We start from the raw sequence: 461373 nt of genomic DNA on the forward strand, positions 1-461373 counted from the left end.
GGAAAGGGCGCATGGCCAGCGACCGATGCGGCGGCGGGGGGCGATCGAGCGGGACTGGGCTGGAGGGGGTTACTCCAGCGTGTCCGGGGCCTTCCATCGTTGGGAAGCCCGCCCGCCGTCGGCGTCGCACGGGGATAGAGCGCGAGTATGCCCATAGGCCCGCGCCCCCGGCGTCCGGTTTCTCCCGAAAGGGATCGAAACCGGGTCCGGCTAAGCCTCAACAGGGCTGCCCACCGGACGCTGGCGGAAAACGCGTCGCGCGGAGCGATCGGCTTCGTCGAAACGGTATTTGTTCAAACACTCCGGACGATGTCCGGCGCTCCGCGTCCCTTTCCATACCTTCAGCGGCCAGCCGCGTGAGGCGGCCAAGCCGCGCCAGTCAGATCCTCCCCCTGTGGGGGAGGTGTCGCCCAAAGGGCGACGGAGGGGGGAGTGATCAGCCGATGACCGCACCCTGGATCGCCAACCCCAAAACTCCCCCCACCGATCGCTGCGCGATCGCCTCCCCCACAGGGGGAGGACCGCACGGTTCGACACAAAACGCCTCCCCCGACCGCTCGGCCTTGGCTAGTCTGCCGCCTGTCCTCAAGCCTCCGGATTCGCCCGTGTCCCAGATCGCCGTCGCCGACCTCACCAAGGACCAAGCCGACGCCGAGCTGGCCTGGCTGGCCGACGAACTGGCGGCGCACGATCTGCGCTATCACCAGCAGGACGCCCCGACGATCAGCGACGCCGAGTACGACGCCCTCAAGCGCCGCAATCTCGACATCGAGGCCCGCTTTCCCGAGCTGATCCGCGAGAACTCGCCGTCGATGCGGGTGGGCGCGGCGCGGGCCGAGCAGTTCTCGGCGGTCGAGCACGGCGTGCCGATGCTGAGCCTGGACAACGCCTTCTCCAACGACGAGGCGACCGAGTTCGACGCCCGCATCCGCCGCTTCCTGCGTCTGGCCGGCGAGCCGGTGTTCTACACCGCCGAGCCGAAGATCGACGGCCTGTCGGCCTCGCTGCGCTACGAGAAGGGCGTGCTGGTCCAGGGCGCGACCCGGGGCGACGGCAGGGTGGGCGAGGACGTCACCGCCAACCTGCGCACCCTGGCCGACATCCCCCACCGCCTGAAGGGGTCCGGCTGGCCCGAGGTGATCGAGATCCGCGGCGAGGTCTATGTCGAGCTGGAGGCCTTCGCCGCCTTCAACGCCGCCGCCCTGGAAGCCGGCCAGCGCACCTACGCCAATCCCCGCAACTTCGCCGCCGGCTCGCTGCGCCAGATCGACCCGAAGATCAGCGCCCAGCGGCCGCTGCGGTTCTTCGCCTATGCCTGGGGCCTGGTCAGCGGCCCGTTCGCGGCCGGCCAGTGGGAGGCGCTGGAAAAGCTCCACGACTGGGGCTTCGTCACCACCGCCCCGCCGGCCCGGCGCGTCCAGGACGCCCAGGGGCTGCTGGACGCCTATGCCGAGTTCGAGGTGCTGCGGCCCAAGCTGCCGTTCGACATCGACGGCGTGGTCTACAAGGTCGACGATCTGGAGCAGCAGCGCCGGTTGGGCTTCGTGTCGCGCTCGCCGCGCTGGGCCATCGCCCGCAAGTTCCCGGCCCAACAGGCCCGCACGATCCTGGAGGCCATCGACCTGCAGGTGGGCCGGACCGGCGCGATCACTCCAGTGGCGCGGCTGAAGCCCGTGACGGTCGGCGGGGTCTCGGTGACCAACGCCACCCTGCACAACGCCGACGAGATCGCCCGCCTGGATGTCCGCGTCGGCGACACGGTCGTGATCCAGCGGGCCGGCGACGTGATCCCGCAAATCGTCGAGGTGGCGCTCGACGAGCGGCCCGATCCCGCGCCCGAGCCCTACGAATTCCCCCACGAATGCCCGTGCCCGTTGAAGACGCCGCTGGCCCGCGAGGTCAACGCCTCGGGGACCGAGTCGGTGGTCCGCCGCTGCACCGGCGAGTTCGCCTGTCCGTTCCAGCGCATCGAGCACCTTCGCCACTTCGTCTCCCGCCGCGCCTTCGACATCGAGGGCCTGGGCGAAAAGCAGCTGGCGGCGTTCTTCGAGGCCGGCTGGATCAAGGAGCCGGCCGACATCTTCAAGCTGGCCCGCGACGAGGACAAGCTGGCGCAGCTGCGGGAACGCGACGGCTATGGCGAGACTTCCGTCGCCAACCTGGTCAAGGGCATCGAGGCGCGGCGGACCATCAGCCTGGACCGGGTGATCTACGGCCTGGGCATGCGCGACATCGGCGAGACCACCTCGACCGTGTTGGCCCGCAATTTCGACCGCTTCGAGGATCTGCAGGTCGCGGCCGAGCGGGCGGCGGGACAGCTGCCGGGCGCGGTCTATCTGGAGCTGTCGGGCGCGGCCGGGGTCGGTCCCAAGGCGCGCGACGAATTGGTCGAGGCCGGCAAGGGCGGGCTGAAGGCCGATCCGTGGCCGGAGGCCGACAGCCTGGAGGTCAAGATCGGCCACGCCGTGCCCAAGCTGAACAAGCCGGCCCGGGCGGCCCTGGCCGAGCGCTACGGCGACTGGGACGGCTTCGCCCAGGCCCTGGCGCAGGCGGGGCAGGGCGCGCCGGGCGAGGACTATCTGCAGCTGGCGGCCATCGACGGGATCGGCCCCGTGGCGGCCCAGTCGATCGCCCGCTTCTTCGCCGAGGAACACAATCGCGAGAAGGTGGCCAACCTGATCGCCGAGCTGGACATCCAGCCGGTGGCCAAGCCCAAGACCGACACCGCCGTGGCCGGCAAGACCATCGTCTTCACCGGTTCGCTGGAGAAGATGACCCGCGACGAGGCCAAGGCCCAGGCCGAGGCCCTGGGCGCCAAGGTCGCCTCGTCGGTGTCCAGGAAGACCGACCTGGTGGTGGCCGGCCCCGGCGCGGGGTCGAAGCTGAAGACCGCGACCGAACTGGGCGTCGAGGTGATGACCGAGGACGAGTGGCTGGCCATGGTGGGAGGCTAGGAATGAGCGCTCCAGGTGAAACCCACCTCACGGTTGTCATCCCGGAAAGCGCGCAGCGCTTGTCCGGGATCCAGGTGAGCCGCACCGCATCAGCCCAGTCCCCTGGGTCCCGGACAGCCTCTGCGAGGCTTCCGGGATGACAATCTATTTTCAGACTGTTCGGCCGCCAGGTCGTCCGACTTCCAGGGCGAGAACCTGATGCCCGTCGTCGCCATCGACTTCGAGACGGCCAACGAGCAGCGCTCCAGCCCCTGCGCCATCGGCCTGGCCTGGATCGAGGACGGGCGGATCACCGAGGTCGAGCACCACTACATCCGTCCGGCCGAGATGCGGTTCTCGGGCTGGAACATCGCCGTCCACGGCATCCGGCCGGCCGACGTGGAGGACGCCGACGAATTTCCCGACGTCCTGGCGCGCCTCCAGGACATGATCGAACGGGCGACGGTGATCGCCCACAACGCCGCGTTCGACATCAGCGTGATGCGCCGCACCTGCGAGCTCTACGGCCTGGCCTTCCCGTGCTTCGACTACATCTGCACGGTGCAGGTGGCCAAGAACACCTGGCCGCGGCTGCCGTCGGCCAAGCTGAACGCGGTCTGCGACTTCCTGGGCGTCGATTTCAAGCACCATGACGCGGCCCAGGACGCCTATGCCTGCGGCAGCGTCGCCCTGGCGGCCGTCGAGGCGGTCGGCGCATCGCATGTCCGCGAGCTGCCGGGCAAGCTGGGCATGGTCGCCGGCCGGCTGACCACGACCGGCTACACCACCTGCTCCAGCCCGGGCCTGAAACGGCGTGCGGTCTAGTTCGGCCAGTCTTGTTCGAACCTGGCCAGCAATTCATGGCCGGTTCAGCCGAACGCGCGTTAGAAAGGGGCGACAACTCCGGGAGAAAACGCCAATGAAACTGCCCATCCTCGCCGCCGCCCTGACCCTCGTCGCTGCTCCGGCCTTCGCCCAGGACGTCACGGGCCTGTGGCAGACCCAGACCAACGGCGGCCAGGTCGAGATCAGCCGCTGCGGCAACAGCCTGTGCGGCAAGCTGGTCAGCTCGGACCACATCAGGAGCGACCCGTCGGCCAAGGACGAGAAGAACAAGGACGCGTCCTTGCGCGACCGGCCGCTGAAGAACATGCAGATGCTGTACGACTTCACCGGCGGGCCGACCAAATGGACCGGCGGCAAGGTCTACAACGCCGCCGACGGCGGCACCTATTCGGGGACGATCACCCTGCTCTCGGCCAACGATCTGAAGCTGAAGGGCTGCATCGTGGCCCCGCTGTGCAAGACCGAGAAGTGGACGCGGATCAAGTAGTTATCCGAACGGGGACAGGCCCATGGGCCTGTCCCCAACCTCGTCCTAGCCCGTCACCGTGTAGATCATGATCCCCGTCGCCACCGACAGGTTCAGGCTGTCGGCCCGGCCGCGCATCGGGATCTTGACGTTGACGTCGCAGGCGGCGGCCAGTTCGGGCGGCAGGCCCTGCTGTTCGTTGCCCATCAGGATCAGCGAGGGCTTCACGTAATCGGCGCTTTTGTGATCGACCGTGGCGGTCAGCAGGGTGCCGACCACCGAGCCCGGCCAGGACTCGCGCCAGGCCAGGAACTCGGCCACCGAGGCCTTGGCGATCTTGACCGCGAAGATCGAGCCCATGGTCGCCCGAACCCCCTCGACCGAATAGGGGTCCACGCAGTCGCCGACCAGGATCACCCCGCCGCAGCCGGCCGCGTCGGCCGTGCGGATCACCGTGCCCAGGTTGCCGGGATCGCGCACGGCCTGCATGGCCACCCAACACGGGGCGCTCTCCGCCACGATGGCCGACAAGGGCGTGTAGACCTGCTTGAAGACACCGACTACGGCCTGAGGATTGTCGCGCCGCGAGACCTTTTCGAGGATCTCGCGATTGACCTCGATCACCTCGCCGCCCGCCTTCAGACAGGCCTGCGAAGCCTTCTGCAGCATCGGATGGTCGGCGGCGTCGCGGCCGTACATCAGGATCTTGGGCGCGTGGCCGCAGTCGATCGCCTCGATGACGATCTTCAAGCCCTCGGCCAGGAACAGGCCGCTGTCCTCGCGCTCCTTGCGCATGTGCAGGGCGCGGACGGCCTTGACGGTGGCGTTCGACAGCGAGGTGACGGTCTTCGGTGCGTGGGGGGCGTTCATCGCGATCACCCTTCCGAAGCCCAGCGGGCGAAGAACGACAGGCCGATCTGGCGATCGCCCTTCTCCTCGACCAGCGACAGCTCGCCCCAATCGATGACCCCGCCGCGTCCCTTCAGCTCCTGGGCCAGCAGGCCCGACATCGCCGCGCCCGAAACCCGGGCGGCATAGGCGTTCATCAGCAGGAACGAAGCGTCAGGCGCCAGGATCTGGGCGCAGTTGGCGGTCAGCTCGGCCAGGTCCTCGAACAGGCGCCAGACCTCGCCGTCGGCCCCGCGGCCGAACTTCGGCGGGTCCAGGATGATGCCGTCATATTGCGAGCCGCGGCGCACTTCGCGGGCTACGAAGCGGCGCGCGTCCTCGACGATCCAGCGGATCGGCTTGTCGGACAGGCCGGCGAAGGCGGCGTTCTCGCGGGCGAAGCCGACCGACTTCTTGCTGGCGTCCACATGGGTGACCGCAGCGCCGGCGGCGGCGCAGACCAGGCTGGCGACGCCGGTATAGCCGAACAGGTTCAGCACCTTGGGCTGGCGGCCCTTGAAGGCGCGGACCCGGGCGTCCTGCCACGCCCAGTTGGCGGCCTGTTCGGGGAAGAAGGCCAGGTGGCGGAACGGGGTGAACTGGCCATGGAACCTGGTCTCGCCCCAGGCCAGGTCGAACTTCTCGAGCGGCTTGCCCTTGAAGCGCCAGCGGCCGGCCTCGTCCTCGTCCGACGGATCGAACACGGCGTCGGCGTTGTCCCAGACCTTCTGGTCCAGGCGCGGGGCCCAGAAGCACTGCGGCTCGGGCCGCACCACGGTGTAGCGGCCGTAGCGCTCCAGCTTCCTGCCATGGCCGCTATCGAGCAGGGCGTAGTCGGCCCAGCCGGTGGTGCGCATGACGAGCGGAGCGGCGGCGATGGTCGGAGTCATGTCCCCGCCAATACGCGCTCAGGGCAAGGTCCGTCCAGTCCGCGCCAGCAGGCGAGGCAGCAAGGGGTTCGCGGCGCGGGGCGTGTGCGGGGTCTTGTCCCAATGGAATGGCGCGACGATGAACTGACGAAGCGCCTTGGCCGCCGCGACGCTCTGGAGCGGCCAATAGAAGATCGCGCCCAGCAGGGGGAGGGGGCGTTGCCGATGCCCGGCCCGTCGTTGGGCTTGAGCTCCGGCGAGCGCGATACAGGTCCAGCCGAAGAACACCAGCATCCAGTCCATGGCCGGCACGGCGGGCAACAGGTCGACCGTCGACCCAGCCCACTGCAGCAGGAGCCAGGCGAACAGAGGGCCGTGCAGATGGGACGAGGCCAGGGGCAAGGCCAGGGTCAGGACGAACGCGACGGCCCCTCGCGGGGTTCGCACGACGGGCCCTCGAGCGTGAACGGCCAAGGTCTGGAGGTGCCCCTTGATCCAGCGCGCCCGTTGCGGCGTCCAGACCTTCAAGGTGGCGGGCGAGGTCTCAAGGGTGGGCTGGCTGATGACATCCAGCCGGTAGCCCTCGGCGGCCAGGCGAAAGCCGATGTCGGCGTCCTCGGTGACATTGTACGGATCCCAGCCGCCGACGGCGCGCAGGGCCTCGGCGCGGAAGTGGTTGCTGGTGCCGCCGAGCGGGAAGGGCAGGCCCCAGCGGGCCAGGGCCGGCAGGAAGACCTCGAACAGCACGGCGTATTCGAGGGCGAACTGGTCGGGCAGGAAGCGCGGGTCGGGCTCGATCCGCAAGGGCGCCTGCAGGCAGGCCAGGTTCGCGTCGGCCTGGGCGAAGCGCGCGGCGGCTTCGCGCAATTGGCCGGGATGCGGCGCATCCTCGGCGTCGTAGATGACCACCAGGTCGCCATGCGCCCGCTCCAGGGCCACGTTGCAGGCGCGGGGCTTGGTCTGCGGCGAGCCGGGCGGCGCGACCAGCACCTGGAAGCCCGCTGGAAGGTCCAGCGCCGTGAAGGCGGCCTGGGTCTCATGGTCGTTGGCTTCCAGGGCGATCAGCACCTGCAGGCGCTCACGCGGATAGTCCAGCCGCGCGAGATTGGCGATCAGCTCCGTCGCCACCGCCGCCTCGCGATAGAGCGGCACGATGATCGTATAGCCAGGCAAGGCTTCGTCGGGCAGCGACGCCGCGGCGATCGGCCGGCGCGGCGTGAAGGCTGCGACCAGCTTGACGGCCGAATGGCCCATGAAACCGACGAAGAACAGCAGGTGAAACCCTTCCAGCGTCGCCCGGGTCTGGAAGGTCGCCAGAAGGAGCAGGAGGGTCAGCAAGACCGCCAACCCGATCAACTGGCCGCGCGACAGGCGGCGATGAGCGCCGTCGGGCAAGGGCGCGGCCGCCTGGACCGGTTCGCCCCTGGGCGCCTCGATCCAATCCCTGTCGACCGGTTTGTTCCCAAACGCACGTCGCCGCTGGTCTCTTTCTTCTCGCGCCATCGCCCCCGCCGCGAACAATCGGATCCAGCGAGCAGATAGCGAATCTTCAACCTTGAAGTGTCAAACAGAAAAACACGTGTTTTGGGGAAATCCTCGGGAGTTGCGACGCGTGGGTGATTCCCGTTTAGTGTCGGGTTCGGGGACGAGGTAGGGGAACGCCATATCGTGACGGTCGCGCTGAAGAAGCCGCACAAGTCGGCCCGCAAGCCCAAAGGTGACGGCCATTTGCGTCGCGGAGAGATCCTGGCCGCGGCCGAGAGGATCTTCATCGCCGAAGGCTATGCGGGGGCGACGATCCGCAAGATCGCCGACGCCGTGGGCGTCTCCTCGACCGCCCTCTACATGCACTTCCGCGACAAGGACCAGATCCTGCTGGAGATCAGCGACGACGCGATCGGCCAGCTTTTGGCCGTGAACGTCGACATCGCCCATCGGCCGATCGACGCCGTGGCGCGGGTGCGGCTGATGCTCGAGGCCTACATGAAGTTCGCGCTCGACAATCCCAACACCTATCAGCTGGTGTTCTGCGGTTCGCGCGACGTGATCTCCAAGGAGAAGCAGGCCGCCACCGCCGAACTGGGCGATCGCTGCTTCGCCGAGTTCAGCGGTCCGATCCACGAGATCGCCGCCGCCGGCCGTCTGCGCACCGGCTCCGGCGAGAGCGCCGCCCAGGTGTTGTGGGCCGCTTGCCATGGCCTGGTGGCCCTGCTGATCACCCTGCCCGACCGCAATTGGGCGCCGCGCGAGGAGCTGATGAAGGTCACGCTGGACGGGCTGCTGCACGGTCTGGTGACGGACTGACACCCATGCGCGCCGCCTTGTTCGCCGGCCTCGCCGCCGGCCTAGCGGTGATCGCGACGCCCGCCGTCGCCCAGACCAGCTCCCAGCGGGTGATGTCGCTGGACTCCTGCGCCGACCAGTATGTCTTGGCCCTGGCGGCGCGCGAGACCATTGTCGGCGTCTCGCCGCGGGCCGCCGCGCCGGATTCCTTCCTTCGCGCCAAGGCGGTCGGCCTGCCGAAGCGGCGGACGACGCTGGAGGCGGTGCTGGGCGCGCGCCCGGATGTCGTGGTGCGCCAATGGGGCGGCGACGCCCGCCTGACGGCCGCCCTGGCGCGGCGCGGCGTGCGCACGATCAGCCTTGGCGACGCCACCGATTTCGACGGCGTGCGCGCCAATGTCCGCCAGGTGGCCCAGGCCTTGAATCGCGGTCCGGCGGGCGAGGCCCTGCTGGCGCGCATGGACGCCGACCTGGCGCGTTCGGCCGGTGCGGGCCAGGGGCGGGCCGCCTTCTACCTGACGCCAGGCGGCTATACGGCCGGTCCCAGCACCATGGTCGACGCCATGCTGCGGGCGGCGGGCTTCACCAACGTCGTGACCCAGCCCTATTTTTCCCCCGCGCCGCTGGAGAGCCTGGTGCTGAAGCCGCCGAAGGCCGTGGTGCTGGGCTTCTTCGACCTGACCCGGGCCGGGGCCGACCGCTGGGGACCCGGGCGTCACGCGGCGCTGCGCCGGGCGACACGGGGGCGAGTGGTCGCCTCGCTGCCCGGGGCCATGCTGGGCTGCTCGGCTTGGTTCGCCGCCGACGGCGCGCGGGTGCTGGCGGAGGCGGCGCGATGAGCCCGCGTCGTCTGGAACTGGGTCTGCTGCTGGTCCTGGTCGCGGCGGCGATGGTGGCCATCGGCCTGGGCGAGAGCCCGCTGAACGCGGCGCAGTACCATCAGGCCTTGACTGACCTTGGGTCCCCACCGGCCGAGGTGCTGTGGACCATCCGGTTGCCGCGGGTGCTGATGGCCGCCTTGGTTGGGGCGGGCCTGGGCCTGGCGGGCGCGACGATGCAGGGCCTGCTGCGCAATCCATTGGCCGAGCCCGGCGTGCTGGGCGTCTCGGCCACGGCGGGCCTGGGCGCGTCCCTGGCCATCGCCGGGGGGCTGGCGGCCTTTCCGGGCGCGATCGAGCTGGCGGCTCTGGCCGGGGCCCTCGCCGCTGGCGCGGTGGTCGTCGGCCTGGCGGCGCGGTTTCGCGAGCCCGAGGTGCTGATCCTGTTCGGCGTGGCGTTGTCGGCCTTCGCCGGCGCTCTGACCGCCCTGGTCTTCAACCTGTCGCCGTCGCCGGTGGCCATCGCCGAGGTGCTGGCCTGGCTGATGGGCTCGGTCGAGAACCGCGACGTCACCGACATCCTGCGGGCGGCGGGGCCGATGGCGGTCGGGGCGGGGCTCTGCCTCTACGCCGCCCAGGGCTTGCGGATGCTGACCCTGGGCGAGGAGGCGGCCCAGATGTCCGGCCTGCCGATGGCGCGGCTGCGGGTGGCGGCGGTGGCGGGTTCGGCCTTGCTGGCGGGGGCCTCGGTCGCGGCGGCCGGGGTGATCGGCTTCGTCGGGCTGGCCGCGCCGCATCTGGTGCGGGCCGCCGTGCGCGACGATCCTGGCAGGCTGCTGCGGCCCTCGGCCCTGGCGGGCGCGGTGCTGCTGGTCGCCGCCGATCTCGCCGCCCGACTGATTCCGACCGAGCAGGAGCTGAAGCTGGGCGTCGTCACGGCCCTGTTCGGCGCGCCGGTCTTCGCCTTGCTGGCCTGGCGTGCGGCGCGGAGCTGGCGGTCGTGACCGCTGCCTGGACCATCGCTGACGCCAGGGCCCGGCGCGGCAAGGCGCTGGTGTTGGACGGCGCGGCCCTCAGCGTCGCACCGGGCGAGGTGCTGGGCGTGGTCGGCCCCAACGGCGCGGGCAAAACCAGCCTGCTGCGGGCGGGTCTGGGGCTGATGCCGCTGGAGACGGGGCGGGCGCGCTTGGCCGGACGTCCGGTCGGCGGCCTGGACCCCGTCGAGCGGGCGCGCCTGGTCGGCTACCTGCCGCAGGAACGCCGCCTGGCCTGGAACCTGCCGGCCCTGGAGGTCGCCGCCCTCGGCGCGCCGGACCTGCCCTCCAGCCAAGCCCTGGCCATCGCCCGAGAACGCCTGGAACGGGTGGGCGTCGCCGATCTGGCCCAGCGCGGCGTGCTCGACATGTCGGGCGGCGAGCGAGCCCGAGTGCTGCTGGCCCGCCTGCTGGCGACGCGCGCGCCGCTGCTGGTCGCCGACGAGCCGGTGGCGGGTCTGGACCCCGACGCCCAACTTCTGACGCTGGACCTGCTGCGCGCCGAGGCGGCCGGTGGGGCCGCCGTGGTCGTCACCCTGCACGACCTGGGCCTGGCGGCGCGGTCCTGCGATCGGATCCTGGTGCTGGATCATGGCCACGTGGCGGCGGAAGGCGCGCCGGTCGACGCGCTGTCGCCGACCGTGCTGGCCGATGTGTTCCGGCTGGACGGCGCTCTGGTCGAGACGCCGGCGGGGCTGATCGTGGCGGCGCGACGGGCCTCGTCCTCTCCCGTCAAAAGGTCGGTTTAGCGCGTTCCCGGCACGTAGCCGCCTTGCGGGATGGCGGTCGTGCTTCCGCCGATCGGCGGCAGGCCGCCCGTCGGCGTCGTTCCGGTCGGACCCGCATAGCTGTAGCCGCCGCGCTTCAGGTCGCTCGACAGGGTCAGCGGGGCCACGCCGCCGTTCAGACGGGCGCGGTAGACCATCGTCGTCTCGATGGTCCGCATCACGTAGTTTCGGGTCTCGGAGAACGGAATGCACTCGATGAAGTCGAGCGGATCGGTGGTCGCGCCGCGCGGGTCGCCGCACAGCGAGACCCAGGCGGCCGGCCGGCCTGGTCCGGCGTTGTAGGCGGCGGCAGCCATGATGTACGAGCCGCTGAAGTTGCTGACCATGCTGCCCAGATAGGTCGAGCCCAGGCGCATGTTGTAGAACGGGTCGGACAGGCGATCGACGCTGTGGCTCTCGCCCAGCTGCCGCGCGACGATGGCGGCGGTGGCCGGCATCAGTTGCATCATGCCGCGCGCGCCCGGCGTGGAACGGGCGTTGGGGTCGAAATTGCTTTCCTGGCGCGAGATCGAATAGACGAAGGCCGTCTCGGCCGCGCCCGGTCCCGGGGTGAACAGGTGATCAAGCAGCGGATAGCCGCGCTCGGGCAGGGTGAAGCCGCGCTGGGCGGCGGTGCGGACCGCGCGCATGGCCAGGTCCGGGTCGCCATAGTTCCTGGCCAGATCGACCAGCAGGGCTTCTTCTTCCGCCGACGGCAGCTGGTCGTCGATGAACAGCACGAAGACCCGCACCTGGTCGCGCGCTCCGGCCGCCATCAGGGTGCGCACCGCCCGCACCAGTTCGCGGCCCTCGAAGCGGGCGCGGTCAGCCTGGGTGATCGTCGGATCCTTGTCGAGGCGGATCTCCTTGATCCCGGCCTTCTCGGCGGCGAGCTGGCCGTAGAAGGTGGTGATGTAGCGCGACCCTTCGGCATAGAAGGCCTGGGCGGCGATGCCGTCGCCCTGGGCCTCGGCGGCCCGCCCCTGCCAGTAGAGGGCGCGGCCGCGGGTGATCGGCGAGGCGCCGATCTCGGCGATGCGGGCGAAGTGGGCCGCGGCGCGGTCGGCGTCCTTCAGGCGGGTGAGGGCGATCCAGCCGGCGTAGAACTCGCTCTCGGCCGCGTCGGCGCCCTCCTTCAGGCGGGCGTTGGCCGCTGCGTAAGCGCCAGCGCCGTCGCCGTTCTTCAGGGCCGAGACCACCAATTGCTTGCGCTCGCGCCAGATGGCGGAAGCCGCATCGCCGCTGGGCGGCGGGGCGGGGAACTGCGCGGCCAACGGTAGGGCCAGGGTGTCCAGACCCTTGCGACGCAGATAGGCTGCGCGCTCGAAGACGACGCCGGGCTGGGCCTGTTGGGCGGGCGTCAGCGCGGCGTAGAGGTCGTTGGCGTTGCTGGCGTTCGAGCGGAAGGCGATGCGCGCCTGGGCCGCCGCCTGCTGGTCGTAGGGCAGCAGGGCGACCATGTCGCGGGCTGCGGGGCCTTGCGCGCCGTACAGCAGGACGTCGGCGCGGCGGACGTGGTCGTCGGTCGTCAGCAGCGTGCCGAAGCGGGCCAGCATCGCGCGCTGGGCGTCGAGCTCGAACACCTGGTCGCGCCACCAGCGGCGAATAAGGCTGGTCGCATCGCTGCTGCGGCCAGCGGCCTGGTAGGCGGCGGCGAGCGACATGGCGCCTTCCGCGGTCTGCGGGTCGCGGCCGCCGAACCAGGCGATCATCCGCTGGGCGTCGAGGCCGGAAAGGGCCAGGGCCTTTTCGGCGGCGTTCTCGCGGCGCTGGGCGCGGGGCCAGCCCGAGAGGTCGCGGCGCGCCTGGTCCAGTTCGAAGAAGCTCATGCTCTCGGCGCTGGCGTCGACCAGCGCCCACAGGGCGATCTTGCGCGACAGCGGGTCCTGGATGCCGGACATCGCCATGCGGATGGTGGCGGGGTCGCGGCTGCTGACCGCCGTGCGCAGGTTGGCGGCGTCAGCCTCGGCGGGCGTGGCGTAGGTCGCGGTGGGCGGCGTGGTGATCAGGCCCTGGGGGGTGACCGAGCCCGTATAGGGCTGCGGCGCGCGGGGCAGGTCGACGTCGTCCTGGGCAAGCGCCACGCCAAAGAGCGCCACCACCGCGGATCCGCCCAGCAACACCTTACCCAACAACCCTGACGCCAAAACGTCGTCTCCCTTCGATTCTCTGGCCCACACGGGCTGCATTCTCGCCGTTTTCCGATAGCGGCGGGGCCGATTTGCGGCGCTTGCGATCCCGGATTTGCACCTATAGACCGCTTCGCGACGGATTGACCCTTGCAGAAACGTCCCCAAATCGGTGCAGAGCGTCACGGACCGGTTGCGGGACATGGGGAGCGGGACATATTGTCCGCCCCCATCCTCAGGCCGCAACCGTCGCGGCGCGTTTCTCACGGCAAATTGCAAGTCATGGCTCATTCTCCGTTCAAGGGCGTCATTCCGGCACTGGTCACGCCATTCCGCGACGGCGCGGTGGACGAGAAAGCCTTCGTGGCCCTGGTCGAGCGCCAGATCGCCGGCGGCGTGCACGGCCTGGTGCCGGTGGGCACCACCGGCGAGACCGCGACCCTGAGCCATGACGAACACAAGCGTGTGGTCGAGCTGTGCGTGCAGACCGCCCGCGGTCGCGTGCCGGTGATCGCCGGGGCGGGCTCCAACTCGACCGCCGAGGCGATCGAGTTGGTGGCCCACGCCAAGGCCGTCGGGGCTGACGCGGCTCTGGTGGTCTCGCCCTACTACGTGCGCCCCAGCCAAGAAGGGGTCTACCAGCACTACAGGGCGATCAATGACGCGGTGCAACTGCCGGTTCTGGTCTACAACGTGCCTGGACGTACGGGGTCGGACGTCACCAACGAAACGCTGGAGCGGCTGTCCAAGCTGCCCAACATCGTCGGCATCAAGGACGCCACGGGAGACCTGACCCGCGCCAGCTTCCAGCGGATCATGTGCGGTCCCGACTGGGTGATGCTGTCCGGCGACGATCCCACAGCGCTCGGCTACGTCGCCCATGGCGGCCACGGCGTGATCTCGGTGACCTCGAACGTCGCGCCGGACGCCTGCGCCACTTTCATCAACGCCTGCCTGAACGGCGAATGGGAGACCGCGCTCTACTGGCAGGATCGCCTTGTGAGGCTGCACAAGGCGCTGTTCCTCGACGCCTCGCCGTCGCCGACCAAGTTCGCCATGGCTCATCTGGGCTTGTGCGAGGCCGACGTCCGTCTGCCGATCGCCCCGTGCAGCGAGATGGTGAAGCCGGCGATCCTGGAGGCCATGCGCGAGGCTGGTCTGGTCTGATGACCAAGCCAATCGCCGAGAACCGCCGCGCGCGGTACGACTACTTCATCGAGGAGACCTTCGAGGCCGGGCTGATGCTGACGGGCACCGAGGTGAAGTCGTTGCGCGTGGGCCGGGCCAACATCGCCGAGTCCTACGCCTCGGTGGAAGGGCGCGAGATCAAGCTGATCAACGCCGACATCCCGCCCTACGGCCACGCCAACCGCTTCAACCACGAGCCCCGTCGGCACCGGAAGCTGCTGCTGCACCGCAAGCAGATCGACAAGCTGATCGGCGCGGTCCAGCGCGACGGCCGCACCCTGATCCCGCTCAAGCTCTATTGGAACGAGAAGGGCTTGGCTAAGCTGGAGATCGGCCTGGCCAAGGGCAAGAAGAACCACGACAAGCGCGAGACCGAGGCCGCCCGCGACTGGCAGCGCGACAAGGCCCGGCTGATGAAGGGCGACCGGGGGGACTGATCGCCGCGCCTTCAAGCCTTCCGGCTATCGAGCTTGGACAGGCCTGGCCGCGATCAGTTCCACCTCCAGCAACAGGTCCGGACGGACAAGGCCCGCGACGCCGACCACGGTGCTGGCCGGTGGCGGAGCCTTGCCGAAGAAGTCGCCCGCCGCCTGGCGGTAGGCGGGCAAGGTGGTCTGGATGTCGACCAGGAAGCCGCGGATCTGGATCACGTCGGCGGGCGTTAGGCCGCGCGCGGCCAGGGCCGTGCGCAGGTTGCGGAACACCGCCTGCGCCTGGCCTTGGGCGTCCGTCGGCGCCGCGCCATCGGGCCCCTGGGCGGTCAGGCCCGACACGAAGACCAGGGCGGCGCCGGCTGGAACCTCGACGACATTGGTGAAGCGGGGGCTGGTGAACAAGCCCGGCGGATTGTCGCGAATGACGGCGTCCTGAGCCAAGGCCGGCGACGTACAAGCCGTCAGGATCGTTGCGGCTATCAACAGGGTCTTCATCACCGTTGGTTCCCTAAAGCTTCGTGGCCAGCCAGATCACATGCCGGGCGCCGCGTCCCTTGTGGGCGCGCACGCCGATCTCCTCGACCCCATAGCCCGCCCGTTTCAGTCGCGTGGTGAACGCGCTGTCGCGGGTCGAGGACCAGACTTCCAGCACACCGCCGGGCCGCAGCGCGCGCTTGGCAGTGGCCAGGCCCGAGGGGCTGTAGAGGCCGTCGTTCTCCTTGCGGCTGAGGCCGCCGGGGCCGTTGTCGACATCCAGCAGGATGGCGTCGAACGCCGCTTCGCCGACCCGGATTGGTTCGCCGACGTCGCCTTGATGGATGCTGACACGGGGATCGTCGAGGCTGGCTCCGTGCAGGTCCGCCAGCGGACCCCGCGCCCAGGCGACGACGGCGGGCACGAGTTCGGCCACGACGATCTCGGCATCGGGCCGGAAGGCGGCGAGGGCGGCGCGCAGAGTGAAGCCCATGCCCAACCCGCCGATCAGCACCCGCGCCTTGGGACGTTCGCCGATGCGCTCGAAGGCCATCGCGGCCATCGCCTCTTCCGAGCCGCTGAGCCGGCTGTTCATCAGCTCGATGCCGCCGGTCATGATCGAGAACTCGGTCCCGCGCCGCATCAGCCGCAGGTCTTCGCCGTCGCCGGGCACCTGGGCGGTGTCGAGATGCTGCCAGGGGATCATGGGAACTCGTTCGGAAGCGATGGAGCGTAGACCACGTCCACTCCCGCGAACGGTCGCTTGACGCAAGGACCCAGCGGCGCGACCCTCCAACCTAACAATGATAACCTACGGAGGATCCGCTCATGGCCGACGGTGCATCGCCCATCGCCACGTCGCTCAAGGACAAGGTCAGCGAGGCCGAATGGAAGGCCCGCGTCGATCTGGCCGCGCTCTATCGCCTGGTCGCCGTCCACGGCTGGGACGACATGATCTTCACCCACATCTCCGCCCGCATTCCCGGCCCGGAGCATCACTTCCTGATCAATCCCTACGGCATGTTCTTCGGCGAGATGACCGCCTCATGCCTGGTCAAGGTCGACCTGGACGGCAACGTCATCGACAAGACGCCGTACTTCATCAATCCGGCGGGCTTCACGATCCATTCGGCGGTCCACGCCGCCCGCGAGGACGCCCATTTCGTCATGCACCTGCACACCGACCAGGGCGTGGGGGTCTCGGCCAACAAGGACGGCCTGCTGCCGCTGTCGCAGCAGTCGTTAATTGTCTTGCCTCAGCTCGCCTATCACGATTATGAAGGCATTGCGCTCAACCTTGACGAACGGGAACGCCTGGTGGCCGACCTCGGCGAGAAAAAGCTGATGATGCTGCGCAACCACGGCACCTTGTCGGTGGGGACGACGGCGGCCGAGTGTTGGCTGGGGATGTTCTTCCTTGAAAGGGCCTGCGCCCAGCAGGTGATGGCGTTGAGCGCGGGCCGCGCGAACGTGCTCGAAGCGCCCGAACAAGCCCAGGCCGAGGTCCGCAGCCAGACCGGCATGGGCATGGGCATGATCGCGGGTCTGGCGTGGCCGGGCTGCTTGCGCAAGCTCGACCGGGAGTCCCCCGGTTACGCGGATTGACGCCCAGACGGCGAAAACGAAACGCCGCCGTGGCCTTCGGGGCCGCGGCGGCTTTCTTTTGCGCGTCGGGCGGCCTGTCCGCTCCCGCCTGGGCGGGCGCCTGGCCGATGAAGGACGGCGAGGGCCTGGCTATCCTCAAGTATGAGGACCAGAAGGCGGACACGGGTTTTGACCCAAACGGCGTGGAGGTGGCGATCGCGCGCCGTCACGATCAGACCTTGTCGCTGTACGGCGAGTATGGACTGACCGACCGGCTGACCCTGCAATCCAAGACAGCCCTGACTCGCGGCCACGACAGTTTCGTCGACTACGAGGGGTTGGGGGTGGTCGAGTTGGGTCTGCGGTACGCGTTGCTGCACAGGGATCGATCAGTCGTCAGCCTTTATCTGGGCGCCGCACGGGATGGCGTGGGGCGCAATGCCGGGTATGCGGCGCCGGGACAGGGCGACATGGATCTGGAGGCGCGCCTGCTGGCGGGGACTTCGCGCCGGTGGCGTACGACGCCCGTCTTCGCCGAGCTGCAGGTCGCCCGGCTCAAGCGCAGCGGCTTGGCCGACGAGACCAGGATCGACGCCACGATGGGCGTCAGACCCACGCGCCGCTGGCTGTTGATGGTGCAAACCTATGCTGGCCAGGCGGATTCCCGGCCGGTCAGATCGCGCTGGTCCAAGAACGAGATCTCCCTAACGCGCGACCTGGGCGCTTGGAGTCTGCAGGCCGGCTGGCGTCAGGCGATCCTGGGCCGCGAAACCCCCGCCGATCGCGGGCCCGTCGTGGCGGTCTGGCGGCGGTTTTAATATTTCAGCGCTGTAATACTTGGTCATCCGTGTGTCACTGGACGCAGGCTAGGGCTGGCGGCTAATGAGCCGCTTTGTATTAGCTGAGCCGTTCTTTCCCGGCGCCCGGAGCCTTTCGTGATCCGCAGACACTTCTTTCTCGTCGCGGCGGTCGTCGCTGTTCTGCTGATGCTGGTGGCTGGCGGCTTGAAACTGGCTTTCGGCGGCAAGGCGCCAGGGCAGGGCGGCCCGGCCGGCGGTGGACGGGCGACCCCGGTGTCTCAGGTCGTCGTCCAGCCACGCGCCTTCACCGATCGGATCGAAGTGCTAGGCGTCGCCAAGGGCCGCCAGTCGGTCACGCTCACCTCGAACACGGCCGAACTGATCACCGCCGTTCACTTCAGCGATGGGCAGGCCGTCACCAAGGGGCAGGTGCTGGTCGAGCTTAAGGCCGACCAGGAGACCGCCGGCATCGCCGAGGCCCAGGCCCAACTTGCCCAGGCCGAGCGTGAATATACGCGGTGGAAGACCTTGGCCGAGCGCGGCATTGCTCCGCGCGCTTCGGCCGAGCAATACATGGCCGCGCGCGACACCGCCAAGGCCGCCCTGGCGGCGGCCAGCGCCCAGAAGCTGGACAAGGTCATCCGCGCGCCGTTCTCGGGCCGGGTGGGCATTTCGGACATCGCTCCGGGAGCCCTGATCAGCCCCGGAACGCCCATCGTCAGCCTGGACGACGTGTCGCTGATCCGTGTCGACTTCTCCGTGCCCGACCGCTACCTGCCGATCCTGCGCGAGGGCCTGGCCATCACCGCCAAGCCCGACGCCCTGCCGGGCGAGATGTTCACGGGTCGCATCGCCCAGATCGACACGCGCATCGATCCGGCGACCCGCGCGCTGAAGGCACGGGCCGAGTTTCCCAACGCCAATGGTCGCCTCAAGCCGGGCATGCTGATCAAGGTCGCCATCGACCAGGGGCAGCACCAGGGCGTGGCCGTTCCCGAGGCGGCCGTGCAGTTCGAGGGCTCCCAGGCCTCGGTGTTCCTGATCACCAAGGGACCCAAGGGCCTGGTCGCGCGCCGCGCCTCGGTGCAGACCGGCGTCGACGCCGCCGGCTTCATCGAAATCACCTCGGGCCTGAAGGCGGGCGACAAGATCGTCGGCGACGGCCTCAACCGCGTGCAGGACGGCGCGCCGGTCAGTGTCGGCGGCGCGAAGCCCCAGGGTGGCGCTCAAACTGGCCAGGGCGATCGCAAGCAGAAGGCCGGCTGATGCTTTCCGACCTCTCCGTTCGCCGCCCGGTCTTCGCCGCGGTCGCGGCCATCATCCTCTGCGTCATCGGCCTGGCCGCCTTCAAGAGCCTGCCGATCCGCGAGCTGCCGAGCGTCGATCCGCCGGTGGTGTCGATCTCGACGGCCTATCGCGGCGCCTCGGCCGAGGTCATCGAGGAGCGGATCACCCAGATCATCGAGCGACAGGTCGCCGGGATCCAGGGCATCGATCGGGTCAACAGCTCCTCGCGTGACGGCCGCTCGCAGATCACCATCACCTTCACCCTCGACCGCGACCTCGACGCGGCCGCCAACGATGTTCGCGACGCGGTCAGCCGGGTGGCGGCGAACTTGCCCGACCAGGCCGACCCGCCTCAGATCGCCAAGGCTAACGCCGACTCCTCGCCGATCATCGTCCTGAACCTGACCTCCAGCACGCTCAGCACCCTGGAGCTGGCCGACTACGCCGACCGCTACCTGGTCGAGCGGATGTCGACGATTCCCGGCGTGGCCCAGGCCAACCTCTATGGCGCGCCGCTGTACGCCATGCGCATCTGGCTGGACGCCGACGCCATGGCCGCGCGCGGCGTGACGGTCGACGACGTCGAAAACGCCCTGAACACCCAGAACGTGGAACTGCCCGCCGGCGCGCTGGAAGGGGCGACCAAGGACTTCACGATCCGCGTCAGCCGCGCCTATTCCAAGCCCGAGGACTTCCTGAAGCTGCCCCTGCGCGCCGGGAACGCCGACGGCTTCGTGGTCCGCCTGGGCGACGTGGCGCGGGTCGAGGAGGGCGCGGACGAACGCCGCAAGCTGTTCCGGGGCAATGGCGTCAACCAGGTCGGCATCGCTCTGACCCGCCAATCGCAGGCCAATGACGTCGCGATCTCGGAGGCGGTCCGCAAGGAAGTCGAGACGATCAACAAGACCCTGCCGGCCGGGTCCAGGATGATCGTGGCGATCGACAACTCGGTGTTCACCGCCGAGGCGATCCACGAGGTGTGGATCACCATGGGCATCTCGATCGCCCTGGTCGCTCTGGTCAACCTGCTGTTCCTGGGCAGCTGGCGCTCGGCCCTGATCCCGTCGATCGTCGCGCCGATCTGCATCCTGTCGACCTTCATCGTGCTGGCTCCGCTGGGCTTTTCGCTGAACCTGCTGACTCTGCTGGCCCTGGTGCTGGCTGTCGGCCTGGTGGTCGACGACGCCATCGTGGTGGTCGAGAACATCCAGCGCCGGGTCGATGAGGGCGAGCCCGCACCGGTGGCGGCCCTGCGCGGCACCCGCCAGGTGTTCTTCGCCGTTGTGGCCACCACCGTGGTGCTGATCTCGGTGTTCGCGCCGCTGATGTTCCTGCCCGGCTATATCGGCCGACTGTTTGTCGAGCTGGCCGTGGCCATCGCCGCCGCCGTCGGCTTTTCGGCGTTGCTGGCGTTGAGCCTATCGCCGATGATGGCCTCCAAGCTGCTGCGGCCGGCCAGCGCCAACTGGCTGTCGCGCCGGGTGGACCGCGCCATGGACGCGCTGAAGGACAGCTATCGCCACTCGCTGGAATGCCTGCTGGGCAAGGGCTCGGCCACCCTGGTCACCGGTCTGTCGGTGCTGGTCCTGGCGGTCTGCGCCGGGGGGCTGTTCGCCCTGCTGCCGCAGGAGCTGGTGCCCGCCGAGGACCGCGGACGCGTCGACGTGACGATCAACGGCCCCGAGGGTAGCGGCTTCGATGCGACGGTGAGGGTCGCCGACAGGATCGAGAAGATCCTCGACCAGTATCGGAAGGACGGGGTGGCTGAACGCACGATCATCACCGTGCCGCGCTTTGGCCAGAACCAGTTCAACACCGGCAACGCGGTGATCGCGCTCAAGCCGTGGGGCGAGCGAAACAAGTCCGCCGACGACGTCGCCGCCGAGCTCAACAAGAGTCTGTCGAAGATCACCAGCGTCCGGGCCGTGGCTTCGGTGCGCGGCGCGTTCCAGCGTGGCGGCGGCGGGGGCGGTGGGGGCGGCACCAATGTCGACCTGATCGCCGTGGGCAACGACTACGTCCAGCTGGCCAACTGGCTCAAGCCCATCCTCAGCGCGTCCCAGGCCAATCCGGGACTGTCGCGGCCGCGCCTCGACTACGAGCCGACGGCGCCGCGCCTGTCGGTGCAGATCGACCGCGACAAGGCCGCGACCCTGGGGGTTTCGGCCCAGTCCATCGGCCGGGCGCTGGAGACCATGTTCGGCTCGCGTCAGGTGACCACCTACATCAAGAGCGGCCAGGAATACGACGTCATCCTGCAGACGGCGCTGGACCAGCGTCGCGGCATCGAGGACCTCAACCGTCTGCAGGTGCGAACCCTGTCGGGCGCCCTGGTGCCGCTGTCGACGGTGGTCACCACCGAGCTGCGCGGCGACACGCCCGATCGTCCACGTGTCGATCGCCTGCGGTCGGTGACCCTGACCACCCAGCTGAACCCCGGCTATACGGTCGCCGACGCCGTGACCTTCTTCCAGGACCAGGCCGCCGCCCATCCTACGCCCGGCGTCAGCGTCAAGTGGGGCGGCCAGGCCAAGGATTATCTGGAAGCCTCCGGCGCGGTGGGCCTGGCCTTCGGCCTGGCGCTGCTGCTGGTCTTCCTGGTACTGGCCGCGCAGTTCGAGAGCTGGATCCACCCGGCCATCATCATGCTGACCGTGCCGCTGGCGGCCCTCGGCGGCCTGTTCGGCCTGCTGATCACCGGCTCGACGATCAACACCTACAGCCAGATCGGGCTGATCATCCTGGTCGGCATCGCCGCCAAGAACGGGATCCTGATCGTCGAGTTCGCCAACCAGCTGCGCGACGAGGGCCTGAAGGTCCGCGAGGCGGTGATCGAGGCGGCGGCCCTGCGCCTGCGTCCGATCATCATGACGTCGATCTCGGCCGCCATGGGCGCCTTGCCGCTGATGCTGTGGGCCGGCGCCGGCGCGGGCAGTCGCAAGACGATCGGGGCGGTGATCTTCACCGGCGCGATCTTCGCGACCCTGCTGACGCTGTTCGTGGTGCCGGTGTTCTACAACCTGCTGGCCCGCTTCACGAAGTCTCCGGAGTGGACTTCGCGGCAGATCGAGGACTATGAAGCCCGCGAGAAGAGCGGGGAGGGGCATGCCTCACCCGTCTGAACCAGGTGAGGAAGCATGGCCGAAGCCATTCTGGCGGCGAAGCGGCAGGAGCTTGCGCTTCTGCGGCGCATTGAGGAACGCATTCTCTGGCTGGCCTCGTGGACGATCCACAACGCCAACCACCTGCGTGAGAGCCGCGACGGGCTGAAGGTCGGCGGCCACCAGGCCTCATGCGCCTCGATGACCACCCTGATGACGGCGCTCTACATGAAGGCGCTGCGGCCGCAGGATCGCGTCGCCGTCAAGCCGCACGCCAGCCCGGTGTTCCACGCCATCCAGCACCTGTTCGGCCGCCAGAGCCTGGACAAGCTGAAGGCCTTCCGCGCCCTGGGCGGCGCGCAGTCCTATCCCTCGCGGACCAAGGACGTCGACGACGTCGACTTCTCGACCGGTTCGGTCGGTCTGGGCGTGGCGATGACCGCCTTTGCCTCCCTGACCCAGGATTATCTGGCGGCGCGCGGGGCGGTGAAGCCCGAGCGGATGGGGCGGATGATCTCGCTGCTGGGCGACGCCGAACTGGACGAGGGCAACATCTACGAAGCCCTGATCGAGGCCTGCAAGCACGACATCCGCAACACCTGGTGGATCGTCGACTACAACCGCCAGAGCCTGGACGCGACCACCCAGGACCGGATGTTCACCCGCTACGGCGAGATCTTCGAAGCCGCGGGCTGGACTGTCGAGACACTGAAGTGGTCCAGGCGTCAGCGGGAGGCGTTCGCCAAGCCTGGGGGCGAGGCGTTGAAGGCCTGGATCGAGATCGCGCCCAACGATCTCTACGCGGCGCTCAGCTATCAGGGCGGCGGCGCCTGGCGCGAGCGGCTGAACGCCGATCTGGTCGGCGACGCCGACGCCTTGAAGCTCCTAGCGGCCTACAAGGACGTCGACCTCGGCGAACTGATGACGGAGCTGGGCGGTCACTGCATGGAGACCATCCTGGAGGCTTTCGAGCGAGCCGGTCAGGATGACGCGCCAAGGGTCTTCATCGCCTATACCGTCAAGGGGCTGCGCCTGCCGTTCCAGGGGCACAAGGACAACCATGCCGGCCTGATGACCGAGGCCCAGATCGCCGAGTTGCGCACGCGGCTGGGCGTGGTCGAGGGCGAGGAATGGGACGCCTTGTCGGGCCTGTCGGCCGCCGAGCACACGGCGTTGAAAGGCCTGATCGCCCGCGCGCCCTTCGCGGCCCAAGTCGAGCGCGATCACGTCGCGCCATCCATCGCGATCCCCGCCGCAGACGAACTGTTGGTCCCTGTCTCCGGGGGCGGCGAGCAGTCCACCCAGGCGGCGTTCGGCAAGGTGATGTTCGAGATCGCCCGCCGGGACGACGAGTTCGCCGGCCGCGTTGTGACGACCTCGCCCGACGTCACCGTCTCGACCAACCTCGGCGGCTTCGTGAACCGTCGGGGCGTGTTCCAGCGCCGGGCGCACGAGGACGTCTTCAAGCGCCGGCGGATTCCCTCGGCCCAGGTCTGGTCCAAGGCCGAGACCGGCCAGCACATCGAGCTGGGCATCGCCGAGAACAACCTGTTCATCGCCCTGGCCGCCCTGGGCCTGACCGCGCCGTTGTTCGGCGAGCGCCTGTTTCCGGTCGGCACGCTCTATGACCCCTTCATCGCCCGGGGCCTCGATGCGCTGAACTACGCCTGCTACCAGGACGCCCGCTTTCTGCTGGTCGCCACGCCTTCAGGGCTGACGCTCGCGCCCGAAGGCGGCGCGCATCAGTCCATCGGCTCGCCGCTGATCGGCATGAGCCAGCCGGGCCTGGACAGCTACGAGCCGGCGTTCGCCGATGAGACGGCGGTGCTGATGGCCCACGCCTTCGGCCAGATCCAGGCCGAGCAGGGAGCCTCGACCTACCTGAGGCTCTCGACCCGGGTGATCACCCAACCCGAACGACCGGACGACGCCTGGCGCAGGGGCGTGGTCGAGGGGGCCTACTGGCTGCGTCCGCCGGCGGCCGGCGCGCGCCTGGCCATCGCCTATGCCGGCGCACTGGCTCCGGAGGCCCTCGCGGCCTTCGAGGCGGTGCTGGAGGACGAGCCGGGTGCGGGCCTGCTGGCGGTAACCTCGGCGGACGTCTTGCACCGTGACTGGACCGCGGCAGGCCGCTCGCGTTGGACGAACGGCAAGCCGCGTGCTTCAACGATCGAAACCTTGCTGGAGCCGCTATCCCGTGACGCCGGCCTGGTGACGGTGATCGACGGCGCCCCCTCGACGCTGTCCTGGCTGGGCTCGGTGCGCGGCATGCGGCTGCGGGCGCTGGGGCTGGAGGCTTTCGGCCAGTCAGGTGACCTGCCGGATCTCTACGCCAAGTATCGTCTGAACGCCGACGCCATCCTCGACGCCTGCGCCGACCTGTTGATCTAGGCGGGGCGATCGGGGCCTAAGTCCACGCTCTTGATCAGGCCGTCGCGGATTGCATAGGTTGCTGTGACACGGCTGTCTGACCAGAGGCGACCCGAGCGATCATGGACGGATACTTGTAGTTCGGCCCGAACGCGGCCATCGGCCAAGGTTCGCACCGAAATCAAGTCGATATTCGGCGCGAGGGTTTCAAACAGTTTTCGGTAAAAGGCTCGCACGTCATTCCGTCCGATCACCTCGCCCTCATCCAAATAGTTCCGGAATCGAGCCTGGGGGTGAAAAAGGGGCGCGGCTGCGTCGGCGTCGCGACGGCCGATCGCTTCGTGCAGCCGAACAACAAGGTCGCGGGCGTCGGCCATCGTCAGGCCTTTCCGCCAAGCGTCGGCACGGCGAAACGGGCGGTGAAATCCCGCTGGCGGGGTGTTGGACGGACCTTGGTCGGCAGCGCATGCGCGTCTTCCATGGTTATTCGCCCGTCAGCCTTTCGGAGGCTTGTAGCCAGTCTCGACCTTTAGATAGGCGATCAGATCTATGCGGTCCTTGGGATCGTGCAGTCCCGCGAAGGTCATCTTGGTGCCCGGCATGAAGCCGCGTGGATTGTCCAGCCACTTGTCGAGGTGCTCGGCGTCCCAGTCGAAGCCAGCGGCTGCGACGACAGGCGAATACTTGTAGTCAGGCTTGCTGCCCGCCTTGCGGCCGAACACGCCATAGAGGTTGGGACCGGTCATGTTGGGGCCCCCTTCGGTGATGGTGTGGCACGAACGGCAGAGTGCGAACTTGCTCTGGCCGTTCATCAGGTCGCCGGTGTTGTAGGGGGCGGGGAGCGCAGCCAGCAGGGCCTGCTTTTCCGCGTCGTTCGGCGTCGCCGCCGGCGTCGAAACGGCTGATCCACTGTCGGAAGCCTCCCCGCCGGGCTTCGAGCAACCAGCCAAAAGAACGCAGGCGACCGTCGCGACGGCGAGTTGAAACTGACGCATCCACTAATTCCCGACTGACATTATGCCGCAAGCTGTGCGGCGTGGCGCCGCATTCATTTTCTGGCCCAATTGTGGGCTCCGCATCCAATATATAACGCCGTTATCCGGTCAAGGTCTCGCCACGTTTCGGAGAACGCCCTGCGACAACGCGAGCTATCCCACAGAATGTAAAAGCAAAATGCCCAGTTGCAAACCGTGGGTCTGCACATAAAAAATTGACCAGAATTAACCATAAACGTACCCAGAAAGCGCCGGAGGGGCTGCTCCGGCGACCGGGTAGGAAAACGGATCATGGACTGGAACGAAGAGCGCACCGCCACGCTTCGCAAGCTGTGGCTCGAGGGTATGAGCGCGAGCCAAGTAGCGCGGCAATTGGGCGGCGTCAGCCGTAGCGCGGTGATCGGCAAGGTGCACCGTCTGGGCATCACGGTCCGAGAAGTTCCCACCCGCCAACGCGCCGCCATGCGCACCGCCGTTCGAGCCCAACCCCGGGCCCGTGTGGTTCGCGACGCCGCCGCCACCCAGCGTCCCGCTCTTCGTCTGCTCGAGATCGCCGAGATGGCGCCGACCGCAAGCATCCTGGGCCTGGAGATCCATTCCTGCCGTTGGCCGATCGGCAATCCTGACTCCCACGACTTCGGCTTCTGCGGCCGTGAGAAGACCGCCCGCGGCTCCTACTGCGACGATCACGCCCGCGGCGCCTTCCGCAAGCTGGTTTCGCCATCGGACGTCAAGGCCTGGGCCCGCCCAGCCGCCCAGATCGAACGCCACACCGCCTGACCGCCGACGAAGCCAGAACACCAGGACACTTTCTCATGAACATGGTCTTGATCGAGAACACAGCTGGCAGCAGCCAGGTGATCACCATCATCGAAGAGTTCGCCGGCCATTCTGTGTCGCGCGATCTCAATCCCGGCGAGCACACCCGCATCCCCGTCGGTCAGTTCAAGTCGATCGTGGTGCGCGAGACCTATCCCGACGACTGGTTGACCCGAGCCCGGGCGCGCAATGCGACGATGCCGGACGCGATCGCCAACCGCGCCGCCTGATCCATTTTTCAGGCGCCAGGGGCGAGAAATACACAGCCTCCGCGAACTTTGTTCGCGGAGGCTGTTTCGTCTGGAACCGTATGTTCGACGTGACGTTGGCCACGATCGAACGATGTTCGCCATCGTTCAAGCCAGGGGGAACGGCGTCGAGTTTCAAAAGCATGCAGACGCGTGCGTTTGCGCGCGGATAGGCGGAGCCGTGATTGTATGTGGCTTCCGCGTGTGACATGTAGGCGCGCCATTTGGCGTGGGGGGAACCATGTCAGAGCAGAAGCAAGGGGAGGGCCGCGGTTTGCCGTTGCCGACCTATGTCAGCTATCTGATGTACCAGACCGAGCAGCATAGGCGCGCCCTGGCCGCCGACTGTATCGCGCAGCATGGATTGAGCTTCGCCAAGTGGGTGGCGCTGGCTTCGCTGGCGCGGGTCGGCGAATGTTCGATGACGCGCCTGGCGCGACTGTCGGCGGCGGACCGTACGACCTTGACCCGTTCGGTCGATGGTCTGATCCGCGACGGTCTGGTCGAGCGCGGGGCCCAGGCGTCGGACCGCCGCAAGGTGGTGGTCCGTCTGACGGCGGAAGGTCATGAGGTCCTGGGGCGAATCCGCGAGGACATTCACCCGATCAACCAGGAGGTCTGCGCCGAGCTGACCGAAGAGGAGCAGGTCAATCTGGCGACCTATCTTCAGAAGATCCTGGGCGGGCTGATCACCGAGCCGGAGTGGAAGCACGAAGTGCTGTCTTTCGGGCCCGGTCCTGTAGAACCGGCCTGGAACCGGGGTTGACCGACGAACTTCAGGTCTAGTCGTCGCCGCGAGGTCTTCCCCTAAGGCTCTTGATGCCGGCGCGTTTGCCCTTGGTCTCCAGCCGCTTGAGCTTGCTGGAATAGGTCGGCTTGGTCGGTCGGCGGGGCTTGGGCTTTTCCGTCGCGCGGCGGATCAGCTCGACCAGCCGGTCGCGAGCTTCCTGTCGGTTCATTTCCTGTGAGCGGCTGCCCTGGGCGAACAGGACGATCACGCCGTCCTGGGTCAGGCGGCTGCCGGCCAGGGCCTCGAGCCGCGTCTTGACGTCGTCGGGCAGGGTGGGGGAGTTGCGCACGTCGAAGCGCAGCTCGATCGCCGTACTGGTCTTGTTGACGTGCTGGCCGCCAGGGCCCGAGGCGCGGGTGGCCTTTTCGACGATCTCGTCGTCCTCGATCCGCAGCCAGGAAGTGATCTCGATCATCGGATCATGCGCCCGGCCTTGACCACCGCGGTGTCCAGCGCCTGCAGGAACTTGGACCGATCGGCGGGACCGAAAGCCTTGGGTCCGCTGGTGACCTCGCCCATCGATCTTAGATGCTCGCCGATCATCCGCGAGGCGAGGGCCGAGCCGATGGTGTCGACGGTGAACAATCGGCCCGTCGTGCCCAAAGCCTGGCCGCCGGCTTTCAACACGCGATCGGCCAGCGGAATGTCGTTGGTAATCACCACGTCGCCGGGGCCGGCCCGCTCGGCGATCCAGTCGTCGGCGATATCGGGGCCGGCGTCGACCACGATCTGCTCGACGGCGGGCGTCAAGGGGACGCGAATCCAGCTGTTGGAGACCACGAAGGTCTTCAGGCCATAGCGAGCAGCGACCTTGTAGACCTCGTCCTTCACGGGGCAGGCGTCGGCGTCGATGTAGAGAACGGTCATGCGCCGTCTCGTAGCGCCTTCCCCAGCCGGGCGCCAAGCGCCGCGACGGCTTCCACGGCCACCGGCAGCACATGGGTGAAGTTGACGAAGCCATGGGCCTGGCCCGGATAGGCTCGCAGTTCCACCGGCACGCCCGCCGCCTCCAGGACCTCGGCGTAGGCCATCGCGTCCGGGCGGACGGGGTCGAGCCCCGCGCCGCTGACCAGGAAGGTCGGCGGCGTGGCCGAGCCGACGGCCGCCAGCAAGGAAGGGGCGCGGGCCTCGGCAAGTTGGGCGTTGATATAGGCCACGGCGAGCCTTCCGATCAGCCGGGCGTCCCGCAGCAGGGTCTGGGCCCAGATCTCGTCGTCCAGGTGGACGAGGGGGTAGAACAGGCCCTGAGCCTTTACCGCGCCGGGACGACGGGTGTTGGCTTCGTTGGCCACTGTGGCGGCCAGATAGGCTCCGGCGCTGTCGCCGGCCACCGCCATGCGGTCGATGTCGACACCCAGTTCGGCGGCCTGCTCCAACAGCCAGGCGAAGGCGGCTCGGGCGTCGTCGATCTGCGAGGGGAAGGGGTGTTCGGGCGCCAAGCCGTAGGCGGCCGACACGACGCGGACACCCGCGGCGTCGGCCAGACGCTGGCAGAGCGCGTCATGGGTCTCGATGTCCGAGATCACGAAGCCGCCGCCATGGAAGAACAGAATCGCGGGCCCCACGGCGGGGGCGTGGAGGGGCACATAGAGCCGGGCGGCGCGCTTTCCGCTGGCGGCGGGATAGTCGAGGCTGCGGATCTGTGCGAGGCGCGGAAGCTTGCGGTCGCGGTGGGCGACGGCGAAGCGAACGGCGCGGCGGACACGTTCGAGGCCGAAGCGGTGAGCGCCGGCCACCCGTTCGGCGAAGACGCTGGTCAGGGGCGCGTTCATCGGTCTTCACCTTGGCCGTCGAGCGCTGAAGGTTTAGCCGGCGCTAGTTCGGCTGTCCACGTCGAGCTCTGTCGGCGAATCGACCTGCGATCAGACCTGCCTTCGCTTCTTCGCGGCCTTTTCCTTCGCTCTCCGGGCCTAGGTTTTCGCTCATGGTTTGGGCGCCGGTCGCGCGGTTGCACGCGATGCATACAAACAGGCGTTCTCCACAGCTTCACCTTGAGGCGTGGCGGTCTTGCCCTTGATTGGCCATTTCGGCGCACTAGTTATCAGCCCGTGGAGCCGCCCTTGGCGCTCCTGCCCTTCCTGGGCGTTTCCTCCCTAATGACTGCCCGGCCTCCGTGCCGGGCTTTTTTTTGGCCGCTTCGTGGTCTGGGGAGGCGCGGGGCCTATGGCGCCGAAACACATCGCAACACCGCGACAACATGGCGATGGGACGGTGCCTGTGACCGCTTTGGTCATCACCGCCAGGAGGACATGACGCACATGACTTTCGCCAAGCTGTTCGGAACCGCCACGCTCGCTTTCGCCGCCCTGAGCCTGGCCGCCGCGGCGCCCGCCTCGGCCCGCGAACGCGACATGCACCACCGCGGCGAACACAAGGTCTGCAAGTGGGAACGTCATCACGGGCACAAGCAGAAGGTCTGTCGCTGGGTGCGCAGTTTGGGCGGATCCGGGCGGGGCGGGCGCCCGGATATTGCTTACGGGTCATAGTTTGATCGACGCGCCCCGGTGTGCGCCGTAAACTCGGGCTTCAAGCGACCTCGCCATCATGAGCAGGCGGTCGCGCTGGAGACCGAGTATGGACAAGGCCGAAATCAATCGCGTCGTTGAGCGACACAAGGCCGAACAGGAAGCCCTCGACCAGCGCCTGGAAGCCCTGCGCAGCGGCAAACTGCAGGTGAGCGCGCCGACCGAGGACGGCGGCGCGCAGGACGAGACCCACGTCCACATCAGCGAGCTGGAGCGTCTACGCCAGTGGCTGGCCGAGAACGTCGCCCGCTATGAGGCTCTGCTGGGCGCCTAGGCCTGGCTCTTGGGCCTCCAAGGCCCCGGCGGCGGCGTTCTGGCGTCACTTGGGACGAACGCCGCCTTAATGGGTGGTGCCGGTTGCAGGACTCGAACCCGCGACCTTCGGTTTACAAAACCGCTGCTCTACCAGCTGAGCTAAACCGGCCGACGCCGCTACGCCGAGCGGGGGTTCTCCTTAGCCGCAAGGACGGGGGGCGGGCAAGGGCGGCGATCAACCTGATCCATTGCCGTGTCGTCAAACCCGGCTAAGGTGGATCAAACGGGTGTTCGTGAGGGTGGCGCATGCGTTTCTTGAGGGCGATGGCGGCTCTGTCGGCGACCGCCGTCGTGGCCTTGGCAGTCGATCCGGCCTGGAGCGCTCCCAAGGGGCCGCCGACCTTGGCGGCCGCCGCCCCGGACGCCGCGGGCTTCTCGCCCGAGCGTCTCAAACGCCTGGACGGCTACATGCAAGGGCTCGTCGATCAGAGCCACCTGCCGGGGGCGATCACCCTGGTCGCCCGTCATGGCAAGATCGTCAGCTACGAAACCTTCGGCAAGACGGCGATCGGCGGCGTGCCGATGACCAAGGACACGATCTTCCGGATCTACTCCCAGACCAAGCCGGTGACCGGCGTGGCGATGATGATCCTGTTCGAGGAAGGCAAGTGGCGGCTCGACGATCCGGTGACGAAGTTCCTGCCTGAACTGGCCAACCTGCGGGTCTACAAGAGCCAGAACCCGGACGGGACCTTCGTCACCGAGCCGGCGGCGCGCGCGCCGACCATGCGTGAGATCATGAGCCACACCGGTGGCTTCGCCTACGGCCTGCGCACCGACCAGCCGGTCGAGAAGGCCTATCGCGACAGCGGCTTGCTGGGCTCCAAGACCCAGGCCGAGTTCCTGACCGCGCTCGCCAAGCTGCCCCTGGCTAGCCAGCCCGGAACCGAATGGCGCTACAGCGTCTCGGTCGACATCCAGGGCCTGATCGTCGAGCGGCTGTCGGGCATGAGCCTGGCCAACTTCATGAAGACCCGGATCTTCGACCCGCTGAAGATGACCGACACCGCCTTCTGGGTTCCACCGGCCAAGAGCGGGCGCCTGGCGGCGCTCTACATGATCGATCCCAAGGCCCGGAAGCTGGTTCCGGCCGACAGCTTCATGGTGTTGGACGTGGCCAAGCCGCCGGCGATCGCTTCGGGCGGCGGCGGCCTGGTCTCGACCACCGCCGACTACGCCCGCTTCGCCCAGATGCAGCTGAACGGCGGCGAGCTGGACGGCGCGCGCATCCTGGCGCCCGGCACGATCAAGCTGATGGCCTCCAACCACCTGTCCGACATCGTGATGGCCGCGCCCGGCGCCGCCTTCTCGCCGGCCAAGGGCGTCGGCTTCGGCCTCGACTTCGCCGTGGTCGCCGACCCGGCCCGGGCCGGCACGCTGCGCGGGGAGGGGACCTACAGCTGGGGCGGGGCGGCGGGCACCTGGTTCTGGGTCGACCCGAAGAACGACCTCTTCATGCTGGGCATGATCCACATCCTGGGAAAGGAGGCTGACCCCGCCCTGGCCCATATCGACGAAAACGCCGCGACGCTGGTCTATCAGGCCCTGGTCGACCCGGCGAAATAGGGCCCGTTGGGCCGACAAGAACAAGCGTCAGGGAGTGCGCCATGAAGGCCGCCGTCTATTACGAGACCGGTTCGCCGGACGTGCTGAAGTACGAGGACGTCGCGGATCCGCCCTGCCACCCAGGCGGCGTGGTCATTCGCGTCGAGGCGGTCAGCATCGAGGGCGGCGACACCCTCAATCGCGGCGGCGGCGAGATGGCGGGCAGCCCGCACATCGTCGGTTACCAGGCCGCCGGCGAGATCGTCGAGGTGGGGGCCGAGGTCACGCACCTGAAGGTCGGCCAGAAGGTGGTCACCGTGAACGCCTTCGGTTCGCACGCCGAACTGCGCAGCGTGCCGGCCCGCAACGCCTGGCCGGTTCCCGATGGGTTCGACATCCAGAAGGCCTCGGCCATTCCGGTGCCGTTCGGCACGGCGCACGAATGCCTGTTCGGAGCCGGCCGCCTGAAGGCCGGCGAAACGGTGCTGGTCCAGGCCGGGGCGGGAGCGGTCGGCGTCGCGGCGATCCAGCTGGCCAAGCGAGCCGGGGCGACGGTGCTGGCCACCGCCTCCAGCGACGCGCGGCTGGAGCGCCTCAAGCCCTTCGGTCTGGACCACGGGATCAATTACGGCCGCGACGACGTGGTCGAGCAGGTGATGGCCCTGACCGGCGGCAAGGGGGTGGACCTGGTGGTCGACCCGGTCGGCGGTCCGACCCTGCAGGCCAGCATTCTGGCCCTGGGTTATCGGGGGCGCATCTCGCTGGTCGGCCAGGCGGGACGCGAGCCGACCAAGGTCGACGTGTCGTCGCTGATGGGCGGCAACCGCAGTCTGACCGGCGTGTTCCTGGGCGCGGAGATCATGACCGACCGCGTGCACGACATGATCCAGACCCTGATTGACCAGGCCGCGCGGGGCGAGCTGCAGGTGCTGATCGACCGGACCTTCCCGCTCTCGGAGGCCGCGGCGGCCCACGCCTATATCGAGAGCCGCCAGGCCGTCGGTCGGGTTTTGCTGATCCCATGAGCAACCGAGTCCCTGCCCATACGGGCGCCAGATATCCGATTGTCCAGGCCCCCATGGGCTGGATCGCCCGCTATCCCCTGGCCAGCGCCCCTTCGACATCACCCAGCGGCTGGGCGCGCTCGGCGCCGGCCGCCATTTCTGAAGGACACCATCATGATGCAGAACCTGTTCTCCCTGAAGGGTCGCGTGGCCCTGGTCACCGGCGGCTCGCGCGGGATCGGCAAGATGATCGCCGAGGGCTTTCTCACCTATGGCGCGCGCCGGGTCTATGTCTCGGCCCGCAAGGCGGCCGCCTGCGACGCCACGGCCGAGGAGCTGTCGGCGATCGGCGAGTGCGTCTCGCTGCCGGCCGACGTCTCGACGCTGGAAGGCATCAACGGCCTGGTGGCGCGGATCGCCGAGCGCGAGGACAAGCTGGACATCCTGGTCAATAACGCCGGCGCGGCCTGGGGCGCGGCGTTCGACGAGTTCCCCGAGAGCGGCTGGGACAAGGTCGTGGACCTCAACATGAAGACGCCGTTCTTCCTGACCCAGGCCCTGATCGGCCACCTGCGGGCGGCCGGTAAGGACCACGTGGCCAAGGTGATCAACATCGCCTCGATCGACGGCCAGTCGGTGACCACGGACGAGACCTATCCCTATGGTGCGTCGAAGGCCGGCCTGCTGCACATGACCAAGCGCATGGCGCTGCGCCTGGCGGCCGACAACATCGCCGTCAGCTGCATCGCGCCGGGGGCCTTCGCGTCCGACATGAACAAGGTGGCGCGCGACCATGCCGACGCGGTGTCGAAGGCCATTCCGACAGGCCGGATCGGCACGACCGAGGACATGGCGGGTGCGGCCATCTATCTGGCCTCGCGGGCCGGGGACTATGTGACGGGGTCGGCCGTCACCGTGGACGGTGGGGTCAGCTTCGCGCGCTGACCCGGCGCTCAGGGCTTGCCCGGGCTGGGGAAGCCCCCCAGCTCGGCGGGCTCCGCGTCGCTGAGTTCGACCCCGGCGTTGGAGCCGCAGCCCACGGGCTTGGGCGGACGCGCGCCGCGCTCGCGGGCCGACATCAGGGCCCAGCCGCCGGGCTTGAGGATCTCCAGGGGCGAGAAGCGGGCCTTGTAGGCCATCTTCTCGCTGCCCGGCACCCAATAGCCCAGATAGACGTAGGGCAGGCCGTTCAGCTGGGCCTGGAGGATGTGGTCCAGGATGATGAACGAGCCCAGGCTGCGCTTGGTCAGGCTGGGGTCGTAGAAGCTGTAGACCAGCGACAGGCCGTCGGCGAGCACGTCGACCAGCACGCAGGCGATCAGGTCGCCGGGGCCGCGGTCCTGCGGGCGCAGGCGGTATTCGATCAGGTGGGTGCGGACCGCCGTGTCCTCGACCATGGCCACGTAGTCGGGCCAGGTCATCTCGGCCATGCCGCCGTCGGCGTGACGGGTCAGCAGGTAGCGGCGCAGCAGCTCGAACTGCTCCAGCGTGGCCTCGGCCTCGACCAGGTGGCGCTCCAGGTCGGTGTTGCGGGTCAGGACCTTGCGTTCCGACCGCGAGAAGACGTAGTCGGCGGCGGGGGCGCGGGCCGACTGGCAGGCGCGGCAGGTCTCGCAGGCGGGCCGGTAGGCGATGTTCTGCGAGCGGCGGAAGCCGACCTGGGTCAGGCTGTCATTGACGGTGGGGCCGTCGGACAGCGGCAGGTGGGCGAAGACCTTCCGCTCTTCGCGGCCGGGCAGGTAGGGGCAAGGCGTGGGCGCCGTGAGGAAGAAGCGCAGCTGTCGCGTCGGAAAATGCTGCGTCACGGAAAGCGTCCGATCCCTCTGGTTAGCGACCTCGCCCGGGGCGCCGGGCCGATAAGGGATTAGGCGGCATCCGCGGCGGTTGCGCAAGCTCCGCGGCGCCGCCGAGCGTCATCACGCCGCAGGCGCCCTCAAAGCCCATCGGGCAGCACCGGTTTCTCGCGCAGCAGCACGATGGAGATGCGGCGATTGCCCGCCAGGGTGGGGTCGTCCGCGTACAGCGGCTCGGAATTGGCCTTGCCCGAGACCTGGTAGATGCGGTCCTCGTCGACCCCAGCGCCGCGCAGCACCTGTCGCGAGGCGTCGGCGCGCTCGGCCGACAGCGACCAGTCGCTGTCCGAACGCTTGCCGGCCGCGCTGGCGCTGGTGTGGCCCGAGATGGTGATGCGATTGGGCAGCTGGTTGATGACCTTGGCCACGGCCCGCAGCAGGATGCGGGCGCGGTCATTGGGCTCGCGCGAGTTTTCCTTGAACATCGAGCGGCCGTCCTGGTCGATCAGCTGGATGCGCAGGCCCTCGGGAGTCTGGTCGATCATGATCTGCTTGGACAGCTCGGCCAGTTCCGGCATTTCCTGCAGCGACTGGCGCAGCGACTGGGCGGCCGAGGCGAAGCTGTCCTGCTCCTTCTTGGCCAAGGCGTCGCGCAGGGCCTGCTCGCTGGCGGAATCGAGGCTGGCCGTGGTCGAGCTCTGTCCGTCCTTGTCGGTCTGGGTGGGGGCTTCGGGCGCCATCTGCTGGACGACCGACATCTTGCCGTCGGCCTTGGCGCCGTCGTCGCCCAGCGAGGTGCCGCCCAAAATGCCGCCCGAGCCGCTGGTGGTGGACGAGATCGAGGCTGGAGCGAAATAGTCGGCGATGCCCTGCTTCTGCTCGGGGCTGGTGACGTTCAGCAGCCACATCAGCAGGAAGAAGGCCATCATCGCGGTCACGAAGTCGGCATAGGCCACCTTCCAGGCGCCGCCGTGGTGACCCCCGCCGACGACCTTCTTGACCTTCTTGATGACGATCGGCTGTTCGCCGCTGACGGCCATTGTGCTTAAGCCTGCTTAACCCTGTTCGATCGAACCTGACGGGTGGACGTTAAAATGCCGTTGCGATCGGAGCCGTGAAGGGCGATGGACGGCCGCTGCCATGAGGAGTTTCGCGGATGAAGACGGCGTTTATTGGCCTGGGCGTGATGGGCTTTCCGATGGCCGGCCACCTGCAGGCCGCCGGCCACGCGGTGACCGTGTTCAACCGCAGTCCCGACAAGGCCGCGCGCTGGGTCGAAAAGCATGGCGGCGCCAGCCGTCCGACCATCGCCGAGGCGGTGGCGGGCGCGCAACTGGTCTGCCTGTGCGTGGGCAATGACGACGATGTGCGCGACGTCGTGGCGCAGGCGCTGCCGGCCATGGGCGAGGGCGGGGTGATCGTCGACCACACCACGACCTCGGCGACGGTGGCCCGCGAGATGGAGGCCGCGGCCCGCGCCGTGGGCCGCTGGTTCGTCGACGCCCCGGTGTCGGGCGGCCAGGCCGGAGCCGAGGCCGGCCAGCTGACGATCATGGCCGGCGGCGACCCGGCCGCCTACGTCCGGGTCGAGCCGGTGCTGGCGGCCTACGCCAAGGCCATCCGCCTGCTGGGGCCGTCGGGCGCGGGCCAACTGACCAAGATGTGCAACCAGATCGCCATCGCCGGCGTGGTCCAGGGCGTGGCCGAGGCGCTGCACTTCGCCAAGCGGGCGGGCCTGCCGACCGACGACGTCCTGGCGGCGATCTCCAAGGGCGCGGCCCAGTCGTGGCAGATGGAGAACCGCTGGAAGACCATGTCGGAAGGCAAGTTCGACTTCGGCTTCGCGGTCGATTGGATGCGCAAGGACCTGGGCATCGCCCTGGCCGAGGCCGCCGCCAACGGCGCCAACCTGCAGGCCACGGCGATGATCGACGGCTTCTACGGCGAGGTGCAGGCGATGGGCGGTCATCGGTGGGACACCTCGAGCCTAGTGGCGCGGTTGGAGAAATAGGGCGGCGACCACTTGCCCCTGCGGACCGCTTCCGATGATCCTCCCCCTGTGGGGGAGGCGATCGCGCAGCGATCGGTGGGGGGAGTTTTGGGGTCGAAGATCCGGGTTGCGGCCATTGGCCGATCACTCCCCCCTCCGTCGGCTTCGCCGACACCTCCCCCACAGGGGGAGGATCTTGGATGCACGGCTTGGCCGCCTCACGCGGCTGGCCGCTGAGCTATCGGAAAGGGACGCGGAGCGCCGGACATCGTCCGGAGTTCTGTGTGTTGTTACCGTTTCGACGAAGCCGATCGCTCCGCGCGACGCGTTTTCCGCCAGCGTCCGGTAGGCAGCCCTGTTGAGGCTTAGCCGGACCCGGTCTCGATCCCTTTCGGGAGAAACCGGACGCCGGGGGCGCGGGCCTATGGGCATACTCGCGCTTTGTCCCCGTCGACGCCGACGGCGGGCGGGCTTCCCAACGATGGAAGGCCCCGGACACGCTGGAGTAACCCCCTCCAGCCCAGTCCCGCTCGATCGCCCCCCGCCGCCGCATCGGTCGCTGGCCATGCGCCCTTTCCTCGCGACGAGGTGAGAACAGGATAAGGGCGGTCTGGAAGGGTGAGGATCAAATCGGGTCGAGAAAGTTCAAGGCGTTGAAATCGCGAGGCTTTGTTCGCTGAACGCCGAGCGCAAGCCGGGGACGTGCTCTCACGGCAAGGCCTCGCCGATCGAGCCACGGCCCCCCGGGGTGAGTGCATGTCCCCAACGCCACCCACGGCGTCATCGCACTTCAGCACCAAACTCAGCGGGTCCGTTGGGGACACGCACTCACAACCAGCGCCCTGCAAACCGGCCGATGCTCTGCCGTGAGTGCGCGTCCCCGGCTGTCTCCGCGACCGGGTCCGTCAGGTCGGGGGCGCTATCGCCCCTCGATCCACAGGTTCAGCGGCTGCTTTTCCTCGTGGCGCACCAGGATCATATAGCCGACCGCGAACACCACGATCCCGGCGATCAGGCCGCCCCAGAAGCCGGCCGGGGTGGCGAACCACAGGGTCAGAGTCGAAATGACGGTGGCCAGGCCCAGCATGCACCATCGCAGGAGGATGCTGAAGCCATGATAGGTCTGCTCATGGGCCAGCAGTTCGGGTCTTCCGGTGTCGTTGAAATCGGCGTCCATGCGTCACCTCCGTTCTTGTCGAGGTCGGACCGGGCCGTCGTACGCGGCCTCGGGCCGAACACTAGGAACACCCTAGGCCCGTTCGAGGTTTCGCGCGAGGGCCTCGACCTTGACGGGCGGCGCGGGGGCGGCGCCTATGCGCGCGCGAGGGCGGGGCGCGATCATGGCGGCGAACGGCAATCTGACGGGCATCTGGCAGGGGCTCTATTCCTATCCCGGAGCGTTCTCGCCGGTCGACTTCACAGCCACCCTGATCGAGAGCGGCGCCTGGCTCAGCGGTTCGATCCACGAAACGGCGCAGGACGAGTGGGGCGACTGGTGCGAGGTGTTCGCCACCCTGCTGGGCAAGCGCGTCGGCCAGGCGGTGGCGTTCACCAAGACCTATGACGGCACGAACGGCTGGACCCACGCCGTGGCCTATGACGGCGCCCTGAGCGCCGACGCCACCGAGATCGGCGGCCAGTGGTCCATTCCCGCGGTCTGGTCGGGCAAGTTCCTGATGATCCGGCCGGAAGGGCGGCGGGCCACGATCCTGCGCGAGGCGTTCGAGCGGATCTAGGTTTCGCGCGCAAAACTGGACGCGAATGTCGGAATCCAAGAGCCGTTGTCATCCCGGAAGCCTCGCAGAGGCTGTCCGGGACCCAGGGGACTGGGCGGATGCGGTGCGGTTCACCTGGATCCCGGCCTTCCGCTTCGCTACAGCCGGGATGACAACGTTTGGGGCCTGCTAGAACCCGGATCTAGGCGGCCAACGCCGCCAGCACCGTCCTCATCAGCGGGGCCAGCACGATGTCGCCCGGCGCGGCGGGGTCGATCCAGGCCAGTTCCTCGATCTCGGCCTGGGCCACGATCCGGCCCTCGACGGTCGCCAGGTAGGTCGCCGCCCGCACGGTGAAGCCGGGCTCGTTGGCGGCCGGGGCCTCGAAGGCGCCCAGCAGGGTCGCGCCGACCAGCCGGCAGCCGATCTCCTCGTCCAGTTCGCGGGCCAGGGCGGTCAGGTCGTCCTCGCCGGGCTCGCGCTTGCCGCCCGGCTTCATGAAGATCGCCGTGCCGCGCTTGCGGACCACCAGCATGCGGCCGGCCGCGTCGCGGATCACGGCGGTGACGATGTCGATGCTGGGCGGGGTCATGCGTCCAGCCTAGCGGCGTGCGCGATTCGCGTCGCCAGGCCTGGGCGCCGTGGACGGCCAGGTGTTTAGCGTCGAGGCGCCGCCCTCGTCCTTCGACAGGCTCAGGATGAGGGCTACTGGTAAGGCGGCTGAGTAGAATTCCTCATCCTGAGCTTGTCGAAGGACGAGGAATTCGGCCCAAGACCGTCAACTGTCCGCAGCTGCTAACGCTCGACCGCCGCCAGGATGTGTTCCGTCAGCAGTTTCTCGGAAATGGCGTGCGGCTGGCGGACGCCGAAGTTGGTGGTGGTGATCACCGCCACCAGGGCCAGGTCAGGCACGATCACGACCTTGTTGCCGCCCGTGCCGCTCATCACCCAGGCCTTGTGGGCGTTGAAGGTCTGCAGCCAGATCAGATAGCCGTAGTCGGCGTCGGACCGGGCCTGGGCGTGCGGCGCCGTGGCGGCGGCGACATAGGCCGCGGACAGCACCTGCCGGCCGTTCCAGCGGCCCTGATCCAGGTAGAGCTGGCCCAGTTTCAGCAGGTCGCGGCTGCGCAGGCCCAGCCCGCCGCCGCCCTGGGCCAGGCCCAGCGGCGAGACCTGCCATTCGGGTTTCTCGATCCCCAGGGGCCCGAACAGGACCTCGTCGGCGAAGGCGGGCAGGGGCTTGCCGACCGCGCCCTGGATCACCGCGCCCAGGGTGGTGACGCCGGCGGTGCAATAGCTGAAGGCCCGGCCGTAGGGCGACGCCTCCGGCTTGGGCGACCAGGCCGGGAAGCCGCGCACCGGCAGGTCGAGATAGAAGCCGGGCCAGTCCTCGATCAGGTACATCCGCTCCTCGTTGCCGCGCGAATACTGGTTGTCGTCGTCGCATTCGGCGATCGAGCTCATGGTCAACAGGTCCTCGACCGTGACCCTGTCCTTGCGGGGATCGGGATTGGCGGCGGGCGGGCGGTCCTTGAGATAGGCCTTGATCGGGGTCGAGACGCCGGGCAGGGCGTGGCGGTCGAGGGCGGCGCCGGCCAGCATGGCGGTGACGGTCTTGGTCACCGAGCGGGTGTTGCGCCGCGCCTCGGCCCCGCCGTCGGGCTTGTCCTCGTCGTAATAGGCCTCGAACGCCAGCTTGCCGTGGCGGGCGACCAGGACGCTGGTGATCTGCTGGAACTGGCCGGCCTTGATGGCGGCCGACATGGCGTCGAGCCGGGCGGGCGACAGGCCTTCGGCGGCCGGCGCGACCGTGGGCCAGTCCGACGGCGCGGCTTGAACGGCCATCGGGACGGCCAGGAGCAAAGTGGCGGCGAGCAGCAGGGATTTCACGGGACTCTCCGGGCGGACGTGACCCCTTCGTCTAGCCGGGCGCCTGGACCGCGTCTTGGACGGGTGAAACATCCAGCGGCCGTCCGCACAGCCGTGCGAATTCGCCGGGGGTCACGCCATAGGCCCGATGGAACTGGCGGTTCAGGTGGCTCTGGTCGCAGAAGCCGGACGCCAGGGCGATCTGGCCGATCGAGGCGCGGCCGCGCATCAGCAGGTCGGCGGCCCGTTCCAGGCGGCGGGTCCGCAGGCGCTCGCCCGGCGCCGCGCCCAGCCATCGGCGATAGCCGCGGGCCAGGTGGACCGGGTGGACGCCGGCCGCGCGGGCCACGTCGGCGATGGTGATGGGCTGGTCGAAGCTGTCGGCGAGGAAGGTCTCGGCCGTGGCCAGCCACGGCGGCGGATGGTCGCCGTCGCCGATCGACGCCATCGCCTGGCCGGCCAGCTCCAGGCCCAGGCTCTCCAGGGTGACCGGGTCGGAGTCGCGGCTGAGCAGGGCGCGGGTCAGGCGCAGGGCGGCGCGGCGGGCGACCGGGCCGGTCAGGCGCAGGGCGTCGATGGCCACGCGCCTGGAGGCCTCGGAAAGCTCGCGCCAGACGGGGGGCTCGAAGCTGACCGCCAGGAAGTAGCCGCCGGCGGCGACGAAGCGGTCGCGATGGATCACGCCGGGCGGGTTGTAGACCAGTACTGGCCCCTCGGTTTCCGGCCCCCAGGCGGTGGTCAGGTAACGGCCGTGGGTGGCCAGGACGAAATGGGCGTCGTCGTGGCTGTGCTCGTGCACGTCCTCGGCGCTGGTGGTGGCCGACAGGTGGGCGAGGCGGACCTGGGGCAGGCGGCGCTCGATGGTGGGCGCGCCGTAGAACCGTCCCTGGCTGAAGGCGGTCCTCGGCGCGGCCATCTCAGCCCAGCGTCTCCGCCGCCCAGGGCGCGAAATAGCTGATGATCCCGGCCGCGCCGGCCCGCTTGAAGGCGGTCAGGCTTTCGAGGATGGCGCGCTCCTCGTCGATCCAGCCGTTCATTCCGGCGGCCTTGATCATCGCGTACTCGCCCGAAACCTGGAAGGCGTAGGTGGGCATGCGGAACTCGTCGACCAGGCGGCGCAGGATGTCCAGATAGGGCAGGCCCGGCTTGACCATCACCATGTCGGCGCCCTCGGCGATGTCGAGGGCGACCTCGCGGATCGCCTCCTCGCTGTTGGCCGGGTCCATCTGATAGGTCTTCTTGTCGCCCTGGCCGGCGGAGAGCTTGGCCGAGCCGATCGCGTCGCGATAGGGGCCGTAGAAGGCCGAGGCGTATTTGGCGGCGTAGGACATGATCATGGTGTCCTGGAAGCCGGCGCCCTCCAGGGCCGCGCGCAGCTTGCCGACGCGGCCGTCCATCATGTCGGACGGGGCCAGGATGTCGGCGCCCGCCTCCGCCTGCATCAGCCCCTGTTCGATCAGGCGCTCGATGGTCGGGTCGTTGAGGATCCTGCCGCCCTCGACCACCCCGTCATGGCCGTGGTCGGTGAACGGGTCCAGGGCCACGTCGCACATGATCCCGACCTCGGGGGCGGCGTCCTTCATGGCCTTGACGGCGCGGGGGATCACCCCCTCCGGATCGGCGGCGATCGAGCCGGCCGCGTCCTTCCGGGCGCCGTCGATGTGCGGGAAGATGGCGATAGCCGGGATGCCCAGGTCGCGAGCCCGCACGGCGGCCTTGGCGGCGTCCCTGACGCTCAGGCGCTCGACGCCGGGCATGGAGGCAACCGGGATTGTCCCTTCGCCCTCGTGCACCACCATCGACCAGATCAGGTCGGACGGCTCCAGCGTGGTCTCGCGGACCAGGCGGCGGGTCCAGTCGGCCTGGCGCAGGCGGCGCAGGCGGGTGGCGGGGTAGGGGGCGAGGGGCGGCGTGGTCATGGCCTAGGGTTTCGCGCGACGGGCGGCGCGAGGCAAGGCGGTTGGTTGCTTAAGGGCGCTCGAACTACGGGGCGTAGTTGACGTTTTCGGCGCGCGCCTGCTGGACGCCGTCGATGCGGCGCCAGACCTGGGACTTGCAGATCAGCCCGCCCAGGACGCAGCCCTTGGCCTTCATGGTGCGGCCGTCGATGAACTCGGCGGTGCCGACCAGGGTGACCTTCAGGGTCGGCACGAAGACCTTGCCGCGCATGTTGCCGTTGCGGGTCGGTTCGAAGTCGCGCAGCAGCTGCTGGCCGACCAGGGTGGTCAGGCCGCTCTTGCGCGCGTCCGCCTCGGCCTTGGGGCTGGCATAGACCACCGTGCCGCAGGTGCTGGTCCCGCAGCTCTTGATCGCGACCCGGACATTGTCCTTGGGGCCGGTCCAGATACCCAGGTCGGCCGCCTGGACCGACGACACGCTGGCAAGGGCCGCGAGGGCGGCGAAAACGGCAAAGAACTTACGCATGACAGAAAGACGACGCCTCCGATGGCCGCGATTTGATACTCGAGGACGGGCGGATCAAGGGCGGTGCGACACTTCGTTCCGACTTTTTGCGCACTGCGGCATTCAAAGTCGGCAAGTGAGATATGATTGACACAGTCGTCGGCGCGCGGCAGGTCAGCGGCCAAGAAGGCGAGGGGGTCACCCTGCCCCGCTTGGGAGGATATCGCGCATGGATTTCGCGCTCAACGACGATCAACGCGCTATCTGGGACATGGCCTCGAGCTTCGCGGCGGAACGCCTTGCCCCGCACGCCGCCGAGTGGGACGAACGCAAGCACTTTCCGGTCGACGTGCTGCGCGAGGCGGCGGGCCTGGGCTTCGCGGGCATCTATGTCCAGGACGACGTCGGCGGCAGCGGTCTGACGCGTCTGGACGCCTCGATCATCTTCGAGGCGCTGAGCTACGGCGACGTGCCGACCGCGGCCTATCTGACCATCCACAACATGGCCTCGTGGATGATCGATCGGTTCGGGTCCGACGACCTGCGCCGGCGCTACCTGCCGCGCCTGACCACCATGGAGCTGATCGCCAGCTACTGCCTGACCGAGCCCGGCGCGGGCTCCGACGCGGCCAATATGCGCACGACCGCGCGGCTGGACGGCGACCACTATGTGCTGAACGGCGGCAAGGCCTTCATCTCGGGCGGCGGGGTCTCCGACGTCTATGTGGTCATGGCCCGTACGGGCGGCGACGGGGCCAAGGGCGTGTCGGCCTTCGTGGTCGAGAAGGGGACGCCGGGCCTCAGCTTCGGGGCCAACGAGCGCAAGATGGGCTGGAACGCCCAGCCGACCGCGGCGGTGAACTTCGACGACTGCCGCGTGCCGGTCGCCAACCGCATCGGCCAGGAAGGCGAGGGCTTCCGCTTCGCCATGATGGGGCTGGACGGCGGGCGGCTGAACATCGCCTCGTGCTCGCTGGGCGGCGCCCAGTTCGCGCTCGACACGGCCAAGGCCTATCTCGAGACCCGCAACCAGTTCGGCAAGGCCCTGAAGGACTTCCAGGCCCTGCAGTTCAAGCTGGCCGACATGGCCACCGAACTGGAGGCCGCGCGCCTGATGGTCCGCAACGCCGCCCATGCCCTGGACAATCGCGACCCGCAGGCCACCAAGCTGTGCGCCATGGCCAAGCGCTTCGCCACCGACGCCGGCTTCCAGGTGGCCAACGACGCCCTGCAGCTGCACGGCGGCTACGGCTACCTGCAGGACTACCCGCTGGAGCGCATCGTCCGCGACCTGCGGGTGCACCAGATCCTGGAAGGCACCAACGAGATCATGCGGGTGATCATCGCCCGCGAGATGTTCCGCCAGTGAGGGAGGTCGAGATTCCCGTGGCTGAAGGCGTCGCTTGCGAGCGGACGTACCAGGTCGTCATTGATAGAGAGCCCAAGTCCTTGATCGCCGACGAAGTCGCGGCGCGGCAAGCGCGGCTTGACGGCAAGGGCAAGAGACCATTCCGTCGGCGCGCTCGGAATGATAGTCTGACTATATGTGGTCAGAGTTGGAGTCCTTACCATGCGTGAAGTCGGTGTGCTCGAAGCCAAGACCCATCTTTCGTCGCTGCTGGATGCGGTCGAGCGGGACGGCGAGGCCGTGACCATTACGCGCCACGGACGTGCGGTGGCGACCTTGGAGCCCGTGCGGGAACCAGGGCGCGTCCTTCCACGCAAGACGTCCGCAAAGGAACTGGTAGCTCGATTCAAGGCGCTTCGCGATTCCATCGCCGCCGCCAATCCCGATGCGGAAAACCTGACCTGGGAAGAGCTGAAACAGATGGCTCGCGAGTGAGGTCGATTGTTCTCGACGCCTCGGCCGCTCTAGCCTGGTTGCTGCCTTCGCAGGCGACTGACGCCGCGACCGCATTCCTCGACCAGGCAGACGCCATCGTCTTCGAAGCGCCCGCGATCTTCGAATGGGAAGTCTGCAATGTGCTCGTTGGCATGGCGCGGCGAGGCTTGTTGCCTGGCGAGCGCTACGAGAGGGCTTTCAGGAACTACCGTCGCCTTGATGTGCAACTTCATGCCCCGGCTATGGAAATCGAGGACTTGGCGTCTCTGGCGCGTGCGTTGCGTCTCAGCCTCTTCGACGTCTCATACTTCGCGCTCGCTCTCGACCAGGGCTGGCCCTTGGCCTCACGCGACGAGACCCTCCTGACGGTCGCCGCAGCCTGCGACTTAGAGTGTTTCGATCTGAGAGCGACTGCCAAATGATCTATCTCTGCCGCCACGGCGAAACCGAGTGGAACCGCGCGCATCGGCTGCAAGGCCAGTGCGAGTCCGACCTGACGCCGCTGGGGCGTGCCCAGGCCGGGGCGATGGCCGATCTGCTGCATGACTTGGTCCAGCGCGACGCCGCGCATCCCTGGCGGATCGTCGCCAGCCCGCTGCGGCGGGCGCGGGACACGGCCGGGATCATCGGCGCCAGGCTGGGCCTGCCGGTCGAATTCGACGACCGCCTGATGGAGCTGACGGTCGGCGCGTGGGAAGGGCGCCTGCGAACCGACCTGGCGCGCGAGCACCCGGCGCTGTTCACCGACCGGGCCTGGTTCTTCGCCGCGCCCGGCGGCGAAACCTATGGCCAGGTGACGGCGCGGGTCGGCGGCTGGCTGGCCGAGCAGGCCGCCGAGCCGGAGCGGCGGCTGATCGTGGTCAGCCACGGCATAGCCGGCCGCCTGCTGCGCGGCGCCTATGCGGGCCTGTCGCCGGCCCAGACCCTGGAGCAGGACGTGCCGCAGGATGCGATCTATCGGCTGAGCGACGGCCGGATCGACCGCCTCGACTGCGAACCGGTCGAAGACCCCGAACGCGCCAAGGACGTTGCCAAGGAAGCCGCCAAGGAAGCCGTATGACCGACCAACCCGAAGTCCTTGTCCGCGTCCAGAAGAACGTCGGCCGGCTGACCCTGAACCGGCCCCAGGCGCTGCACGCCCTGACCCAGACCATGTGCGAGACGATGATCGGCGCGCTGCTGGACTGGCGGGACGATCCGGAGATCTACATGGTCGTGATCGACCATGCCGGCGAACGCGGCTTCTGCGCCGGCGGCGACATCCGCATGCTGGCCCGCAGCGGCGCGGGCGACGCCAAGGAGGCGCGGGCCTTCTTCCACACCGAGTACCAACTGAACCACCTGCTGTTCACCTACGACACGCCGGTGGTCGCCCTCCTGGACGGGGTGGTGATGGGCGGCGGGGTCGGCATCTCGATGCCGGCCCACTACCGGATCGCCACCGAGCGGACGACCTTCGCCATGCCCGAGACCGGCATCGGCCTGTTCCCCGACGTGGGCGGCGGCTGGTACCTGCCGCGCCTGCCGGGCAAGGCGGGGCTGTGGCTGGCCCTGACCGGGGCGCGGATCAAGGGCGCGGACTGCCTGCGGCTGGGGATCGCCACCCATTTCGTCGAGTTCGGCGCTGTCGAGGGGCTGAAGAAGGCGATCATCGCCGACCCCCGCCGCATCGAGGAGACGCTGAAGAAATACCGCGCCGACGCCGGCAAGGCGCCGCTGGTCAGCTTCGAGCAGGATCTCAACCGCCTGTTCGTCGGCGACAGCGTCGAACAGATCTTCGAGTTCCTGGAGGCCGACAGCAGCGACTGGGGCAAGGCCCAGCTGGCGACGATGAAGACCAAGTCGCCCCAGACCCTGAAGGTCGCCTTCCGGCAGCTGGAGGCGGGGGCGGCGATGACCGACTTCGCCGACAACATGGCCATGGAATATCGGATCGGCTCGCGGGTGGTCCGGCGGCACGATTTCCTTGAGGGCGTGCGGGCTGTGATCGTCGACAAGGATAACGCGCCGAAATGGGATCCGGCCAAGCTTGAAGATGTGTCCGACGCCATGTTGGATGAGATTTTCGCGCCGCTCCCGGCTGATCAGGAGTGGTCGCCGCTGACGTAGCGTGATTGCTGCGCTAGCTTGCCCGCAACGAGAAGACGCCGTCGGAAGGAATACCCATGCGTAAGCCGCTACTCAGCCTCGTCGCCGTGCTCGCCCTGGCGGGCTGCGCCACGACTCCGATGGGCCCCGCGGCGGCGCCGCCGCCTCCGCCGGCCGACGCGCCCGCCGCGATTCCCGCCAACATCGCCGTGGCCCTGTCCGATTCGAAGCGCCCGGCCGCCGACATGGTCCGCGACGAGAACCGCCTGCCGGGCCAGACCCTGGCCTTCGCCGGCGTCAAGCCGGGCGCCAAGGTCGCCGACCTGATTCCCGGCGGCGGCTATTTCACCCGCATCCTGTCCAAGGCCGTCGGGCCGCGCGGCCACGTTTACGCCTATGTGCCGGACGAACTGACCAAGCTGGCCAAGCGCGAGCCGGCCGTGACGGCCATCGCCCGGGACCCGGCCTACAAGAACGTGTCGGTGATCCTCAACACCCTGCCCAACTTCGCCACGCCGGAGAAGCTGGACCTGGTGTTCACGGCCCAGAACTACCACGACATGCACGACAAGTTCATGGGGCCGGCCGACCTGTCGGTGGTCAACCGCCAGATCTTCCGGGCCCTGAAGCCGGGCGGCGTCTATCTGGTGCTCGACCACTCGGCCGAACCGGGCTCGGGCCTGCGCGACACCGAGACCCTGCACCGGATCGATCCCGAGGCGGTCAAGCGCGAGGTGACCGCCGCCGGCTTCATCTTCGAGGGCGAAAGCCGGGTGCTGCGCGACCGGTCCGACACCCGCAAGCTCAGCGTTTTCGACCCGTCGATCCGCGGCAAGACCGACCAGTTCATCTACAAGTTCCGCAAGCCGGCCGGGGCGCGGTAGGGGCGCTTTGCGTCCTTCGAGGCCCGCTGCGCGGGCGCCTCAGGAAGAGGTGCGCTGTTGCTGAATTCCTCATCCTGAGGTGCGCAGCGAAGCGAAGCCTCGAAGGACGCAGCGAGTTAAACACAACCATAAGAACCGCGCCCATGAGGCGCGGTTCGCATTTGGGAGCAACCAACATGACCCGCATCGCCTTCATTGGCCTGGGCAACATGGGCGGCGGCATGGCCGCCAACCAGGCCAAGGCCCAGCATCATGTCCGCGCCTTCGACCTGTCGGCGGCGGCGCTGGACAAGGCTGCGGTCGCCGGCTGCCATCCGGCGGGCTCGGTGGCCGAGGCGGTGGCCGACGCCGAGGTGGTGATCACCATGCTGCCGGCCGGACCGCACGTGCGGAGTGTCTACGGCGAGCAGGTGCTGGCCCACGCGCCCAAATCGGCCCTGCTGATCGACTGCTCGACCATCGACGTCGACAGCGCCCGGGGCGTGGCCGGGCAGGCGAAGGCCGCGGGCTTCCGGTTCGCCGACGCCCCGGTGTCGGGCGGGATCATGGCCGCCGAGGCCGGGACCCTGGCCTTCATGGTCGGCTGCGACGCCAACGACTTTCCGGCCGTCGAGGCGGCGCTGGCGCCGATGTCCCGCGTGACGATCCATGCCGGCGACCACGGGGCGGGCCAGGCGGCCAAGATCTGCAACAACATGCTGCTGGGCGTATCGATGCTGGGAACCTGCGAGGCCTTCGCCCTGGCCGAGAAGCTGGGCCTGGCCGCCGACCGATTCTTCGAGATCGCCAGCAAGTCGTCGGGCCAGTGTTGGTCGGTGTCGAGCTATTGCCCGGTCCCGGGCGTGGGCCCCTCCACGCCCGCCGATCGCGCCTACGAGGGCGGCTTCGCCACGGCGATGATGCTCAAGGACCTGAAACTGGCCCAGGAAGCCGCCGCCAGGGCGGGCGCTTCCACCCCGATGGGCGCCCAGGCCGAGGCCCTCTACGCCCTGTTCGACGCCAACGGCTTCAGCGGCAAGGATTTCTCGGCCGTGCTGCAGATGCTGCGCGGCAAAATCGCCGACCTGAACTGAACCGTTTGGCGGATCCGTCGCCAGGGTGTTCACTCCAGGTGTTCATTGGCGCGATCGGCATGTCCAATCGCGTAGTTCGACACGATAGGTAAACGCACCTATGTGGACAGCGTGCGTCGCCGGTGCGAAAAGCCGAGCCTTGAGAAGGGACCGGTCGGACTCGTCGAAGTCCGTCGGATGAAGTGACCATGGACTACAAAGCCGCGTTCCGCAGTGTCGTCGACCAGATCCGCGACGAAGGCCGCTACCGGGTGTTCGCCGACATGAAGCGCCATCGCGGCGCCTTTCCGCGCGCCACCTGGACCCGTCCGGACGGCGGCGAGAGCGAGATCGTGGTCTGGTGCTCGAACGACTATCTGGGCCAGGGCCAGAATCCCGTGGTGCTGGACGCCATGCACGCGGCGATCGACCAGCACGGCTCCGGCTCGGGCGGCACGCGCAACATCTCGGGCACCAACCACCACCATGTCGAGCTGGAGGCCGAGCTGGCCGACCTGCACGGCAAGGAAGCGGCCCTGCTGTTCACCTCGGGCTATGTCTCCAACGAGGCCAGCCTGTCGGCGCTGCAGAAGATCCTGCCGGGCCTGATCATCTTCTCCGACGCCCAGAACCACGCCTCGATGATCGCCGGCATCCGCAACGGCGGCTGCGAGCGGCACATCTTCCGCCACAACGACCTGGCGCACCTCGAGCAGCTGCTGGCCGCCGCCCCGGCCGATGCGCCCAAGCTGGTCGCTTTCGAGAGCGTCTATTCCATGGACGGCGACATCGCCGACATGGCGGGCACCGTGGCCCTGGCCAAGCGGTACGGCGCGATGACCTATCTGGACGAGGTCCATGCCGTGGGCATGTACGGCCCGCGCGGCGGCGGCGTGGCCGAGCGCGACGGCCTGATGGACCAGATCGACATCATCGAGGGCACGCTGGGCAAGGCCTTCGGCGTGATGGGCGGCTACATCACCGGCGACGCGGTGGTGGTCGACGCCATCCGCCTGGTCGCCTCGGGCTTCATTTTCACCACCTCGCTGCCGCCGGCCCTGACCGCCGGGGCGCTGGCCAGCGTGAAGTACCTGAAGGCGCACCCGGAGGTTCGCGAGGCCCACCAGGAGCGCGCCCAGACGCTGAAGGCGATGTTCAAGGCGGCAGGCCTGCCGGTGATGGACAACGACAGCCACATCGTCCCGGTGCTGGTCGGCGACCCCGTCCACTGCAAGATGATCAGCGACATGCTGCTGGCCGACCACGGCGTCTATGTGCAGCCGATCAACTACCCCACCGTGCCGCGCGGCACCGAGCGCCTGCGCTTCACCCCCACGCCGTTCCACACCGACGACATGATGCGCAAGCTGGTCGGGGCGATGGAAAAGCTCTGGGCCCACTGCAACGTGGCCCGCATGGGCGGCCACGCGGCTTAGGTTTCAAATCCTCCCCCTGTGGGGGAGGTGTCGGCGAAGCCGACGGAGGGGGGAGTGATCGGCCGATAGCCGGTCCTACGATCTCCGCTCCTAAAACTCCCCCCAACGATCGCTGCGCGATCGCCTCCCCCATAGGGGGAGGGGTAGGTCAGCGCCCCCGCATCTTCCCCTTGCCCAGGCCGATCGACTTGGCGAAGTCGGAGCGGCGCTCGGCGTAGGCCGGGGCCACCATCGGATAGTCGCCGGGCAGCGACCATTTGCGGCGGTATTCCTCGGGGCTCATGTCGTAGTGGGTGCGCAGGTAGCGCTTGAGCATCTTCAGCTTCTTGCCGTCTTCCAGGCAGACGATGTAGTCGCGCTGCACCGACCGCGAGACCGGCACGGCGGGCTTGTTGCGCTCGGCGGGCTGTTGTTCGGCCTGGGCGCCGGCGAGGGAGGACAGGGCGCCGTGGACCGAGCGGATCAGCTCCGGGATCGCCGTGCGGGCCACCGTGTTCTGGGCCACGTAGGCGGCCACGATCGACGCGCTGAGGCCCAGAATATCGACGTCGTCGCCATGGTTTTCCGCCTCGCCGTACGCCGTCGCCATACTCTTTCCGCCCTGTCTTCGATTTGCCTGGAGGTCGCCAAAACGCCTGGCCGCCGGTTCTACCGGCGCCGCTTCCTTGGCAACGCCCCGGCTCGGGATGAGGTTCCCGGATTGATCGTGGCGCGAAGGGGGGTAAAGAGAGCGCGACCGAACTCGCCCGAGTCCGACCTATCGACAGGAGAGCGTCCATGACCGCACCGGCCAGCAACATCACCGCCGACAAGAGCGCCTTCTTCGGGGCGGACCTGGCCGCGGCCGACCGCGACATCTTCGATCGCATCGGCCTGGAGCTGAACCGCCAGCAGAACCAGATCGAGCTGATCGCGTCCGAGAACATCGTCTCGCGCGCCGTGCTGGAGGCCCAGGGCTCGATCCTGACTAACAAGTACGCCGAGGGCTACCCGGGCAAGCGCTACTACGGCGGCTGCGAATATGTCGACGAGATCGAGACCATCGCCATCGAGCGCGCCAAGGCGCTGTTCGGGGCCGGCTTCGCCAACGTCCAGCCGCACTCGGGCTCGCAGGCCAACCAGTCGGTGTTCATGTCGCTGCTGCAGCCGGGCGACACCTTCCTGGGCATGGACCTGGCCGCCGGCGGCCACCTGACCCACGGCAGCCCGGCCAACCAGTCGGGCAAGTGGTTCAAGCCGGTGTCCTACACCGTGCGCCAGCAGGACCAACTGATCGACTACGACGCCGTCGAGGAGATCGCCCAGCGCGAGAAGCCCAAGCTGATCATCGCCGGCGGCAGCGCCTACAGCCGCCAGATCGACTTCGCCCGCTTCCGCCAGATCGCCGACGCGGTCGGCGCCTATCTGATGGTCGACATGGCCCACTTCGCGGGCCTGGTGGCCGGCGGGGTGTTCCCCAGCCCGATCCCCCACGCCCACGTGGTCACCACCACCACCCACAAGACCCTGCGCGGCCCGCGCGGCGGCATGGTGCTGACCAATGACGAGGCGATCATCAAGAAGGTCAATTCGGCGGTGTTCCCCGGCCTGCAGGGCGGTCCGCTGGAGCACGTGATCGCCGCCAAGGCCGTGGCCTTCGGCGAGGCGCTGCAGCCGTCGTTCAAGGCCTATGCCCAGCAGGTGATCGACAACGCCCGGGCGCTGTCCGAGGCCCTGCAGACCCAAGGGGTCAACATCGTCTCGGGCGGCACCGACAGCCACCTGATGCTGGTCGACCTGCGGCCCAAGGGCGTGACCGGTCGCGACGCCGAGCACAGCCTTGAGCGCGCCCACATGACCTGCAACAAGAACGGCGTGCCGTTCGACACCGCGCCGTTCACCGTCACCTCCGGCATCCGCCTGGGCACGCCGGCCGGCACCACCCGCGGCTTCGGGACGGCCGAGTTCACCCGCGTCGGCCAACTGATCGGCGAGGTCGTCAACGGCCTGGCGATCAACGGCGCTGACGGCAATGCCGAGGTCGAGGCCAAGGTGCGCGAGGAAGTCCTGGCCTTGACGGCAAGGTTCCCGATCTACAACTAATAGGCCTGCATCAGGCGGGAGGGCCTAGATCATGCGCTGCCCGTTCTGCGGCCACATGGAAAGCCAGGTGAAGGACAGCCGCCCGTCGGAAGACGGGGCGGCGATCCGTCGTCGCCGGCTGTGTCCGGAGTGCGGCGGCCGCTTCACCACCTTCGAGCGGGTGCAGCTGCGCGAGCTGACCATCGTCAAGCGTTCGGGCCGCCGCTCGCCCTTCGACCGCGAGAAGCTGGTGCGCTCGATCTCGATCGCCACGCGCAAGCGGCCGGTCGATCCGGAGCGGGTGGAGCGGATGGTCAACGGCATCGTCCGGCAGCTGGAAAGCCAGGGCGAGACCGAGCTGCCGTCGTCGGCGGTGGGCGAAATGGTCATGAAGGCGTTGAAGTCGCTCGATGACGTCGCCTATGTCCGCTACGCCTCGGTCTATCGCGATTTCCGGGAAACCAGCGATTTCGCGAAGTTTCTTGGCCAGGAAGGCCTCAGTGACGTCGCCGAGGACGAGCTATAGGCGCATTCTGTGATTCGGCTTCGGCGGCGAAGCTGGCCTTCTAAGATTTGGTTTCGGCGGCGAAGCCGCCGGGGCTACGATTCGATTTGGCGACGGCGCCGTTTGGTGCGAAGTGACCTGCCCCGTCGAGGAGAAGTCAAAGGACTATGGTGGAAGACAAGATTCGCCTGCTGATCGTGGAGGCCCGGCGCTATTCGGGGCTTTCCGACGCGTTGCTGCAAGGTGCGGCGCAGGCGATCGACGCCCAGGGCGCCGAGTACGACGTGATCACCGTGTCCGAGGCGATGCAGATCCCCGCCGCCATCGCCCTGGCCGAGGAAGCCGGTCATCGGCCGGTCGGCGTGCGCTATGACGGGTTCGTGGCGCTGGGCGTCATCATCCGCGGCGAGACCTATCATTCCGAGGTCATGGCCAACGAGACCGCGCGCGGCCTGAACGACCTGTCGTTCGGCAAGCGCCTGGCCATCGGCTATGGCGTCGTCAATGTCGACGAGGAGGACCAGGCCTGGACCCGGGCCCGCGCCTCGGAAGGCGACCGCGGCGGCAAGGCCGCCCAGCAGTGCTTGGAGATCGTCGGCCTGAAGCGTCAGTTGCTGGGACAAGCACGATGAGTCGAGGCGACCGCATCCAGCCCCGCTCGGTGGCCCGCCTGGCCGCCGTCCAGGCCCTGTACCAGATGGAAGTCTCCGGCGTCGGCGTCGACGCGGTGGTCCGCGAGTTCGCCGAGCACCGCTTCGACCGCGACGTCGACGGACCGGACGGCGACCGCCTGGCCCAGGCCGACGAGACCTTCTTCGCCGAGCTGGCCAAGGGCGTCGTCGCCCACCAGGCCGCCGTCGACCAGGCCATCGTCCGCAGACTGGCCTCGGGCTGGAAGCTGGAGCGCCTGGACGCCACGGCCCGCGCGGTCCTGCGCTCGGGGGCCTACGAGCTGATGCACCGGCCCGACGTGCCGAAAGAGGTGGTGATCGACGAATATGTCGAGATCGCCAAGTCGTTCTTCGAAGGACCGGAATCCGGTTTCATCAACGGCGCCCTGGACGCCATCGCGCGTGACGCCAGACGCTGACGACGACTGGTTCGACGAGCCGACGGCGCAGGCGCCGGCGGTCGACGACGCTTGGTTCGACGAAGCCGCGACACCCGCCGCGGCGCCGCCGGTCGACGAGTTCGGCCTGATCGAGCAACTGCTGCGGCCGCTGACCCGCGGCGACCCGGCGGCGTTGAGCCTGTTGGACGACGCGGCCGTTCTGCCCTCGCGTCCCGGCTACGACCTGGTGATCACCAAGGACGCCATGGTGGCCGGCGTGCACTTCCTGGCCGGCGAGGAGCTGGACGTGGTGGCCAAGCGGCTACTGCGCACCAACCTGTCAGACCTGGCCGCCAAGGGCGCGGTTCCCTACGGCTATTTCCTGGCGGTGGGCTGGCCCTCGGGCACCACCCTGACTGACCGCGAGACCTTCGCCCGCGGCCTGGCCGAGGACGGCGAGCTGTACGACGTCAGTCTGCTGGGCGGCGACACGGTCACCACCTCGGGCCCGATGGTGGTCTCGGCCACCTTCCTGGGCTGGGTCCCCAGCGGCGACGCGGTGCTGCGCAAGGGCGCGCGGGTCGGCGACCGGCTGATGGTCAGCGGCACGATCGGCGACGGCTGGCTGGGCCTGCTGGCCCACTGGGGCGAGGTCGAGGATCCGGACGGCGGCCTGGTGCGCCGCTATCGCCTGCCGCCGCCGCGCCTGGCGATCCGCGACGCTCTGCGCGCCTACGCCCGCGCCGCCGCCGACGTCTCCGACGGCCTGCTGGCCGACGCCGCCCACGTGGCCAAGGCCAGCGGCCTGCGGGTCAAGGTCGACCTGGACCGCCTGCCGTTGTCGCCCGGCGCCCGCCACTGGCTGGGCGCCCAGCCGGAAGCCGGCGAGGCCCGGATGTCGCTGGCCTCGGGCGGCGACGACTACGAGATCGTCTGCGCCGTCGACCCCACCGACGTAGCCGCCTTCCAGGCCGCCGCCATGGCCGCCGGCGTCCCCGTGCGCGACATCGGCGAGTTCGTGGAAGGCGAGGGGATCTGCGCCCTGTTCAAGGGCAAGGACATCACCCCGGAGCGGCTGGGCTGGCTGCACGGGTAGCCGTTTCGATCGGCAAGGCGCTGATCTTAAAGTTGATTTTCTGAAGTCTGCAATCTCTGTGGCGTGGGGTGCGGCCGTTCAGCGCCGTAAGCTCAGCCAGGGGCTTGCGATGATAAGGCGGTTTATCTACGCGGTCGTCGCGGGCTCGGTGATTGCAACCAGCAGCGCCGCGGCGCCCCAGAGCGATGCGGAGATCCGCAAGGCGATCATCCAGGCTTCGATCAACAGCTACTCGGGAAGCTGTCCTTGCCCATACAACGCCATGCGCAACGGTGCTGCGTGCGGCGGGCGGAGCGCTTGGAGCAAACCGGGCGGCTACGCGCCCAAGTGTTATCCCTCCGATGTTTCGAAGGAAGAGGTCGAGGCCCATCGGCGATCCGGGTTCTAGGCGACAGCGTCCGGAAACCAAACCTCAAGCCTTCCCGGTTAAAAGGGCGGAGATGACCCGTCCTTCGCCCGTCGCCCGCCGCGCCTTCCTGACCGCCTCGCTGACCCTGCTGGCGACGCCGGCCCTGGCGCGTTCGGCCAAGAAGGAGAAGAAGGGCGGCAAGGAAGGCGAGGGCGAGGAAGCGCCCGATCCGGTGATCAAGCTGCAGTCGATGGCCCTGCCGATCATCGCGGCTGGCAAGCTGGTCAACTACGTCTTCGTGCAGATGACCGTCACCCTGAAGCCCGGCGTGCTGGTCACGGTGTTCGAGGGCAAGGAGCCGCTGCTGCGCGACGCCATCGTCCGCGAGGCCCACAGCAGGCCGTTCCTGCGCCCCGACAGCTACGTCGCCCTCGACGAGGCCCGGCTGAAGGCCTCGGTGCTGCGCGAGGTCAACGGCCTGATCGGGCCGGGCAAGGTGGCGCTGGTGACGGTGGTCAAGCAGACGCCGCGCAACTTCATGGCGCCGCCGCCCAAGCCCGGGACGGCCAAGCCGGCGCAGGGCCCCGCGCCGGCCGGCGACTCCGATCTCGTCCCCTAGCGTTCTGCAAGCGCCCAAGGCCGCCGATGCCGCCGCAAGCCTGGCTGAACGCCGTTCCCGCAAGCGGTTGACACCCTGCGTCCATTTGGCACTGTCCATCCCTTGGCGCCGACCCGGCGTCATCAGGGAGCATCGAGGGGGCATGAGGCCATAGGCCCGCCCGTCGCGTGCGGCCGGGGGCGGTCTTTCCGATCGTGATCCTGTCGAAGCGGCGACCCCTCGTGATTGAAACGCGAAGAGGGCGACTGACCGATGAGTTCTTGGCTTTATGTGGCCATAGGGGCCGGACTGCTGGCGGTGCTGTACGGCGCCGTGCAGACCGCCTCTCTGATGCGGGCGTCGCCCGGCAATGCGAAGATGCAGGAGATCGCCGCGGCGATCCAGGAAGGGGCCCAGGCCTATCTCAAGCGCCAGTACACGACGATCGCCATCGTCGGCGTGGTGGTGATCGCCCTGCTGGCGTTCTTCTTCAAGTCGTGGGAACAGCCGGTGGGCTTCGCCCTGGGCGCGATCCTGTCGGGCGCCGCCGGTTTCGCGGGCATGCTGATCTCGGTCCGGGCCAATGTCCGCACCGCCCAGGCCTCGTCCGAGAGCCTGGCGGCCGGTCTGAAGATGGCCTTCACCTCCGGCGCCGTGACCGGCATGCTGGTGGCGGGCTTCGCCCTGATCGGCGTGGCGGGCTACTTCGCCCTGCTGCTGAGCCTTGGCCATGAAGGCACCGACCGCGTGGTGGTCGACTCGCTGGTGTCACTGGGCTTCGGGGCCAGCCTGATCTCGATCTTCGCCCGCCTGGGCGGCGGCATCTTCACCAAGGGCGCCGACGTCGGCGGCGATCTGGTCGGCAAGGTCGAGGCCGGCATTCCGGAGGACGACCCCCGCAACGCCGCGACCATCGCCGACAATGTCGGCGACAATGTCGGCGACTGCGCGGGCATGGCCGCCGACCTGTTCGAGACCTATGCGGTGACCACGGTCGCCACCATGGTGCTGGCGGCGATCTTCTTCGGCGGAACCGAGGTGGTGTCGTCGATGATGCTGCTGCCGCTGGCCATCTGCGCGGTCTGCATCGTCACCTCGATCATCGGCTCGTTCGCCGTGCGCCTGGGCAAGAAGCAGAACATCATGGGCGCCCTCTACCAGGGCCTGATCGTCACCGGCGTGCTGTCGATCCCGGCGGTCTGGTACGTGATCCACCAGCTGGTGCCGATCCCGATCGAGCTGGACGGCCGGATGTTCACCGCCGACAACCTGTTCTACTGCGGCCTGGTCGGGCTGGCGGTCACCGCGGCGATCGTGGTGATCACCGAATACTACACCGGCACGGGCTTCCGGCCGGTGAAGTCGGTGGCCCAGGCCAGCGTTTCGGGCCACGGCACCAACGTCATCCAGGGCCTGGCCATGTCGCTGGAGTCCACGGCCTTGCCGGCCCTGACGATCATCGTCGGCATCCTGGTGGCCTATAATCTGTCGGGGCTGTTCGGCATCGCCATCGCCGTGACCACCATGCTGTCGCTGGCCGGCTTCATCGTCGCCTTGGACGCCTTCGGCCCGGTCACCGATAACGCCGGCGGCATCGCCGAAATGGCCGGCCTGCCGCCGGAAGTCCGCGTCACCACCGACGCCCTGGACGCGGTGGGCAACACCACCAAGGCCGTCACCAAGGGCTACGCCATCGGTTCGGCCGGCCTGGGCGCCCTGGTGCTGTTCGCCGCCTATACCGAAGACCTGAAGTTCTTCTCGGACAACGCCGTGCCGGGCAGCTTCTTCGACGGCATGGGACCGGTGACCTTCGACCTGTCCAATCCCTATGTGGTGGTCGGCCTGCTGTTCGGGGGGCTGCTGCCCTTCCTGTTCGGCGGCATGTCGATGACGGCTGTGGGCCGGGCGGCCGAGTCGGTCGTGGCCGAGGTCCGCCGCCAGTTCCGCGAGAACCCGGGCATCATGACCTATGATGTCAAGCCCGAGTACGGCAAGGCGGTCGATATCCTGACCAAGGCGGCGATCCGCGAGATGATCGTGCCGTCGCTGCTGCCGGTCGTTTCGCCGGTGGTGCTGTTCTTCGTGATCCAGGCCATCGCCGGCAAGGTCGATGCGTTCGCCTCGCTCGGCGCCATGCTGATGGGCGTGATCGTCACCGGCCTGTTCGTCGCCATCTCGATGACCAGCGGCGGCGGCGCCTGGGACAACGCCAAGAAGGTGATCGAGGAAGGCTTCACCGACAAGGACGGGGTGCTGCACAGCAAGGGCGGCGACACCCACAAGGCGGCCGTCACCGGCGACACCGTCGGCGACCCCTACAAGGACACCTCGGGGCCCGCCGTGAACCCGATGATCAAGATCACCAACATCGTGGCCCTGCTGCTGCTGGCGATCCTGGCCCACGGCGTCTGATCCCGCCGACGGCCCGACATGCCGACGCCCCGGAGGTTTCCCTCCGGGGCGTTTTCATTGGCGCGGGACGATCAGCCTAGCTGCGGCGGTAGTCCTGGCGGTCGTGGCGCTCCCACTTGATCTGGCGGCTCAGGCGATCGAAGCGGGCGTCCAGGTCGGCGCGCTCGCGCATCGACAGGCCGTTCGACCGACGATAGCTGGCCTCCAGGCGGCTGAGCGAGCGGAACTCGCCCCGCAGGCGCAGGGCTTCGCCGCGGGTCAGCGAGCCGTTGCGGACGCCCTGGTCGATCCGGTGCTCCAGATTGGCCTGACGCTGGTTGATGGTCTGCCACGGCGCGGCCTGGGCGGCCAGCGGGGCGGCGGCGACGGTGGCCAGGGCGGCCAGGGCGAGAAGAGTGCGCTTCATGACTTAGTCTCCGACGATGTCCTGTCGGGCGCTCGGCGCGTCCGATGGCGCATAAGAGGCCATCTCGGCTGAACGTTCCCGGAGCCGGCCGTTGGCTTCCGTTCATGTGGCGGCGGCGATCAGTACAGATCTTCGGGGTCGAGGACCGGCGCGGGATCGGCCTGGCCATGGGCGTCGGCGAAGACTGGGAAGTCGGTCGTCTCGGCTGCGCCGCGCCGTTCCTGGCCCACATAGTCGTGGTCGATCTTGCGGCGGCGGCAGGGGCCGAAATAGGCGCCCGCCCGGACGAAGTCGCGCGGGTTGTTGATCACCTCGTTGACCCGGTGCAGCACGCCGCGCGCGGTCAGGGGCTTGGCCAGGAACTCGGTGACGCCGGCCATGCGGGCCTCGTCCAGGCTGGCGCGGGTGGCGTGGCCGGTGACCATGATGATCGGCGTGTACGGATTTGCGCTGGCGGGCGAAGTGCGCACCCAGCGGATGAACGCCAGGCCGTCGACGGGCTGCATCATCAGGTCGGTGAAGATGATGTCGACTTCGCGCTCGGTGACGGCCTTCAGCGCCTCGACGCCGTCGCTGGCCTCGAGGATCTTGCGCACGCCCAGCGACTTGAGGACCGTGCCGATGATCTCGCGCATCGGCGCGCTGTCGTCGATGATGAGCACCGTCAAAGGGCGCAGATCGGGCGCGCTCAAAGCCATCCCCCCGGAAGCCGCGACGGCCGCAGGGCCGTCACGCCCAAAGGATGGGGCGACCGTCGTTTAGGAATCGTTGACGGGACGACAAATTGTCGCGGGATTTCAGCCGCTTGTCCTTAACGGATCGTACGGTCAAGCTCTGCCCGGGAAAACGACCTAGCGGCGGTCCTGCGGGCGGTTGCCCGGCACGTCCTGGTCGTCCTGCGGCAGCATGCCGCCGCGGCCGACGTTGCCCAGCAGCTGTTCGAGGATCGTCATCTCGCGGCCGCGGGTCGGGGTCTCATGGCCGTTATAGGCGATGACCTTGCCGTCCTTCAGCGTGTAGGTGTCGACCGAGGCGACCTTCTCGTCGGCCGGGCTGAACTTGATCGCCACCACGTCGCGCTTGATCACCCGCGGCTTGTAGAAGGCCACGCGGTCGGTGGTCTGCGAGATGTAGTACCAGGCGTTGGCGTCGAACGTGGAGGTGGCCGAGGGAGAGCCGAGCTTTTCGGTCACCGTCGACTTGCTGTCCACGCCCACCTTCATGTCGGCCGGCTTGGCCTCGATCGCCTGGAAGCCCGAATAGCTCGTCAGCGGCGTACAGCCCCCGGCGACGGCGGCGAGGCCGATGACGGCGGCGGCGAGAACGGCGGGACGAGACATTGAGGCTCCGGAACCTTGAGCAGGCTGACTTTGACCTATCGCCCGCGCGGGCTTAGTTCAATGGTCCGCGTGGATCGAACGGCTAACTAGTTCCGCGTCGCGGCGAAATCGAGGCGAAGTGATGTTTCTGGACCGGCTGCTCAAACCCAGGCCCGCCAAGGCGGCGGGGGGCAAACTCTACGCCTCGGCGGTGGCCCAGGCCCGCTCGCCGGCGTTCTACGCCCGGATGGGCGTGCACGACTCGATGGAGGGCCGGTTCGAGCTTTTCACCCTGCACGTGGCCCTGCTGCTGGAGCGGCTGAAGGGCCAGGGCGACTCGGCGGCCGAGGTTTCGCAGGAGACCTTCAACGCCTATACCCGCGGCCTGGACGACGCCTTCCGCGAGATCGGCGTGTCCGACACCGCCGTCGGCAAGAAGATGAAGAAGCTGGTGGGCGCCGCCTATGGCCGGCTCAAGGCGTTCGACGAGGCCGCCAAGGCCTTGCCCGACCGCTCGGTGCTGAGCGCCGCCCTGGCCCGCACCGCGTTCGAGGAGCGCGGCGAGGGCGACGTGGCGGGCCTGACCGACTATGTGGTCGCCGCGCGCGACCAGCTGGCGGCCCTGCCGCTGGAGACCCTGCTGCAAGGAGAGGCCCAATGGCCGAAGGCGTGATCGATCCCTGGCCCTACAGCGTCACGCTGGGCCGCATGGGGCGCGGCCTGGAACTGCATTTCGAGCCGGACGCAGCGGCCCGCAAGGACATCGCCAAGACCCTGAACCTGGTCTCGCTGGAGTCGCTGGAGGCCGAGGTCTTCCTGCGGCCGTGGATGGACGGCGCCGAGGTTTCGGGCCTGATCCGGGCACGGGTCACCCAGGTGTGCAGCGTGTCGGCCGACGAGTTCGAGGAGCCGGTCGAGTCGCGATTCTCCGTTCGCGTGCTGCCGGCCGACAGCGAGAACACCTCGCCCGACGAGCACGGCGACCTGGCGCTGGATCCCGAGGGCGACGATCCGCCCGACGTGCTGGAGGGCGAGACCATCGACGTCTCCGGCTACGTCATCGAGCACCTGGCCCTGGAGCTGGACCCGTTCCCCCGCAAGCCGGGCGCGGTCTTTCAACCGCCGGCCGAGCCCGTGGACCTTTCGCCCTTCGCCGCGTTGAAGGCGCTGAAGAGCGACTCGGGCGGCGGAAAAGAAGGAGCCTGAAATGGTCGAGTCCTTCCGCTTGCGCGATATTCCCGCGGCTGTATCGTCCCGCCGCTTCGCCACCGCCCTCGAACGGGCGGTGCGCCGCTACAGGAGCCGATAGCGCCTCGTGCCTAACCCCGTAGTCATTTCGATCGACGCCATGGGCGGGGATCACGGTCCTTCCGTGATCGTGCCCGCCGTGGCGTTGGCCGCCAAGAGCCTTCCCGACGTCCGCTTCCTGCTGCACGGCGACGAAGCTCAGCTGAACGCCCAGCTGGCCAAGCAACCGGACGCCCGCGCCGTCAGCGATGTCCGCCACACCGACAAGGCCATCTCGATGGAGGAAAAGCCCGCCCAGGCCATGCGCCGGGGCAAGGGCACCAGCCTGTGGAACGCGGTCGAAGCGATCCGCGCCGGCGAGGCCGCCGCCTGCGTCTCGGCCGGCAACACCGGCGCCCTGATGGCGATCTCGAAGCTGATCCTGCGCATGGGGGCCAACCTGGAGCGCCCGGCGATCGTGGCCAGCTGGCCGACCATGCAGGGCGTCTCGGCGGTGCTGGACGTCGGCGCCAATGTCGAGAGCGACGCCAAGCAGCTGATCGAGTTCGCGATCATGGGCGCGGCCTTCCACCACGCGGTGCACGGTTCGGAGCGCCCGACCGTGGGCCTGCTCAATGTCGGCTCCGAGGACCAGAAGGGCCATGAGGAGGTGCGTGAGGCGCACGCCATCCTCAAGGCGACCAAGCTGGACTTCGATTATCGGGGTTTCGTCGAGGGCACCGACATCGCCAAGGGCACGGTCGACGTGGTCGTCACCGACGGCTTCACGGGCAATGTCGCCCTGAAGACCGCCGAAGGCATGGCGCGGTTCTTCTCGGCCGAGATCAAGACCACTCTGACGTCCGGCCCGCTGGCCATGCTGGGCGCGTTGATCGCCTCGGGCGCGCTGAAGAAGATGCGTCAGCGGCTAGATCCTAGCCGGGTGAACGGCGCGCCGCTGCTGGGCCTGAACGGCATCGTGGTCAAGAGCCATGGCGGGGCGGACGCCCTGGGTTACGCCTCGGCCATCCGCGTGGCCGTCGACCTGGCCCGCAGCGACTTTTCGGCCGAGATCGACCGCAATCTGAAACGTTTGACCGAAACCGGCGTAAGATCCGGCGCAGAAACGAATGCCGGAGGCGCGTCGGGCGCCGAAGGCCAGGGAGCTTCCGAGTGAGCGTAATTCGTAGCGCCGTCACGGGCGTCGGGGCCTATCTGCCGGACAACATCGTCACCAACGACCAGCTGGCCGAAATCGTCGACACCAGCGACGCCTGGATCGTCGAGCGCACCGGCATTCGCCAGCGCCACAAGGTGGCCGACGACCAGCCGGTGTCGGACCTGGCCTTCCGCGCCGCCCAGCAGGCGCTGGAGCGGGCCGGCAAGACCGCCGCCGACGTCGACCTGATCATCGTGGCCACCACCACGCCGGACATGACGTTTCCGGCCACCGCCACCATCGTCCAGCGCAAGCTGGGCGCGCCGGTCGGCATCGCCTTCGACGTCCAGGCCGTCTGCTCGGGCTTCGTCTACGCCCTCAGCGTCGCCGACGGCTTCGTGGCCCGCGGGCATTCGAAGTGCGCCCTGGTGATCGGAGCCGAGGCCATGACCCGGCTGATGGACTGGACCGACCGCGGCACCTGCGTGCTGTTCGGCGACGGGGCCGGCGCGGTCGTGCTGGAGCCGCGCGAAGGGCAGGGGACCACGGCCGACCAGGGCCTGCTCGGCTTCGCCCTGCGCGCCGACGGCACCAAGCAGGAGCTGCTCTATGTCGACGGCGGTCCGTCGACCACCGGCACGGTCGGCAAGCTGCGCATGCTGGGCAACCAGGTGTTCAAGCACGCGGTGATCAACATCTCCGAGGCGATCCATGCCGCGGCCAAGGCGGCCGACGTGACGATCCCCGAGGTCGACTGGTTCATTCCGCACCAGGCCAACCAGCGCATCCTGGCCGGGGTGGCCCACCGGGTCGGCATCGACGAGGGCAAGGTGATCTCCACAGTCGCCCTGCACGCCAACACCTCGGCCGCCTCGATCCCGCTGGCCTTCGCCCAGGGAATCGCCGACGGTCGCATCAAGCCGGGCCAGCTGCTGCTGCTCGAGGCGATGGGCGGCGGCCTGACCTGGGGTGCCTGCGTAATACGCCTTTAGACCAAGCGTGGCCGTTTAGGCGGTCAGCTTGCGTCATTGCCTGAAGTCTTGGCGCTCAGCCTTTGACTCCATGCGATAATCACGGCATGCAGGCTTGAGTTGATGAGAGCGCGTTGCAGAAACACGGGGCTCCACCCCGTCCGAAGCGCGGGCTCTGGGGTTGTCAATCCAGCGTAAGGGGGCGTCATGAAAGGCGCGACATTGACCCGGGCCGATCTCTGCGAGGCGGTCCATGAGGAAGTCGGTCTGACCCGCCAGGACTGTGCGGGCCTAGTCGAACGCACCCTGGATCTGGTCGCCGAGGCGCTGGAGAAGGGCGAAACGGTCAAGCTGTCCGGCTTCGGCGTCTTCCAGGTGCGCGACAAGCGGGCGCGCATGGGCCGCAATCCCAAGACCGGCGAGCCGGCCGAGATCGAGCCCCGCCGGGTGATCGGTTTCCGGGCCTCGCAGGTCATGAAGGCGCGAATCGACCGCGCCCTCGGCGGCTAAGAAGGAATCGATGCGGTGGCGAAGGGGCCCAACGCCTTCCGCACGATTTCCGAAGCCGCCGACGAATTGGGCGTGCCGCAGCACGTCCTGCGCTTCTGGGAAACCAAGTTCTCGTTCATTCGCCCGATGAAGCGGGCCGGCGGGCGGCGGTTCTACCGCCCGCAGGACATCGCCGTGCTGAGCGGCGTGCGCGCCCTGCTGCACGCCGAGGGCTACACCATCAAGGGCGTGCAGAAGCTGCACCGCGAGCAGGGCCTGACCCACGTGATCGCCGCGGGCCTGGGCGACAACGGCTCGGCCTCGCTGGACGCCCTGACCGCCGCGAGCCTCGATTCGCTTCCGCGCGGCGACCTGGCCGACGAGGCGCGGGACCGGCTGGTCCTGGCGCTGGATGACCTGCAGGCCGTCAAAGCCCGGCTGGACGGGCTTTTGCGGGGCGTCTGAGGGGCGCTTCAAATCCCTGGGAATTGCCCGAGAAATCCCATTGCCCCCGGCAAGGCTCGCACCTATAAGGGCGCTCCTTCCGGACGGAGCGTGGCGCAGCCTGGTAGCGCACTTGACTGGGGGTCAAGGGGTCGCAGGTTCAAATCCTGTCGCTCCGACCATTTCCTCCTCGCGGGGATTTGAGACCGGAAGAATGGAAAGGCCGCCCTCCGGGGCGGCCTTTTTCGTTTTGGCGCTATGCGTCCTTCGAGGCCGCTTCGCGGCGCCTCAGGATGAGGAACTCTGTTGCTCTGAATTCCTCATCCTGAGGTGCGAGGCGCAGCCGAGCCTCGAAGGACGCACGGCGTCAGCGCCCGACCGGCTTATCAGCCTTGCCCATCCACGACATCAGCGGCATCAGCGGCAGGCCCCAGCCCATGCCGGCGACCACGAAATAGACCAGGTGCACGGCGCGGTTATCCGGCAGGAAATCATAGAGGCTGGTGAAGGCCCAGATCCAGGCCCCGAGGAACACCAGGATGCCGATCCCGCCGATGAACTTGCGCACTCTTGCGGGAATTAGGCGGGCGGGAATGAGAGGAGCGCTCAAGCGGGTCTCCGGAAGATGCTCGAAAAGATGCCGAGAACGGCCAGGAAGAAGATCGCGCCCGCGCTGGAGACCAGCAGGCTGCCGAGGAAGCCGTCGAACCGCAGGTCCAGCCGCTGGGCGATGAAGGTCCCGATGAACGAACCGACGACGCCGATCAAGAGCTTGGTGAACAGCCCGTGCCGGCGGGCCAGCACCAGGTCGGCGATCCAGCCGGCCAGGATGCCGATCACCACGGCCACGAAAACGCCAACCCCGCTCATCCCGGTCTCCGATCCAGCACAGGGCGTTATCGCATGTGAGAGCTTATGCGTCATGAGGCCATGGACGGGCGCGCATGTCGGGCGTACGGCAAGGCTTCGCCGTATTTCGGCCCCTAACAGGCGTTCTTTCCGGCTGTCATGACGTCCTTCCTGCGTTCCGATCGTTCAAGGCCCGTGGCCGTGTGGCTGTTCGTCGTGGCCGTCCTGGTGTTTGGCATGGTGGTGGTCGGGGGCGCGACGCGCCTGACCGACTCCGGCCTGTCGATCACTCAGTGGAAGCCGATCATGGGCGCCCTGCCGCCGATGTCGGACGAGGCCTGGCGGGCCAATTTCGAGCTCTACAAGAAGATCCCGCAGTACAGGCTGGTCAACGCCGGCATGACGCTGGAGGCCTACAAGGGCATCTTCTGGTGGGAGTGGGCGCACCGGCTGCTGGGACGGCTGGTCGGGGCGGTGTTCGCCATCCCGTTCGTGTTCTTCCTGGTCCGGCGGATGATCCCCCGGCGGCTGATCTGGCGCTGCGCGGTGCTGCTGGGCCTGGGCGGCCTGCAGGGGCTGGTCGGCTGGTGGATGGTGTCCAGCGGCCTGTCCGAGCGGGTCTCGGTGGCCCCTGAGCGGCTGATGATCCACCTGGGCCTGGCCCTGGCGCTGTTCGTCTTCCTCATCTGGACGGCCCTCGATGCCTGGTCGGGCTCGCCGCGCGTCGAGGAGCGCACTGACTGGCGCGGCTGGGCCCTGGGTTTCCTGGGCGCGGTGTTCTTCCAGAGCCTGCTGGGCGCCTTGGTGGCCGGCAACGACGCGGGCCTGGTCTATAACGACTGGCCGCTGATGAACGGCGCGCTGGTCCCGGCCGAATACGCCGGCCACGGCTTCTGGGGCACGATCGCCCACAGCCAGGGCGCGGTGCAGCTGCACCACCGGTTGATGGCCTACGCCCTGTTCGTCGCCGCGATCGTCATCGGCGTGGCCGCGACGCGCTCGCGCCGGTTGCCCGAGGAGGCCAAGCTGATCGCCTTCACGCTGGTCGGCGTCGTCTGCCTGCAGGCGGGCCTGGGGATCTGGACGCTGATGTCCGCCGTGCCCCTGGCGCTGGGCGTGCTGCACCAGGCCGGGGCGGCGATCCTGCTGGCCACGGCCACCGCCTTCGCCTGGCGGGTGCGGCGGCCTTAGGCTTTGCGTCCTTCGAGGCTCGCCTTTGGCTCGCACCTCAGGATGAGGAGCGTGGATTGTCTCTGATTTCCTCATCCTGAGGCGCTCGCGCAGCGGGCCTCGAAGGACGCACGGCTTTCGAAGCGACCGCTCAAAGAACTGTCACGAAACGCCAGCAGAGGACGTCCGACGTCCTTGCTGGAGCTTTCCGTGACCCGCGCCTCCCTGTTCCTCGCCGCCACCCTCGTCGCCGTTTCGACCACGCCGGCCTTGGCCGCGCCCAAGCCCGCCGCGCCCCTGACCAACACCGCGCCCGGCGACGCCTACTACCAGGCCGGCCAGGCGGCCCTGGCCAAGGCCCTGACGGTCAATCCCCGCACCGGCAAGGCCAAGAACGTCATCCTGTTCCTCGGCGACGGCATGGGGATCTCCACCGTCGTCGCCAGCCGCATCTATGAGGGCCAGCAGCGCGGCGTCGACGGCGAGAGCAACGTCCTGTCGTTCGAGAAGCTGCCGTGGACGGCGCTGTCCAAGACCTACAGCCACGACACCCAGGTGACCGACAGCGCCGCGGGCATCACGGCCATCACCACCGGCGTGAAGACCCGCAACAAGGTCATCGGCCTGAGCGGGGCGGCCAAGCCCGAGAGCTGCGCCAGCGAGGCGGGGACCCGCGTCGAGACCATCGCCGAGCTGGCCAAGGCCCACGGCCTGGCGGCCGGGGCGGTGACCACCACGCGCATCACCCACGCGACCCCGGCGGGGGTTTACGCCCACACCGCCTATCGCGACTGGGAAGGCGACGGCGACATGCCGACCGACGCCGTGGCGGCCGGTTGCAAGGACATCGCCCGCCAGCTGGTCGAGGCTCCGGCCGGTCTGCGCCTGGACGTGGCCCTGGGGGGAGGGCGCTCGCGCTTCCTGCCCGACGCCAAGGACGGCAAGCGGGCCGACGGCCGCGACCTGACCGCCGAATGGCTGAAGGCTCCGAACGCGGCCTATGTGACCACCGACGTCGAACTGGCGGCGCTGGATCCGGCCAAGACCGGTCCCGTGCTGGGCCTGTTCGCCAGCGAGCACCTGCCCTACGAGGTGGAGCGTCCGGTGCTGGGCCAGGGCGTGCCGACCCTGGCGGCCATGGCGACCAAGGCCGTCGACCTGCTGTCGAAGAACCCCAAGGGCTATTTCCTGCTGGTCGAGGGCGGCAAGATCGACATGGGCAGCCACCTGAACAACGCCAAGCGGACCCTGACCGAGACGGTCGAGTTCTCCAAGGCGGTCCAGGCGGTGCTGGACAAGGTGAACCTGGACGACACCCTGGTGATCGTCACCGCCGACCACAGCCACGGCCTGGTGATCTCGGGCTACGCCGCCCGCAACGCCCCGATCCTGGGCCTGGCGGGCAACGAGGGCGAGCCGGTCGTGGCCGGCGACGGCAAGCCCTACACGGTGCTCAGCTTCGCCACCGGCCCCGGCGGCCCCGAAGGCGGCGGCTCGCGCGCCGATCCGTCCAAGGAGGACACTGACGACATCGACTACCACCAGGCGGCCGTGGCCAACCTGCCCAGCAGCGCCCACTCGGGCGAGGACGTGGGCGTGTTCGCCGACGGCCCGGGCGCCTACCTGGTGCGCGGCGTGGTCGAGGAGAGCTACCTCTACCAGATCATGCGGCACGCCTACGGGTTCGACGCGGCGGCGGCGAAGTAGAGTGGGAGGGAACGGGAAGAAGCGCGTCGCTCCCCCTCCGTTGTCATCCCGGAAGCCTCGCAGAGGCTGTCCGGGATCCAGGGGCGGTGCGCACGGCCCCTGGATCCCGGGTCTTCGCTGCGCTTCGCCCGGGATGACAACTGAGGGTGCGAGGATGATAATGCGGTATCATAATACCGCATCGCGAATTCCCTTGTCCCATAAGGGTTTGCGGAGTTTCTGGCGCGCGCATTGTTGACAGGCCGCGAACCGTCCTGTACCTGCCGCCCCTCACGCAGACGGAGCCGCTTTCCTTGGCCCCCGACGCACAAGGAATACGGATCAATCCCATGCAAAAGACCACGGCTTCCCTGAAGCCCGCCGAGGTCGAGAAGAAGTGGATCGTGGTCGACGCCCAGGACGCCGTTGTCGGTCGTCTGGCGACGTTCATCGCCATGCGTCTTCGCGGCAAGCACCGGCCCGACTACACCCCGCACGTCGACTGCGGCGACTTCGTCGTCGTGATCAACGCCGACAAGGTCAAGTTCACCGGCAAGAAGCTGGACGACAAGGTCTACTATCGCCACACCGGTCACCCGGGCGGCGTCAAGTCGACCACCCCGCGCAAGCTGCTGGAAGGCCGCTTCCCGGAACGCGTCCTCGAAAAGGCCGTCGAGCGCATGCTGCCCAAGGAAAGCCCCCTGGCCCGCAAGCAACTGACCCACCTGCTCATCTACAACAACGGTGAGCACCCGCACCAAGCGCAGAGCCCCGAAGTGATCGATTTCGCTTCGCGCAACGCCAAGAACACCCGGAGCGCCTAAGTCATGTCCGAAGCTCAAGGCTTTGACGCGCTGGCCAGCCTGTCCAGCAACCCCGAAGCGGCCGCTCCGGCCGTCCAGAAGCTCGACGCCCAAGGCCGCGCCTACGCGACCGGCAAGCGCAAGAACGCGATCGCCCGCGTCTGGATCAAGCCCGGCAAGGGCACGATCACGATCAATGGTCGCGACCAGGAAGTTTACTTCGCCCGCCCCGTGCTGCGCATGATGATCGCCCAGCCCTTCCAGGTCACCGACCGTGAAGGCCAGTTCGACGTCGTCGTCACCGTGGAAGGCTCGGGCCTGTCGGGCCAAGCCGGCGCCGTGCGTCACGGCCTGTCCAAGGCCCTGACCTATTACGAGCCCGGCCTGCGCACCCTGCTGAAGCCGCACGGCTTCCTGACCCGCGACAGCCGCGTCGTCGAACGCAAGAAGTACGGCAAGGCCAAGGCCCGCCGCAGCTTCCAGTTCTCGAAGCGCTAAGCGCGTCACGTTTCGTGCTTATGGAGAGGCGCTTCGGTTTCGACCGAAGCGCCTTTTTCTTGTCTCCTTGTCCTTGCGAATGGGATGTCCATGACCCCGAAAGTCTTCATCGACGGCGAAGCCGGCACCACGGGTCTGCAGATCCGCGAGCGCCTAGTCGGCCGCAAGGACCTGCAACTGGTCTCGATCGACCCGGACAAGCGCAAGGATCCGCAAGCTCGCCAGGCGATGCTGAACGGCGCCGACGCGGTGATCCTCTGCCTGCCCGACGAGGCGGCCAAGGAAGCCGTGGCGCTGATCGAGGACCCGAAGGTCAAGGTGATCGACGCCTCGACCGCCCACCGCACCGCGGCCGGCTGGACCTATGGCTTTCCTGAGCTGGACAGGGAACAGCGCGGCAAGGTCGCCTGGTCGACGCGGGTGTCGAACCCCGGCTGCTACGCGACGGGCGCCATCGCCCTGGTCCGGCCGCTGGTCACCAACGACATCATCGCCGCCGACCTGCCGATCTCGTTCAACGCCGTGTCGGGCTACACCGGCGGCGGCAAGGCGATGATCGCCGAGTTCGAGGACGAGACCTCGCCGAACTACACCAAGGTTCCGTACCGGATCTACGCCACGGGCCTGAACCACAAGCACCTGCCCGAGATCCAGGCCCATGGCGGCCTGCTGACCCGGCCGATCTTCACCCCGGCCGTCGGGCGCTACGCCCAGGGCATGCTGGTCGAGCTGCCGCTGCACCTGAGCATGCTGAACGGCAGCGTCTCGATGACCCAGATCCACGCCGCCCTGGCCGACCACTACGCCCGCGAAGCCTTCGTCGAGGTGGCGTCGCTGAACGAGTCCAAGGCCCTGACCACGCTGGACCCGGAAGGCCTGAACAACACCAACCGCCTGAAGCTGTTCGTGTTCGGCTCGGAGACCAGCGGTCAGGTGCGCCTGGTGGCCCTGCTCGACAATCTGGGCAAGGGCGCGTCCGGAGCGGCGGTGCAGAACCTGAACCTGATGCTGGGCCTGAAGGAAGGCGCTGGGCTTTAGGGTTCGTCCTCGGCCGGTGGGGTCGCTCCGATCGCGCGTCGGTAACGGGCGAGGGCGCCGGCCTGGTGCTCCGGTGTGTATTGGTGTGTTCGATGTTGACGACGCATTGTTAGTGTGTATTTATACGCATGTGGATAGCCGCGACATCATCACGGCGCTCAAGGCCGCCGGATGGATTGAAGTCGCGCGTCGCGGCTCGCACGCCCAGTTCAAGCACCCAACGAAGCCGGGGCGCGTCACCGTTCCTCATCCGAAGAGAGACATTCCCATCGGAACGCTACGCTCCATTGAGCGTCAGTCCGGCCTGACCCTGAGGTGATCGAGATGGCCAACTACATCGCCCTGATTCACAAGGACGCCGAGAGCGACTATGGCGTCTCCTTCCCCGACTTTCCTGGTGTGATCTCGGCCGGAACCTCGCTGGACGACGCCCGAGTCTTGGCCGAGGAAGCCCTGGCGCTGCACGTCGAAGGCATGGTCGAGGATGGCGACGCCATCCCCGAGCCTTCCTCCCTGGAGGGCGTCATGGCCGACGCCGACAACCGCGACGGCGTCGCCATCATCGTGCGCCTAGCCACCGAGGCGAAGAAGGCTGTTCGCGTGAATATCACGCTCCCGGAAGACGCCCTTCGCGACATCGACCGTTTCGCCGAAGCGCACGGCCTGACCCGCTCCGGCCTGTTGGTTCAGGCCGCCAAGCGGATGATGGAGCAGACTCACTAGCTAGCGTCGCAACAGCTCGCCGCAAGCGCGACGGCGAGTGCCGCAATGGCTGCCGGCGCCCTCAACTTCCAGCTCGGCGCAATTTCTGAGCTAGTCAAAGGTCAATCCTTCACGCATATCCCATTGAGCAGCTTGCTAGGTGTGGTGCATTACTTCAAGCCAACCTTAACTCCGCCAGCGATAGTGCCCCACCGCTGTGTGGAGCTTGAACATCCACAGGGGCTCTTCCCGCGCGCCGCCGCCGATGTTGTGGACGACGCGCACCCGCTCGGGACCTTCGCTGACGACGCCGATGTGCGGGCGACCGCCCCAGACGCGCCAGGTCAGGATGTCGCCCGGCCGCGGATCGTCGAAACGGTCGCCGGCCGCCTTGGCGGGGGCCAGGGCCAGCCGGGCGCGCCGGCGGGTCAGGTAGGTCTCCAGGTTCAGCACCCGGCGATGGTCGATATTGGCGTCCGGCCCCTTCATCCCCCAGGCGCGCCGCGACGGATAGGCGTCGAAGTTTCGGCTCATGTCCTCGTGGACCTGTTGCTGCAGGTCGACCCGCCAGGCGTCGCGGGCGGCGCGGATCAGGACGTCGGCGCAGACCCCCGTGGAACGCAGGACGTCGCCGTTGGGGTAGGGGATCGCGCGATAGCTTGGGTCGTAGTCCTTGGTGACGCCGACCTGGTCGCGGGCGGCCTGGGCCAGGCGTTCGCCGCTGAGCGCTGGAGCCGGGCGCGCGAAGGCTTGGCCCGCGCCGGCCAGCGGCGTCGCGATCAGCAGTCCCAGCGCCGTCCGACGGTTAAGTCCCATGCCGTCAAGCTCCAGTACAATCCTGGCGAGTTTTGGGCGAACGTGGGTCGATTAGCGCCGCGTCAGTCCACCTCCGGCTCCAGGAGGCGCGGCCCGGCCCCCTCGGCGCCGAGGACGTCCTGCGGGTTCCGCAGCGGGCAGGCCTTCAGGGACAGGCAGCCGCAGCCGATGCAGTCGTCCAACTGGTCGCGCAACTGGCCCAGCTTGCGGATCCGCTCGTCCAGCTCGGCCCGCCAGGCGCGCGACAGCTGCGCCCAGTCCTCGGCGGTCGGCGCCCGGCCGTCGGGCAGGCGGGCCAGGGCGGCCTGGATGGTGGCCAGGGGGATGCCGGTGCGCTGGGCGACCTTGATCACCGCCACCCGCCGCAGCACGCCCCGCGGATAGCGCCGCTGGTTGCCCTCGGTGCGCAGGCTGCGGATCAGGCCCTTGGCCTCGTAGAAATGCAGGGTCGAGACCGCCACGCCGCTGCGCCGGGCGACCTCGCCGACGCTCAGGCCGCCGCCGGGAAACGGAAAATCAATCTTCGACATTCGCGCTTGACCTCAACTTTAGTTGAGGTTTTACACGGGAGGCTCCTTTCATGGCAACGCCTTTCCAGGAGCCCGCATGACCACCCTGACCGTCCCCGACCGCGCCTCGGTCGCCGCCGCCTTGTCCGACCCGCCGGTCTTCAGCGTCAGCATCATCCAGACCAAGCCTGGCAAGTTCGACGAGTTCGTCGCCTTGCAGCATGCCCAGTTCCTGCGCGTGCGCGGCCAGGTCCAGGGCGTGCGCGGCAGCCGGATGCTGAAGTCTCCGGCCAAGGGCGTGGTGGTGCTGATCTCGTCCTTCGACACCGCCCAGGACGCCGAGCGTTTCCGCAAGGACCCGCGCTTCGTCGAGCATCTGGAGCGCGTGCAGCCCCTGATCGACCGCGCCGAGGCGATGCCGGTCGAGCTGGCCTATGAGGTCGGGCTCATCTGAAGCTGCGACAATCGAACTTGGACTGGTTAGCCCCCACACGTTGTCATCCCGGAAAGCGCGCAGCGCTTGTCCGGGACCCAGGACAGCTGCACCGCCTCAGCCCAGTCTCCTGGGTCCCGGACAGCCCCTGCGGGGCTTCCGGGATGACAACGGTGAGGGGCGGCAGATTAAGCCACCGCGTTCGACCGCACCCGCACATAGCTGCCGGGCGCGTCCTCGATCGGCTTCAGCGGGCCCTTGGCGGGATCCCGGGCTGGGACCTGCTTGCCCGACCGCGCCTTAAGCCAGGTCGCCCAGTGCGGCCACCAGGATCCGGGATGTTCGGTGGCCCCGGCGCGCCAGTCCTCGACCGAGCCGGGCAGGTTCTCGTTGGTCCAGTGCTGGTACTTGTTGGCGTCCGGATGGTTGATCACCCCGGCGATGTGGCCCGAGCCGGCCTTGGTGAAGGTCACCGGCCCGCCGAACGCCTGGGCGCCGCGATAGACGCTGCGATAGGGGGCGATGTGGTCGTCCTTGGATGACTGCACGTAGATCGGCGTCTTCACCTTCGACAGGTCCAGCGTCTCGCCGCCCAGAGTCAGTTTGCCCTGGGCCAGGGCGTTGTCCTTGTAGAAGTTGCGCAGGTAGTAGAGGTGCAGGGCCTTAGGCATGCGCGTCTGGTCGGCGTTCCAGAACAATAGGTCGAATGGCCGCGGCTCCTTGCCCATCAGGTAGTTGTTGATGAAGAACGACCAGATCAGGTCGTTGCCGCGCAGGCTGTTGAAGGTGTCGGCCATCGACTGGCTGGGCAGGTAGCCGCCCTGGCGGTCGATCTGCTCCTCGATGGTCTTGATCCAGGCCTCGTCGGTGAACAGCAGCAGGTCGCCGGCCTCGGAGAAGTCCTGCTGGGCGGCGAAGAAGGTCGCCGAATTGATCCGCTGGTCGCCCTTGGCGGCCATGTGGGCCAGGGCGCAGGACAGCAGGGTGCCGCCGATGCAATAGCCGACGGTGTTGACCTTCTCGACGCCGCACTGGGTCATCACCTGCTGGGTGGCGTCGTAGACGCCCTCGAACATGTAGTCCTCGAAGGTCTTGTCGGCCTGGCGGCTGTCGGGATTGACCCACGAGGCCACGAACACCGTAAAGCCCTGGCCGGTCAGCCAGCGGATCATCGAATTCTCGGGGCGCAGGTCCAGGATGTAGAACTTGTTGATCCACGGCGGGAAGATCAGCAGCGGAATCTCGTGCACGGTCTCGGTGGTCGGGGTGAACTGCAGCAGCTGCAGGATGTCGTTCTGGTAGACCACTTTGCCCGGCGCGGTGGCGACGTTCTCGCCGACCTTGAACTTGGCCAGGTCCGTCTGGCTGATCGCCAGCTGGCCGCCGCCGCGTTCCAGGTCGGCGGCGAAGTTCTGCATGCCGCGCACCAGGCTCTCGCCCTTGCTCTGCATCACCTCGCGCAGGGCCGCGGGATTGGAGATCAGGAAGTTCGAGGGCGAGAAGGCGTCGGTCAGCATCTTGGTGAAGAACTCGACCCGGCGCTTGGCGGCGGGGTCGACTCCCTCGGCCTGCGAGACCAGGTCGTTTAGCCAGTTCGACGACAGCAGGTAGCTCTGCTTCATCATGTCGAACATCGGGTTGGACGCCCAGTCCGGGTCGCTGAACCGCTTGTCGCCTTGGGCGGGGGCGACCACGGGCGGGGCTGGCTCGCCGGTCATTTTGCGGGCCGCCGACTGCCACAGGTCCATGTAACGACTGAACAGGTCGGCCTGGGCGCGCAGCAGGCGGTCGGGCTGGGCGGCCAGGCTGGTCATCACCTCGTTGAAGGCCGGCCCGACGTGGAAGGGGTCCGGGCTGAGGGCGGCGGGACGGTCGGCCTGGCGCAGGGCGGCCTCGGCGATTGCGCCCTGGGCCGTGACGGCGGCCCGGGCCAGGTTGGCCGACAGCGTCTCCAGCATCTGGCGCTGGTCGGGCGACAGCAAGGTCTCCAAGTCGGGGAGGGCGGCGGAGACCGGCGGTGGATCCCGGCGCTCGGGGCGCGTGGCCGATTCGGTCGCCTTGGCGGGGGAATCCGGCCGCGGGTCGGCTTTCGGCGGAACCTTCGGCGCGGCCTTGACCTTGGTCTTGGCTGGGGGCGTCGTCGCATCGGCCCCGGCGGTCGGCTTTTTTCGCGGTTTGGGGGAGGTTTCGGTCGTGGCCATGGACTTCCTTCCACCGTGTTCTCTTGGACCATCTCGCCTTGGCGGTTCGGATGGCCTTTCGCTCGACGCGATCATCGCATAAGACCTGAGACAAGATGAACGACGAAACCGGTAAAATCGCACGTCTTGGCGTACTCTTTCGCGGCGCGGCTCTGGTGAGCCTGCTGGCGGGACTGACCGCGTGCGCCTCGCCGCTCTCGCCGTTCACGCCGCCGCCGGCCGATCCCAGCTCGCCGGTGGCCGCCGCGGCCAACGCCGCGGCCAAGGATTCCAAGGACGCCGTCGCCCCGCGCTTCATCGACATTCCGGCCATCCCGACCGACGTGCGCACGCCCGTCCAGTTCAAGAAGGCTGTGGGCGCCGAGAAGATCGCCGCCGACAAGCTGAAGCGCGACACCGCGCCCGGCACCTGGACCCTGTCGGACACCGAAGGCTACGCGTCCAAGGCCCGTCGCGTGGCCAAGGTTCCGGCGCCCGCCGCCCCCACCGACGCCGACCGCGCCGCGACCGAAGCCTTCGCCAAGGCGGCCCGCGACCGAGCTACCGCGCCTCCGTCCAAGCCCCAATAGGGCGACGGAGGCATAAAATTCCCGTAGCTGGCTTGGCTATGCCCCGCTCGGGGTCTATCCATGCCCGACATCCGCTCCCGGCGCGCCGCTGCGGCGCAATGAGCATTTCATGACCTCCGATTTTCACCGCATCCGTCGCCTGCCGCCCTACGTCTTCGAAGAAGTCAACAAGATCAAGGCGCGCCTGCGCGCCGAGGGTACCGACATCATCGACTTCGGCATGGGCAATCCTGACATGCCCACGCCCAAGCATATCGTCGACAAGCTGATCGAGACGGCGCGCGACCCCAAGGCCGGCCGCTATTCGGCGTCCAAGGGCATCGCCGGCCTGCGCAAGGCCATGGCCGGCTATTACGGCCGCCGGTTCGGCGTGAAGCTGAACCCCGACACCGAGGTGATCGCCACCCTGGGCTCCAAGGAAGGCTTCGCCAACCTGGCCCAAGCCCTGACGGCCCCCGGCGACGTGATCATCTGCCCCAACCCCGCCTATCCGATCCACGCCTTCGGCTTCATCATGGCCGGCGGCGTGATCCGCCACGTGCCGGCCCTGTCGCCCGAGCAGTACCTGTCCAACATCAGCCGCGCGGCTAAGCACTCGGTGCCGCCCGCCAGCGTGCTGATCCTGTCCTATCCGTCCAACCCGACCGCCCAGTGGGTGGACCTGGACTTCTACAAGGACGCCGTGGCCTTGGCCAAGAAGCACGAATTGCTGGTGATCAGCGACGTGGCCTATGGCGAGATCTATTTCGACAACAACCCGCCTCCTTCGATCCTGCAGGTCGACGGGGCCAAGGACATCGCCGTCGAGGTCAACTCGCTGTCGAAGACCTACGCCATGGCCGGCTGGCGCGTCGGCATGGTGGTCGGCAACGCCCGCATCTGCGCGGCCCTGGCCCGGGTGAAGTCCTATCTGGACTACGGCGCCTACACCCCGGTGCAGGTGGCCGCAGCCGCGGCGCTGAACGGCCCGCAGGACTGCGTCGACGAGATCCGCGGCATCTACAAGAGCCGCCGCGACACCCTGGTGTCGTCGATGAAGCGCGCCGGCTGGGACATCCCCAACCCGCCGGCCTCGATGTTCGCCTGGGCCAAGATCCCCGAACAGTTCGAGGCCGCCGGCTCCATGCTGTTCTCGCGCCTGCTGATCGAGGAGGCCGGCGTCGCCGTCGCCCCGGGCATCGGCTTTGGCGAATACGGCGAAGGCTATGTGCGCATCGGCCTGGTCGAGAACGAGCAGCGGATCAAGCAGGCTGCCCGCAACGTCAAGAAGTTCATCGCCAACGCCGACACGATCCTGGCCAAGGCGCACAACAAGATGGAACAGGTCTAGGGCGCGAACGCGCTGCCCGGCCGCAGAGTTTAGGAACGCGAACATGACCCAGAAGACCTGGCGCGTCGGCGTGGCCGGCCTCGGCACCGTCGGCGGGGGGCTGTTGCAGTTCCTGGCCGAGCAGCCGGACTTCGCCCCGGCCGGCGACCGCGCCGTGGTGACGGCGGTCTCGGCCCGCTCGAAGTCGCGGCCGCGTACGGTCGACATCTCGGGCCTGGCCTGGTTCGACGACCCGGTCGCCCTGGCCTCGTCGCCGGACGTCGACCTGTTCGTCGAACTGGTGGGCGGCAGCGACGGCCCGGCCAAGGCCGCCGTCGAGGCGGCGCTGAAGCTGGGCAAGCCGGTGGTCACAGCCAACAAGGCCCTGATCGCCGAGCATGGGGCCGAGCTGGCCGCCTTGGCCGAGGCCAACGACGCGCCGCTGCTGTTCGAGGCGGCCGTGATGGGCGGCACCCCGGCGGTGAAGATGCTGCGCGAGGCGATGGTCGGCGACGAGGTGGTCGGCGTGGCGGGCATCCTCAACGGCACCTGCAACTTCATCCTCAGCGAGATGGAGAAGACCGGCCGCGACTTCGCCGACGTGCTGCGCGAGGCGCAAGGGCTGGGCTATGCCGAGGCTGATCCCACCATGGACGTCGGCGGCTTCGACGCCGGCCACAAGATCAGCATCCTGGCCGCCCTGGCCTTCGGCTGCGCGCCCAAGTTCGACGCCGCCGAGATCGAGGGCATCAGCGACGTCGAACTGCTGGACATCAAGCTGGCCAAGGACCTGGGCTACCGCATCAAGCTGGTGGCCAGCGCCGCCAAGAGCGACGACGGCGTGGCCGTGAAGGTGCATCCGTCTCTGGTGCCGCTGGAGCATCCGTTGGCCCAGGCGGGCGGGGCGCTCAACGCCCTGTTCATCGAGGGCAAGCGGATCGGCCGGATCTTCATCCAGGGACCGGGCGCGGGCGCGGGCCCGACCGCCGCCGCCGTGGCCGCCGACATCGCCGACGTGATGACCGGCGCCAAGCGGCCCGTGTTCCAGGCTCCGGCTGGCCAATTGAAGCCGTTCGTGGCCGTCGATCCGGCCCGGTCGGTGGGCAAGGCCTACTTGCGGATCATGGTCCGCGACGAGCCGGGGGCCATCGCCGCCATCTCCGAGACCCTGGCCGAGTGCGCCGTCTCGATCGACAGCTTCCTGCAGAAGCCCGTCGAGGGGGCGGGCGGGGTGCCGATCGTGCTCGTGACCCATGCGACTCCCGAATCCAACCTGCTGGACGCGATTAGCCGCATCGAAAAATTGCACGCCGTGCTAGAGCGTCCCCGCCTTTTGCGCGTCGCGCGCATCTGAGAACCGCGCAAAGCGGTCGGACCAAAAGCCTCGCATAGGCTGGGAGACGTTGATGAGTTCGAAGACCCTGGATCGCGCGCTGGTCCTGGACGCGGTCCGCGTGACTGAAGCCGCCGCCATCGCCTCTTGGACGATGGTGGGCCGCGGCGACGAGAAGGCGGCCGACCAGGCCGCGGTCGACGCCATGCGCAACGCGCTGAACGAGTTGGCCATCGACGGCGAGATCGTGATCGGCGAGGGCGAGCGTGACGAAGCGCCCATGCTCTACATCGGCGAGAAGGTCGGCACGGGTAAGGGGCCGGCCGTCGACATCGCCCTGGACCCGCTGGAAGGCACCACCCTGACGGCCAAGGCCATGCCCAACGCCCTGGCGGTGATGGCCTGGGCGCCCAAGGGAAGCCTGCTCAACGCCCCTGACACCTACATGGACAAGATCGCGTGCGGCCCGGGCCTGCCGGCCGGGGTGATCGACCTGGACAAGTCGCCGGCCGACAACATCCGGGCCGTGGCCGCCGCCAAGGGCGTCGCGCCCGATCAGATCACCGTCTGCGTGCTGGACCGTCCGCGCCACGCCGAGATCATCGCCAGCATCCGCTCGGTCGGCGCCCGGCTCTACCTGATCACCGATGGCGACGTGGCCGGGGTGATCGCCACCACCGATCCCTCGACCGGCATCGACCTCTATGTCGGCTCCGGCGGCGCGCCCGAGGGCGTGCTGGCCTGCGCGGCCCTGAAATGCGTCGGCGGCCAGTTCCAGGGCCGGCTGCTGTTCCGCAACGGCGACGAGCGCGCCCGCGCCGCCAAGTGGGGCATCACCGAGCTCGACAAGAAATACGACCTGCACGAGATCGTCCGCGCGGACGCGATCTTCGCGGCCACCGGCGTCACCTGGGGCAACCTGCTGGACGGGGTGACCTACAAGGACGGCTTCGTCCACACCCACACCCTGGTGATGAACTCGTCGACCGGCACCGTGCGCGAAGTGCGGATGAAGCGGAAGGCCTAGAGCATTTTTCGACGCGGCGGCCGCCGTTCGTCGTCAAAATGCGTCAAAGCCATGATTAGAGGCCTTTCCCGATCCTATCGGCGGAAAAGGCTTCGACCTTCCGCTAAGGTCGCCCGCGAATCTTTTCCCGTTTACGAGGCCCCGCATGACCACGCTGACCGATCTCGCTGGATGGCTCGCCCAGGAGCTCGCTGGCGACGAGGTGAAGGCCGTCGTCGAGGTGGTCGCCGGCGCCTGCGCCCGGATCAGCAAGGTCGTCGCGTCCGGCGCGATCCTGGGCAACCTGGGCGCGGCCGGCGTGGTCAACGTTCAGGACGAAGAGCAGAAGAAGCTCGACATCATCACCAACGACATCCTGCGCGACGCGCTGAACGGCTGCCCGCTGGTGGCGGGTCTGGCGTCCGAGGAGCTGGAGGTCATCGAGACCACTGGCGCCGTCGGCGGCTTCCTGGTGACCTTCGACCCGCTGGACGGCTCCAGCAACATCGACGTCAACGTCTCGGTCGGCACGATCTTCTCGGTCCTGCCCGCCCCGGCCGGCGTCGCGCCCAGCGAGGCCGACTTCCTGCTGCCCGGCCGCCGCCAGGTCGCCGCCGGCTACGCGGTCTACGGTCCCCAGACCATGCTGGTGCTGACCCTGTCGCAGGGCGTGGCGGCCTTCACCCTGGACGCCGACGGGACCTGGCTGCTGACCCACCAGACCGTGGCGATCCCGGCCGACACCGCCGAGTTCGCGATCAACATGTCCAACCAGCGTCACTGGGCCGAACCGGTGCGGCGCTATATCGACGGCTGCCTGCAGGGCAAGGCGGGGCCGCGAGGCAAGAACTTCAACATGCGCTGGGTGGCCTCGATGGTCGCCGACGTCCACCGCATCCTGATGCGCGGCGGGATCTTCCTGTACCCGTGGGACGCCCGCGAGCCGGACAAGCCGGGCAAGCTGCGGCTGCTCTACGAGGCCAACCCGATGTCGCTGATCGTCGAGCGGGCCGGGGGAAAGTCCACGCTCGACGGTATGGCCGCGATCCTGGACGTGCAGCCCACCAAGCTGCACCAGCGCGTACCGGTGGTGCTGGGTTCGGCGAACGAGGTGGATCAGGTGGGGGCGGCTTAGGACCGCTTACCGGAGAGATGTTGACGGCGAGGTTCGACCCGTTGCGGACCTTCGCGCACCAATGCATGTTGCGGAACATGATCGAGTACGTTCCAAGCCTGATGCAGGCGGACGCCTTAAGCACCAAAGCAGCTGTCGTGGCTCAGGTGCCTATTGGCACGCCGATAACACAAGCGGAACAGACTATGCGTCGCGGCGGGTTCAAGTGTTCGCGTGCGGTTCACGAGCGCTATGCGGACTATGCGAACAGCGATGGCAAGCAGGTCGTTAGAGGGCCAACGACTTTTCTCTACTGCGATTCAGGTGATCGCCGAACCCGTAGCTGGTTCGTATCCAAACGATGGCAGGTGTCGCTTGAAGATGTGGGGGGACGCGTTGCGTACGTTGGCGTCGGCGTAGGCCTCACGGGTCCTTAGATTGCCTTTGGTCCGATTTCCCCCCCTTCTCAGCCCCTGGTATCGTCCGTTTAGCGGCCCCCAGGGGCGTCACCCTAGGTCCCCATCTGACGCAGCCGCGCCTCATCTTCCATCCTGACGTCGCATGGAGCGAATCCGGCAAAGCGCGTAGGCTCGGGGGATGATCACGACAGCCAAGTTTCCCATTTCCAGCCGTTTGTCCGCTAGGAAGGGTTGAGCCATGGCCGATGGACACGCCGCCGTCACCACCGGCCATTTCCTCGACGTGGCCCGCTCGATCAGCGGCCGGGCCTGGCGCGAGCGGCCGGGCGACGCGGCGGTCGCCCGCAGCCATCAGCAGGTCCACGGCCTGTCCGAGCCCCTGGCGCGGGCCCTGGCCTCGCGCGGCGTCGGCGTCGACCACGCCGAGCACTATCTGCGCCCCACCCTGAAAGCGCTGTTTCCGGACCCCTCCAGCTTCACCGACATGGATCGGGCGGCCGAGATCCTGATCGACGCCCTGGAGACCGGCCGCCCGACCATGGTGTTCGCCGACTACGACGTCGACGGCGCCACCAGCGCCGCCCAGCTGGTGCGCTGGTTCCGCCATATGGGCGTCGAGCTGCCCATCTATATTCCCGACCGGTTGACCGAGGGCTATGGCCCCAGTCCGGCGGCCTTCAAGACCATCCGCGACAGCGGGGCCGAGCTGGTGGTCACCCTCGACTGCGGCGCGGCGGCCTACGACGCCATCGCCAGCGCCGCCACCATCGGCCTGGAGGTCGTGGTGATCGACCACCACCTGATGCGCGAGGACCCGCCGGCCGCCGCCGCCGTCGTCAATCCCAACCGTCCGGGCTGCCAGAGCGGGCAGGGCGTGTTGGCCGCCGCCGGGGTGACCTTCGTGCTGCTGACCGCGCTGAACCGCGAGGCCCGCAGGCGCGGGCTGTTCACCGACGAGCGGCCGCAGCCCGACCTGCGCCAGTGGCTGGACCTAGTGGCCATGGGCGAAGTCTGCGACGTCACCCAGCTGGTCGGCTTCAACCGCGCCCTGACCACCCTGGGCCTGCGGACGATGTCCAGCTGGGGCAATCCCGGCCTGAAGGCGCTGTTCGAGGTCGGCAAGGGCTCCGGCCCCGCCTCGGTGTTCCACGCCGGCTTCATACTGGGCCCACGGATCAACGCCGGCGGACGGATCGGCCGTTCGGACCTGGGCGCGCGCCTGCTGTCCACCGACGATCCGCTGGAGGCCCGGGCCCTGGCCGAGGAGCTGGACGGCCTGAACACCGAGCGCAAGGCGGTCGAGGCCGCCGTGGTCGAGGAAGCCGCCGCCCTGCTGGAGCGCGGCAGCAACTTCGATCCCGACGCCCCGGTCATCGTGGTGGCGGGGGAGGGGTGGCATCCCGGCGTGATCGGCATCGTCGCCGGGCGCCTGCGCGAGCGCTATCGCAAGCCCGTGGTGGTGATCGGCGTCGATCGCGCCGCCAATGTCGGCAAGGGCTCGGGCCGTTCGCAGCCCGGCGTCAACCTGGGCGCGGCGATCCAGGCGGCCTTCGAGGCGGGCCTGCTGATGGCCGGCGGCGGCCACGCCATGGCCGCGGGCCTGTCGATCCGTCCCGAATCGATCCCCGAGTTCCGCGCCTTCCTGGAGGAGCGCCTGGCAGGCGAGATGGAGGCGGTGGGCGTCGAGGGGGTCGAGATCGACGCCCTGGTCCAGCCGCGCGCCGCCAGCCGCGCCCTGTGGACTGAGTTCCAGCAACTGGCGCCGTTCGGACCGGGCAATCCCGAGCCGATGTTCGCCCTGGCCGGCGTGCGGCCCGAGCGGATGATGGCGATGAAGGGCGGCCACGTGCGGGTCGACCTGGTCGGGCCGTCGGGCGACCGAATCAAGGCGATCTCCTGGCGCTCGGCCGAGACCCCGCTGGGCGAGCGCCTGCTGTCCGGCGGGGGTGCGCTGCACGTCGTGGGCCGTCTGAAACCGGATGATTACATGGGCCGCGAAGGGGTCCAGCTGGAGATCGAGGATGTCGCCGACCCCCGCATGCGCATGACTTGAAAAAACTGCTCTTGGTCGCTTGCGCCCCGGGGGGAAGCTTTGTATATCGCCTGCTCTTCGCGGCCACGTGGTCCCTTCGTCTATCGGTTAGGACGCCAGATTTTCATTCTGGAGAGAGGGGTTCGACTCCCCTAGGGACTACCACCGCGAAGCCTACTTAGACTTTACATGCGAATACCCGCCTAATGCAGGCGCCGTGGTCCCTTCGTCTATCGGTTAGGACGCCAGATTTTCATTCTGGAGAGAGGGGTTCGACTCCCCTAGGGACTACCACCCTCCACGGACATTTCAGGTTTATGTCGGTCTAGCCGCTGCGACGAAATGTCGCGCGGCGGTTCTGGCCGCCCCGTGACGTCAATTGGTTATTGACGGCTCTCGTCTCGCGAGAACAGTGTTATTCTGTGGTGCTCGCCCCCTGGGCTGTCTGGGCGAGCCAGAGGGGCGGAATGTCTGGTTTCGATTTCGAGGACTCGGGATCGCATGAGGAATTCGTGCGTATCAGCGGTCGCGTGAAGTGGTTTGATACGGGCAAGGGGTACGGGTTCATCGTCCCCGACGATCCAGGCCAGACGGGCCTGAAGGACGTGCTGCTGCACGTCACGTCCCTGCGCAACTGCGGTCGGGAGACCGCGCTGGAAGGGGCGATCATCGTCTGCGACGTGGTCAAGCGCCCCAAGGGCTGGCAGGTGTCCGAGGTCGTGGATCTGGACGAGAGCGCCGCCAGCGCCCCCATGGAGCGTCCCAAGCGTTCGTTCGCCGACGGGGGCATGGGGCTGCGCCGCGACCAATTCCGATCGGGCGTCGACAGCGGCCGCCAGACGCTGGAGCCGGCAGGCCCGGCCGAGCGCGCCAAGGTCAAGTGGTTCAATCGCACCAAGGGCTATGGCTTCGTGGTTCGCGACGGCCAGCCGGGCGACATCTTCGTGCACATCGAGACTCTGCGCCGTGGCGGGCTCGAAGACCTGCAGCCGGGCGACGACGTGATGGTCCGCTTCGCCGAGGGCCCCAAGGGCCTGGTGGTGGCCGAGATCACGCCCAGCGACGATTGACCTCGCAGCCGGCTTTCGCCTTCGCGACAGGACGTCGTAGGATCGTCGCGTCGCGGGATGCGGCGAGGATGACGAGGCGCGCGTGACCTTGATGACGACGATCGGACGGCGAGCCCTGGCGTTCGTCGCCCTGGCCCTGGTTTCGGGCCTCCCGGCGAGCGGCCCGGCCCAGGCGTGGCAGGCGCGGGCCAAGCCGGCGGCCATCGCCGCCACGCCGTCCAGCAAGCTCGACACCGTCGAGATCCTGACCAGCCGGGGACGGGTCAAATTCACCGTCGAGCTGGCCGTGACCAGGGCCGAGCAGGAGCGGGGCCTGATGTTCCGCAAGGCCCTGGCCCCCGACCGCGGCATGCTGTTCCCCTACAATCCGCCTCAGCGGGCGGCGTTCTGGATGAAGAACACCCTGATCCCGCTGGACATCCTCTACATCGCACCCGACGGCCGAGTGCTGTCGATCGCCCGCAACGCCGTGCCGCACGACGAGACTCCGCTGCCCTCCGGAGGACTGGTTCGTGGCGTGCTGGAAATCCCCGGCGGCCGCGCCGCGCAACTGGGCATCCTGCCGGGCGACCGGGTGCTCAACAAAATCTTCCCGAAGGGCTGACTTCATTTTCGGGTTTTGGGCGTCCGTTCCATTTGCTCCCGGCCACGAAGCCCTGTAGAGCACCCGCTCGGTGTTTCGGAGCGTAGCGCAGCCTGGTAGCGCATCTGGTTTGGGACCAGAGGGTCGCAGGTTCAAATCCTGCCGCTCCGACCACCTAGACCCCCTTGCGGGGGGCGACGACCGACCTGGAGAGGCTTTCATGCTCGCGCGCATCTACCGCCCCGCCAAGACCGCCATGCAGTCCGGCAAGGCCAAGACCAAGGACTGGGTTCTGGAGTTCGAACCCGCCTCGGCCAGACGCTCGGACCCGCTGATGGGCTGGACCCAGTCGAGCGACATGAACGGTCAGGTGCGCCTGAACTTCGAGACCCGCGACGAGGCCGTGGCCTACGCCCAGCGCCACGAGATCCCGTTCCAGCTGTTCGAACCCAAGACGCACAAGCGGATCATCAAGGCCTATGCCGACAACTTCGCCGCCGGCCGCCGGCAGCCCTGGACCCACTAGGACTTCCGTCCCAAGTTCTCCTTCCGGAGTTCGCGCCCTTAGCTCAGCTGGATAGAGCACTCGCCTTCTAAGCGAGCGGTCGCTGGTTCGAATCCAGCAGGGCGCGCCATACCTACGCCGATCCGAACGGCTTCGACCATGGTCTTGAGCGCGCTGTCGATCTCCGCCTTGGACGGCGCAAGTCCGTCGCGTCCCGGCAGGGCGCGGCGAACACCACTTGCCAAGAGGGGCCGGCGTCCTTCGCTTCCGTTGCCAGGCTTTCGAAGTCCGCCAATTCGGCCGCCGCCTTGTCGACGCACATCAGCGGCGCCAGGGCGCCGCCGCGGCCAGCCAAGAAGTCGGCGCGCTGGGCTTGGCTGGGGTGATCGGGCAGTTCGGCGGCGGCGAACACGAACAGCAGGCGGTGGGGCCGGGTCTGGGCGGTGGCGGTCTTCAGAAGCTGCTGGAAATGGGAGTCTTCGGACATGGCGCACCCTGGCGGACTAGACAAACCAAGCCCTCGCGCCAGAGAAAGGCCGCTGGGACGAGGCGTCGTGGAAGGCCGCACCCTGAGCCCGTACCGCGTTCGGCGCCAGCGGAGGCGGGCGCAGCGACGATAGGTCGCTCCGCGCTCTAGATCCAGACCGCGTGCGCCCATGGCGTTCAACCAGACGAGGTTAACGGCGGTCGACCAGATGGATCGGGTCACTCAACAGAACGCCGCCCATGTCCAGCCGAGCACCGCCGTCAGTGTCGCCTTGGCCAATGAAGCCGCCGAGCTGTCGCGATCGATGACGAGGTTTCGCCTTGTGGCGACACAATCCCAAGCCTCGGCCGGAAGGGAACACGCCATGACCAGCCGCCATCGTCCTCATCTTGGCGGCAGCCCAGAGCGGGCGTCGCGGATCGCCGAGGAGACCTGGGCGGAGTCCTAGGCTTGGGCTTGTCGTTCAGACACGCTAACCACGGCCGCCCGAGACGTCAGATCGCCTTGGCATGGCGCTGGCTGTCGGCGTTGAAATAGGCGTCGAACACCGCCGCGATCGACCGCACCAGCGGTCGGCCCGGCGGCGGGACCTGGACCCGGGCGCCGCGGATCTCGGCCAAGCCGTCGGCCACGAACGGCGCCAGGCGCGCCAGCTCGGCGGCCAGCTCGTCTGCGGACCGGCCATGCCGTGCGCAGACCGCCGCCAGATCGACGGCGAAGTCACACATCAGTCGCTCGATGATTTCGGCCCGGAAGCGGTCCTCGTCGCTGATCGCGACGCCACGCGCCACCGGAAGGCGGCCCTCCTTGACCGCCGCGCGCCAGGTCAGCTCATGGGCGGCGTTCTGCACGAAGCCCTGCGGCAGGCCGCCGATCGCCGAGGCGCCCATGCCCAGCAGAGTGACGGCGGGATCGGTGGTGTAGCCTTGAAAATTGCGGCGCAGGGTTCCGGCCGCCTGGGCTTTGGCCATCGGATCAGCGGGCAAGGCGAAATGGTCCAGGCCGATGCGGACATAGCCCTCGGCCTCCAGCCGTTCGGCGGCGGTTTCGCTCTGGTCGAGACGGGCCTGCGGCCCTGGCAGGGCCGCCTCGTCGATCAGCCGCTGGTGGCTCTTCATCCACGGCACATGGGCGTAGCCGAACAGGGCCAGGCGCTCGGGGCGCAGGGCCAGGAGCTGGTCCAGGGTCGACAACGTGTTGGCCGTGGTCTGGTGAGGCAGGCCATACATCAGGTCGAGATTGATCGAGGCGACCTTGGCCTGGCGCAGCCAGGCGACGCAGTCGGCGATATGCTCGAAGGTGTCGCGGCGATTGACCGCCGCCTGGACCTCGGGGGCGAGGTTCTGCACGCCGAGGCTAGCGCGGGTCATGCCGCGGGCCGCGGCGGCGCGCACCCAGTCCCAGGTGAGGACGGCCGGATCCACCTCGACGGCGATATCGATGTCGGGCGTCACGTCGAAGACCTTGTCCAGGCGGTCGAAGATCGCATCGACCTCGGCGGTCGACAGCATGTTGGGCGTGCCGCCGCCGAAATGCACCGCGCCGGCCGGCAGGCGCGCGGGCAGGGCGGCGCCCAGCAGGTCGATCTCGTCCAGCAGCAGGCGCACATAGTCGCCGACCGGCTCATGGCGGTTCACCGCCCGGGTGTTGCAGCCGCAGTACCAGCACAGGCGGGCGCAGAACGGGATGTGCAGATAGAGCGATACGGCCTGGTCGCTCGGCAGGTCCCGCAGCCAGGCGCCATAGGTTTCGGCGGTGACCTGCGGCGTGAACTGGGTGGCTGGCGGATAGCTGGTGTAGCGGGGCGCGCGACCGTCGTACTTGGCGATCAGGCCGGCGAAAGGGCGGGCGGACGGAAGGGCGAGAGCGAGGGGCATGGTGGGAGGGTCAGGCTGGGACGGCGTTGGCCGCCGGCGTCGCGCCGAGCGCCCAGGCGGCCTCGGCGATCGCCACCGGTTTGCGATAGGTCTCGCAGGCGGCCTGGAACCGCGCGAACGGGAAGCGGATGGGAACCTCGGCCAAGGCGGCGGCGAGCATGTCCAGGTGCGCCGACCAGCCGGCGGCGGCGCGACCGGCGTCCTCGGTCGCGGGCAGGGTCAAGCTCAGCGTCAGGCGCGCGCCTTCGCCGGCGGGTTCGATCTCCCAGCGTAAGGGACGGGGCGCCTCGCCCGCGCCGCTCCAGCCGTATTCCAGCAGTTTGCCCGGCGTGAACGCCGTCACCAGGCTGTCGATGACCACGCCGCTGTCGCCAAAGTCCAATTGGACGACGCCGCCAAGCTCCAACGCGATCATCCCCGGCGCCAACCATTGGACCAGATCCTCGGGCCGGGTCAGCGCGGTCCACAGGCGCTCGGGCGGCGCGTCGAAATCCCGGCGGATACGCACGGCGATGACGTCGTCCTGCCGCAGGAAGGTGGCGATCGGCTCGGCATGTTCGAACATCGGTGTTCTCCTAGAGTGCAGTCTGGTCCAGGGCGGGCGACATGGCCTTGACCCGTGTCAAGCCGACCCGGTTTCTGGGCTGCTGGGCCTCGAGTTCGACCAGGGTATTGAGATTGGCGAACGGGTCGGGGGCGATCACGCCCCAGTCGGCCACCGTCTCGCCGGCCGCCGCCGCCAGGCCCCAAAGCGATGATCGGCCAGGACCGGTCGGTCCGCCGGTAGCGCCGCGCCGACAGCTTGGCGACCGTAGTGGCCGCAGACCACGACGTGGCGGACCTGCAGAACCTCCAGCGAGAATTGCAGGCTCGACAACAGGATGATGTCCGTGCGCCACAGCCAGATTGCCGGCCAGCAGGCGCCGGCTCATGTTGGCCCCGCACCGCTCGCCGCTTGCGGCACGCGCCCGCGGCGCGCCGTCAGCCGTCGTCCCAGCGCAAGGAGGTCCTCAGGCGTCAGGCGCAGCCGCGCGATCGGCAGGACGATGGCGTTCTCCAGGCCTAGGTGGCGGCGTTCCTGAACGGCGAAGGCGATCATCGCCTTGTGCTGCGCGGGATCCAGGCCTGGAGCACACTGGCGTTCCAGGCAGGCTTGCAGATACTCCCGAACCGCCCCAGCCCGAACCACGTCGGCGCGATGCTCGGCCGACAACATGCCCAGCACCCGTTCGACATCGTCCCCCGCCTCGCAGCGCCGCCGCAGAAGCGGGAAGAAATCCTCTTCTTCCTCGATCACGTGCAACGGCAGGTCATGATCGAGAAAGCCAATCAATTCGGCGAGCCGCGGGCCGTCGAACACCATGGCCGCGGCGACCTCCTCGATCATCTTGCAGGCCTGCCGGTGGCGACAGTGCTCGGCGAAAAACCATTCAATAGGCTCGGCCAGCAGATGCAGGGGCATGGCTTCGATCTGGGTCGTCGTCATAGCGTCCTCGCCGGGTCAGGTCCGTGGATCAGAGTTTGAAGACGAGCGTCAGCCCCATCTTGGTTCGATCGCGATAGGCCGGCTGATCGCCGTCGAACGCGGCCGCCGCCAGTTCCGCCGACAACTTCGGCGTCAGCGGCGCGTCTTGCGACACGGTTTCATAGCGCAGACGGGCGTCGAGCAGGACTTGCCCAGGGGCGGGTTCGGCGGCTTGGGCCAGGGGCGGAAGGGCCGCGGCCAGGGGCAGCAACCAGAGGGTGCGCATGAGGGTCTAGACTTTCCGAAAGATCGTGTAGGTGCGGGCCTTGGGCGTCAGTCGGGTGCGCAGCAGGGACGCGATGGCGGCGATGGCCGGGTCTTGCGCGCCCTGGGCCGCGGAGATCAGGTGGGTCCAGGACTCGTCGCCCGCCGTGTTGACGAAGTCCTGCACGGCGCGTTGCACGAAGGTTTCGACATCGACGCTGGCCGCTGAAGCCGCCGTGCGCACCCGTGCGGCCAGATCCGGGTCGGCCGTGTCGAGCCAGGCCTCGAGACCGACCGCCGAGGCGCCGGCCAGCCGTTCGCCCAGCGACAGCGCCCCGGTGTCGAAGCGTCCGTCGCGGGTCAGGCTGAAGGCCACGCCCAGGCCTCTGGCGCGATCGGCCAGGTCGGACACATAGCGCGTGGCCGCCGCCGTCCAGGCCCGGCTTTCCAGGTGCAGCCGGATCTTGTCCTCCACATAGTCGAAGGGTAACGCGCGCCCCTCGATGCGGCGATCCAGTTTGAGGACGTGCCAGCCAAACCGCGAGCGCACCGGCTGGTTCAGCACCTCGCCCGGCCGCAGGTCAGTCAAGGCGCGTTCGATCTCGTTGACCACGTCGCCAGGACCAAGCTGTCCCAACGAGCCGCCGACTTCGCTGGACGGGCAGCTGGACAAGGCCTTGGCCAGGGCCGCGAACTGTCCGGGGCTGTCGACCAGGGTCGCGACCGCGTCGAGCGCCGTCAGCCGCGCGGCCTCCCAGTGAGCGTCCTCCGGACCCTGCGGCGCGATGAGGATGTGGGCCGCCTCGACCAGAGCGGGACTGGTGAAGCGATCGCGCTGGGTATCGTAGATCCGCCGGCACAAGGCGGTGTTGGGGGTCTCGATATCGACCTCCTCGTCAAGGACGGCGCGGATCAGCGCCTCCTCGTCGGTTTCCTCGCGACCGGCCTCATCGCGTTCGGGCTCGGGGCGCAGGCCCAGTTCGTCGGCGCGGTGCAGCAGCAAGGCGCGCACGGCCAGGGCCTTGCCCGCGGCGCGACGAGCCTCCGTCGCCGAAAGGCTGGGATGGTTCTGGGCTTCCTGGGCGATCAGGAACTCGGGAATCTCGACGCCGTCGACAACGGTGGTGGCGGTCATCGCCTACTCCCTGGCCTTGAAAACGGAGGTGGAGGACGGCCACACGGCTTCGGTCTTCGCGGGATAGACCGGCGCGGCCGCCTTGGGCGGGATCGGCATGCCGCGCTTGGTGCGCACCAGCTGCCAGCCGCGGCGATTGAGGTACCAGATCGGCGCCGACAGCATGTGGACCAGGCGCGTGAACGGGAACAGCAGCAGGATGGTCATGCCCAGCACCAGGTGCAGCTTGAAGATCGGATGGACATCGGCGACGTAGGCGGCGACGCCCGGCTGGAAGGTGAAGACGCCCTGGGCCCAGGACATGAACTTGATCATCTCATGGCCGTCCAGGTGATGGGCGGAGATCGGGATCGTCGACAGCCCCAGGATCAGTTGGACCATCAGGATCACCAGGATGGCGATGTCGCTGAAGCTGGAGGTCTTGCGGATGCGGGGGTCAAACAGCCGGCGATGCAGCAGCAGCAGGCCACCGGCCAGGCACATCACCCCAGCGACGCCACCGGCGACGATGGCCAGGATCTGCTTGGCGCCATGCGGAATATGCAGGGCGTCGAACACCCAGATAGGGGTCAGCAGACCCACGAAGTGACCGCCGAAGATCACCAGCACGCCGACGTGGAACAGCACCGAGCCGAGCACCAGTTGGCGGCGACGCAGCAGCTGCGAAGACCCCGAGCGCCAGGTATATTGCTCGCGATCGAAGCGCAGCACGCTGCCAAGCACCAGCACCGCCAGGCAGATATAGGGATAGACGCCAAACAGCAGTTGATTGAGTACGGCCATGGTCAGGCTCTCTGGGCGGCGCCGGCGCGAGCTCGGCGAGGAGCGCGACCGGGCTCGGCCTGCATGGTCTCGACCAGGGCGCCGGCCTTGGGGCAGCCGACCTCGGAGGGGCCGAAGGTGACGGCGGTTTCGGCCCAGGCCTTGTCGAGGGCGGTCAGGTCGTTGGGATCCTCCTCCGGTTCGCTGAGCAGGGCCGCGAGGGCGCCCGGATCGGCCGCCTGGGACGCCAGGCTGGCCATGGCGCCGAACACCGCGCGATAGGAGCTGCCGCGAATCTTGAGGCGCTCGCCCATGGCGTTGAGCACATGGGTGGCCTCGCCCAGCAGAGAGGCGGCTTCGGCCTCGGGCAGGATCGACAGGAATTCCAGGAACACCGGCAGGAAATCGGGCAGCTCGCTGGCCGCCAGGTCCAGGCCCTTGGTGCGATAGAGCTCAAGCAGGGCGACCATGGCCTCGCCGCGGTCACGGCTCTCGCCGTGGACGTGCTCATAGAGGTTGAGCGATAGCGAGCGGGTGCGGTCGAAGAGTTCGGTGTAGCGCTCCTGCAGGTCGTAGATGTCCTGGCTGACCAGCTCGGAGACCAGTTTGCCCAGGGCCTTGATCAGCGGTTTGGGCAGCATGGCCTCGGCCACGACCAGATCAAGCGCCGCCGGGGCCAGGGCCTGGAGGTCCTCGGTCGGATAGGTCAGCAGCAGGGCAAGCGCCTTGTAGGTGCGGGCCATGGTTTAGGCCTCCATCGGGGTCTTGGCGCGCGAGCGCTGGTTGGAGCCGAACAGGCCCAGCTCGGTGCGGCCGCCCGAGCAGCCATTGCCGAAGGTGAAGCCGCAGGAGCCCCGCAGGTCGTAGGCGTCCTCAGCGACCTCGCGGTGGGCCGAGGGGATGACGAAGCGGTCCTCGTAGTTGGCGATGGCCATGTAGCGGTACATGTCCTCCACCTGGGCGGCGGTCAGCCCGACCTTGCCGGCGAGGGCGTGGTCGATGCGGCCATCGACCGTCTTGGCGCGCATGAAGCCGCGCATGGCCAGCATCCGCTCCAGGGCCTGGACCACCGGCGGCTCGTTGCCGGCGGTCAGCAGGTTGGCCAGGTAGCGCACCGGAATGCGCAGCGAGGCGACGTCGGGCATGTCGCCGTCCATCTCCAAGGCCCCGGCCGAGGCGGCCGACTGGATCGGCGACAGCGGCGGCACGTACCAGACCATCGGCAGGGTGCGGTATTCGGGGTGCAGCGGGAAGGCGACCTTCCAGTCGATGGCCATCTTGTAGACCGGGCTCTTGCGCGCCGCGTCCAACCAGGCCTCCGGAATGCCGTCGATGCGCGCCTGGGCGATCACCGCCGGATCGTCGGGGTCCAGGAAGATGTCGATCTGGGCCTGGTAGAGGTCCTTCTCGTCGGGGGTGGAGGCGGCGGCCTGGATGCGGTCGGCGTCATAGAGCAGCACGCCCAGATAGCGGATGCGGCCCACGCAGGTCTCCGAGCACACCGTCGGCTGACCCGCCTCGATGCGCGGGAAGCAGAAGGTGCATTTCTCCGATTTCCCCGATTCCCAGTTGTAGTAGATCTTCTTGTAGGGGCAGGCCGAGACGCACATACGCCAGCCGCGGCACTTGTCCTGATCGATCAGGACAATGCCGTCCTCCTCGCGCTTGTAGATCGCGCCCGACGGGCAGGCGGCCACGCAGGTGGGGTTGAGGCAGTGCTCGCACAGCCTGGGCAGATACATCATGAAGGTGTTTTCGAACTGGCCGTAGACTTCCTTCTCGACGCCCGCGAAATTGGCGTCGGCCGAGCGCTTGGAGAACTCGCCGCCCAGGATCTCCTCCCAGTTGGGGCCCCATTCGATCTTCTCCATCCGCTGACCGGTGATCTTCGAGCGCGGCCGCGCGGTCGGGAAGTGCTTCATCTCCGGGGCGTTCTGCAGGTGGGCGTAGTCGAAGTCGAACGGCTCGTAATAGTCGTCGATCTCGGGCAGGTCGGGATTGGCGAAGATCTTGGCCAGGATGCGCCATTTGGCGCCCATCTTCGGCTCGATCTTGCCATTGGCCTTGCGGACCCAGCCGCCGTTCCACTTCTTCTGGTTCTCCCAATCCTTGGGAAAACCGATGCCGGGCTTGGTCTCGACATTGTTGAACCAGGCGTATTCGACGCCTTCGCGGTTGGTCCAGACGTTCTTGCAGGTGACCGAGCAGGTGTGGCACCCGATGCACTTGTCGAGGTTCAGCACCATGCCGATTTGCGCGCGCACCTTCATTGGGCGAAATCCTTCTGAACGAGCGTTTCTTCCAGCCAGTCGATCTTGGTCATCTTGCGGACGACCACGAACTCGTCGCGGTTTGAACCCACGGTGCCATAGTAGTTGAAGCCGTAGGCCAGCTGGGCGTAGCCGCCGATCATGTGGGTCGGCTTGAGCACGGTGCGGGTGCAGGAGTTGTGGATGCCGCCGCGCAGGCCGGTGATCTGGGACCCCGGGGTGTTCACGATCTTTTCCTGGGCGTGGTACATGAAGGTCGTGCCTTCACGGATGCGCTGGGAGACCACGACCCGGGCGGTGAGGGCGCCGTTGGCGTTGAAGACCTCGATCCAGTCATTGTCGACCAGACCCGCCTTCTTGGCGTCGACCTCCGACACCCAGACCACGGGACCTCCGCGGTTGAGGGTCAGCATCATCAGGTTGTCGCTATAGGTGGAGTGGATGCCCCACTTCTGGTGCGGGGTGATGAAGTTGAGGACGATTTCCTTTTCGCCATTGGGCTTGGCGCCCATGACGTGGGTGGTCTTCAGGTCGATGGGCGGACGATAGACGCAGAGCGCCTCGCCAAAGGCCCGCATCCACAGGTGGTCCTGGTAGAGCTGCTGGCGACCGGTCAGGGTCCGCCACGGGATCAGCTCGTGAACGTTGGTGTAGCCGGCCGTGTAGCAGACCTTCTCGCTCTCGATGCCCGACCAGGTCGGCGAGGAGATGATCTTGCGCGGCTGGGCCAACAGGTCGCGGAAGCGGATCTTCTCGTCTTCCTTGGGCAGGGCCAGGTGGACGTGTTCGCGGCCGGTCTGCTTCTCGAGCGCCTCCCAGGCCTTGACCGCCACCTCGCCATTGGTTTCCGGCGCCAGCATCAGGATGGTCTCGCAGGCGTCGATGTCGCTCTCGATGCGGGCCAGGCCCTGGGTCTGGCCGTCCTCGAGCACCACGCCGTTCAGCGCCTTGAGCAGGTCGACCTCGTGATCGGTCTTCCAGCCGATGCCCTTGCCGCCATTGCCGCTCTTGGCCAGCAGCGGGCCCAGCGCGGTGAAGCACATGTAGGTGTTGGGATAGTCGCGCTCGACGATGGTGATCTGCGGCATGGTCTTGCCGGGGATCGCCTCGCACTCGCCCTTGGACCAGTCGCGGACGTCGAACGGCTGAGCCAGTTCGGCGGCGCTGTCATGCTGGATCGGAGTCAGGACCACGTCCTGCTCGACGCCCAGCACCTCGGGCGCGACCTTGGAGAAGGTCTTGGCGATGGCCTTGAAGATCTCCCAGTCCGACTTCGACTCCCAACCTGGATCCACGGCCGCGCTCAGCGGGTGGATGAAGGGGTGCATGTCGGAAGTGTTGAGATCGTTCTTTTCGTACCAGGTGGCGGTCGGCAGGACGATGTCGGAATAGACCGCCGTGGTCGACATGCGGAAGTCGAGCGTGACCAGCAGGTCGAGCTTTCCTTCCGGCGCCTGGTCATGCCAGGCGACTTCGGTGGGCTTGACCCCGCCGGTCTGGCCCAGGTCCTTGCCCTGGACCCCGTGCGAGGCCCCCAGCAGGTGCTTGAGGAAGTATTCGTGGCCCTTGCCCGAGGAGCCGAGCAGGTTGGAGCGCCAGACGAACATGTTGCGCGGCCAGTTGGCCGGATCGTCCGGATCCATGCACGACATCTCAAGCTCGCCGCTCTTGAGCTGGTCGAGCGTATAGGCCTTGGCGTCCTGGCCCTTGGCGGCGGCGGCCTTGGCCACCTCCAGCGGGTTGGTCTTCAGGGCCGGGGCCGAGGGCAGCCAACCCATCCGTTCGGCCTTGGCGTTGAAGTCGATCATCGAGCCGTTCCACACGCCGTCCGGCGCGGTCGGCGAGAGGATCTCGTCCATGCCGACGGTCTCGTAGCGCCATTGGTCACTATGGGCGTAGAAGAACGAGGTGGAGTTCTGCTGGCGTGGCGGCTTGACCCAGTCGGTGGCGAAGGCCAGCGGCGCCCAACCGGTCTGCGGACGCAGCTTTTCCTGTCCGACATAGTGCGACCAACCGCCGCCGGACTGACCCACGCACCCGCACATCACCAACATGTTGATGGCGGCGCGGTAGTTCATGTCCATGTGGTACCAGTGGTTCATCGCCGCGCCGATGATGATCATCGACTTGCCGTCAGTCTTCTCGGCGTTGCCGGCGAAGCCGCGGGCCACGGCCAGGATCTGGTCGCGCGGCACCGAGGTGATGGCTTCGGCCCAGGCCGGCGAATAGGGTTGGACGTCGTCATGGTCGGCCGGCATGTGGTCGCCGCCAAAGCCTTGGTCGACGCCGTAATTGGCCAGGAACAGGTCGTAGACACAGGCCACCAGGGTCTCGCCCTCGGGCAGCATCATCCGCTTGACCGGCACGTTGCGCACCAGGACGTCGGGGTGGTCGGTCATGGCGAAGCCATTGGTGGCCGCGCCCCCGAAATAGGGGAAGCGCACGCCGACGACATCGTCGTGAACGCCCTTGAGGCCCAGGCGCAGGGTGGTCTCGCGACCGGCCCCGTCCTTTTCCTCCAGATTCCACTTGCCGTCCTCGCCCCAGCGGAAGCCGATCGAGCCGTTGGGGACCACCACCTGGCCGGTGGCGTCGTCCAGGGCGACGGTCTTCCAGTCGGGATTGTTGGTCTCGCCCAGGGCCTGGTCGAACTCGGCGGCGCGCAGCAGGCGTTCGGGCACATGGGCGCCGTCCTGCGGGACCAGGCGAACCAGCATCGGCAGATCGGAATATTTGCGCAAATAGTCGCGGAAATAGGGGACCTGGCGGTCGACATGGAACTCCTTGAGGATCACGTGGCCAAAGGCCATGCCCAGCGCCGCGTCGGTGCCCTGCTTCACGGCCAGCCACAGGTCGGAGAACTTGGAGGCTTCCGAATAGTCGGGGCAGATCACCACCGACTTGGCGCCGCGATAGCGCGCCTCGGTGTAGAAGTGGGCGTCGGGCGTGCGCGTCTGGGGAACATTGGAGCCCCAAAGGATCAGGAAGCTGGAATTGAACCAGTCGGCGCTCTCGGCCACGTCGGTCTGTTCGCCCCAGGTCTGGGGCGAGGCCGGCGGCAGGTCGCAGTACCAGTCATAGAACGAGCCGCAGACCCCGCCGATCAGCTGCAGATAGCGGGCCCCGGCGGCGTAGGAGACCATGGACATGGCCGGGATCGGCGAGAAGCCGAACACCCGGTCGGGCCCATGGGCCTTGACGGTGTAGGCGTTGGCCGCGGCGATGATCTCGGTGACCTCGTCCCAAGTGGCGCGGATGAAGCCGCCGCCGCCGCGCCGCGTCACATAGTCGGCGCGCTGGGCCGGGTCGTTCTGGATCGAGGCCCAGGCCGCCACCGGCGTGCGCGTCACCCGCGCCGCCCGCCACAGCTTTAGCAGCCGCGAGCGGATCAGCGGATACTTCACTCGATTGGCCGAATAGAGATACCAGCTATAGCTGGCGCCGCGGGCGCAGCCGCGCGGCTCGTGATTGGGAAGATCAGGCCGGGTGCGCGGATAGTCGGTCTGCTGGGTCTCCCAGGTGACGATGCCGCCCTTGACGTAGATCTTCCAGGAGCACGAGCCGGTGCAGTTCACGCCATGGGTGGAACGGACGATCTTGTCGTGCTGCCAGCGGTTTCGGTACGCCTGCTCCCAGGTGCGATCGTCGTCGTTCATGACGCCGTGACCGTCGGAGAACAGCTCGGTCTTGCGCGTGAAGAACGCGAGACGGTCCAGGGTATGGCTCATTAGGCAGGGACCTTGATGAGAGCGGGCGCGGGCGCATGCAGCAGCGAGGCCTTGCGGCCGTAGAAGGCCCAGTTGACGACCACGCAGCTGACGTAGAAGCCGAGGAACAGGTAGAGGGCGAACTGGGGATCACCGGTGGCCTTCAGCGAGTCGCCGAACGCCTTGGGGATGAAGAAGCCGCCGAAGGCGCCGACGGCCGAGGTGAAGCCGACAATGGCCGCCGACTCCATTTCCGCGGCCCGCTGACGGGCCTCGATGGACGCGCTCGGGATCAGCCGAGGCATGTCAGCCCTGACGATGGCCGGGATCATCTGGAAGGTCGAAGCGTTGCCGACGCCGGTCCAGAAGAACAGCCACAAGAAGCTGGCGAAGAAGATCGGGAAAGAGGGCGGCGCGCCATAGGCGCCGACCCCGGCCAGTACGCCCAGCACGCCGGCGGCCAAGGCCAGGAAAGTCCAGTGGGTGACCCGCTCGCCGCCGAACCGATCGGAGACCCCGCCGGTCAGGGCGCGAGAGGCCGCCCCGATCAGCGGACCCAGGAAGGCCAGCTGCAGGACGTTGATGTCGGGGAACAGGGTTTTGGTCAGCAGCGGGAAGGCGGCCGAAAAGCCCAGGAACGAACCAAACGTGCCCAGATAGAGCCAGCACATGATCCAGTTGTGCTTGCGGCGGAAGATCACCGACTGGGCCGCGAACGAGGCCTTGGCCGAGGCGATGTCGTTCATGCCAAACCAGGCGGCCACGGCGGCCAAGACGATGAACGGGACCCACACATAGGCGGCGTTCTGCAGCCAGATCTGCTTGGCTACGCCGTGATCGACGATGGTCTGGGGCGCGCCGACCAGGGGGGCAAACAGCGCCAGGCCGATCACCACCGGCACTAGGAACTGCATGACGCTGACGCCCAGATTGCCAAATCCGGCGTTGACGCCGAGCGCCGCGCCCTTTTCGCTCTTGGGGAAGAAGAACGAGATGTTGGCCATGGAGGAGGCGAAATTGCCGCCGCCCAGGCCGCAGGCCAGGGCCAGCAGGACGAAGACGCCGTAGGGAGTGGTTGGGTCCTGCACCACGACGCCGATCCCGATGGCCGGGATCAGCAGTGACAGGGTGGCCAGGGTCGTCCACCGACGGCCGCCGACGATCGGCACCATGAAGCTGTAGAAGACACGCAAGGTGGCGCCCGACAGGGCCGGCAGGGCGGCGAGCCAGAACAGCTGCTCGGTGGTGAACTTGAAGCCGACCAGCTTGAGCTTGGCGATGACCATCGACCACACCATCCAGACCGAGAAGGCCAGCAGCAGGTTGGGCGCCGAGATCCACAGGTTGCGGGTGGCGACGCGCTTGCCCGTCTCGCCCCAGAACGCAGCGTCCTCGGGACGCCAGTCGGTGAGGACTGGGCTCGATTTGGAAGTCGACATGGGTTGGGCTCTGCTCATGAGTTAGCCGGCTGGGTGGCGGCGCGCCCGGCGGGCGCGGCGAAGGTCGGGGCGGCCGGGCGAAGGCCGGCCATTTCAGGAAGTTGCGGCAGGTCGGCCAGCTGGGGCGCGTTGGCGCGTTCCATGCGGCCGATGGCCAGGTGCATCCAGGTCAGGGCCCCGGCCACCAGGACGAACAGCAGCATGAAGCAGCTGGTCCAGACGCCGGTGAGGTCGTTGAGGGCGCCAAAGGCGATCGGCATCACGAAGCCGCCCAGGCCGCCGACCATGCCGACCAGGCCGCCGATCGAACCGATGTGATCGGGATAGTAGACGGGGATGTGCTTGAAGACGGCCGCCTTGCCCAGGCTCATGGCGAAGCCGAGGGTGAACAGCAAGATGACGAACGGGACCAGGCCGGTGGCCAGGCGGAAGGCGATCGGGGCCCGCACGCCATCGACCACGTAGCTGGTGGCCGGATAGGCCAGCAGGAAGGCGCAGACCGCGCTGATCCCGAAGGTCAGGTACATGACCTTGCGCGCGCCGATCTTGTCCGACAGCCAGCCGCCGAAGACGCGAAACAGCGAGCCGGGGATGGAATAGGCCGCCGCCAGCATGCCCGCGGCGACGAGGTCGAGGTGGTAAACCGCGACCAGATAATGCGGCAACCACAGGGCCAGGGCCACGAAACCGCCGAACACGAAGAAGTAGTAGAGCGCGAAGCGCCAGACCTGCAGCTTGCGCAGCGGGGCCAACTGGGCGCCGGTGGCCTGCGGCTTGGCGCCGGTCTGGCGACGGGTCAACAGGTCGGGCTCGTCCTTGGTGGTCAGGTAGAAGGCCACCGCCAGTATCGCCAGCGCCCCGGCCCAGACCTGGGCCACGCCCTGCCAGCCGAGGGCCAGCATCACGAAGGGAGCGGCGAACTTCGTCACCGCGGCGCCGACATTGCCCGCCCCGAACACACCGAGCGCCGAGCCCTGGCGTTCCTTGGGGAAGAACTTCGACACATAGGCCACGCCGACCGCGAACGAGCCGCCGGCCAGGCCGACGCCCAGGGCCGCCAGCAGGAATTGCGGATAGGTTTGGGCGTAGGAGAGCAGGAAGGTGGCCGCCGCCGCCGACAGCATGACCAGAAGATTGACCAGGCGGCCGCCATATTGGTCGGTCCAGACGCCCAGGAACACCCGCACCAGCGAGCCGGTCAGAATCGGGGCGCCGACCAGCAGGCCAAATTGCGCCTCGCTCAGTCCAAGGTCCTGCTTGATCTTGACGCCGATGATCGAGAACACTGTCCACACCGCGAAACAGGCGGTGAAGGCGATCGTGCTCATCGTCAGGGCCGATCCGGCTCCCGGCTGCGATGGCGTCGCCGTCTGCATGTTCTGTCCCCAAAGTGCATGCGACATCGGCTGCCGCGCGCAATCTATTGCGGGGAGGAGGCTTCAGCGCATTTGATCAGGATCAAGCAAAGCGAAATAACCGGAGATCAGTCCAAGTCTTCGGTGCGGCAGAATGGCACGGTTCTATTTCGTCAATTCGAATTTGTTAACGCGACAAGCGGGCAATTGATAAGCATCAAGCGGCGGGGTCATTGGGCGGCTTGATCTATGTCAAGGCCGTCCAACGGCGATGACGCCATGAGGGGCCCATGATCAGAAGCGCCGATCTCACCCGCGTCAGGAGCCTGCCCTTGTTCGGCGTGATGTCGGACGAGGCCTTCAAGAACGTCACCGGCGGCGCTTTCCTGCAGAAGTTTCCAGCCGGGACCACCCTGCTCACCGAGGGGGACACGGTCGATTTCCTCTATGTCCTGCTCGACGGCAGCGTCGAGCTGGGCGCGACCTGGAACGACAAGGACACCACTCTGGCGGTGCTGCGGCCGGTCTCCACCTTCATCCTGGCCGCCGTGGTGCTCGATGCCGACGCCTTGATGAGCGCCCAGACGATCGAGCGGTCGGACATCCTGATGCTGTCGGGCGAGGCGCTGCGCCGGGCGATGAAGGAGGACGCCGCCTTCGGCTTCGCCGTGGCCCAGGAATTGTCGGGCTGCTATCGCGGCCTGGTGCGCGCCATCAAGAACCAGAAGCTGCGCGGCGGGCTCGAACGGCTGGCCAACTATCTGATCACCCAGAAGGTGCGTCAGGGCGGGGCCGAGACCTTCACCCTGCCGCACGAAAAGCGCCTATTGGCCTCGGTGCTGGGCATGACGCCCGAGAACCTGTCGCGGGCCTTCGCGGCGATCGCTGACTATGGCGTGGTCATCAACGGGCCGCAGGTGACGATCGCCCGGCCGGTGGTGCTGGAGCGTCTAGCCAAGCCCGATCCCCTGATCGACAACCACACCCTGCCCACCGGCGCGCCGATCGGCAAGGCCCAACGCGAGCGCTGGCCGACGGCGCGGGACATTCGTTCGGTCTCCTAAGGCCGCGGCCTAGCCGCCAAACTGCGCCAGCTGGCGCGTGTCGCCGCTGTCGTTCTCATGCAGCCGGTGGCCGGCGGGCTTACCGACCAGGGCCGCCTCGATGCGGGTTCGCAAGGCCTCTTCCTGGCCGGTGATCAGCAGATCGCGCAGATCGACCCCCAATTCTCCAAACAGGCACAGGCGCAGCGCGCCCTTGGCGGTGATGCGCAGGCGGTTGCAGCTGTCGCAGAAGCCCGGCGCATAGGGGGCGATCAGGCCGATGCGGCCGCGATAGTCAGGGTGGGCGTAGTCGATCGCGGGCCCGTCATCGAAGGCCTTTGGGACGGGCGACCAGCCGCGGACCGCCAACCAGCCCTGGAGGTCGACGCCCGAGACATGCTGGTCGTCGAAATAGGCGGCGTTGTCGCCGGTGCGCATCAGCTCGATGAAGCGAAACGAGATCGGCCGGTCGCGGACGAAGGCGGCGAAGGCGTCGAGACCGGTCTCCACGGTATCGCGCAGCAGGACCGCGTTGACCTTGACCGTCGGCATGTTCAAGGCCAGGGCCAGATCCAGGCCGGCTATGACATCGCCCAGCTGGTCGCGGCCGGTGATGCGATGGAAGGCGGCCGGCTCTAGCGCGTCGATGCTGACATTGAGATTGGTCAGGCCGGCCTCGCGCCAGGCTTGGATATTGCGCTTGAGGTTCCAGCCGTTGGTGGTGACCGCCACCTTGTCGATCCCGGGCGTGGCCGCGGCGCGGCCGATGATCTCGACCAGATCGCGGCGCACGCTCGGCTCGCCGCCGGTCAGGCGCAGCTTGGCGACGCCGAGGCCGGCGAAGGCGCGCACCACGCAGTCGATCTCGTCGGGGGTGAGAGAGGCCATCGACCCGGACTTTTTGAAGCCGTCGGGCAGGCAATAGGTGCAGCGGTAGTTGCACACCTCGGTGACCGAGAGGCGCAGATAGCGAAAGCGGCGGCCAAAGCCGTCAACCAGACGTCCCATGCGGGCTCTCATCCAAGCAAGGGAGGCGACGGCGTTTCCCCCGTCACCCTTGCCGGACGAGCCGGCGCGGCGGTCGGGCCCTGGCGCGGGTGCGCGTTAGGCGGGAACGCTCGGAGCGAGACTCATCGCTAAGCCTTGTCGGCGGAGCAGGCTATGGCGCCTTCCGCCGCAGGGCTTGATATCGATCAAGCCCTGGCCGGGCGCGGCCGGATCAGCATCGGGCCATAGGCGGTCGCGAAGCCGGCGAAGGCCAGGACCCACAGCACCGCCGAGGTCGTCAGCAGGCTCTGTTGGCCGCCGCCGGCGAACGGCGCGGCGATACGCGTCAGGGCCGCGGCGTTGATGGCCAGATAGATGGCGGTGGTGGCTGCGTCGGCGTGAAGCTCGCGACCGGTGTGGCCGCGGCTGGAGCGAGTCATCACCGCCAGGGTCATGACGCCGATCGCCCCGGCGGTCAGGGCGTGGACGCCCGCGGTGCGCGGGATCGACGGATCGAGCGCCGAGGCGCCCATGAGCAGCAGGCCCAGGGCCAGCCAGCCATAGCCAAGGTGGAGGATCCAGACCAAGGGTTCGCGCCGCGTGGCCCAACCGCGCCAGCGCGCCAACCGGAGCAGATTGCTCAGGCCGGCCAGGGCCAGCAGGACGCCGCTGGGACGGGCGTCGGGGAAGGCGGCCCAGGCCGCCGCAGCCAGGCCGGTCAAGGCCAGGGCGGCGCGATCGACCAGGCCGAAGACGGCCGGCTGGGCGGCCAGGCCCTGGGCTTTGAGCCAGTTGCGGGTGAAGCTGGGGGTGATGCGTCCGCCGATCAGGGCGATCAGCAGGGCCGCCACGCCCAAGGCCAGCCGCTCGCCCACACCCGAGGCCCAGGTGACGCCGTGCAGATGAAAGGCGATGTTGCCCGCCGCCAGGGCGGTGACCAGACCGCAGACCGGCAGGTTGCGCCAGTTGCGACCGGCCAGGACCTCGCGCCAGATGACGCTGGCGAAGACCAGCAGGAACAGGCTGTCGATCACCCCAGCGGCCGCCGGGCCAAGGCTGTCCTGGAACAGCATGGCGACGCGGCCGGCCAGCCAAAGCCCGACCAACTGGGCCAGGGGCGCGCCGATGATCGGCATGCGTCCCGTCCAGTTGGGCACGGCCGTGGTCAGAAAGCCCGCGACGACAGCCGCCAGAAAGCCAAACAACATCTCATGAACGTGCCAGTCGCGCGTCAGCATGTCCGGGCCGCCCGCCAGATAGCTCCACAGCCATAGCGGAACGACCAGCGCCGACCATAGGGCGCCCAGAAGATAGAAGGGGCGGAAGCCGAAGCTGAACAGGGCGGGGCCGCGATAGGCGCGGCGCGTGGCGGCGGTGGACATCCGGGCACCATGGGCTGGAACGGCCGCCAACGCCTTGATGATGGTCCCGGCCGCCTTGATGATCATCAACCGCTCAGCCGCACTTGGAATAGCCGCAGTCGAAGCAAGTGTCGCACCCCTCCTTGCGCACCATCTCAAAGCCGCCGCAGCGGGGGCAACAGGCCTTGGCGGCGGCGAAGGGATTGGTCGAGGTCGCCGTTTGGGCCCCTGTTTGGGGGGGCGCGGCGACGGCCGGCTCGCGCGATGGCCGACCGCTCAGGTGCCGCTCGATGACCCCGCCGATCGCCGCCAACAGCGACGGGGTGTAGCGCCCGTCGATCCAGCCGCCGCCGCGCGGGTCGAACACCGCCTTCAACTCCTCGGCCACGAACGACACGTCGCCGCCGCGGCGGAACACCGCCGAGATCATCCGCGTCAGGCCCAGCGTCCAGGCGTAGTGCTCCATATTCTTGGAATTGACGAAGATCTCGAACGGATGGCGCCCGTCCTGGGCTTCCACGTCATTGATCGTCACATAGACGGCGTGGGCGCTGTCGGGCCATTTGATCTTGTAGGTCGCCCCGCCCAGGGCGTCCGGACGCGAGGGCAGGGTAAGTTCGGGCGCCGGCGGCTCGGGCGTCGGGGCCACCGACAGCACCGAGCCGGTGATGGCGTTGGGCCGGTAGGTGGTCAGGCCCTTGCAGCCCAGCCGGTAGCCTTGGCGATAGATGTCGGCGAAGTCGTCGAAGGCGATCGTCTCGGGGCAGTTGACGGTCTTGGAGATCGAACTGTCGACCAGGGCTTGGGCGGCGGCCTGCATGCGCAGGTGATCGGCCGGAGTCAGGTCCTGGGCGCTGACGAACGCCGCCTCGGGGGGCGGGGTCTCGCCCCGCAGCCGCTTCCACACCGCCAGGGCGTAGTCCTCGACCTGCTCCTCGCGGCTGCTCCCGTCCGGCTGGCGCACCTTGCGGGTATAGGCGTAGGCGAAGATCGGCTCGATGCCCGAGGAGACATTGCCGGCCAGCAGGGAGGTGGTGCCTGTCGGGGCGATGGAGGTCAGGCAGCCGTTGCGCAGGCCGTGGGCGGCGATCAGGGCCCGGGTCTCCTCGTCCAGGCTGGTGAGGTTGGGTCGCTCGAGGATCTGGGGATCATAGAGCTCGAAGGGGCCCTTCTCGGCGGCCAACCGCGCCGAGGCGCGATAGGCCTCGCGCTTGATGACCCCCAGCCAGCGCTGGGTCAGCGCCACGGCCTGGTCGTCGCCATAGCGGGCGCCGCAGAACACCAGTGCGTCGGCGAGGCCGGTGACCCCGATTCCCAGCCGCCGCTTGGCCCGCGCCTCGATCGCTTGGGCCTCCAGGGGAAAGCGCGAGATGTCGATGACATTGTCGAGCATGCGCACGGTGGTGCGGGTGAGGCTGCCGAGCTTGCCCTCGTCGAGGGCGGCGCCCGGTTCGAACGGGGAATCGACCAGGCGCGCCAGGTTGAGCGAGCCCAGCAGGCAGGCGCCGTAAGGCGGCAGCATCTGCTCGCCGCAGGGGTTGCTGGCCAGGATCTCTTCGCAATAGGCCAGGTTGTTGGCGGCGTTGACACGGTCGATGAAGATCACCCCCGGCTCGGCGGCGTCATAGGTGGCCCGCATCAGCTTGGCCCACAGGTCGGCGGCGCGGACGGTGCGGTGGACCTGGCCGCCAAAGCTCAGCGGCCAGTCGCAGTCGGCTTCGAGCGCGGTCATGAACGGATCGGTGACCAGGACCGAGAGGTTGAAGTTTCGAAACCGCCCCGCCGCGCGCTTGGCGTCGATGAAGGCCTCGATGTCGGGATGGTCGATGCGCAGGCAGCCCATCATCGCCCCGCGCCTCTGGCCCGCCGACAGGATGGTGCGGCACATCGCGTCCCAGACATCCATGAAGCTGAGCGGACCCGACGCGTCGGCGCCGACGCCCTCGACCCGAGCCCCATTGGGACGGATCGAGGAAAAATCCATCCCCACCCCGCCGCCCTGCTGCAGGGTGACGGCCGCCTCGCGCACATGGTCGAAAATGCCGCCCAGATCGTCGGGCGTCACGCCCATGACAAAGCAGTTGAACAGGGTCACGGCCCGAGCGGTGCCCGCGCCGGCCAGGATGCGGCCGGCCGGCAGGACCTTGAAATCGGTGAGGGCGTCCAGGACCTCGGCTTCAAAACCCTTGCGCAGCTTGGGCGCCTCGGCCTTGGCGATGGCCTTGGCGACGCGCGCCCAGGTCTCGGCGACGCTGGCGTCGCCGCCGCCTTGCGGCGGCGTGAAGCGGTACTTGCTGGACCAGATCTCGCCGGCGAAGGGATTGTCGAACGCCATGGTCGCTCTTTCTGAATTTGAGGAGGAAAGGCCGGGTGATTCCCTGCGGCGCATGAGAGGCGTCGTTGGCCCCTCCAGTCTGCGACATTGGCCAGGCGGGGCCTTGCGCAACATCAAGGCGCGGGCCGGCGCCGCTCAATGCGCCGCCGTGGCGAAACCCCTAGGGTTGGCGTGGGAGGACCTTCCATGACCGAAACCCAGACCGCGGTGTTGAATCGCGCGCCCGCGCCTGACGCCGCCGGGCGCTTTGATCTCGACCCCGGCGACACCCGCGCGGTCGAGACGTATCTGGTGCTCCACGCCCCGGGCGATCTCGAGGCCGCGCGGCAGGCCGGAGCGCTGATCGATCACATCCTGACCCGCTATCATCAGGTGCATATGGGGGACTTTCCCCAGGCCATAGCCCTGGCGCGCAAGGTCGAGGCGGTGCATGTGGCCGACGCCGAATGCCCAGACGGCCTGGCCGATCACCTGGCGCTGATGGCCGACGAGCTGGCCGGGCACCAGCGCAAGGAGGAGATGGCGTTGTTTCCGATGATGCGCCAGGGCGGCGGGCCGATGGTCCGTATCGCCATCGCCCGGATGCAGGCCGAACATCGCGACGTGGTCGAACAACTGACGCGGCTGGCGGTGATCACCAAGGATTTCACGCCGCCGCAGGAAGCCTGTCGCACCTGGCGGGCCCTCAATCAGCTTTGCCGCAAGATCGACCGCGAACTGCGCGAACACATGCGTCTGGAGGACGCGATCCTGTTTCCGCATTTCGCCGGCTCCGTCTAAGGGCGGCGCGGCGGCCTGGCTCGTCGAGTTCGTCTCCGGCGCCGATGATCAGCACCCGAGACCGAACGATCACCGACAGCTTGGCCAGGTCGGCCGCCGCGGTTGCCACCAGTCTCTGGGCGTTGAGCCGCGCGCCGGCCTCGACCAGAACGTCGACAGCCTTGAAGTCCGAATCAGCCAGCCGCGGGCTGCCGGGCGGGCGGGCGAACAGGGCCAGCGGCCCGACGCGTTCGACCTCTTCCTGGATGATGACCCGATCGGTTCCAGCCGGGACGACGGCGCCGGTGAAGATGCGCACGCAGGATCCGGGAGCCAGGGCCCCGTCGAAGGCCTCGCCGATGACGGCCAGGCGCACCGGGGCTCCCATCAGGTCAGCGTCACGCACCGCGTAGCCGTCTATGGCCGAGACGTCGACGCAAGGGGTGACGCGGCGCGCGACGACGGGGATCGCCAGGATGCGGCCGTCGGCCTTGTCCAGGCGCACCGCTTCGCGGCCCAGAGGCTGGGCCAGTCCGGCCACCAGGGCGGAGGCCTCATCGTAGTTGATCAATTACAGACGCCGCGATAGCGGGGGATCTGGCCCACCAGCGAGCAGGGCCGAAAGCGGCTGTCCAACTCCTGGCCCAGCACCAGATCCCAGGCGTCGCGGCAGGCTCCGGTCGAGCCGGGCACGCAGAACACGAAGGTGTCGCCAACCTGGCCGGCCAGGGCCCGCGACTGCAGGGTCGCCACCCCCACCGTGGCCTGGCTGGCCTGGTGGAAGACCACCGAAAAGCCGTCCATGGTCCGGCGAAACAGCGGCGTCACAGCCTCGGGGGTGACATCGCGCGGCGCAAAGCCAGTGCCGCCGGTGGTGAGGATGACGTCGATGGCCTCGTCCTCGGCCCAGGCCTGGACCTGGCGGCGAATGGCCTCGATCTCGTCGGGAACGATCACGCGGCCCGCCAGACCATGTCCGGCGGCGGTCAGGCGATCGACCAGTAGGGCGCCGGAGGTGTCGGTGTTGTGGTCGCGGGTGTCGGAAATGGTCAGGACGGCGATGTTGAGTGGATGGAAGGGCAGGCGCTCGTCAATGCCGACCTTGCGGCCCTTCGCAGCCAGGGGCGCGTCATCCATGGTCAACCTCCGGAGAACATCGACAGGAAGGCCACTTCCTGCCCAGGGCTGACCCAGGCCTGGTCGCCGACGATCCGGTGATCGACGGCCGCGCGCAGGCCCCGCTCGCCCAGGGCCTCGGCGCCGCCCTCGACCTGATCGGCCAGCTGCGTCCGAAGCCAGGCCAGCGCGCAACCGGCGGCGGGTATGTCAACGCACGCCATTCGCCCGAACCGGTCGGCGATCTTGCCGAAGAACCGGACTTGCACGGTGGCGACGGAGGCCATAGCCACACCTTGAGCCATGGAAGACCCCATCATCGTCAGCCGTCGTTGGCTGTGGCGATGGATTATACCCGCTCCGGGCTAGGTCGATTGTTGGAAATCAAGCGGCGAAAAATGTCGCAGGCGGCAGGGCCGACGGCTGAGCTAGAGATAGTCCACGATGGACGCCGGCGATATCGGAGACGCGTCAATAGCCCGACAGGTCGGGACGAAGCTGTGATGGTGGCGGATAACGGCTTAGCATAGTTGTATTTTGGGTCCTTGTGATAGCGCCATATCCGGCGGATGCCGCCGGGGACCGCGAACGTCCGCGTCGGGACCGAAGCCAGCCTCCGCTCCTGGCGCGGCCAAGACCCCTGCTCCAACGATCTGCCCGGCGTTCGCAAAGATAGCGGCGCCCAGAGCTGTGGCGCTAAAGCTCGATGATCCCCCGGCGAGCCGCCACGGTGACCGCGTGGGTGCGGTCGGACACGTCCAGCTTGGTGAAAATGGCCTTCAGGTGCCCCTTCACGGTTTCCTCGGAGATCCCTAGCTCCCAGGCGATCTGCTTGTTGGCCTTCCCCACCGCGACCAGTTGCAGGACCGCCACCTCGCGGTCGCTGAGAGCGTCGTCGACGATGTGCATGGCGATCTCGTCGGCGATGTTGCGATGCAGGTAGCGACGGCCCTGGTGCACGGCGTGGATGGCGTCCAGCATTTCGGTGCGCAGGCTGCTCTTCAGGAGATAACCGGTCGCGCCCGCCTTCAGCGCACGCACCGCCTGGGCGTCGCCGTCATAGGTGGTGAGCACGACGATGCGGGCGCTCGCGTGCTCGGCGCGGATCGCCTTGATCGCCTCGACGCCGCCCATGCCCGGCATCTGCAGGTCCATGAGGGTGACGTCAGGCAAGAGTTCGCGAAAACGCACGATGGCCTCGACGCCGTCCCGGGCCTCGCCGACCAGCACCATGTCGGCCCGGTCTTCGAGGATCGCGGCGACGCCCTCGCGCAGGATGGGGTGGTCGTCGACGACGAGGACGCGGATCGGATTGGGACTCGGGTCAGACAACGGACGCACTCCTGGAACGACGCAAAAATAGGGACAGCCGCCACCCGCCCGGCGTCTTGTCCGCGAAGGCCAGTCTGGCGGGCAACTTCACGGTCACTTCCGTGCCCGCGCCCGCTTGGCTTTCGATGGTCAAGACGCCGCCGATCCTCTGGGCGCGTTCCCGCATGCCGACGAGGCCGAAATGGCCGAGCTTGTGTCCCGTGGCCATCACGTCCTCGGGGATCCCGACGCCGTCGTCACGGATCCGGACGCTCAGCTGGTGTTCGGCGAAGCTGATCGCGATCTCGACCGACCTGGCCTTGGCGTGGCGCGCGATGTTGAACAGCGCCTCGCCGGCGATCCGGCCGATCTCGGCGCAGACCAGGGGATGCACCGCCCGTGGCGCGCCGTCGGACACGATGCGGACGGCGATCGGCGGATCGAACCCGGCCGTGGCCACGGCTTCCTCGAGGACAGCGCGCAGGTCGCTCGGACTTTCGGCGATCCTGAGGTCGCGCACCCGGTTGCGTCCGTCGACGATCACGTCGTCGGCGCGCTTGAGCGCGGATTCCAGCAGGTCTCGCGACTGGTCCCCGGGCGGCATCTTGTTGGCCACCGACTGGAAGCGGAGCACCAGGCCCTGGACGCTCTGCAGCAGCGTATCGTGCAGCTCACGGGCGATGCGCTCGCGCTCGCCCAGGCGCGCCTCAAGCCCGACGCGGAGGCGCTGCCCGATCTGGGCGACGCGAAGACGATAGAGCAGCCAGAGGAGGACGAACGCCAGGCCCACGCACAGGGCGAGGAACCCGCGCGATTGCAGGAAGGTCGGCGGGATTTCGAACTCGACCGCGGCGCCGGTCCGGTTCCAGACGCCCTCGTTGTTGGCGGCGATCACCCGGAAGCGATACTTGCCGGGGCCGAGGTTGGTGTAGAAGGCCTGTCGGCGTGGACCGGGATCGATCCATGCCTCGTCGAAGCCTTCGAGCCTGTAGCGGACGCTGACCTGCTTGGGGTCGGCGAAGTTCAGAACCGCGTAGTCGATCTCGACATTGGATGTCGCGGCTCGGAGCTTCAGGAAGCCGGGATCCCGGTGGAGGCGGTCGTTGCCGGTGAGCGACTTGATCGCGACGCCCGGCGGCCGGTGGGTCCGCGCGATGCGCTTGGAATCCATCCAGAGAACGCCGGTCTCGGTGGCGACCCACAATCGTCCGTCGCCGCCTTGAGCCAGGGAGCGCTGGGTGTGCGAATGGGGGCGGCTGGTCAGGCCATCGCCGAAACCCAGGGAAAGCCCGGCTGGCGGAAAGGCTTTGGCGGTGAAGGCGCGTTCCAGGTCCTGTGGGCCGATCCGCGCCAGGGTCCTGGGATAGGCTATCCAGGTATCGCCCTCCGGCGTCCGCACCATCCCGCTGATGCGACTGTAGGGCGACGTCCGGTCGGCCCAGATGGTCTCCACGCGCCCGAGGCGGAAGCGGGAGAGGCCGAAGGCGCCGGCCGCGAAGAGGTCGCCGTCCGAGGTCGGATAGAGCGTCAGGGCCGTGGCCTCACCGACGCCGACATCCAGGGGCGCGACCGTGCGCGCGGCTTGGTCGATCCAGGTCAGCTTGCGGTCGGTCCACTGGACGACCAGGCGTCCCTGGGCGTCGCGGACCATGGTCATGGGCTGGGGACGGCCTGCGCCCGGCGGTTCGACCATCGCCGCCCACTGTCCACGCCGATAGCGGAGCAGGCCGCCGGCCGCCGCGGAGATCCAATAGTCGCCGCGCGTATCGAAGGCGCAGTCGTAGACGATGCTGTCGGTGTCGGGGCGGGCGAAGGTCCTGAGGGGACGGTCCCGTTTCCAGATGGCGATGCGCGTAGCGAACGCGATCCAGATGGCGCCGTCCGGCGCCTCGCAGAGGCTCTGCGGTTCGCGGACGTCGCGCAGGATGGGCTCGGGATCCCCGCCCGGTGCGACGCGGTAGATCGTCCGAGCCTGGCCGATATAGACGCTGCCGTCCGAGGCCGTCATCAGCTTGTCGCCGAACGCGGCGGGATCGGTCAACTCGGGCTCGGATCGCAAGGTCGCGGGCCGGAACTTGTCCAAGCCCTTTTCGGTGCCGATCCAGATATTGCCCTCCAGGTCCTCCAGGACCTGGGTGGTCACGTCCGACGACAGGCCGTCACGACCGCGGAAGGATTCGATCTGCGCGACCGGACGCCCTGGCGAGGGCGAGCCCGTTGCGGCGGCCGCCGCCAGACGCTGCACGCCCCGATAGCGCATCGCGATCCAGAGGTTTCCCGAGCGATCGAACATGGGCGCGCCGCGGATCAGCGAGTCGTCGGTATGGTAGGGCGAGCGGAGAGGCGGCGGCTCACCGCGCCCGCCGGGCCCGGTGAGCGGATAGCTCCCCGCCTTTTCGGACAGCCAGATCCGGCCCTCGGGGTCTTGCGAGAGCATGCCGTTCGCGCGCGGGGTCATCCGCACGGTTTCGAACCGCTCGGCCCCCGGACGCAATCGGACGACCGAATTGCAGAGCGAGATCCAGACCGTGCCGTCGACCGCCACCGACAGGCTGAGGGCGTCGTCGCGCGGTAGCCCCTGGTCGGCGTCGAACAACCGCCATTGCCCGTTGCGAAGCTGCAGCAGCTCGGCGTCGAACTTGGCGGTCAAGGCCCAGATCGTCCCGTCCTTGCCCTCGGCGAGCGCCGCCACCCTGTCGGGAGCGGCGGGTGCGCCGAGCACGCGCAGCTTGCCGCCGCGATAGACGGCGAACCGGCGCGACCGGCCGAAGCTGGTCCAGACGTCGCCGTTGCGCGCGACGAGCAGCGCGGTCGGCAGATCGTGGCGCTCGTCGCCGTCTTCGGCGACGATAGGCTCGAAGCTGATCCCGTCGAAGCGAAACAGTCCTTCGCCGGTCGCGAGCCAGAGGAAGCCGTCCCGTCCCTGCGCCATCGCCAGCACCGGAGCCGGCGCCTCGCCTTCCTCGGTCCAGCGCTGGTGCGTGTAGTGGGCGAGGCGCCGGGGCGGGTCGGCCGCTACCGCCGCGACGGGCGGCGACAGCAGCACCGCGATGAAAATCGCCCTGATCAATCGCAAAGCTGGCCCTGCCGTTCCCCCCTGAACTCCCAAGCCGCGAGGGTGAACACGTATTTGTCGCCGGGAGAGGGTGTGATGGTAGCCCCAAGTTAGGGGGGCGAACATCCCTCGATCCGGGGCGCGCCACCGACCGCTTCAGGGGCGCCGCCCACGAGTCTTCCGTGGAGAATGGCCGTGTTAGCCCAGAGGGAACAAGGATGAATCAGGTGCTGCGACATCAGCCCCCGGGCTCGGCGACGCCGGCTGATGACGGCTCGGCGGAGCGCCCGCTGGTCCGGATCGTCGACGACGACCCGGATGTGCGGATGGCCCTGGCCGAGCTCCTGGAATCGGTGGGGATCGACGCCGCGACCTTCGCCTCGACCCGGGAGTGGCTGGAGTCCGGCGAGGTCGACCGCCCGGGCTGCCTGATCCTTGACGTGCGGATGCCTGGCTCCAGCGGCCTGGATCTGCAGCATCATCTGGCGCGGAGCGGCGATCCCAAGCCGATCATCTTCCTGACGGGGCACGGCGACATTCCCATGACGGTCCAGGCGATGAAGGCCGGCGCCGTCGATTTCCTCACCAAACCGGTACGGGACCAGACGCTGCTCGACGCGGTGACGACCGGGATCGAACGGGACCTGGCGCAGCGGGCGAACGCGATCGCCGTCAGGCGCCATCTCGACCTGCTGGCCATGCTCACGCCGCGCGAGCGCCAGGTGCTGGCCGAGGTGGCGCGAGGCCGGCTCAACAAGCAGATCGCCTTCGACCTCGGCATCAGCCAGATCACGGTGAAGCTTCACCGCAGCAATGTGATGCGGAAGATGCAGGCGAGCTCGGTCGGCGAGTTGATCCGCGCCTGGGAAGCGATCCCCGAGGATCTGCGTGAAAGGCGGCCCTAGGCGATGGCGTGGCGCCTGTCGGGCTCGGATCCCGCCGCTGTGGAAGCGCGCGGCGGCTGGAACCAGGAATGGAAAAAGCCGGTCCCGACCCCTTCCGGCAATGATCGCGATGAGGTCGCCCGAGGAACGATCGCGGCGCGGCAGGCGGGCGAAGACCGTTTCCGGATGCTTATCCACCATACGCCCACGCCTCTCTGGTACGTGGACGCGCGCGGCGCCGGCGAGGTCTTCGAGCGCCTTCGGGCCGAGGGCGTGACCGACATCGCCGCCTATCTCGACGCCCATCCGGAGCTGGTGGAGATCGCCAAGGACATCGTCCTGGTCACCGAGATCAACCGAGCGGCCGTCGCCCTGTTCGGGGCCGACACCGCCACGGACCTGATCCGGCCGGTCCGATATCTGTTCGCCGCGACTCCGGAGATGGCCAAGCGCGTGATGGTCGCCCTCTTCGAGGGACGGCGAAACTATGTCGAACAGGCCAGGATGGCGACCTTCGACGGCCAGGTCCGCGACGTGGTGTTCTCGGTCACCTATCCCGCGCCGCCGGAACACCTCGACACCACCTTCATCACCATCGAGGACATCACCGAGCGCCTGCGGACGGAAGCCCAGCTGCGCCGCCTGCAGGCGGATTTCGCGCACGCCGCGCGCGTCTCGATGCTGGGGGAGCTGGCGACGTCGATCGCCCACGAGGTCAAGCAGCCGCTGGCGGCCATCGTCACCAACGCCGAGACCAGCCTGCGATGGTTGGTGCGGGAGGAGCCGAACCTGGCCAAGGTGAACGAGCTGATCGCGCGGATCGCGGCGAGCGCCCGGCGCGCCAACGACATCATCCAGCGCGTGCGGAGCATGGCGGTCAAGCAGGAGCCGGAGCGCCTGGTCCTCGACCTGGCCGAGGTGGCCGACGAGGCCGTTCATTTCGTGCGCCACGACCTTGACGCGCGGGGGATCACCCTGCTGCGCGCGGACGCCGACCAGCTTCCGCCGGTGGTCGGAGATCGGGTGCAGTTGCAGCAGGTGGTCGTCAACCTGCTGGTCAACAGCATCCAAGCGATCGCGCAGGCCGACGCTCACGAGCGTCGCATTGCGCTGAAGATCGATGTCGACACGGCCGACGCCGTGACGCTGTCGGTCCATGACTCCGGGCCAGGCGTCGCCGAGGCGGACCTGGACTGCGTGTTCGACGGTTTCTTCACCACCAAGGACACGGGCATGGGGATCGGCCTTTCGATCTGCCAATCGATCATCGCCGAGCACGGCGGCGGGATCGGCGTGATGAACCACCCCGAGGGGGGCGCGATCTTTCGCGTGATCCTGCCGGTCGGCCGCGCCGCGCCGTTCGGCGGCTGACGCCTCCCGATCGATCGGGAGGCGTCAGCCTGACCCGCGGGGTCAGCTCTTGAAGAAGGCCAGCAGGTCCGGGTTGATGATCTCGGCGTGGGTCGTGGCCATGCCGTGCGGCAGACCCTTGTAGACCTTCAGCGCGCCCTTCTTCAGCAGCTTGATCCCCACCAGGGCGGCGTCGGCGATCGGGACAATCTGGTCGTCGTCGCCGTGCATCAGCAGCACCGGCGCCTCGATCGTCTTGAGATCGTCAGTAAAGTCGGTCGCCGAGAAGGCCGCGATGCAGTCGTACTGGGCCTTGGCGCCGCCCATCATGCCCTGGCGCCACCAGTTGTCGACCAGGGCCTGGCTGACCTTCGCGCCGGGACGGTTGAAGCCGTAGAACGGACCCGACGGCAGGTCGCGGTAGAACTGCGATCGGTTGGCCGCCAACGCCGCCCGGAGACCGTCGAACGCCTCGATCGGCAGGCCGCCGGGGTTGGCCGGGGTCTTCAGCATGATCGGCGGCACCGCGCCGATCAGCACGACCTTGGACACCCGGCCGCCGCCGTAACGGGCGACGTAACGCGCCGCTTCGCCGCCGCCGGTCGAGTGGCCGACGTGGATGGCGTTCTTCAGGTCCAGGTGCGCCGTTACGACGGCGAGGTCGGCGGCGTAGGTGTCCATGTCGTTGCCGACGTCGGTCTGGGTCGAACGCCCGTGCCCGCGACGGTCATGGGCGATGACGCGAAAACCCTGCGACAGGAAGAACAGCATCTGGTTGTCCCAGTCGTCGCCGCTCAGCGGCCAACCGTGGTGGAACACGATCGGCTGGGCGGTCTTGGGACCCCAGTCCTTATAGAAGATTTGAACGCCGTCCTTGGTGGTGACGTAGCCGCTGCCCATGGTCTTGGCTCCTGATATCGGTTGGGGTGGAGGGAGAGGAATGGCCTGGGCGACGCCGTTCGAGGTCAGGGCGGCGGCGGCCAGGCCCAGGCCCGCGGTCACGATGGCGCGGCGCGAGGCGTGGTGGTCTTGCGGGTTCATGATGCGTCCCTTGGGGGGGGGGCTGGAGGCGAGATTGTCGCGCCGCCATTGGCGTGGGGTGGTCCCGACGGTCTGGCGAAACAGCCGCGAGAAATGGGCTTGATCGGCGAAGCCGCAGGCCAAGGCGACCTGGCTGAGCGGCGTCAGCGTGTCGCGCATCAGCGCCTGGGCACGGTCGATGCGGCGGCGCAGGACCAGCTGGCGCAGCGACAATCCGAAGGTGTTCCTGCAGGCGCGCGCGAAATGGCTGCAGCTCAGCCTGACCAACGGCGCCAGGACCTCCAGGCTCAGCTTGCGATCGAGGTTTTCCGCGATGAAGTGATCGATCTTCTTCATGCGCCAGGGCGCCAACACCGTGCCGCGAGGCAGGGCGCGCCGACGGTCCTTGTCTGGATCCGGTTCGCCGTTCGTCCACCCGTTGTCCTGGCTCGCGAAACTCCGGGTCTCGGCGGCGCGCAGCGCGGTCTGGATCAGGTCGGCGACCACGGAGGCGGTCGAGGCGTCGCCGCCGCGCAACGGCGTCCGATGGGGGAAGGTTGTCGACTCCGGGGTCATGCCGCCTTCTCCGTCGTCTGGGTGCGGAACGCCCAGGCCGTCAGCAGCCATCCCAGGATCGCCGGCAGGGTCACCGCCGGAAAATCACGGGGAATGACCGAGGCCGAGCAGATGCCGACCGCCACTTCCCAGAAGTGGAACAGAGCATGGCCCGTGAGCCAGATCGTCGGGACGGCCCAGAGGAGGAGGCGCTGGCGAGGCTGGAACGCGCCGGCCAGGAAGCCCGCGCCGATCAACAGGAAGATCAGGCCGATGTCGCGGAGGAAGTGCTGGTTGAACGACCCCGTCGTCGTCACGCCTGGCACGGCGAAATACCAGGCCTGCGGAGCGAGCAGCATGAAGACGCCGTTGGCCAGGGCGGAGACGCCGAGCAGGGCGGCCAGGCCGATACAGGTGGATTTCAGCATGATGGTCCCTTTCAAGAGTCGGCGGGCCGGCGGCCGCGCCTGGGCTCGTCGGGGGCGACGAGCCCAGGCGCGCACGGAGAGCGGCGTCTCGTCCTGGGGGGAGGGAGGACTGCCGTCTCCGCGGATCTCCGAAGCGGCGGGCTTCGGATCTCGTGACGCCGCCTAGGCGGCTGCGACGGCGGGCTGGACCGGGTGGACGGCGCGAGCGGCCACCTGCAGACGGTTCCAGGTGTTGATCTGGCCGATCATCACCGAGAGGGTCGCGATCTCGACCTCCGTGAACTGGCTCTTGACCAGCGCGTAGTCGGCGTCGGGGGCGCCGGTCTTGGCGATCTTGGTCAGCGACTCGGTCCAGGTCAGGGCGGCGCGCTCACGATCGGTGAACAGCGGCGACTCCCGCCAGGTGTCGAGCAGGAACAGGCGCATGTCGGTTTCGCCGTGGGCCTTGGCGGCGGTGACATGCATGTGGACGCAGAAGGCGCAGCCGTTGATCTGCGAGGCGCGGATCTTCACCAGGTCGGCGAGGCTGGGTTCGATGCTCGTCTCGGCCAGGGCCTTTTCGACGACCAGCAGGGCGTTGGTCAGGTCCGTGACGATCTTGAAGGGGGCGAAGCGCGGGGTCATGTCTGGTCCTTCGGTGGGGTTGAAGAGCCCCGAGGATGCCGAACTCGCCGGGATGGCGACCACCGTTCGCGAAGCCCGTCGGACCAGGCCTCGGGCATAGGGCGGCTCGGCCGCCGGGACAGGTCGGGTGGCGTCCTGCCTAGCCCAGTCGCTCGCGAGTATAGGTTTCACCGAAAACATCGCTAGAAGTACGCCTCTCCTTACGCCAAAGGACGTAAATCGATCCGCAAATATAGTTATCGGCGCCCTGGATGCATCTTTCGCATAACTGGATGACCCGGCGGGTGTTTCGCCCCATACGTTTTGACTAAAGTCGATCCGTGGCGCTCTTCTCGATGCCCATATTATTCTTCGGCGACAATAGTCGAGGAGATATGACATGAAGATCGTCGTCATCGGCGGGACCGGACTTATCGGGTCCAAGACCGTCAGCAACCTGTCCCGCTTGGGCCACGAGGTGATCGCCGCCGCGCCCAACACCGGCGTCAACACACTCACCGGCGAGGGCCTGGCCGAGGCGCTCGTCGGCGCCGACGTCGTCGTCGATGTCGCCAATTCGCCGTCGTTCGAGGACGACGCGGCCATGGCGTTCTTCCAGACCGCGGGGCGCAACCTGCTGGCCGCCGAGCAGGTCGCCGGGGTCAAGCATCACGTCGCCTTGTCAGTGGTAGGAACCGAACGCCTGCAGGCCAGCGGTTATTTCCGCGCCAAGCTGGCTCAGGAGGCTTTGATCAAGGCCTCGCCGACGCCCTACACGATCCTGCGCTCGACGCAGTTCTTCCAGTTCGTCGGCGGCATCGTCCACTCGGCGGCCGCCGGCGACGCCATTCGTCTGCCGCCGGTCCCGATCCAGCCGATCGCGGCCGACGACGTCGCCGCCGTCTTGGCCAAGGTGGTGGTGAGCCCGCCGGTCAACGGCACGATCGAGGTGGCCGGCCCGGAGAGCTTCCGCCTCGACACGTTCGCCGAGCAATATCTGGACGCCCAGCAGGATCCGCGCGACGTCGTCGCCGACCCCCAGGCGCTCTATTTCGGCGCCGCGCTGGACGACCGATCCCTGATGCCTGGTCCGGATTCGGTCCTTGGCGAAATCACGTTCGAGGACTGGCTCAACGAGTCCATGGCCGCGGACTAGCCTTCGGGACGCCAAAGACCCCGCCCGAAGCCAGATCGGCCTCGGGCGGAGTTATTTTTGCGCCAAGCTTAGGGCTGTCCCGTCGGGGGCGGTTGTAGGGGCCTATTCGCTGAAGGGGCCGTTGGCGATCACATCGACCCAGGATGGAGCCTTGTAGCCGGGGACCAGCCGCTCGCCGAAATCGCGAATGAAGGTGGGGTAGGTGGTCTCCGGCTTGGTCTCGGCCATGTGGCAGACGCAAGCGGTGAACCTGCGCTTCATGTCGAGCCGCGGCGCGGCGGCGACGGCCAAGGCGATCGCCGAGGCGCCCAGCAGGTCGTTGTCGGGCGTCCCGAAGTCGGCGCCGACGCCGCGCGCGCACAGCGCGACTTCCGGCTCCTTGAACACGCCGATCGACGGCGTCCCGTGCAGGGCGATGCTGTCCCAGACCAGCTGCGCGCGCCGGTCATCGAAGCCCTGTTCGCGCACGAAGGCCGCCGCGACGCCGGCGCCGTTGACCTCGAAGCGGTTGGGGCCCGCGGCGTGTTCGGTCAAGCCCAGGTCATGCAGCAGGGTCGATACGGCCAGGATCTCGGCGTCGTGCGCGACATCCTCCAGCGTGGCGAGCTTGGCGGCGAACATCCACGAGCGGGCGGCGTGGTTGAACAGGAAGGCGGGGCAGCGGTCGCGGGCGTAGTCGAAGGCCCGGCTGATCAGGGGTGACTGGGGAAGGTCCGGAAAATGCGCGCGCAGCTGGGCCTGGGTGGTGGGAGCGACGTCGGTCATGGCGTGGATGTCCTGGTGGTTGGCTAGCGGGCGGCCGCGGTCCGTTCCCGCAGCCAGCTGTCGAATTCGGTGTGGCCAAACCGCGGAACAGCGCCGGCGATCAGGGTCTCGTCATTGAGGAGCGTGCCGAAATAGAGCGCCTGCGGATCGGCCGTTACGCGTCGCGCGTCGCCGCGCGCGGCCAGATAGCGTCGCGCCAGATCGTCCAGTCGGAAAGGGTCCGGACCGGCGACCTCGAGGGTGTCGTTCATGGGGGTGCGACCGGCGGTGTCGGCCAGGGCGCCCGCCGCGTCCTGGGCGGCGATGAACTGGACGCGGGCCGGCGGCAGGCGGACTTCCTGGCCGCGAGCAGCCGCCTCGACCACGCTGTCCAGGAATTCGAAGAACTGCGTGGAACGGACGATCGTGAACGGCACGCTGGACGCCTTGATCACAGCCTCCTGCGCCAGCTTGGCGCGGAAGTAGCCGTTCTCCGCCAGCCGTTCCGTTCCGACGATCGACAGGGCCACGTAATGACGCACGTCGTTGGACGCCGCCGCCGCCAGGATGTTGCGGCTCGAGGTCTCGAAGAACTGCATGGCCGTGGCTTCGTCAAAGGTCGGCGAGTTGACGACATCGACGACGACCTGGGCGCCGACAAGCGCCTCCTCAAGGCCCTCGCCGGTGATGACATTGACGCCCGTCCGCTGGGAGGCGGCCGTGACCTGGTGGCCCTGGCGCGTCAGGATGTCGACGACCTTTGATCCGACGACGCCCGTGCCGCCCGTGACTATGATCTTCATGGGATTCAAGCCTTCCGCTTGGGGTGAAGGACCGCCGGCGCCGGCGATTGCAGGCTCTGGCGCAGCCAGTCGGAGAAACGGGTCGGGGCGATGCGCGGCTGGTCGCCGGGGAGCAGGGACTGATCGTTCAGCTCCGCGCCGAAATAGCGGGCATGGACGTCGGCGGTGACCCGGCGGGTGTCCTCGTAGGCGGTGAGGACCTGGGTCGCCAGGTCGTCCAGATGGTGGCGCTCCGGGCCCGCAACCTCGGTGGTTCGGTTCAGCGGCGGGCTCAGGACGATGTCGGCCAGGGCCTCGGCGACGTCCTCTCCCGCGATCGGCTGGACCAGGGCGGGCGAGATCACCACGTCACGATCCGTGCCGTTCTGCACCACGCCGGTGATGAACTCGAAGAACTGGGTCGACCGCAGGATCGTGAAGGGAAGCCCCGAGCTCCTGACGAGGTCTTCCTGGATCTTCTTGGCCTGGAAGTAGCCGCTGTCCTGCAGTCGATCCGTGCCGACGATCGACAAGGCGACGTGGTGCCGGACCCCGGCGGCCAGGCCGGCCGCGAGCAGATTGCGGCCAGAGGTCTCGAAGAACGCCCTGGCGTCGGAGCCGTCCAGGGACGGCGACTGGGTCACGTCGACGACGACCTTGGCGCCGTCTAGCGCTTGTTCCAGGCCGGCCTTCGTGATGGTGTTCACGCCGAAGGTCGGCGAGGCTTCGAGAACCCTGTAGTCGTCCTGGCGAAGATTATAGACCAGCTTCTCGCCGATCCGGCCGCTGCCGCCAACCACCACGATCTTCATGTCCGTTACCTCAAGCTGATCCAGAACCGAGGATCGAAGGCTAGGACTGGGAGCGGTCGTGGGTCGATTGGGTGAAAGGGCGAGGGCGGGCTATCCTCGCGTATAGGGCGCCACCGCAGTTCAACGAGGGACCCCGAACCGTCCCGCTGTGGCGGCCGGTCCGGGGTTTGACGGGCGGCCCGCAGGCTCCTGGCCGCCCGCGCCTCAGGCCGCCAAGGCCTCCAGCCCTTCCTGGGCCAGCGCCGTGCGGACGGTCTCGCGCGAAATCATGCGCTGGTAGAAGGCCTCCAGGCGGGGCGGGATCTGCAGTTCGTTGCGGCGCGCCCAGGTCAGCATGACGAACAGGTAGGCGTCGGCGACGCTGAGGTTCGGCCCCAGGAGGAAATCGCTGGTCATGCTCTCGGCTAGGTAGCCCAGGCGCTTGCTGACCTCCGCGGCGGCGCGGGCCTTCTCGTCGGGAGAGCCGGAATGGAAGAACGGTTTGAACCCGCCGTGGATCTCGGTCGAGATGTAGGCCGTGGCCTCGAGCAGGCGGAACCAGCCCAACGGACCCTCCGGACGCAGGCCCGGCGACTGCTCGGCGATCCACGACAGGATGGCGATGTTCTCGGTGATCATCTCGCCGCTATCGAGCACCAGGACAGGGACGTAGCCCTTGGCGTTGACCGCGTCGAAGCTGGCGCCGTCCTGGGTAGTGCGGGTGTGCAAATCCACGCGGATGAAGTCGCAGGCGATGCCGGCCTCAGCCAACGCGATCCGATCGGCGAGGCTGCAGGCGCCGGTGACATAGTAGAGTTTCATGGTCGGCTCTCTAGCGAGGCGGGGAGGAAATTCGGCCTGGAGGCTCTCGCGAACCCGCCGAACCATGGGGCGAACGCTAGGGTGAGGCGCTCCGATGGTCGATTGGACGAAAGGGCGAGGTCGCCCTCTACCCAAGCATAGGTCCCCCCCGCCTGTTCGGAGAAGCTGCCGAACCGGCTATGGCGGGGCTATGCCCGCCTCTACGAAGAGGCGCCGCGGGCTTCGCACATGGCCGGCAGCGTGATCGTGAACAGCGCTCCGCCGTCCGGATGGTTGGCGGCTGTGATCGCGCCGCCATGGCTGGAGGCGATCGATTGGCAAATCGCCAGACCGATACCCATGCCCTCGGACTTGGTGGTGAAAAAGCCGTCGAACACCCGCCCCAGATCGGCGTCAGGGATTCCAGGTCCAGTGTCGCGAAACGTCACGACGATCGAGCCGCCATCATGCAGCCGGGTCGAGATCCGGATCGTGGGTCGATCCACGACGATGGATGTCAGCGCCTGGATGCTGTTGACGAGCAGGTTGACCACGATCTGTTGCAGTTGGACGCGATCGCCCAGGATGCGCGGCAGGTCGGCGGCCAGGTCCAGCGACACCGTGATGTCCTTCTCGTCTGTGTCGTGGCGCACGAAGTTGACCGCCTGGGCGACGGCGTCGTTGAGGTCGAGCGCCAGACGGGCCGGCTCGCGCTTGCCGGCCATGTCCTGGATCCGGTTGATGATGTCGCTGGCGCGGCGCGCGCTCTCGGCGATGCGCTCGGTGAGCTGGGTGACCTTCGCCAGGTTCGGTTCGTCGCGCGCGAGCCAGCGCAGGCTGGTCTCGGCGTTGGTCAGCATGGCCGAGAGAGGCTGCTTGACCTCGTGGGCGATCGACGCGGTGAGTCCGCCAAGGGTCGACAGGCGCGCGGCGTGGGCGAAATCGGCTTCGATCCGCCGGAGCTTGGTCTCGGTCTCGAGCCGCGCGGTGTTGTCGATCATCACGACGATCGTCTCGTCGAACCGCCGCCCGACGCCGGGGAACATCACGACGTACAGAACGTCCTGCAGCCGACCGTCCAGGGTCGGGATCTTGATTTCCTCGACGTGGGAGGTGGCGCCCGCGCAGTGGGCCAGGAACACGCGACGGGCCGCGTCGGGGGCGGCCGCGAAGAAGTATTTGACCGGCCCGATCAGTTGCGATCGATCCTTGGCCCCCATCAGCGCCATCGCCTGTTCGTTGACGTCCGTCACCAGAACGACCTCATGAACCAGATCAATGAGGTCGGGATGATCGGCCAGGTAAGCCGGCACGTCCCCCACACCGCCCGCGCCGTCGGGGACAAGGCGCGTGAGCAGCCTGTCCGCCGCGGAGGCGTCGACCTGCCAGATGGGGATGGGCATGGTCGAGATCATGTTGCGATAGCGGTCCTGGCGAGCCTCCAGCTCGTGCAGCGCGCTCGCCGCGTCCACCTTGCCGCCGATCGTCACGAAAATGGTGTCCTGGCAACGCCGGTCGCCCGCGCGCCAACCGGTCAGGACCACATCGTTCAGCCATCCCGCCGCGCCGATGTCGCGCCTCTCGACCTCGTCGTCGGTCTTCAGCGCCAGGGCGAAGATCAGCTCCGCCAGGAGGGCGCGGCTCTGTTCGGGCCAGAGGGCGGCGATGGGCCGGGTCACCAGATGGTCGCGGTCCATCGGCAGGCCGAACAGGCGGATCGCCGCCGGATTGAGGTCGAGGATCCGAACCGCCTCCAATACGGCGTCCAACTGATCCTCGCTCCATTCGCGCTCGCCCCAGGACGCGGTTCCTGTATCGAAAAGCGCGTGCAGGTTGGCGATGCTGAGTTGCCAACAGGCGGTTCGGTCGTTTCGAGGTCCGCTGGACGAAACCGCTGAAGGCGCGACCGGCGGCTCGCGGGCGTCGCGGTCGCCATACTCGACGACGTCCGTGGCCTGGCCCGACGCATCGACGCGCACGATCAGGCGGACCGCCGCCGCCACCTCGTCGCCGCGCTCCGCACGTCGGCGAAGCGTTCCGCGCCAGCCGCCCGCGTCCAAGATCGATTTCCAGGACGGGCCGTCCACTTGCAGGCTGTCGAAGCGGCGGTCCAGGGCGTCAGCCCGGCTCCATCCGTAGAGCTCGGCCGAGGCGGGGTTACAGTATCTGATCGACCCGGCCAGGTCGTACAGGATCACGCTCTCGGAGGCGTGGTCGGCTAGCTCCATCGCTGGGTCCTCACTCGCGATCTCAGCCGGGTTCGCAGCTTTGGGAGTCGCCGCCCTTGCCCAAAGCCGCGTTGAGATGCCTGAGCAGAACCTGGTCGTTGATCGGCTTGGTGAGGTAGGCCAGCGCGCCCGACGCCAGGACGCGGGCCCGGGTGGCGGGATCGGTCTGAGCCGAAATGATGATGACGGGCAGGGCGGGGTCGAGCGCCTTCATGCGCTGCTGGAGCTGCAGCCCGCTTTCGCCCGCCAGATTGAGGTCGGTGACCAGGCCCGCGAAGCGTCCCGGCGCGTAGGCGGCCATGAAGCTTTCGCCGCCGTCGAAGGTCAGGCAAGCAAAGTCGAACACCTCGATCAGTTCCGACAGGGCTTCGCGCATGGCCTTGTCGTCGTCGACGACCGCGAAAAGAGGCACAATGGACAAGTTACGGGCCCTTGCGCGGCTGGTGTAGCCCCGAGCCTCTTTCATCGGCTCAAATCCCATCTGGCGACACCTATCCAAAGGTCTAGCCCTGATGGGTCTTCGCTACCGCTGTGGCCTGGAGACTATCAGGCGCGAACAGATACATGGCGAAAAGCGCGGGCGTTCCTCATCGAAGGCTTCCGCGCGGTTCGCCGTAAGGGCGATCAGCCGCGGCCAGTCCATGCCTTGGCGCCGAGCCAGCTGGCCAGGTTGAGCACATAACGTTGGGTGTCGGCCATGGCCTGAGGCGTTGTGATCAGGCCGTCGCCGGGCGGCTCGACGACGAAGCTGGGACTGCCCGACCGGATGTCCCAATTGTAGTCGGCGAAATGGTGGAACGTGCTCTGGGCGATCGCCCGTCCGCCGCTCGGCCCGGCCTCGAAGGCCACGGCGATGTTGAACGGGCGGCCCGTGACCTTGCTGGTCCCCGTGGCGATGACGCGGGCGTCCGCTCCTTCCGGCGCGCGGACGCCGCCCTCGTGCGGATGGGAGGGCAGGTAGCGGATGGCGCCGGCGGGGGCGGCCGGGTCGCTCAGCACCGGATGCACCGGCAGGACCGGCGTGATCGTCTGGTAATCGCCATTGGCCCCGGAATGGAAGTTCGGCCACGAGATCGCGGTCGTGTAGGGATCGTCGGGCCTGTGCTCGGCCGGGTCGGGGTGTGGGTTGCGGGTGTGGAAATAGTGCGCCGCGCCGACGCCGCCGAGCGTGCAGATCGACGACCCCAGGTCCATGTGGTCGCGCGTCACCATCAGGCCGCCGCCGGCCTGGCGAAAACGCGAGATCGCGCCGCAGTCCTCGCGCGTCAGCCCGTCGCCGACGTCGACGGCGAACAGCCAGAGCTGGTCGAAGTCGCTGTGGTCCAGGGTCGAGAGCACCGCGTCGGGCGCGCCCAGCGGGTCGCGGTCGCGCAGGGTCACCTCATAGCGTCGCTGGCCGTCGGCCGTTACCTGCGCGGCGAGTAATTGGCCCAGCTTGCTGAAGCGGGCGATGGACCAGTCGTCCGTGGTCGGAGCGATGGTGGTCTGCAGCAGGATCTTGATCGGGGCCGGGCTCATCCTGTCCTCCTCTGGCGTGGGTGTCGCATCAGGTCGCCGGCTCGCGGTCGCGATCGTCGGTCTCGACGGCCTCGTCTTCGATCGCCGAGTCGGCCGGCGTGTGTCCGTGGACCTGGAACTCGACATGTTCGGGACGGAAGGCGATGCGGCCGGCGATCTCGGCGATCTCGGCGAAGACGGCGCCGGGCGTGTCGTAGGACCAGGCGATGTTTTCGACCAGGTGCTGGTCGCGATAGATCGTGAAGTAGCGCGCCTCGCCCTTGTCGGGGTCGCGGGTGATCTTGTCGGTCTGGCTCAGGAAGACCATGAACACGTCCTTGCGCGGGAAGTAACGGACCGGCGGACGGCCGGCCTCGTGCACCACCACCACGTCGTCGCTGTCGGCGATGTCATGGCCTTCGAACAGCACGCGGACGCGACCACGTTCGCGGGCGACGGTGATCGAAGGGCTTTGGTCGGGGGGCGTCATGGCGGGTCTCCTCACTGGCCGACTTGTCGGTGCACGGCGCCTGCGGCCGAGGTCCTGGACCGCGAGCGCCGTGCTATTGAGCCGGACAGGTGGGACGCTCGTCTGCCGCTTCGTCGGCCGTAAGATGAAATCGGAAAAACTCTTACGTTCGTCATCCCTGTCGTGTCCGATTAACACGGCTCGACAGTGTTGGTATCGGCGAGGACCCTCTAAACGGAACTGTACTTTGGTCTAGGTCGACTAACCCTCCTTCGGGGCGTCGGTCGCACGACCGAGCGCCGCCACCTGGTCGGCCACGAAGTCGGCGAACAGTCGCGCTCTCAGGGGTTGAAAGCGGCCAAAGGCGTGGAGGATCTGCAGCGGCGCCGTGGGCAGGGGCGCATGGGGCATGACAATCTCCAGGCGGCCAGCTCGCAGGTCATCGTCCACCGTCCAGCGCAGCAGCTGAGCGATCCCCACGCCGTTGACCGCCGCGGCTCTCAACGCGAACCCCGCGTCGCAATCGAGAACCCCCTCCGGTGAAAGCGTCGAGCCATCCGCGAACGTGATCGGGAAAGGTCGACCGCCGAGCCGGTAGCGGACGTGGCGCGCGCTGCGAAGCGCTTCGAGGGTCTGGGGGCGCCCATAGTGATCGAGATGGCCTGGGGAGGCGACCAGGACCAGCGGCGCCTCGCCGACCGCACGAACCACCAGCTCGGTGTCGTCCACCCTGCCGGCGCGTAGGACCAGGTCATAGCCCTCGCGGATGAGATCGACATGGCGGTCGGTCATGTCCAGCTCCAGGCGGATCCGCGGGTGTCGCTGAAGGAAGACCCGCGTCAGCGGATCCATCAGCAGGCGACCCAGATCGGTGGGCAGGGAGACGCGAAGCCGCCCTTCGGCCGCCGCCGCCGTCTGGACGGTGTCCCGCGCCTCGGCCAGGGCTCGCAGCAGCGGCGTGATCCGCTCGAAATAGGCGGCGCCCTCCGGGGTCAGGTTCAGCGTCCGGGTCGAGCGCGCGAACAGGACGACGCCGAGCCGGCGCTCCAACCGCGCGACGCTTTTGGAGACCGAGGAGGGGGTCGCGCCGGCTGCCCGCGCGGCGGCGCTGAAGGATCCCGCTTCCACGGTGTTGATGAAGGCCGCCAAGCCCGCGGCGTTGTCGAGAGGGTCCACGATCTGATCCATGATGGAACAAAGGCTTTGCCATTGGCCCACCTTATTTGAATTCCAGTCAAGGCTATCTGGGGTGCTCCGTACAGCAACGCCCTTGGAGGCAGCACGAAAATGGACACCCTCATCGACAAGGTCGCCGTGATCACCGGCGGCAACAGCGGCATCGGCCTGGCGTCGGCCGAGCTCTTCGCGCGCGAAGGTGCTTCGGTCATCATCACGGGGCGCAGAGCCGAGGTGGTCGACGCGGCGGTCGCGCAGATCGGTCCCCGGGCCGTCGGCCTGGTCGGCGATGTCGCCGACCTCTCGCACCACGACGCGATCGCCGAGCTCGTGCGGTCGCGTTTCGGCGGCCTGGATATCTACATGGCCAACGCCGGCGTCAACACGATCACGCCGTCGCCGGACGTTTCCGAGGCCGAATACGACGCTCAGTTCGCGATCAACACGCGGGCGGTGTTCTTCGGCGTCCAGAAGATCCAGCCGCTTCTGCGCGACGGCGGTTCGGTCATCCTGACCAGCTCGATCGCCAGCGACAAGGCCCTGGACGGACACGCGGTCTATGCCGGTTCGAAGGCGGCCCTGGGAGGCTTCGCGCGCAGCTGGGCGCTGGAGTTCAAGACCCGCGGGATCCGGGTGAACATCCTGAGCCCGGGCCCGACCGACACCGCGATACTGGACAAGCTCGGCGTCCCGCCGTCCGAGCGCGAAGCGTTCGAAACCGCCGTCGCGGCCGGTATTCCGCTGGGCCGTCTGGGTCGTCCCGACGAACTGGCCCAGGCAGCGCTCTTCCTGGCCTCGGACGCCAGCAGCTTCATTACCGGCGTCAACCTCAAGGTCGATGGCGGCATGACTCTGCTCTAGCACCATCGGTCCCGCGCCCGCGGCGCGGTCGTCCTAAACCTTGGGAGGGGGCGGGCAGGCCCTTTCGCGAGATAGGCGCGGGCCCGCCCGGCGACGCATCCTTCGCGCAAGGCCGCCCCGGCCGCCACGGAGACATCGATGCGCAAGCCCTTCCAAGCCCTGTCGTTCGCCGCCGTCCTCGCCCTGTCAGGCGCGGCGGCGGCGCAAGCCGCGCCGCAAGGCGAAAAGCCGACGATCGTCCTCGTCCACGGCGCCTTCGCCGATTCCTCGGGCTGGAACGAGGTGGTGTCGCGGCTGAACCGGAACGGCTACCGGGTGGTGGCCGCCGCCAATCCCCTGCGCGCCCTGGGTTCGGACGCCGCGACGGTGTCGGCGCTCGTCAAGTCGATCCCCGGGCCGGTCATCCTGGTGGGCCATTCCTACGGCGGCGAGGTGATCACCGAGGCGGCGAACGGCAATGGCAACGTCGAGGCGCTGGTCTATGTCGCCGGCTTCCTGCCCGAGGCCGGGGAATCGGCGCTCTCGCTGTCCGGCAAGTTCCCGGGCGCCACCCTCGCAGCCGCCCTGGCGCCGGTGGCGCTGCCCGACGGCGACGAGGACTTCTACATCCAGCCCGCCAAGTTCCAGGCCCAGTTCGCCGCCGACGTGCCGGCCGCCAAGGCCGCCCTCATGGCCGCGACCCAGCGTCCGGTGACGGGACGCGCGCTTGCCGACATGGCGACCGCGCCGACCTGGAAGCGGCTTCCGTCATACGTGATCTACGGTTCGGCCGACCGCAACATCCCCGCCGAAACCCAGCGGTTCATGGCCGAACGGGCCCACGCACGCAAAACCGTCGCGGTCGAGGGCGGCTCCCATGCGCTGATGGTCTCCCACCCCGACAAGGTCGCCGCGCTGATCGAGGACGCCGCGTCGGCCAGGTGAGGCCTTGCCTACGGATTTTCCGCAAACCACGAACCTGTCCGGATGATCGGCATGGGCCTTAGCGCGAGGACAACAATGGATTTCGAGGGCCGACCTTGCGTCTCCGCTGTCCCAGGCTAGAACTGTCTCGACTCCGGGCGACTGACACAAGGATCGGTCGGGCTGACGGTGAATGTGACCATGGCGATGATCACCAACCCTGACGACTTCTTCACCAAGGGCTGCGGTCGGTGCGCCAGGTTCGCGACGACGGACTGTTCGACCCGGCAGTGGATCGACGGGCTGAACGACCTGCGCCGGATCTGCTTGGACGTTGGATTGGAAGAAACGGTGAAATGGGCCCACCCGTGCTACATGCGCGCTGGGCGCAATATCGCGATCTTCGGAGCGTTTCGGGGCGACTTTCGGCTCAGCTTCATGAACGCGGGCCTTCTCGTCGACAGCGAGGGCGTCCTGGAGCCTCAAGGTCCCAACAGTCGAACGCCGGGCATGATCCGCTTCACCGCTACGCAGCAGGTCGGCGAGCGGGAGGCGGTGATCCGGGCCTATCTGCGGCAGTTGATGGATCACGCCGAAGCGGGAACCAGGCCCACGAAGACCGACCGCGAGGTCGATATGCCGAACGAACTGGTCGAGGTGCTGGATGCGGATCCGGAATTGGGCGAGGCCTTCCACGCGCTGACGCCAGGTCGCCAGAGAAGCTACCTGTTGGCCCTGAACCAAGCCAAGCAGCCTTCGACCCGCCTGGCGCGGATCGAGAAGTTCCGCGGCAAGATCATCGCGGGGAAGGGCGCTCTGGAGAGATAGGCGGGCGATGTTGTGTCCTCCGCAAGGAGATCGAGCGGTCCATATCCGCCATCGTGAACGGCCCGTGTCCGAACCTTTCGGGCGCCGCCGCTTGATATCCTGCTGAAGATCGACGATCGTTCGCGGGCGACTATGCCGCCAAGGCGCTGCGTCTAACCTTGGAGTGAACTCAAGAACGTTCGACCTGATCATTTCCCTGTCGTCGCTCGGGTCGGTCTGATTGTGCGAGCTGCTTGCAAATGCAAAATCCATGGGATACCCATCTCGGCATGGGTGCCTCCTCCTCGAAACACAATCAAGAGCCGCGTTCCGCGCCGAAAACCTATTCCGCGCCGGCGCTCGAGAGGGGCTTCAACGTCATCGAACTGCTGGCCCAGGCGCCTCGCGGCCTGACGGCCAGTGAAATCGCCGCCGGCCTGGACCTTTCGATCGGCGAGATCTTTCGAATCATTGTCGTCATGGAACGTCGCCGATGGTTGAATAAAGATCCGGAAACGGATCAATATAGTGTAAATTCCAGAATTCTGGAGATCGTATTCCGCGCAACGCCGGCCGAAGAGCTCACGGTCATGGCCGGCCCGCACATGCGCGAACTCGCCAATAAGATTGATCAATCTTGCCACCTGGTGATGCCGAACGGTCGGCGAGGCCTTGTCGTGCTGAGGCAACAAAATCCCGGTGACATCGCCTTCATCGTAAGGCTCGGCGCGGACTTGGATCTCGTGAGGAGTTGTTCGGGCCAGGTGCTGCTGGGCTTCGGCGACGATGCGTGGGTCGCCGATGTTCTCGAAGCGGACACGGCCTTGTCCCCCAAGGACCGCGCGGCCGTGATGAACCGTCTCAAGCTTGTCCGCAGCCGCGGCTTTGAAATGCGACCCAGCGCGCGGACCAACGGCGTGACCGATATCAGTTACCCGATCTTCGGGCTTGGCGGCCGCGTCGTCGCCGCCTTGACCATTCCCTTCATGGCTCGCATCGACGGCTCGCCGGTCTTCGACGAATACGCCGCCCAGGCCGAGCTGGCGTCGACCGCCAAGCGGATCTCCACGGAATTGGGCTGGTTCGAGCGGGATGAACGCATCGTTCCCTTGTCGGCCGATGGCCGTGCGGGAGCAGGGGTGGCGAAAAGCAAGCCCAGAAGGTTGCGGCTGAAGGACAATTTCCCGGCCTAGGTCGCCGCGCTGGCTCTGGGCGCGACGCTGAAGACCAACGGCGGTCCCGGCTTGTGATCGTCTGCGCGCCTGACTGGGGCGTCGGGAGCTTCGTGCAGGAAACTGGCGGCCGGTTTTCCGAAAGAGCGATGTAAAAACAATAGGCTAGAGCCGGTCGCGTGATCTTCGGACCACGCGACCGGCTCTAGCCGTAAACCGACTCGCCGTCGATCCATGATCCGGCGACCAAGGGGGGCGGCCCCTCGCCAAGCCGTTCTTGAAAGCCGGATGAGCACCCGTTCCTGGCCGGCGGATTCGGTTTCGATCTGGCTCAGGCCGGCCCCGGTGAGGCCCGTCTGGTTGCGACCAAAGCGCCCGGTCGCGCTCCAGCCTGGCCTTTCCGCATCGCCGCCCATGAAATGTTGTTGACCTGTAAAAAATAAAAACAGATAGCATATGTGAAAGTGGCGTCGAAGAACCGGCGCTCGAAGGAGACCCTGGGGAGGGGAGTTGACGTGAGAAATTCGATCCGCGCGCGCCATTTGCTAGTTGCCGGCGCTTCGCTTGGTGTTCTCTGCGCGCTGGCCGGGCCGGTCGCGGCGCAGGACAAATCGGCGACGCAGGACGCGCCCTCAGCGGCCAAGGACGACCAAGTCGTCGACACCGTGAAGGAAGTGGTCGTCACCGCGCGCCGCAAGGCGCTGCAGAGCGCCATCGAGATCAAGCGGAACTCCGACACGCTCGTCGACTCGGTCGTCGCCGACGAGGCCGGCCAACTGCCTGACGCTTCGATCACCGAAGTTCTTCAGCGCGTGTCGGGCGTGTCGATCTCGCGTTTCGCGCCGGGCAACGGCGGAAACACCGCGTTCCAGATCGAAGGTACGGGCATCACCGTGCGCGGCCTTCCCTTCAATTCGAGCATGCTCAACGGTCAGCAGGTGTTCAGCGCCAACGGCGCAAGCGCCATCAGCTGGAACGAAGTCACGCCCGAATTGATGGCGGGGGTCGATGTCTACAAAGGCACCCGCGCCGACCTCATCGAAGGGGGCGCCTCCGCGGTCAATCTTCGCACCCATCTGCCCTTCGATTTCAAGGATAGCCAGGTCAACCTCACCGCCGGCGGCAGTTACGGCACCCAGGCGAAAAAGGCTTCGCCCCGCGCTTCCGCCATGTTCTCGAAGCGTTTCGACACCAACATCGGCGAATTTGGCGTGTTGTGGGATCTGGCCTACAGTCGTCTGCACCAGCAAAGCAGCGACCTGCAGGTGGGCGCCATGTTCGCCCAGTATGTGCCGACCTCCACGCGCGACGATGATCTGGCCTTTGTTCCCAGCACGTTCAAGTGGAGCACGGACAAGAGCAAACGCGACCGGTACGGCTTCTATCAGGCCCTTCAGTGGAAGCCGACTTCGAACCTGACGCTGACCAACACCGTGTTCTTCTCGCAATATGTCGAGGATAACCACGGCAACAGCGGTTCCTTGGGGGGGAACCCATCCGCGTCATCCGCAGTCATGCCCGCCGTTGGCCGCCCGGTCGAATATGACGCCAATGGCGCCTTCCGCAAGGGAAGCCTCACGGTCGGGTCCACCGGCAATGCGGTGGAGTTCCAGAACATCACCCCCAGCTGGGTGCCTAGCTGGTACCAGCTCAATTGCGGCGCCACCTATGGCGCTCCCGCATCGTCGATCCAGTGGGACTGGTCGGTTGATGGGGGGGTGGATCCGTCCACTCTTCCCGCGGGTTCACCCCGGCTGGCGCAGTGCGGTCCCCCCACCACGCTGAACCCCACCGGCGGCGCGACGGCGTCGCACAGCAAGAGCTCCACGCTGGATATTTCGCAGAGCTTCGTCTGGACCCCTGGGGACCGGGTGGCCGTGCGTGGCGGCGCGCAATATGTTTCTTCCCGCATGACCGGGCAGAGCATGTTTGTTGGCCTCTCTCAGGTCAGCCCGCTGGTTACTTCGCTGGACGTCGATCTGACGGGCTCGCTGCCGGCTGTGTCTGGCATATCCTCTGCCGGCGTGCTCGATAAGAATACGGCGTACCTGGCGTTCATGGGCTATCACAAACCCAAGAATGAAGGGGCGATGGTGGCCGCCCATATCGACCTCGAATACCGGGTCAGCGACGATGGATTCCTGCGTAGCATCACGTTTGGCGCTCGTACCGCCAACCGCAGCGAAAACGACAACTTCGCGGGAACGTATTTCACACCGCTTGGTCAGTCATGGATGGGGAAAAATTTCGGGACCCATCCCGGGGACCCGACGTTTGGGCCGGGGAATATTCAATATCTCAGCAACCCGAATGTCCGGCAGTCGGATTATCAAGTCGCCACCTTCCCGAATTTCTTCGGCGGCAAAGCGGCTGTCCCGTCACAGATTTTCGTTGCCAGCGACTCGCTCATGCAGAGCTATGACTGGTACCATTTGCTCACGACGTATAATGGTGAGGTCCCTGGCGGGACCGCGGATCAGTATTGGACGCATAACCTCGATCAGGGCCTGAACAAGACCGATAGCCGCATCGTCAACAAGGCTGCCTATGTTCAGGCCAAGTTCGCGCAGGATGGTATCGGATTCATTCCGGCGTTCTCGGGAAATATCGGCGTTCGTGTATTCCACGATTCCCTGCGGGCGAGCGGTCTTCTGCAAACGCCGGACGCTGATAGGCTTGTTTTGAGCGTGGCGGACAGCACGGCATACTTCAACGCGCAGCAGTTCCCGGGTGCGTCGAACCCGTACCCGACGGCCTATTATTTTGACAAAACTTATGCCATGCAGCACCGCAGCTATAGTTACACGCGCGTTCTGCCGGCGTTCAACATCAAGTTCGACGTCTCCGACAAGTTCATCATTCGGGGTGCGGCGTCGAAGTCGTCTGCTCCGCCGAATCTCAATGATATTCGCGCGGGCGGCGTCATCGACGCCAGGACGCTTCCAAATCCTACCAATTCGCTGGCGCCCCCCATTCTCACGGGTTTTACCGCCCGCGACTCGGGCGCAAATCTGAAGCCAACCATGATCACCAGTGAAGATCTGGCGTTCGAATTCTATCCGTCGTCGTCCAGCTTCTTCTACGCCAGCGTGTTCGCCAAGCAGATCGAGGATCATCCGCAGTTCTATTCGTTCATCGCCAGCAATCTTCCGGTTCCGGGGACGGCCTACGCCAATGGTCAGACCCCCCCCACCGTGGGGTCGACGAATCCGGACACGGGGACACCGGCGAGCCTGGATCTTCCGTGGCTCTACATGCAGAACAGGACGTCGACGGAGAAGGCCACTATCAAGGGCTTCGAGATCGGTGGCCGCAAGTTCTTCGACCGGCTGCCGGGAGTGTTCCGCGGGTTCGGCATCGAAGGCAACTTGACCTACATCGACAGCAGCAACCCTGCCCAGCAGGCCAACAATATGTTGAGTCCGGGTCTCAATCCGGACGGCACGGTGCCGCAGACCTACCCCAACCTTCCCTACGCCGGATTGTCGAAGTGGGCTTACAACATCCAGCTGCTGTACAGCTACCAGAAGATCAACTTCCGTCTGGCGTACAACTGGCGCGACAAGGCGTTGCTGTCGACCAATGTCAATCCGCTGTCCTATACGACGAGCGGCGGCAATCCCTACACGCTCAACACCAGCCCGACCAACTTTGACTCGGCTCACTCCTATCCCGTGTACAACATGGTTCCGGCCTACATGGCGGCGGCCGGCTACCTGGACATGGGCTTCGACTACAAGCTGAGCGAAAAGGTCTCCATCTCGTTCAACGCCAACAACCTTCTCAATACCAAGTCGAAAACCCTCCAGGAGCCCATACCTGGCGTGTTCGAGCCCTACGACTATAACGTCAGCGATCGCCGCTACGAGGTCACCATGCGGGCGCGCTTCTAACGGCCTGAACGGGGAAGGGCGCTTCATCGGGAAGCGTCCTTCCCTTTTCGACTACAGTATCGCGGCCGGTTCATGCCGGGTCGCAGGTCACGGGCGCGGCCGGTTGGCGCGCCTTGACCGACCTCCCACCCCCGCATAGGCCTGAAACCCATCCGGCGGGCACCGCGCCGGGTACGTTCGTGGCGAGGCATGTTTATGAACAGCGGCCCTCAACAGGATATCGTCATTCTGGGTGGCGGCGCGGCGGGGTGGATCGCGGCCGCGCTGCTGGCCAAGAAGACGGATCGCCAGCAAACGCGCATCACTCTGGTCGAATCCGAGGAGATCGGCATCATCGGCGTCGGCGAGGCGACGGTCCCGGTGCTGGCGCAATGCAACGCCATGCTCGGCATTGATGAATTCGACTTTATTCGCCGCACCCAGGGCACGTTCAAGCTGGGTATTGAATTCTGCGACTGGGGCGTTGCCGGAAACCGGCATTTCCATGCGTTCAGCGACTATGGTCACCAGGTTGAAGGGGTGGCGACCCACCATTATTGGCTGAGGTTGCGGCAATCAGGCGACGACCATCCGATCGATGACTATTCGTTCGCCTACGCCGTTGCGAAGAACAACAATTTCGCCCCGACCGATCCGCAGAATCCGCGCTACCACCACGCCTATCATTTCGATGCGGCGCTGTACGCCCGCTATCTGCGGGACGTGGCGACCGAGCTGGGCGTGCGGCGTATCGAAGGCAAGATGACGCACGTCGATCTGGACGGCGAGACCGGCAATATCGCCGCCATCCATCTTGCCAATGGCGCTACGGTCGCCGGCGACCTGTTCCTGGATTGCACCGGATTCGCCTCAGAATTGATCGGAAAGGCGCTGGGCACGCCGTTCGTCGACTGGTCGCGTTGGCTGCTTTGCGACAGGGCCATGGCGGCGCCCTCGAAACGCCCCGACGCGCCCACGCCGTTTACGCGGTCCACCGCGCACGCCGGGGGCTGGCGCTGGACCATTCCGCTGCAACACCGCAGCGGCAATGGCATGGTCTATAGTTCGGAGTTCTGGAGCGACGACCAGGCGCACGAGGCCTTGCTGGGCAATCTCGACGGCGAACCGCTGGCCGAGCCACGGCTGTTCCGCTTTACTTCCGGCCATCGCAAGCAGTTCTGGAACCGCAATTGCGTGGGGATCGGTTTCGCCTCCAGCTTTCTTGAACCCCTGGAATCGACCGGATTGCAGTTGATCGTCATGGGGGTCTTGAAGTTGCTTCGATACTTCCCCGACCGGACCATCGACCCCGTTCTGCGCGACGAATACAACCGCCTCTCCACCCGCGAGATCGAGCGTATCCGCGACTTCATCATCGCGCACTACTACCTCTCGCGCCGTCCCGAACCCTTGTGGGCGGCGTGCCGCGACATAGAGATACCCGACAGCCTTCGGCACAAGCTCGATGTCTGGAACGCCAGCGGACAAATCGCGCTGGGCGATTCCGAGTCCTATGTGGAGCCGAGTTGGCTCGCCATCCTGCTCGGCAACGGCGTCGTTCCAGCGCGCTACAACATATCGGCTGATCTCTATCCCCTGGAGCAGATCCGCACGGGCATGGACTTGCGCCGCGAAGAGATCATGCGTTCGGCGCAGGCGGTCAGTTCGCATCAGGATTTCATCGATCGTCACTGCAAGGCCCCCCAGGCCGCGCCGGCCGACTAAGGAGCGCGGCCAGGCTGGGGTTGGCCCTGGCGGCGCGGGCCTCGAGGTCGTTCAGCGTCGGATCGCCATAGACCGCCCACCAAGCGCCGCGAGTTTGGGCCTCGGCCTCTGGCGTGGCGGGGGGGGGGCAGGGACCGGTGTCCTTGAAGGCGGGCGCGACGGCGATGGTCGGCGGCGCATAGGCCGGCGCCGTCGGGCAGGCCCCCAGCCCCGCCGCCGCGCCGACCGCGGCGAACAGCCTAACGCTGCGCATGGGCGGCTTCGCTGGGCAGGGCGGCGATCTTGACCATGTCGCCGTCGACCAGGGCTTCGGGCGGATTGTCGATCACCCTGTCGCCCGGATTGACGCCGGCCCCGACTTCGATCTGAGTTCCCAGGTCGCGAGCGATCTTGATCGGCCGGAGTCTCACGCGGCTATCTGGGCCGACGACGGCCAGGGTCGGTCCGTCGTGGCGAAACAGCAGGGCCGTGGCCGGCACCTGCGTGGTGGTCGCAGCCGAGGCCAGGCCAAAGGTCACCTGGGCGTAGGAGCCCGGCTTCAACTTGCCCTCGGGGTTGTCCAGTTGCAGCTCGACCAACAGGGCGCCGTTCGCGCCCACCGACTGGGCGTCGTTGACTACCGAGGCGGCGAAGGTCTGGCCGGGATATTCCGGCACGTTCAGCTTGGCGGCCTGGCCGTGCTTGATCAGGGCCGAATAGCTCTGCGGCACGTTGACGTAGATGCGCAGCCGGTGCTGGTCGGCGACCGTGAACAGGGCCGTATCGGCCGCGCCGCCCACCGAGATCAAGGCGCCGATATCGGTGTTGCGCGAGGTCACCACCCCGTCGAACGGCGCGACGATGCGCTTGAACGACTCCAGGGCCAGCAGGCGGTTGAGGTCGGCGGCGGCGGCGTTGACCGCCGAGGTGCGGGCGGCCAGGTCGCCGGCTTTCTCGTCGGCCTCCTGGCGGGAGACGGCGTCCTGGGCGACCAGCCCTTCCCAGCGCTTGGCCGTGGTGGCCGACAGGCGCTGGTTAGCCTGGGCGGTGGCCAGGTTGGCGCGGGCTTGCAGCACCTGCTGGTCCAGGTCCGGCGTGTCGATCTCGGCCAGCAGCTGACCGGCCTTCACGGGCGAGCCGATGTCGACGTACCAGCGCTTCAGATAGCCGCTCGTGCGGGCGTGGATCGGCGCGTTGTAGAAGGCCTGAACATCGCCGGGCAGAACCAGCTCGCGCTCGCCGGCGCCCGAGACCTTGGCCAAGGCGACGGTCGGCACGGCCTGTTCATGGGTCCAGGTCTTCAGCGCCTGGTCGGCCTGGACACGGGCGACGAGGCCGACCACGACCACCAGGGCGGCCACGCCGACGGCGGCGACGCCGGCCAGCTTCAGGTGGCGGGGCGGGGTGTGGCGCACAGCGTCGATGGGCTCAGGCATGGGACTCTCCGGTGAGCGGGCCGCCTCTGGACGTCGGCGCGGGGGCGGCGGGTTCGGCCACGCGATGGCCGTGCACGAGGCGGAAGACGACGGGGACGAACATCAGGGTGGCCAGCGTGGCGAAGATCAGGCCGCCGATGACCGCGCGGCCCAGCGGAGCGTTCTGCTCGCCGCCCTCGCCAAGGCCCAGGGCCATGGGGCCCATGCCGATGATCATCGCCAGGGCGGTCATCAGCACCGGGCGGAAGCGGGTGAAGCCGGCTTCGACGGCCGCTTGCAAGGCGTCGCCGGTGGCGTCGAGCCGTTCGCGGGCGAAGCTGACCACCAGGATCGAGTTCGCGGTGGCCACGCCCATGCACATGATCGCGCCGGTCAGGGCGGGCACCGACAGGGTGGTGCCGGTGGCGAACAACATCCAGACGATGCCGGCCAGGGCGGCGGGCAGGGCGGTGATGATCACGAACGGATCCAGCCAAGACTGGAAGTTCACGACGATCAGCAGGTAGATCAGCACGATCGCCGCGATCAGGCCAAAGCCCAGGCCGGAGAACGCGGTGTTCATCGTCACCATCTGGCCGCGCAGGGTCACGGTCGTGCCCTTGGGGCGATCCTTGGCGACGTCCCGGAGCACCTTGTTGATGTCGGCGGTCACCGCGCCGAGGTCGCGGCCTTGCGGGCTGGCGTAGATGTCGAGCACCGGCTGGATGTCGTAGTGGCTGACCACGGCGGGGGCGCTGCCGCGGCTGATCGTGCTCAGGCCGCCCAGGATCTGCGAGCCCTTGCCCCCGGCCGGGCCGGTGATCGGCAGGCCCTCCAGGCCCGACATCGAGCCGACCCGATATTCCGGAACCTGAGCGACGATCGGATAGGAGACGCCGTTCTTGGGGTTCAGCCAGAAGGTCGGGGCGACCTGCGAGCTGCCGGCCAGCGAGGTGACCATGCTGTTGGTGACGTCACGTTCGGTCAGACCCAGCTGGGCGATGCGCGAACGGTCGACATCGACCCGCAGTTGCGGCGCGCCGGCCGGCTGTTGCAGGCGCAGGTCGGCGACGCCCCGGACGCCTTTCAGGCGGGTCATGATCTGGGCGGCGTAGACCCGGTTGGCCGCGGCGTTGGGACCGGCGATCTGCAGGTCGATCGGGGCGGGGGCTCCGAAGTTGAGGATCTGGCTGATGATGTCGGCGGGCAGGAACGAGAAGGCCGCCCCCGGGAACTGCCGAGGCAGCACCTCGCGCAAGGTCTTCACATAGGCGGCCGTCGGATGATGCTCGGGCTTGAGGCTGATGAAGATGTCGCCGTCCTGCGGACCGATCACGCCCGAGTTGCTGTAGACCATGTTGATCGAGCTGTTGGGGATGCCGATGTTGTCGACCACCGACACGAGCTCGTCGGGCGGGATGTTCTGGCGGATGGTGCGTTCGACCTGGCCGAACAGCAGCGAGGCGTCCTCCAGTCGCGTGCCGACCGGCGCGCGGACGTGCAGGGTGATCTGTCCGGAGTCCACCGACGGGAAGAAGTTGCTGCCCAGGAACGGCGCAAGGCCGAACGACGCCAGCACGACCACCATGAAGCCGATGATGAACACCCGGGTGTTGCCGAGGGCCATCACCAGCAGGTTGCGATAGCCCTCACGCAGCTTGCCGAATTGGGTCTCGAAGCCGCGTTGGAAGCGGACCAGCGGATTGCGCGAGGGGGCGCCCTGTCGGCCATGCTCGGCCTCGTGCTCGTAGTCCAGCCGCTCGGCCGCGTGGGGCTTGAGCAGGTACATGGCCAGGGTCGGGACCAGCGTCCGCGACAGGATGAACGAGGCGATCATCGCGAAGACCACGGCCTCGGCCATCGGCACGAACAGGAAGCCGGCCACGCCCTTGAGCATGAACATCGGCACGAAGACGATGCAGATGCAGAGCAGGGACACGAAGGCCGGCGTCACGATCTGCTGGGCGCCGTCGAGGATCGCCTCGTGCACGCCCTTACCGTGTTCCAGGTGCCAGTTGATGTTCTCGATGGTCACCGTGGCGTCGTCGACCAGGATGCCGACGGCCAGCGACAGGCCGCCCAGGGTCATGATGTTCAGCGTCTGATGCAGGGCCGACAGGGCGGCGATGGCCGACAACACGGCCAGCGGGATCGAGATCGCGATGATCACCGTCGAGCGCCAGCTGCCCAGGAACAGCAGGATCATCACGCTGGTCAGGGCCGCGGCGACCACGCCTTCCTTGATGACGCCGTTGATGGCGCCCTTCACGAACACCGACTGGTCGTTCAGCGGGGTGATCTTGAAGTCGTCGGGCAGGGTTTCCTGCAGGCCCGGCAGGCGGTCCTTGACGCCCTGAACGATGGCCAGGGTCGAGGCCGAACCGTTCTTGAGGATTGTCGACAGCACCGCGCGCGAGCCGTCCACATGCACGACGTTGGTCTGGGGCGAGGAGCCGTCGCGGACCTGACCGACGTCGTGAATGTAGATCGTCGCGCCGTCGACCGTCTTGATCGGTAGGTTATTCAGTTCCTCGATCGTTTCGACGGCGTCGTTGAGGCGGACGTTGTATTGGAACGTGCCGATCTTGACCGTGCCGGCCGGCAGGATCTGGTTTTGGGCGGCGATGGCGTTGGAGACGTCTTGGGCCGACAGGTTCTTGGACTGTAGGGCGGCGGGATCGAGATCGATCTGGATCTGGCGAACCTTGCCGCCGTAGGGATAGGGAATGGCCGCGCCGGGCACGCTGATCAGGCCCGGGCGGATGATGGTCTGACTAAGGTCGAACAGCTTTTGTTCCGACTGCGACTTGGCCGACTGCGCCAACTGCAGGATCGGCACGGTGGCGGCGCTGTAGTTGATGATCAGCGGCGGAGTCGTGCCGGCCGGCATCTGGCGCACCGCCGTCTGCGAGATCGAGGTGACCTGGGCGGTGGCCGTGCGAATGTCGACGCCGGGCTGGAAATAGATCTTTACCACCCCGATGCCGGGCAGGGACTGGCTCTCGATGTGGTCGATGTCGTTGACCGTGGTGCTCAGCACCCGCTCGTAAGGCGTGACGATCCGCCCGGACATTTCGGACGGCGACAGGCCGGTATAGTTCCAGGCCACGCCGATCACCGGCACGCGGATTTCGGGGAAGATGTCGGTCGGCGTGCCCAGCGCGGCCAGGACGCCGAAGATGACGATCAACAGCGCCATCACGATGAAGGTGTAGGGGCGCGATAAGGCGATACGGACGAGCGCGTTCAACCGGCCTGCTCCAGACTCTGCAGGTGAAAGTCCCGCGCGTTTCCGGGGGGAGGAACGACGCGCGGGACCGGCGCAAGTACAAGAGCTGCGCAGGTCGCCTGATGCGCCCCGCCGCTTAACAGCGCCGTGTCAGTCGGATGAAAATCCTGTCATGTTGGAGTCGAGCCGGTAGCCGTGCCCGCGCAGGGTGATCAGGAACGGCTGGCCGAAGGTCTCGACCAGTCTCGCGCGCAATCGGGCGACCGTTGTTCGCACCAGTTCGGGCTTGGGATCACCCGTGTCGCCCCAGACCTGTTCCAGGATCCGCGCGGGGCTGACCACTTCTCCGGCGTGGCGGGCCATGTAGTCGAGCAGGCGAAATTCGCGGCTCGGCAGCGTCAGGTCGCGATCGGCGAAACGAGCCATGCGCGTCGCCGGATCCAGGGTGAAGGGAACGTCGGCCGAGGCGCCGGGGGCGAGACGCACCAGGGCCGCCAGGCGCGCCTCCAGTTCCATGAAGTGCACCGGACGGACGAAGCATGCGTCGGCGCCAGCCCATAGGGCGCGGGTGCGCGCCGCGGGTTCGGCCTGGTCGGCGATCAGCACCAGCGCGCCTCCGTCCGCCGCCCGCGCCAGGCCCGCGACGGGAACCTCCGCCAACGCGGCGACCTCGATGAGCAGCCCGTCATAGGCGCCCGCCGGCGCGATCAGCAGCGCTTCGCCAATGTCAGCCGCCGTCTCGACCACGTGGCCGGCCTCGGCCAGGGCCTGGACCAGGTAGGTCTCGCTGGTCCGCCGGGCGACATGCAGCAGGCGCATCCTCAGGCCCCGAGGCCGCGCGGCCAGCAGTCCAGGGTCACCCGAAGGCCCGGCTTGGCGTCAGCCAGCGACAGGTCGAAATGGTGCAGACGAGCGATGGCGGTGACGATGCTCAGCCCCAGACCCGACCCCGGCTCGGTGCGGCTCCGCCGCGAGCGATAGAAGCGCCTGAGCACCGCGTCGCGTTCATCCTCCGCCACGCCAGGCCCGTTGTCCGCCACCTCGATACGCGGCCCCTTCTCGCATACCAGGAGCCGCACGCTCACGCGGCCACCCTTCGGGGTGAATTTCAGGGCGTTGTCGACCAAGTTGCTGACGGCTTCGAACAGCAAGGCCGGATCGGCGGACACGGACGGTGCTCCGGGGGTGAACTCGCAGTCCAGGGCGATCTGGTTGTCCTCGGCCAGGGGATCGTGCAGCTCGACCACGTGCTCCAGCACGCTTTGCAAATGAACCGGCTCGAAGCAGGCCTGGCGATCACGGCGCTCGATCTCGCCGATGCGCAGCAGGGCGCGGAACCGGACCAGCAGGGCGTCGGTCTCGTCCAGCGCCTGGTCCACCATCCGGCGATCACAGCCTTCCAGGCGGGTCTCCTGACTGACCCGGTAGAGCAGGGCGCGCAAACGGTTGAGCGGCGTGCGAAGATCGTGGGCGACGTTGTCGCCGACGCTCTTGACCTCCCAGAGCAGGCGCTCGGTCTCGTCGATCATCGCATTGGCCAGGCCCGCCAGCATGTCGATCTCGTCGCGGCGCGGCGAGACCGGCAGGCGTACGCCGAGCTCGCCCTTCAGGGCCGCCCGACTGGCGGCGCGCAAGCGATCGATGCGACGCAGCGGCGCCAGGCTCAGCAGGGCAGCGGCCGTCAGGCCCAGCAGCAGGATCGCCGCGCCGCTGACCGCCAGGGCGTTGACGATGATCTCGCGCAGCCCGCTCAACACCTTGGCGTCGTGGGCGACCAACAGCACCTGGCCCGACGGCAGGCGCTCGATCAAGGCCCGAGCTCCCGGCTGGAAGCCCGCTTCCTGCAGGTCGTGCGGAGCGGCGTCAATGACCGGCCTGGGCGGCAGGTGGCGGACATTGCCGGCGATCGACGCCCCGTCGGCCGAAAACAGGCCATAGAACGACACCGCCCGGCTATCGGCCGCGACCAGGGCGTCGACGCGTTGCGGCAGGTCGCGCGGATCGCCGCTGGTCAGGACCCGGGCCTCGGCGACGACGATGGCGTCCAACTGGCGCGACATATACCCGGCGGTGCGCCAGTAGATCATGCCCAGCAACGCCACGACGGCCACGGCGAACACCGCGCCGTTCAGCAGGGTCAGCCGAAAGGGCGTCGTGCGCCAGAGCTCTCCGACGCGTCGCTTCATCGCGGCGCCTGGATCGCGTAGCCGGAGCCGCGAATGGTGTGCAGCAGCGGCGGCAGGTCGGGTTTGTCTATCTTGCGGCGCAGCCGGCCCAGGTGCACGTCGATCAGGTTTGTGCCCGGATCGAAATGATAGCCCCAGATGGCTTCGAAGATCATGGTCCGGGTCAGCACCTGCCCGGCGTTGCGGACCATGAACTCCAGCAGCTTGTATTCCGTGGGCATCAGCCGGATCTCGACCCCGCCTCGCCGGACGGCGCGGGTCATCAGGTCGATCTCCAGGTCGGCGACGCTCAGCGCCGTCTGGCGGGGCATGACGGTTCGCCGGCGCAGCAGCACTTCCAGGCGGGCGGCCAGCTCCTCGGAGACGAAGGGCTTGGTCATGTAGTCGTCGCCGCCGGCCCGCAGGCCTCGAACCCGTTCATCGACGTCGCTGAGCGCGCTGACCATTAGCACCGGGACCTCGATCCCGGCCTTGCGCAGCACCGTGACAAGGGCCAGCCCATCCAGACGCGGCAACATGCGGTCCAAGGTGATGGCGTCGAAATCGCCGCTGACCGCACGCACTAGGCCGTCGCGTCCGTCGGCGACCCACTCGACCTCGAAGCCATGCTGCTCCAGTTCGGTGACGATCTCCCGCGCCGTCGTGGGATCATCTTCGATCGTCAGGATTTTCGGCATCGGGATCCTGGGCCGAGCGCCCGACAAATCCGGCCACTGGCCAAACACATCGACCCTCGGCAGGCTTGAGGTCAACGGCAGGATAGCCGGTCGGCTTCAGTCCGATCAAGTGACCGTACAGGCAGTGTCAGGCGTCGGCGCTGGCCCCAACTGGCCATGCCGCGGGTTCGACCTTCAGGACCGATGCGACGTGGGATCGCCGTGGAGCCTCCGGTAGAAGCCGCCCGGACCGTGGACGGCGAAGCCCTGGGCCTTGTCCGAACTGGCGAGCGGCCAGACGCCCGACAACGTCTTGCCAGCTTCGACGGTGTAGTAGCGCGGACCGGAGGCGTCGCCGTCGCGATAGACCGTGAACACCGCGCCGGCCCGGCCGCGATTGAGAAAGCGCAGGGTCAGCTTGTCGTCGCCCCAATCTTCCCGCACCTCCAGGTCGTAGGGCAGGGCGCGCGCGGGGCGGACACCGGGTTCCTGACGCGGCATCGTCGGCGGCTGGGCGTAGCCGGGCTTGGGCAAGCGGCAGGACGCGTCGCTGCGCGTCCTGTAATCGCTGGTGTCGGGCAACCGCCGCAACCAGCTCGTGTCGCGCCGCTGCGCCTCGGAGATGTCGAAGTCGAAGGCCGAGGTCAGATCGCCGCACACCGCGCGCCGCCATGGCCCGATATTGGGTTCCGCCACGCCGAACCGTCGCTCCAGGAAGCGCAGCACCGAGGTGTGGTCGAAGACCTGGGAATTGACCCAGCCGCCCCGCGTCCAGGGCGAGACGATCAGCATCGGCACCCGGAAGCCCAGGCCGACCGGTTCGCCGTGGTAGTCTTCGCCGCGCAGATCGACCGTGCTGGCTCCGAGGTCCGGCCGGATCGCCGGGATCGGCGGCGGCACGTGGTCGAAGAAGCCGTCGTTCTCGTCATAGTTCAGGATAAAGACAGTTTTCTTCCAGACCTCCGGATGGGCGCCTAGGACCGCGACCAGCCGGGCGGTCAGGGTCTCGCCATAGGCCGGCGGCGCGTCGGGGTGCTCGCACAGCTTGAACGGCGCGACGATCCACGAGACGGCGGGCAGGGCGTCGGCGGCGACGTCGGCGGCGAAGGCGTCGACAAGGTGCTGGCCCGTCGTTTCGGGCACGTTCTCCTTGGTCGAGCCCGCCACCCAGGCCCGGGCGCGCCTGTAGGCCACGGAGCCGCGGTCGAGGTTGCGGTACATCGGGAAGTAGGCCAGCGGGTTGTCGCTGTAGTTGTCGTACTCCTGGTAGACCTTCCAGCTGATCCCGGCCGCCTCCAGGCGCGCGGCGTAGGGCGTCCAGCCATAGCCGGCGAAGGCCGGGTCGTCCTTGGCCATGTCGGCGCAGCCGTTGTCGTCCGAGCCGTCGTTGGTGACGGCCGAGACCGTGACCTGGCCGACGCTGAGGCCGTTGGTCCCCGAGAACAGGAACAGGCGGTTGGGGCCGGTCGGCCCGTGCACCGAGGCGTGATAGGCGTCGCAGATCGTGAAGGCGTCGGCCAAGGCGTAGTAGTAGGGGATGTCCTCGCGGGTGAGGTGGCCCATGCTCATCGGGCCCTTTTCGGGCATCCAGACGTCGTGGTTCTTCCAGCGGTCGTGGCTGCCCTTCCAGCTGTGGTCGAGGCCCGACAGGCATTGGGCGGCGGTGACGCCGGTGTTCAGTCGGAATGGCATGACCGTCTCGCCGCCGTCCTTGTCCAGCTGCTTTTGCATCCACACCGGATCGCCGTTCGGCTTGAGCACGGGGTGCGGGTCGTCGAAGCCGCGCACGCCGCGCAGGGTTCCGAAATAGTGGTCGAACGAGCGGTTCTCCTGCATCAGGATGACCACGTGCTCGACGTCGCGGATCGAACCCCGCCCGGGCGAGGTCGCCCGGGCGGGGCCGCCGGCCACCGCCGCGCCCAGGGCCACACCCGAAGCGGTCTTCATGAAACGGCGTCGGGTGAAGGGCATGGAACGCTCCGGTTGGGCCGCTTCGCTAGGGGGAGCACGAAGCGGCCGGGCGAGGGAAGGATCAGAAGCTATAGGCCGCTGATATGAAGGCGTTACGACCCGACGAAACCAGTTGCGGGATTGTCCCGCTGTCGCGGCCGACCGTCCGGTAGTAGCCGTAGTCGTTGAGCAGGTTCGAGGCCGACAGGGTCAGTTTCAGTCCGCTCTGGAACTGGTAGGCGACGCTGGCGTCCAGGGTGCGGGTGGAGCGTTGCCACTCGTTGAGGTCCGCCCCGCCGTAGTCGCCGAACCGGTAGCTGACCAGGGTCGGCCCGCCGTAGCGATAGGATAGGGTCGCGGTCACCCCGTCGCGGTCATAGAACAGCGAAGCGTTGTAGAGCAGGTCGGGCGAGCCCTGCATTCGCATGCCGCTGTCGGTGTCCGGATCCTTCAGGTCGACCTTCGAGCGCTGCAGGGTCAGGTTGCCGCTGACGCCCAGGCCGGCGAGCTGGCCCGGCAGTTCGGCGAACTGGCGCCGGCCGGACATCTCCAGGCCATAGACCCGCGCCGCGCCGCCGTTTTCGGGGCGGCTGATCGAGGAAATACCCGTCAGGGCCACGGTCTGGGCGCGGTAGGTGTTGCCGCGATCATAGAGGTAGTCGGACATGTCCTTGAGGAACAGGCCGACCATGAACTGGGTCCCCTCCGGCGCGGCGTGCTCGTAGGAGACGTCGTAATTGGTGGCCGAGATCGCCTTCAGGTTCGGGTTGCCCTCGGTGATGTCGATCGAACCGTCGGGATTGAGCGTGGTGCGCCGGCCGCCGGCCAGCTGGAAGAAGGCCGGCCGCACATAGCTGCGCCAGATCGAGGCCCGCACCACCGTGTCGGCGTCGGGACGGTAGTTGGCGTGCACGCTGGGCAGCACGAAGTCGTACTTCGTCTGGTTGGCGGCGAAGGCGGAGGCGCCGGCGCTGTCGTCCGGATTGGTGACCTGGTTCCAGAACGTGTCATGGATATCGGTGTGCTCGTAGCGCAGGCCGGGCTGCACCTCGACGACGCCGAGCTTGAGATTGGCCAGCACGTAGACGGACGAGACCTTTTCCGTGCCCGACAGGGTGTTCTTGTTGAAGTCGTCAGCCGACAGGGTCCGGGCCTTGGACAGCCCGGCCATCAGGTCGGTCAGGGCCGCGCCGTCGCCGATCGGCAGGGCGTACGGGTAAACGCCCTTGATGGTCTGCCCCAAGGTCCTGTCGATCAAGGGACTGTCGGCCAGGGGCGAACCCGCCGGATAGGGGTTCAGGCCGCTGTAGTCTCGCGAGGTGGTCTCGCGGGCGCTCTCGACGTATTTCGCGCCGAACGCCACGTCGCGCAGCACTTCGCGGTTGAAGTCGTAGTGGAAGTCGACCTTGCCGCCGGTCTTGCGCTGCTCGCTGTGGGAACTGGTGAACTCGCCGCTGTCCTGGCCGACCAGGAACAGGCGGCTGTCGTTCAGGCGCGCCAGCTGGGCGGGCGTCAGCTGCGGTATGGGGTAGCGGTCGCGATAGGTCACCGTGAACGGGCCGTTGAGGTCGTGGTCGGCGTCGGTCTGGTAGGTGATCTCGGCGTGATCGGGGGCCGAGTTCTCACCCCAGCTGTAGAAGGCGTTGTAGTCCACGGTCAGCCGGCCGAACTTCGACTGGCCGCCCAGCTGGAACGAGTCCAGCTCCGAGACCTCGGGCGAGGTCTCGAACCAGTAGTGGTACTCGCCGTCGTCCTCGGCGTTCTGGTACAGGCCGTCGGGTCGCACGACCCCGGCCGAATAGCCGTCGGCCTGGATGCTCTTCTGATAGACCTCCTGGTCGATGTTCGAGCGAGCGAAGCTGCCGCGGGCGTAGAGCGTGGTCCGCTCGCCTTCCCAGTCCAGCGAGCCGATCGCCCCGTAGCGCTTCTGCTGGCCGCGCGTGAACTGGGCGTTGAGGCTGGTCAGCAGCAGGTTGTCGCTCTTGTCCATGCCGACCGGGTTGCCGCCCTGCTCGCCGTCGGAGATGGCGTGCTCCCATTGGCCGGCCTGGTAGTCCTGCATGGTCGAGGCGAAGTTGCGCTGGCCGTAATAGGCGGTGGCGTAGATGCCGAACCGGCTGTCGGCGCCGAACCGGCGGGCCAGTTCCGCCTGGGCCAGGCCCGAGCCGCCCTTGAGGCCGTAGCGCAGCGGCAACTGCGCCAGACCGGCCTGGACGTAGATCCGCGTCATCGGCTCCTTGAAGTCCAGCCCGGTGGGCGTGCGGAAGTCGATCGTGCCGCCGATGGCGTCGCCGTCCATGTCGGCGGTCGAGGTCTTGGACACCACGATCCGGTCAAGGCCGACCGGCGGCAGCAGGCTCAGTTCGATCTGGCGGCTGTAGGGCATGCCCTGGGCGGCGTTGACGCCGTTGAGCAGGTTGACGTTGTAGGCGCCGTTCAGGCCGCGCAGGCTGACGAAGGAGCCTTCGCCGCGGCCCGCGGCATCGACGCCGTGGTGGTTGCCCTGCGAGGGCGAGCCCATGTTGTCGGTGGGGGAGACCGAGACGCCGGGCAGGCGCGCCAGGGCGTCGACCACGTTCTGGTCGGGATTGCGCTGGATCTGGTCGGCCGAAAGCACATTGGTCGCGCCGATCGCCTGAACCTGCTGGTCGGCGCTGGCGTTGCGCTTGCCGTTGACGACCACCGCCGAGACGTCGCCGCCGCCGTCCAGATCCGCCGCGTGAGCGACGGGCGAGAGAATCGCCAGCAGCAGGGCTCCGACGGCGCTTCCGGCCAACCACAGGCCACGGCGACGCGCCAGATGATCGCCCCCTCGGTCGTCGAAGCCGTTGATGATCGATCGGGTCATGGTGTCACCAGGTCAGGCGCGGCCCCCCAGCGGGTCCGTTTGTCGGCGCATTCCTTTAGGAGGTGGACGCGTCAGTTCTGCGACATTATTGACTGAAAAATGCGAGAGTCGCTAAATATCCACATTATAGCCCCGGAGCGTGTGGGTTTCCGTGTGTTTTAACGTTGGCCTTGACGCGGTGCTCACAGGTCGGTCATTTCTTAGTCAGTTTTAGGGGGCGACCATGACCAAGCGACAGCTGCGGCAACAGGCGATCATCGCCCGCGTCCAGGCGGCCGGCGCCTATGCGGTTCGCGACCTAGCCCAGGAACTTCAGGTCTCCGAGGAGACCATCCGCCGCGAACTCAAGGTGCTGGAGGCCGGCGGCGCCATCTCCAAGGCCCACGGCGCGGTCAGCCTGCCGTTGGGCGCCGTGGAGGGGCCTTTCGAGCTGCGGCTGCGGGAAAACGCCGAAACCAAGCAGCGCATCGCTCGGGCCGTGGCCGGCCTGGTTCCGGAGGGCGGCATCGTCCACATCGACAGCGGCACGACCAGCTACTACGTCGCCAAGGCCCTTCGCCAGCACAAGTCCCTGACCGTGATCACCAATTCCGTGGCGGTCAGCGCCGAGCTTGGCGGGCGCAACGGCAACAGGGTCTTCCTGTCGGGCGGCGAACTCGACTACCAGTACAAGGCCTTCTTCGACCATCGCAGCTGCGAGTACCTGGCCCAGTTCACCCCCACCCTGGCGGTGCTGTCGGTGGGGGCGATCAGCCGCGACCAGGGCTTGATGGACTTCCATTCGGGCGAGGCGGCGGTCAACAGGATCGTCTACGGCAAGGCGCGGACGGTGATCCTGGCCGCCGACGCCACCAAGTTCGACCGCTACGGCCTGATCCGCACGGCGCAACTGACCGACGTCGACGTGCTGGTGACGGACCTGCCCTTGACGCCCGACTATACGGAAGCCTTCGCCCATGCGCGGATCGTGATCGCCTGACCGGAGTGAGGGCGCGATGGATCTCAAGGATATGGACGGATCCGCAACTCGCTAGACGGAGTCGATCGTCCCGAGGCGGCTACGGCCGTAGTCGCTATTTCGGGAGCCCCTCGTATCCGGCTGTGCGGCCTGGCAAACGTCGCCGCGCCGCCGACGCCGCCCTTCTCGAGGGCGACGCCGACGGGCGCCACGGGATCAGAACTTGAAGCGAACGCCGGCGCGGTACATCCGGCCGACGATGTCGTAGAGGGCCGGGTTGGCGTAGTTTGGCGACTTGGCCGGTTCACGGTCGAACAGGTTGTCGATCTTGAAGTAGGCGGTCACATCCTGGCGGACGTTATAGGTTCCGCCGACGTCCATGTAGAAGGCGCCGGCCATGAAGTTCTTGTCGATCGTCGGAGCGTTGGCCGTCGAGACAGGGCAGGCGCCGGGAGCGCAGACGACATACTGGTTGCCGAAGGTGCCGTCGGTGAACCAACGCTCCTGCACCGTCAGGCTGAAACGGTCGCCCTCATAGGTCTGGATCGCCAACCACTTCCAGTTCGGCGTGGAGCCTTGGTTCACGCCCGCGGAGTCGACCGGGACCGTGCCGGGCAGCCCCGTGTCCGTGATGAATTCACGGATGTGGGTGGCCAGGGCCCGCAGGGTGAAGTTGCCCGACAGGCCCAGGGGTTGCTGCCAGCGATAGCTGGCCTCGATGTCGAAGCCGCTGGTCTTGATCGATGCCAGGTTGAAGGCCTGGACGTTGATGAAGTTGCGTGCGGCAGGTTCGGCATTGAGGTTAAAGGCCCCGCAGGTTTCCGGCAGGATGTTGCGATGGCAGTAGTCGACGATCTGGTCAGCGCCCAGGCTGGAGACGACGTCGTCGACCTTGATCTTGTAATAGTCGACCGACGCGCTGAAGCCGGGCAGCCACGGCGGATTGGCCAGAACGACCCCCAACTGGGTGTTGCGGGCGATTTCCGGCGTCAGGTTGGGGTTGCCGACGGCGTTCTGGATCGCCACCACGCTCCTGTTGTTGGCGGGATCGAAGAAGTTAGGCAGGGTGGTGGTGACGGGCGCCGCGAACAGTTCCGACAGGTTGGGCGCGCGCACGTCGCGCGAGGTCACGCCGCGCAGGCGCAGGCCCTTGATGGGCGTGTCCCAGGTGCCGCCGGTCTTCCAGGTCCAGACCGTGCCCGAGGTGCTGTAGTCGGTCACCCGCGCCGCGGCGTTGAAGTTGGCGCGGCCGGCGGTGTCGTTGTCGAACAGCGGCAGGTCGACTTCCAGATAGGCTTCCTTGACGTTGTAGGCGCCGTTGCCGTTCTTGTAGTTGCCCGCGTGCCAGTTGTTGCCGAGCGTCGACATCAGCGGGTCAGCCGGATAGGCGCCGTTGTTGGGGCTACGATCGGCGACACCGGCGCCGTACGGGTCGGCGCGGACGGTGTAGAATTCCCGGCGATATTCGGCGCCGAAGGCCACCGACAGCGGACCGGCCCACAGGTCGATCGGCGCGCCCGAGAAGTTCAGGCTGGCGACGTCCTGGGTCATGCGCAGACGCTGGAACGGACCGGCCTCCGGCTGGACATAGGCCAGGGCCGCGGCCGAGGGCGGCTTGCCGCCGAAGATATTGAGCGGCTGGCAGCCGCTGGCGCGCGCCACCGGATCGGCGCAGACGATCGCGCCGTTCAGCGTGGTGGCCTGGATCGCCTGGTTGAAGCGCGGCGTCAGCAGGATGTGATCAACGTCGATGGCCGTTTTGTTGACGCCATGCTCGTAGTAGGCGTCATAGGTCCAGTCCTTGTTGAAAAGCCCGAACTTGCCCTTTAGGCCGCCAACCACGCGATACTGACGGCGGTCGGTGTGAACCTTGGTGTTGGGCAGCACGGCGTTGCTGGTGCCGTACTGGAAGCTGGTGATCCCCGCCGTCGCGCAAGCGGCTTGAACCGAGGCCGGGACGTAGGGGTTGGAGCATTGCAGCGTCAGGCCGGTCTTGTTCATGCCGTTGACGGGCTGGTTGCTGGTCTCGACCTGACCCAGATTGAATGAGAGGTAAGCCTCGTTGTTCTCGGCGAAGTCGTAACCCACGCGTCCATAGGCGACCTTGCGCTCGATCTTGGACTGCAGCGTGCGGCCGCTGTCGACGTTGCCCGACAGGTCGCCGCCCACGCAGGCGCCCGGGAAGCAGCCGGTGACGGCGCCGTTGGCGGCCTTGGAAGGCACGCCGCCCGAGCCATACTGGAACTGGAAGGGTTGGCCGTTCTGGTCGAAGGCGATGCCTTGCAGGGGGCCGGCGGAGATCAGGCCGTACTTGGTATAGGCGTATGGCTGGACGTAGTCGCGCACCACATATTGCGGCGAGCCGTCGTTGGTAACGTTGCGGTTGATCATCGTCGTCTGGGTGAACCAGTCGCGATCACCCGCCAGATCCACGCCGAAGTCGCCCGGTCCAACGCCGTTTTCCTTGGCCCACTCCACGCTGCCGACCACGCGCAGGCGATCGCCGGCGAAGCTGCGGCCGCCTGCCAGTTGCACCAGGCCTTGTTCGTTGTCGTTGTACTTCGAGATGCCGGCCTGAACGTTGCCTTTCAAACCGGTGAACTTGGTGTCGGTGATGAAGTTGACGACACCGCCCACCGCGTCGGACCCATAGGAGGCCGAGGCGCCGCCGTTGACCACGTCCACGCGCTGGATCAGCAGTTGCGGAAACAGGCTGACGTCGGTGACGCCGGTGTAATAGGCCCCCACCACGCGCTGGCCGTCCAGCAGGGTCAGGGTGCGGATCGTGCCCAGGCCCCGCAGCGAGAACGAGCTGAGGCCCTGCTGGCCGCTGGAGGTGCTGAAGGTGTTCGTCGTCGAGCCGCTCGAACCCTGCAGCGACGGGAGCTGGACGATGGTGGCGAAGACGTTGGGCTGGGCGTTGTTCTGGATCTGGGACTCGCCGATCACCGATGTGGGCGTCGGCGCGGTGAAGCCGGTAGTCTGGATGCGTGTGCCCGTGACGACGATCTCGCTGACCGTGGCGGTCTCCGGCGTCGCCGCCGGTGCGGGAATCACGGTCTGCGCCAGAGCCGGCGCGGCGATCAGGCTGACGAGCAGGGCGGCCGCGCCGGCCGAACCGAAAGCCTCGCGCCTCATTTGCCGGACTAAACGGTCGCCGGCGACCGACGTGGTCGCCAGGTTCTTCCTCGAAACGTCGACGCTATCGGCGCGCAGACTCGAAGGCTCAGTGCCCTTTGAAAACATTTCCATCCCTCCCTAGAGCGCCGTTGATCGGCGCGATTTGACGCCCTCCCACGGGGCTGGCCCGTCAGATGGTAGCGTTATCGTAAAATTTGGTAAGTCCGCCGTTCCTTGGAGTCAATACTCCGACATAATAAGGTTGAAACTACCGACAACCGCGCCGCGACAGCGTTGAAACCGCCTCATTCCAGCCAAAGGTCGCGAAAAAACCGCCGGGTGCGGCGACACCACAGAGGCTGATTTGGTCATGGTAGCGTTATCTATCCGCGCGGCTCCGCCTAGTCGTGGGGCGCGGGGAGTGGACAGGGCGATTTTTCCGCGAATCGACGGCCGCTATCGGCTTTTTGGCCGTCAATCTGGGGTGGTAGTGCTCTTGGGCGATGAGCGCCTGTCCAGATTTGGCTCATCGAAGACGGGGGAGGCGCCGCCTTCCGTCTAGAGGCGCGCGGTCGACAGACGCGTGATGATCTGGTGATCGAGCACCCGGTCGCGTTCGCTGGGCGGTTCGACGCCGGAGATCCGGGCGGCCAGCAGGCCGAGCGCCTCGGCCGCGAGCTTGCGAACCGGCTGGTGGACCGTCGTCAGGGGCGGCCAAAGCGTGACCGCGGCCGAAGTGTCGTCGAAGCCGACCACGGTCAGTTCGCCCGGCACGTCGAGATGCCGTCTATGGGCGACCGACACCACGGCGGCGGCCATGTCGTCGTTGCTGGCGAAGATCGCCGTCGGGGGCGGGGTGGCGTCGAGCAGTTGCTCGGCGGCGGCCAGTCCCGAAGTGAAGCTGAAATCGCCCTGGGCGATCGCCGTCATGACGCCATCAGCTTGGCGCACGGCCGCGTAGAATCCCGCCAGGCGTTCGGCGCTGGCCGCCTGGTCGGGATTGCCCAGGATGAAGCCCAGGCGGCGATGGCCAAGATCGATCAGCTGGCGCGTCAGCTCATAGGCGGCGCGACGGTCGTCGATGCGCACGCAGATCGCGCCCTCGACGTCGTAGGCCCCCACGGCGGCCATCGGCAGCCGCGCCTTGCGAAGGACCTGGAGCACGGCTGGGGACTCGCCGAGCGGGGGCGCCAGGATGACACCGGAAACGCCGGACGCGATCAGGCTTTCCAGCGCCTCGGGCTCCGGCGGCCGTCCGCCTTGGCCGCCCTTGACCAGGATCAGGTGAGCCCCGCGTATCGAAGCTTCCTCGTACACGCCCGTCAGGAAATCGCTCATGAAGGCCGCGCTGGGGTTGGAGTAGATCACTCCGATCCTGAGTTCGGCGGAGGTCACCAGGCTGCGCGCGGCGACATTGGGCGTATAGCCCAGCGCCTGAATGGCGACGGCCACCGCCGCCCGCGCGTCCGGTCCGACGCCCGGGCGGCCATTGATCACGCGTGAGACGGTCATCGGCGACACGCCCGCCTCGGCCGCGACGTCGACAATGGTCGGGCGACCGCCCCCTGCGTTTCTGGCCAATCCGTCGCCCCGTCACCGTCACGTCAAAACGCCACCTGGCCATTGCGCGATCCGGCGCAACCGCGATGGCCACCGATCTATAATCGGAGCCCGCCCTGCGTCCAGGGGACATTGTTTGCGTTAACATAGCCGCCCCGCGACGACGGCGGGTGCTCAGGCGAGCGACCGGTGCGACAAGCCTGACTGGCGAGCCTTTCTCAGGCTCCGAGAGGAAGAGATTTTTAGTCGATCATGGCGTGATATTGGTTGGACAAATCCAAATATTCGAGTCAATGTTAACGCAACCATCGCCGCAAAGTGGCATAATTCAGGAAATCTGTTGTACAGGTTTTCTGAAACGCTTGTGGTCGCTCGGTTTTAAGATCGCCCCGTTTCCTTCCCCCTTGGGCGGTCTCGCCCGGGTCCGGATCGGCTTCATCGTCGTTTCCGGCCCGGGCGCCTCCTTTTTCCGCCAATCGCACCCAAGGCGCCGCCGCCGCGAGACTATCGCTCAGGCGATGGAAGGCCGCTTTCGACAAAGGTCGTCCCTTGCGCGGCGCGAGCGACGAGTCGGGGATCGCTTGAGGAAGGGGCAGTCGTCGCGCCAGGCGCCGCGACGCGGATCCCGAGCCGCGACGGCCGGAAGCCGCCGCGCTGGTCCGGCTCGGGCCCGTCTCACGACGTCAGGCTTTGGGCTTCAACATGCCGTGCATGCCGATCCAACGGACGTAGGCGTCGAACCAGCCGGTGCTCGTGGTGGTCTTCTGGTACATGCCGAACCCGTGGCCGCCCTGTTCATAGAGGTGGAACTCGACCGGCCGCTTGGCCGCGCGCCAACTGTCGATCAGCCCCACGCCGCCATGAGCGAAGAACGGATCGTCGGCGGCGAGGGCGACGAACATCGGCGGCGCTTCGGCCGGGACGGTGACCGGCGAGAGCGGACCGTAGATCAGGCCGATGAAGGCGGGCTTGGCGTCGTCTCCGGCCAGGGTGGTGGCCAGGGTCAGCATGGCGCCGGCGGAGAAGCCGATCATGCCGACGCGGTCGGGGTCGATCCTCCATTCGACCGCCCGCTGGCGGACCAGCGCGAACGCGGCGCGCGAGTCGGCGATCTGCGGAGCCAGTCCGGCCATGGCGGCCTGTGGATCGAGCCGCGGGGGCCGCGCGGTGGCCGAGAACATCTCGGTCATCGACCGCTCGAAGCCCGGCATGTCCGGCGGCGTCGGGTTCAGCCTGTACTTCAGCACGAAGGCGGCCACGCCCTTGTCGGCGAGAGCGCGGGCGACATCCCAGCCCTCGTTCTCCATCGATAGGGTGCGGAACCCGCCGCCGGGGGCGACGATGACCGCCGCCCCGGTCGCCTTGGCTGGATCGGGCAGGAAGGGCGTCAGCGTCGCGACCGTGACGTTGCGGGCGAAGAGGCTCTTGTACTGGCGATGCCAGGATTCCGGCGACGTCGCGCCGGGCAGCGCGCCGGTGCCGAGCTCGATGGCGTTCGGTTGGGCGGGGATCGGCGTGGGGACCATCTTGTCGTCCTGCGCCTGGGCCCCGGTCGCCAGGGCCAGGGCGAGGCCGACCGCCGCCAGGCCCGCGCGAAGGGATCCGCCGCGACCATGAGGTTTCTCGAAGCCGTTGGATTTCATGACATTCCTCCTGTGCTGTTCAGTCCCGCGCTCACCAAGGTGTCGCGAGTTCATGGTCGTCGCTGCGTCGAAGACGATCGCGTCCCGGGCGCTGACGGCCGGGGCGCGATCGTCCATCGGGTTACTTCGCCACCGCCACGGCCGTATCGACCGCGAACTCCGCCGAGCGGCTCGCCGCGCCGGTGTCGGGCTGACCCGAACCGACGCTGACGCGATACCGCCCCACGCTGACGCGGCGCTCGCCGTCGAGATCGACGGAACTGAGGTCGCGGGGTGAAAGCGCGAAGCTGACCTCCCGAGTCTCGCCGGGTTTCAGAGCCACCCGCTGGAAGCCACGCAGGGCCAGGCGAGGCGCGCCGGGCGTCTGGGGAAAGTTCAGATAAAGCTGGGCGACCTCTTCGCCGGGGCGAGCGCCGGCGTTCCGGATCGTCGTGGTCACGCGCACGCCTTGGCCGGCGCCCTTCGCCGCGGGCTCGACCTTGAGCGGCCCGTAGTCGAAACGGGTGTAGCTGAGGCCGTAGCCGAACGGATAGACCGGCGCGCCCGCGAAATAGCGATAGGTCCGGCCCGCCATGGCGTAGTCGTCGAACGAGGGCAGATCGTTGGTCGAGCGATAGAAGGTCAGCGGCAGGCGCCCCGCCGGATTGGTCTTGCCGGTCAGGACGTTGGCGATCGCCAAGCCGCCGGATTGGCCGGGGTACCAGGCCTCCAGCAGGCCCGAGGCGTTGTCCTTGGCCCAGGAGAAGTTCAGCGGGCTGCCGTTCATGGCCACCACGATCAGCGGCTTGCCCAGGGCCTTGGCCTGTTCGAGCAGGGCCTGCTGGTCGGCGGGAAGATCGAGCGTGGTCTTGTCGCCGCCCTTGAAGCCGGGGATCTCGACAGGGGACTCCTCGGCCTCCAGGTCGGAGGTCAGGCCCACGACCGCCACCAGCACGTCGGCCTTGGTCGCGGCGGCCTTGAGCTCGGCGGTCGGATCGTCGGCGATGCGTTTCCAGATCAGGCTGACGCCGGACAAGGCGTGCGACTCCGAAGTGACCTCGATCGGATAGCGCCGGCCTTTTTCCAGGCGAAGAGTCTTCAGGGTCGGCAGGCTGGCCCAGCCGGCCTTGCGAAGGTCGGCGAACGGCTTGCCGTCGATCTTCAGCTCCCCGTTGAAGCCCGCCAGCCCCAGGCGATAGGTCCCGCTCTCGGGCGGAACCAGGAAGCCCGTCCAGACCACCCGGTGGTGGTCGGAGACGCTGGCCAGGTCCAGACTGCGGGCCGCGACGTCGGCCTCGACCCGCGTGACCACCGGCTTGTCGGCGTAGGTCATCTTGGCGACGGCCTCGCCGAACGTGCCGGGCGCGAACCGGGCCGGAGGGGGCTCGGCGGTGTTGAAATAACGCGCCAGCAGGCCCGCCTTGCCGTCAGGCGTGCGAAGGGCCTCGGTCGGCACACGATCGCCGTCGGTGAACGAGGCGCCGAACGGCGCGTAGGAGACCTGGGCCGCGGGCAGGGCGCGCCGCAGACCGTCGACCACCGAGATCGGCGGCGCCGACAGGGCCGAGGAATAGTTGCCGCGCAGCACGCGGGTGGCGTCGCCCAGGGGGCCGATCACAGCGATGCGCAGACCCGGCTTGAGCGGCAGCACCCCGTCGTTCTTCAGCAGCACCAGGCTCTTCTCGCTGGCGGCCAGGGCCAGGGCCTCGTGTTCGGGCGTCATCACCGCGCTGGGGGCCGCGCGTCCGTCGGCCCCGCCCTCGGCCGGCAAGTCGCCATTACGGAACCTGGCCGAGAACAGGCGCACCAGGGCCGTGTCGATCTCCGAGGTGGTGATCAGGCCGCGGTCCAGCGCCTCGCGATATCGTCCCGCCAGGCCGTCGGTGTCGGTCAGGGTCGCGCCGTTGCACTCGTCGTCGACGCCGGCCCGCAGCGCGGCGGCCACGGCGCTGGCCGCGTCGGGGGCGTATTTGTGATGATCGCTGATGTCCTTGACCGCGTCGCAGTCGGACACGACGTAGCCGTCGAACTTCCACGCGCCGCGCAGATGTTCCTTGAGCAGAAGATCGCTGGCGCAGGCCGGCTGGCCGTCGATGCGGTTGTAGGCGCACATGATCGAGCCGGCCCGGCCTTCGACGACGGCGGCCCGGAACGCCGGCAGATAGGTGTCCTCCAGGTCGTGGCGCGAGACGAAGACATTGGCGCCGTGGCGAGTGGATTCGGGGCCGCTGTGCACCGCGAAATGCTTGGGGGTGGCGACGATGCGCGGATGGTCCGGATCGTCACCTTGCATCCCCTGCACGAAGGCCACACCCATCCGCGCCGTCAGGAACGGGTCTTCGCCGTAGGTCTCCTGGCCACGACCCCAGCGGGGGTCGCGGAAGATATTGATGTTGGGCGACCAGGTGTTCAGGCCGGTCCCGATGCGCCCCATGCGGCCGGTGGCGCGCGCCAGGGTGTGCAGGTCCCGCATCTCGGTCCCGATCGCGCCGGCGACATCGTGAACCAGGGCGGGATCGAAGGTCGCCGCCAGGCCGATGGGCTCGGGGAAGTTGGTGGTGGGCAGGGCGCCCAGGGCGCCGTGCAGCGACTCCGTCCACCAATTATAGGCCGGCACGCCCAGCCTCGGGATCGCCGGCGCGGTGTTGAGCAACTGCTCGAGCTTCTCGTCGAGCGTCATCTTGCCCACCAGCGCCGCGGCCAGGCGATCGGCCTCGGCGCGTTCGGTCGAGGCCGGCGGCGAGGCGGGCTCGGCATGGACGGGCGGCGCGGCGGCCGCCAGCGCCGCACAAAGCGCCGTCGCCAAGCCGCATCGTCGCCAATTGGAGCTGAACATGTGAGCTACCTCGCGGATTGATCTGTTTTTCGGGGGAGGGCGGGAGGCAACGAGACGGAGCCGGCTCGTCCTTGGACGGACGAGCGGCGCATCTTCATACCGGCTGCAGGCCGTGTTCGACGATCTTGCGGATCAGGTCGCGATGGCGGGGCAGGCTGGCGCGCAGGCGCTCGGTCTGGGCCGCGGTTTCGCGCAGGGCCCGCTCGGCGATCGTCCGCTCGTCGGCCAGGGATTCCGGCTCGATCTCCGTGCGAAAGCCCATGCCGTAGAGGACGTACTGGTAGCTGGCCGCCGGAAAGACCTCGTCGGCCCGGTCGAACTCGTCGTATTGCCAGGGCGGCTGGTGACGCCACAGCAGGAGCAGGTCGGCCAGCCGGTCGGGGATGGTCTCCCGCGCCCGGTTGTCGCGCCAGAAGGCGGTGTCCGAGCGCTGGCTGAGCACGTAGTGCAGTTTCAGGAAGTCGATGATGCGGCCCCAGCGATAGTGCGTCGTGGCGTTGAAGCGCGCCGAGACGATGTCCATCACCTCGCGACAGGCGGGCATCTGCTCGGCGATCAGCTTGGCCGACAGCTCGATCAGCACGATGGCCGAGGCTTCCAGCGGCTCAAGGAAGCCCGCCGCCAGGCCCACGGCCACGCAGTTGCGCTTCCAGAAGGTCTCGCGATGGCCCGAGCGGATCGGGATCTTCCGGGCGGGAAGATCGCGGCCGGCGGGGCCGATATAGGCCCGCAACTCGCGCTCGGCGTCGTCGTCGCTGATGTGGCGGCTAGAATAGACGTGACCCGTGCCGCGGCGGGTCGGTAGGCCGATGTCCCAGATCCATCCGGCCGACTGGGCCGTCGAGATCGTATGGCTGGAGATCGGGCTGGTTTCGGTCTCGTAGGGAACCTGGATGGCGAGAGCCGTGTCGCAGAACAGGACGTCGCCGCACTCGCGGAACGGCACGCCCAGCGTGTCGCCCAGCAGCAGGGCGCGAAAGCCGGTGCAGTCGATGAACAGGTCGCCCTGGATCTCGCCGGCCTGTTCGGTGACGACGCCGCGGATGTCGCCGTCCTCGGTCATGGCGATGCTTTGCACGTCGGCCAGGACATGGCGCACGCCGAGCTTGCCGCAGCAATGACGCTGCAGGAACGGCGCGAACTTGCCCGCGTCGAGGTGATAGGCGTAGTTGGCCGCGCCCTGGTAGGGCGGGGCGGTGATGGTCTTGGGCGCCAGGCCTTCGTCGCACAGCCGCCCTTGGGGCGTGACCGCGTCGCAGAAGCTTTGCCCGCTTGCGCCGGCCAGCCAGTGGGGCGCGAGGTTCACCTGTGAGAAGCCCTGCGGCAGCATCAGCGGGTGGTAGTAGGAGTCGTCCGCCGCGCCGGTGGTCCAGCGCGCGAACTTCGCGCCTTGCTTGAACGCGGCGTCGCATTCGCGGAAGAAATCGGTCTCCGACACCCCGATCTTGGCCAGGCTGGTCCGCAGCGTCGGCCAGGTGCCTTCCCCCACGCCGATGATCGGCGTGTTGGGCGACTCCACCAGGGTGACGGTGAAGCCGGTCGCTTGTCGGGCCTTGTGCTTGGCGGCGATCAGGCCGGCGGTGAGCCAGCCAGCGGTTCCGCCGCCGACGATGACGATGTTCTTGACGGGGCGAACCATGGGACGAAACTTTTTGAGAAAGCGGCCGGGAAGGTCGACGAGCGACCCTCCCGGCCAAGTGCGGGAAGGACCCTAGAAGCGGAACCGCGCCCCGGCCGTGTAGCGCCGGCCATAGGCGAAGACGTCGAGCAGCTGGTTGTCGAACCGCCCGTGCGTGCTCTGAACCTCATTGGTCAGGTTTAGAGCCTCGAAGAACAGATTGATCTGCTTGGTCAGCGCGTAGCTGGTGCTGAAATCGATCTGCAGGTTCGGATTTTCGAACGTCGGCTCCGAACCGAAGGCGCCGGTGTTCTGGTTCTGGCCGAACTGGCGCAGGTACTCCTTGCGGTAATTGACGGCGACCCGCGCCTCCAGGCCGTTCTTGTCATAGAAGGCCACGAGGTTGGCGGAGTCCGTCAGGCCGGTGATCGCGAAGCCGCTCTGGGAGATGTCGGTGCGATCATAGGGCTTGTTGGTGTCGACCAGGGTGACGTTGCCGTTGAAGCCGAAGCCGCTGTCGCCGAACACGTGCTGCCAAGCCAGTTCGACGCCGCGCACGGTCGCCTCCGGCCCGTTCACCTGCTGGGTGACGCTGAACAGCGCCGGCTGGCCGGTGGTGGGATCGATCACGCCGTTGATCGTCTGACGCTGGGTGCCCCCGACGATGAAGTTGCTGACATCCTTGAGGAAGAAGTTGACCGACGCGTAGGAGTTGGGCTGGTAGTACCACTCCACCGCCGCATCGAAGTTGTCGGCCAGGTAGGGCTTGAGCGCCGGGCTGCCGCCGCTGCCCGTCAAGGCGCCGACCCGTTGGCCGGTCCCGACGCTGAGCACGGGCGTCAGCAGGTTGAGGCCCGGACGGGTCAGGGTCCGCGAGGCGTCCAGGCGCAGGTGGATGCTGTCGGTCAGTTCCAGCTTCATGTCGATGCTGGGCAACAGGTAAGAGTAGTTGCTCTTGGTCGAGACGGCCTGGGGCGCGCTCAGGGTCACCGTCAGCAGGGTGGGATCGCCGGCGCTGGGCGTGATCGCCGTGGGCAGCTGACCAAAGCCGTTGGCCGTAACGTGGGTGTTTTCTTCACGCACGCCGGCGTTGAAGTGGAACGGCATGCCGGCCACGTCGACGTCGAAATTGGCCTTCACGAACAGCGACCAGGTCTTTTCGGTGATGTCGCGGATGCTGCCGTTGTCGAGCGCCAGGTCGAACGCGCCGGTGAACTGGGTTCCGACGGTCCCGCCGCCATAGTTGAAGCCGGGAATGTTCTGGGTCTGCGGATTGCCCAGGCTGGTCAGGAACTGCTGGTAGGCGTGGGCGTCGAACTTCAGCAGGTACGGCGGCAGGGCGCCATCGAAGCCGGGGATGAAGTTCTTGGTGCTGACCTTGCCGGTGAACAGGCTGGCCGGAACCAGGACGCCGCCGTTGGGGCCCGAGGGGGGGCCGTAGCCAGGATAGGCCTGCCAGTAATTGTTGACGAAGGTGTTGCTCTGCTGGATCTGGTAGTGGTCTTCCAGGTAGGTGCCGCCGGCCTTGATACGGAAGCCTTCCTGTTCCCATGCGCCCGCGAACCGCAGTTGCTTGAGGACGTCGGTGTTTTCCTGGGCCTGGCGCACGGTGACGTGAGAGCCGATCACCGAGGTGTCGGCCCAGCGCGCGGCGTCGCCGTTGGGGCCGTAGCTGTGCAGCACCGGCAGCGTGTTCTTGCTGTCGCCGCCGATGGCGATGCCCAGGGACGGGCCGATGCCGAAGCCGTAGCCCACATCGGCGTTGTCGCTGCTGACGTTGCCGTCGGGGTTGCGCCAGCTCTTGGCGTAGCTGGCGTCGGCCTCGAATTTCAGGTGCTCCGACACGTCCCATTTGAGGTTCAGGCCGGTCTGGTTGGTCTGCAGGATGTTGTGATCGGTCCCGGCCGTAAAGTCGGTCTGCGAGCCGGCCTGGGTGAAGTCGACCGTGGTTCCATTCTGGTCCAGCTTGACGTTTCTCAAGTTGTCCTGGTTGAACCAGATGCCATAGCCGAAGTTGTCGGCGCGGACGTTCTGGCGCGAATAGTTGTCGTCCAGGGTGACCGTCACGCCTTCGGTCGGGCTCCATTGCAAGGCGATGCGACCGTCGATCCGTTCGTCCTTGGTGTAGACCTGGGTGGCGCCGGCCTGCTGCTCGAACCAGCCTAGGACGGTCTTGTTGGCCGTCAGATCGGCGCCCGTACAGGAAGCCGTCAGCTGGCACGGCCGGTAATATCCACCCGGCCAGCCGCTGACAAAGACGCGGTTGGTCTGGGTGTCGTGGCGCGTGTACATCGCATCGACCAGCACCCCGAACTTGTCGTCGGCGAAGGTTTCGCTGAACAGCGCGCCGATGGTCGGAACCACCTTGCCGGCGTCGTCCTGCATCGAACCAGAGGCGGTGAACGCCATGCGGCGGCCGGGACGGTCAAACGGCTTGGGAAACTGCACGTTGACCGTCGCGCCGATCGAGCTGCTCGACAGCGACACGTCCGGCGTCTTGAGCACGGAAAGGCCGCCGACGAAGTCGGCGCCGACGGTGCTGAAGTCCACCGAGCGCGTGCCCGTGGCCGTCGAAATCCGCCGTCCGTCATAGAGGGTTTCGTTGAAGTCGCCGCTGAAGCCGCGAACGGTGATGCCTGTCGGTTCGCCGCGGGGGCCGTCGCGCTGGATCGAGACCCCGGGCAGGCGCTGCAGTGACGCGGCCACGTTGGAATCGGGGAACTTGCCGATGTCCTCCGCCGAAATGGCGTCGACAACGCCCTCCGAGTTGCGCTTGATGTCGAGGTTGCGCTGCAGCGAGCCGCGCAGGCCCGTGACGACGACCTCTTCGACGACGCTCGCATCGTTAGATTGAGCCGGAGCCGACTGTTCGGCGGCCGGCGCGGCGACCGCGGCGGCGGTGACCATGGCCGTCTCGGTTCCGTTCTCGGCCGAGCGGGCCGCACTGGCCGTGCTCGCCAGCGTCAGCGCCAGAAGGCTCGAGGCCCCTACCAGAACGGCCTTTGAGCCGCGCCAACGGTCGCCTCTATTACTCTGATAATAATACCTGGACATTTTCATCTCCCCCTCCGGGTTCCATGGGATTGCCGATGGTCCGACACGAACGGTCGGTTCACGCGCGATCGCCGTAACGTCGCGAGTTCAAAGGACAAAGAGGGGTGTGTTCTCGCCGTGGCGATCTAGGCCCATCACGTTCCTCCCTGCGCATTTTTATTCTTATGGACCGACGCTAGCGCCAAAAGGTACCGGTATCAATATCTATTTGTCGGTGTAAATATGCACCCGTTGGACGGCGAGCTCGAAGGCCGCTATCGATCGGGATGAAGGCGGGCGATGCGATCCGCCGGCGACGCATGGGAGGGAAACGATGGCGACGAACCTGGAACTGTTGAACGCACAGCATCATGCGGGCTTGCGCCTGGGCGATCCGCCGACCGGTGGGCCGCACTTCGTCCAGGTTGTGGCGAGCGAGTTCGTGGCCGCCGCCGCCGTCTGCCCGATCTTCCTGACCAAGAACGCCGAGACGGGAAGCTTCTATGCCGGGGCGATGTTCGGTTTCGAGCCGGGCGAAAATCTGCTGCGTCACGAGGGAGCGGGTCGGCCGCTGTTCACGCCGCTGGATCTGGAACGCCTGGGCTTCTTCGTCACGTCGGACGGGGCCGTCGCCATCGATCCAGCCCATGGCCGATTCGCCGCGCCGCAGGGCGCGCCGCTGTTCGAAGCCGACGGCCGGCCGGGGCCGGCCCTGCGACGGATCCAGCACGTCCTGGCCCAGCTCGGCGCCGGCGTTCCCGAGACCGACGTCTTCATCCAGACGCTTGTCGCGGCGCGGTTGGTGGAGCCGGTGGATGTCGACCTGTCGTTCGACGACGGCCAGACCCTGAGCCTGGCCGGCCTCTACACCGTCAGCCTAGACGCTCTGGGCGAGTTGGAGGACGCGGCCGTTCTCGACCTCTTCCGGCGGGGCTATCTGCAGCTGATCTACGCCATGAACGGCTCGCTCAGGCAGGTGTCCAGCCTGGCGAAGCTTCGAAACGACAAGATCACGGGATGAACGACCAGGCTTCGCCTGACCTGCGCAGGATCGACCCAGCCGCGATCAGCGAGGCCGGACCGGCCGGGTTCGCTTCGGCGGTGACAGCCGATTGCCAGCCGGTCCTGTTGCCGGGCCTCTGTCGCCATTGGCCCGCGGTCGAGGCGAGCGGGCGTGGCTGGGCGGCGTTGTCGACCTATCTCGCGCGGTTCGATGCGGGCCGGAGCGGACAGGCGTTCATCGGAGCGCCGTCGATCGCGGGCCGCTACGACTATGGCGACGGCCCGGACGGATTCAACTTCGAGCGCGCTTCCCTGACCCTGGCCCAAGCGCTTGAGCGCATCGGGGAGGCCGCCGCCGACCCCAGCCTGGCGAGCGTCTATATGGGTTCGCTGTCGGCCGACGATTATGCGCCGGGATTCGCCGCCGACAATTCGCTCGACGTCCTGCCGCCGTTGGCCAGGCCGCGCCTGTGGCTGGGCAACGCCAGCCGCGTGGCCTGCCACTATGACAGCTTCGACAACCTGGCCTGCGTCGTCGCCGGACGCCGGCGATTCACGCTCTATCCGCCCGACGCCATTGGCGATCTCTATGTCGGGCCGATCGATCACACCCTGGCGGGTCAGCCGACCAGCCTGGCCGCCGGGGCCGCGCTGGGCGACGAGCGCTATCCGCGGTTCGCCGCCGCCGCGCCGCGCGCGATTGTCATCGAGCTCAAGCCCGGCGACGGTCTCTACATTCCCAAGCTCTGGTGGCACCAGGTGGAGGCGCTCGAACCGACCAATCTGCTGGTCAATTACTGGTGGGACGCCTTCGCCGCCGGGCCCGACGCGCCCTATGTCACCATGATGCTGGCGATGATCGCGATCGCCGAGCGCCCCCTGGCCGAGCGACAAGCCTGGCGCGCCTTTTTCGACCACTACGTCTTTCGCCCGCGAGGCCATCCGCTGGCCCACCTGCCAGCCGAGCGCCACGGCCTGCTGGGGCCGCTGGCGGGCGGGAACTACGGCCGCATCCGGGCGCTCGTCATGAAGATGCTGCGGGGCGGCTAAGGCGCCGGCCACTGACGTGGTCGACGCCTGGCCCGCTACCGCTTGGCGGAGTCGATCGGAAACTCGAACACCGTCGCCGAAATCGGCGAGACGACGAGGCTGGTTCCCGGACGCGGCGCCGGGCTCTGGGTGATAGCGACGCCCGCCGGGGCGCCGACCTTGTTCGCGGCCTTCAGCGACGCGCCGCTCAGCACCCATTTGTGGCCGGCGCTCCTCAGGGCCAGCGACTTCAGGTCAAGCTTCAGGGTCTGGGGCGTGGATGTCGGATTGACGACGCCGATCCTCAAGGTCTTGCCGTCCGGGCTCAGGCCCGCGATCACGTCGAGCGGATAGGTCGGGCTTCCCGCTCGCACCTTCGGGTGATTGTAGCCGACCGGATAGCGCGGCTCGGGTTGAGGCGCGTCACCCTGCACCGTCACCGGAACGACGCCCGCCCCGAAATGCTCGCCATAGAGCTTGAAGACCTGGCCGGTCGTGTTGAGAACCGCGGCGGTGGGGGCGATGTCCATGGTCGAGGCTCCGGTGGTGAAGGCCGCCATGGTCAGGAAGTCGGTATGGCGGAGCATCTCCTGCAGGACCATGGCGTAGGCCAGGGCCGACTTGAGGTTCACCTCGCCGAAATAGGCGTACTCGTCGATGGACAGGAAGATCTTCTTGTCCTTCATGGCCGGGAAGCGCTGCTGATAGATCTTCCACTGCTCGGCCTTCATTCGAACCTGGTTGGAGGGTGAGCGCGCATACTCCATCAGCTCGGCGTCGGCGGGCGCGTTGGGCCGGACTTCCGGCTGATCGTACCAATGCTCGGAAATGCCGTCGAAATTGCCCCAGGCCTTGGCCAGCAGGCCGCCTGTCCAGTCCCATTCGGTGCCGAACTTGGGCGCGACGCTCTCGAGAGAGGCGTTTTCCTTGGTGCCACGCGGATGGCCCTGGTCGGGCATCGCCCCCGAGCCGATCAGGGTGATGGTCGGATCGACGGCGCGCATCGCCTCGGCGAAAGCGTTGTGCTTGAGCATGAAATAGTCGAGCGAGGTCTTGCCGATCTGCCACCAGCCGTAGGGTTCGTTGCCGATGTTCCAGAACTTCACGCCGTACGGCTCCGGATGGCCGTTGGCCGCCCGCCGCGCGCCCCAAGTGCTGGTCGCCGGGCCGTTCAGATATTCGACTTCCTCGGCCGCCGAATTGGCGTCGCCGAGGCCGGCGTTGACCGTGACATAGGGCTCGACACCGATGATCCTGGTCAGGTCCAGCCATTCGTCCATGCCGATGTCGTTGGGCTGCATCGCGCTCCAGGCGTGGTCGAACATCGGCGCGCGCTTGTCGCGCGGCCCGATCGCGCCATGCCAGTCCCAGTCCGACAGGAAGTTGCCGCCGGGCAGGCGCCACATGCCCGAATTGAGCGAGCGTGCGATCGCCGAGGTGTCGGCGCGCCAGCCGCGGATGTTGTCGGCGGGCATCAGCGAGACCGCGCCGACGCGAAACGACCCCGAACCCAGGCCGGTGATCTCCAGTCGCGCGTCGGCGGCGTCGACGGTCGGCGTGAAGCCGATCTCGGCCCGGCGCCAGTCGCCGCCGGGGGCGGGCAGGGCGACGACCTGACGATCGTTCGGGCCGGGTCCCCAGACCAGCGCCGCTTCCACCTTCGCGCCGGGATCGCCCGCCAGCAGCAGATAGCCGTCGTAGCGTTTGCCCTTGGCCACGCCGATCCCGGATTGGGAGAAACCTTTGCGCACCGCCGGATCGACGACGACCACGGGGCTTTGCGTCCCGACATACGGAGCCTTGGCGTCCATGGTCACCGCGGTGTCTCCGCCGATCGGCCGCCACTTGCGATAGCTGACGCCCGGACGGCCCTCGGCGTTGAGCGGCGGCGGCTTGTCGAAGGCAGGCGCGACGACGGGGTAATAGAACTTCCGATCGTCGAGCATTTCCGCCCACAGGGTGCGCGCCACCAGTCCGCCGATGGGCTCGATGAACATGCCGTATTCGTATTTCGTGACCGGGGCGGCCCGGCTGGCGCCGTCGATGGCCACCTTGACCGGGGTCGCAGCCGTCACCGCCGTCGAGGCGGCCATCGTCCAGCCGACGCAGGCGGCCAGCATCAATCCGTGTCGCATCCAGATTCTCCCTAATTTACTCTGTCATTTGACGCCAAGCCGCCTCGTGGAAGCGACGCGGCGCCTTGCTCTGGCGAGTGTATTGGCCGCTCGCGTCAGTTCGCGATCGGCGGATGTTCAGCGCTGTTCATGGCTGCGAGTCGAGCCGGACAGCGCGGTGACTGACCGGCGGGCGATTGACACGCCGTGAATTTGCCGGACAAATGGTAGCGCTAACAGATCGCGCGGCGCAAGAGCCGGAACGCGCGGCAGGGGAGGCTTCGATGGCGATTCACGACACGCAAGACACGCAAAACACGCGGATGCACGCGTCGTGGTCCCGCGTGGGGCTTCTGACGCTCCTGGCGCTCCTGCTCGCCGCGCCGATCGCGGCCCGCGCCCAGGTAAAGACCGCCGCGCCGCCGCCCGTGGCCGGCGCCAAGCCGGCGGTGGTCCAGAAGATCAAGGTCCACTCGGTCGCCATCGAGGGCAATCTGGAGGGCGAGAACGCCGACCGCGACGTCTTCGTGGTACTGCCGCCAGGCTACGCCAGCCATCCCAAGCGGCGCTATCCCGTGGTCTACGCCCTGCACGGCTATTCCATCGGCGCCCAGCAGTGGATGGGCGAGATCCACGTTCCCCAAACGATCGAAGGCGCCTTCGCCAAGGGGGCCGGCGAAATGATCGTCGTTCTGCCCGACAGCAAGACCGTCCACAACGGTTCGATGTATTCCAGCTCGCGGACCACGGGCGATTTCGAGACCTTCGTCGCCAGGGATCTGGTCGCCTATATCGACAAGCACTATCGCACCCTGCCTGTCCGCGAGAGCCGCGGCCTAGTGGGCCACTCGATGGGCGGCTACGGCGTCAGCCGGATCGGCATGCGTCACGCCGACGTGTTCGGCGCGCTCTACATGATGAGCCCTTGCTGCCTGTCGCCGCGCGACGCCGGCCAACTGGGCGGCGAGGGCGCCGCGACGCTCGCCCAGGTCAAGACGCTCGAGGACGCCCAGAAGCTGCCGTGGGGCCTGCGCGCGCAACTGGCGACGGCCGCGGCCTGGTCGCCCAACCCGGACAAGCCGCCGCTGTTCCTGGACCTGCCGGTCGAGAACGGCGTGGCGCGACCGGAGATCCTGGCCAAGTGGGCCGCCAATGCGCCGCTAGCCTTCGTGGACCAGTATGTTTCCGCCCTCGCTCGCTACAAGGCCATAGCCATCGATGTCGGAGACCGCGACGGCCTGAAGGACGATGCGGCCAAGCTGCATGCGGCGCTGGATCGCTACGGGATCGCCAGCAGCTTCGAGATCTATGCGGGCGACCACACCAGCGGCGTTTCGGCCCGTTTGCAGGATAACGTCCTGCCGTTCTTCAGCCAGCACCTCGTCTTCCAGGCTCGCTGAGCCGCGTGATCGCGCCTCAGCCGGACGGCCGTGCCGGCGGAGGCCGTTCTGACGGCCGATCGCCTGAAGTTCCTGCCCGCCGCCGACGTCGAGTGAGGCGGCGTTGCGGCGCTAAAGCAAGAGACCGTCGTCGATCTGGACGCTATTGGCCAGCGGCGGCAGCTCGCTCGTTCCGCCGTGGGCGGCCTTGCGCACCCTTGGTCTGGAGCGCGTGTGACCGTCCTGGTCTTCGAACGCGACCGCCGCGGCGAGATAGCCGTCAAACAACGCCTTCACCGCTTGGCGGATCGCCTGGGAAGACCGGCGTAGGAGAGCTTCGCCCACCTGGCTCTGCAAGGCGCGGATCCCGCGGCCCGAGCGGGCGAGCGCGGCGTTGAGGGGAACGTAGAGGGCCGGCCGCCCCGCAGCCATGTCCCAGAGGTTGCGGATCGAAGCCAGGATCGCCGGGTTGCCGCTCCCCTGGGCGAGGGCGACATGAAAGTCTCGACAGTCCCTGGCGGTCATCAGGCCTGACGGGCTCAGGCTTGGGCTGGGCGCGAAGGGCGACGGTCCGTTCTCTTCCGGCAGGCCGGCGGCGAGGCTGGCGGCCTCGATCTCGAAGGCGCGGCAAGCTTCCAGCAGCGTCACCAGATCGACCGAGGCGGCAGGCCCCATGCTGCTGGTGGGCCGACGAGCGATCACCTGGCTGCCGACCCCAAGGTGCGACTCGATGAGGCCCAGGCACTCCAGGATGATCAGCGCTTCGCGGAAGGCCGTGCGGCTGGCCGGGAACTCTTCCAGCAACTCGCGCTCGGCGGGCAACCAGTCGCCGGGACGAAGGGCCCCGGCCTCGATACGGCCCATCAGTTCATAGGCCAGCCGATGCGGCGCCCGACGTCCCAAGGGCGTGTCTCGGGCGGGTCGCAGGGAAGCGAACGAAGGCATCGACGTCTCGGATTTACACGAACGAAATCTACGATTTCGTCGTCAAAACGTCGACCGATTTCTTATTGATAAGAATAATCTCACATATAAAAATCGTCATTCGAGGGCGCTTGTCGAGGCGACCATTTGCTGTCGCCTCGGGCCCAGAGCTTCAGTCTTGAAAAAATCGCGTCGACAGCGCCATGGCGCCCGCCGCGGCTACATGGCCGAGCGTGTGTCATCCAACGCCAGATCGACCAGCGCTCGCATCGCCGCGCTGGCGGCTTCCGGATCGCCGGCCGCGATCGCGTCGCAGACCTTGGCGTGGTCGGGCACCGGGTCGCGGGGCAGGGCGCGCGAACGCTGCTTGAACTCGGTCGTCCAGCTTACCGCGGCGCCGATGCTGGCGCTGAGGGCGATCATCGCGTCGTTGTGCGTGGCGCGCAGCAGCGCATCGTGGAAAGCGCGGTCGGCCGCCCGGCCGGTCTCGGTCGCCAGGGTATGGCGTCGCATCTTCGCCAAGGCGTCCTTCATCGCCTTGATGTCGTCCTTGTCGCGACGCTCGGCCGCGAAGCGGGCGGCGGCTGGCTCGACGACGGCGCGCAGTTCGAAAAGGTCGCGCACGAAGGCGAGGTCAGGCTCGGCGGCGAAGGCCCAGGCCAGGACCGTGGGGTCCAGAATGTTCCAGGAACTGCGGGGCAGAACCCGCGTGCCGGCCTTGGGACGACTTTCCACTAGGCCCTTGGCTGTGAGGACCTGAACGGCCTCCCGATAGGCGCCGCGCGAAACGTCGAGCGCTTCGGCGTTGGCGATTTCGCCGGTCAGCTTCTCTCCCGGCGCAATCTGGCCCGAAACGATCGCCGTGCCGAGGTAGTGGGCGACTGCGCCACGCAGGCGTCGGCCAGACCCTCTCGCCAATCGCTTGATCGGCTTGTCGTCCGGCTCGTCCAACGGCATAGGCGTGAGGCTCCTGGGTGCGAAGCGGTCTATAAGCGCAACCCAGTGAGGCTTGGCAAGTTGTCAGGCAATTTGCCGGCTGAAACGTCGCACCCCTTTTGGCGCGTCGCCTTAGAATATCAGGACTATTGTTCGGTATGCGAGTTCGCGGGGCGGTCTCGCAGGTCGCCCCGCGACTCAAAGGTCAGACCTTAGGCGCGAGCTGGACGACCAGGATCGACTTGGCGGGAACCTCGAGCGTGAGACCCTTGGCGGACGCCTTGGCCGAGTACGGCTTGGGCGCGACCGTGTTGGGTGCGTCGAAGGTGTTGATCGCATCGACGCGAGACGCCGTGAGCAATTGACCGCTGGCGCTGGCCGCCTTGAAGCCAGCCAAATCGATCGTCGCGCCCTTGGCCGGGTCGAGGTTGGTCACCGACAACCAGAGCTTGCCCTGGGTGTCGCGGACGGCCGTGGCGTCGATGCGCGGCAACTTGATGTCGCCTTGCGCATAGGTCCCCTTGTCGAAGCTGACCGGAACCAGGGTCGCGTCCTGGAAGGGCAGGTACATCTTGTAGACGTGGTAGGTGGGGGTGAGGACCATCTTGTCCTTGTCAGTCAGGATCATCGCCTGCAGCACGTTGATCATCTGAGCGATGTTGGTCATGCGCACGCGGTCGGCGTGGCGAGCGAAGATGTTCAGGTTGAGCGCGGCGACGATCGCGTCGCGCAGGGAGTTCTGCTGGGCCAGGAAGCCGGGAGTGCTGCCCTCCAGCGGCGCGAGCCAGACGCCCCATTCGTCGACGACCAGCGGCACCTTCTTGTCGGGATCGTACTTGTCCATGATCGCCGCGTGCTTGGCGATCAGGTCGTCCATGCCCAGCGTCTCCCGCAGCAGCTTGGCGTAGGCGGTTTCGTCGAAACGGGTGCTCGAATAGGACGGCGGCCATCCGCCGGTCGTGTAGGAGTGCAGCGACAGGCCTTCGATGTTCCAGGCCCAGTCGTGCGACTTCTGGGCGGCCATCACGGCCTCGGTATAGGCCGTGTCGCCCTGGTTGGGACCCACGGCGATCCGCTGCATGGCCTCGGCGCCGGTCTGCTTGGGATTGTAGTTTCGCACGAACCGCGCGTACCGCTTCATCTCGTCGGTATAGTAGTCGGGGCGCATGGCGCCGCCGCAGCTCCAGCTTTCGTTGCCGAGGCCCAGATACTTGACCTTGTAGGGCGCGGGATGGCCGTTGGCGGCGCGCTCCTTGCCCGCGGTGGTCTGCGGGTCGGCGGTCATGTACTCGACCCAGGCGGCGGCCTCCTCGACCGTGCCGGATCCGATATTGACCGAGACATAGGCCTCGCTGCCGATCTGGTCGACGAAGTCCATGAACTCGTCGGTGCCGAAGGTGTTGGGCTCGACCGCGCCGCCCCAGTTGGAATTGATCGTCTCGCGCCGGTTCGCGGCCGGGCCGATCCCGTGGCGCCAATGGTACTCGTCGGCGAAACAGCCGCCGGGCCAGCGGACATTGGGCACCTTGATGGCGCGCAGCGCCTCGACCACGTCGTTGCGGATCCCGCGCGTATTGGGGATCGGCGAGTCCTTGCCCACCCAGACGCCGCCGTAGACGCCTGTTCCCAGATGCTCGGCGAACTGGCCGAAGATGTTGCGGTCGATCTTGGGGCCTTGCGCGCCAGGGTCGATGCGCACGGTGATCGGCGGATCGGCCTCGGCCTGGGCTTGAACCAGGGTCGGCGCCCCCAGCGCCAAAGCCACGGCCCAAGCAGCCAGCGGCCGAGTCAGTCTGGTCATGTCGTCTTCCCCTTTGAGCATCGGCGCGCCTTTGGACAGCGTCGCCTTCAGTTTGTTCCGGCGGTCGAACTGGAGGCCGCGCCTAGCTCCGCGGTGTGGGCGTAGACGCCCAGCAGCGCGCCGACGAAGCCGCCCGCCGTCTTGGTCGAAAGGATCGTCCCGTCCTCGCCGGCTTTCAGGGTCTTCCACTGGCCCGGAGCGAGCGCGTAGGAGAAATCGTAAAGGCCGCCTCGGGCGGTGATTTTCAGCTGGATCGGGACGCCGGGCCTGAGCGTGACCGGAGCGCTGGCGACCTCCACGCCGTCGGCGGCGTCCTTCGGGCCGGCGCGGCGCTCGAGCACCACCTTGTCTCGGCCGTTGGCGTCCCGGGTCAGGCCCAGGAAGAAGAAGTGGTCGTCGTTCTGCACGGCGACCATGCCGGCCTTGTCACCAATCTTGGTCGGGGCAAAGCGCATCTGGGTCGAGGCGCTGGCGTTGATATGCTGCTGGCGACGCCCCCAGAACGACGGCTGGGTCATGCCGCCGATCGTTTCAGGGCGCGCGGTGAGGACCAGCCTGCCGCCTTCGAGCCGCCACCAGCGCTGCTGCGGGATCCGCATGGTCACCCAGTTGAGCGGCAGGGCCTTGCCGTCGAACTCGTCGCGAGCCGTGAAGGCGCCGGCGGTCGGCGGCGGGGTCGGCGTGGTCGCGGGCAGGTTCGGCTTGGTCTGGACGTAGGGGATGGTCTTGCCGTTCTCCAGGATGATTGGCCAGCCGTCCTTCCACTCGACAGGCAGCAGGAAGGTCTCGCGGCCGGTGTTGTAGAGATCGTCGCCATAGGGCCGCACCGCCAGGAACGTCGCCCACCACTTGCCGTCCGGGGTGTCGACCAGCGTGGCGTGCCCGGCCGAGGTGATCGGCAGCGGACGGTTCTTGGGCAGGCCCCGCTGGGTCAGGATGGGATTGTGCGCGTAGGGAACATACGGCCCCAACGCGTCCTTCGACCGCAGGACCACCTGGCTGTGGCCCTCGGCAGTGCCGCCCTCGGCGGCGACCAGATAATACCAGCCGTCCTTCTTGAGGATGTGAGGGCCCTCGGGCCAGATGGGCTTGGCCGCCGGATTGACGCCCTTGTCGAGCAGGAGCTTGGGGGCGCCGACGGTCTTCCTGGCCTCGACGTCGTAGCCGATCGCCCAGATGGCGCGGTGGCCTTTGTATTCGGGCGGGCCCGGAGGCGCGCCGTTGAAGACGATCAGGGCGCCGCCGTCGTCGTCGAAGAAGAGATACGGATCGATGCCCTCGACCGCCGGCAGCCACACCGGGTCCGACCAGGGGCCCTTCGGATCCTTGGCTGTGATCAGGAAATTGCCGCCGCAGTCGACGCAGGTGTTCAGGATATAGAAGACGCCGTCGCGGTGGCTCAGGGTCGGCGCGAAGACCGCCCGCGACAGGCCCAGGCGTTTGAAGTCGAGCATGCCAGGGCGATCGATGGCGTTGCCGATCTGGTTCCAGTGCACCAGGTCGGTGGAGTGGAAGACCGGAAGCCCCGGGAACCAGGCGAAGGTCGAGCTGACGAAATAGAAGTCCTTGCCGACCCGCATCACGGCCGGGTCGGGATAGGTGCCCTTGAGGATGGGGTTGGCGTACTGGGTCGGGCCTGGCTTGAATGCGGCGTCCGACGGGTCGGCGCCCGTATATTCGAACCAGTCGAACGTCGCCTCGGGGGCGGTGGAGCGACCCTCGGCTGGCCGTCGGCCAGTCTCGATGGGGGCGCGAGCCTGGGCGGCGCCGGCGGCCAGAAGGGAAAGGGCGATGAGGCTTTCACGGATCATCTGGCGTCGGTTCCTCCAAGAGCGCGGTTGAGGTCGCGGCTGTTCTTATGTCCGGCAAATCGCTCGACGACACGTCGGCGTTGAACCAGACTTTCGGTCATCTTAATTTGGTGAAAAATAAATGGTAGCGCTAACTTTGAAGGGGCGGCCCCGCCGTGGACGATCCAAGATCGTCTTGCGCCAAGATGGCGTCGCCGTATCTTGTCGGAGTAATTCGACTCGACGGGCTAGGTGGCTCGATCCGCTTTAGCGCCGTCCGACGATTTTCCAATCCCGCTTCGAGAGTCCCATGACCCTGACACGCCGGTCCACGCTCGCCGCCCTCGGTGCTTCCACGGCGCTGGCCAATGCTCCGGCCCGGGCCGCGACGTCCAAGGGCTCGCCGCCGCGCCTCTGGTACCGCCAGCCCGCCCGGGAATGGGTCGAGGCCCTGCCGGTCGGCTCGGGCAAGCTGGGGGCGATGGTGTTCGGCGGCGTCGCGGCCGAGCGGCTGCAACTGAACGAGGACACCCTGTGGGCCGGCGGCCCCTACGATCCCGCCAATCCCGAGGCCCTGGCCGCCTTGCCGGAGATCCGCCGGCTGATCGATGCGGGCGAGTACGCCAAGGCCACCCAACTGGCCGAGGCCAAGTTCATGGGCGCGCCCAAGCGCCAGATGTCCTACCAGACGATCGGCGACCTGAAGCTCGAGTTCCCGGGTCTGGCGGAGGCGGCGAGCGACTATGTCCGCGACCTGGACATCGACGGGGCGATCGCCACGACGACCTTCACCGCCGACGGCGTCCGCCATGTCCGCGAAGTGATCGCCAGCGCGCCGGATGGCGTGATCGCCGTTCGCCTCACGGCCAGTCGCAAGGGCGCGATCACCGTGGATCTCGGTTTCGCCAGCCCACTGAAGTCCAAGCCCGTCGCCTCGGTCCAAGGGACGGCCCTGGTGCTGACGGGCGGCAATGACAGCCAGCAGGGCGTCCCCGCCCAGCTGAAGTTCGAGTGCCGCGTCGAGGTCCGCGCCAAGGGCGGCCGGGTGGCCGGGCAGGGCGGCAAGCTCTCGGTGACCGGCGCCGACGAGGTGCTGCTGCTGATCACCGCCGCCACCAGCTATCGCCGCTATGACGACGTGTCGGGTGATCCGACGGCGCTGAACAAGGCCGCCCTGGCCAGGCTGGCCGGCAAGCCCTGGGCCAGGCTGTTGGCCGACCACCAGGCCGACCACCGCGTCCTGTTTCGACGGGTCGGCGTCGACTTCGGCCGCACGCGCGCCGACCTGCTGCCCACCGACGAGCGGATCAAGCGCTCGCCGACCACCGACGACCCGTCCCTGGCCGCGCTCTATTTTCAGTACGGCCGCTATCTGCTGATCGCCTGCTCGCGCCCGGGCAGCCAGCCGGCCAACCTGCAGGGCGTCTGGAACGACAAGACCGACGCGCCCTGGGGAAGCAAATACACGATCAACATCAACACCGAGATGAACTACTGGCCGGCCGAGCCGACCAACCTTCCCGAACTGGTCGAGCCGCTGATCGCGCTCGTGCGGGATATCGCCCAGACCGGGACGACCACGGCGAAGGTGATGTACGGCGCGCGCGGCTGGGTCGCCCATCACAACACCGATCTTTGGCGGGCCACCGCGCCGATCGACGGGGCGATGTACGGCGTCTGGCCCACGGGCGGCGCCTGGCTGTGCAAGCACGTCTATGACCACTACGACTACAATCGCGACCGCGCCTACCTCGCGCGGGTCTATCCGCTGATGAAGGGCTCGGCGCGGTTCTTCCTCGACACCCTGGTGGTGGATCCGAAGTTCGGGGTGCTGGTCACCAATCCGTCGCTCTCGCCGGAGAACGACCACGGCCACGGCTCGTCCCTGGTCGCCGGTCCGACCATGGACCAGGCGATCGTGCGGGACCTGTTCGAGAACTGTCTGAAGGCCGAGACCATCCTGGGTCCGGACCAGGCCTTCGTCGCCGAACTGAAGGCGGCGCGCGACAAGCTGGCGCCCTACAGGATCGGCAAGGACGGCCAGCTCCAGGAGTGGCAGGAGGACTGGGACGCCGACGCCGTCGACATCCATCACCGCCACGTCTCGCATCTCTACGGCCTGTTCCCGTCCGACCAGATCGGGATCGACACGACGCCGAAGCTGGCGGCGGCGGCCAGGACCTCGCTGCTGACGCGCGGCGACCTCGCCACCGGCTGGGCCATCGCCTGGCGGCTGAACCTGTGGGCGCGGCTGAGCGACGGCGACCACGCTCACAACGTGCTCAAACTGCTGCTAGGGCCGGAACGGACCTATCCGAACATGTTCGACGCCCATCCGCCGTTCCAGATCGACGGCAATTTCGGCGGGACCTCGGGCATGACCGAGATGGTTCTGCAAAGCCGCAACGACAGGATCTACCTGCTGCCGGCCCTGCCGTCGGCCTGGCCGACCGGCCGCATGACAGGCTTGCGGGCGCGCGGCGCGGTTGGTGTCGATGTCCATTGGGCTGGCGGCAAGCTGACCGAGGCGGTGCTGACGGCCAGCATCGACGGGCGCGTCACCGTCGTCCATGCCGGTTCCAGCCTGGACGTCGACCTTCACCGCGGACGACCCGTGCGGCTGGCCGTGGTTCAGGGCGCCTTGGTGAGAGCATGAGCGATCCGCGCGTGGGGCAATCTGGTTTGCCGCGGATGCCGTCCGGCCTGAACGCGGCTCATCTCAGCCGCCGGGAATTGCTGCTCACCGGGAGCCTTCTATCGGCGGCCTTCGTCAGCGCGCCGGGCCTGGCGATGGCCTCGGACCGTGGGATCGAAGCGGTTCCCGCACGGTACGTGAGCCTCGCGCCGTCGGCCTTCAGCGACGCCATGGCCGCCAATCGCCGCTACCTCCTGGCCTTGGATCCAGAGCGACTGCTGCACAATTTCTACTGGTCGGCGGGGTTGAAGGCCGACAAGCCGCGCTACGGCGGCTGGGAAAGCGCGAGCATCGCCGGCCACACCCTGGGCCATTGGCTGTCGGCCTGCAGTCTCACGGTGGCCAACACCGGAGATCCGGAAGTGGCGGCGGTTCTCGATCGCACGCTGGCCGAGATGGCGAAGATCCAGCGGGCCGAAGGCGATGGCTATCTTGGCGGCACGACGGCCGAGCGCGGCGGCCAGGAAGTTCCGGGCAAGGTCATCTTCGAGGAAGTGCGACGTGGCCAGATCGAGGCGACCTGGGCGCTGAACGGCGGATGGGTCCCGCTCTATACGTATCACAAGGTCCTGGCCGGGGTGATCGACGCGCACCTGCTCGCCGGGAACGACAGGGCGCTGCCGATCGCTCTGGGCCTGGCCGCGTACCTGGCCGGCGTGCTCGAACCGCTTTCGGACGCCCAGATCCAGAAGGTGCTGTCGGTCGAGCATGGCGGCATCCTGGAATCCTATGCCGAGCTTAATGCGATCACGGGTCAGGCCCGCTGGCTGCGCCTGGCCGAGCGGCTACGCCACCAGGCCGTCGTCGAGCCGTTGATCGCGCGTCGCGATACGCTGGATGGGCTGCACGCCAATACCCAGATCCCGAAGATCATCGGCCTGGCGCGGCTCTACGAAACCAGCGGCAAGACCGAGTACCGCGACGCCGCCCGCTTCTTTCACCAGACCGTGGTCGACCACCACAGCTACGTGATCGGCGGCAATTCGGAGCGCGAGCATTTTGGCCCGCCCGACCAGTTTGGCGACCGCCTGACCACGGCCACCTGCGAAGCGTGCAACACCTACAACATGCTGAAGCTGACGCGACGGCTGTTCACCTGGCGGCCAGAGGGCGCCTTGTTCGACTACTACGAGCGCGCCCAGCTCAATCATATCCTGGCGCATCAGCGTCCCGACACCGGCCAGTTCGCCTATTTCATGCCGCTGCAAGCCGGCGCCAAGCGCGACTACTCCACGGCCGAGAACAGTTTCTGGTGCTGCGTCGGATCGGGGATGGAAAGCCACGCCAAGCACGCCGATTCGATCTACTGGCGCGATTCGGCCTCCCTCTACGTGAACCTGTTCATCCCTTCGACGCTGGACCTGCCGGGCGGGATCAAGCTGGTGATGGAAACCCGCTATCCCGAGAGCGCCGAGGTCGCCATCCGTGTGGACCGCGCGCCCGCCCACCCGACGGCCCTGGCCATTCGATGTCCCGGTTGGGCCGAGGGCGCTACGATCACGCTCAACGGCCGCCATCTCCCGGTCAAGGTGGTCGACGGCTACTGGCGCATCGCGCGCGACTGGCGAGCGGGGGACCGGATCGCGGTGACCCTGCCGAGTTCGCTGCGCGCCGTCGCCCTGAAGGGAGCCACCGACACCTACGCCTTCATGAGCGGCCCGCTGGTGCTGGCGTCCGACCTGGGCCCCGCGGCGGCGGCCTTCGACGGCGCGCCGCCGGCCCTTCTGAGCCAGGCCGCGCCCATCGACGCCTTGAAGCCCGGCGGCGGCCTCCACCACTACTCGGCGACGAGCGTCCTGGGTCAAGACCAGACCCTGCGTCCGTTCTACGCCATGTATGACCGGCGCGCGGCGGTCTATTTCCCGACCTTCACGCCAGCCACCTGGGCCGAGGGCGGCCAAGCCTATCTCGCCGCCGAGGCGCAACGGGCGGATCTGGCGCGGCGCACGATCGACGTGTTCCATATCGGCGAGATGCAGCCCGAGCGCGACCACGACCTGGAGGCCACCGGCGGCGCCCCCGACACCTTCTACGGGCGACACAATCGCTCCATTCCCCAGGGCGCTGAAGTCTCGTTCACGATGGCCCGACGGCCCGGCGCGGCGATCCTGCAGGTGACCTACTGGGGCGATAACGTCGACCGGGAACTCGCGATCGAGGTCGACGGCGTCGAAATCGCCGTGGAGCGCAGGCCGGGACCAGGACGGGGCGACTGGGTGGTCGTCGACTATCCGGCGCCGCCCACGACCTTGGCCCAGTCGAAGGTGAAGCTGATCGGCCGCAAGAACACCAGCGTCGTCTACGGCCTGGCCTTCATCGAGCCGCCGCGACGGTCGACATCATGACCTCGGCAGGCTCCGCCTCTGTCAGGTGATGCCTTGGATCTCGCTCGAAATCACCGCGGCGGTGGCCATCACCTCGGCGATGATCTCGTCGGCCAGCCGCATGCCACGCTTATAGATGTAGGGCATGGTCAGGGCCGCGACCGCGGCGCCGTCGGCCATGATCGGCGACGAGACGTCTGTGACGTTGGGCACGAGATCGCTCTCGGCGCGCCAATAGCCCTGCCGGGCCACCTGCTCGGCGTTGGCCAGGAACGTGGCCTGGTCGGCCTCGGAGACGCCGTCGAAGATCACCTCGCGCCATCTGGCCTGCACCGGCGGCGGCTGAAAGGCGTAGAGCACCATGCCCGAAGTGGCTTCCACGATGTCGCGCCGGTGGCCGGTGCGCACCGAGTAGCCGTAGTAGCCGGGGTTTTCGATCCGGGCGACGACGACGATCTGTTCGCGTGAAGCCTGGGCGAGGTGGCAGGATTGCTCGACCCGTGCGGCCAGTTCGCGCATCTGTGGAAGCGCCGCCTCCAGCAGAGTCTTGACCGGAGCCCGCGCCATGCCGAGCCGAAACAGCCGGTTCGTCAACGCATAGCCTTCCGCGCCTGGGACCGTCTCGATGAAGCCCTTGAACTCCAGAACGTGGATCATCCGGAAGATCTCGCCGACGGACTTTTCCAGCGCCACCGAGATCTGGGACAGCGTCATGGCCTGACCGTGGCTCGCCAGCAGATCGAGGATATCCAGCCCTTTTTCCAGGGCGGGCGCGGTGTACTTGCGATCCGACATGGCGAGACCTTCGAAAACCCAGGCTCCAGCCTCTAGCTTTCGCCGCGCTCCCGGGCAAGCGGACGCTTGCGGGACCGTGTGTTCAAGCGCGCGTCTTGGAACGACGCCGAGGTAGCGGCTCGTGGTGGGCGAGGTTCGCGAAGGCTGCGCGGAGCGCTGGCCGCTTCCTCTTGGCGTCGCTACCGAAAACGTCTTTGGTTCGAGTTCCAGTCGGGGGCGCCTTTCGAGGCGACGGCGTCTCGATCGATGTCGCCGGATTTTCTGCAACGCCGTGCTTGGCCGTCGCGCCTCAGCCTTTGAGACGGGCGTTCGTCACGGCGTGGAAGAGGGAGCAGCGTCGTTCGCCAAGTCTCAAAGACAGGCGCCCATATGAAAACATCTGCATATATACAATAACGAGCTAATTTTCGGGCAGAAATTACCTTTTTCTGTGTCTGGTGAATTTTGCCGACCCTTCGGCAGGCGACCCGCGAGGGCGGTGGCTGATCCTTCCGCGCGAGGGTGCGAGCGCCAGGCCTGTCCCGGTGATTTATTTAAATTGTCTGATTAATTATCCTTCCGGATGACGCCAGCGTATGGGTGCTGCGGAGGGCTGATCTAACAGCTCTAGCAAGGTATCGCATCGAAAATACAGTCAGTTATGCTCGCTAGATCCGCCTTTCGGATCGAGGATCTGGGTCAGCTTCTGTTTCCTGCAATGCTACCGGTGTCAGCGACATGGCGCCACATCCTGAAGATTTCACCATATTTGTATGAGGAATAGGCTTGCTAATTTGCGGCGATGAGGTAGGTCGGTAGGGTGATGACAGCGTTGCCATTCTGCGACGCGTCGCTGCGGTTCGGTCGGCGCCCAGAGAGCGCCAGGACCCCGGTAGGCAAATGGGAGGGTTAAAAATGCTTCGGAGGCAAAGCGTTTGACGTGCGATGCTACCGCTCAGGCGATGTCCTCTCTTGCCAAACTTTTGAAGGGCGAGGGCATGCCGGCGCCGGCGGGCGTGATGCTCGAACGGCCGGGCTTGGTGGCGACACGGGCGATTCCGTGATGCGCGCCGAGGGAAACGCGGGACGTCGCGGACAAGAGGCCGGCGAGGAGGAACCGGGGCGTGGCGCCGGGGCCGAGGAGGTCCTGCCGTCCGAGGCGGCGCTCTTGGTCGCGGCCGGACCCGATCGGCGCGCCGAGAACGAGGGGCGGTCATCCTGGCCAGGACTGGGCCTGGAGCGCCCACGTTCGGCCCATGATCAGATGTTGCGTGTCCTGGCGCTTGAGATCATGGACGGCGCCTACGACGTGACCGGCTTTCCCAGCGAGGCGGCGCTGCTGGGCCGTTTCCAGGTCTCCCGTTCTTTCCTGCGCGAGGTCATTCGCGGCCTGACCGCGAAGGGATTTCTGAGCGTCAAGACGCGTGTCGGAGCGACGGTCCGGCGAGCCGAGCACTGGAGCCACTTCGATCGCGACGTCCTGAGATGGCGCCTCAGCGCCGGTGACAACCCGGTGTTTGGCGAAGACTTGCGGGCGATGTGCCTGGGGTTGGAGTGCGAGGCGGCGCGCCGGGCGGCCAAGCGGCGTTCGCTTGATGATCTACAGGTCCTGGATCAATGCCTGGCCGACCTCGCGGCCGATCCCTCCGACACGGCGATCCGGATTATTCAGCGGGTCTTCAGGCTGACGATCTGCGCGGCGTCCGACCGACCGGTGATGCGCTCGCTGTCCGGGCTGATCGAGGCTCAACTGCTGCTGGACGCCCGCTGGAAGCGCGGATCGACGGCGGACCGATCCAGGGCGATGCGCAGGGTCTTTTACGCCGTCCGGGACGGTGACGAGGTCGCCGCCGCCGCCGCCATGCGCCAGGTGATAGGTTGAGCGCAGGCCGAAGACGTCGGGAGGGCGACATGAATGAGAAGGCCAGCGTGACCGTGGATCGCCGCCGTTTCCTGTGGGCGACCTCGGCCATCGCGCTGGGCGCCGCGGGCGGCGCGCCAGGCCTGGTCTGGGCGAGCGCGGGCGACGTCGCGGAGTCGGGTCGGTCCTATCCGAGGCCGCAGCTCAAGGCGCCCGGCGCCCGGACGTCGCTGGACCAGGGCTGGCGTTTCCACTTGGGCGACGTGCCGTTTCCGAAGGTCAAGGGCCACGGCTGGTCCTACGCCAACGCCAAGGCCGGGAACGCCCAGGGCGCCGCCTCGTCCGAATACGACGACAGCGACTGGCGCGAACTGGACCTGCCCCACGACTGGGTGGTGGAGGGGCCGTTCGACAAGGACGAGAACCTCTCCCAGGGCTATCGTCCGCGCGGCAAAGCCTGGTACCGCCGCGCCCTGCGGCTGGATCCCGCCGATCGCGGCAAGCACATCTCCATCGAGTTCGGGGCCATCGCCACCCAGGCGACGGTCTGGTTCAACGGCAGCGTCGTGGCCCATAACTGGAGCGGCTACAACGCCCTGCAGATCGACCTCACCCCGTTCGCCCGTTACGGCGACGAACTCAACAGCATCGCCGTGCGGGTCGACGCCGACCCGATGGAGGGCTGGTGGTACGAGGGCGGCGGCATCTATCGCCACGTCTGGCTGACCAAGCGCGCGGCCGTGCACATCGCCGACGACGGCGTCCATGCCGTCCCGCGGCGAGACGGGCAGGGGCGCTGGACCCTGCCGGTCGTCGCCACCCTGGGCAATATCGGCCCCAAGGCCGAGGCGGTGGAGGTCGAGGCCCAACTGGTCGATCCCTGGGGCAAGGTGGTGGGCGCGGGGCGCGTCGCGGCCGAAGTCCCATCGCTGGACCAGGCCGAGGCCCGGCTGGTGCTGAAGGTCGCGAGCCCGCGCCTCTGGTCGGTCGACGATCCAGCGCTCTACACGGTGCGCACCCGTGTCTTGCAGGCCGGCCAGAGGGTCGACGAGGCGATCACCTCGACAGGCTTCCGGACGCTGCGGTTCGACGCCGACCAGGGCTTCTTCCTCAACGATCGATCGCTGAAGATCCAGGGCGTCTGCCTGCACCAGGACCATGCCGGGGTCGGCGTGGCCGTGCCCGACAGCCTGTGGGATTTCCGGCTGCGCCGGGTCAAGGCCATGGGCGCCAACGCCGTTCGCTGCGCCCACAACGCTCCGGCGCCGGAGATGCTGGAGGCGGCCGACCGGCTGGGCGTGCTGATCCTCGACGAGAACCGCAACTTCAATCCCAGCCCCGACTACATGCGGCAACTGGAATGGCTGATCCGCCGCGACCGCAACCACCCCAGCGTCTTCCTGTGGTCGGTGTTCAACGAGGAGCCCATGCAGGGCACCGAGGCGGGCTACCAGATGGTTCGGCGCATGGTCGCCGCCGTCAAGCGGCTGGACGACAGCCGCTTGGTCACCGCCGCGATGAACGACGGCATGTTCAACCCGATCAATGTCTCCCAGGCCGTCGACGTGGTCGGCTTCAACTACCAGTCCGACAACTACGACCGCTTCCACGCCGAGCATCCGAACCTGCCGATGATGAGTTCGGAGGACACCTCCGCGTTCATGACCCGGGGCGAATGGTTCACCGATCGCGCGCGCAACATCCTGGCCGAGAACGACGAGGAGCCGTCGTCCTGGGGCACCACCCACCGCAAGGGCTGGGAGGCGATCGCCAAGCGTCCGTTCGTGGCGGGGGCGTTCCTGTGGTCGGGCATCGACTATCGCGGCGAACCGACCCCGTTCGAATGGCCCTCGGCCAGCTCGTTCTTCGGGGCCATGGACCTGTGCGGCTTCCCAAAGATGGCGTTCTTCCTGCACCGGGCCCAGTGGATCAAGGACCGGCCGCTGCTGGATCTGGCCCCGCACTGGACCTGGCCGGGCAAGGAGGGCCAGCCGATCAAGGTCATGGCGCTGACCAACGCCGAAGAGGTCGAGCTGCGCCTCAACGGCAAGCCGGTCTCGCGCCAGGCGGTCGATCCCTTCGTCATGCCGTCCTGGACCGTGCCCTATGCGCCCGGACGCCTGGAGGCGATCGGCTATGTCGGCGGCAAGCCGGTGTCGAAGGCGGTCGTCGAGACCGCCGGTCCGCCCGTCGCCCTACGCCTGACGCCGGACCGAACCGTCCTGACCGGCGACGGCGCCGACGCCGCGCCGATCACTGTCGAGGCGCTGGACAAGGCGGGAAGGGTGGTCCCCACGGCCAACCTGCCGGTGACCTTCGAGATCGCCAACGGGCGGATCATCGGCCTGGGCAATGGCGATCCCAACTGCCACGAACCGGAGAAGGGCAATGCCCGCAGCCTGTTCAACGGCCTGGCCCAGGTGATCGTGCAGAGCGATCGCGACTCCAGCGGCGTCCTGCGCCTGACGGCCTCGGCGCCGGGACTGCGATCCGCGCAGACCCAGCTGTCGCTCCAGCCCGGCGCGCGACTGATGGAGCCGCGGACTCCGCCCAGCTCGATCCTCTCCGATTGGCGCGTCTCGCCGGTGACCCGCGTTCGTCCCGACCCGTCGACCAAGCCGGCCGACAACGACATGAACTCCTGGACCTGGACAAGGCCGGGATTGCTGCAGGACGCCGATCCCGAGGGCGGCTTCGTCCTCTATCGCGCGACCTTCACGCCCCGGGCGACGGTGAGGCGGGCCGGCGGAAGGCTGCTGTTCGGCCGCCTGAACGGACCGGCCGAGATCTATGTCGACGGCGTCAAGGTCGCGGCCAGGACGGATACGTCGCCCGGAGCCCTGACGGCGCCGCTGCCGGCGAAGGAGGGCCAGCGGACCGTGGCGGTGCTGATGGCCGTCGCCCCCGGCCGACCGTTCGGCATGAGCGCGGAGGTGATCGTCGCCGAGCGCGAGTGAACGCGGCAGATTGACCGGGAGGCCGGTCAAACCCTCGTCCAGCAGATCGACCCCGCCGTTCGTGCGGGGGCATGGAGTTTTCTGAGCATGTGGACTTCGATTCAAGGCGGCCGGTCGCCGCGCATCGCCAGCAGCCTGGCGGCCCTCGCTCTGGCTTTCGCCGGCGGTTCGGCGATGGCGGCCGACGCGCCGCTGGCCAACCCCGTTCCGCGCATCGTGACCCGCGACGGCCGCCACGCCCTGTTCGTCGACGGCGCGCCGTTCCTGATGCTGGGCGCCCAGGTCAACAACAGCAGCAACTATCCGGACGTGCTGCCGGAGGTCTGGCCGACGATCAAGCGCATCCACGCCAACACCGTCGAGGTTCCGGTCGCCTGGGAGCAGATCGAGCCGACCGAGGGTCAGTTCGACTTCTCGTTCGTCGACACGCTGGTGGAGCAGGCCCGCGCCAACAAGGTGCGGCTGGTGCTGCTATGGTTCGGCACCTGGAAGAACACTGGACCCAGCTACACGCCGGAATGGGTCAAGCTCGACGCCAAGCGCTTCCCGCGGATGATGACTGCCAGCGGCCAGCCGCACTATGTGCTTTCGCCGCATAGCCGCACCACCCTGGAGGCCGACAAGCGCGCCTTCGTCAAGCTGATGGAGCATATCCGGCAGATCGACCCGCAGAACACGATCATCATGATCCAGCCGGAGAACGAGGTCGGTTCCTACGGTAGCGTCCGGGACTTCTCGCCCGCGGCCCAGAAGCTGTTCGACGGGCCGGTTCCCGCCGCCCTGCTCAAGCGCCTGGGCAAGTCGCCGGGGAGCTGGAAGGCCGTGTTCGGGACCGACGCCGACGAATATTTCAACGCCTGGTCGTTCGCCGCTTATGTCGAGGAAATCGCCAAGGCCGGCAAGGCGGTCAAGCCGCTGCCGATGTACATGAACGCGGCCCTGGCCTCGGCCTTCGGCCGGCAGCCGGCCCCGACCTATGCCAGCGGTGGCCCGGTGCACCACGTGATCGACGTCTACAAGGCCGCCGCGCCGTCGATCGACCTGGTCGCGCCGGACATCTATGTCCGCGACCATGCGGCGTACCTGGCCTATCTGGACTACTACTCCAGGCCCGACAACACGCTCTTCGTGCCCGAAACCGGCAACGACACCGAGTTCGCCCGCTATTTCTTCGCGACCATCGGCAAGGGGGCGATCGGGTTCTCGCCGTTCGGCATGGACGACACCGGCTATTACAACTACCCGCTCGGGGCCAAGGACTTCGACGAGTCCAAGGCCAAGCTGTTCGCCCGCAACTACACCCTGTTCGAGCCCATGGCGCGCGAGTGGGCGGCCCTGGCGTTCGCGGGCAAGACCTGGGGCGTCTCCGAGCCGACCGACCCCAAGGCCAACCACACCCAGGTGATGGACCTCGGCCCCTACCGCGCCGTCGCCACCTTCGGCCAATGGCAGTTCGGTACGGACAAGCCGACCGGCAATCCAGAGCCCGTGGGCGGCGCTGTGATCGCCGAGCTGGGACCGGGCGACTACCTGCTGACCGGCTTCAACACCCGCGTGAAGTTCGAGGCGTCCAAGCCCGAAAGCGGCCAGATGCTCCGCGTCGAGGAGGGGCGGTTCGAGAACGGAAAATGGATCTTCCGGCGGGTCTGGAACGGCGACCAGACCGACAACGGCCTCAACCTGGTCGATCGCCAGCAGGTCCTGCGGATCAAGTTCGGGGCGGCCCAGGGCGCGGCGATCATACCGGTCGGCAATCCGAACTGACCGTCGGCCAAGCCCCGGAACAGGGGCGCGAGAAAGCACAAGCGGTGGAGCGATTTTCGCTTCCACCCATGAAGGAGGCGGGGAGGCAGATGAAGGCAGTTTGGGCTTCCATGGCGATGGCTGTTCTGTTGGCGGCGTCGGGCGCGGACCTGCAGGCGGCCGCGGCGCCGGTGGCGGCGAGCGCCAAGGCCGTGACCGTCGAGCGCATCAAGGTCCACGGCGCGGCCCTGGAGGGCAATCTCGAAGGCGAGTCGGCAGACCGGGACGTCGTGGTCTATCTCCCGCCCGGCTATGCCGCCGACACGGCGCGCCGCTATCCGGTGGTCTATGCGCTGCACGGCTACGGCCTGACCGCCGACGGGTTCGCGGGATTGCTCCAGACCCCGCAGACCGCCGAGGGCGCCTTCGCCGCGGGCGCGCCCGGCATGATCGTCGTCGTGCCCGACACCCAGACCCTGCACAACGGCTCGATGTATTCGAGCTCGGTGACGATCGGCGACTGGGAAGGCTTCATCACTCGCGACTTGGTCGGCTATGTCGACGCGCACTACCGCACGCTGCCCGACCGCCTGAGCCGCGGCCTGGCCGGTCACTCGATGGGCGGCTACGGCGTCGCGCGCCTCGGCATGAAACACCCCGAGACCTACGGCGCGCTGTACATCATGAGCCCGTGCTGCCTGTCGGCCCGCGATGCGCCACCCCCGGAGACCGGCGCCGCTGTCGAAGCCGTCAAGACCCGGGAGGAGGCGACCAGGCTCGGCTTCCTGCCGCGCGCGACCTTCGCCGTCGCCGCCGCCTGGTCGCCCAACCCCAAGAAGCCGCCGTTCTATGTCGACCTGCCGACGTCGAACGGCGTCGTCGATCGGTCGGTGCTGGCGCGATGGGCCGCCAACGCGCCGCTGAGCATGCTCGACCAGTACATCTTCAATCTACGCCGGTACCAGGCGATCGCCATCGACGTGGGCGATCGCGACGGCCTGAAGGTCGATGCGGCCGAATTGCACGAGCGCCTGGACGCCTCAGGCGTGGCGAACACCTTCGAGATCTACAGCGGCGATCACGGCAGCGCCGTCGCCAGTCGTTTCCAGAATAACGTCCTGCCGTTCTTTGGACGCGTCCTGCATTCCTCCGGAAAATAGCGGACGTCTTGGTTGTCGAATTCGCGATCTACAGGTCGCGGCCTAACAGAAATAGTCAGAGAAATTTTGGGGAGTTGGACATGGTGACCTTGAACAAGCGGCATTTCCTGGGTGTCCCCGCCCTGGCGGCCCTGGGTCTGGCGGGAGCCGCCCAGGCGCGGCAGGAGCCCTCCGCGGACGCCTGCGCCAAGCTGCCGACGCCGGACTATCGTTTGCCGATCGCCAAGGGCCCGTTCCGCCAGGAGCCCGAGTCTCTGAAGACCTACCAGGCGCCCGACTGGTTCCGGGACGCCAAGTTCGGGATCTGGGCCCACTGGGGACCGCAGGCCGTGCCGCGCCAGGGCGACTGGTACGCCCGCTATATGTACGTTCCGGGCCACCCGCACTACGACCACCACCTGAAGACCTACGGCCAGCCTTCCAAAGTCGGCTACAAGGACATTATCCCCCTGTGGACGGCGGAGAAGTTCGATCCCGAGGGCTTGATGGACAAGTACGCCGCCGCCGGCGCCAAGTACTTCGTCAGCATGGGGGTGCACCACGACAATTTCGACCTGTGGAACTCCAAGCACCACCGGTGGAACGCCGTAGCCATGGGGCCCAAGCGCGACATCGTCGGCGCGTGGGAGGCGGCCGCGCGCAAGCGCAAGCTGCGCTTTGGCGTGTCGGAGCATCTGGGGGCCAGTCACAACTGGTATCATCCCAGCCATCTCTACAACCAGACCTGGCCCGAAAACGGCGTGGCCTATGACGGCGCGGACCCAAGATACGCCGACCTCTACCACCCGCCGCACAACGAGCCTTACCGCGGCTCCGCCGACAGCTGGTACACGCGCGATCCGAGGTTCCATCAGATCTGGTTCGACCGCATCCGCGACCTGCTCGACACCTACGAGCCGGACCTCCTCTACTCGGACGGCGGACTGCCGTTCGGCGAGGTCGGGCGAAGCCTGGTCGCCCACATGTACAACAGCAGCATCGCCCGCAGCGGCAAGCTCGAGGCCGTGTACAATTGCAAGGACCTGGGCTCGGGCGAGTTCCACAAGGAATGGGCGGTCCAGGATGTCGAGCGCGGGGTGCTGAACGGTATCAACCCGCTGCCGTGGCAGACCGACACCTCCAACGGCGACTGGTTCTACAGCGACGGCTTCAAGTACAAGACCACCTCGGAAGTCATCGCCATGCTGGCCGACATCGTCAGCAAGAACGGCAACCTGCTGCTGAACGTCGTGCTGTATCCGGACGGCAGCCTGCCGCCGGAGTCGCAGCTGCTCTTGGAAGAGCTGGCGCCGTGGATGGCGGTGAACGCCGAGGCTATCCACGGAACCCGGCCGTGGAAGCTGTACGGCGAAGGACCGACCGAAGCCGCGGCTGGGGCGTTCCAGGAAAGCGCGGCCTATACCGCCCGGGACATCCGCTTCACGACCAAGGGCGGCGCCCTTTATGCGATCGCGCTCGGAGAGCCCTCGGGCGTGACCGAGATCGCCGCGCTCGCCGTCGGCAATCCGCATGAACACCGACGCGTCGCGCGGGTCGAGATGCTGGGCCTTCGCGGACCGCTCAAGTTCCGCCAGGGCGCCGGCGCGCTGTCGATCGACGTCCCGGCCCATTTGCCGACGCGCCATGCCAGCGTGTTCAAGATCAGCTTCGCCTGAGGCGCCGACGGCGTGCAACGGCAATTCCACAACCAGATTGGGACTTGAGTTTCATGGGACATCGTTCCGCCCGCTTGGTCGGCCTCACCTTGGCGCTGATGCTGGCGACCGGCCTCCCGCCGGTCGTCCAACCATCGCCCGCCCAGGCGCAAAGCGCGGCGGGACATCCCGACTGGCCGGGAAAGGGCCAGCTGTTCGTCGGCGCCTGCTATCAGCCGATCGACCGGTCGCCCGAGCAGGTCCGCCAGGACATCGCGATCATGAAGGCCGCCGGGTTCAACCTGGTCCGCATGGGCGACCTGTCCTGGGACTCCTTCGAGCCGGAGGAAGGCCGCTTCACCTTCGAATGGTTCGACGAGGTGATCGCCCAGATGCACGCGGCGGGGATCAAGGTGATCGTCGACATTCCGGGCCAGCCGGCCCCGATCTGGCTGCACAAGCGCTATCCCGGCGTCGACCTCGTCAACCAGGACGGCGCCAGGCTGAACGCGGCGACGCGTTACTGGGACAACATCAGCGACCCGGACTATCGCCGCCTGGCCAGGCGGCTCGGGCAGAAGATGATGGAGCGCTACGCCCACAACCCGGCGGTGATCGCGGTCGGCTACGACAATGAGATCGGCAACGGCCAAGTCTCTTATTCGACCGCGGACCGCGAGCGCTTCGTCACCTGGCTGCAGAAGAAATACGGAACGATCGAGGCGCTCAACAAGGCCTGGGCGACGCAGCGCTGGTCGCGGCGGGTCAACAGCTGGGACGAGGTCGACCTGCCCTATATCCGCGGCCCCGGGCCCAACGAGCGCTATCTGGACCTGCGCCGGTACTGGTCCGACGACGCGATCGGCGCGCTCAAGGACCTGGAGGGGGTCCGCAAGCAGTACGCGCCCAACCTTCCGGTCGCCTCGAACTTCTGGCCCACCGCCTCGACTAAGGGGTTCGACTATCTGCGGTCATGGGACCAGGTCTCGACCTATGGCGCCCAGGGTTTCTATCCCGGCGACGCCTTGGGCGCGGGCTTCGAGGTCATGATGAACAGGGCCGCGCACGAAACGCCGGTCTGGTTCAACGAATTCACGGCCGGCGGCGGCGGCTTCTATGGCGACCCCGGACGGTCGCGGATGTGGGCCTATTTCGGGCTGCTCTACTACGGACAGACCTTCCTGGCCTGGACGTTCAACTCCCATATCGGCGGCGAGGAACAGGCGCTGTTCGGCCTGGTCGATCACGACGGCCGTCCCTCCTGGAAGGTCGACGAGTTCGGCCGGATCGCCAGCGAGTTCCAGACCCTCAAGACCCTGGGCTTCCCGCGCGACCGCCAGCCCCAGGTCGCGGTCAACTACTCGTTCGATACGATGTGGCTGACCAGTCCGCCCCCGGGTCCGAACACGATGCAGGAGTACTTCAAAGGCAACTACACCGAGCAGGTGAAGGCGGCCTATCAGCCGTTGTTCGAGGACAATATCGACGCGGCGGTGATCGATTTCGGGCACGACCGGCTCGACAAGTACAAGCTGATCGTCCTGTCGAGCGCCTATGTGATGGACGCCCAGACCGCCGCGGCGGTGCGCAAATACGTCGCCGACGGCGGCACGGTCGTCATGACCGGCTATTCAGCGAAGGTCGACGAAACCGGCAAATGGTTCGAGACGCCGTTGCCGGGGCGCCTGGCCGACGTGTTCGGCTTGCGCACCAACGCCTTCTATCGGCACTGGGAACCGCTGAAGGTTCAGTTCAACGGCGAAACCCTGACCGGGGGCGATACCTACTACGAAGTGCTCGAGCTCGGCGCCGCCAAGCCCCTGGCGACCTTCGAGAACACGCCGGAAAAGAGCGCGGCCGTTGCGATCAACCACTTCGGCAAGGGGCAGGCGATCTATCTGGCCACCGCAGCCCAGCCCGGCCTGATCGGCCCCTTGCTGCGGTCGCTCTATCCCGAGCTCGGGATCGAGCGCGGTCCCGAGACGCCGAAGGGCGTCGTGGCGCGCGTGGTCGAAGGGCGGACGATGTATGTAAACACCAACAACGCCCCCGCGACCGTGACCTTCTCAGGCTCCAAATCGGGTGTGCTCACGCACCAGACCTATGCCGGAAAGATCAACCTCAAGCCCTACGGCGTCGAGTTGTTGCAATAGCAGCGCCGTCGCATCTTTCGAATTCGCGCTCCAAGGGAGTCCCTAGTGTTCAATATCGTGATGGCGCTCGCCGCGTCGCAAGTCATCGTGGCCTCGCCGGACAAGGCGGCCGAGATCAGGATCGCCGCCGATGGAGCGAGTTACTCGGTCTATCGCAAGGGCGAGGCGATCGTGTCGGCGTCGCCGCTGGGCCTGGAGCTTTCGAACGCGGCCGACTTCTCGGACCTGGAGGTCGTCGACGTCAAAAAGCAGAGCCAGCGGCGTGACATTCCGCTGACGGCGACAAAGTCCAAGACGGCGCGGGACTGGTACAACGGCGCCGTCGTCACCTTCCGCGAAAAGACCGGCGCCCACCGCACGCTGTCGGTGGAAGCGCGCGCCAGCAGCGACGGGGTCGCGTTTCGCTACCTGTTGCCCAAGAGCGCGCCGGTCGTGCTCAAGGGGGAAAAGACGGCATACCGCCTTTCGAACGACCCGGCCTGCGAAGTCAGCGAATATGGGGGGTCCCATGAGAACACATGGGCCCTGAAGAAGATCTCCGAACTGGACCGGGCCAAGCTCTATGACGTTCCGGCGGTCTGTTCCTCCGCCTCCGGCCGCACCCATTATGCGATCGCCCAGTCGGGAATCGACGCCTATGCGAGCTCGAGCCTGGTCCCGGTCGACGGCGGGCTGAAGGTCAGGGTGACGCCGCTCCCCAACCGCAAGGAGGTCGCCATCGACTCCGCCGCCGGCCTGACCAGCGCCTGGCGGGTGATCATGATGGGGGACCGCGCCGGCGACCTGATCGAGTCGCCCCTGATCGGAAACCTGGCAACGCAGGCGAGCGGCGACTTTTCATGGGTGAAGCCCGGAAAAGCGGCCTGGGACTGGTGGTCGGGACCGACGGCGGGCGAGAAGCCGACCACGGAGCGGTTCCGCCGCTTCATCGATTTCGCGGCCGAGTCCGGCTTTCCCTATTTTCTGATCGACGCGGGATGGCCCCTCAACGCCACGCCGTGCTGCGACGCGGACCCGAAGACCGACATTACCCAGAGCAACCCGGCGATCGATATACCGGCCCTGGTGAAATATGCGGACTCAAAGGGCGTGGGCCTCATTCTGTGGGCGCACTGGAAGCATGTCGAACCCAGGATGGCGGAGGTCCTCGACACCTACCAGCGCTGGGGGATCAAGGGCGTCAAGGTCGACTTCATGGAACGGGACGACCAGGAGATGGTCCAGTTCTACGTCCGCCTGGCCCAGGAGACCGCCAAGCGCCATCTGCTCCTGGACATGCACGGCGCCTTTCCGCCGGCCGGCCTGGCGCGCACCTATCCCAACTACATCACCCAGGAAGGCGTGCTGGGCCTGGAATACAACAAGTTCCCCTGGGGACCGGTCACGCCCGGACACAACGTCAAGCTCGCCTATACCCGCATGCTGTTGGGCCCCATGGACTACACGCCGGGCGGCTTCCGCAACACCACGCCGCAGACCTATGTCGCTCGGGAAGTCATGCCGATGACCCGCACGACGCGCGGCCAGGCCCTGGCCCAGTACGTGGTGTTCGACAGTCCGCTGCAGATGGTCTCCGACGATCCCGCCGCCTATGCGAACGCGCCGGGCTTCAACTTTCTCAAGCTGGTTCCGACCGCCTGGGACGAGACGCGGTTCGTCGACGGAACGCCGGAAAGCCATGTCGTGGTCGCGCGACGCAAGGGCGAGACCTGGTACGTCGGGGCCATGACCAACGAACAGGCCCGGGCCGTCGCCATACCGCTGGCCTTCCTGGGAGCAGGGACGTTCAAGGCCGAGATCTGGCGGGACGGCGCTGGGCCCAATGACGTCGAGCATGTCGTCAAGTCGGTTTCCAGCCGGGACGTCCTCGATATTCCCCTGAGCGCGGGGGGCGGCGCCGCGATCGCCATCAAGCCCGCTCACTAGGGCTGCATCGCACCCCTTCGTCCGGCTCAGATAAAAGGGGGCGCGCCCCCGACATCGGCGGTCAGATCAACAACAGCATTCAGCGCCACCGGCGCGCCGCCTTCGGGAAAGCCATGACTCAGCAGACCTCGTTGCTCGCTAAACCTGCATCGGATGCGGCGACGTCGACCGACGCGGCCACACCCGCCAAGAGCCACTACGTCGTCCTGGACGGACTGCGAGGGGTCGCTTCCCTGATGGTGGTCGTCTTCCATCTGTTCGAAGCCTATGCGGGCGGCAACCCCCAGAAGCAGATCGTCAACCACGGCTATCTGGCGGTCGACTTCTTCTTCCTGCTGTCGGGCTTCGTCATCGCCTACGCCTATGACGACCGCTGGGCGGCGGGCATGGGTCAGTGGGGCTTCTACAAGCGCCGCCTGGTCCGGCTTCAGCCGATGATCGTCATGGGCTCCCTGATCGGAGCGGCCCTGCTCGCCTTCCAGCACTTCTCCATCTTCCCCAAGCTGGAGGCCGTTTCGGCCTGGCAGGTGGCGGCGGTCATGCTGCTGGGCTTCGTGATGATCCCGCTGACGCCGTCGGCGGAAATCCGCGGATGGGGCGAGATCTATCCGCTCAATGGGCCAGCCTGGTCGCTGTTCTACGAGTACGTCGCCAACATCCTCTACGCGGCGGGCCTACGGAAACTGTCGAACCGGGCGCTGGGCGTGCTGGCGGGACTGGCGGCCCTGGCGCTCGTCCACATGCTGGTGTTCGGTCCCCGGGGCGACGTCATCGGCGGCTGGGCGCTGGACGCCGGCGGAATCCGTATCGGCCTAACCCGGGTGCTGTTCCCGTTCTTCGCGGGCGTGCTGCTGATGCGCTTGGGCAAGCGGATCAAGGTCGGCGGCGCCTTCGCCGTCTGCAGCCTGCTGCTGGTCGTGGCGCTGGCGCTGCCGCGGTTCGGCGGGACGGAGCGGCTGTGGGTCAACGGCCTCTACGAAGCGTTTTGCGTGATCGTGCTGTTTCCGCTGATCGTCGTCATCGGCGCCGGCGAGAAGGACGCGGACGGCCCGTCGGTGCGGATCGCCCGCTTCTTCGGCGACCTGTCCTATCCGCTCTACATCACCCATTACCCGCTGATCTACATCTACACCGGCTGGGTCGTGGACAGGAAGGTTCCGGCGGGGCAGGGCGCGCTGGTCGGGGCGGGCGTGTTCGTGGCCGCGGTCACGATCGCCTATGCCTGCCTCAAATTCTACGACGAGCCTGTGCGGCGCTGGCTGGGCGGCAAGCTACTGGCCGGGCCTCGCTCGCGGATACCGAGCTGACCTGCCGCGCCCCATTCAAACTCACTTTCAATTTCAAACAGGACCGACACCATGACAATCACCAAACACCGGCTCTGGGCGTGCGTCGCGGCCGCCTTTCTCGGCGCTGTCTCAGCGGCCGGCGCGACACAGGCTCAGGACGGCGCGGGTACGAAGGGGCTGTTCAAATGGCGCTCGTCCGCGCCCTTGGTCACCCCTTCGAACGCGGGCGCTCAGGCCTATTCCGGCCTCAAGGACTCTTCGGTCGTCTATTTCAACGGCGCCTATCACGTCTTCATGACCACCGCCGCGCCAGACGGGTGGAACATGGCGTACGCCCGCTTCAAGGACTGGTCCGAGGCGCCGAAAGCCACCGTGGTCAGCCTGAAGCAATCCGGCGTCGGCCCTGGCTATCGCGCGGCCCCGCAGGTCTTCTACTTCGCGCCGCAAAAGCTCTGGTACCTGGTCTATCAGGGCGGGCCGCCCCTCTATTCGACGACGACGAACATCGAAGATCCCATGTCCTGGAGCGCGCCGAAGCCGTTCTTCGCGGAAGCGCCGGCGGCCGTCAAAAACGCCGCGGGCGAGGCGTCGTGGCTCGACTTTTGGGTCATCTGCGACGACGTCAACTGCCATCTCTTCAACACGGATGACAACGGCCACCTGTTCCGGTCGCAGACGCCCATCGGCCGCTTTCCCGAGGGCTTCGCGGACACCAAGCTCGTCCTGACCGGCGCTCGCGACGACATCTTCGAAGCCAGCATGCACTACAAGATCGCGGGTACGAACACCTACCTCACAGCCGTCGAGGCCATCGGCCCGCACGGCCGCTACTTCCGCTCGTGGACCAGCGACAGGCTCGACGGCGAGTGGCGGCCGCTCGCCGTCAGCGCTTCGAATTCGTTCGCCGGCTCGGACAACGTCGCCTTTGACGGGCCCGCCTGGTCGGAAGGCGTTTCCCATGGCGAACTGGTGCGCGACGGCCATGACCAGACGCTGACCCTCGATCCCTGCAAGCCCTTGCGGTTCCTTTACCAGGGTCTGGCGTCCTACGCGCCCGGTATGGACTATATCCGGCTGCCCTATCGTCTCGCTCTCCTGACGGCGACGGCGCCCAATCCGGTCAGCAGGATGTGCCCGCGATCCGTCAAGTAAGGCTCGCCCGCTAAAGCGAGCTTCAGTGGTCGATCACCTTGGCGCGCCGCCGGCCGCGCTTGGGCTGGTCGACCACGGCCGGCGAGGCGTCGCAAATTGGCCCGGCTGAAGTGACGCTTGAGCGGCGCTGCTGAGTCGTCGCGCGAAGGGTTGGCCACCCAGAAATGCTGGGTCCGCCGTTGGGAAATTTGCGCCGGCTCAACCCTCGCGCGCCGGTCGGCCACCCCATCTCTGCCTCCAGTCTCGCCCGGCAGGGCCGCTTACCGGAGATCGCCATGGATGGTTCAGCCCCCCAGTCCACCTGGAAGTCCGCACAGGACGGCGCGACGCCGCACGAGGGACCCGAAGCGCCGGCGGCCTGGACGGCGATCGGCGCCCTGGCCCTGGGGGTCTTCGCTCTGGTGACCTCCGAGTTCCTGCCGGCCAGCGTGCTGACGCCGTTGGCGGCGGATCTGGGCGTCAGCGTCGGCGCGGCCGGCCAGGCGGTGACCGCCACGGCGGTGGTCGGCGCCATCGCCGCGCCGCTGACGCCGGTGCTGACCGGACGCTTCGACCGGCGGCTGGTGATGTGGGGCCTGATGGCGCTGCTCTGCGCCTCGAACCTGCTGACGGTGTTCGCCGTCAACCTGCCGATGCTGCTGGTCGCACGGGTGCTGCTGGGCGCCAGCCTGGGCGGGTTCTGGTCGATGGCCGCGGCCCTGGCCATGCGGCTCGTGCCGGCCAAGGCCCTGCCGCGGGCGATGTCGATCGTCTTCACCGGCGTCTCGGTGGCGACGGTCTCGGCCGCGCCGGTCGGGGCCTATGTCAGCGCCACGCTGGGATGGCGCGCGGCCTTCGTGATCGCCGGCGCGGTCGGGGCGCTGGCCCTGCTGGCCCAGGTCGTGACCCTGCCGAGGCTGGCCCCGACCACGCCGCCGAAACTGCGCGGTCTGTGGCAGGTGGCGCGTCGTCCCGGAGTCGCGGCCGCCCTGATCGCGGTGCTGCTGGTGATCTCGGGCCACTTCGCCGGCTTCACCTATGTGCGTCCGGTGCTCGAGCAGGTCACGCACCTGGGCTTCGAGACGATTTCCCTGGTCCTGCTGGTGTTCGGCGTCGCCGGCTTCTTCGGCAATTTCGCCGGCGCTTTCCTGGCCGAGCGTGATCCACGCCTGGCGGTCCTGGCCGGCGCGGGCCTGCTCGCCGCGTCGGCCCTGGCCGTGGTGACCCTGGGCGCCTTCGCGGCCGTGGTCGCCGTCGCCCTGGCGGTCTGGGGCTTCGCCTTCGCCATGCTGCCGGTCGGCTTCCAGGCCTGGGTGACTTCGGAGGCGTCCGACCAGGCCGAGCTGGCCGGCGGGCTGCTGACTTCGACCTTCCAGGTGGCGATCGCCCTGGGCGCGGTGTCCGGCGGCGTGCTGGTCGACCATCTCGGCGCGGTCAGCGCCTCGGCCTATGCTGGCCTGGCCGCGGCGGCGGGGATCGCGGTGGTCGCCGCCCTGCGCCGCGGCGCCCGCCCGGCCCCCACGCCGGTCGCCTGCGAGGTCTGTCCCTGAACTTTCCGGAGCCTCAAGGCTCGACGACCGGCCAGGGGCGCTGGACGGGCCTCAGGCGTTCGTAGGCTCGCGACAGCCGCAGCACGCCCAAGTCGTCGAACCGCCGGCCGACGATCTGCAACCCGATCGGCAGGCCGTCGGCCGTGTAGCCGCAATTGATCGAGGCCGCGGGCTGCTCGGTCATGTTGAACGGCACGGTGAAGCCGATGTGCTCGAACGGTCGGGCTGGATCGTTGGTGGGCGAGGGCAGCTCGGCGGCGAAGGCCGGCATCGGCGCGGTTGGCGACAGCACGAAGTCGAAGGGCTGGAACGCCTTGGTCCCGGCCTCGCGCATCCGGTGGATCTGATGGAAGCCGCGATAGACCGACAGACCGTCGGCGTCCTTGGCGGCCCGGGCCCAGGCGTCGATATAGGGCAGAATGCGCGCCGCCCGGTCCGGCGGCAGGGCGCTGATGTCGCTCCACGACCGGGTGCGCCAGAAGAGGTCCAGGCCGTCGAGCATCTCGCGGGTCAGGAACGGGGCGAAGGGCTCGACGATCGCGCCTTGCGCCGCGAAGAGGCGGGAGGCGGCGGTCACCGCCTCGACGACCTGCGGCTCGGCCCGCGCCCCGGCGCCGGCGTCCAGCATCAGGCCGATGCGCAGGCCCTTCAGGTCGATGTCCAGGTCCGTCCAGGCGATGTCTGCGAGCGGCAGGCTCATGTGGTCGCGCCAGTCGGGGGCGCTGAGCACGCTCATCATCAGGGCGGAGTCGGCGACGGTGCGGGTCATCGGGCCCGCCACCCGGCCGATATAGGGCGGGTCGATGGGCACGCGGCCGTTGCTGGGCTTGAGGCCATAGACGCCGCACCAGCCGGCGGGCAGGCGGATCGAGCCGCCGATGTCGGTGCCAAGGTGCAGGGGACCATAGCCGGCGGCCGCGGCGCCGCCCGCCCCGGCGCTGGAGCCGCCGGGGGTCTTGGACAGATCCCAGGGATTGCGTGACAGCCTGTGGAAGCTCGACAGGCCCGACGACAGCATCCCGAAATCCGGCGAGGTGGTCTTGCAGAAGATCACCGCGCCAGCCTCCCGCAGCCTCGCCGCCGGCGGCGCGTCGGCGGGCTCGGGCGTCAGGTCGGTGGCCGCGCTGCCCAGGGGCTTGGCCACGCCCTTCGTGGCGATCAGCTCCTTGACCGTCGCCGGCACGCCGTCCAGCGGGCCGATCGGCGCGCCCTTGGCCCAGCGCGCCTCGGAGGCCCGCGCGTCGGCCAGGGCCGCGTCGGGGTCCAGCGCCCAGGTGGCGGCGAGCCGGGGCTCCAGCGCCTCGACCCGGGCCAGGACCGCGGTCATCACCTCGACGGGCGAGACGCGCCGATCGCGATAGAGCGCCAGCAGCTCGACGGCGGACAGGTCCGGCAGGTCGGTCATGGGAACTCCGGAAATCGGGACTCGAACCTCGCCAGCCTACAGCCGGCCGCGCCGCCGCGAAGTCGTTTTCCGCCCACTGGCCGGCCGCGTCGGCTAAAAGTCGTGGCGCGTCGAATCTTCGAAGGGTGGCTGCCTTGTATCGTCCCGGACCCCGCAACCTGATCACCGACGTCCCGGGGCTGAGCGTGGGAAACGCCACCGACGAAGCGGTGCGCAGCGGCGTGACGGTGGTGCTGTGTCCGGGCGGCTGGACGGCGGGCGTCGATGTGCGCGGCGGCGGACCGGGCGTGAGAGAGACCGAGACCCTGTCGGCCGAGAACGGCTATGCCCGGGCCCATGCGGTGACCCTGTCCGGCGGCTCGGTGTTCGGCCTGGGCGCCGCCGACGGCGTGGTCGCGGCGCTGTCGGCGAGGGGGGAAGGGTTCCTGGTCCGCCCCGGCGCGCCCAGCGTGCCGATCGTGCCCGGCGCGGTGCTCTACGACCTGGCCAATGGGGGCGACAAGGCCTGGGGCCTGGACCCGCCCTATCGTCGGCTGGGCGCGCAGGCCGTGGACGCGGCCGGCGAGGCGTTCGAGCTCGGCGCCCACGGCGCCGGACGCGGAGCGCGGGCGGGACTGGTCCAGGGCGGGCTGGGCTCGGCCTCGCTGGACCTGGGCGAAGGCCTGGTGGTCGGGGCGCTGGCGGCGGTCAATCCGGTCGGCTCGGTGTTCATGCCGGACGGGCGGACGTTCTGGGCCTGGCCGTTCGAGATCGACGGCGAGTTCGGCGGTCGCACGCCGAGCGGTCCGGCGGGCGCGGTCGAGCCGATGCCCGACGACTCGCGGCTGGCGGGGCAGGGGCGCCTGGCGCCCGGCGCCAACACGACCCTGGCCGTGGTGGCGGTCAACGCCGCCCTGACGGCCGGAGAGTGCAAGCGCGTGGCGATGATGGCCCAGGACGGCCTGTCGCGCGCCGTCCGGCCGGCCCATACGCCGTTCGACGGCGACGTGGTGTTCGCCCTGGCCTCGGGCGAGATCGACCTGGGTCAGGACGAGCGCCTGCGCCGCATCGCCCGCATCGGCGCGGCGCTCGCCGACTGCCTGGCCCGGGCAATCGCGCGGGGAGTCTATCTGGCCAGGGGCTAAGGCGGATCAACGCGGACGGGGACAGGCGCATGCGCCTGTCCCCAGCCACGGCTCTTCGACCTCGGGCTTTCGCTGGCGAGTGGGTGGGGAGGCGCGGAGCGGTCCGGGCCGAGCCCGGATGACCGTGGGTGTATGTGTTTGCGTTTCGGCTAGACCTGACCGCTCCGCGAAACCGTTTGTCTCGAGGGACGCAGACTGAGGGCTTGTTTCATCCCGGTCGGCGTTCCCCCTCGGACGGGCAGGATCAGGTCGCCCGGAAGGGGCCGTCGGCGACTCCGACAGATCCTGGAACAGGCCGGTTTGAACTCCCGGCCCCGTCGACCCGCCTGTCCCGCTATCGTCCCCGACCAGCCTTGGAGCCTTCTGAGCCCCGCCGCCCGCCGCGGTCCGATCGCCAGGCCCAGGCGGCCCCGCTCGGTTCCACCCCCATCGCCTGCTTGGGCCGGTACCAAGAGCCCTCCCCCGCGATAGGGACAGCCCTGATTGTGCGGGAGGTTCGAGGACTGGCGCGTTCGTGACGCTGATTATTTTTCAGGGCGTTGAAAGGGTTGAGGTTTGTAGCGCCGCCAGCGGGGATTGAGCGCCGTCCATCCCCCTGAACCCCTCTCTCTCCCTCTGGGAGAGGGTTCAGGATGGCGGCCTTGACGTCACCGCCAGCGGCGGGGCCGCACCTTGAAGCCTTGGCTGCCAGAGCTCCGATCCACCAAGGCTTTAAGGCGCGGTTCATCCGACGGGGCGGATGTCGATCCGACAAGCGGGCGTTTCGAATGCCTCACATGGGTGGATGTCGGACCTCCCTCTCCCATGGGGAGAGGGTCGGGGGTGAGGGGGTACTGAGCAAGACGGAGCGCCGGCACGCCGGTCGACGCTGTAACCCCTCACCCTCCCACCGCTTCGCGGCGGGCTCCTCCCTAGCCCTAAAGGAGAGGGATCTGAAGTCTGACCTGGGGTCGAAATTCGTCAGGAACGCCGTGCCGGAACCCGGACGTTAAGATCCTGCCTGCGGCAATCGTCGATTCCGGTGAATCGTCCCTCGTGGGGCACGACGCCTCATGGGAACACGTGCCTGAAGGCCGATTCGCCTAGGTCCTGGCGGCCAAGGCCCGTTCCAGGTTCGGCGTCGCGGCGATCAGCTGCGCCGTATAGGGATGCTTCGGATTGGCGAAGACCTCGGCCGTCGGCCCTTCCTCGACGATCTGGCCGGCCCTCATGACCAGAACCCGGTCGCGGCGGCGCGCAGCGTGGCGGGGAAGTCGCCGCGATTGAAGTCGTGGTACTGGCGCAGCTTGAGGATCAGCAGGTCGCGCGGCCAGGCGGCCAGGATCGTGTCGGCGATCGCCAGGGCGTGGGGGATGTCGTCGTCGAACCAGGCCAGCAGGAAGTCGACCACGGCCTGCTCGCGCGGATGGGCCGCGGCGCGGGCGGCGTGGGCCCTGGCGACATAGGGCGCGGCGCGACCGGGGGCTTCCGACGACTCCAGCAGCAGCCACAGCAGGCCGGCATAGGCGTTGAGCAGGGCGCTGGCGGAATCGGCGTCGGCGGCCGCCAGGACGTTGGCGGCCCGGGTCTCGTAGGTCAGGAACCCGCCGACGAAATCGTTGACCGCCGCCAGCGAGGCTTCGGTGGTGACGGTGACGGGATTGCCCAGATAGTCGACGCGCATGGGGGTACTCTAGAGATTGCTCGGAGGCTCACCACCCCCGGGTTCCGCTCATCCCGGCATTCGCCGGGATGAGCGGTTGAATTCAAGTGTCGGCGTGCGCGGCCAGGAACGCCGCCACGTCGTCGGCCGAACGCTGGGGGATCTCCACCTGCGGCAGGTGGCCGACCTTGGGATAGACGATCAGCTGGGCGCCGGTGATGGCCTCGGCGAACTTGTGGGCGCTGGCGACCTCGATCAGCGGATCGACCTCGCCCCACAGCACCACGGTCGGGACCTCGATCCCGGCGAGGGCGCCTTAGCGCCAAGCTTCTCTATCGGCGAGGACTCCAGGCAGGGTTGGGGTTGCAGCGGCTCGACGATGTGCAACCCTGAGGCGCCATGGACCGCGCCCTGGACGTTGTGGAGACTAGAATTTGACGGGGCGGTCAGGAATTTGGGGGTGCGGCGGCGCCGCGCCCGCCAAAATGGACCGGCGACCCGACGCTCCTCGCGAGGGATCGCCACGTGGGCCGCGTATAGTGGCGGTGTAGAGGTCAGGGGATCGGCGATGAGCGACAAGCTCGACCATCTTTTCGAGGCGTTGCGACGGGAGCCCGACGCCGAACTGCCGGGGCTGGAAGGCCGTGTCTGGACCAGGATCGACGCCTGGCGCCAGGGCCGGCGCGCCTCGGCCGCGCTCGTGCCTTTGCGCGCGGCCTCGATCGTCGCCGCTCTGGGTGTGGGCCTATTGGGCGGAAGCCTCGCGGCCGGGGCCGCCGCCCGGACGCCGCCGGAAATCTCGGCCTTCTCGGTCAACGCGCATCTGGCGCCCTCGACCCTGTTGGGTCGTCGCTGAGATGCGGCGGATCTCCCGGGGCGCGGTGCTGACGGTCACCCTGGCGCTGCTGGCCGGCGCCGCCGGAGGATGGCTCGGTTCGGGCCGCTTCCTCGCCTCGCGCAGCCCGCCGTCCTTGCACGAGATGGTCCACCACGACCTGAAGCTGACCGCGGCCCAGGATCGCCAGATCGACGCGCTCGAACAGGATTTCGCCGTGCGCCGCCGCGCCCGGGAGGCCGAACTGCGAGCGGCCAACGCCCAGCTGGCCGCGGCGATCCAGGCGCGCCATGCCTACGGACCCGAGGTCGAGGCCGCGGTCGAGCGCTTCCACGCCGCCATGGGGGCGCTGCAGCTGGAAACGGTCCAGCACGTCCTGGCGATGCGCAAGGTGCTGACGTCGGAGCAGGCGGCCAGGTTCGATCGCCGCGTCAGCGAGGCGCTCACGAACGAGGCGCCGTGACCGCCGTTGCCGGCGAGGACGAGGACGGCGCGCTGGCCCGGCGCGCCGCGCAAGGCGACGAGCGCGCCTTCAGCCATCTGATGCGGCGCCACAAGGGGCCGCTGCACACCTTTGCGCGACGCCACGTCGGCGATCCGGAGGCGGCGCTCGAGGTGGTGCAGGAAAGCTTCGTCGCCGCCTGGAAGGCGCTGGGCCGCTATGATCCCGACCGTCCGTTCGGGGCCTGGATGCGGGCGATCGTGCTCAACAAGTGCCGCGACCGGGGGCGCCGGCTGTTGGTGCGCCGGCTGATCCTGGGCGAGCGCTCGATCGACGCCCCCAACGCGCCCGACCCCGCCGATCCGGCGCCGGGACCGGAAGCCTCGACCCTTCGCGCCGAACAGCTGGCCCGTCTGGAGGCGGCGATCGCGCGCTTGCCCGACCCGCTCAAGGAACCGCTGATCCTGACCTATCTGGAGGGCTATTCGCAGCAGGAGGCCGCGGATCTCCTGAGGATCAGCGTCAAGACGGTCGAGACGCGGGCCTATCGCGCGCGCAAGCGGCTGGCCGACTGGCTGGACAAGCCCTGAATTTTCACTCACCCGGTGAGGGGGGTGAACGCGCGCCGCGTACCACCCGTTGAGATCGCGTCGCGGCCGCCTTCGCCAGCGCGCCATCGCCAGAAGGGCTGCCATGCTTCGACCCGGTACGGCTTTCGATCGCCGTCGCTTCCTGCGATCCCTGGCCGTGGTCGGCGGTGGGGCGAGCCTCGCCAACCTGCTGCCCGGCTGGGCGCGCGCGGCGGAAAGCGGCGACCCGCGCCGCGCGCCGCCGGCGCTCTCGGGCCAGGACATCCAGCTGACCATCGGCCACACGCCGGTGACGGTCGATGGCGTGGCCGCCCATGCCGTGACGGTCAATGGCACGGTCCCTGGGCCGCTGATCCGCCTGAAGGAGGGCCAGCGCGTCCGCCTGTCGGTGACCAACACGCTGGACGAGGAAACCTCGATCCACTGGCACGGCCTGCTGGTGCCGTTCCAGATGGACGGCGTGCCCGGCGTCAGCTTCCCGGGGATCAAGCCGGGCGAGACCTTCGTCTACGACTTCCAGGTCCGGCAGTCGGGGACCTACTGGTACCACAGCCATTCGGGGCTGCAGGAGCAGATGGGCCACTACGGGCCCATCATCATCGACCCGGCCGGCGAGGATCCCGTGGCCTTCGACCGGGAGCACGTCGTGGTCCTGTCGGACTTCAGCCGCCTGCATCCGCACCAGATCTTCCGCAAGCTCAAGCAGCAGAGCGGCGTGTTCAACGACCAGCGCCAGACGATCGCCGGCTTGCTGGCCGACCAGGACCAGACCTTGGCCGAACGCCTGGACTGGGCCCGGATGCTGATGGACCCGACCGACATCTCCGACGTCACAGCCGCCGCCTACACCTTCCTGGTCAACGGCCACGGGCCCAAGGACAACTGGACGGCGCTGTTCTCGCCGGGCGAGCGCGTGCGCCTGCGCTTCATCAACGCGGCGGCCCAGTCGGTCTTCAACGTCCGGATACCAGGGCTGCGCATGACCGTGGTCGCCGCCGACGGCCAGTCCGTGCGTCCGGTCGAGGTCGACGAATTCCAGATCGGCAACGCCGAGACCTATGACGTCATCGTCCAGCCGACGCAGGACAAGGCCTTCACCATCGTTTCGGAATCAGTGGACCGCTCGGGCCTGGGGCGCGCCACCCTGGCGCCGCGACCGGGCATGAGCGCCGAGGTCCCGCCGCTGCGCGCGCGGCCGCTGACGACCCTGCGCGACATGGGGATGGACATGGGCGGGATGGACATGGGCGGCATGGACCATGGGGCCATGGACATGTCGGGGATGGACCACGCCGGCATGGATCACGCCGCCATGGCCGCCAGCCCGCCGCCCGGCATGGCGCCGCCCCGGAAGCGCGGAAGCGACGTCATGGGCAAGATGGAGATGGGCGGCATGGACATGTCCATGCGCAATCCCGACAACGCTCCCCAGGTCAAGCTCGGGCCCGGCGTTCAAACCATCGCCCCGATGCCGGTGGACCGCACCGGCGAGCCTGGGCAGGGCCTGGAGAGCGTCGGTCACCGGGTGCTGGTCTATCGCGACCTGGTGGCGCTGGAACCCAACCCCGACACCCGTCCGCCGCAGCGCTCGCTGGAGATCCACCTGACCGGCAACATGGAGCGGTTCATCTGGGGGTTCGACGGGCGCAAGTTCAGCGACCGGCCGCCGCCCTACGCGTTCCGAAGCGGCGAGCGGGTGCGGGTCACCCTGGTCAACGACACCATGATGGCCCACCCGATCCACCTGCACGGCCACTTCCTGGACCTGGCCTTCGGGCCGGCGGAACACCGGCCGCGCAAGCACACGGTGATCGTCCTGCCGGGCGGGCGCGTCGGTTTCGACTTCACCCCCGAGACCGGCGACTGGGCCTTCCACTGCCACATGCTCTACCACATGCACGCGGGGATGTTTCAGGTCTTCAGCGTGCGGGACGGCCAAGGGGAGGGCGCGCGATGAAGGCCCCGCTGATCGCCTTGCTGCCGGCCCTGTGGGCCGCTCCGGCGCTGGCCCAGCACGCCGGGCACGAGACCGCGCCGGTCTCGCCGACAGGCTCCAGCGCCCCGGCGGCGCCGGCGAGCCCGCCCGCCGCCGATCCGCACGCGGGGCAGGACATGGGGGACATGCCCGGCATGGCCTCGCCCAGCGCCGCGCCGGCCGGAGGGCAAGCCGAAGCCATGGGCCCTCCGCCGGTTCCGGATCACGAGACGCCAGCGCCGCCGCCGCCCACCGACCACCTCGCGGACAAGGTCTTCGATCCCGCCGCCATGGACCGCGCCCGCGCCCTGCTGCGTCAGGAGCATGGCGGCGCGCAGGTTTCCCAGGTCATGGCCAACCTTCTGGAATATCGGGCGCGGTCGGGCGGCGACGGCTACCATTGGGACGGCGAGGCCTGGTTCGGCGGGGATCTCAACCGCCTGGTCCTCAAGTCCGAGGGCGAAGGCGATCGCCACGGCGTCGAGACCGGCGAGGCGCAGGTCCTCTATTCCCGGGCCGTCGGCCTCTACACCGACCTGCAGGTGGGGGTGCGTCAGGATGTCGAGCCCAAGTCGCGGACCTACGCCGCCGTCGGCTTCGAGACCCTGCTGCCCTACTGGATCGAGGCCAGCGGCGGGCTCTTCCTGTCCAACAAGGGCGATGTCCTGGGCCGGGCCGAGGGCGCGATCGACTGGCGCCTGACCCAGCGCCTGATCCTGCAGCCGCGGGCCGAGCTCAACTTCGCCGCCCAGGACATCCCCGAGACCGCGACAGGATCGGGCCTGTCCGACGGCGAGCTGGGCCTTCGCCTGCGCTACGAGGTCCGTCGCGAATTCGCGCCCTATGTCGGCGTGACCTGGGCCAGGCGCTTGGGACGCACCGCCGACTATGCGCGGACCCAAGGGCGCGAGGCCTCCGACACCAGTTTCGTCGTCGGCCTGCGCGGCTGGTTCTAGCCTAGTCCGATGCGGCGCGGGCGGGCTATTGCGCGGTGATCGGCGCCAGGCGTCCGAGCCAGGCGACCAGGGCGACGACCGCCAGCGCCACGCCAAGTTCCAGCTGGAGGCTGCGCCGCAGCGCCATGACCGCCGAGTCCGTCCTGGTTGGATCGGCCAGGGCCGTTCGCAGGGCGGGCGTCAGCCGGAAGCGGTTGGCGGCGGCCAGGGCGATCATGACGGCGAACAGGGTCAGCTTGAACAGGAGCAGGCGCCCGTAAGCGGTGGCCGCCAGCGCCGGCCATCCGGAGGGACCGACCAGGAACCAGCTGTTGACCAGGCCGCTGGCGACCAGCACGGCGACGAGCGCCGAACCCACGCCCGAGAAACCGGCCAAGGCGGCATGGAACACGGCGATCCGATCGGCGTCGCGCCGGCGGTCGCTGGCGAGGCCGACGAAGAAGGCCAGGGCCCCGACCCAGACCGCCGCGGCGGCCAGGTGGGCGAGGTCGGCCAGCAGGTGAACGCCGCCCGCCAGGCCCTCGGTCGCCGCGCCGTGGCCCATCCAGGCCATGCTGGCGGTGGCGACGCCGCCCAGCGCCGCCGTCGCGATCCAGCCGACGCGGCCTTGCGGCGCCAGAAGCAGGACAGCCAGCGCCAGGGTCGCGGCCGTCGCTCGCACCAGCGAGGACGCCCCCATCGCCATCTCGGTGATCACCGAGGCGAGGGTGGCCGGATCGAGCGCCGCGGCCAGCGATCCGGCCACGACCGCGGTCTGCAGGAGGAGGCCGAGAACGCTCGCCAAGGCCAGCAGGGCGGCCGACCCGCCAAGCAGCCGACGTGGCCAGCCCAAGGCGACGGCGCTGGAGGCTCCGCCGGCCGGCAGGGCGTAGAGCGCGAACAGCGCCCCGCCCATCAGCACGAAACTCGTCGTGTATTGCGCCCACCGAAGCAGGACGACGGCGGTCTCCATCGGCTACTTCACGGTGAAGGTGAAGGCGCCGTCCATTCGGTGGCCGTCATCGGCCGAGGCGGCGCGCCAGGCGACCCTGTAGATCCCCGCCATCAGCCGACCCTTCGGGACGCCGGTCATCGTCTTGCGGTCCTGGGAGACCGAGATCTTCACCGGCGCCTTCATGCCGTCGGCCATGGCCAGGTCGAAGGTCGAGAAGGCCGGGGCCAGCTTTTCGTTGAAGGTCAGGCGGATCGCCTTGGGCGCGGCGACCGTCGCGCCGGCGGCGGGGTCGGAGGTCACCAACCTGGCGTGGGCGCCCGCCGGGCCGGCGGCCAGGACGCAGGCGGAGAGCACGGCGGGGGCGAGGAGGGCGCGGAAGGCCATGGACGGGGTCCTGTCTAAGGGAGGCTTTGCCTAGGATCCTACGCGGGCCGCCGATCCTTCCCTCACCTTGACAGGACTCCGTCGCCGCCGACAGCCGCGCCGCCCTCGGACGAGGGCGGCGGGTTCGGTGCGATCACAGGCTCAGGTCGCCAGGGGTCCGGGATCGGCGGCAGAGGCCGGCTCTTCGGCGGCGCGCGTGTCCTTGATCCGGAACCAGATGGCGTAGAGCGACGGCAGGAAGACCAGCGTCAGGATCGTGCCGCCGATCGTCCCGCCGATCAGGGTGTAGGCCATCGAGGACCAGAACACCGAGAAGGTCAGCGGGATGAAGGCCAGGATGGCCGCCAGGGCGGTCAGGATCACCGGCCGGGCGCGCTGCACGGTCGCCTCGACGACGGCGTGGAACGGGTCCAGGCCATCCTCCTGGTTGTTATGGATCTGGCCGATCAGGATCAGGCTGTTGCGCATGATGATGCCGGCCAGGCCGATCAGCCCGAGGATGGCGTTGAACCCGAACGGTTGGTGGAAGATCAGCAGGGTCGGCGCGACGCCGACCAGGGCCAAGGGCGCGGTCAGCAGCACCATGAACATCGCCGACAGCGAGCGGACCTGGAAGATGATCACCACCATCATCAGGATGAACATCAGCGGGAACACCGCGGCCAGGGCGACATTGGCCTTGCCGGCCTCCTCGATCGAACCGCCCATTTCGATCCGATAGCCGGCCGGAAGGGCCGCCATGATCGGCTTGAGGTCCTTGAGCACCTGGGTGGAGACGTCCGGCGGCTGCAGCCGCTCGTCGATGTCGCCGCGCACGGTGATCGTCGTCAGGCGGTCGCGGCGGCGCAGGATCGGGTCTTCCATCCGCACTTCGGCGCGGCCGATCTGGTCGAGCGGGATGCGCTCGCCCGACGCGCCGACGAGCGTGAAGGCACCCAGCCTGGCCGGGTCCAGGCGATCCTGGCCGCTGGTGCGGGCCACGACCTCGACCGAGCGGATGTCCTCGCGCACCTGGGTGACAGGCACGCCGGTCAGCAGGAACTGAAGCTGCTGGGACGCGTCGCTCGAGCTGAGGCCGAAGGCGCGCAGGCGGTCCTGGTCGAGCACGAAGTGGACGGTCGGGACGCGCTCGCCCCAGTCGGTGTTGACCTGGCGCAGGGCGTCGTTGCGCAGCATCACGGCGCGGACCTGCTCGGCGATCCCGCGCACGCGCTCGGCGTCGGGACCCATGACGCGGAAGGCGACAGGGAAGGGCGAGGGCGGGCCGAACACGATCTGGGTCGCCCGGATCTTCGCGCCCGGCACGGCGCCGCTGGCCGCGAACTGGCGCAGGCGCCGCTTGAGGGCGTCGCGCGCCTTCTGGTCAGGCGTCAGCACGACGATCTTGGCGAAGGACGGGTCGGGAAGTTCCGGCGAAATGGCCAGGAAGAACCGCGGCGCGCCTTGGCCGATATAGCTGGTGACGATCTTGGCCTCGGGCTGCTGGCGCAGCCAGGTTTCGACCTTGATCACCGCCTGGCTGGTCGAACCGATGCTCTGGCCCTCGGGCATCTGCACCTCGACCAGCACCTCGGGCCGGTCGGAGATCGGGAAGAACTGCTTCTTGGTCCCGCCCATCATCAGGACGGCGACCACCATCGCCACGCCCACCCCAGCCGCCACCTTGTAGCGGTTGGTCACCGTCCAGACGACCAGCGACCGCAGCCGGCGATAGCGCGGCGTGTCGTAGATCGCCGCGTGGCCGCCCTCGACCGGCTTGATCTTGGGGATCATCAGGACGCCGAGATAGGGCGTGAAGATCACCGCCACGAACCACGAGGTGATCAGGGCGAAGGCCACGACCCAGAAGATGTTGCCGGCATATTCGCCGGCGGTGGACTTGGCGAAGCCCACCGGCATCAGGCCGATGATCGTCACCAGAGTGCCGGCCAGCATTGGCGCGGCCGTGTGGCCCCAGGCGTAGGTGGCGGCCGAGACGCGGTCGCGACCTTCCTCCATCTTCACGACGATGGTCTCGATGATGATGATGGCGTCATCGACCAGCAGGCCCAGCGACAGGATCAGCGCGCCCAGGGTGATGCGGTCGAAGTCGCGGCCGGTGACCAGCATGATCACGAAGACGCCGGCCAGGGTCAGGGGAACCGCCATGGCCACGACCAGGCCGACCCGGAAGCCCAGGCTGACCAGGCTGACGACGATGACCACCGCCAGCGCCACGAAGAACTTCAGCATGAACTCGTCATAGGCTTCGGTGATGTTCACCGACTGGTCGGTGACCTTGGTGAAGCTCATGCCCAGCGGCATCTCCGACGAGATGGCCTTGGCCTCCTTGTCGAGACTCTTGCCCAGCAGCAGGCCGTTGTAGCGCTCCTTCATCACCACCCCGAGCTCGATGGCCGGCTCGCCGCCGCTGCGGATCAGGAAGGTGGCCGGATCCTCGTAGCCGCGCTTGACCTCGGCGATGTCGGCCAGCTTGAGCGTGCGGCCGCCCACGACGATCGGCGTTTCCTTGATCTTCTCCAGGTCGTCCAGCGCGCCGTCGAGGCGGATCTGCACCTGCGGGCCCTGGGTCTCGATCGACCCGGCCGGGGTGACCAGGTTGCGGTCGTTGAGGGCGGCGAACAGGTCCCGCGGGCTCACCCCCAGGGTCGCCAGGCGCGCCTGGGAGAACTCCACGAAGATCTTTTCAGGCTGCTCGCCGATGATCATCACCTTCTTGACCCCGGGGACGTGCAGCAGCCGCTGGCGCAGGGTCTCAGCCTCACGCACCAGGAGACGGTGGGGCTCGCCCTTGGCCTTCAGGGCGTAGAGCGCGAAGGTGACGTCGCCGTATTCGTCGTTGACGAACGGGCCGAGCACCCCGCGCGGCAGGCTGGCGGCCTCGTCGCCCATCTTCTTTCGGGCCTGGTAGAATTCCTCGGGCACCGCCTTGGCCGGGATCTGGTCCTTGAGGGTCAGGGTGGTGAAGGCCAGGCCAGGACGAGTGAAGGTCTCGGTCCGGTCGTACCACTTCAGCTCCTGCAGCCGCTTTTCCAGCGGCTCGGCGACCTGGTCCTGCATCTCCTGGGCGGTGGCGCCGGGCCAGGCGGTGACGATGGTCATGACCTTGATCGAGAAACTCGGGTCCTCGGCCCGGCCGAGCTTCAGGAAGGCGAAGGCGCCGGCGAACGTGATCGCGATGATCAGGAACAGGGTGATCGAACGCTCGCGGACCGCCAGGGCGGAGAGGTTGAGGTTCATTGCGCCGCTCCGGCCTGGAGACGGACGCGCTGGCCCTGGTGCAGCATGTGGGCGCCCAGCGCCACGAACCGCTCGCCGCTGTTCAGGCCTTCGGAAAGGGTCACCGTCTCCCCGCCGACCCCGGCGATGCGCACGGGACGCCATTGGACGGTGGAGGCGCGCGGCTCGACGACCCAGACGCCCGGTCCCTTGCCGGTGTCGTAGAGCGCCCCGATGGGCGCCTCCACGCCATGTCCGGCCTTGGCGGCCCCTTCCGTGGGCAGGGCCACGACCAGGGTCGAGCCCAGCGGCGCTTGGGCGGCCGCGCCGCTCAGCACGTACTTGGCCTCGTAGGTGCGGGTGCGCGGGTCGGCGGAGTCGGAAAGCTGCCGCAGCCGCGCCTGGCCGGCTCCAGCGCCGTCGGAGCCGTAGGCCTCGGCCACGGAGCCGAGCGGCGGGCGGACGGTTTCGGGCAGGGTGACGGTCGCCTCGCGCGGACCGGCCTGGGCCAGGCGGACCACTGGCTGGCCGGCGGCCACGACCTGTCCGGGCTCGGCCAAGGTCTCGACCACCACGCCGTCGGCGTCGGCGACCAGCACCGCATAGCCGGCGGTGTTGCGCGAAACGCTCGCCTGGGCCTCCGCCGCCTGGAGCTGGGCCTTGGCGGCGTCGGCGGCGGCCTTGGCCTGGTCGTAGGCGAGGGCCGAGACCGCGCCGGCCGAGACCAGGCCGCGATAGCGCCGCTCGTCCGAGGCTGTCTGCACGGCGCGGGCGCGCGCGGCTTCGACCAGTTCGTTCTGGGCGGAAACCGCTAGGGCGTAGTCGGTCGCGTCGATGCGCATCAGCGGCTGGCCGCGCCGGACCGTCTGGCCGGCGTCGACCAGGCGGGCGATCACCTTGCCGCCGACGCGGAAGCCCAGGTCGCTCTGGACGCGGGCCGAGACGACGCCGCTGAACCGCCGCTCGACGCCGACGGCTTGGCCGGCCACCGCCACCCGGACGAGCGGCGGCTGGGTGCGGGGGTCCTGGTCGCCGGCCTTGCCGCCACAGGCGGCGAGCGGCGTGAGGCCGCCCAGGAGGAGGGCGACGGCGACGATGCGAGGCGACATGGCTTAAGGGTCCTGCCTTGACGGGAGGGCCTTAGGCTCGTTGCTTGTGACCAATTTGTCAACTGGTCACTTTTTGTCAGGAAGCGAGGCTGCGAAGCACCAGGTTGATGGCCTTGGTGGGCGCTTCGGGCAAATCGTCCAGATTGTGCTTGAGCATCAGCGGGTTCATGAAGCTCTGCATCACCAGCAGGATCGCTTCGCAGACCTCGTCGACAGGCGTCTTGCGCTCGAACTCGCCGGTCTCGCGGCCGAAGAGGATGATCTCGCGCAACAGGGCCTCGGCCCGTTCGACATAGGCGATCGCCGACGGCCAGCGCTCTTCGGCCGAGTAGGCGGCGATGTCGTACAGCAGCTTGTCCTCGAAGAAGAGGTCGGCGCTGGTGCTAATTATACCGTTGAAAAAGCGGCGAAACTTCTCGGTTGCCGTCTTGCCGTCGGCGATGCCGGCCTCGCCGGCGGCGAGCACCTTGTCCAGGCACTGGACGCAGATCGCCTGGCCGATCGCCTGCTTGGAATCGAAGAACTTGTAGATGTAGGCCTTGGAGAATCCGATCGCCTTGGCCAGGTCCGCGACCGTCGTCTTGCCATAGCCGTAGCGGCTGAAATGGGCCTCGGCGGCCTCCACGATCTGGCCGCGGACGTCGTGGTCGGCTGGGCCGCGCTGGCCGGCGGCGGGGGGCGCTGGTTCGGTTGTGCTCATGGCCGGCACGCTATCATCGGACGTTACGATTGACAAACTTGTGACCATAAGAGAATTTAGTCACTACCCTGTTGTCCATTGAAGCGAGTTCCCGATGCGCGCCGTCATCTTTCGGACCCTTCCGGCCGCCGCCGCGGTGGCCCTGCTCGCCGGGTGCGCGGTCGGTCCGGACTATGCGGCGCCGACCATCGCCGCGCCGCCTCGCTTCATGGGCGCGGCCGCCGTCGCGGCGCGCCAGCCCGCGCCCGCGCCGGTCGACGCCTGGTGGCGCGGCTTCAACGACCCTGTCCTGGATCGCCTGGTCGACCAGGCCCTGGCGCAGAACCTCGACCTGGCGCAGGCCGTCGCCCGGGTGACCCAGGCCCGCGCCGGCGTGCGCGCGGCGACCGCCGCCCTGCTGCCCTCGGCCTCGGTCGAGGCCCGGGGCGCCAAGGCCCACGCCTCGACCCAGACGCCGACCGGTCGGCTCCTGGCCGCGACCCCGGGGTTCGACCGGGACGGCGCGCTCTATGAAGGCAACCTCGTCGCCGGCTGGGAACTGGACGTCTTCGGCGGAACCCGCCGCGAGCAGGAGGCGGCCGAGGCCGAGTACGAGGGCGCCCAAGCCGGCGTGGCCGCCGCGCGCCTGGCCGTCGCCGCCCAGACCGCCGACACCTACATGCTGGTGCGCGGACTGCAGGCGAGGCTGTCGGTCGCGCGCGAGCAGGTGGAGACCCAGGCGCGGCTCGTCGAGACGGTCCGCGTCCAGCGCGAGCAGGGCGTCGCCGCCGATCTTCAGTTCCAGCAGGCGCTCGGCGCGCTCCAGCAGACCAAGGCCAGTGTTCCCGCGCTCGAGGAAGGCCTCGAGGCGGCGCTCAACGCCCTGGACGTGCTCCTGGGCGCTCAGCCGGGAACCTATCGCGCCGAGCTTGAGGCGCCGGCCCCGATCCCCGCAGCGCCCGGCCTGTCGGACGCCGGCGGTCCGGCCGAGCTGTTGCGGCGGCGTCCGGATCTCGTCGTGGCCGAGCAGCGGCTGCGCGCCAGCAACGCGCGCGTCGGCGCGGCCCTGTCGCAGTACTACCCCAAGTTCTCCCTGAGCGGCCTGGCGGGCACGGCCACCACGGCGAGCGACACCCTGTTCCAGGGGCCGGCGAGCCAGGTCCAGGGCGTGCTCGGCCTTCGCTGGCGGCTGTTCGACTTCGGCCGGGTCGGCGCCGAGGTCAGCGCCGCGCGGGGCCAGAAGGCCGAGGCGCTGGCCGCCTACCGGCAGTCGGTGCTGCGCGCCACCGAGGACGTGGAGAACGCGTTCACCAGCCTGGTCAAGCGTGAGGACCAGGAACGCGTCCTGGCCGACGGCGAGGTGTCGCTGGCGCGGGCGAGGGACGCGTCTCAGGCCGCCTATGACGCCGGCGTCGTCAGCCTGATCGAGGTCCTGGACGCCGACGCGCGGCTGCTGGCCGTGCGCGACGCCAGGGCCCAGGCTCGCACCGAGGCCGCGCGCGCCTCCATCCGCTCGTTCCAGGCCCTGGGCGGCGGCTGGCGCGACGCGGCAGGGAGGGACGCGGGCTAGGCGCTAGGCGCGTTCCATTGGCCCTTGGGAGACCGATCGGTTGCGGCGACCAACAAACGCTATCTTGCGCGCCAGCCGAGGCGACGCCTTCCGCTACAAGACGCCGTCGATCCTGAGCGCGACGCCGAACGGGTGCAGGGCCGCGTCGGGCAAGGTCACGCGCAGGCCTGTCCGGTCCTGGCGGAAGGGCAGGGGCGCCTTGTCGCCGACCAGGCTCACCCGCCGCACGGGGCGCTTGGCGTGGCGGCCGTCCTGAGCCAGGCTGGCGATCACGACCTGTCCGCCCTCCGGCCGGCCCAAGGTAATCGCATACAGCGCCGCGCCCTTGGTCGTGAAGCGGATATCCTGCGGTGTGAAGGGTTTCTGCTTGCCCTCGCTGAACATGCCGCTGGCCACGGCCGTCGGCCCTTCGCCGAAGATGGTCCAGGGCCTTGTGCCGTGGATCGCGTCGGAGAACCGGGCCATCCATGCGCCGATCTCCTCGACGATCCGCCGCTCCTCGGAGTCGATCGTGCCGTCGCCGCGAACAGGAATGCTGAGCAGCAGGTTGCCGTTCTTGGAGACGATGTCGCAGAGCCGGTGGATGACCTCGGCCGCGGGCAGGTAGCGCTTTTCCTCGAAGATGCGGCGATTGTAGTGCCAGTCGCCGATGCAGGTGTCGGTCTGCCAGGGCTCGGGGCTGATCTCGCCGCGCATGCCACGCTCGACGTCGGCGACGATGCCGGGGCGGTGGGTGTCGTGGGGCTTGATGTTGATCACCGCCTCGACCTTGCCGTGCCTTTGCAGCGACGCGTTGTAGTAGTGCGCGGCGATGTCCAGGCCCGCCTGTTCGAGCGGCAGGTCGAAATTGTCGAAATAGACCAGATCGGGCTGGTAGCTGTCGATCAGGTCCTTGCACCTTAGAAACCACTGCCGGGTGAAGGCCGGATTGTTGAGCGGCGCCTTCTCGGTCCACACCCGGTCGTTGGCTTCGTGCCACGCGTTGGCGGCGGCGTTGGTCTCGATTCCGTCGGGCAGCGGCATGACCGAACCGCCGTACAGTTGCTGGGGGTCCAGGCCTTCCCACCATTTTCCCCGCCCATCCGCCGCGAAGCGCTTGAAGGCGTCGTAGCGCTCGCCCTTGCGAGGGCCCTCGGGATCGTAGCCGTAGGCGGTCTGGAACCAGTGCCAGGCATGGGCCGAATGGTTGGAGACGCCGAAGCGCAGGCCCTGCTTGCGAGCCGCCTTGGCCCAGAGGCCGATGATGTCCTTCCCGGGGCCAAGGCGGACCGAGTTCCAGTCATGGAACCTGGAGTGGAAGGCGTCGAAGTTGTCGTGGTGATTAGCCATCGCCACGAAGTATTTCGCGCCGGCCTTGGCATAGAGATCCAGCAGGTCGTCGGGATTCCAGTTCTCGGCCTTCCATCGGGGATAGATGTCCATGAAGCCCGTATCGGCCGGATGGCCGTAGGTCTTCAGGTGGTGATCGTAGGCGCCCTGTCCTGGCTGGTACATGCCGCGGGCGTACCAGTCGCCTGCTTCCGGCACGCATTGGGCGCCCCAGTGGGCCCACAGGCCGAACTTGGCGTCGCGAAACCAGTCCGGCGTCTGGTATCCGGCGTCAAGAGACTCCCAGGTCGGTTGGAACGGCCCCTTGGCGATCTGGTCGAACCCGGCGGGAACCAGGTCCGACGCCAGGGCCGTCGAAGCGCCCATCAAGCCCGCCGCCGCCCCGCCTCGGAACAAGGCGCGTCTCGTCGGTGTCATGGTCGCTCTCCCAGGATTTTCATATTTGAATAATATTTTGGATATGACTTGTCTGAGTTTCCAGGATTGTCAAGGAGGGCGCCCGGGTTCCCCGCGCATTCGGACTCTGGGAAAATCCGGATTGGTCGGCCCGTTAAGGCTGTTGGAGGGCAGCGATGCGCCTGCGATGCGGTTATGGAGACCGGCCAGCCGAATTTGGTTTGCGTACAAAAGTCAGACAATAGGGCTTGCTGCGGACCATCGGTCGGCGGTAGCACTTGCGCCGACAAGTACGGGGAGGCGTTCGCCACCGGCCAGGCGTCGTCGCCATCGCGCGGATTCCGCCGGTTGAACACGTGGCCATCGCCGATCCCGTGAGAGACACCGAGGAACGCCTCAAATGAAAACGAATCTGAGCCGCCGCGGCCTGCTGGGCGCTTCCGCGGCATTGGGCGCGGCGTTGCCCGCCGTCGCGGCGACCAAGCCGGCCCCGAAACAGGCGGCGAAGAAGAAACCGCTCCTGGCCCCGACCCCGCCGATGGGCTGGAACAGCTGGAACAGCTTCGCCACGACGATCACCGAGGCCCAGACGCTGGAGCAGGCCCAGATCATGGCCCGCGATCTGCGGCCCGCCGGCTACGATATCCTGACCGTCGACATCCAGTGGTACGAACCGGGCGCCAGCAGCTACACCTACGCCGCCAAGCCGGTTCCGACCCTGGACGACCACGGCCGCCTGCTTCCCGCGCCGAACCGCTTCCCGTCGAGCGCCGGCGGCCAGGGCTTCAAGCCGCTGGCCGACCGCTGCCGCGCCCTGGGCCTGCGCTTCGGCGTGCACCTGATGCGCGGGGCTCCGCGCCTGGCCGTCGAGCGCGGCCTGAAGGTGCTGGGCACAAGCATTCCGATCGCCGACATCGTCGATCGGCGCAGCGTCTGCTCGTGGAACCCCGACATGTACGGGGTCGACATGAGCAAGCCCGGCGCCCAGGCCTATTACGACAGCGTCTTCGCCTTGCTGGCCTCGTGGGGCGTGGACTTCATCAAGGTCGACGACCTCTGCCGGCCCTATGACGCCCACATGGCCGAGATCGAGGGCATCCATCGGGCCATCGGCCGCTCGGGCCGGCCAATGATCCTGTCCATGTCGCCCGGCGAGACCCCGGTCGTGCGCGGCGACCACGCGCACCGGCACGCCCAGATGTGGAGGATCTCGGACGACTTCTGGGATGACTGGAACATGCTGCACGCCCAGTTCACTCGACTGGAGAACTGGTCGCCGCACATCGGCGACGGCGGCTGGCCGGACGCCGACATGCTGCCGCTGGGCCGCCTGGCCCTGGGTGAGCGCGACACCAAGTTCACCCCCGACGAGCAGCGCACCCTGATGACCCTGTGGTCGATCGCGCGCTCGCCGCTGATCATGGGCGGGGACCTTCGCCACCTCGACGCGCCGACCAAGGCGCTGCTGACCAATCCCGAAGTCATCGCGGTCAACCAGGCCTCGCACGACAACGGCCCGCACTTCGTGGAGGATGGAATCCGCGTCTGGACGGCCAAGGCGACCAACGGCGACACCTATCTGGCGCTGTTCAACACCGGCGACAAGCCGCGCGAGGTCGGGGTCGACCTGAAGGCGATCGGCTTGCCCCCTTCGGTCTCGGTGCGGGATCTGTGGACGCGCGGCGGCCTCGGCAAGGCGACGGAAAGGGTCTCCGCGCAATTGCCCGCCCACGGCGCGGGCCTCTACCGCCTCGCCTGAAAGCTGGGCCAACTCGCTTCCCCTGCGCGACTCCGCTAAGCTCGGCCCATGCAAAGACGAGGACCGAAGGGGGAGGGGGCGGAAGGCGTCACGATCGTGGACATCGCCCTGCAGGCCGGCGTCTCGATCAAGACCGTCTCGCGGGTGATCAATCGCGAGGAAGGCGTGGGTGCCGAGGCGCGAGCCCGAATCGAGGATCTGATCGCCCGGCTCGGCTACCGGCCCAATGTCGCCGCCCGCCTGCTGTCCAGCCGGCGCAGCTACCTGATCGGCGTGATCTTCCTGAGGATGGGCGCCTATCATTATATCGGCGAGGTCCAGGCGGGCGCGATGCGCGCCTGTCGCCGCGCCGGCTACCAACTGGTGGTCGAGCAGGTCGGGGAGGGCGCCGCCGGCCCGCGCGAGACCTTGATCGAGACCCTGCGCGCCGGCCGTTTCGACGGCCTGGTCCTGACGCCGCCCGTCTGCGACGACCCGGAGTTGCTCGACGTCGTCGAGAGCCATGGCCTGGCCTATGTCCGTATCGCGCCCGGCGGCGACTTTGGCCGTTCGCCCTATGTGTTCATGGACGACGCCTTGGCGGCCCGGGAGATCACCGATCGGCTCCTGGATCTTGGCCACAGGCGGATCGCGTTCATCGACGGACCGCAAGAGCACACCGCCGCCACCCGCCGCCGCCAGGGTTATCTGGCCGCCCTGGGCGCTCGCGGCGTCACGCCCTGCGCCGACTTGATCCAGTCCGGAGACTTCGAAAGCCTCTCCGGCTTCGAGGCGGCGGAGCGGCTGCTGGACCTTCCCGATCCGCCGACGGCGATCTTCGCGGCCAATGACGGCATGGCGGTCGGCGTGTTGGCCGCCGCGGCCAAGCGCGGACTGTCGGTGCCCGGTTCGCTCTCCGTGGTGGGGTTCGACGACAGCCCGGTCGCGGCGTCGGCGTGGCCGCGATTGACGACGGTTCACCAGCCTGTCGCGGAGATGGCCGAGGCGGCGGCCGACATGCTGATCGACGGTTTCGGAGACAAACGATTCCGTGGCCGAACCCTGGTGCGGCAGTTGGACTTCCGCGTCGTGGACCGCGCGTCGATTGCTCCGCCGCGCAAATCCGCTTCTGGGTTGTAGTGCTTCGTTGCCGCTTGCGGCGAAATCATAGAAGTCCACGCCCCCGATATTCCTTGTTTGGGAACTAAAATTCTAGACAGCGGTGTCTTTGAAAAACCGATAGACAACGTTGTCGTCGCGTGATGTCTAATTAAGACAACGTTGTCGTGTGCATTGGATGCATCACGATCGCGTCGATCAAAGCCCCGGGACAGGGGCGGAGGAAACAATCGGTCGCCGCTCTGTGGCGTCCGTCAGGAAGCCGGTTCGCCGGCCGACGCTCCCGCGTCGGCTCCGGACGGCTTCGCGCAGGAAAGGGGAACAACATGCGCACAGTGCTCTTCGTTTCGACCGCCATGGCGATCGTGGGACTTCACGCGCCGACGGCGTACGCCCAGGACACGGCGCAGGTTCAGCTCGACGAGGTGGTGGTCACCGCCCAGCGCCGCAGCGAGAACCTGCAGAAGACGCCTCTGACCGTGTCCGCGGTGACCGGCGAGAAGCTGGAGTCGCAAGGGATCAAGTCGGTGGTCGACTTGGGCAGCCAGGTCCCGGCCCTGCAGATCACCTCCAGCGGCGGCGGCGCGGCCCAGATCTTCCTGCGCGGCATTGGCAGCACCAACACCACCGAGGTCGGCGACCCGGCGGTGGCCTACCACATCGACGGCATCTACATCGCCCGCTCCACCTCGGTGGGCTCGCTGTTCTACGACGTCGACCGGGTGGAGGTGCTGCGCGGTCCGCAAGGCACGCTGTACGGCCGCAACGCCACCGCCGGCGCGATCAACGTCATCACCAAGAAGCCCAAGCTGGGCGACTACGAAGGTTACGGCTCGGTCGACGTCGGCAACTACGGCGCCCTGACCACCAGCGGCGCGGTCAATATCCCGGTCGGCGAGACCCTGGCGGTGCGCGCGGCCTTCCAGCAGAGTCGTCACGACGGCTATGTCACCGCCCTCAATAAGGGCCCCGGCACTGGCGGCAACGACCGCTACGACCAGGACGACAAGTCGGCCCGGGTGCAGGCGCTGTGGAAGCCCAGCGACGTGTTCTCGGTGCGGCTGACCGCCGACTACCTGCACCAGGGCGGGGCCGGCGGCGGCGACCAGACCTACGGCACCGCGCGGGTGACCGGCGATCCGTGGACCTGCAACTGCTCGGTCAACCTCTATCGCAACAACCGGTTCTTCAGCACCGGCGGCGAAGCCAACTGGGACCTGGGTTTCGCGACCCTGACCTATCTGATGGGCTACAACTTCTCGCGCCTGGACCGCAACGGCGAGAACGCCAGCACCGGCGCGCCGAGCTACTTCAAGGGCAAGGACCACACCTGGTCGCACGAGCTGCGGCTGGGCGGCGAGACCGGCGACCTGAAGTGGGTGGTGGGCCTGTACCGCTTCACCGAGGACAACAATGTCGACTTCCGAGTGTTCCTGGCGACCAATTCCTACCTGTCCTTCATCCAGCCGGAAGTGACGGCGGAGTCCTGGGCGGCGTTCGGCCAGGGGACCTACGCGGTGACCGACCGCCTGCGGCTCACCGCGGGCCTGCGCTACACGGAGGATCAGAAGGCCCGCAACGGCGGCACCTTCCTGACCAACGCGGCCGGCGCCATCACCTCGACCGTGGTGCTCAACGTCGCCGACGCCAAGTGGGACGCCACCAACTGGAAGCTCGGCGCCGACTTTGATCTGACGCCGGACTCGATGCTCTACGCCAATGTCGCCACCGGCTATAAGGCGGGGGGGTATTTCGACGGGGTGGGCCAGAACACCTACGAGCCGGAGAAGATCACCTCGTACGAGGCCGGCGTGAAGAACCGCTTCCTCGACAACCGCCTGCAGCTCAACGCCTCGGCCTTCCTCTACGACTACAAGGACTTCCAGGTTTCGGCGGTTGGGGTGATCGCCGGCCAGAACGCCACGGTCACGCTGAACGCCGACAAGGCCCGGGTCTACGGGCTGGAGCTGGAAAGCAACCTCGTGCTGACCGAGCATGACCGGATCGACGCCACGCTGGGCTGGATCCACGCCGAATACACCGACTTCGTGCTGCCGCTGGGCGACGCCTTCGCCAACAACAGCGCCAATGCGGCGGTGGCCGGCTGCTACACGGCCAACTTCGCCGCCGCCGCCCCGCGCTCGACCGACTTCTCGGGCTGCCGCATGGCCCGGACCCCGGCCTGGACGGTGAACCTCGGCTACCAGCACGTCTGGGATCTGTCGTTCGGCGGCACGCTGACCGGACGCGTCCAGACCCACTACGAAAGCGGCAAGAACCTCGAATATCACGGCTTCGCGCAGAACCGGCAGGACGGGTTCACCAAGAGCGACGTCAGCCTGACCTACGCCAGCGCCGACGACCGGTGGACCCTGCAGGGCTATGTGCGGAACATCGAGAACGAGGACGTCCGCACCGCCTCGTCGCCCAACTCGACCACCGGCCTGGCCACCAACGGCAACGCCGACTTCTACGCCCCGCCGCGCACCTACGGCGTGCGCCTGGGCGTGACCTTCTAGACCTGCTGCCTGGCTCCCGGCGGACCTGCCCGCCGGGAGCTCTCTTTTCTCGTTTCGAGTTCCCGCATGTCCCTGTTTCGCCGCCTGCTCCTGACCGTCGCCACGATCACCCTGGCGCCTGCCGCCATGGCGGCTCCGGTCCAGCCCGTCCTCGGTTCCCGCGACGGCGCGACAATCACCGTGGACGGGCTGAAGTTCCGCGACCTCGACCGCGACGGAAAACTGTCGCCCTACGAGGACTGGCGGTTGGACGCCGCCCGCCGCGCCGCCGACCTGACGGCCCGCATGACCCTGGACGAGAAGGCCGGGGCGATGATGCATGGCACCGTGCCGGCCAAAGGCCCCATGGGCGTCGCTGGGATCGGCGTCGGCTATGACCTCGACAAGGTCGCGCCGCTGATCAAGGCGCGCCATGTCGAGACCTTCATCACCCGGCTGTCGGGCGCGCCGGCGATGCTGGCCGAGCAGAACAACGCCCTCCAGGCCCTGGCCGAGGACACGCGCCTGGGCATACCGGTGACGATCAGCACCGATCCCCGCAACCACTTCCAGTTCACCGCCGGCGCCAGCGTGACCTCCGGCGGCTTTTCGCAATGGCCCGAAGCCACCGGCCTGGCCGCGATCGGCGATCCGGCCCTGACCCGGCGCTTCGGCGAGGTGGCCCGGAAGGAATATCGCGCGGTCGGCATCCACCAGGCGCTGTCGCCGATGGCCGACCTGGCCAGCGAGCCGCGCTGGTCGCGGATCAACGGCACGTTCGGCGAGGACCCGGCGCTGGTCGGGACCATGGTCAAGGCCTATGTCCAGGGCTTCCAGGGCGGCGACACGGGTCTGGCGCCCGATGGCGTCTCGGCCGTGGTCAAGCACTGGGTCGGCTACGGGGCCTCGGCCAAGGGCTTCGACGGCCACAACCGCTACGGCCGCTACGCCGTGTTCCCGGCCGGACAGTTCGACCAGCACGTCAAGCCGTTTGACGACGCCTTCGCGGCCGGCGTGGTCGGGGTCATGCCGACCTACGCGATCCTTCAAGGCGTCACGCTCGACGGCAAGCCGCTGGAGCCGGTCGGGGCGGGCTTCAGCCGGCAGCTGCTGACCGACCTGCTGCGCGGCAAGCACGGCTTCAAGGGCCTGGTCATCTCGGACTGGGCGATCACCAACGATTGCGGCGCGACCTGCCGCGACGGCTTCCCGGCTGGCCAGACGCCCGGCTTCGAGGGCTTTTCCACCGCCTGGGGAGTCGAGGGGCTGAGCAAGGTCGACCGCTACGCCAAGGGCGTCAACGCCGGCCTCGACCAGTTCGGCGGCGTCGAGGACACGGCCGAACTGGTCGCGGCGGTCAAGGCCGGCAAGATCACCGAGCAACGGATCGACCAGTCGGTGCGGCGGGTCCTGCAGGTCAAGTTCGAGCAGGGCCTGTTCGAGAACCCCTATGTCGACCCCAAGGCGGCCGAGGCGACCGTCGGCGGCCCGGCCTTCGTCGCCGAAGGCCGCGCCGCCCAGAGTCGGGCCCTGACCCTGCTGGAAAACAAGGACGGCCTGCTGCCGTTGAAGGGCGCCGGACGCAAGGTCTGGTTGATGGGCGTCTCGCCCGAGGCGGCCAAGGCTCACGGCCTGACGCCGGTGACCGACCTGGCGCAGGCCGAACTGGCGATTATCCGGACGGCGGCCCCGTTCCAGACCCTGCACCCGACCTACACCTTCGGCGCCCGCCAGCATGAGGGCGACCTGTCGTTCAAGGACGGGGCGGCCGACTACGAGGCGATCAAGGCCGCCTCGGCCAAGGTCCCCACCATCGTCAGCGTCTATCTCGACCGTCCGGCCGTCCTGACCAACGTCAGGGACAAGGCGACGGCCCTGATCGGCGATTTCGGGGCCAGCGACGACGCCCTGCTGGACACGCTGACCGGGACGGTCGCGCCGCAAGGTCGCCTGCCGTTCGAACTGCCCTCGTCGATGGCCGCCGTAGAGGCCCAGGCCGAGGACGCCCCCCACGACTCCGCCAAGCCGCTCTACCCGATACACTATGGCCTGACCTACTAAGGACGACGTCATGCACCGTTACGCCCTGATCGCCTTCTCCGTCGCCAATCTCATCTCCGCTTCGGCCTTCGCGGCGGATCCGGTGGTCAAGACGACCTACGGCCCGGTCGCCGGCCGGCAGGCCGACGGCGTGGACGCCTTCAAGGGCGTGCCGTTCGCCGCGCCGCCCGTGGGCGACCTGCGCTGGCGCGCCCCCCAGCCGCCGGTTGCCTGGACCGCCGTGCGATCGGCCGCGGCCTACGGTCCCGACTGCATGCAGAACCCGTTCCCCGGCGACGCCGCGCCCCTGGGCGTCCAGCCGGCGGAGGATTGCCTCTACGCCAATGTCTGGACGCCGGCCGGGGCTGAGAAAGCCAAGACCAAGCGACCGGTGATGGTCTGGATCTATGGCGGCGGCTTCGTCAATGGCGGCTCTTCGCCAGCCGTCTATTCGGGCGACCGCTTCGCCCGCGACGGCGTGGTGCTGGTCAGCTTCAACTATCGGGTCGGACGGTTCGGCTTCTTCGCCCACCCGGCCCTGACCGCCGCGAACGCCGACGGCGGCCTGCTGGGCAACTATGCGCTGCTCGACCAGATCGCGGCGTTGAAATGGGTGCGCGACAACATCGCCGCGTTCGGCGGCGATCCGGGCAATGTCACGGTTTTCGGGGAGTCGGCCGGCGGCGTGTCGGTGCACGACTTGCTGACCTCGCCGCTGGCCAAGGGGCTGTTCCACAAGGCGATCATCCAGTCGGGCGGCGGGCGGCCAAGGCTCCTGCCGACCCTGCCGCTGCGGGCGGCGAACGGCGAGCGCTCGGCCGAGAGCGCGGGCCTGGCCTTCGCCGCCAAGGCTGGCGTCAGCGGGGAGGGGGCCGACGCCCTGGCGGCCCTTCGAGCCCTGCCGGCCGATGCGGTGGTCGACGGCCTGAACATGGCCACCGCGGGCACGCCCACCTGGGGCGGCGGACCGATGATCGACGGCAAGATCCTGGCTCGCGAGCCGCTGGCCGCCTACGCCGCCGGGGCCTGGAGCAAGATGCCGGTGATGGTCGGGGCCACCGGCGCCGACGGCTTCTTCTTCGGCGGGACCCGCGACCAGGTGTTCGCGCCGTTCGGCGACCAGCGCGCCGCCGCCGAGGCCGTCTACGATCCGACCGGCAAGGAGGACATCAAGGTCTACGGCTGGAAGGCGGCCGGCGACCGGATGTTCATCGAGCCGTCGCGCAAGATCGCCCGCACCCTGTCGGCGCAGGGCGCGCCGGTCTGGCAGTACCGCTTCTCCTACGTGGCCGAAAGCCAGCGCAAGGATTGGTGGGGCGCGCCGCACGCCACCGAGATCCCGTTCGTGTTCGACACCGTCGACGCGCGTTACGGAGCGGCCCTGACGCCGGCCGACGCCGCCGCGGCCAAGGCCGCGCACGCCTACTGGATCGCCTTCGCCGCCAAGGGCGAGCCTGCGGCGGCGGGACAGCCGGCCTGGCCGATGTTCGACACCAAGAGCGATACGATCCTCGACTTCGCCAATGACGGGGTGAAGGCCGGCGCCGATCCGCTCAAGGCGCGGCTGGACCTGGTCCAGGCCTCGATCCCTGGCGGGTAGGGTCGATGAGCGCGCGATCCGCCATGACCGTCGCCGACCGCGAGACCTTCCTGGCCCTGCGTCGGGTCTTGCCGGCGACGACCAAGGTCTGTCTGCGGGAGACGTTCGGGATCAGCGAGACCACCTGGGTCAAGCTGCGCGACGGCCGCCCGGTCAAGGCCAGCACGCTGGAGCGCGTGCTGGGCCGCTACCGAACGCTTTGCGGCTACGCGTCGGTCGGCGAGACGCTCTTCGACTCGCCATCGGTCTCAGCCGCGATGGGACGCGGCTATCGGGTCGAGGGTTTGGGCCGCACCTCGACGATGGAGCCGTCCGGCGCATAGCTCAGCGGCTCGATCGCGATCGAGCGCCGATGGCTTCCGCCGCCGGGCAACAGCGCGTCGTGATAGAAGAACCAGGTCTTGCCCTTGTCCTGCAGGATCGCCTGGTGGTTGGTCGAGATCTTCAGATAGTCGAGGATCACGCCGCGATAGGCGTAGGGCCCCGTCGGGGTCTTGGCGGTGGCGTAGACGATCTGGCCGGGCCAGCCGGTGGAAAAGCTGAAATAGTAGAGACCCTTGTGCTTGTGCAGGAAGGGGGCCTCTCCGTAGGTCTTCTTCGGGGCGTCGGCCGGAAAGCCGGTGACGACGATGTCCTGGATCGGCCCGGTCAGGCTTTTCATGTCCGCGCCCAGCTTGACGATCTTGGGCACGCGGGTGCCGAACACCATGTAGGCTTGGCCATCGTCGTCGATCAGCACCTGCGGGTCGATCGGCTCGGCCCCGGCGTTGGCGTCCCGGGCCTTGTCGACCAGCGGCGCGCCGATGGCGTCGCGGAACGGTCCTTCGGGACGATCGGCCACGGCGACGCCGATCTTGTCGCCGCCGACCGGGGCGTAGAAGTAGTACTTGCCGTTGCGGTAGGCCGCCTCGGGCGCCCAGGCCTTGGCGTCGGGCTTGGCCCATTTGAACACCGACACCCCCAGGAACGCCCCGCCGTCCTTCCAGGTCTTCAGGTCCTTGGAGGTGTAGAGCCGCCAGGTCGTCGAGTCCCAATAGGTCCCCGAATTGGACGCGTCGTCGGTGGCGTAGAGATAATAGCCGCCCTTGAACGCGTGCGGCGAGGGATCGGCGTTGAAGCGCGGACTGATCGGCTCGCCGGCCAGGGCCGGCCCGGCGAGCAGGGCGGCGAGGACGAGGGCGAAACGTTGCATGGGGACTCCTTGAATTCGGCGACTCCGACGGTCGCCGACCTTAGCAGGCGACGAGGCGGATGACCGCTATCGCGGCGGCGTCGCTTCGGCGGGGCGGGCCTTGTCGGGCGAGGTCCCCGCGCCCGCGAAGGGCTCCAGGCGGAAGCTGACCCGCGTGGGCTCCAGCCGGGTGCGATACTTCATGTGCGGCAGGCCGAAGCTGTTCCAGGTGGTGTCCCCGCCGATCCCCCACTGGACGGCGTCCACCAGCAGGGTCGCGTCCCCGTGCGGGACGATGTCGGTGGACTTCCAGGTCCCGGGCGGGCGGCGATAGAGGTCGGCGTAGGGGAAGGCCAGGGCCGTCATCATCAGCGGCTTGTCGGCGGCCACCCGCACGCCACGTCCCTGGCCGCTCAGTTCCATCCAGCGCACGTCGATCTTGTTGCCGGTGTCCTGGGGCCGCATGTAGTCGTGATTCTGGTCGGCGATCGCCCCGCGCCACAGGCCGATCGGGGCTGAGGTGTAGCGGTCGACATAGGTTTCTTGCGGGCCGCGGCCGTACCACTCGACGGTCTTGAGATCCGCCGGAACCGAGTACCACAGGCCCACGCGCACCGGAGGCGGCAGGTCGTCCTTCAAGGGCGTGAGTTCGCCGGCCACGGCGACGGAGCCGTCCCCGGCCATGGTGTAGGTGGTGGTGAACCGCGCCGCGCCAGCCCCCAGGGCGTAGTCGACGACGATCTGGCGGTCCCCGGCGACTGTGCGGGTCGTCACGGCGCGCACCTGGCGCTGCTTGGTCATCTCCTGCCAGGGCCGCTGCTGAGCGGTCAGGCCGGTGCCAGTGTCGTTGTCGGTCTCGGCCCGGAAGAAGTTGGGCTGACCGCCCCTGGCCAGGACGACGCCGTTCTTGGCGTAGGCCGCGACCAGGCCGGTGGCCTTGTCGATGGTCAGGGTGGCGCCGGCGGCCGAGGCGGTGATCGCCGCTGCGGTCTCGGCCAGCGACACCGGGCCCGAGCGGGCGACCGCCGAGGCCGGCGTGGCCGAGACGGCGAACTGCTCCCAGCCGACCGTGTAGCCGGCCGGGGTCAGCGGCACGGCGCCGTTCTTGGCCTTGGCGCGCACGGTGACGAAGTATTCGGCGCCCGGCTTGGCCATGATCCTGGGCAGCGGCAGCACGATGTCCGCCGTACCCCGCGCCGCGGTCGTCAGGGGCGGCAGATCGCCCGAGGCGATCGCGACGCCGTTCTCCTCCAGCGTCCAGTCGAAGTCGAAGCCCGACAGGTCGCGGAAGTCGTGGCGGTTGGTCACCGTCACCTTGCCTGTCGCCGGGTCGAAGGCCCCGAACTGGATCGGGGAAAGCACCTTGCCGACTTCGTAGAACTGGGGATTGGGCGTGCGGTCGGGCTGGAGCAGGCCGTCGCCGAACTCGATCTCGCCGCCGGGATTGGGTCCGTACTCGCCGCCATCGCCCCAGTAGCGGCGGCCGTCCTTGGTGTAGCGGTACATCGACTGGTCCACCCAGTCCCAGATGAAGCCGCCCTGCAGCTTGTCGTACTGGTAGATGGTGTCCCAGTAGTCCTTGAAGTTGCCGCCGGAGTTGCCCTGCATGTGCGAATATTCGCACTGGATCATCGGCTGGGTGCGGCTGGGGTCGGTGGCCCAATCCACCATCTTGGTCACGTCGTCATACATCGGCGCATAGATGTCGACATACGTATTGGGCACGTGCTCCCAGGGGCGCGCACCCCAGCCGAGGTATGAGATCAGGCGCGAGGGATCGCGCTTGCGGGCGGCGGCGGCGGCCTTCTCGAAATTGGGTCCGATGCCGGCCTCGTTGCCCAGCGACCAGAAGATCACCGACGGGTGGTTCTTGTCGCGCTCGACCATGTTCATGACGCGGCTGACATGGGCCTGCTCCCAGGCCGGGTCGAAGCCGATCTGGCGCTTGTCACGCTGTGACGGGTCGGCGTTGCCCCAGCCCATATAGGCGTGGCTCTCGATGTCGGCCTCGTCCATCACATAGAGGCCGTATTCGTCGGCCAGGGCGTACCAAAGCTCGGCGTTGGGGTAGTGCGAGGTGCGCACGGCGTTGATGTTGTTGCGCTTCATCAATTCGATGTCGCGGCGCATCGAGGCCTCGGAGATCACGTGGAAGGTCTCGGGGTCATGCTCGTGGCGATTGACGCCGCGGATGACGATCGGCTTGCCGTTGACCGCCACCCGGCCGTTCCTGATCTCCACGGTGCGGAAGCCGATGCGCTGCGGCGTGGCCTGGATGACGCCGCCCTGGGCGTCCAGCACCTCGACCAGCAGGGTGTAGAGGTTGGGCGTCTCGGCCGTCCATTGGCGCACGCCGGGAACCGTGGCCGCCAGGGTCTCCGTCCTGGCCGCGCCGGCCGCGACCTTGCTTTCTCGGGTCAGGACGGTGTTGTCGCCGTCCAGCAGGGTCATGCGCACGGTCACCGGCTTGTCGCGCGCGGCCAGGGCCACGTCGGTCGACAGCACCCCGTCGCTATAGGCCTTGTCCAGGCCGGCATGGACGAACAGGTCGCTGGCCGACGCCCTGGGGACAGCCTTCAGATAGACCGACCGCTCGATGCCCGACACCCGCCAGAAATCCTGGTCCTCCAGGTAGGAGCCGTCCGACCAGCGGTGGATCTGGATGGCGACGATGTTCTTCTGCCCCGGCTTCAGCAGCTTGGTGACGTCGAACTCGCTGGGCAGCTTGGAGTCCTCCGAATAGCCGGCCTCCACGCCGTTGACCCACACCTGATAGGCCGAACCGGCCGCGCCGATGTGCAGGATCACGTCCTGGCCGCTCCAGCCGGCCGGGATCTCGAAGGTCCGCCGATACGACCCCACCGGATTGGTGGCGTGGGGGATCAGCGGCCGGTTGGCCGGAAAGGGATAGGTGATGTTGTTATAGCGGGCCTGGTCGTAACCCTCGGTCTGCCACAGGGCCGGGACCTTGATGGTCTTCCAGGCCGAGGCGTCATAGTCCGGCTTCTCGAAGCCCTCGGGAACCGCGTCCGACGACGGCGAGAAGCTGAACGACCACAGCCCGTCCAGCGACTGGTAGCGGGCCGAGCGGGTCATGTCCCCGGCCAGGGCCGCCTCCCGGCTCTCGAACGCAAAGTGCGTGGCGCTGGCCGCCAGCTTGCCGCGCGCGAACACCGCCGGGTTCTCCCAGTCCGGACGCGAGGCGTCCACCTGCACGGGATCGACGCGGGGCGTTTCCTCCGCCTGGGCGGCGAAGCCCATCGCCAGCCCGGCCATGCTCGCCGCCACCACGCTTCGCTTCATTCCGCTCTCTCCCTGACCCAGGCCTCACCGGACCCGCGCCTGTTTTCCAACGTCCGCGGTTCGAAGGGGCGGGCGCATATGCCACGGAGACCACGACTGGACCCGGTGGTCTCCTCCAATCCTTGTCGTCAACGCTCTCAACGCCTGGCTGAAGCGGTATTCACCGTTGGTTGTAGATCCCCAATTTGGCCTGACCAATATGAAAATATGAAAAAGAAATTCTAGATCTATAACAAAAAATAATATACAAACCAAATTGGCTATATGAAATAGGTCAGCGATATCAATGCCATTGTAGCCGATCGAAGGGTGCGACACGGGGGTGGGCGTGCCGGAAATATTGTCCTGACCAGTCAATGTTTTCCGGTTCAATCGATGTCGCGAAGAGGTCTGGCCAATAAGCCGCCAAGGCGATGGCCGCAACGAGGAGGGAAACGAATTGCAAGCGAAGATCAGCCCGAGACGCGCCCTGAAGGTCGCGCTCCTGTCGGCCACCATCATCGGCGGGGCGCCGGCGCTCGCCGCCGCGCAGGAGGCCGCGGCCCCCAGTTCGGCTCCCAGTGCAGCCGCCAGCTCGGACACGCTCGACGCGGTCGTCGTGACCGGCTTCAAGCAGAGCTACGCCAACGCCGTTCGCGCCAAGAAGAACGCCATCGAGATCACCGACGGCATCTCGTCGGACGGCCTGGGCCGTTTCCCGGACCTGAACGTCGGTGAAGCGCTGCAGCGCATCCCGGGCGTGCAGATCAACCGCGAGGCCGAGGGCCGCGACGCCACCATCAACCTGCGCGGCATGCCGGGCGAATACGCCCGCACCACGCTGAACGGCCAGTCGTTCGCCTATCCGCCGTTGCTGCGCGACAACCAGGGCACGCCGCTGGGCGCGTTCAACTCGGACATCTTCTCGGCCTTCGTCATCCAGAAGTCGCCGATGGCCAACACCGTGTCGGGCGGCCTCAGCGGCAATGTCGACATGCAGATCGCTCCGGCGCTGTCGCGCAAGGACGGCGGTTTCGCCAAGCTGTCCTACGAGTACAACGACCTGGGCGACCTGGGCGCGCCGGCCGCGACCCTCAGCTACAACAAGCACCTGACGGACGATCTCGCCGTGTTCGGGACGATCGCCTACAAGAAGGAAAAGTTCCGCCGCGACACCGTCCGCCTCAACAGCTACGACTATCTGACCTCGGCGATGACGGGCCTCTCGCCCACGCAGTTCAACAACACCTACGGCCAGTATTTCTCGCCGACCGCGTGCCCCACCAGCGCGACCTCGTACTGTCGCTCCCTGGGCCAGGCTCTCGGCCTGTCGCAGACGGCGGCCACGCCCTTCATCACCAGCAATACCGGTTCGACCAGCACCAACGGCGTCTGGGCCAATAGCCAGATCCGCCAGTACACCCGCATGAACGTCGGCAAGGTCTGGTCCGGTTCGGCGGGCGTGGAGTGGAAGCCGAACGACAACACCAAGGTCGGCCTGATCGGTTTCTCGACCGATCGCAACCTGCCTGACACCACGCAGTATTTCCTGATCAACACCGTCCTGCCGTCGTCCACGGCCGGCGCGGGTACGGTGATCACCCCGACCGGCACGCCGATCAAGACCAATGACGGACGCTATCTGTACGAGAGCTATTCGTTCAACAACATGAACGCGCTCTCCTCGACCCGTCTCTATTCTCAACACCAGAAGTCGAAGGGCCTGATCGGCAATATCGACTGGAGCAACGACGACTGGCGCTTCGCCGGCGCCCTGACCGTGTCGTCGGGCTACAACGCCTCGGTCGAGACCGAAGTCGACGTCGCCACCTACACCAAGGCGGGCGGCAACGGCATCACTGGCTCGCTGACCACGGGCCTGGATGACATCGGCGCCTTCAAGTACACGACCAGCCCGACGCCGCAGAACGCGATCGCCGACGGCCAGACCTGGACCTGGGGCGGCCCCGGCGACCCGACGTCGTTCTACAACAACGGTTCCAAGGCCAACTCGACCAACCAGATCCAGATCCAGGGCACCGAGAGCTTCGCCAAGAACGACCTGAGCACCGCCGCCTTCGACCTCGAGCGCTTCGTCAAGTTCGGACCGGTCAAGAGCCTCCAGGCCGGCGTGCGCCTCGAGCGCGAGAAGTACGTGTCGACCGGCTACCGGGTCTATGCCTACGGCGCTCAGTTGAACAAGATCACCTCGAGCATGATGGTCACGGCGCCGTTCGTCGACGACTTCATGGGCGGTTCCGCCGGCGACTACAACCGCAACTGGCAGGTGTTGAACATCCACCAGTTCCTGGACGCGGTCCGCCCGGTCACGCCCTATCAGGGTGGCGGCCTGTCGAGCCAGGGCTTCAACATCCAGTACGCCGACAGCAGCTATTACGACAAGAACTTCACCAACGAGAACGACGTCAACGAATTCTATATTCAGGCGAAGTACGACACCGAAATCTTCGGTCATGGCGTGCGCGGCAACTTCGGCGGCCGCTACGAAGACACCAAGAACACCATCACCACCCTGGACCGCGTCACCCCGCCGACCGACTCGATCGGCTCGGCGACGGCGTTCAAGACCGACGAATACAAGAACAATTACCACTACTTCCTGCCGTCGGCGATCTTCGTGGCCGACGTCACCGACGACCTGATCCTGCGCGGCGCCTACTACAAGACCTATGTGCGCCCGCACCCGCGCCAGTATTCGCCGTCGACCAAGGTCAGTCCGTCGCCGATCTTCAATAGCAGCCTGAGCTCGGGCTCGACCAACGTCTACGACGTCTCGGTCGCCATCGGGAACAACAGCCTCAGGCCCTACCTGGCCGAGTCGTTCGACCTGTCGCTGGAATGGTACAACCGTCCCAACGGCCTGATCTCGCTGGCCTATTTCCATAAGAACATCACCAACCGCATCGCCACCACCACCGACCCGTCGATCATCTGTCCGGCCGACGGCTCGACCTGGGGCTTCGGCGCCCTGTCGTGGGACGGGACCTACTGCAACGCCACCAGCCTGAGCAGCGCCAACACCCAGGTTCACGTCAACGCCACCGGGTCCTACAACCTCGACAAGCCGACCACCGTCGAGGGCGTCGAGTTCAACATCCAGCAGAACCTCGACTTCCTGCCGGGCTTCTGGAAGAACTTCGGCGGCAGCTTCAACTATGCTTACACGACGTCCAAGAGCCCGGCGATCGCCCCGTTCCCGGGCATCTCAAAGCATAACGTCAACGTCATCGGCTATTATGAGACGCCGAAGTATGGCGTGCGCATGGTCTATAACTACCGCTCCGATTACCCGCTGAACGCCAACGGCACCTATACCGGCAGCGCTCGCTCGGTGAAGGCGCGCGGTCAGCTGGACCTGTCGGCTTCCTACAACGTGACGGACAACTTCACCCTGTCGCTGGACGCCTACAACCTGACGGACTCCAAGCGTTTCGAATACGAGAACGACACCAAGGTCTCGCGCTGGGTCGACTATGATGGCCGCACCTACACCCTGACCGCGCGCGCCACCTTCTGATCTTCACTCCCCGTGAAGCCACCTGATAGCCGGTCCATTCGTGGGCCGGCTATATTTTCGATTTCGGGGGAGGGACCCGGCGGGACATTCAGTTTCGGCGCCCCTCCTCGTTCCGTAGCCGGAGGATCTTGATGCCCGGACTTCGCGCGAGCCTGTCGCCCCTGTTGGTTCTGGTTCTCCTGGCGGCGTCCCCTGCAGCCTGGGCCCGGTCCGATCAACCGCTCTACAAGCTTCCCGCGCTGACGGTCGGCCTCGGCAACGACAACGAAGGCGACACCATCCCCGGGCCCACGCGGCCCAACGGCTCGATCCATCCCTCGCCCGAGACCCCCAACCCCAGCAACGCCGGCTACAACGCCGCCGAGCCGATCAGCGGCTTCGCCCAGCTGCATTCGCAAGGGTCGGGCGGCGTCACCACCTACGGCACCTTCCTGCTGTCACCCCAGGTCGGGCCGGCGCAGTTCGACGAGGCCGCCCACCTGTCGCCCAAGGCCGAGGAGATCCTGGCGGCCGACGCCTATTCCGTCCGCCTGTCGCGCTACGACACGCGCGTCGAGGTTACGCCAGCCCACTATGCGGCGATCTATCGCCTGACCTATCCCGACACCGATCAAGCCCAGCTGGTGTTCGACGTGACGCGCAAGGTCGGCGGTCTGGTCGCCTCGGACCAGGCCGACATCAAGCTGTTCCCGGCCGAGGGCAAGGTCGTCGGCCACGTCAAGGCCAAGGGCTACTGGAACCCCGCCCTGATCGACATCTGGTTCGTCGCCAAGTTCGACCAGAAGCCGACGGCCTGGGGCGTCTTCGACAAGCAGGACCGCAAGGCCGGGGCCATCGAGGGCCGGACCGGTCCGGACGAGCGTCTGGGCGCCTGGCAGACCTTCAAGACCACCGGCGACAAGCCGTTGCTGGTCAAGATCGCGGTGTCCTTCACCAGCGCCGAGACGGCCGAAGCCCTGCTGGATCGCGAGATTCCGGACTGGAGCTTCGACCGCGTGCGCCAGGAAAACCAGGCCGCCTGGAACGACCGACTGGGCGAGATCGAGGTCTCGGGGCTTTCGGAACCCCAGACCCGGCGGTTCTACACGGCGCTCTACCACGCCTCGACCCACCCGCGGGACCGCTCGCTGGACCAGCCGGCCAAGGAGCTGGGCCGTCCAAACTGGGATGACCACTACACCCTGTGGGACACCTACCGGACGCTGTTCCCGCTGATGTCGGTGCTGCGGCCCAGCGAGTATGCGGCCAACCTCAACTCGCTGATCCATACCTTCGACAAGTTCGGCGCGGCCGACACCGCCATCATCGGCGGCCAGAACTACCATGTCGGCCAGGGCGGCGACGAGGTCGACAACGTGCTGGGCGAGGCGGCGCTGCGCGGCGCCCGGGGCGTCAACTGGACCGACGCCTGGCGCGTGACCCATTTCAACGCCTTCGAGCGCCGCCGCCCGCGCTATCTGGAAAGCGGCTATTTCGGCGTCGGCGACCTCAGCCCCGAACCGAACAACCAGCGCGCCAAGTCCGGTTCGTCGACCCTGGGCTTCGCGCTCAACGACTACTTCGCCGCCCAGGTCGCCGCCAAGGCCGGGCATGCCGACGAGGCCGAGGCGCTGACCAGGCGTTCGCAGAACTGGCGCAAGATCTGGAATTCGGACACGGAGAGCGACGGCTTCAAGGGCTTCCTGATGCCGCGCTATCCGGACGGCAAGTTCCAGGACGTCGACCCCAAGCAGGGCTGGGACGGCAAGGTCCACAACAATGTCGGCTATTACGAGGGCACGGCCTGGATCTATTCCTACGGCGTGCTGCACGACCTGCCGGGCCTGGTCGAGGCCATGGGCGGGCGGGTGCGCTTCAACGAGCGCCTCAACCACGCCCTGGACGCCGGCCTGATCGACATCACCAACGAGCCGTCCTTCGCCACGCCCTGGCTGTTCCACAACCTGGGCCGCGCCGACCTGTCGTCGTACTGGGCGGGGCAGGTGTTCAAGCATTTCACCGACACCGCCTATCCGGGCGACGAGGACGCCGGGGCCATGAGCTCCAACTACGTGTTCAACCGCCTGGGCCTGTTTCCGAAGCTGGGAAGCGACCTGTTCTACCTGCACGGGCCGCGCCACCCGCGCAGCCTGATCCATCTCGAAGGCGGCAAGACCCTGGAGATCCTCGCGCAGAACGCCGGCGCGGATCGCCCGTACATCGCGGCGGCCAGCCTGGACGGCAAGCCGCTGTCGGGCCCCTTCGTTTCCCAAGGCCAGCTGCTGGCCGGCGGCGTGTTGAGCTTCACCATGAGCGACAAGCCCGGCCAGTGGGCCTACGACGGCGCCGTGCTGACCACCGAGGCCAGCGCGCCGGCCCTGATCGACGGCAAGACCTCCACGGTCTGGACAGCCTCGGCCGGCCAGTCGGCGGTGTTCACCCGTTCGGCGGCGACCTGCCTGAAGGCCTATACGGTCAGTGTCGGCGCCGAAGAGGCTGATCCGACCGCGTGGCGATTCAGCGGTTTCGACGGCAAGCGTTGGGTGAAGCTGGACCAGCGGCGCGGCGAACGCTTCGACCATCGCCACGCCACCCGGACTTTCGCGCTCAAGGCCAAGGCCTATGCCCGCTATCGGCTGGAGCTGACCGCGGGTAAAGCCATCCAGGTGGCCGAGGTCGAGCTGATCGCCGGAACCGGCTGCCACTGACTTTCGGAGCCGCGCGATGACCTTGTCCTTTCGAGCCGTCCTGGCCGCGTTCGTTCTGCTTTCGGCGGGCTCGGCCTGGGCGGGCGCGTCGGGCGAGCGCCTGGAGAAGGTGGTGATCCTCAGCCGCCACGGGGTGCGGGCGGCGATGTCGAGCCCCGAGCGGCTGGAGGAAACCTCGGCCCGGCCCTGGCCGCGGTTCTCGGTTCCGCCGGGTCACCTGACCGCCCGCGGCGAGACCCTGGCGTCGTTGATGGGCGGCTATTTCCGCGAGCGCTATGCCGCCGAAGGCCTGTTGGACCGGGGCGACTGCGGCGCGACCTATTATTGGGCTAACGTCACCCAGAGGACGATCGCCACGGCCAAGGCGGTCGCGCGGACCCTTTCCCCCGGCTGCGCGGTCGCTGTCGCCACGGTGGGCGAGGGGCGCGTCGACCCGATGTTCGAGCCGATCAAGGCCGGGGCCATGGTCGCCGACGCCGATCTGGCGCGCGCCGCCGTCGCCGGTCGCGCCGGTGGCGACCTGACGGCCTGGAGCGCCAGCCATCGCGACGCGATCGAGCGCCTGGACGCGCTGCTGATGCAGTGCCCGGTCGGTCCGTGTCCGCCGTCGCCCGGCAAGAGGCGGATCCTCGACGCCAAGCCAGGCTTCGTCGAAGGCGAGGACCTGGTCTCGCTGTCGGGACCGGAAGCCTTCGCGTCCGGCGTCACCGAGAGCCTGCTGATGGCCTGGGCCGACGGCCAGGACTTCGCGGGACAGGGGTGGCGAGGCCTGGACGAGGATACGCTGACCCGCGTCTTCGCCCTGCACCAGGCCGAGTTCGACCTGCGGCTCCGCACGCCCTATGTCGCCAAGGCCCTGGGCGGTCCCCTGGCGCGACGCATCCTGGCGACGCTTGAAACCGGCGTGTCCGACGCGGCGATCGGACCAGCGGACGCGCGAGTTGTCTTCATCGCCGGCCACGACGGCACCTTGGCGGTGCTGGGCGGCCTGCTGCGCCTGGAATGGACCTTGCCGGGCTATCAGCCCAACCAGATCGGCCCGGGCGGCGCCCTGGTGTTCGAGCGTTGGCGCCGCGCCGACGGCGTCCGCGTGATCCGCGCCCGCTTCACCGGCCAGAGCCTTCGCCAACTGCGCGAGGCCGCGCCGCTGACCCAGGCGACGCCGCCGCTGGCCGCGCCGGTGTTCATTCCGGATTGCAGCACGGCGACGCCGGCGTTCGACTGCCCTCTGGACCGGTTCGAAGCGATCGTGTCGCAAGCCCTGGACTCGTGACGAACGGTCCGACCATGCATCATCCGAAGTACAAGACCCGCCACGCGTAGGGAGGCCTGGGCCGATGAGCAGACTGAAGTTGATCTGGCGGAGCGTCCTGGCGCTCGTCCTTTGTCTCGGCGCGGCTCACGCGGCCCAGGCACGGGAAGGGCGCGACGAAACCGGGGCCCTCTTCACCGACAGCCTGGCGCGAGGCGGCTTCGTGCTGGTCGAGGCGGGAAGGGCGCCGACCATCGTGGTCGATCCGGGCGACGCCGCCGTGGTGCGCCACGCCGCCGACGACCTGGCGGACGATATCAGGTCCGTCACCGCCCAGCAGGTGACCGTCGCGGCCACGCCCGCCGGCAGGACGGCGATCCTGGTCGGCACCCTGGGGGGCAGCAAGCTGATCGACCAGATCGTCGCCGCCAGGAAGGTCGATGTCTCGCGCCTGAACGGCGCCTGGGAAAGCTTCGTCATCGCCTCGGTCGACCGTCCGCTGCCCGGCGTCGACAAGGCCCTGGTGGTGATCGGCAGCGATCGCCGCGGGACGGCTTTCGGCGTCTACGAGGTGGCGCAGGCCATGGGCGTGTCGCCCTGGGCCTGGTGGGCCGACGTCACGCCCAGGCATCGCGACACGCTGTTCGTCGCCCCGGGCGTCCACCGTTTCGGCCCGCCTTCGGTGCGCTACCGGGGCGTCTTCGTCAACGACGAGGACTGGGGGCTCTATCCCTGGGCGGCCAAGACCTTCGATCCCGAGCGCGGCGACATCGGACCCAAGACCTACCGCCGGATCTTCACCCTGCTGCTGCGCCTGAAGGCCAATACGCTGTGGCCGGCCATGCACCACACCACCGCGCCGTTCAATTCCGATCCGGCCAACGCCAAGCTGGCGGAGGAGTACGGCATCGTCATGGGTTCGTCCCACGCCGAGGCCATGCTGCGCAACAATGTCGGGGAGTGGAAGGACGCGCCCGAAAAGTTCAACTACGCGACCAATCCCGAGGGTGTGAAGGCCTATTGGGAAGAGCGCGCCAAGGCCAATGGGCCTTACGAAAACCTGTGGACCCTGGGCATGCGCGGCATCCACGATACGGGCATGGTCGGGCCCAAGACCATGCAGGACAAGGTGGCGCTGCTGGACAGGATCATCGCCGACCAGCGCGAGATCCTGGGCCGCAACGTCTCGCCCGATGTCGCCAAGGTCCCGCAGATCTTCGTGCCCTACAAGGAGGTGCTGGACATCTACCGGGCCGGCGTCGCGGTTCCGGACGACGTCACCATCGTCTGGCCCGACGACAATTTCGGCTATATCCGCCAGTTCCCCAGCGCCCAGGAGGCCGGACGCAAGGGCGGGGCGGGGGTCTATTACCACCTATCCTACCTCGGCTTTCCATTGGCCTACCTCTGGCTGGGCACGACGCCGCCGGCTCTGGTGCAGGAGGAGATGGTCCACGCCTGGGACAAGGGCGCCCGCAACGTCTGGATCGCCAATGTCGGCGACATCAAGCCCGCCGAGATCGGGACCAGCCACTTCCTGGAGATGGCCTGGGACATCGACCGCTGGCGCGGCAGGACTCAGCGCCAGTTCCTGGAGGATTGGAGCCGCCGCGCCTTCGGCCCCGCCCTGGCCGGCAAGACCGCCGACCTGATGGACCGCTATTACCGCCTGAACTTCGAGCGCCGGCCCGAGCACCTGGAATGGCAACCGCAGGCCGAGAGCCGCCACATGTCCAGCTACACGCCCGACGAGGTCAACGACCGCCTGCGCGCCTTCCGCAAGCTGGTGGCGGAGACCAAGGCGACCGGGGCCTCCGTGCCGCCGGAGCTGGCCGACGCCTGGTTCGAGCTGGTCGAGTTCCCGATCCGCATTTCGGCGGCCGCCAACATGCGGTTCTTCGCGGCCGAGCGTTACAACGAACTGATCGACAACGACCAGGCGATGGCGCGGTCGGCCGGCGGCGCGGCGGTCGACGCCCAGGCCGAGATCACCGCCCTGACCGATCGCTTCAACAACAAGGTCGCCGGCGGCAAGTGGCGCTGGCTGATGCCCGAGGAGCCGGCCGACAGCCAATGGCGGATCTATCGCGCGCGCTCGATCCCGCTGCCGGGCGCCGGTCTGACCGCCGACCCGGCTCGGTTCCTGGCGGTCGTCGACGGCAACCCGCCCGCGGCCTCGCCGGTGTTCGAGGCCGAAGCGTTCGCCGCCAATACCGGCTGGCGTCTGGTCGAGGGCGTCGGGCGTGGCCGCGGCGTGATGATGGCCGATGCGCCGGGCGCCGTCCTGACCCTGGCCGTCAACGTCGCCGGTTCCGACGGTCGCCGGGTTCAACTGGGCGTGCTGCCGATCTTCCCCGACGGCCAGGCCCAGGACATCGAACTCGACGTCAGAATCGATGGCGGCGCGGTCGAGCATGTGAAGCTGCCGCGCAAGGTCGGCTCCCCGGCCTGGGCCCAGGGCGTGCTGGACAACCTGCTGAAGGCGACGGTCGGCCCGTCGCTGTCGCCGGGTCGCCATACGATCACCGTGACCTCGCGCACCGGCCGCGTCGGCCTCGACCGCGTGCGGCTGGTCCTGCCCGAGCAGGTCGCCGTGCACGAGAATCATTAAGTGGCTCGGTGCGTCCTTCGAGGCCCGCTGCGCGGGCGCCTCAGGATGAGGAATTCAGAAGCGACCCACAGTCCTCATCCTGAGGTGCGAGCCGGAGGCGAGCCTCGAAGGACGCACGGCGGTTCAAAACCCGAGCGGCCGGGCGAACCTCAAAGCCAAGGCGTCAAAGCCCGTTGGGCGGCGGCGTGAAGGTCGTCGCCCACCCCGAGGGCGCGGGACCCATCGTCAGGTCCAGCACGCCGCCTTGGGCCAGTTCGGCGTGGGTGATCCAGGCGCGGTCCAGCGGCTTGCCGTTCAGCTTGGCGGCCGTGACGTAGCGGTTGGTTTCCGAGGTCGCCAGCGCCTGGACCGTGAAGGTCTTGCCGCCCTCCAGCGCCAGCGTGCTGCGCGTGAACACCGGCGAGGCGATGTAGTAATAGGGCTGGCCGGCGTTGGGATAGAGGCCGATGGCGTTCCAGACGTACCAACTGGACATCGCGCCGGCGTCGTCGTTGCCGGGCAGGCCAGTGCGGGCGAGACGATAGTGCTTGGCCATCAGCTGGCGGGCGATCTCGGCCGTCCGGTCGGGGCGGCCGGCGTGGATATAGAGATACGGCGCCAGAATGTCGGGCTCGTTGCCCTGCGAGTAGTGGCCGTCGAACAGGCGGTCCAGCCAGGTCACGAAGCCCTCGCGCCCACCGGTCTTGGCCATCAGCCCGGCCACGTCTTGCGGTACATAGGTCGAATATTGCAGCGAATTGCCCTCATAGAACGGGGCGTCCCACCAGGGCCCTGAACGGTCAGGATATTCGTAGGTGCAGCTGTAATTCTCGACCCATTCGCCGTTGGGATAGCGGGGGCGGATGCATCCCAGCGTGTCGTCCCAGAGGTTCTTCCAGTTCCCCGATCGGGCCAGGTAGCGCCTGGCGTCCTCGGGTTTCCCCAGGGCCTTGGCGACCACGCCGATGGCGTAGTCGTCATAGGCGTATTCCAAGGTGCGCGAGGCCGAGCGGGTCTGCGTGAACGGCACATAGCCCAGCTTCAGATAGTCCTTCAGGACGCGCCCCTGCAGGAAGGGCTGGTCGCTGTCGACCTCGCCGTTCTTGCGGATCGCCTCATAGGCCAGCGCCTGGTCGAAGCCGCCCAGGCGCTTGACCACGGCGTCGGCGATCAGGATGTCGCCGTTGGAGCCGCCCTGGGTCATGCCGTTGGCCCCGGCGATACGCGAATCCGGCATCCAGCCGGTATGGCTGTAGGTGTCGATCAGCGAGCGGAGCATGTCGCGCTGGCGCTGCGGCTGGATCACGGTGAGCAGCGGGTGCAGCGTCCGGAACGTGTCCCACAGGGTGTAGAAGTCCTCGTAGTGGGGCTCGTCGGATTTCCACCAGACGTTCTCGCCGCTGAGGTCGTGCGGCATGGTGTGGGCGCGGTAGAGGGCCGAATAGAAGATGCGCTGCTGCTCGTCCGAGCCGCCCTCGACCCGGATCTTGGCCAGGGCGCCGTTCCATTGCGCCCGGGCGGCCTGGCGATAGCCGTCGAAGTCCCAGCCGGGCATCTCCTCGGCCAGGTTGGCGCGGGCCTTGTCGGCGCTGACGAACGACACGGCCAGCTTCATCCGCACCTGACGGTCGCCAGTGGTGTCGAAGGTCAGATAGGCGCCCAGGCGGTTGGAGAACTCGCGCTCGGTGTCGTACTCGATCATCAGGCCCTGGCGGTTGGCCGGGCTCTTGACCTGTGACCCGCCTTCCAGGCGGCCGACGCCGGGCTGGGTCTCGAACCAGCCCTGGCCCGCCTTCCAGGCCCCGAACGCCTTGGCCGGACGATCGACGACGGCGTGGAAGTACAGGGTGTAGGGCGCGGGGTTCCAGCCGCCCTCGACCGTCACCTCGCCCGCCAGGGTGTGGTCGTCGATCAGCTGGACCTTGGCCAGCCGCACGCGCTGGCCGCGCCCGCGCATGGCGACCACCGAGCTGACGTCGAAGATCAGCTGGCTGTCGGCGACCGCGGGATAGGTCAGGCGCTGGAAGCCGACCCGGCGCGAGGCCGTCAGCTCGACCTTGATGCGCTCCGCGTCGCTGTTGCCCAGGCCGACGCTGTAGTAGCCCGGCGAGGCCTGCTCGTCGGTCTTGCCGAAATGCAGGTGGTTCAGCCTCAGCGGTCCGACGGCGGGGGTGACGCGGAAATTGCCGTACTTGCCCGAGCCGCCCGTGCCGCTGACGTGGGTGTAGCTGAAGCCCATGATCGGGCTCCTGGAGTCATAGCCGTTGGTGTCGGCGTTGGTGGTGTCGGGGCTCAGCGACACGAAGCCGAACGGCACGCCGGCCCCGGGCACGGTGTTGCCGCCGGCGACGCCGCCGCCGTCCACGCCCACGAATGGGTCGGCTCTAGAGGCGAGGTCCGGGGCAGGGGCCTGGGCCAGCGCCGCGAGCGGCAGCGCCGCCAGGGCGACGCCGAGGAAAAGGCCGCTCAGGGCGCGCATCGGCGTCAGGCCTTATGGGTGCGGGCGTAGTGGTCGAACGCCACCGCCGCGACGATGATCAGGCCGATCACCACCTGCTGGAAGTAGGAGCTGACGTGCATGATCACCAGGCCGTTCGACAGCACGCCGATCAGCAGCGCGCCCAGGATGGTGCCGCCCACGCCGCCGGAGCCGCCGGTCAGGCTGGCCCCGCCGATCACCACCGAGGCGATGACCCGCAACTCGTAGCCCGTACCGGCCACGGCCTCGGCCGAACCCAGGCGCGCCGACAGCAGGAAGCCCGACAGGCCGGCAAGGGCGCCGATCACCGCATAGACGCTGGTGACGATGAAGTCGACATTGACGCCCGACAGCCGGGCGGCCTCGGCGTTGCCGCCCACGGCGTAGACCTGGCGGCCGTAGCGCGTGTAGCGCAGCACGACATGGCCCAGGGCCGCCACCAGCACGAAGACGGCGATCGGCACCGGCACGAACAGGATGTCGCCGGTGCCCCACCAGCGGTAGGCGGCGTCGAAACCCGAGATCGGGCCGCCATCGTTGAGGATCAGCGTCGCGCCGCGCCACACGGTCATGCCGCCCAGGGTGACGATGAAGGCCGGCACGTGCAGCCAGGTGACCGCCTTGCCATGGACGTAGCCGCCCGCCAGGCCCACCAGGCTGGAAAGACCTAGGGCGATCAGCCAACTGACCGGGGAGGGGCCGACGAGCGTCGTCACCACATAGGCCGCCGCGAGCGAGGCGAAGGCCAGCAGCGAGCCCACCGCCACGTCGATGCCGCCGATCAGGATCACATAGGTCATGCCGACCGCGATGATCCCGTAGATCGACACCTCGCTGAGGATGTTCAGCGCGTTGCGGATCGTCAGGAAGCGCTCGTTGACCGCGCCGAACACGGCGATCAGCAGCAGCAGGAACAGGATCGTCCGGTGCTTGCGCGCGAAGGCCAGCGGATCGAACCGCCGCGGCCCGGACGTCGCCTGGTCGGCCGCCGGATCGGGGGAAAGTGTCGGGGAGGAGGTCATTGGGGGCGGTGTTCCATTCCTGCCGGCGGAGCCCGGCCGACGCCGGTCGCCATGTAGGCCATCAGGCCCTCTTCGGTGGCCGTTTCGCCGTCGAGGTCGGCGACGACCGCGCCTTCGCGGAAGACGACGATGCGGTCGCTGACGGCCATGACCTCGGCCAGTTCCGAGGAGATGACGAGGATCGCCACGCCCTGGGCGGCCAGGTCGGACAGCACCTGGTGCACCTCGGCCTTGGCGCCGATGTCGATGCCGCGGGTGGGTTCGTCGACGATCAGCACGCGCGGGGCCAGGGCCATCGAGCGACCCAGCAGCACTTTCTGCTGGTTGCCGCCGGACAGCTTGCCGATCGGGGTTTCCTGGCTGGCCATCTTCACGCGCAGCTTGTGGCGATAGGTCTCGACCAGGTCGCGCTCGGCGCGTTCGTCGATCCACTGGCCCAGGCGGCTCAGGGGCTTCAGGCTGGGCAGGCTGAGATTGCGACGTATGGAGTGGTCGAGGAAGCAGCCCTGCTGCTTGCGGTCCTCGGGCACCATCATGACGCCCGCCCGGATCGCGTCGCGCGGCGACTTCAGTTTCAACGGCTTGCCGTCCAGCCGGATCGACCCGCTGGCGATCGCATCGGCGCCGAAGATCAGCCGGGCCAGATCCGTGCGGCCGGCGCCGACCAGGCCGGCCAGACCGACGATCTCGCCGGCGCGCACCTCCAGCGAGACATCCTTCAGATAGCCCGGCGCCGCCAGGCGCGGACGCTTTGGCGTCACGGTCTCGACCTTCAGGACGACCGGCCCGGGCGGACCCGAACGCGCCCGGCGAACGAACTCGACGGAGCGTCCCACCATCAGACGGACCATGTCGTCGATCTCGACATCGGCGACGTCGCCGCTGGCCACATAGCGGCCGTCGCGCATCACCGTATAGCGGTCGCACATGGCCTTCACCTCGGCCAGGCGGTGGGAGACGTAGATGACGCTGACGCCGCGGGCCTTGAGGTCGGCGATGATCGCGTGCAGGCGGGCGACCTCGCGGCTGCTGAGGGCGGCGGTCGGCTCGTCCATGATGATCAGCCGGGCGTTCAGCGTCATCGCCTTGGCGATCTCGACCATCTGCTGCTCGGCCACGGTCAGGCGGCTGACCTGGACGTCCGGATCCAGCGGCAGGCCCAGTTCGCTCAGCAGGGCGGCGGCGTCGGCCCGCAGGCGTCGCCAGTCGATCAAACCCCAATTTCCTGAACGGGGCCGTTTGGGCTCGCGGCCCAGGAAGATGTTCTCGGCGACGCTGAGTTCGGGAAAGAGGTTGAACTCCTGATAGATCGTCGCGATGCCCAGTTGCTGCCGGCGTAGGGGCGCGTCGCGCGGATCCAGCGGCCGGCCATCGAAGATCACGACGCCTTCGTCGGCCGCGTGGGCGGCCGACAGGATCTTGATCAGGGTCGACTTGCCCGCGCCGTTCTCGCCCAGCAGGGCGTGGACCTCGCCGCGGCCGACCTCGAGCCGGACCCGGTCGAGGGCGCGCACGCCGGGAAAGCTCTTGCTGACCTGGCTGACGTCCAGAAGCGTCATCACACCGATCCGTCGCGGACTATTTCACTTCCGAGATGCGCGAAGCCTCGGAAAGGTTGGTGCTGGTGATCAGCACGGGGGTCAGGCTGACGCTCTTGGGCGCCGCGCCGGTCTTGATCTTGGCCACGGCCTGGCGGAGGGCGGTGCGGATCTGCTGGCCGGGGTTCTGTTCGACCGAGGCGACCATCTCGCCGGCCTTGATCCGGGCCAGGGCCTCGGGGATGGCGTCGAAGCCCAGCACCTTGATCTTGCCCGGCGCGAAGCCCCCTGCGCGGACCGCTTCGAGGGCGCCCATGGCCATGTCGTCGTTCAGGCACAGGATCACGTCGGGCGGATCGTCGTGCATCGAGGTCAGCACGTTCTGGGTGACGGTCAGGGCCTGGTCGCGCTTGGAGTTGGCGGTCTGCTCGGCAGCGATCTTGAACGCGGGGCCGCCGGCCGCGAGGCCCTCGTGCACGCCCTTGACCCGCTCGATCGAGCTGGAGCTGCCCGGATCGTTGGTGATCACCACCACGCGCGCCCCGCCCGGATAGGTCTTGACCACCCAGTCGGCCATGACGCGGCCGCCGGCGACGTTGTCGGCGCCGACGTGCGGCACGGGGATCTTGGCGCCGGAGATGTTGCGGTCGACCGAAATCACCGCCACGCCCTGTTCGGCCAGTTCGTCGGCGGCCGTGGCCAGCGCCTTGGAATCGGTCGGGGCGACGATCACCACCTTGGCGCCCTGCACGGCCGCGGCCTCCAGGTCGGCGATCTGCTTGGACGAGTTGTTCTGGGCGTCCATCACCTGGACCTTGACGCCCAGCTTGGCGGCCTCGTCCTCCAGTTCGCGGCGCATGGCCACGAAGAAAGGCTGCGAGAGGTCGTTGAAGCTGACCACCACCTCGGCGGCGTTCTGGCCGCCGCGCCCGCAACCGCCGAGCAGTCCGCCCGCCGCCGCCGTCAGCCCCAGTCCGGCCGCCAGGCCCAGGAAGCGCCGGCGCGATGTGGGGGTGCGGTTCATGGCGTTTCTCGTCTCTCTAATGGTATTTATCGGACTTGGAGCATCGCCCGGTTTTTCTTCGACACAAGAATGGAATATAAATTCCATGTCAAGAATGTCGGGAAGGTGCGTTTCATTTCTGCGGTGATCGCGCCGACGATGGGGCGCTTTCGACGCCCTTTCTCCTAAAGGGCGCCGTTTTCCGTCACGAAGCTACAGCTTCACGACCTGGCCTGTCCGGACCGACTGGCCGGCCGCCTCGGCCAGGGCCAGGGCCTCGACGCCGTCGGCGTAGCCGACCGAGGGCAGGGCCTCGCCGCGAATGATCTGCGCGAAGTGCGCCATCTCGCGACGATAGGCCTCGGCGTAGCGGTCGAGGAAGAAGTTCTGGAAGGCGTCGCTGGTCGCGCCGGTCTCGCCCCAGACCGAGACGGTGCTCTCCATGACGTTCTCGGCGCGGACCAGGCCCTTGGACCCGAAGGCTTCGATGCGCTGGTCGTAGCCGTAGCCGCTGCGGCGGCTGTTGCTGATCACGCAGAGCTTGCCCGAGGTGGTCCGCAGCACGATCTTGGCCGTGTCGACGTCGCCGGCCTCGCCGATCGCCGGGTCGACCAGGCAGCTCGCGGCGGCGAACACCTCGGTGATCGGCTCGTCCAGCAGCCAGCGGGCCATGTCGAAGTCGTGGATGGCCATGTCCTTGAACAGGCCGCCCGACACCTTGACGTAGGCGACCGGCGGCGGGGCCGGGTCGTGACTGGTGATGTGCACGGTCTCCAGGGCGCCGACGACGCCGGCCGACAGGCGCGCCTTCAGGCCTTGGAAGTTCGGGTCGAAGCGGCGGTTGAAGCCCAGGAACAGCTTCACGCCCTGGCCACCCAGTTCGCCGGCCGCCGAACGGGCGCGGGCCAGGTCCTGGTCGATCGGCTTCTCGCAGAACACCGCCTTGCCGGCGGCGATCGCCTTCAGGGCGTAGTCCAGATGGGTGTCGGTCGAGCTCGCCACGATGACGCCGGTCACCGATGGATCGTTGAGGGCGGTGTCGAGGTCGGTGACCTCGGCGCCGGTTTCGGCGGCCAGGCCGTCGGCGGCCGCGGCGATCGGGTCGACCACGTACTTCAACCGCAAGCCGGCTTGGCCGGCGACGTTCTTGGCGTGGATGCGGCCGATGCGGCCCGCGCCCAGGATCGCGATGTCGTGCATGGGAACCTTCATACTCTCGGAAGAACAGGTCAGGAAATCGGGCGCGCGAGGACGTACGGCGGCGGCGCCTCGCGGCTGGAACGGCGAAGGCGGAACGAGCCCGTTCGATCACCGTTCAATCGCGCAGTCTGGATCACCATCGTTTCCTCGTCCGGCTCGTGCGTGGCCGGTTTTCGCCACTCGTGTAACTTGGAACGAAAATTCTCTCTACCACTAAAGTGGAATTTCTGGCCGTGGGTGAGGGGTCTGGTGTTTACGCGCGGAACGGATATTCTAACTTTGGATTAGTTGTATCGGGGCCCCGATGACCGAAGAGACCGTGACGGCGAACGCGCCGGCCAGCGCCGATGAATTGAGGACGGCGATCCTCGAACGCTACGACTCGCTTAGCAAGCGCCTGCAGCAGATCGCGCGCTATGTGCTGGACGAACCCAACGAGATGGCGCTGGAGACTCTGGCCGTGATCTCCGAGCGCTGCGGCGTGCAGCCCTCCGCGATCGTGCGGTTCGCCAAGTCGTTCGGCTATCCGGGCGCCAGCCAGATGCAGCGGCTGTTCCGCGACGGCCTGCTGTCGGGTCATGCCGGGCTGGGCTATGGCGAGCGGGTGCGCCACTTCAACGAGGCGGTCGCCAAGAAGCCCGAGAGCGGGGCCGACGTGCTCGCCGAGTTCGTCGAGGGCAACACCCTGGCCCTGCAGAACCTGGGGCAGACGGTCAGCGAAGCCGACATGGCCAACGCGGTGAGGCTGATCGACAAGGCCGAGACGGTCTATGTCGTCGGTTTCCGCCGGTCGTTCCCCGTCGCCTCGTACCTGGCCTACTCGCTGCAGCAGTTGAACAAGCGCACGCTTTTCATCGACGGCGTGGCCGGCCTGACCAAGCAGCAGGTCCAGACCATCGGATCCAGGGACCTGCTGATCGCGGTCAGCTACCACCCCTACGCCGAGGAAACCGTGCACGCGGTCGAGCTGGCCGCACAACGCGGGGCCAAGATCCTGTCGATCAGCGACAGCCTGGTCAGTCCGATCGCCAAGGCGGCCAGCCTGGTCCTGCACGTGCGCGAGTCGGAGGTGAGGACCTTCCGCTCGCTGGCCGCCTCGATCTGTCTGGCCCAGGCCCTGGTGATCGGCTTCGCCTTCGCGGCCAGCAAGAAGAAGAGCAAGGCCCACGCGGACTGAACCATCTGTTCCATTTCTGGCGGAAATGAAATGGATATTGCGAGTGTTCTGATGTTGGAATATGCGTTTCACACAGCGGGTGGAAAACCGGCGGCAGAGTAACGTGGAACCCGTATGGCGCAGGACTCCAAGACCCTTGATCTGATCGCCGTGGGCCGCTCCAGCGTCGACCTCTATGGCCAGCAGGTAGGCGGCCGGCTGGAGGACATGGCCTCGTTCGCCAAGTATCTGGGCGGCAGTCCGACCAACACCGCGTCTGGCGGCGCGCGCCTGGGCCTGAAGACGGGTCTGCTGACCCGGGTCGGCGCCGACCACATGGGCCGCTTCATCCGCGAGCAGCTGGCCCGCGAGGGCGTCGACGTGGCCGGCGTGCTGTCCGACCCCGACCGCCTGACCGCCCTGGTGATCCTGGGCATCCGGGACCGGGTGAACTTTCCGCTGATCTTCTATCGCGAGAACTGCGCCGACATGGCGTTGCAGCCGTCGGACGTCGACGAGACCTGGTTCGCCCAGGCCGGGGCGGTGCTGATCAACGGCACCCACCTGTCGCAGCCCAATGTCTACGAGACCAGCCTGAAGGCTGCCCGCGCCGTGAAGAAGGCCGGCGGCCGGGTGGCCTTCGACATCGACTATCGGCCGGTGCTGTGGGGCCTGACCGGCAAGGACGCGGGCGAGAACCGGTTCGTCGCCAACCAGCAGGTCACCGCGAAGCTGCAGGAGGTCGTGGCCCTCTGCGATCTGATCGTTGGCACGGAAGAAGAGATCCACATCCTGGGCGGTTCGACCGACACAGTCACAGCCCTGCGCGCGATCCGGAAGGGCAGCGACGCCCTGCTGGTCTGCAAGCGCGGCGCCGATGGTTGCGTGGCCTTCCCGGACGCGATCCCGGACAGTCTGGATCAGGGCGTCAGCGCCCGGGGCTTCCAGGTCGAGGTGTTCAACGTGCTGGGGGCGGGCGACGCCTTCATGGCCGGCTTCCTGCGTGGTTGGCTGCGCCACGAGCCCGTCGAGACCTGCTGCGAATGGGGCAACGCCTGCGGGGCGATCGTCGTCTCGCGCCATGGCTGCGCGCCCGCCATGCCGACCTGGGTCGAGCTGCAGGCGTTCCTCGGCGAGCGGGAACGTCCGTTCCGCCTGCGCGAGGACGTCGATCTGGAGCACATCCACTGGGCCACCACTCGCGAGCGCGTCTATGACGAGCTGACCGTCCTGGCGGTCGACCATCGCAGCCAGTTCCTGGACCTGATCGCCGAGACCGGCGGCGACCCGGGGCGGATCCCGCACTTCAAGACCCTGGCCTTGCGCGCGGTTCAGCAGGTGGCCGGCCGCGACGAGGCGCGCTTCGGCATGCTTCTGGACGGCCGCTTCGGCTTCGACGCCTTGGCTCAGGCCGCCGACCACGATTACTGGATCGCCCGTCCGATCGAGCTGCCCAAGTCGCGTCCGCTGGAGTTCGAGAGCTCGGCCGATGTCGCCACCGAACTGACCGAGTGGCCGCTGGACCACGTGGTCAAGTGCCTGGTCTTCTATCACCCCGACGACGAGGTCGCGCTGCGCGAGCGCCAGGAGCGCCAGCTGCTGCGCCTGTTCGACGCCTGCCGCAAGACCCGCCACGAACTGCTGCTGGAGCTGATCCTGCCCAGCGACATGGCCAGCGACAGCCACACGGTGGCGCGAAGCATTCGCCGGCTCTACAGCCTGGGCGTCCGGCCCGACTGGTGGAAGCTGGAACCGCTGACCGATCCCGCCGCCTGGCGCGAGATCGAGGTCGCCATCACGGAAAACGACCCGCTGTGCCGGGGCGTGGTGCTGCTGGGGTTGTCGGCGCCGGAGGACGAGCTTCTGGCGTCTTTCGCGGTCGTCGCGCCGTTCCCGATCGTCAAGGGGTTCGCCGTCGGCCGCACCATCTTCTACGATGTCGCCCGCGAGTGGCTGGCGCACCGGATCGACGACGACGCGGCTGTCGCCGCGCTGGTCGGCAAGTTCCAGGTGCTGGTCGACGCGTGGAGGCGCCTGCGCGGCGCCGCGGAGAAGGCGGCCTAGATGGCTCACGTTCGTCTCACCGCCGCCCAGGCGACCGTCCGCTGGCTCTGCGCCCAATATGTCGAGACGGGGGAGGGCGAGATCCCGTACTTCGCCGGGGTCTGGGCCATCTTCGGTCACGGCAACGTCGCTGGGCTGGGCGAGGCGCTGCACGGCGTCCGCGACCTGCTGCCGACCTGGCGCGCCCACAACGAACAGGGCATGGCTCACGCGGCCATCGCCTTCGCCAAACAGTCCCGGCGCGAACGGGCCATGGTCTGCACCACCTCGATCGGCCCGGGCGCGACCAACATGGTCACGGCCGCCGCCCTGGCGCATGTGAACCGCCTGCCGGTGCTGTTCCTGCCCGGCGATGTCTACGCCAGCCGGCGGCCCGATCCCGTTCTTCAGCAGATCGAGGATTTCGGCGACGGCACGGTCAGCGCCAACGACTGCTTCAAGCCGGTGTCGCGCTATTTCGATCGGATCACCCGGCCCGAGCAGATCCTCGACGCCCTGCCGCGCGCCCTGGCGACGATGCTCGACCCCGCGGCCTGCGGCCCCGTGACCCTGGCCTTCTGTCAGGACGTCCAGGCCGAGGCGTTCGACTATCCGGAGGGCTTCTTTGCCAAACGCGTCTGGCGCATCCGCGCGCCGCGCCCCGATCCGAGGGAGCTGGCCGACCTGGTTTCCCTGATCAAGGCGGCGAAAAAGCCGCTGATCGTGGCGGGCGGCGGGGTGCTCTACGCCCGCGCCGAGGCCGCGCTGGCCGCCGTGGCCTCCGCCGCCGGCCTGCCGGTCGCCGAGACGCAAGGCGGGAAGGGGAGCCTGGCCTGGGACCACCCGCTGAACCTCGGGGCGATCGGTGTCACCGGCACGACCGCCTCGGTGGCGGCGGCGGAGGAGGCTGACCTCGTGATCGGCGTCGGCACGCGCCTGCAGGACTTCACCACCGGCTCGCGCGCCCTGTTCGGGGCAGCAGGCCGCAAGCTGGTCCAGATCAATGTCGCCCCGCACGACGCCCACAAGCACGGCGCGACCGCCGTGGTCGGCGACGCGCTGGCGGTGGTCGAGACCCTGGCCGAAGCGCTCGACGGCTGGCGCGCACCCGACGCCTGGACCGCCAAGGTCACGGGCCGTGTCGCCGGCTGGAACACGATCTTCGACGCGGCGACCAAGGCCGACGACCGGCCGCTGCCGACCGACGCCCAGGTGCTGGGCGCGGTGTGGCGCGCGGCCTCCGACGACAGCGTCGTGGTCTGCGCCGCCGGCGGCCTGCCGGGCGAGCTGCACAAGCTGTGGCGCACGCGCACGCCGGGCGGCTATCACGTCGAATACGGCTTCTCGTGCATGGGCTACGAGATCGCCGGCGCCGTCGGGGTCAAGCTGGCCGCGCCGGACCGGGAGGTCCATGTGATGGTCGGGGACGGCAGCTATCTGATGCTCAATTCCGAGCTCGCCACCTCGGTGATGCTGGGGACCAAGCTGATCGTCACCGTCCTCGACAACCGGGGCTACGGCTGCATCAACCGCCTGCAGGCGGCGACCGGCGGCGCGGCGTTCAACAACCTGCTGGCCGACACGGTCCACGAGACCCTGCCGGACATCGACTTCGCCGCCCACGCCAAGAGCCTGGGCGCGCGGTCGGAGAAGGTGGCCAACCTCGCCGAGCTCGAGGCGGCCCTGCAACGGGCCAAGGCCAGCGACCGGACCTATGTCGTGGTCATCGACACCGACCCCGTGCCGACCACGCAGGGCGGCGCCTGGTGGGACGTGGCGGTGCCGGAGGTCTCGGTGCGTCCGGCGGTCAAGGCCGCGCGGGCCGACTACGAAGACAAGATCAAGCAGCAGCGTACGGGAGACTAGACGCCCATGACCATCCGTTTCGGCGTGAGCCCCATCGCCTGGATCAATGACGACATGCCCGAACTGGGCGGCGACACCCCGCTGGAGAGCGTGCTGGCCGACTGCCAGGCGATCGGCTTCGAGGGCGTCGAACTGGGCGGGGTGTTCCCGCGCGACCCGGCGGTGCTGAAGCCGCTGCTGGACCGCTACGGCCTCGACCTGGTCGGCGGCTGGTACAGCGGTAACTTGCTGGTCCAGTCGGCCGACGACGAGATCGCGGCCTTGCAGCCGCACCTCGACCTGCTGAAGGCCATGGGCTGCACCGTCTTCGTCCATGCCGAGACCAGCAACGCCATTCACGGCGACAAGACCAAGGCGCTGTCGGCGACCCCGCGCCTCGACGCCGAGGGCTGGAAGCAATTCGGCGCGCGCCTGACCAAGGTCGCCGACTACATCGCCTCCCAGGGCCTGAAGTTCGCCTATCACCATCACCTGGGCACGGTGGTCGAACGGCCCGAGGACCTGGAGGCCTTCCTGGCCAATACCGGCCCGTCGGTGGGCCTGACCGTCGACACCGGCCACGCGGCCCTGGGCGGGCTGGATCCGGTGTCGATGATCCGCGCCCATCCGGACCGGGTCGCCCACGTCCACTGCAAGGACATCCGGGGCGACGTGTTCCGCAAGGTCATTTCGCAGGACGGCGGCAGCTTCCTGGAAGGCGTTCTGGCGGGCATGTTCACCGTGCCGGGCGACGGTTCCCTGGACTACGCGGCGGTCATGCGGGCCCTGGCCGAGATCGGCTATTCCGGCTGGGTCATCGTCGAGGCCGAGCAGGACCCGGCCATCGCCAATCCGCGCCAGTACGGCGAGATCGGCCTGGCGACCCTGAAGAAGGAAGCCGCCGCCGCGGGCCTGTGGGCGGCGTGATGAGCAAGCTGCTCGTCCGTCCCCACGCGCCGGACGCCTCCGGCTCGATCCTGGAAATCACCCCGCAAAGCGCCGGCTGGAGCCATGTCGGCTTCCAGGTGGCCAGGCTGGCGGCCGGCGAGACCTTCGACGGCGCCGACCCGGCCCGCGAGACCTGTGTCGTCGTGATCAGCGGGACCGCCGAGGTCAGCGCCGAGGGCGTGTCGTTCGGCAAGGTCGGCGGGCGCGCCAGCGTCTTCGAGGACAGGGCTCCGGGCGCGGTCTACGTGCCGGCCGCCACGGCCTTCGCCGTGACCGCCGTGACAGCTGTCGAACTGGCCCTATGCACAGCGCCCGGCAAGCCGGGCGGCCAAGCCCGTCTGATCGCCGAGGCCGACATGCCGCGCGAAACGCGGGGCAAGGGAACCAACACGCGCCTGGTCCGCAACATCCTGCCCGAGACGGCGCCGGCCGACGGCCTGCTGGTCGTCGAGGTGATCACCCCGGGCGGCCACTGGTCCAGCTATCCGCCGCACAAGCACGACACCGCCGCCGAGGGCGAGGAGACGGCGCTGGAAGAGACCTACTACCATCGCCTCAACCCGCCGCAGGGCTTCGCGTTCCAGCGCGTCTACACCGACGACCGCAGCCTGGACGAGACGGTCTGCGTGCAGGACGGCGACGTGGTCATGGTGCCGCGCGGCTATCACCCGGTCGGGGCCCCGCACGGCTACGACCTCTACTACCTCAACGTCATGGCCGGACCGCACCGGAAGTGGATCTTCCGCAACGACCCGGCCCACGACTGGATCATGCGTCAGGCCTAGCCGGCCGCGCCGTCACTTCAGAAGGAGCGCGTCATGCGCAGCATTCCCCACTTCGTCGGCGGTCGCGCCGTCGAGGGCGTGTCCGGGCGCTTCGGCGACGTCTTCGATCCCAACACCGGCAAGGTGCAGGCCCGCGTGGCTTTGGCCTCGAGCTCGGAACTGGACGCCGCCATCGCCAACGCCAAGGCGGCCCAGCCGGCCTGGGCGGCGACCAATCCGCAGCGCCGGGCCCGGGTGATGTTCGAGTTCAAGCGTCTGCTGGAGGTCCACATGGACGAACTGGCCGAGCTGCTGTCGTCCGAGCACGGCAAGGTCATCGCCGATTCCAAGGGCGACATCATGCGCGGCCTGGAAGTCATCGAGTTTTCCTGCGGCATCCCGCACCTGCTGAAGGGCGAGTACACCCAAGGCGCCGGCCCGGGCATCGATGTCTATTCGATGCGCCAGGCGCTCGGCGTGGTGGCGGGGATCACCCCGTTCAACTTCCCGGCCATGATCCCGATGTGGATGATGGGGCCGGCCATCGCCTGCGGCAACGCCTTCATCCTCAAGCCCTCCGAGCGCGATCCGTCCGTGCCGGTGCGTCTGGCCGAACTGATGATGGAGGCTGGCCTGCCGCCAGGCATCCTGAACGTCGTCCACGGCGACAAGGACTGCGTCGAGGCCATTCTCGACCATCGCGACATCAAGGCCGTCAGCTTCGTCGGCAGTTCGGACATCGCCCAGTCGGTGTTCCAGCGGGCCGGGGCGAGCGGCAAGCGCGTCCAGGCCATGGGCGGAGCCAAGAACCACGGCCTGGTCCTGCCCGACGCCGACCTCGACCAGGCGACGGCCGATATCATCGGCGCGGCCTACGGCTCGGCCGGCGAGCGCTGCATGGCCCTGCCGGTGGTGGTCCCGGTTGGCGAGAAGACCGCTGTCGCCCTGCGCGAGAAGCTGGTCGCCGCGATCGGCGGGCTTCGCATCGGCGTCAGCACCGACCACGACGCCCATTACGGCCCGGTGGTCAGCGCCGCCCACAAGGCGCGGATCGAAAGCTACATCCAGATGGGCGTCGACGAAGGCGCCGAGCTGGTCGTCGACGGCCGCGGCTTCAGCCTGCAAGGCCACGAGGACGGGTTCTTCGTCGGCCCGACCCTGTTCGACCACGTCAAGCCGACCAGCCGCTCGTACCAGGACGAGATCTTCGGCCCGGTGCTGCAGATGGTCCGCGCCGAGAGCCTGGCCGAAGGCGTCGGCCTGGCCTCGCGCCACCAGTACGGCAACGGCGTGGCGATCTTCACCCGCAACGGCGACGCCGCCCGCGAGTTCGCCGATCAGGTCGAGGTCGGCATGGTCGGGATCAACGTGCCCATCCCGGTGCCGGTCGCCTATCACAGCTTCGGCGGCTGGAAGCGTTCGGGCTTTGGCGACCTGAACCAGTACGGCCTGGACGGCGTGCGCTTCTACACCCGGACCAAGACCGTGACCCAGCGGTGGCCCAAGGGCGGGGCGGTGCTGGACCAGAGCTTCGTCATCCCGACCATGCGCTGACGGCCGGGCGACCGGCGGATTCTCGTTCCATGGCGCTCAAGTCGGCGTCAGCCGCCCCGATCTCGGCGGTGGCCTGGGAGGCCTTGGCCTGGGGCGTCGCTATCGCTTGTTACGGGCGCGTTGGCGGGGTGTGGAATGGTCGCGAAAAAAGGCATTAAATTGGTATTGTTGGTCCTTGGGTCTGGACCTGATGGTATGGACATATATAATTGAATAGTTTGATGAATATTGTCATCAACCCATTCTGTCGAACGTATAACCAATCGAAATGGCGCCCATGTTTCCATCAACCATAAATTCCAAGTAAAATAAGGGGTTGTGCGCTTTGACCCTCCTCGAACCTCACCCTACGGTGCCTTGGGAGCGGTCCATATAGGTCTCTAAATGGTCTGCTCGAAGTGGCCGCGAGCGCGGCGTCGCAACGGCGCGATCCATCGCGCCTTGGCTTGAGGGGGATAATCCATGATGCGCACCAAGTTCGCGTCTTTCGCACCTGTTAACCGACACAAGGCGTTCGTGCTTGCCTTGCTGACGGGCGCCTGCCTGGCCGGCGTCGCTTCGGCTCAGACGACGCCCGCCGCGCCGGCCGCTCCCGCCGACGCCATGGACGAGGTGGTGGTCACCGCCTTCCGCAAGAGCCTGGCGACCGCTTTGGACACCAAGCGCAAGGACATCCGGGTTTCCGACGGCATCTCGTCCGAGGACATCGGCAAGTTCCCGTCGGAAAACATCGCCGAAGCGATCCAGCGCATTCCGGGCGTGCAGATCTCCAACATCAACGGCCGCGGATCGACGATCAGCATTCGCGGACTGGGCCCGCAATATGCGATGACCACGATCAACGGTCAGTCGTTCAAGAGCGCCAACTTCACCGACGGCTTCCGCTATGACGTGATCCAGACCGAACTGGCCTCGGCCATCCAGGTGATCAAGTCCCCGACCGCCGACATGGATGCCGGCGGCCTGGCCGGCACGGTCAATATCGACACGGTGCATCCGTTCGACGTCAAGGGCCGGCAACTGATCCTGGCCGGCAAGCTGCAACAACAGAAGCTGGCCGGCGGCGATCCGACGGGCAAGGTCGGCGCGACCTATGTCGACCACTTCTTCGACGACAAGCTGGGGGTGTTCCTCGGCGCGGGCTACCAGGCGCTGAAGGACCGCGGCGACTACATGTGGATGGACCGCTGGATCGTCAACAGCGGCGTCTACACGCCCGGCCGCCTGCGTTTCCGCCGTATCGACCGCGACACCAAGCGCAGCATGGTCAACGGCGCCATCCAGTTCAAGCCGATCGACACCCTGCAGATCGACATGATCGCGACCTACGCCAAGGACAAGACCACCCAGGATCTGCATCAGCAGGTATTCCTGTTCACCAGTCCCTCGGCCTCGAACGTGGTGACGCTGGCGTCGGCGAACAACACCGCCACGAAGGTGCAGATCAACAACTTCCGCCTGGAGAACAATCACCAGTTCGAGACCCGGCCGCAGTCGACCGGCGCCTTCACCACCGACTTTCATTGGACAGGCCTGGAGAACTGGGACTTCAAGGGCGTCGCGCACTATTCGCGCGGCCACGCCATCTTCAACGAGGAGGCGGCGATCCTCGGCGTGGTCGTTCCGTCGGCGACGCTGGACATCAGCAATCCCAAGAACATCGCCTTCGCGACGTCGAACTCCCTAACCGACGCGACGCAGTACGCGCCGGCCAACCTGTTCCGGAACAACTATCCGACCGGCGCCTACCGCACCATCGACTCTTATGAAGACGCCGCTCAGTTGGATGTGAAGCGCTACGTCGACTACGGTTTCCTGGAATCGATCGCCTTCGGCGGCAAGTACCGCAAGGAAGTGCTCAAGCGAAACGTCAATCGTTTCGACCGTCAGGACACCAACGTGCCGACGGCCTTCGCGCCCAGCCTGGCGACCACCGGCATCGCGGTGTCGAACTTCCTGGATGGCGACATGACCATTCCAGGCGCCTGGATCTCGCCGAACATCAAGGCCTATCGCGAGGCCCTGGCCAAGGAAGGCTACACGGTCTACGAGGCCTTCGATCCGCAGGGCAGCTACCACGTCAATCGCGACCTGACCTCGTTCTACGCGATGGCCAACCTGAAGGGCGAGATCTTCTCGCTGCCGTTCCGCGGCAATGTCGGCGTCCGCCGCGAAGGCACCGACCAGACGGTGCATGGCTACGTCGCCGGCGCCGCCAACCCGCAGAACACCGAGGTCAAGCTGGTCGCCGGGACCTATTCGACGCCCAAGTCCTACGACAACACCCTGCCGTCGGCCAATTTCAGCGTCGACCTGACCGACAACCTGCTGCTGCGCTTCGCCGCCGCCAAGGTGCTGGTCCGTCCGATCATCGACTCCAGCAACCAGTTGGCCACGACGGTGACCACCAGCACCGACAGCACCGGCCACAAGGTCAACACCATCGCCCTAGGCCAGGGCTCGCTGAACCCGCTGACCGCCAACCAGATCGATGTCGGCCTGGAATGGTACTACGGCGAGGGCAACGGGCTGAGCGCCGGCTTCTTCACCAAGAAGGTCAAGAACGGCACCTTCACCACAGTGATCTGCCCGACCAGCTACGAAGGCGTCAGCCTGTCGAAGGACGCCAGCGGCGTCTGCGTCTCCAGCGCCGGCGACACCTACTCGATCACCGAAAGCCAGAACGACGCGCGCGAAGTGACGATCAAGGGCTATGAGCTGAACTGGCAGCAGTCGCTCGACGCCTGGCTGCCGATCGAGGGCTTCGGCTTGGTAGCCAACTACACCCATGTCAGCCCGGCGACCTCGACCACCGGCTTCAAGCTGGCCAACCTGTCCGAGCACACGGCCAACGGCACCGTCTACTGGGAGAACAGGACCTTCAGCGCCCGCCTGTCGGCCAACTACCGCAGCGCCTACGACCAGACCTCGGTGGAGAGCTTCTTCGCCGGCCCGCTGGGCCACACGGTCGCCTCGCGCACCCAGTTCGACCTGAATCTCGGCTATAACCTCAACGATCATCTGAGCTTCTCGTTCGCGGCGATGAACCTCAACAACGCCGAGGAGAAGGCTTATCTGATCGACAAGAGCCGCTGGCAGATGAGCTCGTCCACAGGGCCCAGCTACTACCTGTCTTTCCAGTACAAGATGTAACCGTCCGAGCCCCGACCTCGTTCTCCCCCGGAGGTCGGCCGTTCACGGCCCCGCTCGTGCTGCAAGGCGAGCGGGGCCCTTCACTTCAGGCGCTGGCGGCCCTTCTGCGGCCCCAGCGTCCGTTTCTGGTTCAAGGGTGATCATGTCCGCGTTTCTGTCCCGCCGCGAGGCCCTGTTCCAATCGGCCAGTCTCGGCCTGCTGGCCGCCGCTTCGCCGGCCCTGGCCGCCCGGACCGGCGTCGACGCCGCCTCGGCGCGCGGCGTGGTGACGCGGCTGTTCGGCAAAGGCGCGGAGGCTCTCGCGCTGCGCCTGGAGCCCTCGACCGGGTCGCACCCCTGGTACGCGGTGGATAGCCGGGGCGGGAAGGTCTCGGTGCGGGGCGACACGCCCGTGGCCCTGGCTCGCGGCGCCTACGCCTGGCTGCGTCAGACCGGGGCGGCCCACATCAGCTGGGAAGGCGACCGCGTCGCCTGGCCGGCCCACGCCGCCGACTTCGCCAGCGGCAAGGTCGAGAGCCCCTTCGGCCATCGCGCCTATCTCAACACCTGTACCTATGGCTACACGACGCCCTGGTGGGGCTGGGCGCGGTGGACGCGCGAGATCGACTGGATGGCGGCGCACGGCGTCGACATGCCGCTGGCCATGGAGGGCCAGGAACATGCCTGGCGGGCGCTGTGGCGGGAGTTTGGCCTGAGCGAGGCGGAACTGGCCGACTACTTCTCCGGGCCCGCCTTCACCCCCTGGCAGCGCATGGGCAATATCGAGGGCTATCGCGCGCCCTTGCCGTCGGCCTGGATCGACAAGAAGAAGGACCTGCAGGTCCAGATTCTGGAGCGGATGCGGTCGCTGGGCATGACGCCGATCCTGCCGGCCTTCGGCGGCTACGTGCCCAAGGCCTTCGCCCAGAAGCATCCTGAGGCCAAGATCTACCGGATGCGGCCGTGGGAGGGCTTCCACGAGACCTACTGGCTGGATCCCGCCGACCCGCTGTTCGCCCGGATCGCCAGCCGGTTCCTGGCCCTCTACACCCAGACCTACGGGGCCGGGACCTACTACCTGGCCGACTCGTTCAACGAGATGCTGCCGCCGATCAACCCCGACGGCGCGGACGCCCGTGACGCGACTTATGGCGACGGCACGGCGAACGCGGCGGCAGCCAAGATCAAGGTCGAGATCGACCCGGCCCTGAAGGCCCAGCGCTTGGCCGCCTACGGCAAGGCGATCTACGACTCCATCCGCCAGGCCCGCCCGGACGCGGTCTGGGTGATGCAGGGCTGGCTATTCGGCGCGGACCAGCATTTCTGGGACCCGGCCGCCATCGCTGCCTATCTGAGCCTCGTGCCCGACGACAAGCTGATGGTCCTGGACATCGGCAACGACCGCTATCCGGACGTCTGGAAAAACGCCAAGGCCTTCGGCGGCAAGCCCTGGATCTACGGCTACGTCCACAACTACGGTGGCAGCAACCCGGTCTATGGCGACCTGGACTATTACCGCCGCGACCTGACGGCGATCGCCAGCAACCCGAACACAGGCAAGCTGGCGGGCTTCGGGATGTTCCCCGAGGGGCTGCACAGCAATTCGATCGTCTACGAGGCGGCCTACGACCTGGCCTGGGGGGCGGGGCAGGGGTCCTTGTCGGCTTGGCTGTCGACCTATGCCCGCTCGCGCTACGGCCACACCGCGCCGCAGCTTGACGCGGCCCTGGGCCAACTGGTCCAGGCCGCCTACACCACCCGCTACTGGTCGCCGCGCTGGTGGAAGAGCAAGGCGGGCGCCTATCTGTTCTTCAAGCGGCCGACGGCGACGATCGGCGAGTTCCCGGGCCACCCCGGCGATCGCGCCCAACTGGACGCGGCCGTCCGCGCCCTGACCGCCCAGGCCGGCGCCTTCGCCGACCAGCCGCTGTTCGTGCTGGACCTGGTCGACGCGGTCCGCCACCTGGCCAGCCTGGAGATCGACAGCCAGCTTCAGGCCGCCGTCGCCGCCTATCGCGCTGGCGACATCTCCGCTGGCGATCGGGCGCGCCGACAGATCGGGACGCTGGCCCTGGCGATCGACGCGCTGCTGGGCGTCCAGCCCGAGACCCTGGCCACCTGGATCGACGACGCCAGGGCCTATGGCGACACCTCGGCGGACGCCGCGGCCTATGTCGCCAACGCCAAGGCCCAGGTCACCGTCTGGGGCGGCGAGGGCAACCTCAACGACTATGCCTCCAAGGCCTGGCAGGGGCTTTATCGCGACTTCTACCTGCCGCGCTGGTCGCGGTTCCTGGACGCCCTGAAGGCGGCGGGAACGGGGCCGTTCGACGAGGCGGCCGTCACTCGCGACGGCGTGGCCTGGGAGCGCGCCTGGGTCGCCGCCGACGTCGCCTATCATCGCCAGCGGCCCGCCGATCCTGTCGGCGAGGTCAAGGCCCTGATCGCCCATCTGGACCAAGCTCGGAAGACCAACGCATGACCAAGCCCGCCGCGCGTTTCCTGTCTCTGGACGTCTTCCGGGGCCTGACGGTCTGCCTGATGATCGTCGTCAACACCGCCGGTCCCGGGGCCGACGCCTACACCCAGCTGGTCCACGCCCCCTGGTTCGGATTCACGGCGGCCGACGCGGTGTTTCCTTCGTTCCTGTTCGCGGTCGGCTGCTCGATGGCCTTCGCCTTCTCGCGGCCGGTCCCGACGGGCCAGTTCATGGCCAAGGTGCTGCGGCGCACCGCCCTGATCTTCCTGCTGGGCTTCCTGATGTACTGGTTCCCATTCGTCCACAAGGTCGACGGGCACTGGGCGCTGATCCCGTTCGCCGGCACACGGGTCATGGGCGTGCTGCAGCGGATCGCGCTCTGCTACCTGCTGGCCGCCTTGGCCGTGCGCTGGCTGTCGCCGCGGCTGATCGTCGTCCTGTCGATCGGCCTGCTGCTCGGCTACTGGGCGATCCTGCTGGCCTTCGGCGACCCGGCCGCGCCGCTGTCGAAGCTGGGCAACGCCGGCACGCACCTGGACCTCTGGCTGATCGGCCAGAACCACCTCTACCGCAAGGACGGGGGCTTTGATCCCGAAGGCCTGCTGGGAACCCTGCCCGCGACGGTCAACGTGCTTGCCGGCTATCTGGCCGCGCGGTTCCTGAAGGACACGCCCGCCGCCCATCGCGCCACGATCCGCATGGCCCTGGCCGGGGCGGTCCTGATCGCCGGCGGCCTGGCCTGGGGTCTGGCCTTCCCGATCGCCAAGAAGCTGTGGACCGGCAGCTTCGTCCTGCTGACCGTCGGCATCGACCTGGTGCTGCTGGCCGCCCTGACCGCCGTGCTGGAGGGGCGGGCGCCGAACGCGGCGACGCGGTTCTTCCAGGTGTTCGGTCTCAATCCGCTGGTGATCTACCTGTTCTCGGAGCTGTTCATCGTTTCGCTGAACATGATCGAGGTCGCGCCGGGCGTGGGGCCATACGAGTGGGTCGGGATCCATGTGTTCCAGGCGATGACGCCGGGCGCGCTGGGCTCGTTGCTGTGCGCGATCGCCTACATGCTGGTCTGTTGGCTGCTGGGCTACGTCATGGATCGCCGCGGGATCGTCGTGAAGCTTTAGGCCAGCGCCCCGCAGGCGGCGCAGAACGCCTCAAGATCCCCCTCGTCGTGATAGATCGAAAGGCCGATCCGCAACACGTCGTCGCGCACGTCGACGACGACGCCCAACGCGGCCAGCGCCTGTTTCCAGGCCTGGGCTGATGGATGGCGCAGGGCCAGGAAGCGGGCTTGCGGAGCCTCGCTCGGGGGATTCAGCACGGTGGCGTCTTTCAAAGGCCCCGCCGCGCCGGCGGCGACCCGGTCAAGCAGGGTCCGCTGCAGGCCGCGCGCGTGAGCGGCGATCGCCGAGGTGGTGAGACCTTCGGCCTCCAGCATCCGTCCGGCCGCCACGAAGCGATAGAGACCCGACGGGTCGAAGGTCGCGCCCATGAAGCGGCTGGCGTCGCGAGCGTAGCCCACCCCGCCGGGCGGACCTTCCAGGTCGCCAAACTCGGCGTACCAGCCGGTCAGGACGGGCCGCGGGCCAAAGCCCGGCGGTGCGTGCAGGAACGCCGCCCCTTCCCCGGCCATGGCGTACTTATAGCCGCCGGCGATGTAGAACAACCGGTCGGCCACCGCCGCCAGGTCGGTCGGGACCGCCCGGAAACCGTGATAGCCGTCGACCACCACCCACGGCCCTTGCGGTCGCGCGAGCTCGGCCAGTTCCCAGACGCGGTCGAAGACCAGGCCGCTCTTGAAGAAGACGTGGCTGACGAAGATCAGGTCGAAATCGCCGCCGCGCGCGGCCGCCAGGAACCGCTCGGCGAAGTCCGGGCCGTCGCTCTCGACCAGGGTCAGCGTGATCTCGCCGGCCTCGACCCAACGCCGGGCCTGGCGGCGGAAGGAGTGGAACTCGCCGTCGGTCGACAGCACCCGGACGGGCCGGCGGTCGATCGCCGAGGTCAGCACCGCCAGCAGGGTGTGGGTGTTGGGCGCGAAGACCACGCTGTCGGGCGAGGGCAGGGCCAGTTCGCGGGCGACCAGCGCCTGGGCGGCCGGATAGACGTGGCCCATCGCCTTGTCCCACTTGTGGTCGGCCAGGACGGCGGCGTCCTCCCAGGCCTGCACCTGGGCGGCCAGGGTGGCGTCGGGCCACAGATGGTGGCTGTGGGCGGCCATGTGCAGCCGCCCCGGCGCGGCGGCCAGCGCCCGCGAGAACAGGTCCTTGCGCGCGCCGCTCACAGCCTGGTTCTCAGCGACCATAGCTCGGGGAAGGCGCGCCGGCGCAGGGTCGAGGCCAGGTAGCTGACGCCATCGGTGCCGCCGGTGCCCGGCCGGCCGCCGATGATCCGCTCGACGGTCAGCACGTGCTTGTGACGCCAGGTGATCAGGGCGTCGTCCAGGTCGACCAGCTTTTCGGCCAGCTGGTACAGCTCCCAATAGCGCTGGGTGTCGCGATAGACCTCCAGCCAGGCCGCCTCCACCTCGGGCGAGGGCGCGTAGGTCTGGGCGAAGTCGCGGTTCAGCACCGTGTCCGGCACGGCCAGCCCCGCCTTGGGCAGTTGGGCGATGGCGACGTCGTAGAGGCTGGGCGCCTCCAGGGCCGCCTGCAGTTGCGCCAGGGCGTCCGAACCCTCGGCGTGGAACTTCAGGAAGCTCTGGTCCTTCAGGCCCAGCAGGTATTCCAGGGTGCGGAACTGGTGCGACTGGAAGCCCGAGCTGGAGCCCAGATCGCCTCGGAAGCTCAGATAGTCGGCCGGCGTCATCGTCGCCAGCACGTCCCACGACAGGGTCATCACGGTCTGGATGCGCGACACCCGGGCCAAGGCCTTGTAGGCCGGCTCGACGTCGCCCTCCGCGATCAGCCGCCTGGCCAGGAGCACCTCGTGGATGATCTCCTTGAGCCACAGCTCCTTGGTCTGGTGGATGACGATGAACAGCATCTCGTCGTGGCGGTCGCTCAGCGGCTGCTGGGCCGCCAGCAACAGGTCCAAAGCGAGGTAGCGCGCGTAGGTCATGTCCTGGGTCATGCGCCGACCCTAGGCCGTTCCCGGCGGCAGGTTTGCCCTCGTTTGCGCGGCGATCACCGCCGAGCGCGAAACGATGTTCCTGGGCGTCGGCGTGGGGTGAAATGAATATCCGTCCTGAACGATGTGGACCGCCGTCCGTAACCCTTCCCAGGATCCATCCATGTGTCGCCGTTTGAGCCGCGTTCGGCGAGCCTGGTCCTACGAGGCTCGGCGGCAAGAATGCTGGCCGGTGTTCCAGCCCCGCGCGCCGACGGAGGTCATGACGCGATAGCGGACGCCTTCCTCCAGGAGGCGGACACCGATCTCGATCGCGCTTCTCCAGACCAGGGCGGCGCGGCGGCTGAGGCCCGTCTCCGGATCGACCAATATGACGAAGGAAGGAAGCTCCGCGTCTCGGCCGATCAAGATCCGCGCGCCGCCGTCGGAGACATCGACGAGGCGGCACCTGCGCGCGACGGCGCCGTCGCCGACGTAGATCGGGCTATGGTCGCTGTGACGGGGGTGACAGCGGCGGTCCGCGCCGTCCAGGTCGGAGTTGACGATCGAGATCATGACTCGAACGCTAGGCGCTGATCGTTAACCTAAATTAGCGTCGAAGTTGCGGCGTGTTGTCCCACTCGCCCGAACGGCGGCGTCTGGGAGCACGGTTCATCCGCGATCACCCAACATTTCCAGGGCCGGCGATCGGAGACGCTCGTACTAGGAGACACCCCCACGCCGCGTCCGGTCCAGGCGGCCCATGGCGTAGAAGACCAGGATGCTGGTCACCACCAGCACGGCCGCCAGGGCCAGCATGGGCGCCAGATCGCTGCCCGTAGCGTCGCGCACCATCGGCACCAGGTTCTGAGCGATGAAGCCGCCGAGATTGCCGATCGCATTGATCGCCGCGATGCCGGCAGCGGCCCGTGGGCCGCTGAGGAAGCTCGGCGGCAGGCTCCAGAACACCGGCTGGGCCGAGAAGATGGCCGGGGCCGCGACGCACAGCATGGCGAACTTCAGCGCCGCGCCGGGCAGGATCACGCTCAGGGTCAGGGCGACGGCGGCCACCAGGGTGGGTCCGGCGATGTGCCAGGCGCTGGCGCCATGGCGCGCGGCGTGGCGCGGCACCAGCCACAGGGCCACGGCGACCAGCATCCACGGGATCACGTTGACCAGGCCGTTGACGGTGTTGGACACGCCGAATGACTTGACGATGGTCGGCAGCCAGTAGCTGAGACCGTAGGCGCCCAGGGGCATGCCGATATAGAGGCCCGCCAGCAGCAGGACTCGAGGATCGAAGATCGCCTTCCAGGCGCCGCGATGATCAACGGAGGCGCCGCCGCGCTCGTGATCCAGCACCTTGGTGATCCACGCCTTGCCCGCCTCGGGCAGCCATTTGGCCTGGGCCGGGCCGTCGGGCAGCTTCCACAGCACGTAGGGCGCCAGCAGGACGGCGGGAACGCCGGTGGCCAGGAACACCCACTGCCAGCCGGCCAGGCCCAGCACCTGGTCCAGGTCCAGCAGCATTCCGCCCACCGCCGAGCCCACGGCGTTGGCCACGGCGCTGGCGACCATGAACAATCCCACCATCCGCGCGCGATGCGCCTGCGGATACCAGAGGGTCAGCACATAGAGCACGCCGGGGAAGAACCCCGCCTCGGTGACCCCCAGCAGGAACCGCAGCCCGTAGAACATCGCCGCGTTCTGGGTGAAGCCCAGGGCCAGGGTCACAAGGCCCCAGGTGAACATGATCCGCGCGAACCAGACCCGCGCGCCCACCCGGGCCAGGATCAGGTTCGACGGCGCCTCGAACAGGAAGTAGCCGATGAAGAACAGCGACGCGCCCAGGCCGTAGGCGGCTTCGCTCAGGCCCAGGGCCTTCACCATCTCCAGCTTGGCGTAGGAGACGTTCTGCCGGTCGATATAGGCGATCAGGTACATCAGGCAGAACAGCGGCATCAGCCGCGCGGTGATCCGGCCGACGGTCGCCTTTTCCATTTGGGCTTCGGCGAGTTCAGACATGAAGGCGTGCTCCGTCGGTCCTGGCGTCCGGCGCCGCGTCGATGCGGCGTGGCGGCGCGGTGGAGTTCCGCTGGATCAGGACATGGTCCAGCACATGGTCGGCCGTAACCCCGCCGTCGGGCTGGGGTGAGCGCAGGGCGCGGATCAGCCGGTCCAGCGCCACAGCCGCCATCTGCCGCACAGGCTGGCGGACAGTGGTCAGAGGCGGCCAAAGGGTCGTGGCCACGGTCGCGTCGTCAAAGCCGACCACGGTCAGGTCGCGCGGCACGTCCAGATGTCGGCGATGGGCCACCGACACCGCCGCGGCGGCCATGTCGTCGTTGCTGGCGAAGATCGCGGTGAGCGTCGGATCGCGGTCCAACAGTTCCTCGGTCGCCGTCAGGCCCGAAGAGTAGGTGAAGGCGCCTTGGGCCAGGACCAGTTCCGCGCCCTCTACAGCGGCGACCGCGGCGCGGGCGCCCTCCAGGCGCTCGGCGCTGGCGGTCTGGTCGGGGTTGCCGACAATGAAGCCGATCCGACGGTGGCCCAGGTCGAGCAGATGCCGGGTCATCGTCCAGCTGGCCTGGCGGTCGTCGATGCGGACGCTGATCGCGTCGGCGGGCGGCCTGCCGGAGGCGACCACGGCGACGGGCAGGTTGGCGGCGCGAAGGATGTCGCGGACGACGGCGGATTCGCCCAGCGGCGGGGCCAGGACCACGCCCTGGACGCCGGTGGCCAGCAGCTTCTCCAGATCCCGCGGCGCGGGCGGGTGGCCGCTTTCGCCCCGCACCAGGATCAGCCGCGCCCCGGCGTTGGTGGCCTCCTCGAACACGCCGACCAGGAAGTCGCTCATGAAGGCGGCGCTGGGATTGGAATAGACCACCCCGATCCGCAGTTCGCCGGCGGTGACCAGGCTGCGGGCCGCCAGGTTGGGCTGGTAGCTCAGCTCCCGGATCGCGTCCTGCACGGCCTTGCGCGTCGTCTCCCGGACGCTGGCTCCGTCGTTGATGACCCGCGACACGGTCATGCGCGAGACGCCCGCCCGTTGCGCGACATCGACGATGGTGGCGCCGCGAGGGCGATCTGGCCTGTTCAATGGGTAACCTTCCCGACGTCCGCCGGCGGTGCGGGTCCATAGGGGCGCGGCGCATCCGCCGACGCAAGCGGCGGGCGAGGCGAGGTCCTGGCTTGGAAAGCCAGCCCTGCGGCCCCGCGGGTCACGCGTCAGCGAATACGGATGCGCGTTGTCGATCTGCTAGGCTTCCGCCCGCGATCTGAAGCTCATCATCTGGGCCGCGATCGCGGCCTGCGTGCGGTTGTGGACGTTGAGCTTGCGCATCACGGCGGTCATGTGCGCCTTGACCGTGGCTTCGGCGATCCCGAGGTCGAAGGCGATCTGCTTGTTGAGCCGCCCGGAATTGACCCCCTCGAGGACCTTCATCTGGGTCGGCGTGAGCTCGCAAAAGCCGATCTTCTGGTCTTCGTCGGCGTCGCGCTGCTTCATTGCGGTCATGTTTACCCCTGCCATTTTCCTCTCCTGACCAGCCGTCTTGCCGCGGCTGGGCTCCGCCTTGGTCGATGCGCCGATCTTTCGCCGGCGGCGGTTCGTGTTCAGCGAACTTAGCGATATTAGTTGGACAGATTCAAGTGCGTTGGTCAATGTTAGCGTGCACAAATGATTTTTGACGGATTGTTTGGCAAAGCTGTCATACAGATTTGGGGGTGAGCCGATGGGAGAACCTGGGCAGATCTGGACCGCGGCGCTGTCCGCGCGGCGCCTGAGAAGGCTTCCGGAAGTCGAAATCCCGCCTTTGGCGATCCTGATGGAACGGCGGCTTTCGGCGCCGGACTGGTCGGCCGCCGCTTTTTGTGGAACGTGAAAGCGTGACCGCGCCGCGGCGGTCGTGTTGGGGATCTGTTGGATGAGCCAAGGCCGCCTGGCTGACCGGGCCTACACCGCCATCGTCGAGATGATCAACACCGACGGCCTGGCGGTCGGCGATCGCCTGCCGTCGGAGTCGCGCCTGGCCGAGACGCTGGGCATGTCGCGCACCATCGTGCGCGAAGCCCTGGTGCGCCTGGCCGCTGACAGCATCACCGAGGCTCGCCGCGGGGCCGGCTCGTTCGTCAAGAATCGCCCGTCGGCCAAGCTGGGCGCCTACATGCCGCTGTCCGAGCTGCCCTCGACCCTGGGCAGCTACGAGGTGCGCTTCGTGCTCGAGGCCGAGGCGGCGCGATTGGCGGCGGCCCGGCGTTCGGCCGAGGAGATGGCCGGCATCGAGGACGCGCTCTCGAAACTGCGCGAGGCCCTGCTGTCGAACGCCCCGGCCCATGCCGAGGACATGGAGTTGCACCGCCGCATCGTGCAGGCCACCGCCAACCCCGCCTTCCTGGTCACCTTCGAGGCGCTGCAGCCCGACGTCGACCGGATCATGCGGGCAGGGGTCGACATCTCGCGATCACGACCGCCGGAAGCGATCGCCGAAATGATGCGCGAGCACGAGATGATCGTCGAGGCGATCCGCGCACAGGACGGCGACAGCGCCGCCCTGGCGATGCGCTGGCACCTCTCGCGGGGTCGAAAGCGGCTAATGCCCTGAGGCGCGCGCCGCTCCGCCGATCTGGCGGGCGTCCGCCTCCAGCCAGACCTGGGCCAGGTCGCACAGCCGCTCGGGCGGCGCGGCGGCGTCCACGGTGAGGACCGCCTCGTCGGCGCCAGGGCGCTCGAGGGTGGCCAACTGGCTGTCCAGCAGGGTGGCGGGCATGTAGTGGCCGGAGCGTAGGGTGAGCCGTCGCAGGAGCTCGTCGTGGCCGGCGTCCAGCAGCACGAAACGGGTCGGGGCCGCGATGGCGCGGCGCAGACGCTCGCGATAGTCGCGCTTCAGCGCCGAACAGGCCGCCACGACCCGTCCACCCGAGGCGACCGCTTCGCCGACGGCCAGGCCCAGCCGGTCCAGCCAGGGCCAGCGGTCGCCGTCGTCGAGGGGCTGGCCGGCGCTCATCTTGGCGACCGCCTGGGCGTCGTGGAAGTCGTCGCCTTCCAGGAACAGGCAGTCCAGCCTCTGCGCCAGCAGGGCGCCCAGCGTCGACTTTCCGCTCCCGCTCACGCCCATGGCGATGATGGCGAGTCCGGCGGGCGGAGCAGGGCGGGGTGGCGACGGCAAGCGGCTTCCTTGAAGGCCGGCCGAGCCTGGCGAATGACCAACCAGCCGGCCGCACGATTGAACTGAGGTTCTACCGGGCCGCCCTTGAGGCGTAACTACGACCATGGTCGAGGATGGCGGGCCTGGGGCGGTTTCCTTATCGGTAAGGGATTGCGACGAGGAGAACGGCATGAGAGCGGTCCTTTTGGCGGCGTTTCTGGCGGTCTCGACCCCGGCCCTGGCGTCCACCGGCTCGGTGCTGCTCACCGCGCCCGACGATCCGCTCGCGATCACCGTCAAGGGCGTGGGCGATGGTCGCGCCGACGACACCCAGGCCGTTCAACAAGCCATCGACGCGGCGCGCGACAAGACCGGTCACGGTCTGGTCTTCCTGCCGTCGGGCCGCTATCGCCTGAGCCGCAGCATCCTGGTGCCGCCGGGCGTCCGCATCTTCGGGGTCGGCGCGACCCGGCCGGTGTTCGTTCTGGCCCCCAACACGCCGGGCTTTCAGAAGGGCGTGGGCACGATGATCGTGTTCACGGGCGGCGACCAATACCAGGTCGGCGACATTCCCGTGCCCGTGCCGACCGTGGTTCCACCGACCGACAAGGTGCGCGACGCCAATTCCGGCACCTTCTATTCGGCCATCGGCAATATCGACGTCGAGATCGGCGAGGGCAATCCCGCCGCGGCGGCGGTCCGGTTCCGCATGGCCCAGCACGCCTTCCTCAGCCACATGGACTTCAGCCTGGGCTCGGCCTTCGCCGGGGTCTACCAGGCCGGCAACATCATGGAGGACGTCCACTTCCACGGCGGTCGCTACGGCATCGTCACCGAGAAGACTTCGCCGGCCTGGCAGTTCACCCTGATCGACTCCACCTTCGACGGCCAGCGCGACGCGGCGATCCGCGAGCACGAGGTCGACTTGACCCTGGTCAATGTGGCCATCAGGAACACGCCGGTCGGCATCGAGATCGACCGCGGCTACAGCGACAGCCTGTGGGGCAAGAACGTCCGCTTCGAGAACGTTTCCAAGGCCGGGGTCGTGATCTCCGCCGAAGACAATGTCTTCACCCAGGTTGGTTTCGAGAACGCGGTGGCCGCCAACACGCCGGTGTTCGCCCGCTTCCGCGACAGCGGCAAGACGGTGGCCGGAAAGGGCCGCGCCTACAAGGTGGCCTCGTTCACCTACGGCCTGACGCTGCCGGGCCTGGGCCAGATGGGCGAGTACAAGACCAATGTCGACATGGCCCCGCTGGCGGCCCTGCCGGCGGCTTCGGCGCCGGCCCTGCGCGCCCTGCCGCCGGTCGCCGACTGGACCAGCGTCAAGACGCTGGGCGTGAAGGGCGATGGCCAGGCCGACGACACCGCCGCCCTGCAGAAGGCGATCGACACCCATCGCGTGCTCTATCTGCCGGTCGGCTTCTACAAGGTCACCGACACCCTGAAGCTTCGGCCCGACACCGTGCTGATCGGCCTGCATCCGGCCCTGACCCAACTGGTCATCCCCGACGACAATCCGCGCCATGCGGGCGTCGGAACGGTCGCGCCGGTGCTGGAAACGCCGAAGGGCGGAGACAACGTCCTGTTCGGGCTGGGGATCTTCACCGGACGCGTCAATCCGCGCGCCTCGGCGCTGCTGTGGCGGTCGGGGGCGGGTTCCCAGGTCACCGACGTCAAGATCATGGGCGGCGGCGGCACGCCCACCATGGACGGCAAGTCGCTCGGCGCGGCCCAGGCCCGCAGCGGCGACCCGGTGGCCGATGGTCGCTGGGACGCCCAGTATCCCAGCATCTGGGTGACCGACGGCGGCGGCGGCACGTTCGCCAACGTCTGGAGCCCCAACACCTTCGCCTCGGCGGGCTTCTACATCTCCGACACCAGCACGCCCGGCCACATCTACGAGGTGTCGGTCGAGCACCATGTCCGCAACGAGTTCGTGCTCGACAACGTCCAGAACTGGGAGTTCCTGGCGCCGCAGACCGAGCAGGAGGTCGGCGACGGGCCCGACGCCGTCTCGCTGGAGGTGCGCAACTCGCGCAACATCCTGTTCGCCAACTATCACGGCTATCGCGTGACGCGGTCGTACCATCCGGCCGAGACGGCGGTGAAGCTGTTCAACTCGTCGGACATCCGCTTCCGCAACGTCCACATCAACGCCGAGAGCGGCGTGGCGCTTTGCGACAAGATCGGCTGCGGCACGTATCTGCGGGCCAGCAAGTTCCCGTTCGAGAACGCGATCCAGGACAAGACTCGCAAGCTGGAAGTGCGCGAGCGCGAGTTCGCGGTGCTGGACGTTGCTGGCAAGTCCGAGCCGATTGCTCCGGCTGGTGGCGGGAAGGTCCAGAAGCTGGAAAGCGGCTTCTGGTCGATCTCCGGCGCCGCCGTCGGCGCGGACGGGGCGCTCTACTTCGTGGAGAAGCGGTTCCAGAGGATCTATCGCTGGACCAAGGCCAAGGGCCTGGAGGTGGTGCGCGACCATTCGCTGGACCCGACCAACCTGGCCGTGGACCGTTCGGGCAAGCTGCTGGTGGTGTCTTCGTACGGCCCGCAGGCCAGCGTCTATTCGATCGATCCGGCCGGACCCAAGGACCAGATGACGGTGATCGCGCCGACGCCGTCGGCTCAGCGCCCCGGCGCGAAGACCCTGTTGCCTGTCAACTGGTGGAACAATGGCGAGTTTCGCGACCAGTACGATCCGGCCACCGATCACTTCACCACCCTGGCCGAGATGTTCGCGCGCGACGTGGCCGCGCCCAAGGCGCAGGAATATGTCTCACCCGACGGCAGTCTGTCGCTGCCCGCCTTCCGAGTGTGGCAGCAAGGGCCTCCGGACCATGTCGGCTGGCGCTGGGCCGACAGCCTGCAGGCTCATGGCCTGATCGGGGCCACGGTGGGCGAACGGGTCTTCGTGACCAACGAATCCGAAGGCAAGACCTACAGCGGCCAGGTCGGCCCCGGCGGGACGCTGACCGACCTGAAGGCGTTCGCCAACCGGGGCGGCGAGAGCGTCGCGGTCGATGGCCAAGGACGGGTGTTCGTCGCCAACGGTCAGATCTTCCAGTACGAACCGGACGGCCGGTTGGCGGGTCGCATCGATGTGCCCGAACGACCGCTTCAGCTGATCTTTGGCGGCGAAGACGACAAGACCCTGTTTGTCCTGACCCACCATTCGCTCTACGCGGTGACGCCCTGACCCGCACTCTGAATACGAAAGGCCGACCATGAAGAGCTGGCTCGCCGCGCCCTGCGCGGCCCTGATCGCGCTGCTGGTGGCGGCGGGCGGACCCGCGGCGGCTTCGGTGTCGGCCTTCACGACCGCGCCCGACGATCCGGCGGCGGTCGTGGTCCGGGGCAAGGGCGACGGTCGCGCCGACGACAGCGCGGCCTTGCAGGACGCGATCGACGCGGCCTCGGCCAAGCCGGGCGGCGGTCTCGTCTTCCTGCCCGCCGGTCGCTACCGGATCAGCCGGACGATCTTCCTCTGGCCCGGCGTCCGCGTGTTCGGGGTCGGCGCCACGCGCCCGCGGATCCTGCTGGGCGATGCGACGCCCGGGTTCCAGAAGGGCGTGGCCAATATGGTGATCTTCGCCGGCGCCAAGCCCGATCCGGCGCGCCGCGTGCCGTTCCCGCCGCCGGGCAGCGTGCCGTTCAACAAGGACGTCGCCGACGCCAATTCCGGCGCCTTCTATTCGGCGATGAGCAACATCGATTTCGAGATCGGCAAGGGCAATGCGGCGGCGACGGCGATCCGTTTCCATGCCGCCCAGCACGCCTATCTCAGCCACATGGAGTTCGACATCGGCTCGGGCCTGGCCGGGCTGTACCAGGTGGGCAACGCGGCCCAGGATCTGCATTTCAAGGGCGGGCGCTACGGCATCCTGGCCGAGAAGACCTCGCCGGCCTGGGGTTTCGTGCTGCTGGACTCGACGTTCGAGGGCCAGCGCGAGGCGGCGATCCGCGAGCACGAGGCGGGCCTGACCCTGGTCAATGTGGCCCTGCGCGACACGCCGGTGGGGATCGACATCGACCGAGGCTATGGCGACTGGCTGTGGGGCAAGGACGTCCGCTTCGAGAACGTCTCGAAGGCCGGCGTGGTCATCTCCAACGAGAACAACGTCTATACTCAGGTCGGCTTCGAGAACGCCGTGGCCGCCAACACCCCGGTGTTCGCCCGCTTCCGCGATAGCGGCAGGGCGGAGCCGGGCAGGGGGCGCGCCTATCGGGTCTCGTCGTTCACCCATGGCCTGACGCTGCCGGGCCTGGGCCGGATGGGCGAGTACAAGACCGAGATGAAGGCCGAGGCCGTCACGGCCCTGCCGACGCGCCGCGCCCCGGCGATTCGGGCCCTGCCGCCCACGTCCGACTGGGTGAACGTCCGCGGCCTCGGGGCCAGGGGCGACAACGCCGCCGACGACACCGCCGCCATCCAGAAGGCCATCGACGCCCACCGCGTCGTCTATTTCCCGACGGGTTTCTACCGGGTCACCGACACGCTGAAGCTTCGGCCGGACTCGGTGCTGATCGGGCTGCATCCCAGCCTCACCCAGATCGTTCTGCCGGACGGAACCCCCAGCTACCAGGGCGTCGGCGCGCCCAAGGCGCTGCTCGCCTCGGCGACGGGAGGCGATGCTTTGGTCTCCGGGCTGGGCCTCAACACCGGCGGGATCAATCCCCGCGCCACGGCCCTGCTGTGGACGGCGGGCGCCAATTCCCTGGTCGAGGACGTCAAGTTCCAGGGCGGCCACGGCACCAACCTCGCCGATGGGACGCGGTTCAATCCGTACAACGCCAACGCCACGGCCGACCTGGACCCGGCCAAGCGCTGGGCCGGCCAATACCCCAGCCTCTGGGTCACCAACGGCGGCGGCGGGACGTTCTCCAACCTCTGGAGCCCCAGCACCTACGCCTATTCGGGGATCTACGTGTCCGACACCGACACGCCCGGCCATGTCTACCAGGCCTCGGTCGAGCACCATGTGCGCACCGAGATTAGCCTCAACCGCGTCGCCAACTGGGAGTTCCTGGCGCCGCAGACCGAGGAGGAGGCCGGCGAGGGCGAGGACACGGTGTCGCTGGAGATCCGCGACTCCCACGACATCCTGCTGGCCAACTATCACGCCTATCGCGTCACCCGCACGCGGCGGCCGGCCGCGGCGGCGGTCAAGGTCTACAACTCGCGCGATATCCGCTTCCGCAACGTGGCGGTGAACGGCGAAAGCGGCTTTTCGACCTGTGACGAGAACGGCTGCGCGACCTTCCTGCGCCTGACCAAGTACCCTTACGAGAACGCGATCCACGACGTCACCAGCGGTCTGGAGGCGCGCGAGCGCCAGTTCGCCGTGCTCGACCTGACGGCCGATCAGCCCCCGGTCGCGCCCTCGGTCTTCCCCGCCGGCGCCCGCGTGGAGAAACTGGCCGACGGCTTCTATTCCCTGGGCGGCGGCGCCGTGGACGCGGCGGGGACGCTCTATTTCACCGATCGCCGCCACCAGCGCATCTACAGCTGGTCGGATCAGCGCAAGCTGTCGATCGTGCGCGACAACACGCTGGACCCGGTCAACCTAGCCGTCGACGGCTCGGGCGACCTGCTGGTGCTGTCATCCGACGGTCGCGACGGCACGGTCTACAGCTTCAAGCCGGGCAGCCCCGACACCGAGGTCAAGGTGATCGCCGCGAGCCCGGCCGCCGAGCATCCGGCGGCGGCGACGGTGTTGCCCGTCAACTGGTGGAACAACGGCGAGTTCAAGGACCAGCTCGATCCGGAGACCTACCAGTTCACCACCCTGGCGCAGATGTTCGCCCGCGACATGGCCCTGCCCAAACCCAAGGAATACGTCTCGCCCGACGGCAGCCTGGTCCTGCCGGCCTACCGGGTCTTCCAGCAGGGACCTTCGGATTTCCGGGGACTGCGCTTCTCGGACGCGCTCGACACCTACGGCTTCACCACCGCCAAGCCTGGACAGCGGGTGTTCGTGGCCAACAACTCCGAGAACAGGACCTACAGCGGGCTGGTCGGCCCTCGGGGCGCGATCACCGACCTGAAGCCGTTCGCCGATCGCGGCGGCGAGAGCGTCGCCACGGACGGGGAAGGGCGCGTCTATGTCGCCAATGGCCAGGTGTTCGTCTATGCGCCCGACGGCAAGGAACTGGGCCGCGTGGACATCCCCGAACGCCCGCTGCAACTGGTCTTCGGCGGGCCGGACAAGCGGACCTTGTTCGTCCTGACCCACCACGCGTTGTACGCCGTGCGCGGCCGGTAGACTGGGAAAACGTCGCCGGTTCGCGGCTCTACCCGGCGGACGTACGACCATGGTCGTAATGGTTCACGCCGTTTTTGTCTGACAGTTTCCTGCAAGGCCATCGTCGATGGACTCAACGAAAAACAGGAGGCTGCAGGATGAGTGTTGTCGGTCGCGCACGCGGGGGATCATCCTTTCTAAGCGCTTTGTTCGCGACCAGTGCGGTCGCGATGATCGTGTCGGCGGGAGCCGCCAGCGCCCAGACGGCGCCGGCCCCTGAGGCGTCGGAGCCGGCGGCCTCGACCGTGACCGAGATCGTGGTCACCGGCTCGCGGATCCGGTCCACCGGTTTCACCGCGCCCACGCCGACCCAGACTCTGGGCCAGGCCGACCTGGAGCGCAACGCCGAGCCGAACGTCTTCACGACGATCGCCCAATTGCCGTCCTTGCAGGGCTCGTCGGGGGCGACCACGGGCACCTTCAGCACGTCGAGCGGCCAGCAGGGCCTCAGCTCGTTCTCGCTGCGTGGCCTGGGCACCATCCGGACCCTGACCCTGCTGGATGGCCAACGGGTGGTTCCGGCCAACATCACCGGCGTTCCCGACATCAGCCTGTTCCCGCAACTGCTGGTCCAGCGGGTCGACGTCGTGACCGGCGGCGCGTCCGCCTCCTACGGCTCCGACGCGGTCGGCGGCGTCGTCAACTTCATCACCGACAAGAAGTTCGAAGGCTTCAAGGCCAATGTCTCGGCGGGCGTGACGACCTATGGCGACAACGAGCAGTTCCTGCTGCAGGTCGCCGGCGGCAAGGCCTTCCTGAACGACCGCCTGCACGTCCAGGTCAGCGCCGAATACGATGACGAGGACGGCGTTCCGGCCGGCGGCTTCGGCGAGGACGCGCCGGGCAGCCGTGACTGGTACACGACCGCCACCCTGGTCAATCGCGGCGTAACCAACGACGGCTCGCCGCAATATCTCTACCGCGAGCACGCCCAAGCCTATCAGTACACCAAGTACGGCCTGATTAGCTCCGGGCCATTGCAGGGCACCGCCTTCGACCAGAACGGCAACCCGTTCCAGTTCCAGTACGGCTCGAACGGCGTGCCGTCCAAGATCTCGCCCCCCCTTCCTGGAGCCGGCAACGTCATCGGCTGTTATTCGCAGGGCGGCTTCTGCGTCGGCGGCGACCTGTCGGGCAATGTCGGCGTCGGCACGTCGCTGCAGTCCGAAATCAAGCGCATGAACAGCTACGGCCGCATCGCCTACGACATCGACGACAACAACGAGATCTATGCGACCCTGAACGTCGCCCGCGTCGAATCCAGCAACCAGCCCAATCCGGGCGGAGCGACGACCGGCCTGACGATGTCGTGCTCCAATCCCTACCTGCCGGCCTCGGTCGCGGCCGCCTGCGCCGCTAACAACATCACCACCTTCACCCTCGGCACCAGCAACGCCCTGCTACCCCACAACATCTCGGTCCATCCGACGCGGACCCAGTATCGCGGCGTGATCGGCGCCGACGGCAAGTTCAACGCCCTCGGTACGGATTGGCATTACGACGCCTATTACACGCACGGCGAGAACACCACGAACATCCACGTCAACAACATCATGCTGAACCCGCGCTACAAGGCGGCCATCCAGGCCACCCTGGTCAACGGCCAGATCGTGTGCTCCGACCCCGTCGCCCGGGCCAATGGCTGCCAACCGATCAACGTCTTCGGCGGACAGCGGCCCAGCGACGCGGCGCTGGCCTACATCACGCCCGAGAACGGTCCGTACCAGCATTCGGTCCAGAAACAGGACGTCGCCAGCATCAACTTCAGCGGCGAACCCATCAATGGATGGGCGGGCCCGGTGTCCGTGGCGTTCGGCGGCGAATATCGCCGCGAGCAGTACCACGTGCAAGGTGACCCCTACGGCGACGGTTCGGCGGCTTCGCCCTACACCGCCGACTATCCGGCCGACCCGGCTCTAAGCACGGCGGGCAACAACTGGTACGCGGGCAACTATCACTCCGGCGCCGGCAAATACAGCGTCAAGGAAGCCTATGCGGAAGTGAACGTGCCGCTGGTGAACTCGGAAGCCGCGGGCAAGGCCAACCTCAACGCCGCCGGCCGCTGGACCGACTACAGCACCTCGGGCACGGTCTATACTTGGAAGGTCGGGGCGACCTGGGACACGCCGATCGACGGGGTTCGCCTGCGGGCCGTCACCTCGCGAGATGTGCGCGCGCCCAACCTGTCGGAGCTCTTCGCCGCACCGGTCACGACCACGATCCCGAACTTCACTATTCCCTCCGGCACTCCCCCGGCCGGCCAGCCCTCCAGCGGCACGGTGCTGATCCTTCAAAACGTGATCGGCAACCCGGACTTGAAACCGGAAATCGCCAAGAACGCGTCGCTGGGCGTGGTCCTCTCGAACCCGAAGTGGCTGCCGGGCTTCAGCGTCTCGGTCGACTGGTACAACATCGTCCTGAACGGCGGCATCTCCAGCCTGAGCGCACAGCAGGTGGTCAACTTCTGCTATGCGGGTCTGACGCAGTACTGCGGCAACTTCAACCTCAACACCACCCCGGGCCCGGCCTACGTCAACGCCCAGGTGTTCAACCTGGCCTCGATCAAGACCAGCGGCTTCGACATCGAAACTAGCTATCGGTTCGACATCCCGAGCGTGCCGGGCCACTTCGACCTGCGCGCCCTGGCGACCAACACCCACAAGTATGTCACCAATCAAGGCTTCCCCGGCGGCTCCGTTATCGATAGCGCGGGCCAGAACTCCGGCAACACGCCGGACTGGAAGGTTCTCGCCGTCCAGACCTGGAGCTCCGACCGCTTCAGCCTCAGCCTACAGGAACGCTGGTTCAGCGACGGCGTCATCGGCGGCCAGTACATCGAGTGCGCCGCCGGCACCTGTCCGGTGGGTAGAAGCGCGGCCGATAACAACAACTATCCGACCATCGACTACAACCAGATGAAGGGCGCCACCTATGTCGACGTGAGCGGCTCCTACGAGATCAAGGACGGGCTCACGGCCTATTTCAAGGTCGCCAACCTGTTCAACAAGGACCCGACGCCGTCGCCGCAGACCAACACCGGTCTGGACGCCAACCCGGCGCTCTACGACCTGCTGGGCCGGTTCTACCACGTCGGCCTGCGCTACAGCTTCTAACTCGAGCCGCCTACCTCCTCCCCCTGGGCGGCCGCCCGGGTCGGCACGGCCTCGCCGCCGTTCCGGCCCGGGTGTTTTTCTCATGATCGGCGTCCGGTTCCTCTGGTCGACCAGTGCGCCGCAACGGTCGCCGGCGAAACGCTCCAGGAAATGACCATGGGTGAAAAAGGGGCGCGGGAGCGCAAGGTTGGGCGCCCGTCCTTGCGGCGGGCGCCCATTCTAGCGTGTCGTGTCCGAACGCGTCAGTTCAGGTCCAGCCGGTCGGCGTTCATGACCTTGTTCCAGGCGGCCACGAAGTCCTTCACGAACTTTCCTTGCGCGTCGGCGCTGGCATAGACCTCGGCGAAGGCGCGCAGCTCGGCGTGCGATCCGAAGATCAGGTCGACGCGGGTGGCGGTCCACTGGGCCTGGCTGCTCTTGCGGTCGTGACCGGCGAAGGCGTTGACGGCCGTGGGGCTCCACGTCGTGCCCATGTCGAGCAGGTTCACGAAGAAATCGTTCGTCAGCGCGCCTGGACGGTTGGTGAAGACGCCGTCTTTGGAGCCGCCGGCGTTGGCGCCCAGGACTCGAAGGCCGCCGACCAGCACAGTCAGCTCCGGTCCGGACAGGCGCAGCAGCTGCGCCCGGTCGACCAGGGCCTCCTCGGGCGCCATGAACTGCGGGCCCTCGCGGCGATAGTTGCGGAAGCCGTCGGAGATGGGCTCCAGAGGCGCGAACGAGTCCGCGTCGGTCTGCTCGGCTGAGGCGTCCGTGCGCCCGGGCGCGAAGGAAACCTCCACGCTTGTGCCGGCGTCCTTGGCCGCCTTCTCGATGGCCGCGGCCCCGCCGAGGACGATCAGGTCCGCCAGCGAGATCTTCTTGCCGCCGCCCGCCGAGGCGTTGAACTCGGCCTGGATCGCTTCCAACGTCGCCAGCACCTTGGCCAGGGTCGGCGGATCGTTCACCTCCCAGTCCTTCTGCGGCGCGAGGCGAATGCGCGCGCCATTGGCGCCGCCGCGCTTGTCGGAGCCGCGATAGGTCGAGGCCGAGGCCCAGGCGGTCGAGACCAGCTGCGCCACGGTGAGCCCCGACGCCAGGATCTTGGCCTTCAAGGCCGCGATGTCCGAGGCGTCGACCAGCGGGTGGTCCACGGCCGGGATCGGGTCCTGCCAGATCAGCGTCTCCTGGGGCACGAGCGGACCCAGATAGCGCCCGATGGGGCCCATGTCGCGGTGGGTGAGCTTGAACCAGGCGCGGGCGAAGGCGTCGGCGAACTGGTCGGGGTTCTCGTAGAAACGACGCGAGATCTTCTCGTAGGCGGGGTCGAACCGCAGGGCCAGGTCCGAGGTCAGCATCTTGGGCGGATGCCGCTTGGCGCCGTCATGGGCGTCGGGAATGTCGGCTTCGGCGTTCTTGGCCTGCCACTGCTGGGCGCCGGCCGGGCTCTTGGTCAGCTCCCACTCGTACTTGAAGAGGTTGTCGAAGAAGTGGTTGCTCCACTTCGTCGGCGTCTGGCTCCAGATCACTTCGGGGCCGCCGGTGATGGCGTCGGCGCCGAACCCGGTCCCGTGGGTGCTCTTCCAGCCCAGGCCCTGGTCCTCAATGTCGCCGCCTTCCGGTTCGGGGCCGACGAACGAAGGATCTCCGGCCCCGTGCGTCTTGCCGAAGGTGTGGCCGCCGGCGATCAGGGCGACGGTCTCCTCGTCGTCCATGGCCATGCGAGCGAAGGTGTCGCGGATGTCGCGCGCCGAGGCGAGGGGATCGGGGTTGCCGTTCGGCCCTTCGGGATTGACGTAGATCAGGCCCATCTGCACGGCGCCGAGGGTCGGATGCAACTGGCGTTCGCCGCTGTAGCGCTCATCGCCCAGCCAGGAGCCTTCGGGACCCCAGAACAGCTCTTCAGGCTCCCAGGTGTCGGCCCGCCCGCCGCCGAAGCCGAAGGTCTTGAAGCCCATGGACTCCAGGGCGACGTTGCCGACCAGCACATAGAGGTCGGCCCACGAGATCTTGCGACCGTACTTCTGCTTGATCGGCCACAGCAGCCGGCGCGCCTTGTCGAGATTGGCGTTGTCGGGCCAGCTGTTGAGTGGCGCGAAGCGCTGCTGACCGCCGCCGGCCCCGCCGCGGCCGTCGGCGATACGGTAGGTGCCGGCGCTATGCCAGGCCAGCCGGATGAAGAGGCCGCCATAGTGGCCGAAGTCGGCCGGCCACCAGTCCTGGGAGTCGGTCATCAGCGCGTGCAGGTCGGCGACGACGGCGTTCAGGTCGAGGCTCTTGAATTCCTCGGCGTAGTCGAACGCCTCGCCCATCGGATTGGAGCGCGGCGAATGCTGGTTGAGGACATCGAGGCGCAGGTTCTGCGGCCACCAGTCGCGGTTGCCCTTGGCGCCGCCGCGCCCGACCGGGCATTGGCCTTTGGCGCTGTCTTCGACCTTGGCGTCCATCGTTTCTCTCCCGCGCTGGCTTTGTGTCTGCTCGCCGACATCGGCGCTCGCCTAGACAACGCTCTTCGGGGCATAGGTAAAATTGATTGTTCCTATCAAAGCGATAGCCAAAACCTTTATCGGTTGATGGAGCCCGGCCACGCTGGGTTTCATCCCCGCGTGGCCGGCGATCTCAGGCGACGGCGCGGCTGGACTTCTGCACCGTGAAACGATTGGCCGGGACGTCGATCCCAGGCTTTCGCGGAAGGTCGCGCCTTCGTAGTCGTCGCGGAAGATCCCGCGCTTCTGCAGCAGGGGAATGACCTGTTCGACCAGCAGCTGGAACTGGCCCGGCAAGGACTCGCCAATCACGAAGCCGTCCGAGGCGCGGCTGTCCAGCCACAGCTCGAACTTGTCGGCGATCTGCTCGGGCGTGCCGACCAGGTCGCCGCGCGGCGTGGCGAAGCGCAGGGCCACCTGGCGCAGGGTCAGGTTCTCTTCCTCGACGGCCTGGGCGATCTTCAGCGTCGCCGACTGCGAGCTGTTGACGCCGCGGCTGAACACGTCGGGGAAGGGCGCGTCGAGGTCGTAGGTCGTCGAAGTCGTGATCGTTGAAACCGCGGCCCAGCATGGCCAGGGCGGACTCGATCGACACCAGCTCGGCCCCTTCCCGCCAGCGGGCTTCGGCCTCGGCCTCGGTGGAGCCGATGATCGGCGCGGCGGCGGGCAGGATGAACAGGCTGTCGGGATCGCGGCCGAAGCCGGCGGCGCGCGCCTTGACGTCGGCGTTGTAGGTTCGGGCGTCCTCGATGCCGCCATGGCCAACGAAGATCGCGTCCGCCCGCTTGGCGGCCAGGTTGCGGCCGTCCTCCGACGCCCCGGCTTGGAAGATCACCGGCTGGCCCTGGGGCGAGTGGGCGATGTTCAGCGGCCCCTTGACCGACAGGAATTCGCCCTTGTGGTCCAGGGTGTTGAGCTTGTCGGGATCGAAGAACACGCCGCTGGCCTTGTCGTGGACCAGGGCGTCGTCTTCCCAGCTGTCCCAGAGGCCGCCGCCAGGGCCGACAGGATGGTGATCGGCTCGAAGCGGTTAAGGTAGTGCGGGCTGGACTTGGCGTTGATCGACGGGGCGTGCCGCTGGTGGCTGTCAGCCCGCAGATCCCCGAGCGGCTTGGCGAGATCCGCGCCCGCCACGGCCTGAGCTTCAAGGTCGCCAGCGATCCCGGCAACACCCTGGGACGGCGGTTCGGGATCCTCTACACGGCCGACGAGGCCAGCCAGGCCGCGCAACGCGCCAAGGGCGGCTCGATCGGCGAGACCACCGGGACCGGGACGTGGGAGCTGCCCCAGCCGACCGTCGTGGTGATCGGCCCCGACCAGGTCGTGCGCTTCGCCGACGTCAGCCCCGACTGGCTGGTGCGCACCGAGGCCGAGCCGGTGATCGCCGCTGTCCGGTCCCTGGCGGCGATTTCGGCGCAGGCTTGATACGACGACGGGATCAAGGCGCGCTGTCGGCCAAGACCTGCGGTGACGGCTAGCCCAGCGCCTGGAACAGGGCCTCGGCGACGTCGCTGGCCCTTTCCTCGGCGACGTTGGTGAAGCTCAGCAGCAGGCCCTGGCCCAGGTCGTGGCTCAGGCACTGGCCCGACAGAGGGGAGGGCTTGAGGCCGGCTTGCAGGGCTCGGCGCGCCAGCTCGACGTCGTCGACCTCGGCCTTGGGAAAGCGCGCCAGCACGTGCAGCCCGCCGGCGCGAAGCACGATCTCGATCCGGTCGCCGAACCGGCGCTCCAGGGCCGCCACCAGGGCGGCGCGGCGAGCCTTGTAGGCCAGCATCATGCGCCGCAGGTGGCGGGCGAAATGGCCTTGCCGCATGAACTCGGCCACCGCCATCTGCTCGAACATCGCCACCCCGCGGTGGCGCAGCTGCTGGGCGGTCCCGGCTGCCGCCGCTAGCTGCGGCGGCAGCACCAGATAGCCCAGGCGCAGCGACGGCAGCAGGGTCTTGCTGAAACTGCCCGCGTAGAAGACGCGGTCCCGCAGGTCCAGGGCCTTGAGAGCCGTCGGCTTGCGGCCGCTGTAGTGGAACTCGCAGTCGTAGTCGTCTTCCAGGACCCACCCTCCCGAGGCGGCCGCCCAGTCCAACAGCTCGCGACGCCGGCGCGGGGAGAGGGCCACGCCGGTCGGGAACTGGTGGGTGGGGGTGACCACCGCCAGTCGCGCGTCGGGCGCGCGGGTTCGGCCCCAGCCGACGCACAGCCCTTCCTCGTCCACCGGCACGGCGGTGATCGCCATGCCGCGCGCCGCCAGCGTCCGCTGGGCGAAGCCGTAGCCGGGATCCTCGGTCCACACCGCGTCGCCAGGCTTCAGCACCAGCTCGGCCGTCAGGTTCAGGGCGTCCTGGAAGCCATGGGTGACGACGATCTGGTCGGTTGTGCAGGTGATCCCGCGCGACACCGCCAGATAGGCGGCGATCGCCTCGCGCAGGGTCGGCAGGCCCATGGGATCGGGATAAAGCATCGCGGCGCCGGACAGCTGTCGGGCCTGCCGAGCGTGGATCCGCGTCCAGGGCTTGCGGGGAAACAGGTCCAGGGCGGGCAGGCCCAGCTGCAGCGGCGACCACTCTGGACCGGACGGCGGGGTCCTGGCGGGCGAAGCGGCCGCCGGTGTCCGCCCCGGCGCCGGGGTCAGGCCGGGCGCGACGATCGTGCCGCTGTGCCGGCGCGAGACCAGGCGGCCTTCGCCGGCCAGGCGGGCATAGACGGCGTCGACCGTACCGCGCGCCACGCCCAGCTGGGCGGCCAGGTTGCGGGTCGCGGGCAGCCGCGCCCCCGGCGCCAGGCGGCCGTCGCCGATCGCGCCCTGGATCCGCTCATAGAGCTGGCGATGCAGCGAGCTGTCGGACGTGCGGTCGACGGCCAGCGCGTCAAAGGGCGGGGGCGCGTTCATTGGCCCAATCATTTTCACCAAAAGCGGCCCTGGGCAATGAGCCAAGAACAATCCCCTATCGCGGGGCTGGAGACGACTTCGGCGACTGGAGACGCCTGTGGACATCTCGAACCCTTCGCCGACCGCTCTCGATCGCACCGACCCCGCTGCGCGATCCTGGATCACGCCCTGGGCGCCGGTCAGCCTGGCGATCCTCTATCCCTGGGCGCTGAAGGCGTTTCATGCGGCGATCACGGCAGGATCGACGGCCGGAACGATCGAAGCGGGGTTTTGGCTGGCCGCCGCCTTCGCCTTGCCGCTGGCCGGCCTGGCCCAAACCTTGAGAGCAGAAGCGCCGACGCCGGCGCGCCGCCTCGGCTTCGCGGCCCTGGCGGCCCCGCCGCTGTTCGTGCTGACCGGCGTTGTCGCGGGCCTGCTGCATTCGCCCGTCCGGGACGTCTGGATCTGGCCCGCGGCCTGGATCCTGGCCGGCGTCGCGGCCTCCCTGGCCAGGCCGGACGTCGCGCCGGCGCCGACACGATCCCCGAGTCGCCTGCGCGTGGTGCACGGCGTCGTGGGGGCGCTGATCCTGCTGTTCGTCGCCTTCCATCTCTCCAACCACCTGATGGGCCTGTTCGGGCCGGAGACGCACGGTCGGGTCATGAAGGCCGGGCGGGTGGTCTATCGGTCGGCGGTGGTCGAGCCGCTGCTGGTCGGCCTGCTGCTGTTCCAGGTGGCCTGCGGCCTGCGGCTGGCCTGGCGTTGGAGCGCGCGGCCGGCGGACCTGGCCCGGACGATCCAGGTCGGCTCGGGCGCCTATCTGGCCGCCTTCATCCTCACCCACCTGAACTCGGCGCTGGTGTCGGCCCGCGCCGTCCACGGGATCCAGACCGACTGGGCCTGGGCCAGCGGGGCGCCGGAGGGCCTGCTGCTGGACGCCTGGAACATCCGCCTGGCGCCGCACTACGCCCTGGGCGTGTTCTTCGTCGTCGCCCACCTGTTCTGCGGCCTGCGTGGCGTGCTGCTGGCCCACGGAACGCCGCCAGCCGTCGCCCAGCGCGTCTGGTGGACCGGTCTGGTCCTGGCGGCGGCGCTGTCGGCGACGATCATCGCCGCCCTGTGCGGCCTGCGGCTGGGCTGATCGGGCCGACCCTAGGCGATCAGCTCGTAGGCCGGCAGGGTCAGGAACTCCTCCAGCGTGTCGGACAGCACCATGCGCGAGAACAGCAGGGCCGCGTCCTCCAGGCGGGGCGAGGGGAAGTCGCGGCGCAGGTCGGCCATCTCCTCGGTCAGCAGGCTGACGAACAGCTGCGAGTTCATCTGGCGGCCGTCGGCGAGATCGGCGCCCAGGCGGATCCACTGCCACAGCTGGGTGCGGCAGATCTCGGCCGTGGCGGCGTCTTCCATCAGGTTGTAGAGCGGCACGGCGCCGCGACCCTCGATCCAGGCCTGGGTGTAGCGCACGCCGACACGGATGTTCTCGCGCACGCCGGCCTCGGTGCGGCCGCCCTGGTGCAATTCCAGCATCTGGGCCTGGGTGATCGTCAGGTCCGTCAGGCGCTTGTCCAACTGGTTGGGCGTCGGCATCAGGCGGTCGAAGACCTCCAGGGCCACGGGCACCAGGTCCGGATGGGCGACCCAGGTGCCGTCGTGGCCGGCTCCCGCCTCGCGCTCCTTGTCGGCCCGGACCTTGGCGAAGGCGGCCTGGTTGGCGGCCTCGTCGCCCTTGATCGGGATCTGCGCGGCCATGCCGCCCATGGCGAAGGCTCCGCGCCGGTGGCAGGTCTGGATCAGCTTCAGCGAATAGGCGCCCAGGAAGGCCTTGCCCATGACCATGGCCGAGCGATCCGGGGTCAGGAACTCGGCGCGGCGGCCCAGCCGCTTGATGAACGAGAAGATGTAGTCCCAGCGGCCGCAGTTGAGGCCCGCCATGTGGTCGCGCAGCTCGTAGAGGATCTCGTCCATCTCGAAGGCGGCGGGGATGGTCTCGATCAGCACCGTGGCCTTGATCGTGCCGACGGGCAGGCCCAGGGCCTCCTGGGCGCGGACGAACACCTCGTTCCAGAGGCGCGCCTCCAGGCGGCTCTCCAGCTTGGGCAGGTAGAAGTAGGGGCCCGAGCCCTGGGCCAGCGTGGCCCTGGCGTTGTGGAAAAAATACAGGCCGAAGTCGAACAAGGCTCCGCTGACGGGCTGGCCATCAACTTCCATGTGCTGTTCAGGCAGGTGCCAGCCACGGGGGCGGATTTTCAGGACGGCTGGGTTGGCTCCCAGCGCATAGCGCTTGCCGGACTTGGGATCGACGTGGGTCAGGTCTCCCGCCCAGCGATCCTTCAGGTTGACCTGGCCGTCCAAGATGTTGGTCCAGGTCGGCGAGGTGGCGTCCTCGAAGTCGGCCATGAACACCTTGGCCCCGCAGTTGAGGGCGTTGATGATCATCTTGCGGTCGACCGGGCCGGTGATCTCGACCCGGCGGTCCTGCAGGTCGGCCGGGATCGGCGCGACGGTCCAGTCGGCGGCCCGCAACGCGGCGGTCTCCGGCGGGAAGTCGGGCAGTTCGCCGGCGTCGAAGCGGGCCTGGCGGGCCGTGCGGGCCGCAAGAAGCTCGCGCCGGCGGGCGTCGAACCGGCGGTGCAGGTCGGCCACGAAGGCCAGGGCCTCGGGCGTCAGGATCTCCACCGCGCGGCCCTCGACAGGACCGTTGATCTGGATGTTGGCGGCGATGTCGAGGGGCATGGCGGGTCCTGTGGTCTCTGTAGAAGGCGTGTCGACGAGGTGTCTTAACTCAGGCGCTCTTGGCGGCGCCATTGGGACGGACGGTCGGGACGATCTGGTCGCCCCAGTTGCCCGCGCCGTCGTGGTGGCGTGAGGTGCGCACCAGCTCGACCGAGTAGCCCGCGGCGATGGCGCGCTGCACCGCCTCGTTCAGCCGGTGAGCCGCCTCGGCCACCCGATCGACCGCTCGCTGCTGGTCAGTGGGGTTCGGCATGGCGGCGGGAGCAAATTGCGTGGCGGTCATGAGGGACTCCTTGATCGGGTGGAAAGGGCAGGGACGTTCCGTCGGCTATTCGGCGGCGAACTGGTTCATGGTGTTGGCGTGGCCGCCAGCCTTCAGGGCGCGCTCTCCGGCGACCATCTCCTTGAAGCTGTCGCCCAGGTCCGAGCCGACCTCGTGCTGGTGCTTGACCGCCGAGACGCCGCGGCGGATCTCCTCGCGCTGCACCGAATTGACATAGGCTTTCATCCGGTCGTCGCCGAAATAGCCGCGCGACAGCTCGTCCATGCTCTTGGCCGTCAGGTGGAAGGTCGGCAGGGTGATCAGGTTGTGGAACACCCCGGCCCGGGCCGAGATGTCGACCTGGAAGCGGGCCAGGCGCTCGTCGGTCTCGCGGCCCAGGTCGCTGGCGTCGAACTCGGCCGACATCAGGGCCGCGCCGTCGGGATAGCTGTCCTTGTGGATCTTGCCTTCGACGATCCACTGCTCGCGCACCTGGCGGCGCAGGTTCAGGGTCCAGTTGAAAGACGGCGAGTTGTTGTAGGTCAGCTTGGCGTTCGGCACGACCTTGCGGATCTCGGCCACCATCGCGGCGATCTCGTCGACATTGGGGGTGTCGGTCTCGATCCACAGCAGGTCGGCGCCGCCCTGGGTCAGCGAGGCGATGCAGTCCTCGATCACCCGGGCCCGGCCGGTGCCCTCCTGGAAGGCGAACAGGCCGTTGGGCATGCGCACGGGCTTTTCGAACCGGCCGTCGCGATACAGCGCCAGCTCGCCCGGCAGGATCGGGTTGTCGGGAGTGATGGCCTCGGTCTTCAGCCATTTGATGTAGTCGCTGGCCAGGTCGCCCGGTTCCTGGCTGACCGGCACCTTCTGGGTCAGCCCCGCGCCCAGGCTGTCGGTGCGGGCGACGATCACGCCCTCGTCGACGCCCAGCTCCTCGAAGGCCAGGCGGCAGGCGCGCAGCTTCTCGATGAAGTCCTCGCGCGGCACGGTGACCTTGCCGTCCTGGTGGCCGCACTGCTTGGCGTCGGAGACCTGGTTCTCGATCTGCAGGCAGCAGGCGCCGGCCTTGATCATCGCCTTGGCCAGCAGGTAGGTGGCGTTCTCGTTGCCGAAGCCGGCGTCGATGTCGGCGATGATCGGCACGACATGGGTCTCGAAGCCGTCGATGGCCGCGATCGCCGACGTCTCGGCCGCCTTGTCGCCGGCCTCGCGCGCCGCGCGCAGCGTCTTGAACAGGTCGTTGATCGCCACCTCGTCGGCCTGGCGCAGCGAGACGTAGATCTCCTCGATCAGGTCGACGACCGAGGTCTTCTCGTGCATCGACTGGTCGGGCAGGTGGCCGAAGCGGTTGCGCAGGCCCGCCACCATCCAGCCGGACAGATAGACATAGGCGCCCTTGGTCGTGCCGCGCAGGCGCTTGACCGACTTGATCATCTGCTGGGCGTGGAAGCCCGACCAGCAGCCCAGCGACTGGGTGAACTTGCCGGCGTCGGCGTCGTACTCGGCCATGTCGGCGCGCATGACGCCGGCCATTTCGCGGGCGATGTCCAGGTGGGTGGAGAAGGTGTTCTGCAGCTTCAGCTGGATGATGTCGTCCACCGCGACGCCGCCCGGCGTGACGCCGTCGGGATAGCGGGCCAGCAGGGCTTGGCGATGTTCGGCGTAGGTCTTGCGCAGCGTCATGGCTCTTTCTCGTCCCATCGTCGGCTCGGCCCGCGAGGGCCGGGCGGAAAAGTTCGTGAGGAGAGCTTGGGTTGCGGTGCGGCCGGCGTCGAACCTATTGAAGGCAATTTGTCACAAACCGACTTTGTAATTCTTGTAAATGCATGACAACATGACCGAATGGCGACCCACGACAAGAAGCTGTTTCTCGGCGGCCGGCTCAAGCGGCTGCGGCGGGACCTGGGCGTCACCCAGAGCCGCATGGCCGAGAACCTGGGCGTTTCGGCCAGCTACCTGAACCTGCTGGAGCGCAACCAACGGCCGGTCACCGCCCAGATCTTGCTGCGCCTGGCCGACGCCTACGACCTGGACCTGCGCAGCCTGTCGGCCGACGATCCGGGCGGCGGGGCGGGGCTGGACGAGGTGCTGGCCGACAAGATGTTCGCCGACCTGGGCGTCAGCCGCCACGAGGCGGCCGAGGTGGCCGAGCTGTCGCCGGGCATCGCCGAGGCCATGGCCCGTCTCTATCGCGCCTATCTCGATCGCGGCCGGCTGATCGACCTGGGCGCCTTCGAGCGTCCGGACGGGGCTGCGCCGGTCTCCTCCCACTCGCCCACCGACTGGGTGCGCGATCTGGTGGGCTCCCAGCGCAACCACTTCGCCGAACTGGAGACCGCGGCCGAGCCGATCGTCGCGGCGATGAAGGCCGACCCGCAGGACCTGGGGCCCGCCGTCCGCGCCCGGCTGCTGGAGCGCTTCGGAATCCAGGTCCGGGTCATGCCGGTCGAGACCATGACCGGCTCGCTGCGGCGCTACGACCACCACCGCAAGCGGCTGATGCTGTCCGAAACCCTGGCTCCCGCCAGCCGGATCTTCGCCATGTGCTACCAGCTGGGCCTGATGGAGGCGGGCGAGACTCTGTCGGCCCTGACCGACCGCTTCCAGGCCCCCGACCGGGCCACGCGCCAACTGCTCAAGGTGTTCCTCGACAACTACCTGGCCGCGGCGATCATGACCCCGTACGAGCCGTTCCTGGCGGCCATGGAGGCCAGCGGCTACGACATCGAGCGGGTGAGGTCGAGGTTCGGGATCAGCTACGAGCAGGCCGCCCAGCGCCTGACCACGCTCAGCCGCCCCGGCTCGCGGGGCGTGCCGTTCTTCATGATGCGGCTGGACGCGGCCGGCAACATCTCCAAGCGGTTCGCGGCCGGGCCGTTCCCGTTCTCGCGGTTCGGCGGCGCCTGCCCGCGCTGGAACGTCCACGACAGCTTCAAGACCCCGGGACGGATCGTCACCCAGGTGATCGAGACCCCCGACCGCGAGCGCTACTTCACCCTGTCGCGCACCGTGCGGCGGGTGTCGGGCCTGCAGGCGGGGCTGGAGGACGAACTGGTCGTGGGGCTGGGCTGCGAGCTCAAGCACGCCGGCAAGCTGGTCTACGCCCGGGGCCTGGACATCGCCGCGCCGGCGGCGGTCGAGATCGGTCCCTCGTGCCGGATCTGCGAGCGGCCGGCCTGTCCGCAGCGGGCCGCCGCGCCGATCAACCGCACCCTGCTGGTCGAGGAATCCAGCAAGGCCGTGTCGCCGTTCCCGTTCGTGGCCTGAGGCGCCTCAGGGCTGCTCGGCCAGGCTGAAGATCCGTTCGGCCGGCGTCCATTTCTCGCCCGGCGCGGCCCAGGGCAGGGCCTTCTGCAGCTTGCCCATCAGCGTTTCCCAGGCCTGGACGTCGGGATCGGCGGCGTCGGCGGCCGCCTTGGCCTGCGGCGAGAAGTCCGGCCCGGTCTCCATGATCATGAACAGGCGCGGGCCGGTCAGCCAGATCTGCATGTCGAGGATGCCCGCTCGTCGGATCGATTCGGTCACGGCGGCCGGAGGGCCGCCCGGGGCGTGCCAGCGCCGGTAGGCCGCGATGGTCTCGGGATCGTCGTGGAGATCCAGCGCGAAACAGCGGCGCGTGGTGGTCATGGCGTTTCCCCTCTCATGTCGCGTGTGACTGCATTTTTCATATTTGACGCGTCACATCATACGTGGTGATTTCGTTCCAGATAAGCAGGGTCGGGTCAACCGTCCCCCCTGGAAGGAAGCCCATGGAACAACGCCACCAGGAGCGGACGGCCATCGCCCCGCTCGTACTCATCGTCGCCCTGTTCTTTTTATGGGGCGTCGCCAACAACCTCAACGACGTGCTGATTCCGCATCTGAAGAAGGCGTTTTTCCTCACCGACCTGCAGTCGGGCCTGGTGCAGATGGCGTTCTATCTGGGCTACTTCTTCCTGGCCCTGCCGGCTAGCGCGGTGATGCGCCGCTATGGCTACAAGGCTGCGGTGATCGTCGGCCTGCTGTTGTTCGGCCTGGGCGCGCTGCTGTTCTGGCCCGCAGCCGAGGCGCGGCAGTATTCCTGGTTCCTGGCGGCCCTGTTCGTCCTGGCCTCGGGCCTGGCCTTCCTGGAGACCTCGGCCAATCCGCTGATCACCGTGCTGGGCGATCCGGCCAAGGCCGAGCAGCGCCTCAACTTCGCCCAGGCCTTCAACCCGTTGGGTTCGATCACCGCCGTGGTGGTGGGCCGCCAGTTCATCCTGTCGGGCGTGGAGCCGACCAAGGCCGAGTTCGCCGCCATGACGCCGGCCCAGCTGCAGGCCTTCCAGACCGCCGAGGCCCACTCGACCCAGGTCCCGTACCTGGTCATCGCCGCCGTGGTGCTGGCCTGGGCCCTGCTGGTGGCGCTGACCAAGTTCCCCCACCAGGCGGGGCGGCCCGATCCCGGCGAGGACGAGGCGGGCCTGCCCGCCGCCAAGGCGATCCCGGCCCTGCTGGCGCGGCCCCGGTTCGTGTTCGGCGTGGCGGCCCAGTTCTTCTATGTCGGCGCCCAGGTCGGGGTCTGGAGCTACATGATCCGCTATGCCCAGCACGAGGTGCCGGGCCTGGGCGAGAAGGCGGCCGCGGCCTATCTGTCGTGGTCCCTAGTCGGCTTCATGGCCGGCCGCTTCATCGGCACGGCCGCCATGAGCCGCGTGAGCCCGTCGCTGCTGATGGGCCTGTTCGCGGCGGTCAATGTCGGCCTGACCCTGGTGGCGGCCCTGGTGGGCGGCAAGGTCGGGCTCTACGCCCTGGCCTCGACCAGCTTCTTCATGTCGATCATGTTCCCGACCATCTTCGCCGGCTCGCTGAAGGGCCTGGGGCCGCTGACCAAGACCGGCTCGTCCTTCCTGGTGATGAGCATTATCGGCGGGGCGGTGCTGACGACGCTGATGGGCGCCGTGTCGGACGCCAGCGCCATCGACCTGGCCATCCTGGTGCCCTGCGCCTGTTTCGCGGTGGTCGGGCTGTTCGGCTTCACGGCCGGCCGCGCGACCCGCGAGGACCTCAAGGCCGCCCCGGCGGGAGCCCACTGATGATGGACGCCCTGGTCTGCGCCGCGCCCGGCCAACTGGTCCTGGAGCGTCGTCCGATCCCCCAACCGATGGACGACGAGGTGCTGATCCGTGTCCGCCGCGTCGGGGTGTGCGGCACCGACATGCACATCTATCGTGGCACCCAGCCGTTCCTGGCCTATCCGCGCGTGATGGGCCACGAACTGGCCGGCGAGGTCGTTCAGGCGCCGGCGGGCAGCGACCTGGGCCCCGGCGATCCGGTCTATGTGATGCCCTACATGTCCTGCGGGACCTGCGCGGCTTGCCGCAAGGCCAAGCCCAACTGCTGCATGAACATCCAGGTGCTGGGCGTGCACCGCGACGGCGGCATGGTCGAGTATCTGGCCGTGCCGCAGGGCTTCGTGCGCCGGGCTGACGGGATCAGCCTGGACGAGGCGGCGATGATCGAGTTCCTGGCGATCGGCGCCCACGCCGTGCGTCGGGCCGTCATCACGCCGGGACAGTCTGTGCTGGTGGTCGGCGCCGGGCCGATCGGCATCGCCGCGGCGCTGTTCGCCAAGCTCCAGGGCGGGATCGTCACGGCGCTGGACGGCCGCCAGGACCGGCTGGACTTCTGCCGCGACCACCTGGGCGTGGACCATGTCATTCCCTTGGGCGAGGACACGCGGCAGGTCTTGTCCGACCTCACCAACGGCGACTTCTTCGACGTGGTCTTCGACGCCACGGGCAACCCCAAGGCCATGGAGGCCGGCTTCGCCTATGTCGGCCACGGCGGGACCTATGTGCTGATCTCGGTCGTGGGGGCGGACATCACCTTCTCGGACCCCGAGTTCCACAAGCGCGAGGCGACGCTGCTGGGCAGCCGCAACGCCACGCCGGAAGACTTCGACGCCGTGGTCGCGGCGATGCGGGCGGGCAAGGTTCCCACCAAGGCGCTTAACACCCACGCCGCCACCCTGGCGGAGGTCGCCATGGCCTTGCCGGGCTGGATGGAGCCGCAGGCCGGCGTCATCAAGGCGATCGTCTCGTGCTGATCGACGCCCACCAGCACTTCTGGCGGGTCGGCGAGAACGGCTTTTCCTGGCCGACGCCGGACCTGGCGGCCATCCATCGCGACTTCGGCCCCGCCGACCTGGCGGCGGTCGCCGCGCCCCTCGGCCTGACGGGCTGCGTGCTGGTGCAGTCCCAGCCGGACGATCGGGACACCGACTGGCTGCTGGCGCTGGCGGCGGACGAGCCGCTGGTGTCGGGCGTGGTGGGCTGGGTCGACCTGGCGTCGCCCGACGCTCCCGCCCAGATCTCGCGGCTGAGCCGACATCCCAAGCTTCGCGGCCTGAGGCCGATGCTGCAGAGCCTCGACGACGACGCCTGGATCGCCGCGCCGGGCCTGGATCCGGCGCTGGACGCTATGGTCGCCCACGGCCTGTCCCTGGACGCCCTGGTCCTGACCCGCCACCTGCCGCACCTCCTGGCCTTGGCGCAGCGTCGGCCGGAACTGGCCATCGTCATCGACCACGGCGCCAAGCCGCCGATCGCCGTCGGCGACGAGGACGGCGCCTGGGCGCGGGGCATCGACGCCCTGGCCGCCCAGCCGCAAGTGTTTTGCAAGCTGTCGGGCCTGTTGACCGAGGCCGCGCCGGGGCAGGGGGCAGAGGGCTTGTCGCCCTATGTCGCCCACCTGGTCGCGGCCTTCGGTCCCGAGCGCCTGATGTGGGGCAGCGACTGGCCGGTGCTGAACCTGGCGGGCGACTACGGCGGCTGGCTGGCCCTGGCGAGGGAGCTCAGCGGACTGACCGACGCAGCCGATCTGGCGGCCCTGTTCGGCGGGACTTCCCGCCGCTTCTATCGGATATAGGGCCATGACCGAGTCCGAAGAACCCTCCGCCAAATACCGCGCTCCGGCGCTCGAGAAGGGCCTGGACGTCCTCGAACTGCTGGCGGCCCGGGGCGAGCCCATGGGCATGGTCCAGATCGCCGCGGCTCTGAATCGCTCGGTCAGCGAGCTGTTCCGCATGGTCCAGGTGCTGGAGCAACGCGGCTATGTGGTCAACACGCCGGCCGGCGACGGCCTGGTGCTGACCAACAGGCTGTTTTCGCTGGGCATGACCCGGGCGCCGGCCAAGAGCGTGCTGGAAGCGGCCCTGCCGGTGATGCGGCGTCTGTCGGAGACCATCGGCCAGTCGTGCCACCTGGCCGTGGCCAGCGCCGCCGAGATGGTGGTGGTGGCCAGGATCGAGGCGCCCGGCAACCAGGGTTTCTCGGTCCGCGTCGGCTACCATCGCGCCATCGTCGAGGCGACCTCGGGCCTGGTGCTCTACGCCTTCCAGCCCGAAACCGTCCGCGACGAATGGCGGGCCCGCCTCGAGCCCACCGTCTCGCGAACGGCCTGGACCAAGTTCGAAGCCAAGGCCGAAAGAGCCAGGGCCGACAAGCACGTCCAGGCGTCCAGCGATGTGACACGGCTGGTGGTCGACCTCTCGGCGCCGATCTTCGGACCGGAGGGCGTGGCCGCGGCCCTGACCTCGCCATACGTCGAAACGCTGACCGCCATTTCCGTGTCCGATACGATCGCCGCCATCCGGGCGGCGGCGGACGAAATCTCCGTGGAACTTGGAGGCCAATTCCAGTGACCCTCGCCGATGCCCCGCAGACGTCTTCCCACGACCGGGCGAAGGGGCGCGGTCGGTTGGACCTGCCGCCGCTGGGCTTTGGCGCCGCGGCGATCGGCAACCTCTACGCCGCCGTGAGCGACGCCGCCGCGCGCGAGACGATCGACGCCGCCCTGGCCGCCGGCCTCGCCTATTTCGACACCGCGCCGCACTACGGCTTCGGCCTCAGCGAGACCCGCCTGGGCGAGGCGCTGCCGGCCAGCGCCAAGGTTTCGACCAAGGTGGGCCGGCTGCTGCGCCCCGCGCCGGAAGCCGACCCGACGGCCGAACGCCACGGCTTCGTCGGCGCCGCGCCGTTCGAGCCGGTGTTCGACTATTCGTACGACGGCGTCATGCGCTCGTTCGAGGCCAGTCTGCGGCGCCTGAAGCGCGACCATGTCGACGTGCTGCTGGCCCACGACCTCGGCGCGGTGACACACGGCGAGGACGACGCCGCGCGGCGACGCCAGTTCTTCGACGGCGGCTACAAGGCCATGCGCGCGCTGCGCGACAGCGGCGCGGTCGGGGCGATCGGGCTGGGCGTCAACGAGTGGGAGATCTGCGACGCTGCGCTGGACGAGGGCGATTTCGACGTCTTCCTGCTGGCCGGCCGCTACACCCTGCTGGAGCAGACAGCGCTGGACCGCTTCCTGCCGCGCTGCGCCGCCCGCGACGTGTCGATCATCGTCGGCGGCCCGTTCAATTCGGGGATCCTGGTCGAGGGCGCCGGGCCCGGCGCCCACTACAACTACGGTCCGGCCTCGGCCGAGATCCTCGACCGGGTCCGCAGGCTGGAGGCCGTCTGCCTGGCCCACGCCACGCCCCTGGCCGCGGCCGCCCTGCAATTCCCGCTGGCCCACCCGCAGGTTCAAAGCGTCATTCCCGGCATGTCCAGCCCGGAGCAGGTGCTCCAGGCCCTGGCCTGGGCCGAGCACGCCATCCCCGACGCCCTGTGGGACGACCTTCGCGCCGAGGGCCTGCTGCATCCGGACGCGCCGACGTCCACGGAGTCCTGATGAGTCTGATCCTGCTGCATCCCGACGACAACGTGCTGGTGCTCAGCGCGCCGGTGCGCGCGGGCCAGGTCCTGACGATCGACGGCCAGGCCGTGACGGCGGGCGCCGACGTCGGGGTCGGGCACAAGCTGGCCCGCCGCGCCCTGGCCGTCGGCGACAAGGTGCTGAAGTACGGCGCGCCGATCGGCTCGATCACCACGCCGGTCGCCGCTGGCGGCCACGTCCACCTGCACAACATGAAGAGCGACTACATCGCCAGCCACACCCGGCAGGCGACGGGCGCGGAAGGACCATGACCATGTCGCACACGCTGCGCGGCTATCTGCGGGCCGACGGCCGAAAGGGCGTCCGCAACGTCGTCGCCGTCGCCTACCTGGTTGAATGCGCCCACCACGTCGCCCGGGCGATCGTCACCAAGAGCGACGACACCGAGGTTCACCTGATCGGTTTCCCCGGCTGCTATCCCAACGCCTATGCGCTGAAGGTCATGCAGGCGATCACGACCCACCCCAATGTCGGCGGGGTGCTGCTGGTCTCGCTGGGCTGCGAAAGCTTCAACCGCGAACAGCTGCGGGCGACCATCGAGGCCAGCGGGCGGCCGGTCGAGACTCTGGTGATCCAGGAGAACGGCGGCACGGCCAGCACCATCGCCAAGGGGCTGCAGGCGGTCGCTCGCCTGCGGGCGGTCGCCAGCTGGGCGCCGCTGGCGACGATGGCGGTTTCGGAACTGGTGATCGGCACGATCTGCGGCGGTTCGGACGGCACCAGCGGCATCACCGCCAACCCCGCCGTCGGGCGGGCCTTCGATCGGCTGGGCGCGGAGGGCGCGGCCTGCGTGTTCGAGGAAACCGGGGAACTGGTCGGCTGCGAGACGATCATGGCCAGCCGGGCGATCACGCCGGAATTGGGCCTGGAGCTGGAGCGCAGCGTCCAGAAGGCCGAGGCCTACTACACGGTCATGGGTTACGGCAGCTTCGCGCCCGGCAACGCCGAGGGCGGACTGACCACCCAGGAAGAAAAGTCGATGGGGGCCTATTCCAAGTCGGGTTCGGCCCCGATCGTCGGCATCCTCAAGCCCGGCGACCTGCCGCCCAGCGGGGGACTCTACCTGCTCGACGTGGTGCCGGACGGCGAGCCGCGTTTCGGCTTCCCCAACATCTCCGACAACGCCGAGATCGTCGAGTTGATCGCCTGCGGCGCCCACATCACCCTGTTCACCACCGGACGAGGCTCGGTCGTCGGGTCGGCGATCTCGCCGGTCATCAAGATCTGCGCCAACCCCGAGACCTATCGCAAGCTGAGCGGCGACATGGACGTGGACGCCGGCCGCATCATGGAGGGGCGCGGGACCCTGGACGAGGTCGGGACCGAGATCCACGACCTCGTCCTGGCCGTGGCGGGGGGACAACGCACGGTCTCCGAGGCCCTCGGCCACCAGGAGTTCATCCTCACCTACAAGGCCTTCGACCCGATCGGTCCGGCCTGTCTTCCGCTTCGGCGGGCCAGTTAGAGAGTAAGCGAGATGGGAAGACTTTCCGGCAAGACCGCCCTGGTCACGGCCGCCGCCCAGGGCATCGGCAAGGCCAGCGCCGAGCTGTTCGCCCGCGAAGGCGCGCGGGTGATCGCCACCGACGTCAACGAGGCCCTGCTGGCGCAGGTCGCCGGCTGCGAGCCGCGCCGCCTGGACGTGCTGGACCGGCGGGCGATCACGGACCTGGCCGCCGAACTGGGGCCCATCGACGTGCTGTTCAACTGCGCCGGCTACGTGCATTCCGGCACCATCCTCGACTGCGACGAGGCGGCCTGGGCGTTCTCCAACGACCTGAACGTCAACGCCATGTACCGGATGATCCGCGCCTTCCTGCCGGCCATGCTGGAGAACGGCGGCGGATCCATCGTCAACATGGCCTCGGTGGCCAGCTCGATCAAAGGCGTCCCTGGTCGTTTCGCCTACGGGGCGACCAAGGCGGCGGTGATCGGCCTGACCAAGGCGGTGGCGGCCGATTTCGTGGGGCAGGGCGTGCGCTGCAACGCCATCTGCCCGGGGACGGTCGAGACGCCCTCGCTGAACCAGCGCCTGGCCGACACCGGTGACTACGAGGCCGCCCGCCAGGCCTTCACCGCGCGCCAGCCGATGGGCCGCCTGGGCAAGCCCGAGGAGCTGGCGCAGCTGGCGCTGTATCTCGGCAGCGATGAATCGGCGTTCACCACCGGCCAGATCCACATCATCGACGGCGGTTGGATCAACTGATCGCGGGTCCTCCACAGACTTTGGGTTGAGGCGGCGCGTTCGTCATAGCAAAGCTTCTCCAAGCGGCGCCATCCGTTAACCGTGCCGCGCTAGGGTTGTGGCCATGCGATCAGATGTCGAATCACGCGCTCTTGAGCAGCGGGCCCATGCCCGCACGCCGACCAAGCGCAAAGCCTATCTGGTCGATGGCCGCAAGGCCTGGAAATGCTCGCTGATCGACGTCGCCGACGGCGGGGCGCGGGTCTCGCTTACCGACATGGGGCTGCCCGAGGAGGGGATCTTTCTCGTGGACTCGATCGCCAAGCGGGTTCACCTGACCCGGGTGGTCTGGCGGTCCCAGAAGGAAGCCGGCCTGCAGTTCATCGAGAGCGAGGCTCTGGACGGGCCGGCGGGCGGCAAGGACGGCGCGGTGACCATCGCCACGCGCTTCGCCTGGCGGCTGAACGGCGCCTAAGCCCGTTCCCCTGGTCGCCGTCGTTCGCCAACGGGCGGCAAAGATGCGGCGGCGCAGGTTTCGACCTTGAAATGCGCCGGCAACGTGGCCGGGCAAGTAAGGCTGTGAGCGACCGCCGGCGCGGCCGCCAGACGCGACCGCAGGAGCATCCGTTTCGCCATTGTGGCGTTTGGTGCTTCGGACCCGGTAGCGTTCGTCCGATCCCCATAGCCCCGCGCGCCTGAGATCTCGATGACCGAACCCCAGCGACCGATCCGCCCCGTCAGCCGCAAGGCGCAAGTCATCGGCGGCGCGATCGCCCTGGCGGTGCTGGCCGGCGCGGTCTGGCTGGCCTGGAGCCTGATGCACGCGCCAAAGGGGCCGGACGGCGGGCCCGGCGGCCCGGGCGGCCCCGGCGGCGGCTTCGGCGGCGGCCGGCGCGGCGGTCCGGCCAGCACCGTGGCGGTGGCGACGGCGACCCAGACCGACCTGCCGGTGGTGATCGAGGCCCTGGGCACGGTGACGCCGGCGGCGACGGTCACCGTCCGGCCGCAGGTGGCCGGCGTGATCACCCAGGTGATGTTCAAGGAAGGCCAGATGGTCCGCGCCGGCCAGTCTCTGGTGCAGATCGATCCGCGCCAGTTCCAGATGGACCTGATGCAGGCGCAGGGGAACCTGACCCGCGACGAGGCCCAGCTGGCCAACGCTCAGGTGACCCTGGCGCGCTACCAGACCCTGCTGGCCCAGGACTCCATCGCCCGCCAGGACGTCGACACCCAGGCCGCCACCGTCAAGCAGCTGCAGGGCACGGTCATGGCCGACAAGGCGGCCGTCGGCACGGCGCGGCTGAACGTCGGCTATGCGCGGATCGTCGCGCCGGTCAGCGGCCGCGTCGGCCTGCGGGTCGTGGACGTCGGCAACTATATCGGCGCGGGCGACGCCAGCGGCGTGGCGGTGATCACCACAGTTTCGCCGATCGACGTCGAGTTCACGGTTCCGCAGGACGACGTGCCGCGGATCGGCGCGCGGGCCAACGGCGGCGCGGCGTTGCCGGTCATCGCCCTGGACCGGACGCGGACCACCACCCTGGACACCGGGACCTTCTCGACCCTCGACAACGTGGTCGACGTGGGCACCGGCACGGTCAAGGCCAAGGCTCGGTTCGCCAACGCCGGCGGGACCCTGTTCCCCAGCCAATTCGTCAATGTCCGCCTGGAGCTGGACACCATCAGGAACGCGGTGGTGGTTCCCGCCACGGCCTTGCGCCAGAGCAGCGACGGCGCCTTCGTCTGGGTGCTGGACGCGGACCAGACGGTGCACAAGCGCAAGGTCGTGGCCGGTCCCTCGACAACCGCCCAGATGTCGCTGACCAGCGGCCTGACGGTCGGCGAGAAGGTGATCACCGAGGGCGGCGACCGCCTGCGCGAGGGCGGCAAGGTGCAGCTGCCGGGCCAGGCCGCCGGCCGGGTGGGCCAGGGCAAGGGCAAGGGGCAGTGGGCCGGCAAGCGCGGCGAGGGCGGCCAGGGGCAGGGCGGCGAGCACCGCCGCCGCCGTCAGCAGCAGGCGCAATAGGCCCGCGCCATGAACCCGTCGCGTCCCTTCATCCAGCGGCCCGTCGCCACGGCGCTGTTCATGGCGGCCATCGTCCTGGCCGGCCTGGTCGGCTTCCGGCTGCTGCCGCTGTCGGCCCTGCCGCAGGTCGACTATCCTACCATCCAGATCCAGACCCTCTATCCGGGCGCCAGCCCCGAGGTGATGAGCCAGACCGTGACCGCGCCGCTGGAACGCCAGCTGGGCGAGATGGCGGGGCTGGCGCGGATGAGCTCGGTCAGCACGGCCGGGGCCTCGATCATCACCCTGCAGTTCAATTTGGGTGAGAGCCTGGATGTCTCTGAGCAGGAGGTGCAGGCGGCGATCAACGGGGCCAACAGCCTGCTGCCGGCCGACCTTCCGGCCCCGCCGGTCTACGCCAAGGTCAATCCGGCCGACGCCCCGGTCCTGACCCTGGCGGTGACATCCGACACCCTGCCGCTGACGCAGGTGCAGAACCTGGTCAACACCCGCCTGGCCCAGAAGATCAGCCAGGTGTCGGGCGTGGGCCTGGTCACCCTCAGCGGCGGCCAGCGCCCGGCCATCCGCATCCAGGCCGACACCCAGGCGATGGCCTCGTACGGCGTCACCCTGGCCAATGTGCAGAGCGCGATCAGCAACGCCAACGCCAACAGCGCCAAGGGCAGCTTCGACGGACCCACCCGCGCCTACACGATCAACGCCAACGACCAGCTGCTGACCGTCGACGACTATTCGAACCTGATCGTCACCTACAAGAACGGAGCCCCCATCCGCCTGCGCGACATCGCCCAGGTGGTGCAGAGCGCCGAGAACACGCGTCTTGGAGCGTGGGCCAACGAGACCCCGGCGATCGTCGTCAACGTCCAGCGCCAGCCGGGCGCCAACGTCATCCAGACCGTCGACGCCATCAAGGCCAAGCTGCCGGAACTGGAGGCGGGCCTGCCGGCCACGCTGGAGGTCAAGGTGCTGGCCGACCGCACCACCGGCATCCGCGGCTCGGTCCACCATGTGGAGATGGAGCTGCTGCTGGCCGTGGTGATGGTCGTGGTGGTGATCTTCTTCTTCCTGCACAGCCTGCGCGCCACCCTGATCGCCGGCCTGGCCGTGCCGATCTCGCTGATCGGCTCGTGCGGGGTGATGTACCTGATGGGTTTCAGCCTCAACAATCTCAGCCTGATGGCCCTGACCATCGCCACCGGCTTCGTGGTCGACGACGCCATCGTGATGATCGAGAACATCAGCCGGCACCTGGAAAAGGGCGTCAAGCCGATGACGGCGGCCCTGCAGGGCGCGCGCGAGATCGGCTTCACGATCATCTCGCTGACCGTGTCGCTGATCGCCGTGCTGATCCCGCTGCTGTTCATGGGCGACGTGGTCGGGCGACTGTTCCGCGAATTCGCCATCACCCTGGCGATCACCATCCTGATCTCGGCCGTGGTCTCCCTGACCCTGACGCCGATGCTGTCGGCCCGCTGGCTGAAGCCGCAGGGCGAGGGGGAAGGTCACGAGCGCCCGGGCCGCATCGCCCGCAAGTCGCAGGCGGTGTTCGAGCGGGTCGAGCATCACTACGAGCGGGGCCTGAACTGGGTGCTGGAGCGCCAGACGGCCACCCTGGTCGTGGCCGTGGCGACCTTCGCCCTGACCGTCTTCCTGTACCTGATCATCCCCAAGGGCCTGTTCCCGACCCAGGACACCGGCCAGCTGCAGGCCCGCACCGAGGTCGAGCAGTCGGTCTCGTACGACCGCATGGCCGGCCTGCAGCAGCAGGCGGCCAAGGCCATCCTCGACGATCCGGCGGTGGAGAGCCTCAGCTCGTTCATCGGCGTCGACGGCGCCAACAACGCGATGCTGCACACCGGCCAGATGCTGATCAACCTGAAGGCCGACCGCGGCGGCTCGCAGGAGAAGATCATGCAGCGGCTGCGCGACCGCGTGGCCGCCGTGCCGGGCGTGCATCTCTACCTGCAGCCGACCCAGGACCTGACCATCGACGCCGAGACCGGCCCGACCCTCTACCGCCTGTCGCTGGAGGGCGCCGACACCGCCACGGTCAAGGAATGGGCCGGCAAACTGGCCGCTCGCCTGGCCAGCGTGAAGTCGGTGCGCAACGTCTATAGCGACGCCGACGCCACCGGGGCGGCGGCCTATGTCGACATCGACCGCGACACCGCCGCTCGTCTTTCCATCACGGCGTCGGACATTGACGATGCGTTGTACAGCGCGTTCGGCCAGCGGATCGTCTCGACGATCTTCACCGAGACCAACCAGTACCGGGTGATCCTGGAGGCCAAGCCCGGCCTGTTGACCGCGCCGCAGTCCCTGGGCCTGCTGAACCTGAAGACCGGCGGCGGCCAGCCCACGCCGCTGTCGGCGATCTCGACCATCAAGGAACAGACAGCCCCGCTGCAGGTCACCCACGTCTCGCAGTTCCCGGCCACCACGATCGGCTTCGACACCGCCCCGGGCGTCTCGCTGGGCAAGGCGGTCGACGACATCCGCGCGGCGATGAAGGACATCGGCATGCCGACGGCGGTCACCCACACCTTCCTGGGAGCGGCCGGGGCCTACGAGAACTCGCTCAGCAACCAGCTGTGGCTGATCCTGGCGGCGGTGGTCTGCGTCTACATCGTGCTGGGCGTGCTGTACGAAAGCTACATCCACCCGCTGACCATCCTGTCGACCCTGCCGTCGGCCGGGGTCGGCGCGCTGCTGGCCCTGTGGATCACCGGCAACGACCTGGGCGTGATCGGCATCATCGGCATCATCCTGCTGATCGGCATCGTCAAGAAGAACGCGATCATGATGATCGACTTCGCGATCGACGCGCAGCGCAACGAGGGCAAGAGCCCGCGCGACGCCATCTTCCAGGCCGCCATCCTGCGCTTCCGGCCGATCCTGATGACCACCCTGGCGGCCCTGTTCGCGGCCATCCCGCTGATGCTGAGCTTCGGCGAGGGCGGCGAGCTGCGCCGGCCGCTGGGCATCGCCATCTTCGGCGGCCTGCTGGTCAGCCAGCTGCTGACCATGTTCACCACGCCGGTGATCTACCTGGCCTTCGACCGCCTGGCCCCCGCCGATCGGGGAATGCGCCGCGAGCCTGACGACCATGTCGCGCCGGACCGCTTGGATCCCGAGCCGGTCCCGGGGGCGCCGTCGTGAACCTGTCGGCGCCCTTCATCAGGCGGCCGGTGGCCACGGTCCTGCTGACCATCGGCCTGGCCCTGGCCGGGATCGCGGCCTTCTTCGTGCTGCCGGTCTCGCCCCTGCCGCAGGTGGACTATCCGACCATCTCGGTCTCGGCCAACCTGTCGGGGGCCAGCCCCGAGACCATGGCCTCCAGCGTCGCCACCCCGCTGGAGCGGCGGCTGGGCGTGATCCCCGGCGTCACCGAGATGACCTCGCAGAGCAACACCGGCTCGGCCCGGGTGACCCTGCAGTTCGACCTCAACCGCAATATCGACGGCGCGGCCCGCGAGGTGCAGGCCGCCATCAACGCCGCCCGCTCGGACCTGCCGGCCACGCTGCGCAGCAATCCCAGCTACCGCAAGCAGAACCCGTCCGACGCCCCAGTGATCATCCTGGCCCTGACCAGCGAGACCAAGACCCCGGGCCAGATCTACGACGCGGTGTCCAACATCGTAGCCCAGCGCCTGTCGCAGGTGACCGGGGTGGGCGACGTCGAGATCGGCGGCGGCTCGCTGCCGGCCGTGCGGGTGTCGGCCAATCCGTTCCTGCTCAACAAGTACGGCATCTCGCTGGAGGACGTGCGCGCCGCGGTCCAGTCGGCCAACGCCAACCGGCCCAAGGGCCAAGTCGAAGGGGCGGGGCGGCGATTCCAGGTCTATACCAGCCCGGGCGGACGCAAGGCGGCCGACTATGCCGGCCTGGTCGTGGCCTGGCGGGGCGATGCGCCGGTGCGGCTGATGGACGTGGCCGACGTCACCGACAGCGTCGCCGACACCCGGACCCTGGGCCTGTTCAACGGCAAGCCGGCGATCATCATCCTGGTCACCCGCCAGCCGGGGGCCAACATCATCCAGACGGTCGACAGCGTCCGCGCCACCCTGCCGGAGCTGCGCGCCCAGCTGCCTGGCGACATCAACGTGGCGGTGGCCAGCGACAGCACCAACTCGATCCGCGCCTCGCTGCACGAGATCGAGGTCACCCTGCTGATCTCCATCGTGCTGGTGGTGCTGGTGGTCAGCGCCTTCCTGCGCAGCGCCCGGGCCACGTTCATCCCGGCGGCGGCGACCATCGTCTCGCTGCTGGGCACGTTCGGGGTGATGTACCTGCTGGGGTTCTCGCTGAACAACCTCAGCCTGATGGCCATCACCGTGGCGACGGGCTTCGTGGTCGACGACGCCATCGTGGTGCTGGAGAACACCGCCCGCCACATCGAGAAGGGCATGGACCGCTTCCAGGCCGCCCTGCTGGGCGCGCGCGAGGTGGGGTTCACGGTGCTGTCAATCAGCATCTCGCTGGTCGCGGTGTTCATCCCGCTGCTGTTCATGGGCGGTCAGGTGGGGCGGCTGTTCCGCGAGTTCGCCGTCACCCTGTCGGCGGCTGTGATGATCTCGCTGGTCATCTCGCTGACCACCACGCCGATGATGTGCGCCTACCTGCTGCGTCCGCCGCAGGAGGGCAAGAAGGAAGGGCGGGTCGCCCGCGCGTTCGAGGCCGGCTTCGACCGCATCCACCGCGCTTACGAGCACAGCCTGGACTGGGCGTTGGCCGCCAAGCCGCTGGTGCTGCTGATCCTGGTGGTGGTGATCGCCATGACCGCCTGGCTCTATGTCGCCGTGCCCAAGGGCTTCTTCCCCCAGCAGGACAGCGGCCAGATCCAGGCCGGTTTGCGCGCCGACCAGAGCGTGTCGTTCCACGTCATGCAGGCCAAGCTGCGCCAGGTGGTCGACATCATCCGCAAGGACCCGGCCGTCGACACGGTAGTCGGCTTCACCGGCGGCGCCCGGGCCGGCGGCGGCTTCATGTTCGTCAATCTCAAGCCGCTGGGCGACGGGCCCGACGACCGCAAGGAGAAGGGCTCGGCGGTGATCAACCGCCTGCGGCCCCAGCTGCAGAAGGTGACCGGCATCAGCGTCTTCCTCAACCCCGTCCAGGACGTGCGGATGGGCGGGCGGCAGAGCAACTCGACCTACCAGTACACCCTGACCAGCGACTCCAGCGACGCGCTGAAGGCCTGGGCGCCCAAGCTGGCCGAGGCGATGAAGGCCCGGTCCGACGTGATGACCGACGTCGACAGCGACCAGTCGGAGAACGGGGTCGAGACCTTCGTCACCATCGACCGCGACAGCGCCTCGCGCATGGGCGTCACGCCGCGGGCCGTCGACAACGCGCTCTACAACGCCTTCGGCCAGCGCCAGATCGCCACGATCTACGAGGACATCAACCAGTACGCCGTGATCCTGGAATGGGACCGCCGGTTCTCGCAGGGGCCCGAGGCGCTGGACGACGTCTATGTGCCGACCACCAGCGGGACCAGCGGCGGGACGACGTCCAGCGGCGCGGCGGTCAATCCGGGCCTGCGCGACGCCTCGACCGGCGCGGCCCTGAACACCGCGCAGACGCCGATGACGCCGCTGACCGCGATCTCCAGCGTCGCTCAGGCCGCCACCCCCACCTCGATCAACCATCAGAACGGCGAGCTGGCCACGACGATCTCGTTCAACCTGGCCGATGGCGTCTCGCTCAGCGACGCCCAGGCCGCCATCAAGCAGGCCGAGGCCGACATCGCCCTGCCGACCAATGTCCGCGGCAGCTTCCAGGGCAGCGCCCGCAGCGCCCAGGACCAGAACAAGCAGCAACCGTTCCTGGTCGCCGCCGCCATCGTGGCGATCTACATCGTGCTGGGCATCCTCTATGAGAGCTACGTCCATCCCCTGACCGTGCTGTCGACCCTGCCGGCGGCCGGGGTGGGGGCGATGCTGGCCCTGCTGGTCTTCAAGATGGAGTTCTCGGTGATCGCCCTGATCGGGGTGTTCCTGCTGCTGGGCATCGTCAAGAAGAACGCCATCCTGATCATCGACTTCGCCCTGGAGGCCCAGCGGTCGCGCGGGCTGACGGCCCTCGAAGCCGTGCGCGAGGCCAGCCTGCTGCGCTTCCGGCCGATCCTGATGACCACCCTGGCCGCCGCCCTGGGCGCCTTGCCCCTGGCCATCGGCTTCGGCGAGGGGGCCGAGCTGCGCCGGCCGCTGGGGATCACCATCATCGGCGGCCTGATCGCCAGCCAACTGCTGACCCTGATCACCACGCCGGTGGTCTACGTCTATCTCGACCGCCTGCGGGGCAAGGCGCGCGACGAGCGCTACCTGGCCCACATGCCCTCCGCGCCGGAGCCCGTCTGATGCCTCACCTCAAGCGCCTTGGCCTCAAGTCCCTCGCGCTCGCCGGCGCCGCGCTGATCCTGCTGTCCGCCTGCACCGTCGGACCGGCCTATGAGCGGCCGGACCTCACAGCCTCGGCCGCCGCCCTGCCGGCGACCTACAAGGCCCTCGATGGCTGGAAGGTCGCCACGCCCGGCGACCTGATCGACCGCGGCGGCTGGTGGACCCTGCTGGGCGATCCCCAGCTGGACGCTCTGGTCGCCCGGGTCAACGTCTCCAACCAGACCATCGCCGCGGCCGAGGCCAGCTACCGCCAGGCCCGCGCCCTGGTGCGCGAGCAGCGGGCCAGCCTGTTCCCGACCATCGACCTGTCGGGCTCGGCGACCAAGACCGGCGGTTCCGGCTCGACCACTTCGAGCTCTGGCGGTTCGAGCCGCGGCCAACGTTACCAGGCCAGCATCGGCGCCAGCTGGGAACCGGACCTGTGGGGCCGCATCCGCCAGGGGATCAACGGCGCCAAGGCCTCGGAACAGGCCAGCGCCGCCGACCTGGCCGGCGCCCGCCTATCGATGCAGGGCGAGCTGGCCGTCAACTATCTGGGCCTGCGCCAGGCCGACGCCGAGATCGCCCTGGTGACCAGCACGGTCGAGGGTTACCAGCGCAGCCTGCGGATCACCCAGAACCGCTATGCGGCGGCCATCGCGCCGAAGTCGGACGTCCTGCAGGCCACCACCCAGCTGGCCGGGGCCCAGGCCGACCTGGAGAGCCTGCGCCAGACCCGCGCCGCCTACGAGAACGCCATCGCCACCCTGGTGGGCGAGCCGGCCAGCGGCTTCCGCCTGGCCGCCGATCCGGCCTGGAGCGCCCGCGTGCCCGAGATCCCGTCCGGCGTGCCCTCGACCCTGCTGGAGCGCCGGCCAGACATCGCCGCCGCCGAGCGCCGCGTCGCCGCCGCCAACGCCGACATCGGCGTGGCCCGGGCCGCGTTCTTCCCGACCATCGGTCTCAGCGCCAATGGAGCGACCAGCGGCTCGGCCTTGGGCGACCTGTTCTCGGCCTCGGCCAACACCTGGTCGCTGGGCCTGACCGCCGCCCAGACCCTGTTCGACGCCGGCGCGCGCAAGGCGCGGGTGGAGCAGGCGAGGGCGGCGTACGACACGGCCGTCGCCGACTACCGCCAGACCGCCCTGGCCGCCTTCGAGGACGTGGAGAACCAACTGACGGCCGCCCAGGTGCTGGAGCGTCGCTACGCCCTGCTGAAGACCAGCTCGGACGCCGCCGACCAGGCCGAGCAGATGATTCTCAACCAATACAAGGCCGGCCAGGTGGCCTATACGGACGTCGTCGCGGCCCAGGCTTCGGCCCTGTCGGCGCGGCGGGCGCTGCTCACGGCCGCCGTGGCCCGGCAGACCACGGCCGTGGCCTTGATCCAGGCGCTGGGCGGTGGATGGAAGCCGCGAGTCTAAAGGACCTTGATGACTCGCCGCGCGGCGCCTGTGGCGTCTTGCCTGCTCGTTTGGCGCCGCTATTTCGGGCAGGCTGTGCAAATACCAGGCTGATTGAGCAACTCCGACCCCGATGAACCTTCGCCGCTCCCACCGGTCGCCGGACGGCCTTAGGGCGAAGGGCATGCGCGTCCTCGTCATCGATCCCGATCCCGCGCGCGCCGCCCTCGTGGCCGAGGGGCTCGCCGGCGTGCAGCCGCTGGAGGTGCGCCGCGCGGCCGTGTTCGACGAGCGCGAGGCCGCGGCCTTCGCCCCCGACGTGGTGGTGATCGCCGCCGACAGCCCCGATCGCGACACCCTGGAAAGCCTGCGCGAGGCCGGCCAGCACAACCCGCGCCCGGTGGTGATGTTCGTCGACCGTTCCGAGCCGGGCCTGGCCGAGCAGGCCGTGCGGGCCGGGGTCGCCGCCTATGTGGTCGACGGCCTGGCCCCGAGCCGGGTGCGCTCGATCCTGGACGTGGCCATGAGCCGCTTCGCCCTGACCCAGCAGCTGCAAGGCGACCTGGCCAAGGCCAAGGCCGACCTGGAATCGCGCAAGACCGTCGAACGGGCCAAGGGGCTGCTGATGAAGGAGCGGGGCCTGGACGAGGACGGCGCCTATCGGCTGCTGCGCAAACTGGCCATGGACCGCGGCAAGCCGATCGGCCAGATCGCCGCCGACCTGCTGGCCTTCGCCGGCGTGCTGAAGGGCGACGCCTCGTGAGCGGACTGGCCGACCTGACGCTGGGATTCATCCCCCTGACCGACTGCGCGCCGCTGGTGGTGGCCAAGGCGCAGGGCTTCTTCGCCGAGGAGGGGCTGGAGGTGGCGCTGAGCCGCGAGGCCTCGTGGGCGACCATTCGCGACAAGGTCGCCTTCGGCGCACTGGACGGCGCCCACATGCTGGCCCCGATGGCCCTCGCCCCCATGGGTCTGGAGGGCGGATCGATGCTGGCCCCGCTGGCCCTGAACCAGAACGGCAGCGCCATCACCGTCTCGACCCGGCTGGCGGCGATGATGAGCGAGGCCGACCCCGGCGCCCTGGCGGCGCCGCTGGTCACGGCCCAGGCCCTGGCGGCCGTGGTCGCGCAACGACGTGGGCAGGGCGCCCCGCCGCTGACCTTCGCCGTCGTCTTCCCGCATTCGATGCACAACTACTTCCTGCGCTATTGGTTGGCCCAGGCGGGAATCGATCCCGACCGCGACGTGCGTCTGGTGGTTACGCCGCCGCCGCGCATGGTCGAGCACCTGCGCGCGGGCGAGATCGATGGCTTCTGCGTCGGCGCGCCGTGGAACGCCGCCGCCGTCGACGAGGGCCTGGGCGAGTCGCTGATCAAGGCCTCGCAGTTCTGGCCGGGCGGTCCGGACAAGGTGTTCGGCGTTACGGCCGCCTGGGCCGCGGGCCATGGCGACGAGCTGCGCGCGGCCCTGCGCGCCCTGATCCGCGCGGCGGCCTGGGCCGACGAACCGGGCAATCACGCCGAACTGGTGGCCCTGCTGTCGCGGCCGGACCATGTGGGTGTCGAGCCCGAGATCGTGGCCCGGGCCCTGAAGTCCGAGATCGTCTTCCATCGCGACGCCGCCGGACTGCCCCGGCGCGAGCACGCCCTGTGGTTCCTGTCGCAGATGGCGCGCTGGGGGCAGGTCGGGCCGGACTTGGACTTGGCCGCCGTCGCCGACCGCGTCTATCGCCCCGACCTGTTCCGCGAGGCGGCGCTGTCGCTGGGGCCGGTGGTCGAGCCGGCCCAGGTGTTCGCCGACGCGGCGCCCCCGTCCTCGGCCCTGTTCGACGGCGCGCCGTTCGATCCGGCCGACGCGCGCGGCTACGCGGCGTCGTTCGCGGTGGGGCGGACGGGTTAGGTTCCACATCGGAACATCCCGGGGCGTTCGCCCCCACGTCCGCCAATCAGCCTGACCTCTTTAGATCAAGCCGCCAACAGACAAGGATGACGGGGAGGAGGTGACGGGCTGCGCTACGGCGGCGAGTCCATCGATCCCGACGCATCGAGCCTGCTCGTTTTGCTCATGTTTCAAGCAGCGCTGCCGCCTAATTGCTGAGCAACTGGACGATGGGGCCTGGATCGCACTGCATCGCAGCATAGCGCGTGACTCCGTCCGGCTTCCGCGCCTTCACTGGGATCAGGCCTCCGGACAACGACGTTCGTGGCTGCCAGAGACGACCGCTCGGATGCGGTCACCCGCCTGGGGCGCTCGCGCCCCGCTCTCGCAGACACCTACATCCGAGGCGCTCCATGATCTCGCGTGATTTCCTGAAGGCCGGCCACACGCCGACCCTGTTCGCCGCCTTCCTGTATTTCGACCTCAGCTTCATGGTCTGGGTGATCCTGGGCCCGCTGGGCGTGGCCATCGCCAAGGACTTCCACCTGGATCCTGCCCAGAAGGGCCTGATGGTGGCCATCCCGGTCCTGGCCGGCGCGCTGCTGCGCCTGGTCAATGGGGTGCTGGTCGACCGCATCGGCCCCAAGAAGACCGGCATGATGGGACAGCTGATCGTGCTGACCGGCCTGGTCCTGGCCTGGTTCCTGGGCATCCACAACTATCACCAGGTGCTGGCCCTGGGCCTGGTGCTGGGCGTGGCCGGCGCCTCGTTCGCCGTCGCCCTGCCGCTGGCCTCGCGGTGGTATCCGCAGGAGCACCAGGGCCTGGCCCTGGGCATCGCCGGCGCCGGAAATTCGGGCACGGCCCTGGCCGCCCTGTTCGCGCCGATCCTGGCCAAGACCTTCGGCTGGCAGAACGTGATCGGCCTGGCGGCCATCCCGCTGGCAGTCGCCTTCGTCGTCTACATGCTGCTGGCCAAGGACGCCCCCGAGCAGCCCGCGCCCAAGAAGCTGGCCGAGTACCTGGACGTGCTGAAGGTTCCGGACGCCTGGTGGCTGATGCTGCTCTATGCGGTGACCTTCGGCGGCTTCGTCGGCCTGGCCTCGTCCCTGACCATCTATTTCAACGCCGAATACGGCCTCTCGCCGGTGGTCGCGGGCTTCTTCACCGCCGCCTGCGTGTTCGCCGGATCGTTCGTCCGTCCGGTGGGCGGGGCCCTGGCCGACCGCTTCGGCGGCGTGCGGACCCTGAGCTTCGTCTTCGCCCTGGCCGCCCTCGGCCTGGTCGTCGCCAGCTTCCAGATGCCCTCGGCCTATGTCGCCCTGGCGGTGCTGATGTTCTCCATGCTGGCCCTGGGCGCCGGCAACGGCGCGGTGTTCCAACTGGCGCCCCAGCGGTTCCGCAAGGAGATCGGCGTCATGACCGGTCTGATCGGCATGACCGGCGGCGTCGGCGGCTTCTACCTGGCCTCCAGCCTCGGCATGGCCAAGAAGATGACCGGTTCCTACCAGATCGGCTTCCTCGGCTTCGCGGCCCTGGCGGTGTTCGCCCTGGTGGCCCTGCACAGCCTGAAGGCCCGCTGGCGCGCCGTCTGGCCGACCCTGCACGGCGACTCCGCCGCTCCGGTTCGCGTCTGATCCTTTTCTCCCTGTGAGCAAAACCATGACCAAGGAAAAGCTGGTCGTCATCGGCAACGGCATGGCCGGTTGCCGGGCGGTCGAGGAAGTCCTCAAGCGCGATCCCGACCGCTACGAGATCGCCATCTTCGGGACCGAGCCGCGGGTGAACTACAACCGCATCATGCTGTCGCCGGTGCTGGCGGGGGAGAAGTCCTTCGCCGACATCGTGATCAACGACGAGGCCTGGTACGCCGACAACGGCATCGCCCTGCATGCCGGGCGGGCCGTCACGGCGGTCGACCTGGAAGGCCGCAAGGTGGTCGCCGAGGGCGGGCTGGAAGTTTCCTACGACAAGCTGATCCTGGCCACGGGCTCCGATCCGTTCCGCCTGCCGCTGCCGGGCATCGACCTGAAGGGCGTGGTCACCTTCCGCGACCTGGACGATGTCGACGCCATGGTCGCCGCCTCCGGCAAGCCGGGCGCCCGCGCCGTGGTCATCGGCGGCGGCCTGCTGGGCCTGGAAGCCGCCTACGGTCTGGCCCGGCGCGGCATGTCCGCCACCGTCGTCCACCTGATGGACGTCCTGATGGAGCGCCAGCTGGACGAAAGCGCCGGCTTCCTGCTGCGCGAGGCGCTGCTGGAGCGCGGCGTCGAGACGGTGATGGGGGCTCACTCCGAGGAGATCGTCGGCGAGGACGGCCGGGTCACGGGCCTGAAGCTGAAGGACGGCCGCGTCCTGCCGTGCGACCTGCTGGTCATGGCCGTGGGCATCAAGCCCAACGCCGCCCTGGCCCGCGCCGCCGGCCTGGCCGTCAATCGCGGCGTGGTCGTCGACGACGCCATGCGAACCTCCGATCCGGCCGTGTTCGCCGTGGGCGAATGCGCCGAGCACCGAGGCAATTGCTACGGCCTGGTCGCGCCGATCTGGGAGATGTGCCGCTCGCTGGCCGAGTCGATGACCGACGGGGAAGGGGCCTATGAGGGCTCGGTCCTGTCGACCCGCCTGAAGGTCTCGGGCGTCGACGTGTTCTCGGCCGGCAAGTTCGCGGGCGGCGAAGGCTGCGAGGACATCGTGTTCCGCGACGCCGGCCGCGGCGTCTACAAGCGCGTGGTGATCGAGGACGGCAAGGTGGCCGGCGCGGTGCTGTTCGGCGACGCGGCCGACGGCAACTGGTACTTCGACCTGATGCGGGCGGGGACCTCGGTCACCGACATCCGCGAAACCCTGATCTTCGGCCAGGCCATCACGGAAGGGCTGTCCGGCCTGGACCCTAACGCCGCCGTTGCGGCCATGCCCGACACGCAGGAAATCTGCGGCTGCAACGGCGTCTGCAAGGGTTCGATCGTCTCGGCCATCACCACCCAGGGCCTGACGACCCTGGACGACGTGAAGGCGGTGACCAAGGCCTCGGCCTCGTGTGGCTCGTGCACGCCGCTGGTCGAGCAGGTGCTGAAGCTGACCCTGGGCGACGGCTTCAAGGAACAGACCGGCCCCAAGCCGATGTGCAAGTGCACGCATCACCCGCACTCGGACGTCCGCAAGGCCATCGTCGAATACGAGCTGAAGTCCATGCCCGCGGTGATGCAGGCCATGGAATGGACCACGCCCGACGGCTGCTCGTCGTGCCGTCCGGCCCTGAACTACTACCTGCTGTGCGCCTGGCCGTCCGAGTATCGCGACGACAAGCAGTCGCGCTACATCAACGAGCGGGTCCACGCCAACATCCAGAAGGACGGCACCTATTCCGTCGTTCCGCGGATGTGGGGCGGCATGACCACGCCCGACGAACTGCGGGCCATCGCCGACGTCGCCGACAAGTTCGCGATTCCTGCGGTCAAGGTCACCGGCGGCCAGCGCATCGACCTGCTGGGCGTCAAGAAGGACGACCTGCCGGCCGTCTGGGCCGACCTCAACGCGGCCGGCATGGTCAGCGGCCATGCCTACGCCAAGGGCCTGCGCACGGTGAAGACCTGCGTCGGCAGCGACTGGTGCCGGTTCGGCACCCAGGACTCCACCGGCCTGGGCATCCGCCTGGAGAAGTTCCTGTGGGGCTCCTGGGCCCCGGCCAAGGTCAAGCTGGCGGTGTCGGGTTGTCCCCGCAACTGCGCCGAGGCCACCTGCAAGGACTTCGGCGTGGTTTGCGTCGACAGCGGCTACGAGATCCACATCGGCGGCGCCGCCGGCCTGCACATCCAGGGCACCCAGGTGCTGACCCGGGTGGCGACCGAGGACGAGGCCGTCTGGGTGATCGCCGCGGCCATGCAGCTCTACCGCGAGGAGGGCTGGTACCTGGAGCGGGTCTACAAGTGGATGGCGCGCGTGGGTCTGGAGAGCATCCAGGCCCAGGTCACCGATCCAGAACAGCGCAAGGCCCTCTACGACCGCTTCGTGTTCTCGCAGCGCTTCGCCCGCATCGACCCGTGGGCCGAGCGCGTGGCCGGCCGCCACACCGAGGAATTCACCCCCATGAGCCGCCGGATGGAGTTCGTCCCCGCATGAACGCCCATGTCAAAGTCCCCGTCTGGGTCGATGTCGGCGCCGTGACGGACGTGCCGCGCCGCGGCGCCCGCCGGGTGCCCAGCCCGCGCGGCGACATCGCCATCTTCCGCACCGGCGACGGCGAGGTGTTCGCCCTGATGGACGCCTGCCCGCACAAGGGCGGACCGCTGAGCCAGGGCATCGTCCACGGCCGGGCGGTGGCTTGTCCGCTGCACAACTGGTCGATCGACCTGGCCTCGGGCGAGCCGATGGGCGCCGACAAGGGCAAGGGCTGCACGCCGGTGGTGCCGCTGGAGGTCCGCGACGGCCGCCTGCTGCTGAGCCTCCCAATGAGCGTCGACGCCCATGGCTGACGGCGGGGCCGCCTCGCTCGTCAAGACAACCTGCCCCTATTGCGGGGTGGGCTGCGGCGTGTCGGGCGCGGTCGGCCAGGCGCCGTCCTCGGACGGCCGGGCCTTGTCGGTGGCCGGCGACGTGGCCCACCCCGCCAACCTCGGCCGCCTGTGCTCCAAGGGCACGGCGCTGGGCGCGACGGTGGGGCTGGAGGGCCGGCTGCTGGAGCCGACGGTCAACGGCAAGGCCGCCAGCTGGACCGACGCCACGGCCCTGGTCGCCAAGCGGTTCAGGGACACCATCGCCAAGCACGGCCCCGACAGTGTCGCCTTCTACGTCTCGGGCCAGATCCTGACCGAGGACTACTACGTCGCCAACAAGCTGATGAAGGGCTTCATCGGCTCGGGCAATATCGACACCAACAGCCGCCTGTGCATGGCCTCGGCCGTGGCCGCCCACAAGCAGGCGTTCGGCGCCGACCTGGTGCCCGGCTGCTACGAGGACCTGGACCTGGCCGACCTGGTGGTGTTCAGCGGCCACAACGCCGCGTGGACCCATCCGGTGCTGTTCCGGCGCATGGAGGCGGCGAAAGCGCGCGGCCAGAAGCACGTGGTGATCGACCCGCGCCGCACCGACACCGCCGAGGGCACCGACCTGCACCTAGCCATCGCCCCGCAGAGCGACGTGCGGCTGTGGAACGGCCTGCTGGCCCACCTGATCCGCATCGACGCCGTCGACCGCGACTACATCGCCGCCCACGTCAACGGCTTCGACGCCGTCGAGGCGGCGCTCGCGGAGCTCGACCAGTCGCCCGCCGCCGTGGCCGCCGACTGTGGTGTGGCGCTCGACGATTTGCTGAGCTTCTACAAACTCTTCGCCGACAATCCCAAGACGGTCAGCCTGTTCTCGATGGGCGCCAACCAGTCGGCCCAGGGCACGGCCAAGGGCCTGTCGATCCTCAACGTCCACCTGGCCACCGGCCGGATCGGCAAGCCGGGCGCCTGCCCGTTCTCGATCACCGGCCAGCCCAACGCCATGGGCGGGCGCGAGACCGGCGGCATGGCCAACACCCTGGCCGGCCACATGGACTTCGCCCCGGTCGACCGCGACCGCGTGGCCCGCTTCTGGGGCGCGCCCGACACTGCCCGGGCCCCGGGGCTGAAGGCCGTCGAGATGTTCGAGGCCATCCACGCCGGCAAGATCAAGGCGGTCTGGGTGATGGCCACCAACCCCGCCGTCAGCCTGCCTGACGCCGGCCGCGTGCGCGAGGCGCTGGAGCGCTGCCCGTTCGTGGTGGTGTCCGACTGCGTCGACACCGACACCACCGCCTTCGCCGACGTCAAGCTGCCGGCCCTGGCCTGGGGCGAGAAGGACGGCACGGTCACCAATTCCGAACGCCGGATCTCGCGCCAGCGGGCGCTGTTCCCCGCGCCGGGCCAGGCGCGCGCCGACTGGCGGATCATCGCCGACGTCGCCCAGGCCATGGGCTTCGACGGCTTCGGCTGGAGCAGCCAGGCCAGTGTATTCCGTGAATGGGCTCGCCTGACCGCCTACGAGAATACCGATCGCGTTCTGAACCTGACCGGCCTTTCGGCTTTGACGCCAGAGTCTTACGCCGGACTCCTGCCAGTCCAGTGGCCGGTGGCGGCGGACGGCCGGGGCACGCCGCGCCTGTTCGTGGACGGCCGCTTCCAGACGCCCGACGGCCGCGCCCGCATGGTCCCGACCCGGCCCAAGGGGCCGGCCGACGCGATGGACGCGGCCTATCCGATGTCGCTGAACACCGGCCGGATCCGCGACCAGTGGCACACCATGACCCGCACCGGCCTGGCGCCTGACCTGTGCCGCCACGCGCCCGAACCGTTCGTCGAGGTCCATCCGGCCGACGCCGAGGCCCTGGGCGTCCAGGACGGCGTCCTGGCCCGGGTGACCACCGTGCGCGGCGAGGCCGTGGCCCTGGCCAAGATCACCGAGCGCCAGCGGCCCGGCGGCCTGTTCATGCCGATGCATTGGACCGACGCCTTCGCGCCGTCCGGCCGCTCCAACCACCTGATCGCGCCCAATCTCGACCCCACCTCCGGCCAGCCGGAGTTCAAGCACACCCCCGCCCGGCTCCGCCCCTATCGCGAGACCTGGAAGGGTTTCTTCCTCACGCGGGACAGCCTCGCCCTTCCGTCGGGTCTGGACCTCGTCTGGCGGCGCATCCCTCAGGACGCCTGCCAGCAACACGAGTTCGCCGGCCGAGGCGACGAAGTCGAGCGCGCCGCCTTGCGCAAGGCCTTGTCGAAAGGCCTTGTCGGCGAACTCGTGACCTATGAGGACGCCGCCACGGGCGCGCGGCGCGACGCCTGGCTGCGCGACGGCCGGTTGGTGGCGGTCCTGTACACCACCATCAGCGGTCGCCTGCCGCCGCGCGACTGGCTGGCCGAGCTGTTCGCCGAGCCGGAACTGAGCCAGGACGCCCGCTCGGCCCTGCTGTTCGGCCGTCCGCCCGGCGCGCCGGTCGACAAGGGGCCGCTGGTCTGCGCCTGCCTGAAGGTCGGCGCCCGCGCCGTGCAGGCGGCCATCGTCGCCGGGGCCGCCAACCCCGACGCGGTGGGCGCGGCCACCGGGGCGGGGACCAACTGCGGGTCCTGCCGTCCCGAGATCGCCCGGATGATCGCCGCGACCGTCGCCGTTCCCGCAAAGGAGCCCGCCCATGTCTGACGCCGCCCAAGTCCTGCTCGTCGGCGCCGGTCCCGGCCCGGTCGACCTGATGACCGTGCGAGCCGTGCGCGCGGTGGAGAGCGCCCAGGCGCTGCTCTACGACGCGCTGATCAGCGACGAGGCCATCGCCCTGGCCCCGGCCGGCTGCGTGCGCATCCAGACCGGCAAGCGGGCGGGCAAGCCCAGCATGCACCAGGACGAGATCAACCGCCTGATGCTGCGCCTGGCGCGCAAGGGCTTGCGCGTCGTGCGGCTGAAGGGCGGCGACCCGTCGGTGTTCGGCCGGGTGGGCGAGGAGTCCGCCTTCCTGCGCGAGCACGGCGTCTCGGTCGAGGTCGTGCCCGGCGTCACCGCCGCCTGCGCCGCCGCCGCCCAGTTCGGCTTCCCCCTGACCCATCGCGGCGAGGCCCGGCGGGTGGTGTTCACCACGGCGCGGCTGGAGGCCGGAACGCTCAGCGGCGACTGGAGCGCGGCCAGCGACCCGGAGGCGACCCTGGCGGTCTATATGGGCGGCGAGGTGGCCCAGGCCCTGTGCGAGCGGATGATCGCCGCCGGCCGCGCGCCCAGCACCCCGGCGGTGGCGGTGGAGCAGGCTGGCGGGGCGAACGCCAGAATCTACCACGGCACGCTGGAGACCTTGGGCGACCGGCTGGACAGCCACGGCGGCCCGGTGGTGATCGTCGTCGGCGAAGTGGCGGCCCAGGCGCTGGGTGCGGCGGAGGAAGACGCGCCCGTCGCGCGCACGGCCTAGCGGCGCCGGGGACATGCCCTTGGGCGTGTCCCCATCCGCCTTCGCGGATCGGAAGGGGGACACGCCCAAGGGCATGTCCCCGGCCGTGCGACGGATGGTCTTGACGGATGCGCCTGTTCGGCCCGCCCATGGGGGATGCTGAACGCGCAACCGACTCAAGGCCCCATCGCCCGCGCCCTGGCCAAGGCGCCGCCGTGGGCGTTCGCGCTGTACGGCGGGTTGGCGGCCTTCGCGGCCTATTTCTCGATGTTCGCCTACCGCAAGCCGTTCACGGCGGCCCATTACGAGGCCATGGCCGGCTGGCCGTTCGCCATCGACTTCAAGGTGGCCCTGGTGATCGCCCAGGTCGCCGGCTACGCGGTCTCGAAGATCATCGGGATCAAGGTGATCTCGGAGATGCGGCCCGAGCGGCGCTGGCGGGCCATCCTGGTGCTGATCGGCGGGGCCGAGCTGTCTCTGCTGGGCCTGAGCCTGGGTCCGGCTGTCGCCGGCCCGCTGGCGCTGTTCGTCAACGGCCTCTGCCTGGGCATGATCTGGGGGCTGGTGTTCGGCTTCGTCGAGGGGCGGCGGCTGTCGGAGGTGCTGGGGGCCATGCTGTGCGCCAGCTTCATCCTAGCCTCGGGCGGTGAAGTCGGTGGGCAAGAGCCTGCTGTTGCAGGGCATCGACGAACGCTGGATGCCGGCCCTGACCGGCCTGCTGTTCACGCCGCTGCTGCTGCTGGCCGTGGCCGCCCTGACCCAGCTGCCGCCGCCGTCGCCGGCCGACGAGGCCGCCCGCGTGCGCCGCGCGCCCATGGACGCCAAGGCCCGCGCGGCCATGTTCGCGGCCCACGCGCCTGCCCTGGTCCTGCTGGTGCTTGTCTATGTGCTGCTGACGGCGCTTCGGGACTTCCGCGACAACTTCGCCGCCGAGATCTGGGCCGAACTGGGCTTCAAGAACGCCGCGGCGATCTTCTCGCTGTCCGAGATCCCGGTCGCGGCCATCGTGCTGGTCGGGCTGGGCGTGCTGAGCCTGGTGCGCGACAACCGCCGGGCCGTTGGCTTCAACTTCGCCTTCGTGGCCCTGGGTTTCGCCTTGCTGGGCCTGGCGACCCTGGGCCGGCAGGTCGGCCTGCTGGGCCCGGTGGCCTGGATGGTCGCCACGGGGGCGGGGATCTACATGGCCTACACGCCGTTCAACGGCATGCTGTTCGACCGGCTGATCGCCGCCACCGGCCAGGTGGGGACGGCGGGGTTCCTGATCTATGTCGCCGATTCCTGCGGCTATGTCGGCAGCGTCTCCCTGCTGCTGGCCCGTTATTTCGCCAGGCTGGAGCTGGCCTGGAGCGGCTTCCTGGCCGGCGCGGCCTACGGGACCTCGGTGATCGGCGTCGTTGGCGTGGGGCTGGCCTGGATGCTGCTGCGGTTGCCGAGGGGTGGGGCGGCTCAGGCGCCGCGTCCGATCGCGGCGGAGACGGCCGACTAACCCTCGCCCAGCATCTCGGCCAGCGCCAGGACCGCGGTCCAGCTCCGACCGGTGATCCGCGCGCCAAGCGTCTTTTCGACCAGGCCGTTGGTCAGTTTCGAGCCGCCGATCCCGTCCGGATAGATCGCGTAGAGCTGGCGGCTTTCGGCGCGCACCTGCTCGCGGCCGCGGATCGCCGCGCGCAGGGCGCCGATCGCCTTCTTGTCCGGCGTGTCCTTCAGGAACAGGGTCATCAGCCAGCCGGGGTCCTGGGCCGCGAACTCGGGGAACGGGTTGGCGGCGACCAGGGCGCGCCAGGCGTCGGCGGTGCGCACATAGACGTCGGTGCGCAGCGCGAACCGGTCCATCAGGGCGGTCTCGATCTGGGTCTGCAGCTCGGCGCCCGTCTGTTCGCCGCTGGCGAACACCAGGTCGCCGACCTTGGGGCCGGTGCGCACGCTGGTGTGGCCCAGCTCGGTCAGCAGGGCGGCCAGCTCATCGGCGGTGACCAGTCGGTTTCCGGCGGCGTTGACGCCGCGCAGCAGGGCGATGTGGACGGTCATGGTCGAGGCCTTTCGAACGAGGCGGTTGTCTAGACCTTCACGACCGCGCCGTCGCGGTTCGATTTAGGCCCTGGCCAGGGCCGCGAAGCCGCGCTCCAGGTCGGCGATCAGGTCGGCCGTGCTCTCCAGGCCGACGTGCAGGCGCAGCAGCGGGCCTTCCAGGTTCACGGGAATGGCGCGGTTCTTCAGCTGCGGGTCGCAATGGATGGCCAGGCTTTCGTAGCCGCCCCAGGAAAAGCCCAGGCCGAACAGGTCCAGCGCGTCGAGGAAGGCGTGGACGGCCTTCTGCGAGCAGGGCTTCAGCACCACGCCGAACAGGCCGCAGGCGCCGGTGAAGTCGCGCTTCCACAGGGCGTGGCCGGGGTCGGTCTCCAGGGCCGGATGCAGCACGCGGGCGACCTCGGGCCGGCCCTGCAGCCAGCGGGCGATCTCCAGCCCCTTGGCCTGGTGGACGGGCAGGCGGGTGGCCAGGGTGCGCAGGCCGCGCAGCACGGTATAGGCGTCGTCGGGCGACACCGACCAGCCGATGTCCCACATCGCGTCGCCCAGCTGGTTGCCGATCACGTTGTCGGCGGTGGCGGCGCTGCCCATGAAGACGTCCGAATGGCCGCCGACATATTTGGTCAGGGCCTGAACGCTGATGGTCACCCCATGGGCCAGGGGCTTGAAGTAGAAGCCGGCCGCCCAGGTGTTGTCGATCATCGTCAGCACGCCGCGGGCGTTGGCGGCCGCGGCGATGGCCGGGATGTCCTGCATCTCGAAGGTCAGCGAGCCGGGCGCCTCCAGCAGGATCATCCGGGTGGCCGGCGTGCACAGGGCCATCAGGGCCTCGGGCGACAGGGCCGGGTCATAGTAGGTGGTCTTGACCCCGAATCGGGCCAGCACCCGGTCGCAGAACCGGCGGGTGGGCTTGTAGGCGCTGTCGACCACCAGGATCTCGTCGCCGGCCTTCAGCAGGGCCAGCATCACGCCGGTGATCGCCGCCAGGCCCGACGGATACAGGGTCACGTCGGGCGAGCCCTCCAGCTCGGCCAGGGCCAGCTGCAGGTTGGCCGGCGAGGACAGGCCGGTGATGCCGTAGGTCAGCTGGCTGTCGTCGTACAACGAGGCGGCGTTGGGCATCAGCACCGTCGAGCCGCGCTGCACTGGCGGATTGACCGTGCGGGCCAGCACCGAGCCGCCCTTGGGCGGGGCGCCCTTGCGGACCAGGCGGGTTTCTTCATCCAGGGGCATGGGGGACTCGGGCGGCTACGGCACGCTTTCGTTTAAGGCGCGGGAGCGAGGCGGTTCAAGGCCTCAGTTCCTCCCCCTGTGGGGGAGGTGTCGCCCACCGGGCGACGGAGGGGGGAGTTTTGAGACGGCGGCATCACTGATCGAGGTCGTATCACTCCCCCCACCGGTCGCTGCGCGACCACCTCCCCCATGGGGGGAGGGTCTGGCTAAGCCACGCCCGTCGCCACAGGCACGTCGTCGCGGCCGCCCCATTCGGTCCACGAGCCGTCATAGACCGCCGCCCGGGGCTTGCCGAGCCGGGCCAGGGCCAGGGAGACCACGGCGGCGGTGATGCCCGAGCCGCAGGTGGTGGCGATCGGCCGGCTAATGTCGATCCCCGCGGCCTCGAACACGGCGGCCAGCCTGTCGGCCGGCAGCATCGTCCCGTCGGCGGCCAGCAGGGCCGACAGCGGCACGTTGCGCGAGCCGGGAATGTGGCCGCCACGCAGGCCGGCGCGGGGCTCGGGATCGCGGCCTTCGAAGCGGCCGGCGGCGCGAGCGTCGATCACCTGCTCGCGGCCGGTCTCCAGGTTGCGCTTCATCTGGTCCAGCGAGCGGACGATGTCGGCCTGGTAGCGCGGGGTGAAGTGGCGCTCCTGCGGCGTGACGGCCAGGTCCTCGACAGGGCGGCCCTCGGCGATCCACTTGGGCAGGCCGCCGTCCAGCACCACCACGTCCTCGTGGCCCATGGCGCGGAATTCCCACCAGACGCGGGCGGCGGGCAGGATGCCGCTGGTGTCGTAGACGACGATTTTCGACCCGTCGCCCAGGCCCAGCTTCTTGACCCGCGAGGCGAACTTGATCGGCGAGGGCAGCATGTGCGGCAGGTCCGAGGTCTCGTCGGCGATCTCGTCGATGTCGAAGAACACCGCGCCCGGAATGTGGGCCAGGTCGTACTCGGCCTTGGGATCGCGCTTGGCGGCGGGCATGTGCCAGGAGCCGTCGACGATCCTGACGTCGGGCGCATCAAGGTGCTCGGCCAGCCAGGCGGTCGAGACGAGGGGATCGGCGTGGGTCATGGCAAGGCCTTTCGGGGTCTGACTCGCCCCTTCGAGAAGGCCGGCAAGATCACGCGATCGGCGTGGCGGGGCAAGGCTTTGCGGGGTGGAGGGGGATCAAAAGTCTGCCTCTCAACATTGTCATCCCGAAAAGCGCGTAGCGCTTGTCCGGGACCCAGGTGAACCGCAAGGCCTTTGCCCAGTCCCCTGGGTCCCGGACAGCCTCTGCGAGGCTTCCGGGATGACAACCGTGGGGGCTTTGAACTTTGGGAAGCCGCGCCGCCCCTCCTTACGGATGGTGCTCCGCCAAGGAGTGCTCGCCGGCCTCCTCGAGGATCTTGTCCTGCACGCGCTGGATGACGTCCCACTTCCTGACGTTCTTGCCGGGGCAGGCGTGGGTCGTGGCGGGGTCCTCGCGGTGCAGTTTCATGCCGGCCGGGGCCAGGCCCAGCACGGCCGAGAGGGCGGCCATGGCGGCGACGGCGTTGTCGCGCACCGCCGCGCCACGGCCCTTGTCGAAAGCGTCCTTGTCGTAGTCGCCCAGCATCTCCAGGCCCAGGGCGATGCTGTTCCAGCTGGGCGAATGAACGCCCGACACCGTCAGCGGCGTGAACACCCAGATCTGCTTGTCGTCGACGAACAGGTGCGGCCCCGCGCTCCATTTGCGGTCGTCGCGATAATAGGCCTCGAGATTGGCGATGTGGGTCCGGGTGAAGCCTTGCGGCCTCTGAGCCAGGGAAGGCGCGCCGGTGTTGTGCAGGACGATGAACTTCGGCCGCCAGGCCGACCAGGTCAGGGTTTCGCAGTAGGTTTCGAACGACTCCGGCGTGAAGCTCCTGCCCACGATTCCCTTCCAAGCCATTCGGCCCTCCTCATCGAGATTGGGACGATCCTGCACTGTAAGGTTGAATGATGCAACTTTGCTATTCAGCGTGCGCGTCGCGCGCCGGCGGCTACATCCAGGGCGGGGTCGGCAGGCCCTTCTCGGCCAGGAAGGCGGGGTTGAACAGCTTGCTCTGGTAGCGCGAGCCATGGTCGCAGAGGATGGTCACGATGGTGTGGCCCGGACCCATGGCTCTGGCCAAGCGCACCGCGCCGGCCACGTTGATCCCGGTCGAGCCGCCCAGGCACAGGCCCTCGTGCTGCACCAGGTCGAAGACCTGCTCCAGCATCTCCTCGTCGCTGATCCGGAACGGGTGGTCGATCGCCAGGCCTTCGAGGTTGGCGGTGATCCGGCCTTGGCCGATGCCCTCGCTGATCGAGGTCCCTTCCGACTTCAGCTCGCCGTCGGCGTACCAGCTGTACAGCGACGCGCCGTGCGGGTCGGCCAGGCCGATCTTCACCGACGGCTTGCGGGCCCGCAGGGCGGCGGCGACGCCGGCCAGGGTGCCGCCCGAGCCGATGGCGCAGATGAAGCCGTCGACCTTGCCGTCGGTCTGCTCGAAGATCTCCGGCCCGGTGGTCTCGAAATGGGCCTGGCGGTTGGCGACATTGTCGAACTGGTTGGCCCAGATCGCCCCGTTCGGCTCGGTCTTCGCAAGCGCCTCGGCCAGGCGGCCCGAATAGCGGACATAGTTGTCGGGATTGGAATAGGGGACGGCGTCCACCTCGACCAGTTCGGCGCCGAGCAGGCGGATGGCGTCCTTCTTCTCCTGGCTCTGGGTGCGGGGAATGACGATGGTGGTCTTGTAGCCCAGGGCCGAGGCGACCATGGCCAGGCCGATGCCGGTGTTGCCGGCCGTGCCCTCGACGATCCGGCCGCCGGGCTTCAGCAGGCCTTTGGCCTCGGCGTCGCGGATGATGCCCAGGGCCGCGCGGTCCTTGACCGACTGGCCGGGGTTCATGAACTCGGCCTTGCCGAGAATCTCGCAGCCGGTGGCCTGGCTGGCGCGGTTGAGGCGGATCAGCGGCGTGTCGCCGATAGCGTCCAGGACGCTGGTCTTTACGGTCATCTCTTCAGTCCGGCCGAGCGGGAGGTCGGCTTGGTAGATCGTGATGCGCGGCCTTCAGGCAAGACCAGTTTTCCTGAAGGCGGCCTCGCCGGTTTCAGCGCAGGTTCAATCCAGCCGCTGGGTGATGATCACGTTCAGCAGCGCCAGGGCCCCGTTGACCGAGGCCGCCGCGCACCAGGCGCCGTGCAGGCCCTCGACCTCGACCAGATGGTTCTCGATGGCGTCGACCATGATGCCCTCGGCCACGGGAAACGAGGCGTCGCCCAGCAGCTGTTCGTCTTCCAGCTCCTTGCACCAGGCCGCGACCGCATCGGTGGCCGTCTCGGCGTCGAACTGGGTGATGTAGGTGCCGCCGTGGAAATCCAGGACGAGGGTGTAGAGGTTCATCGGGCCGACCTCGGTGAGCGCTTGCGGACTGTACGCACACCCAAGGTCGGGATGCATGGCCAGGTTTGCTAGAGCAAGCCGCGCGATAGTAGGAATCGCGCCGCTTGCTCTAGATTTTTGTTTTCGCATCGCTTTTGCGGAAAACCGGCGTCCACTTTTCCGCGCGATGCTTTAGGCCCGGGAAAGGCCCAGCTGGATCACATTGGTGCGCTCGGTGCGGAAACCGGCCTCGCAATAGCTGAGATAGAACCGCCACAGCCGGCGGAAGCGCTCGTCGAAGCCCAGACCCTTGATGTCGTCCCAGGCGGCCTCGAACCGCGCGGCCCATTCGGCCAGGGTGTCGGCGTAGTTCTGGCCGAAGCGGTTGATCTCGGTCCAGGCCAGGCCGGCGGCGGCCGTCTCCTGCTTCAGGCGCGCCTCGCTGGGCAGCATGCCGCCCGGAAAGACGTAGCGCTGGATGAAGTCGGTGTGGCCGCGGTAGCGGGCGAACAGCTCGTCGCGAATGGTGATGATCTGCAGGCCGGCCCGGCCGCCGGGCGACAGCACTTCGCGGATCTTGCCGAAATAGGTGGGCCAGTATTCCTCGCCGACCGCCTCGAACATCTCGATCGAGGCGACGCTGTCGAATTGGCCCTGGACGTCGCGATAGTCGATCAACCGGATCTGCGCCTTATCGGCCAGGCCCTGGTCGAACAGGCGCCGCTTGGCGAAGTCGTGCTGGGCTTGGGAAATGGTGACGCCGGTGACCTTGGCGCCCACTTCCTTGGCCGCGAACTCGGCGAAGCCGCCCCAGCCGCAGCCGATCTCCAGCACGTGCTGACCGGGCTTCAGGTCGATCGACCGAGCCAGGGCCGCGTACTTGGCGCGCTGGGCCTGGTCCAGCGGCTGGCCGGGTTTTTCGTACAAGGCCGAGGAATAGGTCATGCTGGGGTCCAGCCAGCGGGAGTAGAAGGCGTTGCCCAGGTCGTAGTGGGCGTGGATGTTCTTCCTGGAGCCCACCCGATCGTTGCGATGAAAGAGGTGGTGGAGCTTGTTGACAGCCTGCATCATCGGATTGCCCCGGACCAGGGCCGTCAGCCGGTCGAAGTTCAGCGAGAAGGCCTCCAACACCGCCGACAGGTCGGGGGTGTCCCACTCGCCGGCCATGTAGCCCTCGGCGAAGCCGATGTCGCCGGAGGCCAGGGCTCGGCGGATGAACCGATAGTCGTGGATGCGGATCACCGCGTCCGGGCCCGGCCCCTTGCCGACGATTCGCAGGGGCTTGCCCGAGGGCAGGACGAAGGTCAGGTCGCCGGCCGCCCAGTTCTCGACGGCGACGCGGAGAGCGGTGCGGAAGGCGGCCGGGGCGCGACGCAGTTCGGGGTCGCGGGCCGCGGCCGGCCAGGTCGCAGGCAGGATATCGGTCATCGATGGTCCCATCCCTAACTTGATGACGAAAGTAAGAACTCTCGGAACCGACCTGTAAATGGGGAGGACTATCGGTCCTCGCGAGAAATCTCCTCTTCCTTGAGGCCGCGACAGGCCGCGAGCGCGCGTTCGCGCGCCGCCGAACCCCTTACGATCGGTTCGCCATAGATACGCCTGGCGGCGGGGGCGGGTTGCGCCGAAGCCTTCCACGGCTCCTGGCTCAGGCCGTCGGGCGGGCGCGGATCGGTGCGCAACCGGACCCGGACGGGTCGATCCGCACGTTCACGCCGACGCCTTGCCCCAATGCTTGCCCCAGTCCCTTGCTACGTTCGCCCCCTGTGCCATAACGCGAACCATGTCCAGACGCGTCATCCTCGTCACCGGCGGCGCCGGCTTCATCGGCTCCAACATCGTGGCCAAGCTGTGCGAGGACGACAGCCTCGACGTGGTGGTCTGCGACCGGCTGGGCGAGGCGGCGCAGAACAAGTGGAAGAACATCGCCAAGGCGCCGATCGCCGACTTCGTGGCCCCGGAGGATCTGTTCGATTGGCTGGCCCAGCGCGGCGACGAGGTCGAGCTGGTGATCCACATGGGAGCGATCTCCTCGACCACCGAGCCGGACGCCGACCTGATCGTGCGGTCCAACTTCGTGCTGTCGCGCGACCTGTGGCGGTGGTGCGCGCAACATCAGCGGCGGCTGATTTATGCTTCGTCGGCCGCCACTTACGGCGATGGCCTGCAAGGTTTCGACGGCAAGGACGACCTGAAAAGCCTCAAGGCCCTGCGACCGCTGAACGCCTATGGCTGGTCCAAGGCGCTGTTCGACATCTACGCCGTTCGCGAGGCCGCCCGCGGCCATGCGCCGGCCCAGTGGGCGGGGCTGAAGTTCTTCAACGTCTACGGCCCCAACGAGGACCACAAGGGCGGCATGAAGTCGGTCGTCTGCCAGATCTGGCCCAAGGTGGCGGCGGGCGAGGGCGTGCGGCTGTTCAAGTCGCACCACCCCGACTACGAGGACGGCGGCCAGCTGCGCGATTTCGTCTATGTGCGCGACGTCGCCGACGTGGTCGCCTGGCTGGCCAAGAGCCCGCACGTCAACGGGATCTACAACCTGGGTTCCGGCAAGGCCCGCTCGTTCAAGGCCCTGGCCGAGGCCACCTTCCGGGCCGTGGGCCGCGAGCCCGACATCGACTATTTCGACATGCCCGAGGTGCTGCGCGGCAAGTACCAGTACTTCACGCAGGCAGACATGAGCCGCCTGCGCGCCGCCGGCTACAACGCGCCGATGACCTCGCTGGAGGACGGCGTCGAGGACTATGTCTGCGGATTCCTCAATACGGACGATCCGTACCGCTGAAGGCGCGCGGTTGACGGTCAGGCCGCCCGCCGCACGTCGGTGACGGCGAAGTCTTCGCCCTTGAACAGCAGCGGCAGGTCGCGCGACTTGGCCAGGGCGTAGCTGAAGCAGTCGCCGTAGTTTAGGCCGTGAGCGCCTTGTCCAAAGGTTCGGTAGGCCATCTGGGCGACATCGGCCAGGGCCCCGTCGAACGCCACCGTCGTCAGGTTCAGGGCGGCCATCAGGTCCGTCAACTCGGCTGCGCGCACGGCGCCGTAACGGCGGCTGGCGACGATGAAGGCCTCCAGGCGCGTCGGCGCGGCGATCAGCGTGGTTTCCGTCCTGATGATCGCGTCGAGAAAGGTTTCGGCGTCGGGCTCGCCCTGAAAGATCGCGATCAGCGCCGAGGTATCGACGACGATCACTTCGGCAAGCCGTCCTGGTCGTACAGCAGGGCGTCGTCGGAGCCTTCCCGCAGCACGGGCGAGGCCCTGACCCTGGCCTGGATCGCCCGGATCCGCGCCAGCCGCGCGGCCAGGGCTTCCGGCGTCGTTGGCGTGCGGTCGAGTTCGGCGCGCAACGCCCGCGTGACCACCTCGGTCAGGGTCAGTCCCGTCCGCTCCGCCAACTGGCGAGCAAGGCGGTCGGCTTCCTCGCTGCGGATGTACAGGCTCATGGTCCTGTATATACACCCGATCAATACGGCCTCCAAGCCACGCCATGATTGGGAGCGCCGCCATGGTCAAGGGCGTCACCTTCGGCCGCCACGCTCCAGGAGGCTTCAGGCCGTCTCGCGCGACGCGGCGGGTTCGTGTAACCAGGGGCCATGGCCGACCGTTTCAAGGGCTTCAAGCGCTGGATCTTCGCGGGGGCGGTGCTGTTCCTGGCGCTGGTCCTGTCGGCGGCGTTCTACTGGCGCTACGACATCCTGCGCACGACGCTGGACCCCAAGATCCCGTTCCAGACCTACGAGCCGCCGCCGGCCCCCGACTACGCCCGGCCGGAGGCCTGGGCGCTGCTGCCCGAGCATGGCGTGGCCAGCCGGGGCGGCGCCGACGTCTTCTTCGTGCACCCCACCAGCTATGACGGCGGCCGCGACTGGAACGCGCCGTTCGACCAGCCCAAGGCGGCGCGCGACCTGGCCCGGGTCATGCTGCCCAACTACGCCGCCCCGTTCGCGCGGGTCGGGCGGATCTTCGCGCCGCACTATCGCCAGGCCAGCCTCTACACCTTCCTGACGTTGCGCGACGACGCCCGCGACGCCCGGCGCTTCGCCTATGACGACCTGCGCGACGCCTTCCGCCACTACCTCGCGCACGACAACGGCGGGCGGCCGATCGTGCTGGTCGGGGTGGAGCAGGGCGGCATCCTGGCCGAGCGGCTGCTGAACGAGGAGATCGCCCCGAACGCGGCGCTGCGGGGCCGGCTGGCCGGCGTCTATCTGATCGAGACCGTGGTGCCGGCCGACGAGTTCGGACCCGGCGCGCCCGTGCCCGCCTGCGCCGGTCGCGACCAGGCCGGCTGTCTGGTCGCCTGGGCGTCGATGGTCGACGGCGACTTCCAGCAGGCCCAGGAACTGACCAATCGCTCGCTGGTCTGGAACGCCGGCGGCGAGCTGGTCACCCTGGACGGTCGTCAGCCGCTTTGCGTCAACCCGCTGCTGGGGGCGCGCAACGAGATCCGCGCGCCGGCCAAGCTGAACCTCGGGGCCGCCAACGCCACCGGCCTGGAATGGGACTCGAGGCCGGCCCTGCTCAAGCGCCAGGTCTGGGCCCAGTGCGAGAACGGCCTGCTGCACACCGGGCGCCCGAAATCGACCTCGCTGCGCGACAGCGGCTCGTGGACCGACCGCCGCAAGGTGGACGGCTTCAACCTGTTCTGGGCCGACATCGAAGCCGACGCCCTGGCTCGGGTCGCGGCGCTGAAGCGGCGGGGGCCGGTTCCGCAGGCCTCCAGCTAGGCGGTTCTCTGCCCTGCGCGGCTCAACCGGCGTCGTTGAGCGGCGAGGCGGCCTTCCAGTCGAACAGTTCCTGCAGGGTCCGCACCGCCTGGCCGCGCGGCGAGGTCAGGTCGGGGTCGCGGGCCAGGATCAGGCGGGCGTCGTCGGCAGCCACGGCGATCAGGTCGCGATGAGCCACGGGGTCGGCCAGCCTGTAGGCCGGGAAGCCGCTCTGCTTGAGGCCCAAGGGATCGCCGCCGCCGCGCAGCTCCAGGTCCTTCTCGGCGATCTCGAAACCGTCGTCGCTGCGGCGCAGGATGTCCAGCCGCTGTTGGGCCGTCTCCGACAGCGGCGGGTCGTAGAGCAGCACGCACGAGCTCTCGCGGGCCCCGCGACCCACCCTCCCGCGCAGCTGGTGCAGTTGCGCCAGGCCGAAACGGTCGGCGTGCTCTATAACCATGATGCTGGCGTTGGGCACGTTGACCCCGACCTCGACCACGGTGGTGGCGACCAGGACCGAGACCTCGCCATCGACGAAGGCCTGCATGACGGCGTCCTTCTCGGCGGACGGCATCTGGCCATGGACCAGGCCGACGCTGGGGCCGATGGCCTGGCGCAGCGAAGCGGCCCGCATCTCGGCGTCGCGCAGGTCGATCTTCTCGGACTCCGAGACCAGCGGGCAGATCCAGAAGGCCTGGGCGCCGGCCTGGGCGGCGGCCTTCAGCCGGGCGATGATCTCGGGAATGCGCGGGGTCGGCGCGGCGCGGGTGGCGACTGGCGTGCGGCCCGGGGGCTTCTCATCGATGCGCGAGACGTCCAGATCGCCGAACACCGTCAGTTCGAGGGTCCGCGGGATCGGCGTGGCCGACATCGCCACCAGGTGCGCGCCCGCACCTTTGTCCTGAAGGCGTTTTCGTTCATTGACGCCGAAGCGGTGCTGCTCGTCGATGATGGTCAGGCCCAGGGCCTTGAACGCCACGTCGTCCTGGAACAGGGCGTGGGTGCCCACCGCCACGGCGGCCGAGCCGTCGGCCAGCTTGGCCAGTTTCGACGCCCGGGCCGAACCCTTGTCGCGACCGGTCAGCAGGATCACCGCCAGACCCTGCGCCTCCAGCGGCGGGGCCAGGGTTTCGTAGTGCTGGCGGGCCAGGATCTCGGTCGGGGCCATCAGGGCCGACTGCAGGCCGCTGGACGCCGCGTCGGCCATGGCCAGCATGGCCACCACAGTCTTGCCCGAGCCGACGTCGCCCTGCAGCAGCCGGCCCATGCGCTCGCCGCTGGCCATGTCGCCGCGCACCTCGGACAGGGCGCGGATCTGGGCGCCGGTCAGCCTGAAGGGCAGGGCCTTCTCGACCGCGTCCGACAGCGGGCCGGCGACGATGCGCGGCGCGGGGTGCGAGCGCTTGCCGGCCTTGCGCTGGGCCAGGGCCAGCTGGTGGGCCAATAGCTCGTCGTAGGCCAGGCGGCGGCGGGCCACCGACATCGGCGACAGGTCGATCTCGGCCTGCGGGCCATGGGCCAGGGCCAGGGCCTCGCGCCAGGTCGGAAAGCCGTTCTTGGCCAGCCAGGCCCCATCCTGCCACTCTGGCAGGGCGACGGCGCGCTCCAGGGCCTCCTGGGCGAACTTGCGGAAGGTGCGCGAGGGCAGGCCGGCGGTGGCGGCGTAGACCGGCTCGATCGGCGGGATGTCGGCGATACGGTCCGCTTCGAGCAGATAGTCGGGATGGGCCACCTGGATCTCGCTGCCGAACCGCTCGACCTTGCCGCTGGCCGCCCGTTTCGCCCCGACCGGGTGCTGGCGCTCCAGGTGCGGGCCATGGCCCTTGAACCAGGTCAGGGTGACGAAGCCGTGCTCGTCCCAGGCGCGGATCCGCCAGGGCTGGCCGGGGCGCTGCGGCGGCAGGTGGGCGTCGATGGTGACCAGGAAGGTCTGGACCTGGCCGTCGACGGCGCGGTCGGAGGTGGTGGCCGTGCGGCGGATCAGGCCCTGGGGCAGGGTGAACAGCACGTCGCGGACGATCGGTCCGGCCAGGCGCTCGACCAACGGCGCGACGCGCGGCCCCACGCCTTTCAGCGTGGAGACGGGCGTGAACAGCGGAAAGAGAATCTCGGGGCGCATGCGGCTTCCACCATAGCGAAGCCGGCGGCGGATGTGGACGCCGCCGTGTTCTCTTTTCGTGCCGCTGGGCGATTTGGTGGGAAGCTCGACCGTAAAAGGCCGAACGGATCCCGGGGCGTGACGTCGCCGTCTCCCCGAAATCCGAAGGCGGGCGTTATTCGCCCTTGTTCATGGCCGGTTTCAGCGCGGCCACGATGTCCTGAAGCTCGTCCGAGCGCGAGGCGCCCGAGACGTTCAGGCGGGTGTAGAGATACTCGGCCTTGTGCTTCATCGCCGCCTCGGGGAAGCGGTTGCCCGCCCCGTGCAGATTGTTGGCCTCGCCCGCATAGACGACGGTTCCGGTGGCGTCGACAAAGACGAAATTGCCAGCGATCGTCGTCCGAGGATCGCGATCCTCGGCCAGCTTGTAACGGTAGACGGCGCCTGATGCGCCTTGCAGATCGATATAGGGTTTCACTGGACCTCGCCTCACAGCACACGGCGTCGGCGGAGAGGAGGTGAGGGGCGCCGGAGGCCAAATTATGGCCTTAGGCCGCTCACCTTGCTGAGGAATCGCCGCGTACGCTCTTCCTTAGGCGAACCAAGCACTTCGGCGGAAGGGCCTTGTTCGATTATAACACCGTCATCCATGAACAGCGTCCGATCGGCCACATCGCGCGCGAAGTCCATCTGGTGGGTGACGATGACCATGGTCCGCTTCTCGGCGGCCAGGTCGCGGATCACGGTCAGCACCTCGCCGACCAGTTCCGGGTCCAGGGCCGAGGTCGGCTCGTCGAACAGGATGACCTCGGGATCCATGGCCAGGGCCCGGGCGATGGCGCAGCGTTGCTGCTGGCCGCCGGACAGCTCGCGGGGATAGGCGTCGACCCGATGGGCCAGGCCGACCTTGGTCAGCAGGGCCTTGGCCTTGGCGTGGGCGACGGCGGGCTTTTCGCCCCGCACCACGATCAGACCCTCGGCGACGTTCTGCAGGGCCGTGCGGTGCGGGAAGAGGTTGAAGCTCTGGAACACGAAGCCGACTCGGCCCTTCAAGGCGCGGGCCAGGGGTGGTCTGGACCCGGCCGTCACGCCCGCCACGGTCAGGTTTCCGCCGTCGATGAGTTCCAGCCCGGCCAGGCAGCGCAGCAGGGTGCTCTTGCCCGAACCGCTGGGGCCGATCACCGCGACGACCTCGCCGGGGGTGACGGTCAGGTCGACGCCGTTCAGCACGGTCGTGTCGCCGAAACGCTTGAGCAGGCCCTTGGCGTCGATCGCGCTCATCGGCGTTGCTCCGCCTGGCGTTCCAGCCGGGCCTGGCCCAGGGCCAGCAGGCTGGACAGGATCCAGTAGAGGGCGGCCGCCGCCAAGTACATGGCGAAGATCTCGTAGGTGCGGGCGGTGATCAGCTGGGCCTGGCGGAACAGTTCGGGCACCTGGATGGTGGCGGCTAGGGAGGTGTCCTTGACCAGGCTGATGAAGCTGTTGGACAGCGGCGCGACGGCGGTGCGGGCGGCCTGGGGCAGGATCACCCGGCGCAGGGCCTGGCCGCGGCTCATGCCCAGCACGCTGGCGGCCTCCCACTGGCCCTTGTCGACGGCGGCGATCGCGCTGCGCAGGATCTCGCAGGCATAGGCCCCGATATTGATCGAGAAGCCGATCCCGGCGGCCAGCAGCGGCGGCAGCTGCACGCCCAGCTGCGGCAGGCCGTAATAGATCAGGAACAGCTGCACCAGCAGCGGCGTGCCCCGGATCGCCGAGACATAGACGGCGGCGGGCCAGCGCAGGAACGGGCTGCGCGACAACCGCATCAGCGCCAGCCCGAACCCGATCGCCAGCCCGACGCCCATGCCGATCAGGCTGAGCAGCACGGTATAGCCCGCGCCCTTCAGCAGCAGCGGGGCCGACTGCGCGACGAGGTCGAGGGCGGGGGTCATCGCGAACGGGCTGGGGCCGCAGCCGGGGACAGGCGCATGCGCCTGTCCCCGATCCTGGAATGGACCTTCACTTCGTCACGTCCTGTCCGAACCACTTCACCGAGATCGCCGCCAGCTGGCCGTTGGCGCGCAGGGCGTCGATGGCCTCGTCGACGGTGACCTTCAGGGCTGGATCGCGCAGCATGGCCACCCCCATGCCCTGGCTGGCGAACACAGGGCCGGAGGCGACGAACTCAGGCGAGGTCTTGACGAAGTCGGCGGCCACCAGCCGGTCGTTCAGCACCGCGTCGATGCGGCCGGCCTTGAGGTCTTGGTACTTGGTCGGGTCGTCGTCATAGGTGCGGACGACGGCGGTGGGGACATTGGCCCGCAGCCAGCTTTCGTAGTTGGTGCCCAGGCCGACTCCGACCTTCTTGCCCGCCAGGTCGGCCGGCGTGGCGAGGCCCGCCTGGCCCTTGCGGACGATGATCTGGATGCCAGAGACGGTGTAGGGGCGCGAGAAGTCGTACTTGGCCGCCCGTTCCGGCGTGATGGCGATCTGGTTGATGACCACGTCGATGCGCTTGGATTCCAGGGCGCCGAGCAGGCCGGCAAAGGGCGAGGGCCGGAAGTCCGGCTTGACCTTCATCTGCGCGGCCAGGGCCTTGGCGAAGTCGACCTCGAAGCCGGCCAGCTGGCCGTCCTTGTCCTGGAAGTTGAACGGCGGATAGGTGCCCTCCAGGCCGATGCGCAGGGTCTTGGTCGCCTCGACGCGCTTGAGGCCGGTCTCGGCCGCGTCGCCGGCCTTGCCGCCGCAGCCGGCCAGGCCGAGGCCGACGACGCCCAGGCCAAGGCCCAGAAGGAAATCACGGCGGACGGGGAATCGCATGCGGGCCTCGAAAGCGCGGGTCATGACCTATTTCTATACGGCCCGCGCGCCTCCGCCAGGGGCAAGCGCCGTCGCTCGCTCCCGTTGATCGACCTGACGGCGAATTAACCTGACGCGACAGGCCGGTTCTGGCCTTCTGCGGCGACTTGTGTGTCCGGGGAGCGACATGGCCCAAGCGTTCGATCCCGCCGCCGCCACGGCGGCCTATCTGGCGACCCTGCCGCCGGCGGCGCACGCCAAGGCGGCGGCCTACACCCACGGCGGTCACTGGCTGCTGCTGTGGGGGTTTCTGGTCACGGTGCTGGTGTCGTGGCTGATCGTGCGCAGCGGCGTGCTGCCGGGGCTGCGCCGGCGGCTGGAGCGGCGACGCGCCCGGCCGCTGCTGGTCAGCCTGGTGGTGGGCGTTGTCTATCTGCTGATCGACGGCGTGCTCAACCTGCCCTGGTCGGTCTATAGCGGCTGGTGGCGGCAGAAGCAGTACGGCCTGACCAGCCGGCCCTTCACCGGCTGGCTGGGCGAGGCCGCCATCAGCCTGGCCATCTCGGCCGTGGTGCTTGGCCTGTTCTTCGTCGCCCTCTACGCCCTGATCCGCACGGCGCCGCGGACCTGGTGGCTGTGGAGCGGCGGGCTGACCGCGGTGTTCATCACCGTGATGATGGTGCTGGCCCCGATCTATATCGAGCCGATCTTCAACCACTACACGCCGGCCCCGCCCGGCCCGGTGCGCGACACCGTGGCCGCCATGGCCAAGGCCAACGGCGTGCCGGCCGACAAGATCTTCGTCTATAACGGCTCCAAGCAGTCCAACGCCTACACCGCCAACGTCTCGGGCCTGTTCGGCTCGGCCCGGGTAGCGATGAGCGACACCATGTTCAAGCGGGGGGCGGACCTGGCCGAGGTGCGCGGCGTCGTCGGCCACGAGATGGGCCACTACGCCCACCATCACGCCCTGTGGATCGCCGGCGTCATGAGCCTGCTGGCCATCGTCGCCTTCTTCCTGGTCGACCGCCTGTTCGCGCCGGTCGCGGCGCTGATGGGCGCGGAGACGGTCCGCGGCCTGGCCGATCCGGCCGGCCTGCCGGTGCTGAGCGTGATCCTGGCGGTGCTGTCGCTGCTGGGCGCGCCCCTGACCAACAGCCTGATCCGCATCGCCGAGAGCGACGCCGACCGCTACAGCCTCGAGCATGTCGGCGAGCCCGACGGCCTGGCCAAGGCCCTGGTCAAGACCATCGAATACCGCGCCGCGACGCCCGGCGCGGTCGAGGAGGTGCTGTTCTACGACCATCCCGCCGTGGGGCGGCGGATCCGCCGGGCCATGGACTGGAAGGCGGCGCACTTGGCCGCCGCCAAGCCCGGAACCTGACCAGCCTCGAAGCGACCCTTTCCCAGCTTGGAACGCGGGTCGTTCCGGGCGCGTCCAAGGAGATCCGACCTTGAAAATCCTGGCCCTGTTCACCTTGATGGCGTCCGCCGCCCTGGCGCCCGTGGCCGCCTCGGCCCAGACCGCTTCTGCCCCCGCCGCCGCGGCGACGACGACGGCGTCGCCTGAAACCCTCGCCGCGCTGGAGAAGCTCAACAGCGAATGGCTGACGGCCTACAAGACCCGCGACGGCGCGGCGCTCGATCGCATTCTCGCCGACGATTTCGAGGCGATCTATCCGGGCGGACGCATTCTCAGGAAGGCCGACCTGATCAAGACGGCGACCAATCCGGCCCGCACCGTCTCCGACATCGGCTGGGACGACCTGAAGATCCTGGTGTTCGGCGACGTCGCCGTCGTTCGCGCCCGCAGCCGGATCGTCGGCAAGACCGCCGAAGGCGACTTCTCCGGCCGCAACGACTACGCCGATATCTATGTCCGGCGGGCCGGCGCGTGGCGGGCGGTCTCGGCCCATGTGGTGCCGGTGACGGATTAGGGGCGTGATTGCATTGATATCATGTTTGAGGCATTCTTGGACCCATGGGCCAGATCCTCATCCGCAATCTCGACGACAGCGTGATCGACGCCCTCAAGCGCCGCGCGGCCGATCACGCCACCTCGACGGAAGAAGAGGCGCGGCGAGCGCTTGCCGCCAGCGTAGGATTAGGGCGGGAAGCCTTCCTTGAGCGCATCGACGCCATGCGCCGCATGATCGGACCCTTGAGCGGCCCCACCAGCCTGGAAGACCTTAGAGCGGACCGCGCCCGCGACGACGAAACGTGACGGTCGTCATCGACGCCTCGGTGGCGCTCAAATGGGTGCTGGATGAGGAAGGCTCGGATCGGGCCCGGGCCTTGGCCGCGTCGGAAACCATGATCGCTCCCGATCTGTGGCTGATCGAGTGCGCCAACGTCCTGACCATGCGTGTTCGACGTGGCACGATCGCGCCCGACGTCGCGGCGCAGGCTGTTGATCTCATCGCGTCAGCGCCCGTTCGCATCGTGCCCACCCGCGCGTACGTGCCGACGGCGCACGCCTTGTCGGTGGTCTTGAACCAGAGCGCCTACGACAGTCTGTACCTGGCCTTGGCGCTCGGCGAGCGCGCTGTCATGGTCACCGCCGACGCGGCCTTCTTCAGGGCGGCGTCGGCCGTAACGGCCTATGCGTCGTCGGTCAGGCTGCTCTAGCGCCTACCGCTTCCGCACGAACACCGTCCCGGCCGAATAGCCCGCCCCGAAACTGCAGATCAGGCCGGTCTCGCCCGGCGCGAAGTCGTCATTGGCGCTGTGGAAGGCGATGATCGAGCCGGCCGAGCTGGTGTTGGCGTAGTCGTCGAGGATGATGACATTCTCGCCGGGGTCGGGGTCGCGGCCCAGCACCTTGCGGGCGATCATGTCGTTCATGTTGATATTGGCTTGATGCAGCCAAAGGCGCTTTAGCCCCGTGGGCTCGATCCCCAGGTCGGCGGCGTGCTCGAGGATCATCTGGCTGACCATCGGCACCACCTCGCGGAACACCTTGCGGCCTTCCTGCACGAACAGCTTGTCCTTGGCCCCGACCCCCTCCGGGGCGGCGCGGTTGAGGAAGCCGAAATTGTTGCGGATATTGTTGGAGAACTCGGTCTTCAGCCGCGTGCCCAGGATCTCCCAGCCGCCGCTGGCCTGGCTTTCATCTTCCAGGATCACGGCCGTGGCCACGTCGCCGAAGATGAAGTGGCTGTCGCGGTCGGTGAAGTTCAGGTGGCCCGAGCAGACCTCGGGATTGACCATCAGCACCGCCTTGGCGCTGCCGGTGGCGATGAAGTCGGCGGCGGTCTTGATGCCGAAGGTGGCCGACGAGCAGGCGACGTTCATGTCGAAGGCGAAGCCGTCGATGCCCAGGGCCTGCTGCACCTCGATGGCCATGGCCGGATAGGCCCGCTGCATGTTCGAGGCCGCGCAGATCACCGCGCCGATCTCGCTGACCGGCTTGCCCCAGCGTTCGATCGCCTGCTTGGCGGCCTCGACGGCCATTTCGGCCAGGATCGAGATCTCGTCGTTGGGCCGCTCGGGCAGGATCGGGCGCATGACCTCGGGGTCGACGATCCCGGACTTGTTCATCACGTAGCGGGCCTTGATGCCCGAGGCCTTCTCGATGAACTCGGGCGAGGAGGGGGCCAGCGCCGCCACCTCGCCGGCGGCGATCGCCTCGGCATGGGCGGCGTTGAAGCGCTCGACATAGGTGTTGAAGGCTTCGACCAGTTCGGTGTTCGAAACGCTGAACGGCGGGGTGAAGAGCCCCGTGGCGACGATGACGGCTTTAGGCAAGGCGGCGGTCCCGGTGACGCTGGCGCGCCCCCTCTCTGAAGAGGGGCGGGCGCGGCTTGGCTCTGTGGGTCGATCCATAGCACGCCCGGCGCGGGCGTCACCTTTCCCTGCGCGGCAGGGATGTCACACTTCGCCGCTTTCGAAGCCGGACACGGAACGATCTGGCGCGGCCACAATCGCCACGGACATGTCGGGAACGACACGCAATGGCCCCAAACGGCCCAGGGAGGGTCCAATCGCGGCCCCATGGCGCGGCTATCCAGGGCAGGTCGAGGCGCTCCCCCGCCTCGCCAGTGCCAAGGAGTACAACAATGAAAACTCTCATGACGGCGGCCGCCCTGGCCGCCCTTTCGGTCGCTGCTGTCCCCGCCCTGTCGCAAGCCCAGGACACCGGGGTCTACGGGACCCTCGGCTACGCCGGATCCCGCGCCGACGGCGCCGACACCGGCGCGGTTCAGGGCCGCCTGGGCGCCAAGCTGACCCCGCACTTCGGCGTCGAGGGCGAACTGTCCGGCGGCGTCAAGGACGACGACATCGACACCAACGGCGTGCGGTCCAACATCGAGCAGACCCACTCGGCCGCCGTCTACGGCGTGGGCTTCCTGCCGGTGAGCCCGAAGATCGACCTGATCGGCCGGGTCGGCTACGGCAACACCCAGTACAAGCAGACCCTGGCCGGGGTCGAGAGCAAGTTCGACGCCGACAGCGTCAACTACGGCGTCGGCGCCCAGTACAAGGTCGACGACAAGAACGGCGTCCGCGTCGACTACACCCGCCAGCAGTTCCGCGACAACGACGCGGCCGACGCCAACGTGGTGTCGGTGGGCTATGCGCGGAAGTTCTAGTCGGCGGCCAAGACTTGAGACGAAAAGAAGCGCGCCTCCGGACGGAGGCGCGCTTCCTGATTGCCGGAGGGAACGTTCGGCGGTTAGCTGAACACCGCGGCGGTGTCGCCGGTGGGCGAGGCCTTGGGGTCGGGGCCGAACTTGTTGGGGCCGTTCGTGCCGGGCAGCAGGTAGAACACCAGCAGCACCAGGCCGCCGATGCCCGGGATGAGGCTGATCAGCAGCCACCAGGCCGACCGGTCGGTGTCGTGCAGGCGCCGGAAGCTCACCGCCAGGCCGGGGATGATCACGCCCAGGAAGGCCAGCGAGAAGATCCCCATCACCGCCATCGCCGCGCCGCTCGGCCCGTTGGGGCTGAAGCCGCCCACCGCACCCAGCAAGGCGAAATAGACGATCTCGGCGATGACCATCAGCAGGAAGAACAGCCAGTATTCCGAGCGCCGCGCGCGGCCGGAGAACTGAGCGTACTTCCTCAAGGGTTCGAACATCAGCGACATCTGGACCTCCCGTATTTTCTTCCGCTCCCTGGCGGACGCTCAACCTTGGGCAGGAAACGACCAGACGTAAACACCCAAGATGTGGCGAGGGGCCTCCGGGCCGGCGTGAACCTCGCCCTTGACGCTGGGCCGGTGGAGCGTGACGCTGGCGTCAAGAATTCCGGGGAGGACGCGTCGCTTTGGATAAGACGCTGTTGATTCAACTGCTTGGCTCGGCGGTGGCGGTCAGCCTGCTGGTCGCCCTCGCGGCGTGGGCGCGGATCTCGCGCCCGACCCCGCCGCTCGACGCCGAGCAAGCCAATGCCTTGCTGGCCGTGGAATTTCCGGACGATCGCGTCGACGTCCTGTGGATCGCCGCCGACGGCGCGGGCCTGGTGGCGCGGTCGGGCGACCGGGCCCTGGTCGCCTGGCGCAAGGGCGACGGCTATGTGGCCCGCGACCTGCCCTGGGCCGCCGCCCCGGCCGCCACGCCCGTCGACGGCCTTCTCGTCCTGAAGACCACCGACGGCGTGGCCCGCCTGGCGCTGAAGGACGGCGAGCCCTGGCCGCCGCCCCGGTTCGCCGCTCGGGAGGCGGCCGCGTGAAGGCCTTCGATCCCGTCCAGATGGCCATCCCGTTCTTCGTGCTGGCCGTCGTCCTGGAGATCGTCCTGGCCCGGCTGGGCAAGGCCGACGCCCGCTACGAGGCCCGGGACACCGCCACCTCGCTGGTGATGGGCCTGGGCAGCAGCATCGCCGGCGCGCTGATGGGCGGCGTGATCTTCGCGGCCAGCCTCTGGGTCTATCAGCACCGGATCTTCACCATCCCGATCACCGCCGTCTGGGCCTGGGTGGTGCTCTTCTTCGCCGAGGACCTGACCTATTACGCCTTCCATCGCCTCTCCCACGAGCGGCGGTTCTGGTGGGCCAGCCACGTCAACCACCACACTTCCATCCACTACAACCTGTCGACCGCCCTGCGGCAGACCTGGACGGGCGGGATCGCCGGGACCTGGCTGCTGTGGCTGCCGCTGTCGTTCCTGGGGTTCCCGCCGGCGATGGTCGCCATTCAGAAGGGGATCAGCCTGGTCTACCAGTTCTGGATCCATACCGAGGCGATCAAGCGCATGCCGGCCTGGTTCGAGGCGGTGTTCAACACGCCCTCGCACCACCGGGTGCACCACGCCCGCAACCCTCGCTACCTGGACGCCAACTACGCCGGAATCCTGATCATCTGGGACCGGATGTTCGGCACCTTCATCCCCGAAACCGACGAGGAGCCCTGCCGCTACGGTACGGTCAAGAACCTGGCCAGCTTCAACCTGCTGACCAACGTCTTCCACGAGTGGATCGGCGTCGGCCGCGACCTTTGGGCGTCGCGCTCGCCGCGCGAGGCCCTGGGCTACCTGTTCGGCCCGCCCGGCTGGAGCCCGGACGGCTCGCGGGACACCTCCCACACGCTGAAGGCCAGGTGGCGGGCGCGGATGGAGGCCGCCGAACGGTCCCGCGTCGAGGCGCGGAACGACCCGGCGGCCCGACCCGTCAGTCGATCTTGACGAAGGGCGTCGCGCCGCCGGTCACCTTGGGCAGTTCGCCGTTCCATTTCTCGATGGCCAGCTGCTGCAGGATCTGGGGATTGGCGCGGATCGCCTCGCCCTTGATGCGGATGGATTCGGCCTCGCCGCGCGCCTTGGCGATGGCGGCGTTGGCCAGGGCGGTCTCCTTGGCCTCCAGCGCCTTGGCGGCCAGGGCCTCCTGCTCCAGCTGGGTCTTGTTCTGCATCTGCTGGATGATGGCGTCAGGATAGCGGATCGAGCCGATCCAATCCATCTGCGAGACCGTGACCCCGTGCTTGGCCCACTTGCCCGACACCCGGGCGAAGGCGCGCTGCATCACCGCCTGACGACCGCCGCTGTACAGGGTCTCGACCCCGACCTTCTCGGCCTCGGCGGCCACGGCCGAACGCACGTCGTTGCGGATCGGACCGTCCAGCAGCTGGTCGAACGACAGGCGGTAGGTCTGGTAGAGGCTCGGCGCCGACACCGGATTGACCTGCAGCGTCACCGAGACGTCGGCCGTCATCGGCAGGCCGGTGTTGTCGGAGAAGGTGATCTCCTCGTTCTCGTTGCCGCGCTCGTCCTTCTCGCGGGTGTAGCTGTAGGTGCGCTGGATCACCGGATACTGGACGATGCGCTCGCCGACGCCGCGGAAGTACCAGCGGGCGGGCAGGGGTTCGGGAACGACGCCGGCCCCGGAGCCCAGGGTCTTGATCTTCACGCCGGCGTTGCCGGGCTCGACCGTGGTGCTGTGCGAGGCGACGCCGCACGAGCCGACCAGCAGGACCAGCAGGCCGACGCCGCCGATGGCGATCACCCGGCCGGTGTTCTGGATCTTCGAGCGCGTCTTGGCGGCCCGCGCTTGGAAGTCGTTGGTCATTCCCCGATGTCCCCGTTGTTGGAATTCTGGCTCCTGGCTATGTCCCGAATCAGGATGGACGCCAGCTTGCCCAGGCCCATCACCCCGACCGCGAAGGCGATCGGCGCGGCGACCAGGCCGATGTCGGTGGCCGAGCCCCACAGGGGCCCGACAATCACCCGCGGCAGGACGACGGCCAGCGACAGCCAGCCGATCAGATAGGCCGCGGCCTTGGCGTAGATCACGACGTGCTCCCCGTGCGGATGGTCCCGCGTTCGCGCGAGGGTAGACCGGGAAGCTGCGCAGGGCCACGGTTGATGGCGGTCGGGGGGCGGTTGCTGGCCTGGGACGACGGGCCGCTTCCGACCCGTTGCGGACTTCTCAAGCGCCTTGCGTCCTTCGAGGCGCGCTCAGGAGCGCGCACCTCAGGATGAGGAATTCAGCACAACGCTCCTCATCCTGAGGCGCCCGCGCAGCGGGCCCCGAAGGACGCACGACCTGTCCGAAATCGCGCCTGGAGCGCCGTCGCCAAGGTCAACTTTCTGGTAGTGCCCCCAGAGGCGCTCACGACCCTGAGTGGACGTTAGGCTCAGGACTCATTGCTCATGGCCAGAACCACGATTGCGGCGCGGGCCTATTCCGCCCCAACGACCGCATTCAACCCACCAGGCGAAGACTGCCTTCGGTCCTTCGCATTCATTCGGTGCGCCCGATTTCAGGCCGCGAGGAGACTTGTGATCACGATTTAACTTTGTGGTTTTCGGAGATCACCGCAAGGACGCTTCACATGACAGGGGTGATTGATATGAAGCTGAAATCGATGGCGGCGGCCTTGGCGCTCGCAAGCCTGTGCGCGGCTTCCGCCCACGCCGAGCCCGTTGCGTCGCTCTCGTTCGCGGACCAGCTGGCGCAGGCAGGGGCGCCGCTAACCGTGCGGCCGGAGGGCTTCTCGGGTCCGGGAGCCGCGATACTATCGGACGCTATAGACGCCAGCCGCTACGTCCTCATCGGCGAGAGCCATCATTCGCGCGAGATCCCCGCCTTCACCACGAACGTCTGTCGATTGATGGCGCCCGGCGGCCTGACGGCCATGGTCATCGAGATCGGGCCGGAGGCCGCCGGAGCGGTCAACGCACGGCTGAGAGCGCCGGACCGGGAACAGCAGATTTCTGACTTCATGCGCTCCCATCCCGACGCCATGGCCTTCCTCAACAGCCGCGACGAGGGTCAGACGGCGGCCGATTGCGCGGGTGTCGCCGGGCCGGATTTCAAGCTGTGGGGGCTGGACCAGGAGTTCTTGGGCGCGAGCGGCTATTTGTTCGAACAGATGCTGGCGGCCGGTCCAGGGCCGCTCGCCCGCGCCCGGATCGAAGCGCTGGCGGAGCAGGAGCGAACGGCGACGCAGGCCGCGCTCACCTCCGGTTCACCCATGGACCTGTTCCTGCTCAAGGCTGCCGATGCGACGCTGGACCAGGCGGGGAGAGCCATCGACCAGGACGGCGGCGACCGGGCCAAGGCGCTGTTCGCCGCCTTGCGCGAAACACGCGCCATCTATCAGGCCTCGCAGTCCCGTAGCGGCGATCCGAACGGGCGCAGGGCGCGGCTGATGAAGCGGACGCTGGTGACTCATTTTGCCGAGGCGCCGCAGGCACGCCTACTGATGAAGTTCGGCGCCTACCATCTCTACAAGGGCTACAATCCACTCGGCCAGCGCGACCTGGGCAATTTCGTCGCTGAACGTGCAGACGGAGAGGGCGTGAAGTCCCTCCATATCGTCGTCACCGGCGCGAGAGGCGTGCAAGCCGGATACAACGGGGTCGGCCGCCAAATGGCCGTGCACAACTTCGATGCGACGACGGGCAAGGACAGCGACTGGTCCAAGGAGGTGATGCTGGCCCGCCCGTCGGCCACGCCGCCAGGCGACTGGTTCCTGGTGGATCTGCGCCGTTTGCGCAGCGCCGATCTGGAAGCCCTGACGCCTGAATGGCGCGCGCTCATCAGTGGCTACGACCTCGCCGTTGTTGCGCCTGAACTGTCTGCGTCCACCATGCTGGGGGCTCATGACGCCCCTTAGGCTCAGGACTCATTCCTCATAGCCAGACAAGCACGATGGCGGCGAGGGCCATGGCGGACGGAAGACGGTCGCGTTTCCACCCCGAGCTGACCTTCCCGGCGTCCGCACTGAGCGCCAGGCCCAACGGCTGCTTTCGGCGACGGCGCCAAATTCCGAACCCGACCCATTGCGGACTTCTCAAGCGCCTTGCGTCCTTCGAGGCGCGCTCAGGAGCACGCACCTCAGGGTGAGGAATTCAGCACAACGCTCCTCATCCTGAGGCGCCCGCGCAGCGGGCCTCGAAGGACGCACGACCTGTCCGAAATCGCGCCTGGAGCGCCGTCGCCAAGGTCAACTTTCTGGTAGTGCCCCAGAGGCGCTTTCGACCCTGAGCGGACCTTAGGCCCGTAGCCACGGTAGAGATGAGCACGCTTCCGCCTCAGCTCCCTCTAGCGTGTCGTGAAGCCCTGACTGGTGCTCGCAATCCCACCAGCCGCCGTCCATGGGACCGTCGTCTTCCTCGGAAGGCTCGTAGTATTTGCGCCAACGAAGCACGTCGAAGCGGTACATGCCGTGCGGCCCCCGCAAGATAACTGCGTGCCGATGCGGTTCCTGCCCCTGCAACCTCTTGATCTCTGTCCAGCCCGCCTTTGTCATGTGCGCATTGTGAAGCTCGCTTGGAAGGTCGGCAATCCACCCTTCTGAGACTTTCAGAACGTCCGCTCGGCGCAAGCCCGCATCCGCTCGTCGGATGCGGCCACGCTTCAAACCCTTGTAGGATCGGAGCTCTGGCTTCTGGCCGGGTCAAGGACGACGCGCCGCGTCGCCGCGACGCGGCCGCCGGAGGCGGTCCTTGACTCGGCCAGACGCCAGAGCAGGCTCGCCTACAAGGTTTTAAGGCGCGGCCTCGCCGCCGCGGGCGAGATACCACCTCGCGCAAGACGCCGCAAAAAACTTGTCCCCTCCGCTCCAAGCGTGTTTCTCCAGGAAATTCAACGCCCCAACATCACTTATCCTCCCCCTCCCGCGCCGGCGCATAATCGCTGCACCACAAGGCGATGGGGAGGGCGCTAAGGCCTGCGACCTTCGCGGCCTTGGGGGCGGTCGAGCGGGCGTGCTCGTCGGCGGCGGCTCCGCGAGGGGCCGCGACTTTCGTCCATCTGGTGCTGGCCGAGCCCGGAACACGGATACGGCGTTGGACGAGGGGCCGAAGAGGGCGACAGGCTTGCGGTGACGCAGGCGGTCCGGGACCGGGCGACGCAAGCCCGGCCCGCCCGTCGGGGGCTTCGAGCGGCGAGGCGTCAACAGCGCCGACCGCCGCTTGCTCCCGGATAACGACCGCGCGGAGCGTCGGTCCTGGTCGAAACGGTATTGTCTACAAAGCTTCCGGGCCTGGCCCGGCGCTCCGCGTCCCTCCCCGAACTTCAGCGGCCCGCCGCGTGAGGCGGCCAGGCCGTGCCTTCAAGAGGAGACGACATGCCCCGATCCAAGACTCGCGCCCGCCTAAGGGCCGCTCGTCCGCCCGTCCGCGGCGGCCCCGATCCGATGGACGACGACAGCGGGCGCACGGCCGCGCGCATGGACTATCTGCGTCGCGATATCCGCCCTCGGTTGAAGTTGATGGCGGCGGCCCGGGCCGCGCGGGAGGCGGAGCGCGCGGGCGGCGACGATCGGGCGGAGGGTGAGGCCTAGCGATGAACGGTCTGACGCAAGCCCAAGGATCGGGCTTCATCCACGCAGTCTAATCCCGCAGCAGCGGCAGGCTCAGCCCCGTCGCTGGCCGCGCGGCCAGGATCTCGCGGCGGAAGCGGAACAGCTCGGCCGGGCGGCCGCCGGTGTCGGCGTCCTGGCGGCCCAGGCCCTCGACCAGGTCCTCGCGCTCGACCACCCGGCGGAAGTTCTGCTTGTGCAGCGGCACCCCGGCGATGGCCTCGACCGTGCGCTGCAGGGCCGAGAGGGTGAACTCGGCCGGCATCAGCTCGAACACCACCGGGCGGTACTTGATCTTGCCGCGCAGCCGCGACAGGCCGGTGGCCAGGATGCGGCGGTGATCCGAGATCATCGGCTCGCCCAGGGCGGCCGACAGGGCGGCGGGCTCGGCCGGGTCGTGGCCCTCGGCCCGGGCCCGGTCGCGAGCGGCCTCGGGGGCCAGGCCCGCCTCGTAGAGCAGCTCGTAGCGCTCCAGCACCCGTTCCTCGTTCCAGGGCGCGCCGTCCAGGGCGAAGGCCAGGCGCGCGCGCGACCCCTTGCCGACGTCGTCGCCGGCCCAGCGGCGCAGGGCCGGGGCGATGGCCTCGTCCAGCAGGGCGGGGCGGCCGTGGCGCCAGTCCTCCCACGGGAAGAAGGCCGACCACGGGGCCCAGGCGGTGTCGGGGGCCCGGGTCTCGACGGCGGTGGGGGTCAGGCCCAGATAGCCGACCGAGACGACCCGCGCCGCCCCGGCCCCCATCTCGGCGCGCGGCGCGTCGCGGCCCTCGTCGCCGAAGGTGTAGAGCTGCTCCACATAGCCGAGCTGGAAGCGGGTCTGCTCGGTGACGAAGGCCCGCAGGCCCAGCTCGAAGGTGCGGTGGCCGGCCGGGTCGAACGGGCCGAACGGCAGGCCGGGCAGGGGGCTGGCGACGTCGGTGACCGCGTCGTGCGGCCGGACGGTCAGGACCACGGCTTCGCCGTCGCGGATGGCCACCACCACCGCCGACAGGCCGATGACGACCGATGTCGGTCTGGACCCGGTCATTCGGTCTCGAACGCCGCGCCGGGCGCGGACTCGAAGCCGGCGGCGCGCGACAGCACGTGAAAGCGCTGGACGTAGCGGGCCTGGGCCTCGAACGGCGGCAGGGGCAGGATCTTCAGATCGTAGCCGGCCGGCGGCGCGCCGAAGATCGCCAGGGACTCGGCGTGCTCGAACCCGGCCAGCTGGGTGGCCTCGAAGAAGGCGCAGGCCCGGTCGGCCGACTTGATCAGCTTCTTGACCGCCGGCGGCGTCTTCGGCGGCAGGCCGAAGCGGATGTGGATGGCGTCCTCCAGCCGGGCCTCGAAATCCTTGTAGCTGACGCCCAGCGCGGCCTTGAACGGGCTGATCATGTCGCCGATCACATACTCGCTGGCGTCGTGCAGCAGGGCGGCCAGCCGCCATTTCGGCTCGAGATCGGGCCTGATGTGGGCGGCGATCTCCTCGACCACCACGCTGTGCTGGGCCACCGAGAAGCCGTGCTCGCCGGTGGTCTGGCCGTTCCAGCGCGCCACCCGGGCCAGGCCGTGGGCGATGTCCTCGATCTCGATGTCCATCGGCGAGGGGTCCAGCAGGTCCAGCCTGCGTCCCGACAGCATGCGCTGCCACGCCCGGGGCGGAGTTTTATGCAGCCCTTTGGCCACGAGATCGTTCCTTACGGTGAAGGTGCAGGCCTGACCCTGTCTGGACTGGCCCATCGATTGACAAAGATCAATGAGGGGCCGGCCTTTGGCTGTGGAAATGAGCCTGAGGAAACGCCCTCGCCGTTTTGGAAATGCCTGGACCAGGAGATCGATCATGAGCTGGGCGAGAATCATGGCGCCGCTGGCCGGCGCGGCCGCCGACCGGGGCCTTCTGCAATCGGCCAGGGTGCTGGCCGAGGCGTTCGACGCCGAACTGGCCTGTGTCCACGCCCCGGCCGACATGGCCGACCTGATGCCGTGGATGGGCGAAGGCTTCATGGGCGGCGTGCAGGTCACGGCCCTGGAAAGCCTGAAGGAGGCCGCCATCGAGGGCCATCGCGCCGTCGACCGCCTGGTGGCCGAGCTGGGCTACGGACGCTGCAAGGCGATCAGCCTGGACTCGCCGGTCTGGGCCGGCCTGGCCATGGAGGGCCGGCTGTCGGACGTGATCGTCTTCGACAGCGCCGCCGCGCGCGGCAAGGGGCCGCTGGCCGAGTCGTTCCAGCAGATGATCGCCGACGAGCAGCGGCCGGTGGTGGTGGCGCGGCCGGGCCTGAAGGTCGGCGGGACCGTGATGGTCGCCTGGGACGGCGGCAAGGAGGCCAGCCGGGCCATGCGCACCTCGTTGCCGCTGCTGCAGAAGGCCGCCCAGGTGGTGGTGGCCGGCGCGCCCGGCGCCTCGTCGCGCAGCTTCGCCCTGGAGCGGCTGGTCGAGTTCCTGGCGGCCCGCGGCGTCACGGCCACGGCCAAGGTGTTGGACGGAACGGGCAACGACGCCGCGGCCCTGTTGCTGGGGGCGGCCCGGGAGATGGGCGCCGACTTCCTGGTGGCCGGGGCGTTCGGCCACCCGCGCCTGCAGGAGTTCATCTTCGGGGGCACCACCCGAAGCCTGCTGAACAGCGACGGGCCGTCACTGTTCCTGTCGCACTAAACCCTGGTTTTCCAAGCAAGAAGGAGGACGTGCAAATGTCCCTGTCCCGCATCGTCATGCGTCTGGCCCGCAATCCCGGCACCGAGTTCGCGGGGGGCGACGATCACCGCGGCTACGCCCTGACCGCGCCGCTGACCGAGGACGGCCACCTGGACGCGGCCGCCTACGCCAAGGCCAAGGACGAGTGCGTGGTGCGCCGCTTCGCGCCGGACGAGGACGCGGCCGACGGCCGGCTGAACCGTCGTGGCGAGCGCTGGTTCTTCGACTATGACGAGGATGTCGAACTGGACGACGAGCCGGTCCACCGCCTTGGCCAGCACCGCTTCGCCCTGGGCGAATACGTCACCGTCACCGACGACGACGGCCGGCCGCTGACCTACAAGGTGATGGAGGTGACGCCGGTTTGAGGAGGTTTGAACTTGCCCCCACCTGGCGGCTGCGCCGCCTGTCCGCCCCCGTAGGGGGCGGAGCCTCGCGCTTCAGGCTCTTCTCCCTCTGGGGGAAGACGGCCGAAGGCCCGTAGGGGGCAAGTGACGATCACCCCCCCACATTGCGCCTCACCAGGGTCTTCATGTCCTCGAAGATGTCGTGGTCGCTGCCGTCGCGGCCCTTGGCCTTGACCACGGCCACGGCCAGCGGGCCGCCCTTGGGGCCGCGGGCCTCGTAGCCGACGACGCGGTAGCCGCTGGCGGCCTTGTCGCTGGCCAGGATCAGGGTGGCGCGCACGCCGTCGCCGCGCCGGCGCTGGCGGATCTGGGCGCCTTCGTCGGTGGCGTGGATGTCGACGTCGCCCTCCTCGTCGTCGCTGGTCTTGACGCTGACATTGGAATTGCCGCCGCTGACGCGCTCAGTGACCTTCCGGGCCGCGTCGCCGTCGCGGATGGTGACGTTCTTGGCGACCTTGACCTCGGCCGTGTCGTCGTTGGCGTTGATCGTCAGGCCGCCGATCTTGATGTCCGCGCCCTTGTCGTGGGCGTCGATCCGGATGCCGGGCAGGCTGATCCGGGCGCCGTCGCCGCGCGGCTTGCCGTTCGCCGGTGGCGGTGGCGGCGACTTGATGGCCGGCATCAGGGTCTTCAGGTCGGCCTCGATCGGCGCCAGGGCCGCCTCGGCGTCGCCGCCGTTCAGGGCCACCAGCTGGAGGGTCACCTCGGCGTTCTGGCCGGCATAGACGCAGGCCTGGCCGTCGGCGGCGGCGCTGACCCGGGTCAGCTCGCCCTGCTTGTCGGGGCAATCCAGCTTGCTGATCGCCCGCAAGGGCTCGTGCCTGCCCATGCCCTTGCGGTCCTTGTGCGTGACCTCGACCTTGGGCGAGCAGGCCGCCAGGGCGACCAGCGCGGCCAAGCTCGCGGCGGCGGTCAGCGGCAGGTGTCGCATCAGAGGAATCTCCCGTTCGGCGCGAACCTGGGCTGGGAAGGCGCGGAAATCCAATGAAATCGCGGTAACGGCGTCATACGGTCGGCGGCTTCACCTGGGCGTCGATCGCCGTCAGCAGGTCGGCGGCCAGGCGGCGGACCGTCGCGGCGTCGGCGTCCGCATAGGTCACGCGCAGCTTGGCGAACCAGGGGCCGATCTGGACCAGCCACAGGCCCTCGTTGCGGCCTTCCTTGTCGCGCCAGAACCGCCCCTGGCGGCGTGGACCGCCGTCGGACACGGGGTAGGGATCGGCTGCGTCGCCCACCGACGGGGTATGGGCCTTGGCCTGCTCGACATAGGTGTCGAACACGCGGGTCAAGGTGTACTGGGCCGGCAGCTTGGTCAGGTAGAGGGTCGCCGTGGCCGTCGCCGGGGACGACGCATAGCCGCAGCTGACGTCGCGGCCGCCCTGGGCGGCGTCGTAGACGGTCAGGCGGTCGCGCTTGAAGCCGTCGATCGCGGCGGGGCAGGTGAAGCCCGAGGCCGCGTGCAGGGCCCCGCCGTCCGGCTGGTCGCGGAAGCTGTCGTTCTGCGACGTCGCGCTGACGGCCGGAGGGCCGGGACCTGTGCCGGGCGGAGGCGTCGCCCCGGGAGTGGACTTGGGACCATCGTAGGCGTCGGCCTGGACGTTGATCCGGATTGCCTTGGTCCGCTCGTCGCGGCTGACCAGCGGCGGGATCCGACCCAGCAGCGCCGCTGTGATGTCGGCCTTGAACGTCTGGTTGTCGGGAACGGACGGATACAGTCGCAAGGCCGAAGCGCCCGTCTTGGTGGAGACGCCAAGCACGTAGCTGGCCTTGGCCGGAGGCGCGGGGCGCTTCTCGATCTCGGCCATGACCGCGGCGGTCATGTCGGCGAAGGGGGCGACGAAGAAGACCGGCGCGTCGGGATTGGCGGTGCGCGCCACCAGGACCGGCGAGGCGGCCGCGGTCTCGAAGAGCGCATAGGTCGCGCCGCCAGCCTCCAGCGCGACCCCCTCGCACTTGGGCTTGGCCTTCAGCAGCGCCTTGCGCTGGAGCGCCTTGTCGGCGATGGCCGGACCCAGGGAGATCAGGGTGACCAGATCGCTCGACATGTTGGCCGACGGCATGGCGATCGCCTGCACCGGCGGTCGCGGCGGGCAAGCCTCGCGCGCCGTCGCCGGCGCCGCCGTCATGACCAGGCCCAAGGCCGCCCAGATCCAGGATCTCATGTCGCGCGCTCCCCCAACTCGGCTAGAGGTTGGCCGAGCCGGGCGCGGACGTCCAGATACAATCTTTCGGCGAGCTTTACTGCCCCGGGCGGAGGCCCGCCCCCTCGCGGCGGGCCAGGAAGGCCAGGCGCTCGAACAGGTGAACGTCCTGCTCGTTCTTCAGCAGGGCCCCGTGCAGCGGCGGGATCAGCTTGGTCGGATCCTTCTCGCGCAGGGTGGTCTCGTCGATGTCCTCGACCAGCAGCAGCTTCAGCCAGTCCAGCAGCTCGGAGGTCGACGGCTTCTTCTTCAGGCCCGGCACCTTGCGCATGTCGTAGAAGATCCGCAGGGCCTCGGCGACCAGCTTCTGCTTGATGCCCGGGAAGTGCACGTCGACGATGGCCTGCATCGTCGCCTCCTCGGGGAAGCGGATATAGTGGAAGAAACAGCGGCGCAGGAAGGCGTCCGGCAGCTCCTTCTCGTTGTTGGAGGTGATGATGATGATCGGCCGCACCTTGGCCGCGATCGTCTCGTTGGTCTCGTAGACGTAGAACTCGTTGCGATCGAGTTCCTGCAGCAGGTCGTTGGGGAACTCGATGTCGGCCTTGTCGATCTCGTCGATCAGCAGGACGGGCCGGGCCGGGGCCTCGAACGCCTCCCACAGCTTGCCCTTCTTGATGTAGTTGCGGACGTCCTTGACCCGCTCGTCGCCCAGCTGGCTGTCGCGCAGACGGGTCACCGCGTCGTATTCGTAGAGGCCCTGCTGGGCCTTGGTGGTCGACTTGATGTGCCAGGTCAGCAGGGGCGCGTTCATCGCCTTGGCCACCTCGTAGGCCAGGACCGTCTTGCCGGTGCCCGGCTCGCCCTTGATCAGCAGGGGACGTTCCAGGGCCACGGCGGCGTTGACGGCCACCTTCAGGTCGTCGGTGGCGACGTAGTCGGCGGTGCCTTCGAAGCGCGAGCTCATTCGGTTTCCTGACGGCGGCTCCGGCGGGCCGCCTCGAACAGTTGTTCAAATCAGGGCTAACCTACAGACCAAGGGTCCGCCGGATCAAGCCGGCTTATCGTCAGTCCTCGTCATTCGGCTGGGTTTGCCCGGACGACGGCTTGCGATGCCGGCGGGCGACCGAAGGCGGGTCACTGGCCGGAAAGCTGTCCTCCAGCCCCTCTTCGAGTTGGTCTTCGAGATCTTCGGCCGGGTCGTCGCTGTGAGCATTTGGCGTGGCGTCGGGCATGGTCGCTCTCCTGTCGGCCGGCGGATTCGGGCATCGAGCGATCCAGCTTCGACAACGGCCCGCCGGTCTTGAAGATCTCAGCTTTCCTTCGCGTAGCCCAGCGACTCTATGTCGTCATCGGCCAACTCGGTGGATTCGAAGTCCGCGGCGCTGTCGTCGTCGTCCGAGACCGAGTCCTCAAGGTCCTCGTCGTCGCCGGCGATGGCCGCCAGCGGCTCGCGCTCGATGTCCAGGCCCTCGTCGTCGCGTTCGCCCTCGACGTCGTCGTCGATGTCTTCGAGATCCTCGTCGTCGAGCAGGTCGTCGTCCTCGTCATCCTCGTCCGCGTCGCCGTCGGCCTGGGTGACGTCATAGACGTCGTCCAGCTCGTCGAAATTGGCGATGTCCTCGCCGTCGTCGGTCAGGTTCGTCTCGTCCAGGGCTTCGGCGCCGTCCTGGTCGTCATAGTCGATGTCGGTGGGCATGGCGGGCTCCCTGAACTCGAGAAGCGAGGACGGCGCGCCCTCGCGGTCCCGGATTCAACCCGTCGTCCGCGACGATTGTTCCGTCGGTCGATCAGGTGAAGGGCAGGGCGTAGCCCTTGTCCAGCAGACGCTGGGCCATCGCCTCACGCCAGGCCGGCCAATCCTGGGCCAGCAGGCCCAGCCCGACCACGTCGGCCGGCCCGCCGTCCTTGACCACGTGGTGACGGAACAGGGCCTCGCGCTGGAAGCCGTAGCGCTCGTGCAGCTTCCAGACGCCCTCGTTGGACAGCAGCACCTCGCACCACAGCTTGTCGAAGCCCAGGACCTTGAACACGTACTCGATGACCCAGAACTCGATGTAGGAGCCCACGCCCAGCCCCCGGACCGACGGGCTGGCCAGGTAGTAGGCCCAGGCGCAACGGCGGTTGCGCGCGTCGATGTCGGCCAGGTTGGCCAGGCCCACCGGCTCGCCGTCGACCTCGATCACCCAGTAGCGCCGGCGGGCGTCGCCGGCCATGCCGTCGAACCAGCGGTCGTGCTCGGCCTGGCCGATCGTGTGGTCGGAATACATGAAGGCCGCGACCTCGGGGCTGTTGCGCCAGTCCAGCAGCCTTTGACGGTCGGTCTCGGTCACGTCGCGCAGGACGACGGCGTGGGCGGGGCTGCCGGTGGTTTGAGTGCTCATACGCGGCGATCTCCCCCCAGGGCGGCCAGGTCGGGTCGGCTCCGCACGAAGGCGCGCACGTCGTCGGACGTGAAGGCCGGATTGGCGGCGTAGAGTCCATCGTACACGGCGCGGACGAAGTCCAGGTCGTCGGGCCGGTCGACCGTCCAGCGCACGTCGCCCTCATCGGCCGCCTGCTCCAGGCCCTCGACCTTGAAGCGGTTGGGATGGCGGTAGAGGAACGGCGTGACGTGCTCGTGGTCGTAGGGATCGGCGGTCTCGTCGGCGGCGATCTTCAGCGCCACGGATTCGAAGACCTCGACGTCCAGGCCCTTGGCGAAGCTGCGCCGGGCCGGGGTGTTGGAGGTGTAGTCGGCGCCCGAACGCTGGTGCAGGTCCAGGGTCCGGTCGACCAGCTCCGGGTCGGCCAGCGGGCAGTCGGCCGTCAGCCGAACCACGGTCCGAACTGGTCCGAAAGCCTCCATCGCCCCAATATAGCGCGCCAGAACGTCGTCCAGTGGTCCACGAAACACCGGCACGCCCGCGGCGATCAGGCAGACAGCCAACGAGTCGTCGCTGGCCTGGTCCGAGGTGGCGACCACGATCCGGTTCAGCCGGGCAGCCCGCTGGAGCCGCTCGATCTGCCGCAGGATCATCGGGGCCCCGGCCACCTCGGCCAAGACCTTGCCGGGCAGCCGCGTCGACGACATGCGAGCTTGGAGAATGGCGAGCGGCAAGGGCGTATCCGAGGTTGGAATGGGATCTTGAAACCCGAACACCGGCGCTCGTCTAGCGTCGAAATGCGGTGTCCGCGTGGTCCGGCCTTGCCGCTCGACGGCTCAGGCGTGTCAACCGGCCGGGAAGCGTTCGCGCAGGGCCGCGCCGACCGCCTGCATGGTCGGGTTCCAGTCGTTGTAGTCGGCCGTGACGAAGCACCGCGCCTGCGGGTACCAGGGATAGAAGTCGGGTTGGCCCAGCCGAGGCCAGGCCGCCGCGCCGCCCAGCATCCAGATCGGCGCGCCGCAGGCCCCGGCCAGGTTGATCGTGGCGTTCGAGAAGCCCACCACCAGGTCCATGGCGCAGCACAGCGCCGCCACGTCGTCGAGGTCCTGCTTCAGGTCGATGCCCGGCGGCTGCCAGACCTCCACCCCGAACGCTTCGCGGGCCATGGCGATCTCCTCGGAACAGTCGCCGTACTGGATGTTGACGAAGGTGACCCCGGGCGTCTCGAACACCGGCCGCCACAGCAGGAAGGGCGAAAACTGCCGGGCGCGCTCGCCGTCCAGCTTGAGGCTCTTCCACAGCACGCCGACCTTGGGGCCCTTGGGCGCGTCCTCGAGCACGCGCCGCCAATGCTCGACCCGGTCGAGATCGGCGGCCAGGAAGCTGGGACGTCTCGGAAACGAGGCGATGCTGGGCCGGAAGGTCTCCAGCAGCGCCCCCATCGGCGCCCAAAGGTCGATGCCGCTCCAGTCCTCGATGAACGGCGCGCCGCGATAGATGCGGCCCTCGAAGGCGATCGTCCGGTGAGCGGTGATGCTCGCCTGGGGGAAGGAGCGCTCGAACAGCGGGATCAGCCGGCGCTCCACGGCCAGCGACAGCTTGCCGTCCGGACCCAGGGCCTCGACGACGTCCGACAGCAGGTTGGAGAACATCACCTCGTCGCCCAGGCCCTGTTCGGCGCAGATCATCAGGTGCTTGCCGGCCAGGGGCTGGCCCGGTGTCCAGCGGGGGGCGGGGATATTGAACCTGGGAGCTTCGACCAGGTCCTTGGAGAAGCGGGCTTCGTAGGCCTTCCAGCCCTCCTCGATCCGGCCCAGCGCCAGCAGGGCGGTCGCCCGGCCGAACCTCATGGTCGCCAGCTCTTCGGGCGCGGTGGTGTAGGCCAGGGCCAGTTCGCCGTCGTCCAAGGCGCCTTGGACGTCGCCCAGGTCGAGCTTGGCGTAGGCGCGGTTGTGATAGCCCTTGCCGTAGGTCGGCTCCAGCCGGATCGTCTCGTCCAGGAAGGTGACGGCCGTCCGGGCGTCGCCCATGCTGCACATCACGGTGCCCAGGGTGTTCCAGAGCAACGGCACCTCCGGATGGTCCTGGATCGCGGGCCGCAGGATCGCGATGGCCTCTTCGTTGCGGTTCAGGTCGCGAAGGGCGCTGGCCAGATTGTTGATGGCCTCCAGGTCGTCGGGGCGGAATTCCAGATAGTGGATGAACAGCTTGGCGGCGATGTCCGCCATGCCCATGCGCAGGGCCAGCCGCCCCAGGTCGCCGGCGGCCGCGCCGTGCTCGGGCATCAGCTTCAGCGCCGCCTCGTAGCAGTGCATCGAATTGGCGAAGTCGCCGATCTTCTCGCGGGCGATGGCCAGGGCGTGCCAGGCCAGGGCCAGCTTGTCGTCGTGCTTCAAGGCCTTCAGCGCCAGCTTCTCGCCCTTGGCGAAGTCGCCCTTCTGCATGGCGCGGATCGTCTGGTCGAGAAGCTTGGCGGCCTGCTCGCTGCGGAGCTCATGAGCCTCGCGGGTCAGGCGGGCCAGGGCGGCGGCCGAGGCCGAGTCGCCGGCGATCGAATCCCTGAAGCCGGCATGGACGGGCTGGACGGCCGATTCCTGGGCCGCGATCATGGCGCTGGTCGAAATCTGGGGCGCGCTGCTGCGGGACATCAATTGAGGCCTTGGCGATTTGAGAGAGTCATCGTCTGAGGCAGTAGCTCTGGGGTAGTATGCTTAATTGAGTCCTAAGCTGCGGCTCACGGTCGCAGGCCTGGCAAGGAGACGTTAACCGCCTCCGCCTAGCTTCTGCTTCGAAACCGTCATCTCGGCGGGTGGGGCGACGCAGCGATGCAAGAGGGAGCGGCCTTGTGCCATTGAAGCTGTCGCTGAAACCCGGCGAGAAATTCGTGCTGAACGGCGCGGTGGTCCAGAACGGCGACCGCCGCGGCGTCCTGGTGCTCCAGAACAAGGCCTCCGTGCTGCGTGAGAAGGACATCATGCAGCCCGACGAAGCCACCACCCCGGCGCGCCGGATCTATTTCCCGGTCATGATGATGTACCTGGACGAGGCCTCCGCCGAGCGTCAGTACGAGGAATTCGCCACCCGCCTGACAGAGTTCATGGGCGTGGTGCGCAATCCCGACGTGCTGGGCGACTGCATCGCCATCTCCAAGCACGTGATGGCGCGCGAGTATTACAAGGCGCTCATGCTGAGCCGTAAGCTAATCGAATACGAAGATCAGAGGTTGGGGCATGTCTCTTAGGGCCTATCAGCAGACGGCGACGCGGACCGAAAACCCGCGCGAGATGGAGTACCGTCTGTTCGGTCAGGTGACCCGCGCGCTGATGGCGGCGTCCGAGGCTCCGGCCGACGACATCGCCACGCGCATCGACGCGTTGGACTGGAACCGCCGCGTGTGGTCGGCCCTGGCGACCGACTGCTCGCTGCCGGAGAACACGCTGCCGGTGCAGCTGCGCGCCAGCATCATCTCGCTCAGCCTCTGGGTCGGGCGCCACTCCAGCGCCGTGATGCGCAAGGAGGAGGATTTCGAGCCGTTGATCGAGATCAACCGCATGATCATGCAAGGCCTGGCCGGCCGCGCCGACGCCGCCTGACCCAGACGGGGAGGGCGTTTGGCCCCTCCGGCAAACCTTTCCGGTAAAACCTGCCGCCCGGCGAATTCTGCATTCGCCGGGCGGTTTCGTATCTGGCGGTCGTCCAGGAAATTACGAGAAAAATCAGCATTTTATAAAAACTACCGAGGTGGCGCCGAGTGGCCCGCCGCTTGCGATGGGTTTCGCGGGCAAAACGCCCGACCGGCAAAACGCCGGGGCAATCCTCCCAAAATGGCGAGAAACACCATGCTGAACTCGATCAACACCAATGCCGGCGCCATGATCGCGCTGCAAAACCTGAACGCCACCAACTCGGAGCTCCAAAGCACTCAACAACGCATCAACACCGGCAAGAAGATCTCCAACGCCAAGGACGACGGCGCGATCTGGTCGATGGCCAAGATGCAAAGCGCTACGTCGAGCTCGTTGAACGCCGTGAAGGACTCGCTCCAGCGCGGACAATCGACGATCGACGTGGGCCTCGCAGCTGGCGACACCGTCACCGACCTGCTCGGCAAGATGAAGGAAAAGGCCCTGGCCGCTTCCGATACCTCGCTGAACACCGCTTCGTTCAACGCCTTGAAGGCGGATTTCAACTCGCTGCGCGACCAGATCACCAAGGCTGTCACCAACGCCAAGTTCAACGGCGTCAGCCTCGTCGACGGCACCACCACCAAGTTGCAGTTCCTCAGCAACTCGGACGGTGTCGCCTACACGGTGAACGCCAAGACTCTGTCGCTCGTCGGTCTGGGCCTGTCGGTCGCCGCGTCGTTCACGACCGCCGCCTCGGCCAAGTCGATGATCGACATCGTCACCAAGTCGATGACGACGGCGACGAACAAGCTGGCGAACCTGGGCACCAGCTCCACGGGCCTGGACATGCACCTGACCTTCACGGGTAAGCTGCAGGACAGCCTGGACGCGGGTGTGGGCAACCTGGTCGATGCGGACCTGGCCAAGGAAAGCGCCAAGCTGCAATCGCTGCAGACCAAGCAGCAACTGGGCGTTCAAGCCCTGTCGATCGCGAACCAGACGCCTCAGTCGATCCTTTCGCTGTTCAAGTGATCGGCGACTAGGCTTCAAGAAGCGATCAAAGCCGGACGGTCCAAGGGCCGTCCGGCATTTCTTTTTTTGGCGGTCCCGTATTCGTTGAATTGTCCGAATTCAACCTGGATTTGCCCGGCAGAATTTTCCCAGTCGCGCCAAGCTCGGCAAATAATGCCGGCTGAATTTATGGTAAATCAAACCATAACCTAGATATTTCAGGGCGTTGGCAATTTCTGCCTACCGGGCAGATTTGGCCCGATCCTTGCTGCCTGGTTCCTCGAGCAAAATGCTCCCGGCCGTCAAAATGACGCCGGAACCCTTGAATAGGAACTGTCGCGATGCCGCTGAATAGCATCAACACGAACGCTGGCGCGATGATCGCCCTGCAAAACCTGAACGCCACCAACAGCGAGCTTCAGGTCACCCAGCAACGGATCAACACCGGCAAGAAGGTCGGCAACGCCAAGGACAACGGCGCGATCTGGGCGATGGCCAAGAACCAGTCGACCACCGCCAACTCCCTGAACGCCGTCAAGGACTCGCTGCAACGCGGCCAGTCGACCATCGACGTGGCCCTGGCCGCCGGCGACACGGTCACCGACCTGCTGGGCAAGATGAAGGAAAAGGCCCTGGCCGCTTCCGACACCTCGTTGAACACCGCCTCGTTCAACGCCCTGAAGTCGGACTTCACCTCGCTGCGCGACCAGATCACCAAGGCCGTCACCAACGCCAAGTTCAACGGCGTCTCGATCGCCGACGGCACCACCACCAAGCTGGCCTTCCTGGCCAATTCGGATGGCTCGCAGTTCACGGTCAACGCCAAGACCCTGTCGCTGGTCGGCATCGGTCTGTCGGCCAACGCGTCGTTCACGACCGCCGCGACCGCCAAGTCGATGATCGACCTCGTCAGCAAGGCCCTGGGCACGGCGACCAACAAGCTGGCCTCGCTGGGCACCAGTTCGACGGGCCTGGACACCCACCTGACCTTCGTTGGCAAGCTGCAGGACAGCCTCGACGCCGGCGTGGGCAACCTGGTCGACGCCGACCTGGCCAAGGAAAGCGCCAAGCTGCAGTCGCTGCAAACCAAGCAGCAGCTGGGCATTCAGGCGCTGTCGATCGCCAACCAGTCTTCGTCGTCGATTCTCAGCCTGTTCCGATAGGAACGAAGAAGGGGGCGGGCCTTCGGGTCCGCCTCCGCCTTTCTCTCGCGCTCACGCGCAGGGGAAGGGACCACTAGAGGCGCCGCCGCGAACCGGCCGCGATAGGAGTCATGGAAAACAAAGTCGCGTTGACGTCCGTCATGCCCGAGCCGTCCACGCTCCCCGCGAACACCGCGTCCACCGTCCCGGGCCATCCCGCGGGCGGCCTTTTTGCGTCGTCGCCCCGGGAAGCCGCGCCCGCGGAAAAGCCCGCCTTGGCCGACGGTCCCCAGCCAGGGGACCTGCGCCTGGTGATCGAGCAGGACAGCAAGACGGGCACCTACGTCTACAAGACGGTGGACCGTCGGACGGGCGACATCCTGCAGCAGTTTCCGCGCGAGGAGGTCCTGCGCTTCAAGCAGGCCGAGCACTACGACCCTGGCGAGGTCTTCGACGGCTTGACCTGAGCCGGCCGGGCTCGGGCCGGGCTCGCCGCGGCCTGGCGTCGCAGGCGAAACATGGTTTACGCGCGTTAACCATATTCTTACTCCCTCAGTCCCATCTTCGCGGTCGACCTGCTCGGCCGCCGAATCGCGTCCCGAGCCCAACTGGCAAGAACCGCCGTTCGGAGACCGTGATGACGCTGAGCGTGAACACCAATCAGCCCGCGCTGATCGCCCTGCAAAATCTGAACAAGACCAACGACGACATGTCGGGCGTGCAGTCCCGCATCAATACCGGTCTGGCGATCTCCAGCGCCAAGGACAACGCCGCCGTCTGGTCGATCGCCCAGGACCAGCGCGCCGACCGCTCGGCCCTGAACGCCGTGAAGATGAGCCTGGACCGCGCCACCTCGATCACCGACGTGGCCCTGGCCGCCGGCGAATCGGTCTCCGACCTGCTGACCCAGATGCGCGAGAAGGTGGTCGCCGCTAAGGACACCTCGCTGTCGACCTCGTCGCGCACGGCCCTGAACGCCGACTTCCAGGGGCTGCTGAAGAACCTGACCCAGGTGATCAACAGCGCCACCTTCGACGGCGCCAACATCCTCAACGGCAGCGAACCGGCCAACATCACCTTCCTGGCCGACGCCGACGCCGCGACGGCCATCACGCTGAACCTGCAGAACCTGTCGCTGGGCGGTGCGATCAACACCCTGTCCACGACCGACAAGATCCTCACCATGACCCAGGCGGCGGCGGTGTTGACCCGTCTGGACACCACCATGACGCGGGTGAACCAGGCGGTCGGCTCGATCGGCTCGCAAGCCAAGCAGATCGACGCCCACAACACCTTCGTCTCCAAGCTGAACGACGTGCTCGAGACCGGCGTGGGCAACCTCGTCGACGCCGACATGGCCAAGGAGAGCGCGCGGCTGCAGGCCTTGCAGGTCAAGCAGCAGCTCGGCGCCCAGGCGCTGTCGATCGCCAACCAGGCCCCGCAGATCATCCTGTCGCTGTTCAACGGCGGCAACTAGGCCTGAGGCCGCCGGCGCGCTAGACTTTCCGACACCAGCGTTGGGAGAATCGACCCGGTATGATCGAGCTTCGCGATCTGACGGACGGCGACGAGGCGGTCCTGTTCCAATGGCGGGGCGAGCCGGAGGTCGACCGGTGGATGTCCGACGCGGCTTTCCCGAGCCGCGAGGCCCATGCCGCATGGTTTCACGCCCTGCGGACCGATCCCGACATGCGCGGCTGGATGATCGTCCGCTCGGGCGAGGCGTCGGGCCTGCTGACCTTGACCGGCCTGCTCAGCCATCACCGCCGGGCGGGCTGGAACTGGTTCCTCGGCTCGGCCGAGGCGCGGGGCAGGGGCGTGGGTCGCGCCGCCCAGGTGCTGGGGCTGGACCGGGCCTTCGGCGAGCTGGGCCTGCACAAGGTGTTCGCCGAGGTCATGGCCGACAACGACGCGGCGCTGAAGGCCCAGGCGGCGTCCGGCTTCCGGCGCGAAGGCTATCTGCGCGGCCATGTCCTCAAGGACGGCCAGCCGCGCGACGTGGTCCTGCTGGGCATACTGGCCGAGGAGTGGCGCGAGCTGCGTGGCGAAGTCCGGCGCTCTCTCACGGACGCCCACCTGATCGCCGCCTGATCCGGCGCGTCTTCACACCTCTTAACGAAACGTCAGCGTTCATCGCCGATAAACGACTCAAGGGGCGTATTGCGTCCCGGTGGGACTCGCTGTGATCACTTTCGATTCCAGTCTGCTGCTCGGCTACTACCAGGCCAAGACCGCTGGCTTGGCCGCGAACGCGACCGCGTCGACCAGCGGCGTCTCGTCCTCGTCCTCGTCCTCGTCTTCCTCAACCACCAAGACGGTGCCCAGCGCGCCCTGGACCGGCGTGGCCACCGAGCCCAGCGACCTGGTCAAGGCCGCCCTGAACGGCCGCAAGTTCGTCGACGAGGGCGCGGCCGTCGCCGCCGCCCCGACCATCTCCGGCGACTACAAGAAGCTGTTCGCCGCCTACCAGGCGCTCAACACCCTGTCGGCCATCGCCAACCGGTCGGACGAAAAAGGGGTCACCGACAGCGAGATCAAGCGGCTGCAGACGGTGTTCAGCAAGGGGCTGAACGAGGTCAACAGCTACGTCCAGAACCTCAGCACCGACGGCATGCGCCTGACGACCGGCGCGGTCATGACCAGCGACAAGTCGACGGTCGGCGTGCCCAAGAGCAATTACACCTACGTCACCAACAAGATCTACAGCGGCCAGATCGACGATGAGGTCCCCACGTTCAAGGGCGCCGTCAGCTTCACGATGAACATCAAGAAGTTCGGCGTCGCCACCGACGTGACCATGGACCTGTCCGAAATGGGCGCGACGAAGCGGACGATGGCCAACGTCGTCAGTTTCTTCAACGACAAGTTGGCCGCCGCCGGTTTCGACACCCAGTTCGCGGTCTCGCGCACCGTGGGGGCCGAGCGCACCACCACAGTCAACGGCCAGACCGTCAAGTTGCCGGCCACGGGCGACGATTTCGCCTTGCAGGTGAAGGGCGACCTGACCGAGACCCTGACCTTCTCGGCCCCGGCCCCGAAGCCGGCGGTCTACATCACCACGGCGGCCGGCAATCCTGATCCGGACAAGAACACCTCCACCGACGACGCGGTGATCGAGAACACCCTGACCAAGTACGGGCCTGGCGCGGGCGTCACGCCGGGGACCAAGGTGTTCTCCGATACGCTGGAAGGCACGGTCAGCACCGTCCACAAGACCATGACCGGGCCCGACGGCTCGCTCTATGTGCTGGCCGACGTCGATGGCGCGACCAGCAGCCAGACCATCAAGGGCGACCAGGACGTCGCCCTGCTGAAATACGACTCGTCCGGCAAGCTGCTCTACGCCCGCACCCTGGGGGCTTCGAACACCGCCACCGGCTACAACATGGCCATTTCCGACGACGGCCAGGTGGCGATCGCCGGCTCGGTGGCCGGCGGGCTTTCCGGGGCCACGAACGGCCCGATCAATTCCGACCCGGCCGGCACGCTGACCGACAGCTTCGTCACGCTCTACGACGCCAAGGGTGACGAGACCTGGACGGTCCGCCGCGGCGGCATGCTTGAGGACGCGGCCACGGCCGTGGCCTTCGGCGACGACGGCGTGGTCTATGTGGGCGGCCGCGCCAAGTCCGACATCCCCGGCTCGGCCACCGGCGCCACGGCGGGAGGCTACGACAGCTACCTGACCGGTTTCGCCACCGACATCTCGGGCACGCCCAAGGCGTTGTTCACCACCCATTTCGGCAGCGAGAACGACGACACGGTCACCGGCATCGTCGTCGACGGCGGCAAGGTGGTGGTCGCCAGCAAGGAAGGCAGCGAGGCCATGCTTCGCAGCTTCGACGTCGCCACCAGCGTCGTGACCGAGAACCGCACCTATCTGAACGACAAGGAAGTCTGGGTCACCGCGCCGGTCACCTACACCAAGGCGGCGACGTTCACCGCGGGCGCGACCCGCGACCTGGGCACGCTGAAGGGCGGCAACATCGCCGGCCTGACGATCGACAACGGCCAGCTCTACATCGGCGGCTCGACCACGAATGGGGCGCTGGACGTCAACAACAAGACCAAGGCCGCGTCGGGTGGTTCCGACGGCTTCGTGGCGCGCCTGTCCCTGGACCTGACCGACAAGAGCCAGGACACCCTGGCCTATTACGGCGGGACGGGCGACGACACGGTCACCGGCATAGCCGTCTCCAACGGCCAGGCCTGGCTGGTGGGCTCGGCCGGCAAGAACCTGGCGGGCCTGCCGACCGTCGGCGACAAGGACGGCTATGTCGCCCAGATCGACGTCGCCACTGGCGCGGCGACCTGGGAGCAGCGGCTGACCGGCAAGGACGGCTACGCCACGGCGACCTCGATCGCGGTCGACGCCTCCGGCTCCAGCGCGCTGGACCTTTTCGGCATCCCGCGCGGCAAGATGGACTTCACCCAGACCGACAAGATCGTCTCGGCGACCTCGGCTCGGGCCGGCGACACCTTCCAGGTCCGCACGCGAGCGCGCGGAACCCTGACCACGATCAAGATCGCCGCCAACGACACGCTCGACACCCTGGCCGACAAGATCCGCAAGGCCACCGGCTATGCGGCCAAGGTCGAGTTCAGCAGCGTCGGCAACAATCGCACCCTGCGGATCAGCCCCTCCCAGACCACCTCGACCGTCGAGATCCTGCCCGGCAAGGGCGGCACCGACGTGCTGGAGTCGCTGGGGTTGAAGCCGGGCGTCGTGCGCAACACCAAGATCGACCACGGTCAGACCGTCTCGGCCGACGGCAAGGGCCCGATCTACGGCTTCTCGCTGGACACCGGCCTGGACCTCACCGACGACGTCAGCCGCAAGGCCGCCGTGGCCGCCATGACCAAGGCCCTGTCGGCGGTGCGCACCGCCTACCGCGAGATGGCCGACACCGCCAACGGCGTGAAGCGGGCCGACGCGACCGCCTCGTCCGGCCATGTCGACGGCCCGGTCCCGGCCTATCTGACCAACCAGATCGCCAACTACCAGGCCGCTCTGAACCGCCTGACCGGGGGCGGCTAGGGCGCGTCAACGCCATCCTTCGAAGGTCTCCCGAGCCTTCTGCGCGCCTGGACTTGAAAGCGTCATCGGCGCGTCGTAGCCAGGGATCATGGAACTTCTCAAAGATCGACGCGTGTTGCTGGCCGGCGGCGCCGCCCTGGCCCTGGTCGCGGGCCTCGGCATCGCCCTGGCCCTGATGCACGGCGCCAAGCCGCCGACCGAGGACCCGCCGGCCTCGCGCTCGGGCCTGATCGTCGAGACGGGAAGAGCCGACGACACCAAGCTTGACGCCAACCGTCCGCTGCGCTGCTTCGTCGGCGGCCAGTTCGTCGGCGAGACCACCCTGGCCGAGTGCGCCAAGAAGAACGGCGTGGCGACCGGCGCCCTGGACGTCGGCGTCGACGAGACCGGGGCCCTGGCCGCCGCCGACCAGGCTGGCCTGGTGCTGACGCCGCTGCCGCCGCCCGCCGAGGCGCCGACCGTGTCCGCTCCCGCCGCGCCCGCCGCCATCTCGCCCCCGGCCGTGTCCAGCACGCCGCTGGCCGTCTGCTGGCGCTACGCGGGCGGCGAGTGGCGCAAGCTGCCCGGCGAGATCACCGTCAACGCCTGCGCCCAGCAGATCTCCAGCGGCAAGTGCGAGAAGGCCGGCGGGGCCACCTACGGCCGCTGGGGCGACGAGACCATCCGCCTGGTGCCGGGCAAGGTCGAATCCTCGTCCGACAACCGCACCTTCCATCCGATCATCGACCTGGGGCCCAACTGTTCGGTCCCGTCGGCCTAGAGAGAGCTCAAGACCATGCGCCTTCCCGTCGTCGCCCTCTCGCTCGTCGCCGCGACCGCCGCCCTCGGCCTGACCGGTTGCGAGAAACAGACCAAGGCTCCGTTCCAGGCCGGCGTCTGCCTGCATGTGATCGAGCAGAAGGACGGCACGCTGAAGTTCAACCCGGTGGCCCAGAACGTGCCCAGCCTGGAACTCTGCGCGGCCGAACTGGAGGGCATGCGCCTGCGCTTCGCGCGCCTGGGCAGTCCCAGCCGCGAAATGACCGGCGCCTACCAGGGCAAGTTCATCTTCCTGCAGAAGGAAGGCATCTATCTGGGCGACACCTACGAGGGGGCCCGCTTCATGTCGCTGGTGCGCACCGGCGACGGCCGCCTGGCGGTGCCGGGGGCGATGCCGGCCCAGTAGGGCCGCCTTCAAACCCGGGGATAACCGCCTCGGTCCACAGGAACGTTACGAGAACAAAGCTTGCGTTCTGACTTAAGAACCCGTTAACGTCCGCCCCAGATGCCGGCGCGTTGGTCGCCGGGCGTGAAAAGGAATCTTCCCCATGGCGGGCAGCGTCAACAAGGTCATTCTGGTCGGCAACCTGGGGGCCGATCCCGAGATCCGCACCCTCAGCTCGGGCGACCGCGTCGCCAACCTGCGCCTGGCCACCTCGGAAAGCTGGCGCGACCGCACCTCGGGCGAGCGCAAGGAAAAGACCGAATGGCACCGGGTGGTGATCTTCAACGACAACCTGGTGAAGGTGGCCGAAAGCTATCTGCGCAAGGGCTCGACGGTCTATATCGAGGGCGCGATCCAGACCCGCAAATGGGCCGACGCCTCGGGCGTCGAGAAGTATTCGACCGAGATCGTGCTGCAGAAGTTCCGCGGTGAACTGACCATGTTGGGCGGCCGCGGCGACAACGCCGGCGCCTCGTCGGGCGGCGGCTATGACGAAGGCTACGCCGGCGGCGGCGGTGGCGGCGGCAACTTCGGCGGCGGCGCCCCGCGCAGCCAGCCCAGCGGCCCGCGCGAGAGCTTCTCGGCCGACCTGGACGACGAAATTCCGTTCTGACCAGGACCTGGGACAAAAATGTAAATAAGCGGCCATTCCTCCCGGAATTGGCCGCTTTTTATTGCATCTGCCCAATTCCAATCCGTCGAACTAGCGTGGGTAAGACCCAGCGACATAGATCGTCGCGCTTGACCCATCTGGCTGCCTGGTCGCTGGATTGCGCAAGGACAACCGGCCTCTTGACCTCCACCAGGAGGGCTTTCCGAGGCTTGGCGGTTGGCGTGCAAGCCTCGACCCATGTCGGCCATTTGAGGACGGGACCGACTCCATCAATATCTGGAGCTGTAATATCCCTCCCAATCACCACCAATGCGCGTAAGCTTGGTCGTGGCGCGCCGATGATCGAAACGGCGGAGAGCGGGGAGCATGAGCCAGACCCATACCGAACTGCCCTTGCCTCGGGCCGCGGCGATCGCCCTGGCCGCCGTCGCGCTCACGGGCGGCGCCCTGCTGGCGATCGGCCCTGGCGACTATCCGGACCTGCACACCATTCTGGACACCAGCCTGGCCCTGCTGCTGGGCGTGGTGGCGCTGCTGCTCTGGGACATGGGGCAGCACGCGGGGACGTCGTTTCCGAAATGGCTCGCCATCACCTTCGCCGCCACCTTCGTGCTGGCGGTCATTCACGTGCTGGTGACGGTCGAGTGGTCGGGTTCGCTGGCGGTGATCGCGCGGTCGAAGGCCGTCCTGCGTCCCGCCACCTGGCCGCCGGCCACCCACCTGTTGCCGATCGGCGTCGGCTGGGCGCTGTGGCGCCTGCGGCGCGGCGTCACCGGCCGGTTGGCCCGATACGCCCTGGTCATCACAGCCCTGGGCGCGGGGCTGTTCGTCGCCTTTCAGCACCTGCCGACCTATCTGCCGCCCGGCCTGCTGGGCGTCACCCGCCCGGCCCTCGTCCTGGCGCCGTTGCTGTGGGCGGGCGTCGGCGTGGCGGCCTGGCGGCTGCGGGCCCTCGACCGCCTGGCCGGGTCGCTCGCCTGGATGGCCGGGACGCTGGTCGCCGCCAATGTCGTGATGCTCTATTCGCGCGCGCCGGCCGACGGACCGGCGATGGTCGCCCACCTGGCCCGGGCTGGCGGTTTACTGGTCCTGCTGCTCTCGGCCATACAGGTGGCCTCGCGCGACATATTGGAGCGCATCGGCGCCGAGACGGCGTTGTCGCGGCTCAACGCCGAACTGGACCAGCGCGTGGTCGAGCGAACGGCGCAGCTCGAAGCGGCGAACGCCACCCTGGAAGAGGAGATGCGGGCGCGCCGGCAGAGCCAGCGGTTGCTCGACGCCATCATCGAGAGCTCGCCGGCCGTCATCTACGTCAAGGACCTCGAGGGCCGCTACCTGATGGTCAACCGCCGCTATGCCGACATCTTCCATATCGACCGCGATGCGATGATCGGCAGCACGGACCATGACATCTTCTCCAAGGACGTCGCCGACGCCTTCCGGGCCATGGACGTACGCGTCGCCGCCGCCGACCTGCCGCTCACCGAGGAGGAGGAGGCCCCGCACGACGACGGCCCGCACGCCTATATTTCGGTGAAGTCTCCGCTGCGGGATGAGGCGGGCCAGGCCTATGCGGTGTTCGGCATCTCGACCGACATCACCGAGCGCAAGCGGGCGGAAACCCGGCTCCGCACGCAATTCGAGCGCCTGAGCCTGCTGGACGAGATCACCCGCGCCATTGGCCAGCGGCAGGATATCCAGAGCATCTTCCAGGTCGTCGTGCGCAGCGTCGAGGACCAGCTGCCGGCCGACTTCGCCTGCCTGTGCCTCTATGACGACGTCGAGCGGGCGCTCACGGTCGCCGCCGTCGGGGTCAACAGCCAGGCCCTGGCGTTCGAACTGGCCATGCCCGTGCGGGCGCGCGTCGACATCGACCAGAACGGCCTTTCGCAATGCGTCAGCGGCCGCCTGGTCTATGAGCCGGACATCGCCGAGGTGCATTTTCCCTTTCCGCAGCGGCTCGCGGGCGGCGGCCTCCGCTCGATGGTCTGCGCGCCGCTGCAGATCGAGAGCAAGGTGTTCGGCGTGCTGGTGGTGGCCCGGTTCCAGCCCGAAGCCTTCGTCAGCGGCGAATGCGAGTTCCTCCGCCAGCTGAGCGAGCATGTCGCCCTGGCGGCGCACCAGGCCCAGCTGCATGGCGCGCTGCAGGCGGCCTATGACGACCTTCGCCAGTCCCAGCAGGCGATCCTGCAGCAGGAGCGGTTGAAGGCCCTGGGTCAGATGGCCAGCGGCATCGCCCACGACATCAACAACGCGCTGTCGCCGGTCGCGCTCTACACCGAGTCCATGCTGGAGACCGAAACGGGGCTCAGCCCGAACGGCCGCGGGCGGCTGGAGATCATCCGGCGAGCCGTCGAGGACGTGTCGCAGACCATCGCGCGCATGAAGGAGTTCTACCGCCAGCGCGAACCGCAGCTGGCCCTGGCCGCGGTGACGCTGAACGACCTGGTGCAGCAGGTGGTCGACCTGACCCGGGCGCGGTGGAGCGACATGGCCATGGAGCGCGGCGTGGTCATCGAGGTCCGGGTCGAGCAGGCCGTCGACCTGCCGGCGGTGCTCGGCGTCGAAAGCGAGATCCGCGAGGCCTTGATCAATCTGGTGCTGAACGCCGTCGACGCCATTCCGGACGGCGGCCTGCTGACGTTGCGCACCCGGCTGGCCGGCGACGCCGTCGCGGTCGAGGTCCAGGACAACGGCGTGGGCATGGACGAGGAGACGCGCCGGCGCTGCCTGGAGCCCTTCTTCACCACCAAGGGCGAACGCGGGACCGGGCTTGGCCTGGCCATGGTCTATGGCGTGGTCCAGCGCCACGGCGCGGAGATGGACATTCGCCCGGCCCCTGGCGGCGGCACTCTGGTCAGCTTGAGCTTCCCCGTTCCAGCCCACGTGTCGACCCCGGCCGACGAGGCGGTCGCGCCGGTCCTGCCCAGCCGGCTGCGCCTGCTGCTGATCGACGACGACCCGGTGCTGCTCAAGGCGCTGGGCGACACCTTGGAGGCCGACGGCCACCACCTGACGATCGCCAATGACGGCCAGGCCGGCATCGACGCCTTCAGCGCCGCCCACCATCGCGGCGAAGCGTTCGCCGCCGTGATCACCGACCTGGGCATGCCCTATATCGACGGTCGCAAGGTGGCGGCGGCGGTCAAGGCGCTGTCGCCGTCCATGCCGGTGCTGTTGCTCACCGGCTGGGGCCAGGGCCTGGCGGCCGACGCGGAGATCTCGCCGCATGTCGATCGGATCCTCAGCAAGCCGCCCAAGCTGCGCGAACTGCGCGCGGCCCTGGCGCAACATTGTCCGGCGGGGGAAGGTTGATGGAAGGCGGCGGCGCGGAAATGACGGGCATGGCCGGTTCGCGGCGGCCTCGGATACTGATCGTCGACGACGAGCCGGCGATCGTCGAGGCGCTGCGCGACACCCTCAGCGATCGCGGCTACGACCCCGTCGGGTTCACCGACGGGACGGCGGCCCTGGCGGGCCTGGAGGCCGGCCGGTTCGACCTGCTGCTCGCCGACCTGTCGATGCCGCGGATCGGCGGGGTCGACCTGTTGCGCGAGGCCCAGCGGCGTGACCCGGACCTCGTCGGGGTGATCATGACCGGCGACGGCACGATCGCCACGGCCGTCGAGGCGATGAAGACCGGCGCGCTCGACTACATTCTCAAGCCGTTGAAGATGAGCGTCATCCTGCCGGTCCTGGCGCGGGCCCTGACCGTGCGCCGGCTGCGAACCGAGAACGCGGCGCTGGAACGCAGCGTGCGCGAACGCACCGCCCAGCTCGAAGCGGCGCTGCGCGACCTCGAAGCCCAGACCGCCGAGCGGCTGCGGGCCGAACAGGCGCTGATGCAGGCCCAGAAGCTCGAGGCGGTCGGGCGGCTGACCGGCGGCGTCGCCCACAACTTCAACAACCTGCTGATGGCCATCGACGGGGCGTTGCAGTTGCTCGACAAGCGGCTGGACCCCGAGCATGTCGGCCGCAAATACGTCGACTGCGCCCGGCAGGCGACCGAGCGGGGCGCCAAGGTCACGGGCGAGCTCCTGGCCTTTTCACGCACCCAGCGGTTCGATCTGCGGCCGACGGAGATAGGCGGCGCGCTCCGGGCGGGCCAGTCGATCTTCGCCCAGGCCGCCGGTCCCACGGTCCGGTTCAACCTCGACCTGGGCGACGACGACATCTGGGCCATGACCGATCCGGACCAGCTCGAACTGGCCGTCGTCAACCTTGCGATCAATGCGCGTGACGCCTTGCCAGACGGCGGGGACATCACCTTGGGCCTGACCGTCGAGGACGCCGTCGCGCCGACCGTGGCGGTCTGGCTGCGCGACACCGGGACCGGCATGTCAAGCGAGGTCGCCGCCCGGGCCCTGGAGCCGTTCTTCACCACCAAGGAACGGGGCAAGGGGACCGGCCTGGGCCTGGCCCAGGTCTACGGATTCGCCCGTCAATGCGGCGGCGAGGTGAGGATCGACAGCGCGCCGGGGCTGGGCACGACGGTCACCATGGTGTTGCCGCGCACGGCGGCGCCGGCCGTCCTGGATGCGCCGCCCAAGGCCGCCGCGTCCAGGATCCTGGAAGGCGGGGCGGAGGGCGTCCGGCTGCTGGTGGTGGACGATGACGACGCCGTGCGCCAGATCCTGGTCGACGGCCTGCGCCTGGAGGGCTTCGAGGTGGCCGAGGCCGCGGACGGCGAGACCGGCCTCCAGGCGCTGCGACGCGACCCGCCCGACGCCCTGGTGGTGGACTACGCCATGCCCGGCATGAACGGGGCGGAGGTCGCCAAGCAGGCGCGGGTTCTGCGACCCGGCCTGCCGGTGGTGTTCTGCAGCGGTTACGCCGACACCCTGGCCCTGGACGACATCGAGGACGCCCCCCTGGTTCGCAAACCGGTCGTGGTCTCGGCGCTTGGACGCATGGTGGTCGATCTGATCGCGCGGCAGGGCGGATGATCGCGCGATCTCTGGATCGCGCCGGATCTTTTCGCCGGCTAGCCGCAAATCGCAAAGGCCGGAAGTCGCGATCATGTCACGCTGTGACATGGCCGAGGGAAAGCGCGTCAGCCCCACTTCGGGGCGGGCAGGGTGGTGAACGAACCGCGGCCTAGCCTCTCGCGGGCAAGCTGTGGCACGTTGCGTCTATGAAGGTCGGTTAGCGTCCGCGAGGGCGCCGGAGCGGTCATCCGCCCTCATGGTTTCGTGGCCCGGGGAGAGCTTTGGCGTTCCGCTTCGCGGGAGTTCTCGCCAGCCGCTGAATGTCGCCATTCTGGAGGCGATCCAAGGGCCCTTATCTGGCGCATTTGAGCTCTCCTCTTGCGAGTAGCGCGCTTGTCGGCGCCGGCGGGGGTGCGGCTTGGCCGCCTTCCTGCCGCGAGAACAACTTTCGGCGCTCGCTGACGCGTTCCGGTTCACAACCGATGGCGATGTCATCAAGTTGTGATCAAGCCGTGGTCTTCCGGCCCATGTTCTGGGTTGGGCGGGCGCGTGGAAGACAGTCGCGAAGCGATCATCGATTGGGTCGCGCTGCATATTCTACCGCACGAAGCCTATGTCCGCGCTTAATGTTCTTTGGTCGCAACAATAGTCTGCTTTTCGGCTCGGTCGCTGCAGCGGTGCTTGCGCTTCCGATGGTCGCGCAGGCCGAGGCCCGACGGTTCGACGTCCCCGCCCAGGCCGCCGCCACGGCCATTCCCCAGTTCGCCCGCCAGGCCGGGTTTCAGATTCTCGTCGATGAGGCGCTGACGCGCGGCGTCCGCACCAGCGCTGTGACCGGCGCGATGGACTCCCGCGCGGCGCTGGCCCTGCTGCTCGACGGGACGGGCCTGAGGGTCGCCTCCCAGGACGGCACTGTGGTGACCTTGGCGGCGATCGGCGGGCGATTTCCCGCCGAGACCACCCACGAAGACTCCGTCGCGGTCGACGCCATCGTCGTCACCGGCACCGCGCTCCAGAACCAGCAGGCCATCGCCACCCGCCGAAATTCGCTGACCGTCGTCGACGCCCTGGCGCAGGACGACACCGGCGACCTGGCCGATCAATCCCTGGCCGAGGCCCTCAGCCGCGTGCCCGGCGTCAGCACCATGCAGGTGCTCTACGGCGAGCAGGAGAGCCAATATGTGGCGGTGCGCGGCATCACGCCCGACCTCAACTACGTCTCGGTCGACGGCATCGGCATGATCTCGGTCGCCAACCAGGGCGCCGGCCAGCGTCGGGTGGACCTGGCGTTGATCCCCAGTCAGGCGGCCCGCAAGACCGAGATCTACAAGACCTTCACCGCCGACCAGGACGCCGGCGCGATCGGCGGGATCATCAACATCGTGCCCTACAGCGCCTTTGGCCTGGGCAAGGACAAATTCTACATCGACACCTTCGTCAGCTACGTCACCGACAACGACGTGCCCGGTGGCAACAGCCTGGGCGGCTACAAGGACTCGCCCTGGAGCGGCGGGATCAAGAGCCTGTGGACCCACCGGTTCGGTTCGGACCAGCAATTTGGCCTGGTGCTCAGCGGCGCCTACCAGCAGCGCTCGTACGACGACGTGAAGCGCAATCCCAACGCCCGGACCTACTACACGTCCACCGGCGCGGCCACGACGCCCGACAACCCCAACTGGAACGGCTTCGATCCCGCGCCCCAGGCCCTGGTCGACTACGAGTTCACCAGCTTCATCAAGACCTATGGCGGCTCGGCCACCTTCGAGTTCCAGCCTTCGTCGCGCTGGTACAGTTCGCTGATGGTGTACGACTACAAGCAGACCGAGGACCAGACCAACAACGTCTTCACGCTGCGGGGCTTCACCGGTCTGACCAACCAGACCCAGCACACCGGCACGCTGAAGATCCCCGACGTCCGCACCGCGTTCAACTACGATCGCTTCGAGAACGAGGCCAAGGGCGCGATCTTCAAGACCCGCTACGACCTCGACGAGTCCACCAACGTCGAGTTCCGCGCCGGCTACAACGCCAACACCTTTTACGATCTGGAATGGGCCAACGCCTACCAGTACAAGCCCGCCGCTCTGTCGGTGAACTACGACATGTCCGGCGAGTCAGTGAAGTTCGACCTGGTCGGGACCGAGGGCCTGACGACAGCCGGCAACTACGCTCTGCTCACGGCTGGCGACACCCTGACCAAGGCCAAGGGCGAGGCCGCCGAGGCCAGGCTGGACTTCACGCGCAACTTCGCAGCCGACACCCGCGGCCTTGGCTTCAAGGCGGGCGTCGGCGTCCGCGACTTCGATGTTCGCCGCGACCTGGATCAGACCGTCTACACGCCGGGCAAGTCCGGCCTGGCGGGCTATGACTATCTGCCGGACGGCTACATCCCTTGGATGTGGAACTATCCGGTGCTGTGGATCAACTACGCCAAGTTCCGCCAGGACGTCCTGCCGGGACTGGCCGTCAACAAGGCCTCGTCGGCCAGCGCCTCGGCTGCCTCGGACTACCGGTACGCCGAGACCATCGGCTACGGCTACGTATCGGGCCTCTACGCGCTGGAGAAGACCCGCTTCATCGCCGGCCTGCGCCTGGACCTCGCCGACTACTCGGCCGAGGTGCCGCGCGCCGTCGGGGGCGTCTACCAGCCTGGGACCCAGCGCTACGAGGGCGACTACAGGCACCTGCTGCCGTCGCTCAACGTGGTTCACGACTTCAGCGAGACCCTCCGCCTGAAGGGCGGCTACAGTCGCACCCTGGGGCGCCCAGCGCCCGAGGACATCGCCCAGGCCGAGTCGCGCAACGACCTCAACCTGACGATCTCGCGCGGCAATCCCGACCTCAAGCCGCGCCGCTCCGACAACTTCGACCTGACGCTGGAGCACTACTTCAACGGCTCCAACGGCCTGGCCAGCATCGGCGCGTTCTATAAGGGGATCAAGGACGACATCTACGCCCTGAAGGACGAGCAGTTGGTCGACGGCGTCCAGTACGTGGTCAGCACCCCGATGAACGCCAACAAGTCCAAGATGCGCGGCGTCGAGGCCCAATATATCAACAACGCCATCCCGGGCTTGCCGGGGTTCCTGAAGGACAAGATCGGGATCGCCCTGAACGCCACGCGCACCTGGGGCGACATGGACTACATCGTCGACGGCAAGGTGCTGCACATCGACCGCCTGCTTTACCAACGCAACTGGATGGCCAACGCGGCGGTGTTCTACAAGCTGCCCCGAGATGGGGAGGCCCGGGTCGGCTATAATTGGGGCGACGCCTATTACGACGGCATCGGCGCCAATCCGTGGCTGAACCGCGGTCCCGAAGCCCGAGGCCAGATGGACGCCACCCTTCGCTACCGCGTCGCCGGCGATTGGATCGTCAAGCTGCAGGCCAAGAACGTCCTCAACGAGGATCTCTATCTTGGCTACGACCAGAACCTCAAAGAGCGCCGCGCCGAGATGAAGAAGGGCCGCTCCTTCTTCCTCAACGTCATCTATCGGCCCTGATCACGCTTCCGACCGCCATCTCGCGCGGGCCGAACAGCGATCCGGCCCGCGCCTTCTCTCAGGACGCCTCCCATGACGATTGAACGCCGCACGCTCATCACGGCCATGGGTGGCCTGACTATGTTCGCCGGACTGACCGGATCGCGGACCTGGGCCCAGACCATGGCGAGCAAGAGCCTGGGCGCCTATCCGTTCACGCTTGGGGTGGCGTCGGGCGATCCCGCCCCGGACGGGTTCGTGATCTGGACTCGACTGGCGACCAGGCCCCTCGAGCACGGCGGCGGCATGCCGATGCGCGCCGTGCCCGTGGGCTGGGAAGTGGCCGAGGACGAGGGCTTCACGCGCATCGTGGCGTCCGGGAGCGAACTGGCGCGGCCGGAGCTGGGGCACTCGGTCCATGTCGAGGTGGGTGGGCTCAAGCCCGCCGCGCGCTACTGGTATCGGTTCTCCGCCGCCGGCGAGATGAGCGGGGTGGGCACGGTACGATCGGCCCCGGCCGCCGGCGCGCGAACCGACCGCCTGCGCCTGGGCGTGGCAGGCTGCCAGCACTACGAGGCCGGGCTTTTCACGGCCTACCGCCATCTGAGCCAGGAGCCCGACCTGGACGCCATCTTCCACTATGGCGACTACATCTACGAGGGCGCGGCGGGGAAGACCTGCCCGGCGACCGGGGTTGGCCCCGATCGCCGCAAGACTTGCTTGCGCGAGCATGTCGGCGACGAGATCTACACGCTGGACGACTATCGCCGCCGCTACGCCCAGTACAAGACCGATCCCGACCTGCAGGCGGCCCACGCCTCGGCGGCGTTCCTGTCGTCGTTCGACGACCACGAGGTCGACAACAACTGGGCCGGCGACGACGACCAGGACGCCACGCCCAGGGAGCTGTTCCGCCTGCGCCGGTTCGCGGCCATGCAGGCCTGGTACGAGAACATGCCGGTCCGTCGCGCCCAGTTTCCGGCCGCGGGCCTTCTGCGCATGCACCGGCGCATCGACTACGGCGATCTGGTCCGGGTCCATGTGCTGGACACACGTCAATATCGCAGCGGCCAGATCTGCGGCGCGGAAGCAAACGATCGCTGCCTGCCGATCGCCGATCCGTCCCGTCCCTCGATCATCGGCCCGGCGCAACAGGCCTGGCTCGAGGAAGGGCTGGGCAATGGCATGCGCTGGAACCTGCTGGCCCAGCAGGTGATGGTCATACCGCTGCTCTATCCCCCGTCGCGCGGCGCCGGCCGCACCAACCTCGACAGCTGGAGCGGCTATCCCGCCAGCCGCGAGCGACTGGTGCGCGCCATCCAGGACCGCAAGCTGACCAACGTGGTGATCGCCACCGGCGACGTCCACCAGCATCATGCGGGGGTCGTGCCGGCGCGCGACGACGCCTGGGACGGTCCCGCCGTGGCCACCGAGTTCGTGTCGTCATCCATCAGTTCGGGCGGCGACGGGGTGGTCCTGGCCGACAGCTGGAAAGACGTGCCCGCCGAGAATCCGCATTGCCGGCTCTTCGACGCGCGGCGCGGCTACCAGATCTTCGATATCGGTCGCGACAACTGGCGCACGGACGTCCGGGTGGTCGATCGCGTGACGACACCCGGCGGCGCCCTCTCGACGGCGGCGCGCTTTGTCGTGGAGCAGGGAAGGCCGGCCCTGGGCGTTGCCTGAGTCGATTAGCATGAAGGCCAAACGACGCGTCCGCGGCGATCGGCTTGCCACTCCAGCGGGAAGAGCCGAGCCACGCCCTCCCTGACGCTGATTCATCTGGCCTTGGTAGCGGCCCGAACGGTTGGGCGAGCGCGGACCGCGCGGCAGTGGATGGCGCGCTCAGGCGGGCGGTGGCGTGATCGGCCCATGCGATTTGGGCCCTATCAGACGGCCAAGCGCGCGGGTCTGCGACAATGGCCGGCGTTTCGACGCCGGCCATTTTGCGTTAGAGGCTTTGAGCGATTTTCGTCCGTTCACCGCCGCGTGCATTGAATTTCGGAGGTCGGGGCGCCAAGTCGGGGCGCTGAAGTTGGCGTGGGCGCGAGGACGACGTGGGATCATCCCCGAAAGACGAGGCCGGCCTGGTCCGCCAGGCGCACAGCCTGACGGCGGACCTGACGACGCCCAACCGCGGCGTCTACTGGCTCGACCTTCTGCTGACGGCGGCGGCGGCCTGGGGCGGCCTGGCCCTGGCGGCCACCACCCACGGCCTGGCCATCGGGCTGGTCGCCGGCCTGGTCGGCCTGCTGGCCCTCTATCGCGGCCTCAGCTTCATCCACGAGATCAGCCATCTTCGCCCCAAGGACGTGCCGGGCTTCCGCCTGGGCTGGAACCTGCTGATCGGCGTGCCGCTGATGACTCCGTCGATGATGTACGAGGGCGTGCACAACCTGCACCACGCCAAGGACCGCTTCGGCACCGCCCGCGACCCGGAATACCTGCCGCTGGGCCGCTATTCGCCGTTCAAGCTGGCGCTGTTCGCGGCGATCTCGCTGTTGGCCCCGCTGGGCGTGATCCTGCGCTCGGGGATCCTGATCCCGCTGTCGTTCGTGGTCCCGGCCGTTCGCCGGCTGGTCCGCACCAAGCTGTCGGCCCTGGTGATCAATCCCGACTTCGTGCGCGAGGACAACGACAAGACCCGGCCCGACTGGCTGGCCCAGGAGGTGGGCTGCTGGCTGTGGTGCTGGGGCGTCGCGGCGCTGGCCGTCACCGGCGTCGTGCCGGTGCGCGTGGTCCTGACCTGGTTCGCGCTGTTCTCGCTGGCCACCTTCATCAACCAGCTGCGCACGCTCGTCGCCCACTATTGGGAGAACGACGGCGAGCGGATGAGCTTCGAGGACCAGTTCCTCGACTCGGTCAACGTGCCGCCGCCGGCCCTGCTGCCGTTCCTGTGGGCGCCGGTCGGCCTGCGCTACCACGCCCTGCACCACCTGCTGCCACGCCTGCCGTACCATAACCTGGGCAAGGCCCACGCCCGACTGTCGGCCCAGCTGGCGGCGACTTCACCCTACCATCGGGTCGAGGAGAAGGGCCTGTTCCTGGCGCTGGGCAAGCTGTTCCGCCGCGCGGGCGCGACGCCGGCGGTCGAGACCGACGCGGTCGAACGCCAGAGCGCTTGACCGGGGACGGATGCCGACCGGCTGCGCTGATCAGCGCCGCGCTTCATCGACCCTGACCTCCGAGGTTGTTATCCCGGAAGCGCGCAGCGCTGTCCGGGACCCAGGTGAACCGCAAAGCCTTCGCCCAGTCCCCTGGGTCCCGGACAGCCTCTGCGAGGCTTCCGGGATGACAACGGGAAGAACGGTGAGGTCGTTCTACGCGCCGAGCGCCGCGACCACCGTCTCGCACAGCCGGTGGGTCTCCAGCGCGTCCAGCGCCGAGAGCCGGCGGCCGTCGCGCACCGCGCTCAGGAACGTTTCGCACATCGCCTCGAAACCGCGCTGGCGGCCGACCGAGGTCCAGTTTCCGCGCCGGGTCACGGCTTCGGTCGCACCCTGGTCGATGACCTGGTCGATGTCGACGATCTTGCGCTTGAGCCCCTCGCCGGAGACCTCCAGCGTCTCCTCGCTGGCCCCGCTGACCCGGTTCATGATCCCGACCGCGTCGCGCCCGCCGCCCGACAGCGACAGCATCACATGCTCCAGCCGCCCATCGGTCGTCCGGCCGCGCACCTGGGCCTGATCCGCGCCGGGCGCCAGGAACCTCAGGGTGTCGACCACGTGGATGTAGTCGTCGAACACCGCCCGGCGCACGTCGTCCAGAGGCCCGGGGCGGTTCTTCTGCATCACCACCAGCGGCAGGTTCAGGGCGGCGGCGTCGCGATAGGCCGGGGCGAAGCGACGGTTGAAGCCAACCATCAGCGACACGCCGCGCGCCTCGGCCAGATCGACCAGGGCCGCGCTGTCGGCGGCGGTGTCGGCGATCGGCTTGTCGACCAGGGTCGGCACGCCGGCCTCCAGCAGGCGGCGCACGATGTCCGGGTGGGCCGCGGTGGCCGCGTGGACGAAGGCTCCGTCCAGGCCCTGGGCCAGGGCGGCGTCGAGGTCAGCGTGCAGTCGATCCACGCGCCAGGCCGCGCCCAGTCCGGCCAGGGCCGCGGCGTTGCGGGTGACGAAGGTCAGTTCGATGTCCGGACGCGAGCCCAGCACGGGGAGGTAGGCCTTCCGGGCGATGTCGCCCAGGCCGATCATGGCGATGCGAAGGGGGGCGATGCGGAGAGGGGCTGGGGTCATGGTGTTCTCGGACGGGCCAGCAGGTGCTCGGCCAGGGCGGCGGCGTCCCAGGCCTGGGCCCGGGGCGCGAGGAACAGCGGCGCGCCGGCCAGGAACGGCGACAGCGCCTGGGCGGTCTGGTCGAGGTCGGGGGCGTCGAGGCTCTCGCTGATCACCACGGCGGCGACCTCGGCCTTGGCGGCGCGCAGGGCCACGAGGGCGGTCAGGACGTGGCTGATGGTGCCCAGGTAGGAGCCGGCCACCAGCAGCGCCGGCGCGCCCAGGGCGGTGATCATGTCGAGATTGGTCTCGCCGTCGGTCAAGGGCGACATCACCCCGCCGGCCCCCTCGACCAGCAGAAGGCCGTCGCGGAGCCCGGCGGCGCGGGCCACCGCGTCGATGACCATGTCGTCCAGCCCCAGGGTCTGCCCCTCCAGCCGGGCGGCGATGTTGGGCGACAGCGGGGCCCGGTAGCGGCGCGGGGCGATGCGGAACATGCCGCCCGGATCGCCCAGGGCGGCGGCCAGACGGACCGGGTCGCTGGCGGCCGCGTCCTTGGGATCAAAGCCGCTGACCACCGGCTTGAAGGCGTCGACGACGGCGCCGCGAGCCTTCAGGGCGCGGATCAGCGCGCAGCTGACATAGGTCTTGCCGACGTCAGTCCCCGTGCCGGTGACGAACAGGGCCGGCATCAGGCGCGCGCCTTGACATAGGGCTTCACCAACTGCGCCAGACGGGCGATCTCGGCGTCGGGGTGCTCGGCGCTGAAGGCGATGCGCAGGCGGGCCGCCCCGGCGGCGACGGTGGGCGGGCGAATGGCCACGACCAGGAATCCCTCGGCCTCCAGGGCGCGCGAGGCGTCCAGGGCGTCCTGGGCCTCGCCGATGATCACCGGCACGATCGGGCTGGCGGCGGGCGGCAGGCCCACGGCCTTGGTGAAGGCCCGGGCCTTGGCCAGGGGCAGGGCGGTCAGGGCCGGGTCGGCCTCGACGATGTCGAGCGCGGCCAGGGCGGCGGCCGCGGCGGCCGGCGGCAGGCCGGTGGTGTAGACCAGGGTGCGGGCCCGGGTCTTCAGCAGGTCGACCACGGCCCGCGAGCCGCAGACATAGCCGCCGTACGCGCCCAGAGCCTTGGACAGGGTGCCCATCTGGAACGGGATCTGGGCCTCGGGGAACAGGGCCGCCGAGCCGCGGCCGTCGGCCAGCACCCCCACGCCGTGGGCGTCGTCCGACAGCAGCCAGGCGTCGTTGGCCTCGCAGACCGCCGACAGCCAGTCCAGCGGCGCGATGTCGCCGTCCATCGAGAACACCCCGTCGGTGGCGACGATGGCGTGGCGGGCGCCGGCCCGGTGCTCGGCCAGCAGGGCGGCCAGGTGGTCGGTGTCGTTGTGGGCGAACGGGATGACCCGCGCGCCCGACAGCTGGGCCCCGGCCCAGATGCAGGCGTGAGCCAGCTCGTCGACCAGCACGATGTCGCCCTTGCCGGCGAAGGTGGGGATGAGGCCGGTGTTGGCCAGGTAGCCCGAGCCGAACACCGCGCAGGCCTCGGTCCCCTTCAGCCGCGCCAGGCGGGCCTCCAGTTCCGACAGCAGGGGCGTGTCGCCGGTCACCAGCCGCGAGGCGCCGGAGCCCGCGCCGTAGGTCTCGATCGCGGCCTGGGCGGCGGCCTTGACCGCCGGATGCTGCGACAGGCCCAGATAGTCGTTGCAGGAAAAGGACAGCAGCCTGCGGCCGTCGCGCTCGACGAAGGCGCCGGCGGTGCGCTGGGTGGGCTTGAGCCGGCGCATCAGGCTGGCGGCCTCAAGGCGCTGGATCTTGTCGGCGGCGTAGGTGTCCAGACTGTGCATGGCGGTTCCCGTTTGCCCCCCGGTGCGGGAGGGCATAGGCAGTGCGCCCCGCCGAAGCAACGAAGGATCGCGCCATGACCGTTGAAAGCCCAGACTGGCTCGCGGCCGGCGCTCCGCACGTCTGGCGGCCTTACTGCCAGATGAAGACCGCCCGCCCGCCGTTGCCGGTGGTGGCCACGCGCGGTTCGCGGCTGATTCTGGACGACGGGCGCGAGCTGGTCGACGGCCTGGCCTCGTGGTGGACCGCCTGCCACGGCTACAACCACCCGCACGTCGCCGCCGCGATCCGCGACCAGCTGGAGCGCATGCCGCACGTGATGTTCGGCGGCCTGGCCCACGAGCCGGCCTATCGCCTAGCCCGGCGCCTGGCTGACCTGCTGCCGGGCGAGCTGAACCACGCCTTCTTCGCCGAGTCCGGCTCGGTGTCGGTCGAGATCGCCATGAAGATGGCGCTGCAGTTCCACATCAATCGCGGCGTCGCCGGGCGGACGAAGTTCCTGTCGTTCCGGGGCGGCTATCACGGCGACACCCTGGCGACGATGACGGTCTGCGATCCGGACGAGGGCATGCACAGCCTGTTCTCGGGCGTGATGCCGGCCCAGGTGATCGCCGACCTGCCAGTGGACGCCGCGTCCGAGGCGGCGCTGGACGCCTTGCTGGCCCAGCGGGGCGGGGAGATCGCCGCCATCCTGACCGAACCCCTGGTCCAGGGCGCGGGCGGCATGCTGTTCCATGACCCCGCGGTCCTTCGGGTCCTGCGCCGCCTGGCCGACCGGCACGGCGTGCTGCTGATCTTCGACGAGATCTTCACCGGCTTCGGACGCACGGGCCCGCTGTTCGCCATGCAGGCGGCCGGCGTCGAGCCGGACATCGTCACCCTGTCCAAGGCCTTGACCGGCGGGACCCTGCCGCTGTCGGTCGCCGTGGCCTCGACCCGGGTGTTCGAGGCCTTCTGGTCGGACGACGCCGGGGCGGCCCTGATGCATGGCCCGACCTATATGGGCAACGCCCTGGCCTGCGCGGCGGCCAACGCCTCGCTGGACCTGTTCGAGGCCGGCGCCTGGCGGGCCGAGGTGGCGCGGGTCTCGGCGGCCCTGGCCGAGGGCCTGGAGCCGGTTCGCGCCGCGCCGGGCGTGGTCGACATCCGCGTGCTGGGCGCGATCGGGGTGGTGGAATTTGACGCGCCGGTGGCCGTCGGCGCCCTGTGCGACGCCTTCGCGGCCGAGGGGGCCTGGATCCGGCCGATGGGCAGGACCGTCTACCTGACCCCCGCCTTCACGACGCCCGACGCGGATCTCGCGATCCTGACGGCCGCGATCCGCAAGGTCGTGGGCGCCGGCGGGGTTGAAGGAAACGGCGGGGTCTGATCCAAGCGAGGCCATGTCGTCCAGCACGCCCCTCACGGCGATCGAGCGCCTGGCCATCGCGGCCATCATCCTGACCTGGGGCCTGAACAACGCCGCGGCCAAGGTGGCGACCGCCGAGTTGCCGCCGATGATGGTCGGGGCCCTGCGCTTCGCTCTGGCCCTGGCCTTCCTGGCGCCGTTTCTCAAGCCGCCGTTCCCGTGGTCCAAGCGCCTGGCGGCCATCTGCCTGCTGTCGGGACCGATCCACTTCGGGATCATCTACATCGCCTTCGGCCTGGCCAAGTCGCTGAGCCCGCTGGTGGTGGCCACCCAGCTGTGGATCCCGTTCACCGCCCTGTTCGCCTGGAAGATGCTGGGCGAGACCATGAAGCCGCTGGCCGTGGCGGGCCTAGTCGTGGCCTTCGTCGGCGTGGCCTGGATGAGCCTGGACCCGCACGGGGCGGCCGACCTGCCGGCCATCGCGCTGGGCGTGGTGGCCAGCGCCTGCTGGGCCCTGGCCACGGTGCTCGTCCGCCAGACCCCCGGCGCCAAGCCGCTGCAGGTCCAGGCCCTGACCGCCGTCGTCGCCGCGCCGGCGTTGCTGGCCATGTCGTTCGGCTTCGAGGACAATGTCGTCGAGCGGGTGCGGACGGCCGCGCCGATCGCCTGGGCCTGCGTGGCCTTCGCCGGCGTGGTCTCGACCATCGGGGCCAGCGCCCTGCTGTTCTGGCTGGTCCAGCGGCGCGAGGCGGGGCGGGTGACGCCCTATTTCCTGCTGACGCCGCTGGTGTCGTGCACGATCGGCGTGCTGTTCATGGGCGACGCCCTGTCGCCGCAGCTGGTCATCGGCGCGGCCGCGACCATGGGCGGCGTGGCCCTGGTGGCCCTGACGGCCAAGAAGGTCGTGCCGGCCGAGGGCGAGGCGACCTAGGCGCGGTGCGTCCTTCGAGGCCCGCTGCGCGGGCGCCTCAGGATGAGGAGCTTTGTTGCTGCTGAATTCCTCATCCTGAGGTGCGAGGCGAAGTCGAGCCTCGAAGGACGCAGGGCGCTACTTCACCACCCCGCAGGCCACCCGCGCCCCGGCTCCGCCGATCGGCTGGGTCTTGTAGTCGTCGGGGCTGGCGTGGACGACGATGGACGAGCCGTCGGCGTCGAGCAGGGCGGGGCGGCCGCCCGCGCCGTTCAGCGACACCAGGGGCGAGAACAGCTCGACCGTCGCCGAGCCGTCGGCCGCCGCGAACAGGTTGGGCAGGTCGCCGTTGTCGTTGCCGTCCGGGTTCAGCAGGCCGTGGACCACGGCGGTCGTGGTGTGGACGTGGGCGCCGGCCGACTTGAAGTCGGGCGCACCGCAATCGCCCTTCTCGTGGAAGTGCAGGCCGTGCCAGCCGGGCGTCAGGCCCTTGGCCTCGATGCGCAGCAGCACGCCGTGCGGCGCGTCGGTCAGGGTGGCGGTCCCCAGGGCCTTGCCGTCGGCGCCCTTCAGCTCGGCGGTGGCGGCCTGGGCGGTCGAGGCTTGGACGGCGGTCGCGGCGGCGATCAGGCCAAAGGACAGGGCGAGGGCGGTCAAACGCATCTGAAACTCCCGGAAAACCAAGGGTTGGGGCCGTGAAGGTGGCGTCTTGGCGAGGGGAATGCTAACTGTTTTTGACGGTTCCGTGTTCGATTCTGACGGCGAAAAATTCCCTTGAGCGACGATCAAAACACCATCCCCGGGTCTCCGGCCTCGCCGGCGTCCCGCGGGGACGTTACCCCCATCAATATCGAGGACGAGCTGCGCCGCTCCTATCTCGACTATGCGATGAGCGTGATCGTCAGCCGGGCGCTGCCGGACGCCCGCGACGGCCTCAAGCCCGTGCACCGCCGGGTGCTGTTCTCGATGCACGAGCAGGGCCAGACGCCCGAGCGGCCCTACGTCAAGTCGGCCCGCGTGGTCGGCGACGTGATGGGCAAGTACCACCCGCACGGCGACGCCTCGATCTACTTCACCCTGGTGCGGATGACCCAGTCGTTCTCGATGGGCCTGGTGCTGATCGACGGCCAGGGCAACTTCGGCTCGGTCGACGGCGATATGCCCGCGGCCATGCGCTACACCGAGTGCCGCATGGCTCCGCCGGCCATGTCGCTGCTGGCCGACCTGGACAAGGACACGGTCGACTTCCAGGACAACTACGACGGCAAGGAGCAGGAACCCGTCGTCCTGCCCTCGCGGATCCCCAACCTGCTGGTCAACGGCGCGGGCGGCATCGCCGTCGGCATGGCCACCAACATCCCGCCGCACAATCTGGGCGAGGTGATCGACGCCTGCCTGCTGGTGATCGACCAGCCGGACGTCACCACCGACCAGCTGCTGGACCTGGTGCCGGGTCCCGACTTCCCGACCGGCGGCGAGATCATCGGCCGGGCCGGCCCGCGCCAGGCGCTGCTGACCGGCCGCGGCTCGGTGGTCATGCGCGGCCTGGCCACGGTGGAAGAGATCCGCGCCGGCCGCGAGGCCATCGTCATCACGGCCATTCCCTACCAGGTGAACAAGTCCAACCTGGTCGAGTACATCGCCGAAATGGTCCGCGACAAGCGGATCGAGGGCATCTCCGACATCCGCGACGAGTCCAACCGCGACGGCATGCGCATCGTGGTCGAGCTGAAGCGCGACGCCTCGGGCGAGGTGATCCTGAACCAGCTCTACCGCTTCACGGCGCTGCAAAGCTCGTTCGGCGTCAACATGCTGGCCCTGAACCGCGGCCGCCCCGAGCAGATGGGCCTGCGCCAGCTGATCGAGCTGTTCGTCGCCTTCCGCGAGGAAGTGGTGGTCCGGCGGACCAAGTTCGAGCTGGGCAAGGCGCGCGACCGCGGCCATGTCCTGGTCGGCCTGACCATCGCCGTGGCCAATATCGACGAGTTCATCCACATCATCCGCTCGTCCAAGGACCCGACCGAGGCCCGCGAGCGGCTGGTGGCCAAGTCATGGCCGGCCGGCGACATGCTGCCCCTGGTCGAGCTGATCGCCGACCCGCGCACCGTGCAGGAAGAGGGCGGGCTGATCCGCCTGACCGACGAGCAGGCCCGCGCCATCCTGGCCCTGACCCTGTCGCGCCTGACGGGCCTCGGCCGCGACGAGATCGGCAACGAAGTCGCCACGCTGTCGGAAGCCATCAAGGGCTATCTCGACCTGCTGTCGGACCGCGCCAACATCATGGCCGTGGTCCGCGAGGAACTGGTCGAGGTGCGCGAGAAGTTCGCCATCCCGCGCCGCTGCCAGATCGTCGATGGCGACGCCGACATGGAAGACGAGGACCTGATCGTCCGCGAGGAGATGGTCATCACCGTCACCCTGGGCGGCTACGTCAAGCGCACGCCGCTGGCCGCCTACCGCACCCAGCACCGGGGCGGCAAGGGCAAGGCCGGCATGGCCACCAAGACCGAGGACGCCGTCACCCGCGTGTTCTCGGCCTCGACCCACGCCCCGCTGCTGTTCTTCACCTCGGGCGGCAAGGTCTACAAGATGAAGGTCTGGCGCCTGCCGCTGGGCGTCGCCAACAGCCGCGGCAAGGCCTTCGTCAACCTGCTGCCGATCGAGCCGGGCGAGACCATCACCTCGATCCTGGCCCTGCCGGAGGACGAGGCCACCTGGAACAGCCTGGACGTGATGTTCGCCACCCGCTCGGGCAGCGTGCGCCGCAACAAGCTGTCGGACTTCGTCGATGTCCGCCGCAACGGCAAGATCGCCATGAAACTTGACGAAGGCGACGGCATCGTCGGCGTCGCCGTCTGCGACGGCAGCAAGGACATCCTGCTCAACACCGCCTCGGGCCGCTGCATCCGCTTCTCGGCCGACGAGGTGCGGGTGTTCGCCAGCCGCGACTCCACCGGCGTGCGCGGCGTGCGCCTGGCCCAGGGCGACAGCGTCATCTCGATGGGCGTGCTGCGCAATGTCGACGCCACCCCGGCCGAGCGCGCCGCCTACCTCAAGCACCAGCGGGCCCTGGCCCGAGCCCTGGGCGAGGAAGGCGACGAGGCTCCCGCCGCGCCCGAGGAGGGCGAGGAAGAGGGCGGCGAGGCCAGCCTGACCCCCGAGCGCATCGCCGAGCTCGGCGCGGCCGAGGAGATCCTGCTGACCGTGTCGTCTGAAGGCTTTGGCAAGCGCACCAGCGCCTACGACTACCGCCGCACCGGCCGCGGCGGCCAGGGCCTGACCGCCCAGGACCTCAGCAAGCGCGGCGGCAAGCTGGTGGGCTCGTTCCCCGTCGAGGAGGGCGACCAGATCCTGCTGGTCACCGACGCAGGCCAGATGATCCGCGTGCCCGTCTCGCAAATTCGTGTTGCGGCGCGGAATACTCAAGGCGTAACCATCTTCCGCACCGCCGCCGACGAGCACGTCGTCAGCGTCGAGCGCCTCGCCGAAGCCGGTGGGGACGACACTAGCGGCGACGACAACACGGGCGACGAAAACGGGGCGGACGAGACCTCGTAAGCGACCCAGAGCAAGGGCCAGCGGGCTTAGGTCCGGTGAGGGAAAAGCATGCGGATCGGTCTCTACCCGGGCACCTTCGACCCGGTCACCAACGGTCACCTGGACATCATCGGCCGGGCGGTCAAGCTGGTCGACAGGCTGGTGATCGGGGTGGCGGTGAACATCGGCAAGGGGCCGCTGTTCTCGCTGGACGAACGGGTGGAGATGGTGCGGCGCGAGACGGCCCACCTGACCAGGATCGCCGAGATCGAGGTGCGGCCGTTCGACAGCCTGCTGATGCATTTCGCCCGCGAGGTCGGGGCCCAGATGATCGTACGCGGCCTGCGGGCCGTGGCCGACTTCGAGTACGAATTCCAGATGACCGCCATGAACCAGCAGCTCGACCGCGAGATCGAGACCGTGTTCCTGATGGCCGACCCGCGCCACCAGGCCATCGCCTCGCGCCTGGTCAAGGAGATCGCGGCGCTGGGCGGCGACGTCCACAAGTTCGTGCCGCCGGGCGTGGCCGAGCAACTGCTGGGCAAGCTGGCGAAATCGTGAGGCGGCCGCTCGGCGGGGCCGGGTCCTGCGTTGGTGAGGGGCCGGCCCATGACCCGTTGCGGACCGTTCGCGGCGCCGCTTACGCCTTCGGCCTCGTAATCTAGATGTCGTTGGTAACCGCCAAACCGCGACCGGTTGGCGCGAAGGTCTCCACGATCTTCATTCTCGGACTATGCCATGCCTGCTTCATGGCTTGCCGTAGAGGGCGAAGGCGAGGTCGATGGCGGCGCCGGACCTGTCCTTGAGCGGCTGGCCGTCCCCGAGCGCGGCGCCGGCGGCATAGATGTCGCCGCGGCTGGCGCGCAGATAGACCGTGAGCGCCTGGCGCTCGCCGCTCAGCTCCAGCACATAGCGGCGCCCCGCCTTCAGCCGGACCGGCGTGGCGGTGGCCAGATCGAAGCTCAGCAGGCCCGCCCCCTGGGGCTGGTAGGCGATGGCCAGGCCGCCGGGGGCGCCGAGCAGCTCGGTTCCGCGGTCGACGCCTTCCGCCTCGCCCAGGTCTCGCAGCGACAGCCGCAGCGAGCGCCCGTCGCCCGTGCCCAGGCCGTCGCCCGCGTAGAGGCTGATGCGGGCAAGCGTCATGTCGGCGGGCGGCACGAAGGTCTGGGCGATGCGGCTGAGGCCGCCGTTGCTGTTGAAGCCCACTGGCTCCGGCGCTTGGTTGAAGGGGTCGGCCACCGACGCCAGCGCCGGCGCGCCAGGCCATGCGGTCGGATAGCCCTGCACGAACTGCCGCACGCGCACGGCGGGGTCCGAGTGGCCGTAGTCGATGGTCGGCGCCGGCGCGGCGGGCGGGGGTGGCACGCTGATGCCGGCCTCGGTCTGGGTGATGGGCAGGATGCCGCCGTCCGCGCCGTAGTGCAGGTACTCGATCGTGACGCTGCGGCGCGCGCCGGCGCCGGTCTGGCCGTCGGGCAGGGTCAGCGTGCCGTTGTGATACAGCAGATAGGACCGGCCCTTGAAGTCGAGCAGGCCGGGATGGATGGTGTAGCTGTTCTTTACCGGGCCGGTGATGAGGCCGCCGTAGGTCCATGGCCCGCGCGGGCTGGGCGCCGTGGCGTAGGCCAGGTGCTCCCACACGCCCTGATGGGCCATCGCCGCATAGGTCAGGTAGTAGAGGCCCTTGCGCTTGGACAGCCACGGCCCCTCGGTATAGTTGGGCAGGGCGATGTTCTCGATCGGCCCGTCCAGCTCCGTCATGTTGGGCTTGAGCCGCGCCAGGTGGAGCACCGGGTTGCCCCAGGCCAGCCAGGCCGTGCCGTCGTCGTCGACGAGGACGGTGGGGTCGATGTCGTCCCAGGCATAGGGGCCGGGCGTCATCTGGTCGGTGACCAGCGCCGAGCCGCGCGCGTCCTTGAAGGGGCCCAGCGGGGTGTCGGCCACCGCCACGCCGATGGCCCTGCCCGGGTGGCGGTCGTCATGCGTCACGGTGGCGTAGAAGTAGAAGCGCCCGTTGCGCTGCACCGTCTGCGCCGCCCAGGCTTCGCCCACCGCCCATTTGAAGTCGGTCGGCTTCATGATGGCGCCGTGCGACGTCCAGTGCTTGAGGTCGCGCGAGGAATAGACGCGCCAATCGTTCATGCGGAAGAATTCGTCGCCCTTCGCCTCGTCATGGCCGACATAGAGGTAGGCGGTGTCGCCCACCACCAGCGGCGCGGGATCGGCGGTGAAGACGTCGCGCAGCAGCGGGTTGCTGCCCGGCGCGGGTTCGGCGGCCAGCGCGCTGGCGGGCAGGGCGATGCACAGCAGCAGGGCGCCGCGGGCGAGCCAGGTCCGGAGCGGAGCGGGGCCAGAGCCGACACTTCCGCGCGATTTCGATCCATGCCGCATGACGCTTCCCCGTTTGCGCCTTGCTACCGCACCGAAGGCGGCGCCTACAAGACGTGAGTCCAATTTTTGTCAGACAAATAACGCCATGGCCGGGGCTCTCTTTGCTTGGGGAAATGTTGGCGCATCAGGGGCTCAAAACCCTTGGGTAGGTCGATTATTCCACCTCTTCCCCAATCGCCATCAGGCGTCGGGAAAATTACTCAGACATTTTGGAGGCGTAAAGCGGTTGCGGCGGCCGACCGTCGCGTGCGGCGGATTCCGAGCTCTTGCCCTGGGGCCGGTTAGCCCATCACCGCCCGCGCCAGCGCCTGGAATCCCGCCACGTCGATGGTCTCGGCCCGGGCGTCGGGATCGATGCCGGCTTTCTCGCACAGCGCCCCGCCGCCCAGGCCCTTGAGGCTGGAGCGCAGCATCTTGCGGCGCTGGCCGAAAGCGGCGGCGGTGACCTTTTCCAGGGCCGCGACCAGAGCCTTGTCGGGCGCCGGCTCCAGCGGGACCAGGCGCACCACGGCCGAGGCCACCTTGGGCGGCGGGGTGAAGGCGCGGGCCGGCAGGTCCATGACCACCTTGGCGCTGCAGACGGTCTGGGAGACCACGGCCAGGCGGCCATAGGCGTCGTCGTCGACGTCGGCGGCGATGCGGTCGGCGACCTCCTTCTGGAACATCAGGGTCATCGACAGCGGCCGGAATGGGCCGGTCAGCCAGTTGATCAGCAGGGGGGTGCCGACGTTGTAGGGCAGGTTGCTGACCATGTGGGCCGGACCGCCGGCGACGGCGGCCATGTCGACCTTCAGGGCGTCGCCCTGGACGATCTCCAGCCGGCCGTCGGCGGCGGCGCCCAGGTCCTCAAGCAGCGGGATGAAGCGCTTGTCCATCTCGACCGCCACGACCCGCGCGCCGGTCTCCAGCAGGGCCCGGGTCAGGCCGCCGGGGCCGGGGCCGACCTCGATCACCACGTCGCCTTCGCCGACCCCGGACAGGCGGGCGATCTTGCGGGTGATGTTCAGGTCCAGCAGGAAGTGCTGGCCGAAGCTCTTGTTGGCCAGCAGGTCATGCTCGGCGAGAACCTCGCGGAGCGGCGGCAGGTCGGCGAGGCTCATGGGCGTCTCGAGAGTTCAGGCGGCCTAAAACTAGGCGATGGCGCGGCGGTCGGCGATCTCGGCCGCCAGGCGGATGGCGGCGACCAGGCTGTCGGCCCGGGCCAGGCCGCGGCCGGCGATGTCGAAACCCGTACCATGGTCGGGCGAGGTGCGCACGATCGGCAGCCCGAGGGTGACGTTCACCCCGGCCCAGAAGTCCAGCATCTTGACCGGGATCAGCGCCTGGTCGTGATACATGCACAGCACCGCGTCGTAGGTGGCGCGGGCCTCGGCGTGGAACAGGCTGTCGGCCGGGGCGGGGCCCTTGACCTCTACGCCCCTGTCCCGAAGGATCCGGACGGCGGGCTCGATGATCGCCGCCTCCTCGCCGCCCAGGGCGCCGCCTTCGCCCGCATGCGGGTTCAGGGCCGCCACCGCCAGGCGCGGAACCGCGATGCCGAAGTCCTTGCGCAGGGCCTCGACGGTCACCAGGCCGGCGTTGACGATCGCCTCGATCGACAGGGCCGCGGGCACGGCCGACAGCGGGGTGTGGATGGTCACCAGGGTGGCGCGCAGGTCGCGGGCCGCCAGCATCATGACCGGCCCGTGCGGCGGCTGACGCTCGCCCACATGGGTCAGTTCGGCCAGGAACTCGGTGTGGCCTGGAAAGGCGAAGCCGGCGTCGTACAGCGGAGCCTTGGCGATGGGGGCGGTGACCAGGCCGGCCACGGCGCCCGACAGGGCCAGGCCCGCGCCGGTCTCGATCCAGCGGATCACCTGGGGCGCGTGGGCGCTGGACGGCTTGCCGGCCACCACGGGGGCCTGCAGCGGGATGTCCAGCACGGGCAGGGCCTGGCCGAACACCCTGATCGCCTCGACCGGCCCGGTGACCGCGCGGACCTTCACCCCGCCGCCGGCCGAGGCCAGCAGCTGGGCGTCGCCCACCACCATGAAGCTCGGCCCCTCGGCGCGCAGCACCGACCAGGCCTTGGCGATGATCTCCGGTCCGATGCCGGCCGGATCGCCTGCGCTCAGGGCGAGGGCCGTGGTCTTCACCGGGTCTCGATGGTCGCCGAGTTGCGCAGGTCTCGCAGATAACGTTTGGAGATCAGCGCAAGCTGTTGGCCGCGCAGGCGGTTTTCGATCTGGTCGTGCGTCGGCGCCTGGGCGCCGGACTGGCGCTTGCCGCAGACGGCGATCAGGTGAAAGCCGGCGTCGGTGCGGATCGGGTCTGAGACCTGGCCGACCTTGAGGGTGTTGGCGGCTTCCTGGAAGGCCGGCGCCAGGTCGGTGATCTCGGCCTCGCCCAGGTCGCCGGCCACCACGCCCTCGACCTTGCCGGCCGTGGCCTCGAGGGTCTCGCAGCTGGTGATCTTGGGCTTGAGGTCGACGAGCAGCTTCTGGGCGGCGTCGACCTGGGGCTGGGTCGCGTCCTTGGGCAGGGCGATGGCCACCTGCTTGAGGTCGACCAGGGCGGTCTTCGCGCCCGAGCGCTTCTCGCGCAGATAGACGATGTAGACGCCGTCGCGCACCTGGATCGGAGCCGACAACTGGCCGGGGCGCAGCTGCTCCAGCGCCGCGTCGACCTCGGGCGGCATCTCGCCGGGGCTGACCCAGCCGGCGTCGCCGCCGTTGGCCGCCGTCGGCGAGGCCGAGAACTGGCGGGCCACCGCGGCGAAAGGCGCGCCCTGCTGCATCTGGGTGACCAGCTGCTTGGCGCCGTTCTGGGCCACTTCCATGCCGCCGACGCGGCCGGCGTCGATGAAGACTTCGCTGACCTGGTACTGCGGCTTGCTGGCGGCTTCGGCCTGGCGGCGCTCGAAGGCCTTGATCTGATCGTCGCCGATCCGCAGGCGCGAGCCATAGCGACCGCTGATCCAGGCCTGCCAGCTGCTGTCGGCGCGGATCTGCGCCTTCCAGGTGTCGATTCCGACGCCCTGGGACTGCAGCTGCTGGGTCAGCTGCGCCCCGGTCATGTTGTTGCCCTTGGCGATGTCCTCGATCTGCTCCTCGACTTCCTTGTCGGTCGAGATGATCGTGATCTTCTGGGCCTTCTCCACCCGACGCAGTTCCTGCATCTGGACGTGCTCGTCGATCAGCGAGCGCAGGGCTTCCTGCTCCAGTTGGGGCAGGTTCTCCTGGGTCGGCTGCAGGCCCGAGGTGACCATCAGCAGGCGCATGCGCTGCATCAGGTCGTAGCTGGAGACGATGTCGTCGTTGACGACGGCCGCGACGCTTTCCGACAGCGGATTGGCGCGCGGCGCGGCTGCGGCCGGCGCGGCCGGCGGCGCATCCACGGTCGGGGTCGCCGCGGGTGCGGCCTCCTGAGCCAGGGCCGGCAGGCCGAGGCTCGCCACGGTCAAGGCGAGGATGGAAGCGGTGCAGGCCGCCAGTTTCGTCACGCTACGCGCAGACCGCATCGGTATTGTCGTTCCTCTAGACGCGTCCAAAGGAAGGCGCGCGCTTAATCGCGCGTCCCCCGACGCGGTGACATTCTAATCGCTGTACAGTGTGTCGCCCAATGTGGCGAGCGTTAGGCGCAGCACCACGGACTCGTTGGACTTCAACTTCAGGCCGCTGGTCGTCTGGGTGTAACGATCTTCGTTCTGGTAGATCATGTCGACGCGGACGCAATCGTCCTTGTAGTAGACGCCGAGGTCGCGACGGGTCCAGGACCATTTGCTGGCGCTGGAGGTCAGGCCGAAGGCGCGGGCGTCCTGGTAGGACAGGCGGCCCAAGGCGGTCACGCCCCAGTTCTCGCGGATCTTGTAGTCGCCGACGAAATCCAGGTTTTCCTGGCGGAAGCCCGAGGTGTCCTTGTTGTCCTTCAGGTAGCGCAGGGAGCCGAAGCCGCGGGCGACCGAGGCGTCGAGGCCGGCTTCCAGACGGTTGAGCTTGCTGGTGTCGTCGTCGAAACGGGCCCGGGTGAAGGCGGTGATCCCGCGGATCGGCGTCACAGTGGCCGCCACGACCCAGTCCGAGGCCTTCTGGTCGAGCCCGGCCCGGGTCGGCATCAGCGGATCGATCTTGGTGCGCAGGCTCCGGCCCAGCAAGACGCTGCCGCCTCGGCCGTCGGCGAACTTCACCGTCGCGCGACCGCCCACGTTCATCCGCGTGCCGCCTTCATAGAGGTCGAAGCCAGGCGACTTGTTGACGTCGAACAGGTTGGTTTCGTCCAGTTCGAAGTTGGTGCTGTCTTCGTTGAAGTAGATCGGATTGCCGGCGGGATCGCGGGCCACGACGATCGGCACCCGCGAGCTGTCGGAACCGGTCGCCAGTTGGACCAGGGGTTCCAGCACCACGCTGCCGCCGTCCTTCAGCGGCTTGAAGAAGGGCATGCTCAGGTCGACCCCGGCGACGCCGAGCCCGCGCGAGTAGTTGATGTTGGTGGTCGTGTCGCCCACGGCCAAGGCGCCGGTCGGCAGGAAGACGTCGCTGACGCGATAGGAGTCCCCGCGCGCCTGGGCGAAGGGCTCGACACGCAGGCCCGAGCCCAGGATCATGCTGGCGCGCCATTCGCCCTTGATCGAGCCGCGGGCGGAATCGACCCCGTCCTGGCCCCTGTAAGCGGCGTAGGCGTAGGGCGGCTCTCCGAATTGCGACTCCGAGCGCGTCAGGACCACGCCGGAACCCTGGACGCGAAGGCGGCCGCCCAGGATGTGCGATTCCGGCTCCCAGCGTCCCTCGACCATCGGCCCGATCAGCGGGAAGGCCCCACTGTTCTCGAACTGGTTGGCCAGGCCGGCGGAGTTGACCTGGACGACGCGCAGGCCCTGCACCGAGATCATCGAGGCCGAAAGATAGGAGCGTTCCGATTGCCGGGTGGTGTAGATCTGCGACATCAGGCGATGGTCGTCGGCCGAGAATTGGCCGCGCTGCTGGTAGACTTCGTTGATGTCGTAGTCGTCGAAGATCAGCGCCTGCGAGGCCCGTTCGGCGCTGAAGCCCCACTTCCACTTCTCGTCGATGTCGAACAGCCCCTTGGCCAGGATGTAGCTCTTGGCCGTCGCCTCGCCGAAGCGGTCCCCGTGGTTGTCGAAGTCCTTGTCATAGGTCAGGCCGACCCGCGCCTCGACATAGCCCGAATAGAACCGCTTGCGGTACTGGGCCTTCAGGAACGGGTTAACTTTCGTGTTGAATTGAGGGGTTACCACCAGATCCTGAGACGGCGACAACGCGAACAGATAGGGCTGTTCATAGACAAAACCACGCTTCTTGGAGACGCTGATCTTGGGCACCAGGAACCCGGAGCGGCGCTCGGTCTGGGGGTCGGGGTGCCAGAAGATCGGCAGGTACATCAGCGGCGCGCCGAACACTCGGATGGTGGCGCCATGGTAGTAGACCAGGTGCTTGTTCTTGTCCTGGACCACCTTGTCGGCCTGGATGCTCCAGGTCGGGTTGGGTTTTGCGGCGCAAACCTCGCAGGGGGTGTAGATCGCCTTGTTCAGCTCGGTGATCTTGTCATTGCGACGCACGGCGCTGTCGCTGGCGATCTTGATGTTCTTGTCCAGGCGGGCCGAGAAGCCGCGGGCGAAGCCGGCCTTCAGGTCCTTGTCCATGGTCATGTCGTTGGCGAATTCGGCGGTGCCGTCGGCGTTGATCAGCGTCACGTGGCCGTGGGCGGTGACCACCTCGGTCTTGGTGTCGTAGACCACCTCGTCGGCGCGCAGGGTGCGGCCCTGGTAGCGGGCCTCGACGTCGCCGCGGGCGATCATCTTCTGATTGGCGTCGTCGCGGATCAGGAGGTCGGATTCGAGATAGTAGCCGGTGTCGCCCAGCCCGTCGTCGACGGCCGCCGCGGGCGCGGGGGCGGCGGGAATGGTGGCGAGCGGCTGCTGCGCCTGCGCCGAGGCGGCGAGGGCGAGCCAGGCCGCTCCGGCCAGCAGGACCGCGCGGCCCGTCTCTTTCGCGCCCCAGCGAAGCTCCATCATCAAAGTCCTCGATCCCGGCGACACAGACTCAACCATCCTCGGTATAGCAAAGCAGCGTCAGACCCGCCAAAAGCGCCACGATCGGCGGGGTCCACGCCGCCATGGCCGGCGTCAGCACGTCGGCCTTGCCCAATGCGCCACATAGCTCGTTAAAGAAGAAGAAACCAAAGCCCAAGGTTACGCCCGCGCCCGCCAGGCCCGCCAGCCCGCCCAGCCGCATCAGGCGCAGCGAGAAGGCGGCGGCCAGGACCGACATGGCCGCGAACAGCAGCGGCGTGGCCAGGACCTGCTGCAGCCGCAGGCGGAACGGAATCGACGAGAACCCCGCCGCCTCGGTGCGCTTGATGGTCTCGGGCAGCAGCCAGACGGCTATGGACTGGGGATTGTTGAACCGCTCCGACGCGGTGCGATCGTCGAGGTTGGACGGCATGGTGTAGGTCTCGGAGCGGATCGCCCCGGCCCCGGGCATGGCCACGCGCACGCCCGACAGACGCCAGAAGCCGGGTTCCAGCCGAGCCTCGTCCGCCTCGATCCGCTGGGCGAACTGCAGGGACCCGTCGGGCTGGACGGCATAGACGAACAGCGACACGCCGCGCAGGCGGACCGCGCCCTCCACCTGGTCGCGCGCCCGGGCACGAATGACCACCTGGGTCTTCTCGTCGCCCTGGCGCAGCCACAGGCCCTTGGGCGCCGACTTCAGGTAGCTTTCCATCAGCGCGTTGCGCGAGGCCTCGAACTGGGCGCTCATCGCCGAGGTCAGCGGATTGAGCAGGGTCAGGGTCAGCAGCCCCATGACGAAGGCGGCGACGGCCGCCGGCATGATGAACCGCCAGGCCGAGACCCCCGCCGCCCGCATGGCGATCAGCTCGCTGCGCCGGTTCAGGCCCACGAAGGCGCCCAGGGTTCCGAACAGGAAGATGAAGGGCGTCAGCACCAGGATCGTGGCGGGGGCCTGCAGCACGGTCAGGAACAGCAGTTGGGCGAAACCGACGTCGGTCCGGGTGCCGACGTTCTTGGAAATGTCGACGAAGGCGATCAGCATGACCAGCGCGGCGACGACCGCGAGGGCGGCCGCCAAGCCGGCCAGCGTCTTTCTGAGCACATAGCGCTCGATCATGCCGACGCCGATCATTGGACCCCCTGCGGTTGGAGGGTGTCGTGCGAGCCGATGGCGATGTAGCGGGCCACCTTCTGGCGGAAGATCTGCCGCAGGCCCCACCAGATCGCCGCCAGCGGCACGGCGTACTGCAGGGGATTGAGCCAGACGTCATTGTCGCACGCGGCCTTGACGCCGAAGCCGACGATTTGCACCAGGGCCGCGGCCGCGCCGACCATGGCGATCCGCCGGCCGTAGCCCATGCGGCTGAACGAGCCGCCGATCACCGCCGCCACCGCCATCGACATCATGGCCAGGTTGTAGAGCGGGCTGGCCAGTCGCCAATGGCCCTCGGATAGGAGCTTGTCGCGGTTCTGCTGCTCCCACTCCTGGGTGAGATCGGGGAAGAACAGTTCGTGCGGGTAGCGGTCGCCGATCTTGTAGTGCAGCAGCTCGTCGCTCTGGAACAGCGAGCTGAGGTCGAAGGTATATTCGTCCCACGACAGGTACTGCAGCACGCCTGAGCTGGAGAACTCCTGGTTGGAGCCCTTGCGCAGCACCAGGACCGGCAGGCCCTTGCGTTCGGCGATGACGCCTTCGCGGGCGGTGTAGGTGACGGCCCCGCCGCCCGCCTTTTCCTGGTGGATGAAAAGGTTGTGGATGATCTGGTCGCGGTCGATCGTCTGGGCGTAGACCGTCAGGCCCGGCCCCGGTTCGGTAAACTCGCCCGGCCGCACCAGGGTCGAGGCCAGGTCGGACTTGATATCGAAGAAGGTCTCGCGAATCGCCCGCGAGCTCCACGGCGCCGCCCACAGGCTCATGACCAGGGACAGCAGGGTCGCGAACACCGCCAGGCGCATGGCCGGGGAGATCACGCGCCAGCGGCTCATGCCGCCCGCGAAACAGACCACGATCTCCTGTTCGGTATGCAGCCGGTTCAGGGCCACCAGGGTGGCCACGAACAGGGCGATCGGCAGAATCATGCCCAGCAGCTGGGGCAGGGCCAGGGCGATGATCTTGAGGAAGACCATCGCGCTCTGGCGCTGCTCGATCAGCACGTCGAACTCCGACAGGCTGCGCGCCAGCAGGGCGAGCGCCACCAGGGCCAGGGTCGCCAACAGCGTCGGGCCCAGCAGCTGGCGGAAAAGATAGCGTTCGATCAGGCGCATCGAGGTTGGGCTGGGGACCGGGGGACGAAAAACGGCGGAGTCGCGCGGCGCGCCCCCAGGGAAGGGTCCCTTCTACACGGCGTGTTCGCGTACGCACAACCGCTCAAGTCAGGCGTAAAAGCGGCGCTCGCCCGCGTCGCGCCAAGGCCCCTGACGATTGGTGCTTTTCTTCGCTTCGGGTTTGCGTCAATCCAGCGGGCTGAAGGTCCTGCTAGGGCTCCACCGGTCATCAGGAGCGCGTCATGCGTATCGAGTTCGTCACCGCCGACACCCAGGCCGGCGCCAACGCCGCCCTGGCCGTCCTGGCCTATGAAGCCGCCGCCCTGTCGCCGGAGGCCAAGGCCGTCAACGAGGCGACCGGCGGGGCCCTGGCTCGCGCGGTGGCCGGCGGCCGCTTCACGGGCGCCAAGGGCCAGACGCTGGACCTGGTCGCCCCCGCCGGACTTGAGGCGGCTCGCGTGCTGCTGGTCGGCGTCGACGGCGACGGCGCCTTCGAGCCGGAGGCGGTCGAGCTCGCCGCCGGCCACGCCTTCCAGGCCCTGAAGGCGTCCGGCGTCACCGAACTGGTGCTGAAGCTGGGCGGCGGCGACGCCGAGACGGCGGCCCGCGCGGCCTTCGGCGTCAAGCTGGCGGCCTATCGCTTCGACAAATACCGCACCACGGAGAAGGCCGAGAAGAAGCCGTCGGTCAGCGTGGTCAAGGTGGCCGCCGCCGATCCGGCCAAGGCCCGCAAGGCGTTCGCTTCGCTGGAAGCCGTCGCCGACGCCATCCTGTTCAGCCGCGACCTGGTCTCCGAGCCGGCCAACATCCTGCATCCGGAAGAATTCGCGGCCCGCGTGAAGGGCCTGGAAAAGCTGGGCCTGGAGGTCGAGATCCTCGGCGAGGCCGAAATGGCCAGGCTGGGCATGGGCAGCCTGCTGGGCGTGGGGCAGGGCAGCCGGCGCGAGAGCCAGCTGGTGGTGATCAAGTGGCTGGGCGCGTCCGACAAGTCGGCCCAGCCGGTGGCCTTCGTCGGCAAGGGCGTCACCTTCGACACCGGCGGCATCTCGATCAAGCCGGCCGATGGCATGGAGGACATGAAGTGGGACATGGGCGGCGCCGCCGCCGTGACCGGCGTCATGCACGCCCTGGCCGGTCGCAAGGCCAAGGTCAACGCCATCGGGATCCTGGGTCTGGTCGAGAACATGCCCGACGGCGCCGCCCAGCGCCCCGGCGACGTGGTCACCTCGATGTCGGGCCAGACCATCGAGGTCATCAACACCGACGCCGAGGGCCGCCTCGTCCTGGCCGACGCCCTCTGGTACTGCCAGGACCGCTTCAAGCCCAAGTTCATGATCGACCTGGCCACCCTGACCGGCGCGATCATCATCTCCCTGGGTCACGACCTGGGTGGTTTGTTCAGCAATAACGACGGCTTGTCGGAGAAACTTCTGGTTGCCGGCAAGGCCGAGCGCGAGCCGCTGTGGCGCATGCCGATGCCAGCGTCCTACGAGAAGCAGATCGAAAGCCCGATCGCCGACATGAAGAACATCGGCGGCCGCCCGGCCGGCTCGATCACCGCGGCGCTGTTCCTGCAGAAGTTCGTCAACGGCGTGCCGTGGGCCCACCTGGACATCGCCTCGGTGGCCTGGAAGAAGCCCTCGACCGATCCCACCGTCCCTGACGGCGCGGTCGGCTTCGGCGTGCGCCTGCTGAACCGCCTGGTGGCGGACGCCTACGAAGGTTGATCTTGACCGCCGCGCCCTGCGACATCTGGTTTTACCACCTCGAGCGCAGCGCCTTGGAAGAGGTGCTGCCCGGGCTGCTGGAAAAGACCCTGGGGCGCGGTTGGCGGGCCCTGGTGCGCGGCGGCGATCCGGCTCGCCTGCGCGCCCTGGACGCCCACCTGTGGACCTGGCGCGACGACAGCTTCCTGCCGCACGGCCTGGACGACGAGCCGATGGCGGACCGCCAGCCGGTGCTGCTGAGCGACAAGCTGGACAACCCCAACGGCGGCCAGGCGTTGTTCCTGCTGGACGGGGCCGAGCCGGGCGACCTTTCGGCCTTCGAACGGTGCATCCTGCTGTTCGACGGACGCAACGAGGAGGCCCTGCGCCTGGCGCGGGGTCGATGGAAGGCCTTCAAGGGCGCGGGCCATCCCGTGTCCTACTGGCGCCAGGGCGCCGAACGCGGATGGGAGAAGCAGGCATGAAGCGGTTTGTGTGGGTCGGCGCGGTGCTGTTGCTGGCCTCCTGCTCCAGCGGCGCGCCAGAGCCCGCGCCCATGCCGCCGCCGACCACCCCGACCGCCCCGCCGGCCGTCGCCTTGCCAGCCAAGCCGCCGGCGGCGGTGGCGGAAAAGGACCAGTGCGGCCTGAAGGACGCCCAGGCCTTCGTCGGCAAGAACCGCACAGACTTGCCGGCCCCGGTCGATCCGTCGCGCTGGCGCGTGGCCTGCACGACCTGCCCCGTGACCATGGACTACCGTCCCGACCGCCTGAACATCCTGTTCAATCCCGACACGGGCGTGGTTCAGCAGGTCAAGTGCGGCTAGGAAGGGCGGGCCCATGGCCTGACTGTGGCGGCGCGGCGGTCGAGGTGAACGCCCCCCGGTCGATCGCGCCGGCAGCCCCGGTCGCAAGGCGGAAGGGTTCATGATGACCAGGCATCGACTCTACGGAACCAGCTTCGCGAGCGTCTATCCGCTCTATGTCGCCAAGGCGGAGAGGAAGGGGCGCACCAGGGCCGAGGTCAATGAGATCATCCTCTGGCTGACCGGCTTCAGTCGCGAGGCGTTCGACGCGCAGCTGACCAACAAGACCGACTTCGAGACGTTCTTCGCCACGGCGCCGGGCCTGAACCCGGCGCGGGCCAATATCAAGGGCTTGGTCTGCGGCGTCCGGGTGGAGGAGGTCGCCGATCCGCTGATGCGGGAGATCCGTTATCTGGACAAGCTGGTCGACGAACTGGCCAAGGGAAGGGCGATGGACAAGATCCTGCGGCGCTGACGGCGTCGCGCGACAGGAAAGGCCTATCGCGTCCCCACGCCCGGGAACAGCGCCGGTTCGCCGTCGAAGATCCCCAGATAGCCCAGCTCGCCGAGCAACGGCGTCAGCGTGTCGGCGTAGTCGTCGGCCTTGAGCGGAAGCGGGGCGGGGCGTCCGCTCTGGTCCTGCAGGCGATAGACCGTCCACATCCTGCCCTGGGGCGGCGGGGCGCCCGGCTGCAGGTAGCGGTGCTCCCAGCCGACCAGGGCCGGCGCGCGGCCGATCTCGACGTCGAACGGGCGGTCGCGGAACGCCAGGTCCATGTCCAGTCGCATGGCCTCGGCCAGGCGCTGGTCCAGCCAGTCGCCGAAGGCGGCCAGCACCACGGGGGCGGACAGGCCCTCGGGGTTGGCGACGATGTGGTTGCGAGACACAGGGACTGGGCTCATGCCCGCAGGGATATAGCTGCTCCTCTGACGGAATAGCTAAGAGACGTGGTTGACGCGGTGTTCACCACGCCCTCTGGGTTGCGCCGCCTAGAGCAAACCGCGCGATATAGGAATCGCGCGGTTTGCTCTAGGCTTTTGTTTTCACATCGCTTTTTCGGAAAACCGGCGTCCGCTTTTCCGCGCGATGCTCTAGGGCCGGCCGCCCGACATGAGCATCATGCGACCGGCCCTAGTTTCTTGTTTTCCGTCGCTTTCCGGAAAACCGGCGTTCACTCTAGAAAATATAGTCGTTGGAGGTGATCGAAGCGGTGTTGGTCAATTGGATGACCATGTCGCCGACGCCGTCCCCATGCAGATCGACGAAGACGAAGGTCGAGCCGCCGCTGCTGAGCACGCCGATGGTGTCGCTGGCGCCGGTGCGCACCGCCGACAGGTCCAGCTTGTCGATCCCCGACTGGAAGTCGAAGATCGAGTCGGCGCCCGCGGCGTTGGAATCCGTGGCGGCCAGGTACTTGAAGACGTCCGCGCCCGCGCCGCCCCACATAAGGTCGCTGAGCCCGCCACCGGTCAGCGTGTCGGCGCCCCCGCCAGCCTGCAGGATGTCGGTCTGGGCGCCGCTGACCAGGACGTTGGCCGTGTCGTCGCCGATCACATAGGTGCTGAGGTTGGAGCCCAGCACCAGGTCGTTGGCGTTGACATCGCCGGTGGCGGCCAGCTGGCTGGCGCCGCCCGGACCGTTGATGAACAGGAAGCTGGAGCCGCCCGACCGCACGATGCTGACCTCGGTCGGCGCCAGGCCGGTCAGGTCGATCTTGTCGCTTCCCGTCTGGAAGTCGAAGATCGTGTCTGACCCGGCGGTGTTGGAGTCCGAGGCCAGCAGATACTTGAAGGTGTCCGCGCCCGCGCCGCCCCAGAGGGCGTCGCCGCCGCCGCCGCCGGTCACCAGATCGACGCCGTCGCCGGCCTGGATCACGTCGTTCAGCGCCCCGCCGGTCAGGGTCTCGGAATCGCCGTCGCCGATCAGATAGACCCCGCGCGGGGTCTGCAGCACCAGGTCGGAGATGTTGACGTCGCTGTTGACGCCGATCTGCATCGCGCCGTTGGGGGTGTTGGCGAAGATGAAGGTGGCCGAACCCAGGCGCACCAGCGACACCTCGGTCACCGACAGGTTCAGCTCGATCTTGTCGACGCCGCTGACGAAGTCGGTGATCACGTCCTGGGCCGCGCCGGTGGAGTCCAGGGCCTGGGTATAGCGGAAGATGTCGGCGCCGGCGCCGCCGGTCAGGTTGTCGGCCCCGCTGCCCCCGAGCAGGATGTCGGCGCCGTCATAGCCCAGAAAGTTGTCCCGGCCCGCCGCGCCGATCAGCAGGTCGTCGCCGGCCCCGCCAGTCAGGTTCACGCCGGCGGCCGAACCGCCGGTCACCACGTCGGCGGCGTTGACGTCGGTCAGCGAGGCCAACTCCAGTTGGTGGCCCAAGCCGTCGGTGGCGTAGATGAAGCTGGAGCCGCCGCTACGCAGGATGGTCACCGTGTCAGGTGCGATGGCGGTGAAGTCGATCTTGTCGACGCCGGTCTGGAAGTCGGTGATCAGGTCGCTGCCGCCCGACACGCTCTGGGCCAGGCTTTCGTACTTGAAGTTGTCGGCGCCGGCCCCGCCGGTCAAGGCGTCGCCGCCCAGGCCGCCGATCAGCACGTCGTCGCCCGCGCCGCCGTCCAGGGTGTCGTTGACGGCGCCGCCGATCAAGGTGTCGGCGCCGGTGTCGCCGACCATGGTCACCGCCACGCCCTGACCGGCGACGAAGATGTCGCCGCCGTTGATCACGCCGTTTACGCCGATCACGGTCTGTGGGCCGCTAACGCTGTTGGCGAAGACCAGAGTGTCGGCGCCGACCCGCACCAGCGAAACTGCTGTCGGGGCCAGCGCTGTCAGGTCGATGCGATCCAGCTTGGTCTGGAAGTCGGTAATGGTGTCGACCGCCTCGCTGGTCGACTGGCCTGGACCGAAGGCGAAGGTGTCGGCCCCGCCGCCGCCGGTCAGGGTGTCGGCCCCCAGGCCTCCCCACAGCACGTCTGCCTCGCCCAGGCCGACCAGGACGTCGTCACCCGCCGCTCCGTCGAGTTTGGAGCCGTCGAAGCGGGCGGTCATCGTGTCGTTGAAAGCCGACCCGGTGACGTTCCGGATGCCGATGAGGGTATCGTTCCCGCCGCCGCCGGTCGCGCTACCGGCGTTGAGCGCCACAGCCACGGCCGCCGTGGCGTCGCGATAATCGACGGTGTCGGTGATGGTGGCGGCGTCCGCGCCGGCCGCGCCGTAGCCATAAAGCGTGTCGTCGCCCGCGCCGCTGACCAGGGTGTCGGCGCCGGCGCCGCCGCGCAGGGTGGAGCCCGCCGCGCCCGCGAACAGGATGTCGTCGCCCTCGGCGCCGTAGACCAAGGCCGCGCCGGTTCCGTGCAGTTCATCCGCGCCGCTGGTCCCATAGAGATAGGTGGCTGGCGGAGCATAGCCGACGAAGTCGGCGGCCGAGAGCAGGCTGGCGTCCGTATTGGGCAGGCGTGCCAGGATGAAGTTCCAGTTGTCGGACGAAAAGAAGATCGTATCGGCGCCCTGCTGGCCGGCATAAATCGTGGTCTGATTGTCTCCGCTGGCATTGCGGCTGCCACGCACATCGAGCTTGTCCTCGCCGATCACGAAATCAGTAATGATGGCGGTCGCCATGGGATTGAAGATGGCGAAGGTGTCGTGGCCCGCGCCGCCAGTCAGCCGTACGGTCGTGTCGGTGCCGGGGGGCGCATAATAGGTGGCGGGGCGTGTTTCAACGGCGTTGCGTGGCCCCGTGCCGATGGTGATGACGTCGTCACCGGCGCCGCCGTCGATGATCGCGTGGGACACCGCGCGGAGCGTGTCGGCGCCATCGCCGCCGTTGATCATCACCGCGTCGCCGTCGATGGCGACCAGCGCGGGGTAGTAGCCAATGCCTGTGCCGGAAAACCCGACCGTGATGGTGTCGTCGCCCGCGCCGCCGTTCAGGACGTCGCCGTTGCTGTTACCGTTGGCAAGCAGGGTGTCATTGCCGTCGCCGCCATCCAGGATGTCGCCGACATTGGCGTAGGTGTAGCTTTGATTGCCGCTGGTGACGATGTCGCCGCCGACGTCCAGCGTGTCGTTACCCGCGCCGCCCGCCAGGTGGTCGCCGAACAGTGAACCGACAAGCTTCTGGATGCTGACCAGTTGGTCGTTGCTGTAGCCGGTGTCCTGGTAGGCCGTGGTGGCCAACGAGACGGTCACCGCCGTGGTGGCGTCCAGATAGGTGGCGGTGTTGAACCCCGCGCCGCCTTCCAGCCGGTTCTTGCCGGCGCCGCCGTTCAGGACGTCGTCGCCGTCCAGGCCGCTCAGCAGGTCATCGCCAGCCAAGCCATTGATCGTGTCGGGGTCCGCTGTGCCCGTGAGCGTGTCGTTGCCCGCCGTACCGTTGATCGTGGCCATGACCAGAACTCCCCTGAGGCTTCGAAGCTTAAATATAAAAGCGGCCGGAGACTATCGGTTCATCCGCCCATTGCAACCTCAAGTGAGGTTCGCCCAACAGGTCTGATGAGATGAGTCCGATCAGGCCTCGGCCGCGGCCAGCTCCTCGGCCAGGCTCATCCAGGTGGCCTCGGCCTCGTCCAGCTTGGCTTTGGCGGCGTCGCGGCGCTTGGTCAGTTCGGCGACCTTGGCCGGGTTCTTGTATAGCGCCGGATCGGCCAGTTGGGCGTCGAACTCGGCGACCTGGCGGGTGGTGCGGGTGACGACCTGCTCGGCGGCCTCGATCTTGCGCTTCAGCGGCTCGATGGCGACGGTCTTCTTCGGCGCGGCGGCGGGCTCGGCCTTGGCCGGCTCGCGGGCCACCTGGGTCGGTTTCACCGCCTGCTTGGCGCGGTCGAGCACGAACCTGGCGTACTCGTCCATGTCGCCGTCGAACGGCTTGACCGTGCCGTCGGCGGCCAGCCACAGGCGGTCGGCGACCAGCTCCATCAGCGAGCGGTCGTGGGTGATCAGGATCACCGCGCCCTCGTAGTCGTTCAGGGCGTCCAGCAGGGCCCGACGGCTGTCGATGTCCAGGTGGTTGGTCGGCTCGTCGAGGATCAGCATGTGCGGGGCGTCCATCGCCACCAGGTTCAGCAGCAGGCGGGCCCGCTCACCGCCAGAGAGGCTCTCGACCTTGGTCTCCTGCTTCTCGAAGCCCAGGCCGAACTGCGCCAGTTTCGAACGACGCGAGCTTTCCGAGGCGTCCGGCATGGCCCGGCGGATGATCTCCAGCGGGGTGTCCTCGGGATCCATCGCCTCGATCTGGTGCTGGTGGAACCAACCGACCTTCATCTTGCGGTCGCGATGGAACTCGCCCGACTGCACGCCCAGCGCCCCGGCGATCATCTTGGCGAAGGTCGACTTGCCCGCGCCGTTGACGCCCAGCAGGCCGATGCGGTCGTCCAGATCCATGCGCAGGTTGAGGTTCTTGAGGATGGGTCGGCCTTCCTCGTAACCGACATTGGCGCGTTCCAGCCGGATCAACGGCGGCGGCAGCGGCCGCGGCGGCGAGGGCAGGGTGAAGGGGGCGACGCGCTCCTCGATCGTGGTGGCCACCGGCTGCATCTTGGCCAGGCGCTTCATGCGGGACTGCGCTTGCGCCGCCTTGGAGGCCTTGGCCTTGAAGCGGTCGACGAAAGCCTGCAGGTGGGCGCGCTCGGCGTCCTGCTTGGCCTTGGCCGACAGCTGCAGGCGGGCCTTCTCGGCGCGGCGCTGCTCGAAGTCGTCGTAGCCGCCGGTGTAGAGCTCCAGCTTGCCGCCGGCCAGGTGCAGCATGTGGGTGCAGCTGTTGTTGAGCAGCTCGCGGTCGTGGCTGACGATCAGGGCGGTGTGCGGGTACTTCTGGAGGCGGGCCTCCAGCCACAGGGCGCCTTCCAGGTCCAGATAGTTGGTCGGTTCGTCCAGCAGCAGCATGTCGGGCTCGGCGAACAGCGCCGCGGCCAGGGCCACGCGCATGCGCCAGCCGCCCGAGAACTCGGCCATCGGCCGGGCCAGGTCCTCCTGGGTGAAGCCCAGGCCGACCAGGATTTCCGAGGCCTTGGCCGGGGCGGCGTCGGCGTCGATCTCGATCAGCCGGGCCCAGATCTCGCCCATGTCCTCGGGGGCGGCGGTGTCCAGGCTGGTCAGCAGCCGGTGGCGCTCCTCGTCGGCCTCGAGCACGGTGTCCAGCAGGGTGAAGGGCGTGGCCGGGTGCTCCTGGTCGACCGAGCCGATCCGCGCGCTCTTGGGCAGGCTGATCTCGTCGTCGCCGGCGTGCAGCTGGCCCAGGATCAGCTTGAACAGGGTCGACTTGCCCACGCCGTTGCGACCGATCAGTCCAACCTTGGCGCCGGGCGGCAGACTCACGCTGGCGTGGTCGAAGAACCGCCGACCCCAGGCGTCGAAGGTCAGGTCGTTGATCTGGAGCATTTGATTTAAGGTTACGCGGCGGGTTGGCGGGGAGGAGGCGCCCGGCTATAAGCCCGCAACCTCCCAATCGACAAACTTTCTCTGTGAGATTTTCGGATCATGACCGAACGCACCTTCTCGATCATCAAGCCTGACGCCACGCGTCGCAACCTGACGGGCAAGATCAACGCCGTCATCGAAGAGGCCGGTCTGCGGATCGTCGCCCAGCGTCGCGTCAAGCTGACCGAAGCCCAGGCCAAGAAGTTCTACGAAGTCCACGCCGAGCGTCCGTTCTACGGCGAACTGGTCGCCCAGATGACGGCCGAGCCGGTCGTCGTCCAGGTGCTGGAAGGCGACAACGCCGTCCTGAAGTACCGCGAAGTGATGGGCGCCACCAACCCGGACAACGCCGACGAAGGCACGATCCGCAAGCTGTTCGCCCTGTCGATCGGCGAGAACTCGGTCCACGGTTCGGACAGCCTGGAGAACGCCGCGATCGAGATCGCCCAGTTCTTCAAGGACGAAGAAATCGTCGGCTAAGGCTTTCGCCTTATCGACAGCAAGAGGCCGGCGGAGCGATCCGCCGGCCTTTTTGTTGCGAAGGCCGCCCCGGATCGGTGACGATCAGGTTGGTATCGAACCGGGGCAACGACCATGAAGGACTATCGCCGCCGCGACGTCGCCCTGGCGGCCGGGCTTTCGGCGGTCGCCGGTTATGTCGACGCCATCGGCTTTCTGAAGCTGGGCGGGTTCTTCGTCTCGTTCATGAGCGGCAACTCCACGCGGCTGGGCGTCGGGATCGCCACCGGCCAGTGGGCGACGGTCCGCACGGCCTTGACGCTGATCGGCCTGTTCGTGGCCGGCGTGGTGCTGGGCGCGCTGGCGGCGCGGACGGCGGGCGAGCAGCGGCGTTCGGTGGTCCTGGCGCTGGAGGCGGCGCTGCTCGCCGCGGCGGCGGCCCTGATCTCCGCCGGCTTCGATTCGGTCGGCGTGGCGACCATGGTCCTGGCCATGGGCGCGGAGAACGCGGTGTTCCAGCGCGACGGCGACGTGGGCGTCGGGCTGACCTACATGACCGGCGCCCTGGTCAAGGCCGGCCAGCGGATCGCCGCGGCCCTGGCCGGCGGCGACCGCTGGGCCTGGGGCCCCTATGCCCTGCTGTGGGCGGGCCTCAGTCTCGGCGGCGCCCTGGGCGCGGCGGCGTATCTGCGGGTCGGCGTCCTGGCGCTGTGGGCGGCGGCGGGACTGGTCGCGATCCTGGCGGCGGTCAAGGCTTGGCGGGAGCGGCGGGCGGCTTAGAAGGTTTGGGCAGTTGAACGGTTCAGGTTGGGAACCGCCGTGCGTCCTTCGAGGCCCTCCTCTGGAGGGCGTCTCAGGATGAGGAATTCAGCAACAACGCTCCTCATCCTGAGGTGCGTAGCGTAGCGAAGCCTCGAAGGACGCACGGCGCTCGCCGAAGAACAACCTTCAATGTCTACCGTCCGCGGCGCCTGAGTACTCGCCGGGATGACGGCTCACCCGGTCGGCGCCTTCGCCGCCTCGGCCGCGCGCAGCAGGCGCAGGACGTTGCCGCTCCAGATCTTTTCCAGGTCGGCCTTGGTGTAGCCCTCGGCCAGCAGGCGCTCGCTGATCTTCCAGTAGCTGCTCGCATCATTGAGGCCCGTGACCCCGCCGCCGCCGTCGAAGTCCAGGCCGATGCCGACATGGTCGACGCCGGCCACCTTCAGGGCGTGGTTCAGGTGGTTCATGAAGTCCTCGAAGGTGGCCTTGCGGACCGGCCACTTGGCCTCGATCGCCTTGTATTCCGCCATGAAGGCGGCGCGCTGGTCCTCGGTCATTTTCGCGCGGGCCCCGGCCTTGGCCATCAGGGCGGCCATGGCCGCCTCGCGATCGGGGTTCTTGGGGGTGTCGATCAAGTAGCTGGAATAGGCGTCGACCTGGATCACCCCGCCGCTGTCGGCCAGGGCCTTGATCCTGGTGTCGTCGATGTTGCGCGGATGGTCGAACACCGCCTTGCAGCCCGAATGGGTCAGGATCACCGGGGTCTTGGACAGGGCGATCAGCTGGTCCAGCACGTCGTCGGACGAGTGCGAGCCGTCTAGCACGAGGCCCAGGCGGTTGGCCTCGGCCACGAACTGCTTCCCCAGAGGCGACAGGCCATGCCACTCGGGCTTGTCCGTGGACGAGTCGGCCATGTCGTTGTTCTTGAAGTGGGCCAGGCCGCTGATCCGCACGCCCATCGCGTAGAAGGCCGACAGCAAGGTGACGTCGCCGTCGATTGGGTAGCTGTTCTCGATGCTGATGAACACGACGCGTTTGCCTTGGGCGGCGATCGTCGCGGCGTCGTCGGCCTTCAGAGCCAGGCCGAACTTGTCGCCGTGCTTGGCGACCATCTCGCGGATCTCGACGCCGCGGATCAAGGCCGCGTCGCGGGCGGCGCGGGTCGCCTCGGGCGTGCGCGGCCCCTGGGGCGTGTAGATGGCGAAGAAGCCGCCATCCAGCCCGCCCTCGACCATGCGCGGATAGTCGATCTGCGAACCGTCCTTGGCCGCGTCGTGGCGGTCCAGGATGTCCCAGCCTGGTCGGCCGAAATTGGCCGGGGTGTCCAGGTGGGTGTCGAGAGTCAGCAGGCTTTCGTGGATAGCGCGGGCCGAGGCGGCGGTTTCGGCGGCCTGGGCGTTTGGGGCGGCGCTGGTGACCAGGGCGAGGGCTGAGACGGCGGCCAGCAGGATGGATCGGGTCATGGATGCACTCGAACGCTGTCCGGCCGGTCCCCCTTTTTTGCTTGAGGGGGACCGGCCGGAACGTGGACCTAGAAGTCGGCGGAGAGGGTGAACTGGATCGTCCGGTGCGAGCCGGGCCGGAAGCTGGCCGGGGTGGTCACCGTGGTGTTGATGGTGCCCAGATAGTCCTTGTCGAAGATGTTATCGACATTGACCCGCGCCTTGATCTGCTCGAACGGCCCGGCTCCGAAGCCGTCGCCCAGGTCGAGATAGGCGTTGACGATCGTATAGCCCTTGGTGGTCTCGTTGTTGATGAAGTTGGTGAAGCGGTCGTCGATGTGGCGGGCCGAGACGTTGAACACCACCCCGTCGGTCGGCTCGACCGTCACCCCGCCCTGGAACAGCCATTCGGGGAAGTCCGGCACGACCTTGCCCTTGGTCGCCAGGGTGACGGGCGTGGCCGTGGCGCTGGACCGATAGTTCAGGACGTCGTCCTGGAACTTGGACTTGTTGTAGGAGAGGTTGGCGTTGAAATAGATCTTGCCGCCCAGCAGGTCGGGCTTCCATTGACCGCTGAACTCGGCGCCCGACGCCTTCACCGCCCCGACATTCTGATAGAAGCTCTCCAGCGTAACGCTGCCGGGCACCACGGCGTTGAACTGCTGCAGGCGGTTCTTGAACTCGGTCTTGTAGGCCACGAACGAGGCGTTGAAGGTCGAGCGGTTGGCCCGGTAGCCCAGCTCCAGATTGGTCGAGGTCTCGGGCTTGGGGCCCGGCGCGCTGGGGCTGGCGGCCGAGAACACGTCGTCGGCGCCGCGCGGCAGGGCCATGTTCTCCGAATAGGACGCGAAGACCTGGTCGCGCGAATTGACGCTGTAGACCAGGCCGACCTGAGGCAGGAAATCATCCTTCCAATTGGCGTCGATCGACGGCGTCCGGCCGGTCCGGTAGTCGGCGATCTGGCGCTTGCCGTGGATGTTGTAATCGACGTCGAGCGTCTTGAAGCCCAGCTCCAGCTTCAGGTTCTCGTCCAGCAGGCTGAGGGTGTCCTTCAGGAAGAACTGGGTCGTGTCGCGGGTCGAGACATAGTCGCGCTGCAGGTGGACCGGTTCGTTCAGCAGCGGCGCGCCGTCGGGGTCGCCGTTGACGGTGTTGTAGCGCGCCTGGGTGCGGTGATAGTCGTCCTTCTCCAGCCAGACGCCGGCCTCCAGCTTGTTGAAGCCGAACTTCCAGCTGCCCTTGGCCGTGATCCCCTTGCGCGTGCCGTCGATGGCCGAGAGGCCGTACTGCAAGCCCTTGGGCGCGGTCAGTCCCGTCAGGCCGGCGGCCACCTCGGCGTCGTAATTGCCCTTGGAGGTCGCATAGTCCTCGGGCGAGACGCCATAGCCGCCCTTGTCCTCGTAATAGGCCGTCGTGGTCAGGTCGATCGCGTCGGTGATCGGGGTGTTCAGGGTCAGGCCGTAGAGGTGGTCCTTCCGCTTGTTGACCGCGAACTTGTAATAGTTGGCGTAGTTGGGGTTCGAATAGACGATCCCCGCCACGGTCTGCGGCAGGCTGGCGGTCGGGACGATCAGCGGCGTGCCGAGCGGCACGGACAGCGGTACGGCGCCCAGATAGGCGAAGCTGCGGCCCTTGCGCCCGAAGATGTCGCCCGCCGTGCCGGCGTACTGCGCCTTGGTGATCGAGGGGCTGTCGTAGTCGTAATAGTCGTTGTGGACGGTCTGGAAGCTGAGGTCGCCGCCGTTGGGCAGGTCGTAGCGCAGCTTGCCCTCGTAGTGCTTGCGGTCGATCGTGCCCGGGCCGCGCCACAGGTCGCCCTTGATCCACGAGCCGCTGACATAGCCCGACAGCGGGCCGACCTTGCCGGACTCCAGGCGCAGGAAGCCGCGCTTGAGGGCGTCGCTGCCGAGCGTGAAGCTGGCCGAGCCGCCGGCGGTCTCGGATGGCTTCTGGGTGAAGTAGTCGACGATCGGGCCCAGCGAGGCGTAGCTGGGCAGGGCCACGTCGCCGGCCCCGGCCGAGGCCGTCACCCGCAGCAGGTTCTCGTTGTCGACATAGCGGTAGATCGGGCTGCCGCCGAACTGGTCGCTGCGGCCCATCGGGATATTGTCCAGCAGAAAGCCGATCTGCTGGAAGTTGAAGGCCCGCACCGAGACCGAGTTGCCGAACTCGTACATGCCCAGGGCGTCATTGGCCTGGACGTTGAAGCCGGGCAGGGACTCCAGCATCTTCAGGCCGGTGACGCCGGCCGGGGCCGACAGCAGGGCCTCGCGGGTGATCGACACCGTGGCGGTGGCGTGGTCGGTGCCGATGGCGACGCTGGCCTCGGACACCCGGGCCCCGGTCACCACCAGTTCGTCGACCGTCGAGGCCTTGTCGGCCTCCTGGGCCAGGGCCGGCGTCGCGCCGCCCAGCACCGAAGCGGCCAGCAGCAGGGCCCGGAAGCGGCGCAGGGCCGGCGAAGGACGCGTGTTCGTCATGACTATCCCCAATCTTTTTGACGGGGGCAAGCTCGGCGGTCCGTCTATCGCGGTAAATTCAGAAAAGCTGTTTGCGACGACAAAATAAAAGCAAGTCCAGGCCGTGCGCACTCGTGTCTAAATTATGAACATTGGAAATGGTTTATATTGGTATTGCAAATGGATATCTCACGATAACCGTTCAGGTCATCGTGTTGAGGTGGTGTGAGCTTTTTCGGAATGGAGCGTCAGGACGTCTGTTCAGGTCATGGGCAGCCGAGGGGTGTCGCGACGGACCGTCGTGGCCCGCCTTCCGCACCCCCGCTGTCCTTGGCGCCTGAGAGATTCAGCGATGCGGAATCGCCTTGCTCCTTCGGCGAGGGCGCACGCAGACGCGCCCTGCTTTCCAGCGTTTCGAGGCCGTCGCGGTCCTTCTGCTTGAGCGTTTCCGGGGCGGTTTCGCCTTCAGCGCCGGGCCAGGCCCGGTCTCTCCCGCGAGAGCGCCCCCAGCAGGATCCGCAACCGGGCTTGCGTCAATTCGTGGCGACACGGCGCGCGCGCCAAGAGGCCGGGGCGCCGTTTTGAAACGCAACCCGCGCCGCTTTTCGCGGCGTCCAAGGTGCGCCTTGTTCGCCCTCGTGCAAGTCGGGGCGCTTAGAGTCCGCGCACGAACTGCGCCAGGGTCGCCGGATACAGCTGGTGCTCCTGCTCCAGCACCCGGTCGCTCAGCATGTGCTCGGTGTCGCCCGGCAGGATCGGCACGCGGGCTTGGCCCAGTACGGGGCCCTCGTCGACGCCGGCGGTGACCAGGTGGACGGTGCAGCCGGCCTCGACCTCGCCGGCGGCCAGGGCGCGGCCGTGGGTGTCCAGGCCGGGATATTTCGGCAGCAGGGACGGGTGGATGTTGAGCATCCGGCCCGCCCAGGCCTCGACCAGGAACGGGGTGAGGATGCGCATGTAGCCGGCCAGGGCGACGACCTGGATCCCGCGTTCGCGCAGGGCGGCGTCGATGGCCCGCTCGTGGGCCTCGCGGTCCTTGCCGAAGGCGCGTTGGTCAACGGCCAGGGCCTCGATCCCGGCCTCCGCCGCCGTGACCAGGCCGCCGGCCTCGGGCTTGTTGGACAGCACCAGGGCGACCGCGAACGGGCAGGCCGGGTCCTGGGCGGCGCGGACCAGGGCCTCCATGTTGGAGCCCCGGCCGGAGATCAGGACGGCGACTTTGGTGCGTTGGGTCAACGGAAGTCCCCCTCCGGCCCTCTGGGCCACCTCCCCTAGAGGGGGAGGATTTGCGATGCTGGATCCTCCCCCTCTGGGGGAGGTGGCGGCGAAGCCGACGGAGGGGGTTAGCCCGCTACCAGCTGCCCACAGATGAAGGCGTCTTCGTCCGCGTTCAGCAGCGCCGCCAGCACCGGCTCGGCGTCGGACGCCGCCACCACCAGGATGAAGCCGACGCCGCAGTTGAAGGTGCGGCGCAGCTCGTGGTCGGAAATGCCGCCCTCGCGCTGCAGCCAGTCGAAGACCGGGGGCAGGGGCCAGGCGTTCCAGTCGAACTCGGGGACCAGGCCCTCGGCGATGCAGCGCGGCGGGTTCTCGATCAGGCCGCCGCCGGTGATGTGGGCGCCGCCCTTGACGCGGCCCGACTGCAGCAGGGGCAGGATCGACTTCACATAGATGCGGGTCGGGGCCATCAGCGCCTCGGCCAAGGTCTTTCCCTCGGCGAACGGGGCAGGAGCGTCCCAGGCCAGGCCCGAGCGCTCGACCACGCGGCGCACCAGGCTGTAGCCGTTGGAGTGCGGGCCCGACGAGCCGACGCCGATGATCAGGTCGCCGGCCCGCTGCCGGTCCAGCTTGGGCAGCACGCCGTCGCGCTCGACCGCCCCGACCGAGAAGCCGGCCAGGTCGTATTCGCCGTCGCCGTACATGCCCGGCATCTCGGCCGTCTCGCCGCCCACCAGGGCCGCGCCGGCCAGCTTGCAGCCGTCGGCGATGCCGGCCACCACGCTGGTGGCGGTCGCGACGTCCAGCTTGCCGGTGGCGAAATAGTCGAGGAACAGCAGCGGTTCGGCGCCCTGGGCCAGCAGGTCGTTGACGCACATGGCCACCAGGTCGATGCCGACCGTGGCGTGCATGCCGGTGTCGATGGCGATGCGCAGCTTGGTGCCGACGCCGTCGGTGGTGGAGACCAGCAGCGGGTCGTCGTAGCCGGCCGCCTTCAGGTCGAACAGGGCGCCGAAACCGCCCAGGCCCGCCTCGGCGCCAGGGCGTCGGGTGGCCTTGGCCAGAGGCTTGATCGCCTCGACCAGGGCGTTGCCCGCATCGATATCGACGCCAGCCTGGGCGTAGGTGAGGCCGTTCTGGGGGTCGCTCATGCGCTTGCTCTGGCTCGAAGACGGCTCAACGAGCCGTTTTTGAAAGGAAACTTGCCGCCCCCCCCAAGCTTGTGCTTGCAGACTCGGGGGTGCGCGAGGCTATTAGCAGCCGATGACGACGATCACCACTACCGCCGCGCTGGCGGCGTTCTGTAATGAGTTGAAGGGCCAGCCCTTCATCGCCGTGGACACCGAGTTCATGCGCGAAACCACCTACTGGCCCAAGCTGTGCTTGATCCAGGTGGCCTCGCCGGACACCGAAGCCTGTATCGACCCGCTGGCCGAGGGCATCGACCTGGCGCCGTTGCTGGACATCCTGCGCGACCCGTCGGTCCTGAAGGTGTTCCACGCGGCTCGCCAGGACGTCGAGATCTTCAACAATCTCGACGCCATGCCGACGCCGCTGTTCGACACCCAGGTGGCCGGCATGGCCGCCGGGTTCGGCGAACAGATCGCCTACGACGCCCTGGTCCGCCAGATGCTGAAGATCGAGCTGGACAAGTCCAGCCGCTTCACCGACTGGGCCCGCCGCCCGCTCAGCGACGCCCAACTGACCTACGCCGTCGCCGACGTCACCCACCTGGCGACCCTGTTCCCCATCCTGCGCGACCGCCTGGACAAGGCCGGCCGCCTGGCCTGGGTGGAAGAGGAGATGAAGGCGCTCAACGACCCGGCCGCCTACGACGTCGATCCGGAAAAGGCCTGGCGCCGCCTGCGTCCGCGCAAGACCGGGGCCAAGTACCTGGCGGTGTTCAAGGCCGTGGCCGCCTGGCGCGAGCGCACGGCCCAGACCCGCGACCAGCCGCGCGGCCGCATCCTGAAGGACGAGGCCATCGACGAGCTGGCTACCCAGGCCCCGACCAGCCTGGAGGGCCTCAACACCCTGCGCAGTGTGCCCAAGGGCTTCGGCGGCTCCAAGTTCGGGCCCGACCTGCTGGCGGCCATCAAGGCCGCCCTGGCCGATCCGGAAGGCTACGCCCCCGTGCTCGACAAAGCCGGTCCGCCGCCGCCCGCCTCGGCCGGCGCCGTCGTCGAGCTGCTGAAGGTGCTGCTCAAGGCCCGGGCCGAAGAGGCCGGCGTGGCCTCCAAGCTGATCGCCACGGTCTCGGACCTGGAAAAGATCGCCGCCGACGACGAGGCCAACACGCCCGCCCTGGTCGGCTGGCGGCGCGAGGCCTTTGGCCTGGACGCCTTGAAGATCAAGCGCGGCGAACTGGCCCTGGTGCTGGACGGAGCCCGCGTGCGGGTCGTCGAGGTCCGACGCGCGGCGCCCAGGGCCGACTAGGACCTGGTCCTTCTCTCCTTGCGGGAGAAGATGGCGGCGCGGCCGCGGAACGAGACGCCCAACAAAAGCGCCGCGACGGTCCTTCGACTGTCGCGGCGTCTTTGTTTCCGAGCCCTGCTTGCCGTAGCCGGGCGTCAGCGTCCTAACGGGCGATGTGCGGGACAAGATTGCTGGCCGCCAGGGCCAGCGAGGCCAGCACCACGCCGTGGAACACGCAGCCGACGATCACCGTGCGCTTGACCGACCAGCCGGCGTCGGCCGCGAAGGCGCGGGCCAGGTCGTTCTGCAGGCGGCGGGCCGGGCCGACCACCGAGACGTCGTCGGCGCCGGCGAGCCGCAGCTGAGGCCGCGCGCTCGGCGCCGGAAAGGCGATGATCTGGTTTTCGACGTGTTCGACTTCGACGATCCGCTGCTTCTGCATGGACGCTCTCCCCCGTTGTTGATCGGTGGAGCTTGCGGGAGCCGTGGATAACAAACCGTGCTCGGCGAGCGCTGTTATGCTGCGGCGGCGTGTCGCGGCGGCGTCGCCTCGGGCGCCAGACGGAGAAAAGAAAGGGCCGGCTCCTTTCGGAACCGGCCCCGTCCATTCGTCTCGGGCGTAAGCTTAGTAGGTGAAGCGCACGCCCACCTTGAAGGTCCGGCCGATCAGGCCGGGATAGTGGAAGGTCGTCAGGAAGTTCGGGGCGCTGGCGTAGGCGCCCGGCGCGACCGGGGCCTTCTCGTCGAACAGGTTGCCGACGTGGCCATAGACCTGGACCGAGTCGGTGATCTGAGCGGTGCCGTTCAGGTCGACGTTCACGAACTTCTTGATGTAGCAGAACTTTTCGCCCAGGGCCTTGTCGCCGGTCGCATACTGGTTGGCGGTGATGCAATCGGTGCTGGTCCGCTGGTCAGCGGCCACCGACTTGATCTTGCCGACATAGTAGGCGGTCGCCGACAGGCTGTAGCGGCTCCACTCAATCGTGTTCTGCCAGTTGCCGCGCCAATCCGGCGTGCCGTTGCCCGAGGACAGCTGGTACGGGCCCAGCGTGCCGGCGTACTTCTGCACGCCATTGGACGTGTGCAGGTCGTACTTCAGCACGTGGGTGACCTCGACGCGGCTGGTCAGCTTGGCGTCGAACGGCAGGTCGGCCTTGGCGGTGGCCGAGAAGTCCACGCCCGAGGTCTTGGAGAAGTCGGCGTTCACGAACGGCGCGTTGATGATCAGCACGCGGGGCAGGGCGTTCGGGAACAGCGGGTCGATGGCGTCGACCAGGTTGCACGAATAGCCCGGACCCACGGCGGCCACGGCGGCGCAGCCGCTGGTGACGGTCGTGCCCGTGTAATAGGCGTTGCGGGCCTTGGCCAGCAGCGGACCGGCCACGATCAGGTCGGACTTCTTCACGTCGTAGTAGTCGACGGTCAGGCTGAGCCAGGGGGTCGGCTCGGCGATCACGCCCAGGGTGAAGCTGCGCGACTTTTCCGGCTTCAGGTCCGGGTTGCCGACATAGCCGCCGCCCAGCGAATAGGCCTGGGCGTAGGGGTTGGGGTTGTTGGTTGGCGGCGCGGTCAGACCGCCGTGGGCGTTTTGGAAGGTTTCCGGCGGAGTGAAGGTCGAGAAGCCGGCATATTGGCTGCGCGCGCCCGATTCCGCGAAGGTCGGAGCCCGGAAGCCCTTGGAATAGGTGCCGCGGAACGCCAGCTGGCGCAGCGGCGTGTACTTGGCGCCGATCTTCGGCGAGAAGTGGCTGAAGCCTTCCGAATAGTGGTCGTAGCGGCCCGAGGCGTTGATCTCGAGCTGGTTCAGGACCGGCGCGAGCACTTCGAAATAGCCGGCCGTGACGGTGTGCTTACCGAACGCCGACGAGGTGGTCAGCGAATAGGTGTCCAGCTTGGCGTTCTGGTTGTTGTTGACCAGTTCTTCCTTGCGGACTTGACCGCCGACCGCCAGCTGCATCGTGCCGCCCGGCAGTTCCCACAGCTCCTTCGTGATCGAAGCGTCCAGCGAGTACATCGTCGAGTGCGACGGCGTGGTCACGGTCGGCGAGATGAAGTCGCGAGCGGCCTGGGTGTTGTTGCCCGGGTTGGCGAAGTCGTAGCTGCCGGTGTTGATCGACTTCAGCAGGTTGGCGATGTTCAGGTAGCCGTATTGCTCGATCTTCAGGTTGTCTCGAGCCGCCACCGCGTCCACGCGCCAGTTCCAGTCGCCGCCGATGTCGCCCTTCAGGCCCGCCGCGCCGCGATAGACTTCGTTGGTGCGGTCGCTGCCGGCGGGGATGTCGCCGAACAGGTAGTAGATGCGGGCCGCGCCGTTCGAGGGATCGTTGGCGAAGGCGGTCGCATAGGGATTGTTCGGATTCAGGCGACGGTCGGCCGCCGTGGCGCAGTTCGCGCCGGCCGAGCAGATGTAGACCGGCAGGACGATGCCGGGGTTGGTCGAGGCCAGGGAGGCCGAACCGCCGAACGGCTGGGTGTTGCGCAGGGCGCGCGGCTGGTTCTTGATGCTGACGAAATCGTACGAATAGCTGCCAGTGACGTAGCCCTCGACGTTCTCGCCCAGCTTGAAGCTCAGGCGGCTGTTCAGAGCGTAGCGCTCCTGCTTCGGCTGGATCTGGTTATACAGGTCGACCAGGTCGTACTTGCAGCCCGTGCCGCGCGAGCCGCCCGTGGTGGCGGTGTAGGTCCCGGCCAGGCAGGTTCCCAGGCCCAGCGACGTGTAGTTGCTGTAGGGCTGGGTGACGCCCTTGGAGTCGATATAGGTCCCGTCGGCGAAAGGCTGCACGCCGCCCGACAGCGGGTTGTTCAGGTCGCTCTGGGTGGTGCGCACGACGACGGCGGTCGGCGTGGCGGTCGTCAGCGAGCTATCGGCGGTGTTGTTGTCCAGGCCGCCGATCGGGCGCAGGTCCTGGGTGTTGTAGGGGAAGCCGCGGCTGTGGCTGCTGACGCGGCCGTCCTTCTGGTACTCGCCGTTGACGTAGAAGTTCCAGCCCTTCTCGGCGTAGTCGCCGTAGCCCAGGGTCAGGTCGAAGCGCTGGTGGCGCGCGTCGCGTTCCTGGCTTTGGCCGAATTCGGCGCTGCCCGAGACGCCTTCGAACTGCTTCTTCAGGATCAGGTTGACGACGCCGCCGATGGCGTCGGCGCCATAGCTGGACGAGGCGCCGTCCTTCAGGACTTCGATCCGGTCGATCAGGCTGAAGGGGATGCTGTTGAGGTCGACATAGGCGTTGTGGCCGTCGTCGTTGATCGGGAAGTTGGCCGAACGCAGGCCGTCCACCAGGACCAGGGTCGACGAGACGCCCAGGCCGCGCAGCGAAACGGCCGAACCGCCGGCGCTGAAGCCGCTCTGGAATCCGGTGCCGATCGAGCCGGCGCCGTCGGCCGAGACCGAGCGGATCGCATCCGTGGCCGTCGTCATGCCGGCGCGCTGCAGGTTCTGCGAGGTCAGGACCGTGACGGGCGAGGGGGTTTCGGTGTCGGTGCGGCGGAACAGCGAACCGGTGACGACGATTTCCTCGACCTCGGTCTGGTCGGCCGGGGCGGCGGTCTGGGCGGAGGCCTGGCCGGCGGCGAACAGGGTCGCGGCGGCGCCGCAGATCATCGTCGTGGCCATCAGCCGCGCGCGCGTGGGTTTAGTTCTCAAGTCGGTGACCCCCAGAAATATGCAGGCGCGGTTCGTCGCGCCGCGATGACTGCGACTTAGCTTTCCTAAGCGCGGTTGCAGCAGGGCTATCGATGATTGGGACGATCGGTCAATAGTTGTCGCATTAATGAAATGTAACGTGGCTATTTTGACACAATTCGGCACGAGTTGACCCGCAATGTTGCGGAGTCGAAATGTCCATTTCAATGCGTGAAATTACGCGGATCGACGGATTTTCGGCCTGAACCGGGCCGGCGCAATCCTGAGGTGCGCCTTGTGAAGGCGGTTTTCAAAGTGCGGTGATTTTAAGCTTCAAGCCTAGGATCGTCGCCAGGGCGCCCGCTCTCTTGGCGGTCTGCTCGCCCAACAGCAGGTCGGCGTAGCCCGGCTCGGCGGCCAGCAGCAGGTCGCCCTTGTCGATGGCGAGTCGCGACCGGGCCAGCAGCGGCGCGCTGCGGCCCGACAGGTCGCAACCCAGGCGGATGGCCGCGCCCAGGGCCCGGGCCCGCTTCAGGCGGCCGGGCGACAGCAGGCGCTCCAGCACCTCCAGTTCCGGCGGGGTGAAGGCGCTGGCGTGGCGGGCGAAGGCCGCGGCGGCCAGGAAGGCCCGCTCGGCGTGGGTCTGGCCGGCGATCGGCGCCCGCAGCACCTGTTCGAACACCAGGTCGGCGCGATGGTCCGGGTGCAGCCGCGCGCCCAGGTCGGCCAGGCGGCAGGCGGCCGAGGCCAGGACGGGGTCGCGTTCGCCGAAGCACGGCGGCAACTGGGCCAGGGCCGGCGCCAGCCAGGCGTCCAGCGCCGCGCCCAGTTCGTCGGCCACGCCCTGCCGGGCCCCCAGGGAGGCGCAGCCTTCGACCAGCGGGTCCTGCCGGCGCACGCGGGGCGGCATGGCCTCAAACAGCAGGCCCTCGCGCACGCCGTAGGCCGAGATCTCGATGCGCTTGAGGTCCAGGCTCTCGATCAGCTGCTCCAGCACCACGGCGGCGTAGGGCAGGGTCTCCGAGCGCTTCTTGCTCATGCCCTCGATGCGCTCGAGCGAGCTCCTGGACTGGTGGGCGACCAGGCGGGCGGCGTCCAGGGCCTCGGCGCGGCCGATGCTATACTGGTGGACCACGTGCAGCGGATAGCCGGTCAGGCGCATGTGCAGCAGGGCCAGGTTGCGCCAGGCGCCGCCGACCGCGTGGAAGACGTCGGTCTTGAAGGCCTGGGCCACCGGCGCCAGGCGCTGGGCGCACAGCCGCCGCACCCGCTCCGGATCGAAGCCCTCCGACAGGCCCAGGCTGAACGGGCCCAGCGGCAGGGTCACGCCCAGGCCGGCTCCGGTGGTCTCCAGGCGGATCAGCTCCAGGCTGGCTCCGCCCAGGTCGCCGACCACGCCGGTGGCGTCGGGCGTTCCGGCCAGCACGCCGACGGCGGCGTAGCGGGCCTCTTCCTCGCCCGACAGCACGCGGGTGGAAAAGCCGGTCTCGGCCTTGATCCGCTCGACGAAGGCCGCGCCGTCCTTGGCCTCGCGCACGGCGGCGGTGGCGGCGATGAAGGTCTCGGCCGGCTTGACGGCCTCCAGCACGGCGCGGAACCGTTTCAGGGCCGCCAGGGTTTGGGCCACGCCTTCGGGATTGAGCCGGCCGCCGGCCCCCAGGTCACGGCCCAGCCCGGCCAGGACCTTCTCGTTGAACACCGTCCAGATGGCGCGGCCTTCCAGCCGGTACACCACGAGGCGGACCGAGTTGGAGCCGATATCGATAACGGCCGCGTCGCGCGGCGCCGCAAAAGGCATGGAGCTGGTTTAGCCTATTGGGCGGGGAGGGGAAGCCTTGAAACGATCCGTCACCCCCGCCGAGGGCCGACATGGTCGAAGGCCTGCGGCAGGTCCTTCACCTTGTGGCCCCGGCCCGACAGGCTGGGATTGGTCATGAAGTATTCGTGGGCCGAGAAGGCGCCCTTGCGGTCCCAGGCCGGGTCGCGGGCGTAGTGGCCCTCGGCGTCGAGGTTCCAGCTCTGGGCCTCGTCGTTGAGGTTGGCGACCATGATCTGGTTGAGCACCTGCTGGTGCACGGTCGGGTTTTCGACCGGCACCAGGCTCTCGACCCGGCGATCCAGGTTGCGCGGCATCCAGTCGGCCGAGCTGATGAACACCCGGGTCTGGGCGCTGGGCATCGGGCCGCCATTGGCGAAGGCCACCACCCGGGCGTGCTCCAGGAACCGGCCGACGATCGACTTGACGCGGATGTTCTCCGACAGCCCCTTGATGCCCGGACGCAGGCAACAGATCCCGCGCACCACCAGGTCGATCTGCACCCCGTCCTGGCTGGCGCTGTAGAGGGCGTCGATGATCTGCGGGTCGACCACGGCGTTCATCTTGGCCCAGATCGAGGCCGGCTTGCCGTCGCGGGCGTTGCGGGCCTCGGCGGCGATCATGGTCAGCAGGTCCGGCTTCAGCGTCTCCGGCGAGAACGACAGCTTCTCCAGGCCATGGGGCTGGGCGTAGCCGGTGATGAAGTTGAACAGCTTGCCGCCGTCCCGGCCCAGGGCCGGATCGCAGGTGAACAGGCTCAGGTCGGTGTAAACCCGCGCCGTCTGCGGGTGGTAGTTGCCGGTGCCGAAGTGGCAGTAGGTGCGCAGAGCCTCGCCCTCGCGCCGCACCACCACCGACAGTTTGGCGTGGGTCTTCCAGTCGACGAAGCCGAACACCACGTGGACGCCCGCCCGCTCCAGGTCGCGAGCCCACTTCAGGTTATTCTCCTCGTCGAACCGCGCCTTGATCTCGACCAGGGCCGTGACGTTCTTGCCGTTGTCGGCCGCCTCGATCAGGGCCGCGACGATCGGGCTGTCCTTGGACGTGCGGTACAGGGTCTGCTTGATCGCCAGCACATTGGGGTCGCGCGCCGCCTGGCGGACGAACTGCACCACCACGTCGAAGCTCTCGAACGGGTGGTGGACCAGGATGTCCTTCTCGCGGATCGCCGCGAAGCAGTCGCCGCCGTGGTCGCGGATGCGCTCGGGGAAGCGGGCGTTGAACGGCTTGAACTTCAGGTCCGGGCGGTCGGGCGGGATCAGCTCGGCCATCTGGGCCAGGCCCAGCTTGCCGTCGACCAGGATCACGTCCTCGGGCTGGGCGCGCAGGCCCTCGATGATGAACTCGCGCAGGTCGTCGGGCATGGTGGTCTGGATCTTGACCCGCACCACGCGGCCCAGCCGGCGCTTCTTCAGCCGCGCCTCGAACTCGCGCACCAGGTCCTCGGCCTCTTCCTCGATCTCCAGGTCGCTGTCGCGGATCAGGCGGAACAGACCGCGGCCCTCGACCTCGTAGCCGGGGAACAGGTGGCCCAGGAACAGGATGATGAAGCTCTCCAGCGCCACGATCCGCCGCTCGCGCTTGCGCGTGCTCTTGGCCGGCGCCTGGCTAAGCTCCCAGAACCGCTGCACCTGGCTGGGCACCGGCACCAGGGCGTAGAGGTGCTTGTCGTCGGCGATGCGGCGCAGCTTCAGCGCCAGGCAGAAGCCCAGGTTGGGGATGAACGGGAACGGGTGGGCCGGGTCGATGGCCAGCGGCGTCAGCACCGGGAACATCCGGGTCAGGAACAGCTCCTCGGCCCGCTCGCGGTCGGGACCGACGATGTCCTTGGCGTCCAGCAGCTTGAGGCCCTCGCCCCACAGCTCGGCCCGCACCTGGGTCCAGATCCGCTGCTGCTCGGCCATCAGCTCGGCGGCCGAGGCGTTGATGCGCTGCAATTGCTCGCCCGGCGTCAGCCCGTCCTGGCTGACCACCCGCACGCCCTCGCGCACCTGGCCCTTCAGGCCGGCCACCCGGACCATGTAGAATTCGTCGAGGTTGTTGGCGCTGATCGACAGGAACCGCAGCCGCTCCAGCAGCGGGTGGCGCGGATTGCCGCTCTCCTCCAGCACCCGCACGTTGAAGGCCAGCCACGAGGTCTCGCGGTTGAAGAACCGCTCGGGCGAGCCCAGCAGCTCGTCGTCCAGCCGCAGGCCCGCCAGGTCCGGCGCGGCCGGCGAGGGCGCGGCGGGCAGGTCGAGGGCTGTGGCGGCGTCGGTCATGGGGGTCTCCGGTCTACTGTGCACAGAGTGACGGAGGGTGGTGACAGGAGCAAGACAAACGCACCCTCTCCCATGGGGAGAGGGAGGGGCCCGCCGCGCAGCGGTGGGAGGGTGAGGGGGTAAGACGTCAAACGGCGTGCCGGCAGAGCGAAAACGGTGAGGGCGTAACCCCTCACCCTCCCACGCTCTTCGAGCGCGGGCCCCTCCCTCTCCTTATAGGAGAGGGTTATTCTTCCTCGTCCTCCGCCTCCCCGAAATCCAGCACCGCCAGCGCCAGGGCCTTGTTGACCTCGCGGCCCTGCTGGATCGACGCCTCGTCCAGCGCGCTGACCGCCGCCAGGGCCGCCGGGGCCGACCTCGGCAAGCGCGCCATCAGGTAGGGATAGAGGTCCGCCGCCGGCCGGATGCCCGCCGCCTCGAAGCCGCGCCGCAGCACCGCCTCCAGCACCACGTCGTCGGGCTCGGCGATCCGGGCCACGGTCAGGGCGTTGAGCCGCGAGCGCAGGTCGGGGACGCCCGCGTCCCAGGCCACGGGGGCCAAGCGGCCGGTCAGCAGCAAGCTTCCGCCGTCGACCCCGGCCATGTTGATCAGGTGGAACAGGGTCTCGTCGTCGACGAGGTCGCCTTCAGAGCGGCGGTCGGCGTCCTCGACCAGCAGCGGCTGGCCGCGCAGGGCGGCCAGGTCCAGCGGCCCGTGACCGGTGGAGGCGGCCTCGACCACCACGGCCGAGGTCCGCCGCGCCCAGTCACGCGCCAGATGCGTCTTGCCCGTCCCCGCCGGCCCGACCAGGGCCAGCCGCCCGTCGGGCCAGCCCGGCCAGGCGTCCAGCCCCTCCAGCGCCTCGGCATTGGTCGGCGACGACGCGAACGACTCCCGGTCCCAACGGGGCGGGACGGTCAGCGGCAGTCGGAACTGGCGAGGCAAGGCGGCGTCCGGACAGGGTTACTCGGTTACCGGAGATATAGGGCCGGGAGGCGGGCAGGGCGAGGTGGGCGGACGGTTTGGCTGGGGATGAGGGGCGGGGAGGTGTGGATGGGAGCTGCGACCGCTCCCCCGACCGTCCGTCATTCCCGCCCTTGTGGCGGGAACCCCTCGCCCCGACGCATGGGCGATGGAGTGGCGCGCCAGCGCGCCAAGGCTAGGTCGCAGCAGCGATGGCGTCAGCTTGTCGGCAAGAGGTGACGGCGAATTTCGACCCTTACCGGGCGCTCGCACTTGGTGTCGGGCCAACTGTTCAACTCATGGAGCGTATCGCTCCCCCGACAGAATGTTCGACATAGGCTTGCCTTGCCCGTGCCCTTGGTCGCCAAGCTTCCAGCCCGCCGGGCAACCGCCAATTCGCCTGTAGCGGCGGGATTGAACGACCTTTCCCAGGGATGATTGAAGCGGGATCAAGGCAAATCTGACAGTGAAATCACTCTTCCGATCGCCAGTAGTATTCACGCTCAGTCCATATAAATCACCAAACGCTTCGCACTTGCCAAGGTACTCATCTTCCTTGAACGTTGTGACCAAGGTCTCCTTGCAAACCTGACCATTAATCTCGGCATTCGGGCGAGAAAACAGCTCAACCACGCTGCTATCGGCGCAAAAGAGGACCGAGCCGGCACGCCCGCCGGAGTCATCGACAACGTCTGCGCGCCAAAACGATGGGCCCAGCAACGCTTGCCTCGCCTTCATATCTTCCTGGTGCTGCTGATCGGGGGAACAGCTCAAAAGCATTGGCCAGCTTGTCAAAACAACTGCCAGGAACCGAAGCATTAGTCACCTTTGCGCAGGACTATGTGCATTCGTATTACATGCGTAATTTTTTGAGTCAACTCGACCTTCGCGCTCGTTCGCAATCCACCCCAAGCAGACGATCAGCACGTCCGTTCTAGGCGCCGACAACCCACCTCAAACCTGCCGAGGGACCGGCGTCCAATTGAACACCCCCTCATACAGATCGTCCCAACGCGGGTTGTCGCGTTCGATCAGGTTGATCTTCCACTGGCGCGGCCAGCGCTTGATCGAGGTCTCGCGCTGGATGGCGTCGGTCATCCGGTCATGAATCTCGTACCAGACCAGACGCTTAAGGTCGTAACGCCGCGTGAAGCCGCCCACGCCTTCGCGATGCTGGATGATACGGCTTTGGAAGTTGGCGGTGACGCCGGTGTAGAGCGTGCCGCGATAATGGTCGGTCATCATGTAGACGGCGATCCAGGCGTCGGTGGCGACCATGGGGGCCTGCAAGAGAAATTAAATCTACAGGTTGATCTTATTCGGTGAAGCTCAACCGTCAATCTGCTGAGAGTCCCGAGTGTGGCGCGCGGGCGCGCCAAGGTGTCTCACCGTCGGCTGAGCCAGGGGTTCCCGCCACAAGGGCGGGAATGACGAGCGGTGGGGGCCGGCGGCGGGACACGCTATATGTGTCAAATGACCGCCTCTTTCTCCCAAGACCTCGCCGCTTGGCGCGCCCGCATCACCAAGCCCGCCGGGCCGTTGGGCAAGGCCTCGCGGGCCGTGCAGCGGAAGATCAACACGATCATTCCCGAGAAGGTCCACGCCGCGATCACCGCCGCCATGGAGGCCATGACCCGGGCGATCCTGACCGGGGCCGACTTCGCCACGGCGTCTCCGCTCCAGAACGCCACGCTCGAGCAGCGCGAGGCCAAGGTGGCGACCGCGATCCAGGGCTGGAAGACCGCCGCCGGGGCCGAGGGCGGGGTGGCCGGGGCGGGCGGGTTCCTGCTGGCGGCGGCCGACTTCCCGCTGCTGATGAGCTTCAAACTGAAGCTGCTGTTCGAGATCGCCGCCCTCTACGGCCATGATGGCGGTGTGCTGAGCGAGCGGCTCTATATCCTGCACATCTTCGAGCTGGCCTTCTCGGACGTCGAGCACCGCCTCAAGGTGCTGGAGGCCATGGACGACTGGGACGCGCGCGCCCACCCCGCCGACCTGAAGGGCTTCGGCTGGCGCTCGTTCCAGCAGCAGTACCGCGACCACATCGACCTGGCCAAGCTGGCCCAGCTGCTGCCCGTGGTCGGCGCCCCGGTCGGGGCCGTGGTCAACTGGCGGCTGACGGCGCACCTGGGGAAGACGGCGATGATGGCCTATCGGATGCGGTGGGCCGGTGAAGCCAAGGGCGCCGCCTCGCCCCCTCTCCCAGCGGGAGAGGGAGGGGCCCAAGCGTAGCTTGGGAGGGTGAGGGATTACACCCTGTCCGGTTTCACGCGGAGTCTGTGCCGGCGCGCCGGCTGGCGGTTTACGCCCTCACCCTCCCACCGCTGCGCGGCGGGCCCCTCCCTCTTCCCACGGGAGAGGGTTCGAAATGACTTATGCTCGGCGGATAGCCAGCAAAGTCTCACGATTTCAACGCCCTGAACTTTCTCGACCCCAATTTGTCCCCACCTTCCAAACCCGCCTTATCCTGATCCCACCTCGTGGCATGGAAAGGGCGCATGGCCAGCGACCGATGCGGCGGCGGGGGGCGATCGAGCGGGATTGGGCTGGAGGGGGTTACTCCAGCGTGTCCGGGGAGCCTGGCGTTGCAGGCCCCGCCCGCCGTCGGCGTCGACGGGGATAAAGCGCGAGTATGCCCATAGGCCCGCGCCCCCGGCGTCTGGTCCGGTCGGAAACGACCAGGACCGGGTCCGGCTAAGCCTCAACAGGGCTGCCCACCGGACGCTGGCGGAAAACGACCGCGCGGAGCGGCGGCTTCGTCGAAACGGCTACTACTCAAACACTCCGGACGTCGTCCGGCGCTCCGCGTCCCTTTCCATACGCTCAGCGGTGATCCGCGTGAGGTGGCGAGGCCGTGCCAACCAGATCCTCCCCCTGTGGGGGAGGTGTCGCCCAAAGGGCGACGGAGGGGGGAGTCATCGGATGATGGCCACAACCCGAATCGCCGATCCTAAAACTCCCCCCACCGGCCTTCGGCCGCCTCCCCCACGGGGGGAGGGACTTTGCCCCAGAATCCTTGACATCCACGCCCCCCCATGCGCCTTTCCGCGCCTTGCAAATCACGCGTTCCAAAGACTTTTCATGACCTCGACGCACGCCTATCGCACCCATACCTGCGGCGCCCTGCGGGCTTCCGACACCGGCAATCCGGTCCGCCTGTCGGGCTGGATCCACCGCAAGCGCGACCACGGCGGCCTGGTCTTCATCGACCTGCGCGACCATTACGGCCTGACCCAGCTGGTGCTGCACCCCGAGACCCCCGGCTTCGAGGTGGTCGAGCGCCTGCGCGCCGAGAGCGTGATCCGGGTCGACGGCGAGGTGGTGGCCCGCGACGCCAGCGTCGTGAACCCCAACCTGCCGACCGGCGAGATCGAGATCCGCGTCTCGGCCGTCGAGGTGCTGAGCGAGGCCGCCGAGCTGCCGCTGCCGGTGTTCGGCGAGCCGGACTATCCCGAGGAGATCCGCCTCAAGCACCGCTATCTGGACCTGCGCCGCGAGACCCTGCACAAGAACATCGTGCTGCGGTCCAAGGTAATCCAGTCGATCCGCTCGCGGATGTTCGCCCAGGGCTTCAACGAGTTCCAGACCCCGATCCTGACGGCCAGCTCGCCGGAAGGGGCCCGCGACTTCCTGGTGCCTTCGCGCCTGCATCCGGGCAAGTTCTACGCGCTGCCCCAGGCCCCCCAGCAGTTCAAGCAACTGCTGATGGTCTCGGGCTTCGACCGCTATTTCCAGATCGCCCCCTGCTTCCGCGACGAGGACCTGCGCGCCGACCGCAGCCTGGAATTCTACCAGCTCGACGTCGAGATGAGCTTCGTCACCCAGGAAGACGTGTTCGCGGCCATCGAGCCGGTGATGCACGGCGTGTTCGAGGAGTTCTCGGGCGGCAAGCCGGTGTCGCCGATCGACGGCGTCCATACCTTCACCAACGATTTCGGCGCGACGCTGGAGCACAAGGGCTTCGAGCGCCTGACCTACGCCCAGTCGATGGCCTGGTACGGCAGCGACAAGCCGGACCTGCGCAACCCGATCAAGATGGCCGACGTCTCCGACCACTTCCGTGACGGCGGCTTTGGCCTGTTCGCCAAGATCCTCGGCGCCGACGCCAAGAACGCCATCTGGGCCATCCCGGCCCCGACCGGTGGCAGCCGCGCCTTCTGCGACCGCATGAATTCCTGGGCGCAGGGCGAGGGCCAGCCGGGCCTGGGCTACGTCTTCTGGTCGGAAGACCAGGGCGGCTGGGGCGGTCCGATCGCCAAGAACCTGGGCGAGCCGGTCCAGGCCCTGATGGAGTCGCTGGGCCTGGGGCAGGGCGACGCGGCCTTCTTCGTGGCCGGCGACCCGGCCGTGTTCGCCAAGTTCGCCGGCCTGGCCCGCACCCGCGTCGGCACCGAGCTGAAGCTGGTCGACGAGGAGCAGTTCAAGTTCTGCTGGATCGTCGACTTCCCGATGTTCGAATGGAACGAGGAGGAGAAGAAGGTCGACTTCTCGCACAACCCGTTCTCGATGCCGCAGGGCGGTCTGGAGGCCCTGGAGACCCAGGACCCGCTGACCATCCGCGCCTACCAGTACGACATCGTCTGCAACGGCTACGAGCTGTGCTCGGGCGCGATCCGCAACCACAAGCCGGAGATCATGCTCAAGGCTTTCGAGACCGCCGGTTACGGCGCCGAGGTGGTCGAGGCCCAGTTCGGCGGCATGCTCAACGCCTTCCGCTTCGGCGCCCCGCCGCACGGGGGCCTGGCGCCCGGCATCGACCGGATCGTCATGCTGCTGGCCGAGCAGGTCGCCATCCGCGAGGTGATCGCCTTCCCGCTGAACCAGCAGGGCCAGGACCTGCTGATGAACGCCCCGGCCGAGGCCCAGGACCGGCAGTACAAGGAACTGCACATCCGCTCGGCCCCGCCCATCAAGGTGTAGGCCTGGCGCGGTCGGCCCCCTACGAAAAAGCCCTCCGGTCCAGAAGGATCGGAGGGCTTTCTTGTCTTGCGGGCGGGGCTTGGCCTAGTTGTCCAGCTCCCTGACAGGCTTGGGCGGGGCCGGCGGGCGGGGCGGCCTCGGCGGCCGGGGAACGGCGGCCAGGCGGGCGGCGGCGGCGATCTCGGCCCGATGGGCCTCGACCTGGGCCCGGGCGGCCTCGGCCTGGGCGCGTTCGAAGCTGGGGCTGACGCGGACGCGGACATTGCCCGAGCAGTTGCGGATGGTCAGGCCGCGCGGCAGCCGGGTGCCGCCGTCGCCGCAGGCCTCGTCCAGCTGGTCCTGGTCCAGGCCCCGGGCGTTCGACAGGTCGGCCCCGCCCAGATTGGCGCCCGACAGGTCGGCGCCCGCGAAGTCTGCCCCGCTGAACATCGCGCCGCGCAGCATCGTGCCGGTGAACTCGGCGTCACGGAACGAGGCCCGCTCGAAATTGCCGCCGATCAGATTGCTGGCGTTCAGCTCGGCCGAGCTGAAATTGGCGCCCCGGGCGTTGACGCCCTGCAGGTTGGCGCCGATCAGCTCGCTGCTGGACAGGTTGGCGCGTTCCAGATTGGCGCCCTGGAAGCTGGCGCCGTGCAGTTCGCTGCTCGACAGGTCGACCCGGCCCAGATCGGCGCCGATGAAGTTGGCGCCGCTGCTCTCGATGCCCGACAGCCGGGCGTCGGTGAAGATGGCGTGGACGAACTTGGCGCCGCGCATCTCGGCGCCGCGCAGGTCGGCCCGCGACAGGTCCGCGCCGGTGAAGTCGGAGCCGAAGAAGCTGGCGCCGCGCAGGTCGGCCCCGATCAGGTTGGCCTTGGCGTAGTTGGCGCCGGTGAAGCGCGCGCCGGTCAGCTTGCGGCCCGACAGCTCGCAGCTCACGCAGGCGCCGCCCAGCGAGATCATCCGGGCCACGTCCTTGTCCTCGACCCCGGCATAGGCCTGGTGGGCCATGGCTGACAGGGCGAGCGACAGAGCGGCGACCGTGATCCGCAAGCGGGACATCGAAACCTCCAGACCGGTCAAGATAAGCGACCGTGTGGGTTACGATTTGGGGCCCGCGACGTCCAAGCGCCACTTAAATCGCGGTAATGACGGAAGTTTAACGGCAAGCGGGCACGGAAAGGCCGCGCGGCAAGCGGGTGGACATATCGCCGCAGGCCCGGTTCAGCTGGGCCTGAGTCAGGCCCACCGCGCGGTCCATCTCGGCCCCCGACAGGTTCGCGCCGGCCAGGATCGCGCCCCGGAAGTTGGCCCCTTCCAGATAGGCGCCGACCAGGCTGGCGTTGGTCAGGTTGGCCCCGGCGAAGCTGGCCCCGCCGAACACGCCGCCATAGAAGTTGACGTCGCGCAGGTCGCCGCCGGCGAAGCTGGTGCGGTTCATCTCGGCCAGGCTGAGGTCGGCCTGGCGCAGGCGGGCGCCGGCCAGGTTCCGGCCCTTCAGCACCTGGCCCGACAGGTCGGCCTGGAACAGGTTGCAGCGCGGGCAATTGGCGCCGCCGCGGACCTGGGCGATCTGGCTGGCGTTCTGGGCCATCGCGGGACCGGTCAGGACCAGGAGGCCGGCGGCGGCGAGGATCGGGAGCAGCGGTTTCATTCTGGCACGGGTCTTTCGACGGGAACGGCGATCAAGCATGGCCACGCAAGCTTAAGGCCAGGCAAACGGCTAGCCGGCGTCGCTCTCGCCGGCGGAAGCGTTGGCCTGGGTTCCGCAGCTGTCGCAGACCACCAGCCCGCCCTTGCGGCTCAGCGCCAGGTCGCCACAGGCCGGGCAGACCTCGCCGCCCTTGGCCGCCTGGGAACCCGCTGGGCGGGGCTCCTGGTCGCGGCGACCGCCGAACGGCAGGAACACCAGGTTGTCGGGCGCCGCGCCACGCGAGAAACCCTTGGAGATGAACTTGCTGGCGGGCAGGGGTTCGGCCTCGACCTCGCCGTCCGGCGCGCCTTCGCCCCGGCCCAGGCCGTCGGCGTTGAACTCGCCCGGATCGGCGTTGGCCAGGTCGTCCCGGCCCAGGTACGAGACGCCGAGCTCGCGGAAGATATAGTCGAGGATCGAGGTCGCCGACCGGATGGAATCGTTGCCGGTGACCGGGCCGGCCGGCTCGAACTTGGTGAACACGTAGGCATCGACGAACTCGTCCAGCGGCACGCCGTATTGCAGGCCGATCGAGATGGCGATGGCGAAATTGTTCATCAGGCTGCGGAAGGCCGCGCCTTCCTTGTGCATGTCGATGAAGATCTCGCCGACCTCGCCGTCCTCGTATTCGCCGGTGTGCAGATAGACCTTGTGGCCGCCGACCGCGGCCTTCTGGATATAGCCCTTGCGGCGATCGGGCAGCTTGCGCCGGGCGCGGCCGCCACGCTCCACGACCCGCTCGACCACCCGTTCGACGATACGCTCCTTGACCGGGGCAGGCTCGGCGACGGCGATCTCGGCGCGAGCCGCCCTGGGCGCCTCAACTTCGGCTTCGGGCAGGGACAGGGCGAAACCCGCCGGCGGCGCGGCGCGGTTCAGGCGCAGGGCCCGGACGCCGGCCCGCGCCGCCGCGGCCTGCAGGCGGGCGGCGTCGGCCGGACGAGCGTCGAAGGGCAGGTCCAGCACGGCCGGGCTGGCCAGGCAGGTGAAGGTCTCCACCGCCGCCTGCATCGCCAGCCGGTCGGCAAGGACGGGGGCCTCCACGGCGGTGAACAGCGCCCGCAGTTCGCCTTCCAGGGCCTCGCAGTCGGAGAGCCTGCGCGCGCCCAGCGCATGGCGCTCGGCCGCCTCGATCTCGGCTTCGGAAAAGCCGGCGAAGGCCAGGGTGTCGAAGTCGGGGTCGGCGAGGCTGTCGGCGGGAACGCCCAGGACGTCGCTGAGGAAGCCCGCGCCGATCACGGCCGGGGCGAAGGCGGCGCGCAGGTCGTCGGCCTGGCGCAGGGCGTCCTCGGCCAGTTCGATCTCGTGGGCGGTGAAGCCGCGGGCGTGCAGGACCATGTGGTCGATCGCCGGCGCCTCGGCCAGCGAGCCGTGGCCCATGGCGTGACGGCGGGCGGCGTCGAAGTCGGCGCCCGCTTCGGTCAGGCAGAGGTGCGCCGCGGCGCTGAAGGTAGGGACCAGCAGGCCGTCGGCGGTCTGGGCGGTCGAGACCGGTGTGGCGGCGGCGGCATGACCCAGGGGCTTGCCGCCCAGCCGAAGAGCCGCCTCCGTATCGGCGAAGGCGGCGACCAGGCGGGACGAGCGCAGGCCATGCTTGCGCGCCAGGCCATGGGCGACGGCCAGGGCCGCGGCGGCTTCGGAGGCCAGGGGCGAGCGCAGGGCGGCGGCGCGCACGCGGCGCTCGGCCAGGCCGCGCAGCACCGTCTGGCGCTCCTGGGCGAAGGCCGGATCGGCGCCAAGCGCGGCGGCGGCTTCGGCGATGGCGCTGAGCGCGGCGCCGACCGCCAGGGCCCAGAGCGCCGAGGCGGCGTCGCGCCCCAGTTCGCCCGCGGCGGAAAGGCCCTGGGCCAGCAGCCAGTCGCCGACCCCGGCCAGGCCGATCTCGGCCGGGCGGTCGCCGCGCTCGATCTCCAGGGCCGTGGCCCACAGGCCGACCACCTGGTTGAAACCGGCCGTGTCGAAGGTTTCACCGTGCTGGAAGGCGGCGACGTCGATCGCCGCGCGAACCGGCGCGCCTCGCGCCAGCGCGTCGGCGTCCTCGGGCGACAGGGCCAGCACCAGGGCGCTGGTCTCCCAGCCGACCTGGGCGGCGAAACTGGCCGCTTCGTCGACCGCCGCCACACCCTGGCGGGAAGCCGAGGCGACGAGCGGGACGGGGGCCTTCGCGTCCGGCTCGATCAGGCCCGTGCGGGGCGCGCCGGCCAGGGCGATCGCGTCGAGGATCATCCGGTCGTCGGCGCCCAGGTCGCGAGCCCGGCGGGCGGCGCGGCCGAGCGCGCTGTTCTTGGACGGATCGGCGCAGGCCTTGGCGTCGCCATGGCAGCGTTCCACGGCGTCGCCGACCTGGGCCAGGGCCGCGTCGAGGCGAGCCGCGGCCCTGGCGGCCAGGCGCGCCGATCGCCAGTGCGTCAGGTGCCCCTCGGCGGCTGGCTTGAACTCGATTTCCCCGATGTCGGGCAGGCGCTGCGGCGCGGTCGCGCCGCCGGCCGGCGAGGCCGCACCCGTCAGCATGGTGGCCAGCAGGGCGTCGCGGAAGGCGTCGGCGTCGGCGGCGTCGCCGAACAGGCCGTCGGACAGGCCCGTCCTGGCCAGGCGATCGGCGTAGCGGGCAGGGCCGCCGCCCAGCGGGGCCTGGGCATCGATCACACGGTCGTTCTGGTCGCGAGCGGCCCAGTCCAGCCAGGCTTCGACCCGAGCGTCCGTCCAATCCTCAGGCGCCAATACCTCGATGACGGCGTCGGGGCGCTCGATCTCGCGCAAGGCGATGCGCGAGGCGGAGGCGGGGTGTCGGGACTGGATGCGCATGGGCGATTCCGCGGCCTGGGCGCCAGGGTGCGCCAAGAATTAGCCATCCTAGATCGCCGAACGGCGGCCTTCAATAGATGTGGGGTGTCGCAACCTCCTGATCCACAAGATGTTGAAGCGCCAACGTCGTGCCGGATGCTGGACGCTGGGAAGTCGCCGACCTATAGTCCGGCCGCTTCGCAACGCCCTGGCGTTGCCCGAAACCTCCCGAACCCCGGGACCCTTGCGAGATTGGTGCTGACGCGGTGCTGAAAGCGATCTTCACATGGTGGAACGGCGCGACCATCGGTCAGCGCTTCCACATTAGCCGTCGTGGCGTGTTCGTGGGCCAGGACGACTACGGCAACCGCTACTTCGAGGCGCGCGACAACAGCGACAGCTATGACGACCGCAAGCGTCGCTGGGTCATCTATGACGGCTATGCCGAGGCCTCCAAGGTGCCGCCCGAGTGGAGCGGCTGGCTCCACTACACGTTCGACGAGCCGCCGACCACGGCGCCGCTGAAACGTCGCGCCTGGGAAAAGGACCACCATCCGAACCTGACCGGCACGATCCACGCCTGGCGTCCGAAGGGCTCGCTGACCCGCGGCGGCGAACGCGCGGCGGCGACCAGCGACTACAAGCCCTGGTCCCCCGAATAGGATGAAGCTCCGCCGGTCCTTGACAGGCGTGGCGATGCTGGCCCTGGCGGGTTCGCTCGCCGGCGGCGGGGCCTGGGCGCTGCAGAACGCGCCGCAGCAACCGCCGGCCGCCCAGACGCCCCCGACGGCGCCCGCACCGGCCCCGATCACCGCGCCACAGCAGTCGCACCCTGCGCCCGGACCGCGTCCAGCGCCGCCAGCCGCCGCGACCTCGGCTTCCACGACAGCCGCGCAGGCTCAGCCCGCGGCGATCGCAAAACCGACAACAACGCCCGACAAGCCGGCCGAGCCCCTCAAGCGGGCGCGCTCGTCGGTCGCCATTCTCCAGGCGCTGGACAAGGTGACGACCGAGACGATGCGGTTCGAGGCGCCGGTCGGTCAGCCGATCCGCTACAAGACCCTGATCTTCACGGTCCGCGCCTGCGAGACGACCGCGCCCGACGAGGACGCTCCGGATTCGGTGGCCTATGTCACGGTCGACACCCAGCCCAAGGCTTTGCCCGGTCGCGTCGCGCCGCCCGGACGCCAGATCTACAAGGGCTGGATGTACGCCAATTCCCCGGGCCTGAACCCGCTGGAGCATCCGGTCTATGACGCCTGGCTGATCGCCTGCAAGACCTCGGCTCCAGTGGCGCCCGCCGTCAGCCGGTAGAAGTCGGCCTGAGCCGTCCAAGCCCGCCCCAGCCGGCGACGATAGTCGGCGCGCGAGATCTCGGTCGTTCCGAACTGTTCGAGATGCTCGGTGATGAACTGGGTGTCCAGCAACTGATAGTCGCCGGCGATCAACCGGCCCGCCAGATGGACCAAGGCGACCTTGCTGGCGTCCCGGCGGGTCGAGAACATGCTCTCGCCGAAGAAGCAGGCGCCGAACGCCACGCCATAGAGCCCGCCGACCAGTTCCTCGCCGTCCCAGCACTCGACGCTGTGCGCCAAGCCCCGCGCGAACAGTTGGCCGTAGAGCCGCTGGATCGGATTGTTGATCCAGGTCTCCAGCCGCCCCGGCCGCGCGGTCGCGCAGGCTTCGACCACGGCGTCGAAGGCGGTGTCGATGCGGATCTCGAATGGCTGAGCGCGGACCGTGCGAGCCAGCCGGCGCGGGACGTGCACGCCGTCCAGCGGCAGCACGCCCCGGCGTTCCGGGTCGATCAGGAAGATGCTCTCGTCCTGGCGAGCGTCCGCCATGGGAAAGACGCCGCGCTCGTAGCAGGCGATGAGATCATCGACCGTGAAGGCGTCGTCCATGGCGTATCGCAGGCCTAGCCCTGCGCCTTGATCCAGCGCTCCAGCCAATGGATGTCGTAATCGCCGGCCAGGATGTCGGGTTGCACCAGCAGGTCCTGGAACAGCGGGATCGTCGTCTCGATGCCGCCGACCACCATCTCGCCCAGGCAACGCCGCAGGCGAGCGATGCATTCGGCGCGGTCGCGGCCATGGACGATCAGCTTGCCGATCAGGCTGTCGTAATAGGGCGGGATCGCATAGCCGGTGTAGATCGCCGAATCCAGCCGCACGCCCAGGCCGCCGGGGGCGTGGAAGTCGGTGATGGTGCCCGGCGAGGGCGTGAAGGTGCGGGCGTTCTCGGCGTTGATCCGGCATTCGATGGCGTGGCCTTCGAACACCACCTCGTCCTGGGTGAACGACAGCGGCAGGCCGGCGGCGATGCGGATCTGCTCGCGCACCAGGTCGATGCCGGTGATGGCTTCGGTGACCGGGTGCTCGACCTGCAGGCGGGTGTTCATCTCGATGAAGAAGAACTCACCGTTCTCCCACAGGAACTCGATGGTGCCGACGCCGAGGTAGCCGATCGCCTTGACCGCATCGACGACGATCTTGCCGATCTTGGCGCGGTCGGCTGCTCCCAGAGCAGGCGAGGGGGCCTCTTCCAGCACCTTCTGGTGGCGGCGTTGCAGCGAGCAGTCGCGCTCGCCCAGGTGCGCGACGTTGCCGTGGCTGTCGGCGATGACCTGGATCTCGATGTGGCGCGGCTTTTGGAGATAGCGCTCCATATAGACGGTATCGTCGCCGAACGCCGCGCGGGCCTCCGAACGAGCCGTCGAGACGGCTTCAGCCAGGTCCTCGCGGGTCTGGGCGACCTTCATGCCGCGCCCGCCGCCGCCGGAAGCGGCCTTGATCAGCACCGGGAAGCCGATCACGTCGGCGGCCGCGAAGGCTTCCTCCTCCGTCGCCACGCCGCCGTCCGAGCCGGGGACCACCGGGATGCCGGCGTCCTTGACGGCCTGCTTGGCGGTGATCTTGTCGCCCATCATCCGGATGTGCTCGGGCTTGGGTCCGATGAAGGTGTAGCCGTGGGCGCCGACGATCTCGGCGAAGCGGGCGTTCTCCGACAGGAAGCCGTAGCCCGGGTGGATCGCCTGGGCGCCGGTGATCTCGGCGGCCGCGATGATCGACGGGATGTTCAGGTAGCTCTTGGCGGCCGAGGCCGGGCCGATGCAGACGCTTTCGTCGGCCAGCCGCACCCACATGGAATTGGCGTCGGCCTCGGAATGGACCGCCACGGTGGCGATGCCCATTTCCTTGCAGGCGCGGTGAACCCGAAGCGCGATCTCGCCTCGGTTGGCGATGAGAATCTTGTCAAACATGCCGATTACTCGACGATGACGAGCGGCTCGCCGAACTCGACGGGCTGGGCGTCTGCCACCAGGATTTCGACGACCTTCCCGGCCTTGGGGGCCGAGATCGGGTTCATGGTCTTCATGGCTTCGACGATCAGCAGGGTCTGGCCGGCGGTGACGGTGTCGCCCACCTTGATGAAGGCGTCGGCGCCGGGCTGGGGCGACAGATAAACGGTGCCGACCATTGGCGACTTGACGGCCTCGCCCGCGTGGGCGGCTGGCGCGGGCGCGGCGGCTTCGACGGCGGGCGCGAGGGCGGCCGGAGCCGGCGCGTAGGCCGGGGCGGCGGGAGCGTGGACATATTGCGTCGCCGCGGCGGCGACGGTCAGTTCGCGGGCCACCCGGATCTTCAGGCCCGCGTGCTCGACCTCGATCTCCGACAGGCCCGTGTCCTTCAGGATGTCGGCCAGCTTACGGACCAGGCGGGCGTCGATCGACGGGGTCTCGACCGGATCGGCGGGGGCCTTGGGATTGGACATGGAAGCTTACCTTGCTGTCTTCTGAAGCCGGGGTCGCCGGCTAGTTCGCGCCGATCAGGCCGGCTGCGGCCTCGATCGCCAATTCATAGCTCGCCGCGCCAAAGCCGGAGACGATCCCGGTCGCCGCGAGCGAAACGAAGGTGTGGCGGCGGAAATCCTCACGCGCCGCCGGGTTCGACAGGTGACACTCGATGACCGGTATATTCAAGGTCTTCAGGGCGTCGAGGAGGGCGATCGACGTATGTCCATAGCCCGCCGGATTGATCACCAACGCGCAGGCTTCCGTCCGGGCTTCCTGAACCCAGTCGATCAGCACGCCTTCGTGATTGCTCTGCCGGAAGACGACGGAAAGACCCCGAGCGGCCGCCCGCGCCTCGCAGCGCGTACGGACATCGTCGAGCGTGTCCTTGCCGTAGATCTCGGGCTCGCGCGTTCCCAACAGGTTGAGGTTGGGTCCGCTCAGCACATGGATCGGTTTTACCATTCGGCTCCGCCGTCGATTCCGGGAGGTCTTGTATAGCCGGTTCCCCCGCGTCACAAGCAGGGCTCGCTTCGGAGGTGACATGAGGCTTCTACTGAACGGCGAAGAACGGGAGATCGCCGGCATTATCAGCATCGCGGATCTCGTGTCCGCCCTGGGCCTGGACGCCCGCAAGGTGGCGGTCGAGCGCAATCTCGAGATCGCCCCGCGCTCGACCTATGCCGACACGGACCTGGCCGACGGCGACCGGATCGAGATCGTCACTTTCATCGGCGGCGGCTAGGCCTGGGCGTTTGAAACCCTGGGCGCGGAGGCGTAAACCGGGCCCATGAACGCGCACGTGCCCCCCGAATCCGCCATCGCCACCGTCGAAGACGACTCCTGGACCGTCGCTGGCCGCACCTTCCGCTCGCGGCTGATCGTCGGCACCGGCAAGTACAAGGACTACGCCACCAACGCCGCCGCGGCGAAGGCGGCGGGCGCCGAGATCGTCACTGTGGCGGTGCGCCGCGTGAACCTGACGGACCCGACCCAGCCGCTGCTGGTCGACTATGTCAAACCCACCGAATTCACCTTCCTGCCCAACACCGCCGGCTGCTTCACCGGCGAGGACGCCGTGCGCACCCTGCGCCTGGCCCGCGAGGCCGGCGGCTGGGATCTGGTCAAGCTGGAAGTCTTGTCCGATCCCGAGACCCTCTATCCCGACATGGAAGAGACCCTGCGCTCGCTGAAGCTGCTGGTCGCCGAGGGCTTCCAGGTCATGGTCTATTGCTCGGACGACCCGGTCTACGCCCGCAAGCTGGAAGAGGCCGGCGCGGTGGCGATCATGCCGCTGGGCGCGCCGATCGGCTCGGGCCTGGGCATCCAGAACCGCGTGAACCTGCGGATCATCGTCGAGAACGCCAAGGTGCCGGTGCTGGTCGACGCCGGTGTGGGCACGGCCTCGGACGCGGCGATCGGCATGGAGCTGGGCTGCGACGCCATCCTGATGAACACCGCCATCGCCGAGGCCAAGGATCCGATCCGCATGGCCAGGGCGATGAAACACGCGGTGATCGCCGGTCGCGAAGCCTATCTGGCGGGCCGGATGCAGAAGCGGCTCTACGCCGACCCCAGCTCGCCCCTGGCCGGCCTGATCTAGACTTTCTTGGCCCTGCTCGCCCGGGCCTGGTCGATCGCCAGGTTCAGGGCGTGCATATCGGCGCCGGGGATCATCTGGTCGCCGACGAAGAAGGCGGGCGTGCCTTCGATGGCCAGGGCCTCGGCCAGGGCGTGGGTGTCGGCCAGGTGCTGGGTGACGGCTTCGGAGGTCCCTGATGCGCGGGCCTTGGTCAGGTCGATGTCGAGCTGCTGGGCGACGCGCATGACGCCGGCCTCGTCGAGGCTCTTCTCGGCCATCAGACGCTTGTGCAGTTCGATCGTCTTGCCCTGGTCCTTGGCGCCCAGGACCATGCGGGCCGCGACCTCGGAGTCGTGGCCGAAGATCACGAAGTCCTTGAACACGAAGCGCACGTCCGGGTTCTTCTGGATCAGCTCGACGATCTGCGGCGCGGCCAGCTTGCAGTAGCCGCAGCGGTAATCGAAGAACTCGACAACCGTGATCGAACCGTTCGGATTGGCCACGAAGTCGCGCGGATCACGTTCCAGCGCCTGACGATATTTGTTGATCGCGCCTCTGGCGTTCTTCGTCTTCTCGGCGGTCTGCTTTTCCTGCAGCTTGGCGCTCATCTCGACCAGCACCTCGGGATGCTCGATCAGATAGGCATGGACCTTCTCGCCGAACGCCTTGTCGGCGTTGGCCTGTCCGCAACCGATCAGGGAAAGGGCGGCGATGGACGCGGCGGCCAACGCCAGCGGACGGGTCTTCAGGGGCATGGAAATCTCTGGAGGAGGGCGGCCTAGCGGCGCAGGCCCGAGGTGACGGCGCCTTCCTTGGCCAGGTCCTTGAGGTCCTGGTTGGAAGGGTTGGAGGTCAGGACGATGTCGGTGGCGCGACGCCACTCGACGCTGTCCTTCTTGAGCAGTTCGCGGGCCCGCATGGCGAAGACCCGGGCCTCCTGGGTGGCGCCCATGTTGAAATACTGCTCAGCGGTGGCGAGGCGCGCCTGGCCGTCCTCGCCGCGCTTGTCATAGGCCTGGGCCAGCAGACGCCAGGCGACGGAGTTGTCGCTCTCGTCCAGCAGCGAGCGCTTCAGCTCGTTGATGCCTTCCTCGACCTTCTTGGGATCGTCGAGCCCGATCAGGGTCTGGCCCAGATTGACCCGCAGCAAGGCGGCGTCGGGCTTCAGCGCCACCGAACGGCGCTGCGGCTCTTCGGCGTCCTTGACGCGGTTGAACTCGAACAGGATCTGGCCCTTCAGCTCCCAGAGGTAGGGATTGTTGGGGTTCTCGGAGATCAGTCCGTCGAGAATCTTCAGGGCCCTGTCGGGCTCCTTCATCTGGTAATAGGCGATGGCGCGGGCGTAGCGGGCCGGGAAGCCGCGGTCGCTCTCCTTGTACTTCACGATCGCCACGCCGGGGTTGATGAAACCCTCCAGCTTGGCCTTCATGATCTCGTGCTCGGCCAGCGACTGCGGATCGTCGACTGTGTTGTAGTGCGGCAGCTTTTCGACGCGGCCGCGCAGGGCGTCGATCCTGTCGCCCGACAGGGGGTGGCTGCGGAAATAGGCGAAACGCCGCGACTGGTCGAAGACCTCCTGGTAGCGGAAATTGTCGAAGAACTCGACCAGGCCGCGGCCCGACTGGCCGGTGGCTTCGAGGAAACCGGCTCCGGCCTGGTCGGCGCGAGACTCCTGGTCCCGGCTGTAGCCCAGCGCGCCCAGCTGGCCGAAATAGGAGGCGTTGCCCAGCAGCACCGCCCCGGCGTCCGGAGCGCCGGCCAGGGCGGCCAGGACCCCCAGGCCCATGGTCAGGATCATCGGCTTGAGGCCGGCGCGCATCATCTCGCCCGACCGCAGCGGGTGGGCGCCGGCCAGGTGTCCGGTTTCGTGGGCGATGACGCCCTTCAGCTGGTTGGGCGTCTCGGTCTGCAGGATCAGGCCGGTGTTGAGGCCCATCATCAGACCCTGGGTGGCGAAGGCGTTCAGTTCCTTGTCGCCGAACAGCAGGATGCGCACGGTCTTGGGATCCAGCCCGGCCGCCGCATAGATCGGGTCGGCGTCGCGATGCAGGATCTCCTCGATCTCGGTGTCGCGGATCAAGGGAGCGCCGTCCTGGGCATGCGCCGAAGCCGCGGGAGCCAAGGTGGCCATCAGCAGGGCCAGCGCCGAGAGCGCCGATCCCGCCTTGCCGCCAAACCTCCTGGAAGCCGCCCAACTACGGGAGGTCATCGAAGCTCTCCTGGTCGCGCCCCCGCGCTCAAGCCGGCAGTCTAACGCGGTTCTCGACGCCCTGGGAACATCCCGTTGAAGGCGTTCCCTGGATATAGGCGTGAAGCTCGGCGGGACCAGGGCCCGCCGAGCTTCATCCAGGATCGTCAGCCCCGACGCCACCAGCCGCGCTTGGGCTTCTCCGGTGGAGTCACGATCTCGGCGGGGTCGGGCTCCACGGCGACCGGAGCCGATTCCACCGCCGCGACCGGTTCCGGTTCGGCGACCGGAGCGGGGATCTCGACTTCGGCCGCGACCAAGGGCGTTTCCTCGACCGTTTCGACCGCGGGCGCTTCGACCGAAGGCGCTTCGGCGACGGGCGCCTCGACGGCGGTTTCGGCCAGAGCCTCGGCGTCGGCGGTCTTGCGGCCCCGGCTACGAGGACGACGCGCCTTCTTGGGGGCCTCGTCCTGAGCCGGCAGTTCGACCCAGACATCGGCCGGCGGGCCCTCGATCACGGCCGGGGCCAGGGGCGCGACCTCCAACTCGGCGACGTCGACGCGCGGGGCGGGGCTGTATTCGGCGCGCGGCGCGTCGGACGTCTCGATCCGCTCGCTGCGTTCGCCACGTCCACGCCCACGACGGCCGCTCCGCTCACCGCGCTCGGCGTGTTCCGGGCGCTCGGCCCGTTCGGCGACCGGCGCTTCGGCGCGTTCCGGACGCTCGCTGCGTTCCGGGCGATCATTGGCCGGACGGCGCCCGTCCAGGGCTTCGGGATCATGCCAGACGAAGGCGGTCTCGCCGAACGGCACCCGCGGACGGGTCCAGGTGAAGGCGTCGGCCGGACGATCGCCGTCCTCGCGACCGCCGCGACGGCCGCCGCGACGACCCCGACGGCGACGGCGGCGACGCGATTCCTCGTCCTCGCCCTCGATGTCGCCTTCAGCGCGATCGGCGCCCTCGGCGTCGTCTTCATCGTCTTCGCCAGCGGCCTCGACCTCGGCCGGAGCCTCGTCACGATCGTCGCGGCGGCCGCCGCGGCGACGGCGCTTGCGACCGCGTCGGCCTTCGTCTTCCGAGGTTTCGATACGGGCCGGACGCGCGACGCGGGGCGCGTCGTCATCCTCGCTCTCGTCCTCGTCCCCAGCGACGATGTCTTCGTCTTCCTCGTCCTCTTCGTCGTCGAAGGCCTCGTCGTCATAGACGGGCTCGGGTTCGATCGGCGCGAAGATCTGCGGGGCGGGGCGCTCGCCCAGCTCCGTGCGGTCGATGTCATGCTCGGCCTGGTGCAGGCTGTCGTCGACCAGCACCGTGACGAACAGGGCGTGGGTCTGCTGCAGGCGCAGCAGGTAGGCGCGCTTTTCGTTGAGGATGTAGATGCCGACCGGACGGCTGACCTTCAGGGTGACGGCGCCGCCGCCCTTCAGGGCTTCGACCTCGACAGCGCGCAGGGCGGCCAGGGCGCTGGATTCGACCGAGCGGACGCGGCCAGTGCCGTCGCAGTGTTCGCAGACGTGGGTGGTGCCTTCCAGCACGCCGGTGCGGCGGCGCTGGCGGCTGATCTCCATCAGGCCGAACCCGCTGATCTTGCCCATCTGGATGCGGGCGCGATCGTCCTTGAGCGAGTCCTTGAGGACCTTCTCGACGGCGCGGTTGTTCTTGCCTTCATCCATGTCGATGAAGTCGATGACGATCAGGCCGGCCAGGTCGCGCAGGCGCAGCTGGCGGGCGGCTTCTTCGGCGGCTTCCAGGTTGGTCTTCAGCGCCGTGGCTTCGATGTTGCGTTCGCGCGTCGCCTTGCCCGAGTTGACGTCGATGGCGACCAGGGCCTCGGTCTGGTTGATCACCAGATAGCCGCCGGACCGCAGCGGCACGACCGGCGAATAGATCTGGGCCAGGTGGTCCTCGATCTTGTGCTTGACGAACAGCGGAGCCGGTTCGCGGTACGGGAAGACCTTCTTGGCCTGGCTGGGCATCAGCATGCGCATGAAGTCGCGCGCTTCCTTGTAGCCGGCCTCGCCCTCGACCCAGATGCCTTCCAGGTCCTTGTCGTACATGTCGCGGATGGCGCGCTTGACGAGGTCTTCCTCCTCGTAGATCAGCGCCGGGGCGATCGAGTGCAGGGTGTTGTCGCGGATGTTCTCCCACAGCCGCAGCAGGTACTCGTAGTCGCGCTTGATCTCGGCCTTGGTGCGCTTGGCGCCGGCGGTGCGGACGATTAGGCCCATGCCCTGCGGCACGTCCAGGCCCTGGACGACGCTCTTGAGGCGCTTGCGGTCGGTGATCGTGGTGATCTTGCGGCTGATGCCGCCGCCGCGGGCGGTGTTGGGCATCAGGACGCCGTAGCGGCCGGCCAGCGACAGATAGGTGGTCAGGGCAGCGCCCTTGTTGCCGCGCTCTTCCTTGACGACCTGCACCAGCATGATCTGCCGGCGGCGGATCACTTCCTGGATCTTGTACTTGCGCATCAGGCGGCGCTTGCGGCGCGCCAGTTCTTCCTCGACGGCGTCTTCCTCGTCGTCGACCGCGTCGCCGTCATCGTCCTCGCGGGCGTGATGGTGATCGTCCTCGTCGTCGTGCGAGTCGTCGCGCATCAGCGCTTCGCGGTCGGCGACCGGGATCTGGTAATAGTCAGGGTGGATTTCGTTGAAGGCCAGGAAGCCGTGACGGTTGCCGCCATACTCGATGAACGCAGCCTGCAGGCTGGGCTCGACGCGGGTCACCTTGGCGAGATAGATATTTCCTCGGAGTTGCTTTCGGGTCTGGCTCTCGAAATCGAATTCTTCAACCCGCGTACCGTCCACGACCACCACACGCGTCTCTTCGGCGTGGGCGGCGTCGATCAACATCTTCTTCGACATAAAGGGTATCTCCACGGCGCGCGGCGAACGCGAGGTTCGGGCGCCGATATGATTGAAAGGCGCGCACGTCACCGCCCGTCGCCCCGCCGAAGCGGTTGCGGAAGGTCGGTCGCCAGAGGCGGTCGGGTGCGGCGCAGCCCATAAGGTTTCTGTGTTCCTTAAACGCGCCGGAGGGCGCGGATCGGATGGAGCGTCGACGCCGGAGCGGCTTAAGGATCCGACGCGAACCCCGCGGGTCGATCCAGGCGAAGGCTTCGCGCCTCACGCTGGTAATCGAGCCCAAACTCGTTTCAGTCCGGCGGTTCCGGTCATGGACGAATTGCATCCAAGGAATGCAAGCCCGTCCGTGAGATAGGAGCCGCTCACGCCTTCCGCCATGACGATCACGGCGCTCAGCGCGCGGACCATAGTGTAGCAACATCGTATCGCAAAAGAAAAGCGCTCGACTACGGGCCTATGCGCCGCCGTGTCGCGGCTTGGGTTAACGCTTTCTCTACCCGAAAATGCGGATATCAGTTTCGGTTTAGGTTAAGCGCCTTCGGGGGCGACGGACGGCATGAGCAGGATCTTGATCTCGGCGACTAGGACGGGGTGGGCGCGGGCGGCGATGATCGTCGGCGGCCTGGCCCTGGCTGGCGTCGCCGTGGCCATGGCCCAGGGGCCCGCGCCCGCCGCCGGCGTCCAGAAGGTCCGCTTCGGCGGCGACCGCAACGAAACCCGCATCGTCATCGACCTCGATCGCGCCGCCACCGGCAAGCTGCTGGCCGACGGCGCCGCCGATCGCCGGATCGTGATCGCGCTGCCCAACGTCTCGACGGCCGGCGATCTGCAGGGCGCGGGCCAGGGCCTGGTCGAGCGCTGGGCGATCGACGAAGCCGCCGGCGGCGCCCGCCTGCGCCTGGACCTCAAGGCCAACGCCGAGGTCCGCCGGCGCTTCCTGTTGCCGCCGGGCGACGGCGCTTCGGCCTATCGCTATGTCATCGACCTGAAGTCGACGGACGCGCCCGGCGCGGTCCGGACGCCAGAGCTGAAGCCGATGCTGGTCTCGGCGCCCCTGAAGGCCCCGGCGCTGCGCCTGAAGAAGGTGATCGTCATCGACGCGGGTCACGGCGGCAAGGATCCCGGCTCGTCGGGCGCCAAGATCGCCGAGAAGGACGTCACCCTGGCCGCCGCCAAGGCCCTGAAGGCCAGGCTGGAAAAGTCCGGCCGCTACACCGTGGTCATGACCCGCCAGTCCGACACCTTCGTGCCGCTGGAAGCCCGGGTTCAGATCGCCCGCCGGGCCGACGCCGACCTGTTCATCTCGCTGCACGCCGATTCGGGGCCCGACGCCACGACCCGCGGCGCCAGCGTCTATACCCTGTCGGAAAAAGGCACCGAGCGCGTGGCGCGGGTGCTGGAGAAGGACGATTGGCTGATGAAGGCCAATCTGCCGGGTCGAGATCGCGCCGTCAGCCAGATCCTGCTGGACCTGTCGCAGCGCGCGACCAAGAATCGCTCGGCCGCCTTCGCCGAAACCCTGCTGCAGTCGGTGGGCGAGGAAACGACCCTGCTGCGCCGCAGCCACCGCGACGCCGGCTTCATCGTGCTGCTGGCCCCCGACGTGCCGGCCGTGCTGCTGGAGATGGGCTTCATCACCAATGTCGACGACGAGCAGCTTTTGAAGTCTTCCGCCGGGCGCGGGCGACTGATGGACGCCGTCGCCGGGTCGATCGAATCCTATTTCGCCGCCGAGACGCGCCTGGCCGCCCGCTAGGGCCGAAGCCTCGACGCTGGCCGTTGGCGCCTCGCCCGATGCGCGCTAGAGCCATCGGGAGGAGGGCGCTTCGGACGCGGCCGCTCCCCGTGACCGCAAAACCGCTTACGTTTTTGCCGATCGCGCTCTAGAGGATTCGAACGGAGCGGGCGAAAGTGCGTCGCCCGACGGAGGCGGCGTGGACGTGAAGCCCAGACAACGATGGATCGCCATCGCCGGTGTCACGGTGCTGTCCGCGATCGCCGTGGCCGGCTTCGCCATCGCCATCTACGCCGCCTGGCTGTTCCACGACATGCCCGACGCGGGCGAACTGCAGGACTATCGTCCGCCGACCGCCACGCGCGTCTATGCGTGGGACGGCACCCTGATTGGCGAATATTCCAAAGAGCGCCGGATCTTCGTGCCCTACGACCAGATCCCGACCCAGCTGGCCCAGGCCTTCCTGGCGGCCGAGGACCACAACTTCTTCAAGCATGGCGGCGTCGATGTCGGCGGTTTCTCGCGGGCCATGCTCAACAATGTCGGCAACGCCGCGCGTGGTCGGCGCCTCGAGGGCGGCTCGACGATCACCCAGCAGGTGGCCAAGAACGTGCTGCTGACCAGCGACGCGACGGTCGGGCGCAAGTTCAAGGAAGCGATCCTGGCGCACCGCCTCGAGCAGTCGCTCGACAAGCAGCAGATCCTCGAGCTGTACCTGAACGAGATCTGGCTGGGCTATCGCTCGTACGGCGTCGGCGCGGCCGCCTACAACTATTTCGGCAAGTCGCTGCCCGAGCTGACCCTGGCCGAAAGCGCCTTCCTGGCGGCGCTGCCCAAGGGGCCGGACAACTATCATCCGATCCGCAACAAGGCCAAGGCCAAGGCCCGCCGCGACTGGATCCTGGGCCAGATGGCCGACCTGGGCTGGGTCAGCCAGGCCGACGCCAGGAGGGCGATGGCCGAGGACCTCGTCGTCCAGCCAGCCCCCAAGCGCGCCGCCTATCGTGACGCCGACTATTTCGTCGAGGAGGTGCGCCAGCGCGGCGTCGCCACCCTCGGCCCGCGCCTCAACGAGGGCGGCTACTATATGCGCACCACTCTGGATCCCCGGCTGCAGACCGCGGCTCGGGTGGCGCTGATGGAAGGCCTGGAAAAGTACGACCGTCGCCATGGCTGGCGCGGCGCCTGGGGCCATGTGGAAACCCTGGACGTCGACTGGGAAAAGCAGGCGCTGAAGAAGGCCCCGGCCGCCGAGCGCCGCGGCTGGCGGCCGGCCATCGTCACCTCGGGCTCGGGCGGCGTCCGCCTGGCCAAGGGCGAAGGCGAGGGGACGATCGCCGGCGAGGACATGGCCTGGGCCAACGCCACCAAGGGTCTCAAGGTCGGCGACCTGGTGTTCGTCGAGAAGCCGGACGGCTCGGCGGCCTATCGCCTGCGCCAGGTTCCCATCGTCAACGGCGCCCTGGTGGCCATGGAGCCTTATACAGGCCGCGTGGTGGCCCTGGTCGGCGGCTACAGCTTCTCGCTGTCGAACTTCAATCGCGCCACCCAGGCGATGCGCCAGCCGGGTTCGGCCTTCAAGCCCTTCGTCTACGCCACGGCCCTGGAGAACGGCTACACGCCGGCCAGCGTGGTGGTCGACAGCGCCATCACGCTGAAGGGGGCCAACGGCCAGGACTGGAGCCCGGAGAACTATCACAAGAAGTTCTACGGCGCCCTGCCGCTGCGCAAGGGCCTGGAGCAGTCGATCAACGCCATGACCGTGCGCCTGGCCCAGAGCGTCGGCATGAAGAAGATCGTCGAAACCGCCAAGAAGACCGGCGTGACTCGCGACATGGCCCCGGTGCTGGCCATGGCCCTGGGCGCGGGCGAGACCACGCCGTTCAAGCTGACCACGGCCTACACCCCGTTCGTCAACGGCGGCCGCCGCGTCGAGCCGCACCTGATCGAACTGGTGCAGGACCGCGAGGGCAAGGTGATCTTCCGCGCCGACAAGCGCGACTGCGTCCGCTGCAACGCCGGCTTCAACGGCGACGAGAGCCCGCGCATTCCGGCGCTGGGCGAACAGGTCATGGACCCGATCACCGCCTACCAGATCACCTCGATGCTGCAGGGCGTGGTCCAGCGCGGCACCGCGGCCCAGGCCAGCTCGCTGGGCTATCCGCTGGCCGGCAAGACCGGCACCACGAACGAATACCGCAGCGCCTGGTTCATGGGCTATTCGCCCAGCCTGGTGGTCGGCGTCTTCATCGGCTTCGACGACAACCGCTCGTTGGGCGAGGGCGAGACGGGCGCGACCGGCCCGGTGCCGATCTTCATGGACTTCATGCGCGAGGCGCTGAAGGGCCAGCCCAAGACCGAGTTCAAGGCGCCCGCCAACGCCAAGTTCGCCATGGTGCGCGGCATCCGCGAGGCGTTCCGCCCAGGCACCGAGCCAAAGGTCTTCGTGCCGACCGAGACCAGCGGACCGCAGCCCTACGGCCAGGCCTGGCCGGACGGCCAGATCGGACCGGCTCCCACCCAGGGGCCCGCCAAGCCGCCGCCCCAGGCGCCGGACATCAGCGGGCTCTATTAATCGTCGCCCAATTCATCCGGGGTCATTGCGCCGACTCCGGGCGCGGGCTATGTCCCGCGCCCTTCAACACTGTCACGGAGCAACGTGATGAGACCGGATGTCGAGGCCTCCGCGGCTGACATCGAGCAGTCCGTTGGGCTGCTCAGGAGGCGTCTTTGACTGGGATGTCGCCCTTAGAAAGCTCGATGAGCTGAACGCCCGGGTCGAGGACCCGACCCTTTGGGACCGCCCGGCGGAAGCCCAGGCCGTCTCCCGCGAACGCGCCGGCCTGGCCGCTCGCGTCGAGGCCGTGCAGGTGCTGGAACGCGGCCTGAAGGACGCGCTGGAATACGCCGAACTGGCCGACATGGAGGGCGACGAGGCCCTGCTGGAGGACGCCCGCGCCCAGCTCAAGGACCTCAAGGAACGCGCCGGCCGCGCCGAACTGGAGGCTCTGCTGTCCGGCGAGGCCGATGGCAACGACTGCTATGTCGAAATCAACTCCGGGGCCGGCGGCACCGAATCCTGCGACTGGGCCGGCATGCTGCTGCGCATGTACAGCCGCTGGGCCAACGCCCATGGCATGAGCGTCGAACTGGTCGAAGAGACCTCGGGCGACCAGGTCGGGATCAAGTCGGCGACCCTGCTGGTCAAGGGGACGAACGCCTATGGCTGGCTGAAGACGGAGGCGGGCGTCCACCGCCTGGTGCGGATCAGTCCCTACGACGCCGCCGCCAAGCGCCACACCAGCTTCGCCTCGGCCTGGGTTTATCCGGTGGTCGACGACACGATCGAGATCGAGATCAACCCATCGGACGTGCGCACTGACACCTATCGGGCCTCCGGGGCCGGCGGGCAGCACATCAACAAGACCGACTCGGCCGTGCGGCTGACGCACATCCCAACCGGCATCGCGGTGGCCTGCCAGGCCGGCCGCTCGCAGCACCAGAACCGCGAGGAAGCCTGGAAGATGCTGCGCGCCCGGCTGTACGAGGCCGAACTGCAGAAGCGGGAAGCCGCCCAGCAGGCGCTCGAGGACCAGAAGACCGATATCGGCTGGGGTCACCAGATCCGCAGCTATGTCCTGCAGCCCTACCAGATGGTCAAGGACCTGCGGACCAATGTCGAGACGTCCGACACCCAGGGCGTCCTGGACGGCGACCTCGACCAGTTCATGGGCGCTTCGCTGGCCCAGCGGGTAGGGGCGACCCGGGACGCCCAGATCTAGAGCAAACCGCGCGATATAGGAATCGCGCGGTTTGCTCTAGATTTTTGTTTTCGCATCGCTTTTGCGGAAAACCGGCATCCACTTTTCCGCGCGATGCTCTAGCCTGGCCGCCGGCCGCAAGGCAAAACGCCCCGGAGCGATCCGGGGCGTTCTTGTTTCTAGCCGGCGGGCTTGGATTCCAGCATCGCCGGGGGAGCCGGTTGGGCCTGTGGGGCGGCTGGACGCTGGAACTTCAGGCTACGCCCCTGGAAGAAGGCCCCGGTTTCCATCGCCAGCTGCTCGTGGGTGATGTCGCCGTCGATATAGGCGGTGCCGTAGAGGCGAACCTGCTTGGCGGTGATCGCGCCGACGACGCGACCGCGGACCTCGACCGCCTCGGCGTAGATCGAGCCTTCGACGTGGCCGGTTTCCCCAATCGTCAGCCGGCCTACCCGCACGTCGCCGCGCACCACGCCGTCGATCTGCAGTTCGCCGTCGCCGGTGATGCCGCCTTCGATGGTGATGTCGGGGGAGACCAGGGACGCCACCTTCGGCTGGGCCTTGCGGCCGGTCTCGGCCGTGGCGGGCGCCATGGACATGGGCAGCGGTTCGATATGAACCGAGCCCTTGGACGCCTTAGCTTGCTTGCTGAACATACTCACCAGCCTTCAAGAAGCGGTTCGGGTTCTGAGCCCGACCGTTGACCCATACTTCGTAGTGCAGATGCGGACCGGTCGAGCGGCCGGTCGAGCCCATGGCCGCGATGCGCTGGCCGATGGCCACGCGCTGGCCGACCCGGACCGAAGAGGCCTGCAGGTGGGCGTAGCGGGTCTTGAAGCCGTTGCCATGGTCGATCTCGACCACGTTGCCATAGCCCGAGCGCACGCCGACGAACGAGATCACGCCCGGCGCGGTCGCCATGATCGGCGTGTAGAACGCGCCGGGGAAGTCCAGGCCGGAATGGAAGGCCGGGCGATGGGTGAAGGGATCGAAGCGGACGCCGTAGCTGCTGCTCAGCGCCGGATTGTTGGTCGGCCGGTAGAAGGGCAGCTGTTGCGAGGCGGCGCTCAGCTGGCGCATGTCCGACATGTCGGTGGCCGCGTGCTGGATCCGGCCGGCGAAGTCCTCGTCGACGTCGAGCACGGCGGCCAGGGCTCGGGGGTCCTTGGCCTCGATCAGCGGGCCGCCCAGCGAGCCGCCGTCGCGGCTGACGAAGTCGCCGGCGTCGAGGCCGGCCATCCGCATGGCCAGGCGCAGGCGCTCGGCCCGGCTCTTGGCGAAGGTCTCGGCGGCGTCGATCAGCCGCTCCTGGTCCATGCGCGTGGCCTGGATGCGCTCGACCGGCGAGGCCCCGGGCAGGCGCGGCTTGGCGACCTGCAGGGCCTGGGCCGCGCCCGGCACGCCGCGGAAGTCGCTGACCAGCAGGGCCAGGGCGGCGTGGCGTTTCTCGACCGAGTTGGCCAGTTCGTCCAGCGAGCCGCTGCTGGCCGACAGCTGCACCATGGCGCTGTTCAGGCGGGCCTGGCGATCGGCGTTGAGGCGCTCGTAATAGGCCTTCTGCTTGATGACCACCTGGTCGGTCGAGCTGACCGACAGGACGTTGACCATCATCGAGGCGGTGCAGACGCCCATCCACAGGGCCGCCGCGGCGACGCCGGCGGCGCACATCAGCTGCTTGCCGGTGGAGAAAACGTAGCCGCGCATCTCGCCGCCGGAGCGCACATAGAGGTGCCGCTCGGGGAAGAGGTCTTCCAGGGATTGTCGGATTCGCTTGAAGCGCGTGATCGCCATCGCCCTAGGAAACCCCCGTTTTCAAGGTCCCGGCGATATGCAACGAGAAAGCGGAAACGCGCAAGATACTTCGCGCCAAGCATGGACGCAGGGCGGCTTTTTGCCTTGGCGATTCAATCGTTAGAAGGTTCCGTGCCCGAGTTCCATCGTCGGCCCGCGGCATTGTTGCGATGACCGCACGCCTGAGGCGGGAAAGCCACACCGTTATTTGCCCGCGCCTTCTTTCAGGGCTCGCGCCGCCGCCAGCACCGCCTTGATGTGGTTGGGCACCTTGACCTTGCGCCAGACGTTGCGGATCACGCCCTCGCGGTCGATCAGGAAGGTCGAGCGGTCGATGCCCATGTACTTGCGGCCGTACATGCTCTTCTCGACCCAAGCGCCATAGGCCTCGACGGTCTCGCCGGTGGGGTCGGCGGCCAGCTCGACGGTCAGGTCGTGCTTCTTGCGGAACTTGGCGTGCGAGGCGACGCTGTCCTTGGAGACCCCGACGATTACCGCGCCCAGCTTGGCGAATTCCTCGACCTCGGACGAGAACTGAAGCGCTTCCGAGGTGCAGCCGGCGGTGTCGTCCTTGGGGTAGAAGTAGAGCACGACGGCCTTGCCCCTCAGGCTGGAAAGGCTGATCCGGCCGGTGTCGGTGGCCAGGTCGAAATCAGGGGCCTTGTCGCCGGGCTGCAGGTCTTGCGTCATTGTCATGTCCTCAACTTTGAACCGCTCATCCCGGCGAATGCCGGGACCCAGATGGAATGGCGGTGCGGCTGACGCCAGAAGCTCCGAGCCATTCCAGTCATACCCACCGCCATGGGATCTGGGTCCCGGCATTCGCCGGGATGAGCGGAGATTAGATGGGTTTCACAAGCACGATCTTCTTCTTGCCCGCCGCCAGCTTGACGACGCCGTCGACGAGGTCGGCCTCGGTGACCACGCGGTTGGCGTCGGGCTCGGCCTTGTCGTTGACCTTGACCCCGCCGCCCTGGGCCAGGCGCCGGGCCTCGCCGCGCGAGGCGGCCAGGCCGGCGTCGGCGAACAGGTTGGCCAGGACGATCCCGGTCTTCAGGTCCGCGGCGGCGACCTCAAACGTCGGCAGGTCGGCCGACAGCGCGCCCTGCTCGAAGGCCTTCTCGGCGGCGTCGCGGGCCTTGCGGGCTTCGTCCTCGCCGTGCGCCATCCGCGTCGCCTCGTCGGCCAGCACCTTCTTGGCCTCGTTGATCTGGGCGCCGGGCAGGGCCTCCAGCTCGGCGACGCGATCCAGCGGCAGGTCGGTGAACAGCTTCAGGAACCGGCCGACATCGGCGTCCTCGGTGTTGCGCCAGAACTGCCAGTAGTCGTAGGGGCTCAGGGCGTCGGCGTTCAGCCAGACCGCGCCCGACATGGTCTTGCCCATCTTGGCGCCCGAGGCGGTGGCCAGCAGCGGGGTGGTCAGGCCGAAGGCGGCCTTCTGGTCGACGCGGCGCGTCAGTTCGACGCCGTTGAGGATGTTGCCCCACTGGTCCGAGCCGCCCATCTGCAGCACGCAGCCGTGGGCGCGGTTCAGTTCGAGGAAGTCGACTGCCTGCATCAGCATGTAGTTGAATTCGAGGAAGGTCATCGGCTGCTCGCGCTCCAGCCGCAGCTTGACCGAGTCGAAGGCCAGCATCCGGTTGACCGTGAAGTGCACGCCGTAGTCGCGCAGGAACTGCACGTAGCCGAACTTGCTGAGCCAGGCGTCGTTGTCGACCATGATGGCGTCGGTCGGCCCGTCGCCGAAGGTCAGGAACTTGGCGAACACCTGCTTGATGCCGGCGATGTTGGCGGCGATGTCGGCGTCCGACAGCAGCTTGCGGCTCTCGTCCTTGCCGGTCGGGTCCCCGACCTTGGTGGTGCCGCCGCCCATCAGGACGATCGGCTTGTGGCCGGCCTGCTGCAGGCGGCGCAGCATCATGATCTGGATCAGGCTGCCCACGTGCAGCGAGGGCGCGGTGGCGTCAAAGCCGATATAAGCGGTGACGATCCCGCCGGCGGCGGCCGCGTCCAGCTCGTCCGGATGGGTGATCTGGTGGATGTAGCCGCGGGCCTGCAGGGTCTGGAGGAATTCCGACTTGAAGGACGCGGCGGCGGACATGGCGGGACTCTCTAGTTCGGGCGCGCGGGATTCCGGCGCCGGGCGTTCGGGTGACCGCGCGTCTAGCACGGGGGAGGCGGTCTGTGGCGAGGGTTTCATCGTGGAAGTCTCCTGGAAAGGGATCCGGAGACGTTCGCTGGCCTGACGCGTCGCCGGTGGGGCGGGCGCATCGACATGATCGGTCGACGTCCCGCTAGGACAGCGGGCGGTAATAGGCGCGGGTCGGGCGACGGCGATCGATCATGGGGCCTAGCTAGCCGGGCCGGGGCGTGGCAGTCAACCGGACCATGCGTATCCTGGGATTCATGACCGGCACCTCGCTCGACGCGGTCGACATGGCGGTGCTCGAGACCGACGGCGAAACCATCCAGGCCTTCGGGCCGGCGGGCGAGCGCAAGCTGCGCGAGGAGACCCGCGACCTGCTGCTGGTCGCCACCGAGGTCGCCCGCGGCTGGCCGCGCGACCGGCCGCCGCCGGAGATCTTCGAAGAGGCCGCCCAGGCGGTGGCCGACGAGCATTTCCAGGCCGCCGAGAGTTTCCTGGCCGAGCATGGGCTGGCCTGGGCGGAATTTGACCTGCTGGGCGTGCATGGCCAGACGGTGCTGCACGAGCGGCCTCATCCGGGCCGGATCGGCCGAACCGTACAGTTGCTCGACGCCGAGGGGCTGGCCAGGGCCTGCGGGCGGCCGGTGGCGTTCGATTTCCGCACCGCCGACGTTGCGGCGGGCGGGCAGGGGGCGCCGCTGGCCCCGGTCTACCACGCCGCCCGGGCCCAGGCCTCGGGCCTGGCGGCGCCGGTGGCGGCGCTGAACGTCGGCGGCGTGGCCAACATCACCCTGATCGGTCCCGACGGCGACCTGCTGGCCTTCGACACCGGCCCGGGCAACGGCATGATCGACCTGATGCTGCAGGCCCGGGGCCTGGGCCGCTTCGACGACAACGGCCGGCTGGCGGCGGCGGGCCTTGTCGACGACGCCGTGCTGGCGACATTCCTGGCCAGCGACTATTTCTCCGGACCGGCCCCCAAGTCGCTGGATCGCTACGATTTTCCGCTGCATCTGGTCGACCACCTGTCGGCCGAGGACGCCGCCGCGACCCTGGTGGCCTTCACCGCCGAGGCGGTCGTCAAGGCCTTCGAGCACGGCCAGCATCCGGACGCCCTGATCGTCTGCGGCGGCGGCCGTCACAATCCGCAGATCATGAAGGCCCTGGCCGACCGCGCCCCGGTGCCGGTGCGCACCGCCGAGGCGGTCGGCTGGCGCGGCGACGCTATTGAGGCCGAAGCCTTCGCCTTCCTGGCCGCCCGCACCGCGCGGGGCCTGCCGATCAGCTTCCCGGGAACGACCGGGGTCGCCGCGCCAATGACGGGCGGGAGGATCGCAAGGCCCTAAAGCCGTCGCTTGCCCTTACGGATAGCTCAGCGGTCTTCCGCATGAGGGCGCCAAGCCGCGCGCCGGAAACTCGCCGGAATCTTCCGCTCTAACGCGGCGCCACTTGTCGTCCACGCGGCGGCGTTCTACGCCGTGGGGTCAGTTCTATCGGGGATCTCCATGAAGCTTGCGTCCATCGCCGCCGTCCTGGCGCTTACCGCGGCCTCGGCCGCCAGCGCCCAGCAGGCCTCCGACTGGCGGACGCCCGACCCCGAGAACATCCTGGTGGTCGACACCAACAAGGGCCGGATCATCGTCGAGCTGTCGCCCGAGACCGCGCCCAACCACGTGGCGCGGGTGCGCGACCTGGCCAAGGCCCACTTCTACGACGGCCTGACCTTCTTCCGGGTCATCGACAGCTTCATGGCGCAGACGGGCGATCCCAAGAACGACGGCACCGGCGGGTCCGACCAGCCCAACCTGGCGGCCGAGTTCCTGTTCCGCCGCGGCCCCGGCTACGCCCCCGCGGGCAAGGCCGGGACGGTCGAGATGGGCTTCGTCGGCGCGCTGCCGGTGTACAGCCAGAACAGCGCCCTGGCGGCCATGACCGCCGACGGCAAGGTCGCCGCCTGGGGCGCCTTCTGCCCCGGCGTTCTGGGCATGGCCCGGGCCAACGACCCCGACAGCGCCAACAGCCAGTTCTTCTTCATGCGCCAGCATTACGCCTCGCTGGAGAAGACCTACACGCCGTTCGGCCGCGCCCTGACGGGCCTGGAGGCCATCCGGGCGATCAAGACCGGCGAGCCCGTGCCCGATCCGCAGGACAAGATGCTGACCGTCCGCGTGCTGTCCGACCTGCCCGCCGCCCAGCGCCCGTCCATCCAGGTGATGGACACCCGTTCGGCCGCCTTCGCGGCGCTGGTCGAGAAGAAGCGGGCCGAGATGGGCGGCGCCTTCGGGCCTTGCGACGTCGACGTGCCGGTGAAGGTGAAGTGATGGTCCGCCCGCCGGTCGCCGCCGTCGCCGTCCTTTCGAGCCTCGTCGCGCTCGGCGCGGCCCAGGCCGCGCCCAAGGTCGCGCCGCCGACAGCCGCCGAATGGCGGGCCCCGGCGCCCGAGGACGTGGTGGTGATCGACACCAGCAAGGGCCGGGTGATCCTGGAACTGGTCCCCGAGGTCGCGCCTGGCCACGTGGCGCGGTTCCAGGAGCTGACCCGCGAGGGAGTCTATGACGGCCGGACCTTCTTCCGGGTGATCGACCGCTTCATGGCCCAGACCGGCGATCCGGACGACACCGGGGAGGGCGGCACGAAGAAGCCCAACCTGAAGGCCGAGTTCACCTTCCGCCGCGACGCCGCGACGCCGTTCGTGGCCGCCGCCGCCCCGGCCGGGACCGAGGTGGGCCTGCTCAAGTCGCTGCCGGTGGTCAGCCAGGCCTGGAGCTGGGCGCAGGTGACCTCGGACAAGAAGGTCTCGGCCTGGGGAACCTACTGTCCCGGCGTGGTCGGCGAGGCCCGCGACGAGGACGTCGATTCGGCCAACAGCCAGTTCTTCCTGATGCGCCAGCCCTATCCGTCGCTGGACAAGCGCTACACCGCCTTCGGCCGGGTCCTGGTCGGGCTGGACGTGGTGCGGGCCATCAAGACCGGCGAGCCCGTGGCCGCGCCGCAGGACCGGATGATCAAGGTGCGGCTGCTGGCCGACATCCCGCCGGCAGAACGGCCCAGCGTCCGGGTGGTGGACGCCGCCAGCCCCTGGTTCAAGGCCGAGATCGCCCGCAAGCGCGCGGCCCGGGGCGCGGACTTCTCGGTCTGCGACCTCGATCTGGCGGTCGATGTCCGCTAGCCATGAAGCGGGGCCGTGGCGATTGATCCGCGTTCGGGATGCAACCGCGCGGTTTCCCCCTCGCGGAAAGCGGGCTAGAAGCCTTGCGACTCCTCCAATCCTCAAGGGATGACCATGTCGGCCGACCTCGAAAACACCCTGTTGCTGACGCTCGAGACCGGGCCCGTCACGATCAAGCTGCGCCCGGACCTGGCCCCTGGCCATGTCGAGCGCATCAAGGAACTGGTCCGCGAGGGCTTCTATGACGGCGTCGTCTTCCACCGCGTGATCCCCGGCTTCATGGCCCAGGGCGGCGACCCGACCGGCACCGGCCGCGGCGGCTCGGCCAAGCCCGACATCAAGGCCGAGTTCTCCAAGGAGCCGCACGTGCGCGGCGTCTGCTCGATGGCCCGCACGCCCGATCCGAACTCGGCCAACAGCCAGTTCTTCATCGTGTTCGACGACGCCACCTTCCTGGACAACCAGTACACCGTCTGGGGCCAGGTGGTCGAAGGCATGGAGAACGTCGACTCCCTGCCGACCGGCGAGCCGCCGCGTAACCCCGGCAAGATCCTCAGCGCCAAGATCGCCGCCGACGCCTGAGCGTCCCGGCCTTGAAACTGAAAAGGGCCCCGGGAGACCGGGGCCCTTTTTGCTGGGCGCTCGCCGGCTGATCGGCCTCAGCGAGCCAGGGTCGCCACCACCGGCCGATGATCCGAGCCCAGGCTGGGGCCGCGCTCGACCTTCACCGTCTTCCACGCCTTGCCGGCATAGACCTGGTCGATCGGCAGGACGGGGAACGGGGCCTTGGCGATGCGAATGAACTGGCCGGTCGGCCAACTGGCCAGGGCGCGGGTGCGGCGCTCCAGGCCCAAGGCCTTGTCCTGCCGGCGCAGGCTCCACGACCACGGGGTGGCGTTGAAGTCGCCGGTCACGATCAGGCTGTCTTTGGCGAAGGGCGCGACCTTTTCCGCCAACAGGCGGCTTTGCGCCTGCCAGCGGCCGGCCGGGATGGGCCAGACGAAGTGCGTCCCCACTACGGTGAAGTCGCCGCCGGGGTGGCGCAGCGTCGCCCGCGTCGCGACCAGGCTTTCGCCGTCTCCATAGAAATCGTGCTCGTCCACGATCGGCCACCGGCTATGGATCCGGGTGTCGCAGCCGTATTTGGCGTGGCACTTGGTGCTGTACGGATAAGCCGTCTTGAGCGCGCGCAGGACCCGCCAGGCGTTGCCGCCGGACTCTTCGGTGATCACGACGTCGGCGTTTTGCTTCAGGATCCAGGCCGCGGTGTCCTGCGGGGCGTCGTTCTCGGCCCACAGGTTGAACTGGATCAGCTTCAGCGTGGCGGCGCCCTTGGCCGGCGTCTCGGGCGGTCGGAGCCTCGACAGCAGCTCGGGCGCCATCAGCACGACCAGGGCGGCGATGCCCAAGGCCGCGACGGCCACCAGCGCCCGACGCTCATCGTCGCGCGAGGCCAGGACGGCCAGGACCAGGCCCAGCAGGCTGCAGACCATCCACAGCGGCGCGGCGTGGGTCAGGGCGTCGAGCCGGTCGCTGAACGCGCCGGCGAGGCACGCCAGGCCGGCGACCGCGCCCACCAGGCAAAGCATGAGCGCGGTGCCGCGCAGGAACAGGTTGGCGAGGTGGAGGATCAGCCGCATCTCACGCCCTTAGCACGACTGCATGACGTTCGCGCCCGGCGGGTCGCCGCCGAACGCTCTGAAACCGACGCTGCGGAATTGGCGGTCACAGACCTGCATCCGACCCGTCATCGCGGGCTTCGGTTCAGCGGCCTCGAGCGCGGCTGAATCAGGGATATCCATCGAAGCCTGGCCGGGTCGCGCCGCCTCGGCGCTTGACCTCGACGCCCCGTCGTGGCCTTGAAGCCGCCCCATGCGCCTGTCCGACTTCGATTTCCACCTGCCTGACGAGGCGATCGCCCTGCGGCCGGCCGAGCCGCGGGATTCCGCGCGGCTGCTGGTCGTAAAGCCCGGGGAAGGCCTGGAAGACCGGATCGTGCGCGAGTTGCCCGACTTCCTGCGGCCGGGCGACGCCCTGGTCTTCAACGACACCCGAGTGATCCCGGCCCGGCTGATGGGCCGGCGGGCCGGGCGCGAGACCGGGGGCGGGGACGGATCGCCGGTGGCGGTCGAGGCTACCCTGCACCGCCGCATCGCGCCCGACCGCTGGCTGGCCTTCATGCGTCCGGGCAAGCGCCTGAAGGCGGGCGACCGCATCGCCTTCGGTCACGACCAGGACCGCGCCTGCCAGGCCGGCCTGCTGGACGCCACCGTGGTCGCCAAGCACGAGGGCGGCGAGATCGAGCTGGCTTTCGACTTCGCCGGCGTCGACCTGGACCTGGCCGTGGCCGCCCACGGCGAGATGCCGCTGCCGCCCTACATCGCCGCCAAGCGGGCCGAGGACGACCGCGACCGCGCCGACTACCAGACCGTCTACGCCCGCGAGGACGGCTCGGTGGCCGCCCCGACCGCCGGCCTGCACTTCACCCCCGACCTGCTGGAGCGCCTGAAGGCCCGGGGCGTGTCGCTGCACTTCGTCACCCTGCACGTCGGGGCGGGCACCTTCCTGCCGGTCAAGACCGACGTGATCGCCGAGCACCGGATGCACGCCGAGTTCGGCGAGGTTCCCGCCGCGGTGGCCGACGCCCTGAACGCCGTCCGCGCCGCCGGTGGGCGCATCGTCTGCGTCGGGACCACCAGCCTGCGGCTGCTGGAGAGCGCCACGGGCGAGGACGGCGTTGTGCGACCGTTCGCCGACGAGACGGCGATCTTCATCACCCCCGGCTACCGCTTCCGCGCCGCCGACGTGCTGATGACCAATTTCCACCTGCCCAAGTCGACCCTGTTCATGCTGGTCAGCGCCTTCGCCGGCCAGACGACGATGAGGGCGGCCTACGAACACGCGATCGCCACCGGCTATCGCTTCTATTCCTACGGCGACGGCAGCCTGCTGTTCCGCGCCGATCTTGAGCACGCCTGATGGTCGCCTTTCCCTTCGAGATCTCCGCCACCGACGGCGCTGCCCGCACCGGGGTGCTGAAGACCCCGCGTGGCGACATCCGCACCCCGGCCTTCATGCCGGTGGGCACGGCGGCCACGGTCAAGGCCCTGACCGTCGACCAGGTTAAGGGCACCGGCGCCGACATCATCCTGGGCAACACCTACCACCTGATGCTGCGGCCGACGGCCGAGCGGGTGCAGCGCCTGGGCGGGCTGCACAAGTTCATGCGCTGGGACAAGCCGATCCTGACCGACAGCGGCGGCTTCCAGGTGATGAGCCTGTCGGGGATCAGCAAGGTCACCGAGGAGGCCGTCACCTTCTCCAGCCACATCGACGGCTCCAAGCATGTGCTCAGCCCCGAGCGGTCGATGGAGATCCAGGCCGACCTGCTGGGCAGCGACATCGTCATGCAGTTGGACGAGTGCGTGGCCTGGCCGGCCGAGGAGGCGAGGGCGCGCCAGGGCATGGAGCTGTCGGCCCGTTGGGGCAAGCGCTCGAAGGCCGCTTTCGGGACGCGGGATACGCAGGCCCTGTTCGGCATCCAGCAGGGCTCGACTTTCCGCAACCTGCGCCAGGAATCGTCGGACCGCCTGCGGGAGATCGGCTTCGACGGCTATGCCCTCGGCGGCCTCGCCGTGGGCGAGGGACATGAAGCGATGTGCGAGGTGCTGGACTACGCCCCGGCCATGCTGCCCGCCGACCGGCCGCGCTACCTGATGGGCGTGGGCAAGCCGATCGACCTGGTCGAGGCGGTCTATCGCGGCGTCGACATGTTCGACTGCGTCCTGCCCACCCGCTCGGGCCGCCACGGCCAGGCCTGGACCTGGGACGGGGCGATCAACATCAAGAACGCCCGCTACGCCGAGGACGAGGACCCGCTGGACGAGGCCAGCGAATGCCCGGCCAGCCGCGACTATTCCAAGGCCTATCTGCGCCACCTGTTCAAGGCCGAGGAGATCCTGGGCCAGGTGCTGCTGTCCTGGCACAACATCGCCTTCTTCCAGGCCCTGACGGCGGCCATGCGCGCGGCGATCGCCGAAGGCCGGTTCGAGGCGTTCCGCCGCGACTTCGCGGCGCGTCAGCGGGGCGGGTAGGGCGGCGGGGCGAACACCCATTCCGAAAAGAGCGGACGCAGATCCCGGCCGCTGGACGCTTCCATCGCTCTCTGCAGGTCCAGGCTGGTGACCGTACCGCCGGCATGCGCGCGGGTGTAACGTCGCAAGCCGGCCCAGAAGGCGTCCTCGCCCAGCACGGCGCGCAGATGGTCCATGAAGAGCGCGCCCTTGCTGTACTGGACCGCCCGACGCGTCGCCAGGGTTGGGTAGGGCCCGTCCCAGGCCAGCGGCTTGTCGAAGCCGGCGGCCCGCGCCCTGTCCAGCCGGCTTCGCGCCACGGCCAGTTCGGCCTCATAGGCGGCGCGACCGTAGCGGTGCTCCTTCCACGCGGCCGTCATGAAGGTCGTAATGCCCTCGTTGAGCCAGAAGTCCTTGAGCGTGGCGCAGGTGACGAGATTGCCCCACCATTGATGGGCGAGCTCATGCACGATGGCCCAGTCTTCCGCCGGATCGCCCTCCGTCGTCGGCAACGCGTCGATCCCCAGCACGGCGTAGGAGGCCGCCTCCTGCGCGTCCCGGCCCTTGACCAGAAGCTGGCTGTATTCCGGGACGGGAAGAGGCATGCCCGCCTTGCCCGACAGGAACCGGACCATGCGGCGGGTCTCGGCGAACCGCCGCTTCAGTTCAACCGGTTCGGCCACTTCGCTCAGATAGGCGAGCCTGGCTGATCCGACGCGGTCGTCCGCGCGGGCGAACCGGCCGACCGCGAAGCCGAAGAGATAGGCCGAATAGGGCCGGGACGCCGTCCAGCGGTGGATTTCCCCGCCGTCCGGGGCGGGCTTGCGGGCGATCCTGCGGCCGACGGAAAGCGTGTCCATGCCGGCCGGGACGTGCAGCGTCAGCGAGAACGCCGCCTTGTCGCCGAACTGGTCCTGCAGGCAGATCATCCAGTCGCAGGCGAAATAGCTCGTGTAGAGCGAGGTCGCCGAACCGGCCAGCCCGCGCGCTGGTCGGCCATGATAGGTCAACGCCAGCTCGACGGTGCGGCCGCGCGCGAGCGGCTTGGGAAGGTCGAAATGCAGACCGTCGTCCTGGGAGCGGACGGTGACGGGCGCGCCGTCGAGCGTGGCGCCGTCGACGGTCAGGGCGTTGCCCGAGAAGCCGAGGCGCTGGAGTCCGTCACCCGTGATGCGAAGCCGGATCACCTCGCGGCCAGCGACGGTGCGGTTCTGGATGTCAGGCTTCAGGGCGAGGTCGTAGCGCACGACGTCGAAGCCCTCGCCGGGCGCGGCGGCGGCAGGCCGCGGCGTCATGAGCAGGGCCAGGGCGATCACGACCGCTATCTTGGGCAAACCCACCGCGACTCCATCCGGCTGATTGGGATATCGAGCGAGCCCTACCAGATCTTGTAGAACGGCTTTTTCTTCTTCTTGGCCGGCGGTGGAGTCGGCTGTTCCGGTGGCGCCGCGACCGCCGGCGCGTCGGCCACGGAGCCGTCGGCGGCGGGCGTCTCGACCACCGGCGTGTCGGCGGCGGGCTCGTCCTTCATCCACGGGAAGCGCTTCTCGACGATCGGCGCGGCGGGCTTGGCCAGGTGCTGGGGGGTGGCCGGCGGATCGCAGCCGCGCGCCTCGCCCAGGCCCTTCAGATAGGCGCGGCGAATCGCGCCCGAGGCCATGGCGCTCTGCACCAGCTTGTCGTGCTTCTCGGCCCCGCTCAGCTTGCGGACCCAGCCGCGCATCGGGATCAGGTCCTGGGCGGCGCTGGCCATGGCGCCGAAGGCCGCCGAGCCGGCCATGCGCTTGCCGCGGTCCATGAGGTCCTCGTTCTCCTCCGGCGGACGCCGATCGACGTCCTCGCCCAGGGCCAGGTCCAGCGGCGCGACCATCGAGACCAGGATCTCGCAGCTGATCTTCTTGCCGGGCGGACGGGCGTAGGGATCGGCCATGGCCTCCAGCAGGACCGGCGGGATCTTGGTGCGCAGCAGGTTCATGTCGCGCAGCGGGGCGCCGGCGGCCCCGGTGATCCCGTCCTTGTTGGCGTCCGAGGTCGTCTGGATCTTCTGCGGCGGGGGCTCCGACTTGGACGCGCAGGCGGCCAGCAGGGGAACGACGACGGCGAGAGACACGAGACAGCGCATAGCGCCAGCCTAACGCCAGGATGCGGCGTTCGTCATCTCCCCTCCCGAGCGAAAGCGCGCTTGCGAGCTGGGCGGCCCCCGACTATGGTCCGCGCCGCTTCCACCGGCCTCCCGCCGTGTCGATGCGGGCCGGTAGCTCAGTGGTAGAGCATTCGACTTTTAATCGAATGGTCCTGGGTTCGAATCCCAGCCGGCCCACCAACCTCCCTTTGAAATGATTGGCGAAAATCACCGCTTCGGCGGCCTGGGCGGCGGCTGGTCAAGAGCCGCGCCCTAAAGACGCGCGCCGCACCAGGGCGCCGCCGCGCCGGGTCTCCCCGAAGCCACCCCGCCGAATCGATTCTTCGGGCAGGAGAAGGGCTTTGACGCTGGCCGTTTGGGCGTGTCGGTTGCAGGCGACACTGAAGGTTGAATCGTCTAGCAGTGGTCGTCGGGGCGATGTGGAGCGGGCGTGTGGCGGTGGGGGCTGGTGTGGATCGCGACGCGGCGTCGCCGGGCCTCGACGGCGCGTCGGACGCCTTCGCGCGGGCCCACGACGCCCTGCTGCGCGGCAAGGACCTGCAGTTCGAGCCGACCGCCGCGCCCAAGCCGCCCGACGTCCCTGACTGGCTGCTGGCGGTCGGCAAGGCCCTGGGGGCCGCCGCGCCCTACCTGACCTATGTCTTCTGGGGCTGCCTGATCCTGGGGGCGGCGGTCATCCTCTATTTCCTGGGGCGCGAGCTGATCGCCACGCGCTGGCCGTCGCTGAAGCCGCACAAGGGTCCCGTCCTGGGCGACGAGGCCTGGCGGCCCAGCGCCGCCAAGGCCCGGACCCTGCTGGAGGACGCCGACCGGCTGGCCGCCGCCGGCCGCTTCGCCGAGGCGGTGCACCTGATCCTGTTCCGCAGCATCGAGGACATCGAGGGCAAGCGCCCGGACCTGATCAAGCCGGCCCTGACCAGCCGCGACATCGCCCAGCTGGACGGGGTGCCCGAGCGGGTGCGCCGCACCTTCAGCCAGATCGCCCGGGTGGTGGAGCGCAGCTTCTTCGGCGGGCGGCCGGTCGGCGCCGACGAATTCGCCGCCTGCCGCCAGGCCTATGAGGGCTTCGCCTTCAACGAGGCCTGGCGATGAGCGCGGTGGAGACCACGACCCGGACTGACGTCGTAGGCGACGGCGACAAAGGGCTGTTCTCGCCCAAGGTCGTGCTGGGCATGATCGTGGCCGGGGTCTTCGCCTTCTCGGCCTTCGTGGTGCTGTCGACCTACGCCCCGGACCTGCAATCGGGCGACAACGGCCGGGCCCACGCCCTGTCGAGGTCGGCGATCGGCTATGGCGGCATGGTGCGCCTGCTGCGGAATCTGAACGAGCCGGTGATCGTCAGCCGCCGCGACCTGCGTCGCGAGGAACCGGCGCTGATCGTCTTCACGCCGGAGTCGAACCTGTCGCGGGACGCCTACGTCAAGGCCGCCCAGCTATCGTCGCGCACCCTGGTGGTGCTGCCCAAGTGGACGGGCGGACTGGATCCGCGCCATCCGGGCTGGGTGGGCGGCCTGGAGCCCGTCGTACCGCGCGACCTGGCCGGGCTGCTCAAGGCCATAGGGATTCCCAAGGCCTCGACCACGATCGACAAGGACGCCGCGCCGCAGAGGCTGATCGGGGCGCCGGACAGCCCAGCCGAGGGGCTGGTGCTGGAAACCGGTCCGATCCGCAACCTGCAGACCCTGTCCGGTCCGGGCCTGACGCCGGTGCTGGTCGACGGCAAGGGCCGGATGGTCCTGGCCCGGCGCGCGCCGACCGAGACCTACGTCCTGGCCGACCCGGACCTTCTGAACACCATGGGGCTGAAGGACGTCCGGACGGCCCGGGCCGGTGTCGAGATCCTGCGGGCGCTGCGTGACGACCGGTCGGGCATCTATCGGCGCGACACCGGCCGGACCATCGCCTTCGACGCCACGCTGAACGGCTTCGCGCGGTCCCAGAGCCTCCTGAAGCTGGCCTTCGAGCCGCCGTTCGTCGGGGCGACCCTGTGCCTGGTCGGGGCGGCCCTGCTGATGGGCCTGCACGCCGCCGCGCGGTTCCGGGCCGTGCGGCGCGGCGAGCGGGCCCTGGCCCTGGGCAAGGACG

At 68.3% G+C, this 461373-nt stretch carries 383 protein-coding genes, 7 tRNA genes, 9 pseudogenes and 2 riboswitches (1 of these 401 only partly in view); of the genes and pseudogenes, 208 read left to right on the forward strand and 191 right to left on the reverse strand.

The window, feature by feature from the left end; all coding sequences use genetic code 11:
• Positions 1-123: pseudogene (locus tag ACSQ2G_RS10245) on the reverse strand (hypothetical protein); the annotation flags it as partial.
• A 482-nt stretch (positions 124-605) separates the two neighbouring features.
• Between ACSQ2G_RS10245 and ligA the strand changes: the two are divergent.
• The 3 genes from ligA (at position 606) to ACSQ2G_RS10260 (ending at position 4266) form a co-directional block, all read left to right on the forward strand.
• Positions 606-2954 carry an NAD-dependent DNA ligase LigA gene (gene ligA / locus ACSQ2G_RS10250; protein WP_436030573.1) on the forward strand — a complete coding sequence of 783 codons (2349 nt, stop codon included), beginning with the start codon at positions 606-608 and terminating at the stop codon, positions 2952-2954.
• Between the two features lie 198 nt (positions 2955-3152).
• Positions 3153-3758 carry a 3'-5' exonuclease gene (locus tag ACSQ2G_RS10255; RefSeq protein WP_436030575.1) on the forward strand — a complete coding sequence of 202 codons (606 nt, stop codon included), beginning with the start codon at positions 3153-3155 and terminating at the stop codon, positions 3756-3758.
• A gap of 94 nt (positions 3759-3852) precedes the next feature.
• A complete protein-coding gene (locus tag ACSQ2G_RS10260) occupies positions 3853-4266 on the forward strand; it encodes a DUF2147 domain-containing protein (protein ID WP_436030577.1) in 414 nt (137 codons plus the stop codon).
• Between the two features lie 45 nt (positions 4267-4311).
• Here ACSQ2G_RS10260 and ACSQ2G_RS10265 read toward each other — a convergent pair whose 3' ends face one another.
• The 3 genes from ACSQ2G_RS10265 to ACSQ2G_RS10275 are packed head-to-tail and all read right to left on the reverse strand — an operon-like array spanning position 4312 to position 7397.
• Complete coding sequence (locus tag ACSQ2G_RS10265) at positions 4312-5115, reverse strand: TrmH family RNA methyltransferase (RefSeq protein ID WP_310079649.1); 804 nt, start codon at positions 5113-5115, stop codon at positions 4312-4314.
• A 5-nt stretch (positions 5116-5120) separates the two neighbouring features.
• On the reverse strand, positions 5121-6023 hold the full coding sequence (locus ACSQ2G_RS10270; RefSeq protein ID WP_436030580.1) for a class I SAM-dependent methyltransferase: 903 nt from the start codon (positions 6021-6023) through the stop codon (positions 5121-5123).
• Between the two features lie 18 nt (positions 6024-6041).
• Positions 6042-7397, reverse strand: coding sequence for a glycosyltransferase (locus ACSQ2G_RS10275; protein ID WP_436030581.1), 1356 nt, complete (start codon positions 7395-7397; stop codon positions 6042-6044).
• 273 nt (positions 7398-7670) lie between these two features.
• Between ACSQ2G_RS10275 and ACSQ2G_RS10280 the strand changes: the two genes are divergently transcribed.
• Genes ACSQ2G_RS10280 through ACSQ2G_RS10295 form a run of 4 tightly spaced genes read left to right on the forward strand, consistent with a single transcriptional unit; the run spans position 7671 to position 10886 of the window.
• A complete protein-coding gene (locus ACSQ2G_RS10280) occupies positions 7671-8306 on the forward strand; it encodes a TetR/AcrR family transcriptional regulator (RefSeq protein ID WP_310079644.1) in 636 nt (211 codons plus the stop codon).
• Between the two features lie 5 nt (positions 8307-8311).
• Positions 8312-9124 (forward strand): ABC transporter substrate-binding protein, encoded by an 813-nt coding sequence (locus tag ACSQ2G_RS10285; RefSeq protein ID WP_436030583.1) that lies wholly within the window; start codon positions 8312-8314, stop codon positions 9122-9124.
• Positions 9067-10107, forward strand: coding sequence for a FecCD family ABC transporter permease (locus ACSQ2G_RS10290; RefSeq protein WP_436031938.1), 1041 nt, complete (start codon positions 9067-9069; stop codon positions 10105-10107). Before ACSQ2G_RS10285 ends, ACSQ2G_RS10290 begins: the two co-directional genes overlap by 58 nt.
• Positions 10104-10886 carry an ABC transporter ATP-binding protein gene (locus ACSQ2G_RS10295; RefSeq protein WP_436030584.1) on the forward strand — a complete coding sequence of 261 codons (783 nt, stop codon included), beginning with the start codon at positions 10104-10106 and terminating at the stop codon, positions 10884-10886. The genes ACSQ2G_RS10290 and ACSQ2G_RS10295 overlap by 4 nt, the downstream gene beginning before the upstream one ends.
• On the opposite strand, the gene ACSQ2G_RS10300 is transcribed toward ACSQ2G_RS10295, so the two are convergent.
• On the reverse strand, positions 10883-13051 hold the full coding sequence (locus ACSQ2G_RS10300) for a transglycosylase SLT domain-containing protein (RefSeq protein WP_436030585.1): 2169 nt from the start codon (positions 13049-13051) through the stop codon (positions 10883-10885). The genes ACSQ2G_RS10295 and ACSQ2G_RS10300 overlap by 4 nt on opposite strands.
• A 264-nt stretch (positions 13052-13315) precedes the next feature.
• Here ACSQ2G_RS10300 and dapA point away from each other — a divergent pair, with 264 nt between their 5' ends.
• Together dapA and smpB are read left to right on the forward strand one after the other, a co-directional pair.
• Positions 13316-14200, forward strand: coding sequence for a 4-hydroxy-tetrahydrodipicolinate synthase (gene dapA / locus ACSQ2G_RS10305; protein WP_436030586.1), 885 nt, complete (start codon positions 13316-13318; stop codon positions 14198-14200).
• Positions 14200-14658: an SsrA-binding protein SmpB gene (smpB, locus tag ACSQ2G_RS10310; RefSeq protein WP_028041248.1), complete on the forward strand. Its 459-nt coding sequence runs from the start codon at positions 14200-14202 to the stop codon at positions 14656-14658. Before dapA ends, smpB begins: the two co-directional genes overlap by 1 nt.
• 24 nt (positions 14659-14682) lie before the next feature.
• Here the strand turns inward: smpB and ACSQ2G_RS10315 are convergent, their stop codons facing one another.
• A complete protein-coding gene (locus ACSQ2G_RS10315; protein ID WP_436030587.1) occupies positions 14683-15150 on the reverse strand; it encodes a RidA family protein in 468 nt (155 codons plus the stop codon).
• Between the two features lie 13 nt (positions 15151-15163).
• The gene (locus ACSQ2G_RS10320) at positions 15164-15835 is read right to left on the reverse strand and encodes a spermidine synthase (RefSeq protein WP_436030589.1); all 672 of its coding nucleotides are present in this window, start codon (positions 15833-15835) and stop codon (positions 15164-15166) included.
• A 122-nt stretch (positions 15836-15957) separates the two neighbouring features.
• Between ACSQ2G_RS10320 and ACSQ2G_RS10325 the strand changes: the two genes are divergently transcribed.
• The 5 genes from ACSQ2G_RS10325 (at position 15958) to ACSQ2G_RS10345 (ending at position 24292) form a co-directional block, all read left to right on the forward strand.
• Positions 15958-16734, forward strand: coding sequence for a class II aldolase/adducin family protein (locus tag ACSQ2G_RS10325; protein ID WP_436030590.1), 777 nt, complete (start codon positions 15958-15960; stop codon positions 16732-16734).
• Between the two features lie 29 nt (positions 16735-16763).
• Positions 16764-17531, forward strand: a complete 768-nt coding sequence (locus tag ACSQ2G_RS10330) for a hypothetical protein (protein WP_436030592.1) — start codon at positions 16764-16766, stop codon at positions 17529-17531.
• 117 nt (positions 17532-17648) lie between these two features.
• Positions 17649-18779, forward strand: a complete 1131-nt coding sequence (locus tag ACSQ2G_RS10335) for an efflux RND transporter periplasmic adaptor subunit (RefSeq protein ID WP_436030594.1) — start codon at positions 17649-17651, stop codon at positions 18777-18779.
• Positions 18779-21922, forward strand: a complete 3144-nt coding sequence (locus ACSQ2G_RS10340; protein ID WP_436030596.1) for an efflux RND transporter permease subunit — start codon at positions 18779-18781, stop codon at positions 21920-21922. The genes ACSQ2G_RS10335 and ACSQ2G_RS10340 overlap by 1 nt, the downstream gene beginning before the upstream one ends.
• Positions 21923-21937: 15 nt before the next feature.
• Positions 21938-24292: a transketolase gene (locus tag ACSQ2G_RS10345; RefSeq protein ID WP_436030598.1), complete on the forward strand. Its 2355-nt coding sequence runs from the start codon at positions 21938-21940 to the stop codon at positions 24290-24292.
• Here ACSQ2G_RS10345 and ACSQ2G_RS10350 read toward each other — a convergent pair.
• A complete protein-coding gene (locus tag ACSQ2G_RS10350) occupies positions 24289-24648 on the reverse strand; it encodes a nuclear transport factor 2 family protein (RefSeq protein WP_436030599.1) in 360 nt (119 codons plus the stop codon). The genes ACSQ2G_RS10345 and ACSQ2G_RS10350 overlap by 4 nt on opposite strands.
• Before the next feature lie 117 nt (positions 24649-24765).
• Entirely contained in the window at positions 24766-25266 is a 501-nt protein-coding gene (locus ACSQ2G_RS10355; RefSeq protein ID WP_436030601.1) for a c-type cytochrome, read from the reverse strand.
• A gap of 291 nt (positions 25267-25557) precedes the next feature.
• On the opposite strand from ACSQ2G_RS10355, the gene ACSQ2G_RS10360 reads away from it, so the two are divergent.
• From ACSQ2G_RS10360 to ACSQ2G_RS10370, 3 genes are all read left to right on the forward strand, one after another.
• Positions 25558-26046 (forward strand): GcrA family cell cycle regulator, encoded by a 489-nt coding sequence (locus ACSQ2G_RS10360; protein ID WP_436030603.1) that lies wholly within the window; start codon positions 25558-25560, stop codon positions 26044-26046.
• Between the two features lie 35 nt (positions 26047-26081).
• On the forward strand, positions 26082-26315 hold the full coding sequence (locus ACSQ2G_RS10365; RefSeq protein WP_436030605.1) for a hypothetical protein: 234 nt from the start codon (positions 26082-26084) through the stop codon (positions 26313-26315).
• Between the two features lie 259 nt (positions 26316-26574).
• Entirely contained in the window at positions 26575-27099 is a 525-nt protein-coding gene (locus tag ACSQ2G_RS10370) for a MarR family winged helix-turn-helix transcriptional regulator (RefSeq protein WP_436030606.1), read from the forward strand.
• A gap of 16 nt (positions 27100-27115) precedes the next feature.
• On the opposite strand, the gene arfB is transcribed toward ACSQ2G_RS10370, so the two are convergent.
• The 3 genes from arfB to ACSQ2G_RS10385 are packed head-to-tail and all read right to left on the reverse strand — an operon-like array spanning position 27116 to position 28895.
• Positions 27116-27538, reverse strand: a complete 423-nt coding sequence (gene arfB / locus ACSQ2G_RS10375) for an alternative ribosome rescue aminoacyl-tRNA hydrolase ArfB (protein WP_436030608.1) — start codon at positions 27536-27538, stop codon at positions 27116-27118.
• Positions 27535-27990, reverse strand: coding sequence for a YaiI/YqxD family protein (locus tag ACSQ2G_RS10380; RefSeq protein ID WP_436030610.1), 456 nt, complete (start codon positions 27988-27990; stop codon positions 27535-27537). The genes arfB and ACSQ2G_RS10380 overlap by 4 nt, the downstream gene beginning before the upstream one ends.
• Entirely contained in the window at positions 27987-28895 is a 909-nt protein-coding gene (locus ACSQ2G_RS10385; protein ID WP_436030612.1) for an alpha/beta hydrolase, read from the reverse strand. Before ACSQ2G_RS10385 ends, ACSQ2G_RS10380 begins: the two co-directional genes overlap by 4 nt.
• 486 nt (positions 28896-29381) lie before the next feature.
• Here ACSQ2G_RS10385 and ACSQ2G_RS10390 point away from each other — a divergent pair, with 486 nt between their 5' ends.
• On the forward strand, positions 29382-29609 hold the full coding sequence (locus ACSQ2G_RS10390) for a hypothetical protein (protein ID WP_436030614.1): 228 nt from the start codon (positions 29382-29384) through the stop codon (positions 29607-29609).
• 88 nt (positions 29610-29697) lie between these two features.
• Positions 29698-29922 carry a hypothetical protein gene (locus ACSQ2G_RS10395; RefSeq protein WP_436030616.1) on the forward strand — a complete coding sequence of 75 codons (225 nt, stop codon included), beginning with the start codon at positions 29698-29700 and terminating at the stop codon, positions 29920-29922.
• Positions 29923-29996: 74 nt separating this feature from the next.
• On the opposite strand, the gene ACSQ2G_RS10400 is transcribed toward ACSQ2G_RS10395, so the two are convergent.
• A tRNA-Thr gene (locus ACSQ2G_RS10400) sits at positions 29997-30072 on the reverse strand.
• Positions 30073-30209: 137 nt separating this feature from the next.
• Here ACSQ2G_RS10400 and ACSQ2G_RS10405 point away from each other — a divergent pair.
• From ACSQ2G_RS10405 to ACSQ2G_RS10420, 4 genes and pseudogenes are all read left to right on the forward strand, one after another.
• Positions 30210-31529, forward strand: a complete 1320-nt coding sequence (locus ACSQ2G_RS10405; RefSeq protein WP_436030618.1) for a serine hydrolase domain-containing protein — start codon at positions 30210-30212, stop codon at positions 31527-31529.
• 41 nt (positions 31530-31570) lie between these two features.
• Positions 31571-32533 (forward strand): quinone oxidoreductase family protein, encoded by a 963-nt coding sequence (locus ACSQ2G_RS10410; protein ID WP_436030620.1) that lies wholly within the window; start codon positions 31571-31573, stop codon positions 32531-32533.
• Positions 32530-32628 (forward strand): annotated as a pseudogene (locus tag ACSQ2G_RS10415) (nitronate monooxygenase); the annotation flags it as partial. The gene ACSQ2G_RS10410 and the pseudogene ACSQ2G_RS10415, both read left to right, overlap by 4 nt.
• Positions 32629-32689: 61 nt before the next feature.
• Positions 32690-33457 (forward strand): SDR family oxidoreductase, encoded by a 768-nt coding sequence (locus ACSQ2G_RS10420; protein WP_436031939.1) that lies wholly within the window; start codon positions 32690-32692, stop codon positions 33455-33457.
• 8 nt (positions 33458-33465) lie between these two features.
• Here ACSQ2G_RS10420 and ACSQ2G_RS10425 read toward each other — a convergent pair whose 3' ends face one another.
• Both ACSQ2G_RS10425 and ACSQ2G_RS10430 read right to left on the reverse strand, forming a co-directional pair.
• Positions 33466-34317: an arginyltransferase gene (locus ACSQ2G_RS10425; protein WP_028041271.1), complete on the reverse strand. Its 852-nt coding sequence runs from the start codon at positions 34315-34317 to the stop codon at positions 33466-33468.
• Positions 34318-34445: 128 nt separating this feature from the next.
• A complete protein-coding gene (locus tag ACSQ2G_RS10430) occupies positions 34446-35345 on the reverse strand; it encodes a flagellar motor protein MotB (RefSeq protein ID WP_436030622.1) in 900 nt (299 codons plus the stop codon).
• 116 nt (positions 35346-35461) lie between these two features.
• Between ACSQ2G_RS10430 and ACSQ2G_RS10435 the strand changes: the two genes are divergently transcribed.
• On the forward strand, positions 35462-36316 hold the full coding sequence (locus ACSQ2G_RS10435) for an NAD(P)-dependent oxidoreductase (RefSeq protein WP_436030624.1): 855 nt from the start codon (positions 35462-35464) through the stop codon (positions 36314-36316).
• Positions 36317-37214: 898 nt separating this feature from the next.
• On the opposite strand, the gene ACSQ2G_RS10440 is transcribed toward ACSQ2G_RS10435, so the two are convergent.
• Entirely contained in the window at positions 37215-37472 is a 258-nt protein-coding gene (locus ACSQ2G_RS10440; RefSeq protein WP_436030626.1) for a hypothetical protein, read from the reverse strand.
• Between the two features lie 163 nt (positions 37473-37635).
• Here ACSQ2G_RS10440 and ACSQ2G_RS10445 point away from each other — a divergent pair, with 163 nt between their 5' ends.
• Positions 37636-38031: a hypothetical protein gene (locus tag ACSQ2G_RS10445; protein ID WP_436030628.1), complete on the forward strand. Its 396-nt coding sequence runs from the start codon at positions 37636-37638 to the stop codon at positions 38029-38031.
• 181 nt (positions 38032-38212) lie between these two features.
• Here ACSQ2G_RS10445 and ACSQ2G_RS10450 read toward each other — a convergent pair whose 3' ends face one another.
• The 5 genes from ACSQ2G_RS10450 to ACSQ2G_RS10470 all read right to left on the reverse strand — a co-directional run bounded on the left by ACSQ2G_RS10450 (position 38213) and on the right by ACSQ2G_RS10470 (position 42303).
• Entirely contained in the window at positions 38213-38602 is a 390-nt protein-coding gene (locus tag ACSQ2G_RS10450) for an NUDIX hydrolase (protein WP_436030630.1), read from the reverse strand.
• A 203-nt stretch (positions 38603-38805) separates the two neighbouring features.
• On the reverse strand, positions 38806-39900 hold the full coding sequence (locus ACSQ2G_RS10455; protein WP_436030631.1) for a serine hydrolase domain-containing protein: 1095 nt from the start codon (positions 39898-39900) through the stop codon (positions 38806-38808).
• A 31-nt stretch (positions 39901-39931) separates the two neighbouring features.
• Positions 39932-40795: a helix-turn-helix transcriptional regulator gene (locus ACSQ2G_RS10460; RefSeq protein ID WP_436030633.1), complete on the reverse strand. Its 864-nt coding sequence runs from the start codon at positions 40793-40795 to the stop codon at positions 39932-39934.
• A gap of 1 nt (position 40796) precedes the next feature.
• On the reverse strand, positions 40797-41798 hold the full coding sequence (hemB, locus tag ACSQ2G_RS10465; RefSeq protein WP_436030635.1) for a porphobilinogen synthase: 1002 nt from the start codon (positions 41796-41798) through the stop codon (positions 40797-40799).
• 64 nt (positions 41799-41862) lie between these two features.
• Complete coding sequence (locus tag ACSQ2G_RS10470) at positions 41863-42303, reverse strand: DUF2147 domain-containing protein (protein ID WP_436030636.1); 441 nt, start codon at positions 42301-42303, stop codon at positions 41863-41865.
• A gap of 208 nt (positions 42304-42511) precedes the next feature.
• Between ACSQ2G_RS10470 and ACSQ2G_RS10475 the strand changes: the two genes are divergently transcribed.
• From ACSQ2G_RS10475 to hemA, 8 genes are all read left to right on the forward strand, one after another.
• On the forward strand, positions 42512-43651 hold the full coding sequence (locus ACSQ2G_RS10475) for an isobutyryl-CoA dehydrogenase (RefSeq protein WP_436030638.1): 1140 nt from the start codon (positions 42512-42514) through the stop codon (positions 43649-43651).
• 201 nt (positions 43652-43852) lie between these two features.
• On the forward strand, positions 43853-44125 hold the full coding sequence (locus tag ACSQ2G_RS10480; RefSeq protein WP_436030639.1) for a type II toxin-antitoxin system Phd/YefM family antitoxin: 273 nt from the start codon (positions 43853-43855) through the stop codon (positions 44123-44125).
• Complete coding sequence (locus ACSQ2G_RS10485; RefSeq protein ID WP_436030640.1) at positions 44122-44547, forward strand: type II toxin-antitoxin system VapC family toxin; 426 nt, start codon at positions 44122-44124, stop codon at positions 44545-44547. Before ACSQ2G_RS10480 ends, ACSQ2G_RS10485 begins: the two co-directional genes overlap by 4 nt.
• Positions 44544-45185: a histidine phosphatase family protein gene (locus ACSQ2G_RS10490; protein ID WP_436030641.1), complete on the forward strand. Its 642-nt coding sequence runs from the start codon at positions 44544-44546 to the stop codon at positions 45183-45185. Before ACSQ2G_RS10485 ends, ACSQ2G_RS10490 begins: the two co-directional genes overlap by 4 nt.
• Positions 45182-46234: an enoyl-CoA hydratase/isomerase family protein gene (locus ACSQ2G_RS10495; protein ID WP_436030642.1), complete on the forward strand. Its 1053-nt coding sequence runs from the start codon at positions 45182-45184 to the stop codon at positions 46232-46234. The genes ACSQ2G_RS10490 and ACSQ2G_RS10495 overlap by 4 nt, the downstream gene beginning before the upstream one ends.
• Positions 46235-46290: 56 nt before the next feature.
• Positions 46291-47097 carry a class I SAM-dependent methyltransferase gene (locus ACSQ2G_RS10500; RefSeq protein ID WP_436030644.1) on the forward strand — a complete coding sequence of 269 codons (807 nt, stop codon included), beginning with the start codon at positions 46291-46293 and terminating at the stop codon, positions 47095-47097.
• A gap of 176 nt (positions 47098-47273) precedes the next feature.
• Entirely contained in the window at positions 47274-48170 is an 897-nt protein-coding gene (gene mmsB, locus ACSQ2G_RS10505) for a 3-hydroxyisobutyrate dehydrogenase (protein ID WP_436030646.1), read from the forward strand.
• 188 nt (positions 48171-48358) lie between these two features.
• Positions 48359-49585 (forward strand): 5-aminolevulinate synthase, encoded by a 1227-nt coding sequence (hemA, locus tag ACSQ2G_RS10510; RefSeq protein ID WP_436030648.1) that lies wholly within the window; start codon positions 48359-48361, stop codon positions 49583-49585.
• 148 nt (positions 49586-49733) lie between these two features.
• Here hemA and ACSQ2G_RS10515 read toward each other — a convergent pair whose 3' ends face one another.
• Positions 49734-50174, reverse strand: a complete 441-nt coding sequence (locus tag ACSQ2G_RS10515) for a MucR family transcriptional regulator (protein ID WP_436030650.1) — start codon at positions 50172-50174, stop codon at positions 49734-49736.
• Positions 50175-50362: 188 nt separating this feature from the next.
• Between ACSQ2G_RS10515 and glyA the strand changes: the two genes are divergently transcribed.
• The 7 genes from glyA to ACSQ2G_RS10550 all read left to right on the forward strand — a co-directional run bounded on the left by glyA (position 50363) and on the right by ACSQ2G_RS10550 (position 57657).
• Entirely contained in the window at positions 50363-51667 is a 1305-nt protein-coding gene (gene glyA / locus ACSQ2G_RS10520) for a serine hydroxymethyltransferase (RefSeq protein ID WP_436030652.1), read from the forward strand.
• Between the two features lie 31 nt (positions 51668-51698).
• Positions 51699-52172 (forward strand): transcriptional regulator NrdR, encoded by a 474-nt coding sequence (gene nrdR, locus ACSQ2G_RS10525; protein WP_028040434.1) that lies wholly within the window; start codon positions 51699-51701, stop codon positions 52170-52172.
• A gap of 146 nt (positions 52173-52318) precedes the next feature.
• A complete protein-coding gene (locus tag ACSQ2G_RS10530) occupies positions 52319-52783 on the forward strand; it encodes a 6,7-dimethyl-8-ribityllumazine synthase (protein ID WP_436030653.1) in 465 nt (154 codons plus the stop codon).
• Positions 52780-53241, forward strand: a complete 462-nt coding sequence (gene nusB, locus ACSQ2G_RS10535; RefSeq protein ID WP_436030654.1) for a transcription antitermination factor NusB — start codon at positions 52780-52782, stop codon at positions 53239-53241. The genes ACSQ2G_RS10530 and nusB overlap by 4 nt, the downstream gene beginning before the upstream one ends.
• Positions 53150-54298, forward strand: a complete 1149-nt coding sequence (gene thiL / locus ACSQ2G_RS10540) for a thiamine-phosphate kinase (RefSeq protein WP_436030655.1) — start codon at positions 53150-53152, stop codon at positions 54296-54298. Before nusB ends, thiL begins: the two co-directional genes overlap by 92 nt.
• 440 nt (positions 54299-54738) lie before the next feature.
• Entirely contained in the window at positions 54739-55266 is a 528-nt protein-coding gene (locus ACSQ2G_RS10545; RefSeq protein ID WP_436030656.1) for a hypothetical protein, read from the forward strand.
• Positions 55267-55518: 252 nt separating this feature from the next.
• Positions 55519-57657 (forward strand): sodium-translocating pyrophosphatase, encoded by a 2139-nt coding sequence (locus tag ACSQ2G_RS10550; protein ID WP_436030658.1) that lies wholly within the window; start codon positions 55519-55521, stop codon positions 57655-57657.
• Positions 57658-57733: 76 nt separating this feature from the next.
• On the opposite strand, the gene ACSQ2G_RS10555 is transcribed toward ACSQ2G_RS10550, so the two are convergent.
• The 3 genes from ACSQ2G_RS10555 to ACSQ2G_RS10565 all read right to left on the reverse strand — a co-directional run bounded on the left by ACSQ2G_RS10555 (position 57734) and on the right by ACSQ2G_RS10565 (position 59403).
• Positions 57734-58063, reverse strand: a complete 330-nt coding sequence (locus ACSQ2G_RS10555) for a hypothetical protein (RefSeq protein WP_436030660.1) — start codon at positions 58061-58063, stop codon at positions 57734-57736.
• 119 nt (positions 58064-58182) lie between these two features.
• Entirely contained in the window at positions 58183-58755 is a 573-nt protein-coding gene (locus ACSQ2G_RS10560) for a response regulator (protein ID WP_436030662.1), read from the reverse strand.
• Between the two features lie 159 nt (positions 58756-58914).
• Complete coding sequence (locus tag ACSQ2G_RS10565; protein ID WP_310079568.1) at positions 58915-59403, reverse strand: outer membrane protein assembly factor BamE; 489 nt, start codon at positions 59401-59403, stop codon at positions 58915-58917.
• A 121-nt stretch (positions 59404-59524) separates the two neighbouring features.
• Between ACSQ2G_RS10565 and ACSQ2G_RS10570 the strand changes: the two genes are divergently transcribed.
• The 7 genes from ACSQ2G_RS10570 (at position 59525) to ACSQ2G_RS10600 (ending at position 63854) form a co-directional block, all read left to right on the forward strand.
• The gene (locus tag ACSQ2G_RS10570; RefSeq protein ID WP_436030664.1) at positions 59525-60055 is read left to right on the forward strand and encodes a ubiquinol-cytochrome C chaperone family protein; all 531 of its coding nucleotides are present in this window, start codon (positions 59525-59527) and stop codon (positions 60053-60055) included.
• Positions 60040-60588 carry a YceD family protein gene (locus tag ACSQ2G_RS10575; RefSeq protein ID WP_436030666.1) on the forward strand — a complete coding sequence of 183 codons (549 nt, stop codon included), beginning with the start codon at positions 60040-60042 and terminating at the stop codon, positions 60586-60588. Before ACSQ2G_RS10570 ends, ACSQ2G_RS10575 begins: the two co-directional genes overlap by 16 nt.
• Before the next feature lie 142 nt (positions 60589-60730).
• The gene (gene plsX / locus ACSQ2G_RS10580) at positions 60731-61786 is read left to right on the forward strand and encodes a phosphate acyltransferase PlsX (RefSeq protein ID WP_436031940.1); all 1056 of its coding nucleotides are present in this window, start codon (positions 60731-60733) and stop codon (positions 61784-61786) included.
• On the forward strand, positions 61783-62760 hold the full coding sequence (locus tag ACSQ2G_RS10585; RefSeq protein ID WP_436030668.1) for a beta-ketoacyl-ACP synthase III: 978 nt from the start codon (positions 61783-61785) through the stop codon (positions 62758-62760). The genes plsX and ACSQ2G_RS10585 overlap by 4 nt, the downstream gene beginning before the upstream one ends.
• 186 nt (positions 62761-62946) lie before the next feature.
• Positions 62947-63249, forward strand: coding sequence for an integration host factor subunit alpha (locus ACSQ2G_RS10590; RefSeq protein ID WP_012287059.1), 303 nt, complete (start codon positions 62947-62949; stop codon positions 63247-63249).
• 15 nt (positions 63250-63264) lie between these two features.
• Complete coding sequence (locus tag ACSQ2G_RS10595) at positions 63265-63693, forward strand: MerR family transcriptional regulator (RefSeq protein WP_436030670.1); 429 nt, start codon at positions 63265-63267, stop codon at positions 63691-63693.
• Between the two features lie 84 nt (positions 63694-63777).
• A tRNA-Pro gene (locus ACSQ2G_RS10600) sits at positions 63778-63854 on the forward strand.
• Between the two features lie 99 nt (positions 63855-63953).
• Here the strand turns inward: ACSQ2G_RS10600 and ACSQ2G_RS10605 are convergent.
• The 3 genes and pseudogenes from ACSQ2G_RS10605 to ACSQ2G_RS10615 form a co-directional block, all read right to left on the reverse strand.
• Positions 63954-64015: pseudogene (locus ACSQ2G_RS10605) on the reverse strand (hypothetical protein); the annotation flags it as partial.
• Positions 64016-64039: 24 nt separating this feature from the next.
• Positions 64040-64282 carry a DUF2842 domain-containing protein gene (locus tag ACSQ2G_RS10610; protein WP_436030672.1) on the reverse strand — a complete coding sequence of 81 codons (243 nt, stop codon included), beginning with the start codon at positions 64280-64282 and terminating at the stop codon, positions 64040-64042.
• Positions 64279-64542, reverse strand: coding sequence for a GlsB/YeaQ/YmgE family stress response membrane protein (locus tag ACSQ2G_RS10615; protein WP_436030674.1), 264 nt, complete (start codon positions 64540-64542; stop codon positions 64279-64281). The genes ACSQ2G_RS10610 and ACSQ2G_RS10615 overlap by 4 nt, the downstream gene beginning before the upstream one ends.
• Before the next feature lie 138 nt (positions 64543-64680).
• On the opposite strand from ACSQ2G_RS10615, the gene ACSQ2G_RS10620 reads away from it, so the two are divergent.
• The 7 genes from ACSQ2G_RS10620 to ACSQ2G_RS10650 all read left to right on the forward strand — a co-directional run bounded on the left by ACSQ2G_RS10620 (position 64681) and on the right by ACSQ2G_RS10650 (position 70439).
• Positions 64681-65712 (forward strand): COX15/CtaA family protein, encoded by a 1032-nt coding sequence (locus tag ACSQ2G_RS10620; protein ID WP_436030676.1) that lies wholly within the window; start codon positions 64681-64683, stop codon positions 65710-65712.
• A gap of 189 nt (positions 65713-65901) precedes the next feature.
• Entirely contained in the window at positions 65902-67398 is a 1497-nt protein-coding gene (locus ACSQ2G_RS10625; protein WP_436030678.1) for an alkaline phosphatase, read from the forward strand.
• A gap of 329 nt (positions 67399-67727) precedes the next feature.
• Positions 67728-68201 carry a 50S ribosomal protein L13 gene (rplM, locus tag ACSQ2G_RS10630; protein ID WP_028040416.1) on the forward strand — a complete coding sequence of 158 codons (474 nt, stop codon included), beginning with the start codon at positions 67728-67730 and terminating at the stop codon, positions 68199-68201.
• A 3-nt stretch (positions 68202-68204) separates the two neighbouring features.
• Positions 68205-68678: a 30S ribosomal protein S9 gene (rpsI, locus tag ACSQ2G_RS10635; RefSeq protein ID WP_028040415.1), complete on the forward strand. Its 474-nt coding sequence runs from the start codon at positions 68205-68207 to the stop codon at positions 68676-68678.
• 84 nt (positions 68679-68762) lie between these two features.
• Entirely contained in the window at positions 68763-69716 is a 954-nt protein-coding gene (gene argC, locus ACSQ2G_RS10640; RefSeq protein WP_436030680.1) for an N-acetyl-gamma-glutamyl-phosphate reductase, read from the forward strand.
• Between the two features lie 130 nt (positions 69717-69846).
• Positions 69847-70035 carry a type II toxin-antitoxin system HicA family toxin gene (locus ACSQ2G_RS10645; RefSeq protein WP_436031942.1) on the forward strand — a complete coding sequence of 63 codons (189 nt, stop codon included), beginning with the start codon at positions 69847-69849 and terminating at the stop codon, positions 70033-70035.
• Positions 70036-70040: 5 nt separating this feature from the next.
• Complete coding sequence (locus ACSQ2G_RS10650) at positions 70041-70439, forward strand: type II toxin-antitoxin system HicB family antitoxin (protein ID WP_436030682.1); 399 nt, start codon at positions 70041-70043, stop codon at positions 70437-70439.
• Between the two features lie 165 nt (positions 70440-70604).
• Here ACSQ2G_RS10650 and ACSQ2G_RS10655 read toward each other — a convergent pair whose 3' ends face one another.
• Both ACSQ2G_RS10655 and soxR read right to left on the reverse strand, forming a co-directional pair.
• A complete protein-coding gene (locus ACSQ2G_RS10655) occupies positions 70605-71234 on the reverse strand; it encodes a DUF1287 domain-containing protein (RefSeq protein WP_436030684.1) in 630 nt (209 codons plus the stop codon).
• Between the two features lie 62 nt (positions 71235-71296).
• Positions 71297-71764: a redox-sensitive transcriptional activator SoxR gene (gene soxR, locus ACSQ2G_RS10660; protein ID WP_436030686.1), complete on the reverse strand. Its 468-nt coding sequence runs from the start codon at positions 71762-71764 to the stop codon at positions 71297-71299.
• A 76-nt stretch (positions 71765-71840) separates the two neighbouring features.
• On the opposite strand from soxR, the gene ACSQ2G_RS10665 reads away from it, so the two are divergent.
• Positions 71841-72197, forward strand: a complete 357-nt coding sequence (locus ACSQ2G_RS10665; RefSeq protein ID WP_436030688.1) for an antibiotic biosynthesis monooxygenase — start codon at positions 71841-71843, stop codon at positions 72195-72197.
• A 167-nt stretch (positions 72198-72364) separates the two neighbouring features.
• Here the strand turns inward: ACSQ2G_RS10665 and phaC are convergent, their stop codons facing one another.
• Positions 72365-74377, reverse strand: coding sequence for a class I poly(R)-hydroxyalkanoic acid synthase (phaC, locus tag ACSQ2G_RS10670; RefSeq protein ID WP_436030689.1), 2013 nt, complete (start codon positions 74375-74377; stop codon positions 72365-72367).
• A gap of 95 nt (positions 74378-74472) precedes the next feature.
• Here phaC and ACSQ2G_RS10675 point away from each other — a divergent pair, with 95 nt between their 5' ends.
• The 13 genes from ACSQ2G_RS10675 to ACSQ2G_RS10735 all read left to right on the forward strand — a co-directional run bounded on the left by ACSQ2G_RS10675 (position 74473) and on the right by ACSQ2G_RS10735 (position 84447).
• Positions 74473-74946 (forward strand): hypothetical protein, encoded by a 474-nt coding sequence (locus ACSQ2G_RS10675; protein ID WP_436030691.1) that lies wholly within the window; start codon positions 74473-74475, stop codon positions 74944-74946.
• Between the two features lie 109 nt (positions 74947-75055).
• A complete protein-coding gene (locus tag ACSQ2G_RS10680; RefSeq protein WP_056760040.1) occupies positions 75056-76276 on the forward strand; it encodes an LL-diaminopimelate aminotransferase in 1221 nt (406 codons plus the stop codon).
• Positions 76277-76319: 43 nt separating this feature from the next.
• Positions 76320-77609 carry a homoserine dehydrogenase gene (locus tag ACSQ2G_RS10685; RefSeq protein WP_436030692.1) on the forward strand — a complete coding sequence of 430 codons (1290 nt, stop codon included), beginning with the start codon at positions 76320-76322 and terminating at the stop codon, positions 77607-77609.
• A gap of 52 nt (positions 77610-77661) precedes the next feature.
• On the forward strand, positions 77662-78615 hold the full coding sequence (glpX, locus tag ACSQ2G_RS10690) for a class II fructose-bisphosphatase (RefSeq protein WP_028040404.1): 954 nt from the start codon (positions 77662-77664) through the stop codon (positions 78613-78615).
• A 145-nt stretch (positions 78616-78760) separates the two neighbouring features.
• Positions 78761-79729, forward strand: coding sequence for a class 1 fructose-bisphosphatase (locus ACSQ2G_RS10695; protein WP_436030693.1), 969 nt, complete (start codon positions 78761-78763; stop codon positions 79727-79729).
• 636 nt (positions 79730-80365) lie between these two features.
• Positions 80366-82180, forward strand: a complete 1815-nt coding sequence (gene recJ, locus ACSQ2G_RS10700) for a single-stranded-DNA-specific exonuclease RecJ (RefSeq protein ID WP_436030694.1) — start codon at positions 80366-80368, stop codon at positions 82178-82180.
• Positions 82181-82249: 69 nt separating this feature from the next.
• Positions 82250-82324: transfer RNA gene (locus ACSQ2G_RS10705), tRNA-Glu, on the forward strand.
• A 54-nt stretch (positions 82325-82378) separates the two neighbouring features.
• Positions 82379-82453: transfer RNA gene (locus ACSQ2G_RS10710), tRNA-Glu, on the forward strand.
• A 173-nt stretch (positions 82454-82626) separates the two neighbouring features.
• Positions 82627-83229, forward strand: a complete 603-nt coding sequence (cspD, locus tag ACSQ2G_RS10715) for a stationary phase survival cold shock domain protein CspD (RefSeq protein WP_436030695.1) — start codon at positions 82627-82629, stop codon at positions 83227-83229.
• Positions 83230-83320: 91 nt separating this feature from the next.
• Positions 83321-83833 (forward strand): DUF192 domain-containing protein, encoded by a 513-nt coding sequence (locus ACSQ2G_RS10720; protein ID WP_436031944.1) that lies wholly within the window; start codon positions 83321-83323, stop codon positions 83831-83833.
• 76 nt (positions 83834-83909) lie between these two features.
• Positions 83910-83986, forward strand: a tRNA-Pro gene (locus ACSQ2G_RS10725).
• A 46-nt stretch (positions 83987-84032) separates the two neighbouring features.
• On the forward strand, positions 84033-84338 hold the full coding sequence (locus ACSQ2G_RS10730; RefSeq protein ID WP_436030696.1) for an ETC complex I subunit: 306 nt from the start codon (positions 84033-84035) through the stop codon (positions 84336-84338).
• A gap of 32 nt (positions 84339-84370) precedes the next feature.
• Positions 84371-84447 (forward strand) — tRNA-Arg (locus ACSQ2G_RS10735).
• Positions 84448-84450: 3 nt separating this feature from the next.
• On the opposite strand, the gene ACSQ2G_RS10740 is transcribed toward ACSQ2G_RS10735, so the two are convergent.
• The gene (locus ACSQ2G_RS10740) at positions 84451-84804 is read right to left on the reverse strand and encodes a hypothetical protein (RefSeq protein WP_436030697.1); all 354 of its coding nucleotides are present in this window, start codon (positions 84802-84804) and stop codon (positions 84451-84453) included.
• A gap of 169 nt (positions 84805-84973) precedes the next feature.
• Between ACSQ2G_RS10740 and ACSQ2G_RS10745 the strand changes: the two genes are divergently transcribed.
• Positions 84974-85252 (forward strand): hypothetical protein, encoded by a 279-nt coding sequence (locus tag ACSQ2G_RS10745; RefSeq protein WP_436030699.1) that lies wholly within the window; start codon positions 84974-84976, stop codon positions 85250-85252.
• A 46-nt stretch (positions 85253-85298) separates the two neighbouring features.
• On the opposite strand, the gene hemN is transcribed toward ACSQ2G_RS10745, so the two are convergent.
• Genes hemN through ACSQ2G_RS10810 form a run of 13 tightly spaced genes read right to left on the reverse strand, consistent with a single transcriptional unit; the run spans position 85299 to position 99051 of the window.
• Positions 85299-86681 (reverse strand): oxygen-independent coproporphyrinogen III oxidase, encoded by a 1383-nt coding sequence (gene hemN / locus ACSQ2G_RS10750; RefSeq protein WP_436030701.1) that lies wholly within the window; start codon positions 86679-86681, stop codon positions 85299-85301.
• A 10-nt stretch (positions 86682-86691) separates the two neighbouring features.
• Entirely contained in the window at positions 86692-87246 is a 555-nt protein-coding gene (locus ACSQ2G_RS10755) for an SRPBCC family protein (protein ID WP_436030703.1), read from the reverse strand.
• A gap of 10 nt (positions 87247-87256) precedes the next feature.
• Entirely contained in the window at positions 87257-87400 is a 144-nt protein-coding gene (locus tag ACSQ2G_RS10760) for a hypothetical protein (protein ID WP_436031983.1), read from the reverse strand.
• A complete protein-coding gene (locus ACSQ2G_RS10765; RefSeq protein WP_436030705.1) occupies positions 87382-87558 on the reverse strand; it encodes a carbonic anhydrase in 177 nt (58 codons plus the stop codon). Before ACSQ2G_RS10765 ends, ACSQ2G_RS10760 begins: the two co-directional genes overlap by 19 nt.
• A 51-nt stretch (positions 87559-87609) precedes the next feature.
• Entirely contained in the window at positions 87610-88167 is a 558-nt protein-coding gene (locus tag ACSQ2G_RS10770) for a hemerythrin domain-containing protein (RefSeq protein WP_436030707.1), read from the reverse strand.
• A 28-nt stretch (positions 88168-88195) separates the two neighbouring features.
• Positions 88196-88432, reverse strand: a complete 237-nt coding sequence (locus ACSQ2G_RS10775; RefSeq protein WP_436030709.1) for a hypothetical protein — start codon at positions 88430-88432, stop codon at positions 88196-88198.
• A 6-nt stretch (positions 88433-88438) separates the two neighbouring features.
• Positions 88439-89545, reverse strand: coding sequence for a peptidylprolyl isomerase (locus ACSQ2G_RS10780; protein ID WP_436030711.1), 1107 nt, complete (start codon positions 89543-89545; stop codon positions 88439-88441).
• Between the two features lie 3 nt (positions 89546-89548).
• Positions 89549-90328 carry a respiratory nitrate reductase subunit gamma gene (narI, locus tag ACSQ2G_RS10785; protein WP_436030713.1) on the reverse strand — a complete coding sequence of 260 codons (780 nt, stop codon included), beginning with the start codon at positions 90326-90328 and terminating at the stop codon, positions 89549-89551.
• Positions 90329-90330: 2 nt separating this feature from the next.
• Positions 90331-91050, reverse strand: a complete 720-nt coding sequence (gene narJ / locus ACSQ2G_RS10790) for a nitrate reductase molybdenum cofactor assembly chaperone (RefSeq protein ID WP_436030715.1) — start codon at positions 91048-91050, stop codon at positions 90331-90333.
• A 3-nt stretch (positions 91051-91053) separates the two neighbouring features.
• Complete coding sequence (gene narH / locus ACSQ2G_RS10795) at positions 91054-92577, reverse strand: nitrate reductase subunit beta (protein WP_436030717.1); 1524 nt, start codon at positions 92575-92577, stop codon at positions 91054-91056.
• Positions 92574-96305, reverse strand: a complete 3732-nt coding sequence (locus ACSQ2G_RS10800) for a nitrate reductase subunit alpha (protein ID WP_436030719.1) — start codon at positions 96303-96305, stop codon at positions 92574-92576. Before ACSQ2G_RS10800 ends, narH begins: the two co-directional genes overlap by 4 nt.
• Positions 96305-97723: an MFS transporter gene (locus ACSQ2G_RS10805; protein WP_436030721.1), complete on the reverse strand. Its 1419-nt coding sequence runs from the start codon at positions 97721-97723 to the stop codon at positions 96305-96307. Before ACSQ2G_RS10805 ends, ACSQ2G_RS10800 begins: the two co-directional genes overlap by 1 nt.
• A 14-nt stretch (positions 97724-97737) precedes the next feature.
• The gene (locus tag ACSQ2G_RS10810; protein WP_436030723.1) at positions 97738-99051 is read right to left on the reverse strand and encodes an MFS transporter; all 1314 of its coding nucleotides are present in this window, start codon (positions 99049-99051) and stop codon (positions 97738-97740) included.
• A 317-nt stretch (positions 99052-99368) separates the two neighbouring features.
• Here ACSQ2G_RS10810 and ftrB point away from each other — a divergent pair, with 317 nt between their 5' ends.
• Entirely contained in the window at positions 99369-100142 is a 774-nt protein-coding gene (gene ftrB / locus ACSQ2G_RS10815; protein ID WP_436030725.1) for a transcriptional activator FtrB, read from the forward strand.
• Positions 100143-100151: 9 nt separating this feature from the next.
• On the opposite strand, the gene moaA is transcribed toward ftrB, so the two are convergent.
• From moaA to ACSQ2G_RS10830, 3 genes are all read right to left on the reverse strand, one after another.
• Positions 100152-101141: a GTP 3',8-cyclase MoaA gene (gene moaA / locus ACSQ2G_RS10820; RefSeq protein ID WP_436030727.1), complete on the reverse strand. Its 990-nt coding sequence runs from the start codon at positions 101139-101141 to the stop codon at positions 100152-100154.
• Positions 101119-101257: riboswitch (molybdenum cofactor riboswitch) on the reverse strand. (Overlaps the previous gene by 23 nt.)
• A gap of 57 nt (positions 101258-101314) precedes the next feature.
• Positions 101315-102556: an NnrS family protein gene (locus tag ACSQ2G_RS10825; RefSeq protein WP_436030729.1), complete on the reverse strand. Its 1242-nt coding sequence runs from the start codon at positions 102554-102556 to the stop codon at positions 101315-101317.
• A 7-nt stretch (positions 102557-102563) separates the two neighbouring features.
• Entirely contained in the window at positions 102564-104804 is a 2241-nt protein-coding gene (locus ACSQ2G_RS10830) for an adenosylcobalamin-dependent ribonucleoside-diphosphate reductase (RefSeq protein WP_436030731.1), read from the reverse strand.
• 186 nt (positions 104805-104990) lie between these two features.
• On the opposite strand from ACSQ2G_RS10830, the gene ACSQ2G_RS10835 reads away from it, so the two are divergent.
• The gene (locus ACSQ2G_RS10835) at positions 104991-105584 is read left to right on the forward strand and encodes a hemerythrin domain-containing protein (RefSeq protein WP_436030733.1); all 594 of its coding nucleotides are present in this window, start codon (positions 104991-104993) and stop codon (positions 105582-105584) included.
• On the opposite strand, the gene ACSQ2G_RS10840 is transcribed toward ACSQ2G_RS10835, so the two are convergent.
• The 5 genes from ACSQ2G_RS10840 to ACSQ2G_RS10860 form a co-directional block, all read right to left on the reverse strand.
• Positions 105490-106134, reverse strand: a complete 645-nt coding sequence (locus ACSQ2G_RS10840) for a hypothetical protein (protein WP_436030735.1) — start codon at positions 106132-106134, stop codon at positions 105490-105492. The two genes, ACSQ2G_RS10835 and ACSQ2G_RS10840, sit on opposite strands and share 95 nt — an antisense overlap.
• On the reverse strand, positions 106131-106700 hold the full coding sequence (gene moaB / locus ACSQ2G_RS10845) for a molybdenum cofactor biosynthesis protein B (protein WP_436030737.1): 570 nt from the start codon (positions 106698-106700) through the stop codon (positions 106131-106133). Before moaB ends, ACSQ2G_RS10840 begins: the two co-directional genes overlap by 4 nt.
• Positions 106701-106702: 2 nt before the next feature.
• The gene (locus ACSQ2G_RS10850; RefSeq protein WP_436030739.1) at positions 106703-106966 is read right to left on the reverse strand and encodes a MoaD/ThiS family protein; all 264 of its coding nucleotides are present in this window, start codon (positions 106964-106966) and stop codon (positions 106703-106705) included.
• 409 nt (positions 106967-107375) lie between these two features.
• On the reverse strand, positions 107376-108011 hold the full coding sequence (locus ACSQ2G_RS10855; protein WP_404979916.1) for a response regulator: 636 nt from the start codon (positions 108009-108011) through the stop codon (positions 107376-107378).
• Positions 108004-111060 carry a triple tyrosine motif-containing protein gene (locus ACSQ2G_RS10860; RefSeq protein WP_436030741.1) on the reverse strand — a complete coding sequence of 1019 codons (3057 nt, stop codon included), beginning with the start codon at positions 111058-111060 and terminating at the stop codon, positions 108004-108006. The genes ACSQ2G_RS10855 and ACSQ2G_RS10860 overlap by 8 nt, the downstream gene beginning before the upstream one ends.
• Before the next feature lie 203 nt (positions 111061-111263).
• Between ACSQ2G_RS10860 and ACSQ2G_RS10865 the strand changes: the two genes are divergently transcribed.
• Positions 111264-111950 carry a response regulator transcription factor gene (locus tag ACSQ2G_RS10865; protein ID WP_436030743.1) on the forward strand — a complete coding sequence of 229 codons (687 nt, stop codon included), beginning with the start codon at positions 111264-111266 and terminating at the stop codon, positions 111948-111950.
• Positions 111951-112115: 165 nt separating this feature from the next.
• Positions 112116-113300 (forward strand): sensor histidine kinase, encoded by a 1185-nt coding sequence (locus tag ACSQ2G_RS10870; RefSeq protein ID WP_436030744.1) that lies wholly within the window; start codon positions 112116-112118, stop codon positions 113298-113300.
• A gap of 42 nt (positions 113301-113342) precedes the next feature.
• Here ACSQ2G_RS10870 and ACSQ2G_RS10875 read toward each other — a convergent pair whose 3' ends face one another.
• From ACSQ2G_RS10875 to ACSQ2G_RS10890, 4 genes and pseudogenes are all read right to left on the reverse strand, one after another.
• Positions 113343-114179 carry an alpha/beta fold hydrolase gene (locus ACSQ2G_RS10875; RefSeq protein ID WP_436031946.1) on the reverse strand — a complete coding sequence of 279 codons (837 nt, stop codon included), beginning with the start codon at positions 114177-114179 and terminating at the stop codon, positions 113343-113345.
• A 192-nt stretch (positions 114180-114371) separates the two neighbouring features.
• Positions 114372-114926, reverse strand: a pseudogene (locus ACSQ2G_RS10880) (helix-turn-helix transcriptional regulator); the annotation flags it as partial.
• Complete coding sequence (locus ACSQ2G_RS10885) at positions 114872-115282, reverse strand: hypothetical protein (RefSeq protein ID WP_310081594.1); 411 nt, start codon at positions 115280-115282, stop codon at positions 114872-114874. The gene ACSQ2G_RS10885 and the pseudogene ACSQ2G_RS10880, both read right to left, overlap by 55 nt.
• 162 nt (positions 115283-115444) lie before the next feature.
• Entirely contained in the window at positions 115445-115906 is a 462-nt protein-coding gene (locus ACSQ2G_RS10890) for a carboxymuconolactone decarboxylase family protein (protein ID WP_436030746.1), read from the reverse strand.
• Positions 115907-116285: 379 nt separating this feature from the next.
• Between ACSQ2G_RS10890 and ACSQ2G_RS10895 the strand changes: the two genes are divergently transcribed.
• Complete coding sequence (locus ACSQ2G_RS10895; RefSeq protein ID WP_436030748.1) at positions 116286-117041, forward strand: SDR family oxidoreductase; 756 nt, start codon at positions 116286-116288, stop codon at positions 117039-117041.
• 102 nt (positions 117042-117143) lie between these two features.
• On the opposite strand, the gene ACSQ2G_RS10900 is transcribed toward ACSQ2G_RS10895, so the two are convergent.
• The 9 genes from ACSQ2G_RS10900 to ACSQ2G_RS10940 all read right to left on the reverse strand — a co-directional run bounded on the left by ACSQ2G_RS10900 (position 117144) and on the right by ACSQ2G_RS10940 (position 125571).
• Positions 117144-117806 (reverse strand): hypothetical protein, encoded by a 663-nt coding sequence (locus tag ACSQ2G_RS10900; RefSeq protein ID WP_436030750.1) that lies wholly within the window; start codon positions 117804-117806, stop codon positions 117144-117146.
• 23 nt (positions 117807-117829) lie between these two features.
• Positions 117830-118588 carry an SDR family oxidoreductase gene (locus ACSQ2G_RS10905; RefSeq protein WP_436030752.1) on the reverse strand — a complete coding sequence of 253 codons (759 nt, stop codon included), beginning with the start codon at positions 118586-118588 and terminating at the stop codon, positions 117830-117832.
• 5 nt (positions 118589-118593) lie between these two features.
• Positions 118594-119379, reverse strand: coding sequence for an SDR family oxidoreductase (locus ACSQ2G_RS10910; protein ID WP_436030753.1), 786 nt, complete (start codon positions 119377-119379; stop codon positions 118594-118596).
• A gap of 204 nt (positions 119380-119583) precedes the next feature.
• Positions 119584-120180, reverse strand: coding sequence for a glutathione binding-like protein (locus ACSQ2G_RS10915; protein ID WP_436030754.1), 597 nt, complete (start codon positions 120178-120180; stop codon positions 119584-119586).
• A 200-nt stretch (positions 120181-120380) separates the two neighbouring features.
• Positions 120381-122387, reverse strand: coding sequence for an ATP-binding protein (locus tag ACSQ2G_RS10920; RefSeq protein WP_436030756.1), 2007 nt, complete (start codon positions 122385-122387; stop codon positions 120381-120383).
• A gap of 22 nt (positions 122388-122409) precedes the next feature.
• Complete coding sequence (locus tag ACSQ2G_RS10925; RefSeq protein ID WP_310081584.1) at positions 122410-122868, reverse strand: response regulator transcription factor; 459 nt, start codon at positions 122866-122868, stop codon at positions 122410-122412.
• Between the two features lie 143 nt (positions 122869-123011).
• The gene (locus tag ACSQ2G_RS10930) at positions 123012-123905 is read right to left on the reverse strand and encodes a hypothetical protein (RefSeq protein WP_436030758.1); all 894 of its coding nucleotides are present in this window, start codon (positions 123903-123905) and stop codon (positions 123012-123014) included.
• A 28-nt stretch (positions 123906-123933) separates the two neighbouring features.
• A complete protein-coding gene (locus ACSQ2G_RS10935; RefSeq protein ID WP_436030760.1) occupies positions 123934-124374 on the reverse strand; it encodes a DUF427 domain-containing protein in 441 nt (146 codons plus the stop codon).
• Between the two features lie 240 nt (positions 124375-124614).
• On the reverse strand, positions 124615-125571 hold the full coding sequence (locus ACSQ2G_RS10940; protein ID WP_436030762.1) for a LysR substrate-binding domain-containing protein: 957 nt from the start codon (positions 125569-125571) through the stop codon (positions 124615-124617).
• A 69-nt stretch (positions 125572-125640) separates the two neighbouring features.
• Here ACSQ2G_RS10940 and ACSQ2G_RS10945 point away from each other — a divergent pair, with 69 nt between their 5' ends.
• The 6 genes from ACSQ2G_RS10945 (at position 125641) to ACSQ2G_RS10970 (ending at position 134869) form a co-directional block, all read left to right on the forward strand.
• On the forward strand, positions 125641-126390 hold the full coding sequence (locus tag ACSQ2G_RS10945) for an SDR family NAD(P)-dependent oxidoreductase (RefSeq protein ID WP_436030764.1): 750 nt from the start codon (positions 125641-125643) through the stop codon (positions 126388-126390).
• A gap of 138 nt (positions 126391-126528) precedes the next feature.
• Complete coding sequence (locus ACSQ2G_RS10950) at positions 126529-127314, forward strand: alpha/beta fold hydrolase (protein ID WP_436030766.1); 786 nt, start codon at positions 126529-126531, stop codon at positions 127312-127314.
• Positions 127315-127494: 180 nt separating this feature from the next.
• Complete coding sequence (locus ACSQ2G_RS10955) at positions 127495-128121, forward strand: YdeI/OmpD-associated family protein (protein WP_436030767.1); 627 nt, start codon at positions 127495-127497, stop codon at positions 128119-128121.
• A gap of 239 nt (positions 128122-128360) precedes the next feature.
• Complete coding sequence (locus ACSQ2G_RS10960; RefSeq protein WP_436030769.1) at positions 128361-129293, forward strand: IclR family transcriptional regulator; 933 nt, start codon at positions 128361-128363, stop codon at positions 129291-129293.
• Positions 129294-129787: 494 nt separating this feature from the next.
• Complete coding sequence (locus ACSQ2G_RS10965; RefSeq protein ID WP_436030771.1) at positions 129788-133165, forward strand: TonB-dependent receptor; 3378 nt, start codon at positions 129788-129790, stop codon at positions 133163-133165.
• 189 nt (positions 133166-133354) lie between these two features.
• Positions 133355-134869 (forward strand): tryptophan halogenase family protein, encoded by a 1515-nt coding sequence (locus tag ACSQ2G_RS10970; RefSeq protein WP_436030772.1) that lies wholly within the window; start codon positions 133355-133357, stop codon positions 134867-134869.
• Here ACSQ2G_RS10970 and ACSQ2G_RS10975 read toward each other — a convergent pair.
• From ACSQ2G_RS10975 to ACSQ2G_RS11010, 8 genes are all read right to left on the reverse strand, one after another.
• Positions 134823-135122: a hypothetical protein gene (locus ACSQ2G_RS10975; protein WP_436030774.1), complete on the reverse strand. Its 300-nt coding sequence runs from the start codon at positions 135120-135122 to the stop codon at positions 134823-134825. The two genes, ACSQ2G_RS10970 and ACSQ2G_RS10975, sit on opposite strands and share 47 nt — an antisense overlap.
• Positions 135109-136284 carry an efflux RND transporter periplasmic adaptor subunit gene (locus ACSQ2G_RS10980; RefSeq protein ID WP_436030776.1) on the reverse strand — a complete coding sequence of 392 codons (1176 nt, stop codon included), beginning with the start codon at positions 136282-136284 and terminating at the stop codon, positions 135109-135111. The genes ACSQ2G_RS10975 and ACSQ2G_RS10980 overlap by 14 nt, the downstream gene beginning before the upstream one ends.
• Positions 136277-139513, reverse strand: a complete 3237-nt coding sequence (locus ACSQ2G_RS10985; protein ID WP_436030778.1) for an efflux RND transporter permease subunit — start codon at positions 139511-139513, stop codon at positions 136277-136279. Before ACSQ2G_RS10985 ends, ACSQ2G_RS10980 begins: the two co-directional genes overlap by 8 nt.
• 129 nt (positions 139514-139642) lie before the next feature.
• Complete coding sequence (locus ACSQ2G_RS10990; RefSeq protein ID WP_436030780.1) at positions 139643-140311, reverse strand: response regulator transcription factor; 669 nt, start codon at positions 140309-140311, stop codon at positions 139643-139645.
• Between the two features lie 2 nt (positions 140312-140313).
• The gene (locus ACSQ2G_RS10995) at positions 140314-141678 is read right to left on the reverse strand and encodes a sensor histidine kinase (protein ID WP_436030782.1); all 1365 of its coding nucleotides are present in this window, start codon (positions 141676-141678) and stop codon (positions 140314-140316) included.
• A complete protein-coding gene (locus ACSQ2G_RS11000) occupies positions 141675-142355 on the reverse strand; it encodes a response regulator transcription factor (RefSeq protein ID WP_436030784.1) in 681 nt (226 codons plus the stop codon). Before ACSQ2G_RS11000 ends, ACSQ2G_RS10995 begins: the two co-directional genes overlap by 4 nt.
• A gap of 174 nt (positions 142356-142529) precedes the next feature.
• Positions 142530-144305, reverse strand: a complete 1776-nt coding sequence (locus ACSQ2G_RS11005) for a phosphocholine-specific phospholipase C (protein WP_436030786.1) — start codon at positions 144303-144305, stop codon at positions 142530-142532.
• Between the two features lie 61 nt (positions 144306-144366).
• On the reverse strand, positions 144367-147132 hold the full coding sequence (locus tag ACSQ2G_RS11010; RefSeq protein WP_436030788.1) for a TonB-dependent receptor: 2766 nt from the start codon (positions 147130-147132) through the stop codon (positions 144367-144369).
• Between the two features lie 223 nt (positions 147133-147355).
• Between ACSQ2G_RS11010 and ACSQ2G_RS11015 the strand changes: the two genes are divergently transcribed.
• Positions 147356-148111 (forward strand): DeoR/GlpR family DNA-binding transcription regulator, encoded by a 756-nt coding sequence (locus tag ACSQ2G_RS11015; RefSeq protein WP_436030790.1) that lies wholly within the window; start codon positions 147356-147358, stop codon positions 148109-148111.
• 195 nt (positions 148112-148306) lie between these two features.
• Here the strand turns inward: ACSQ2G_RS11015 and ACSQ2G_RS11020 are convergent, their stop codons facing one another.
• From ACSQ2G_RS11020 to ACSQ2G_RS11045, 6 genes are all read right to left on the reverse strand, one after another.
• Positions 148307-151228: a TonB-dependent receptor plug domain-containing protein gene (locus ACSQ2G_RS11020; RefSeq protein ID WP_436030792.1), complete on the reverse strand. Its 2922-nt coding sequence runs from the start codon at positions 151226-151228 to the stop codon at positions 148307-148309.
• 540 nt (positions 151229-151768) lie between these two features.
• On the reverse strand, positions 151769-152758 hold the full coding sequence (locus tag ACSQ2G_RS11025) for a LacI family DNA-binding transcriptional regulator (RefSeq protein WP_436031948.1): 990 nt from the start codon (positions 152756-152758) through the stop codon (positions 151769-151771).
• 695 nt (positions 152759-153453) lie between these two features.
• Positions 153454-154413: an alpha/beta hydrolase gene (locus ACSQ2G_RS11030; RefSeq protein ID WP_436030794.1), complete on the reverse strand. Its 960-nt coding sequence runs from the start codon at positions 154411-154413 to the stop codon at positions 153454-153456.
• 121 nt (positions 154414-154534) lie between these two features.
• Positions 154535-157228 carry a glycoside hydrolase family 3 C-terminal domain-containing protein gene (locus tag ACSQ2G_RS11035; RefSeq protein WP_436030795.1) on the reverse strand — a complete coding sequence of 898 codons (2694 nt, stop codon included), beginning with the start codon at positions 157226-157228 and terminating at the stop codon, positions 154535-154537.
• Between the two features lie 94 nt (positions 157229-157322).
• Positions 157323-158867: a tryptophan halogenase family protein gene (locus ACSQ2G_RS11040; RefSeq protein WP_436030797.1), complete on the reverse strand. Its 1545-nt coding sequence runs from the start codon at positions 158865-158867 to the stop codon at positions 157323-157325.
• Between the two features lie 72 nt (positions 158868-158939).
• The gene (locus tag ACSQ2G_RS11045) at positions 158940-161900 is read right to left on the reverse strand and encodes a TonB-dependent receptor (RefSeq protein ID WP_436030799.1); all 2961 of its coding nucleotides are present in this window, start codon (positions 161898-161900) and stop codon (positions 158940-158942) included.
• A 313-nt stretch (positions 161901-162213) separates the two neighbouring features.
• Between ACSQ2G_RS11045 and ACSQ2G_RS11050 the strand changes: the two genes are divergently transcribed.
• Both ACSQ2G_RS11050 and ACSQ2G_RS11055 read left to right on the forward strand, forming a co-directional pair.
• Positions 162214-162900: a SapC family protein gene (locus ACSQ2G_RS11050; protein ID WP_436030801.1), complete on the forward strand. Its 687-nt coding sequence runs from the start codon at positions 162214-162216 to the stop codon at positions 162898-162900.
• On the forward strand, positions 162897-163931 hold the full coding sequence (locus ACSQ2G_RS11055) for a cupin-like domain-containing protein (protein WP_436030803.1): 1035 nt from the start codon (positions 162897-162899) through the stop codon (positions 163929-163931). Before ACSQ2G_RS11050 ends, ACSQ2G_RS11055 begins: the two co-directional genes overlap by 4 nt.
• A 35-nt stretch (positions 163932-163966) precedes the next feature.
• Here the strand turns inward: ACSQ2G_RS11055 and ACSQ2G_RS11060 are convergent, their stop codons facing one another.
• Positions 163967-166045: an alpha-L-arabinofuranosidase C-terminal domain-containing protein gene (locus ACSQ2G_RS11060; protein ID WP_436030805.1), complete on the reverse strand. Its 2079-nt coding sequence runs from the start codon at positions 166043-166045 to the stop codon at positions 163967-163969.
• A gap of 263 nt (positions 166046-166308) precedes the next feature.
• On the opposite strand from ACSQ2G_RS11060, the gene ACSQ2G_RS11065 reads away from it, so the two are divergent.
• Positions 166309-167424 (forward strand): alpha/beta hydrolase, encoded by a 1116-nt coding sequence (locus tag ACSQ2G_RS11065; protein ID WP_436030807.1) that lies wholly within the window; start codon positions 166309-166311, stop codon positions 167422-167424.
• A gap of 111 nt (positions 167425-167535) precedes the next feature.
• Here the strand turns inward: ACSQ2G_RS11065 and ACSQ2G_RS11070 are convergent, their stop codons facing one another.
• The 4 genes from ACSQ2G_RS11070 to ACSQ2G_RS11085 all read right to left on the reverse strand — a co-directional run bounded on the left by ACSQ2G_RS11070 (position 167536) and on the right by ACSQ2G_RS11085 (position 172875).
• Positions 167536-168306, reverse strand: coding sequence for a FadR/GntR family transcriptional regulator (locus ACSQ2G_RS11070; RefSeq protein ID WP_436030809.1), 771 nt, complete (start codon positions 168304-168306; stop codon positions 167536-167538).
• 240 nt (positions 168307-168546) lie between these two features.
• Positions 168547-169284 carry a FadR/GntR family transcriptional regulator gene (locus ACSQ2G_RS11075; protein ID WP_436030810.1) on the reverse strand — a complete coding sequence of 246 codons (738 nt, stop codon included), beginning with the start codon at positions 169282-169284 and terminating at the stop codon, positions 168547-168549.
• Positions 169285-169468: 184 nt separating this feature from the next.
• Complete coding sequence (locus tag ACSQ2G_RS11080) at positions 169469-171064, reverse strand: alpha-N-arabinofuranosidase (RefSeq protein ID WP_436030812.1); 1596 nt, start codon at positions 171062-171064, stop codon at positions 169469-169471.
• Between the two features lie 47 nt (positions 171065-171111).
• Positions 171112-172875, reverse strand: a complete 1764-nt coding sequence (locus ACSQ2G_RS11085) for a glycoside hydrolase family 43 protein (protein ID WP_436030814.1) — start codon at positions 172873-172875, stop codon at positions 171112-171114.
• 289 nt (positions 172876-173164) lie between these two features.
• On the opposite strand from ACSQ2G_RS11085, the gene ACSQ2G_RS11090 reads away from it, so the two are divergent.
• Positions 173165-175510, forward strand: a complete 2346-nt coding sequence (locus ACSQ2G_RS11090; RefSeq protein ID WP_436030816.1) for a glycoside hydrolase family 95 protein — start codon at positions 173165-173167, stop codon at positions 175508-175510.
• Positions 175507-177894 carry a beta-L-arabinofuranosidase domain-containing protein gene (locus tag ACSQ2G_RS11095; protein WP_436030818.1) on the forward strand — a complete coding sequence of 796 codons (2388 nt, stop codon included), beginning with the start codon at positions 175507-175509 and terminating at the stop codon, positions 177892-177894. The genes ACSQ2G_RS11090 and ACSQ2G_RS11095 overlap by 4 nt, the downstream gene beginning before the upstream one ends.
• Before the next feature lie 21 nt (positions 177895-177915).
• Here the strand turns inward: ACSQ2G_RS11095 and ACSQ2G_RS11100 are convergent, their stop codons facing one another.
• The gene (locus ACSQ2G_RS11100; protein WP_436030820.1) at positions 177916-178668 is read right to left on the reverse strand and encodes an IclR family transcriptional regulator; all 753 of its coding nucleotides are present in this window, start codon (positions 178666-178668) and stop codon (positions 177916-177918) included.
• A gap of 1042 nt (positions 178669-179710) precedes the next feature.
• Here ACSQ2G_RS11100 and ACSQ2G_RS11105 point away from each other — a divergent pair.
• The 10 genes from ACSQ2G_RS11105 (at position 179711) to ACSQ2G_RS11150 (ending at position 196051) form a co-directional block, all read left to right on the forward strand.
• Positions 179711-180529 (forward strand): FadR/GntR family transcriptional regulator, encoded by an 819-nt coding sequence (locus tag ACSQ2G_RS11105; protein WP_436030822.1) that lies wholly within the window; start codon positions 179711-179713, stop codon positions 180527-180529.
• A 29-nt stretch (positions 180530-180558) separates the two neighbouring features.
• Entirely contained in the window at positions 180559-183465 is a 2907-nt protein-coding gene (galA, locus tag ACSQ2G_RS11110; RefSeq protein ID WP_436030824.1) for a beta-galactosidase GalA, read from the forward strand.
• An 87-nt stretch (positions 183466-183552) separates the two neighbouring features.
• Complete coding sequence (locus tag ACSQ2G_RS11115) at positions 183553-185229, forward strand: DUF5597 domain-containing protein (protein ID WP_436030826.1); 1677 nt, start codon at positions 183553-183555, stop codon at positions 185227-185229.
• Between the two features lie 116 nt (positions 185230-185345).
• Entirely contained in the window at positions 185346-186368 is a 1023-nt protein-coding gene (locus ACSQ2G_RS11120; RefSeq protein ID WP_436030828.1) for an alpha/beta hydrolase, read from the forward strand.
• An 80-nt stretch (positions 186369-186448) separates the two neighbouring features.
• Complete coding sequence (locus tag ACSQ2G_RS11125) at positions 186449-188023, forward strand: alpha-L-fucosidase (protein ID WP_436030830.1); 1575 nt, start codon at positions 186449-186451, stop codon at positions 188021-188023.
• A 53-nt stretch (positions 188024-188076) separates the two neighbouring features.
• Positions 188077-190155, forward strand: coding sequence for a beta-galactosidase (locus ACSQ2G_RS11130; protein WP_436030832.1), 2079 nt, complete (start codon positions 188077-188079; stop codon positions 190153-190155).
• Between the two features lie 45 nt (positions 190156-190200).
• On the forward strand, positions 190201-192081 hold the full coding sequence (locus tag ACSQ2G_RS11135) for a glycoside hydrolase family 97 protein (RefSeq protein WP_436030834.1): 1881 nt from the start codon (positions 190201-190203) through the stop codon (positions 192079-192081).
• Between the two features lie 113 nt (positions 192082-192194).
• Positions 192195-193388, forward strand: coding sequence for an acyltransferase family protein (locus ACSQ2G_RS11140; protein WP_436030836.1), 1194 nt, complete (start codon positions 192195-192197; stop codon positions 193386-193388).
• A 51-nt stretch (positions 193389-193439) separates the two neighbouring features.
• Positions 193440-194522, forward strand: coding sequence for a non-reducing end alpha-L-arabinofuranosidase family hydrolase (locus tag ACSQ2G_RS11145; protein WP_436030838.1), 1083 nt, complete (start codon positions 193440-193442; stop codon positions 194520-194522).
• 275 nt (positions 194523-194797) lie between these two features.
• Entirely contained in the window at positions 194798-196051 is a 1254-nt protein-coding gene (locus ACSQ2G_RS11150; protein ID WP_436030839.1) for an MFS transporter, read from the forward strand.
• A 13-nt stretch (positions 196052-196064) separates the two neighbouring features.
• Here ACSQ2G_RS11150 and ACSQ2G_RS11155 read toward each other — a convergent pair whose 3' ends face one another.
• Entirely contained in the window at positions 196065-197456 is a 1392-nt protein-coding gene (locus ACSQ2G_RS11155; protein ID WP_436030841.1) for an amidase, read from the reverse strand.
• Between the two features lie 134 nt (positions 197457-197590).
• Between ACSQ2G_RS11155 and ACSQ2G_RS11160 the strand changes: the two genes are divergently transcribed.
• Positions 197591-198580 (forward strand): P1 family peptidase, encoded by a 990-nt coding sequence (locus tag ACSQ2G_RS11160; protein WP_436031950.1) that lies wholly within the window; start codon positions 197591-197593, stop codon positions 198578-198580.
• Positions 198581-199662: 1082 nt separating this feature from the next.
• Here the strand turns inward: ACSQ2G_RS11160 and ACSQ2G_RS11165 are convergent.
• The 3 genes from ACSQ2G_RS11165 to ACSQ2G_RS11175 form a co-directional block, all read right to left on the reverse strand.
• Complete coding sequence (locus ACSQ2G_RS11165; RefSeq protein ID WP_436030843.1) at positions 199663-199791, reverse strand: oligopeptide/dipeptide ABC transporter ATP-binding protein; 129 nt, start codon at positions 199789-199791, stop codon at positions 199663-199665.
• Entirely contained in the window at positions 199788-200243 is a 456-nt protein-coding gene (locus ACSQ2G_RS11170; RefSeq protein WP_436030845.1) for a hypothetical protein, read from the reverse strand. The genes ACSQ2G_RS11165 and ACSQ2G_RS11170 overlap by 4 nt, the downstream gene beginning before the upstream one ends.
• A gap of 82 nt (positions 200244-200325) precedes the next feature.
• The gene (locus tag ACSQ2G_RS11175; RefSeq protein ID WP_436030847.1) at positions 200326-200508 is read right to left on the reverse strand and encodes an alpha/beta fold hydrolase; all 183 of its coding nucleotides are present in this window, start codon (positions 200506-200508) and stop codon (positions 200326-200328) included.
• A 282-nt stretch (positions 200509-200790) separates the two neighbouring features.
• On the opposite strand from ACSQ2G_RS11175, the gene ACSQ2G_RS11180 reads away from it, so the two are divergent.
• The 5 genes from ACSQ2G_RS11180 to ACSQ2G_RS11200 all read left to right on the forward strand — a co-directional run bounded on the left by ACSQ2G_RS11180 (position 200791) and on the right by ACSQ2G_RS11200 (position 205020).
• Complete coding sequence (locus ACSQ2G_RS11180) at positions 200791-201078, forward strand: hypothetical protein (RefSeq protein ID WP_436030849.1); 288 nt, start codon at positions 200791-200793, stop codon at positions 201076-201078.
• Between the two features lies 1 nt (position 201079).
• The gene (locus tag ACSQ2G_RS11185) at positions 201080-201520 is read left to right on the forward strand and encodes a periplasmic heavy metal sensor (protein ID WP_436030851.1); all 441 of its coding nucleotides are present in this window, start codon (positions 201080-201082) and stop codon (positions 201518-201520) included.
• The gene (locus ACSQ2G_RS11190; protein WP_436030853.1) at positions 201517-202089 is read left to right on the forward strand and encodes an RNA polymerase sigma factor; all 573 of its coding nucleotides are present in this window, start codon (positions 201517-201519) and stop codon (positions 202087-202089) included. The genes ACSQ2G_RS11185 and ACSQ2G_RS11190 overlap by 4 nt, the downstream gene beginning before the upstream one ends.
• Positions 202090-202192: 103 nt before the next feature.
• Positions 202193-204046, forward strand: a complete 1854-nt coding sequence (locus ACSQ2G_RS11195; RefSeq protein ID WP_436030855.1) for a copper resistance system multicopper oxidase — start codon at positions 202193-202195, stop codon at positions 204044-204046.
• Entirely contained in the window at positions 204043-205020 is a 978-nt protein-coding gene (locus tag ACSQ2G_RS11200) for a copper resistance protein B (protein WP_436030857.1), read from the forward strand. The genes ACSQ2G_RS11195 and ACSQ2G_RS11200 overlap by 4 nt, the downstream gene beginning before the upstream one ends.
• A 25-nt stretch (positions 205021-205045) precedes the next feature.
• Here the strand turns inward: ACSQ2G_RS11200 and copD are convergent, their stop codons facing one another.
• From copD to ACSQ2G_RS11225, 5 genes are all read right to left on the reverse strand, one after another.
• Entirely contained in the window at positions 205046-205972 is a 927-nt protein-coding gene (gene copD, locus ACSQ2G_RS11205) for a copper homeostasis membrane protein CopD (protein WP_436030859.1), read from the reverse strand.
• A 3-nt stretch (positions 205973-205975) separates the two neighbouring features.
• Entirely contained in the window at positions 205976-206338 is a 363-nt protein-coding gene (gene copC, locus ACSQ2G_RS11210) for a copper homeostasis periplasmic binding protein CopC (RefSeq protein ID WP_436030861.1), read from the reverse strand.
• A 141-nt stretch (positions 206339-206479) separates the two neighbouring features.
• Complete coding sequence (locus ACSQ2G_RS11215; RefSeq protein WP_436030863.1) at positions 206480-209578, reverse strand: efflux RND transporter permease subunit; 3099 nt, start codon at positions 209576-209578, stop codon at positions 206480-206482.
• A complete protein-coding gene (locus ACSQ2G_RS11220; RefSeq protein WP_436030865.1) occupies positions 209575-210666 on the reverse strand; it encodes an efflux RND transporter periplasmic adaptor subunit in 1092 nt (363 codons plus the stop codon). Before ACSQ2G_RS11220 ends, ACSQ2G_RS11215 begins: the two co-directional genes overlap by 4 nt.
• Positions 210667-210742: 76 nt before the next feature.
• Entirely contained in the window at positions 210743-211366 is a 624-nt protein-coding gene (locus tag ACSQ2G_RS11225; RefSeq protein ID WP_436030867.1) for a TetR/AcrR family transcriptional regulator, read from the reverse strand.
• Positions 211367-211460: 94 nt separating this feature from the next.
• Here ACSQ2G_RS11225 and ACSQ2G_RS11230 point away from each other — a divergent pair, with 94 nt between their 5' ends.
• Positions 211461-212915, forward strand: a complete 1455-nt coding sequence (locus ACSQ2G_RS11230) for an efflux transporter outer membrane subunit (protein ID WP_436030869.1) — start codon at positions 211461-211463, stop codon at positions 212913-212915.
• A gap of 93 nt (positions 212916-213008) precedes the next feature.
• Here ACSQ2G_RS11230 and ACSQ2G_RS11235 read toward each other — a convergent pair whose 3' ends face one another.
• The gene (locus tag ACSQ2G_RS11235) at positions 213009-214661 is read right to left on the reverse strand and encodes an alpha-L-fucosidase (protein ID WP_436030871.1); all 1653 of its coding nucleotides are present in this window, start codon (positions 214659-214661) and stop codon (positions 213009-213011) included.
• Positions 214662-215040: 379 nt separating this feature from the next.
• Between ACSQ2G_RS11235 and ACSQ2G_RS11240 the strand changes: the two genes are divergently transcribed.
• The 6 genes from ACSQ2G_RS11240 (at position 215041) to ACSQ2G_RS11265 (ending at position 223958) form a co-directional block, all read left to right on the forward strand.
• Positions 215041-216399, forward strand: a complete 1359-nt coding sequence (locus tag ACSQ2G_RS11240) for a glycoside hydrolase family 27 protein (protein WP_436030873.1) — start codon at positions 215041-215043, stop codon at positions 216397-216399.
• A gap of 96 nt (positions 216400-216495) precedes the next feature.
• Positions 216496-217518, forward strand: a complete 1023-nt coding sequence (locus ACSQ2G_RS11245) for a LacI family DNA-binding transcriptional regulator (protein WP_436030874.1) — start codon at positions 216496-216498, stop codon at positions 217516-217518.
• 305 nt (positions 217519-217823) lie between these two features.
• Positions 217824-220016 carry a TonB-dependent receptor gene (locus tag ACSQ2G_RS11250; protein WP_436030876.1) on the forward strand — a complete coding sequence of 731 codons (2193 nt, stop codon included), beginning with the start codon at positions 217824-217826 and terminating at the stop codon, positions 220014-220016.
• 66 nt (positions 220017-220082) lie between these two features.
• On the forward strand, positions 220083-222056 hold the full coding sequence (locus ACSQ2G_RS11255; protein ID WP_436030878.1) for a glycoside hydrolase family 3 protein: 1974 nt from the start codon (positions 220083-220085) through the stop codon (positions 222054-222056).
• A gap of 10 nt (positions 222057-222066) precedes the next feature.
• Positions 222067-223635, forward strand: coding sequence for a carboxylesterase/lipase family protein (locus ACSQ2G_RS11260; RefSeq protein WP_436030880.1), 1569 nt, complete (start codon positions 222067-222069; stop codon positions 223633-223635).
• 5 nt (positions 223636-223640) lie between these two features.
• Entirely contained in the window at positions 223641-223958 is a 318-nt protein-coding gene (locus tag ACSQ2G_RS11265; RefSeq protein WP_436030882.1) for a hypothetical protein, read from the forward strand.
• On the opposite strand, the gene ACSQ2G_RS11270 is transcribed toward ACSQ2G_RS11265, so the two are convergent.
• Positions 223904-224827: a family 43 glycosylhydrolase gene (locus ACSQ2G_RS11270; protein ID WP_436030883.1), complete on the reverse strand. Its 924-nt coding sequence runs from the start codon at positions 224825-224827 to the stop codon at positions 223904-223906. The genes ACSQ2G_RS11265 and ACSQ2G_RS11270 overlap by 55 nt on opposite strands.
• 66 nt (positions 224828-224893) lie before the next feature.
• Positions 224894-228109 carry a glycoside hydrolase family 2 TIM barrel-domain containing protein gene (locus ACSQ2G_RS11275; RefSeq protein ID WP_436030884.1) on the reverse strand — a complete coding sequence of 1072 codons (3216 nt, stop codon included), beginning with the start codon at positions 228107-228109 and terminating at the stop codon, positions 224894-224896.
• 439 nt (positions 228110-228548) lie between these two features.
• Between ACSQ2G_RS11275 and ACSQ2G_RS11280 the strand changes: the two genes are divergently transcribed.
• The 4 genes from ACSQ2G_RS11280 (at position 228549) to ACSQ2G_RS11295 (ending at position 238176) form a co-directional block, all read left to right on the forward strand.
• Entirely contained in the window at positions 228549-231626 is a 3078-nt protein-coding gene (locus ACSQ2G_RS11280) for a TonB-dependent receptor (RefSeq protein ID WP_436030886.1), read from the forward strand.
• Between the two features lie 131 nt (positions 231627-231757).
• Complete coding sequence (locus ACSQ2G_RS11285; RefSeq protein ID WP_436030888.1) at positions 231758-234313, forward strand: GH92 family glycosyl hydrolase; 2556 nt, start codon at positions 231758-231760, stop codon at positions 234311-234313.
• A gap of 16 nt (positions 234314-234329) precedes the next feature.
• Positions 234330-235586, forward strand: coding sequence for a histidine-type phosphatase (locus tag ACSQ2G_RS11290; RefSeq protein ID WP_436030889.1), 1257 nt, complete (start codon positions 234330-234332; stop codon positions 235584-235586).
• 64 nt (positions 235587-235650) lie between these two features.
• Positions 235651-238176 (forward strand): glycosyl hydrolase 115 family protein, encoded by a 2526-nt coding sequence (locus tag ACSQ2G_RS11295; RefSeq protein WP_436030891.1) that lies wholly within the window; start codon positions 235651-235653, stop codon positions 238174-238176.
• 9 nt (positions 238177-238185) lie between these two features.
• On the opposite strand, the pseudogene ACSQ2G_RS11300 reads toward ACSQ2G_RS11295, so the two are convergent.
• The 6 genes and pseudogenes from ACSQ2G_RS11300 to iolG form a co-directional block, all read right to left on the reverse strand.
• A pseudogene (locus ACSQ2G_RS11300) lies at positions 238186-238303 on the reverse strand (hypothetical protein); the annotation flags it as partial.
• A gap of 36 nt (positions 238304-238339) precedes the next feature.
• Positions 238340-240634: a GH92 family glycosyl hydrolase gene (locus ACSQ2G_RS11305; protein ID WP_436030893.1), complete on the reverse strand. Its 2295-nt coding sequence runs from the start codon at positions 240632-240634 to the stop codon at positions 238340-238342.
• Positions 240635-240639: 5 nt separating this feature from the next.
• Positions 240640-241656, reverse strand: coding sequence for an ABC transporter permease (locus tag ACSQ2G_RS11310; protein ID WP_436030894.1), 1017 nt, complete (start codon positions 241654-241656; stop codon positions 240640-240642).
• Positions 241653-243215 carry a sugar ABC transporter ATP-binding protein gene (locus ACSQ2G_RS11315; RefSeq protein WP_436030896.1) on the reverse strand — a complete coding sequence of 521 codons (1563 nt, stop codon included), beginning with the start codon at positions 243213-243215 and terminating at the stop codon, positions 241653-241655. Before ACSQ2G_RS11315 ends, ACSQ2G_RS11310 begins: the two co-directional genes overlap by 4 nt.
• Before the next feature lie 19 nt (positions 243216-243234).
• A complete protein-coding gene (locus tag ACSQ2G_RS11320; protein WP_436030898.1) occupies positions 243235-244218 on the reverse strand; it encodes a sugar ABC transporter substrate-binding protein in 984 nt (327 codons plus the stop codon).
• 192 nt (positions 244219-244410) lie between these two features.
• Positions 244411-245397: an inositol 2-dehydrogenase gene (iolG, locus tag ACSQ2G_RS11325; protein WP_436030900.1), complete on the reverse strand. Its 987-nt coding sequence runs from the start codon at positions 245395-245397 to the stop codon at positions 244411-244413.
• Between the two features lie 304 nt (positions 245398-245701).
• Here iolG and ACSQ2G_RS11330 point away from each other — a divergent pair, with 304 nt between their 5' ends.
• The 9 genes from ACSQ2G_RS11330 (at position 245702) to ACSQ2G_RS11370 (ending at position 260436) form a co-directional block, all read left to right on the forward strand.
• Positions 245702-246574, forward strand: a complete 873-nt coding sequence (locus ACSQ2G_RS11330) for a MurR/RpiR family transcriptional regulator (protein WP_436030902.1) — start codon at positions 245702-245704, stop codon at positions 246572-246574.
• A 114-nt stretch (positions 246575-246688) separates the two neighbouring features.
• Positions 246689-248617, forward strand: a complete 1929-nt coding sequence (locus tag ACSQ2G_RS11335) for a bifunctional 5-dehydro-2-deoxygluconokinase/5-dehydro-2-deoxyphosphogluconate aldolase (protein ID WP_436030904.1) — start codon at positions 246689-246691, stop codon at positions 248615-248617.
• Complete coding sequence (gene iolD / locus ACSQ2G_RS11340) at positions 248618-250462, forward strand: 3D-(3,5/4)-trihydroxycyclohexane-1,2-dione acylhydrolase (decyclizing) (protein WP_436030906.1); 1845 nt, start codon at positions 248618-248620, stop codon at positions 250460-250462. It abuts the gene before it with no gap.
• A 6-nt stretch (positions 250463-250468) separates the two neighbouring features.
• The gene (gene iolE / locus ACSQ2G_RS11345) at positions 250469-251368 is read left to right on the forward strand and encodes a myo-inosose-2 dehydratase (protein ID WP_436030908.1); all 900 of its coding nucleotides are present in this window, start codon (positions 250469-250471) and stop codon (positions 251366-251368) included.
• Complete coding sequence (iolB, locus tag ACSQ2G_RS11350; RefSeq protein WP_436030910.1) at positions 251365-252174, forward strand: 5-deoxy-glucuronate isomerase; 810 nt, start codon at positions 251365-251367, stop codon at positions 252172-252174. Before iolE ends, iolB begins: the two co-directional genes overlap by 4 nt.
• 33 nt (positions 252175-252207) lie before the next feature.
• Positions 252208-253707: a CoA-acylating methylmalonate-semialdehyde dehydrogenase gene (locus ACSQ2G_RS11355; RefSeq protein WP_436030912.1), complete on the forward strand. Its 1500-nt coding sequence runs from the start codon at positions 252208-252210 to the stop codon at positions 253705-253707.
• 465 nt (positions 253708-254172) lie between these two features.
• On the forward strand, positions 254173-256860 hold the full coding sequence (locus ACSQ2G_RS11360; protein ID WP_436030914.1) for a TonB-dependent receptor: 2688 nt from the start codon (positions 254173-254175) through the stop codon (positions 256858-256860).
• Positions 256861-257002: 142 nt separating this feature from the next.
• Complete coding sequence (locus ACSQ2G_RS11365) at positions 257003-259321, forward strand: alpha-N-acetylglucosaminidase (protein WP_436030916.1); 2319 nt, start codon at positions 257003-257005, stop codon at positions 259319-259321.
• Entirely contained in the window at positions 259318-260436 is a 1119-nt protein-coding gene (locus ACSQ2G_RS11370; RefSeq protein WP_436030918.1) for an acyltransferase family protein, read from the forward strand. The genes ACSQ2G_RS11365 and ACSQ2G_RS11370 overlap by 4 nt, the downstream gene beginning before the upstream one ends.
• Here ACSQ2G_RS11370 and ACSQ2G_RS11375 read toward each other — a convergent pair.
• The 6 genes from ACSQ2G_RS11375 to ACSQ2G_RS11400 form a co-directional block, all read right to left on the reverse strand.
• On the reverse strand, positions 260433-261617 hold the full coding sequence (locus ACSQ2G_RS11375) for a kynureninase/PvdN C-terminal domain-containing protein (protein ID WP_436030920.1): 1185 nt from the start codon (positions 261615-261617) through the stop codon (positions 260433-260435). The genes ACSQ2G_RS11370 and ACSQ2G_RS11375 overlap by 4 nt on opposite strands.
• Positions 261593-262384 carry a tryptophan 2,3-dioxygenase gene (locus ACSQ2G_RS11380; protein WP_436030922.1) on the reverse strand — a complete coding sequence of 264 codons (792 nt, stop codon included), beginning with the start codon at positions 262382-262384 and terminating at the stop codon, positions 261593-261595. The genes ACSQ2G_RS11375 and ACSQ2G_RS11380 overlap by 25 nt, the downstream gene beginning before the upstream one ends.
• Positions 262385-262582: 198 nt before the next feature.
• Positions 262583-262936 (reverse strand): PilZ domain-containing protein, encoded by a 354-nt coding sequence (locus tag ACSQ2G_RS11385; RefSeq protein ID WP_436030924.1) that lies wholly within the window; start codon positions 262934-262936, stop codon positions 262583-262585.
• A 147-nt stretch (positions 262937-263083) separates the two neighbouring features.
• A complete protein-coding gene (locus ACSQ2G_RS11390) occupies positions 263084-264361 on the reverse strand; it encodes an MFS transporter (protein WP_404979868.1) in 1278 nt (425 codons plus the stop codon).
• Between the two features lie 16 nt (positions 264362-264377).
• Complete coding sequence (locus ACSQ2G_RS11395; protein ID WP_436030926.1) at positions 264378-265460, reverse strand: LacI family DNA-binding transcriptional regulator; 1083 nt, start codon at positions 265458-265460, stop codon at positions 264378-264380.
• A 159-nt stretch (positions 265461-265619) separates the two neighbouring features.
• A complete protein-coding gene (locus ACSQ2G_RS11400) occupies positions 265620-266024 on the reverse strand; it encodes a response regulator transcription factor (protein WP_436030928.1) in 405 nt (134 codons plus the stop codon).
• Positions 266025-266286: 262 nt separating this feature from the next.
• On the opposite strand from ACSQ2G_RS11400, the gene ACSQ2G_RS11405 reads away from it, so the two are divergent.
• A complete protein-coding gene (locus ACSQ2G_RS11405; protein ID WP_310079336.1) occupies positions 266287-266964 on the forward strand; it encodes a FadR/GntR family transcriptional regulator in 678 nt (225 codons plus the stop codon).
• Here the strand turns inward: ACSQ2G_RS11405 and ACSQ2G_RS11410 are convergent.
• Positions 266953-267528, reverse strand: a complete 576-nt coding sequence (locus ACSQ2G_RS11410) for a gluconokinase (protein WP_436030930.1) — start codon at positions 267526-267528, stop codon at positions 266953-266955. The genes ACSQ2G_RS11405 and ACSQ2G_RS11410 overlap by 12 nt on opposite strands.
• 169 nt (positions 267529-267697) lie before the next feature.
• Here ACSQ2G_RS11410 and ACSQ2G_RS11415 point away from each other — a divergent pair, with 169 nt between their 5' ends.
• The 3 genes from ACSQ2G_RS11415 (at position 267698) to ACSQ2G_RS11425 (ending at position 276922) form a co-directional block, all read left to right on the forward strand.
• Positions 267698-270703 carry a glycosyl hydrolase family 28-related protein gene (locus tag ACSQ2G_RS11415; protein ID WP_436030931.1) on the forward strand — a complete coding sequence of 1002 codons (3006 nt, stop codon included), beginning with the start codon at positions 267698-267700 and terminating at the stop codon, positions 270701-270703.
• Positions 270704-270731: 28 nt separating this feature from the next.
• Positions 270732-273770 (forward strand): glycosyl hydrolase family 28-related protein, encoded by a 3039-nt coding sequence (locus tag ACSQ2G_RS11420; protein WP_436030932.1) that lies wholly within the window; start codon positions 270732-270734, stop codon positions 273768-273770.
• 137 nt (positions 273771-273907) lie between these two features.
• Complete coding sequence (locus ACSQ2G_RS11425) at positions 273908-276922, forward strand: TonB-dependent receptor plug domain-containing protein (RefSeq protein ID WP_436030934.1); 3015 nt, start codon at positions 273908-273910, stop codon at positions 276920-276922.
• A gap of 242 nt (positions 276923-277164) precedes the next feature.
• Here ACSQ2G_RS11425 and katG read toward each other — a convergent pair whose 3' ends face one another.
• The 3 genes and pseudogenes from katG to ACSQ2G_RS11440 form a co-directional block, all read right to left on the reverse strand.
• Positions 277165-279345, reverse strand: coding sequence for a catalase/peroxidase HPI (katG, locus tag ACSQ2G_RS11430; protein ID WP_436030937.1), 2181 nt, complete (start codon positions 279343-279345; stop codon positions 277165-277167).
• A gap of 51 nt (positions 279346-279396) precedes the next feature.
• Entirely contained in the window at positions 279397-279888 is a 492-nt protein-coding gene (locus ACSQ2G_RS11435) for a hypothetical protein (protein ID WP_436031985.1), read from the reverse strand.
• Positions 279889-280045: 157 nt separating this feature from the next.
• A pseudogene (locus ACSQ2G_RS11440) lies at positions 280046-280321 on the reverse strand (LLM class flavin-dependent oxidoreductase); the annotation flags it as partial.
• 134 nt (positions 280322-280455) lie between these two features.
• Between ACSQ2G_RS11440 and ACSQ2G_RS11445 the strand changes: the two are divergent.
• Positions 280456-280809, forward strand: coding sequence for a redoxin domain-containing protein (locus ACSQ2G_RS11445; protein WP_436030939.1), 354 nt, complete (start codon positions 280456-280458; stop codon positions 280807-280809).
• A 49-nt stretch (positions 280810-280858) separates the two neighbouring features.
• On the opposite strand, the gene ACSQ2G_RS11450 is transcribed toward ACSQ2G_RS11445, so the two are convergent.
• Complete coding sequence (locus ACSQ2G_RS11450; RefSeq protein WP_436030940.1) at positions 280859-282271, reverse strand: PLP-dependent aminotransferase family protein; 1413 nt, start codon at positions 282269-282271, stop codon at positions 280859-280861.
• A gap of 97 nt (positions 282272-282368) precedes the next feature.
• Here ACSQ2G_RS11450 and ACSQ2G_RS11455 point away from each other — a divergent pair, with 97 nt between their 5' ends.
• Positions 282369-283391, forward strand: coding sequence for a hypothetical protein (locus tag ACSQ2G_RS11455; protein WP_436030942.1), 1023 nt, complete (start codon positions 282369-282371; stop codon positions 283389-283391).
• Between the two features lie 11 nt (positions 283392-283402).
• On the opposite strand, the gene aceB is transcribed toward ACSQ2G_RS11455, so the two are convergent.
• From aceB to ACSQ2G_RS11470, 3 genes are read right to left on the reverse strand one after another with little or no spacing between them, the layout of a single operon-like run.
• Positions 283403-284983: a malate synthase A gene (gene aceB, locus ACSQ2G_RS11460; RefSeq protein WP_436030943.1), complete on the reverse strand. Its 1581-nt coding sequence runs from the start codon at positions 284981-284983 to the stop codon at positions 283403-283405.
• Between the two features lie 49 nt (positions 284984-285032).
• Positions 285033-285266: a hypothetical protein gene (locus ACSQ2G_RS11465; RefSeq protein WP_056751998.1), complete on the reverse strand. Its 234-nt coding sequence runs from the start codon at positions 285264-285266 to the stop codon at positions 285033-285035.
• A gap of 45 nt (positions 285267-285311) precedes the next feature.
• The gene (locus ACSQ2G_RS11470; RefSeq protein ID WP_436030945.1) at positions 285312-286931 is read right to left on the reverse strand and encodes an isocitrate lyase; all 1620 of its coding nucleotides are present in this window, start codon (positions 286929-286931) and stop codon (positions 285312-285314) included.
• Between the two features lie 159 nt (positions 286932-287090).
• Here ACSQ2G_RS11470 and ACSQ2G_RS11475 point away from each other — a divergent pair, with 159 nt between their 5' ends.
• Positions 287091-288515, forward strand: coding sequence for a helix-turn-helix domain-containing protein (locus tag ACSQ2G_RS11475; protein ID WP_436030947.1), 1425 nt, complete (start codon positions 287091-287093; stop codon positions 288513-288515).
• 6 nt (positions 288516-288521) lie between these two features.
• On the opposite strand, the gene ACSQ2G_RS11480 is transcribed toward ACSQ2G_RS11475, so the two are convergent.
• On the reverse strand, positions 288522-288875 hold the full coding sequence (locus ACSQ2G_RS11480) for an L-rhamnose mutarotase (RefSeq protein ID WP_436030949.1): 354 nt from the start codon (positions 288873-288875) through the stop codon (positions 288522-288524).
• Between the two features lie 122 nt (positions 288876-288997).
• Between ACSQ2G_RS11480 and fucP the strand changes: the two genes are divergently transcribed.
• The 21 genes and pseudogenes from fucP to ACSQ2G_RS11585 all read left to right on the forward strand — a co-directional run bounded on the left by fucP (position 288998) and on the right by ACSQ2G_RS11585 (position 317239).
• Positions 288998-290302, forward strand: a complete 1305-nt coding sequence (gene fucP / locus ACSQ2G_RS11485) for an L-fucose:H+ symporter permease (RefSeq protein WP_436030951.1) — start codon at positions 288998-289000, stop codon at positions 290300-290302.
• Complete coding sequence (locus ACSQ2G_RS11490; protein ID WP_436030953.1) at positions 290302-291315, forward strand: zinc-binding alcohol dehydrogenase family protein; 1014 nt, start codon at positions 290302-290304, stop codon at positions 291313-291315. Before fucP ends, ACSQ2G_RS11490 begins: the two co-directional genes overlap by 1 nt.
• Entirely contained in the window at positions 291309-292136 is an 828-nt protein-coding gene (locus ACSQ2G_RS11495; protein WP_436030955.1) for an amidohydrolase family protein, read from the forward strand. Before ACSQ2G_RS11490 ends, ACSQ2G_RS11495 begins: the two co-directional genes overlap by 7 nt.
• Positions 292137-292140: 4 nt before the next feature.
• Complete coding sequence (locus ACSQ2G_RS11500; RefSeq protein ID WP_436030957.1) at positions 292141-292911, forward strand: IclR family transcriptional regulator; 771 nt, start codon at positions 292141-292143, stop codon at positions 292909-292911.
• Positions 292908-293945, forward strand: coding sequence for an aldo/keto reductase (locus tag ACSQ2G_RS11505; protein ID WP_436030959.1), 1038 nt, complete (start codon positions 292908-292910; stop codon positions 293943-293945). Before ACSQ2G_RS11500 ends, ACSQ2G_RS11505 begins: the two co-directional genes overlap by 4 nt.
• Entirely contained in the window at positions 293945-294241 is a 297-nt protein-coding gene (locus ACSQ2G_RS11510) for a UxaA family hydrolase (protein WP_436030960.1), read from the forward strand. Before ACSQ2G_RS11505 ends, ACSQ2G_RS11510 begins: the two co-directional genes overlap by 1 nt.
• Positions 294238-295455: a UxaA family hydrolase gene (locus tag ACSQ2G_RS11515; protein ID WP_436030961.1), complete on the forward strand. Its 1218-nt coding sequence runs from the start codon at positions 294238-294240 to the stop codon at positions 295453-295455. Before ACSQ2G_RS11510 ends, ACSQ2G_RS11515 begins: the two co-directional genes overlap by 4 nt.
• Positions 295456-295467: 12 nt before the next feature.
• Positions 295468-296196, forward strand: a complete 729-nt coding sequence (locus ACSQ2G_RS11520) for an SDR family oxidoreductase (RefSeq protein ID WP_310079296.1) — start codon at positions 295468-295470, stop codon at positions 296194-296196.
• A gap of 103 nt (positions 296197-296299) precedes the next feature.
• Positions 296300-296650 carry a PilZ domain-containing protein gene (locus tag ACSQ2G_RS11525; protein ID WP_436030963.1) on the forward strand — a complete coding sequence of 117 codons (351 nt, stop codon included), beginning with the start codon at positions 296300-296302 and terminating at the stop codon, positions 296648-296650.
• Positions 296651-296881: 231 nt separating this feature from the next.
• Entirely contained in the window at positions 296882-298201 is a 1320-nt protein-coding gene (locus ACSQ2G_RS11530; protein WP_436030965.1) for an efflux RND transporter periplasmic adaptor subunit, read from the forward strand.
• Between the two features lie 9 nt (positions 298202-298210).
• Entirely contained in the window at positions 298211-301360 is a 3150-nt protein-coding gene (locus ACSQ2G_RS11535) for a multidrug efflux RND transporter permease subunit (RefSeq protein ID WP_436030967.1), read from the forward strand.
• Positions 301357-304563, forward strand: a complete 3207-nt coding sequence (locus ACSQ2G_RS11540) for an efflux RND transporter permease subunit (RefSeq protein ID WP_436030969.1) — start codon at positions 301357-301359, stop codon at positions 304561-304563. Before ACSQ2G_RS11535 ends, ACSQ2G_RS11540 begins: the two co-directional genes overlap by 4 nt.
• Positions 304563-306008: an efflux transporter outer membrane subunit gene (locus ACSQ2G_RS11545; RefSeq protein ID WP_436030971.1), complete on the forward strand. Its 1446-nt coding sequence runs from the start codon at positions 304563-304565 to the stop codon at positions 306006-306008. Before ACSQ2G_RS11540 ends, ACSQ2G_RS11545 begins: the two co-directional genes overlap by 1 nt.
• A 163-nt stretch (positions 306009-306171) precedes the next feature.
• Positions 306172-306750, forward strand: a complete 579-nt coding sequence (locus ACSQ2G_RS11550; RefSeq protein ID WP_436030973.1) for an ANTAR domain-containing response regulator — start codon at positions 306172-306174, stop codon at positions 306748-306750.
• Positions 306747-307886: a CmpA/NrtA family ABC transporter substrate-binding protein gene (locus ACSQ2G_RS11555; protein ID WP_436030975.1), complete on the forward strand. Its 1140-nt coding sequence runs from the start codon at positions 306747-306749 to the stop codon at positions 307884-307886. The genes ACSQ2G_RS11550 and ACSQ2G_RS11555 overlap by 4 nt, the downstream gene beginning before the upstream one ends.
• Before the next feature lie 392 nt (positions 307887-308278).
• Positions 308279-309502 (forward strand): nitrate/nitrite transporter, encoded by a 1224-nt coding sequence (locus ACSQ2G_RS11560; RefSeq protein WP_436030977.1) that lies wholly within the window; start codon positions 308279-308281, stop codon positions 309500-309502.
• A gap of 25 nt (positions 309503-309527) precedes the next feature.
• A complete protein-coding gene (gene nirB / locus ACSQ2G_RS11565; RefSeq protein ID WP_436030979.1) occupies positions 309528-311984 on the forward strand; it encodes a nitrite reductase large subunit NirB in 2457 nt (818 codons plus the stop codon).
• Positions 311981-312337 carry a nitrite reductase small subunit NirD gene (nirD, locus tag ACSQ2G_RS11570; protein ID WP_436030981.1) on the forward strand — a complete coding sequence of 119 codons (357 nt, stop codon included), beginning with the start codon at positions 311981-311983 and terminating at the stop codon, positions 312335-312337. The genes nirB and nirD overlap by 4 nt, the downstream gene beginning before the upstream one ends.
• Positions 312330-315023 carry a nitrate reductase gene (locus tag ACSQ2G_RS11575; protein ID WP_436030983.1) on the forward strand — a complete coding sequence of 898 codons (2694 nt, stop codon included), beginning with the start codon at positions 312330-312332 and terminating at the stop codon, positions 315021-315023. Before nirD ends, ACSQ2G_RS11575 begins: the two co-directional genes overlap by 8 nt.
• Positions 315016-315774 (forward strand): uroporphyrinogen-III C-methyltransferase, encoded by a 759-nt coding sequence (cobA, locus tag ACSQ2G_RS11580; protein ID WP_436030984.1) that lies wholly within the window; start codon positions 315016-315018, stop codon positions 315772-315774. The genes ACSQ2G_RS11575 and cobA overlap by 8 nt, the downstream gene beginning before the upstream one ends.
• 135 nt (positions 315775-315909) lie before the next feature.
• Positions 315910-317239, forward strand: a pseudogene (locus ACSQ2G_RS11585) (DUF5690 family protein).
• Here ACSQ2G_RS11585 and ACSQ2G_RS11590 read toward each other — a convergent pair.
• The 7 genes from ACSQ2G_RS11590 to ACSQ2G_RS11620 all read right to left on the reverse strand — a co-directional run bounded on the left by ACSQ2G_RS11590 (position 317236) and on the right by ACSQ2G_RS11620 (position 323797).
• Positions 317236-317781, reverse strand: a complete 546-nt coding sequence (locus ACSQ2G_RS11590) for a DUF1697 domain-containing protein (RefSeq protein ID WP_436030986.1) — start codon at positions 317779-317781, stop codon at positions 317236-317238. The pseudogene ACSQ2G_RS11585 and the gene ACSQ2G_RS11590 overlap by 4 nt on opposite strands.
• A 63-nt stretch (positions 317782-317844) precedes the next feature.
• The gene (metC, locus tag ACSQ2G_RS11595) at positions 317845-319008 is read right to left on the reverse strand and encodes a cystathionine beta-lyase (RefSeq protein ID WP_436031952.1); all 1164 of its coding nucleotides are present in this window, start codon (positions 319006-319008) and stop codon (positions 317845-317847) included.
• Between the two features lie 212 nt (positions 319009-319220).
• A complete protein-coding gene (sseA, locus tag ACSQ2G_RS11600; RefSeq protein WP_436030988.1) occupies positions 319221-320072 on the reverse strand; it encodes a 3-mercaptopyruvate sulfurtransferase in 852 nt (283 codons plus the stop codon).
• Positions 320073-320340: 268 nt separating this feature from the next.
• Positions 320341-320913 (reverse strand): N-acetylmuramoyl-L-alanine amidase, encoded by a 573-nt coding sequence (locus tag ACSQ2G_RS11605; protein WP_436030990.1) that lies wholly within the window; start codon positions 320911-320913, stop codon positions 320341-320343.
• Between the two features lie 91 nt (positions 320914-321004).
• Complete coding sequence (locus ACSQ2G_RS11610) at positions 321005-322003, reverse strand: cysteine synthase A (protein WP_436030992.1); 999 nt, start codon at positions 322001-322003, stop codon at positions 321005-321007.
• Positions 322004-322108: 105 nt separating this feature from the next.
• Entirely contained in the window at positions 322109-322390 is a 282-nt protein-coding gene (locus tag ACSQ2G_RS11615; RefSeq protein ID WP_310079270.1) for a hypothetical protein, read from the reverse strand.
• A gap of 171 nt (positions 322391-322561) precedes the next feature.
• Positions 322562-323797, reverse strand: a complete 1236-nt coding sequence (locus tag ACSQ2G_RS11620) for a class I SAM-dependent methyltransferase (protein ID WP_436030994.1) — start codon at positions 323795-323797, stop codon at positions 322562-322564.
• Positions 323798-324152: 355 nt separating this feature from the next.
• Between ACSQ2G_RS11620 and rfaD the strand changes: the two genes are divergently transcribed.
• Positions 324153-325154 (forward strand): ADP-glyceromanno-heptose 6-epimerase, encoded by a 1002-nt coding sequence (rfaD, locus tag ACSQ2G_RS11625; protein ID WP_436030995.1) that lies wholly within the window; start codon positions 324153-324155, stop codon positions 325152-325154.
• A gap of 17 nt (positions 325155-325171) precedes the next feature.
• Here rfaD and ACSQ2G_RS11630 read toward each other — a convergent pair whose 3' ends face one another.
• Together ACSQ2G_RS11630 and ACSQ2G_RS11635 are read right to left on the reverse strand one after the other, a co-directional pair.
• Complete coding sequence (locus ACSQ2G_RS11630; protein ID WP_436030997.1) at positions 325172-325558, reverse strand: type II toxin-antitoxin system VapC family toxin; 387 nt, start codon at positions 325556-325558, stop codon at positions 325172-325174.
• Positions 325555-325809 (reverse strand): type II toxin-antitoxin system VapB family antitoxin, encoded by a 255-nt coding sequence (locus tag ACSQ2G_RS11635; protein ID WP_436030999.1) that lies wholly within the window; start codon positions 325807-325809, stop codon positions 325555-325557. The genes ACSQ2G_RS11630 and ACSQ2G_RS11635 overlap by 4 nt, the downstream gene beginning before the upstream one ends.
• Before the next feature lie 150 nt (positions 325810-325959).
• On the opposite strand from ACSQ2G_RS11635, the gene ACSQ2G_RS11640 reads away from it, so the two are divergent.
• Entirely contained in the window at positions 325960-327093 is a 1134-nt protein-coding gene (locus ACSQ2G_RS11640) for a DUF3089 domain-containing protein (protein WP_436031001.1), read from the forward strand.
• Positions 327094-327115: 22 nt separating this feature from the next.
• Here ACSQ2G_RS11640 and recG read toward each other — a convergent pair whose 3' ends face one another.
• The 5 genes from recG to tcyJ form a co-directional block, all read right to left on the reverse strand.
• On the reverse strand, positions 327116-329191 hold the full coding sequence (recG, locus tag ACSQ2G_RS11645) for an ATP-dependent DNA helicase RecG (protein ID WP_436031003.1): 2076 nt from the start codon (positions 329189-329191) through the stop codon (positions 327116-327118).
• A 154-nt stretch (positions 329192-329345) separates the two neighbouring features.
• Positions 329346-329648: a hypothetical protein gene (locus tag ACSQ2G_RS11650; RefSeq protein ID WP_028039078.1), complete on the reverse strand. Its 303-nt coding sequence runs from the start codon at positions 329646-329648 to the stop codon at positions 329346-329348.
• Positions 329649-329710: 62 nt separating this feature from the next.
• Positions 329711-330451 (reverse strand): amino acid ABC transporter ATP-binding protein, encoded by a 741-nt coding sequence (locus ACSQ2G_RS11655; RefSeq protein ID WP_436031005.1) that lies wholly within the window; start codon positions 330449-330451, stop codon positions 329711-329713.
• The gene (gene tcyL / locus ACSQ2G_RS11660) at positions 330448-331104 is read right to left on the reverse strand and encodes a cystine ABC transporter permease (protein WP_436031007.1); all 657 of its coding nucleotides are present in this window, start codon (positions 331102-331104) and stop codon (positions 330448-330450) included. The genes ACSQ2G_RS11655 and tcyL overlap by 4 nt, the downstream gene beginning before the upstream one ends.
• Positions 331105-331171: 67 nt before the next feature.
• The gene (gene tcyJ, locus ACSQ2G_RS11665) at positions 331172-331972 is read right to left on the reverse strand and encodes a cystine ABC transporter substrate-binding protein (RefSeq protein WP_436031954.1); all 801 of its coding nucleotides are present in this window, start codon (positions 331970-331972) and stop codon (positions 331172-331174) included.
• 166 nt (positions 331973-332138) lie between these two features.
• Here tcyJ and ACSQ2G_RS11670 point away from each other — a divergent pair, with 166 nt between their 5' ends.
• The 4 genes from ACSQ2G_RS11670 (at position 332139) to ACSQ2G_RS11685 (ending at position 334579) form a co-directional block, all read left to right on the forward strand.
• Positions 332139-333335 carry a M48 family metalloprotease gene (locus ACSQ2G_RS11670; protein WP_436031009.1) on the forward strand — a complete coding sequence of 399 codons (1197 nt, stop codon included), beginning with the start codon at positions 332139-332141 and terminating at the stop codon, positions 333333-333335.
• 70 nt (positions 333336-333405) lie between these two features.
• Entirely contained in the window at positions 333406-333888 is a 483-nt protein-coding gene (locus ACSQ2G_RS11675; protein ID WP_436031010.1) for a nuclear transport factor 2 family protein, read from the forward strand.
• A 44-nt stretch (positions 333889-333932) separates the two neighbouring features.
• Entirely contained in the window at positions 333933-334175 is a 243-nt protein-coding gene (locus ACSQ2G_RS11680; RefSeq protein ID WP_436031012.1) for a FitA-like ribbon-helix-helix domain-containing protein, read from the forward strand.
• A complete protein-coding gene (locus tag ACSQ2G_RS11685) occupies positions 334172-334579 on the forward strand; it encodes a type II toxin-antitoxin system VapC family toxin (RefSeq protein ID WP_436031014.1) in 408 nt (135 codons plus the stop codon). Before ACSQ2G_RS11680 ends, ACSQ2G_RS11685 begins: the two co-directional genes overlap by 4 nt.
• Positions 334580-334582: 3 nt before the next feature.
• Here the strand turns inward: ACSQ2G_RS11685 and ACSQ2G_RS11690 are convergent, their stop codons facing one another.
• Positions 334583-335698, reverse strand: coding sequence for a beta-ketoacyl-ACP synthase III (locus ACSQ2G_RS11690; RefSeq protein ID WP_436031016.1), 1116 nt, complete (start codon positions 335696-335698; stop codon positions 334583-334585).
• Between the two features lie 311 nt (positions 335699-336009).
• Here ACSQ2G_RS11690 and ACSQ2G_RS11695 point away from each other — a divergent pair, with 311 nt between their 5' ends.
• Positions 336010-336543 (forward strand): porin family protein, encoded by a 534-nt coding sequence (locus tag ACSQ2G_RS11695; protein WP_436031018.1) that lies wholly within the window; start codon positions 336010-336012, stop codon positions 336541-336543.
• An 83-nt stretch (positions 336544-336626) separates the two neighbouring features.
• On the opposite strand, the gene ACSQ2G_RS11700 is transcribed toward ACSQ2G_RS11695, so the two are convergent.
• Positions 336627-337040, reverse strand: coding sequence for a DUF805 domain-containing protein (locus tag ACSQ2G_RS11700; protein WP_436031019.1), 414 nt, complete (start codon positions 337038-337040; stop codon positions 336627-336629).
• Positions 337041-337234: 194 nt separating this feature from the next.
• On the opposite strand from ACSQ2G_RS11700, the gene ACSQ2G_RS11705 reads away from it, so the two are divergent.
• Positions 337235-337624, forward strand: coding sequence for a hypothetical protein (locus ACSQ2G_RS11705; protein ID WP_436031021.1), 390 nt, complete (start codon positions 337235-337237; stop codon positions 337622-337624).
• A gap of 20 nt (positions 337625-337644) precedes the next feature.
• On the forward strand, positions 337645-338574 hold the full coding sequence (locus tag ACSQ2G_RS11710; protein WP_436031956.1) for a sterol desaturase family protein: 930 nt from the start codon (positions 337645-337647) through the stop codon (positions 338572-338574).
• On the opposite strand, the gene ACSQ2G_RS11715 is transcribed toward ACSQ2G_RS11710, so the two are convergent.
• Complete coding sequence (locus tag ACSQ2G_RS11715) at positions 338561-339454, reverse strand: SPFH domain-containing protein (protein WP_436031023.1); 894 nt, start codon at positions 339452-339454, stop codon at positions 338561-338563. The two genes, ACSQ2G_RS11710 and ACSQ2G_RS11715, sit on opposite strands and share 14 nt — an antisense overlap.
• Positions 339451-339678, reverse strand: coding sequence for a hypothetical protein (locus ACSQ2G_RS11720; protein ID WP_436031025.1), 228 nt, complete (start codon positions 339676-339678; stop codon positions 339451-339453). The genes ACSQ2G_RS11715 and ACSQ2G_RS11720 overlap by 4 nt, the downstream gene beginning before the upstream one ends.
• A 542-nt stretch (positions 339679-340220) precedes the next feature.
• Between ACSQ2G_RS11720 and ACSQ2G_RS11725 the strand changes: the two genes are divergently transcribed.
• Positions 340221-341507: a hypothetical protein gene (locus ACSQ2G_RS11725; RefSeq protein WP_436031027.1), complete on the forward strand. Its 1287-nt coding sequence runs from the start codon at positions 340221-340223 to the stop codon at positions 341505-341507.
• Positions 341508-343031: 1524 nt separating this feature from the next.
• On the forward strand, positions 343032-343178 hold the full coding sequence (locus tag ACSQ2G_RS11730; protein WP_436031029.1) for a hypothetical protein: 147 nt from the start codon (positions 343032-343034) through the stop codon (positions 343176-343178).
• A gap of 49 nt (positions 343179-343227) precedes the next feature.
• Here the strand turns inward: ACSQ2G_RS11730 and ACSQ2G_RS11735 are convergent.
• Both ACSQ2G_RS11735 and ACSQ2G_RS11740 read right to left on the reverse strand, forming a co-directional pair.
• A pseudogene (locus ACSQ2G_RS11735) lies at positions 343228-344251 on the reverse strand (NUDIX hydrolase); the annotation flags it as partial.
• Positions 344217-344858: an HD family hydrolase gene (locus ACSQ2G_RS11740; protein WP_310079240.1), complete on the reverse strand. Its 642-nt coding sequence runs from the start codon at positions 344856-344858 to the stop codon at positions 344217-344219. The gene ACSQ2G_RS11740 and the pseudogene ACSQ2G_RS11735, both read right to left, overlap by 35 nt.
• Before the next feature lie 154 nt (positions 344859-345012).
• On the opposite strand from ACSQ2G_RS11740, the gene ACSQ2G_RS11745 reads away from it, so the two are divergent.
• Both ACSQ2G_RS11745 and ACSQ2G_RS11750 read left to right on the forward strand, forming a co-directional pair.
• Positions 345013-345828 (forward strand): universal stress protein, encoded by an 816-nt coding sequence (locus tag ACSQ2G_RS11745; RefSeq protein WP_436031030.1) that lies wholly within the window; start codon positions 345013-345015, stop codon positions 345826-345828.
• Positions 345829-345863: 35 nt separating this feature from the next.
• Positions 345864-346235 carry a hypothetical protein gene (locus tag ACSQ2G_RS11750; protein WP_310079238.1) on the forward strand — a complete coding sequence of 124 codons (372 nt, stop codon included), beginning with the start codon at positions 345864-345866 and terminating at the stop codon, positions 346233-346235.
• Between the two features lie 130 nt (positions 346236-346365).
• Here the strand turns inward: ACSQ2G_RS11750 and ACSQ2G_RS11755 are convergent, their stop codons facing one another.
• The 8 genes from ACSQ2G_RS11755 to ACSQ2G_RS11790 all read right to left on the reverse strand — a co-directional run bounded on the left by ACSQ2G_RS11755 (position 346366) and on the right by ACSQ2G_RS11790 (position 353429).
• Complete coding sequence (locus ACSQ2G_RS11755) at positions 346366-347205, reverse strand: hypothetical protein (protein ID WP_436031032.1); 840 nt, start codon at positions 347203-347205, stop codon at positions 346366-346368.
• Between the two features lie 73 nt (positions 347206-347278).
• Positions 347279-348436: a hypothetical protein gene (locus ACSQ2G_RS11760; RefSeq protein ID WP_436031034.1), complete on the reverse strand. Its 1158-nt coding sequence runs from the start codon at positions 348434-348436 to the stop codon at positions 347279-347281.
• Positions 348437-348512: 76 nt separating this feature from the next.
• Positions 348513-349382, reverse strand: coding sequence for an AAA family ATPase (locus tag ACSQ2G_RS11765; protein WP_436031036.1), 870 nt, complete (start codon positions 349380-349382; stop codon positions 348513-348515).
• 100 nt (positions 349383-349482) lie between these two features.
• Entirely contained in the window at positions 349483-349650 is a 168-nt protein-coding gene (locus tag ACSQ2G_RS11770; RefSeq protein ID WP_436031038.1) for a hypothetical protein, read from the reverse strand.
• A 77-nt stretch (positions 349651-349727) separates the two neighbouring features.
• On the reverse strand, positions 349728-350114 hold the full coding sequence (locus ACSQ2G_RS11775) for a primosomal protein (protein ID WP_436031040.1): 387 nt from the start codon (positions 350112-350114) through the stop codon (positions 349728-349730).
• Between the two features lie 91 nt (positions 350115-350205).
• Positions 350206-350799 (reverse strand): UDP-4-amino-4,6-dideoxy-N-acetyl-beta-L-altrosamine N-acetyltransferase, encoded by a 594-nt coding sequence (gene pseH, locus ACSQ2G_RS11780; RefSeq protein WP_436031042.1) that lies wholly within the window; start codon positions 350797-350799, stop codon positions 350206-350208.
• The gene (locus ACSQ2G_RS11785; protein WP_436031043.1) at positions 350796-351515 is read right to left on the reverse strand and encodes a cytidylyltransferase domain-containing protein; all 720 of its coding nucleotides are present in this window, start codon (positions 351513-351515) and stop codon (positions 350796-350798) included. Before ACSQ2G_RS11785 ends, pseH begins: the two co-directional genes overlap by 4 nt.
• 111 nt (positions 351516-351626) lie before the next feature.
• Entirely contained in the window at positions 351627-353429 is a 1803-nt protein-coding gene (locus tag ACSQ2G_RS11790) for a tetratricopeptide repeat protein (RefSeq protein ID WP_436031045.1), read from the reverse strand.
• Between the two features lie 197 nt (positions 353430-353626).
• On the opposite strand from ACSQ2G_RS11790, the gene flbT reads away from it, so the two are divergent.
• The 16 genes from flbT (at position 353627) to ACSQ2G_RS11870 (ending at position 374953) form a co-directional block, all read left to right on the forward strand.
• Positions 353627-354022: a flagellar biosynthesis repressor FlbT gene (flbT, locus tag ACSQ2G_RS11795; protein ID WP_436031047.1), complete on the forward strand. Its 396-nt coding sequence runs from the start codon at positions 353627-353629 to the stop codon at positions 354020-354022.
• Positions 354012-354374 carry a flagellar biosynthesis regulator FlaF gene (gene flaF / locus ACSQ2G_RS11800; RefSeq protein WP_012286916.1) on the forward strand — a complete coding sequence of 121 codons (363 nt, stop codon included), beginning with the start codon at positions 354012-354014 and terminating at the stop codon, positions 354372-354374. Before flbT ends, flaF begins: the two co-directional genes overlap by 11 nt.
• A gap of 246 nt (positions 354375-354620) precedes the next feature.
• Positions 354621-355439, forward strand: a complete 819-nt coding sequence (locus tag ACSQ2G_RS11805; RefSeq protein WP_310079227.1) for a flagellin — start codon at positions 354621-354623, stop codon at positions 355437-355439.
• A gap of 320 nt (positions 355440-355759) precedes the next feature.
• On the forward strand, positions 355760-356581 hold the full coding sequence (locus ACSQ2G_RS11810; protein WP_310079226.1) for a flagellin: 822 nt from the start codon (positions 355760-355762) through the stop codon (positions 356579-356581).
• Between the two features lie 254 nt (positions 356582-356835).
• The gene (locus ACSQ2G_RS11815; RefSeq protein WP_436031050.1) at positions 356836-357027 is read left to right on the forward strand and encodes a hypothetical protein; all 192 of its coding nucleotides are present in this window, start codon (positions 356836-356838) and stop codon (positions 357025-357027) included.
• Positions 357028-357197: 170 nt separating this feature from the next.
• Positions 357198-358037 carry a flagellin gene (locus tag ACSQ2G_RS11820; RefSeq protein WP_436031052.1) on the forward strand — a complete coding sequence of 280 codons (840 nt, stop codon included), beginning with the start codon at positions 357198-357200 and terminating at the stop codon, positions 358035-358037.
• 59 nt (positions 358038-358096) lie between these two features.
• Entirely contained in the window at positions 358097-358651 is a 555-nt protein-coding gene (locus ACSQ2G_RS11825; protein ID WP_310079223.1) for a GNAT family N-acetyltransferase, read from the forward strand.
• A 91-nt stretch (positions 358652-358742) separates the two neighbouring features.
• Positions 358743-361598 (forward strand): hypothetical protein, encoded by a 2856-nt coding sequence (locus tag ACSQ2G_RS11830; RefSeq protein ID WP_436031054.1) that lies wholly within the window; start codon positions 358743-358745, stop codon positions 361596-361598.
• An 88-nt stretch (positions 361599-361686) separates the two neighbouring features.
• The gene (locus ACSQ2G_RS11835; protein WP_310079221.1) at positions 361687-362358 is read left to right on the forward strand and encodes a hypothetical protein; all 672 of its coding nucleotides are present in this window, start codon (positions 361687-361689) and stop codon (positions 362356-362358) included.
• 15 nt (positions 362359-362373) lie between these two features.
• Positions 362374-362763 (forward strand): hypothetical protein, encoded by a 390-nt coding sequence (locus ACSQ2G_RS11840; protein WP_436031056.1) that lies wholly within the window; start codon positions 362374-362376, stop codon positions 362761-362763.
• Positions 362764-362905: 142 nt separating this feature from the next.
• Complete coding sequence (ssb, locus tag ACSQ2G_RS11845) at positions 362906-363415, forward strand: single-stranded DNA-binding protein (protein WP_310079219.1); 510 nt, start codon at positions 362906-362908, stop codon at positions 363413-363415.
• 366 nt (positions 363416-363781) lie between these two features.
• Positions 363782-366730, forward strand: coding sequence for a PAS domain-containing protein (locus ACSQ2G_RS11850; protein ID WP_436031058.1), 2949 nt, complete (start codon positions 363782-363784; stop codon positions 366728-366730).
• Positions 366730-368361 (forward strand): response regulator, encoded by a 1632-nt coding sequence (locus ACSQ2G_RS11855; protein WP_436031059.1) that lies wholly within the window; start codon positions 366730-366732, stop codon positions 368359-368361. Before ACSQ2G_RS11850 ends, ACSQ2G_RS11855 begins: the two co-directional genes overlap by 1 nt.
• Before the next feature lie 674 nt (positions 368362-369035).
• Entirely contained in the window at positions 369036-371849 is a 2814-nt protein-coding gene (locus tag ACSQ2G_RS11860; protein WP_436031061.1) for a TonB-dependent receptor, read from the forward strand.
• Between the two features lie 72 nt (positions 371850-371921).
• A complete protein-coding gene (locus ACSQ2G_RS11865; RefSeq protein WP_436031063.1) occupies positions 371922-373514 on the forward strand; it encodes an alkaline phosphatase D family protein in 1593 nt (530 codons plus the stop codon).
• A gap of 371 nt (positions 373515-373885) precedes the next feature.
• Entirely contained in the window at positions 373886-374953 is a 1068-nt protein-coding gene (locus ACSQ2G_RS11870; protein ID WP_436031065.1) for a fatty acid desaturase family protein, read from the forward strand.
• Between the two features lie 195 nt (positions 374954-375148).
• On the opposite strand, the gene ACSQ2G_RS11875 is transcribed toward ACSQ2G_RS11870, so the two are convergent.
• From ACSQ2G_RS11875 to bioF, 3 genes are read right to left on the reverse strand one after another with little or no spacing between them, the layout of a single operon-like run.
• Entirely contained in the window at positions 375149-376066 is a 918-nt protein-coding gene (locus ACSQ2G_RS11875) for a Gfo/Idh/MocA family protein (RefSeq protein ID WP_436031067.1), read from the reverse strand.
• Positions 376063-376737, reverse strand: a complete 675-nt coding sequence (bioD, locus tag ACSQ2G_RS11880; RefSeq protein ID WP_436031069.1) for a dethiobiotin synthase — start codon at positions 376735-376737, stop codon at positions 376063-376065. The genes ACSQ2G_RS11875 and bioD overlap by 4 nt, the downstream gene beginning before the upstream one ends.
• Positions 376737-377891 carry an 8-amino-7-oxononanoate synthase gene (gene bioF / locus ACSQ2G_RS11885; protein ID WP_436031071.1) on the reverse strand — a complete coding sequence of 385 codons (1155 nt, stop codon included), beginning with the start codon at positions 377889-377891 and terminating at the stop codon, positions 376737-376739. The genes bioD and bioF overlap by 1 nt, the downstream gene beginning before the upstream one ends.
• Before the next feature lie 74 nt (positions 377892-377965).
• On the opposite strand from bioF, the gene ACSQ2G_RS11890 reads away from it, so the two are divergent.
• Both ACSQ2G_RS11890 and ACSQ2G_RS11895 read left to right on the forward strand, forming a co-directional pair.
• Positions 377966-379258, forward strand: coding sequence for an adenosylmethionine--8-amino-7-oxononanoate transaminase (locus tag ACSQ2G_RS11890; RefSeq protein ID WP_436031073.1), 1293 nt, complete (start codon positions 377966-377968; stop codon positions 379256-379258).
• 13 nt (positions 379259-379271) lie between these two features.
• The gene (locus ACSQ2G_RS11895; RefSeq protein ID WP_404979859.1) at positions 379272-380168 is read left to right on the forward strand and encodes a DMT family transporter; all 897 of its coding nucleotides are present in this window, start codon (positions 379272-379274) and stop codon (positions 380166-380168) included.
• Here ACSQ2G_RS11895 and ACSQ2G_RS11900 read toward each other — a convergent pair.
• Both ACSQ2G_RS11900 and sodC read right to left on the reverse strand, forming a co-directional pair.
• A pseudogene (locus tag ACSQ2G_RS11900) lies at positions 380166-380285 on the reverse strand (hypothetical protein); the annotation flags it as partial. The gene ACSQ2G_RS11895 and the pseudogene ACSQ2G_RS11900 overlap by 3 nt on opposite strands.
• Positions 380286-380810, reverse strand: coding sequence for a superoxide dismutase[Cu-Zn] (gene sodC, locus ACSQ2G_RS11905; protein WP_436031074.1), 525 nt, complete (start codon positions 380808-380810; stop codon positions 380286-380288).
• 111 nt (positions 380811-380921) lie between these two features.
• Here sodC and gyrA point away from each other — a divergent pair, with 111 nt between their 5' ends.
• Positions 380922-383705 (forward strand): DNA gyrase subunit A, encoded by a 2784-nt coding sequence (gene gyrA, locus ACSQ2G_RS11910; RefSeq protein WP_436031076.1) that lies wholly within the window; start codon positions 380922-380924, stop codon positions 383703-383705.
• 48 nt (positions 383706-383753) lie between these two features.
• Positions 383754-384245, forward strand: a complete 492-nt coding sequence (gene coaD, locus ACSQ2G_RS11915) for a pantetheine-phosphate adenylyltransferase (protein ID WP_436031078.1) — start codon at positions 383754-383756, stop codon at positions 384243-384245.
• A gap of 186 nt (positions 384246-384431) precedes the next feature.
• On the opposite strand, the gene ACSQ2G_RS11920 is transcribed toward coaD, so the two are convergent.
• The 7 genes from ACSQ2G_RS11920 to lptF form a co-directional block, all read right to left on the reverse strand.
• Positions 384432-386075, reverse strand: a complete 1644-nt coding sequence (locus ACSQ2G_RS11920; protein ID WP_436031080.1) for a glycoside hydrolase family 43 protein — start codon at positions 386073-386075, stop codon at positions 384432-384434.
• Between the two features lie 281 nt (positions 386076-386356).
• Positions 386357-387175, reverse strand: coding sequence for a 16S rRNA (adenine(1518)-N(6)/adenine(1519)-N(6))-dimethyltransferase RsmA (gene rsmA / locus ACSQ2G_RS11925; protein ID WP_436031082.1), 819 nt, complete (start codon positions 387173-387175; stop codon positions 386357-386359).
• 30 nt (positions 387176-387205) lie between these two features.
• Positions 387206-388210 carry a 4-hydroxythreonine-4-phosphate dehydrogenase PdxA gene (pdxA, locus tag ACSQ2G_RS11930; protein ID WP_436031084.1) on the reverse strand — a complete coding sequence of 335 codons (1005 nt, stop codon included), beginning with the start codon at positions 388208-388210 and terminating at the stop codon, positions 387206-387208.
• On the reverse strand, positions 388207-389574 hold the full coding sequence (locus ACSQ2G_RS11935; protein ID WP_436031085.1) for a peptidylprolyl isomerase: 1368 nt from the start codon (positions 389572-389574) through the stop codon (positions 388207-388209). Before ACSQ2G_RS11935 ends, pdxA begins: the two co-directional genes overlap by 4 nt.
• Positions 389575-389649: 75 nt before the next feature.
• Entirely contained in the window at positions 389650-392085 is a 2436-nt protein-coding gene (locus tag ACSQ2G_RS11940) for an LPS-assembly protein LptD (protein WP_436031087.1), read from the reverse strand.
• A gap of 28 nt (positions 392086-392113) precedes the next feature.
• Entirely contained in the window at positions 392114-393217 is a 1104-nt protein-coding gene (gene lptG / locus ACSQ2G_RS11945) for an LPS export ABC transporter permease LptG (RefSeq protein ID WP_436031089.1), read from the reverse strand.
• Positions 393214-394350 carry an LPS export ABC transporter permease LptF gene (gene lptF / locus ACSQ2G_RS11950; RefSeq protein WP_436031090.1) on the reverse strand — a complete coding sequence of 379 codons (1137 nt, stop codon included), beginning with the start codon at positions 394348-394350 and terminating at the stop codon, positions 393214-393216. The genes lptG and lptF overlap by 4 nt, the downstream gene beginning before the upstream one ends.
• 242 nt (positions 394351-394592) lie before the next feature.
• Here lptF and ACSQ2G_RS11955 point away from each other — a divergent pair, with 242 nt between their 5' ends.
• From ACSQ2G_RS11955 to ACSQ2G_RS11970, 4 genes are all read left to right on the forward strand, one after another.
• The gene (locus ACSQ2G_RS11955; RefSeq protein ID WP_436031091.1) at positions 394593-396077 is read left to right on the forward strand and encodes a leucyl aminopeptidase; all 1485 of its coding nucleotides are present in this window, start codon (positions 394593-394595) and stop codon (positions 396075-396077) included.
• 2 nt (positions 396078-396079) lie between these two features.
• Positions 396080-396541, forward strand: a complete 462-nt coding sequence (locus tag ACSQ2G_RS11960; protein WP_436031092.1) for a DNA polymerase III subunit chi — start codon at positions 396080-396082, stop codon at positions 396539-396541.
• The gene (locus ACSQ2G_RS11965) at positions 396538-396882 is read left to right on the forward strand and encodes a peptidase inhibitor I78 (RefSeq protein WP_436031093.1); all 345 of its coding nucleotides are present in this window, start codon (positions 396538-396540) and stop codon (positions 396880-396882) included. Before ACSQ2G_RS11960 ends, ACSQ2G_RS11965 begins: the two co-directional genes overlap by 4 nt.
• A 103-nt stretch (positions 396883-396985) precedes the next feature.
• Positions 396986-397336, forward strand: a complete 351-nt coding sequence (locus ACSQ2G_RS11970) for a DUF2200 domain-containing protein (protein ID WP_436031094.1) — start codon at positions 396986-396988, stop codon at positions 397334-397336.
• Between the two features lie 23 nt (positions 397337-397359).
• On the opposite strand, the gene ACSQ2G_RS11975 is transcribed toward ACSQ2G_RS11970, so the two are convergent.
• From ACSQ2G_RS11975 to ACSQ2G_RS11985, 3 genes are all read right to left on the reverse strand, one after another.
• Positions 397360-397764: a hypothetical protein gene (locus ACSQ2G_RS11975; protein WP_436031095.1), complete on the reverse strand. Its 405-nt coding sequence runs from the start codon at positions 397762-397764 to the stop codon at positions 397360-397362.
• A gap of 274 nt (positions 397765-398038) precedes the next feature.
• A complete protein-coding gene (locus ACSQ2G_RS11980; RefSeq protein WP_436031096.1) occupies positions 398039-401248 on the reverse strand; it encodes a beta strand repeat-containing protein in 3210 nt (1069 codons plus the stop codon).
• A gap of 120 nt (positions 401249-401368) precedes the next feature.
• On the reverse strand, positions 401369-403237 hold the full coding sequence (locus tag ACSQ2G_RS11985; RefSeq protein ID WP_436031097.1) for an ABC-F family ATP-binding cassette domain-containing protein: 1869 nt from the start codon (positions 403235-403237) through the stop codon (positions 401369-401371).
• Between the two features lie 99 nt (positions 403238-403336).
• Between ACSQ2G_RS11985 and ndk the strand changes: the two genes are divergently transcribed.
• Complete coding sequence (gene ndk / locus ACSQ2G_RS11990; RefSeq protein WP_436031098.1) at positions 403337-403756, forward strand: nucleoside-diphosphate kinase; 420 nt, start codon at positions 403337-403339, stop codon at positions 403754-403756.
• Between the two features lie 114 nt (positions 403757-403870).
• Entirely contained in the window at positions 403871-404515 is a 645-nt protein-coding gene (locus ACSQ2G_RS11995) for a YoaK family protein (protein WP_436031099.1), read from the forward strand.
• A 215-nt stretch (positions 404516-404730) separates the two neighbouring features.
• On the opposite strand, the gene ACSQ2G_RS12000 is transcribed toward ACSQ2G_RS11995, so the two are convergent.
• From ACSQ2G_RS12000 to purM, 4 genes are all read right to left on the reverse strand, one after another.
• Positions 404731-405960, reverse strand: coding sequence for a dipeptidase (locus tag ACSQ2G_RS12000; protein ID WP_436031100.1), 1230 nt, complete (start codon positions 405958-405960; stop codon positions 404731-404733).
• A 68-nt stretch (positions 405961-406028) separates the two neighbouring features.
• The gene (locus ACSQ2G_RS12005; protein WP_436031101.1) at positions 406029-408431 is read right to left on the reverse strand and encodes a TonB-dependent receptor; all 2403 of its coding nucleotides are present in this window, start codon (positions 408429-408431) and stop codon (positions 406029-406031) included.
• Between the two features lie 281 nt (positions 408432-408712).
• Positions 408713-408818: riboswitch (glycine riboswitch) on the reverse strand.
• Positions 408819-409052: 234 nt separating this feature from the next.
• Positions 409053-409634, reverse strand: a complete 582-nt coding sequence (gene purN, locus ACSQ2G_RS12010; RefSeq protein ID WP_436031102.1) for a phosphoribosylglycinamide formyltransferase — start codon at positions 409632-409634, stop codon at positions 409053-409055.
• A 107-nt stretch (positions 409635-409741) separates the two neighbouring features.
• Entirely contained in the window at positions 409742-410767 is a 1026-nt protein-coding gene (purM, locus tag ACSQ2G_RS12015) for a phosphoribosylformylglycinamidine cyclo-ligase (protein ID WP_436031103.1), read from the reverse strand.
• A 112-nt stretch (positions 410768-410879) separates the two neighbouring features.
• Here purM and rnd point away from each other — a divergent pair, with 112 nt between their 5' ends.
• Positions 410880-412052: a ribonuclease D gene (gene rnd / locus ACSQ2G_RS12020; protein WP_436031104.1), complete on the forward strand. Its 1173-nt coding sequence runs from the start codon at positions 410880-410882 to the stop codon at positions 412050-412052.
• A gap of 142 nt (positions 412053-412194) precedes the next feature.
• Here rnd and ACSQ2G_RS12025 read toward each other — a convergent pair whose 3' ends face one another.
• From ACSQ2G_RS12025 to ACSQ2G_RS12055, 7 genes are all read right to left on the reverse strand, one after another.
• Complete coding sequence (locus tag ACSQ2G_RS12025) at positions 412195-412473, reverse strand: hypothetical protein (protein ID WP_436031105.1); 279 nt, start codon at positions 412471-412473, stop codon at positions 412195-412197.
• Between the two features lie 183 nt (positions 412474-412656).
• Positions 412657-415641: a TonB-dependent receptor plug domain-containing protein gene (locus tag ACSQ2G_RS12030; protein WP_436031106.1), complete on the reverse strand. Its 2985-nt coding sequence runs from the start codon at positions 415639-415641 to the stop codon at positions 412657-412659.
• 319 nt (positions 415642-415960) lie between these two features.
• Entirely contained in the window at positions 415961-417448 is a 1488-nt protein-coding gene (locus tag ACSQ2G_RS12035; RefSeq protein WP_436031108.1) for a Ppx/GppA phosphatase family protein, read from the reverse strand.
• A 50-nt stretch (positions 417449-417498) separates the two neighbouring features.
• On the reverse strand, positions 417499-419727 hold the full coding sequence (locus ACSQ2G_RS12040) for an RNA degradosome polyphosphate kinase (RefSeq protein WP_436031110.1): 2229 nt from the start codon (positions 419725-419727) through the stop codon (positions 417499-417501).
• A 226-nt stretch (positions 419728-419953) separates the two neighbouring features.
• Positions 419954-420652 (reverse strand): DnaA regulatory inactivator HdaA, encoded by a 699-nt coding sequence (gene hdaA / locus ACSQ2G_RS12045; protein WP_436031112.1) that lies wholly within the window; start codon positions 420650-420652, stop codon positions 419954-419956.
• Between the two features lie 315 nt (positions 420653-420967).
• Positions 420968-421489 (reverse strand): hypothetical protein, encoded by a 522-nt coding sequence (locus tag ACSQ2G_RS12050; RefSeq protein WP_436031114.1) that lies wholly within the window; start codon positions 421487-421489, stop codon positions 420968-420970.
• A gap of 135 nt (positions 421490-421624) precedes the next feature.
• The gene (locus tag ACSQ2G_RS12055) at positions 421625-421948 is read right to left on the reverse strand and encodes a GIY-YIG nuclease family protein (RefSeq protein WP_436031116.1); all 324 of its coding nucleotides are present in this window, start codon (positions 421946-421948) and stop codon (positions 421625-421627) included.
• Between the two features lie 195 nt (positions 421949-422143).
• On the opposite strand from ACSQ2G_RS12055, the gene ACSQ2G_RS12060 reads away from it, so the two are divergent.
• Positions 422144-422902, forward strand: coding sequence for an EcsC family protein (locus ACSQ2G_RS12060; protein WP_436031118.1), 759 nt, complete (start codon positions 422144-422146; stop codon positions 422900-422902).
• An 849-nt stretch (positions 422903-423751) separates the two neighbouring features.
• Entirely contained in the window at positions 423752-425590 is a 1839-nt protein-coding gene (aspS, locus tag ACSQ2G_RS12065; RefSeq protein WP_436031120.1) for an aspartate--tRNA ligase, read from the forward strand.
• An 84-nt stretch (positions 425591-425674) separates the two neighbouring features.
• Here aspS and ACSQ2G_RS12070 read toward each other — a convergent pair whose 3' ends face one another.
• The 3 genes from ACSQ2G_RS12070 to ACSQ2G_RS12080 all read right to left on the reverse strand — a co-directional run bounded on the left by ACSQ2G_RS12070 (position 425675) and on the right by ACSQ2G_RS12080 (position 430067).
• Positions 425675-426631, reverse strand: a complete 957-nt coding sequence (locus ACSQ2G_RS12070) for a pentapeptide repeat-containing protein (protein WP_436031122.1) — start codon at positions 426629-426631, stop codon at positions 425675-425677.
• Between the two features lie 97 nt (positions 426632-426728).
• Positions 426729-427223 (reverse strand): pentapeptide repeat-containing protein, encoded by a 495-nt coding sequence (locus ACSQ2G_RS12075; protein ID WP_436031124.1) that lies wholly within the window; start codon positions 427221-427223, stop codon positions 426729-426731.
• Positions 427224-427292: 69 nt separating this feature from the next.
• On the reverse strand, positions 427293-430067 hold the full coding sequence (locus ACSQ2G_RS12080; protein ID WP_436031126.1) for a TSCPD domain-containing protein: 2775 nt from the start codon (positions 430065-430067) through the stop codon (positions 427293-427295).
• A 245-nt stretch (positions 430068-430312) separates the two neighbouring features.
• On the opposite strand from ACSQ2G_RS12080, the gene ACSQ2G_RS12085 reads away from it, so the two are divergent.
• Together ACSQ2G_RS12085 and ACSQ2G_RS12090 are read left to right on the forward strand one after the other, a co-directional pair.
• Positions 430313-430708 carry an NADH:ubiquinone oxidoreductase subunit NDUFA12 gene (locus ACSQ2G_RS12085; RefSeq protein WP_028039751.1) on the forward strand — a complete coding sequence of 132 codons (396 nt, stop codon included), beginning with the start codon at positions 430313-430315 and terminating at the stop codon, positions 430706-430708.
• A 28-nt stretch (positions 430709-430736) separates the two neighbouring features.
• Positions 430737-431360: a DUF2155 domain-containing protein gene (locus ACSQ2G_RS12090; RefSeq protein ID WP_436031958.1), complete on the forward strand. Its 624-nt coding sequence runs from the start codon at positions 430737-430739 to the stop codon at positions 431358-431360.
• Here ACSQ2G_RS12090 and aat read toward each other — a convergent pair.
• Genes aat through ACSQ2G_RS12110 form a run of 4 tightly spaced genes read right to left on the reverse strand, consistent with a single transcriptional unit; the run spans position 431297 to position 434304 of the window.
• Entirely contained in the window at positions 431297-431950 is a 654-nt protein-coding gene (aat, locus tag ACSQ2G_RS12095; protein ID WP_436031128.1) for a leucyl/phenylalanyl-tRNA--protein transferase, read from the reverse strand. The two genes, ACSQ2G_RS12090 and aat, sit on opposite strands and share 64 nt — an antisense overlap.
• Before the next feature lie 14 nt (positions 431951-431964).
• Positions 431965-433308: an acetyl-CoA carboxylase biotin carboxylase subunit gene (gene accC, locus ACSQ2G_RS12100; protein WP_436031130.1), complete on the reverse strand. Its 1344-nt coding sequence runs from the start codon at positions 433306-433308 to the stop codon at positions 431965-431967.
• 5 nt (positions 433309-433313) lie between these two features.
• Positions 433314-433820 carry an acetyl-CoA carboxylase biotin carboxyl carrier protein gene (gene accB / locus ACSQ2G_RS12105; RefSeq protein WP_436031132.1) on the reverse strand — a complete coding sequence of 169 codons (507 nt, stop codon included), beginning with the start codon at positions 433818-433820 and terminating at the stop codon, positions 433314-433316.
• Positions 433821-433860: 40 nt separating this feature from the next.
• Positions 433861-434304 (reverse strand): type II 3-dehydroquinate dehydratase, encoded by a 444-nt coding sequence (locus ACSQ2G_RS12110; RefSeq protein WP_310078814.1) that lies wholly within the window; start codon positions 434302-434304, stop codon positions 433861-433863.
• A 79-nt stretch (positions 434305-434383) separates the two neighbouring features.
• Here ACSQ2G_RS12110 and thiS point away from each other — a divergent pair, with 79 nt between their 5' ends.
• Entirely contained in the window at positions 434384-434584 is a 201-nt protein-coding gene (thiS, locus tag ACSQ2G_RS12115) for a sulfur carrier protein ThiS (RefSeq protein ID WP_436031134.1), read from the forward strand.
• Between the two features lie 45 nt (positions 434585-434629).
• Positions 434630-435442: a thiazole synthase gene (locus ACSQ2G_RS12120; RefSeq protein WP_436031136.1), complete on the forward strand. Its 813-nt coding sequence runs from the start codon at positions 434630-434632 to the stop codon at positions 435440-435442.
• On the opposite strand, the gene ACSQ2G_RS12125 is transcribed toward ACSQ2G_RS12120, so the two are convergent.
• The 4 genes from ACSQ2G_RS12125 to ACSQ2G_RS12140 all read right to left on the reverse strand — a co-directional run bounded on the left by ACSQ2G_RS12125 (position 435439) and on the right by ACSQ2G_RS12140 (position 440612).
• Positions 435439-436176: a DsbA family protein gene (locus tag ACSQ2G_RS12125; RefSeq protein WP_436031138.1), complete on the reverse strand. Its 738-nt coding sequence runs from the start codon at positions 436174-436176 to the stop codon at positions 435439-435441. The two genes, ACSQ2G_RS12120 and ACSQ2G_RS12125, sit on opposite strands and share 4 nt — an antisense overlap.
• A gap of 23 nt (positions 436177-436199) precedes the next feature.
• Positions 436200-437630, reverse strand: coding sequence for a M48 family metalloprotease (locus tag ACSQ2G_RS12130; RefSeq protein ID WP_436031140.1), 1431 nt, complete (start codon positions 437628-437630; stop codon positions 436200-436202).
• 146 nt (positions 437631-437776) lie between these two features.
• Positions 437777-440470, reverse strand: coding sequence for an Rne/Rng family ribonuclease (locus tag ACSQ2G_RS12135; RefSeq protein WP_436031142.1), 2694 nt, complete (start codon positions 440468-440470; stop codon positions 437777-437779).
• A complete protein-coding gene (locus ACSQ2G_RS12140; RefSeq protein WP_310078808.1) occupies positions 440394-440612 on the reverse strand; it encodes a hypothetical protein in 219 nt (72 codons plus the stop codon). The genes ACSQ2G_RS12135 and ACSQ2G_RS12140 overlap by 77 nt, the downstream gene beginning before the upstream one ends.
• A gap of 414 nt (positions 440613-441026) precedes the next feature.
• On the opposite strand from ACSQ2G_RS12140, the gene ACSQ2G_RS12145 reads away from it, so the two are divergent.
• From ACSQ2G_RS12145 to prfB, 3 genes are all read left to right on the forward strand, one after another.
• A complete protein-coding gene (locus tag ACSQ2G_RS12145) occupies positions 441027-442226 on the forward strand; it encodes an N-acetylmuramoyl-L-alanine amidase family protein (protein WP_436031144.1) in 1200 nt (399 codons plus the stop codon).
• Positions 442227-442404: 178 nt separating this feature from the next.
• On the forward strand, positions 442405-444780 hold the full coding sequence (locus ACSQ2G_RS12150; RefSeq protein WP_436031146.1) for a penicillin-binding protein 1A: 2376 nt from the start codon (positions 442405-442407) through the stop codon (positions 444778-444780).
• An 87-nt stretch (positions 444781-444867) separates the two neighbouring features.
• Positions 444868-445987 (forward strand): peptide chain release factor 2 gene (prfB, locus tag ACSQ2G_RS12155; RefSeq protein WP_436031148.1). Its coding sequence is split into 2 segments (ribosomal slippage): positions 444868-444936 and positions 444938-445987, totalling 1119 coding nucleotides; the frame shifts between segments, so codons are not numbered across the junction.
• 158 nt (positions 445988-446145) lie between these two features.
• Here prfB and ACSQ2G_RS12160 read toward each other — a convergent pair.
• The 4 genes from ACSQ2G_RS12160 to tyrS all read right to left on the reverse strand — a co-directional run bounded on the left by ACSQ2G_RS12160 (position 446146) and on the right by tyrS (position 449858).
• Positions 446146-446622, reverse strand: coding sequence for a bactofilin family protein (locus ACSQ2G_RS12160; protein WP_436031150.1), 477 nt, complete (start codon positions 446620-446622; stop codon positions 446146-446148).
• On the reverse strand, positions 446603-447757 hold the full coding sequence (locus ACSQ2G_RS12165) for a M23 family metallopeptidase (RefSeq protein ID WP_310078803.1): 1155 nt from the start codon (positions 447755-447757) through the stop codon (positions 446603-446605). The genes ACSQ2G_RS12160 and ACSQ2G_RS12165 overlap by 20 nt, the downstream gene beginning before the upstream one ends.
• A 204-nt stretch (positions 447758-447961) precedes the next feature.
• Positions 447962-448447 carry a peroxiredoxin gene (locus ACSQ2G_RS12170; protein ID WP_436031152.1) on the reverse strand — a complete coding sequence of 162 codons (486 nt, stop codon included), beginning with the start codon at positions 448445-448447 and terminating at the stop codon, positions 447962-447964.
• A gap of 151 nt (positions 448448-448598) precedes the next feature.
• Entirely contained in the window at positions 448599-449858 is a 1260-nt protein-coding gene (gene tyrS / locus ACSQ2G_RS12175) for a tyrosine--tRNA ligase (protein WP_436031154.1), read from the reverse strand.
• Positions 449859-450145: 287 nt separating this feature from the next.
• On the opposite strand from tyrS, the gene ACSQ2G_RS12180 reads away from it, so the two are divergent.
• The 4 genes from ACSQ2G_RS12180 (at position 450146) to ACSQ2G_RS12195 (ending at position 453654) form a co-directional block, all read left to right on the forward strand.
• Positions 450146-451249 carry an anhydro-N-acetylmuramic acid kinase gene (locus tag ACSQ2G_RS12180; protein ID WP_436031156.1) on the forward strand — a complete coding sequence of 368 codons (1104 nt, stop codon included), beginning with the start codon at positions 450146-450148 and terminating at the stop codon, positions 451247-451249.
• A 159-nt stretch (positions 451250-451408) separates the two neighbouring features.
• Positions 451409-452224 carry a peptidylprolyl isomerase gene (locus tag ACSQ2G_RS12185; protein WP_436031158.1) on the forward strand — a complete coding sequence of 272 codons (816 nt, stop codon included), beginning with the start codon at positions 451409-451411 and terminating at the stop codon, positions 452222-452224.
• Positions 452224-453072, forward strand: a complete 849-nt coding sequence (locus ACSQ2G_RS12190; protein ID WP_436031160.1) for a peptidylprolyl isomerase — start codon at positions 452224-452226, stop codon at positions 453070-453072. The genes ACSQ2G_RS12185 and ACSQ2G_RS12190 overlap by 1 nt, the downstream gene beginning before the upstream one ends.
• A 114-nt stretch (positions 453073-453186) precedes the next feature.
• A complete protein-coding gene (locus ACSQ2G_RS12195) occupies positions 453187-453654 on the forward strand; it encodes a peptidylprolyl isomerase (RefSeq protein WP_310079064.1) in 468 nt (155 codons plus the stop codon).
• Between the two features lie 77 nt (positions 453655-453731).
• Here ACSQ2G_RS12195 and ACSQ2G_RS12200 read toward each other — a convergent pair whose 3' ends face one another.
• Entirely contained in the window at positions 453732-454712 is a 981-nt protein-coding gene (locus ACSQ2G_RS12200; RefSeq protein ID WP_436031162.1) for an endonuclease/exonuclease/phosphatase family protein, read from the reverse strand.
• A 232-nt stretch (positions 454713-454944) separates the two neighbouring features.
• Here ACSQ2G_RS12200 and queA point away from each other — a divergent pair, with 232 nt between their 5' ends.
• Complete coding sequence (gene queA / locus ACSQ2G_RS12205; RefSeq protein WP_436031164.1) at positions 454945-456051, forward strand: tRNA preQ1(34) S-adenosylmethionine ribosyltransferase-isomerase QueA; 1107 nt, start codon at positions 454945-454947, stop codon at positions 456049-456051.
• A complete protein-coding gene (gene tgt, locus ACSQ2G_RS12210; RefSeq protein ID WP_436031166.1) occupies positions 456051-457166 on the forward strand; it encodes a tRNA guanosine(34) transglycosylase Tgt in 1116 nt (371 codons plus the stop codon). Before queA ends, tgt begins: the two co-directional genes overlap by 1 nt.
• Here the strand turns inward: tgt and ACSQ2G_RS12215 are convergent.
• Positions 457151-458479 carry a M1 family metallopeptidase gene (locus tag ACSQ2G_RS12215; protein WP_436031168.1) on the reverse strand — a complete coding sequence of 443 codons (1329 nt, stop codon included), beginning with the start codon at positions 458477-458479 and terminating at the stop codon, positions 457151-457153. The genes tgt and ACSQ2G_RS12215 overlap by 16 nt on opposite strands.
• A gap of 44 nt (positions 458480-458523) precedes the next feature.
• On the reverse strand, positions 458524-459255 hold the full coding sequence (locus ACSQ2G_RS12220; RefSeq protein WP_436031170.1) for a hypothetical protein: 732 nt from the start codon (positions 459253-459255) through the stop codon (positions 458524-458526).
• Between the two features lie 138 nt (positions 459256-459393).
• Between ACSQ2G_RS12220 and ACSQ2G_RS12225 the strand changes: the two genes are divergently transcribed.
• The 3 genes from ACSQ2G_RS12225 to ACSQ2G_RS12235 all read left to right on the forward strand — a co-directional run.
• Positions 459394-459468, forward strand: a tRNA-Lys gene (locus tag ACSQ2G_RS12225).
• Between the two features lie 207 nt (positions 459469-459675).
• Positions 459676-460380 carry a DUF4129 domain-containing protein gene (locus ACSQ2G_RS12230; RefSeq protein ID WP_436031172.1) on the forward strand — a complete coding sequence of 235 codons (705 nt, stop codon included), beginning with the start codon at positions 459676-459678 and terminating at the stop codon, positions 460378-460380.
• Positions 460377-461373 carry the 5' portion of a hypothetical protein gene (locus ACSQ2G_RS12235; protein ID WP_436031174.1) on the forward strand. Its footprint extends 308 nt past the window's final position, so 997 of the gene's 1305 nt are visible here — the first part of the coding sequence; the start codon lies at positions 460377-460379; its stop codon lies off the right edge, out of view. Before ACSQ2G_RS12230 ends, ACSQ2G_RS12235 begins: the two co-directional genes overlap by 4 nt.

It is taken from the genome of Caulobacter sp. LjRoot300, from assembly GCF_964253875.1.
In the GTDB taxonomy this organism is placed as follows: domain Bacteria; phylum Pseudomonadota; class Alphaproteobacteria; order Caulobacterales; family Caulobacteraceae; genus Caulobacter.

Coding starts and splice junctions, on each gene's coding strand:
- ACSQ2G_RS11125 (WP_436030830.1), top strand. CDS start 186,449: ATGGTGACCTTGAACAAGCGGCATTTCCTGGGTGTCCCCGCCCTGGCG.
- ACSQ2G_RS10420 (WP_436031939.1), top strand. CDS start 32,690: ATGCAGAACCTGTTCTCCCTGAAGGGTCGCGTGGCCCTGGTCACCGGC.
- ACSQ2G_RS10355 (WP_436030601.1), bottom strand. CDS start 25,266: ATGCGTCAGTTTCAACTCGCCGTCGCGACGGTCGCCTGCGTTCTTTTG.
- tcyJ (WP_436031954.1), bottom strand. CDS start 331,972: ATGCGATTCCCCGTCCGCCGTGATTTCCTTCTGGGCCTTGGCCTGGGC.
- ACSQ2G_RS11180 (WP_436030849.1), top strand. CDS start 200,791: ATGAGCGACAAGCTCGACCATCTTTTCGAGGCGTTGCGACGGGAGCCC.
- ACSQ2G_RS11640 (WP_436031001.1), top strand. CDS start 325,960: ATGGCCGACCGTTTCAAGGGCTTCAAGCGCTGGATCTTCGCGGGGGCG.
- ACSQ2G_RS11250 (WP_436030876.1), top strand. CDS start 217,824: ATGCGCACAGTGCTCTTCGTTTCGACCGCCATGGCGATCGTGGGACTT.
- plsX (WP_436031940.1), top strand. CDS start 60,731: ATGGGCGGGGATCACGGTCCTTCCGTGATCGTGCCCGCCGTGGCGTTG.
- ACSQ2G_RS11075 (WP_436030810.1), bottom strand. CDS start 169,284: ATGCCGTTGGACGAGCCGGACGACAAGCCGATCAAGCGATTGGCGAGA.
- ACSQ2G_RS10450 (WP_436030630.1), bottom strand. CDS start 38,602: ATGACCCCGCCCAGCATCGACATCGTCACCGCCGTGATCCGCGACGCG.
- ACSQ2G_RS11120 (WP_436030828.1), top strand. CDS start 185,346: ATGGCTGTTCTGTTGGCGGCGTCGGGCGCGGACCTGCAGGCGGCCGCG.
- queA (WP_436031164.1), top strand. CDS start 454,945: ATGCGCCTGTCCGACTTCGATTTCCACCTGCCTGACGAGGCGATCGCC.
- narH (WP_436030717.1), bottom strand. CDS start 92,577: ATGAAGGTGCGCGCGCAAATCGGCATGGTGCTGAACCTCGACAAGTGC.
- ACSQ2G_RS11310 (WP_436030894.1), bottom strand. CDS start 241,656: ATGACCTCCTCCCCGACACTTTCCCCCGATCCGGCGGCCGACCAGGCG.
- ACSQ2G_RS10695 (WP_436030693.1), top strand. CDS start 78,761: ATGACCACGCTGACCGATCTCGCTGGATGGCTCGCCCAGGAGCTCGCT.
- ACSQ2G_RS10800 (WP_436030719.1), bottom strand. CDS start 96,305: ATGAGCCATACCCTGGACCGTCTCGCGTTCTTCACGCGCAAGACCGAG.
- thiS (WP_436031134.1), top strand. CDS start 434,384: ATGAGGCTTCTACTGAACGGCGAAGAACGGGAGATCGCCGGCATTATC.
- ACSQ2G_RS10780 (WP_436030711.1), bottom strand. CDS start 89,545: ATGACCGCCACCACCGTTGTCGACGGCGTCGAGATTCCCGAGTTCCTG.
- ACSQ2G_RS11575 (WP_436030983.1), top strand. CDS start 312,330: ATGGCTGACGGCGGGGCCGCCTCGCTCGTCAAGACAACCTGCCCCTAT.
- ACSQ2G_RS11220 (WP_436030865.1), bottom strand. CDS start 210,666: ATGTCGCCTCGCATCGTCGCCGTCGCCCTCCTCCTGGGCGGCCTCACG.
- aspS (WP_436031120.1), top strand. CDS start 423,752: ATGACCTCGACGCACGCCTATCGCACCCATACCTGCGGCGCCCTGCGG.
- ACSQ2G_RS11975 (WP_436031095.1), bottom strand. CDS start 397,764: ATGAGCCCAGTCCCTGTGTCTCGCAACCACATCGTCGCCAACCCCGAG.
- bioF (WP_436031071.1), bottom strand. CDS start 377,891: ATGCACAGTCTGGACACCTACGCCGCCGACAAGATCCAGCGCCTTGAG.
- ACSQ2G_RS12195 (WP_310079064.1), top strand. CDS start 453,187: ATGTCGGCCGACCTCGAAAACACCCTGTTGCTGACGCTCGAGACCGGG.
- ACSQ2G_RS10875 (WP_436031946.1), bottom strand. CDS start 114,179: ATGGGCAGCGGCTACGTCACCACCAAGGACGGCGTTCAAATCTTCTAT.
- ACSQ2G_RS10490 (WP_436030641.1), top strand. CDS start 44,544: ATGATCTATCTCTGCCGCCACGGCGAAACCGAGTGGAACCGCGCGCAT.
- ACSQ2G_RS10385 (WP_436030612.1), bottom strand. CDS start 28,895: ATGAACGCGCCCCTGACCAGCGTCTTCGCCGAACGGGTGGCCGGCGCT.
- ACSQ2G_RS10870 (WP_436030744.1), top strand. CDS start 112,116: ATGCTTATCCACCATACGCCCACGCCTCTCTGGTACGTGGACGCGCGC.
- ACSQ2G_RS11225 (WP_436030867.1), bottom strand. CDS start 211,366: ATGAGCACAACCGAACCAGCGCCCCCCGCCGCCGGCCAGCGCGGCCCA.
- ACSQ2G_RS12165 (WP_310078803.1), bottom strand. CDS start 447,757: ATGGCGATCACGCGCTTCAAGCGAATCCGACAATCCCTGGAAGACCTC.
- ACSQ2G_RS10270 (WP_436030580.1), bottom strand. CDS start 6,023: ATGACTCCGACCATCGCCGCCGCTCCGCTCGTCATGCGCACCACCGGC.
- ACSQ2G_RS11055 (WP_436030803.1), top strand. CDS start 162,897: ATGAACGACCAGGCTTCGCCTGACCTGCGCAGGATCGACCCAGCCGCG.
- ACSQ2G_RS11775 (WP_436031040.1), bottom strand. CDS start 350,114: ATGCCCACCGACATCGACTATGACGACCAGGACGGCGCCGAAGCCCTG.
- ACSQ2G_RS10745 (WP_436030699.1), top strand. CDS start 84,974: ATGGCGTTCAACCAGACGAGGTTAACGGCGGTCGACCAGATGGATCGG.
- ACSQ2G_RS10440 (WP_436030626.1), bottom strand. CDS start 37,472: ATGGACGCCGATTTCAACGACACCGGAAGACCCGAACTGCTGGCCCAT.
- ACSQ2G_RS11820 (WP_436031052.1), top strand. CDS start 357,198: ATGACGCTGAGCGTGAACACCAATCAGCCCGCGCTGATCGCCCTGCAA.
- ACSQ2G_RS11895 (WP_404979859.1), top strand. CDS start 379,272: ATGTCGTCCAGCACGCCCCTCACGGCGATCGAGCGCCTGGCCATCGCG.
- ACSQ2G_RS11015 (WP_436030790.1), top strand. CDS start 147,356: ATGACCAAGCGACAGCTGCGGCAACAGGCGATCATCGCCCGCGTCCAG.
- ACSQ2G_RS11765 (WP_436031036.1), bottom strand. CDS start 349,382: ATGAGCTCGCGCTTCGAAGGCACCGCCGACTACGTCGCCACCGACGAC.
- ACSQ2G_RS10370 (WP_436030606.1), top strand. CDS start 26,575: ATGTCAGAGCAGAAGCAAGGGGAGGGCCGCGGTTTGCCGTTGCCGACC.
- recJ (WP_436030694.1), top strand. CDS start 80,366: ATGGCCGATGGACACGCCGCCGTCACCACCGGCCATTTCCTCGACGTG.
- ACSQ2G_RS11355 (WP_436030912.1), top strand. CDS start 252,208: ATGCGCAGCATTCCCCACTTCGTCGGCGGTCGCGCCGTCGAGGGCGTG.
- ACSQ2G_RS10575 (WP_436030666.1), top strand. CDS start 60,040: ATGGCCGAAGGCGTGATCGATCCCTGGCCCTACAGCGTCACGCTGGGC.
- ACSQ2G_RS10435 (WP_436030624.1), top strand. CDS start 35,462: ATGAAGACGGCGTTTATTGGCCTGGGCGTGATGGGCTTTCCGATGGCC.
- ACSQ2G_RS12140 (WP_310078808.1), bottom strand. CDS start 440,612: ATGGGCTGCGCCGCACCCGACCGCCTCTGGCGACCGACCTTCCGCAAC.
- ACSQ2G_RS10460 (WP_436030633.1), bottom strand. CDS start 40,795: ATGGCCGCGCCGAGGACCGCCTTCAGCCAGGGACGGTTCTACGGCGCG.
- ACSQ2G_RS11035 (WP_436030795.1), bottom strand. CDS start 157,228: ATGTTCAGCTCCAATTGGCGACGATGCGGCTTGGCGACGGCGCTTTGT.
- ACSQ2G_RS11855 (WP_436031059.1), top strand. CDS start 366,730: ATGGAAGGCGGCGGCGCGGAAATGACGGGCATGGCCGGTTCGCGGCGG.
- ACSQ2G_RS11115 (WP_436030826.1), top strand. CDS start 183,553: ATGTGGACTTCGATTCAAGGCGGCCGGTCGCCGCGCATCGCCAGCAGC.
- thiL (WP_436030655.1), top strand. CDS start 53,150: ATGTCGAGATCGCCAAGTCGTTCTTCGAAGGACCGGAATCCGGTTTCA.
- ACSQ2G_RS10945 (WP_436030764.1), top strand. CDS start 125,641: ATGGACACCCTCATCGACAAGGTCGCCGTGATCACCGGCGGCAACAGC.
- ACSQ2G_RS11080 (WP_436030812.1), bottom strand. CDS start 171,064: ATGACCAGACTGACTCGGCCGCTGGCTGCTTGGGCCGTGGCTTTGGCG.
- ACSQ2G_RS11695 (WP_436031018.1), top strand. CDS start 336,010: ATGAAAACTCTCATGACGGCGGCCGCCCTGGCCGCCCTTTCGGTCGCT.
- ACSQ2G_RS10360 (WP_436030603.1), top strand. CDS start 25,558: ATGGACTGGAACGAAGAGCGCACCGCCACGCTTCGCAAGCTGTGGCTC.
- ACSQ2G_RS11610 (WP_436030992.1), bottom strand. CDS start 322,003: ATGACCGTAAAGACCAGCGTCCTGGACGCTATCGGCGACACGCCGCTG.
- ACSQ2G_RS12170 (WP_436031152.1), bottom strand. CDS start 448,447: ATGACGCAAGACCTGCAGCCCGGCGACAAGGCCCCTGATTTCGACCTG.
- ACSQ2G_RS11095 (WP_436030818.1), top strand. CDS start 175,507: ATGAGCGATCCGCGCGTGGGGCAATCTGGTTTGCCGCGGATGCCGTCC.
- ftrB (WP_436030725.1), top strand. CDS start 99,369: ATGATCAGAAGCGCCGATCTCACCCGCGTCAGGAGCCTGCCCTTGTTC.
- ACSQ2G_RS11130 (WP_436030832.1), top strand. CDS start 188,077: ATGGGACATCGTTCCGCCCGCTTGGTCGGCCTCACCTTGGCGCTGATG.
- accC (WP_436031130.1), bottom strand. CDS start 433,308: ATGTTTGACAAGATTCTCATCGCCAACCGAGGCGAGATCGCGCTTCGG.
- ACSQ2G_RS10755 (WP_436030703.1), bottom strand. CDS start 87,246: ATGTTCGAACATGCCGAGCCGATCGCCACCTTCCTGCGGCAGGACGAC.
- ACSQ2G_RS10430 (WP_436030622.1), bottom strand. CDS start 35,345: ATGGCCGTCAGCGGCGAACAGCCGATCGTCATCAAGAAGGTCAAGAAG.
- ACSQ2G_RS11965 (WP_436031093.1), top strand. CDS start 396,538: ATGAAGCGGTTTGTGTGGGTCGGCGCGGTGCTGTTGCTGGCCTCCTGC.
- ACSQ2G_RS12135 (WP_436031142.1), bottom strand. CDS start 440,470: ATGTCGAAGAAGATGTTGATCGACGCCGCCCACGCCGAAGAGACGCGT.
- ACSQ2G_RS12180 (WP_436031156.1), top strand. CDS start 450,146: ATGCGTATCCTGGGATTCATGACCGGCACCTCGCTCGACGCGGTCGAC.
- ACSQ2G_RS11265 (WP_436030882.1), top strand. CDS start 223,641: ATGAGCGCGCGATCCGCCATGACCGTCGCCGACCGCGAGACCTTCCTG.
- ACSQ2G_RS10910 (WP_436030753.1), bottom strand. CDS start 119,379: ATGAAGATCGTGGTGGTTGGCGGCAGCGGCCGGATCGGCGAGAAGCTG.
- accB (WP_436031132.1), bottom strand. CDS start 433,820: ATGTCCAATCCCAAGGCCCCCGCCGATCCGGTCGAGACCCCGTCGATC.
- ssb (WP_310079219.1), top strand. CDS start 362,906: ATGGCGGGCAGCGTCAACAAGGTCATTCTGGTCGGCAACCTGGGGGCC.
- ACSQ2G_RS10865 (WP_436030743.1), top strand. CDS start 111,264: ATGAATCAGGTGCTGCGACATCAGCCCCCGGGCTCGGCGACGCCGGCT.
- ACSQ2G_RS11550 (WP_436030973.1), top strand. CDS start 306,172: ATGCGCGTCCTCGTCATCGATCCCGATCCCGCGCGCGCCGCCCTCGTG.
- ACSQ2G_RS10620 (WP_436030676.1), top strand. CDS start 64,681: ATGACGTCCTTCCTGCGTTCCGATCGTTCAAGGCCCGTGGCCGTGTGG.
- ACSQ2G_RS12000 (WP_436031100.1), bottom strand. CDS start 405,960: ATGACCCGATCCATCCTGCTGGCCGCCGTCTCAGCCCTCGCCCTGGTC.
- ACSQ2G_RS11840 (WP_436031056.1), top strand. CDS start 362,374: ATGCGCCTTCCCGTCGTCGCCCTCTCGCTCGTCGCCGCGACCGCCGCC.
- lptF (WP_436031090.1), bottom strand. CDS start 394,350: ATGCGCCTGATCGAACGCTATCTTTTCCGCCAGCTGCTGGGCCCGACG.
- nirB (WP_436030979.1), top strand. CDS start 309,528: ATGACCAAGGAAAAGCTGGTCGTCATCGGCAACGGCATGGCCGGTTGC.
- ACSQ2G_RS11005 (WP_436030786.1), bottom strand. CDS start 144,305: ATGCCCTTCACCCGACGCCGTTTCATGAAGACCGCTTCGGGTGTGGCC.
- ACSQ2G_RS11275 (WP_436030884.1), bottom strand. CDS start 228,109: ATGAAGCGAAGCGTGGTGGCGGCGAGCATGGCCGGGCTGGCGATGGGC.
- ACSQ2G_RS11480 (WP_436030949.1), bottom strand. CDS start 288,875: ATGACCACCACGCGCCGCTGTTTCGCGCTGGATCTCCACGACGATCCC.
- ACSQ2G_RS11385 (WP_436030924.1), bottom strand. CDS start 262,936: ATGATCTCGATCGTCAACTCCGACCTGGACGGCGCGGACCGCCGCTGT.
- ACSQ2G_RS10405 (WP_436030618.1), top strand. CDS start 30,210: ATGCGTTTCTTGAGGGCGATGGCGGCTCTGTCGGCGACCGCCGTCGTG.
- ACSQ2G_RS12125 (WP_436031138.1), bottom strand. CDS start 436,176: ATGCCCCTGAAGACCCGTCCGCTGGCGTTGGCCGCCGCGTCCATCGCC.
- pseH (WP_436031042.1), bottom strand. CDS start 350,799: ATGAGCACTCAAACCACCGGCAGCCCCGCCCACGCCGTCGTCCTGCGC.
- ACSQ2G_RS10950 (WP_436030766.1), top strand. CDS start 126,529: ATGCGCAAGCCCTTCCAAGCCCTGTCGTTCGCCGCCGTCCTCGCCCTG.
- ACSQ2G_RS11420 (WP_436030932.1), top strand. CDS start 270,732: ATGAAGAGCTGGCTCGCCGCGCCCTGCGCGGCCCTGATCGCGCTGCTG.
- ACSQ2G_RS10770 (WP_436030707.1), bottom strand. CDS start 88,167: ATGACGACGACCCAGATCGAAGCCATGCCCCTGCATCTGCTGGCCGAG.
- ACSQ2G_RS11655 (WP_436031005.1), bottom strand. CDS start 330,451: ATGAGCGCGATCGACGCCAAGGGCCTGCTCAAGCGTTTCGGCGACACG.
- aceB (WP_436030943.1), bottom strand. CDS start 284,983: ATGCCCCTCGACATCGCCGCCAACATCCAGATCAACGGTCCTGTCGAG.
- hemN (WP_436030701.1), bottom strand. CDS start 86,681: ATGCCCCTCGCTCTCGCCCTTCCGTCCGCCCGCCCTTTCGCCGGCCTG.
- ACSQ2G_RS12055 (WP_436031116.1), bottom strand. CDS start 421,948: ATGGTCGCCACCGACGCCTGGATCGCCGTCTACATGATGACCGACCAT.
- ACSQ2G_RS12025 (WP_436031105.1), bottom strand. CDS start 412,473: ATGCAGAAGCAGCGGATCGTCGAAGTCGAACACGTCGAAAACCAGATC.
- ACSQ2G_RS11380 (WP_436030922.1), bottom strand. CDS start 262,384: ATGACCCAGGACATGACCTACGCGCGCTACCTCGCTTTGGACCTGTTG.
- ACSQ2G_RS11010 (WP_436030788.1), bottom strand. CDS start 147,132: ATGACCCGATCGATCATCAACGGCTTCGACGACCGAGGGGGCGATCAT.
- ACSQ2G_RS10915 (WP_436030754.1), bottom strand. CDS start 120,180: ATGAAACTCTACTATGTCACCGGCGCCTGCAGCCTCGCCGATCGGATC.
- fucP (WP_436030951.1), top strand. CDS start 288,998: ATGGAACAACGCCACCAGGAGCGGACGGCCATCGCCCCGCTCGTACTC.
- ACSQ2G_RS11730 (WP_436031029.1), top strand. CDS start 343,032: ATGGACGACGACAGCGGGCGCACGGCCGCGCGCATGGACTATCTGCGT.
- ACSQ2G_RS11980 (WP_436031096.1), bottom strand. CDS start 401,248: ATGGCCACGATCAACGGTACGGCGGGCAACGACACGCTCACGGGCACA.
- narJ (WP_436030715.1), bottom strand. CDS start 91,050: ATGGCCCGCACCTACAAGGCGCTTGCCCTGCTGCTGACCTATCCGACC.
- ACSQ2G_RS11215 (WP_436030863.1), bottom strand. CDS start 209,578: ATGAACCTCAACCTCTCCGCCCTGGCGGTCCGCGAGCGTTCGATCACC.
- ACSQ2G_RS11810 (WP_310079226.1), top strand. CDS start 355,760: ATGCCGCTGAATAGCATCAACACGAACGCTGGCGCGATGATCGCCCTG.
- ACSQ2G_RS10260 (WP_436030577.1), top strand. CDS start 3,853: ATGAAACTGCCCATCCTCGCCGCCGCCCTGACCCTCGTCGCTGCTCCG.
- ACSQ2G_RS10730 (WP_436030696.1), top strand. CDS start 84,033: ATGCTCGCGCGCATCTACCGCCCCGCCAAGACCGCCATGCAGTCCGGC.
- ACSQ2G_RS10810 (WP_436030723.1), bottom strand. CDS start 99,051: ATGAGCACGATCGCCTTCACCGCCTGTTTCGCGGTGTGGACAGTGTTC.
- hemB (WP_436030635.1), bottom strand. CDS start 41,798: ATGACCACGCCGCCCCTCGCCCCCTACCCCGCCACCCGCCTGCGCCGC.
- ACSQ2G_RS11045 (WP_436030799.1), bottom strand. CDS start 161,900: ATGTCCAGGTATTATTATCAGAGTAATAGAGGCGACCGTTGGCGCGGC.
- ACSQ2G_RS11230 (WP_436030869.1), top strand. CDS start 211,461: ATGCGCGCCGTCATCTTTCGGACCCTTCCGGCCGCCGCCGCGGTGGCC.
- ACSQ2G_RS11715 (WP_436031023.1), bottom strand. CDS start 339,454: ATGACCAACGACTTCCAAGCGCGGGCCGCCAAGACGCGCTCGAAGATC.
- ACSQ2G_RS10615 (WP_436030674.1), bottom strand. CDS start 64,542: ATGAGCGGGGTTGGCGTTTTCGTGGCCGTGGTGATCGGCATCCTGGCC.
- ACSQ2G_RS10570 (WP_436030664.1), top strand. CDS start 59,525: ATGTTTCTGGACCGGCTGCTCAAACCCAGGCCCGCCAAGGCGGCGGGG.
- ACSQ2G_RS10325 (WP_436030590.1), top strand. CDS start 15,958: ATGGCCGACGGTGCATCGCCCATCGCCACGTCGCTCAAGGACAAGGTC.
- ACSQ2G_RS11725 (WP_436031027.1), top strand. CDS start 340,221: ATGACAGGGGTGATTGATATGAAGCTGAAATCGATGGCGGCGGCCTTG.
- ACSQ2G_RS10720 (WP_436031944.1), top strand. CDS start 83,321: ATGACGACGATCGGACGGCGAGCCCTGGCGTTCGTCGCCCTGGCCCTG.
- mmsB (WP_436030646.1), top strand. CDS start 47,274: ATGACCCGCATCGCCTTCATTGGCCTGGGCAACATGGGCGGCGGCATG.
- ACSQ2G_RS11615 (WP_310079270.1), bottom strand. CDS start 322,390: ATGAACCTCTACACCCTCGTCCTGGATTTCCACGGCGGCACCTACATC.
- ACSQ2G_RS10530 (WP_436030653.1), top strand. CDS start 52,319: ATGGTGGAAGACAAGATTCGCCTGCTGATCGTGGAGGCCCGGCGCTAT.
- iolE (WP_436030908.1), top strand. CDS start 250,469: ATGACCATCCGTTTCGGCGTGAGCCCCATCGCCTGGATCAATGACGAC.
- ACSQ2G_RS10365 (WP_436030605.1), top strand. CDS start 26,082: ATGAACATGGTCTTGATCGAGAACACAGCTGGCAGCAGCCAGGTGATC.
- moaB (WP_436030737.1), bottom strand. CDS start 106,700: ATGGATGACGCGCCCCTGGCTGCGAAGGGCCGCAAGGTCGGCATTGAC.
- rnd (WP_436031104.1), top strand. CDS start 410,880: ATGACGACGATCACCACTACCGCCGCGCTGGCGGCGTTCTGTAATGAG.
- sseA (WP_436030988.1), bottom strand. CDS start 320,072: ATGACCCACGCCGATCCCCTCGTCTCGACCGCCTGGCTGGCCGAGCAC.
- ACSQ2G_RS12040 (WP_436031110.1), bottom strand. CDS start 419,727: ATGACCGACGCCGCCACAGCCCTCGACCTGCCCGCCGCGCCCTCGCCG.
- ACSQ2G_RS11255 (WP_436030878.1), top strand. CDS start 220,083: ATGTCCCTGTTTCGCCGCCTGCTCCTGACCGTCGCCACGATCACCCTG.
- ACSQ2G_RS11530 (WP_436030965.1), top strand. CDS start 296,882: ATGACCGAACCCCAGCGACCGATCCGCCCCGTCAGCCGCAAGGCGCAA.
- ACSQ2G_RS10900 (WP_436030750.1), bottom strand. CDS start 117,806: ATGACCGACGTCGCTCCCACCACCCAGGCCCAGCTGCGCGCGCATTTT.
- ACSQ2G_RS11145 (WP_436030838.1), top strand. CDS start 193,440: ATGACAATCACCAAACACCGGCTCTGGGCGTGCGTCGCGGCCGCCTTT.
- flaF (WP_012286916.1), top strand. CDS start 354,012: ATGTCTCTTAGGGCCTATCAGCAGACGGCGACGCGGACCGAAAACCCG.
- recG (WP_436031003.1), bottom strand. CDS start 329,191: ATGCGCCCCGAGATTCTCTTTCCGCTGTTCACGCCCGTCTCCACGCTG.
- ACSQ2G_RS12030 (WP_436031106.1), bottom strand. CDS start 415,641: ATGGCCACGACGATGATCTGCGGCGCCGCCGCGACCCTGTTCGCCGCC.
- ACSQ2G_RS12160 (WP_436031150.1), bottom strand. CDS start 446,622: ATGTTCAGCAAGCAAGCTAAGGCGTCCAAGGGCTCGGTTCATATCGAA.
- ACSQ2G_RS10255 (WP_436030575.1), top strand. CDS start 3,153: ATGCCCGTCGTCGCCATCGACTTCGAGACGGCCAACGAGCAGCGCTCC.
- tcyL (WP_436031007.1), bottom strand. CDS start 331,104: ATGACCCCCGCCCTCGACCTCGTCGCGCAGTCGGCCCCGCTGCTGCTG.
- ACSQ2G_RS11985 (WP_436031097.1), bottom strand. CDS start 403,237: ATGCTCCAGATCAACGACCTGACCTTCGACGCCTGGGGTCGGCGGTTC.
- ACSQ2G_RS11940 (WP_436031087.1), bottom strand. CDS start 392,085: ATGATGGAGCTTCGCTGGGGCGCGAAAGAGACGGGCCGCGCGGTCCTG.
- ACSQ2G_RS11475 (WP_436030947.1), top strand. CDS start 287,091: ATGGCGACCCACGACAAGAAGCTGTTTCTCGGCGGCCGGCTCAAGCGG.
- ACSQ2G_RS11305 (WP_436030893.1), bottom strand. CDS start 240,634: ATGCGCGCCCTGAGCGGCCTTTTCCTCGGCGTCGCCCTGGCGGCGCTG.
- iolD (WP_436030906.1), top strand. CDS start 248,618: ATGGCTCACGTTCGTCTCACCGCCGCCCAGGCGACCGTCCGCTGGCTC.
- ACSQ2G_RS11805 (WP_310079227.1), top strand. CDS start 354,621: ATGCTGAACTCGATCAACACCAATGCCGGCGCCATGATCGCGCTGCAA.
- arfB (WP_436030608.1), bottom strand. CDS start 27,538: ATGATCGAGATCACTTCCTGGCTGCGGATCGAGGACGACGAGATCGTC.
- ACSQ2G_RS10975 (WP_436030774.1), bottom strand. CDS start 135,122: ATGCGCAGCGTTAGGCTGTTCGCCGCGGTCGGCGCGGCGGCGGGGCTG.
- ACSQ2G_RS10970 (WP_436030772.1), top strand. CDS start 133,355: ATGTTTATGAACAGCGGCCCTCAACAGGATATCGTCATTCTGGGTGGC.
- hemA (WP_436030648.1), top strand. CDS start 48,359: ATGGACTACAAAGCCGCGTTCCGCAGTGTCGTCGACCAGATCCGCGAC.
- copD (WP_436030859.1), bottom strand. CDS start 205,972: ATGGAGACCGCCGTCGTCCTGCTTCGGTGGGCGCAATACACGACGAGT.
- rpsI (WP_028040415.1), top strand. CDS start 68,205: ATGTCCGAAGCTCAAGGCTTTGACGCGCTGGCCAGCCTGTCCAGCAAC.
- ACSQ2G_RS10905 (WP_436030752.1), bottom strand. CDS start 118,588: ATGAAGATCATAGTCACGGGCGGCACGGGCGTCGTCGGATCAAAGGTC.
- ACSQ2G_RS10590 (WP_012287059.1), top strand. CDS start 62,947: ATGAAAGGCGCGACATTGACCCGGGCCGATCTCTGCGAGGCGGTCCAT.
- cspD (WP_436030695.1), top strand. CDS start 82,627: ATGTCTGGTTTCGATTTCGAGGACTCGGGATCGCATGAGGAATTCGTG.
- ACSQ2G_RS10955 (WP_436030767.1), top strand. CDS start 127,495: ATGGCGATGATCACCAACCCTGACGACTTCTTCACCAAGGGCTGCGGT.
- ACSQ2G_RS11890 (WP_436031073.1), top strand. CDS start 377,966: ATGACCGTTGAAAGCCCAGACTGGCTCGCGGCCGGCGCTCCGCACGTC.
- ACSQ2G_RS11750 (WP_310079238.1), top strand. CDS start 345,864: ATGTCCCTGTCCCGCATCGTCATGCGTCTGGCCCGCAATCCCGGCACC.
- ACSQ2G_RS11425 (WP_436030934.1), top strand. CDS start 273,908: ATGAGTGTTGTCGGTCGCGCACGCGGGGGATCATCCTTTCTAAGCGCT.
- ACSQ2G_RS10925 (WP_310081584.1), bottom strand. CDS start 122,868: ATGGGATTTGAGCCGATGAAAGAGGCTCGGGGCTACACCAGCCGCGCA.
- ACSQ2G_RS11405 (WP_310079336.1), top strand. CDS start 266,287: ATGAGCCAAGGCCGCCTGGCTGACCGGGCCTACACCGCCATCGTCGAG.
- ACSQ2G_RS10650 (WP_436030682.1), top strand. CDS start 70,041: ATGGCCAACTACATCGCCCTGATTCACAAGGACGCCGAGAGCGACTAT.
- ACSQ2G_RS11290 (WP_436030889.1), top strand. CDS start 234,330: ATGACCTTGTCCTTTCGAGCCGTCCTGGCCGCGTTCGTTCTGCTTTCG.
- ACSQ2G_RS10315 (WP_436030587.1), bottom strand. CDS start 15,150: ATGAAGACCCTGTTGATAGCCGCAACGATCCTGACGGCTTGTACGTCG.
- ACSQ2G_RS11970 (WP_436031094.1), top strand. CDS start 396,986: ATGACCAGGCATCGACTCTACGGAACCAGCTTCGCGAGCGTCTATCCG.
- copC (WP_436030861.1), bottom strand. CDS start 206,338: ATGGCCTTCCGCGCCCTCCTCGCCCCCGCCGTGCTCTCCGCCTGCGTC.
- ACSQ2G_RS11415 (WP_436030931.1), top strand. CDS start 267,698: ATGAGAGCGGTCCTTTTGGCGGCGTTTCTGGCGGTCTCGACCCCGGCC.
- ACSQ2G_RS11050 (WP_436030801.1), top strand. CDS start 162,214: ATGGCGACGAACCTGGAACTGTTGAACGCACAGCATCATGCGGGCTTG.
- ACSQ2G_RS11850 (WP_436031058.1), top strand. CDS start 363,782: ATGAGCCAGACCCATACCGAACTGCCCTTGCCTCGGGCCGCGGCGATC.
- ACSQ2G_RS11620 (WP_436030994.1), bottom strand. CDS start 323,797: ATGACCGATATCCTGCCTGCGACCTGGCCGGCCGCGGCCCGCGACCCC.
- rsmA (WP_436031082.1), bottom strand. CDS start 387,175: ATGAGCCTCGCCGACCTGCCGCCGCTCCGCGAGGTTCTCGCCGAGCAT.
- ACSQ2G_RS11235 (WP_436030871.1), bottom strand. CDS start 214,661: ATGACACCGACGAGACGCGCCTTGTTCCGAGGCGGGGCGGCGGCGGGC.
- ACSQ2G_RS10775 (WP_436030709.1), bottom strand. CDS start 88,432: ATGCGCACCCTCTGGTTGCTGCCCCTGGCCGCGGCCCTTCCGCCCCTG.
- ACSQ2G_RS11165 (WP_436030843.1), bottom strand. CDS start 199,791: ATGAGGGCCGGCCAGATCGTCGAGGAAGGGCCGACGGCCGAGGTCTTC.
- ACSQ2G_RS11040 (WP_436030797.1), bottom strand. CDS start 158,867: ATGGTTCGCCCCGTCAAGAACATCGTCATCGTCGGCGGCGGAACCGCT.
- ACSQ2G_RS11270 (WP_436030883.1), bottom strand. CDS start 224,827: ATGCAACGTTTCGCCCTCGTCCTCGCCGCCCTGCTCGCCGGGCCGGCC.
- ACSQ2G_RS11605 (WP_436030990.1), bottom strand. CDS start 320,913: ATGGCTTGGAAGGGAATCGTGGGCAGGAGCTTCACGCCGGAGTCGTTC.
- ACSQ2G_RS11060 (WP_436030805.1), bottom strand. CDS start 166,045: ATGCGACACGGATTGATGCTGGCCGCCTGCGTCGGCTGGACGATGGCC.
- ACSQ2G_RS11185 (WP_436030851.1), top strand. CDS start 201,080: ATGCGGCGGATCTCCCGGGGCGCGGTGCTGACGGTCACCCTGGCGCTG.
- ACSQ2G_RS11520 (WP_310079296.1), top strand. CDS start 295,468: ATGGGAAGACTTTCCGGCAAGACCGCCCTGGTCACGGCCGCCGCCCAG.
- ACSQ2G_RS11535 (WP_436030967.1), top strand. CDS start 298,211: ATGAACCCGTCGCGTCCCTTCATCCAGCGGCCCGTCGCCACGGCGCTG.
- ACSQ2G_RS11195 (WP_436030855.1), top strand. CDS start 202,193: ATGCTTCGACCCGGTACGGCTTTCGATCGCCGTCGCTTCCTGCGATCC.
- ACSQ2G_RS11375 (WP_436030920.1), bottom strand. CDS start 261,617: ATGGTCGCTGAGAACCAGGCTGTGAGCGGCGCGCGCAAGGACCTGTTC.
- ACSQ2G_RS10475 (WP_436030638.1), top strand. CDS start 42,512: ATGGATTTCGCGCTCAACGACGATCAACGCGCTATCTGGGACATGGCC.
- ACSQ2G_RS12050 (WP_436031114.1), bottom strand. CDS start 421,489: ATGCTTCGGTTCCTGGCAGTTGTTTTGACAAGCTGGCCAATGCTTTTG.
- katG (WP_436030937.1), bottom strand. CDS start 279,345: ATGGACGCCAAGGTCGAAGACAGCGCCAAAGGCCAATGCCCGGTCGGG.
- ACSQ2G_RS10340 (WP_436030596.1), top strand. CDS start 18,779: ATGCTTTCCGACCTCTCCGTTCGCCGCCCGGTCTTCGCCGCGGTCGCG.
- ACSQ2G_RS11490 (WP_436030953.1), top strand. CDS start 290,302: ATGATGGACGCCCTGGTCTGCGCCGCGCCCGGCCAACTGGTCCTGGAG.
- purM (WP_436031103.1), bottom strand. CDS start 410,767: ATGAGCGACCCCCAGAACGGCCTCACCTACGCCCAGGCTGGCGTCGAT.
- ACSQ2G_RS11100 (WP_436030820.1), bottom strand. CDS start 178,668: ATGTCGGATCGCAAGTACACCGCGCCCGCCCTGGAAAAAGGGCTGGAT.
- ACSQ2G_RS11935 (WP_436031085.1), bottom strand. CDS start 389,574: ATGCGGTCTGCGCGTAGCGTGACGAAACTGGCGGCCTGCACCGCTTCC.
- glyA (WP_436030652.1), top strand. CDS start 50,363: ATGACCGCACCGGCCAGCAACATCACCGCCGACAAGAGCGCCTTCTTC.
- ACSQ2G_RS11860 (WP_436031061.1), top strand. CDS start 369,036: ATGGTCGCGCAGGCCGAGGCCCGACGGTTCGACGTCCCCGCCCAGGCC.
- ACSQ2G_RS10850 (WP_436030739.1), bottom strand. CDS start 106,966: ATGGCCTCCGTCGCCACCGTGCAAGTCCGGTTCTTCGGCAAGATCGCC.
- ACSQ2G_RS10480 (WP_436030639.1), top strand. CDS start 43,853: ATGCGTGAAGTCGGTGTGCTCGAAGCCAAGACCCATCTTTCGTCGCTG.
- ACSQ2G_RS11200 (WP_436030857.1), top strand. CDS start 204,043: ATGAAGGCCCCGCTGATCGCCTTGCTGCCGGCCCTGTGGGCCGCTCCG.
- ACSQ2G_RS10920 (WP_436030756.1), bottom strand. CDS start 122,387: ATGGAGCTAGCCGACCACGCCTCCGAGAGCGTGATCCTGTACGACCTG.
- glpX (WP_028040404.1), top strand. CDS start 77,662: ATGAGTTCGAAGACCCTGGATCGCGCGCTGGTCCTGGACGCGGTCCGC.
- ACSQ2G_RS11105 (WP_436030822.1), top strand. CDS start 179,711: ATGCGCGCCGAGGGAAACGCGGGACGTCGCGGACAAGAGGCCGGCGAG.
- nusB (WP_436030654.1), top strand. CDS start 52,780: ATGAGTCGAGGCGACCGCATCCAGCCCCGCTCGGTGGCCCGCCTGGCC.
- ACSQ2G_RS11365 (WP_436030916.1), top strand. CDS start 257,003: ATGTCCGCGTTTCTGTCCCGCCGCGAGGCCCTGTTCCAATCGGCCAGT.
- ACSQ2G_RS11500 (WP_436030957.1), top strand. CDS start 292,141: ATGACCGAGTCCGAAGAACCCTCCGCCAAATACCGCGCTCCGGCGCTC.
- ACSQ2G_RS10805 (WP_436030721.1), bottom strand. CDS start 97,723: ATGTCGACTTCCAAATCGAGCCCAGTCCTCACCGACTGGCGTCCCGAG.
- ACSQ2G_RS11450 (WP_436030940.1), bottom strand. CDS start 282,271: ATGAACGCGCCCCCGCCCTTTGACGCGCTGGCCGTCGACCGCACGTCC.
- ACSQ2G_RS12075 (WP_436031124.1), bottom strand. CDS start 427,223: ATGAAACCGCTGCTCCCGATCCTCGCCGCCGCCGGCCTCCTGGTCCTG.
- soxR (WP_436030686.1), bottom strand. CDS start 71,764: ATGTCGAAGATTGATTTTCCGTTTCCCGGCGGCGGCCTGAGCGTCGGC.
- phaC (WP_436030689.1), bottom strand. CDS start 74,377: ATGGCCACGACCGAAACCTCCCCCAAACCGCGAAAAAAGCCGACCGCC.
- ACSQ2G_RS11545 (WP_436030971.1), top strand. CDS start 304,563: ATGCCTCACCTCAAGCGCCTTGGCCTCAAGTCCCTCGCGCTCGCCGGC.
- ACSQ2G_RS12035 (WP_436031108.1), bottom strand. CDS start 417,448: ATGCCTTTTGCGGCGCCGCGCGACGCGGCCGTTATCGATATCGGCTCC.
- ACSQ2G_RS10350 (WP_436030599.1), bottom strand. CDS start 24,648: ATGGCCGACGCCCGCGACCTTGTTGTTCGGCTGCACGAAGCGATCGGC.
- ACSQ2G_RS10830 (WP_436030731.1), bottom strand. CDS start 104,804: ATGGCGTTCGACAATCCCTTCGCCGGCGAGATCTGGTCCAGCAAGTAC.
- ACSQ2G_RS10555 (WP_436030660.1), bottom strand. CDS start 58,063: ATGAAGCGCACTCTTCTCGCCCTGGCCGCCCTGGCCACCGTCGCCGCC.
- ACSQ2G_RS10655 (WP_436030684.1), bottom strand. CDS start 71,234: ATGGGACTTAACCGTCGGACGGCGCTGGGACTGCTGATCGCGACGCCG.
- ACSQ2G_RS11295 (WP_436030891.1), top strand. CDS start 235,651: ATGAGCAGACTGAAGTTGATCTGGCGGAGCGTCCTGGCGCTCGTCCTT.
- ACSQ2G_RS10835 (WP_436030733.1), top strand. CDS start 104,991: ATGACCGAAACCCAGACCGCGGTGTTGAATCGCGCGCCCGCGCCTGAC.
- ACSQ2G_RS10320 (WP_436030589.1), bottom strand. CDS start 15,835: ATGATCCCCTGGCAGCATCTCGACACCGCCCAGGTGCCCGGCGACGGC.
- ACSQ2G_RS11000 (WP_436030784.1), bottom strand. CDS start 142,355: ATGCCGAAAATCCTGACGATCGAAGATGATCCCACGACGGCGCGGGAG.
- ACSQ2G_RS10285 (WP_436030583.1), top strand. CDS start 8,312: ATGCGCGCCGCCTTGTTCGCCGGCCTCGCCGCCGGCCTAGCGGTGATC.
- rfaD (WP_436030995.1), top strand. CDS start 324,153: ATGTCCAGACGCGTCATCCTCGTCACCGGCGGCGCCGGCTTCATCGGC.
- ACSQ2G_RS11670 (WP_436031009.1), top strand. CDS start 332,139: ATGGCCCAAGCGTTCGATCCCGCCGCCGCCACGGCGGCCTATCTGGCG.
- ACSQ2G_RS11920 (WP_436031080.1), bottom strand. CDS start 386,075: ATGCGGCATGGATCGAAATCGCGCGGAAGTGTCGGCTCTGGCCCCGCT.
- ACSQ2G_RS11360 (WP_436030914.1), top strand. CDS start 254,173: ATGCGCACCAAGTTCGCGTCTTTCGCACCTGTTAACCGACACAAGGCG.
- ACSQ2G_RS10550 (WP_436030658.1), top strand. CDS start 55,519: ATGAGTTCTTGGCTTTATGTGGCCATAGGGGCCGGACTGCTGGCGGTG.
- ACSQ2G_RS11020 (WP_436030792.1), bottom strand. CDS start 151,228: ATGAGGCGCGAGGCTTTCGGTTCGGCCGGCGCGGCCGCCCTGCTCGTC.
- ACSQ2G_RS10825 (WP_436030729.1), bottom strand. CDS start 102,556: ATGATCATCAAGGCGGCCGGGACCATCATCAAGGCGTTGGCGGCCGTT.
- ACSQ2G_RS10685 (WP_436030692.1), top strand. CDS start 76,320: ATGACCCAGAAGACCTGGCGCGTCGGCGTGGCCGGCCTCGGCACCGTC.
- ACSQ2G_RS11065 (WP_436030807.1), top strand. CDS start 166,309: ATGGCGATTCACGACACGCAAGACACGCAAAACACGCGGATGCACGCG.
- ACSQ2G_RS11635 (WP_436030999.1), bottom strand. CDS start 325,809: ATGAGCCTGTACATCCGCAGCGAGGAAGCCGACCGCCTTGCTCGCCAG.
- ACSQ2G_RS12110 (WP_310078814.1), bottom strand. CDS start 434,304: ATGGTAAAACCGATCCATGTGCTGAGCGGACCCAACCTCAACCTGTTG.
- rplM (WP_028040416.1), top strand. CDS start 67,728: ATGCAAAAGACCACGGCTTCCCTGAAGCCCGCCGAGGTCGAGAAGAAG.
- ACSQ2G_RS11140 (WP_436030836.1), top strand. CDS start 192,195: ATGACTCAGCAGACCTCGTTGCTCGCTAAACCTGCATCGGATGCGGCG.
- ACSQ2G_RS11790 (WP_436031045.1), bottom strand. CDS start 353,429: ATGTCCCGCAGCAGCGCGCCCCAGATTTCGACCAGCGCCATGATCGCG.
- ACSQ2G_RS11470 (WP_436030945.1), bottom strand. CDS start 286,931: ATGACGCTGCGCAAGACCTACGCCGAACATCGCCAAGCCCTGCTGGCC.
- ACSQ2G_RS11825 (WP_310079223.1), top strand. CDS start 358,097: ATGATCGAGCTTCGCGATCTGACGGACGGCGACGAGGCGGTCCTGTTC.
- ACSQ2G_RS11510 (WP_436030960.1), top strand. CDS start 293,945: ATGAGTCTGATCCTGCTGCATCCCGACGACAACGTGCTGGTGCTCAGC.
- ACSQ2G_RS11390 (WP_404979868.1), bottom strand. CDS start 264,361: ATGGAAAAGGCGACCGTCGGCCGGATCACCGCGCGGCTGATGCCGCTG.
- narI (WP_436030713.1), bottom strand. CDS start 90,328: ATGGCCGTACTCAATCAACTGCTGTTTGGCGTCTATCCCTATATCTGC.
- ACSQ2G_RS10995 (WP_436030782.1), bottom strand. CDS start 141,678: ATGAAGCGACGCGTCGGAGAGCTCTGGCGCACGACGCCCTTTCGGCTG.
- ACSQ2G_RS11955 (WP_436031091.1), top strand. CDS start 394,593: ATGCGTATCGAGTTCGTCACCGCCGACACCCAGGCCGGCGCCAACGCC.
- ACSQ2G_RS11320 (WP_436030898.1), bottom strand. CDS start 244,218: ATGAACCGCACCCCCACATCGCGCCGGCGCTTCCTGGGCCTGGCGGCC.
- ACSQ2G_RS11590 (WP_436030986.1), bottom strand. CDS start 317,781: ATGACCGTCCACATCGCCCTGCTGCGCGGCGTCAACGCCGCCGGAAAC.
- ACSQ2G_RS11090 (WP_436030816.1), top strand. CDS start 173,165: ATGACCCTGACACGCCGGTCCACGCTCGCCGCCCTCGGTGCTTCCACG.
- argC (WP_436030680.1), top strand. CDS start 68,763: ATGTCCATGACCCCGAAAGTCTTCATCGACGGCGAAGCCGGCACCACG.
- tgt (WP_436031166.1), top strand. CDS start 456,051: ATGGTCGCCTTTCCCTTCGAGATCTCCGCCACCGACGGCGCTGCCCGC.
- ACSQ2G_RS11875 (WP_436031067.1), bottom strand. CDS start 376,066: ATGACCCCAGCCCCTCTCCGCATCGCCCCCCTTCGCATCGCCATGATC.
- ACSQ2G_RS10495 (WP_436030642.1), top strand. CDS start 45,182: ATGACCGACCAACCCGAAGTCCTTGTCCGCGTCCAGAAGAACGTCGGC.
- ACSQ2G_RS10345 (WP_436030598.1), top strand. CDS start 21,938: ATGGCCGAAGCCATTCTGGCGGCGAAGCGGCAGGAGCTTGCGCTTCTG.
- ACSQ2G_RS10565 (WP_310079568.1), bottom strand. CDS start 59,403: ATGTCTCGTCCCGCCGTTCTCGCCGCCGCCGTCATCGGCCTCGCCGCC.
- bioD (WP_436031069.1), bottom strand. CDS start 376,737: ATGCCGGCCCTGTTCGTCACCGGCACGGGGACTGACGTCGGCAAGACC.
- ACSQ2G_RS11260 (WP_436030880.1), top strand. CDS start 222,067: ATGCACCGTTACGCCCTGATCGCCTTCTCCGTCGCCAATCTCATCTCC.
- ACSQ2G_RS10740 (WP_436030697.1), bottom strand. CDS start 84,804: ATGTCCGAAGACTCCCATTTCCAGCAGCTTCTGAAGACCGCCACCGCC.
- ACSQ2G_RS11700 (WP_436031019.1), bottom strand. CDS start 337,040: ATGTCGCTGATGTTCGAACCCTTGAGGAAGTACGCTCAGTTCTCCGGC.
- ACSQ2G_RS11240 (WP_436030873.1), top strand. CDS start 215,041: ATGAAAACGAATCTGAGCCGCCGCGGCCTGCTGGGCGCTTCCGCGGCA.
- iolG (WP_436030900.1), bottom strand. CDS start 245,397: ATGCACGACATCGCGATCCTGGGCGCGGGCCGCATCGGCCGCATCCAC.
- ACSQ2G_RS12080 (WP_436031126.1), bottom strand. CDS start 430,067: ATGCGCATCCAGTCCCGACACCCCGCCTCCGCCTCGCGCATCGCCTTG.
- ndk (WP_436031098.1), top strand. CDS start 403,337: ATGACCGAACGCACCTTCTCGATCATCAAGCCTGACGCCACGCGTCGC.
- ACSQ2G_RS10885 (WP_310081594.1), bottom strand. CDS start 115,282: ATGCTGAAATCCACCTGTATCGGCCTGGCCGCCCTGCTCGGCGTCTCC.
- ACSQ2G_RS12060 (WP_436031118.1), top strand. CDS start 422,144: ATGACCGCCTCTTTCTCCCAAGACCTCGCCGCTTGGCGCGCCCGCATC.
- ACSQ2G_RS11315 (WP_436030896.1), bottom strand. CDS start 243,215: ATGACGCTTCTGGACGTCAGCCAGGTCAGCAAGAGCTTTCCCGGCGTG.
- lptG (WP_436031089.1), bottom strand. CDS start 393,217: ATGATCGGCGTCGGCATGATCGAGCGCTATGTGCTCAGAAAGACGCTG.
- ACSQ2G_RS10545 (WP_436030656.1), top strand. CDS start 54,739: ATGACCCGTCCTTCGCCCGTCGCCCGCCGCGCCTTCCTGACCGCCTCG.
- ACSQ2G_RS10265 (WP_310079649.1), bottom strand. CDS start 5,115: ATGAACGCCCCCCACGCACCGAAGACCGTCACCTCGCTGTCGAACGCC.
- smpB (WP_028041248.1), top strand. CDS start 14,200: ATGACCAAGCCAATCGCCGAGAACCGCCGCGCGCGGTACGACTACTTC.
- ACSQ2G_RS10680 (WP_056760040.1), top strand. CDS start 75,056: ATGACCTCCGATTTTCACCGCATCCGTCGCCTGCCGCCCTACGTCTTC.
- ACSQ2G_RS11285 (WP_436030888.1), top strand. CDS start 231,758: ATGCCCGGACTTCGCGCGAGCCTGTCGCCCCTGTTGGTTCTGGTTCTC.
- ACSQ2G_RS11515 (WP_436030961.1), top strand. CDS start 294,238: ATGACCATGTCGCACACGCTGCGCGGCTATCTGCGGGCCGACGGCCGA.
- nirD (WP_436030981.1), top strand. CDS start 311,981: ATGAACGCCCATGTCAAAGTCCCCGTCTGGGTCGATGTCGGCGCCGTG.
- ACSQ2G_RS12200 (WP_436031162.1), bottom strand. CDS start 454,712: ATGCGGCTGATCCTCCACCTCGCCAACCTGTTCCTGCGCGGCACCGCG.
- ACSQ2G_RS11085 (WP_436030814.1), bottom strand. CDS start 172,875: ATGATCCGTGAAAGCCTCATCGCCCTTTCCCTTCTGGCCGCCGGCGCC.
- coaD (WP_436031078.1), top strand. CDS start 383,754: ATGCGGATCGGTCTCTACCCGGGCACCTTCGACCCGGTCACCAACGGT.
- ACSQ2G_RS11330 (WP_436030902.1), top strand. CDS start 245,702: ATGACCGAAGAGACCGTGACGGCGAACGCGCCGGCCAGCGCCGATGAA.
- ACSQ2G_RS12145 (WP_436031144.1), top strand. CDS start 441,027: ATGAGCAGGATCTTGATCTCGGCGACTAGGACGGGGTGGGCGCGGGCG.
- moaA (WP_436030727.1), bottom strand. CDS start 101,141: ATGAGAGCCCGCATGGGACGTCTGGTTGACGGCTTTGGCCGCCGCTTT.
- ACSQ2G_RS10410 (WP_436030620.1), top strand. CDS start 31,571: ATGAAGGCCGCCGTCTATTACGAGACCGGTTCGCCGGACGTGCTGAAG.
- ACSQ2G_RS11560 (WP_436030977.1), top strand. CDS start 308,279: ATGATCTCGCGTGATTTCCTGAAGGCCGGCCACACGCCGACCCTGTTC.
- ACSQ2G_RS12120 (WP_436031136.1), top strand. CDS start 434,630: ATGAACGCGCACGTGCCCCCCGAATCCGCCATCGCCACCGTCGAAGAC.
- ACSQ2G_RS10445 (WP_436030628.1), top strand. CDS start 37,636: ATGGCGGCGAACGGCAATCTGACGGGCATCTGGCAGGGGCTCTATTCC.
- cobA (WP_436030984.1), top strand. CDS start 315,016: ATGTCTGACGCCGCCCAAGTCCTGCTCGTCGGCGCCGGTCCCGGCCCG.
- ACSQ2G_RS10380 (WP_436030610.1), bottom strand. CDS start 27,990: ATGACCGTTCTCTACATCGACGCCGACGCCTGCCCCGTGAAGGACGAG.
- ACSQ2G_RS11525 (WP_436030963.1), top strand. CDS start 296,300: ATGCGATCAGATGTCGAATCACGCGCTCTTGAGCAGCGGGCCCATGCC.
- ACSQ2G_RS11335 (WP_436030904.1), top strand. CDS start 246,689: ATGGCGCAGGACTCCAAGACCCTTGATCTGATCGCCGTGGGCCGCTCC.
- galA (WP_436030824.1), top strand. CDS start 180,559: ATGAATGAGAAGGCCAGCGTGACCGTGGATCGCCGCCGTTTCCTGTGG.
- ACSQ2G_RS11150 (WP_436030839.1), top strand. CDS start 194,798: ATGGATGGTTCAGCCCCCCAGTCCACCTGGAAGTCCGCACAGGACGGC.
- ACSQ2G_RS11680 (WP_436031012.1), top strand. CDS start 333,933: ATGGGCCAGATCCTCATCCGCAATCTCGACGACAGCGTGATCGACGCC.
- ACSQ2G_RS10935 (WP_436030760.1), bottom strand. CDS start 124,374: ATGACGCCCCCCGACCAAAGCCCTTCGATCACCGTCGCCCGCGAACGT.
- ACSQ2G_RS10395 (WP_436030616.1), top strand. CDS start 29,698: ATGGACAAGGCCGAAATCAATCGCGTCGTTGAGCGACACAAGGCCGAA.
- aat (WP_436031128.1), bottom strand. CDS start 431,950: ATGGACGACGCCTTCACGGTCGATGATCTCATCGCCTGCTACGAGCGC.
- ACSQ2G_RS11760 (WP_436031034.1), bottom strand. CDS start 348,436: ATGAGATCCTGGATCTGGGCGGCCTTGGGCCTGGTCATGACGGCGGCG.
- ACSQ2G_RS11170 (WP_436030845.1), bottom strand. CDS start 200,243: ATGCGCGTCGACTATCTGGGCAATCCCGTCACCGTCACCACCGAAGCC.
- ACSQ2G_RS10980 (WP_436030776.1), bottom strand. CDS start 136,284: ATGCCTGAGCCCATCGACGCTGTGCGCCACACCCCGCCCCGCCACCTG.
- ACSQ2G_RS11755 (WP_436031032.1), bottom strand. CDS start 347,205: ATGCGACACCTGCCGCTGACCGCCGCCGCGAGCTTGGCCGCGCTGGTC.
- nrdR (WP_028040434.1), top strand. CDS start 51,699: ATGCGCTGCCCGTTCTGCGGCCACATGGAAAGCCAGGTGAAGGACAGC.
- ACSQ2G_RS11745 (WP_436031030.1), top strand. CDS start 345,013: ATGAGCTGGGCGAGAATCATGGCGCCGCTGGCCGGCGCGGCCGCCGAC.
- dapA (WP_436030586.1), top strand. CDS start 13,316: ATGGCTCATTCTCCGTTCAAGGGCGTCATTCCGGCACTGGTCACGCCA.
- ACSQ2G_RS10665 (WP_436030688.1), top strand. CDS start 71,841: ATGACCACCCTGACCGTCCCCGACCGCGCCTCGGTCGCCGCCGCCTTG.
- ACSQ2G_RS12130 (WP_436031140.1), bottom strand. CDS start 437,630: ATGACCTCCCGTAGTTGGGCGGCTTCCAGGAGGTTTGGCGGCAAGGCG.
- ACSQ2G_RS10895 (WP_436030748.1), top strand. CDS start 116,286: ATGAAGATCGTCGTCATCGGCGGGACCGGACTTATCGGGTCCAAGACC.
- ACSQ2G_RS11710 (WP_436031956.1), top strand. CDS start 337,645: ATGGCCATCCCGTTCTTCGTGCTGGCCGTCGTCCTGGAGATCGTCCTG.
- ACSQ2G_RS10990 (WP_436030780.1), bottom strand. CDS start 140,311: ATGCGCCTGCTGCATGTCGCCCGGCGGACCAGCGAGACCTACCTGGTC.
- ACSQ2G_RS11370 (WP_436030918.1), top strand. CDS start 259,318: ATGACCAAGCCCGCCGCGCGTTTCCTGTCTCTGGACGTCTTCCGGGGC.
- ACSQ2G_RS10390 (WP_436030614.1), top strand. CDS start 29,382: ATGACTTTCGCCAAGCTGTTCGGAACCGCCACGCTCGCTTTCGCCGCC.
- ACSQ2G_RS11835 (WP_310079221.1), top strand. CDS start 361,687: ATGGAACTTCTCAAAGATCGACGCGTGTTGCTGGCCGGCGGCGCCGCC.
- ACSQ2G_RS12185 (WP_436031158.1), top strand. CDS start 451,409: ATGAAGCTTGCGTCCATCGCCGCCGTCCTGGCGCTTACCGCGGCCTCG.
- ACSQ2G_RS10470 (WP_436030636.1), bottom strand. CDS start 42,303: ATGCGTAAGTTCTTTGCCGTTTTCGCCGCCCTCGCGGCCCTTGCCAGC.
- ACSQ2G_RS11995 (WP_436031099.1), top strand. CDS start 403,871: ATGAAGGACTATCGCCGCCGCGACGTCGCCCTGGCGGCCGGGCTTTCG.
- ACSQ2G_RS10500 (WP_436030644.1), top strand. CDS start 46,291: ATGCGTAAGCCGCTACTCAGCCTCGTCGCCGTGCTCGCCCTGGCGGGC.
- ACSQ2G_RS10960 (WP_436030769.1), top strand. CDS start 128,361: ATGCAAAATCCATGGGATACCCATCTCGGCATGGGTGCCTCCTCCTCG.
- ACSQ2G_RS12070 (WP_436031122.1), bottom strand. CDS start 426,631: ATGTCCCGCTTGCGGATCACGGTCGCCGCTCTGTCGCTCGCCCTGTCA.
- ACSQ2G_RS10930 (WP_436030758.1), bottom strand. CDS start 123,905: ATGAGCCCGGCCCCGATCAAGATCCTGCTGCAGACCACCATCGCTCCG.
- ACSQ2G_RS10675 (WP_436030691.1), top strand. CDS start 74,473: ATGAACGACGAAACCGGTAAAATCGCACGTCTTGGCGTACTCTTTCGC.
- tyrS (WP_436031154.1), bottom strand. CDS start 449,858: ATGTCCGCCGCCGCGTCCTTCAAGTCGGAATTCCTCCAGACCCTGCAG.
- ACSQ2G_RS11155 (WP_436030841.1), bottom strand. CDS start 197,456: ATGACCGACCTGCCGGACCTGTCCGCCGTCGAGCTGCTGGCGCTCTAT.
- sodC (WP_436031074.1), bottom strand. CDS start 380,810: ATGCGTTTGACCGCCCTCGCCCTGTCCTTTGGCCTGATCGCCGCCGCG.
- ACSQ2G_RS11465 (WP_056751998.1), bottom strand. CDS start 285,266: ATGACCGCCACGCAATTTGCTCCCGCCGCCATGCCGAACCCCACTGAC.
- ACSQ2G_RS12190 (WP_436031160.1), top strand. CDS start 452,224: ATGGTCCGCCCGCCGGTCGCCGCCGTCGCCGTCCTTTCGAGCCTCGTC.
- ACSQ2G_RS11770 (WP_436031038.1), bottom strand. CDS start 349,650: ATGCCCGACGCCACGCCAAATGCTCACAGCGACGACCCGGCCGAAGAT.
- ACSQ2G_RS10515 (WP_436030650.1), bottom strand. CDS start 50,174: ATGGCGACGGCGTACGGCGAGGCGGAAAACCATGGCGACGACGTCGAT.
- ACSQ2G_RS10890 (WP_436030746.1), bottom strand. CDS start 115,906: ATGACCCCGCGCTTCGCCCCCTTCAAGATCGTCACGGACCTGACCAAC.
- ACSQ2G_RS11030 (WP_436030794.1), bottom strand. CDS start 154,413: ATGAAATCCAACGGCTTCGAGAAACCTCATGGTCGCGGCGGATCCCTT.
- ACSQ2G_RS11865 (WP_436031063.1), top strand. CDS start 371,922: ATGACGATTGAACGCCGCACGCTCATCACGGCCATGGGTGGCCTGACT.